The 324,750-nt window shown below is 60.2% G+C and carries 297 protein-coding genes, 1 other RNA gene and 7 pseudogenes (1 of these 305 only partly in view); 183 read left to right on the top strand and 122 right to left on the bottom strand.

All coding sequences use genetic code 11. The features are described 5' to 3' along the window. Positions 1–79: 79 nt before the first annotated feature. Positions 80–1,648, top strand: a complete 1,569-nt coding sequence (locus NQL71_RS02795; protein WP_166620473.1) for a SulP family inorganic anion transporter — start codon at positions 80–82, stop codon at positions 1,646–1,648. A gap of 73 nt (positions 1,649–1,721) precedes the next feature. Here NQL71_RS02795 and aroE read toward each other — a convergent pair whose 3' ends face one another. Both aroE and hemF read right to left on the bottom strand, forming a co-directional pair. Continuing rightward, positions 1,722–2,549 (bottom strand): shikimate dehydrogenase, encoded by an 828-nt coding sequence (gene aroE / locus NQL71_RS02790; protein WP_046818636.1) that lies wholly within the window; start codon positions 2,547–2,549, stop codon positions 1,722–1,724. Positions 2,550–2,560: 11 nt separating this feature from the next. Then, a complete protein-coding gene (gene hemF, locus NQL71_RS02785) occupies positions 2,561–3,475 on the bottom strand; it encodes an oxygen-dependent coproporphyrinogen oxidase (RefSeq protein ID WP_046818635.1) in 915 nt (304 codons plus the stop codon). Between the two features lie 160 nt (positions 3,476–3,635). Between hemF and NQL71_RS02780 the strand changes: the two genes are divergently transcribed. After that, the gene (locus NQL71_RS02780) at positions 3,636–4,613 is read left to right on the top strand and encodes an NADPH:quinone reductase (protein ID WP_166620474.1); all 978 of its coding nucleotides are present in this window, start codon (positions 3,636–3,638) and stop codon (positions 4,611–4,613) included. A gap of 96 nt (positions 4,614–4,709) precedes the next feature. On the opposite strand, the gene tsaC is transcribed toward NQL71_RS02780, so the two are convergent. The 3 genes from tsaC to NQL71_RS02765 form a co-directional block, all read right to left on the bottom strand. Then, positions 4,710–5,267, bottom strand: coding sequence for an L-threonylcarbamoyladenylate synthase type 1 TsaC (gene tsaC / locus NQL71_RS02775; RefSeq protein ID WP_046818633.1), 558 nt, complete (start codon positions 5,265–5,267; stop codon positions 4,710–4,712). Between the two features lie 54 nt (positions 5,268–5,321). Continuing rightward, a complete protein-coding gene (gene dprA / locus NQL71_RS02770; RefSeq protein WP_274642232.1) occupies positions 5,322–6,428 on the bottom strand; it encodes a DNA-processing protein DprA in 1,107 nt (368 codons plus the stop codon). 80 nt (positions 6,429–6,508) lie between these two features. Continuing rightward, the gene (locus NQL71_RS02765) at positions 6,509–7,534 is read right to left on the bottom strand and encodes a LysM peptidoglycan-binding domain-containing protein (RefSeq protein WP_274642231.1); all 1,026 of its coding nucleotides are present in this window, start codon (positions 7,532–7,534) and stop codon (positions 6,509–6,511) included. 172 nt (positions 7,535–7,706) lie between these two features. Here NQL71_RS02765 and def point away from each other — a divergent pair, with 172 nt between their 5' ends. The 5 genes from def (at position 7,707) to NQL71_RS02740 (ending at position 12,418) form a co-directional block, all read left to right on the top strand. Continuing rightward, positions 7,707–8,213, top strand: coding sequence for a peptide deformylase (gene def / locus NQL71_RS02760; protein WP_046818630.1), 507 nt, complete (start codon positions 7,707–7,709; stop codon positions 8,211–8,213). A gap of 68 nt (positions 8,214–8,281) precedes the next feature. Next, positions 8,282–9,241: a methionyl-tRNA formyltransferase gene (fmt, locus tag NQL71_RS02755; RefSeq protein ID WP_274642230.1), complete on the top strand. Its 960-nt coding sequence runs from the start codon at positions 8,282–8,284 to the stop codon at positions 9,239–9,241. Next, a complete protein-coding gene (rsmB, locus tag NQL71_RS02750; protein ID WP_274642229.1) occupies positions 9,238–10,548 on the top strand; it encodes a 16S rRNA (cytosine(967)-C(5))-methyltransferase RsmB in 1,311 nt (436 codons plus the stop codon). The genes fmt and rsmB overlap by 4 nt, the downstream gene beginning before the upstream one ends. A 21-nt stretch (positions 10,549–10,569) precedes the next feature. After that, on the top strand, positions 10,570–11,943 hold the full coding sequence (trkA, locus tag NQL71_RS02745; protein ID WP_046818627.1) for a Trk system potassium transporter TrkA: 1,374 nt from the start codon (positions 10,570–10,572) through the stop codon (positions 11,941–11,943). A 160-nt stretch (positions 11,944–12,103) separates the two neighbouring features. Further along, positions 12,104–12,418 (top strand): tetratricopeptide repeat protein, encoded by a 315-nt coding sequence (locus NQL71_RS02740; protein WP_274642228.1) that lies wholly within the window; start codon positions 12,104–12,106, stop codon positions 12,416–12,418. Here NQL71_RS02740 and NQL71_RS02735 read toward each other — a convergent pair whose 3' ends face one another. The 3 genes from NQL71_RS02735 to tag form a co-directional block, all read right to left on the bottom strand. Beyond that, positions 12,419–12,658: a PilZ domain-containing protein gene (locus NQL71_RS02735; protein WP_046818625.1), complete on the bottom strand. Its 240-nt coding sequence runs from the start codon at positions 12,656–12,658 to the stop codon at positions 12,419–12,421. Positions 12,659–12,730: 72 nt separating this feature from the next. Then, positions 12,731–13,618 (bottom strand): lysophospholipid acyltransferase, encoded by an 888-nt coding sequence (locus NQL71_RS02730; RefSeq protein ID WP_046818624.1) that lies wholly within the window; start codon positions 13,616–13,618, stop codon positions 12,731–12,733. Between the two features lie 40 nt (positions 13,619–13,658). Continuing rightward, the gene (tag, locus tag NQL71_RS02725; protein ID WP_046818623.1) at positions 13,659–14,216 is read right to left on the bottom strand and encodes a DNA-3-methyladenine glycosylase I; all 558 of its coding nucleotides are present in this window, start codon (positions 14,214–14,216) and stop codon (positions 13,659–13,661) included. Positions 14,217–14,297: 81 nt separating this feature from the next. Here tag and glyQ point away from each other — a divergent pair, with 81 nt between their 5' ends. From glyQ to NQL71_RS02705, 4 genes are all read left to right on the top strand, one after another. Then, positions 14,298–15,251, top strand: coding sequence for a glycine--tRNA ligase subunit alpha (gene glyQ / locus NQL71_RS02720; protein WP_003213601.1), 954 nt, complete (start codon positions 14,298–14,300; stop codon positions 15,249–15,251). Further along, a complete protein-coding gene (gene glyS, locus NQL71_RS02715) occupies positions 15,248–17,302 on the top strand; it encodes a glycine--tRNA ligase subunit beta (RefSeq protein ID WP_077185070.1) in 2,055 nt (684 codons plus the stop codon). Before glyQ ends, glyS begins: the two co-directional genes overlap by 4 nt. A gap of 7 nt (positions 17,303–17,309) precedes the next feature. Then, complete coding sequence (gmhB, locus tag NQL71_RS02710) at positions 17,310–17,843, top strand: D-glycero-beta-D-manno-heptose 1,7-bisphosphate 7-phosphatase (protein WP_046818621.1); 534 nt, start codon at positions 17,310–17,312, stop codon at positions 17,841–17,843. 67 nt (positions 17,844–17,910) lie between these two features. Beyond that, complete coding sequence (locus tag NQL71_RS02705) at positions 17,911–18,690, top strand: lysophospholipid acyltransferase family protein (protein ID WP_046818620.1); 780 nt, start codon at positions 17,911–17,913, stop codon at positions 18,688–18,690. 243 nt (positions 18,691–18,933) lie between these two features. Here NQL71_RS02705 and gyrB read toward each other — a convergent pair whose 3' ends face one another. Genes gyrB through dnaA form a run of 4 tightly spaced genes read right to left on the bottom strand, consistent with a single transcriptional unit; the run spans position 18,934 to position 25,143 of the window. After that, positions 18,934–21,351: a DNA topoisomerase (ATP-hydrolyzing) subunit B gene (gene gyrB, locus NQL71_RS02700; protein WP_077185067.1), complete on the bottom strand. Its 2,418-nt coding sequence runs from the start codon at positions 21,349–21,351 to the stop codon at positions 18,934–18,936. A gap of 5 nt (positions 21,352–21,356) precedes the next feature. Beyond that, positions 21,357–22,460 (bottom strand): DNA replication/repair protein RecF, encoded by a 1,104-nt coding sequence (gene recF / locus NQL71_RS02695; RefSeq protein WP_274642227.1) that lies wholly within the window; start codon positions 22,458–22,460, stop codon positions 21,357–21,359. 20 nt (positions 22,461–22,480) lie between these two features. Further along, the gene (gene dnaN, locus NQL71_RS02690) at positions 22,481–23,584 is read right to left on the bottom strand and encodes a DNA polymerase III subunit beta (RefSeq protein ID WP_020797992.1); all 1,104 of its coding nucleotides are present in this window, start codon (positions 23,582–23,584) and stop codon (positions 22,481–22,483) included. A gap of 38 nt (positions 23,585–23,622) precedes the next feature. Beyond that, positions 23,623–25,143 carry a chromosomal replication initiator protein DnaA gene (dnaA, locus tag NQL71_RS02685; RefSeq protein ID WP_046818617.1) on the bottom strand — a complete coding sequence of 507 codons (1,521 nt, stop codon included), beginning with the start codon at positions 25,141–25,143 and terminating at the stop codon, positions 23,623–23,625. Positions 25,144–25,710: 567 nt separating this feature from the next. On the opposite strand from dnaA, the gene rpmH reads away from it, so the two are divergent. From rpmH to NQL71_RS02555, 26 genes are all read left to right on the top strand, one after another. Further along, the gene (gene rpmH, locus NQL71_RS02680) at positions 25,711–25,845 is read left to right on the top strand and encodes a 50S ribosomal protein L34 (protein ID WP_003213577.1); all 135 of its coding nucleotides are present in this window, start codon (positions 25,711–25,713) and stop codon (positions 25,843–25,845) included. 16 nt (positions 25,846–25,861) lie between these two features. After that, positions 25,862–26,263, top strand: a complete 402-nt coding sequence (rnpA, locus tag NQL71_RS02675) for a ribonuclease P protein component (protein WP_201343619.1) — start codon at positions 25,862–25,864, stop codon at positions 26,261–26,263. After that, a complete protein-coding gene (yidD, locus tag NQL71_RS02670) occupies positions 26,256–26,501 on the top strand; it encodes a membrane protein insertion efficiency factor YidD (protein ID WP_010207715.1) in 246 nt (81 codons plus the stop codon). The genes rnpA and yidD overlap by 8 nt, the downstream gene beginning before the upstream one ends. Before the next feature lie 2 nt (positions 26,502–26,503). Further along, entirely contained in the window at positions 26,504–28,183 is a 1,680-nt protein-coding gene (yidC, locus tag NQL71_RS02665) for a membrane protein insertase YidC (protein WP_046818615.1), read from the top strand. 79 nt (positions 28,184–28,262) lie between these two features. Then, on the top strand, positions 28,263–29,633 hold the full coding sequence (mnmE, locus tag NQL71_RS02660) for a tRNA uridine-5-carboxymethylaminomethyl(34) synthesis GTPase MnmE (RefSeq protein ID WP_274642226.1): 1,371 nt from the start codon (positions 28,263–28,265) through the stop codon (positions 29,631–29,633). A 550-nt stretch (positions 29,634–30,183) separates the two neighbouring features. Next, complete coding sequence (mnmG, locus tag NQL71_RS02655) at positions 30,184–32,082, top strand: tRNA uridine-5-carboxymethylaminomethyl(34) synthesis enzyme MnmG (protein ID WP_274642225.1); 1,899 nt, start codon at positions 30,184–30,186, stop codon at positions 32,080–32,082. Beyond that, positions 32,079–32,723 (top strand): 16S rRNA (guanine(527)-N(7))-methyltransferase RsmG, encoded by a 645-nt coding sequence (rsmG, locus tag NQL71_RS02650; RefSeq protein ID WP_046818612.1) that lies wholly within the window; start codon positions 32,079–32,081, stop codon positions 32,721–32,723. Before mnmG ends, rsmG begins: the two co-directional genes overlap by 4 nt. Before the next feature lie 18 nt (positions 32,724–32,741). Further along, the gene (locus NQL71_RS02645) at positions 32,742–33,539 is read left to right on the top strand and encodes a ParA family protein (protein WP_008064610.1); all 798 of its coding nucleotides are present in this window, start codon (positions 32,742–32,744) and stop codon (positions 33,537–33,539) included. 9 nt (positions 33,540–33,548) lie between these two features. Further along, on the top strand, positions 33,549–34,421 hold the full coding sequence (locus NQL71_RS02640; RefSeq protein WP_274642224.1) for a ParB/RepB/Spo0J family partition protein: 873 nt from the start codon (positions 33,549–33,551) through the stop codon (positions 34,419–34,421). Positions 34,422–34,569: 148 nt separating this feature from the next. Then, on the top strand, positions 34,570–34,977 hold the full coding sequence (locus tag NQL71_RS02635; RefSeq protein WP_008064605.1) for a F0F1 ATP synthase subunit I: 408 nt from the start codon (positions 34,570–34,572) through the stop codon (positions 34,975–34,977). 16 nt (positions 34,978–34,993) lie between these two features. Continuing rightward, complete coding sequence (gene atpB, locus NQL71_RS02630; RefSeq protein ID WP_015097443.1) at positions 34,994–35,863, top strand: F0F1 ATP synthase subunit A; 870 nt, start codon at positions 34,994–34,996, stop codon at positions 35,861–35,863. A gap of 134 nt (positions 35,864–35,997) precedes the next feature. After that, positions 35,998–36,255 carry a F0F1 ATP synthase subunit C gene (gene atpE, locus NQL71_RS02625; protein WP_003097235.1) on the top strand — a complete coding sequence of 86 codons (258 nt, stop codon included), beginning with the start codon at positions 35,998–36,000 and terminating at the stop codon, positions 36,253–36,255. Positions 36,256–36,313: 58 nt separating this feature from the next. Beyond that, positions 36,314–36,784 carry a F0F1 ATP synthase subunit B gene (locus NQL71_RS02620; RefSeq protein ID WP_008064601.1) on the top strand — a complete coding sequence of 157 codons (471 nt, stop codon included), beginning with the start codon at positions 36,314–36,316 and terminating at the stop codon, positions 36,782–36,784. A gap of 12 nt (positions 36,785–36,796) precedes the next feature. Then, complete coding sequence (locus NQL71_RS02615; RefSeq protein ID WP_046818610.1) at positions 36,797–37,333, top strand: F0F1 ATP synthase subunit delta; 537 nt, start codon at positions 36,797–36,799, stop codon at positions 37,331–37,333. 21 nt (positions 37,334–37,354) lie between these two features. Further along, the gene (gene atpA, locus NQL71_RS02610; RefSeq protein WP_046818609.1) at positions 37,355–38,899 is read left to right on the top strand and encodes a F0F1 ATP synthase subunit alpha; all 1,545 of its coding nucleotides are present in this window, start codon (positions 37,355–37,357) and stop codon (positions 38,897–38,899) included. A gap of 50 nt (positions 38,900–38,949) precedes the next feature. Next, positions 38,950–39,810 carry a F0F1 ATP synthase subunit gamma gene (atpG, locus tag NQL71_RS02605; RefSeq protein ID WP_008064595.1) on the top strand — a complete coding sequence of 287 codons (861 nt, stop codon included), beginning with the start codon at positions 38,950–38,952 and terminating at the stop codon, positions 39,808–39,810. Positions 39,811–39,837: 27 nt separating this feature from the next. Further along, positions 39,838–41,217 carry a F0F1 ATP synthase subunit beta gene (gene atpD, locus NQL71_RS02600; RefSeq protein WP_020797984.1) on the top strand — a complete coding sequence of 460 codons (1,380 nt, stop codon included), beginning with the start codon at positions 39,838–39,840 and terminating at the stop codon, positions 41,215–41,217. 45 nt (positions 41,218–41,262) lie between these two features. Next, positions 41,263–41,688: a F0F1 ATP synthase subunit epsilon gene (locus tag NQL71_RS02595; protein ID WP_007969909.1), complete on the top strand. Its 426-nt coding sequence runs from the start codon at positions 41,263–41,265 to the stop codon at positions 41,686–41,688. A 114-nt stretch (positions 41,689–41,802) separates the two neighbouring features. Then, the gene (gene glmU, locus NQL71_RS02590) at positions 41,803–43,170 is read left to right on the top strand and encodes a bifunctional UDP-N-acetylglucosamine diphosphorylase/glucosamine-1-phosphate N-acetyltransferase GlmU (protein ID WP_274642223.1); all 1,368 of its coding nucleotides are present in this window, start codon (positions 41,803–41,805) and stop codon (positions 43,168–43,170) included. A gap of 191 nt (positions 43,171–43,361) precedes the next feature. Beyond that, on the top strand, positions 43,362–44,141 hold the full coding sequence (locus NQL71_RS02585; RefSeq protein WP_179092161.1) for a DeoR family transcriptional regulator: 780 nt from the start codon (positions 43,362–43,364) through the stop codon (positions 44,139–44,141). A 1-nt stretch (position 44,142) separates the two neighbouring features. After that, complete coding sequence (gene glmS, locus NQL71_RS02580) at positions 44,143–45,975, top strand: glutamine--fructose-6-phosphate transaminase (isomerizing) (protein WP_077185058.1); 1,833 nt, start codon at positions 44,143–44,145, stop codon at positions 45,973–45,975. A gap of 78 nt (positions 45,976–46,053) precedes the next feature. Continuing rightward, a complete protein-coding gene (locus NQL71_RS02575) occupies positions 46,054–46,956 on the top strand; it encodes a LysR family transcriptional regulator (RefSeq protein ID WP_274642222.1) in 903 nt (300 codons plus the stop codon). 130 nt (positions 46,957–47,086) lie between these two features. Then, complete coding sequence (locus NQL71_RS02570; RefSeq protein ID WP_046818605.1) at positions 47,087–47,713, top strand: glutathione S-transferase family protein; 627 nt, start codon at positions 47,087–47,089, stop codon at positions 47,711–47,713. Positions 47,714–47,776: 63 nt separating this feature from the next. Beyond that, complete coding sequence (locus tag NQL71_RS02565) at positions 47,777–49,807, top strand: 2Fe-2S iron-sulfur cluster-binding protein (RefSeq protein ID WP_274642221.1); 2,031 nt, start codon at positions 47,777–47,779, stop codon at positions 49,805–49,807. A 109-nt stretch (positions 49,808–49,916) separates the two neighbouring features. Continuing rightward, a complete protein-coding gene (locus NQL71_RS02560; RefSeq protein WP_274642220.1) occupies positions 49,917–51,113 on the top strand; it encodes a DUF3142 domain-containing protein in 1,197 nt (398 codons plus the stop codon). Then, the gene (locus tag NQL71_RS02555) at positions 51,100–53,229 is read left to right on the top strand and encodes a hypothetical protein (protein WP_274642219.1); all 2,130 of its coding nucleotides are present in this window, start codon (positions 51,100–51,102) and stop codon (positions 53,227–53,229) included. The genes NQL71_RS02560 and NQL71_RS02555 overlap by 14 nt, the downstream gene beginning before the upstream one ends. A 3-nt stretch (positions 53,230–53,232) precedes the next feature. Here NQL71_RS02555 and NQL71_RS02550 read toward each other — a convergent pair whose 3' ends face one another. After that, the gene (locus NQL71_RS02550) at positions 53,233–53,862 is read right to left on the bottom strand and encodes a LysE family translocator (protein ID WP_046818601.1); all 630 of its coding nucleotides are present in this window, start codon (positions 53,860–53,862) and stop codon (positions 53,233–53,235) included. Positions 53,863–54,008: 146 nt separating this feature from the next. On the opposite strand from NQL71_RS02550, the gene NQL71_RS02545 reads away from it, so the two are divergent. Then, positions 54,009–54,482: an Lrp/AsnC family transcriptional regulator gene (locus NQL71_RS02545; RefSeq protein WP_248686030.1), complete on the top strand. Its 474-nt coding sequence runs from the start codon at positions 54,009–54,011 to the stop codon at positions 54,480–54,482. Between the two features lie 44 nt (positions 54,483–54,526). Here the strand turns inward: NQL71_RS02545 and lpdA are convergent, their stop codons facing one another. After that, positions 54,527–55,927, bottom strand: a complete 1,401-nt coding sequence (lpdA, locus tag NQL71_RS02540; RefSeq protein ID WP_274642218.1) for a dihydrolipoyl dehydrogenase — start codon at positions 55,925–55,927, stop codon at positions 54,527–54,529. 215 nt (positions 55,928–56,142) lie between these two features. On the opposite strand from lpdA, the gene hflK (NQL71_RS02535) reads away from it, so the two are divergent. From hflK (NQL71_RS02535) to cfaB, 5 genes are all read left to right on the top strand, one after another. Beyond that, a complete protein-coding gene (hflK, locus tag NQL71_RS02535; RefSeq protein ID WP_274642217.1) occupies positions 56,143–58,107 on the top strand; it encodes a protease modulator HflK in 1,965 nt (654 codons plus the stop codon). Next, a complete protein-coding gene (gene hflC, locus NQL71_RS02530) occupies positions 58,104–59,138 on the top strand; it encodes a protease modulator HflC (protein WP_166618540.1) in 1,035 nt (344 codons plus the stop codon). Before hflK (NQL71_RS02535) ends, hflC begins: the two co-directional genes overlap by 4 nt. Next, positions 59,135–60,193, top strand: coding sequence for a protease modulator HflK (gene hflK, locus NQL71_RS02525; protein ID WP_166618541.1), 1,059 nt, complete (start codon positions 59,135–59,137; stop codon positions 60,191–60,193). Before hflC ends, hflK (NQL71_RS02525) begins: the two co-directional genes overlap by 4 nt. Continuing rightward, positions 60,190–62,100 carry a cation-translocating P-type ATPase gene (locus NQL71_RS02520; protein ID WP_274642216.1) on the top strand — a complete coding sequence of 637 codons (1,911 nt, stop codon included), beginning with the start codon at positions 60,190–60,192 and terminating at the stop codon, positions 62,098–62,100. Before hflK (NQL71_RS02525) ends, NQL71_RS02520 begins: the two co-directional genes overlap by 4 nt. A gap of 178 nt (positions 62,101–62,278) precedes the next feature. After that, positions 62,279–63,463: a C17 cyclopropane fatty acid synthase CfaB gene (gene cfaB, locus NQL71_RS02515; RefSeq protein WP_046818594.1), complete on the top strand. Its 1,185-nt coding sequence runs from the start codon at positions 62,279–62,281 to the stop codon at positions 63,461–63,463. Here cfaB and cls read toward each other — a convergent pair. Beyond that, on the bottom strand, positions 63,460–64,899 hold the full coding sequence (gene cls / locus NQL71_RS02510; RefSeq protein WP_166618543.1) for a cardiolipin synthase: 1,440 nt from the start codon (positions 64,897–64,899) through the stop codon (positions 63,460–63,462). The two genes, cfaB and cls, sit on opposite strands and share 4 nt — an antisense overlap. 132 nt (positions 64,900–65,031) lie before the next feature. Between cls and NQL71_RS02505 the strand changes: the two genes are divergently transcribed. Continuing rightward, a complete protein-coding gene (locus NQL71_RS02505) occupies positions 65,032–65,553 on the top strand; it encodes a DUF3617 domain-containing protein (RefSeq protein WP_046818592.1) in 522 nt (173 codons plus the stop codon). A 46-nt stretch (positions 65,554–65,599) separates the two neighbouring features. On the opposite strand, the gene NQL71_RS02500 is transcribed toward NQL71_RS02505, so the two are convergent. Both NQL71_RS02500 and folE2 read right to left on the bottom strand, forming a co-directional pair. Then, entirely contained in the window at positions 65,600–66,496 is an 897-nt protein-coding gene (locus NQL71_RS02500; protein WP_046818591.1) for a His/Gly/Thr/Pro-type tRNA ligase C-terminal domain-containing protein, read from the bottom strand. Positions 66,497–66,689: 193 nt separating this feature from the next. After that, a complete protein-coding gene (folE2, locus tag NQL71_RS02495) occupies positions 66,690–67,586 on the bottom strand; it encodes a GTP cyclohydrolase FolE2 (protein WP_248686025.1) in 897 nt (298 codons plus the stop codon). Between the two features lie 93 nt (positions 67,587–67,679). On the opposite strand from folE2, the gene zigA reads away from it, so the two are divergent. Beyond that, the gene (gene zigA, locus NQL71_RS02490) at positions 67,680–68,885 is read left to right on the top strand and encodes a zinc metallochaperone GTPase ZigA (protein ID WP_046818589.1); all 1,206 of its coding nucleotides are present in this window, start codon (positions 67,680–67,682) and stop codon (positions 68,883–68,885) included. Positions 68,886–68,888: 3 nt separating this feature from the next. Here zigA and NQL71_RS02485 read toward each other — a convergent pair whose 3' ends face one another. Beyond that, entirely contained in the window at positions 68,889–69,245 is a 357-nt protein-coding gene (locus NQL71_RS02485) for a hypothetical protein (protein ID WP_046818733.1), read from the bottom strand. Between the two features lie 26 nt (positions 69,246–69,271). On the opposite strand from NQL71_RS02485, the gene NQL71_RS02480 reads away from it, so the two are divergent. Beyond that, positions 69,272–70,237, top strand: coding sequence for a CobW family GTP-binding protein (locus NQL71_RS02480; RefSeq protein ID WP_274642215.1), 966 nt, complete (start codon positions 69,272–69,274; stop codon positions 70,235–70,237). 57 nt (positions 70,238–70,294) lie between these two features. Here the strand turns inward: NQL71_RS02480 and NQL71_RS02475 are convergent, their stop codons facing one another. Beyond that, positions 70,295–70,708: a DUF3301 domain-containing protein gene (locus NQL71_RS02475; protein ID WP_077185012.1), complete on the bottom strand. Its 414-nt coding sequence runs from the start codon at positions 70,706–70,708 to the stop codon at positions 70,295–70,297. A gap of 120 nt (positions 70,709–70,828) precedes the next feature. On the opposite strand from NQL71_RS02475, the gene pdxY reads away from it, so the two are divergent. Next, complete coding sequence (gene pdxY, locus NQL71_RS02470) at positions 70,829–71,701, top strand: pyridoxal kinase PdxY (protein WP_046818586.1); 873 nt, start codon at positions 70,829–70,831, stop codon at positions 71,699–71,701. Positions 71,702–71,764: 63 nt separating this feature from the next. On the opposite strand, the gene NQL71_RS02465 is transcribed toward pdxY, so the two are convergent. Continuing rightward, on the bottom strand, positions 71,765–72,247 hold the full coding sequence (locus NQL71_RS02465) for an acyl-CoA thioesterase (RefSeq protein ID WP_020797950.1): 483 nt from the start codon (positions 72,245–72,247) through the stop codon (positions 71,765–71,767). A 241-nt stretch (positions 72,248–72,488) separates the two neighbouring features. Between NQL71_RS02465 and NQL71_RS02460 the strand changes: the two genes are divergently transcribed. Further along, positions 72,489–74,252, top strand: a complete 1,764-nt coding sequence (locus NQL71_RS02460; RefSeq protein WP_046818585.1) for a cation:proton antiporter — start codon at positions 72,489–72,491, stop codon at positions 74,250–74,252. Between the two features lie 21 nt (positions 74,253–74,273). Here NQL71_RS02460 and NQL71_RS02455 read toward each other — a convergent pair whose 3' ends face one another. From NQL71_RS02455 to uvrD, 3 genes are all read right to left on the bottom strand, one after another. After that, complete coding sequence (locus NQL71_RS02455; RefSeq protein WP_003187120.1) at positions 74,274–74,681, bottom strand: SMI1/KNR4 family protein; 408 nt, start codon at positions 74,679–74,681, stop codon at positions 74,274–74,276. A 139-nt stretch (positions 74,682–74,820) separates the two neighbouring features. Then, entirely contained in the window at positions 74,821–75,702 is an 882-nt protein-coding gene (locus tag NQL71_RS02450; RefSeq protein WP_046818584.1) for a Tim44 domain-containing protein, read from the bottom strand. A 269-nt stretch (positions 75,703–75,971) separates the two neighbouring features. Beyond that, positions 75,972–78,155: a DNA helicase II gene (gene uvrD, locus NQL71_RS02445; protein ID WP_274642214.1), complete on the bottom strand. Its 2,184-nt coding sequence runs from the start codon at positions 78,153–78,155 to the stop codon at positions 75,972–75,974. 257 nt (positions 78,156–78,412) lie between these two features. On the opposite strand from uvrD, the gene NQL71_RS02440 reads away from it, so the two are divergent. Then, positions 78,413–81,283: an EAL domain-containing protein gene (locus tag NQL71_RS02440; RefSeq protein ID WP_248686023.1), complete on the top strand. Its 2,871-nt coding sequence runs from the start codon at positions 78,413–78,415 to the stop codon at positions 81,281–81,283. A gap of 73 nt (positions 81,284–81,356) precedes the next feature. Here the strand turns inward: NQL71_RS02440 and NQL71_RS02435 are convergent, their stop codons facing one another. The 3 genes from NQL71_RS02435 to aspA form a co-directional block, all read right to left on the bottom strand. After that, positions 81,357–82,361 (bottom strand): asparaginase, encoded by a 1,005-nt coding sequence (locus NQL71_RS02435; RefSeq protein ID WP_274642213.1) that lies wholly within the window; start codon positions 82,359–82,361, stop codon positions 81,357–81,359. Between the two features lie 138 nt (positions 82,362–82,499). Continuing rightward, positions 82,500–83,951 (bottom strand): alanine/glycine:cation symporter family protein, encoded by a 1,452-nt coding sequence (locus tag NQL71_RS02430; RefSeq protein WP_274642212.1) that lies wholly within the window; start codon positions 83,949–83,951, stop codon positions 82,500–82,502. A gap of 474 nt (positions 83,952–84,425) precedes the next feature. Beyond that, the gene (gene aspA / locus NQL71_RS02425; protein WP_020797941.1) at positions 84,426–85,850 is read right to left on the bottom strand and encodes an aspartate ammonia-lyase; all 1,425 of its coding nucleotides are present in this window, start codon (positions 85,848–85,850) and stop codon (positions 84,426–84,428) included. Between the two features lie 180 nt (positions 85,851–86,030). On the opposite strand from aspA, the gene NQL71_RS02420 reads away from it, so the two are divergent. The 5 genes from NQL71_RS02420 to NQL71_RS02400 all read left to right on the top strand — a co-directional run bounded on the left by NQL71_RS02420 (position 86,031) and on the right by NQL71_RS02400 (position 89,833). Next, positions 86,031–86,939, top strand: a complete 909-nt coding sequence (locus NQL71_RS02420; protein WP_046818579.1) for a LysR substrate-binding domain-containing protein — start codon at positions 86,031–86,033, stop codon at positions 86,937–86,939. Positions 86,940–87,271: 332 nt separating this feature from the next. Then, the gene (gene purE, locus NQL71_RS02415; RefSeq protein ID WP_046818578.1) at positions 87,272–87,763 is read left to right on the top strand and encodes a 5-(carboxyamino)imidazole ribonucleotide mutase; all 492 of its coding nucleotides are present in this window, start codon (positions 87,272–87,274) and stop codon (positions 87,761–87,763) included. An 11-nt stretch (positions 87,764–87,774) separates the two neighbouring features. After that, complete coding sequence (locus NQL71_RS02410; RefSeq protein ID WP_077185007.1) at positions 87,775–88,857, top strand: 5-(carboxyamino)imidazole ribonucleotide synthase; 1,083 nt, start codon at positions 87,775–87,777, stop codon at positions 88,855–88,857. A 110-nt stretch (positions 88,858–88,967) separates the two neighbouring features. Then, positions 88,968–89,213, top strand: coding sequence for a GlsB/YeaQ/YmgE family stress response membrane protein (locus tag NQL71_RS02405; RefSeq protein WP_045057799.1), 246 nt, complete (start codon positions 88,968–88,970; stop codon positions 89,211–89,213). A gap of 83 nt (positions 89,214–89,296) precedes the next feature. Then, a complete protein-coding gene (locus NQL71_RS02400; RefSeq protein ID WP_077185004.1) occupies positions 89,297–89,833 on the top strand; it encodes a DUF3299 domain-containing protein in 537 nt (178 codons plus the stop codon). A 113-nt stretch (positions 89,834–89,946) separates the two neighbouring features. Here the strand turns inward: NQL71_RS02400 and NQL71_RS02395 are convergent, their stop codons facing one another. Together NQL71_RS02395 and NQL71_RS02390 are read right to left on the bottom strand one after the other, a co-directional pair. Next, a complete protein-coding gene (locus tag NQL71_RS02395; protein WP_274642211.1) occupies positions 89,947–90,846 on the bottom strand; it encodes a D-hexose-6-phosphate mutarotase in 900 nt (299 codons plus the stop codon). 72 nt (positions 90,847–90,918) lie between these two features. Next, the gene (locus NQL71_RS02390) at positions 90,919–91,323 is read right to left on the bottom strand and encodes an acyl-CoA thioesterase (protein WP_007896491.1); all 405 of its coding nucleotides are present in this window, start codon (positions 91,321–91,323) and stop codon (positions 90,919–90,921) included. Positions 91,324–91,685: 362 nt separating this feature from the next. On the opposite strand from NQL71_RS02390, the gene NQL71_RS02385 reads away from it, so the two are divergent. The 8 genes from NQL71_RS02385 (at position 91,686) to NQL71_RS02350 (ending at position 102,157) form a co-directional block, all read left to right on the top strand. Continuing rightward, a complete protein-coding gene (locus NQL71_RS02385) occupies positions 91,686–92,984 on the top strand; it encodes an MFS transporter (RefSeq protein ID WP_046818574.1) in 1,299 nt (432 codons plus the stop codon). A 154-nt stretch (positions 92,985–93,138) separates the two neighbouring features. Beyond that, complete coding sequence (locus NQL71_RS02380) at positions 93,139–94,140, top strand: phosphate ABC transporter substrate-binding protein PstS (protein WP_046818573.1); 1,002 nt, start codon at positions 93,139–93,141, stop codon at positions 94,138–94,140. A gap of 411 nt (positions 94,141–94,551) precedes the next feature. Beyond that, positions 94,552–96,585, top strand: a complete 2,034-nt coding sequence (locus NQL71_RS02375; RefSeq protein ID WP_178134194.1) for an ABC transporter permease subunit — start codon at positions 94,552–94,554, stop codon at positions 96,583–96,585. Between the two features lie 15 nt (positions 96,586–96,600). Then, complete coding sequence (gene pstA, locus NQL71_RS02370) at positions 96,601–98,271, top strand: phosphate ABC transporter permease PstA (RefSeq protein ID WP_046818571.1); 1,671 nt, start codon at positions 96,601–96,603, stop codon at positions 98,269–98,271. A 173-nt stretch (positions 98,272–98,444) separates the two neighbouring features. Continuing rightward, the gene (gene pstB / locus NQL71_RS02365; RefSeq protein ID WP_008064516.1) at positions 98,445–99,278 is read left to right on the top strand and encodes a phosphate ABC transporter ATP-binding protein PstB; all 834 of its coding nucleotides are present in this window, start codon (positions 98,445–98,447) and stop codon (positions 99,276–99,278) included. A gap of 71 nt (positions 99,279–99,349) precedes the next feature. Further along, the gene (gene phoU / locus NQL71_RS02360; RefSeq protein WP_008064514.1) at positions 99,350–100,111 is read left to right on the top strand and encodes a phosphate signaling complex protein PhoU; all 762 of its coding nucleotides are present in this window, start codon (positions 99,350–99,352) and stop codon (positions 100,109–100,111) included. 80 nt (positions 100,112–100,191) lie between these two features. Then, positions 100,192–101,088: a response regulator gene (locus NQL71_RS02355; protein ID WP_274642210.1), complete on the top strand. Its 897-nt coding sequence runs from the start codon at positions 100,192–100,194 to the stop codon at positions 101,086–101,088. A 172-nt stretch (positions 101,089–101,260) separates the two neighbouring features. After that, positions 101,261–102,157: a peptidoglycan DD-metalloendopeptidase family protein gene (locus NQL71_RS02350; protein ID WP_046818569.1), complete on the top strand. Its 897-nt coding sequence runs from the start codon at positions 101,261–101,263 to the stop codon at positions 102,155–102,157. 114 nt (positions 102,158–102,271) lie between these two features. Here NQL71_RS02350 and NQL71_RS02345 read toward each other — a convergent pair whose 3' ends face one another. The 3 genes from NQL71_RS02345 to phoB form a co-directional block, all read right to left on the bottom strand. Continuing rightward, the gene (locus tag NQL71_RS02345; RefSeq protein WP_274642209.1) at positions 102,272–103,612 is read right to left on the bottom strand and encodes a hemolysin family protein; all 1,341 of its coding nucleotides are present in this window, start codon (positions 103,610–103,612) and stop codon (positions 102,272–102,274) included. A 123-nt stretch (positions 103,613–103,735) separates the two neighbouring features. Then, positions 103,736–105,022, bottom strand: a complete 1,287-nt coding sequence (gene phoR, locus NQL71_RS02340; protein WP_178134196.1) for a phosphate regulon sensor histidine kinase PhoR — start codon at positions 105,020–105,022, stop codon at positions 103,736–103,738. Between the two features lie 81 nt (positions 105,023–105,103). Then, on the bottom strand, positions 105,104–105,793 hold the full coding sequence (gene phoB / locus NQL71_RS02335) for a phosphate regulon transcriptional regulator PhoB (protein WP_034149326.1): 690 nt from the start codon (positions 105,791–105,793) through the stop codon (positions 105,104–105,106). Positions 105,794–105,945: 152 nt separating this feature from the next. On the opposite strand from phoB, the gene NQL71_RS02330 reads away from it, so the two are divergent. Next, complete coding sequence (locus NQL71_RS02330; RefSeq protein WP_046818566.1) at positions 105,946–106,332, top strand: COG4315 family predicted lipoprotein; 387 nt, start codon at positions 105,946–105,948, stop codon at positions 106,330–106,332. Positions 106,333–106,393: 61 nt separating this feature from the next. Here the strand turns inward: NQL71_RS02330 and ubiA are convergent, their stop codons facing one another. Together ubiA and NQL71_RS02320 are read right to left on the bottom strand one after the other, a co-directional pair. Continuing rightward, a complete protein-coding gene (gene ubiA / locus NQL71_RS02325; RefSeq protein WP_046818565.1) occupies positions 106,394–107,284 on the bottom strand; it encodes a 4-hydroxybenzoate octaprenyltransferase in 891 nt (296 codons plus the stop codon). Next, positions 107,284–107,835, bottom strand: coding sequence for a chorismate--pyruvate lyase family protein (locus tag NQL71_RS02320; protein ID WP_274642208.1), 552 nt, complete (start codon positions 107,833–107,835; stop codon positions 107,284–107,286). Before NQL71_RS02320 ends, ubiA begins: the two co-directional genes overlap by 1 nt. Before the next feature lie 199 nt (positions 107,836–108,034). On the opposite strand from NQL71_RS02320, the gene NQL71_RS02315 reads away from it, so the two are divergent. The 6 genes from NQL71_RS02315 (at position 108,035) to NQL71_RS02290 (ending at position 112,428) form a co-directional block, all read left to right on the top strand. Beyond that, complete coding sequence (locus NQL71_RS02315; protein WP_003437744.1) at positions 108,035–108,202, top strand: rubredoxin; 168 nt, start codon at positions 108,035–108,037, stop codon at positions 108,200–108,202. 20 nt (positions 108,203–108,222) lie between these two features. Next, the gene (locus NQL71_RS02310; RefSeq protein WP_046818563.1) at positions 108,223–109,371 is read left to right on the top strand and encodes an NAD(P)/FAD-dependent oxidoreductase; all 1,149 of its coding nucleotides are present in this window, start codon (positions 108,223–108,225) and stop codon (positions 109,369–109,371) included. A 194-nt stretch (positions 109,372–109,565) separates the two neighbouring features. Beyond that, positions 109,566–109,841 carry an HU family DNA-binding protein gene (locus NQL71_RS02305; RefSeq protein ID WP_003213368.1) on the top strand — a complete coding sequence of 92 codons (276 nt, stop codon included), beginning with the start codon at positions 109,566–109,568 and terminating at the stop codon, positions 109,839–109,841. 323 nt (positions 109,842–110,164) lie between these two features. Then, a complete protein-coding gene (locus tag NQL71_RS02300; RefSeq protein ID WP_046818562.1) occupies positions 110,165–110,539 on the top strand; it encodes a DUF6124 family protein in 375 nt (124 codons plus the stop codon). A 147-nt stretch (positions 110,540–110,686) separates the two neighbouring features. Further along, positions 110,687–111,061, top strand: a complete 375-nt coding sequence (locus tag NQL71_RS02295; protein ID WP_274642207.1) for a helicase — start codon at positions 110,687–110,689, stop codon at positions 111,059–111,061. A 107-nt stretch (positions 111,062–111,168) separates the two neighbouring features. Then, entirely contained in the window at positions 111,169–112,428 is a 1,260-nt protein-coding gene (locus NQL71_RS02290; protein ID WP_274642206.1) for an NHL repeat-containing protein, read from the top strand. Positions 112,429–112,479: 51 nt separating this feature from the next. Here the strand turns inward: NQL71_RS02290 and NQL71_RS02285 are convergent, their stop codons facing one another. The 6 genes from NQL71_RS02285 to exbB all read right to left on the bottom strand — a co-directional run bounded on the left by NQL71_RS02285 (position 112,480) and on the right by exbB (position 119,321). Continuing rightward, positions 112,480–113,880 carry an aminoacyl-tRNA deacylase and HDOD domain-containing protein gene (locus NQL71_RS02285; RefSeq protein WP_274642205.1) on the bottom strand — a complete coding sequence of 467 codons (1,401 nt, stop codon included), beginning with the start codon at positions 113,878–113,880 and terminating at the stop codon, positions 112,480–112,482. Between the two features lie 78 nt (positions 113,881–113,958). Next, positions 113,959–116,034: an ATP-dependent DNA helicase RecG gene (gene recG / locus NQL71_RS02280; RefSeq protein WP_046818558.1), complete on the bottom strand. Its 2,076-nt coding sequence runs from the start codon at positions 116,032–116,034 to the stop codon at positions 113,959–113,961. 8 nt (positions 116,035–116,042) lie between these two features. After that, positions 116,043–116,972 carry a hydrogen peroxide-inducible genes activator gene (locus NQL71_RS02275; RefSeq protein ID WP_046818557.1) on the bottom strand — a complete coding sequence of 310 codons (930 nt, stop codon included), beginning with the start codon at positions 116,970–116,972 and terminating at the stop codon, positions 116,043–116,045. Positions 116,973–117,165: 193 nt separating this feature from the next. Continuing rightward, positions 117,166–117,915, bottom strand: coding sequence for a TonB family protein (locus NQL71_RS02270; protein ID WP_046818556.1), 750 nt, complete (start codon positions 117,913–117,915; stop codon positions 117,166–117,168). Next, positions 117,912–118,340, bottom strand: coding sequence for a TonB system transport protein ExbD (gene exbD, locus NQL71_RS02265; RefSeq protein ID WP_046818555.1), 429 nt, complete (start codon positions 118,338–118,340; stop codon positions 117,912–117,914). The genes NQL71_RS02270 and exbD overlap by 4 nt, the downstream gene beginning before the upstream one ends. A gap of 6 nt (positions 118,341–118,346) precedes the next feature. Further along, positions 118,347–119,321 carry a tonB-system energizer ExbB gene (exbB, locus tag NQL71_RS02260; protein ID WP_046818554.1) on the bottom strand — a complete coding sequence of 325 codons (975 nt, stop codon included), beginning with the start codon at positions 119,319–119,321 and terminating at the stop codon, positions 118,347–118,349. 189 nt (positions 119,322–119,510) lie between these two features. Here exbB and NQL71_RS02255 point away from each other — a divergent pair, with 189 nt between their 5' ends. Further along, entirely contained in the window at positions 119,511–120,368 is an 858-nt protein-coding gene (locus NQL71_RS02255; protein WP_077184927.1) for an SDR family oxidoreductase, read from the top strand. Positions 120,369–120,492: 124 nt separating this feature from the next. On the opposite strand, the gene NQL71_RS02250 is transcribed toward NQL71_RS02255, so the two are convergent. From NQL71_RS02250 to NQL71_RS02225, 6 genes are all read right to left on the bottom strand, one after another. Next, positions 120,493–121,233, bottom strand: coding sequence for a hypothetical protein (locus NQL71_RS02250; RefSeq protein WP_046818552.1), 741 nt, complete (start codon positions 121,231–121,233; stop codon positions 120,493–120,495). A 71-nt stretch (positions 121,234–121,304) separates the two neighbouring features. Continuing rightward, on the bottom strand, positions 121,305–121,685 hold the full coding sequence (gene ridA / locus NQL71_RS02245; protein WP_003229509.1) for a deaminase RidA: 381 nt from the start codon (positions 121,683–121,685) through the stop codon (positions 121,305–121,307). A gap of 37 nt (positions 121,686–121,722) precedes the next feature. After that, on the bottom strand, positions 121,723–123,828 hold the full coding sequence (gene spoT, locus NQL71_RS02240) for a bifunctional GTP diphosphokinase/guanosine-3',5'-bis pyrophosphate 3'-pyrophosphohydrolase (RefSeq protein ID WP_008062824.1): 2,106 nt from the start codon (positions 123,826–123,828) through the stop codon (positions 121,723–121,725). Positions 123,829–123,885: 57 nt separating this feature from the next. Then, positions 123,886–124,149 (bottom strand): DNA-directed RNA polymerase subunit omega, encoded by a 264-nt coding sequence (gene rpoZ, locus NQL71_RS02235; RefSeq protein ID WP_007921129.1) that lies wholly within the window; start codon positions 124,147–124,149, stop codon positions 123,886–123,888. 167 nt (positions 124,150–124,316) lie between these two features. Next, positions 124,317–124,937: a guanylate kinase gene (gene gmk / locus NQL71_RS02230; protein ID WP_046818551.1), complete on the bottom strand. Its 621-nt coding sequence runs from the start codon at positions 124,935–124,937 to the stop codon at positions 124,317–124,319. Between the two features lie 12 nt (positions 124,938–124,949). Beyond that, on the bottom strand, positions 124,950–125,813 hold the full coding sequence (locus NQL71_RS02225; RefSeq protein WP_046818550.1) for a YicC/YloC family endoribonuclease: 864 nt from the start codon (positions 125,811–125,813) through the stop codon (positions 124,950–124,952). Positions 125,814–126,080: 267 nt separating this feature from the next. On the opposite strand from NQL71_RS02225, the gene rph reads away from it, so the two are divergent. The 3 genes from rph to gltS all read left to right on the top strand — a co-directional run bounded on the left by rph (position 126,081) and on the right by gltS (position 128,699). After that, positions 126,081–126,803 (top strand): ribonuclease PH, encoded by a 723-nt coding sequence (gene rph, locus NQL71_RS02220; RefSeq protein WP_046818549.1) that lies wholly within the window; start codon positions 126,081–126,083, stop codon positions 126,801–126,803. A 28-nt stretch (positions 126,804–126,831) separates the two neighbouring features. Continuing rightward, the gene (locus tag NQL71_RS02215; RefSeq protein ID WP_274642204.1) at positions 126,832–127,200 is read left to right on the top strand and encodes a DUF4870 domain-containing protein; all 369 of its coding nucleotides are present in this window, start codon (positions 126,832–126,834) and stop codon (positions 127,198–127,200) included. Between the two features lie 293 nt (positions 127,201–127,493). Continuing rightward, positions 127,494–128,699 carry a sodium/glutamate symporter gene (gene gltS / locus NQL71_RS02210; RefSeq protein WP_046818547.1) on the top strand — a complete coding sequence of 402 codons (1,206 nt, stop codon included), beginning with the start codon at positions 127,494–127,496 and terminating at the stop codon, positions 128,697–128,699. Positions 128,700–128,770: 71 nt separating this feature from the next. Here gltS and crc read toward each other — a convergent pair whose 3' ends face one another. Continuing rightward, complete coding sequence (crc, locus tag NQL71_RS02205) at positions 128,771–129,550, bottom strand: catabolite repression control protein Crc (protein WP_008062840.1); 780 nt, start codon at positions 129,548–129,550, stop codon at positions 128,771–128,773. 82 nt (positions 129,551–129,632) lie between these two features. On the opposite strand from crc, the gene pyrE reads away from it, so the two are divergent. Then, positions 129,633–130,277: an orotate phosphoribosyltransferase gene (gene pyrE / locus NQL71_RS02200; RefSeq protein WP_046818546.1), complete on the top strand. Its 645-nt coding sequence runs from the start codon at positions 129,633–129,635 to the stop codon at positions 130,275–130,277. 173 nt (positions 130,278–130,450) lie between these two features. On the opposite strand, the gene argB is transcribed toward pyrE, so the two are convergent. The 4 genes and pseudogenes from argB to coaBC all read right to left on the bottom strand — a co-directional run bounded on the left by argB (position 130,451) and on the right by coaBC (position 134,623). Then, entirely contained in the window at positions 130,451–131,356 is a 906-nt protein-coding gene (gene argB, locus NQL71_RS02195) for an acetylglutamate kinase (RefSeq protein WP_274642203.1), read from the bottom strand. 17 nt (positions 131,357–131,373) lie between these two features. Beyond that, positions 131,374–132,777: pseudogene (locus NQL71_RS02190) on the bottom strand (phosphomannomutase/phosphoglucomutase); the annotation flags it as partial. Positions 132,778–132,953: 176 nt separating this feature from the next. Continuing rightward, on the bottom strand, positions 132,954–133,409 hold the full coding sequence (gene dut / locus NQL71_RS02185) for a dUTP diphosphatase (RefSeq protein ID WP_046818544.1): 456 nt from the start codon (positions 133,407–133,409) through the stop codon (positions 132,954–132,956). Positions 133,410–133,414: 5 nt separating this feature from the next. Next, complete coding sequence (gene coaBC / locus NQL71_RS02180; protein WP_008054605.1) at positions 133,415–134,623, bottom strand: bifunctional phosphopantothenoylcysteine decarboxylase/phosphopantothenate--cysteine ligase CoaBC; 1,209 nt, start codon at positions 134,621–134,623, stop codon at positions 133,415–133,417. 135 nt (positions 134,624–134,758) lie between these two features. On the opposite strand from coaBC, the gene radC reads away from it, so the two are divergent. Further along, entirely contained in the window at positions 134,759–135,433 is a 675-nt protein-coding gene (gene radC / locus NQL71_RS02175; RefSeq protein ID WP_077184923.1) for a RadC family protein, read from the top strand. Between the two features lie 65 nt (positions 135,434–135,498). On the opposite strand, the gene NQL71_RS02170 is transcribed toward radC, so the two are convergent. Beyond that, on the bottom strand, positions 135,499–137,085 hold the full coding sequence (locus tag NQL71_RS02170; RefSeq protein WP_046818526.1) for an ABC transporter substrate-binding protein: 1,587 nt from the start codon (positions 137,083–137,085) through the stop codon (positions 135,499–135,501). Between the two features lie 447 nt (positions 137,086–137,532). Between NQL71_RS02170 and rpmB the strand changes: the two genes are divergently transcribed. Then, positions 137,533–137,766: a 50S ribosomal protein L28 gene (gene rpmB / locus NQL71_RS02165; RefSeq protein WP_003176907.1), complete on the top strand. Its 234-nt coding sequence runs from the start codon at positions 137,533–137,535 to the stop codon at positions 137,764–137,766. A gap of 11 nt (positions 137,767–137,777) precedes the next feature. Then, positions 137,778–137,933 carry a 50S ribosomal protein L33 gene (gene rpmG / locus NQL71_RS02160; RefSeq protein ID WP_007894709.1) on the top strand — a complete coding sequence of 52 codons (156 nt, stop codon included), beginning with the start codon at positions 137,778–137,780 and terminating at the stop codon, positions 137,931–137,933. Between the two features lie 164 nt (positions 137,934–138,097). On the opposite strand, the gene NQL71_RS02155 is transcribed toward rpmG, so the two are convergent. Next, positions 138,098–138,460 carry a cupin domain-containing protein gene (locus NQL71_RS02155; protein WP_046818525.1) on the bottom strand — a complete coding sequence of 121 codons (363 nt, stop codon included), beginning with the start codon at positions 138,458–138,460 and terminating at the stop codon, positions 138,098–138,100. A gap of 234 nt (positions 138,461–138,694) precedes the next feature. Here NQL71_RS02155 and NQL71_RS02150 point away from each other — a divergent pair, with 234 nt between their 5' ends. Both NQL71_RS02150 and NQL71_RS02145 read left to right on the top strand, forming a co-directional pair. Continuing rightward, complete coding sequence (locus NQL71_RS02150; RefSeq protein WP_046818524.1) at positions 138,695–140,188, top strand: aldehyde dehydrogenase; 1,494 nt, start codon at positions 138,695–138,697, stop codon at positions 140,186–140,188. Between the two features lie 161 nt (positions 140,189–140,349). Then, positions 140,350–141,492, top strand: a complete 1,143-nt coding sequence (locus tag NQL71_RS02145) for an MFS transporter (protein ID WP_248686014.1) — start codon at positions 140,350–140,352, stop codon at positions 141,490–141,492. A gap of 6 nt (positions 141,493–141,498) precedes the next feature. Here the strand turns inward: NQL71_RS02145 and NQL71_RS02140 are convergent, their stop codons facing one another. After that, positions 141,499–143,019, bottom strand: a complete 1,521-nt coding sequence (locus tag NQL71_RS02140; protein ID WP_425520674.1) for a phospholipase D family protein — start codon at positions 143,017–143,019, stop codon at positions 141,499–141,501. Between the two features lie 469 nt (positions 143,020–143,488). Here NQL71_RS02140 and NQL71_RS02135 point away from each other — a divergent pair, with 469 nt between their 5' ends. The 4 genes from NQL71_RS02135 to NQL71_RS02120 are packed head-to-tail and all read left to right on the top strand — an operon-like array spanning position 143,489 to position 147,957. After that, the gene (locus NQL71_RS02135; RefSeq protein WP_046818521.1) at positions 143,489–144,145 is read left to right on the top strand and encodes a DUF1120 domain-containing protein; all 657 of its coding nucleotides are present in this window, start codon (positions 143,489–143,491) and stop codon (positions 144,143–144,145) included. Positions 144,146–144,199: 54 nt separating this feature from the next. Next, a complete protein-coding gene (locus NQL71_RS02130; RefSeq protein ID WP_077184919.1) occupies positions 144,200–144,904 on the top strand; it encodes a fimbria/pilus chaperone family protein in 705 nt (234 codons plus the stop codon). A 41-nt stretch (positions 144,905–144,945) separates the two neighbouring features. Further along, a complete protein-coding gene (locus NQL71_RS02125) occupies positions 144,946–147,354 on the top strand; it encodes a fimbria/pilus outer membrane usher protein (RefSeq protein WP_235431856.1) in 2,409 nt (802 codons plus the stop codon). A 27-nt stretch (positions 147,355–147,381) separates the two neighbouring features. Next, a complete protein-coding gene (locus NQL71_RS02120; protein ID WP_143512444.1) occupies positions 147,382–147,957 on the top strand; it encodes a DUF1120 domain-containing protein in 576 nt (191 codons plus the stop codon). A 20-nt stretch (positions 147,958–147,977) separates the two neighbouring features. Here the strand turns inward: NQL71_RS02120 and NQL71_RS02115 are convergent, their stop codons facing one another. Beyond that, entirely contained in the window at positions 147,978–149,402 is a 1,425-nt protein-coding gene (locus NQL71_RS02115) for an aminotransferase-like domain-containing protein (RefSeq protein WP_274642202.1), read from the bottom strand. A gap of 179 nt (positions 149,403–149,581) precedes the next feature. Here NQL71_RS02115 and NQL71_RS02110 point away from each other — a divergent pair, with 179 nt between their 5' ends. After that, the gene (locus NQL71_RS02110) at positions 149,582–149,827 is read left to right on the top strand and encodes a DUF1127 domain-containing protein (protein ID WP_274642201.1); all 246 of its coding nucleotides are present in this window, start codon (positions 149,582–149,584) and stop codon (positions 149,825–149,827) included. Between the two features lie 143 nt (positions 149,828–149,970). Here the strand turns inward: NQL71_RS02110 and NQL71_RS02105 are convergent, their stop codons facing one another. After that, positions 149,971–151,284, bottom strand: a complete 1,314-nt coding sequence (locus NQL71_RS02105; RefSeq protein WP_166618554.1) for an NAD(P)/FAD-dependent oxidoreductase — start codon at positions 151,282–151,284, stop codon at positions 149,971–149,973. Between the two features lie 147 nt (positions 151,285–151,431). Here NQL71_RS02105 and NQL71_RS02100 point away from each other — a divergent pair, with 147 nt between their 5' ends. Further along, a complete protein-coding gene (locus NQL71_RS02100; protein WP_046818515.1) occupies positions 151,432–151,785 on the top strand; it encodes a YkgJ family cysteine cluster protein in 354 nt (117 codons plus the stop codon). A 41-nt stretch (positions 151,786–151,826) separates the two neighbouring features. Here the strand turns inward: NQL71_RS02100 and NQL71_RS02095 are convergent, their stop codons facing one another. Continuing rightward, positions 151,827–152,315 carry an Lrp/AsnC ligand binding domain-containing protein gene (locus tag NQL71_RS02095; protein WP_010465173.1) on the bottom strand — a complete coding sequence of 163 codons (489 nt, stop codon included), beginning with the start codon at positions 152,313–152,315 and terminating at the stop codon, positions 151,827–151,829. A gap of 157 nt (positions 152,316–152,472) precedes the next feature. On the opposite strand from NQL71_RS02095, the gene dadA reads away from it, so the two are divergent. From dadA to NQL71_RS02070, 5 genes are all read left to right on the top strand, one after another. Beyond that, positions 152,473–153,777 (top strand): D-amino acid dehydrogenase, encoded by a 1,305-nt coding sequence (dadA, locus tag NQL71_RS02090; protein ID WP_046818730.1) that lies wholly within the window; start codon positions 152,473–152,475, stop codon positions 153,775–153,777. 188 nt (positions 153,778–153,965) lie between these two features. Next, positions 153,966–155,039 (top strand): alanine racemase, encoded by a 1,074-nt coding sequence (gene alr / locus NQL71_RS02085; protein ID WP_274642200.1) that lies wholly within the window; start codon positions 153,966–153,968, stop codon positions 155,037–155,039. A 128-nt stretch (positions 155,040–155,167) separates the two neighbouring features. Continuing rightward, positions 155,168–155,716 carry a cupin domain-containing protein gene (locus NQL71_RS02080; RefSeq protein ID WP_007947433.1) on the top strand — a complete coding sequence of 183 codons (549 nt, stop codon included), beginning with the start codon at positions 155,168–155,170 and terminating at the stop codon, positions 155,714–155,716. A 182-nt stretch (positions 155,717–155,898) separates the two neighbouring features. After that, a complete protein-coding gene (locus NQL71_RS02075; protein ID WP_046818513.1) occupies positions 155,899–156,312 on the top strand; it encodes a c-type cytochrome in 414 nt (137 codons plus the stop codon). Positions 156,313–156,451: 139 nt separating this feature from the next. Further along, entirely contained in the window at positions 156,452–158,374 is a 1,923-nt protein-coding gene (locus NQL71_RS02070; RefSeq protein WP_077184909.1) for an acetyl-CoA hydrolase/transferase C-terminal domain-containing protein, read from the top strand. Between the two features lie 120 nt (positions 158,375–158,494). Here NQL71_RS02070 and NQL71_RS02065 read toward each other — a convergent pair whose 3' ends face one another. After that, on the bottom strand, positions 158,495–159,067 hold the full coding sequence (locus NQL71_RS02065) for a xanthine phosphoribosyltransferase (protein ID WP_007934646.1): 573 nt from the start codon (positions 159,065–159,067) through the stop codon (positions 158,495–158,497). Between the two features lie 57 nt (positions 159,068–159,124). Beyond that, positions 159,125–161,134, bottom strand: a complete 2,010-nt coding sequence (gene rep / locus NQL71_RS02060) for a DNA helicase Rep (protein ID WP_046818511.1) — start codon at positions 161,132–161,134, stop codon at positions 159,125–159,127. A gap of 263 nt (positions 161,135–161,397) precedes the next feature. On the opposite strand from rep, the gene NQL71_RS02055 reads away from it, so the two are divergent. Beyond that, on the top strand, positions 161,398–163,071 hold the full coding sequence (locus NQL71_RS02055; RefSeq protein WP_046818510.1) for a putative bifunctional diguanylate cyclase/phosphodiesterase: 1,674 nt from the start codon (positions 161,398–161,400) through the stop codon (positions 163,069–163,071). A 111-nt stretch (positions 163,072–163,182) separates the two neighbouring features. On the opposite strand, the gene NQL71_RS02050 is transcribed toward NQL71_RS02055, so the two are convergent. Further along, positions 163,183–164,577, bottom strand: coding sequence for a NorM family multidrug efflux MATE transporter (locus tag NQL71_RS02050; protein WP_077185150.1), 1,395 nt, complete (start codon positions 164,575–164,577; stop codon positions 163,183–163,185). Between the two features lie 158 nt (positions 164,578–164,735). On the opposite strand from NQL71_RS02050, the gene NQL71_RS02045 reads away from it, so the two are divergent. Then, complete coding sequence (locus NQL71_RS02045) at positions 164,736–165,656, top strand: LysR substrate-binding domain-containing protein (RefSeq protein WP_077184905.1); 921 nt, start codon at positions 164,736–164,738, stop codon at positions 165,654–165,656. Positions 165,657–165,715: 59 nt separating this feature from the next. On the opposite strand, the gene NQL71_RS02040 is transcribed toward NQL71_RS02045, so the two are convergent. The 11 genes from NQL71_RS02040 to NQL71_RS01990 are packed head-to-tail and all read right to left on the bottom strand — an operon-like array spanning position 165,716 to position 182,179. Beyond that, complete coding sequence (locus NQL71_RS02040; protein ID WP_046818508.1) at positions 165,716–167,206, bottom strand: vWA domain-containing protein; 1,491 nt, start codon at positions 167,204–167,206, stop codon at positions 165,716–165,718. 57 nt (positions 167,207–167,263) lie between these two features. Beyond that, on the bottom strand, positions 167,264–167,770 hold the full coding sequence (locus NQL71_RS02035) for a hypothetical protein (protein WP_046818507.1): 507 nt from the start codon (positions 167,768–167,770) through the stop codon (positions 167,264–167,266). Positions 167,771–167,774: 4 nt separating this feature from the next. Further along, positions 167,775–168,506: a hypothetical protein gene (locus tag NQL71_RS02030; RefSeq protein WP_046818506.1), complete on the bottom strand. Its 732-nt coding sequence runs from the start codon at positions 168,504–168,506 to the stop codon at positions 167,775–167,777. A 34-nt stretch (positions 168,507–168,540) separates the two neighbouring features. Further along, positions 168,541–170,085: an SUMF1/EgtB/PvdO family nonheme iron enzyme gene (locus NQL71_RS02025; protein ID WP_046818505.1), complete on the bottom strand. Its 1,545-nt coding sequence runs from the start codon at positions 170,083–170,085 to the stop codon at positions 168,541–168,543. Next, positions 170,075–171,298, bottom strand: coding sequence for an ABC transporter permease (locus tag NQL71_RS02020; protein ID WP_046818504.1), 1,224 nt, complete (start codon positions 171,296–171,298; stop codon positions 170,075–170,077). Before NQL71_RS02020 ends, NQL71_RS02025 begins: the two co-directional genes overlap by 11 nt. Next, positions 171,282–171,983: an ABC transporter ATP-binding protein gene (locus tag NQL71_RS02015; RefSeq protein WP_274642199.1), complete on the bottom strand. Its 702-nt coding sequence runs from the start codon at positions 171,981–171,983 to the stop codon at positions 171,282–171,284. Before NQL71_RS02015 ends, NQL71_RS02020 begins: the two co-directional genes overlap by 17 nt. A gap of 10 nt (positions 171,984–171,993) precedes the next feature. Next, positions 171,994–173,973, bottom strand: a complete 1,980-nt coding sequence (locus NQL71_RS02010) for a vWA domain-containing protein (protein WP_425520673.1) — start codon at positions 173,971–173,973, stop codon at positions 171,994–171,996. Positions 173,974–173,984: 11 nt separating this feature from the next. After that, positions 173,985–175,007, bottom strand: a complete 1,023-nt coding sequence (locus NQL71_RS02005) for a hypothetical protein (RefSeq protein ID WP_248686006.1) — start codon at positions 175,005–175,007, stop codon at positions 173,985–173,987. 3 nt (positions 175,008–175,010) lie between these two features. Then, positions 175,011–177,722, bottom strand: a complete 2,712-nt coding sequence (locus NQL71_RS02000; RefSeq protein ID WP_274642198.1) for a putative virulence factor — start codon at positions 177,720–177,722, stop codon at positions 175,011–175,013. Then, positions 177,719–180,784: a virulence factor SrfB gene (locus NQL71_RS01995; protein ID WP_046818500.1), complete on the bottom strand. Its 3,066-nt coding sequence runs from the start codon at positions 180,782–180,784 to the stop codon at positions 177,719–177,721. The genes NQL71_RS02000 and NQL71_RS01995 overlap by 4 nt, the downstream gene beginning before the upstream one ends. 6 nt (positions 180,785–180,790) lie before the next feature. Next, positions 180,791–182,179, bottom strand: coding sequence for an SrfA family protein (locus NQL71_RS01990; protein WP_046818499.1), 1,389 nt, complete (start codon positions 182,177–182,179; stop codon positions 180,791–180,793). Positions 182,180–182,410: 231 nt separating this feature from the next. Between NQL71_RS01990 and NQL71_RS36655 the strand changes: the two are divergent. Next, positions 182,411–182,620 (top strand): annotated as a pseudogene (locus NQL71_RS36655) (hypothetical protein); the annotation flags it as partial. On the opposite strand, the gene NQL71_RS01985 reads toward NQL71_RS36655, so the two are convergent. Together NQL71_RS01985 and NQL71_RS01980 are read right to left on the bottom strand one after the other, a co-directional pair. After that, a complete protein-coding gene (locus NQL71_RS01985; protein WP_046818498.1) occupies positions 182,568–184,061 on the bottom strand; it encodes a YifB family Mg chelatase-like AAA ATPase in 1,494 nt (497 codons plus the stop codon). The pseudogene NQL71_RS36655 and the gene NQL71_RS01985 sit on opposite strands and share 53 nt — an antisense overlap. 368 nt (positions 184,062–184,429) lie before the next feature. Further along, complete coding sequence (locus NQL71_RS01980; protein ID WP_077184883.1) at positions 184,430–184,690, bottom strand: accessory factor UbiK family protein; 261 nt, start codon at positions 184,688–184,690, stop codon at positions 184,430–184,432. A 421-nt stretch (positions 184,691–185,111) separates the two neighbouring features. Here NQL71_RS01980 and glnK point away from each other — a divergent pair, with 421 nt between their 5' ends. The 4 genes from glnK (at position 185,112) to sutA (ending at position 187,890) form a co-directional block, all read left to right on the top strand. Continuing rightward, positions 185,112–185,450 (top strand): P-II family nitrogen regulator, encoded by a 339-nt coding sequence (glnK, locus tag NQL71_RS01975; RefSeq protein WP_002555808.1) that lies wholly within the window; start codon positions 185,112–185,114, stop codon positions 185,448–185,450. Between the two features lie 35 nt (positions 185,451–185,485). Beyond that, positions 185,486–186,823, top strand: coding sequence for an ammonium transporter (locus NQL71_RS01970; protein ID WP_046818496.1), 1,338 nt, complete (start codon positions 185,486–185,488; stop codon positions 186,821–186,823). Positions 186,824–187,039: 216 nt separating this feature from the next. Next, complete coding sequence (locus tag NQL71_RS01965; RefSeq protein ID WP_046818495.1) at positions 187,040–187,465, top strand: secondary thiamine-phosphate synthase enzyme YjbQ; 426 nt, start codon at positions 187,040–187,042, stop codon at positions 187,463–187,465. A gap of 101 nt (positions 187,466–187,566) precedes the next feature. Next, the gene (gene sutA, locus NQL71_RS01960) at positions 187,567–187,890 is read left to right on the top strand and encodes a dormancy-specific transcriptional regulator SutA (RefSeq protein WP_007980816.1); all 324 of its coding nucleotides are present in this window, start codon (positions 187,567–187,569) and stop codon (positions 187,888–187,890) included. Positions 187,891–188,059: 169 nt separating this feature from the next. On the opposite strand, the gene NQL71_RS01955 is transcribed toward sutA, so the two are convergent. From NQL71_RS01955 to lptM, 6 genes are read right to left on the bottom strand one after another with little or no spacing between them, the layout of a single operon-like run. Continuing rightward, positions 188,060–188,767, bottom strand: coding sequence for an HAD family hydrolase (locus tag NQL71_RS01955; RefSeq protein WP_077184880.1), 708 nt, complete (start codon positions 188,765–188,767; stop codon positions 188,060–188,062). Next, positions 188,764–189,663 (bottom strand): tyrosine recombinase XerC, encoded by a 900-nt coding sequence (xerC, locus tag NQL71_RS01950; protein ID WP_046818493.1) that lies wholly within the window; start codon positions 189,661–189,663, stop codon positions 188,764–188,766. Before xerC ends, NQL71_RS01955 begins: the two co-directional genes overlap by 4 nt. Before the next feature lie 2 nt (positions 189,664–189,665). Next, positions 189,666–190,391 carry a DUF484 family protein gene (locus tag NQL71_RS01945; protein ID WP_046818492.1) on the bottom strand — a complete coding sequence of 242 codons (726 nt, stop codon included), beginning with the start codon at positions 190,389–190,391 and terminating at the stop codon, positions 189,666–189,668. Between the two features lie 13 nt (positions 190,392–190,404). Further along, entirely contained in the window at positions 190,405–191,235 is an 831-nt protein-coding gene (gene dapF, locus NQL71_RS01940; protein ID WP_046818491.1) for a diaminopimelate epimerase, read from the bottom strand. Between the two features lie 4 nt (positions 191,236–191,239). Then, positions 191,240–192,487 carry a diaminopimelate decarboxylase gene (gene lysA, locus NQL71_RS01935; RefSeq protein ID WP_046818490.1) on the bottom strand — a complete coding sequence of 416 codons (1,248 nt, stop codon included), beginning with the start codon at positions 192,485–192,487 and terminating at the stop codon, positions 191,240–191,242. Between the two features lie 9 nt (positions 192,488–192,496). Next, a complete protein-coding gene (lptM, locus tag NQL71_RS01930; RefSeq protein WP_046818489.1) occupies positions 192,497–192,670 on the bottom strand; it encodes an LPS translocon maturation chaperone LptM in 174 nt (57 codons plus the stop codon). Between the two features lie 318 nt (positions 192,671–192,988). Between lptM and cyaY the strand changes: the two genes are divergently transcribed. The 3 genes from cyaY to rnk all read left to right on the top strand — a co-directional run bounded on the left by cyaY (position 192,989) and on the right by rnk (position 194,117). Continuing rightward, complete coding sequence (gene cyaY / locus NQL71_RS01925; RefSeq protein WP_046818488.1) at positions 192,989–193,321, top strand: iron donor protein CyaY; 333 nt, start codon at positions 192,989–192,991, stop codon at positions 193,319–193,321. A gap of 4 nt (positions 193,322–193,325) precedes the next feature. After that, positions 193,326–193,553 carry a DUF1289 domain-containing protein gene (locus NQL71_RS01920; protein WP_077184877.1) on the top strand — a complete coding sequence of 76 codons (228 nt, stop codon included), beginning with the start codon at positions 193,326–193,328 and terminating at the stop codon, positions 193,551–193,553. A gap of 153 nt (positions 193,554–193,706) precedes the next feature. Beyond that, a complete protein-coding gene (gene rnk, locus NQL71_RS01915; protein WP_046818486.1) occupies positions 193,707–194,117 on the top strand; it encodes a nucleoside diphosphate kinase regulator in 411 nt (136 codons plus the stop codon). A 7-nt stretch (positions 194,118–194,124) separates the two neighbouring features. On the opposite strand, the gene NQL71_RS01910 is transcribed toward rnk, so the two are convergent. From NQL71_RS01910 to NQL71_RS01900, 3 genes are all read right to left on the bottom strand, one after another. Continuing rightward, positions 194,125–196,971 carry a class I adenylate cyclase gene (locus NQL71_RS01910; RefSeq protein ID WP_274642197.1) on the bottom strand — a complete coding sequence of 949 codons (2,847 nt, stop codon included), beginning with the start codon at positions 196,969–196,971 and terminating at the stop codon, positions 194,125–194,127. 195 nt (positions 196,972–197,166) lie between these two features. Beyond that, entirely contained in the window at positions 197,167–197,412 is a 246-nt protein-coding gene (locus tag NQL71_RS01905) for a TIGR02647 family protein (RefSeq protein ID WP_046818484.1), read from the bottom strand. 84 nt (positions 197,413–197,496) lie between these two features. Then, a complete protein-coding gene (locus tag NQL71_RS01900; RefSeq protein WP_046818483.1) occupies positions 197,497–197,781 on the bottom strand; it encodes a hypothetical protein in 285 nt (94 codons plus the stop codon). 124 nt (positions 197,782–197,905) lie between these two features. Here NQL71_RS01900 and NQL71_RS01895 point away from each other — a divergent pair, with 124 nt between their 5' ends. After that, positions 197,906–198,565 carry a glutathione S-transferase family protein gene (locus NQL71_RS01895; protein ID WP_046818482.1) on the top strand — a complete coding sequence of 220 codons (660 nt, stop codon included), beginning with the start codon at positions 197,906–197,908 and terminating at the stop codon, positions 198,563–198,565. Positions 198,566–198,684: 119 nt separating this feature from the next. Here the strand turns inward: NQL71_RS01895 and argH are convergent, their stop codons facing one another. Beyond that, the gene (gene argH, locus NQL71_RS01890) at positions 198,685–200,079 is read right to left on the bottom strand and encodes an argininosuccinate lyase (RefSeq protein WP_046818481.1); all 1,395 of its coding nucleotides are present in this window, start codon (positions 200,077–200,079) and stop codon (positions 198,685–198,687) included. A 332-nt stretch (positions 200,080–200,411) separates the two neighbouring features. Between argH and NQL71_RS36700 the strand changes: the two are divergent. The 8 genes and pseudogenes from NQL71_RS36700 to NQL71_RS01855 form a co-directional block, all read left to right on the top strand. Beyond that, positions 200,412–200,534 (top strand): annotated as a pseudogene (locus NQL71_RS36700) (sensor histidine kinase); the annotation flags it as partial. Beyond that, positions 200,531–201,277 carry a LytR/AlgR family response regulator transcription factor gene (locus tag NQL71_RS01885; RefSeq protein ID WP_046818480.1) on the top strand — a complete coding sequence of 249 codons (747 nt, stop codon included), beginning with the start codon at positions 200,531–200,533 and terminating at the stop codon, positions 201,275–201,277. The pseudogene NQL71_RS36700 and the gene NQL71_RS01885, both read left to right, overlap by 4 nt. Before the next feature lie 139 nt (positions 201,278–201,416). After that, on the top strand, positions 201,417–202,358 hold the full coding sequence (hemC, locus tag NQL71_RS01880) for a hydroxymethylbilane synthase (RefSeq protein WP_077184865.1): 942 nt from the start codon (positions 201,417–201,419) through the stop codon (positions 202,356–202,358). Continuing rightward, positions 202,355–203,122, top strand: a complete 768-nt coding sequence (locus NQL71_RS01875) for a uroporphyrinogen-III synthase (protein WP_046818478.1) — start codon at positions 202,355–202,357, stop codon at positions 203,120–203,122. Before hemC ends, NQL71_RS01875 begins: the two co-directional genes overlap by 4 nt. Before the next feature lie 17 nt (positions 203,123–203,139). Next, complete coding sequence (locus NQL71_RS01870; RefSeq protein WP_046818477.1) at positions 203,140–204,300, top strand: uroporphyrinogen-III C-methyltransferase; 1,161 nt, start codon at positions 203,140–203,142, stop codon at positions 204,298–204,300. Next, a complete protein-coding gene (locus NQL71_RS01865; protein WP_248685997.1) occupies positions 204,297–205,535 on the top strand; it encodes a heme biosynthesis protein HemY in 1,239 nt (412 codons plus the stop codon). Before NQL71_RS01870 ends, NQL71_RS01865 begins: the two co-directional genes overlap by 4 nt. Positions 205,536–205,764: 229 nt before the next feature. Next, positions 205,765–206,316 (top strand): disulfide bond formation protein B, encoded by a 552-nt coding sequence (locus NQL71_RS01860; RefSeq protein ID WP_046818475.1) that lies wholly within the window; start codon positions 205,765–205,767, stop codon positions 206,314–206,316. Between the two features lie 175 nt (positions 206,317–206,491). Further along, on the top strand, positions 206,492–206,950 hold the full coding sequence (locus NQL71_RS01855) for an Rsd/AlgQ family anti-sigma factor (RefSeq protein ID WP_046818474.1): 459 nt from the start codon (positions 206,492–206,494) through the stop codon (positions 206,948–206,950). A gap of 60 nt (positions 206,951–207,010) precedes the next feature. Here the strand turns inward: NQL71_RS01855 and NQL71_RS01850 are convergent, their stop codons facing one another. After that, positions 207,011–207,676 carry an FKBP-type peptidyl-prolyl cis-trans isomerase gene (locus NQL71_RS01850; RefSeq protein ID WP_046818473.1) on the bottom strand — a complete coding sequence of 222 codons (666 nt, stop codon included), beginning with the start codon at positions 207,674–207,676 and terminating at the stop codon, positions 207,011–207,013. Positions 207,677–207,868: 192 nt separating this feature from the next. Here NQL71_RS01850 and NQL71_RS01845 point away from each other — a divergent pair, with 192 nt between their 5' ends. Then, positions 207,869–208,930, top strand: coding sequence for an AlgP family protein (locus tag NQL71_RS01845; RefSeq protein WP_274642196.1), 1,062 nt, complete (start codon positions 207,869–207,871; stop codon positions 208,928–208,930). Here NQL71_RS01845 and NQL71_RS01840 read toward each other — a convergent pair. Beyond that, positions 208,927–209,391: a TIGR02444 family protein gene (locus tag NQL71_RS01840; RefSeq protein ID WP_046818471.1), complete on the bottom strand. Its 465-nt coding sequence runs from the start codon at positions 209,389–209,391 to the stop codon at positions 208,927–208,929. The two genes, NQL71_RS01845 and NQL71_RS01840, sit on opposite strands and share 4 nt — an antisense overlap. A gap of 50 nt (positions 209,392–209,441) precedes the next feature. Here NQL71_RS01840 and NQL71_RS01835 point away from each other — a divergent pair, with 50 nt between their 5' ends. The 6 genes from NQL71_RS01835 (at position 209,442) to NQL71_RS01810 (ending at position 216,541) form a co-directional block, all read left to right on the top strand. Further along, positions 209,442–211,352, top strand: coding sequence for an ATP-binding cassette domain-containing protein (locus NQL71_RS01835; protein ID WP_046818470.1), 1,911 nt, complete (start codon positions 209,442–209,444; stop codon positions 211,350–211,352). After that, positions 211,352–211,933, top strand: coding sequence for a mechanosensitive ion channel family protein (locus NQL71_RS01830; RefSeq protein ID WP_046818469.1), 582 nt, complete (start codon positions 211,352–211,354; stop codon positions 211,931–211,933). The genes NQL71_RS01835 and NQL71_RS01830 overlap by 1 nt, the downstream gene beginning before the upstream one ends. Before the next feature lie 81 nt (positions 211,934–212,014). Continuing rightward, a complete protein-coding gene (gene rhtB / locus NQL71_RS01825) occupies positions 212,015–212,647 on the top strand; it encodes a homoserine/homoserine lactone efflux protein (RefSeq protein WP_274642195.1) in 633 nt (210 codons plus the stop codon). A gap of 139 nt (positions 212,648–212,786) precedes the next feature. Next, positions 212,787–214,682 carry an FTR1 family protein gene (locus NQL71_RS01820; protein WP_274642194.1) on the top strand — a complete coding sequence of 632 codons (1,896 nt, stop codon included), beginning with the start codon at positions 212,787–212,789 and terminating at the stop codon, positions 214,680–214,682. 107 nt (positions 214,683–214,789) lie between these two features. Further along, positions 214,790–215,245 carry a YaiI/YqxD family protein gene (locus NQL71_RS01815; protein ID WP_046818727.1) on the top strand — a complete coding sequence of 152 codons (456 nt, stop codon included), beginning with the start codon at positions 214,790–214,792 and terminating at the stop codon, positions 215,243–215,245. A 219-nt stretch (positions 215,246–215,464) separates the two neighbouring features. Then, complete coding sequence (locus NQL71_RS01810) at positions 215,465–216,541, top strand: RHS repeat-associated core domain-containing protein (RefSeq protein WP_274642193.1); 1,077 nt, start codon at positions 215,465–215,467, stop codon at positions 216,539–216,541. Between the two features lie 78 nt (positions 216,542–216,619). On the opposite strand, the pseudogene NQL71_RS01805 reads toward NQL71_RS01810, so the two are convergent. Next, a pseudogene (locus tag NQL71_RS01805) lies at positions 216,620–216,745 on the bottom strand (formaldehyde dehydrogenase, glutathione-independent); the annotation flags it as partial. Between NQL71_RS01805 and NQL71_RS01800 the strand changes: the two are divergent. After that, a pseudogene (locus NQL71_RS01800) lies at positions 216,743–217,219 on the top strand (anti-sigma factor); the annotation flags it as partial. The pseudogenes NQL71_RS01805 and NQL71_RS01800 overlap by 3 nt on opposite strands. A 132-nt stretch (positions 217,220–217,351) precedes the next feature. On the opposite strand, the gene elbB reads toward NQL71_RS01800, so the two are convergent. Then, a complete protein-coding gene (gene elbB, locus NQL71_RS01795; protein WP_046818466.1) occupies positions 217,352–218,020 on the bottom strand; it encodes an isoprenoid biosynthesis glyoxalase ElbB in 669 nt (222 codons plus the stop codon). A 115-nt stretch (positions 218,021–218,135) separates the two neighbouring features. On the opposite strand from elbB, the gene NQL71_RS01790 reads away from it, so the two are divergent. Further along, entirely contained in the window at positions 218,136–219,371 is a 1,236-nt protein-coding gene (locus NQL71_RS01790) for a sterol desaturase family protein (protein WP_274642192.1), read from the top strand. Here NQL71_RS01790 and NQL71_RS01785 read toward each other — a convergent pair. After that, positions 219,352–219,984, bottom strand: coding sequence for a DedA family protein (locus NQL71_RS01785; protein ID WP_046818464.1), 633 nt, complete (start codon positions 219,982–219,984; stop codon positions 219,352–219,354). The two genes, NQL71_RS01790 and NQL71_RS01785, sit on opposite strands and share 20 nt — an antisense overlap. Positions 219,985–220,189: 205 nt before the next feature. Here NQL71_RS01785 and hemB point away from each other — a divergent pair, with 205 nt between their 5' ends. Continuing rightward, a complete protein-coding gene (gene hemB / locus NQL71_RS01780; RefSeq protein WP_046818463.1) occupies positions 220,190–221,203 on the top strand; it encodes a porphobilinogen synthase in 1,014 nt (337 codons plus the stop codon). 18 nt (positions 221,204–221,221) lie between these two features. Continuing rightward, entirely contained in the window at positions 221,222–223,444 is a 2,223-nt protein-coding gene (gene ppk1 / locus NQL71_RS01775; RefSeq protein WP_046818462.1) for a polyphosphate kinase 1, read from the top strand. Positions 223,445–223,631: 187 nt separating this feature from the next. On the opposite strand, the gene ppx is transcribed toward ppk1, so the two are convergent. The 5 genes from ppx to NQL71_RS01750 form a co-directional block, all read right to left on the bottom strand. Next, complete coding sequence (ppx, locus tag NQL71_RS01770) at positions 223,632–225,134, bottom strand: exopolyphosphatase (RefSeq protein ID WP_046818725.1); 1,503 nt, start codon at positions 225,132–225,134, stop codon at positions 223,632–223,634. Between the two features lie 207 nt (positions 225,135–225,341). Further along, on the bottom strand, positions 225,342–226,079 hold the full coding sequence (locus tag NQL71_RS01765) for an amino acid ABC transporter ATP-binding protein (RefSeq protein ID WP_046818461.1): 738 nt from the start codon (positions 226,077–226,079) through the stop codon (positions 225,342–225,344). Beyond that, on the bottom strand, positions 226,066–226,716 hold the full coding sequence (locus NQL71_RS01760) for an amino acid ABC transporter permease (protein WP_046818460.1): 651 nt from the start codon (positions 226,714–226,716) through the stop codon (positions 226,066–226,068). Before NQL71_RS01760 ends, NQL71_RS01765 begins: the two co-directional genes overlap by 14 nt. Continuing rightward, on the bottom strand, positions 226,713–227,381 hold the full coding sequence (locus NQL71_RS01755) for an amino acid ABC transporter permease (RefSeq protein WP_046818459.1): 669 nt from the start codon (positions 227,379–227,381) through the stop codon (positions 226,713–226,715). The genes NQL71_RS01760 and NQL71_RS01755 overlap by 4 nt, the downstream gene beginning before the upstream one ends. 22 nt (positions 227,382–227,403) lie before the next feature. Next, positions 227,404–228,189: a transporter substrate-binding domain-containing protein gene (locus NQL71_RS01750; RefSeq protein WP_046818458.1), complete on the bottom strand. Its 786-nt coding sequence runs from the start codon at positions 228,187–228,189 to the stop codon at positions 227,404–227,406. Between the two features lie 256 nt (positions 228,190–228,445). Between NQL71_RS01750 and NQL71_RS01745 the strand changes: the two genes are divergently transcribed. The 6 genes from NQL71_RS01745 (at position 228,446) to NQL71_RS01720 (ending at position 234,621) form a co-directional block, all read left to right on the top strand. Further along, positions 228,446–229,153, top strand: coding sequence for a FadR/GntR family transcriptional regulator (locus NQL71_RS01745; protein ID WP_046818457.1), 708 nt, complete (start codon positions 228,446–228,448; stop codon positions 229,151–229,153). Positions 229,154–229,274: 121 nt separating this feature from the next. Continuing rightward, entirely contained in the window at positions 229,275–229,604 is a 330-nt protein-coding gene (gene trxA, locus NQL71_RS01740; protein ID WP_003206727.1) for a thioredoxin TrxA, read from the top strand. Between the two features lie 248 nt (positions 229,605–229,852). Further along, positions 229,853–231,112, top strand: coding sequence for a transcription termination factor Rho (rho, locus tag NQL71_RS01735; protein WP_003206716.1), 1,260 nt, complete (start codon positions 229,853–229,855; stop codon positions 231,110–231,112). Positions 231,113–231,251: 139 nt separating this feature from the next. Continuing rightward, the gene (gene ubiD / locus NQL71_RS01730; protein WP_020797260.1) at positions 231,252–232,718 is read left to right on the top strand and encodes a 4-hydroxy-3-polyprenylbenzoate decarboxylase; all 1,467 of its coding nucleotides are present in this window, start codon (positions 231,252–231,254) and stop codon (positions 232,716–232,718) included. Beyond that, on the top strand, positions 232,718–233,686 hold the full coding sequence (locus NQL71_RS01725) for a CDP-6-deoxy-delta-3,4-glucoseen reductase (protein WP_046818456.1): 969 nt from the start codon (positions 232,718–232,720) through the stop codon (positions 233,684–233,686). The genes ubiD and NQL71_RS01725 overlap by 1 nt, the downstream gene beginning before the upstream one ends. A gap of 266 nt (positions 233,687–233,952) precedes the next feature. Then, positions 233,953–234,621 (top strand): gamma-glutamylcyclotransferase, encoded by a 669-nt coding sequence (locus NQL71_RS01720; RefSeq protein WP_046818455.1) that lies wholly within the window; start codon positions 233,953–233,955, stop codon positions 234,619–234,621. On the opposite strand, the gene glpT is transcribed toward NQL71_RS01720, so the two are convergent. After that, complete coding sequence (gene glpT, locus NQL71_RS01715) at positions 234,597–235,946, bottom strand: glycerol-3-phosphate transporter (RefSeq protein WP_046818454.1); 1,350 nt, start codon at positions 235,944–235,946, stop codon at positions 234,597–234,599. The two genes, NQL71_RS01720 and glpT, sit on opposite strands and share 25 nt — an antisense overlap. Before the next feature lie 318 nt (positions 235,947–236,264). On the opposite strand from glpT, the gene NQL71_RS01710 reads away from it, so the two are divergent. Further along, positions 236,265–236,879, top strand: coding sequence for an energy transducer TonB (locus NQL71_RS01710; RefSeq protein ID WP_046818453.1), 615 nt, complete (start codon positions 236,265–236,267; stop codon positions 236,877–236,879). A 60-nt stretch (positions 236,880–236,939) separates the two neighbouring features. Here the strand turns inward: NQL71_RS01710 and NQL71_RS01705 are convergent, their stop codons facing one another. Continuing rightward, a complete protein-coding gene (locus NQL71_RS01705; protein ID WP_046818449.1) occupies positions 236,940–237,917 on the bottom strand; it encodes an NADPH:quinone oxidoreductase family protein in 978 nt (325 codons plus the stop codon). Positions 237,918–238,067: 150 nt separating this feature from the next. Between NQL71_RS01705 and NQL71_RS01700 the strand changes: the two genes are divergently transcribed. Continuing rightward, a complete protein-coding gene (locus NQL71_RS01700; protein ID WP_046818724.1) occupies positions 238,068–238,475 on the top strand; it encodes a flagellar basal body-associated protein FliL in 408 nt (135 codons plus the stop codon). 53 nt (positions 238,476–238,528) lie between these two features. On the opposite strand, the gene NQL71_RS01695 is transcribed toward NQL71_RS01700, so the two are convergent. The 4 genes from NQL71_RS01695 to NQL71_RS01680 form a co-directional block, all read right to left on the bottom strand. Beyond that, positions 238,529–239,647: an ABC transporter permease gene (locus NQL71_RS01695; protein WP_046818448.1), complete on the bottom strand. Its 1,119-nt coding sequence runs from the start codon at positions 239,645–239,647 to the stop codon at positions 238,529–238,531. Next, the gene (gene rbbA, locus NQL71_RS01690; protein WP_274642191.1) at positions 239,647–242,370 is read right to left on the bottom strand and encodes a ribosome-associated ATPase/putative transporter RbbA; all 2,724 of its coding nucleotides are present in this window, start codon (positions 242,368–242,370) and stop codon (positions 239,647–239,649) included. Before rbbA ends, NQL71_RS01695 begins: the two co-directional genes overlap by 1 nt. Beyond that, positions 242,367–243,332, bottom strand: coding sequence for an HlyD family secretion protein (locus NQL71_RS01685; RefSeq protein WP_077184825.1), 966 nt, complete (start codon positions 243,330–243,332; stop codon positions 242,367–242,369). Before NQL71_RS01685 ends, rbbA begins: the two co-directional genes overlap by 4 nt. Positions 243,333–243,461: 129 nt before the next feature. Continuing rightward, a complete protein-coding gene (locus tag NQL71_RS01680) occupies positions 243,462–243,911 on the bottom strand; it encodes an EVE domain-containing protein (protein WP_046818445.1) in 450 nt (149 codons plus the stop codon). Positions 243,912–244,107: 196 nt separating this feature from the next. Between NQL71_RS01680 and NQL71_RS01675 the strand changes: the two genes are divergently transcribed. After that, positions 244,108–244,263: a hypothetical protein gene (locus NQL71_RS01675; protein ID WP_162837840.1), complete on the top strand. Its 156-nt coding sequence runs from the start codon at positions 244,108–244,110 to the stop codon at positions 244,261–244,263. Between the two features lie 35 nt (positions 244,264–244,298). Here the strand turns inward: NQL71_RS01675 and NQL71_RS01670 are convergent, their stop codons facing one another. From NQL71_RS01670 to NQL71_RS01655, 4 genes are all read right to left on the bottom strand, one after another. Continuing rightward, the gene (locus tag NQL71_RS01670; protein WP_046818444.1) at positions 244,299–244,904 is read right to left on the bottom strand and encodes a 5-formyltetrahydrofolate cyclo-ligase; all 606 of its coding nucleotides are present in this window, start codon (positions 244,902–244,904) and stop codon (positions 244,299–244,301) included. Positions 244,905–244,990: 86 nt separating this feature from the next. Then, positions 244,991–245,169, bottom strand: a non-coding RNA gene (gene ssrS / locus NQL71_RS01665) — 6S RNA. A 30-nt stretch (positions 245,170–245,199) separates the two neighbouring features. Further along, positions 245,200–245,517: a cell division protein ZapA gene (locus tag NQL71_RS01660; protein ID WP_008055229.1), complete on the bottom strand. Its 318-nt coding sequence runs from the start codon at positions 245,515–245,517 to the stop codon at positions 245,200–245,202. Beyond that, entirely contained in the window at positions 245,514–245,723 is a 210-nt protein-coding gene (locus NQL71_RS01655; protein WP_007982902.1) for a TIGR02449 family protein, read from the bottom strand. The genes NQL71_RS01660 and NQL71_RS01655 overlap by 4 nt, the downstream gene beginning before the upstream one ends. Positions 245,724–245,922: 199 nt before the next feature. On the opposite strand from NQL71_RS01655, the gene NQL71_RS01650 reads away from it, so the two are divergent. The 10 genes from NQL71_RS01650 (at position 245,923) to gcvP (ending at position 258,454) form a co-directional block, all read left to right on the top strand. Further along, a complete protein-coding gene (locus NQL71_RS01650; protein ID WP_046818443.1) occupies positions 245,923–246,480 on the top strand; it encodes a YecA/YgfB family protein in 558 nt (185 codons plus the stop codon). 27 nt (positions 246,481–246,507) lie between these two features. Beyond that, the gene (gene pepP, locus NQL71_RS01645) at positions 246,508–247,842 is read left to right on the top strand and encodes a Xaa-Pro aminopeptidase (RefSeq protein WP_274642190.1); all 1,335 of its coding nucleotides are present in this window, start codon (positions 246,508–246,510) and stop codon (positions 247,840–247,842) included. Continuing rightward, a complete protein-coding gene (ubiH, locus tag NQL71_RS01640; protein ID WP_046818441.1) occupies positions 247,839–249,026 on the top strand; it encodes a 2-octaprenyl-6-methoxyphenyl hydroxylase in 1,188 nt (395 codons plus the stop codon). The genes pepP and ubiH overlap by 4 nt, the downstream gene beginning before the upstream one ends. After that, positions 249,019–249,504, top strand: a complete 486-nt coding sequence (locus tag NQL71_RS01635; protein WP_274642189.1) for a DUF4442 domain-containing protein — start codon at positions 249,019–249,021, stop codon at positions 249,502–249,504. The genes ubiH and NQL71_RS01635 overlap by 8 nt, the downstream gene beginning before the upstream one ends. A gap of 9 nt (positions 249,505–249,513) precedes the next feature. Next, complete coding sequence (locus tag NQL71_RS01630) at positions 249,514–250,731, top strand: 2-octaprenyl-3-methyl-6-methoxy-1,4-benzoquinol hydroxylase (protein ID WP_274642233.1); 1,218 nt, start codon at positions 249,514–249,516, stop codon at positions 250,729–250,731. Between the two features lie 217 nt (positions 250,732–250,948). Then, the gene (locus tag NQL71_RS01625) at positions 250,949–251,950 is read left to right on the top strand and encodes an extracellular solute-binding protein (protein WP_077184810.1); all 1,002 of its coding nucleotides are present in this window, start codon (positions 250,949–250,951) and stop codon (positions 251,948–251,950) included. Positions 251,951–252,049: 99 nt separating this feature from the next. After that, entirely contained in the window at positions 252,050–253,666 is a 1,617-nt protein-coding gene (locus NQL71_RS01620) for an ABC transporter permease (protein WP_046818437.1), read from the top strand. A 155-nt stretch (positions 253,667–253,821) separates the two neighbouring features. Beyond that, a complete protein-coding gene (gcvT, locus tag NQL71_RS01615) occupies positions 253,822–254,904 on the top strand; it encodes a glycine cleavage system aminomethyltransferase GcvT (RefSeq protein ID WP_046818436.1) in 1,083 nt (360 codons plus the stop codon). Positions 254,905–254,954: 50 nt separating this feature from the next. Continuing rightward, entirely contained in the window at positions 254,955–255,338 is a 384-nt protein-coding gene (gene gcvH / locus NQL71_RS01610; protein ID WP_046818435.1) for a glycine cleavage system protein GcvH, read from the top strand. 242 nt (positions 255,339–255,580) lie between these two features. After that, the gene (gene gcvP, locus NQL71_RS01605) at positions 255,581–258,454 is read left to right on the top strand and encodes an aminomethyl-transferring glycine dehydrogenase (RefSeq protein ID WP_274642188.1); all 2,874 of its coding nucleotides are present in this window, start codon (positions 255,581–255,583) and stop codon (positions 258,452–258,454) included. A gap of 75 nt (positions 258,455–258,529) precedes the next feature. Here gcvP and NQL71_RS01600 read toward each other — a convergent pair whose 3' ends face one another. The 5 genes from NQL71_RS01600 to NQL71_RS01580 form a co-directional block, all read right to left on the bottom strand. Continuing rightward, complete coding sequence (locus tag NQL71_RS01600; RefSeq protein WP_169857239.1) at positions 258,530–258,850, bottom strand: DUF2388 domain-containing protein; 321 nt, start codon at positions 258,848–258,850, stop codon at positions 258,530–258,532. A 65-nt stretch (positions 258,851–258,915) separates the two neighbouring features. Beyond that, positions 258,916–259,365 carry an NfeD family protein gene (locus NQL71_RS01595; protein WP_046818433.1) on the bottom strand — a complete coding sequence of 150 codons (450 nt, stop codon included), beginning with the start codon at positions 259,363–259,365 and terminating at the stop codon, positions 258,916–258,918. Positions 259,366–259,373: 8 nt separating this feature from the next. Next, positions 259,374–260,294 (bottom strand): SPFH domain-containing protein, encoded by a 921-nt coding sequence (locus tag NQL71_RS01590; protein WP_046818432.1) that lies wholly within the window; start codon positions 260,292–260,294, stop codon positions 259,374–259,376. 108 nt (positions 260,295–260,402) lie between these two features. After that, positions 260,403–262,187 carry a type IV pilus assembly ATPase TfpB gene (gene tfpB / locus NQL71_RS01585; RefSeq protein WP_077184806.1) on the bottom strand — a complete coding sequence of 595 codons (1,785 nt, stop codon included), beginning with the start codon at positions 262,185–262,187 and terminating at the stop codon, positions 260,403–260,405. A gap of 89 nt (positions 262,188–262,276) precedes the next feature. Beyond that, entirely contained in the window at positions 262,277–262,615 is a 339-nt protein-coding gene (locus NQL71_RS01580) for an ACT-like domain-containing protein (RefSeq protein WP_046818430.1), read from the bottom strand. 125 nt (positions 262,616–262,740) lie between these two features. On the opposite strand from NQL71_RS01580, the gene NQL71_RS01575 reads away from it, so the two are divergent. Beyond that, a complete protein-coding gene (locus NQL71_RS01575) occupies positions 262,741–263,205 on the top strand; it encodes an Lrp/AsnC family transcriptional regulator (RefSeq protein WP_077184803.1) in 465 nt (154 codons plus the stop codon). A 106-nt stretch (positions 263,206–263,311) separates the two neighbouring features. On the opposite strand, the gene NQL71_RS01570 is transcribed toward NQL71_RS01575, so the two are convergent. After that, positions 263,312–264,679 (bottom strand): CYTH domain-containing protein, encoded by a 1,368-nt coding sequence (locus NQL71_RS01570; RefSeq protein WP_274642187.1) that lies wholly within the window; start codon positions 264,677–264,679, stop codon positions 263,312–263,314. Between the two features lie 156 nt (positions 264,680–264,835). Here NQL71_RS01570 and argE point away from each other — a divergent pair, with 156 nt between their 5' ends. Further along, the gene (gene argE, locus NQL71_RS01565) at positions 264,836–265,987 is read left to right on the top strand and encodes an acetylornithine deacetylase (RefSeq protein WP_046818427.1); all 1,152 of its coding nucleotides are present in this window, start codon (positions 264,836–264,838) and stop codon (positions 265,985–265,987) included. A gap of 266 nt (positions 265,988–266,253) precedes the next feature. Then, a complete protein-coding gene (argA, locus tag NQL71_RS01560) occupies positions 266,254–267,552 on the top strand; it encodes an amino-acid N-acetyltransferase (RefSeq protein ID WP_046818426.1) in 1,299 nt (432 codons plus the stop codon). Positions 267,553–267,616: 64 nt separating this feature from the next. Here the strand turns inward: argA and tauA are convergent, their stop codons facing one another. Next, positions 267,617–268,606: a taurine ABC transporter substrate-binding protein gene (gene tauA, locus NQL71_RS01555; RefSeq protein ID WP_046818425.1), complete on the bottom strand. Its 990-nt coding sequence runs from the start codon at positions 268,604–268,606 to the stop codon at positions 267,617–267,619. A 364-nt stretch (positions 268,607–268,970) separates the two neighbouring features. Here tauA and NQL71_RS01550 point away from each other — a divergent pair, with 364 nt between their 5' ends. The 9 genes from NQL71_RS01550 (at position 268,971) to NQL71_RS01510 (ending at position 277,997) form a co-directional block, all read left to right on the top strand. After that, entirely contained in the window at positions 268,971–270,308 is a 1,338-nt protein-coding gene (locus NQL71_RS01550) for an OprD family outer membrane porin (protein WP_046818424.1), read from the top strand. 402 nt (positions 270,309–270,710) lie between these two features. Then, positions 270,711–272,051 carry an OprD family porin gene (locus tag NQL71_RS01545; protein ID WP_274642186.1) on the top strand — a complete coding sequence of 447 codons (1,341 nt, stop codon included), beginning with the start codon at positions 270,711–270,713 and terminating at the stop codon, positions 272,049–272,051. A gap of 293 nt (positions 272,052–272,344) precedes the next feature. Then, positions 272,345–272,983 carry a peroxiredoxin gene (locus tag NQL71_RS01540; RefSeq protein WP_077184794.1) on the top strand — a complete coding sequence of 213 codons (639 nt, stop codon included), beginning with the start codon at positions 272,345–272,347 and terminating at the stop codon, positions 272,981–272,983. A 332-nt stretch (positions 272,984–273,315) separates the two neighbouring features. Next, positions 273,316–273,909, top strand: a complete 594-nt coding sequence (ssuE, locus tag NQL71_RS01535; RefSeq protein WP_046818421.1) for an NADPH-dependent FMN reductase — start codon at positions 273,316–273,318, stop codon at positions 273,907–273,909. A gap of 101 nt (positions 273,910–274,010) precedes the next feature. Beyond that, a complete protein-coding gene (locus NQL71_RS01530) occupies positions 274,011–274,976 on the top strand; it encodes a sulfonate ABC transporter substrate-binding protein (protein ID WP_046818420.1) in 966 nt (321 codons plus the stop codon). Positions 274,977–275,005: 29 nt separating this feature from the next. Then, the gene (ssuD, locus tag NQL71_RS01525) at positions 275,006–276,154 is read left to right on the top strand and encodes an FMNH2-dependent alkanesulfonate monooxygenase (RefSeq protein ID WP_166618582.1); all 1,149 of its coding nucleotides are present in this window, start codon (positions 275,006–275,008) and stop codon (positions 276,152–276,154) included. A gap of 8 nt (positions 276,155–276,162) precedes the next feature. Beyond that, entirely contained in the window at positions 276,163–276,945 is a 783-nt protein-coding gene (gene ssuC, locus NQL71_RS01520; protein ID WP_274642185.1) for an aliphatic sulfonate ABC transporter permease SsuC, read from the top strand. Continuing rightward, positions 276,942–277,748: an aliphatic sulfonates ABC transporter ATP-binding protein gene (gene ssuB / locus NQL71_RS01515; RefSeq protein ID WP_166618583.1), complete on the top strand. Its 807-nt coding sequence runs from the start codon at positions 276,942–276,944 to the stop codon at positions 277,746–277,748. Before ssuC ends, ssuB begins: the two co-directional genes overlap by 4 nt. Positions 277,749–277,781: 33 nt before the next feature. Next, complete coding sequence (locus tag NQL71_RS01510) at positions 277,782–277,997, top strand: TOBE domain-containing protein (RefSeq protein ID WP_007967989.1); 216 nt, start codon at positions 277,782–277,784, stop codon at positions 277,995–277,997. A gap of 149 nt (positions 277,998–278,146) precedes the next feature. On the opposite strand, the gene NQL71_RS01505 is transcribed toward NQL71_RS01510, so the two are convergent. Further along, positions 278,147–278,785 carry a TetR/AcrR family transcriptional regulator gene (locus tag NQL71_RS01505; RefSeq protein WP_166618584.1) on the bottom strand — a complete coding sequence of 213 codons (639 nt, stop codon included), beginning with the start codon at positions 278,783–278,785 and terminating at the stop codon, positions 278,147–278,149. 220 nt (positions 278,786–279,005) lie between these two features. Further along, entirely contained in the window at positions 279,006–280,382 is a 1,377-nt protein-coding gene (locus NQL71_RS01500; protein ID WP_046818414.1) for a glutamine synthetase family protein, read from the bottom strand. A 278-nt stretch (positions 280,383–280,660) separates the two neighbouring features. On the opposite strand from NQL71_RS01500, the pseudogene NQL71_RS01495 reads away from it, so the two are divergent. From NQL71_RS01495 to NQL71_RS01460, 8 genes and pseudogenes are all read left to right on the top strand, one after another. Beyond that, positions 280,661–280,933, top strand: a pseudogene (locus tag NQL71_RS01495) (gamma-glutamyl-gamma-aminobutyrate hydrolase family protein); the annotation flags it as partial. Positions 280,934–281,058: 125 nt separating this feature from the next. Then, positions 281,059–282,417: a glutamine synthetase family protein gene (locus NQL71_RS01490; protein WP_046818412.1), complete on the top strand. Its 1,359-nt coding sequence runs from the start codon at positions 281,059–281,061 to the stop codon at positions 282,415–282,417. Positions 282,418–282,476: 59 nt separating this feature from the next. Next, positions 282,477–283,841: an aspartate aminotransferase family protein gene (locus tag NQL71_RS01485; RefSeq protein WP_077184783.1), complete on the top strand. Its 1,365-nt coding sequence runs from the start codon at positions 282,477–282,479 to the stop codon at positions 283,839–283,841. Positions 283,842–284,010: 169 nt separating this feature from the next. Further along, positions 284,011–285,120 carry a polyamine ABC transporter substrate-binding protein gene (locus tag NQL71_RS01480; RefSeq protein WP_046818410.1) on the top strand — a complete coding sequence of 370 codons (1,110 nt, stop codon included), beginning with the start codon at positions 284,011–284,013 and terminating at the stop codon, positions 285,118–285,120. A gap of 187 nt (positions 285,121–285,307) precedes the next feature. Next, entirely contained in the window at positions 285,308–286,405 is a 1,098-nt protein-coding gene (locus tag NQL71_RS01475) for a polyamine ABC transporter substrate-binding protein (protein WP_046818409.1), read from the top strand. Between the two features lie 73 nt (positions 286,406–286,478). Continuing rightward, positions 286,479–287,621 (top strand): ABC transporter ATP-binding protein, encoded by a 1,143-nt coding sequence (locus NQL71_RS01470; protein ID WP_046818408.1) that lies wholly within the window; start codon positions 286,479–286,481, stop codon positions 287,619–287,621. Then, a complete protein-coding gene (locus tag NQL71_RS01465; RefSeq protein WP_046818407.1) occupies positions 287,618–288,538 on the top strand; it encodes an ABC transporter permease subunit in 921 nt (306 codons plus the stop codon). Before NQL71_RS01470 ends, NQL71_RS01465 begins: the two co-directional genes overlap by 4 nt. Next, complete coding sequence (locus NQL71_RS01460; protein ID WP_046818406.1) at positions 288,535–289,422, top strand: ABC transporter permease subunit; 888 nt, start codon at positions 288,535–288,537, stop codon at positions 289,420–289,422. Before NQL71_RS01465 ends, NQL71_RS01460 begins: the two co-directional genes overlap by 4 nt. 148 nt (positions 289,423–289,570) lie before the next feature. Here the strand turns inward: NQL71_RS01460 and NQL71_RS01455 are convergent, their stop codons facing one another. After that, a complete protein-coding gene (locus NQL71_RS01455; protein ID WP_166618586.1) occupies positions 289,571–290,212 on the bottom strand; it encodes an HD domain-containing protein in 642 nt (213 codons plus the stop codon). Between the two features lie 192 nt (positions 290,213–290,404). On the opposite strand from NQL71_RS01455, the gene NQL71_RS01450 reads away from it, so the two are divergent. Further along, positions 290,405–291,370, top strand: coding sequence for a GlxA family transcriptional regulator (locus NQL71_RS01450; protein ID WP_274642184.1), 966 nt, complete (start codon positions 290,405–290,407; stop codon positions 291,368–291,370). A 119-nt stretch (positions 291,371–291,489) separates the two neighbouring features. On the opposite strand, the gene NQL71_RS01445 is transcribed toward NQL71_RS01450, so the two are convergent. Further along, positions 291,490–293,901 carry a penicillin acylase family protein gene (locus NQL71_RS01445; RefSeq protein ID WP_166618588.1) on the bottom strand — a complete coding sequence of 804 codons (2,412 nt, stop codon included), beginning with the start codon at positions 293,899–293,901 and terminating at the stop codon, positions 291,490–291,492. Positions 293,902–294,011: 110 nt separating this feature from the next. Beyond that, a complete protein-coding gene (locus NQL71_RS01440; RefSeq protein ID WP_248685981.1) occupies positions 294,012–294,593 on the bottom strand; it encodes a DUF6436 domain-containing protein in 582 nt (193 codons plus the stop codon). A 95-nt stretch (positions 294,594–294,688) separates the two neighbouring features. On the opposite strand from NQL71_RS01440, the gene bipL reads away from it, so the two are divergent. Beyond that, positions 294,689–295,636, top strand: a complete 948-nt coding sequence (bipL, locus tag NQL71_RS01435; protein ID WP_077184775.1) for a phospholipase BipL — start codon at positions 294,689–294,691, stop codon at positions 295,634–295,636. Positions 295,637–295,765: 129 nt separating this feature from the next. Here the strand turns inward: bipL and NQL71_RS01430 are convergent, their stop codons facing one another. Continuing rightward, positions 295,766–296,518 (bottom strand): DUF2059 domain-containing protein, encoded by a 753-nt coding sequence (locus NQL71_RS01430; protein WP_046818400.1) that lies wholly within the window; start codon positions 296,516–296,518, stop codon positions 295,766–295,768. 108 nt (positions 296,519–296,626) lie between these two features. Between NQL71_RS01430 and NQL71_RS01425 the strand changes: the two genes are divergently transcribed. Then, positions 296,627–297,259 carry a 2OG-Fe(II) oxygenase gene (locus NQL71_RS01425; protein ID WP_046818399.1) on the top strand — a complete coding sequence of 211 codons (633 nt, stop codon included), beginning with the start codon at positions 296,627–296,629 and terminating at the stop codon, positions 297,257–297,259. Positions 297,260–297,261: 2 nt separating this feature from the next. Then, positions 297,262–297,747 carry a 2-thiouracil desulfurase family protein gene (locus tag NQL71_RS01420; protein WP_077184773.1) on the top strand — a complete coding sequence of 162 codons (486 nt, stop codon included), beginning with the start codon at positions 297,262–297,264 and terminating at the stop codon, positions 297,745–297,747. A 124-nt stretch (positions 297,748–297,871) separates the two neighbouring features. On the opposite strand, the gene NQL71_RS01415 is transcribed toward NQL71_RS01420, so the two are convergent. Then, the gene (locus tag NQL71_RS01415) at positions 297,872–298,456 is read right to left on the bottom strand and encodes a transporter substrate-binding domain-containing protein (RefSeq protein WP_046818397.1); all 585 of its coding nucleotides are present in this window, start codon (positions 298,454–298,456) and stop codon (positions 297,872–297,874) included. Between the two features lie 135 nt (positions 298,457–298,591). Between NQL71_RS01415 and NQL71_RS01410 the strand changes: the two genes are divergently transcribed. Further along, positions 298,592–299,017 (top strand): DUF4399 domain-containing protein, encoded by a 426-nt coding sequence (locus tag NQL71_RS01410; RefSeq protein ID WP_077184769.1) that lies wholly within the window; start codon positions 298,592–298,594, stop codon positions 299,015–299,017. A gap of 52 nt (positions 299,018–299,069) precedes the next feature. Here the strand turns inward: NQL71_RS01410 and serA are convergent, their stop codons facing one another. Beyond that, positions 299,070–300,299: a phosphoglycerate dehydrogenase gene (gene serA, locus NQL71_RS01405; RefSeq protein WP_020797315.1), complete on the bottom strand. Its 1,230-nt coding sequence runs from the start codon at positions 300,297–300,299 to the stop codon at positions 299,070–299,072. A gap of 206 nt (positions 300,300–300,505) precedes the next feature. Between serA and NQL71_RS01400 the strand changes: the two genes are divergently transcribed. From NQL71_RS01400 to NQL71_RS01385, 4 genes are all read left to right on the top strand, one after another. Next, positions 300,506–301,900 carry a D-2-hydroxyglutarate dehydrogenase gene (locus NQL71_RS01400; protein ID WP_046818395.1) on the top strand — a complete coding sequence of 465 codons (1,395 nt, stop codon included), beginning with the start codon at positions 300,506–300,508 and terminating at the stop codon, positions 301,898–301,900. A 22-nt stretch (positions 301,901–301,922) separates the two neighbouring features. After that, positions 301,923–302,588, top strand: coding sequence for a fumarylacetoacetate hydrolase family protein (locus NQL71_RS01395; protein ID WP_046818394.1), 666 nt, complete (start codon positions 301,923–301,925; stop codon positions 302,586–302,588). A 159-nt stretch (positions 302,589–302,747) separates the two neighbouring features. Further along, on the top strand, positions 302,748–303,674 hold the full coding sequence (locus NQL71_RS01390; protein ID WP_248685980.1) for an SdiA-regulated domain-containing protein: 927 nt from the start codon (positions 302,748–302,750) through the stop codon (positions 303,672–303,674). A gap of 94 nt (positions 303,675–303,768) precedes the next feature. After that, positions 303,769–304,686 (top strand): SdiA-regulated domain-containing protein, encoded by a 918-nt coding sequence (locus NQL71_RS01385; RefSeq protein ID WP_274642183.1) that lies wholly within the window; start codon positions 303,769–303,771, stop codon positions 304,684–304,686. 118 nt (positions 304,687–304,804) lie between these two features. Here NQL71_RS01385 and rpiA read toward each other — a convergent pair whose 3' ends face one another. Further along, on the bottom strand, positions 304,805–305,479 hold the full coding sequence (gene rpiA / locus NQL71_RS01380; protein WP_046818391.1) for a ribose-5-phosphate isomerase RpiA: 675 nt from the start codon (positions 305,477–305,479) through the stop codon (positions 304,805–304,807). A 148-nt stretch (positions 305,480–305,627) separates the two neighbouring features. Here rpiA and ilvA point away from each other — a divergent pair, with 148 nt between their 5' ends. Together ilvA and NQL71_RS01370 are read left to right on the top strand one after the other, a co-directional pair. Next, a complete protein-coding gene (gene ilvA, locus NQL71_RS01375) occupies positions 305,628–307,142 on the top strand; it encodes a threonine ammonia-lyase, biosynthetic (RefSeq protein ID WP_046818390.1) in 1,515 nt (504 codons plus the stop codon). 39 nt (positions 307,143–307,181) lie between these two features. Further along, positions 307,182–307,607, top strand: coding sequence for a DUF2269 domain-containing protein (locus tag NQL71_RS01370; RefSeq protein ID WP_046818389.1), 426 nt, complete (start codon positions 307,182–307,184; stop codon positions 307,605–307,607). 83 nt (positions 307,608–307,690) lie between these two features. Here the strand turns inward: NQL71_RS01370 and NQL71_RS01365 are convergent, their stop codons facing one another. Continuing rightward, complete coding sequence (locus NQL71_RS01365; RefSeq protein ID WP_046818388.1) at positions 307,691–308,347, bottom strand: histidinol-phosphatase; 657 nt, start codon at positions 308,345–308,347, stop codon at positions 307,691–307,693. Positions 308,348–308,490: 143 nt separating this feature from the next. On the opposite strand from NQL71_RS01365, the gene NQL71_RS01360 reads away from it, so the two are divergent. Then, positions 308,491–308,970, top strand: coding sequence for an RNA pyrophosphohydrolase (locus tag NQL71_RS01360; protein ID WP_007897732.1), 480 nt, complete (start codon positions 308,491–308,493; stop codon positions 308,968–308,970). A gap of 22 nt (positions 308,971–308,992) precedes the next feature. Continuing rightward, entirely contained in the window at positions 308,993–311,272 is a 2,280-nt protein-coding gene (gene ptsP, locus NQL71_RS01355) for a phosphoenolpyruvate--protein phosphotransferase (RefSeq protein ID WP_046818387.1), read from the top strand. A gap of 82 nt (positions 311,273–311,354) precedes the next feature. Here the strand turns inward: ptsP and NQL71_RS01350 are convergent, their stop codons facing one another. Then, on the bottom strand, positions 311,355–312,101 hold the full coding sequence (locus NQL71_RS01350) for an NRDE family protein (protein ID WP_046818386.1): 747 nt from the start codon (positions 312,099–312,101) through the stop codon (positions 311,355–311,357). A gap of 132 nt (positions 312,102–312,233) precedes the next feature. On the opposite strand from NQL71_RS01350, the gene NQL71_RS01345 reads away from it, so the two are divergent. The 3 genes from NQL71_RS01345 to NQL71_RS01335 all read left to right on the top strand — a co-directional run bounded on the left by NQL71_RS01345 (position 312,234) and on the right by NQL71_RS01335 (position 314,934). Continuing rightward, complete coding sequence (locus NQL71_RS01345) at positions 312,234–313,016, top strand: sulfite exporter TauE/SafE family protein (RefSeq protein WP_046818385.1); 783 nt, start codon at positions 312,234–312,236, stop codon at positions 313,014–313,016. A 90-nt stretch (positions 313,017–313,106) separates the two neighbouring features. Continuing rightward, entirely contained in the window at positions 313,107–313,913 is an 807-nt protein-coding gene (gene lgt / locus NQL71_RS01340; RefSeq protein WP_033041945.1) for a prolipoprotein diacylglyceryl transferase, read from the top strand. Positions 313,914–313,962: 49 nt separating this feature from the next. Continuing rightward, positions 313,963–314,934: a thymidylate synthase gene (locus NQL71_RS01335; RefSeq protein WP_046818384.1), complete on the top strand. Its 972-nt coding sequence runs from the start codon at positions 313,963–313,965 to the stop codon at positions 314,932–314,934. 65 nt (positions 314,935–314,999) lie between these two features. Here the strand turns inward: NQL71_RS01335 and cadR are convergent, their stop codons facing one another. After that, a complete protein-coding gene (gene cadR, locus NQL71_RS01330; protein WP_020797330.1) occupies positions 315,000–315,449 on the bottom strand; it encodes a Cd(II)/Pb(II)-responsive transcriptional regulator in 450 nt (149 codons plus the stop codon). 84 nt (positions 315,450–315,533) lie between these two features. Here cadR and NQL71_RS01325 point away from each other — a divergent pair, with 84 nt between their 5' ends. The 8 genes and pseudogenes from NQL71_RS01325 to NQL71_RS01290 all read left to right on the top strand — a co-directional run bounded on the left by NQL71_RS01325 (position 315,534) and on the right by NQL71_RS01290 (position 324,169). Continuing rightward, positions 315,534–317,798: a heavy metal translocating P-type ATPase gene (locus tag NQL71_RS01325; protein WP_046818382.1), complete on the top strand. Its 2,265-nt coding sequence runs from the start codon at positions 315,534–315,536 to the stop codon at positions 317,796–317,798. 16 nt (positions 317,799–317,814) lie between these two features. Further along, positions 317,815–318,678 (top strand): LysR family transcriptional regulator, encoded by an 864-nt coding sequence (locus NQL71_RS01320; protein WP_274642182.1) that lies wholly within the window; start codon positions 317,815–317,817, stop codon positions 318,676–318,678. Between the two features lie 212 nt (positions 318,679–318,890). Beyond that, a complete protein-coding gene (locus NQL71_RS01315) occupies positions 318,891–319,967 on the top strand; it encodes a putative 2-aminoethylphosphonate ABC transporter ATP-binding protein (protein ID WP_046818380.1) in 1,077 nt (358 codons plus the stop codon). Then, the gene (locus tag NQL71_RS01310) at positions 319,967–321,691 is read left to right on the top strand and encodes a putative 2-aminoethylphosphonate ABC transporter permease subunit (RefSeq protein WP_046818379.1); all 1,725 of its coding nucleotides are present in this window, start codon (positions 319,967–319,969) and stop codon (positions 321,689–321,691) included. Before NQL71_RS01315 ends, NQL71_RS01310 begins: the two co-directional genes overlap by 1 nt. A 33-nt stretch (positions 321,692–321,724) precedes the next feature. Beyond that, the gene (locus NQL71_RS01305) at positions 321,725–322,750 is read left to right on the top strand and encodes a putative 2-aminoethylphosphonate ABC transporter substrate-binding protein (RefSeq protein ID WP_046818378.1); all 1,026 of its coding nucleotides are present in this window, start codon (positions 321,725–321,727) and stop codon (positions 322,748–322,750) included. 97 nt (positions 322,751–322,847) lie between these two features. Next, positions 322,848–323,041: pseudogene (locus NQL71_RS01300) on the top strand (hypothetical protein); the annotation flags it as partial. Further along, positions 322,983–323,549 (top strand): phosphonate degradation HD-domain oxygenase, encoded by a 567-nt coding sequence (locus NQL71_RS01295; RefSeq protein ID WP_274642181.1) that lies wholly within the window; start codon positions 322,983–322,985, stop codon positions 323,547–323,549. The pseudogene NQL71_RS01300 and the gene NQL71_RS01295, both read left to right, overlap by 59 nt. A gap of 86 nt (positions 323,550–323,635) precedes the next feature. Then, positions 323,636–324,169, top strand: coding sequence for a hypothetical protein (locus NQL71_RS01290; protein ID WP_046818376.1), 534 nt, complete (start codon positions 323,636–323,638; stop codon positions 324,167–324,169). Positions 324,170–324,175: 6 nt separating this feature from the next. Here the strand turns inward: NQL71_RS01290 and NQL71_RS01285 are convergent, their stop codons facing one another. Further along, positions 324,176–324,750: the final stretch of a GTPase/DUF3482 domain-containing protein gene (locus NQL71_RS01285; protein WP_274642180.1), read on the bottom strand. Its footprint extends 811 nt past the window's final position; 575 of the gene's 1,386 nt are visible here — the last part of the coding sequence; its start codon lies beyond the right edge, outside the window — the gene reads right to left on this strand; its stop codon occupies positions 324,176–324,178.

The raw sequence follows: 324,750 nt of genomic DNA, 5'->3' as shown, positions 1-324,750 counted from the left end.
CCCGGCTGGGCGCCCCAACCCCCGCTCCCACAATGCCTGGTGCTGATACCCTTATGCAAAACCCAACCCGAGAGGACCCATGGCCCTTCCCAGCCGCCATTCACTCTTCCCGTTCCTCACATGGTTACCCCGGCAAACCCGCGCCAGCGTCGGTCGTGACCTGGTTGTCGGCCTCAGTGGCGCGATTCTCGCGTTGCCGCAATCCATCGCCTACGCGCTGATCGCCGGTCTCCCGCCGGAATACGGCCTGTATGCGGCGATCATCCCGGTGCTGATCGCTTGTCTCTGGGGCTCGTCGTGGCATTTGATCTGTGGTCCTACGGCGGCCATCTCCATCGTCCTGTACGCCAGCGTTAGTCCTCTGGCCGTTCCGGCAACGCAAGACTACGTCACGCTAATCCTGTTGCTGACCTTCCTGGCCGGGATTTTCCAGTGGCTGCTGGGTTTGCTGCGCTTCGGTGCGCTGGTCAATTTCGTCTCTCATTCGGTCGTGCTTGGCTTCACCCTCGGCGCAGCGGTGGTGATTGCCGTCGGCCAGTTGCCCAACCTGCTGGGCCTGGACCTGCCCAGCCAAGCCACCGCACTGGACAGTTTCATCACCTTGTTCAAACATCTGGGCGACGTGGATAAACCTTCACTGATGCTCGGAGTGGCCACCGTCGTGGTCGGCGTGATCCTCAAGCTGTGCTTGCCGCGCTGGCCGACGCTGCTGATTACCCTGGTGCTGGGCGCCGTGCTGGTCTGGCTCTGGCCATCGATGTTCGGGCATGTGCGGCTGGTCAGCGCATTCACCGGCCAGTTGCCGCCTTTCAGTCCACTGCCGCTGGACCTCGACCTGATCCTGCGCCTGCTGCCCAGTGCCGTGGCGGTCGGTATGCTCGGACTGGTCACCAGCTTGTCGATTGCCCGTTCGATATCCGCACGTTCGCAGCAAATACTCGACGCAAACCAAGAAGTTCGCGCCCAAGGACTGTCGAATATCGTTGGTGCGTTTTTTTCCGGATCGCTCTCGGCCGGCTCCTTCACCCGTTCAGGCCTGAGCTACGAAGCGGGAGCCTGTTCGCCGCTGGCGGGGGTTTTTTCGGCATTGTGGGTGGCGCTGTTTGCGATTTTTGGTGCGAGCCTGATCGCCCACATTCCTGTCCCGGCCATGGCCGGCAGTATTTTGTTGATCGCCTGGGGCCTGGTGGATCATCGGGGCATTCGTGCGTTACTACGGGTCAGTCGCGCCGAGTTCGTGGTGATGGGCCTGACCTGCATTGCCACGCTGCTGCTGGAACTGCAGACGGCGATTTATGCAGGGGTGTTGGCGTCGCTGTTTTTTTACCTCAAGCGCACCTCGCAGCCACGGGTGCAACATATACGCGACGGCGATGAAGACATTTTGCGGGTCGGCGGCTCGATTTTTTTCGGCGCCAGCCATTACCTGCAAGTTCGCCTGCAACGCATGCACGGTGCACGCGTGGTGATCGAGGCGCAACAGATCAACTTCATCGACTATTCAGGGGTGGAGATGCTGCATCAGGAAGCGCGGCGGCTATTGCGCCAGGACCGCAGCCTGACGCTGCGCCGGGCCCGGCCACAAGTGGTGGATGAATTGAGGAAGCTGGAAGGGGCAGAGAAATGCCCGATCCGGTTTGAGGACTGAAACCCTTGCAGGAGCTGGCTTGCCAGCGAAGGCGTCCTTAAGAACGCCAAAAGCTTCGCGGGCAAGCCCGCTCCTACAGGGACTGTGTCAATTGCCGACGAAGCTCCGCCAACACCGGCGCTGTATCCGGACGCACCCCGCGCCACAGGAAAAAGGCTTCGGCCGCCTGTTCGGCCAACATCCCCAGTCCATCCATCGACACCGCCGCGCCATGTTCGCTGGCCCAACGGCAGAACGAGGTCGGCTCCTTGCCGTACATCATGTCGTAGCAAACCGTTTTGCCCGGCTCGATCAGGCTCGGCGCAATCGGCGGCACCTCGCCTGTCAGGCTCGCGGACGTCGCATTGATGATCAGATCCACCGACTCCTGCAGCCAGTCATAACCACTGGCCGATACCGGGCCCAGATCGCAGAACAGTTCCGCCAGCAACTCGGCCTTGTCCACTGTACGGTTGGCGATGACCACCGAAGCCGGCTGTTCGGCCAACAACGGCTCCAGTGCCCCGCGCACTGCACCACCGGCACCCAGCAGCAGGATGCGCTTGCCCTTGAGGCTGAACCCGGCGTTGACCGTCAGATCCCGCACCAGTCCGGCCCCATCGGTGTTGTCGCCCAGCAAGCTGCCATCGGCCAGTTTGCTCAGGGTGTTCACCGCACCGGCCCGTTGTGCCCGCGCCGTCAGGCTGTCCGCGAGGCGATAGGCGTCTTCCTTGAACGGCACAGTTACATTCGCGCCACGACCTTCGAGGAAAAACGCCCGGGCGCAGCCGGAAAAATCATCGAGGGGCGCGAGCGACGTGCTGTAGTCAAGCTTCTGCGCGGTCTGCTCGGCGAACAGGCGATGAATCAGTGGCGACTTGCTGTGGCCAATCGGGTTACCGAAAACGACATAACGGTCCATCAACATTCCTCTCAGGCCTGGGCCAGCCAATCGCGGTCTTGCAGGAAGTATTCAGTCAGGCGCGCTTCTTCGCTGCCAGGCTCGGCTTTCCAGTCGTAACCCCAGCGAACTTGCGGCGGCAGCGACATGAGGATCGACTCGGTACGGCCACCCGATTGCAGGCCGAACAGCGTGCCACGGTCGTAGACCAGATTGAACTCGACGTAGCGCCCACGACGGAACTCCTGGAACTCCCGCTGCTTGGCCGTGTAGGCAGCGTTTTTGCGGCGCTGCACGATCGGCAGGTACGCCTCGATGTACGCGTCACCGATGGCCCGCATGAACGCGAAGCTGGTGTCGAAGTCCCACTCGTTCAGGTCATCGAAAAACAAGCCGCCGATGCCCCGGGGCTCGTGGCGATGCTTGATATGGAAATAGCTGTCGCACCAGGCCTTGTAACGCGGGTAGACGTCCGCACCGAACGGCGCACAGGCCTGTTCGGCGACGCGGTGCCAGTGCACGCAATCTTCTTCATTGCCGTAGTACGGCGTCAGGTCGAAACCGCCGCCAAACCACCAGACCGGCTCTTCACCTTCTTTTTCAGCGATGAAAAACCGCACGTTGGCGTGGGAAGTCGGTACATGCGGGTTGTGTGGGTGGATCACCAGCGACACGCCCAGGGCCTCGAAGCCGCGCCCGGCCAGTTCCGGCCGATGGGCGCTGGCCGACGGTGGCAAACCACTGCCGAAGACGTGGGAAAAGTTGACGCCGCCCTTTTCGATGACCGCGCCATTCTCGACCACTCGTGTGCGTCCGCCACCGCCAGCAGGCCGGGTCCAGGCGTCTTCGACGAAGCGTGTGCCGCCGTCTTCGGCCTCCAGGGCAGCGCAAATACGGTCTTGCAGATCGAGCAGGTAGGCTTTTACGGCCTCGGTGCGGGTAGTCATGGCATCACCTTGGATCGGGCAAAGCTACGCGGCGCTCCATCGGAGCGGCCTCGCAAATGGGCGCGTAGCATACCACCGCCGATGCACTCGTCGCAGTTGACGAAGATCACGCTTCGGAGCCAGATAGCGGACTTGGTACAACGATCTCAGGAGAGTGCAGATGGCAAAGCGTATCCAGTTCCGTGCCCATGGTGGCCCCGAAGTCCTTGAGTACGTGGACTATCAACCCGCCGAGCCCGGCCCGCAGCAGGTCCGCGTGACCAACAAGGCCATCGGCCTGAACTTCATCGACACCTATTACCGCAGCGGCCTCTATCCGCCACCGGCCCTGCCATCGGGTCTCGGCTCGGAAGGCGCGGGCGTGGTCGAGGCGGTCGGCAGCGAAGTGACCCGGTTCAAGGTCGGCGATCGCGTGGCGTACGGCAGCGGTCCGTTGGGCGCCTACAGCGAAGTTCACGTATTGCCCGAGGCCAACCTGGTGCGCCTGCCGGACGCTATCAGTTTCGAGCAGGCCGCCGGGGTGATGCTCAAGGGCCTGACCGTGCAGTACCTGCTACGCCAGACCTATGAACTCAAGGGAGGCGAAACCATCCTGTTCCACGCCGCTGCCGGCGGCGTCGGTTCCCTGGCCTGCCAATGGGCCAAGGCCTTGGGCGTGAAGTTGATCGGCACCGTGAGTTCGGCAGAGAAGGCCGCGCTGGCCAAGGCCAATGGTGCCTGGGCGACCATCGACTACAGCCATGAAAACGTCGCGCAACGCGTCCTGGAATTGACCGACGGCAAAAAAGTCCCGGTGGTGTACGACGGCGTCGGCAAGGACACCTGGCTGACCTCGCTCGACAGCGTGGCGCCCCGTGGGCTGGTGGTGAGCTTCGGCAATGCGTCGGGGGCAGTCGACGGGGTGAACCTGGGGATTCTGGCGGGCAAAGGCTCGTTGTACGTCACCCGGCCGACACTGGCGACCTACGCCAACAACGCCGAGAACCTGCAGCGCATGGCCGACGAGTTGTTCGAAATGATCATCAGCGGCAAGCTGACGGTGGACATCAGCCAGCGTTATCCACTGGCGGACGCAGCGAAGGCGCAGACCGAGTTGTCGGCGCGGCGTACGACCGGGTCGGTCATTCTGTTGCCTTGAGGACGCCTTCGCTGGCGAGCCAGCGCCTACAGGTTTTGTGGCGTTCACAAAACCCTTGTAGGCGCTGGCCTGCCAGCGATGAACGATGACGCGGTCTTAATCCGGGCGCACAACATGCCCGGTCGCCAGATCCCGAATGACACTCGGGTTCTTGCGCCCACCCAGGTTCCCGCCCAAGACCAGATCAACCTGCCCCCGGAAATACTGCTCGACACGAATCCGCGTGCGAGCCGCCGGCCGGCCCTGGGGATTGGCGGACGTCGACACCAGCGGCCCGACCAAGGCGCACAACTCCCGCACCTGGGGATGATCGCTGACCCGCAACGCCACCGTTTCATGCACACCAGTAATCCACTCCGGCAACATGTTCTGATGCGGCACCAACCAGGTGTTCGGCCCGGGCCAGGTACTGGCCATGCGGTCCATCCACAGCTCGGGGAAGTCTTCAAAGAGGAAGTCGAACTGGCGGATATTGTCGGCGACCAGGATCAGGCCCTTATCCACGGACCGGCCCTTGATCAGCAGCAAACGATCCACCGCCTCTTCATCCCACGGGTCGCAACCCAGACCCCAGACAGCTTCGGTTGGGTAGGCAATCACCGCCCCTGCGCGAATTGCTCGTGCGGCTTGCTGCACACGCCAACTGTTGACCATGAAAAACTCTCCAGAATAAGGCTCTGCGCAGTTTACCCATCTTCGATGTAAAACCTAGCTTACCCGCGCAAACCAACGGCCGTTTTCGCAGACGGCCCGGCCGTCCATTTCCAGCTCCGTCAACGTCGCCAGTACCTTGGGCAAGGTCCAGCCACTGGCATCGGCCAGTGCTTCGCTGGTATGGGGGGCGGCGTGGAGCAGCGTCAGCAGTGGATGGCTGGTTTCGACCGCGGAGGTTTCCGTTGCAAACGGCAGCTGCTGCCAGCCCCGCAAGGCTTCGAGAATATGCTCGATGGTTTCCACCAGTACGGCGCCATCGCGAATCAGCTGATGGCAACCGCGAGCACCAGGATGATGAATTGATCCCGGAATTGCATACACCTCGCGCCCCTGTTCCGCCGCCAGCCGGGCCGTGATCAATGAGCCGCTGGCAACGCTGGCCTCAACCACCAGCACGCCAAGGGACAAACCGCTGATAATTCGGTTGCGTCGGGGGAAGTTACTGGCGCTGGGAGCGGCGTCCAGCGGAAACTCCGAAAGCACCGCGCTGCCGGACGCGATCATGGCATCCGCCAGGCGCCGATTGCGCTGTGGATAAAAGTTTTCAAGTCCCGTGCCAAGTACCCCAACCGTTCGCCCGCCCACGTCCAGTGCCGCCTGATGCGCGGCGGCATCGATCCCCAGGGCGAGGCCGCTGGTGATGACAAACCCGGCACCGGCCAGGCTGCGGGAAAACGCGGCGGCGGTGTCCATGCCTGGCCGTGAAGCACGCCGGCTGCCGACCATCGCCAATTGCGGTTTTTCCAGAATTTGTGGATCGCCCGCCACGAATAGCAGAGGTGGCGCGTCGCTGATCTGCGCCAGCAGCGCTGGGTAGTCAGGCTGGTCCCACATCAGCAAATGCTGGCCCTGACGCTCTAGCCAGGCTAATGCATGGCTGGCGCCGTCACGAATTTCAGGGGCGCGCCTGGCCTCGCAACACACCAGCGGCAAGCCGAGCGCTCGCCAGGCACTGGCAGGTGCACTGATCGCTTTGGACGCAGAACCGAAGGCTTCCAGCAATTTCCTGAAACGCGCCGGGCCAAGCTCCGGCAGACGATGCAGACGTAAACGGGCTTCCAGTTCCGCAGGGGAAACTGGTGTAGCAACTGGTATCGACATGGATCATCCTTGATCGTTATGAGCACCCGTCGAAACGGGAATAAGCTGTGGATAACTCTGTTGGTAACTTGTGAAGTCAGCTAAGGATTCTGCACCTTGTCCAGCACTGACAAAGAGCGTGAGGCGTTGAGCACCAGCCCGTAGCTGAGCTTGTCGTAAGTGCGAAAAACCATCAGCAGGCCGGCACGCTCATCCGGAATCTTCAAGGACTGGCCGGTGACACGGTCGCGCACGGTTTCGCCGGTTTTCATCACCGCCAGCACATTCCCTTCGGCCAGGCCGTCCCTTTGCCCCTTGTTCAAGGTAACCACGTCCAGCGCGCCGATCTGCGTAACCCCGCGCGGCACATCGATGATCAGGCCATGGACCTGGGTGTCGGGGGCGCTGGGCATGAAGGTCGAATTGATCGAGCGTTGTTCGCCGCTGAACAGACGGTCGCCCAGGCGCACCTCCTGGGTCGTGCGCTGCAGCGCCAGCGTCGCGACGTCGCCTTCGGTGGCGACGATCTCGCCACCGCCAATGTCATCGGCATTGATGCCGAGGAACTCCTGGGTCTGCGGATCGGTGTAGACCTTGCCCTGGCGGAAGATGCCGTACACCGGTTGGGCCGGGTCGAAGTGGCCGCGGGCGAAGATGCGGTCGCCTGTGCCGCTGAGTACGCGCTCGGCATCACCGGCAACGATATAAGGCGCCTGGTCGAAATCCTCGGCCTTATCGACGATGCGATTGCTCAGCAAAAAGCTGTTGATCGATTTCAGCGGGATGCTCGGGATGGCGTCGGCCACCGGGCTGCTGCGTACCCGTGGCGAAAGCTTGATGGTGCCCCGCGATGCGCCGCGATTGTGGGTTAGACGCGGCCGGCCGTCGACGTAAACCAGCGATAGCGTGTCGCCGGGGTAGATGAGGTCTGGATTTTCGATCTGTGGGTTGGCCTGCCAGAGTTGCAGCCATTGCCATGGCTGCTGCAGATATTTCCCCGATATGTCCCAGAGTGTGTCGCCCGTTGCCACGGTGTACTGCTGTGGAAAACCCTCCCTGAGTTGCACTTGCCCGTGCGCAAAACCTGCCGAGGCCAGAAGGAGCAGGGCGAGTAGTGATTTCCTCATGCGATGAATCCCTTTATTATGTACATTCGCGTGAAACGCCAGAGCCCTCGGTGGCTCGCTCCCGGCTTGCTTATGAAAAGAAGGGAGCTACGTTTTACATCGGTAGCCTGCATCTTCGGAGTGGCCAGGCCATCGACTCGACCTTACTTCACACGTGCAGTCATCAAAGCTTATGGCCATTTTAAACATCCTCGAATTCCCTGACCCGCGCCTGCGTACGATCGCCAAGACAGTGACCGTAGTGGACGACGAAGTGCGTCAGCTGGTCGATGATATGTTTGAAACAATGTATGAAGCGCCAGGCATCGGCCTCGCCGCGACCCAGGTCAACGTGCACAAACGTATCGTCGTGATGGACCTCTCCGAAGACCGCAGCGAACCACGGGTTTTCATCAACCCCGAGTTCGAGTCCCTGACCGACGAGATGGAGCAATACCAGGAAGGCTGCCTCTCGGTGCCGGGTTTCTACGAAAACGTCGATCGCCCGCAGAAGGTCAAGGTCAAGGCCCTGGACCGCGACGGCCAGCCTTACGAACTGATCGCCGAAGGCCTGCTCGCCGTTTGCATCCAGCACGAATGCGACCACCTGAATGGCAAATTGTTCGTCGACTACCTGTCCACGCTCAAACGCGACCGCATCAAGAAGAAACTGGAAAAACTTCACCGCCAGAACGCTTGATGCCCTCTTCAAAGGCTTGCCGCGGCAAGCCTTTTTCTTTTCAAGATGCTTTGTAATCGAGAGCTTTCATGACTGAGCCACTGCGCATTGTCTTTGCCGGCACCCCGGAATTCGCCGCCGAACACCTCAAGGCCCTGCTCGACAGCCCTTACGAGATCGTTGCGGTCTACACCCAGCCGGATCGTCCAGCGGGCCGCGGGCAAAAGCTGATGCCGAGCCCGGTCAAGCAACTGGCTCTGGAGAACAATATTACGGTGCTGCAACCGCCGACCTTGCGCAATGCAGACGCCCAAGCCGAATTAGCCGCGCTGAAGCCGGACTTGATGGTGGTGGTTGCCTACGGCCTGATCCTGCCGCAAGTGGTGCTGGATATTCCGCGCCTGGGCTGCATCAACAGCCACGCATCCTTGTTGCCGCGCTGGCGCGGTGCGGCGCCGATCCAGCGCGCCGTCGAAGCCGGTGACAGTGAAAGCGGCGTGACGGTGATGCGCATGGAAGCCGGCCTGGACACCGGGCCGATGCTACTCAAAGTCATCACGCCGATCAGCGCCCAGGACACCGGTGGCAGCTTGCACGACCGTCTGGCCGAAATGGGCCCGCCTGCCGTGGTCCAGGCGATTGCCGGCCTCGCCGCCGGAACGCTGGAAGGTGAAGTGCAGGACGACAGCCTTGCCACCTACGCCCACAAGTTGAACAAGGACGAGGCGCGCATCGACTGGACGCGCCCTGCGGTTGAGCTGGAGCGCCTGGTTCGGGCTTTCAACCCTTGGCCGATCACCCACAGCACACTGAATGGCGAAGCGTTGAAGGTACTGGCGGCGAACCTGGCCGAAGGGCAGGGCGCTCCGGGCGAAATTCTCGGCGCCAGCAAGGACGGGCTGCTCGTCGCTTGCGGTGAGCAGGCCCTGTGCCTGACCCGCCTGCAATTGCCCGGTGGCAAGGCGCTGAACTTCAGCGACCTGTTCAACAGCCGTCGTGAGAAATTCGCCATCGGCACCGTCCTCGGTCAAGTGGTGGACGCTCAATGAACCCGCGTCTGGCCGCCGCCAAGGCACTCGCCGCTGTCCTGAACGGAAAAGCATCGCTCAACAGTTCACTGCCAACGCAACTGGACAAGGTCGAAGACCGCGATCGCGGCTTCACCCAGGACCTGGCCTTCGGCACCGCTCGCTGGCAGCCGCGCTTGTCGGCGCTGGCGGCCAAGTTGCTGCAGAAACCGTTCAAGGCCACCGACGCCGATGTCGAGGCACTGTTGCTGGTCGGTCTCTACCAACTGCTCTACACCCGCGTCCCGCCACACGCCGCGATTGGCGAAACCGTGGGTTGCGCCGACAAGCTGAAAAAGCCTTGGGCCAAGGCCTTGCTCAATGCCGTACTGCGCCGCGCGCAGCGGGAAAGCGAAACCCTGCTGGCCGAGCTGGAGCACGACCCGGTGGTGCGTACCGCTCACCCGCGCTGGCTGCAAAAATCGCTCAAAGCCTTTTGGCCCGAGCAGTGGGAAGCCATTTGCACGGCGAACAACGCGCACCCGCCGATGATCCTGCGGGTCAACCGCCGCCATCACAGCCGTGATGCCTACCTCGGGCTGCTCAGTGAAGCGGGCATTGCCGCCAGCGCTTGCGTCTACAGCCGCGACGGCATCATCCTCGAGTCAGCCGCTGACGTGCGCAGCCTGCCAGGCTTCGCCGAAGGCTGGATCAGCGTGCAAGACGAAGCGGCCCAACTGGCCGCCGATTTGCTGGACCTGGCGCCGGGCCAGCGCGTGCTCGACGCGTGCTGTGCCCCTGGTGGCAAGACCTGCCATATCCTCGAAGCTGAGCCCAAACTGGCCGGCGTCGTCGCGGTAGACCTCGAAGCCAAGCGCCTGGTGCGGGTCCGTGAGAACCTCGAACGCCTGAAACTGAGTGCCGAACTGATCGCCGCCGATGGCCGCGACACCGCCACCTGGTGGGACGGCAAGCCCTTCCAGCGCATCCTCCTCGATGCACCTTGCTCGGCCACCGGCGTAATTCGCCGCCACCCGGATATCAAGCTGACTCGCCAGCCCGATGACATCGCCGCGCTGGCGGTGCTTCAAGGCGAGTTGCTCAACGCCCTGTGGCACACCTTGGAGGTGGGTGGCATCCTGCTTTACGCCACCTGTTCGACGCTGCCGACCGAGAACACCGAAGTGATCGAGTCTTTCCTCGCTCGCACTCCGGGTGCCCGCGAACTGGACCTGGCCACGACGGCTGGAATCAAGCAGCCCCATGGGCGGCAATTGCTGGCCCAGGAAGGCGGCCACGACGGGTTCTACTACGCCAAGCTGATCAAGATCGCCGCCGTACGCGGTTAACGGATTCAACGGAGTGACTGGATGAAAATCATCATCCTTGGAGCGGGGCAGGTCGGCGGTTCGCTGGCGGAGCACCTGGCAAGCGAAGCAAATGACATTACCGTGGTCGACACCGATGGCGAACGCCTGCGTGACCTCGGTGACCGACTGGACATCCGCACGGTGCAAGGTCGCGGTTCGCTGCCGAGCATCCTGCGCCAGGCCGGCGCCGACGACGCCGACATGCTGGTCGCCGTGACCAGCAGCGATGAAACCAACATGGTCGCCTGCCAGGTTGCCCACACCCTGTTCCATACACCGACCAAGATCGCCCGCGTCCGTGAAGCGGCGTACCTGACCCGCACCGAACTGTTCGACAACGAAGCGATCCCGGTGGACGTGCTGATCAGCCCCGAGCAAGTGGTCACCAATTACATAAAGCGCCTGATCCAGCATCCGGGCGCCTTGCAGGTGATCGACTTCGCCGAGGGCAAGGCGCAATTGGTCGCGGTGCGGGCGTACTACGGCGGTCCGTTGGTGGGTCAGCAATTGCGCCAGCTGCGTGAACACATGCCGAATGTCGAAACCCGCGTAGCGGCGATATTCCGTCGTGACCGGCCGATCCTGCCCCAGGGCGATACAGTGATCGAAGCGGATGACGAAGTGTTCTTCATTGCCGCACGAGCGAATATTCGAGCGGTCATGAGTGAAATGCGCCGTCTCGACGAGACCTACAAGCGCATCGTCATCGCCGGTGGCGGGCAGATTGGGGAACGTCTGGCCGAAGCCATCGAAAGCCGGTACCAGGTGAAGATCATCGAGATGAACCCGGCGCGCTGCCGCCACCTCTCGGACACCCTCGACAGCACCGTGGTGTTGCAAGGCAGCGCCTCGGACCGAGACCTGCTGCTGGAAGAGAACATCGCCGACGCCGACATCTTCCTGGCCCTGACCAACGATGACGAGGCCAACATCATGTCCTCGCTGCTGGCCAAGCGCCTGGGCGCGAAGAAGGTGATGACCATCATCAACAACCCGGCCTACGTCGACCTGATACAAGGCGGCGACATCGACATCGCCATCAGCCCGCAACTGGCGACCATCGGGACGTTGCTGGCGCATGTACGGCGCGGCGATATCGTCAGCGTGCACTCACTGCGCCGCGGCGCGGCGGAAGCCATCGAGGCCATTGCCCATGGCGATGCGAAATCGAGCAAGGTGATCGGCAAGGCCATCGAGAATATCGGCTTGCCGCCGGGCACCACGATTGGCGCCATCATTCGCGATGAAGAGGTCATTATCGCGCACGATGACACCGTGATCGCAGCCGGCGACCATGTGATCCTGTTCCTTGTGGATAAAAAGCATATCCGCGATGTGGAAAAGCTGTTCCATGTCGGACTGAGCTTCTTCTGATCCGAATTATTTGCTGCCAGCAGGGGTCTCTTAGCGAGCAAGCCCGCTCCCACATTTGATCTTTGGTGAACACAAAACCAATGTGGGAGCGGGCTTGCTCGCGAAGGCGGCCTCACTAATCCGGATGAACGCCTGACACCCCTAAGATAAGGAATCCACCATGATCGAATCCCTGGAAAAAATGCTCGCCAAGGGTGTGGATAACTCGCTGCTACGCTTCGGCCTGGGCAAGGGCTATCTGGATCTGGGAGAACACGCCAAGGCGGCAGAGCATTTCCAGCGTTGCGTCGAATTCGACCCAAAATATTCGGCAGCCTGGAAACTGCTCGGCAAGGCCCAACTTGCCCTGACTGACTTTGCAGCCGCGCGTCAGGCTTGGGAGCAAGGCATCGAAGCCGCCATAGCCCATGGCGACAAGCAGGCTGAGAAAGAAATGACGGTTTTCCTGAAAAAACTCGACCGTCAGGCGCACTGATCAGAGATAACGCAAGCCAATGCCTTCGGCATCCACCTGCACCACTTCCATGCGCACCCGCGGCGCGCCTGTGGGTAAGTCCTGCACCTGCCCGTAGACCACCGTACCCCGGGGCAAGGCGGCCAAGGCCGGATGCTTGACGTAGACACCTGTGGCCGACAGATTGCGGGTCTGGCCCAAGCATTCGCCGAGGCTTTCATGACTGATTTTGATACGAAATGATTTGCGCTGTTCGGACATCTGCTGCGCCCTTGAATGAACGGTTGTGGATAACGCCAAGGTCAAGGTTATCCACAGATCATGCCAAACGACTCAATACCAGCGTTCTTCACCCGGTGGACGCTTCTTGAAGCGCTTCATGCTCCACATGTACTGACTCGGATACGCCCGCACGTAACGCTCGACGACCTGGCTCATGGCCGCGCAGGAGGTGGCGGTATCTGTGCTGTACATCGCTTCCGGCGCGGCTTCCAGAATCACTTTGTAGCCTGAACCGTCCGGCAGCCGCAGGGCGTGCAGGAATACGCCGACCGCCTTGCCACCGGCGAGCATGTTCGGCACGAACTTGCTGGTCAACGCCTGGGTGGCGAAGAATGGCACGAAGATCCCTGCAGATTCGGCTGGTTCCGGGTCAGCAGGAATACCCACTGCACCACCTTTGCGCACTTCCTTGATGACGCTGAGAATGCCTTCCTTGGTAGAAGCGGCGACCTTGTTGCCCAACTGCACTCGCTGCTTTTGCAGCAATTCATCCACCGCCTTCAATTTCGGCGGGCGATAGAAAATGATCGGTTTGCACTGGCTGCAATAGAAGTGATTGAGCACTTCCCAGTTGCCCAGGTGACTGGTGATGCCCACTACGCCCTTGCCGGAGGCGAGGGCGTCTTTCAATACGTCGAGGCCTTCCACTTCACGGACCAGGTCGATGGAACGCTGGGCCGGCCAGATCCAGGCGCAGGCGCTTTCGGTCAGGGACTTGCCGATGTCCTTGAGGCTCTGGCCCACCAGGCGCTCACGCTCGGCGGGGTCCATGTCGGGAAAGCACTTGGACAGATTGATCCGCACCACGTCGCGGGAACGGTTCGGGGTTTTCCACATGACCCAGCCTATCGCCGAGCCCACGGCCTGAACCGCCCGCCACGGGAGCAGGGCAAACAGCCGCAGAGCGCCTACCAGCAAGGCGCCTTTCAACTTATCCACAGTTCACTCCTGATCTTGTGCTGTGCGCGAGGCGGCTATTCTAACCGCCGTTCGCCAGCTGCGCGTAGCGATCGCAATCCCGGGTATGGTCCATGACCATGCCCGAAGCCTGCATCAGCGCGTAACAGATGGTCGGGCCAACGAAGGTGAACCCGGCTTTTTTCAAGCCCTTGCTCATCTCCACCGCCTCGGGGGTGATGGCCGGCACTTCGGATCGATCGCTGAAGTGATTGATCTTCGGTACACCGCCGACAAAGGACCAGAGAAACGCCACCGGGTCCTCCAGCGCCATCCAGGCCTGGGCATTGCGCCGGGCCGCGTTGAGCTTGAGGCGATTACGGATGATGCCCGGGTCGAGCATCAATTCATCGACTTCCGCGTCGCTCATCTGCGCCACGCGCTGCACGTCGAAGCCGTACATCACCCGTCGATAGTGCTCGCGTTTGCGCAGCACGGTGATCCAGGAAAGGCCGGCCTGGAACCCTTCGAGCAAAAGCAACTCGAACAGTCCCTGCGCATCGCGTAGCGGCGTGCCCCACTCCTGATCGTGATAAGCCATGTATAGCGGATCTTCGGAACACCAAAAGCAGCGTGGCATAAGGCTCCAGGGGGCGTGCGCAGCAATGAATCGGGTATACTCCCGCTCTTTAAATCGCAGCCCAAGAAACAGGTGAATTTCGTGAGCCAGCCTACGCCAGCCGTGCGTACCTTCCAAGACTTGATCCTCGCCCTCCAGCAATACTGGGCCGAGCAAGGTTGTGTGGTACTTCAGCCCTACGATATGGAAGTAGGCGCCGGCACTTTCCACACTGCAACATTCCTGCGCGCCATTGGCCCGGAAACCTGGAACGCCGCTTATGTGCAGCCAAGTCGTCGCCCGACTGACGGCCGCTACGGCGAAAACCCGAACCGTCTGCAGCACTACTACCAATTCCAGGTGGTGCTCAAGCCAAACCCGGACAACTTCCAGGAGCTGTACCTGGGCTCCCTCAAGCACGTGGGCCTGGACCCATTGGTGCATGACATCCGCTTCGTCGAAGACAACTGGGAATCGCCGACCCTCGGCGCCTGGGGTCTGGGCTGGGAAGTCTGGCTCAACGGCATGGAAGTGACCCAGTTCACCTATTTCCAGCAAGCGGGCGGCATCGAATGCTACCCGGTGACCGGTGAGATCACTTACGGCCTGGAGCGCCTGGCCATGTACCTGCAAGGCGTGGATTCGGTCTACGACCTGGTCTGGGCTGACGGTCCGTTCGGCAAAGTGACCTACGGCGACGTGTTCCACCAGAACGAAGTGGAGCAGTCGACCTACAACTTCGAACACGCCAACGTCGAGAAGCTGTTCGAACTGTTCGATTTCTACGAAAGCGAAGCCAAGCGCCTGATCGAACTCGACCAGCCGCTGCCGTTGCCGAGCTACGAAATGGTGTTGAAGGCCTCCCATACCTTCAACCTGCTGGATGCGCGCCGGGCAATTTCCGTGACCGCGCGTCAGCAATACATCCTGCGTGTACGCACCCTGGCGCGTTCCGTTGCGCAAGCCTACCTGCTGGCTCGCGCCAAGCTGGGCTTCCCGATGGCGACCCCGGACCTGCGTGACGAAGTACTGGCCAAGCTGGAGGCTGCACAATGAGTGCTCTGGATTTTCTGGTTGAACTGGGCACTGAAGAACTGCCACCCAAGGCCCTGAACACCCTGGCCGAGGCGTTCCTTGCCGGTATCGACAAGGGCCTGCAAGCTGCCGGCCTGAACTACGAGACCAAAACCGTTTATGCCGCGCCGCGCCGTCTGGCGGTGCTGATCACGTCGCTGGCCACCCAGCAGCCGGATCGCAGCATCAACCTCGATGGCCCGCCACGCCAGGCCGCGTTCGATGCCGAAGGCAACCCGACCCAAGCGGCACTGGGTTTTGCCAAGAAGTGCGGGGTCGACCTGAGCGAAATCGATCAGAGCGGTCCGAAACTGCGCTACAGCCAGAGCATCGCCGGCAAGCCGACCGCGAGCTTGCTGCCGACCATCGTCGAAGACTCGCTGAACGACCTGCCGATCCCGAAACGCATGCGTTGGGGTGCGCGCAAGGAAGAGTTCGTGCGTCCGACGCAATGGCTGGTAATGCTCTTCGGTGACCAGGTCATCGACTGCACCATCCTCGCCCAGAAGTCCGGCCGCGATTCCCGTGGCCACCGCTTCCACCACCCGGAAAACGTGCGCATCGGTTCGCCGTCCAGCTACCTGGCCGACCTGCGTGCCGCCTACGTACTGGCTGACGCCAACGAGCGTCGCGACATCATCAGCAAGCGCACCGAAGAACTGGCCACCCGTCAGGAAGGCACGGCGATCGTTCCGCCAGCCCTGCTCGACGAAGTGACCGCGCTGGTCGAGTGGCCAGTACCGCTGGTGTGCTCGTTCGAGGAACGTTTCCTCGACGTACCGCAAGAAGCGCTGATCACCACCATGCAGGACAACCAGAAGTACTTCTGCCTGCTGGATGCCGAAGGCAAGTTGCTGCCACGTTTCATTACCGTGGCCAACATCGAAAGCAAAGACCCGCAGCAGATCATCGCCGGTAACGAGAAAGTGGTTCGCCCACGCCTGACCGACGCCGAGTTCTTCTTCAAGCAAGACAAGAAGCAGAAGCTCGAAGACTTCAACCAGCGCCTGCAAAACGTGGTGTTCCAGGAAAAACTGGGCAGCGTCTACGACAAGGCCGAGCGCGTTTCCAAGCTCGCCGCCTATATCGCCGCGCGCATTGGCGGCAACGCTTCGTGGGCCGCTCGTGCAGGCTTGCTGTCCAAATGCGACCTGGCGACCGAAATGGTCGGCGAGTTCCCGGAAATGCAAGGTGTCGCCGGGTACTACTACGCCCTCAATGACGGCGAGCCAGAAGACGTCGCCCTGGCCCTGAACGAGCAGTACATGCCGCGCGGTGCCGGTGCCGAACTGCCAGCCACCCTGACCGGTGCGGCCGTGGCCATCGCCGACAAGCTGGATACCCTGGTGGGAATCTTCGGTATCGGCATGCTGCCGACCGGTAGCAAAGACCCGTACGCCCTGCGCCGCGCCGCGTTGGGTGTGCTGCGTATCCTGATCGAGAAACAACTGGATCTGGACCTGAACGACGCCGTGGCCTTCGCCGTGAATGCGTTCGGCACCAAGGTCAAGGCTGCCGGCCTCAATGACGCCGTGCTGGAATTCATCTTCGACCGCCTGCGTGCACGTTATGAGGATGAAGGCGTCGACGTGGCGACCTACCTGTCGGTTCGTGCCCTGAACCCGGGCTCGGCCCTGGACTTCGACCAGCGCGTACAAGCGGTACAAGCCTTCCGCAAGTTGCCGGAAGCTGCGGCCCTGGCGGCGGTGAACAAGCGCGTATCGAACTTGCTGAGCAAGGTCGAAGGCTCGGTGCCGACCGTAGTCGAAGCCAAGTACTTCGACAATGCCAACGAGTTCTCCCTGTACTCGGCGATCCAGCAGGCCGACCAGGCTGTCCAGCCTATGGCTGCGGCGCGTCAGTACAGCGAGTCGCTGGCACGCCTGGCCGCCTTGCGCGAGCCGGTGGATGCGTTCTTCGAAGCAGTGATGGTCAACGCGGAAGATGCCAATGTCCGCGCCAACCGTTATGCCTTGCTGGCCCGTCTGCGTGGGTTGTTCCTGGGCGTCGCCGATATTTCGTTGCTGGGGTAAAGACGGTTTGAAACTGCTGATTCTCGATCGGGACGGGGTGATCAATTACGACTCCGACGCTTACATAAAGTCGGTGGAGGAGTGGATTCCACTCCCCGGGTCGATCGAAGCCATCGCGCAGTTGAGCAAGGCCGGCTGGACGGTGGCAGTCGCCACCAACCAGTCGGGCATCGCTCGCGGCTATTACGACCTCGCCACCCTGGACGCCATGCACGCGCGCTTGCGCTCGCTGGTGGCCGAGCAGGGTGGGGAAGTCGGGCTGATCGTCTACTGCCCGCACGGGCCGGACGAAGGCTGCGATTGCCGCAAGCCAAAACCTGGGATGCTGAAAAGCATCGCCGCACATTACAACGTATCGCTGACAAATCTATGGTTCGTCGGCGATAGTCTCGGTGACCTGGAAGCCGCCAAAGCCGTCGACTCTCAGCCAGTTTTGGTAAAGACCGGGAAAGGCGAAAAGACTTTGGGCAAGACCCTTCCGGTAGGCACATTGATTTTCGACGATCTGGCGGCGATTGCCGCAGAACTTATCCACAATTAGAGCTCTTTCGAAATCCTGACCAAGGAACGTTCGGGAGTGCGCTTGAACCGTTACGGTAAACGTCGCCATGTCGATACTGCAGGCCATCAGAACCTTCCTCTTTTACCTGCTGCTGGGCACCAGCTCCCTGCTGTGGTGCAGCCTGAGTTTTTTTATCGCGCCCTTTCTCCCGTTCAAGGCGCGCTATCGTTTCATCAACGTCTATTGGTGCCGCTGCGCCTTGTGGCTGAGCAAGGTGTTCCTGGGCATTCGCTACGAAGTGAAGGGTGCCGAGAACGTACCGACACAACCCTGCGTGATTCAGTCGAACCACCAGAGCACCTGGGAGACCTTTTTTCTCTCGGCCTATTTCTCACCATTGAGCCAGGTGCTCAAGCGCGAACTGCTTTACGTGCCGTTCTTTGGCTGGGCCATGGCCATGCTCCGTCCGATCGCCATCGACCGGGACAACCCGAAAGCAGCACTCAAGCATGTCGCCAAGAAAGGCGATGAATTGCTCAAGGACAACGTCTGGGTGCTGATTTTCCCCGAAGGCACACGCGTTCCCTATGGCACCATCGGAAAATTCTCCCGAGGGGGTACGGCGCTGGCGGTGAATGCCGAGCTGCCGGTGCTGCCGATTGCGCACAACGCTGGCAAGTTCTGGCCAAAAACCGGTTGGAAGAAGAAGCAGGGCGTCATCACCGTGATCATCGGCGCACCGATGTATGCCGAAGGTAGTGGACCACGGGCCATCGCCGATCTGAACGACCGGGTCCAGGCCTGGAACGAGCAAATGCAACGGGAAATGGGCTCTCTGCCACCGGCTCCGCAAGCACCGGTTGCCAACGATCAGGCAGTTGTCTGAGCTTCTGTGGATAAGCTGTGTACCGTTTGTGAGAAAAGCGTCGAAATTCTCTCCTAACATAATGATTTATATAGATATTTCTTAAGCGCTTAAAAAACCGAAAAACGTGCATAAGTTTTTTTCGGGCGCAAAAAAACCGGCTGATATAGCCGGTTTTTTTATGCCTCTTTCACCGCTGTTGTGGGTACAAAAAAGGCCAACGCATGACGTTGGCCTTTTTCGTTTAGCGGGGGTTAACCAGGATCAGAAGTCCAGGTTGGAAACCGCCAGGGCATTGCTTTCGATGAAGTCACGGCGAGGTTCGACCGCATCACCCATCAGGGTGTTGAAGATCTGATCTGCACCAATGGCGTCTTCGATGGTCACTTTCAGCATCCGGCGAACGCTTGGGTCCATGGTGGTTTCCCACAGCTGATCCGGGTTCATTTCACCCAGACCTTTGTATCGCTGGATGGTGTGGCGCTTGGTGCTTTCAGCCATCAACCAGTCAAGGGCTTCCTTGAACTCGGTGACCGCTTTCTTGCGTTCGCCACGCTGGATGTACGCGCCTTCGTCGAGCAGGGTGCTCAGTTGAGCGCCCAGGGAGACGACCGTCTTGTAGTCGTTGCTGCCGAAGAAGTCGCGGTTGAAGGTGACGTAGTTCGACAGACCGTGGGAGATCAGTTCGACCTCTGGCAGCCAGACGTTACGCTCACGGTCTTCACGCAGGCTGGCCTTGTAGACCAGGCCGGACTTCTCGACGGTGCGCAGGCGCACTTCGTACTGGGCCAGCCAATCCTGCATCGCTGCGTGATCGGACAGTTGCTCCAGGCTGACGGCCGGCAGGTAGATGAAGTGCTCGGTCAATTCCTGTGGGTACAGGCGCGACAGACGCTTGAGGGTCTTCATCACCAGACGGAAGTCGTTCACCAGACGCTCAAGCGCTTCGCCGGAGATCCCCGGTGCCTCTTCGTTCAGGTGCAAGCTCGCATCTTCCAGGGCCGACTGCGTCATGTACTCTTCCATGGCGTCGTCGTCTTTGATGTATTGCTCTTGCTTGCCTTTCTTGACCTTGTACAGCGGCGGCTGGGCAATGTAGATGTAGCCACGCTCGATCAGCTCAGGCAGCTGACGGAAGAAGAAGGTCAGCAACAGGGTACGAATGTGCGAACCGTCGACGTCAGCATCGGTCATGATGATGATGTTGTGATAACGCAACTTGTCGATGTTGTACTCTTCGCGACCGATGCCGCAGCCCAGCGCAGTGATCAAGGTGCCCACTTCCTGGGAAGAGATCATCTTGTCGAAACGCGCCTTCTCGACGTTCAGGATTTTACCCTTGAGGGGCAGAATCGCCTGGGTCTTGCGGTTACGTCCCTGCTTGGCAGAGCCGCCCGCGGAGTCACCTTCCACCAGGTACAGTTCGGAGAGGGCAGGGTCCTTTTCCTGGCAGTCAGCCAGTTTGCCCGGAAGGCCGGCGATATCCAGCGCGCCTTTACGGCGGGTCATCTCACGGGCCTTGCGGGCTGCTTCACGAGCACGTGCCGCGTCGATCATCTTGCCGACAACCAACTTGGCTTCGTTCGGGTTCTCCAGCAGGAAGTCGGAGAAGTACTTGCCCATTTCCTGTTCGACCGCGGTCTTCACTTCGGAAGAGACCAGCTTGTCTTTGGTCTGGGAGCTGAACTTCGGATCCGGAACCTTTACCGAAATGATCGCGGTCAGGCCTTCACGGGCGTCGTCACCGGTGGTTGCAACCTTGTGCTTCTTGGCCAGGCCTTCGGCTTCGATGTAGGTGTTGAGGTTACGCGTCAGTGCGGAACGGAAGCCCACCAGGTGGGTACCGCCGTCGCGCTGCGGAATGTTGTTGGTGAAGCACAACAGGTTCTCGTTGAAGCTGTCGTTCCACTGCAGGGCGATTTCCACGCCGATGCCGTCTTCACGCTGGATGTTGAAGTGGAACACCTGATTGACCGGGGTTTTGTTGGTGTTCAGGTATTCAACAAACGCGCGCAGGCCACCTTCGTACTTGAACAACTCTTCCTTGCCGCTGCGCTCATCCTTGAGAACGATGCCAACACCGGAGTTGAGGAAGGACAGTTCACGAATCCGCTTGGCCAGGATGTCCCAGCTGAAGTGGATGTTCTTGAAGGTTTCGCTGGAAGCCTTGAAGTGGATCTGGGTACCGGTGGTTTCGCTGTCGCCAACGATCTTCATCGGTTCCTGTGGCACACCGTGGACGTAGGTCTGTTCCCAGATCTTGCCGCTACGGCGGACAGTAAGAACAAGCTCTTCAGACAGTGCGTTCACTACCGACACACCTACGCCGTGAAGGCCGCCGGATACCTTGTAGGAGTTGTCGTCAAACTTACCGCCGGCGTGCAGTACGGTCATGATGACCTCGGCTGCCGAGACGCCTTCTTCTTTATGCACATCTACCGGAATACCACGGCCGTTGTCTTTAACGGTGATGGATTCGTCCGGGTGAATGATGATGCTGATGTCGTCGCAGTGGCCGGCGAGCGCTTCGTCGATCGAGTTATCGACCACCTCGAACACCATGTGGTGCAGACCGCTGCCATCGTCGGTGTCACCAATGTACATACCGGGACGTTTGCGTACGGCATCCAGGCCTTTCAGCACCTTAATGCTCGTTGAGTCGTACGTATTTTCTTCGCTCAATGCCTTCACTCCCGATGGTCGTGGGTCTGGGTGATACGGCCCTGTTCCACGTGGAACAGGGCGACTGGCGTTTCCGTCTGCCAGCCTTCCCTCAATAATTCGTGGTCTACACAGGTAATAAATACCTGGCAGCGTAAGTCTTCCAGCAAGCGGCAAAGCGCACGGCGGTGCTGCTCGTCCAGTTCGGACGGCAAGTCATCCACCAGATAAATACACTGACCGCGTCGGGCCTGGCTGACCAGGTGACCCTGGGCAATCCGTAACGCGCAGACCACCAACTTCTGCTGGCCACGGGACAAGATATCCGCGGCATTGTGAGCACCCCATCTGAGGCGCAAATCAGCACGTTGCGGTCCTGCCTGGGTATGCCCCATCTGCTGATCCCGCTGAAGGGATCCGGCGAGCACAGCGCTTAATTCACGGTCTTTGTCCCAGCCCCGGTAATAGCTGAGCGTTAGCCCTTCGAGCTCAACCAGTTCGCTCAAGGTCTGCTCAAACACCGGTTTCAAGGCTTTGATATAGGCGCGGCGGTATTCATCTATTTCAGCGCTGGCCTGGCACAGTTCCCTGTCCCAAACCGCTTGCGAAACGGCGTCAAGTGTACCATGCCGCAGCCAAGAGTTTCTCTGGCGCAGGGCCTTCTGCAGGCGTTGCCAGGTGGACATGAATCGGGGTTCCACGTGGAACACGCCCCAGTCGAGGAACTGTCGGCGTATCTTCGGCGCGCCTTCCAGCAAGCGGAAGCTGTCCGGATTGATCAACTGCAGCGGCAGGATCTCGGCCAGCTGCGCGGCACTGCGCGCGTTCTGTCCGTCGATGCGGATCTGGAACTCCCCCTGACGGTCCCGGGAGATGCCCAAGGCACTGTGTCCACCTTCGGCCAACTCGACCTGGCCAAATACCGTACACGCCACTTGCTCATACTGAATGACGGGCAACAATCGGGTGCTACGAAACGAACGAGCAAGCCCCAGCAGGTGAATGGCTTCCAGGACACTGGTTTTGCCGCTGCCATTGGCGCCGTAGAGAATATTGATTCGGGGAGAGGGGGAGAAGGTCACCGGGTGCAGATTGCGCACCGCGGTGACCGAGACGCGACTAAGGGACATCTAGCTTCTGCTGAACATGATTACAGACGCATCGGCATGACGACGTAGGCCGAGTCATCGTTGTCGGACTCTTGTACCAGCGCACTGCTGTTGGAGTCGGACAGGATCAGACGCACCTGCTCGGTAGTCATCACGCCCAGTACGTCGAGCAAGTAGCTGACGTTGAAGCCGATTTCCAGGGAGCCGCCGTTGTATTCAACGCCAACTTCTTCTTCCGCTTCCTCCTGCTCCGGGTTGTTCGCCTGGATCTTCAGCTGACCAGGAGCCAGTTGCAGACGGATACCACGATACTTCTCGTTGGACAGAATCGCCGTTCGGCTGAAAGCCTCGCGCAGCGCCTGACGATCACCGAGCACCAACTTGTCACCGCCTTTTGGCAGAACGCGCTCGTAGTCCGGGAATTTACCGTCGACCAGTTTCGAGGTGAAGGTGAATTCACCGGTGGTAGCACGAATGTGATGCTGACCCAGGACAATGCTGACGATACCGTCGGGCTCGGTCAGCAAACGCGCGAGCTCCAGGATACCCTTGCGCGGCACGATGACCTGGTGGCGATCCGGCTGGCCGATATCAGCCTGCATCGAGCACATCGCCAGGCGGTGACCATCGGTGGCCACGGCACGAATGACGCCTGCCGAAACTTCCAGCAGCATGCCGTTGAGGTAGTAACGAACGTCTTGCTGGGCCATGGCGAAGCTGGTGCGCTCGATCAGACGACGCAGCTTGCTCTGTTCCAGGCTGCACGTCAGCGAGCCCGGGCCTTCTTCCACGGTAGGGAAATCGTTGGCCGGCAAGGTCGAGAGGGTGAAGCGGCTACGGCCAGCCTTCACCACCAGCTTCTGTTCATCGACCTTGATATCGATCAGCGCATCATTCGGCAGGCTTTTGCAGATATCCATCAGTTTACGTGCAGGCACGGTGATGGAACCCGTTTCAGCAGGCTCTTCGAGTTGCACACGACCGACCAGCTCGACTTCCAGGTCGGTACCGGTCAGCGACAATTGCTGGCCTTCGACAACCAGCAGCACGTTGGAGAGCACCGGCAAGGTCTGTCGGCGCTCGACGACGCCTGCGACCAGTTGCAGGGGTTTCAACAGGGCTTCGCGTTGAATGGTGAAATGCATGGTCTAGTCCCTTGCCTTAAAAGCTGCGCTGGTGTTCATCAAGTGGTCAGTGTACGCAGCAGGTTCTTGTAGTCCTCGCGGATGTCCGCGTCGGATTCCTTAAGTTCGTTGATCTTGCGGCAGGCGTGCAAAACAGTCGTGTGGTCACGCCCACCAAACACATCACCGATTTCCGGCAGGCTGTGGTTGGTCAGTTCCTTGGACAAGGCCATGGCGACCTGACGTGGACGGGCAACCGAACGCGAACGACGTTTGGACAACAAATCGGAGATCTTGATCTTGTAGTACTCGGCGACAGTGCGCTGAATGTTATCCACAGAGACCAGTTTATCTTGCAGCGCCAACAGATCCTTCAGGGACTCGCGGATCAACTCGATGGTGATATCGCGACCCATGAAGTGCGAATGGGCAATCACGCGTTTGAGCGCACCTTCCAGCTCACGGACGTTGGAGCGAATGCGTTGGGCAATGAAGAACGCTGCATCGTGCGGCAATTCGACCTTGGCCTGATCGGCCTTTTTCATCAGGATCGCGACACGGGTTTCCAGTTCCGGTGGTTCAACAGCCACCGTAAGGCCCCAGCCGAAGCGCGACTTCAGGCGTTCTTCAAGGCCTTCGATTTCTTTCGGGTAGCGGTCACTGGTGAGAATGACCTGCTGGCCACCTTCAAGCAGGGCATTGAAGGTGTGGAAAAACTCTTCCTGCGAGCGCTCCTTGCGGGCGAAGAACTGAATGTCATCGATAAGCAACGCATCCACCGAACGGTAGAAGCGCTTGAACTCGTTGATCGCGTTCAGTTGCAGAGCCTTGACCATGTCGGCCACGAAGCGCTCGGAATGCAGGTACACGACCTTGGCATTCGGATTCTTCTTTAATAGATGGTTACCCACAGCATGCATCAAGTGGGTTTTACCCAAACCTACGCCACCGTAAAGGAAGAGCGGGTTGTAACCATGCTTGGGATTGTCCGCCACTTGCCAGGCCGCGGCCCGGGCCAGTTGGTTGGACTTACCCTCAACGAAGTTCTCGAAGGTAAAGGTGCGGTTCAGGTAGCTGGTGTGCTTGAGCGCACCTTCCACCTGAACGGTACGCTGCTCGGCGCGCACCGGTGCCTGTTGCGAACTGGCGCCGGCCATTGGATCGAAGCTGTCACGCGAAGGCTCTTGCTCAGCCACTTCTGCGGTTTTTTGCGTCGCTCGCTTGGCCGGTGATGCAGCCGGTGCCACAGGCGCCGCTGCGGCCGCAGCCGCCTGAACCTGGGACGCCGCAGCGGCGGCCAGCGGCGCATTTGGCGCGGCGCGCGGAGCAGAGCTGCGTTTGCTGCCTATTAATAAGGAAAGCGCAGGCGCCATACCGTTGCCGTGTTCGTCGAGCAATTCCAGGACGCGACTCAGGTATTTCTCGTTGACCCAGTCCAGGACAAAACGATTGGGTGCATAGACACGCAACTCGTCGCCTTCGGCTTCGACCTGTAGTGGACGGATCCAAGTGTTGAATTGTTGGGCAGGCAGCTCATCGCGCAAAAGCTCCACGCACTGCTGCCAAAGTTCCACTGACACGGATATCCCCTAAGTTGAAAGCCGGTGAGGCAAAAACAAGCGGCCATTGTAACGGCCAGCCGCCGACTTATCCACACGTAGGTGGGTCATGAACCGAGAACAATCAGGGTTTTATACGCAAAAAAGACGACCAGTGGTCTGTGCATAAGCTCTGTGGATAACCGCCTCTAAGCTCATTGCACAAGTGGGGGTGAAACTCGGTGGATAACCTGCCTGTGGATAACAACCCTTTCCACACACAGGTTATCCGACAGCGCAGCACAGGCTGAACACCGTTTTCCACTGTAGTTGTCATTCGCTGTACAGTCGATGAAACAAGGGCTCAAGGGACTTATCCACAGATACCTGCGAGCTAAGCTTTTATAAGCTTTACAGAAAAGCTTTAAATACTTTCCTTTCTTATTTTTATATTTGGCTGAGGATCCTGGCCAGGCAAAACCTCTGGAGATCTATTTATAAGGAAACGTTGGTTGGAAATTGACCTAGAGGCTTGCTTTCTCTAGAATCCCCGGTCTCTTAAAACGGGGGCCATTCCGGCCCGTTGTGGACGAACCAGGTAACACGACAATGAAACGTACTTTCCAACCAAGCACTATCAAACGCGCTCGTACCCACGGTTTCCGTGCTCGCATGGCTACCAAGAACGGTCGTGCCGTCCTGTCGCGTCGTCGCGCCAAAGGTCGTGCGCGTCTGGCAGTTTGATAATCCGGCACTGGAGGTGAGTCAGGACTTCAGTCGGGAAAAGCGTCTGCTTACCCCCCGGCATTTCAAGGCAGTCTTTGACTCCCCTACCGGCAAGGTTCCGGGGAAAAATCTCCTGCTCCTTGCGCGCAACAACGATCTTGATCACCCCCGACTCGGGCTGGTTATCGGGAAAAAGAGCGTAAAGCTCTCCGTCGAGCGCAATCGCCTCAAACGTCTGATGCGCGAATCGTTTCGGCTGAACCAGGATGCACTGGCCGGCTGGGACATCGTTATCGTCGCGCGCAAAGGTTTGGGTGACGTAGAAAACCCCGAATTGATTCAGCATTTCGGCAAACTCTGGAAGCGTCTGGCACGCAGCACGCCGGTACCAGTAGTCAAAACCGAAACTGTAGGGGTAGACAGTCCCGATGCGTAAACTGGCACTCGTTCCGATCCAGTTTTATCGCTATGCCATTAGTCCGCTGATGGCCAGTCACTGTCGTTTCTACCCCAGTTGTTCCTGCTACGCGTTAGAAGCCATTGAAAATCATGGCCTTCTGCGCGGTGGCTGGCTGACCTTTCGTCGTTTAGGTCGCTGTCATCCGTGGAATCCCGGTGGTTATGACCCGGTTCCACCTATCCCTACCTCCCGTTCTTCTTCGATGGCCGAGTAATCATGGATATCAAACGCACGATCCTGATCGTCGCCCTGGCAATCGTGTCCTACGTTATGGTTCTTAAATGGAACCAGGACTATGGCCAGGCTGCCCTGCCGACTCAGAATGTTGCTTCCAGTACGACCGCACCGGGCCTCCCGGATACGGCCACTGGCAATAAAGCGTCCGTCAGTGACGACATTCCACACGCCGCAAACGATACCAGCGCACCTGCCGAAACGCCGGTAGCGGCGAGCACCGACCTCATCCAGATCAAAACGGATGTGCTCGATCTGGCCATCGATCCACAAGGTGGTGATGTTGCCCAACTGAAATTGCCGCTGTATCCACGTCGCCAGGACCATCCGGAAATCCCATTCCAGCTGTTCGATAACGGCAACGAACGGACTTATCTGGCTCAAAGTGGCCTGATTGGCAGCAACGGCCCGGATGCAAGTCCTGCCGGTCGTCCGATTTATTCGGCGGAGAAGAAGGTTTATCAACTGGCTGACGGTCAGGACCAATTGGTCGTGGACCTGAAGTTCAGCAAGGACGGTGTCAACTACATCAAGCGTTTCACCCTGAAACGCGGCCTGTATGACGTAACTGTCTCCTACCTGATCGACAACCAGAGCGCACAGCCCTGGTCCGGTGCAATGTTCGCGCAATTGAAGCGTGACGCCAGCTCCGATCCGTCTTCCAGCACTGCCACCGGCACCGCGACTTACCTGGGCGCCGCCCTGTGGACAAGTAACGAGCCGTACAAGAAAGTGTCGATGAGCGACATGGACAAGGCGCAGCTGAAAGAAACCGTCACCGGTGGTTGGGTTGCCTGGTTGCAGCACTACTTCGTGACTGCGTGGATTCCGGTCAAGGGCGAAAACAACATCGTCCAGACCCGTAAAGACAGCAAAGGCAACTACATCATCGGCTATACCGGTCCTTCGCTGACCGTTGCTCCGGGTGCCAAGGCTGAAACCAGCGCCATTCTGTACGCCGGACCGAAAAGCCAGGCTGTCCTGAAAGAGTTGTCCCCAGGTCTGGAACTGACCGTCGACTACGGCATTTTGTGGTTCATTGCCCAGCCAATTTTCTGGTTGCTGCAACACATTCACGCGCTGGTCGGTAACTGGGGCTGGTCGATCATCTTCCTGACCATGCTGATCAAGGGGATTTTCTTCCCACTGTCGGCTGCCAGCTACAAATCCATGGCACGCATGCGTGCAGTGGCACCGAAACTGGCCGCGCTGAAAGAACAACATGGCGACGACCGGCAGAAAATGTCGCAAGCCATGATGGAGCTCTACAAGAAAGAGAAGATCAATCCGCTGGGTGGCTGCTTGCCAATCCTCGTGCAGATGCCGGTTTTCCTTTCGCTGTACTGGGTTCTGCTGGAAAGCGTGGAAATGCGCCAAGCGCCGTTCATGCTGTGGATTACTGACCTGTCGATCAAGGATCCGTTCTTCATTCTGCCGATCATCATGGGCGCCACCATGTTCATCCAGCAGCAGTTGAACCCGACTCCTCCGGATCCGATGCAGGCGAAGGTCATGAAAATGATGCCAATCATCTTCACCTTCTTCTTCCTGTGGTTCCCGGCGGGTCTGGTGCTGTACTGGGTTGTGAACAACGTTTTGTCGATCGCCCAACAGTGGTACATCACGCGTAAGATCGAAGCGGCTGCCAAAGCAACTGCCTGATTTACACTGTGGATATCCACTCAAAACGCCCCCTAGTGGGGCGTTTTGCTATCTGTCACTTTTGTCTGGATACCGGTTTATGAGCGTTCCTCGTGAAACCATTGCCGCCGTCGCCACCGCCCAGGGTCGTGGCGGTGTCGGCATCGTGCGTATTTCCGGGCCGTTGGCCAGCGATGCGGCCAAGGCCTTCAGCGGTCGTGAACTCAAGCCGCGGTTCGCGCACTATGGTCCGTTCCTGGGTGAAAATGACGAGGTGCTCGACCAGGGCATCGCGCTGTATTTCCCAGGTCCAAACTCGTTCACCGGCGAAGATGTATTGGAATTGCAAGGCCATGGTGGCCCGGTCGTTCTGGATATGTTGCTGCAGCGCTGCCTTGAACTCGGCTGCCGTCTCGCCCGCCCCGGGGAATTCAGTGAACGTGCATTCCTGAACGACAAGCTCGACCTGGCCCAGGCCGAAGCCATCGCCGACCTGATCGAAGCCAGTTCTGCACAGGCAGCGCGCAATGCATTGCGATCCTTGCAAGGCGCATTTTCGGCTCGTGTGCATAACCTGACGGAGCAACTGATCGGCCTGCGGATCTATGTCGAAGCGGCAATCGACTTTCCGGAAGAAGAAATCGACTTCCTCGCCGATGGCCACGTATTGAGCATGCTCGATAAAGTGCGCGACGAGTTAACCACCGTTATGCGAGAAGCCGGGCAGGGCGCCTTGTTGCGTGACGGCATGACCGTGGTTATCGCCGGTCGTCCGAATGCTGGCAAATCCAGCCTGCTCAATGCACTGGCCGGTCGCGAAGCGGCCATTGTCACCGAGATCGCCGGCACTACACGGGACGTCCTGCGCGAACATATCCACATCGATGGCATGCCACTGCATGTGGTAGATACGGCCGGGTTGCGCGATACCGATGACCATGTGGAAAAAATTGGCGTAGAGCGGGCGTTGAAAGCCATCGGCGAAGCAGATCGGGTATTGCTGGTCGTCGATGCAACCGCACCGGAAGCCCTCGATCCTTTTGCACTATGGCCTGAGTTCCTTGAAACCCGCCCCGACCCGGCGAAAGTCACGTTGATCCGTAACAAGGCCGACCTCACAGGCGAAGCCATGGCCCTGGAAGTCAGCGATGACGGGCACGTCACCATCAGCCTCAGCGCCAAGTCTGCGGGGGTTGGCCTTGAGTTGCTACGCGACCACCTCAAGGCTTGCATGGGCTATGAACAGACCTCTGAAAGCAGCTTCAGTGCTCGCAGGCGCCACTTGGAAGCATTGCGTCATGCGAGTGCGTCCCTGGAGCACGGCCGGGCGCAACTGACCCTGGCGGGTGCCGGCGAATTGCTGGCCGAGGATTTGCGCCAGGCTCAGCAGTCCCTGGGAGAAATCACCGGTGCATTCAGCTCCGATGACCTGTTGGGGCGAATTTTCTCCAGCTTCTGCATCGGTAAATAGTCCTTTCGCTCTCCGCAGACAGGCCGCTCGTGCCTGTCTGCTCCCTCCTATTGCAAAACAATCGCCCAGTGCCGAGCTGTTTTTTTCTGCTTGAGCGGTTTTTCCCTGCCCGAATTTCCTTGAGTCGATGCTTTTCTGTGGATTAAGCCCTGTGAATAACCGCGGCTAAGGGCAGTTGATAACAGGGCCTCAAAACTGAAGATAACCGCCCCTGTGGATAAGCATCCCATTCATCCACAGGCTTAAACCGGTTATCCAAGGCCCTCATTGGCACATGACCACAGGGTTTTGAATCTCTGTACATATTGAATTTAAAGGTCTGTATCAATCTATCCACAGAAAGGTCGGTCAGTAGAAATAAACATAAAAACAAAGATTTAATAAATTTCTTTCTTTTTAATTTCTATAACCGCCACTTTTCCACAGCTGGTTAAATTTTGTGCAAAGGGTTCTTTAGGAAGGGCGAAGTCCCTATACTTGTCGACCAGGTCCGAAAACCTGAGCTCAAACTATTCCTGAATTACCTACTTAAGCAGGCACGAGGTGCGTGGTGGATTTCCCTTCCCGTTTTGAAGTGATCGTCATCGGCGGCGGTCATGCCGGTACCGAGGCAGCACTGGCCTCAGCACGTATGGGGGTCAAGACCCTGTTGCTGACGCATAACGTGGAAACCCTCGGTGCCATGAGTTGCAACCCTGCCATTGGCGGGATCGGCAAAAGCCACCTGGTCAAGGAAATCGATGCCCTCGGTGGCGCGATGGCCATTGCTACCGATAAAGGCGGCATCCAGTTTCGCGTGTTGAACAGCCGCAAGGGTCCGGCCGTGCGTGCAACCCGCGCTCAGGCGGATCGGGTGCTGTACAAGGCAGCGGTGCGCGAAATCCTGGAAAACCAGCCCAACCTGTGGATATTTCAACAGGCTGCAGACGACCTGATCGTCGAGCAGGAGCAAGTGCGCGGTGTTGTCACGCAAATGGGTCTGCGTTTCCTCGCCGATTCCGTGGTGTTGACCACCGGTACGTTCCTCGGTGGACTTATCCACATCGGTTTACAGAATTTTTCCGGGGGCCGCGCCGGTGATCCGCCGTCGATCGCCCTGGCTCAACGCCTGCGTGAGTTGCCGCTGCGTGTCGGTCGCCTGAAAACCGGAACTCCGCCGCGTATCGACGCCCGGTCCGTGGATTTCTCGGTGATGACCGAGCAGGCAGGCGATACGCCGATTCCAGTGATGTCGTTCATGGGGTCCAAAGAGCAGCACCCACAACAGGTCAGTTGCTGGATTACCCATACCAACGCTCGCACCCACGAAATCATTGCCGCGAACCTCGATCGTTCGCCGATGTATTCCGCGGCAGGTGAAATCGAAGGCATTGGCCCGCGTTACTGCCCGTCGATCGAAGACAAGATCCATCGCTTTGCCGACAAGCAAAGCCATCAGGTCTTCATCGAGCCGGAAGGCTTGACGACAAACGAGCTGTACCCGAACGGAATCTCCACCTCCTTGCCGTTCGATGTGCAATTGCAAATCGTGCAATCGATCCGCGGCATGGAAAACGCCCACATCGTGCGACCGGGCTACGCTATCGAATACGACTACTTCGACCCGCGTGACCTGAAGTACAGCCTGGAAACCAAAATGATCGGCGGCTTGTTCTTTGCCGGGCAAATCAACGGCACGACCGGTTACGAAGAAGCCGGCGCCCAAGGTTTGCTGGCCGGGACCAACGCTGCACTGCGCGCCCAAGGCAAAGATGCCTGGTGCCCGCGTCGCGACGAAGCCTACATCGGCGTTTTGGTTGACGACCTGATTACCCTGGGCACCCAGGAGCCGTACCGGATGTTCACATCCCGTGCCGAATACCGCCTGATCCTGCGCGAAGACAACGCTGACCTGCGCTTGACCGAAAAAGGTCGCGAATTGGGTCTGGTCGATGACGCGCGCTGGGCAGCGTTCTGCAAAAAACGCGAAAGCATCGAGCTGGAAGAGCAGCGCCTGAAAAGTACCTGGGTACGCCCGGGCACTGAGCAAGGCGATGCGATCGCGGAAAAATTCGGCACGCCGCTGACCCACGAATACAACCTGCTCAATCTGCTGAGCCGTCCGGAAATCGACTACGCTGGCCTGATCGCCGTCACCGGTGGGGGCGCGGAAGATCCACAGGTGGCCGAACAGGTCGAAATCAAGACCAAATACGCCGGTTACATCGATCGTCAACAAGATGAAATCGCGCGTCTGCGGGCCAGCGAAGACACCAAATTGCCTGTGGATATCGATTACACGAACATTTCCGGACTCTCCAAAGAGATTCAGAGCAAGCTTGGCGCGACCCGTCCGGAGACATTGGGTCAGGCATCACGTATCCCGGGCGTGACACCGGCAGCCATTTCCCTGTTGATGATTCATTTGAAAAAACGCGGCGCGGGCCGTCAGTTGGAGCAAAGCGCTTGAGTTCGTTGGTCACCCCGCAACACGCAGAAGAGTTATCCACAGGTGCTCGCCAGCTCGGTGTGGCGTTGAGCGAAACCCAGCATGCGCAATTGCTGGGTTATCTGGCCCTGTTGATAAAATGGAACAAGGCCTACAACCTCACGGCGGTGCGCGATCCCGACGAAATGGTCTCGCGTCATTTGCTCGATAGCCTGAGCGTGATGTCGTTCGTCGAAAACGGTCGCTGGCTCGATGTTGGCAGTGGCGGCGGCATGCCGGGCATTCCCTTGGCCATATTGTTTCCTGAGGCGCAGGTGACCTGCCTGGACAGCAACGGCAAGAAGACTCGCTTCCTGACACAGGTCAAACTCGAGCTGAAACTGGATAACCTGCAAGTTATCCACAGTCGCGTCGAAGCGTTCCAGCCTGCACAGCCATTCAACGGGATTATTTCCCGGGCCTTCAGCAGCATGGAAAACTTCAGCAACTGGACACGCCACCTCGGTGACACCGATACGCGCTGGCTGGCAATGAAGGGCGTTCATCCCGCCGATGAGCTGGTAGCATTGCCGACAGACTTCCACCTCGATAGCGAACACGCCCTGGCCGTACCTGGTTGCCAAGGCCAACGCCATCTGCTGATACTGCGCCGCACGGCATGATTGGGAACACAAGCAAGAATGGCTAAGGTATTCGCAATAGCGAACCAGAAGGGTGGTGTGGGCAAGACCACCACCTGTATCAACCTCGCAGCATCCCTGGTCGCGACCAAGCGTCGGGTATTGCTGATCGATCTCGATCCACAGGGCAACGCCACCATGGGTAGCGGTGTGGACAAACACGGCCTGGAAAACTCGGTCTACGACCTGCTGATCGGGGAGTGCGACCTGGCCCAGGCCATGCATTTCTCCGAACACGGCGGTTACCAGCTGTTGCCGGCCAACCGGGACCTGACCGCGGCCGAAGTGGTTCTGCTGGAAATGCAGATGAAGGAAAGCCGCCTGCGCAGTGCGCTGGCGCCGATCCGTGAAAACTACGACTACATTCTGATCGACTGCCCGCCGTCGCTGTCGATGCTGACCTTGAACGCACTGGTTGCCGCCGACGGGGTAATTATCCCCATGCAGTGCGAGTACTTCGCACTCGAAGGCTTGAGCGACCTTGTGGATAACATCAAGCGCATCGCCGAGCTGCTCAATCCGAACCTCAAGGTCGAAGGCCTGTTGCGGACGATGTATGACCCGCGCCTGAGCCTGATGAACGATGTTTCGGCCCAGCTCAAGGAACACTTCGGCGATCAGCTGTACGACACGGTCATTCCGCGCAACATTCGCCTGGCCGAAGCGCCGAGCTATGGCATGCCGGCGCTGGCGTACGACAAATCCTCGCGCGGCGCCGTGGCCTATCTGGCCCTGGCGGGCGAGATGGTCCGTCGTCAACGCAAAAACTCACGCATCGCCGCTGCTCAGGCAACTTAAGGAATCCCCATGGCCGTCAAGAAACGAGGTCTCGGACGTGGACTGGATGCACTGCTGAGTGGTCCGAGTGTCAGCGCGCTGGAAGAACAGGCGGTGCAAGCCGATTCGCGTGAGCTGCAACACCTGCCGCTGGATCTGCTGCAGCGTGGCAAGTACCAGCCACGTCGCGACATGGATCCCCAGGCGCTTGAAGAGCTCGCGCAATCGATCAAGGCTCAGGGCGTGATGCAACCGATCGTGGTGCGGCCGATCGGTAGCGGTCGCTACGAAATCATCGCCGGTGAACGCCGCTGGCGCGCCAGCCAGCAAGCTGGCCAGGAAACCATTCCGGCGATGGTGCGCGATGTCCCGGATGAAACCGCGATTGCCATCGCGCTGATCGAGAACATCCAGCGCGAAGACCTCAATCCGATCGAAGAAGCGGTGGCCTTGCAGAGGCTGCAGACGGAATTCCAGCTGACCCAGCAACAGGTCGCCGAAGCCGTAGGCAAGTCCCGGGTCACCGTGGCCAACCTGCTGCGCCTGATTTCGCTGCCGGAAGTCATCAAGACCATGCTTTCCCATGGCGACCTGGAAATGGGTCATGCTCGCGCATTGCTCGGTTTGCCAGAAAATCAACAGGTTGAAGGGGCGCGACATGTTGTCGCACGCGGGCTGACCGTGCGCCAGACTGAAGCACTGGTTCGACAGTGGTTGAGTGGTAAACCGGAGCCTTTGGAAACCCCAAAACCAGACCCGGATATTGCCCGCCTGGAACAGCGCCTGGCCGAGCGCCTAGGCTCTGCGGTGCAGATTCGCCACGGAAAGAAGGGCAAAGGACAACTGGTCATCGGTTACAACTCCCTGGATGAACTTCAGGGTGTGCTCGCACACATTCGCTGAAACAATTCCTCATGTAGCGCGCAGTCGGAAATCACTACCTGACAGTTGAATAGGGGCAGAACCGCCCCTATACTCTGCGCGCATTTTGTCGGCACAAATTATGCCAAGTTATTGAATTCTGGCAGCCGACCATTGGAGAGCAATAGTGATGGAAACCCGCACGCCAAACCGCTTGCCCTTCCATCGCCTGGCAGTTTTTCCGGTGTTAATGGCTCAATTTGTCGTTTTGCTGATTGCTGCTTTGGCGCTCTGGCAATGGCATGGAGTCGTTGCCGGGTACTCGGGACTTTGCGGGGGCCTGATAGCCTTGCTGCCCAATGTTTATTTCGCTCACAGGGCATTTCGGTTTTCCGGCGCCCGAGCAGCCCAGTCCATCGTCCGGTCTTTTTATGCCGGCGAGGCAGGCAAACTGATTTTGACGGCAGTGCTGTTTGCACTGGTGTTCGCAGGTGTGAAGCCATTGGCACCGATTGCAGTATTCGGTGTCTTCGTGCTGACTCAGTCAGTCAGCTGGTTCGCTCCCCTGCTGATGAGAACAAGACTTTCGAGACCTTAGGGCGTTTGAGGCAACCATGGCAGAAACAACCGCTTCGGGCTATATCCAGCACCACTTGCAGAACCTGACCTTCGGTCAGCACCCAACCGGCGGCTGGGGCTTTGCCCACACCGCAGCAGAAGCCAAGGAAATGGGCTTCTGGGCTTTCCACGTCGATACCCTCGGCTGGTCGGTCGCATTGGGTCTGATCTTCGTTCTTCTTTTCCGCATGGCGGCGAAGAAAGCGACTTCGGGTCAACCAGGTGCTTTGCAGAACTTCGTTGAAGTATTGGTCGAATTCGTCGATGGCAGCGTGAAAGACAGCTTCCATGGCCGTAGCCCGGTGATTGCACCGTTGGCACTGACCATCTTCGTCTGGGTGTTCCTGATGAACGCCGTCGACCTGGTACCGGTCGACTGGATTCCTCAGCTGGCCATCCTGATCTCCGGTGATGCGCACATCCCGTTCCGCGCCGTGTCGACCACCGACCCGAACGCGACCCTGGGCATGGCGTTCTCGGTTTTCGCACTGATCATTTTCTACAGCATCAAGGTCAAGGGCCTCGGCGGCTTCATCGGCGAGCTGACCCTGCACCCGTTCGGCAGCAAGAACATCTTCGTTCAGGCCCTGCTGATCCCGGTGAACTTCCTGCTGGAATTCGTGACCCTGATCGCCAAGCCGATCTCCCTGGCTCTGCGTCTGTTCGGCAACATGTACGCCGGCGAGCTGGTCTTCATTCTGATTGCTGTGATGTTCGGCAGCGGTCTGCTCTGGCTTAGTGGCCTGGGCGTCGTGCTGCAGTGGGCGTGGGCGGTGTTCCACATCCTGATCATCACCCTGCAGGCGTTCATCTTCATGATGCTGACCATCGTCTACCTGTCGATGGCGCACGAAGAAAACCATTAAGACCAGTCTCGACTAGTCTGATGTCCCTCCCGGTCAAACGGGAGGGGGCTCCTAACGGGGCGTCTGAAACGATTTGTTTTACCGCTTTAAATTAAAAAAACCTAAACCATACGACGTAAAAGTCGGGAGGAAAGATGGAAACTGTAGTTGGTCTAACCGCTATCGCTGTTGCACTGTTGATCGGCCTGGGCGCACTGGGTACCGCAATTGGTTTCGGCCTGTTGGGCGGCAAGTTCCTGGAAGGCGCAGCGCGTCAGCCAGAAATGGTTCCAATGCTGCAAGTCAAAATGTTCATCGTTGCCGGTCTGCTCGACGCCGTAACCATGATCGGTGTTGGTATCGCTCTGTTCTTCACCTTTGCGAACCCGTTCGTTGGTCAGATCGCTGGCTGATTACTCGGATATTCCGGGTAATTTGGTGTGATGGACAACGTAACTGCGAGGTGTTGGCGTGAACATTAATGCGACCCTGATTGGCCAGTCCGTTGCGTTCCTGATTTTTGTACTGTTCTGCATGAAGTTCGTATGGCCTCCGGTCATCGCAGCTCTGCACGAACGTCAAAAGAAGATCGCTGATGGTCTGGACGCTGCCAGCCGAGCAGCTCGCGACCTGGAGTTGGCCCAAGAGAAAGCGGGTCAGCAACTGCGCGAAGCGAAAGCTCAGGCAGCTGAAATCATCGAGCAAGCCAAGAAACGCGGTAATCAGATTGTTGAAGAGGCTGTTGAAAAAGCCCGTATCGACGCTGACCGTGTGAAGGTTCAGGCTCAGGCCGAGATCGAACAGGAACTGAACAGTGTCAAAGACGCGCTGCGTGCCCAAGTGGGCTTGCTGGCAGTCGGCGGCGCCGAGAAGATCCTGGGTGCCACAATCGATCAAAACGCGCACGCAGAGCTGGTTAACCAACTGGCTGCTGAAATCTAAGCGAGGGCGATCATGGCAGAACTGACCACGTTGGCCCGACCTTACGCTAAGGCGGCCTTCGAGCACGCTCAGGCCCACCAGCAACTGGCCAATTGGTCAGCCATGCTCGGCCTGGCAGCAGCGGTGTCGGAAGACGACACCATGCAGCGCGTGCTCAAGGCCCCGCGACTGACGAGCGCAGAAAAGGCCGCCACGTTCATTGACGTGTGCGGCGACAAGTTCGATGCCAAGGCACAGAATTTCATCAATGTCGTTGCCGAAAACGACCGTCTCCCGCTGTTGCCGGAGATCTCCGCTCTTTTCGACCTGTACAAGGCCGAGCAAGAGAAGTCGGTAGACGTTGAAGTGACCAGTGCTTTTGCATTGAACCAAGAACAGCAAGACAAACTCGCCAAGGTTCTCAGTGCACGACTCAACCGGGAAGTGCGCCTGCAAGTTGCGGAGGATGCCGCCCTGATAGGTGGTGTCGTAATCCGCGCCGGCGACCTGGTTATCGATGGCTCGATTCGCGGCAAAATCGCGAAACTTGCCGAAGCATTGAAATCTTGAGTTTGAAGGGGCAGCAGAGCAATGCAGCAACTCAATCCTTCCGAAATAAGTGAAATTATCAAGGGCCGCATCGACAAGCTCGATGTGACCTCCCAAGCCCGTAACGAAGGCACTGTCGTCAGCGTATCTGACGGTATCGTGCGGATTCACGGTCTGGCCGACGTCATGTACGGCGAGATGATCGAGTTTCCGGGCGGCGTCTTCGGTATGGCCCTCAACCTGGAGCAAGACTCCGTAGGTGCCGTTGTACTGGGCGCTTACCAGTCTCTGGCTGAAGGCATGAGCGCCAAGTGCACCGGCCGCATCCTCGAAGTTCCGGTTGGTAAGGAACTGCTGGGTCGCGTAGTCGACGCACTGGGTAATCCTGTTGACGGTAAAGGTCCACTGGGCAACACCGAGACCGACGCGGTCGAGAAAGTTGCTCCAGGCGTGATCTGGCGTAAGTCGGTAGACCAGCCCGTACAGACTGGCTACAAGGCTGTCGATGCCATGATCCCTGTCGGCCGTGGCCAGCGTGAGCTGATCATCGGTGACCGTCAGATCGGTAAAACCGCTCTGGCGATCGACGCGATCATCAACCAGAAAGACAGCGGCATTTTCTGCGTCTACGTAGCCATCGGTCAGAAACAATCGACCATCGCCAACGTGGTTCGCAAGCTGGAAGAAAACGGCGCCCTGGCCAACACGATCATCGTGGCTGCCAGTGCTTCGGAATCTCCTGCGCTGCAATTCCTGGCACCGTACTCCGGTTGCACCATGGGCGAATACTTCCGCGACCGCGGTGAAGACGCGCTGATCGTTTATGACGATCTGTCCAAGCAAGCAGTGGCTTACCGCCAGATTTCCCTGCTGCTGCGCCGTCCACCAGGCCGTGAAGCTTACCCAGGCGACGTGTTCTATCTCCACTCCCGTCTGCTGGAGCGCGCATCCCGCGTTTCGGAAGAGTACGTAGAGAAGTTCACCAACGGCGCAGTAACCGGCAAAACCGGTTCCCTGACCGCACTGCCGATCATCGAAACCCAGGCTGGCGACGTTTCCGCGTTCGTTCCGACCAACGTGATTTCCATCACCGACGGTCAGATCTTCCTGGAATCGGCCATGTTCAACTCGGGCATCCGTCCTGCAGTGAACGCCGGTGTTTCGGTATCCCGTGTGGGTGGTGCCGCTCAGACCAAGATCATCAAGAAGCTGTCCGGTGGTATCCGTACCGCTCTGGCTCAGTACCGTGAACTGGCGGCATTCGCCCAGTTCGCTTCTGACCTGGACGAAGCGACCCGTAAGCAACTTGAGCATGGTCAGCGCGTTACCGAGCTGATGAAGCAGAAGCAATACGCCCCAATGTCGATCGCTGACATGGCGTTGTCGCTGTATGCCGCTGAGCGTGGGTTCCTGACTGACGTCGAAATCGCCAAGGTCGGCAGCTTTGAACAAGCGCTGATTGCTTACTTCAACCGCGATCACGCCGAATTGATGGCGAAGATCAACGTGAAGGGTGACTTCAATGACGATATCGACGCTGGCATGAAAGCCGGTATCGAGAAGTTCAAGGCCACCCAAACCTGGTAAGCCGCAGCGGGAGCCGCAAGGCTCCCGCTTGCTAACCTGATAGGTGTTACATGGCAGGCGCAAAAGAGATTCGCAGTAAGATTGCGAGCATCAAAAGCACGCAAAAAATTACCAGCGCCATGGAAAAAGTGGCGGTCAGCAAAATGCGCAAGGCACAAATGCGCATGGCTGCTAGCCGTCCTTATGCGGAGCGCATCCGCCAGGTTATTGGACATCTGGCCAACGCCAACCCGGAATACCGCCACCCGTTCATGATCGACCGCGAAATCAAGCGTGTTGGTTATGTCGTAGTGAGCAGTGACCGTGGTCTGTGCGGTGGCTTGAATACCAACCTGTTCAAGGCCCTGGTCAAGGACATGGCGGTAAACCGCGAGAAAGGCGTCGAGATTGATCTGTGTGTAGTGGGTAGCAAGGGTGCGGCCTTTTTCCGCAACTTCGGCGGCAACGTCGTAGCAGCTATCAGCCACCTGGGTGAAGAGCCGTCGATCAACGACTTGATCGGTAGCGTCAAGGTGATGCTGGATGCCTACCTGGACGGCCGTATTGACCGCCTGTCCGTGGTATCCAACAAGTTCATCAACACCATGACGCAACAGCCTACCGTGGAACAATTGATTCCACTGGTGGCAACCCCGGATCAGGACCTCAAGCACCACTGGGACTATCTCTACGAACCGGACGCCAAAGAGCTGCTTGACGGCTTGATGGTCCGCTACGTTGAGTCGCAGGTCTACCAGGCGGTGGTCGAGAACAACGCGGCTGAACAAGCTGCGCGGATGATCGCGATGAAGAACGCTACCGACAACGCCGGTGATTTGATCAGCGATTTGCAGCTGGTCTACAACAAGGCGCGTCAGGCTGCGATCACCCAAGAGATCTCGGAAATCGTCGGCGGCGCTGCCGCGGTTTAACGGTTCAAATATTCAGAGGATCCAGCTATGAGTAGCGGACGTATCGTTCAAATCATCGGCGCCGTTATCGACGTGGAATTTCCACGCGACAGCGTACCGAGCATCTACAACGCGCTGAAAGTAGTGAGCGCGGCCGAAACCACCCTGGAAGTTCAGCAGCAGCTGGGCGACGGCGTGGTTCGCACCATTGCGATGGGTTCCACCGAGGGCTTGAAGCGCGGTCTGGAAGTTACCGATTCTGGCGCAGCCATCTCCGTACCGGTCGGTAAAGCGACCCTGGGCCGGATCATGGACGTACTGGGCAACCCGATCGACGAAGCTGGCCCAATCGCCACCGACGAGCGTTGGGGCATCCACCGTGCAGCGCCTTCGTTCGCTGAACAGGCAGGCGGCAACGACCTGCTGGAAACCGGCATCAAGGTTATCGACCTGGTTTGCCCGTTCGCCAAGGGTGGTAAAGTTGGTCTGTTCGGTGGTGCCGGTGTAGGCAAAACCGTAAACATGATGGAACTGATCCGTAACATCGCCATCGAGCACAGCGGTTATTCCGTGTTCGCCGGTGTGGGTGAGCGTACTCGTGAGGGTAACGACTTCTACCACGAGATGAAGGATTCCAACGTTCTGGACAAAGTGGCACTGGTTTACGGTCAGATGAACGAGCCGCCGGGAAACCGTCTGCGCGTAGCACTGACTGGCCTGACCATGGCCGAGAAGTTCCGTGACGAAGGTAACGACGTTCTGCTGTTCGTCGACAACATCTATCGTTACACCCTGGCCGGTACTGAAGTATCCGCACTGCTGGGCCGTATGCCTTCGGCAGTAGGTTACCAGCCGACCCTGGCTGAAGAGATGGGCGTTCTGCAAGAACGTATCACTTCGACCAAGGAAGGTTCGATCACCTCGATCCAAGCGGTATACGTACCTGCGGACGACTTGACCGACCCGTCGCCAGCGACCACCTTCGCCCACTTGGACGCCACCGTCGTTCTGTCCCGTGACATCGCTTCCCTGGGTATCTACCCAGCGGTAGACCCACTGGACTCGACTTCGCGCCAGCTGGACCCGAACGTAATCGGCCAGGACCACTACGACACCGCTCGCGGCGTTCAGTACGTTCTGCAGCGTTACAAAGAACTGAAGGACATCATTGCGATCCTGGGTATGGACGAGCTGTCGGAAGCCGACAAGCAGTTGGTAAACCGTGCTCGTAAGATCCAGCGTTTCTTGTCGCAGCCGTTCTTCGTGGCTGAAGTCTTCACCGGTGCATCGGGTAAATACGTTTCCCTGAAAGACACCATTGCTGGCTTCAAAGGCATCCTCAACGGTGACTACGACCACCTGCCAGAACAAGCGTTCTACATGGTTGGCGGCATCGAAGAAGCGATCGAGAAAGCCAAGAAACTGTAATCCCGGCGCCCGGAAACGGGCGCTAATTTAGGTTGAGGCAATCAGATGGCTATGACAGTCCATTGCGATATCGTCAGCGCGGAAGGGGAAATCTTTTCCGGTCTGGTCGAGATGGTGATTGCGCACGGTGCACTGGGTGATCTTGGTATCGCCCTGGGTCACGCGCCGCTGATCACTAATCTCAAGCCAGGTCCGATCCGCCTGGTCAAGCAGGGCGGGGAAGAGGAGGTGTATTACATCTCCGGTGGTTTCCTCGAGGTTCAGCCGAACATGGTCAAGGTTCTTGCCGACACCGTGCAACGTGCTGCCGACCTGGATGAAGCCTCCGCTCAGGAAGCCGTCAAGGCTGCCGAGAAGGCCTTGCATGAACGTGGCGCGGAATTCGATTACGGCTCCGCTGCCGCACGTCTGGCCGAGGCCGCAGCTCAGCTGCGCACCGTCCAGCAGATCCGCAAGAAGTTCGGCCACTAAGTCGGCACTTGTTGTGTGATTGATTAAAAAGGGTAGCCTCGGCTACCCTTTTTTCTTTTCCGATATTCATCACGTTGGTCGCAGCCGCTGACCACCCAGGATTGGTAGCCAGTCATGTCTCTTGAAATCGTTATCCTCGCTGCTGGCCAGGGCACCCGCATGCGTTCGGCCCTGCCGAAAGTCTTGCACCCGATTGCCGGCAATTCGATGCTTGGCCATGTTATCCACAGCGCCCGACAACTTGATCCACAGCGCATACACGTGGTGATTGGCCATGGTGCCGATGCAGTACGCGAGCGCCTGGCCGCTGACGATCTGAACTTCGTCCTCCAGGACAAACAATTGGGCACCGGTCATGCCGTGGCCCAGGCCGTTCCGTTCATCAAGGCCGACACCGTGCTGGTGCTTTACGGTGATGTGCCGTTGATTGAAATCGAAACCCTGCAGCGCTTGCTCAAGCTGGTGGTGCCCGGGCAGATGGGCCTGCTCACCGTTGAGCTGGATGACGCAACCGGTTACGGCCGAATCGTTCGCGACGCTGATGGCAAGGTCTCTGCCATCGTCGAGCACAAGGATGCCAACGAGGCTCAGCGCGCCATCAACGAAGGCAACACCGGCATCCTTGCCGTGCCTGCCGATCGCCTGGCCGACTGGACGGGTCGCCTGTCGAACAACAACGCGCAGGGCGAGTATTACCTGACCGACGTGATCGAAATGGCGGTCAACGATGGGCTGGTGGTGGCCACCGAACAACCCCATGACGCCATGGAAGTGCAGGGCGCCAACGACCGCAAGCAACTTTCCGACCTCGAACGCCATTATCAGCTGCGCGCCGGCCGTCGCTTGATGGCCCAAGGCGTAACCCTGCGTGACCCGGCCCGTTTCGATGTTCGCGGTGAAGTCAGCGTAGGTCGCGACGTACTGATCGATATCAACGTGATTCTTGAAGGCAAGGTCATCATTGAAGATGACGTAGTGATCGGCCCGAACTGCGTGATCAAGGACAGCACCTTGCGCAAAGGTGTGGTGATCAAGGCCAACAGCCATATTGAAGGTGCGACTCTCGGCGAAGGCAGCGATGCCGGTCCGTTCGCGCGTTTGCGTCCAGGCACTGTGCTGGAAGCGCGGGCGCATGTAGGTAACTTTGTCGAACTGAAAAATGCTCACTTGGGCGAAGGCGCCAAGGCCGGCCATCTGACCTATCTGGGCGATGCCGAAGTGGGTGCGCGGACCAACATCGGCGCCGGTACTATCACGTGCAATTACGATGGCGCCAACAAGTGGAAAACCGTGCTGGGCGAAGACGTGTTCATCGGTTCCAACAACTCGTTGGTGGCACCTGTGGATATCTTGGACGGTGCTACCACGGCAGCCGGGTCGACTATCACCTCGACTGTGGATAAAGCGCAGTTGGCGGTCGCCCGGACTCGCCAGAAGAATATCGATGGTTGGAAGCGCCCGGAAAAGCTCAAGAAGAGCTAAGTTATCCACACCTGTGTGATTGGCAGCAGTTACTCACAGGCTGTCAATTATATTAATCGGCAAGCCTCGCTTCTTCAGGAGGCTTGCCGTTAATGTTTTTATCCACAGGCCTTCTCATCACTCCCCGCTTGACGAAATTTCCCTGATAGGGTTTGATTGCTTTCGTTATCTTTCGAATCGAAACTTATCAAATTATGTCGAAGCGCAACACACCTCAACGACGCCACAACATTCTTGCCTTGCTCAATGAGCAGGGCGAAGTCAGTGTGGATGAGTTGGCCAAGCGTTTCGAAACCTCTGAGGTTACGATCCGCAAGGATTTGGCAGCGCTTGAAAGCAACGGTCTGCTCCTGCGTCGCTATGGCGGTGCGATCACCCTGCCTCAGGAACTGGTGGCCGACCTAAGCCAACCCATCTCCAAATATAAGCAGGCGATTGCTCGCGCTGCCGTCGCGCGGATTCGCGAACATGCACGCATCATCATAGACAGTGGCAGCACGACTGCCTCGATGATTCCGGAATTGGGCCTGCAACCGGGCCTGGTGGTCATGACCAACTCCCTGCACGTCGCCAATGCCTTGAGCGAACTGGAGCATGAGCCGGTACTGTTGATGACCGGCGGCACCTGGGATCCGCATTCGGAATCCTTTCAGGGGCAGGTTGCCGAACAGGTACTGCGCTCCTACGACTTCGATCAATTGTTCATCGGTGCCGATGGCATTGATCTGGTCCGCGGTACAACCACCTTCAACGAATTGCTGGGACTTAGCCGGGTCATGGCCGAAGTCGCCCGTGAAGTGGTCGTGATGGTGGAGGCCGACAAGATCGGTCGCAAGATTCCCAACCTGGAGCTGCCCTGGAGCAGCGTCCATACCCTCATTACCGATGATCGCCTGCCGCTTGAAGCGCGGGATCAGATACTAGCCCGCGGTATCACTTTGATTTGCGCGGCTGTCAGTCAGGAGAAATAACATGTGTGGAATTGTTGGCGCAGTCGCAGAACGTAACATCACTGCCATCCTGGTCGAAGGTCTCAAGCGTCTGGAATACCGTGGGTATGACAGCGCCGGCGTGGCGGTGTACACCAACGACCAGAAGCTCGAGCGCATGCGTCGCCCGGGCAAGGTCAGCGAACTCGAGCAGGCCTTGGCTGAAGAAGCGCTGATCGGTCGACTGGGCATCGCCCACACGCGCTGGGCCACTCACGGTGCACCGTGCGAGCGCAACGCGCATCCGCACTTCTCTGGCGATCTGGCCGTGGTACACAACGGCATCATCGAAAACCATGAAGCCCTGCGTGAACAACTCAAGGCCTTGGGATACGTGTTCACCTCGGACACCGACACTGAAGTCATCGCTCACCTGCTGAACCACAAACTCAAGGATCTTCCTGACCTGACCGCAGCCCTCAAGGCGACGGTGAAGGAGCTGCACGGTGCTTACGGTCTGGCCGTGATCAGCGCGCAGCAACCGGATCGCCTGGTAGCCGCCCGCAGTGGCAGCCCGCTGGTGATCGGCCTGGGACTGGGTGAGAACTTCCTGGCGTCCGACCAATTGGCGCTGCGCCAGGTGACTGACCGTTTCATGTACCTGGAAGAGGGCGATATCGCCGAAATTCGCCGCGACAGCGTGAAGATCTGGGATATCAACGGCAAGGCTGTCGAGCGTGAGTCCGTGCAATATCGCGACGGCGCCGAAGCTGCTGAAAAGGGCGAGTTCCGCCATTTCATGCTCAAGGAAATCCACGAACAACCGTCCGTGGTGCAGCGCACCCTGGAAGGTCGTTTGAGCCCGAACGGTGTGCTGGTACAGGCTTTCGGCCCGCAGGCCGCGGAGCTGTTCGCCAAGGTGCGCAACGTGCAGATTGTCGCGTGCGGCACCAGCTACCATGCCGGCATGGTCGCCCGTTACTGGCTGGAAGAACTGGCCGGCATCCCGTGCCAGGTCGAAGTCGCCAGCGAATTCCGCTACCGCAAAGTCGTGGTGCAACCCGACACGCTGTTCGTGACCATCTCCCAGTCCGGCGAAACCGCCGACACCCTGGCGGCGCTGCGCAATGCCAAGGAACTGGGCTTCCTCGCCAGCCTGGCCATCTGCAACGTCGGCATCAGCTCCCTGGTGCGTGAATCCGACCTGACCCTGCTGACCCAGGCCGGTCGCGAAATCGGCGTGGCTTCCACCAAAGCCTTCACCACGCAATTGGTCGGTCTGCTGTTGCTGACCCTGTCCCTGGGCCAGGTTCGCGGCACATTGGCCAAGGGCGTTGAAGCCACGCTGGTCGAAGAACTGCGTCGCTTGCCGACCCGTCTGGGTGAGGCGCTGGCGATGGACAGCACCGTGGAAAAAATCGCCGAGCTGTTCGCCGAGAAGAACCACACCCTGTTCCTGGGCCGCGGCGCGCAATTTCCGGTAGCCATGGAAGGGGCGCTCAAGCTCAAGGAAATTTCCTACATCCACGCCGAAGCCTACCCGGCGGGCGAGCTCAAACACGGCCCGCTGGCGCTTGTGGATAACGACATGCCCGTGGTGACCGTAGCGCCGAACAACGAACTGCTGGAGAAGCTGAAGTCCAACCTCCAGGAAGTTCGCGCCCGTGGTGGCGAGCTTATTGTCTTCGCTGACGAGAAGGCCGGCATGACCAACGGTGAAGGCACGCACGTTGTGCAAATGCCGCACATCCACGACATCCTGTCGCCGATCCTCTACACCATCCCGCTGCAGTTGCTGTCGTACTACGTGGCCGTGCTGAAGGGCACCGACGTTGACCAGCCACGTAACCTGGCAAAATCGGTGACTGTGGAATAAGTTATCCACAGCTGATCCAACCTTGAAAATCGCAGCCATTTGGTTGCGATTTTTTTTATCTGAATCGAGGACACGCCCATGGACCGCTTCCAGGAAATGCAGGTCTTTGCCGCCGTCGCCCAGGACCAGGGCTTTTCGGCGGCGGCCCGGCGTTTAGGCATGTCCGCCGCCAGCGTTACCCGCGCGGTGGCGGCGCTGGAGAAGCGCATTGGCACGCAGCTGTTCACGCGCACTACGCGCACTGTGTATTTGACCGAGGCGGGTCAGCGTTATCTGGAGGACTGTCGGAGAATTCTCGCCGAGGTGCAGGAAGCCGAGGATTCGGCAGCGGGCAGTCACGCCCAGCCCCGTGGGCAACTGACGATCACGGCGCCGGTCTTGTTCGGTGAATTGTTTGTCACGCCGCTGATGGTGAGTTTTCTCACGCAATTTCCCGACGTGACCATCAATGCCCTGCTGGTAGACCGGGTGGTGAGCGTGGTGGAGGAGGGCGTCGATGTGGCCATTCGCATCGGTGAGTTGCCCGACAGCAACCAGCACGCGATTCGGGTGGGCGAAGTGCGGCGGGTGATCTGTGCATCTCCTCAGTTTCTGGCCGCCTATGGTCGGCCACAACATCCGCAAGAGCTGGCCCAGGCGCCGATTATTGCGACGTCCGCGATTGGCCAGTTAAAACACTGGCCATTTCTCGAGCGTGGCGAGCCCTTGAGTGTCCGGGCGGAACCGCGTTTGACAGTGACGGCGAATCAGGCGGCCATTACCGCCGCCGCGCTCGGGCTGGGTTTCACCCGGGTGCTGTCCTATCAGTCGGCGAGCAAAGTGGCGGCGGGGGAGCTGGAGATTGTTTTGGCGGATTTCGAAATGCCGCCATTGCCCATCCATGTGCTTTATCAAGGCGGACGAAAGGCTGCGGCGCGAGTGCGCAGTTTTGTCGACTTTACGGTGAAGGCACTCCGAGAACATCCGGCGCTGCAGGACTGAGTTTTTTATTTCATCCAGAGAAATAATGGATTGCATTAGCTGGTTATTCTGATGTTTTGGTGACTGGTAGAAGATGACCGCCATCGGTGCTGATCTCTCCTGACGGCGCCACTGACCAGCGGAGTCGACCATGCAAGCCATCAAACTCTACAACTTCCCACGTTCCGGCCACGCTCATCGTGTGGAACTGATGCTGTCGCTGCTGCAATTGCCAACTGAGTTGATCTTCGTCGACCTGGCCAAAGGCGAGCACAAGAAGCCGGAGTACCTGGCCCTCAATGCATTTGGCCAGGTGCCGGTGCTGGACGATCAAGGTGTGGTACTGGCGGACTCCAATGCCATCCTGGTTTACCTGGCGCAAAAATACGGCAACGGTCGCTGGCTGCCATCCGATCCGGTCGGTGCCGCCAAAGTGCAGCGGTGGTTGTCGGTTGCTGCCGGGCCCATCGCTTTTGGACCAGCTCGGGCCCGACTGATCACGGTGTTTGGTGCGCCCTACAATCCTGACGAAGTGATCCCTTACGCCCACAGCGTGCTCAAGGTGATCGATCATGAATTGGCCAACACGCCTTACCTGATTGGCAGCGAACCGACCATTGCCGACGTGGCCGCCTACAGCTACATCGCCCATGCACCGGAAGGCAATGTGTCGCTGGACGACTACGACAACATCCGCGCCTGGCTGGCACGGGTCGAGGCCTTGCCCGGTTTTGTCGGCATGCCGCGTACTGTCGCCGGTCTGCAAAAAACTGCCTGATATTTCTCGCCCGACGTTGTCGGGCCCTTCACGCTGTGCCGATGGCGCAGGGGAGACGCCGCAATGGACCATTCACCTTGGCATGTTGGCGAAAAAGAATTGCAGGCGCGCATCGGCGTCAGCGAGCGAATGGACGTACTCGGTCGCAGGGTGATTCGCGACCACATGCCGGATCAACACCGTAGCTTCTATCAGCAGCTTCCATTCATGGTGTACGGGGCGGTTGATGCTGAGGGTCTTCCCTGGGCCAGCGTGCTTGAAGGTGAACCGGGTTTCGCCCATTCACCTGAACCGGGATTGTTGCAGTTCAGCAGCTTGCCGGCTGTCGATGATCCTGCGCAGTTGGGCGCGGGTGCGGCTATCGGTCTGCTGGGCATCGAGTTGCATACCCGCCGGCGCAATCGCATCAATGGGCATATTGGTGCGATGACCGCGAGCGGATTTTCGGTGACGGTGGATCAATCCTATGGCAACTGCCCACAGTACATCCAATTGAGGCAGTTTCGTTCGGTGCCCTTGGAGGATCCAGCGACACGTCCTGCACAGCACTTCAATGAACTGGATGAGGCGGCCAAGGCCATGATCGCCGAGGCGGATACCTTCTTCGTCGCCAGCTACGTGGATGTCGATGGCGTGCGTTCGGTGGACGTTTCCCACCGTGGCGGCCAGTCAGGATTTGTCCAGGTGGAAGGCAATCGCCTGACCGTCCCGGACTTCGCCGGCAACCTGTTTTTCAATACCTTGGGCAATCTGCTGATCAATCCAAAGGCCGGTTTGCTGTTCATCGATTTTAATTCCGGTGAGCTGCTACACCTTAGCGGGCGCACAGAAATCATTCTCGAAGGCCCACAGGTTGAAGCGTTTCAGGGGGCCGAACGTTTGTGGATGTTCCACGTGGAACAGGTTGTGCGTCGTCCCGCGGCTCTTGCTTTGCGCTGGCGCTTTGACGGTGTTTCACCCACCAGTTTGCTCACGGGAACCTGGGCCCAGGCCGCGGCACGCCTGCAAGCCAAGGCGCTTGGCGATCAATGGCGACCACTACGGGTGGTGCGGATCGAAACGGAAAGCCAGGGTATCCGCTCAATCTATTTGGAACCAGGCGACGGCGTCGGGTTACCGTTGTTCCACGCCGGACAGCACTTACCGCTGCGGTTCCACATCGATGGCGATGTGCACATCCGCACGTATAGCCTGTCGAGTGCGCCCTCGGATGATTTTTTCCGTATCAGTGTGAAGCGTGACGGCCGGGTGTCTACGCACCTGCATGAACAGGTTCGCGTCGGCGACCTGCTGGAAGCCCGGGCACCCCAAGGGCATTTCACCGTCGCGCCACATGAGCGTCGACCGCTGGTGTTATTGGCTGCTGGCGTGGGAATTACACCGCTGCTGTCGATGCTGCGTGAGGTGGTCTATCAAGGCTTGCGCACCCGCCGTATACGGCCGACCTGGTTCTTCCAGAGTTCGCGCACCTTGGCTGATCAACCGTTTCGTCCTGAGGTGGACCGCTTGCTCGAGACTGCCGGGGATGCGGTCAGGGTTGTGCGCTTGCTCAGTCAACCGGAGCCGGAGGCTCGGGAGGGCGAAGATTTCGATTTGACCGGGCGGATCGATGTTCCACGGCTCTCGGAATTACTCGAGGTCGATGATTACGATCAGCTGGATTTTGTCCTCTGTGGGCCGGGCAGTTTTACCCAGGCGATGTACGATGCCCTGCGCGAACTGGATATTCGCGACGCGCGGATTTTCGCCGAAACTTTCGGTCCCTCGACGTTAGTCCGCCGTCTCGACCCTGACGCGGTGGTCATCGAGCAACCGCCGGCGGCCACCACTTCGGTGCCAGTGGTGTTCCAGCGTTCAGCCAAGGAGGCTCGCTGGCAACCGGACGGCGGCAGTCTGCTGGAGCTGGCGGAAAGCCGCGGATTACAGCCGGAATTCAGTTGCCGTGGCGGTTCTTGCGGGACCTGCAAGACTAGGCTGATCAGTGGCCAGGTCAATTATCCGCAACCGCCAGCAGAGGTGCCGGATGAAGGCCAGGTGCTGATCTGTTGTGCTGTGCCGGCCCAAGGCTCGCAGCCTCTGGTACTGGACCTTTGAGTCTTGGTCGCGCAAGCCATTGCCCGACGGTGGATGGCTGAGTAGGGTAGGAGCATATCGAAAAGGGCCGAGGAGGCCCTTTGTGCATTTCAGGGACAAGCGTTCACTCATGGTTTTCCTTACTCGCGTGGTCATCTCGCTGATGACGCTGGCGCTGCTCAGTGGTTGCGAGCAGCAGGACGCGCCGCCACTCGATCAACAACTCTATGTCTGGCAAAGACAATGGACCCCCGCGCACGACGCCGCGTTGCGCGACAGTCGCGCTGATTTTTCCACCTTGCGGGTGCTGGCACTACAGGCATTCCCTCAGGCGGGCTGGAGTCGGGCGCGGATCGATCCGGTGCTGCTCAGGCGTGATGGCCGGTCGTTGATTGCGGTGATTCGCCTTGATGGCCAGCTCCAATCGCTGAATCAAGACGAGGTCACGCTGCAAATCCAGCAATTGATCACGGATTGGCAGGGGCAGGGCCTGAGTCTCGCCGGCGTGGAAATCGACCACGACGCGGGCAACGCCCGGCTGCCTGCCTATCGTGAATTTCTTGTGCATCTGCGATCGGTGTTGCCGTCGTCCATTGCCTTGAGCATCACTGCATTGCCAGCGTGGCTCGACAGTCAGGCGTTGCCGGCCTTGTTATCCAGCATCGATAGCAGCGTTTTGCAGGTACATGCCGTGAGCGATCCGCGACGCGGCTTGTTCGATCCCGACCTCGCTCGACAATGGGCAATGGCCTGGAGCCGAATCACGTCGAAACCGTTTTTCCTGGCGCTGCCGGCTTATGGGGTCGCGTTGCTGCCAAGCGTCGGTGGTGCGCCCGTCGTGGAAAGCGAAGTAGCGATTGAAAGCCGTGGCGAGCGTCGGGAGTTGTTGGCTGATCCACTGCAATTGAGCAAGCTAGCCGCCCGGCTGCGTGCGGATCCGCCGGCGCATCTGGCGGGTCTGATCTGGTTCCGCCTGCCTTTGGCCAACGACCGCCGAGCCTGGAGCCTCTCGACCTTGCGCGCGGTGTCGCGGGGTGAGGTCCTGCGCAGTCATCTGGCGCTGAATCTCTCCGCTCATGAAGGTCTCTCTGACATCGCCATAACCAATGAGGGCAACCTTGACAGCGCCTGGCCCAAGCGCGTGACCCTGGCAGTACAGGGTTGCGAGGGGGCCGATGCGCTGGCCGGTTATACGTTGCAACAAGACCCGAATCTGCTTACCTTCACCCGCCTGCGCGACGGTCGGATTGCGGCCGGCGGACAGCGCGGCATTGGTTGGGCACGCTGCGCAAAAATTGATCAAGGAGCTTCGAATGTTCACCCGTAACTGGCCCCGTCACATGCTTTGTCTGAGCCTCTGCCTGCCATTGCCGGCCATGGCGTGCGGGCCGGACTTTCCCATGCGGCTGCTGGACAATCGGGGTCAATCCCTGGCGGAGTTGCCGGAAGGCAACTTCAGGTTCGAGGTGAGTCGTCTCGGTCATGCGATCGCCGGCCTCAAACCTGTCACGGCAGCCACCCTTGTTCCTGGCCAGACCTATGGTGAAACCACCGATCATGCCGAACTGCGGGATCAGGCCGAGCAGGCTGGTTTGACGAATGAACAGCAGGCGCTGGTGAAGCAATTGCGTGAGCTGGCCGACGCCCGTCAGGTTGAGGTACGGGGGGCGAGCCTGCCAGCCGAGCTCAGGTTCTATCTGGCGGGTGCGGTAGCCTTCAACGCCGGTGACCAAACGCTGGCCGCCGAATATTTCCGAAAGGTGCTGGCGCTACCCGCAGATCAACGGGCACTGCGCAGTACCTGGGCCGCTTACTCGCTGGGTCGGGCGCTGTTCGCCATGAGTTCACAGGCCGATGCGGCTCCCGACCTGCTGACTCGATCCCGCGAAGCCTTTGAGCAAACGCGTCAGCTGAGCATCGATGGTTTCAGCGACCCGCTGGAACTGGGCGTTGCCAGTCTCGGTGAAGAAGCTCGGGTAGCCCGGACGGCGGGTGACTGGAACAGCGCCATCGAACTCTATGCCACGCAAAACCTTCAGGGTTCGGCCGTGGGTTACACCTCGCTGAAGCTGTTGATGGCAGACCTGGCTGCGATGCCCGAGGATCAATTGGTCGAGCTGCTCAAGGGTAAGCCGGTGCAACAACTGGTGACCGCATCCTTGATCAGTCGGCTGGGCTGGTCATTCGATGAGCAACCGCCGAATGAGCAGAAACTGATCAAGCTGTTGCAGAACAGCACGCGCGGTAGCCTCGACAATGCGGACCGGCTGGCCGCGATGAACTATCAACAAGGCGATTTCACCAGCGCCAAGACCTTTCTCGAGCACGCTGGCGAGGGCGGCCTGGCGTGGTGGCTGCGGGCCAAGCTGGCCGTGCGTGAGGGCGATAAAGCTGCCGCGGCGGCTGCGTATGCCAAGGCCGCCAAGGCCTTCCCGCAGAATGAATCGTGGGGCGACAGGAGAACGCCGGACTTCGATTTCGAAAACCTTGAACCCAAATGCCGGGTCGAGGGCGAAAGCGCGATCCTGGCCCTGCAACGCGGGGATTACCTGCAGGCGTTCGACCAGTTGTACCGCAGCCAAGGCATCTATTGGCTGGACGCCGCCACTGTTGCCGAACGCGTGCTGACGCTGGACGAACTCAAGCATTACGTCGACACCCAGGTACCGGCGCCACCGCCACTGAGCCAAGAGGACCGGGACAACTACGTGCCCCTGCCGGTAGCGGCGAGCCTGCGCAATCTGCTTGGGCGGCGTTTACTGCGCGAGGGGCACTACGAACAGGCGCCGGCGTATTTCGATAATGATGGCCTGCGCCATAAAGCCAGGTTGTATGGCCAGCAACGCCTGGCTGCCGATTCGGCATGGTGGCCGACGCGACGGGCTGCAGCACTGTTCAACGCAGCCTGGACCGCACGCGAGTGGGGGATGGACATCCTGGGTTATGAAATGGCGCCGGACTACGCCACGTTCGGTGGCAACTTCAGCCTGGAGAGCAATGAACTCAAGGTCGGGCTGTTGGTGGCCGAGGACGAACTGAAGCGTCAGCAAGCCAGCGCTGCCCAACCCGATGAGCGCTACCACTATCGCTTCGTGGCCACTGCATTGGCCAGCCGTGCTGCCGACAATTTGCCGCACACCAGCCAGGCGTTTGCCGCGGTGCTGTGTGAAGCGGCCGGTTGGAACAGCAGCCTCGAAGAGCAAAGTGCGCTGTACCAGCGATATGTCAAAGAGGGACCATTCGTGGAGTGGGCGGCTGACTTTGGCCATCAGTGTCCGTATCCCGACTTTGAGAACGCCGACAAGCGCTATGTCACGCAGGTCACCGACGCCGCTCGTTCAGCCCTGCGGCCTTACAAGATCGTAGTGCAGATAGGCGGCGTGGTGATGGTGGTAGCGGCGGCGTTGCTGCTGCTCAGTCGCCGCCGTCGCAAGGTGCGATAAGGCTCAAGCCTGTTGAACAAAGGTCAGCCGCACGGCGAAACCGATCAACAGGCTACCGAACAACCATTGTTGCAGGCGCTGGGCACCGGGGCTGCGTTGCAGCCAACGACCCAGTGCGGCGCCGGTCAAGGCGTAGGCGCTATCGAACAACAAACCGACACCGACCAACACCAGGCCCAGGATCGCAAATTGTGCGAGCACCGGTCCGCTGACTGGATCGATGAACTGCGGCAATAACACCGAGCAGAACAGCAGCGCCTTGGGGTTGAGAAGGTTGGTCAGCAGGCCGCGGCGAATCGCTGTACCCCAACGTGTTGTTTCGTCCGTCGTACCTGAACCGTTCAAGTTCGGCAACATCGTCGTTCGCAGACACTGGATACCGATCCACAGGAGATAGGCAGCACCGACCAGGCGCACCACGTCAAAGGTCCAAGGCGCCGCCCTGAACAATGCGGCCAACCCCAACGCCGCCAGCACGACATGACAACCGCGGGCGATACCCAGGCCGACCGCCGTGGCCAACGCCGCGCCTTTGCCCTGACGGGCGCCTGTTTGCAGCAGCAGGATCATGTCCGGGCCCGGTAACAGATAAACCACTGCCAGCGCCATGAAAAACAGCCACAGTCCTGCCATGTTGCACCCCTGTTCGTTGTCGATTCAGTAGGGCCAGTCTAGGGCTGGAGGGCAGGGCATGTGCTTGCGTAGTTCACTTCTAAAGCCGTCAGTTTTGGCATAACCTGCCAACAAATCACAGCTCAGCCAGCGGGATCTGCCAAATCATGAAACTGGATGCCTACGACCGCAAGATTCTCGCCGCCCTGCAACGGGATGGACGCTTGAGCAATGTGCAATTGGCTGAGGAAATTGGCCTGTCTGCCTCGCCTTGTTTGCGTCGAGTGCGGATGCTGGAAGAGGCCGGAGTGATACGTGGTTATCAGGCCAGCCTCGATCGCGATGAAGTCGGGCTAGGTCTGACCGTATTCGTCGGGGTGAAAGTCGAGCGCCATAACGACGAACAGGCTGAAGCCTTTCGCCTGGCCGTGACGGCATTGCCGGAAGTGGTTTCGGCGTTTCTGGTGTCAGGGGAATCGGATTTTCTGTTGCAAGTGGTGGTGCCGGATTTGCGGGCCTACGATCGGTTCCTCACTGGGTGTTTATTGAAGCTGCCAGGTGTGAGCGATATACGCAGCAACTTTGCGATTCATACGGTTAAAACGCCAGGGGCTTTGCCTTTGGGACATTTACCGCTTTAAACCCCATCGCGAGCTTGCTCGCGATGGGTTACTGATCTTCGGGCCTACATCTGCGTCGCCATTCCCTCCACGTTCATCGCCGCCTGGCGCAAGGCTTCGGAGCGGGTCGGATGCGGATGGCAGGTCAGTGCAATGTCTTCGGCAGACGCGCTGAATTCCATGGCCACGCAGTATTCGCCAATCATTTCACTGACACTCGGCCCCACAAGGTGCACGCCGAGGATTTCGTCGGTACGTTCATCGGCCAGTACTTTGGCGAAGCCTTCGGTTTCGTGATTGATCTTCGCCCGACTGTTGGCGGTAAAGGGAAACTTGCCGACCTTGAAGGCGCGGCCTTCGGCCTTCAGTTGCTCTTCGGTCTTGCCGACGCTGGCCAGCTCGGGTTTTGTGTAGATCACGTTGGGGATCAGATCGTAATTGACCTCGCCGGCCTTGCCGACGATCTGCTCGACGCAGGCCATGGCTTCGTCTTCGGCCTTGTGCGCGAGCATCGGGCCGGACGTCACGTCGCCAATCACCCAGACGCCTGCGGCTTCGGTGCGAGGGCCCTTGTTGGCGAGCATGCCGCGTTTATCCGTAGCGAGGCCGACGTTCTCCAGCCCCAGTCCTTGGGTGTAAGGCCGGCGTCCGATCGCCACCAGTACGTAATCGGCTTCCAGCGACTCGGCGCTGCCGCCTGCGGCGGGCTCGATGCTGAGTTGAACACCGGTTGCGGACGTTGTGGCGCTGGTCACTTTTGAACTCAATTTGAAACTGATGCCTTGCTTGCTCAAGGAGCGTTGCAGGGTTTTGCCTGCTTCGCCGTCAACCCCCGGGCAGATCCGATCAAGGTATTCGACCACGGTCACTTGCGCGCCCAAGCGCCGCCAGACCGAACCCAACTCCAGGCCGATCACCCCGGCGCCGATCACCACCAGGTGCTTCGGCACTTCGGTCAATGACAGTGCCCCGGTGGAGTCGAGGATGCGTTGGTTATCGATGTTCACGCCCGGCAGGGGAGTGGGTTCGGAACCGGTGGCGATAATGATGTCTTTGCCACTCAGTTCGGTCTTGGCCCCGGCGTTATCCGTCACGGTGACTTTGCCCGGCCCGTCGATGTGGCCCCAACCCTTGATCCAGTCGACCTTGTTTTTGCGGAAGAGAAACTCGATGCCCTTGGTCAGCCCCGTCACGCTGTCGTCTTTCTGTTTCATCATCTGGGCGAGATTGAGCGTGGGTTTGACCTCGATGCCCAGGTTGGCGAATTCCGCACCCATGGCCGCGTCGTAGAGTTCAGAAGCGTGCAGCAATGCCTTGGAAGGCATACAGCCCACATTCAAGCAGGTGCCACCGAGCGTGGCACGGCCTTCTACGCAGGCCGCCTTCAATCCCAGCTGACCTGCACGGATCGCTGCGTTGTAGCCACCGGGGCCACCACCGAGTATCACGACGTCATAAGTGCTCATGGATGTACTCCTGGATTGAACGCGAATGGGGAGGGGTAAAAGTAGTCGTTGAATAAAATTACGAGCGTAATATGAGTGTTCCGATGCATTTCGGTCAAGGCTTCAGCCTAGCGACAGGTAAGGCATCTTTAGATAGGGCGTTGATACGAAAATTTCACCAGTATCGTTATATCGTAACGAAATTCCGCGTGGGCAAAGGTAAGCACTGGGGTGTTATGCAAGTCGATCTCGAAGAGGGTGATGATGGGGCGCAGGTAGCCAGGCTGCCGCGCTTTCAGCAGGCGGTTTTTCAAGGGCGACAATTGCGCCTCTATACCATCGCCCTCGGTGTGCTTGCGGCACTGGGCCTGGTGCTGGGTTTTTTTGTCGGGCTGTTCGCGCCGCAATCCCTTTGGTCTGCCCTGTTGTTCAATCAGAGTGCCGCGTTGCTGGTGTTGGTTGCCGGCTTTCAATCCGCCGGGTGGGTGGCGCAATGGCGTACGCGGGCGATGAATCCTGTGGCGCTGGTGGTCGACTCTGATGAAACTGACGTCCTGAAGGGCTGGTACGAGCGCCTGCTGGATCGAATCAGTCAGGGCTGCCTGAAACTACTCAGGCAAATCGGTGCCCCGACGCTATGGCTTGGCGGTTGGGCGCTGCTGGCGTTGTTGTGCGTCGAACAAGCATGGAACCTTGATTTACCGCCTGCAGCCTTGGGAATCTCGGCCACTGTCGGCGCGGCCTTCGCCTTATCGCTGGCCTTTGGTTTGCTGGTTCTGGAGCGTCAGCTTGCTCAGCAAAACAGCACTCAATGGCCTGAGGCGGGCGCCTTGGCGCAGTTGACCCGCATGACAATCATCAGCTTGATACTTGGAGCGTCGTGCCTGTTGTTCGGCAATGACACCTCGGTTTGGCCGGTGCGTCTGGCGGTACTGATCGGCCTGCTGCCAGGGTTCGTTGCCTTCGAGTTACTGCTGCGTGGCGTGCTGTCATTGTTCAGTCCTCGCCGCGAACAATTGGAACCTGCATTGCTGGCGCGCAGTTTTGGCGCCGACATGTTGCGCTGGCCGCCGCAGCCATTGCTGGCGCTGCAGCACGAATTGCACAACCGCTTCGGCATCGACCTTCGACAGATCTGGGCTTTCACTTACATGCGGCGGGCATTTTTGCATGTGCTGGGCATCGTAGCCTTTGTCGGTTGGACGCTGACGGGTGTCCACGAAATACCGCTGCAAGGACGGGGGATCTATGAGCGCTTCGGCAAACCGGTGACGGTGTTTGGTCCTGGTCTGCACGCTGGCTTGCCGTGGCCGCTGGGCCGGGTGTTAACGGTCGAGAACGGAGTGGTTCACGAGTTGGCCACCAGTGTCGGTGAACCATCAGCGCCGGTCCGGCTAGAGCCCGCCGACGGCCCGGCGCCGATGACCGCCAATCGCTTATGGGATGCCAGCCATGTGAACGACAAATCCCAGGTGATTGCCAGCAGTCGTGCCGCCAAGCAGAGCTTTCAGATCGTCAACATGGACGTGCGTTTTGTTTATCGCATCGGTTTGAGTGATCAGGCAGCGTTGGCGGCGACCTATAACAGCGCAGATGTACCGACGCTGATCCGCAGCACCGCCAGCCGCATTCTCGTCCACGACTTTGCCTCACGAACCCTTGACGGTTTGCTCGGTGAGGATCGGGTAGGGCTGGCCGAAGAGATTGCTCGTGCCGTGCAGGCCGACCTGCAAAAACTCGACAGTGGCGTGGAAATTCTCGCCACGGTGGTCGAAGCGATTCATCCCCCGGCGGGCGCCGCCAATGCCTATCACGGCGTGCAAGCTGCGCAGATCGGAGCGCAGGCTTTGATCGCCCGTGAACGTGGAGCTGCCGCCGAAGCCACCAACCAGGCGCAACTGCAAGCGAGTATTGCCCGAGACCAGGCAATGGCGACGGCCTATGAAATCAACACGACGGCCAAGGCCGCAGACCTGAAATTTACCGCCGAACACAAGGCTTATACGAGTGCCGGCCAGGCCTTCGTGCTGGAGCACTACCTCGGTCAGCTTTCCCAAGGCCTGGCCAATGCAAGGTTGTTAGTCCTCGATCATCGCCTGGGCGGTAACAACAATGCGCCGACCATCGATCTCCGTACGTTCACGTTGCCGGCAGACCCTGCGCTGTCGCGTAAAACTGCTCAGCCAGGAGCCGCCCATTGAGCCAGTCACATACTCACGATCACGCTGACCACAGCAGCCACGATCACGGCCATGGCGGACATCACCATGGTCATCACCACCACGGTGATCCGCAAGAAGCCGGCCCATTCCCTTGGCGACGCATGGGCTGGGCGGCTTTGTTGGTGGCGTTTGCCGTGGCGGCTGCGAGCCTGGTTCAGGTGCGGTCGGGAGAAGCGACGGTCATCACGCGTTTTGGCAATCCGTCGCGAGTGTTGTTGGAACCTGGCCTTGGCTGGCGCTGGCCGGCGCCGTTCGAAGCAGCGATTCCGGTGGATCTGCGGTTGCGCACCACGTCCAGTGGTTTGCAGGATGTGGGTACGCGCGATGGCTTGCGCATCATTGTTCAGGCTTACGTGGCCTGGCAGGTGCAGGGTGATCCAGACAATGTGCAGCGCTTCATGCGCGCCGTGCAAAACCAGCCGGACGAAGCGGCACGGCAGATTCGCACCTTCGTCGGCTCGGCTCTCGAGACGACTGCCAGCAGTTTCGATCTGGCCAGCCTGGTGAACACTGACGCCAATCAAGTGCACATCGCCGATTTTGAAGCTCAGTTGCGTAAGCAAATCGATCAGCAGTTGCTGACCACCTATGGCGTGCGAGTGCTGCAAGTCGGCATCGAGCGATTGACCTTGCCGTCGGTCACGCTCACTGCGACGGTCGATCGCATGCGTGCCGAGCGCGAAACCATCGCCACCGAACGCACCGCCATCGGCAAGCGCGAAGCGGCGCAAATTCGCTCTGCCGCTGAGCGTGATGCGCGAATCGTCCAGGCTGACGCCTCGGTGAAAGCCGCCGACATTGAGGCGCAATCGCGGATTGAAGCCGCGCAGATTTATGGTCGCGCCTACGCCAGTTCACCTCAGCTTTATAACCTGCTGCGTTCGCTCGACACCTTGGGCACCGTGATCACGCCGGGGACGAAGTTGATCCTGCGTACCGATTCCGCGCCTTTCCGGGCATTGGTCGAGGGCCCGCCGACGCTCGAAAATGAACCCGGATCACAGCCATGAATTTGGTTCCACGTGGAACAAATGAGTTGAGCAGCCCATGGATTCAAGCTGGGCGTTTGGCGTTTCTCGCCCTCTATGCGGTGACGGTATTGGCCGCTTTGGTGTGGGCGTTCTCGAATGTACGACAGATTGATCCACAAAGTCGTGCGGTGGTTTTGCACTTCGGCGCGCTGGATCGCATCCAGGATGCCGGTTTGCTGCTGGCCTGGCCGCGACCGTTTGAACAGGTCATTTTGCTGCCGGCAGCCGACCGGGTAATCGAGCGTCGGGTGGAGAATCTGTTGCGCACAGAGTCCGCCTTGCAGGCGGATCGCGCGGCAAGTTTTGCGTCGCCCATCAGTGATGCACTGGCCGGTTCCGGTTATTTGCTGACCGGGGATGCCGGTGTGGTGCAACTGGATGTGCGGGTTTTCTACAAGGTTACGCAGCCCTATGCCTTCGTGCTTCAAGGCGAACATTTGCTGCCGGCCCTGGATCGATTGGTGACCCGCAGTGCCGTGGCACTCGCTGCGGCACGAGATCTGGACACTATTCTGGTCGCACGACCGGAGTTGACCGGCGCTGACAATCAGGCAGCAGAAAGACGCGAGCGTTTGCGAGGAGACCTGGTGCAAGGCATCAACCAACGCCTCGCGCAATTGGCAACGACGGGGCAGGGGCTGGGAATCGAAGTGGCGCGGGTCGATGTGCAATCGAGTCTGCCGGGCCCTGCAGTCAACGCCTTCAACGCCGTGCTGACCGCCAGCCAGCAAGCCGACAAAGCCGTTGCCAACGCGCGCACTGACGCCGAGAAACTGATCCAGGCAGCCAATGAACAAGCCGACCGCACGCTGCAAGTCGCCCACGCCCAGGCGAGTGAGCGGCTGGCGAAAGCGTCTGCCGATACCGCCACGGTGGTGAGTCTGGCCAGCACGCAACAACAAGGCGTAGACCCGCAAATGTTGTTTCGAATCTACCGCGAGCGGATGCCGAAAATTCTTGGCCAAGCTGGTTCAGTCACCACGGTTGATCCACTAGACGATTCCCGCCTGATCATTCAGGGAGCAGCACAATGACCGCTCAATCAGCCGCTGCACCGAGCATGTTGTCCTCGGCCGAACAACGCAGCGCTGCTCGCCAATTGACCCTGGCCATGCTCGCACTCGGTTTGCTCGCGCTTGGCCTCGTTTGGCGCTGGTTGTCGCCGGAACAGACCGGCGTCAGCCAGTTGTTGCTGGGTTTTGCTTCCGTGCTGGTGGCCGTGCCCGTGATGCGTTCGGCCTGGTACAGCCTGCGGTATCCGAGCCTGCACGGCATCACTGATCAACTGATTGCCCTGGCCATGCTCGGAGCCTGGGCAACGGGCGATTTGCTGACCGCCGCATTGCTGCCGATCATCATGATCTTCGGCCATGTGCTGGAAGAGCGCAGCGTGATCGGTTCGCAGGAAGACATTCATGCCCTCGGCAAACTGACACGCAGCCACGCGCGCAAGGTTCAGGCGGATGGCTCAGTCGTCGAAGTCGATAACACTACGCTCAGGGCAGGCGATCAGGTGGAAGTCCGTGCCGGTGATCGGGTACCGGCCGATGGCCGTGTGCTGTCCGGTCAGGCGAGTCTGGACACCGCATCCATTACCGGTGAGTCAGTGCCGATGGAGGCGGGCGTCGGCATGTTGATATTTGGTGGGGCGATCAATCTCGATGGCCTGTTGCGCATTGAAGTGACTCGAACCGGCCACGAATCGACCCTCGGCAAAGTGATCGCGCTGATGCAAAACGCCGAGCGTTCGAAGCCGCCGATCACCCGGTTGCTGGAGCGTTACGCCGGGAGCTACATGGTCGTGGTGTTGCTGCTGGCCGCAGTGACATGGTTCATCACCAACGATGCCCAGGCCATGCTCGCGGTGTTGGTGGCTGCCTGCCCTTGTGCGTTGGTGTTGTCGGCGCCAGCAACGGCGATTGCCGGGGTAGCGGTGGCAGCACGGCACGGCATTCTGATTCGCAGTTCGGCGTTTCTCGAGGAGCTGGCAGACCTGACATCGCTGGTGGTCGACAAGACCGGAACCCTGACTTTCGGCACCTTGCGCCTGCAATCCATTGAGGGCCCGTCGGCTGATCGCAACCAGGTCGTGAAACTCGCCGCCAGCCTCGGCTCCGCCAGTAGCCACCCGGTCAGCCGGGCACTGGCCGGGCTGGTTGCCCAAGAGGATTGTCTGTTGTTGGCGGACATTCACGAACGTCAGGGATTGGGTGTGGTGGCCATGACGGAGCAAGGCGAGGCCGCGCTGGGGCGGCCGGAGTTGTTCGCCCGGTTGGGCATAAATACCTCAGACGTTCCCGACCACGACGGCCCCATTGCCGGGGTGGCGCTTAACGGCGAGTTTCTCGCCTGGTTGTTGTTGGCCGACAGCGTTAAACCGGAAGCGCAATTTGCCTTGAGCGAGCTGAGGGAACTGGGATTGGGCCGGCAACTTCTGCTTACCGGCGACCGGCGCAGTGTCGCTGACGCTCTCGCCCGCGATGTCGGCATCGTTGATGTCGAAGCGCAGGCCCTGCCCGAGGACAAGTTGAATCGCGTGCTGAAAGAAATCGGTAACGGTTTTCGTCCTATGGTAGTGGGCGATGGTATCAACGATTCGCTGGCGCTCAAGGCCGGCGTTGTGGGTGTGGCGATGGGCGCGGGCGGGGCAGACATCGCGCTGGCTTCAGCGGATATCGTGCTGATTGGTAGCGATCTGCGGCGCCTTGGAACCTGTGTGCGATTAAGCCGGCAATGCCGTCAGACCCTGCAAGTCAATGTGATTATCGGTCTGGGTTGGACGTTGGCGATCGTTGCTTTCGCGGCGTTTGGCTGGCTCGGGGCAGCAGGTGCGATGATCGCGGCGTTGCTGCATAACCTCAGTACGTTGTTGGTGTTGGGCAATGCCGGGCGTTTGCTGCGCTTTCAGGAGCCGCTTCTCAAGCTCAAGGACGAGTTGTGAGGGGCTGGAAAATACAGAACTGTTGGCCGTATTTGCAGTCATCTTAGGTGAGAGCAGTCATTTCTGTGAATTCGGAGCCATACTGGATTCATAGGAGATCGCTATCAAATCGATAGCCTGCTACTTTTCAAGGATGGTCTAACCTCTCAGCAGACGTCTGAAACAAGGGGGATTTTCCATGCTCGCGCAACTTCCACCGGCCTTACAGAATCTGCAGTTACCGTTACGCCTGCGACTCTGGGACGGCCATGAATTCAATCTGGGGCCGACGCCCAGTGTCACTATTGTGGTCAAGGACCCACAAATGGTTTCCCAGTTCACCCATCCTAGCCTTGATGCACTCGGGGCGGCGTTCGTTGAGGGCAAACTGGAGCTGGAAGGCTCCATCAGCGATGTGATTCGGGTCTGTGATGAATGGAGCCAGGCATTGCTCGGTGAGCTCGACAGTCAGCCTGTGCGCACTGTCCACGACAAGGAGACAGATGCCAAGGCGATTTCCTACCACTACGACCTCTCCAACGCGTTTTATCAGCTGTGGCTCGACAGTGACATGGCTTATTCCTGCGCCTATTTCGAGACTGGCAGCGAAACCCTTGAGCAAGCCCAGCAAGCAAAATTTCGCCACCTGTGTCGTAAGTTACGGCTTCAACCAGGCGAGTATTTGCTGGATGTCGGCTGCGGTTGGGGCGGGTTGGCGCGGTATGCGGCTCGTGAGTTCGGTGCGAAAGTATTTGGGATTACCCTCAGCAAAGAGCAACTGGGCCTGGCGCGTGAGCGTGTTAAAGAAGAAGGCCTGGAGGATCTGGTCGAGCTGCAGTTGCTCGACTACCGCGACCTGCCCCAGGACGGGCGCTTCGACAAAGTGGTCAGCGTCGGCATGTTCGAACACGTCGGGCATGCGAACCTGGCTGAGTACTGCAAAACCCTGTTCGGCGCGGTGAAAGAGGGCGGTCTGGTGATGAACCACGGGATCACCGCCAAGCACATCGATGGACGTCCCGTGGGACGCGGGGCCGGTGATTTCATCGAGAAATACGTGTTCCCCAATGGCGAGCTGCCGCACCTGTCGATGATTTCTGCCGAGATCAGTGAAGCAGGGCTGGAGATCGTCGATGTCGAGAGTCTGCGCCTGCACTACGCGCGGACCCTGGATCACTGGAGCGAACGGCTGGAAGACAACCTTGAGGCCGCTTCGAAACTGGTGCCTGATCAAGCCCTGCGAATCTGGCGCCTGTACCTGGCCGGTTGTGCCTACGCGTTCGCCCGTGGCTGGATCAACCTGCACCAGATTCTCGCGGTGAAGGCCCACGCCGATGGCAGCCATGAGCTGCCGTGGACGCGAGACGATATCTACAATCCCTAGAGGATGGGTGAAATAAGCCGGGCGACCCGCATGCCGACCTGCTGCAAGCGGTGGGTCTCCCGGCCTTCGTCCTTGGCGATTTCGTGAGCCAGGCCGAAGTCATCGTTGAGCATCTGCTCCACCTGGGCTGCGAACGCCTTGTCGACCGTTAGCAGCATCACTTCGAAATTCAAGCGAAACGAACGGTTATCCATGTTGGCGCTGCCAATGGCGCTGATTTCGCTATCGATCAATACCACCTTCTGATGCAGGAACCCGGGTTCGTAACGGAACACCCGCACACCGGCGCGCACGGCTTCAAAGGCATAGAGGCTGGAAGCGGCGTAGACGATTCGGTGGTCAGGCCGAGATGGCAGCAGGATCCGCACATCGACGCCGCGCAAGACCGCCAGGCGTAACGCGGCGAGAACTGCTTCGTCGGGGATGAAATAGGGGCTGGTGATCCACACGCGTTCAGTCGATGCATGGATCGCTTCGACGAAGAACAGCGAGCAGGTTTCATAAGCGTCCGCCGGACCGCTGGCGAGCATCTGGCAAAGCACCCCGTCGTCCGGATACACCTGCGGCAGAATCAGCTGCGGTAATTCCCGAGCCGCCCAGAACCAGTCTTCGGCGAAAGACTCCTGCATGCAGGCCACTACCGGCCCACGTACTTGCACATGGGTATCGCGCCACGGTGCCAAGGGTGGCTTCTCGCCCATGTATTCGTCGCCGACGTTGTGGCCGCCGACGAAGCCAAGAATACCGTCGACGACCACTATCTTGCGGTGGTTGCGAAAGTTTACCTGGAAGCGATTGAGCCAGCCGCTGCGGGTGGCAAAGGCTTTGACCGCGACGCCACCATCGCGCAGCGACTGGACGTAACTGTGGGGCAGTGAGTGGCTGCCGATGCGGTCGTAGAGCAGGTAAGTCGCCACGCCTTCACTGGCTTTTTGCAGCAAAAGGTCTCGCAGGCGTCGGCCCAGGCGGTCGTCGTGGATGATGAAGAACTGCACCAATACGGCTTCTTTGGCCTGGCTGATGGCGTGGAAAATCGCCTGGAAGGTCGCATGACCGTTAACCAGCAACTGCACTTCATTGTTTGCCAGGCAAGGCATGCGCCCCAGCTTCGGCATCGCCCGTAACGACGCGTAGGCGCTGGAAGCTCGGGCGGTGAGGGCTTCCTCCACCCATGGCCGCCAGTTGAGCTCTGAAACGGCCTTGCGCATCTCCTCGTTGGCTTGGCGCCGCGCCTTGATGTAACCGTCGAAGGAACTGCGGCCGAATACCAGATAGGGGATGAGTGTCAGGTAAGGCATGAACAACAATGAGAGCGCCCAGGCAATCGAGCCTTGGGCGGTTCGGACAGTGAGCACGGCATGGATTGCCGCGATCAGGCCCAATGAGTGCAGCAGCGCGATGACATAACCGAAAACATGCGGTCCAAAATAATCCATGGGGGCAGCCTTGCTCCTGAAGATTCAATGCTTAACAGACCATGTTCCGTGCAGAATGTCGCTATTTAATTGGCCCATGAACCGAAGCCCGCCGGCGACGTCTAACGGCCACTACTGATCAGGAGTTACTCGATGAACGTTCGTCTGCTGGGTTTGGCCATGGCATTTGGTTTGGTACTTCCTGTGGCGGCTCACGCGCAGATGCTGCAGCCAGGTTTGTGGGAATTGACCTCGAGCAACATGAAAGTCGATGACCAGAACCTGCCGGATCTGCAATTGATCCTCGGTCAGATTCAAAGCCAGATGACCCCTGAACAGCGCGCCCAGCTGGAGAAGCAGGGCATCACCATGGGCGGCAAAGGTATCCGGGCATGCCTGACGCCAGAGCAGGTCAAGAGCGACAATATTCCCCTGACCGATCCACAATCGGGCTGCACCCAGCAAATCACCGAGCGTACCGGCAATCAGTGGAAATTCCGTTTCAGCTGCCCGAAAGCGCAGGGTGCGGGTGTTGCCACGTTCCTCAGCGATCGCGAGTTCACCACCAAGGTCAACGGTACGTTCAACGCCACCGGCATTCAGCAGAAGGGTAGCCTCGATACCCGTGCGGTCTGGTTGGGGCAGGATTGCGGTACCGTGAAGCCAAGAGCGTAAACAGTTTCGCAGGCAGCCTCGTTCTTCCGGAGCGAGGCTTGTTGGATCAGGCACCTGAAATCCCTGGTTGCCCCAACCACTCACACACCGCCTCAATCTTCATCCTGCCAAAATCCTCCCCGTTGCGATTACGCACGCTGACATACCCGCCAGCCTTTTCCTTTTCTCCGACCACCACCAGGTACGGCACCGTCTGACTGTGATGTCGAATCTTGTGGCGAACCTTCTCATTACGTAGATCTGCCAGTGCGCGCACGCCACTGCGGCGCAAGCGTTCGGTGACCGCATGGGCATAGCTGGCCTGGCGGTCATCCATGCTGACGACTACCACATGGGCCGGCAGGCGCCACTGCTGTAGCTCTTGGTGGCTGGACCAACAGGTACCATAGATGCGTTGCTGCAGGGTGCCGTTGATGTGATCGAGGGCAAAGGCCTGCAGGACTCTGGTGGTGGGGACGTGGGGGCCGGCCGTCAAATACTCGGTATCCCCGAGGCGGTACAGCGACAGATCGGCGGATGACGGAGAGCTCCGACTGCGGCGGATCGAATGGTTGGTCGCCGCCAATGATTGCATGCGCGCTTCGATCAGCGGCAGATCAGCGGTCATCATTGGGCGCTCGACACTGAACTCGCAATAGAATCCGTCTCCCAAGGCCGACCCGGTGCGCAATTGAGCATGGGCATGCAGTTGCTTGACCGCCATCGCCAGCATCAGCGAACAGGAGCGCCGGAGGATCTCCAGGCCGTCGGGTTCCTGGGGCGTCACGATGCTGACCCGGGCATTGGCCCGGATCACGAACTCACAGTCGACCAACAGGCCATCCACCCGACCCGCTACCGCAGCGTTGGCCAGCCCGGGGCCAATACTCGCGGCAACCTCATGCACGGACAGCGGTTGATCGTATTCACGCATTGAACCATCGGGCAAAGTGATCTGGATCATGATTGTTATTCTCGAATGCTTCGATCACATGCGTAGCGGATAAACCTTAGATCCATCCCCGTTCGCTGTCATCTAGACGTTTGTCGTGTCCATTCGAAACTTGCGCTGCAAGGCCCTTGTAGTCGCGTACCAGACCGATGTGGATATACACCACGCTCTCGATAAATACCTTAACGGAACGCCCATAAACGCATCAGGCGGTCTCCCAGTTCCAGCGGCTTTCAGCAACGGCATCGTGGGCATGCAAACTTTCTGCGTGGATAACCCGAACCAAAAATCCGGCGATGCCGGGTGAGCGTTTGAGGGCGAGGTTCAAGCGCCGGGCGGCATCTTCGCAAAACATCAGGTTCTGTCCGTTGGCCAACGCGAACGCCTGTTCATCCGCGCGCTTGACAGCGGTTTGGACGGCGGTGCCGAGGGCTGCTTCGGCGTCGTTGATAACCGCGATCAGTGCAAGCTCCTCCTGAGAATCATGCAGGCGCAGACTCAATTGCGCTGTGCTGCGTTGGCTGTGGGGCGTCGCGACGATGCCTTCAGTGGAACCCAGCCAAGCCAGTACCTCGGTGTGTTGCAGAGCCTGGTTGGCAAAATCTTCTACAAATTTCTGCTGAATAAGCTGTCGGGAAAGCGCTGCAGAGCAAGGACATGTTGAGGAATAAGGGAGGGCGATTTTAAGTTCCACGTGGAACATCGCGTTTTTCAAGCGTGCTTCGATGCTGACGGGATAGCTTTTCCAGCCAGCCAATGGACTGATCAATGCCGGCCTTTTCAACAGCAAGTCGGTGTGAATATTCAGATAAGCGCTGTTTGACAGTCCTTCGTGACTGTCCAGAAAGCTGCTCAAAACCTGTCGCAGCAGCTTGGGCGAGAGCGTTTCTTGCTCAAGCGTTTGCAGCGCCAGGTACAGCCGCGACATATGGATACCGCGCGCCTCGTCGTTATCGAGACTCACACCGGCATCGGCCGTTGCAGACAATAGTTTGCCGTCGAGCAAAACGGGTAGGGCAATGCCACACATGCCCACCCACTCCAGTGACAGGGCTTGGCGTGAGGCCTGCGCAGCGATATCGGGCAAAGTCAGCGCGTTCATGGGAAGGTCCGTCGTTGAGGTGCAATGCAATGTTATATGATAACGTTGAAGCGACGATACCTTTTTTATGGATTCCAGTGTGAGGAACATCTGATGCCAAAACGCCTTCCCGTAACCGTCCTTTCGGGCTTTCTTGGTGCAGGAAAAAGTACACTTTTAAATTACATATTACGTAATAGAAATGGGCTGCGAGTCGCGGTCATCGTCAACGACATGAGTGAAATCAACATAGACGGCAGCGAGGTCCAGCGCGATGTCAGCCTCAATCGTGCAGAAGAGAAACTCGTGGAAATGAGCAACGGCTGCATCTGCTGCACCTTGCGTGAAGACTTGCTGGAGGAGGTGGGGTCGCTCGCCCGTGAGGGTCGTTTTGATTACCTCTTGATCGAATCAACCGGCATTTCAGAACCGCTGCCAGTGGCGGAGACCTTTACGTTTCGCGACGAAAGCGGCCAGAGCCTCTCCGACATCGCCCGGCTCGACACCATGGTCACTGTGGTTGACGGCATGAATTTCCTGCTCGACTTCCAGGACGCCGAAAGCCTGGCTTCCCGTGGCGAAACGCTGGGCGAGGAGGATGAGCGCGCGATCACCGATCTGTTGATCGAGCAGATCGAGTTCGCCGACGTCATCCTGATCAGCAAGATCGACCTGATCAGTCGCCGCGAACGCGAGGAGCTGATGGCGATCCTGGGGCGACTCAACGCTCAGGCGCAAATCATCCCGATGGTCATGGGCGAAGTGCCGTTGGAGAAGATCCTCGATACCGGTCGCTTCAACTTCGAGAAGGCGGCGCAGTCGCCGGGCTGGTTGCAGGAACTGCGCGGCGAACACGTGCCGGAAACCGACGAATATGGCATCGCGTCCTGCGTCTATCGCGCGCGTCGCCCCTTCCATCCGCAGCGGTTCTTCAACTTCATCGACGGTCCGTGGCTCAATGGCAAGCTGCTGCGTTCCAAGGGCTTCTTTTGGCTGGCGAGCAAACATATGGATGCTGGCAGCTGGTCCCAGGCGGGTGGGATGATGCGTTATGGATTTGCCGGGCGCTGGTGGCGTTTCGTACCGAAGGATCAATGGCCACAGGACCAGGAAAGCACCGCCGCCATCCTGCGGAACTGGGAGGACGCTAGCGGGGATTGCCGCCAGGAACTGGTTTTCATTGGCCAGGACATCGATTTCGCGCGGCTCACCACCGAACTCGAAGAGTGTCTGTTGAGCGATGAGGAGATGCTGCTCGGCGCAGAGGGCTGGCGCCGGTTGCCTGATCCGTTCGGCCCTTGGTACGAGGACGCGGCCTGACCCTCAAGGCTTGAGCCAGGTCCCCTGGCTCTGGGCTTCGCAAAACGGCTTCAAATACGCCGCATCCGTGGCAACGCCGTAATAGTGAATATCCTGCCGGTAGGGCATATTGGCGACTTGGGCGTTGCTGCACACGCCGAACGCCCCGGCAGGGCATTGGTCGACGTACTGCACCTCGACTTTCTGCCCGGCAAGGCTTGGCTGGCAGAAGCCGTCGGCGAAGAGCTTTTGCGGAATATTGCGGTTTTGCTGGCAGACTTTCACGTCGAGCCGTTCCGCCTGGCTGTGGACCACGCAAGCCTGGGCCATTGCCTCGCCGCAGTTGAGCGCCAGCAGCAACGACCATCCTATCCACCGCATCCTGAACTCCTCAGACATTCTCGATCATGTTGCAGAACATACCCACCCATGTCATCGCCGGGCCATTGGGAGCCGGCAAGACCAGCCTGATCAGGCACCTGCTGGCACAACGGCCCGCTGGCGAGCGCTGGGCGGTGTTGATCAACGAATTCGGTCAGATCGGTATCGATGCCGCGTTGCTGACCCGTGATGCCGATGGTATCGCACTGGGTGAAGTGGCCGGGGGCTGTTTGTGTTGTGTCAACGGTGCGCCGTTTCAGGTCGGTCTTGGTCGTTTGCTGCGCAAGGCGCGACCGGATCGACTGTTCATCGAGCCGTCCGGGTTGGGGCATCCGGTGCAGTTGCTCAGGCAGTTGCGGGAAGCACCGTGGCAAGGTGTCCTGAGCGTCCAACCTTGCGTTCTGGTACTGGACGCCCAGGCGCTTGCCGCTGGCAAGCCGCTACCGGCGGCGCAACAGGACGCGCTGGAGGGCGCCGGTCTGTTGCTGATGAACAAGTCGGAACACCTCGATGACATCGCCCGTCAGCGACTTGCCGCACAATTGCCGGAGCGCCCGCTGTACTGGTCGCACCAGGCGGCCATGCCATTGAGCCAATTGCCGGGCCTGGGCGTGCGGGCTGAGGCGGGTGTGGATAACTTTGTGGCACCCAAGGGGCTGGCGCAGTTGCCGGCGATCTGGACTGATCCGGCACTGCCGATCTGCCTGAGTCAGGAGCAGGATGGCGGCTGGAGCATTGGCTGGCGCTGGCATCCGAGTCAGGCCTTTGATACAGACAGGATCGTACGCTGGCTCGCTGGCCTTGACTGGCGGCGGGCGAAGATGGTTATCCACAGCCCCGGGGGGTGGGTGTCGGCGAATGCGCTGGATAACGCGGTGCTGGCGTGGCGGCCCAGCGAATGGCGGCAGGATTCGCGGATTGAACTGATTTTTGGTGGGTTGCAGGATGTCGAGGTGCTGCAACGGGGGCTGGCGGGCTGTCGGTTGGGGTGAACATCAAAAAAATCGCAGCCTTCGGCAGCTCCTACAGGGGGCGCGGGATCTGTTGATTCAAGGCCGCCACTTGGTGTGCTCCTGTCGCCACTGGCTCAGCTCGATCACTTCGGCACGCGGCTTGACTACATCCACCACGGTGGGGGTGTCGTCGAATGGCACGGGATAAGGTGCCAGTTCGATCTGTGCGCTGTGGGGGCCGAATTGGGTGATGGTCCCGTTGTGGCGGGTCTCGCCGGTCACGGTGAATTCGAAGTTATATACACGGGCCAATCGTCGCCGACCATTGGCATCCTTGATGAACGCGATTTTTTTCAATGCCACGTTGCCATCCAGCAGCTCGATCCCGAGCTTGCCGCAATGCTGCTTTACCCGCTCCAGTGCGTGTTCGCGCAAGCCATGGTTGTGCCACAGCCAGGCACCCGCGGTGGCGAAAAGCATCAGCACTAAAATATTTCCAAGGGTCAGCATCAACAGGGTGCTCCAACAAGATAGTGTCAGCTTAACTGTGTCGCCGGTCTGTCGTACAGGCTGTGTTTAGTCGCATACTGCGCGGCTTGAATTTCAATCGTTTTACGGATAACTCACCGCATGAAACGTACGCCCCATCTGCTCGCTATCCAATCCCACGTGGTGTTCGGTCACGCCGGCAACAGTGCCGCGGTTTTCCCGATGCAGCGGGTCGGGGTGAATGTCTGGCCGCTCAACACGGTGCAGTTCTCCAACCACACCCAATACGGCCAGTGGGCCGGTGATGTGCTGGCGCCGCACCAGATTCCCGATCTTGTCGATGGTATCGCGGCCATTGGCGAGCTGGGCAACTGCGATGCGGTGCTGTCCGGCTACCTCGGCAGTGCGGCCCAGGGCCGGGCGATACTGACGGGTGTGGAGAAAATCAAATCGATCAACCCCAAGGCGCTGTACCTGTGTGACCCGGTGATGGGCCATCCGGAGAAGGGTTGCAGCGTGCCGGCGGAAGTCAGTGATTTCCTGCTGGAGGAGGCCGCCAGCGTGGCCGACTTCATGTGCCCCAATCAACTGGAGCTCGACAGCTTCTCGGGGCGCAAGCCGCAGTCGCTGTTCGATTGTCTGGCGATGGCGCGTGCGCTGCTGGCACGTGGACCGAAGGCGGTGCTGATCAAGCACCTGGACTATCCCGGCAAAAAGGCCGATGTCTTTGAGATGTTGCTGGTGTCGGCCGAAGGCAGCTGGCATCTGCAGCGTCCGCTGCTGGCGTTTCCGCGTCAGCCGGTGGGTGTTGGCGACCTGACGTCCGGGTTGTTCCTGGCTCGCGTCCTGCTGGGTGACAGCCTGGTGGCGGCATTCGAATTCGCTGCGTCGGCGGTGCATGAGGTGTTGCTGGAAACCCAGGCGTGCGCCAGCTATGAGCTGGAACTGGTTCGGGCTCAGGACCGGATCGCCCATCCGCGGGTGCGGTTCGAGGCGACGCCGATCAGTTTGTGATCCGGTTATGGCGAAAAGATCGCAGCCTTCGGCAGTCCCTACAGGAGGCTGCGGTCTCTTGCCTTACGCGTCGCCCTTGATTTCCTGATAGCGCTTTTCCAGCTCCTGACGAATCTGACGACGTTGCTGGGCCTGCATGTAGCGGCGCTTGTCTTCACTGTTTACGGGTTGCAGCGGTGGCACCGGGGCAGGCTTGCGCTGGTCATCCACCGCGACCATGGTGAAGAAGCAGCTGTTGGTATGGCGCACCGAGCGCTCACGGATATTCTCGGTCACCACCTTGATGCCCACCTCCATGGAGGTGTTGCCGGTGTAGTTGACCGATGCAAGGAAGGTCACCAGTTCGCCGACATGGATCGGCTCACGGAAAATCACCTGGTCCACCGACAGGGTCACCACGTAGCGGCCGGCATAGCGGCTGGCGCAGGCGTAAGCCACTTCGTCGAGGTATTTGAGCAGGGTGCCGCCGTGCACGTTGCCAGAGAAATTGGCCATGTCGGGGGTCATCAATACTGTCATCGACAGCTGGGCGTTTCCGGGTTCCATAGCGTTCTCACGGGTCAAGGCAAGGTTTGAGGGACGCACCTCTGCGGGCGCTTCAGCGGTTTTTTTCAAACCAACAGTTATCGGGACGCCGCGCAGGCGGCCGCCGTCACGCCCAATCGATCTGTTTCCATATATTGCACCGCCTTTGCGCCCGTAGTCGCGGTGTTACCCTGCAAAAGCCCAGACCCAAGGGAAAATTCCTACACGAAAAGCGCCATGTCACCCCAAGGAGCCCCACGCCATGCATGCCATCAGCTTTATTCAGGATTTGGCAGTGATCATGTTGGTCGCAGGCGTGGTGACCGTGCTTTTCCATCGTCTGAAGCAACCGGTGGTGTTGGGTTACATCGTGGCGGGTTTCATCATTGGCCCGCACACACCACCGTTCGGCCTGATCCACGACGAAGAAACCATCAAGACCCTGGCTGAACTGGGGGTGATTTTCCTGATGTTCTGCCTGGGCCTGGAGTTCAGCCTGCGCAAGTTGTTCAAGGTTGGCGCCACGGCGTTCATCGCGGCATTCCTCGAAATTGTCCTGATGATCTGGATCGGCTACGAAATTGGTCGCTGGTTCGATTGGAACACCATGGACTCGCTGTTCCTCGGGGCGATCCTGGCCATTTCCTCGACCACCATCATCGTCAAGGCGCTCAATGACCTGAAGATGAAAAACCAGCGCTTCGCGCAGTTGATCTTTGGCGTACTGATCGTCGAAGACATCCTGGGTATCGGCATCATCGCCTTGCTGTCGAGCATCGCGGTCAGCGGCACGGTCAGTTCGGGTGAGGTGTTCTCCACCGTCGGCAAGCTTTCGCTGTTCATGATCGTCGCGCTGGTCATTGGTATCCTGCTGGTACCGCGCCTGCTGGCTTACGTGGCCAAGTTCGAAAGCAATGAAATGCTGCTGATCACCGTGCTGGGCCTGTGTTTTGGCTTCTGCCTGCTGGTGGTCAAGCTTGAGTACAGCATGGTGCTTGGTGCGTTCCTGATTGGCGCGATCATGGCTGAGTCCCGGCAGTTACTCAAAATCGAGCGCCTGATCGAACCGGTTCGCGACCTGTTCAGTGCGATTTTCTTCGTCGCCATCGGCCTGATGCTCGATCCGATGATCCTGCTGCAATACGCCTGGCCCATTGCGGTGATCACCGTGGCGGTAGTGCTGGGCAAGATGCTGTCCTGTGGCCTTGGCGCCTTTATCGCCGGCAACGACGGACGTACCTCACTGCGCGTCGGCATGGGGCTTTCACAGATTGGCGAATTCTCATTCATCATCGCTTCGTTGGGCATGACCCTGCAGGTCACCAGTAACTTTCTTTATCCGGTGGCCGTGGCGGTTTCAGTGATCACCACGTTGCTGACGCCCTATCTGATCCGGGCAGCGGACCCGTTGTCGATCAAGCTGGCCGCGGTGATGCCACAACGACTGGGTCGAGTGCTGGGCATGTACGGCGAATGGCTGCGCAGCATCCAGCCGCAAGGGCAGGGCGCATTGCTGGCATCGATGATTCGGCGGATCTTGCTGCAGGTGGGGGTCAATCTGGCGCTGGTGATCGCGATCTTCTTTTCCGGCGCCTACTTCGCCGAAGGCATATCCACTTACTTGCAAGGCTGGATCAGCGACCCGAGCTGGCAGAAAGCGTTGATCTGGGGTGGGGCGCTGCTGTTGTCGCTGCCATTCCTGATTGCCGCGTATCGCAAGCTCAAGGCATTGTCGATGTTGCTGGCGGAAATGGGCGTCAAACCGGAGATGGCGGGCCGTCACACGCAGCGAGTGCGCCGGGTGATCTCCGAAGTGATCCCGATCCTGTCGCTGCTGGTGATTTTCCTGCTGTTGGCAGCCTTGTCGGCCAGTATCTTGCCGACCAACAAGTTGCTGGTCCTGATCGCCGTCGTCGCGGCCGCCGTAGCGGCGTTGCTGTGGCGCTGGTTCATCCGCGTGCATACACGGATGCAGGTGGCCTTGCTCGATACCCTGGAAAACCACAAGGATTCGCCGGGGCATTGAGCAGGTGGGGCGTCGGCAGGCTCAGCTTTCCAGCCAGACGTCCCGCGCCCAGTGCCATACCGACTCCCAGGTTTCTTCGGCGATCAGTTCTTCTTCGGCCTGCCAGAGCACGACGGTGCCGTCTTCTTCGACGCAGTAGTAGTCGTCGCCGTCCTGGCAGATTGGAATCAGGCTGCGATCTACGCCTGCATCCCAGGCGTTGGCGGCAACGTCCGGCAGGTAGGTGTGGGATTGCGGGTCAGTGACGGTGACCGGCTCCAGGCTGCCATAGACCACGTCGCTGACGGTCAGCAGGAACTCCCTGAAGACGAATGGAATATCGATGAACAGTTGTTCTTCGATCTCGACCAGCAGGTCTTCGTCGGGCAACTCCAAGGGGACCGGTACCGGCTCGTTGGCTTCACGCAGTTGTTCGATGATTTCTTCCACGTCCGGGATCCTCTTGCTTGTATGGCGCGGTTTATATGGGGCGGTTTATACAGTAGCTCGCTATAGATGCAACCGCGAAATAGAAAACCCCAGCCGAGGCTGGGGTTTTTTATTACAGCAAGTGAAGCGTGGAGGGTGATCAGCCGTTCTGGCGGATACCGGCCACCAGCCAAGGCTGGTTCTCGCCCTGTGCACGTTCCATGTTCCAGCTTTCGCTGAACACTTCGCCCTGGTCGAAACGCGAGGTTTTCGACACGCCACTGAAGGTCAGGGTGGCGATGGTCTTGTCGGCGCGATCATCCACACCGTCCAGTTGCACAACGAGGTTATCGATGTAGGTGGCCTGGAAGCCATCACCCAGGTCGGCGCGTTCGCGCTTGAGGAACTCCAGCATCTGCGGGGTCACGAACTCGGCGATCTTGTCCATTTCGTTGGCGTCCCAGTGCTGTTGCAGGGACTGGAAGTGGTTACGGGCCGCTTCAATGAAGTTCTTTTCATTGAACCAGGCCGGTGCGTTGATGACCGGACGAGCGGTAACCGGTGCAGCCGAACCGCCGAAGATCGAACCGCCAGCAGGCTTCTGTTCGAATGCTTCACGCTGCATAGGTGGTGCGTAGCCTGCCGGAGCCATGTGCTCCTGCTGCTTGCGACGACGGGCGGCGATGAATCGGAAGACCAGGAACGCGATGACGGCCATGATCAGGATGTCGAAGATCTGCATGCCCTGGAAGCCGTCGCCCATGAACATGGACGCCAGCAGGCCACCGGCGGCGATGCCAGCCAGAGGGCCGAGCCAGCGCGAAGCGCCACCGGCCTTCGCTGCGGCGCCAGCGGCACCGGCTGCACCAGCGGTCGCTGCGGCGCCGCCCATGCCTGGAGAAGAAGGAGCCATCTGGCTGGTTTGATGTGTCGGCGCAGCGCCTGCGCTTTTGCCACCACCAAAGCGCTTGGCGGCATTGGCGTCGAGGCTCATCGTCAGGCCGATGCACAACGCCATGGCGATGCTAAGAAAACGTTTCATAAAGGGAATTCCCATTTGTGGAAGGCACGCGCGCCATGTTGCACAGCTGAAGTGTTACTGGCTAGCGGCAGAGTGTTTCGGGCTTTTGCCTGACAGGTTTCATTCAGCTTCAGTCAGCGCAATAGGGCCTGTTAACTTTGGTCTGTAGGAGAAGTAGATAAGTTCTGTAGGAAAGGATGTATTTGGGTCCAGCGTGGCCGTGTAAAGGATCGCAGGCTTCGCCAGTCCCTACAGTTTAGGCGCTGGCGAAGCTTGCGATTTTCCAGCCGTCAGATCGCTTCCAGCTTGGCGTAGCCCAGCATCAACCACTTGCTGCCTTCGCTGAAATTCACCTGGACCCGCGCCTGCGCGCCGGCGCCTTCGAAGTTCAGGATCACGCCGTCACCGAAGATCGAGTGGCGCACCGCCTGGCCCAGGCTGAAGCCGGTCTGCGGAATCTCGCTGCCGCTGAACAGGTTGCTGCCGTTCATCGACTGGTTGCCGCCGAACGGACGGCTGACGCTGTTGGACAGCCGCACTTCCTGAATCAGGCCCTTGGGCACTTCGCGTACGAATCGCGAGACCTTGTTGTAGGTCTCGCTGCCATACAGGCGTCGGGTTTCAGCATACGTCATCACCAGGTTTTGCATGGCCCGAGTGATGCCGACATAGGCCAGGCGACGCTCTTCCTCAAGACGGCCTGGCTCTTCCAGGCTCATCTTGTGCGGGAACAGTCCTTCTTCCATGCCCACCAGGAACACATAGGGGAATTCCAGGCCCTTGGCGCTGTGCAGGGTCATCAGCTGAATGCTGTCTTCGTGTTCGTCGGCCTGGGTATCGCCGGCTTCCAGCGACGCGTGACCGAGGAAGGCCGCCAGCGGCGTCAGGTCCTCGTCCTCTTCGCTGTTTTCAAAGTTGCGCGCGGCGCTGACCAGTTCCTCAAGGTTTTCTACCCGAGCCTGGCCTTTCTCGCCTTTTTCCGCTTCGTGGTAGGCGATCAGCCCCGACTGCTCGATGACGGTCTGGGTCATCAGGTGCAACGGCATTTCCATGCACTTGGCGGCGAGGTTCTCGATCAACTCGACAAACGCGCCCAATGCGCTGGCTGCGCGGCCGGTAACGCCTTTGTTGGCCACCAGCTGACGCATCGCTTCCCACATCGACACATCGCTGTGCCGGGCATGGTCGCGGATCGCCTCGACGGTTTTCTCGCCGATGCCCCGGGCCGGCACGTTGATCACCCGTTCCAGCGCGGCATCGTTGCCACGGCCTTCGAGCAAGCGCAGGTAAGCCATGGCGTTCTTGATTTCAGCGCGTTCGAAGAAGCGCTGGCCGCCGTAGATGCGGTAGGGAATGCGCTCACGCAGCAAGGCTTCTTCCAACACGCGCGATTGGGCGTTGGAGCGGTACAAAATCGCGATATCGCTGCGAGCCAAGCCAGTTTTCAGCGCACTTTCGATCGTTTCGACAACGTAGCGGGCTTCGTCGTGTTCGTTGAACGCGGCGTACAGGTTGATAGCTTCGCCGTCGCCACCGTCGGTCCACAGCTCTTTGCCCAGGCGCCCGGTGTTGTTGGCGATCAAGGCGTTGGCGGCCTTGAGGATGCCAGCGGTGGAGCGATAGTTCTGTTCCAGGCGGATGGTTTCGGCGTCCGGGAAATCTTCGGAGTACTGGTAGATGTTCTCGATTTTCGCGCCACGCCAGCCATAGATCGACTGGTCGTCGTCGCCGACCACCATCAGGCTGTCGCCACCTTTGGCCAGCAGGCGCAACCAGGCGTACTGCACGGCGTTGGTGTCTTGGAACTCGTCCACCAGGATGTGCCGGAAGCGCTTCTGATAGTGCGCCAGCAGGCCGGGGTGATCGCGCCACAGGTCAAGCGCGCGCAGCAGCAATTCGGAGAAGTCGATCACGCCGGCGCGCAGGCAGGCCGCCTCGTAGGCCTCATAGATGCTGCGCATGGTCGCCAGGAACAGATCGCCGCTGGCTTGAATGTGCTGAGGGCGCAGGCCTTCGTCTTTCTGCCCGTTGATGAACCATTGGGCCTGGCGGGCGGGCCAGCGTTGTTCGTCCAGGCCGAGCTCGCGGATCACCCGCTTGACCAGGCGTTGCTGGTCGTCGCTATCGAGAATCTGGAAGGTCTGGCTCAAGCTTGCTTCCTGCCAGTGCGCCCGCAGCAAGCGGTGCGCCAGGCCGTGGAAGGTGCCGACCCACATGCCGGCGGGGTTGATACCCATCAACTGCTCGATGCGATGGCGCATCTCGGCCGCAGCCTTGTTGGTGAAGGTCACCGACAGGATGGAGTGGGGCGAGGCGTTTTCGACCTGGATCAACCAGGCGATACGGTGCACCAGCACTCGGGTTTTACCGGAACCAGCACCGGCCAGGACCAACTGACGACCCACGGGGGCAGCTACGGCCTGGCGTTGGGCATCGTTGAGGGAGTTCAGCAGAAGGGAGAGATCATCGCGCATCGGGGCATTCTAGGGGGCTGCGTCACCCCGGGCAAACCCCGCTTTGCTTTAGCCGATGAAAGTTACCCATGGACGACCGGTCAGTCATCGGCTGCAAGCGTTGTCCGGCCCTGTCTGAAGGCATCCTGCCATGACTGGCGGCGGGCAAATTTTGTCTGTTTTTTGATCGGTAGCGGTTTGGTCCACGCTTTGCGTTGTGTATGCTCCGTCGACGTTTCGGGCTCATGCTCATCATTATAAGAACAAGAACACTGCCTATGACCCTCAGCTTCGACCTGTCGGGCCCTTCCGTGGAACCCCGGGTTATTCGTAAACGATACGCCATGGAAATGGCGGTCGAACGCACGCGTCTGTTGTATCAAGGTTCCTTGTTGCCCACGCTGTTCATGTTGATCAATGGCCTGGTGTGCGCCGGTTTGCTCTGGAGTCCGCAGCGTTACTTCCTGGTCAGTGTCTGGCTGGTGTGGTTGCTGTCGCTGGTGGCATTGCGAGTGATCCAGGTGGCGGCCTTCGATTCGGCGATTCCCAACCGCCAGGCGCATCCGATCTGGCGGCGCATGTTTCTACTGGGCTCGGGGCTCACTGGCCTGACCCTGGCCGGTGCCGGTATTGCCTTGGTTCCCGCCGATAACTTCATTCAACAAGCGTGGGTCTTCGGCCTGATCGGTGCCGCGGCGCTTTCGGCCAGTGTGGCCTACGCAGTGAGTTTGCCGGCGTTCCTGTCTTTCACCTTGCCCTGCCTGCTGCCGGCCATTGCCTATATGTTCTGGGGTGGGGAAGAGCAGGGGCACGGTTGGGGCTGGTTCGGCCTGATTTTGCTGGGCGCTTTGAGTGTGGTCGCCTGGCAAGTGAATCGACTGATCGATCGCGGCCTGCTGCGACGCTTTCAGAATCAGGCGCTGATCGAACATCTGCAGCAAGTGCAGAACTGCAGCGACCAGCTCAATCAGGAGCTGACCCGGGAAATCGATCAGCGTCGGCGTGCCGAAGACGAATTGCGTGAAATCCAGGTCGACCTGGAAAGTCGTGTCGCCCAGCGCAGCCTGGAGCTGGACGCGGCCAACCAGGCGCTGAGCAAGAGCGAGGCGCGCCTGGCGCTGGCATTGAAGGCCAGCGAACTGGGACTGTGGGACTGGAACCTGCAAACCGACGAAGTCCATCACACGCAGATCCAGGAACTGTTTGGCTTGGAGCCGGAGCAGGTGACCGCCATCTTGCGCCACCTTAAACCCCGCCTGCACCCCGACGATCTGCCTGCACTGAAAAGGGCGTTGGTTGAGCATTTGAAGGGCCGCACCGAGGATTACCAGATCGAGTACCGCGTGCGGCATGGTGATGGCCACTGGGTGTGGATCGAGGACCGCGGGCGGGCGGTCGAACGCGCCGACAACGGCCGGGTAATTCGCATGGTAGGTACGCGGCGCGATATCAGTGCCAGCAAGGCCCAGGAGGAACAACGGCAGTTGGCCGCGACTGTTTTCGAGGCCGCCAGCGAAGGGATCGTGATTTTCGATCCGGGTTATGCCTTGATTGCGGTCAATCAAGCTTTCAGCCGGGTCACTGGCTACGAAATCGAGGAGATGCTCGGGCGCAACGTGGTGGAGTTGCCCTGCAGCCGCGACGCGCGCCGGCATTACGGTGCGATCCATCAAGCGCTGGAACAGCATGGCAGCTGGCAGGGTGAGCTGGTGGAAACCCGCAAGAACGGCGAGATGTATCCGCAATGGCTGCAATTGAATGCAGTACGCGATCTCCGGGGAAATGTCAGTCATATAGTCGGTTTTTTCTCGGATCTCTCGGCCCGGCGAGAATCCGAAGAGCGCATGCGCTACCTGACCCATCACGACGAACTCACGGGCCTGGCCAATCGCTCGATGTTCCGCGAACGGCTTGGCGAGGCGCATCAGCGGGTGCGTCAGGGCGGTTATCGCAGCCTGGCGCTGCTGCATATCAATCTGGATCGCTTCAAGCAGCTCAACGACAGCCTGGGCCACGAAGTGGCCGATCAGCTGTTGCGGAAAATGGCCCGGCGCCTGGTCAATGCATTACCTGAGGCAGACACCATCGCGCGCTTGTCCGGCGATGAGTTCGCCGTGCTGTTCAATGCCTACGGCAACCTCTCCAGCCTGGCGCGGGTGGCGACGCGCCTGGCGGCCAAATTGCGCTTGCCGGTGACCGTCGAGGGTCATGAACTGGTGGTCAGTGCTTCCATGGGCATCAGCCTGTTGCCGGACAACGCCCGGGAAATCTCCGCATTGGTCAATCAGGCGAACATGGCCATGCAGCACGCCAAGCATTTGGGCGGTAACAATTTCCAGTTCTACACCGATAGCTTGCAAACCAGCACCCTGGAGCGCTTGCAGCTGGAAAATCATCTGCGTAAAGCGGTCGAAGACAAGCAGCTGAAGGTGTTTTACCAACCGAAACTGTGCCTCGCCACGGGCAAGCTCAATGCCGCCGAGGCCTTGGTGCGCTGGGACCACCCGACCATGGGGCGTGTGCCACCGGGAGATTTCATCGGTCTGGCGGAGGAGACCGGGCTGATCGGCCCGATCGGCGAGTTCGTCCTGCGCCAGGCCTGCTGGCAAGCCTGCGAATGGCAGCGTCTGGGGTTGGAGGCGATTCGGGTGTCGGTCAATCTTTCGGTGCATCAATTGCGCCAAGGCAAGTTGGTCAGCCTGGTGCGCCAGGTCCTGGAAGAAACCGGACTGGCGCCGCAATACCTGGAGCTGGAACTGACTGAAAGCCAATTGCTCGACAGCGTCGAGCACATTATCGCCACGTTCCGGCAACTGCGTGATTTGGGGGTCAAGCTGGCGATCGACGATTTCGGCACCGGCTATTCGTCCCTGAGCTACCTCAAGCGCATCCCGGTGGATTACGTGAAGATCGATCAGGCGTTTATTCGCGGCCTGGGAGAGGGCACACCCGACGCGGCGATCACCCGGGCGATCATTGCCATGGCGCACGGCTTGAAACTGAAAGTGGTGGCTGAAGGCGTGGAGCGGCCAGAGCAGCTGGAGTTTTTGAAAACTGAACGCTGTGATGAAGTGCAGGGCTATCTAATCAGCCGGCCGGTTGAGGCCGAGGTATTGGCGGGCCTGCTGCAAGCCCAGGTCGCAAGTTGACGAAGAGGTTTCTCGCCAGGCCCTTGGCGTGCCTGGCGGAAGACCATGACGCTATGAAGCGCCGGCTGGCGGGTTAGGCCGGCTCTCCACAAAGGTCCAGTTCAAGCAGCCGCCGAACCTCAGCTGTCTCAAGCCCCGCACCCAGCAGTGCATGCAACTTGCCGAAAGCCGCCTCACGGGTCATGCCGCCGCCGGACAACACGCCCACGCCCCGCAAGCGACTGCCGGCCTCGTACACGTCCAGCTCGACACCGCCTTCGTGGCACTGCGTGACCGCAACCACCACAACGCCTTTCTCCCGCGCGCGTTCCAGGCTGACGAGGAACATCGGGTTGTCGCTCGGACCGGTACCGCTGCCGTAGCACTCCAGCACCAGGCCTTGAATACCGCTGTCGACCACTCCGTCCAACAACTCGGCGCTGATGCCGGGGAACAACGGCAACACAGCGACTTTCGCCAGTACTTTGTTCTGCTTGTAGTTCAGTTGCGCTGGCAGCGAGGTTGCTTTCGCAGCACCACCCTGACGTTCCAGGCGCTTGAACGGATGCCGGCCGAAACTGCGCACTTTGGCGCAACGGGTCGGGTCCAGCACTTCGCCATGAAAGTACAGGTGCACGCCTGGCGCCAGGCCTTGACCCAAAGCCACCAGCGCGCCGCCGAGGTTTTCCCAGGCATCGCTGTCGGTCACGCCGGCCGGCAGCATCGAGCCAGTGAAGCACACGCGAGCGTGCAGGCCGAGCAATTGAAAACTCATGGCGGCGGCGCTGTAGGCGAGGGTGTCGGTGCCGTGCAGGATCAGCACGCTGTCGCAACCTTGCACGTCCACGGCGTCGACCACCGCTTCACGCAATTGCTGCCAATACGCCGGAGTCATGTTGGCGCTGTCGATCAGCGGCGACATTTCGCGAAAGCGCCATTGCGGTACCACGAGATCAGGCTGGCTGTTCAGGTACTCGCGCATGCGCGCTTCGAAACCGGATGCCGGCGCCAGGCCGTTGGCACTGGCTTGCATGCCGATGGTGCCGCCGGTGTAGAGCACCATGACGTGCTGGGCGGCAGGGTAGGTCGAGGAATTCATGGAGGGCTCCGAGAACAATGACGTCCTGTGGGAGCGCGCTTGCTCGCGATGGCGGTGTGTCAGTCGACATCCGTATCGAATGTCAGTCCGCATTCGCCAGCAAGCTCGCTCCTACAAGGGATTTTGCACTTTAACCGATCAGCGTTGCGCTGCGGACACGCCCTGCGGCTCGGTTTGAGCCTTGGTCATGGCGGCTGGCGGATTGGCTGGCCAGGCTTGGCGATCCAGGTCCAGATCAGGGAACTTGCTCGAATCGAACACCGGCGTCTTGATCCCGGCCGCGCGTTGGTCATCGTAGTCACGCAGGATGCGCATGCCGACCTTGAACAGCAGGAACAGCGCGATCAGGTTGACGAACGCGAGCATCGTCATGGTGATGTCGGCAAAGGCAAACACGGTCCCGAGGTTTTCGATGGCACCCCAGAAAATCAGCACGAGCACCAGCGCACGGTAGCCCATCAGCGCCTTGCGGTTTTCACCGATCAAAAAGCGCAGGTTGCTCTCGCCCAGATAGTAGTTGTAGAGGATCGAGGTGAATACGAACAAGGCCAGCGCCACGGAAATGAACATCCGGCCCCAGTCACCGACCACGGCGGCCAGGGAGTTCTGGGTCAGGGCAATGCCGTCGCCTTCGAACCCCGGGGTGTAGAAGCCCGAGAGCAGGATCAGCAAGGCCGTGCAAGTGCAGATCACGAAGGTGTCGAGGAACACGCTGAACGCCTGGACCACGCCTTGTGCCACAGGGTGCTCGACCGAGGCCACCGCAGCCACGTTCGGTGCGCTACCCAGGCCCGCTTCGTTGGCGAACACGCCACGCTTCACGCCCATGATAATCGCGCTGCCGATCAGGCCGCCAAAGGCCTGGTCGAGACCGAAAGCGCTCTTGACGATGGTCATCAACATGCCCGGCACCTGATCGAACTGCAGCACGATCACGTAGATGGTCACGCCGATGTACACCAGGGTTTTCACCGGCACCAGCAGGTCAGCGACCTTGGCAATGCGCTTGATCCCGCCGATGAACACCAGGCCCAGCAGGACGGCCAGGCCAAGACCGGTCCAGGTGGTGTCGAGGCCGAAAGCGTTGTTCAGCGAGTGGGTCACGGCATGGGATTGCAGGCCGTTGAAGGCGAAGCCGAAGGTGATCAGCAGCAGAAATGCCATGATCATCCCCAGCCAGCGCTTTTGCAGGCCGTGCTGGATGTAATAGGAAGGGCCGCCACGGAACTGGCCTTCGCTGTCGCAGCGCTTGTAGAGCTGGCCGAGGGAGCATTCGAAGAAGCTGCTCGACATGCCGACCAGTGCGGTGACCCACATCCAGAACACGGCACCGGGCCCGCCAAGTGTCACGGCGATACCGACACCGGCGATGTTGCCTGCACCGACACGCCCGGCAAGGCTGAGCATCAGGGCCTGGAACGAACTGAGTTGGCCGGCGCTGCTCTTGAGGCTGTCACGGAACACCGCGAACATGTGGAAGAAGTGACGCAATTGAACGAAACGCGAGCGGATCGTGAAGTAGCTACCGAGCCCGACAATGAGCACGATCAGTACTTTCCCTGAGAGGAAGTCGTTGATGACTTCGAGCATGGATTATTCCTCGCTGTTTTTTGTGTGGGCAGATGCTGGCCGGACAGACACATCGAGTTACACCAGCGGGCGCGCGGCACAACAGGTGGATCGATGTTCGTCCCGGTTTCATATCGCGGGTTTGTTATTAGTTCGGGTTTCGCATGGGTTGTGGTCTCGCTACCGACGACCGCTCACGCGAAGAGGGGCGGCACTATACCGATGAGAGTGCCGTCCGTCTGCACGGTTGTGGTGCATGCGGTAAAACGAAGGGGATTTCCGGGAGCTTGAGGGCCTCTTCGCTGGCAAGCCAGCCTACAGGTGGTTGGTGTTCACCCTGTCCTTGCAGTAGCGGGCTTGCCAGCGAAGAGCCAGCAAAAGCACCACAAGTTCAGAGTAAAAAAAAGGGCCTGGAGATTGATCTCCAAGCCCTCAAAAGGTGAGAGGTGTCTAGTCCCTCGACCTGGTGAGCGGTGCTACAGGTAACGCGTCGGGTCAGGCTTTAAGCGGGACCAGGCGCGGGGCAATCATGTTTTCCGGGCGCAGGATGTCGGCCAGCATGGCGTCGTCGAGCAGGCCTTCTTCGCGCACCAGTTCCAGCACGCCGCGGCCGCTTTCGAGGGCGATGCGCGCGATACGGGTGGCGTTTTCATAGCCGATGTACGGGTTCAGCGCGGTAACCAGGCCGATCGAATGCTCGACCAGTTCACGGCAGCGTTCTTCGTTGGCGGTGATGCCGGTGATGCAATGCTCGCGCAGCATGTCCATGGCGCGTTGCAGCAGGCGGATCGAGTCGAAAATCTTGAAGGCGATCAGCGGTTCCATCACGTTCAGTTGCAACTGGCCGCCTTCGGCCGCGATGGTCAGCGCCAAGTCGTTGCCGATGATCTGGAATGCAACCTGGTTCACGGCTTCCGGAATAACCGGGTTGACCTTGCCTGGCATGATCGAGCTGCCTGGCTGACGCGCTGGCAGGTTGATTTCGTTGATGCCGGTGCGTGGGCCGCTGGACAGCAGGCGCAGGTCGTTGCAGATCTTCGACAGCTTGACCGCGGTGCGCTTGAGCATGCCGGAGAACAGCACGAAGGCGCCCATGTCGGAAGTGGCTTCGATCAGGTCGGCGGCCGGTACCAGCGGGTGACCGCTGATGGTGGCCAGGCGCTGAACGGCCAGGTGCTGGTAACGCGGGTCGGCGTTGATGCCGGTGCCGATGGCGGTGCCGCCCAGGTTCACTTCGGTCAGCAGCTCGGGTGCCAACGTTTTCAGGCGCGCCAGGTCTTCGCCCAGGGTAGTGGCGAAAGCGCGGAATTCCTGGCCGAGGGTCATCGGCACGGCATCCTGCAGCTGGGTACGACCCATTTTCAGGACGTGGCTGAATTCTTCACCCTTGGCGGCGAACGACTGGATCAGGCTGTCGAGGCTGGCCAGCAGTGCGTCGTGACCCAACAGCAGACCCAGGCGAATCGCCGTCGGGTAGGCGTCGTTGGTCGACTGCGCCATGTTCACGTCATTGTTCGGGTGCAGGTACTGGTATTCGCCCTTCTGGTGGCCCATGGCCTCCAGCGCGATGTTGGCGATGACTTCGTTGGCATTCATGTTGGTTGAAGTGCCAGCGCCGCCTTGAATCATGTCCACCACGAATTCTTCGTGGAAATCGCCGCGGATCAGACGGGCACAGGCTTCGCTGATGGCAGCGTGCTTGGCTTCACTGAGGTGACCCAGCTCGCGGTTGGCGTCAGCGGCAGCTTGCTTGACCATGGCCAGGCCGACAACCAGCTTCGGGTAATGCGAAATCGGAACGCCGGAGAGACGGAAATTGTTCACCGCTCGCAGGGTCTGGATGCCGTAATACGCTTGAGCCGGTACTTCGAGTACGCCAAGCAGGTCTTTTTCTGTGCGGAATGATGCAGCGGAGGACATGATAGAAATCATCTCAATATGGACCCGGGCTGTGCCGGAACACTGCAAATGCTAGGCTTGTGGAGGATTTTGGGCCAATGCTGTTAAACACTGGCCTATGCATATTCGGCATAATGCCAATGTGACGCCGTGTTGACGGCGAGCGTGTGACCTAAATTGGTGCGTGTCCGGGAGGACGTGATGAATCTGGAAAGTAAATGGCTGGAAGACTTCAGTGCCCTGGCCGCCACCCGCAGTTTCTCCCAGGCGGCCGAACGCCGCTTTGTGACGCAACCGGCCTTTAGCCGTCGTATCCGCAGCCTCGAAGCCGCGTTGGGATTGACCCTGGTCAATCGCTCGCGCACGCCGGTTGAGCTGACCGCGGCGGGCCAGTTATTCCTGGTCACTGCGCGCACCGTGGTCGAGCAGCTCGGTGAAGTGCTGCGTCATCTGCATCATCTGGAAGGCGGGCAGGGTGAAGTGATGCAAGTCGCGGCGGCGCACTCACTGGCATTGGGTTTTTTCCCGCGCTGGATCGCCCAGCTGCGCAATGAAGGCTTGAACATCGCTACGCGATTGGTGGCAACCAACGTCGGCGACGCCGTGCACGCCCTGCGTGAAGGCGGATGCGACCTGATGCTGGCGTTCTACGACCCGGATGCCGCCATGCAGATGGACCCGGAGATCTTTCCTTCCTTGCACCTTGGGCACACCGAAATGCTCCCGGTGTGCGCGGCGGATGAGCAGGGCAAGCCGCTGTTCGATCTGGAAGGCGAGGCCAGCGTGCCGTTGCTGGCCTACAGCGCGGGAGCATTCCTGGGGCGTTCGGTCAATGGCTTGCTGCGCCAGCGCGCGCTGCGCTTTACCACTGTGTATGAAACCGCCATGGCCGATAGCCTCAAGAGCATGGCGCTGGAAGGGCTGGGGATTGCCTGGGTACCGCAACTGAGCGTGCGCGCCGAGTTGGCGCGCGGTGAACTGGTGGTGTGCGGTGGCCCGCAATGGCATGTGCCGCTGGAGATTCGTCTGTATCGCTGCGCGCTGGTGCGCAAGGCGAATGTGCGGTTGCTGTGGCGCAAGCTGGAAGGCGGCGCCGCCCAAAGTACCTGAGACCGCGGAAACTCAAATGTGGGAGCGGGCTTGCTCGCGAATGCGGTATGTCAGGCAGCATTGATGTTGACTGACCCACCGCTTTCGCGAGCAAGCCCGCTCCCACAGGAGATTTGTGCTGTATTCCATTGACCCGGGAGTCAATAAAACCGGGACTTTGCGCCGTATGACAGATGGTCGATTCGGGGGCTGTTTATCTGCTTCATTAAGGTATACTGCGCGGCCTTCGGCCGGTTACGACCGGCCATAATTCGTACAATCAAGCCACGCATTTTGCGTGGCTTGTTGTTTTTTGATGCGCCTGCGGGCGCCCAGAGAGAAGAGGCACGACGATGAGTGCATTGGTTGGCGTGATCATGGGCTCCAAGTCCGATTGGTCCACCCTTAGCCACACCGCCGATATGCTGGAAAAGCTCGGCATCCCCTACGAGGTGAAAGTGGTCTCTGCCCACCGCACCCCGGACCTGCTGTTCCAGTACGCTGAAGAAGCCGAGTCGCGTGGCATCGAGGTGATCATCGCCGGTGCCGGTGGCGCAGCCCACTTGCCTGGCATGTGTGCAGCCAAGACCCACTTGCCGGTGCTGGGCGTGCCAGTACAGTCGGCGATGCTCTCGGGCGTCGATTCGCTGCTCTCGATCGTACAGATGCCAGCAGGCATTCCGGTCGCCACCCTGGCCATCGGCAAGGCCGGTGCGATCAACGCAGCCCTGCTGTCGGCGAGTATCCTGGGCGCCAAGCACCCGCAGTTCCACGCGGTGCTGAAAACCTTCCGTGCTGAGCAGACAGACAGCGTCCTGGAAAATCCAGACCCACGCATCGCCTGAGGTTGTTGACGATGAAGATCGGTGTAATCGGTGGCGGCCAGTTGGGTCGCATGTTGGCGCTGGCGGGCACTCCGCTGGGCATGAACTTCGCTTTCCTCGACCCGGCGCCGGACGCTTGCGCCGCTGCGTTGGGCGAACACCTGCGGGCCGATTACGGCGATCAGGATCACCTGCGCCAGCTGGCCGATGAAGTCGATCTGGTGACCTTCGAGTTCGAGAGCGTCCCGGCCGAAACCGTGGCATTCCTCTCGCAATTCGTCCCGGTCTATCCGAGCGCCGAAGCCCTGCGTATCGCCCGCGATCGCTGGTTCGAAAAGAGCATGTTCAAGGATCTTGGCATTCCAACCCCGGCGTTCGCCGACATTCAGTCGCAAGCCGATCTGGAGGCCGCCGTGGCTTCCATCGGTCTGCCGGCCGTGCTCAAGACTCGCACCCTGGGTTACGACGGTAAGGGCCAGAAAGTCCTGCGTACTCCTGAAGACGTGGTTGGCACTTTCGCGGAGTTGGGCAGCGTGGCATGCCTGCTGGAAGGTTTCGTACCTTTCACCGGCGAAGTTTCGCTGATCGCCGTACGTGCTCGCGATGGCGAAACCAGGTTCTACCCGCTGGTACACAACACCCACGACAGCGGCATCCTCAAGCTGTCCGTGGCCAGCACGGACCATCCGTTGCAAGCTCTGGCGGAGGATTATTCCAGCCGAGTGCTCAAGCAGCTGAACTATGTTGGCGTGATGGCGTTCGAGTTCTTTGAAGTCGATGGTGGCTTGAAAGCCAACGAAATCGCTCCGCGTGTACACAATTCCGGGCACTGGACCACCGAAGGCGCCGAGTGCAGCCAGTTCGAAAACCACCTGCGGGCGGTTGCTGGCCTGCCGCTGGGTTCGACCGCCAAGGTCGGCGAAAGCGCGATGTTGAACTTCATCGGTAAAGTGCCGGAGACCGAAAAAGTCCTGGCGATCGCCGATTGCCATCTGCATCACTATGGCAAGGCCTTCAAGGTCGGCCGCAAGGTCGGCCACGCCAACCTGCGCTGTGCAGACCGCGAAACGTTGGCCGCGCAGATCCTCAAGGTCGAAGCGCTCATCGCCGAGTAAAACAGTTTCATGTGGCGGCGGCGGAACCATTGAGGGGCCGCCGTTCTCTCATGGCAGGATGCCAAAGTCTGACTAGGCTTTCGCTAACTACCAAATCAGAGGGAAATGCCATGGGAATCATCGGAACCATCTTTATCGGCTTGATCGTCGGCCTGCTGGCGCGGTTCCTCAAACCGGGCGATGACAGCATGGGTTGGATCATGACCATCCTGCTCGGTATTGGCGGTTCACTGGCGGCCACTTATGGCGGCCAGGCCCTGGGCTTCTACCAGGCAGGCGAAGGTGCAGGCTTCCTCGGGGCGCTGGTGGGCGCTGTCATTTTGCTGGTGATCTACGGCTTGATCAAAAAGAACTGATTCAAGCGACAAAGTCCTCTCGGCTGCGCAGCCCGGGAGGACTAGAATGCCCGGCGATTTCCTTATCCCTACCGAGCATTTTCATGCGCCGTCTTTTGCTGACTCTTGTTTTACTGGGTTCGGGCCTTGCCCATGCCGGCGAGCTGCCGGAAACCGACTGGCTCGAACTGATGCCCAAATCGGACCAGAAAGCCCTTGAGGCCATGCCCGAAATCGACCACGACTCCCCGGAAGCCAATGGCACCTTCACTGAAAAAGGTGGCATGAAGCAGAGCAAGGGGTTGCCCGCGGTGATGTATTCGACCAAAACCGTGGCATCGATGAACGACAAGGACATCCGTATCGGCGGTTACCCGGTACCGCTGGAGTCCGACGCCAAAGGCCACAGTACCTTGTTTTTCCTGGTGCCCTACCCAGGCGCTTGCATCCACGTACCGCCACCGCCCCCCAATCAACTGGTGTTGGTGCGTTATCCCAAGGGCTTGAAGCTGGATGATATCTACACGCCGCTGTGGGTGACTGGCACGCTGAAGATCGAGAAGGTCAGCAATGATCTGGCGGATGCGGCTTATGCGCTGGATGCGGCGAAGGTGAGGGTGGTGCAGGAGTCGGATTTGTAGGCATTCAAATGTGGGAGCGGGCTTGCTCGCGAAGAGGGAGTGTCAGTTGACATAAATGTTGCCTGACACACCGCCTTCGCGAGCAAGCCCGCTCCCACATTGGTTTTGTGGTGTTACAGCGCTTTGCTGCCGATGCTCACGCCCAGGGTATGACTGGCGCCCGGTGCCAAAGCCACTACATCACCCATCACATTCGCCGTTTCGATGCACAGCATGCGCTGCCAGCCATCGTCGGCCATGTCGCTGAACGCCGCGGCGCGTTCGGTCCATGGGTTCCAGATGACGGCCGAACGCGAACCGGTACTGGTCAGCTCGATGCGCCGCTCCCAGGTCGGGTCGACAATGCTCAGCCTGCTCGGCGTATCGAGGTAGATGCGATCGGTTTCGCCGGTAAAGTGCAAGTCACCGGACTGGGTCACGGTTTTCCAGTCGTCCAGCGTCTCGATATAGTCCAGGCCGTCCAGCCCTTCGACATGCACATTGCGCACGTCGCTGACTGCGAAATAGCTGTGCAACGCCTGGCTGATCGTTACGATGTCGGTGCCCTGGTTGTGACTGGTCAGGCAGATATGCAGCTGCTCATCCAGACGAATGCTCAACTTCAAGTCGACCTTGTGCGGCCAGCCTGGCAAACCGTCTTCGGGGCAGGGCAGGAGGAACTCGATCTTCAGGCTTTCGCCCTCGGCCTTGATGCCGCCCAGTTCCCAGTCCATCGTCCGCACCAGCCCATGAGCGGTAGCGGGTTCGTTGCTGATGCGCATCGCCTGAACGGTCTGTGGGTTGCGCGCCAGGTTGCCGAACCATGGCCAGCACACCGGCACACCGGCGCGGATGCTTTTGCCGGCCTTGAAGACAGCCTCGTCGTTGAGCCAGATCAGCGGCGGCTGGCCAGCCAATTGATAACTGAGGATGTGCGCACCTTGCTGGGCTACCAGCAGTTCGGCCTGACCGTGACGGATCCGCCAGCAGTTCAGTTCATCCAGTTTGACGGCTTCAACGTTGGGCGTACTCATGGGACAGCTCTCGATCAGTAACAATGACTGCAATGGACCGCAAAACGCTTGTCGGGTTTAACGCAGCCGGTTTCAACGGGCTCTGGGCGGTACCGAACGAGTACGGCCGCTGCCATCGATGGCGACAAACACAAACACCGCTTCAGTCACTTTGCGCCATTCGCTGGAGAGTGGGTCGTCACTCCAGACCTCGACCATCATCTGGATCGAGCTGCGACCGATCTCCAGGGCCTGGGTATAAAAGGAGAGCTGAGCGCCCACTGCGACCGGAACCAGGAAGGCCATGCGGTCGATCGCGACAGTGGCCACGCGACCGCCAGCCACTTTGCTGGCCATCGCAGTACCGGCCAAATCCATCTGCGCCACCAGCCAGCCGCCGAAAATATCGCCAAAGCCGTTGGTTTCACGAGGAAGCGCGGTGATTTGCAGGGCCAGGTCGCCTTGCGGGATCGGATCTTCTTGTTCGAGCTCTATCATGCCGGGGGTGCCTCTGACCCGTGACTCTTCGTAGGTATTGCGGGTGAATAGCCGTCTTCAGGAAAAACGATTCAGCCCCGAACATACTACGTTCGTCACGTTTTCCATAAGGCGCCTAAAGGGAAACTCTGCGAAATCGCCTATGAACCTGAGGCGTTTTCGCACAGCAACCCTTGTTAGCTATCGCACAGTTGCGAGTATATCGGTCGGTAGACTCCGATACGACCGTCGGGTTCTCATTTTGACCATCTAAAACGCGCCTCTATGTGCTTTTTCGAACAATTTGCTATCGTGCCGGTCCTGCCCGAGCCCTTGCCAGCGTTGTTGGGGCGGCAGACCTGACTATAAGAGAAGCCCTTGCCATGACCACAGCGCCCTCGAGTATCGCGCAGCCTTCCCAATCCGCACGTCCGCTGACCCGCAACGATTACAAGACGCTATCGCTGTCGGCCCTGGGCGGCGCGCTGGAATTCTACGATTTCATCATCTTCGTGTTCTTCGCCACGGTGGTGGGCAAGCTGTTCTTCCCGGCGGACATGCCCGAGTGGCTGCGCCTGATGCAGACCTTCGGTATCTTCGCCGCCGGTTACCTGGCGCGGCCACTGGGCGGCATCGTCATGGCGCACTTCGGCGACCTGCTGGGGCGCAAGAAGATGTTCACCCTGAGCATTTTCATGATGGCGGTGCCGACCCTGATCATGGGCCTGCTGCCGACCTATGCGCAGATCGGCATGTGGGCGCCGATCCTGTTGCTGCTGATGCGGGTGATCCAGGGCGCGGCGATTGGCGGCGAGGTGCCGGGTGCCTGGGTCTTCGTTTCTGAACACGTACCCCAGCGGCATGTCGGCTATGCCTGCGGCACACTGACCAGTGGCCTGACAGCGGGCATTCTCCTGGGTTCTCTGGTCGCCACGGCGATCAACAGCCTCTACACGCCGGTTGAAGTGGCGGATTACGCCTGGCGGATCCCGTTCCTGTTGGGCGGCGTGTTTGGCCTGTTCTCGGTGTACCTGCGCCGCTGGCTGCACGAAACCCCGGTGTTCGCCGAACTGCAACAGCGCAAGGCGCTGGCCGAAGAAGTGCCCTTGCGTGCGGTGCTGCGAGACCATCGCGGTGCGATTGCCATTTCGATGCTGCTGACCTGGCTGTTGTCCGCCGCCATCGTGGTGTTGATCCTGATGACCCCGACCGTGCTGCAGACGGTTTACCATTTCTCGCCAACCACCTCACTACAGTCAAATAGTCTGGCAATCGTGTTCCTGAGCATTGGCTGCATCATTGCCGGTGCCCTGGCGGATCGCTTTGGTGCGGGACGCGTGTTCGTTATTGGTTGCACGGCTTTGCTGGCCAGTTCCTGGACCTTTTATCACAGCCTGGCCGACCATCCCGACTGGTTGTTCCCGCTGTACGCCCTGACGGGTCTGCTGGTGGGCACCATTGGTGCGGTACCGTACGTGATGGTCAAGGCGTTCCCGCCAGTGGTGCGTTTCAGCGGCCTGTCGTTCTCCTATAACGTGGCCTATGCGATTTTCGGTGGTCTGACGCCGATGATCGTCAGCCTGTTGCTCAAGGAAAGCCCGATGGGGCCGGCGTATTACGTGGCGGTGCTGTGCGGGGTCGGGATATTGGTGGGGGCGTATCTCTGGAAGAAGGGTCGTTAATCCACCGCCGATCGTTCCCACGCCCTGGCGGTGGGAACGATCTGTCGTTAGATGCTGGCCTTTCATCCAATTGTCATATTTCAGCCATAGAGTGTTCACACGGCCTGCTGATACTTGGCCCCGAATAACACACCCTATCTGCTAGGAGTAAGGCATGAAACTGAAGCGTTTGATGGCGGCAATGACTTTTGTCGCTGCTGGCGTTGCGACTGCCAACGCGGTTGCCGCTGTTGACCCTGCTATCCCGAGCTACACCAAGACCACTGGTGTGTCGGGCAACCTGTCCAGCGTCGGTTCCGATACCCTGGCCAACCTCATGACCCTCTGGGCTGAGAACTACAAAAAAGAATACCCGAACGTAAACATCCAGATTCAGGCCGCCGGTTCGTCTACCGCGCCACCTGCGCTGACCGAAGGCACCGCTAACCTGGGCCCGATGAGCCGCAAGATGAAGGATAACGAGCTGCAAGCCTTCGAAACCAAGTATGGCTACAAGCCAACCGCTATCCCGGTTGCCGTGGACGCCTTGGCTGTATTCGTACACAAGGACAACCCGATCAAGGGCCTGACCATGGCTCAAGTCGACGCGATTTTCTCCTCGACTCGCCTGTGCGGCGCCAAGACCGACGTCAAAACCTGGGGTGATCTGGGCGTGACCGGTGACCTGGCCAACAAGCCGCTTCAACTGTTTGGTCGTAACTCGGTATCCGGCACTTACGGCTACTTCAAGGAAGAAGCCCTGTGCAAAGGCGACTTCAAGCCAAACGTCAACGAACAGCCAGGTTCGGCTTCGGTCGTGCAGTCGATCAGCTCCTCGCTGAACGGTATCGGTTACTCGGGTATCGGCTACAAGACTGCCAGCGTGAAAACCGTTGCCCTGTCCAAGAAAGAAGGCGGCGAGTTCATCGAAGACACCGAAGAAAACGCCCTGAACGGCAAGTACCCGCTGTCGCGCTTCCTGTACGTATACGTCAACAAGGCCCCGAACAAGCCTCTGGCCCCGCTGGAAGCCGAGTTCGTGAAGCTGGTTCTGTCCAAGCAGGGCCAGGAAGTCGTGGTGAAAGACGGCTACATCCCGCTGCCAGCCAAGGTTGCAGCAAAAGCACTGGCTGACCTGGGTCTGCAGGAAGGCGGTACCGAAGTCGCAAAAAAGTAAAACCCTAGGTCCGGGGCACGCCCCGGACCTGTGCAGGAACGAGCAAGCTCGCTCCTGCACAAACCCCAAATTCTCGCTCCGCTGCCGGTTTCACCGGGTGGCGGATTTGTTGCGTCACTGCACTGTCATCTTTCTGTCATACAGGATCGCTAGGGTGTGCGAATGAATGATCTGGCCAATTCCACAATGACTACAAATCCCCCCAAGCGAATTGATTTCAATACGCCTGAGCTGCAACGCAAGCGCCGCATCCGCGCGCTCAAGGATCGCCTGACCCGCTGGTACGTCCTGGTGGGCGGCCTTGCCGTTCTCGGTGCGATCACCCTGATCTTTTTCTTCCTCGCCTACGTCGTTGCGCCCCTGTTCCAGGGTGCCAGCCTGACGTCCACGGACGCCATCACGCCGGCGTGGATGCAAGACGCCGGCAAGCCGCTGATGATTTCCCTGGAAGAGCAGAACCAGGTCGCCATGCGGGTTTCCGACAAGGGCCAGGCACTGTTCTTCGATATCGACAGTGGCGCTGAACTCAAGCGCGTCGATCTGCCGGTCCCGGCGGGTGCCACTGTGACGTCGATTGGTGACGACCAGCCAGGTCAACCGCTGGTGGCGGTGGGTTTCTCCAACGGCCAGGCACTGGTATTCCGTCACACCTATAAAGTCAGCTACCCGGACGGCAAGAAAACCATTACGCCGGCCATCGAGTACCCGTACGGCGAAACGCCAATCGCGTTGAATGAAGCCGGTGGTGCCCTGGAGCACGTCAGCCTCAACGCCAACGATTCGACCCTGATGCTGGTCGGTGCCACCGGTTCGCAACTCAATGTTTTGTCGCTGACCAGCGAAGAAAACATGATGACCGGTGAAATCACCAACGAGCAGATGCGCATCGAGCTGCCGCAGATGACCGAGCCGGTGAAGAACATCTTCGTCGACCCGCGTCAGCAATGGCTGTACGTGATCAACGGTCGTGCCCAGGCCGACGTATTCAGCTTGCGCGACAAGAGTCTCAATGGTCGCTACAAACTGCTGGAAGATGGCGAAGCGCAAATCACCGCCAGTACGCAACTGGTGGGTGGCATCTCGCTGATTCTCGGCGACTCCAAAGGTGGCCTGGCCCAGTGGTTCATGGCCCGCGACCCGGATGGCGAGCAACGCCTGAAGCAGATCCGTACCTTCCAGATGGGCACCACGCCTATCGTTGAAATCACTGCTGAAGAGCGCCGCAAGGGCTTCCTTGCTCTCGACGCCTCCGGCAAGCTTGGCGTGTTTCACAGCACCGCGCACCGTACCTTGCTGGTCGACCAGGTGGTCGAAGGCCAAGGGCTTTTCGGTCTGTCGCCACGGGCTAACCGCGTGATCGTCGAAGCCGGCGGCAAGCTGCAACCGTTGCTGCTGGACAACCCGCACCCGGAAGTGTCGTGGAGCGCGCTGTGGAGCAAGGTCTGGTACGAAAACTACGACGAGCCTAAATACGTCTGGCAATCGACCGCCGCCAACACCGATTTCGAACCGAAGCTGAGCCTGTCGCCGCTGACCTTCGGTACCTTGAAAGCCGCGTTCTACGCCATGCTGCTGGCCGCTCCACTGGCCGTCGCGGCGGCGATCTACACCGCGTACTTCATGGCCCCGGGCATGCGCCGCAAGGTCAAGCCGGTGATCGAACTGATGGAAGCGATGCCGACGGTAATTCTCGGTTTCTTCGCCGGTCTGTTCCTCGCGCCGTATGTGGAAGGGCACTTGCCGGGGATTTTCAGCCTGTTGATGTTGCTGCCGATCGGCATCCTGGTCGCCGGTTTCACCTTCAGCCGCCTGCCTGAGTCGATCCGCCTGAGAGTCCCGGACGGCTGGGAAAGTGCGCTGCTGATCCCGGTGATCCTGTTTGTGGGCTGGCTGTCGCTGTACATGAGCCCGTTCATGGAGAACTGGTTCTTCGGCGGCGACATGCGCATGTGGATCTCCCACGACCTGGGCATCACCTACGACCAGCGCAACGCACTGGTGGTCGGCCTGGCCATGGGCTTCGCGGTGATTCCGAACATTTACTCCATCGCCGAAGATGCCGTTTTCAGCGTGCCTCGCGGCCTGACTCTGGGCTCCCTGGCCCTCGGTGCCACGCCGTGGCAGACCATGACTCGCGTGGTCATCCTCACCGCCAGCCCGGGCATCTTCTCGGCGCTGATGATCGGTATGGGCCGTGCGGTCGGTGAAACCATGATCGTGTTGATGGCCACCGGCAACACCCCGGTCATGGAAATGAACCTGTTCGAAGGCCTGCGTACCCTGGCCGCCAACGTCGCGGTGGAAATGCCGGAGTCGGAAGTCGGCGGCAGCCACTACCGCGTGCTGTTCCTCTCGGCGCTGGTGCTGTTGCTGTTCACCTTCGTCATGAACACCCTCGCAGAACTGATTCGTCAGCGTCTGCGCAAGAAATACTCGTCGCTTTAAGAAAGGTAGAAGTCTGTGAAACAGAACTCCCTGAAAGGATGGTTCAAGAGCGGCGCCCCGGGCGTCTGGATCAGCGGTGGCGCGGTGTCCATCGCGGTCATCATGACCATTGGCCTGCTGGCAGTGATTGCCGTGCGCGGCCTGGGTCACTTCTGGCCGGCGGACCTGATCCACGCCAGTTACGACGTGCCGGGCCAGGCCAATCACCTGGTCATCGGCGAAGTGGTTCAGAAGGAAGAAGTGCCGCGTGCGCGTCTGAAGAGTGCCGGCCTGCCGGTGCCTGACGAAGGCCCGGAATTCATGACTCGCGAGCTGATCAAGGTCGGCAACCGTGACCTGAACGGCAACGATTTCACCTGGATCGTCGGCGAGTGGCTGACTAACCAGAAGACGCCGCCAGAGCTGATGGCGATCGAGCGTCGCGAGTGGGGCAATTTCTATGGCTATCTGGTCAACGTCAAACAGGACGGCAAGGTCATCGCCGAAGGCGAGGCTGCATGGCCGGAGCTGCAGGCACGAATCGACCGCGTGAATCAGCTGGCTGCTCAGCTCAAGACCCTGGAGAAGGTCGACATCGGCGCGATCAACGCCGGTCTCGAACGCATTCGCCTGCACGGTCGCAAACTGGAACTGGACGGCAAGCTCGACGCGGCCGCGCAAGCGGACATGGAATCCGAGCGCGCCGAGCTCAACGCCCGTTACCAGGACGTTGAAGCGCGCCTGGGCGATCTGCACGCGCAGTTCAACCGCGACAGCCTCACTGCCCGCGATGCCAACGGCAAGGAAATCGAAATTGGCCTGGGTAAAGTGGTTCACGCCTACCAGCCGAACGCCATGGGTACCTTCACCAAGATCGGTTTCTACTTCAGCAAGGTCTGGGAATTCCTGAGCGACGACCCACGTGAAGCGAACACCGAAGGCGGGATTTTCCCGGCGATCTTCGGCACCGTGATGATGACCCTGATCATGGCGATGATCGTGACCCCGTTCGGCGTGCTGGCGGCGGTGTACCTGCGTGAATACGCCAAGCAGAACACCCTGACCCGGGTGATCCGCATCGCGGTGAACAACCTGGCGGGCGTTCCGGCCATCGTCTATGGCGTGTTCGGCCTGGGCTTCTTCGTCTATGTGCTGGGTGGCTCGCTCGACCGCCTGTTCTTCCCGGAAGCCTTGCCGGCACCGACCTTCGGTACCCCTGGCCTGCTCTGGGCTTCGCTGACCCTGGCACTGTTGGCTGTGCCGGTGGTGATCGTGGCTACCGAAGAAGGCCTGGCGCGGATTCCTCGCACGGTGCGTGAAGGCTCGTTGGCCCTCGGCGCAACCAAGGCGGAAACCTTGTGGAAGATCGTACTGCCAATGGCCAGCCCGGCCATGATGACCGGCATGATCCTCGCCGTGGCCCGTGCCGCCGGTGAAGTGGCGCCGCTGATGCTGGTGGGTGTGGTGAAGCTGGCGCCATCGCTGCCGGTGGATGGTAACTATCCGTACCTGCACCTGGACCAGAAGATCATGCACCTGGGCTTCCACATCTATGACGTCGGCTTCCAGAGCCCGAACGTCGAAGCTGCGCGGCCGCTGGTATACGCCACGGCGCTGCTGCTGGTGCTGGTGATCGCCACGTTGAACCTGTCGGCGGTGTACATCCGTAACCACCTGCGCGAGAAGTACAAGGCGCTGGATAGCTAATCACCGCAGACCCTGTAGGAGCTGGCTTGCCAGCGATGCTTTTGGCGTCAGTGAGTACGCCTTCGCTGGCAAGCCAGCTCCTACAGAGGATCAGCATCAGACACAGAATTTGAGTAACCCGCAGGCCCGGCCAGCGGCAACCGAACCGAATTTGTTAGCACAGGGAGCCTCCCATGCAGCACGAAGCACATACCCACGGCATCAACATGTCGGCCCTGGGTCGCGACAAACAGAGTCTGAGCCTCGAACAGGAAACCGTGGCCATCGAAGTGCCGGGCTTGAGCCTGTTCTACGGCGACAAACAAGCGCTGTACGACGTCAGCATGAACATTCCGAAACAACGCGTGACCGCCTTCATCGGCCCGTCCGGTTGCGGCAAGTCCACGCTGCTACGTACTTTCAACCGCATGAACGACCTGGTCGACGGTTGCCGTGTAGAAGGCGCGATCAACCTCTACGGCAACAACATCTACCGCAAGGGTGAAGACGTGGCCGAATTGCGTCGTCGCGTCGGCATGGTGTTCCAGAAGCCGAACCCGTTCCCGAAAACCATCTACGAAAACGTGGTCTACGGCCTGCGCATCCAGGGCATCAACAAGAAGCGCGTATTGGACGAAGCCGTTGAGTGGGCATTGAAAGGCGCGGCACTGTGGGATGAGGTCAAGGACCGTCTGCACGAGTCGGCACTGGGCCTGTCCGGTGGTCAGCAACAACGTCTGGTGATCGCCCGCACCATCGCCGTGGAACCGGAAGTGCTGCTGCTCGACGAACCCTGCTCGGCACTCGATCCGATCTCGACGCTGAAAGTCGAAGAGCTGATCTACGAACTGAAATCGAAGTTCACCATTGTCATCGTGACCCACAACATGCAACAGGCCGCTCGGGTTTCCGACTACACGGCGTTCATGTACATGGGCAAACTGGTGGAATTCGGCGACACCGATACCCTGTTCACCAATCCGGCGAAGAAGCAGACCGAAGACTACATCACTGGTCGCTACGGCTAGGACGCGGTTGTTGCTCACTGAACTGACGCTGCGGTCCACCGCACCTTACCGGACGCTCCAAGGACGCCAACATGATTAGTAAAGAAGGCCTTACCCATCACATCTCCGCGCAGTTCAACGCTGAGCTGGAGGAAGTTCGCAGCCACCTCCTGGCTATGGGCGGGCTGGTCGAAAAACAGGTCAACGACGCGGTCACCGCGCTGATCGAAGCCGACTCCGGCTTGGCCCAGCAGGTGCGCGAGATCGACGACCAGATCAACCAGATGGAACGCAACATCGACGAAGAATGCCTGCGCATCCTGGCCCGTCGGCAGCCGGCGGCGTCCGACTTGCGTTTGATCATCAGTATTTCCAAGTCGGTGATCGACCTGGAGCGCATCGGTGACGAAGCGACCAAGATCGCCCGTCGCGCCATCCAGCTGTGCGAAGAAGGCGAAGCGCCGCGCGGTTATGTCGAAGTGCGCCACATCGGCGACCAGGTGCGCAACATGGTCCGTGATGCGCTGGATGCCTTTGCCCGTTTCGACGCCGACCTGGCGTTGTCGGTGGCGCAGTACGACAAGATCATCGACCGCGAGTACAAGACCGCCCTGCGTGAGCTGGCGACCTACATGATGGAAGACCCGCGCTCTATCTCGCGGGTCTTGAGCATCATCTGGGTCCTGCGTTCGCTGGAGCGTATTGGCGACCACGCGCGCAATATCTCGGAGCTGGTGATCTACCTGGTGCGCGGCACTGACGTCCGTCACCTGGGCCTCAAGCGCATGAAGGAAGAAGTTGAAGGGACCAGCGGCGAAACCGCTAATGTTCCGGGCAAATCTGACGATAAGTAAGATTGCCCAACTAAAGCGCCCGGCCTATTGGCCGGGCGTTTTCGTTTGGGGGTCACCGGGATTTTTTAAAGGGGTTGTGGATGAGTAAGGTCAGTGTGTTGGTCGTGGACGATGCTGCGTTCATTCGTGACCTGGTGAAGAAATGCCTGCGCAACTATTTTCCGGGCATGCGCATCGAAGACGCGGTCAACGGCCGTAAGGCTCAGTCGCTGCTGGCCAGGGAGGCATTCGACCTGGTGCTGTGCGATTGGGAAATGCCGGAGATGTCGGGCCTGGAACTGCTGACCTGGTGCCGCGAGCAAGACAACCTCAAGGGCATGCCATTCGTGATGGTGACCAGTCGCGGCGACAAGGAAAACGTCGTCCAGGCGATCCAGGCCGGCGTTTCCGGCTACGTCAGCAAACCCTTCACCAACGAGCAACTGATCACCAAGGTCAAGCAGGCGCTGCACAAGGTCGGCAAGCTCGACAGCTTGACCAGCGTGGCGGCGACCAAGACGGTCTCGGCGTTCGGTAACGACACCCTGAACGCATTGACCGGCGGCAAGCCTGCCGTGAGTGCTCCGGCGCCTGCGGCGGCGTCCCCAGGCTTGCTCAACAGCCCCCCGGTCAAGGCTCCAGTGGTTGCTGCTGGCGGCGGCGGGCGTGGCCAGGGTCAGCTGCGGCTGCCCAATGGCATCCAGCCGTGCGTGATCAAGGCGCTGAGCCTCAAGGAAGCGCTGCTGGTGGTCAAGCGCACCGACAGCCTGCCGCAGATCCTCGACAGCGCCGTACTGGACCTGGAGCAGGGCGACAGTGCCGAAGTGGCCCGTCTGAACGGTTACCTGCACGCCGTGGTGGCCCACGAGCCCAAGCCTGACAGCGACTGGCTGCAGCTGACCTTCCGCTTCGTCGATCAGGATGCGCAGAAGCTCGACTACATCTCGCGATTGATTGCCCGTGGTACCGCGCAGAAGCACTTTATTCCAGGCGCTTAAGACCGCCTTCGCGAGCAAGCTCGCTCCTACAGGATTAACGCCGACCTGTGGGAGCGAGCCTGCTCGCGAAGAGCCCGAAATCACCGTACATCCATCTGAACATCTGCCGACTTCACAGGTCCATTGCGCCTGCTAGGCTCAAACCCAAACCTGACTCGACAGAATCCCGCCCATGATCGCGCGCCTGCTGTTTTTCTGTGGTCTGTTCATCGCCTCGACGTCGGCCATGGCCGTGACCATCTACAAGTCCACCGACGCCAATGGTGTGGTCTCCTACAGCGACCGCCCCACCAAAGGCGCCAGCGTGTTCACGTTCCGCGACCGCATGGTCGAGAACCTCGAGCGCCAGGTGTACCTCGTGATCATGAAAAAGGACGGCGTGGACAGCGTCTATGTGCGCAATGATTTGTATGCACCAGTGGAAATCGAACTGAGTTTTACCGGGTTGAAGAACGTCAGCGGTGCGCCGAGTCGACCCATTCGTCGGGTGATGCCGTTACGCAGCAGCATTCGCCTGGCGCAGCTCACGGCGATCAGGGCCGGACAACCGCTCGCGTATCTTCCCAAGTTCGAATATTCCCTGGGCGACCCCGCAGGCGCTGCCGTGGCCTACCGATACCCATACCCCTGGCGTGGCGGGCCGTTTCGCGTGAGCCAGGGCGCCGAAGGCCAATACAGCCACTTCGGCCCGAGGAATCGCTACGCCATCGACATCGCCATGCCGGAAGGCACGCCGATCGTTGCCGCGCGGGGCGGGATGGTGGTGAAGACCGAAAACGGGCAGACCGGTCGCGGTACCGATCCGTCGGGCAATTTCGTCCGGGTGCTGCACGATGACGGGACGATGGGCGTTTACCTGCACCTGCAAAAAGGTTCGGTCAGCGTTCGAGAAGGGCAGCGGGTGACAGTGGGCAGCCCACTGGCGCTGTCGGGCAATACCGGCAACAGCAGTGGGCCACACCTGCACTTCGTGGTGCAGCGCAATACCGGGATGGGGCTGGTGTCGATCCCGTACCAGTTCAAGCAGCCGATGGGGGCGCTGCCCAACTTTGCGTTGGGCAAGCAATAATGCGTTGACTGACCTGACGTCTTCGCGAGCAAGCCCGCTCCCACAGTTGAAATGCATTCCAATGTGGGAGCGAGCCTGCTCGCGAAGGGATCGACTCGGCTCTGGATCAGCCCATCAATCGAGCATCAACACCTTGGCCAGCACAATTTTCGGCCCTTTCATCTTCTTGATGATGATGCGCAGGCCTTCGACTTCCAGCACTTCTTCCTCTTCAGGTACACGCTTGAGGCTTTCGTAGACCAACCCTGCGAGGGTTTCCGCTTCTACGTGATCGAGGTCGATGCCCAGCAGCCGCTCGACCTTGAACAGCGGCGTATCGCCCCGTACCAGCAGTTTGCCTGGCTGATAGGCAAGGATGCCGCGTTCGGCCTTGCGGTGTTCATCCTGGATGTCGCCGACCAACACTTCCAGCACGTCTTCCATGGTCAGGTAACCGATGATGTTGCCATCGGCTTCCTCGACCACGGCGAAGTGCGAGCCGCCCTTGCGGAACTGCTCCAGCAACTGCGACAACGGCATGTGCCGTGACACGCGCTCCAGTGGGCGGGTCAGTTCGGCCAGGTTGAACGACTCGGGAATATGGTCCAGGGCCGCCAATTCAAGCAGCAGGTCCTTGATGTGCAGCAGGCCGACGAACTCCTGGCGCTCGCTGTCATACACCGGGTATCGGCTGAACTTGTGGCGACGGAACATCGCCAGGATTTCCTTGAGCGGCGCATTGAATTCCAGGGTCACCAGGTCTTCACGGGAATTGGCCCAGTCGACCACTTCCAGTTCGCCCATCTCCACGGCCGAGGCCAGCACGCGCATGCCTTGGTCGCTCGGGTCCTGGCCACGGCTGGAGTGCAGGATCAGTTTCAGTTCTTCGCGGCTGTAATGGTGCTCGTGATGCGGGCCGGGTTCGCCTTGCCCTGCGATGCGCAGGATCTGGTTGGCGCTGGCGTTGAGCAGGTAAATGGCCGGGTACATGGCCCAGTAGAACAGGTAAAGCGGCACGGCGGTCCACAGCGACAGCAATTCGGGTTTGCGGATGGCCCAGGATTTCGGGGCAAGCTCGCCGACCACGATGTGCAGGTACGAAATGATGAAGAACGCGGTGAAGAACGACACGGCCTTGACCACTTCCGCCGACTGTACGCCGACCGTCTCGAGCACCGGTTCGAGAATATGCGCGAACGCCGGCTCACCGACCCAGCCCAAGCCGAGGGAGGCGAGGGTGATACCCAATTGGCACGCCGACAGGTAAGCATCGAGCTGACTGTGCACGGTGCGCAGGATGTGCCCGCGCCAGCCATGTTGTTCAGCGATGGCTTCGACCCGGGTCGAGCGTAACTTGACCATGGCGAACTCCGCCGCAACGAAAAAGCCGTTGAGCAACACCAGGATCAGAGCAAAAAGAATCATGCCGAAGTCGGCGAATATTGTTGCGAGGGTCAAGCCAGGGGAAGGGTCCATGATGGAGTTTTGCGGGTTCCGTGTAATCGAAAGGAAAGAAAAAAGTGCGCCTGAAGTGCAGGCGCAAGTCAGCCAATGTAGCGGCTGACTGTTCGATTGCCTAGTGGCGCGTGCTGGCCGGTATCAATCGGCGGTGCTGATTACTCTCGATTTGCTGACCTGGGCAGGGGCGAAATGGCAGGTAAAGGTGCTGCCGTGACCGGGCACGCTGCTGATTTCCATCCGCGCGCGGTGGCGCAACAGCACGTGTTTGACGATCGCCAGGCCCAGCCCGGTGCCGCCAGTGTTGGAATTGCGGCTGGAGTCGACGCGGTAGAAACGTTCGGTCAGGCGCGGCAGGTGTTTGCTGTCGATGCCGATCCCGGAATCCTGCACGCTCAGGTGCGCGCCTTGCTCATCGCCCCACCAGCGAATGCGGATGTTGCCTTCGGCCTGGGTGTATTTCACCGCGTTGAACACCAGGTTGGAAAACGCGCTGCGCAGCTCCGCTTCGCTGCCCTTGAGCAGAATCGTCGGGTCGGCCTCCAGAGTGATTTTCTGGTTTTTCTGGCCGGATAGCTGCTGAGCATCTCCCTTGATCGATTGCAGCAAGCCGTCGATGGCCACCGGTTGGTTGTCCGACGGGTAATCGGTGGCTTCCAGTTTGGCCAGCAACAGCAGGTCGTTGAGCAAGGTCTGCATGCGCCCGCCTTGCTGCTGCATTTGCTGCAGGGCACGGGTCCATCGCGGGTTCACTTCCTCGACGTTATCGAGCAGGGTTTCCAGATAGCCACAGATCACCGTCAGCGGCGTACGCAGCTCGTGGGAGACGTTGGCGATGAAGTCTTTGCGCATCTGCTCCAACTGATGGATGCGCGTCACGTCACGCACCAGCATCAGGTGCTCATTGTTGCCGTAGCGGGTGATGTACAGCTGGATCCGCATCCGGTCGTTGGTCGGCGAAGGGATTTCCAGCGGCTCGGCGTAGCTGTCCTGCTCGAAGTATTCCTTGAAACGCGGATGGCGCACCAGGTTCGTCACCGGCTGGCCGCTGTCCTGCGGGGTCTTGAGGCCCAGCAGGGTCTCGGCGGCGCGGTTCCACCATTCCAGGTTGCCGTCGCTGTCGAGCATGACCACCGCGTCCTTCAAGGCGGCGGTGGACTCCTGGACCCGGTCGATGACCGCTTGCAGGCGTCCACGAACGCGCTGGTCGCGACGTTGCAGGTGATAGATGCTGTCGAACACCTCGCCCCACAGGCCGTAGCCATCGGGTGGCGCTTCATCGGGTTTGTGCAGGCGCAGCCATTCGTGCAGGCGCAGCAGTTGCCTGAGGGTCCAGGCCAGGTAAACGCCAAGTCCCGCGGCGAGGCTCCAGCCGTAGTAGCCGGTGATCAGGCCGATCACCAGGCAGGCGGTGACCAGCAGCAGCATGTGGCGAATCAGGGTGCCATGCCAGTTTTGGTTCACGTTAAAGCGCGTCCTTGTCAGCTTGTCGGGCGGTGAACGTCCGGATCAGGCTTTGGTAGAAAAGCGATAGCCGGTGCCGCGCACGGTTTGTACCAGGTTTTCGTAGGCATCGCCGAGGGCTTTGCGCAGGCGCCGGATATGCACGTCGACGGTGCGCTCCTCGACATACACGTTGCCGCCCCAGACCTGGTCCAGCAACTGGCCACGGGTGTAGGCGCGTTCCTGGTGGGTCATGAAGAACTGCAGCAGACGGTATTCGGTCGGTCCCATCTCCGCCGGTTTGCCGTCGATGGTCACGCGGTGGCCGATCGGGTCCAGCAGCAGGCCGCCCACTTCGATTGGCGCTTCGCCATCGGTAGGGCCGGCGCGGCGCAGCACGGCCTTGAGGCGCGCGACCAGCTCGCGTGGGGAAAAGGGTTTGGTGATGTAGTCATCGGCGCCGACTTCCAGGCCCTGGATCTTGTTGTCCTCTTCGCCCTTGGCGGTGAGCATGATGATCGGGATGTCCCCGGTCAGCTCGTCGCGCTTGAGGCGGCGAGCCAGCTCGATGCCGGACGTGCCGGGCAGCATCCAGTCGAGCAGGATCAGGTCCGGCTTGCGGTCGACGATAATGGCGTGGGCCTGCTGGGAGTTCTCCGCCTCCAGGCAGTCATAGCCGGCCATTTCCAACGCAACGGCGATCATTTCGCGAATGGGCGCTTCGTCGTCGACGATCAGAATGCTCCTGCCAACCATGCCTTAATCCTCTTGTCATTTAACTGTCTTGCGCCGCATTAGATAACGGAATTATTGCAGTCGTGTGACAGTATTTTAGTCGCCCGGCGATTGTCATGAACCTGGACTAAGCTCTAAGTCCGAATCCTGACTACCACAAACGGAAGGTTTCCATGAAACACATTGCTCAATCCTGGAAGGCTTTGCTGGTCACCGCTGCGCTAACGCTGCCGACCATGGCCTTCGCCGCCGACCCGGCGATGATGAAGGGCGGCATGATGGTCGACCATAAAGGCATGACCGTTTACACGTTCGACAAGGACTCGGGCGGCAAGTCGATGTGTAATGATGATTGTGCCAAGAATTGGCCACCCATGATGGCTCCGGCCGGAGCCAAGGCCGAAGGAAAATTTACCCCGATCAAGCGAGATGACGGCACGATGCAGTGGGCTTACGACGGCAAACCGCTGTACACCTTTGTGAAGGACGAAAAGCCTGGAGAAGCGAAGGGCGACAAAATGAAAGACGTCTGGCACGTCGTGCACGAGTCGCAAAAGTAACCGTAATCCAAAAAAGATCGCAGCCCCTTGGAGCTGCCGAACGCTGCGATCTTTTAAATCCTCAACGCAGCCCGTAATCCAGCACAATCCCGACAAAAATTGCCAACCCGGCCCAGTGGTTGTGCAAGAACGCTTTGAAACAGCGCATGCGGTCCTTGCTCCGGGTGTACCAGAACTCCCAGGCAAAACAGCCCGCCGCCACCGCAAGCCCCAGGTGGAACCAGCCCCCCAGCTCGAATTTCGACCCGGCCAGCAACAGGCAACCCAACGCCAGACCCTGCAAGATCAGGATAATCACGCGGTCGGCCTCGCCAAACAGGATCGCCGTGGACTTCACGCCGATCTTCAAGTCATCGTCGCGGTCGGTCATCGCGTAGTAGGTGTCGTAACCCACCGTCCACATCAGGTTGGCGATGTACAGCAGCCACGCTGCCGCCGGCAGTTCACCGGTTTCGGCGGTGAACGCCATCGGCATGCCCCAGGAAAACGCCGCGCCCAGCACCACCTGTGGGTAATAGGTGTAGCGCTTCATGAACGGGTAGCTGAAGGCCAGCGCCAGGCCGCCGAGGGACAACCATATAGTGGTGGCATTGGTGCACAGCACCAACAGGAAACTCACGCCCATCAACAGCGCAAAGAACACCAGGGCTTCCCTGGAACTGATCTTGCCGCTCACCAGCGGCCGCTGTTCGGTGCGTTTTACATGGCCGTCGACCTTGCGGTCCGCCCAATCATTGATCACGCAGCCGCCCGCGCGGGTCAGCACCACGCCAAGGACGAAAATCACGATATTGGCCAGGGACGGCGAGCCCTTGCCGGCAATCCACAGGGCCCACAACGTCGGCCACAGCAGCAGGTAGATGCCGATCGGCTTGTCCATGCGCGTCAACTGAATGAAATCCCAGGCTCGGGGATTCACGCGGTTCAAGGACTTGAGCAGGCTCTGGTACATCAGCAATTCTCCGGATGGGCGCCGGCGACGCTCCACAGGGTCGGCAGGAAGATCTCGGCCACCAGCACACTCAAGGCGCCACGGTCGAAGCGCGAGCGACGGCCCCACAACCCAGGTGTTCGCACTTCCGTCGGCAGCCATGCCTGAGGATAGTGACAAACCTCGATGGCCCGGCGCTGAAAGGCATGATCGCAAAACAGCAATTCGCCCAGCGAACGGCTGCCCAGCGCGTCCATGTGCAAGCCGTCGCCCTGCAGCGCACTGCGTGCCGCGACGCTTCGGGCAAACACCCAGGCCTGGCCATGACCGCGCAGATACACCTCGCGCACCCAACCCTCACTGCCTTCAACCAGGTCCAGGGCTGCACATTCGTCAGCGCGCAAGGGCTGCCAGCCTTCGAATAGCGGCGTGACGCTGAATGCATCATTCGACAGGTGAATGAGGCGTCTTGTCAGCGAGCCTTCATCGAATAACCAATCGAGGGTCGAGGCGGTGGGGAGGGGCGCGAGTTGGCTTCTGGTCACCCAGAAAGGAGATTTTGAGTGCGGCACAGTGAGTCATTATTGGCAGCAAATGAGGCGGCGAGCTTACCATGTCAGCTAATAAGTTTGAGTGATCCGGGCGCCCGTTGCGCCGATCACGCTTGCATCTGACTGGCCCCATCAGTACAAAACGCCCTGAGCAGGACAGCAGTGTTTTATCCATCGACTGTTCGCGCCAGTAAAAGCCTGAATTTGAGGAAGTACCTGTATGAAAAAGTGGCAATGTATCGTCTGCGGCCTGATCTATAACGAAGCCGACGGTTGGCCCGATGACGGCATCGCGCCGGGCACCCTGTGGCAGGACGTGCCGGAAGACTGGCTGTGCCCGGATTGCGGTGTAGGCAAAATGGATTTCGAAATGATCGAAATCAACTAAGACACTTAGAGGAGTAAGGAATGAACGCACCTGTCGTGATTGTCGGCACCGGGCTGGCTGGCTACAACCTGGCTCGCGAGTTTCGCAAACTTGATGGCGAAACCCCGCTGCTGCTGATTACCGCCGATGACGGGCGCTCTTACTCCAAGCCGATGCTCTCCACCGGTTTTGGCAAAAACAAGGATGCCGATGGCCTGAGCATGGCCGAACCGGGTGCGATGGCCGAGCAATTGAAGGCCGAAGTGCGTACGCATACCCGCATCAGTGGCATAGACCCCGGCCACAAGCGCCTGTGGATCGGCGAGGAAGCGGTGATCTACCGTGACCTGGTGTTGGCCTGGGGCGCCGAAACCGTGCGCGTGCCCATCGAAGGTGACGCGGCGGATTGTGTGTTCCCGATCAACGACCTGGAAGATTACGCGCGTTTTCGCGCGGCAGCGGCCGGCAAGCATCGGGTGTTGTTGCTGGGCGCCGGCCTGATCGGCTGCGAATTCGCCAACGACCTGACCCTGGGTGGCTACGAGGTGCAACTGGTCGCGCCGTGCGAACAGGTCATGCCGACCCTGTTGCACCCGGCCGCGGCCGCAGCGGTCCAGGCCGGTCTTGAAAGCCTGGGTGCACGCTTCCATCTCGGTCCGGTGCTCAATCGTCTGCAGCGGGTTTCTGACGGCCTGGAAGCCCATCTTTCCGACGGTCAGGTCATCCCGTGCGACGTGGTGGTCTCGGCCATTGGCCTGCGTCCGCGTATCGACCTGGCGGCGGCTGCAGGCTTGCAGGTCAATCGTGGTGTGATGGTCGACCGCCACCTGAAAACCTCCCACGCCAACATCTTCGCGCTGGGTGACTGCGCCGAGGTCGATGGGCTGAATCTGTTGTACGTCATGCCCCTGATGAGCTGTGCGAGAGCGCTGGCCCAGACTCTCGCTGGCAACCCGACGGCAGTCACCTACGGCCCTATGCCTATTACGGTGAAAACTCCGGTCTGCCCATTGGTCGTATCACCGCCACCACGGGGCTCGGAGGGCGTCTGGACGGTCGAAGGACAGGGCGCAGATATCAAGGTTTTATGCCGCGATACCAACGGCAAACTGCTCGGTTATGCCCTGACAGGCGCGGCCGTGATGGAGAAACTGGCCCTCAATAAAGAGCTTCCGGCACTGCTGGCGTAAATACCGGTCGTTCTGTCGGAATCACCCCCCTTTTGCCCATACATTGGCCGCGCCGACACTGGCGCGGCTCCTCTCTGCGTGCCATCCTCACTCCCGTCTGCCGCAGAGTAGAGCACCTGCGGCGCTTTGGGCGCTGCTCCACAGAGAGCAGCACGGACATAACAACAAAAAACCGTCAAAGGGGCTTCACTAATATGCGTAAACCAGAACTCGCCGCAGCCATTGCTGAAAAAGCAGATCTCACCAAAGAGCAGGCCAACCGCGTCCTCAACGCCGTTCTCGAAGAAATCACCGGCGCCCTGCACCGCAAAGACAGCGTGACGCTGGTCGGTTTCGGCACCTTCCTGCAACGCCACCGCGGTGCCCGCACCGGCAAAAACCCGCAAACCGGTGAGCCGGTTAAAATCAAGGCCAGCAACACAGTTGCGTTCAAGCCGGGTAAGTCGCTGAAAGATAGCGTTAATCCGTAATTCGCATTCCCCTTTGTGGGGTTGCTGAAAAATGGGCACGCCAACCGGGTTGGGTGCCCATTTTTTTGTCACGACGCCGACCCTTGCAGGAGCTGGCGTGCCAGTGAAAGCGGTGTGTCGGCAACATCGAATTGAAGGTGCCAAACTATCCGCGAGGTTATAGGGCGTGTGCATCCAAACGGCGAGTTTGGATTCGTTAAACACAACTGAAAAATGATTAATTCCCTTACAAAATCGAGGAAGCATCCGACGCTTTTTTAAGGTTGGCCTTCGGAAGCGCGAAGGTTAGCGTGGTCACTCCCAATATTCCTCGGAGATTCACCATGCCCAAGATCAACGAATTGCCCTCCGGTTCAATAGCCGAAAGCACTACGCCGTACATCTCGGCGACTTCTAGAAAGTTGCATCATGCCGCCAATCGCGCCCTGGACCATTATCTGAAACCCAATCCTCTGGTAATGAGCGGGGTGCATACGCCCAACACGATCTTTGTCGTGGCGCCTGACATCGACAATGAGACGCTATTGGCCCACGCCTGTGAGTCGTTGGCGTCGGCGAATGTGATGGCCAGTGAAATCGCCGCGATGCTGGAAGGGGCGCATCGCAGCACGATGCTGGCGTTGCAGCAGGTGATCATGCTCGGTGAGTTGGCGGTGAATCGGGTGTTGGATAATGTCGCCCCTTCGCATCCGGCGTGACGCCTGGAGAAGATGTTTCGACAGTGACTTGGTAGTCATCGGCGTCAAAAAACAGGGCATCTTCTCCTAACGTAACTCAAAGGTGGCATTCTGGCTTTTAATCGCTACACTGCGCCGGCCGTTCATTTATCTCTTGAGGCTGTGCGCATGAAATTTCGTTTTCTGCTGTGGATGCTGGGTGTAATGATGGGCAGGGCCAGTCGCTCCAATCCTGCGTTCCAGCAGCAGTTAGGTGACAAGGCGTTGGTGTTTCAGCTGCAGACCCTGGACGGGAAAGTCGCGCGGCACTACCAGGTTAAAGATCAGCGCATTACCAGCAAGGCGGGTGTGCACGCCGAACCGGCGTTTGCGATTGCCTTCAAGGACGCCGCCTACGGCTTTGCCACGATGCAGGCCAAGAACAAGCAGCTGGCGTTCATGACGGGGATCCAGGACAAGTCGATTCAGATCAAGGGCAACCCGGCGCTAGTGATCTGGTTTCAGGGGTTGACCAAGTATTTGAAGCCGAAAAAGGTCCGTTAACGACACTCTGACTGTTATTTCTGTCAGGTGGCGAATTGTGTGCGTGGTGTTCTACTCAAGCTTGAGATCCATGGTGGATCTCTCAGACAACTTGATGGAGCAAAATCATGATTCAGGTATCAGGCGCGGCAACCGCGGGCAATCTTGATCTTTCCTTTGGTAACGGTGGCCTGGGAGAACTGCCGGACATGACACGCGGGATGGCCGCTCTGCCGGATAAGAAATTGATCGTTGTAACAGGATCGAACCACCAAAAGAAATTTACGGTGGCAAGGTTTAATGAGGCGGGAGAGTTTGATGAGTCGTTCGGGGAGCGCGGTGTGGTTGAGCTGCCTATTCGCGGACTTGGTATGTTTCCCAGACGAATTGTTGCATTAAACAGTGGGAAATACCTGATCGCAGCCTACCAGACGGGTGCGGTCAGTACCAAGAAATATATCATTCGGTTGCTAGAAGACGGAAGTTTTGATAATTCTTTTGGTGATAACGGCATCGCCACGATTAATATTGCAGATGTTGCTGGCGCCAGTATTGAAAGTGGCGTCAGGTTTTTTAATGGCAGTGAAAGGGAAAACAGTGCGGAGGGTAACTTTTTTTCCGAGGAATGGTTGGCTTTTTCCGAGCTACACGCAAAAATCTATTTGAGCGCGGGTATTACCACCGATGATGAAGGTTTCAAGGGAATAGTTTTTCGCCTTGATGAAGACGGTTCGCTGGATGAGACCTTCAATGGCGGTTACACCGTGCTTAGGGCACAAGACGATGGTTTTAGCATTCGCCTCGGGTCTTTGGCAGTCCATGGGGACGGCGTATTAGTCGGTGCGACGACTTTCCCCGTTGGTGGCTTCCTGGGTGATGCCTTTGTTATTCGCTATAACCAAAGTGGAAGTGCTGATACCTCATTCGGCGACCGTGGAACAGTGCTGATTCGCAGTAAAGCTGATGACCGAAAGTCTATTGTTACTTCTTTGGCGGTAAGAGACGATGGGCTGATTATAGCGTCTGGCGAAGCTAAAAAAGACGGTGCAAATCAAGGGTTGATAACCGTTCTAAATGCTAGCGGTAGCTTTAATCTGATTTTCAACAAAGGGGAGCCGTTGTACGCCGATTTATTGTCAGATTTGTTATTTTCTAGTTGTGTCCTGCAGCAAGATAAAAAGATCATCGTCACCGGACCTGGCGATGCTGGTTACTTGGTCGCTGCTCGTTATGACCTTACCGGCTCTCTCGATCTGACTTTTGGAGACGAAGGGTGGGTTGTCTTCCGCGCACTTGGACAGGTAGGTGTTCGCAGCAGCGAGTTGACGGTCGATAACAAAATAGTTGTTCTTGGTAGAGGCAATAGTGCAGTACGTTACTTGGGGTGATACCGGACCACAAAAGCCGCTCCACATTACCCTGATGTGAGAGCGGTTTTTTTATCCCTGACTGAATTGTGAGGCCAGTTCACGCAGAAGCACTTCAGCCTCAAGCACTTTGCTAACGACGTCCTCGGCCTTGGCACGGCTGAGGCCGAGGCGTTCGAGCAGGGCGTCGGGGATGCCTTCGTCCGGTCCGGAGCCGATGCCGCGGCTGCGCAGCAGGCGCACGGCCAGGCACACCAGGTTCGGGTACTCGGCGAAGGTGCCGTCGTAGCCTGGGTCGTGCTGGAAGCGCAGCGCGGTGGTCAGTTCTTCCGGCATGTCCCAGTAGCGCATCAGCCATGAGCCGATCTGTTCACGGCTGATGCCGAGCAGGTGTTGCTCCACAAAGCTGTGGCACAGGTGCGGGTTGACCTCCAGGTGCCGGCAGATCAGCGAGAAGTGCGGTGGGAATACGTGGGCCAGCAACAGGTAGCCGAAGTTGTGCAGCAGGCCCGCGAGGTAAGTCAGGCCCGCTTCCGGGCGCTGGGCGCGAGGCATGGCGCGGGTCAGGCCTTCGATGACCGCGGCCGTGTAGATCGATTGCTGCCAGTAAGGTGTGCTGTGTTGCGGCTGGTCCTTGGGCAGGCTCAAGGTTTTGCCCAGGGCCAGGCCCAGCGCCAGGTTGATCACCAGGTCGAAACCCAATACCCGGACGATCGCGTCTTCTACCGAGCGAATCTTGCCCGGTGAGGCGTAGTAGGGCGATGCAGCCCAACTCACCACTTGTGCGGCCAGCGCCGGGTCGGTTTCGACCACGCCGGTAATGTCGTCGATGGTGGCGTCGGGATCGACACGCAGCTTGATGATCTTCTGTGCCGTTTCGGCCAGCGGCGGAATCTCGATGGTCGCTTCCAGTCGTTGCTGGATACGTCGTGCGGTAAACGCCTGGACGGCCTGGGAAATTTCCTCACGGTCATCGTCGGGGCGATCGAGGTTGGGGCGGATGCTGCTCAGGTTCACGCCGAAGTTGGCGGCGCTGGCCTTGCTCAGCATGGACCGGAAGGCTTCACTGGTGATCTCCAGCAGTACGCCCGGCTCACCTGAGTTGACCAGCAGCATGGGCTCGCGCAACAGGCTTTCTTCATACAGGCACGGCGAGCTGGTCAGCGATGGCAAGCCCGGCATCAGGCTCAGGTTGTGTTTGCCGAGCATTTTCTCCAGACGCTCGGTCGACACGGCCGTGAGGCGCCGGCCGGTGAGTTCGGTCAGGCGATTGAGGTCCAGCAATTGGCTCTGCGGGTACAGCACCATCAGCGAGCCGACACTGTCATCGAGCAGCACGGCCTGGACTTTGCGCGCGGCATTGAGGCCGTGATGGTCGAGCACTTCTTCGAAAGCGATGCCCATTTTATCCAGCAACAGACGAATGACCGATGGAGCGTGCGGAGTGGCGGGTGCGAGTGCAACTTCGGTCATGGTCTGTATCCGTTTCAAAACAATTTCAGGAGTATAACCAGCTTGCTCAAAACCATGGCCTGGAAACTGAGACGGTGCTCACACTTGGCCGTATTGCTGCCCATGGCGCAACCAGCGGTCGAGTAGCGGGCTGACATGGTCGGGCCAGCGTTCCAGCAGGGCTTGGGCGGCATCGCGTACGGCGGGTAGCAAATCGGCGTCGCGCATCAGGTCGGCGACCTTGAATTGGAGCAGGCCGGTCTGTCGTGTGCCGAGCATTTCGCCAGGGCCGCGCAGCTCGAGGTCTTTTTCGGCGATCACGAAGCCGTCGTTTGTTTCGCGCATGATACCCAGCCGCTGGCGTCCGATCTGCGACAACGGCGGATGGTAAAGCAGCACGCAATGGCTGACCGCACTGCCCCGTCCGACGCGGCCGCGCAACTGGTGCAGTTGCGCCAGGCCCAGGCGTTCGGGGTTTTCGATGATCATCAGGCTGGCGTTGGGCACGTCCACGCCGACTTCGATCACGGTGGTGGCCACCAGCAGCTGCAGGTTGCCAGCCTTGAACTGGGCCATTACCTCGGCTTTTTCGGCAGGCTTCATGCGGCCGTGAATCAGCCCCACTTTCAACTCGCCGAGGGCTGCGGTGAGGTCTTCGTAAGTGGTTTGCGCGGCCTGGCAGGTCAGCTCTTCCGACTCTTCGATCAGCGTGCATACCCAGTAGGCCTGACGCCCTTCGGCGCAAGCGCTGCGCACTCGTTCGATGACTTCGACGCGGCGGGTGTCGGTGACCAGCACGGTGTTGACCGGGGTGCGACCGGGCGGCAATTCGTCGAGGATCGAGGTGTCGAGGTCGGCGTAGGCGCTCATCGCCAGGGTGCGTGGAATCGGCGTGGCGGTCATGATCAGTTGATGCGGGCACATGCGTCCGCCGACGCCTTTCTGCCGAAGCGCCAGACGCTGCTGGACGCCAAAGCGGTGTTGTTCGTCGATGATCACCAGCGCCAGGTTCTTGAACTGCACTTCATCCTGGAACAACGCGTGGGTGCCGACCACCATGGGTGTGCCGCTGGCGATCTGTTCCAGCGCGGCGACGCGGTTCTTGCCCTTGAGCTTGCCAGCCAGCCAGGCGACTTCAATGCCCAGCGGTTCGAGCCAGCGCTTGAAGGTGATGAAGTGCTGTTCGGCGAGGATCTCGGTCGGCGCCATCAGCGCGACCTGATAACCCGCCTCCAGCGCCTGCAGTGCGGCAAGGGCGGCGACCACCGTTTTACCGGCACCGACGTCACCTTGGATCAGGCGCAGCATCGGCTCGTGCTGGCTGAGGTCGTAGGCGATTTCGTTGCCGACCCGCTGCTGTGCACCCGTGGGGCTGAAGCCGAGATTGGCCAGGTACTTTCCCGGCAGTCGGGCGGCCTTGGGCATTGCCGGCGCGCGCAGCGAACGCATGCTCTCGCGCAGGCGTTGCTGGGACAGTTGATGGGTCAGCAGTTCTTCGAAGGCCAGCCGATGCTGGGCCCAGTGATGACCCAGGGCGAGTTCGTCGACGTCGGCATCGGCCGGCGGGTTATGCAGGTAGCGGATGGCATCGGCCAGGGGCGCGAGCTGGTAATCGCGGGCCAGCTCCTTTGGCAACCAGTCGGGCAGGCTGCTGGGGCCAAGCAGGGTCAGGGTTTGCATGCACAGCTGGCGCAGGCGCTGTTGGGTCAGGCCTTCGGTGAGCGGGTACACCGGGGTCAGGGTTTCATCCACAGGCGGCGGTTCGTCGCCGGTGATGGCGCGGTATTCCGGGTGGTAGATCTCCAGGCCCGAGGCGCCGGGCCGCACTTCGCCATAGCAGCGAATCCGCGTGCCGCGCTTGAGGCCTTCTTTCTGTGCATTGCTGAAATGGTAGAAGCGCAGGCTCAGGCCGCCGGTGCCGTCCTGCATGCGCACGACGAGGCTACGGCGCCGGCCCATGACCACATCGGCGCCGCTGACGGTGCCTTCGACCACGGCGTCCTGTCCCGGTCGCAAGTGGCCGATCGGAACCACCCGGGTTCGATCCTGGTAGCGCAGCGGCAGGTGAAACAGAACGTCCTGGAGGTTTTCCAGGCCGACCTTGGCCAGTTTTTCGGCCATGGCTTCGCCGACGCCCTTGAGCGCCGTCACCGACACTTGCGACAACTCGGTCATGGCGTTGCTTAACCGGCCGTCACCGGTGCTGCGGGTTTAGCCACCGAGCACAGGCGAATGGAGTCAGCGAGGATTTCAATGGCCTTCGGCCGCGGGAAGCTCGCACGCCAGGCGATGGCCACGGTGCGATAGGGCACTGGCGCCGACAGCGGGCGAACTTCGATCACGCCGGGGGCGTAGTGATGGCTGTCGACTGCCGACAGCGGCAGGATCGAAATGCCAAGGCCGGAAGCCACCATGTGGCGGATGGTTTCCAGTGAGCTGGACTCCACGGTGGTGTGCTTGGCGCCGTCGTTGCCCTTGGTCAGGGTCGGGCAGGCTTCGAGTACCTGGTCGCGGAAGCAATGGCCTTCGCCGAGCAGCAGCAGACTCTTGTCGTTGAGCAGGCTGGCGTCGATGGATTCTTTCTGTGTCCACGGGTGTTGAGCCGGCATCAGGACATAGAACGGCTCGTCATAGAGCTGCAAGGTCAGCACGTCGGCTTCGTTGAACGGCAGCGCGATAATGATCGCGTCGAGTTCGCCGTTGCGCAGTTTGTCACGCAGCACGTGGGTGAAGTTTTCCTCGATGTACAACGGCATCTGCGGGGCAACCCGGTGCAGTTGCGGAATCAGGTGCGGGAACAGGTACGGGCCGACGGTATAGATCGCGCCGACCTTCAGTGGCGCGGTCAGCTGGTTCTTGCCGGCCTGGGCCAGTTCGCGGATGCCTTGGGCCTGCTCAAGCACCTTTTGCGCCTGGGCAACGATGCCTTCGCCGACCGGGGTCAAGCGCACGGCGCTTTTGCTGCGCTCGAAAATCAGCACACCGAGTTCGTCTTCAAGCTTTTTCACGCCCACCGACAGGGTTGGCTGGCTGACGTGACAGCGCTCGGCGGCATGGCCGAAGTGCTGTTCTTGGGCGAGGGTTACGATGTAGCGTAATTCAGTGAGGGTCATAGCAAGCGTCCATGAAGTTGCGAGCCAAGCATACCGGCTGCAATCGATAGACGCACGTTATCAGACTGCGTGTATCGCGCGACACAGGGCAATGCAAAAGGCAAAAAAGATCGCAGCCTGCGGCAGCGCCTTCACGGGTTAACGTGATCCCTGAAGGCGCTGCCGCAGGCTGCGATCTTTTGATTTGTTGCTTTTAGCGCCGACGCTTTTCCAGCGAATAAACAAACGGAGCAACAATTTCGATGGAGCCATTGGTCAGCATGTCTGCCGGTGGCTTGGGCAGCGGTTGGGCCCGGCGGATCATTTCCAGGGTTGCCCGGTCCAGATCCGCAGTGCCGGAGGCGCCCACCAGTTCGAACGACAGCACGTTGCCTTCGGCATCCACCACGAAGCGCAGCCGGTTCATGCCTTCCTTGCCCCGTGCCTGAGCACTGGCCGGATACTTCTTGTACTTGGCAAGGTGGGCGAGCAAGGTGCCTTGCCAGCTGGCTTTGGCGGCCAGTTGAGCCGGGGATGGGCTCGACGCAGGCTGGGCGGATTTCTCCGTAGGGGCCTGAGTCGGTTGGGCGTCACTTGGCTTGGCTTCCGACGGTTTTTCCTTTGGCGGCTCGGGCTTTTTCTCTACCGGCTTGGGCGGTTGCGGCTTCGGCTTGGGCTTGACCGGCTTGGGCACGGCAATCTCGGCCTTCGGCGCTTCGGCAAGCTTGGGTATCGGCAGTTCTTCAACCGGAGCGGGCGGCTGCGGAGGCGTGACGACCTTAGGCGGTGCAGGCGGTGGCGGGGCGGGAACCGGTGCCAGCTCGACCATCATTGCCTGGGGCGGCAATTCGATGGGCGGGTGGGCAGTCCAGTTCACGGCCAGCGCGATCGCCACTGCGTGAACGCCCAGCACGATCGCCAGGCTACCGCTGTAACGCGTCAGTTTATGGCGCGTAGTGATCATTTCTTGGCTGCCGTCTCAAGTCCGACCAAGCCCACCTTCAGGTAACCGGCGGCGCGCAGATTGTCCATCACGCTCATCAGGTCGCCGTAATCCACGCCTTTATCGGCCTGGAAGAAGATCGTCGTGTCTTTCTTGCCCTGCGTCCTGGCGTCGAGCGTAGCGCCGAGTGTTTCGGCCTTCACTTCATCTTCGCCAAGGAACAGGCGCTGGTCAGCCTTGACGCTAAGGAACACAGGTTTCTCTGGCCGCGGCGCCGGTTTGGCGGTGGATGCGGGCAGGTCGACCTTGATGTCCACGGTGGCCAGCGGGGCCGCCACCATGAAGATGATCAGCAGCACCAGCATCACGTCGATGAACGGCGTGACGTTGATTTCGTGGTTCTCGGACAGATCGTCGTCTGCCCCTTCTTTCAAATGCAGGCCCATGGCCGATTACCCCACTTTCACCATGTGCGGATGCGAGCTGCGCTCAGGCTGGTGGTCGAGGTCGCGGCTGACCAGCAGCAGGACCTCTGCCGACGCGTCGGATACTTGCGCCTTGTAGCCGGCGATGGAGCGGGCGAATACGTTGTAGATCACGACCGCCGGGATCGCTGCCACCAGGCCCAGGGCGGTTGCCAGCAGGGCTTCGGCGATGCCGGGGGCGACGACGGCCAGGTTGGTGGTCTGGGTCTTGGCGATGCCGATGAAGCTGTTCATGATGCCCCATACGGTGCCAAACAGACCGACGAACGGCGCAGTGGAACCGATGGTGGCGAGTACGCCGGTGCCGCTGCTCATGTTGCGGCCGCAGGCGGCCACCAGGCGCTCAAGGCGGAAGCTGACGCGTTCCTTGATGCCTTCTTTCTCACGGCTGCTCGCCGACAAATGCATTTCTTCCAGGGCGTCATGGACCAGCAGGTTGGCCAGGGTGCCTGGTTTGGTCGCCGATGCGGCGGCTTCCTTGAGCGTGGCGGCTTTTTTCAGGTGCGCGATTTCAGTGCGCAGGCGACGCTTGGCGCCCATTAGCTCGAAGCCTTTGGCAATCCAGATGGTCCAGGTAATGATCGAAGCGATGGCCAGGCCGATCATCACGATTTTCACGATGATGTCAGCGTTCTGGTACATGCCCCACGGCGACAGGTCATGGGCCATGCCCAAGCTGTTGTCAGCTTCGAGGACTTCGGGAGCGTCTTCACCGAGAGTGTCTGCCGGTACTGCCTGGGCAGGATCGGTCGCGGCCGGGGTCACCGCCGGAGCGGCGTGATCGGTTGGAGCAGGTGCGGAGGCGGCAGCCGGGGCGACGGGCGCTTGTGCATCAGCCAATGCGGCGGTCGGCGCCAGCACCAGGCTGAGTAGCAAGGCGGCCACCGCGCTCCAGGCGCGAGGTCGTTTGGTAGGCGAAGCGAAGAGTTGATTTCGTGTCATGCTGGGCCGGACCTGAGAGAAAAAGACGGTTGATGTTCTTCCAGGCCTCGTGAGGCCGAGAACAAAGTGGCCAGTATTATTGCAATTAATTCTTGTTAACAGAAGTAATAGAGTCTCTTTTTTTCCTGCATTACTAGCCGCTCGTCCATTGCCGGCGCTAGTTTGTCCATTTTCGAGGAGAGTTTTCTGATGTCCGCGCCCTCTGTTTTGATCGCCGGCTGTGGTGATGTCGGCAGTCGCCTGGCCACGCAATTGTTGGCTGGCGGGTGGGAGGTCCATGGCCTGCGCCGCGACGTTTCACGCCTGCCAAATGGGGTTGTCGGGGTGGCCGGCGACTTGTTCGACAAAGACTGCCCGGCGACCTGGCCGATCGGTGCGGTGGATTACCTGGTGTATTGCGCGGCTGCCACCGATCACGATGAGGCCGGTTACCGCGCCGCTTATGTCCAGGGCCTGCAGCATGTGCTGGAGTGGCTGGGCGATTACGGGCAGGTGCCCAATCGCTTGCTGTTCGTTTCCAGCAGCAGTGTCTACGGTCAGCAGCAGGGCGAGTGGATTGACGAGACTTCGCCGACCGTGGCGGCGGGTTATTCAGGGCGGGTGATGCTCGAGGCCGAGCAAATTGCCCTCAACAGCGGCATCCCGGCCAGCATTGTGCGACTGACCGGTATCTACGGCCCGGGTCGTGAGTGGCTGCTGACTCAGGTTCGCCGGGGGTATCGCGTGGCGGTCGATCCGCCGCTGTTCGCCAATCGAATTCATGCCGATGACGCCGCGGGGTTGATGGCCTGTCTGCTGGAGGCGGATCGGCGTGGCGAGGCACTGGATGACGTCTATATAGGCGTTGATGACGCGCCCGCGGCCCTGGCGGATGTGGTGGGCTGGTTGCGTGAGTATCTGGGTGTGACCGAATGGGCGGAGGACGCCACGGTGCGCCGCACCGGGAGCAAGCGTTGTAGCAATGCACGGGCTAGGGCGTTGGGTTGGACGCCGAAGTATCCGAGCTTTCGCGAGGGGTATGCCGCGATAATCGAAGGGAACGGTTAACTGCCAGGTACCCGAACCGTTTGTGGGAGCGAGCCTGCTCGCGAAGAGGCCGTAACATCCAACAGTCATGTTGTCTGACACACCGCTTCGCGAGCAGGCTCGCTCCCACATGGCACGTGTGTGCTTACTGCTTTTCCAGCAACCACTTACGATTGCCCGGTGCGTACTGGGGCATTTCGTCTGCCTGGGCAGAATTCACGGCCTGGAAAATTTCCAGTTCCTTGCCTTTGCGCGCAAAGATCCAGGGATTTCCCTGTCCGTTGATTTGCAACCACATGTTGTCGTTGCCTCCGCTCATCGACGCGCAATCACCCGCCAGGCACAGGGCGTAGCGATCGGCTTCCGGCAGCCCGATAACCTGGCCGTCGGCCTGGAACTGCACGCTATTGCCTTCGCCGGGACCGCTGACGACCTTCCAGCTACCGCCCATGTACGCCGAATACAGCGCGCGTTCGAAGCTGGCGCCCATCGGCGCGCCATCCGGAACCGGAATCTGCGCCCGGTCGAAGACCTGCTCAGGTTCGTTGTCGCTGGCGGCCTGGCTCAGTTGCTTGCCGTCGCGCTTGAGCTCGCTGGCAGAGCTGCCATAAAAGTCGACTTTCCAGGCGCCGGACTCTTCGCCCAACAACTTGCCTTCGACATTTTCAAAACCATTGGTGTAGCGGGCCTGACTGGCCTTGGTGTTGACGTCCCATTCCAGGTTCGGACCATAGGCCTGGAGGGCTTCACGCAGGGGGCCGCCTTTGGCCGCAGCATCGATCGCCGCCTGGTTGATCCAGGTGCCACTGATGTCACGGTCGGCAGGGTTGCTGGCACAACCGCCCAGGAGTAGGGCGACCAGCGAGAGGGCTAGCGCAGCGCGCATGGTGGAATCCTTTCAAAACGCTTTTATACATACGGCAGCGGCGCAGCCTTCAGAGGGCTGCGCCGGACGTATTACTCGATGACCAGGATGGCATCCATCTCAACCTGCGAACCCTTTGGCAGGGCTGCAACGCCGATGGCGGCGCGGGCAGGGTAAGGCTGGTCGAAATACTTGCCCATGATCTCGTTGACCTTGGCGAAATGGCTCAGGTCGGTGAGGAAGATGTTCAGTTTGACGATGTCCTTGAACGAACCGCCGGCGGCTTCAGCCACGGCCTTGAGGTTCTCGAACACCTGGACGGTCTGGGCTTCGAAGCCTTCGACCAGTTCCATGGTTTTTGGGTCCAGGGGAATCTGGCCCGACATGTACACGGTGTTGCCAGCCTTGATCGCCTGGGAGTAAGTGCCGATGGCGGCCGGGGCTTTGTCGCTGGTGATAACAGTCTTGGTCATCTATGACTCCTTGTAAGGGCTTGGCTTTGGGGGCTAGCTACGCGCGCATGCGGGTGATGCGAATCACCCCGGTCAGGGCGCGCAGTTTCTTGATCACGCGGGCCAGGTGCACACGGTCGTGTACGCTGACCACCAGTTGGACCACGCTGATGCGACCATCGCGTTCATCCATGCTGATTTTTTCGATGTTGCCGTCGGCTGCGTTGACGCTGCTGGCCAGCAGGGCGATCAGGCCGCGCTGGTGTTCCAGCTCGACGCGCAGTTCGACGTTGAATTCGCCGGTGACATCCTTGGCCCACGAGAGCTGGATGCATTTTTCCGGGTTGTGGCGGATTTCGCTGATGTTGCGGCAGTTGTCCAGGTGCACGACCATGCCTTTGCCGGCGGAGAGGTGGCCGACGATCGGGTCGCCCGGGATCGGCGTGCAGCACTTGGCGTAGCTGAGGACCAGGCCTTCGGTACCGCGAATCGCCAGGGGACCTTCCGGACTTGGCAATTGCTCACCTTCGCCGAGCAGGCGGCGAGCCACCACATAAGCCATGCGATTGCCCAGGCCGATGTCTTCAAGCAAGTCTTCGATCAGTTCGAGGCGGTATTCGGCGAGCATCGCCTTGACGCGCTCCGCCGGGATTTTTTCCAGCGAACTGTCGAACCCGTTGAGCACCTTGTTCAGCAGGCGTTCGCCCAGGCTGATGGACTCGGAACGGCGCTGCAGTTTCAGTGCATGGCGGATATGGGTACGCGCCTTGCCGGTGACCACGAAGTTGAGCCACGCCGGGTTCGGCCGTGCGCCCGGAGCGCTGACGATCTCGACCGTGGAGCCGCTTTGCAGCGGTTCGGACAGCGGCGCAAGGCGGCGATTGATCCGGCAGGCAATGCAGCTGTTGCCGACGTCGGTGTGCACCGCATAGGCAAAGTCGACCGCCGTGGAGCCCTTGGGCAGCTCCATGATCCGGCCTTTGGGCGTGAACACATAGACCTCGTCCGGAAACAGGTCGATCTTCACGCTTTCGATGAATTCCAGCGAATTGCCGGCCCGTTGCTGCATTTCCAGCACGCCTTTGACCCACTGGCGGGCGCGGGCATGGGTGCCTTTTGGCTGTTCGTCGCCGCTGGACTTGTACAGCCAGTGGGCGGCGATGCCGTTATTGGCCATCTCTTCCATTTCACGGGTGCGGATCTGGATCTCGATCGGAACACCGTGCATGCCGAACAGCGTGGTGTGCAGCGATTGGTAGCCGTTGGCCTTGGGGATCGCGATGTAGTCCTTGAAGCGCCCCGGCAACGGTTTGTACAAATTGTGTACAGCACCCAGCACGCGATAGCAGGTATCGACCTTGTCGACGATGATCCGGAACGCGTAGACGTCCATGATCTCGTTGAAGGCCCGACGCTTGCCGCGCATCTTCTTGTAGATGCCGTAGAGGTGTTTCTGGCGACCGCTGACCTCGCCCTGGATGCCATCGATGGCCAGGCAGTGGCTGAGGGATTCCTCGATCTTGTTGACGATTTCCTTGCGGTTGCCCCGGGCGCGCTTGACCGCCTGGTAGATTCGCGCGGAACGCATCGGGTGCATGGCCTTGAAACCGAGGTCTTCGAATTCTATGCGGATGGCGTGCATGCCCAGCCTGTTGGCGATGGGTGCATAGATTTCCAGGGTTTCCTTGGCGATGCGCCGGCGTTTTTCGCCGGACAGCACTTCCAGCGTGCGCATGTTGTGCAGGCGGTCGGCCAGCTTGACCAGGATCACGCGGATATCGCGCGCCATGGCCATGGCCATTTTCTGGAAGTTTTCAGCCTGGGCTTCGGCCTTGGTCTCGAAGTTCATCTGGGTCAGCTTGCTGACGCCGTCGACCAGTTCGGCCACGGTTTCGCCGAACTGCGCTTGCAGCGCTTCCTTGGCAATACCGGTGTCTTCGATCACGTCATGCAGCATGGCCGCCATCAGGCTCTGATGGTCCATGTGCATGTCGGCAAGAATATTCGCCACTGCAAGGGGATGCGTGACATACGCCTCGCCGCTACGGCGGCGTTGGCCGTCGTGGGCTTGTTCGGCGTAGAAATACGCTCGGCGGACCAGGTTGACCTGGTCTTTGCCGAGGTAGGTCGATAAGCGATCGGCGAGGGCGTCTATGCTCGGCATGATGTCTCCTGCCGTAAGCTTTTATCCCGCGCCGTGCTACGTCGACCAGGCATAGGCTTAGACGGCCTCGTTGGACTCGTCCTCGAATGCAGCGAAAAGCGGTTCATCTTCAACGATTTCGGCTTCGGCGATAGCTGCGTAGTCGATCAGGCCTTCAGCGATTTCACGCAGGGCGACGACGGTAGGCTTGTCGTTTTCCCATGCTACTTTCGGCTCTTTGCCGCCGGTGGCCAGTTGACGGGCACGCTTGGTAGAGAGCATGACCAGCTCAAAGCGGTTATCCACGTGTTCTAGGCAGTCTTCAACGGTTACGCGGGCCATGGTCTTCCTCGTAGCAAATGCAATATGCGCGCTGCCCGGATGGGCGAGCGGACTCAACAGTTTAAAAAATCACCAGCGATTAGGGAAGCGCTGATTTTTTGACCAAGCCCTTCAACGCGCTGCAAGTGCCAATGTAAAGCCCTTGCAGCTGTTTTGGGAAGAGCTGATTAACCGAGCAATTCAGCTAGCAATTTGCCAAAACGTTGCTGTTGGCGTTTCTGTTGCAGCTGATTGGCGCGGAAAATCGCCTTCAGGTCGTGCAGCGCGTGGGCGAAATCATCGTTGATCACCAGGTAGTCGTAGTCGACGTAGTGGCTCATTTCGCTGACGGCTTCACGCATGCGCCCGTCAATGATCTCGTCACTGTCCTGGCCACGATTGGTCAGGCGCTGGTGCAGGGCCTGCAATGACGGCGGCAAGATGAAGATCGAACGGGCCTGGGGCATCAGCTTGCGCACTTGCTCGGCGCCTTGCCAGTCGATTTCCAAGATCAGGTCGTGGCCTTCGTCCAGGGTCTGCTGCAGGTGGCTTTGCGACGTGCCGTAGAGATTGCCGAATACTTCGGCGCGCTCGAGGAAATCGCCGTGCTCGATCATCTTCACGAACTCGCTGCGATCGACGAAGTGATAGTTCACGCCATTCACTTCACCCGGACGCATGGCGCGGGTGGTATGGGAGACCGAGACGCGGATCTCCGGATCGGCGTCGGTCAGGGCCTTGACCAGGCTGCTCTTGCCCGCGCCCGAAGGGGCGGAAATGATGTACAGGGTGCCAGTGCTGTGGGTCATGTCGGGGTTGCCTTACTCAATATTCTGCACTTGTTCGCGCATCTGCTCGATCAACACCTTGAGGTTGACCGCAGCCTGGGTGCTGCGCGGGTCGAAGGCTTTGGAGCCCAGTGTGTTGGCTTCGCGGTTGAGCTCCTGCATCAGGAAGTCCAGGCGCCGCCCGGCGGCACCGCCGGACTTGAGTACCCGGCGAACTTCGATGATGTGAGTGCTCAGGCGATCCAGTTCTTCGGCGACGTCGCTTTTCTGCGCGAGCATGACCATTTCCTGCTCAAGGCGCTGCGGGTCCATCTCGGCCTTCATGTCGGCGAAACGGTCGAGCACTTTCTGGCGCTGGGTGGCAAGCATTTGCGGAACGAGCTCGCGCAGGGTTACCACGTCTTCTTCGATGGACGTCAGGCGCTCGTTGATCAGGCGCGCCAGTTCCGCGCCTTCGCGCTCGCGGCCGGCCTTCAGTTCCTTGAGTCCCTGGTTGAACAGTGCCAGTGCCTCGGCGTTCAGCGCTTGCGGGTCGGTCGCGTCACCCACCAGTACACCGGGCCACGCCAGGACTTCAAGCGGGTTCAGCGCCGCCGGATTCTTGATCAGGCCGGCGATCGTCTCGGCGGCGGCAACCAGCTGCGCCGCGCGTTCCTGGTCCACTTGCAGCGCTTTGCCGGTGTTTTCTTCGGTGAAGCGCAGGGTGCATTCGAGCTTTCCCCGCGATACGCCCTGGCGCAAGGCTTCACGAACAGCGCCCTCAAGGTCGCGAAAAGACTCCGGCAGGCGCAGGTGGGGCTCGAGGTAGCGGCTGTTGACCGAGCGCAGTTCCCAGCTCAGGGTGCCCTGGACGCCGGCTTTCTCGACGCGGGCGAAGGCGGTCATACTGTGCACCATGGAGGGACCTCGCAATGCAGATCGGCGCGCAACTGACGTTCCGGCGATCCGATATCAATGAATTTAAGCTGACTGGCAGCAAAGGCGCAGGATTGTAGCGCAGTGGCGTGGATGCGCCCAAACACACGGTGTGACAAAGACCCGCAGCTCGTCGGCAGCGGGCTGTGCAGAGCCTTCGCTGGTCCGATGATTTTTTTAGAAGTGCCCAGTCGCGGCTGGCGGCTCTATAATGCTCCGCAGTTTTCCGTCCCCGTACAGGTATCCCTTATGAAACGTCCAAGTGGTCGCGCTGCCGATCAGCTCCGCTCGATCCGCATTACCCGCAACTACACCAAACACGCCGAGGGATCTGTGCTGGTCGAGTTCGGTGACACCAAGGTCATTTGCACCGTCAGCGTCGAAAACGGCGTGCCGCGGTTCCTCAAGGGCCAGGGCCAGGGCTGGTTGACGGCCGAATACGGCATGTTGCCGCGCGCCACCGGCGAGCGTAACCAGCGTGAAGCGAGCCGCGGCAAGCAAGGCGGCCGTACCCTGGAAATCCAGCGCCTGATCGGCCGTTCCCTGCGCGCTGCGCTGGACATGTCCAAGTTGGGCGACGTCACCTTGTACGTTGACTGCGACGTGATCCAGGCTGACGGCGGTACTCGCACCGCGTCCATCACCGGCGCAATGGTTGCCCTGGTCGATGCCCTGAAAGTGATCAAGAAGCGTGGCGGCCTCAAAGGCGGCGACCCGCTCAAGCAAATGATCGGTGCGGTGTCGGTGGGCATGTATCAAGGTGAACCTGTGCTCGACCTCGACTACCTGGAAGACTCGGCTGCCGAGACCGACCTGAACGTGGTGATGACCAGCACTGGCGGCTTCATCGAAGTCCAGGGCACCGCCGAAGGCGCGCCATTCCAGCCTGAAGAGCTGAATGCCATGCTGGAACTGGCGAAAAAGGGCATGAACGAGATCTTCGATCTGCAAAAGTCTGCACTGGCTGACTGATCGGATTGCCACACACAAGGAGGACGTCATGAGTGACGAACAACAGTTGCTCCCCGCGCCGAGCAAAGAGGTTCGGCAGTGGGCAATGTTTTGTCACTTGTCCGCCTTGTTGGGCATCTGGATTCCTTTCGGCACACTGATCGGCCCGTTGGTTCTGTGGCAGATGAAGCGCGAGATGGACCCGTTCATCGACGCGCAGGGCAAGGAGGCGCTGAACTTTCAGATCACCGTCGCCATTGCATCCGCCATTTGCTTGCTGCTGACGCTGGTGATTATCGGGTTCTTCCTGTTTGGCCTGGTGGCGATCGGGGCGCTGGTATTGACCATCATTGGCGGCGTGAAAGCCAATGAAGGAGTACCTTATCGCTATCCATTCACCTGGCGATTGATCAAGTGAGTTAGCCAAGAAGTATCGAACCAAAGTAAATGCCTCGACCTGTCGGGGCATTTTTTTTGAGTTCACTTTAGTCACAAACTGCAATGGTTCAGTTCGGCATATATGCTTGGCAATAAGACTTGGTGATTATAAAGTCCGCACCAAGTAATATTTACTAAGAAATATTTCGATACATTCAGACCATTGAGGGTTCCTGAATCCAAGACTAATCAGTGTTGAGACGAATCAACCTGTTCATGCGGCGTGTCCAGGTAAAAAGTTCGCCCCCTGAATGTCCACCCAAGAAACCCCAAATGATTGAGCTCGATTTTTATGGAACACTTGTTGCTGCCTCTTTAGTTCTATTACTGGGGCGCGGTCTAGTTACACGAGTCGGTTTTTTACGCACCTACAATATTCCGGAGCCTGTAGCTGGCGGCCTGATGGTTGCCTTGGTTCTTTTGGCTTTGCGAAGCCTTGATATTCAAGTCCGATTTGATACTTCACTGCAAACTCCATTGATGTTGGCGTTTTTTGCCACGATTGGCTTGAGCGCAGACTTTGCCAGCCTTAAGAAGGGCGGGCGCGTAGTGGGAATTTTCCTGCTGGCGGTGACCGGGCTTCTGGTGGTCCAGAATGCCATGGGCATCGGACTTGCCAAGACCTTGGGGCTCGATCCCTTGATGGGCCTGCTGACCGGCTCGATTACCCTGGCCGGCGGTCACGGTACGGGCGCTGCGTGGGGCGCGACGTTCAGCGAGAAATTCGGACTGGCATCCGCCTCAGAACTGGCGATGGCCTCTGCGACCTTTGGCCTGGTGCTGGGCGGTTTGATTGGGGGGCCTGTTGCTCGCCTGCTCATCAATCGTGTTCAGGTACCTGGCTGTCAGCAAGAAAAGCCTCGGCTGCCAAAGGGCTTCGAACAGCCGAACAAGGAGCGTTCGATTACTCCCTTTTCGTTTATCGAGACGCTCGCGCTTATTTCGGTCAGCTTGTTGGCAGGCTCGCTTTTGAATGGCCTGCTCCACGGAAGCGTATTTGAATTACCAACTTTCGTGTGCGTGTTATTCGTGGGCGTTCTTTTGCGCAACGGACTTTCAGCGCTTGGCTTGTACCAGGTGTTTGAGCGTGAAGTCTCAGTGCTGGGGAATGTCAGCCTGTCGCTGTTTCTGGCGATCGCCTTGATGTCGCTCAAACTGTGGGACCTGGCGGCGCTGGCTTTGCCGTTCTTCATTATCCTTGCAGTGCAAACGTTGGTCATGGCACTGTTTGCGATATTCGTGACGTTCAGGGTCATGGGCAGTAACTACGATGCGGCCGTATTGGCGGCAGGGCACTGCGGTTTCGGACTGGGGGCCACGCCAACGGCCATCGCCAACATGCAGGCGGTGACGCAGCGTTACGGACCGTCTCAGATAGCGTTCCTGGTGGTACCCATGGTGGGGGCGTTCTTCATCGATATCATCAATGTGATTGTCATCAAGATGTACCTGGCGCTGCCGTTCTTCGCCGCTGCCTGAAGTTCAGGTCACGTCCGGCCATAAAAAATGCCCGTATCTTGCGATACGGGCATTTTTTTGACCGGCCAGACTCAGATCGTCAGCGTCCAGTCGTAGTCCACGATCAACGGCGCGTGCTGCGAGAACCGAGGCTGACGTGGCAGGCGCGCACTGCGTACGAAGCGGCGCAGGCCCGGGGTCAGGATCTGGTAATCGAAGCGCCAGCCGAGGTTGAGCATTTCGGCTTGTTCGTTATCCGGCCACCAGCTGTACTGGTCGCCTTCACGGCTAACTTCCCGCAGGGCATCGACGTAACCCATGTTGCCGACAATCTCGTCCATCCAGGCGCGCTCAGGCGCCAGGAAGCCCGGAGATTGCTGGCTGTCACGCCAGTTCTTGATGTCCAGTTTCTGTTGCGCCACGTACAGCGAGCCACAATAAATGTACTCGCGGCGTTTGCGCCGCTGCTTGTCCAGGTACTTGGCGAAGTCGTCCATGAGCTTGAACTTCTGGTTCAAGTCCTCATCGCCGTTCATTCCGGAAGGAAGCAACAGGGTTGCAATACTGACTTTGTCGAAATCTGCTTGCAGGTAGCGCCCGTAGCGGTCGGCCGTCTCGAAACCGAGACCGCTGATGACAGCCTTCGGTTGCAACCGCGAGTACAAAGCCACGCCACCTTGGGCGGGAACTTCGGCGTCGCAGGCATAAAGGAAGTAGCCATCCAGTTGGAAGGCTGGATCGTCCAGTTCAAAGGCGGAGGCACGGGTGTCCTGCAGGCAGATGACGTCGGCATTCTGTGCCTGCAGCCAACTGAGCAAACCGCGCTCGACTGCAGCCTGAATACCATTGACGTTCACACTGATGATCCGCATAAATGGCCCCAAAAATCGCGTGCGTGTATGATACACGGCGTCAACCTAATTAGCTAAATCCGTGGTATTTGGGGTTTTTTTCATGCAAGCGTATCAGCGCGATTTCATTCGTTTTGCCATCGATCGCGGCGTTTTGCGCTTCGGTGAGTTCACCCTGAAGTCCGGGCGCACCAGTCCTTACTTCTTCAATGCTGGCCTGTTCAATACGGGTTCGGCCCTGGCGCAGCTGGGTCGTTTCTACGCCGCAGCCATTGCCGAGAGCGGCATTGCCTTCGATGTGCTGTTCGGCCCGGCCTACAAGGGCATCCCTTTGGCGGCGACCACTGCCGTGGCATTGGCCGAGCATCACGGCCGTGACCTGCCATGGTGCTTCAACCGAAAGGAAGCCAAGGCCCACGGTGAAGGCGGCAGCCTGGTCGGCGCACCGCTGACCGGCGAAGTGCTGATCATCGACGACGTGATCACTGCCGGTACCGCAATTCGCGAAGTGATGCAGATCATCGCCTCCCAGGACGGCGCCAAGGCGGCCGGCGTGCTGATCGCCCTGAACCGCCAGGAGCGTGGCAACGGTGAATTGTCAGCGATCCAGGAAGTGGAGCGTGATTTCGGGATTCCGGTGATCAGCATCGTTTCGCTGAACCAGGTGCTGGAGTTCCTGGCCGACGACCCGCAACTCAAGCAGCATTTGCCAGCCGTTGAAGCCTACCGCGCCCAATTTGGCGTCTGATCTGACGCTGGCGTTGCCCGTTTAATCGCCATCGCTGGCAAGCCAGCTCCTACAGAATCGGTGATATACCTGTAGGCGCTGGCTTGCCAGCGATAGAAGCGCCGCAGTTCATCGCCGCAAAAAAAAGACCCCGCTCAGCCAGGCTGAGCGGGGTCTTTTTGTTCGTGTGTTGCTTATGGACGCTTGCGATTGCTGATCAAGGTGCCCACACCGGTATCGGTGAAAATTTCCAGCAGGATCGCGTTAGGCACACGACCGTCAATGATCAGCGAGCTGCCCACGCCACCCTGGACCGCTTCCAGTGCGCAACGGATCTTTGGCAGCATGCCGCCATAGATGGTGCCGTCAGCGATCAGGTCGTCGACCTGCTGGGTGGTCAAGCCGGTCAGGACCGTGCCTGACTTGTCCATCAAGCCCGCGATGTTGGTCAGCAACATCAGTTTCTCGGCTTTCAGCGCCTCGGCCACCTTGCCAGCCACCAGGTCGGCGTTGATGTTGTACGACTCGCCCTTGGCGCCCACGCCGATTGGCGCGATCACCGGGATGAAATCACCCTTGACCAGCAGGTTCAGCAGATCGGTGTTGATGCCGACTACTTCGCCCACGTGGCCAATGTCGATGATTTCCGGGGTGGTCATCTCCGGCGTCTGACGGGTAACGGTGAGCTTCTTCGCCCGGATCAGCTCGGCGTCTTTACCAGTCAGGCCGATGGCGCTGCCGCCGTGACGGTTGATCAGGTTGACGATGTCCTTGTTGACCTGGCCGCCGAGGACCATTTCGACCACGTCCATGGTGGCGGCATCGGTAACGCGCATGCCGTCGACAAAATGGCTCTCGATCGACAGGCGCTTGAGCAGGTCACCGATTTGCGGGCCGCCGCCGTGAACCACGACCGGGTTGATACCTACGGCCTTCATCAGCACGATGTCGCGGGCGAAGCCGGTCTTGAGCTCCTCGCTTTCCATCGCGTTGCCGCCGTATTTGATCACCAGTGTCTTGCCGACATAGCGGCGAATGTAAGGCAGCGCTTCGGACAGGACCTTGGCGGTGTTGGCGGCGGCTTCGCGTTCGAGGGTCATTCAGGGCTCCGGGTGAATCAGAACGGTAGTTGGAGATCAGGTGCAACACGCTTCAACTGGACGTGGAAAACGTCCTTGATGCGTTGCAATTCAGCCTCGTCATCGGCCTCGAAACGCAGGACCAGCACCGGTGTGGTGTTGGAAGCGCGAACCAGGCCCCAGCCTTTGGCATAGTCGACTCGCACGCCGTCAATGGTGGTCAGGTCGGCGCCTTCGCCCCACTTCGCGTCGTGCAATGCATCAATGATGCTGAATTTGCTCTCTTCGGTCACATGGATATTGATTTCCGGCGTAGAAATATCGTTCGGGAAGGTCGCGAACAGCTCTTCGGCCGAGGATTTTTCCTTGCTGAGGATTTCCAGCAACCGCGCGGCGCTGTAAATGCCGTCGTCGAAACCGAACCAGCGCTCCTTGAAGAAGATGTGCCCGCTCATTTCGCCGGCCAACAGGGCGCCGGATTGTTTCATTTTCTTTTTGATCAGCGAGTGACCGGTCTTCCACATCAGCGGACGACCGCCATATTCCTTGATCAGCGGGATCAGGCGACGGGTGCATTTGACGTCGAAGATGATTTCCGCGTTCGGGTTGCGCGCCACGACGTCGCGGGCGAACAGCATCAGCAAGCGGTCAGGGAAGACGATGCTGCCGGTGTTGGTCACCACACCGACGCGGTCGCCGTCGCCGTCGAAAGCCAGGCCGAGATCGGCGTTGGTTTCCTTGACCTTGGCGATCAGGTCGACGAGGTTTTCAGGCTTGCCCGGATCCGGGTGATGGTTGGGGAAGTTGCCGTCGACTTCACAGAACAGCGGGATGACTTCGCAGTTCAGCGCTTCGATCAATTGCGGGGCGATCACGCCGGCCGCGCCATTGCCGCAGTCCACCACGACTTTCAGGCGGCGGGCCAGCTTGATGTCCTGGACGATTTCGGTGCTGTAGCGGTCGAGGATCTCGACTTTTGTGATGCTGCCCTTGCTGCTGGTCAGGTCGTTGGTCTTGAGGCGGTCATGGAGGGCCTGGATCTGTTCATTGGCCAGGGTGTCGCCGGCAATGACGATCTTGAAGCCGTTGTAGTTCGATGGGTTGTGGCTGCCGGTGAGCATTACGCCGGACTTGCCGGCCAGTACGTTGGCGGCGTAGTACAGCGCCGGAGTTGGCACCAGGCCGACGTCGCTGACATGGCAACCGCTGTCGGCCAGGCCTTGGATCAACTGTTCGACCAGCTCCGGGCCAGAGAGGCGTCCGTCACGGCCTACGCAAACGTTAGGTTCATCCTGGGCCAGACTCTGGGCACCGATGGCGCGACCGAGCCAGTAAGCCGTTTCGGCGTTGAGAAATTCCGGGACGGTGCCGCGTATGTCATAGGCGCGGAAAATGCTGTCGGGGAACTTGGGGGCAACGCGCACTGGGGTGCTCATCTGGGGTAATGCTCCATTTTGAAAGTGGCTGGACAGGCCGGCGAATGACTCGCCGGCAGGTTCAAACTGAAAGGTATGACGGCGTTTTTCGCGCAGAGTTCGTGGTGCGAAAAGGCCATGCCAGCAACGCGAGCGGCTTTTGGACCGGTCAATCCCTTGATTTCAGGCGTATAGATTGCGTATCAGCGGCTGCCGGAATGACCGAAGCCGCCGGTACCGCGCTGGGTCTCGACGAACTCTTCAACCATCTCGAAATGCGCCTGCACCACCGGCACCAGCACCAGTTGCGCCAGACGCTCGCCAACGGCCATGGTGAAGTCTGTCTGGCCACGGTTCCAGCAAGAGACCATCAGCGGTCCCTGGTAGTCGGAGTCAATCAGCCCGACCAGGTTACCCAGGACGATGCCGTGCTTATGGCCCAGGCCGGAGCGCGGCAGGATAAGCGCCGCCAGGTTCGGGTCGCCGATGTAGACCGACAGGCCGGTGGGGATCAATACGGTTTCACCCGGCTTGATCACGATGTCCTGCTCCAGCATGGCGCGCAGGTCAAGGCCGGCAGAGCCTGGCGTGGCGTACTGCGGCAGCGGGAATTCGGTACCGATGCGGGGATCGAGGATCTTGGCTTGCAAAGCGTGCATGTAAATTAAACCTGGTTCAGACGTTCGGCGATAAAAGTGATCAGCTGGCGAGCAATCTTGCTCTTGCTGGTCTGGGCGAAGAGTGTGGCGTGAAGCTCACGGTCGATCACGCTGCAGGCGTTTTCTTCGCTGTTGAAGCCAATGCTCGGGTTGGCGACGTCGTTGGCGACGATCAAATCGAGGTTCTTGTCTTTCAGCTTGCGGGCAGCGTAGTCGAGCAGGTGTTCGGTTTCGGCGGCGAAACCGACACTGAACGGACGGTCGGGGCGTGTGGCGATGCTGGCCAGGATGTCCGGGTTTCGCACCATTTGTAGCAACAAGCCGTCGCCGTTCGTAGGATCTTTCTTGAGTTTTTGTGGCGCGACGACTTCCGGGCGGTAATCCGCGACCGCAGCCGAGGCGATAAACAGGTCGCAAGGAATTGCCGCTTCACACGCGGCGAGCATGTCGCGGGCACTGACCACGTCGATGCGCGTGACACGATCCGGGGTCGGCAGGTGCACGGGGCCGGTGATCAGGGTGACGCGGGCACCGGCTTCAACCGCCGCTTCGGCCAGGGCAAAGCCCATTTTTCCGGAGCTGTGGTTGGTGATGTAGCGCACCGGGTCGATGTTTTCCTGGGTCGGGCCGGCGGTGATCAGCACATGCTTGCCGGTCAGTGCCTGACGCTGGAAGCAGTCTGCCGCGCATTGGGCCAGTTCCGTGGCTTCGAGCATGCGCCCCAGGCCGACGTCGCCGCAGGCCTGACTGCCGGAGGCCGGGCCGAAGGCCTTGATGTCACGGCTTTCGAGGGTTTGCAGGTTGGCCTGGGTGGCCGGGTCGCGCCACATGGCCTGATTCATCGCTGGAGCGACGGCAACCACGGCGTCGGTGGCCAGCACCAGCGTGGTCAGCAAGTCATCGGCAATGCCCTGGGCCAGGCGCGCGATCAAGTCGGCGGTGGCGGGTGCGATCAGTACCAGGTCGGCCCATTTGGCCAGTTCGATGTGGCCCATTGCGGCTTCGGCCGCCGGGTCCAGCAGGTCCAGGTGGACCGGATGCCCGGACAGGGCCTGCATGGTCAGTGGAGTGATGAACTCGGCGCCGCCCCGGGTCATGACCACGCGCACTTCGGCGCCCTGGTCGATCAGGCGGCGAACCAGGTCGGCGCTCTTGTAGGCGGCGATACCGCCGCCGACGCCCAGAACAATGCGTTTCCGATACAGCCGCTGCATAGGCCTGCCTTTCATTTCGTTGATGACTGCGTTGCGATACCCCCTCCCCAGGAGTGAAATCGCCCGCAAAAAAGATGGGCTACGATATCACAGCGACCGCTACGGAACAGCGGCGCCCACAGACAGGGAGGTGCTATGAGTATTCGCGATTGGCCGTCGGCGGAACGGCCGCGGGAGAGGTTGCTTGAACAGGGCGCGGGAAGTCTTTCGGACGCCGAGCTGCTGGCGATATTTTTACGAACCGGCGTGGTGGGTAAAAGCGCCGTAGACCTGGCCCGACACCTGTTGAGTCAGTTTGGCAGCCTGCGTTTGCTCCTGGAAGCCGATCAGGAGGCGTTCAGCAAGCAGTTGGGACTTGGGCCGGCGAAGTTCGCGCAATTGCAGGCTGCCCAGGAAATGAGCAAGCGCCATCTGGCCGAGCGCGCGCGGGAAAAGTCGGCGCTGGAAAATCCGCAGGTGGTGCGTGAATACCTCAAGGCGATGTTGCGCCATGAACCCCACGAGGTATTCGGCTGCCTGTTTCTCGATTCCCGGAATCAGGTCTTGGATTTTGAGGTGCTGTTTCGCGGCTCGATCGACAACACCAGCGTTCATCCGCGGCAAGTGGTCAAGCGTGCACTGGCACACAATGCCGCTGCATTGATCCTGTGCCACAACCATCCGTCGGGCAACACCGACCCCAGCCAGGCCGACAGGGTGCTGACCAAGCGCCTGCAAAAGGCGCTGGACCTGATCGATGTGCGGGTACTCGACCATTTCATCATCGGCGACGGCGATCCGTTGTCCATGGCGGAGTACGGCTGGATGTGAAGCACGCAAAACCTTGTAGGCGCCCGCAGCAAGCCGGCGCCTACAGAGTTTTGCGTCGGGGCGGACTATTTGATGTTGACCTTGGAGTAGTCCTGCCGCCCGAACGGGCTCACCGAATAACCCTCGACATTCTTGTTCGTCAGCGCGAAGGCCGTCGGATGAGCCAGCGGCAGCCACAACGCCTGTTGCTGGATTTGCGTCTGCGCCTGTTCGTAGAGTTTGGTGCGCACACCTTGCTCGCCGGTGGTCTTGCCGGCGCTGATCAACTTGTCCAGGTCCTGGTTGCAATAGCGGGCAAAGTTGGTCCCGGACTTGACTGCGGCGCAGGAAAACTGCGGCGTGAGGAAGTTGTCCGGGTCGCCGTTGTCACCGGCCCAGCCCATGAACAACAGGTCGTGTTCACCAGCCTTGGCGCGGCGGATCAGTTCGCCCCATTCGATCACGCGAATTTCCGCTTGAATGCCGATTTCCGCCAGGTCGGACTGCAGCAACTGGGCACCCAGGCTCGGGTTGGGGTTCAGCAGGCTGCCAGACGGACGGGTCCAGATCGTGGTCTGGAAACCCTCCTTGAGCCCTGCCTTGGCCATCAATGCCTTGGCCTTCTCGATGTCACGGGGGTAGCCCGGCAATGCTTTCGCATAGCTCCAGGTGTTGGGCGGGTAGGGGCCGTTGGCGGGTTCGGCGGTGTCCTCGAACACGGCTTTTACGTAGTTGGCCTTGTCGAAGGCGAGGTTGATCGCCTGGCGCACCTCAGGTTTGTCCAAGGGGGGGTGTTGACTGTTGATGGCAACGAAGGCGGTCATGAAGGCGTCAGTCTTTTCGACTTTCAACGTTGGCTCTTTCATCGCGGCCTGTACATCCAGAGGCTTGGGCGACAGGGCGATCTGGCATTCATTGCGGCGCAGTTTCTGCAAGCGCACGTTGGCGTCGGGGGTGATGGCAAAGATGAGCGGGTCGACCGAGGGCTTGCCGCCGAAGTAGTCGGCATTGGCTTTGTAGCGAACGGTGGCGTCCTTCTGAAAGCGTGTGAACACGAATGGTCCCGTGCCAATCGGCTGGCTGTTGAGCTTCTCTGGCGTGCCGGCTTTCATCAGCTTGTCGGCGTACTCCGCCGAGTAGATCGAGGCGAAACCCATGCTGAGGGTGGCGAGAAAGGTGGAGTCCGGGTGATCCAGGGTAAAGCGTACGGTCAGCGGGTCCAGCGCGTCGATCTTCTTGATCAGCGCGGGCAATTGCATCGATTGAGCGTGGGGAAAACCGCTCTGGGCGACTTTGTGCCATGGGTTGGCTGGGTCGAGCATCCGGTCGAAGCTGAACTTCACGTCCTCGGCCGTCAATTCCCGCGTCGGGTTGAAATACTCGGTGCGGTGAAATTTCACCTGAGGGTGCAACTTGAAGACGTAGGTCAGGCCATCCGGGGTGACTTCCCAGCTGTCCGCGAGGCTGGCGACCACTTTGCCGCTGGCGGTGTCGAAATCCACCAGGCGGTTCATCAGCACATCGGCTGAGGCGTTGGTGGTGGTCAGCGAGTTGTATTGCACCACATCGAACCCTTCCGGGCTGGCCTCGGTGCACACGCTCAGGGCGGCGGCGAAGGCCTGTGGGCCCAGCAGGAGCGGGGCAAGCAACAGCGGTAGGGCAGCGAGGCGCATGGTCGGGTTCCTTTACAGATCGAAGGCCCATCTGCGAGTGCAGTCTGGAAAAGGCTTACCCTAGTGGGCTGGATTGCAAATGACTATCCCCTTTTTCGATTTCAGGGGACTATAGCCGAGCGATTCTGGTGAGCGCTGATTGGAAAAAAGCCCGATTGGCCTGTCGGGCAGATTCTCTGCGACGAGCGGTCGAAATCGACGATAGCCTTGATTCAAGGCGCTTGGCGGCTGAAAAACGGGTTTTTTATCAACTCGGCGCACACCGAATGTTGTTGCACTCGAGTCTTTCTGGTATAAAGCAGCGCTCTTTTCTAGGGGCCCGGTTCCTTCGTTTGTAGGTGTAGCCGGTAAGACCCTTAAAGAAACGCGGCGCCTGGCGCCAAATGACTGAGAGATTAAGCGGCCAACCCATGCCGGGTTGGGCATGTGGTTTTAGAGGGCTGAGGCATGTCGAGAGTCTGTCAAGTTACCGGTAAGGGTCCGGTGACTGGGAATAACATTTCCCACGCAAATAACAAAACCCGTCGTCGTTTCCTGCCGAACCTGCAGCATCACCGCTTCTGGGTTGAAGAAGAGAAACGTTTCGTGCGTCTGCGCGTATCTGCCAAAGGCATGCGCATCATCGACAAGCGTGGCATCACTGTCGTGCTGGCCGAAATCCGCGCCGCTGGCAAGATCTAAGGGAGCTAATCATGCGTGAATTGATTCGTTTGATTTCGAGCGCCGGTACTGGTCACTTCTACACTACCGACAAGAACAAGCGCACTACCCCGGACAAAATCGAGATCAAGAAATTTGATCCGGTTGTTCGCAAGCACGTGATCTACAAGGAAGGCAAAATCAAGTAATTGATTTTTCCCGACTTACGAAAAAGGCCCGTATCGCGAGATACGGGCCTTTTTTGTTGCCTGATGGTTTTGCATTGGTCGGGGCGGCCCCTTCGCGAGCAGGCTCGCTCCCCCATTGGAATGCGGGCAACTGTGGGAGCGGGCTTTCCTGACAACAAAAATCCTCAGGCCTTCTGCTCAAACGCCACATAAATCTTGCGGCACGGCTCCAGCACCTCCCAGGTACCCCGGAAGCCTGCCGGGATCACGAAGCGATCGCCCGCGCGTACGGTTTTGCTGTTGCCGTCGTTGTCGCGCAGCACGGAAACGCCCTGGACGATTTCGCAGTATTCATGCTCGGTGAAGTTCACCAGCCACTGGCCGACGGCGCCTTCCCATACGCCGGCATTCAGCTGGCCGCATGGGCTGTTGTAGTGGTTGTACACCACTTGCTCAGGGTCGCCCTTGAGGACTTTCGCCGGGTCCGGGCGATAACGCTCGGGTTCGGTGGTGGCCTGGCTGAAGTCGACGATGTTCTGGATGCTCATTGTTGTATTCCCCCGTGATTGCGACGCGAGTGGTTGAAAGAGCCAAAGTCTATGTTTATTAAAATGAACATCGCAAGGCCGTTTGCCGGCGTTATGTCAAATATATTGAAACTTCACCTGCCGCTGGTTTAGGGTGGTGATTGCCTTGGGCCGAAAGCAGGCTGGCCGGGCAGAATTCCTGACAGCGCCCGCGAAGAACGCGGGTGTCGTATTCAATAAGAGGAGGACACTCGCATGACCACCCTGACTCGTGCCGACTGGGAGCAACGCGCTCGCGATCTGAAGATCGAAGGCCGCGCCTACATCAATGGCGAATACACCGATGCCGTCTCTGCCGAGACCTTCGAGTGCATCAGCCCGGTCGATGGTCGCCTGCTGGGCAAGATTGCCAGCTGTGACGCCGCCGATGCCCAGCGCGCTGTTGAAAACGCCCGCGCCACTTTCAATTCCGGTGTCTGGTCGCGCCTGGCGCCGACCAAACGCAAAGCCACCATGATCCGTTTCGCCGGCCTGCTCAAGCAGCACGCCGAAGAGCTGGCCCTGCTTGAAACCCTGGACATGGGCAAGCCGATCAGCGATTCCCTGTACATCGACGTTCCTGGTGCGGCGCAAGCCCTGAGCTGGAGTGGCGAAGCCATCGACAAGATCTACGATGAAGTGGCGGCTACTCCGCACGATCAGCTGGGTCTGGTGACTCGCGAGCCGGTCGGCGTTGTCGGTGCCATTGTGCCGTGGAACTTCCCGCTGATGATGGCCTGCTGGAAGCTCGGCCCGGCGTTGTCCACCGGTAACTCGGTGATCCTCAAGCCATCCGAAAAATCCCCGCTGACCGCCATCCGCATCGCTGCCCTGGCCGTCGAAGCCGGCATCCCGAAAGGCGTGCTCAACGTGCTGCCAGGTTACGGTCACACCGTCGGCAAGGCCCTGGCCCTGCATAATGACGTAGACACCCTGGTGTTCACCGGTTCGACCAAGATCGCCAAGCAACTGCTGATCTACTCCGGCGAGTCGAACATGAAGCGCGTCTGGCTCGAAGCCGGTGGCAAGAGCCCGAACATCGTTTTCGCCGATGCGCCGAATCTGCAAGAGGCCGCTGAAGCCGCTGCCGGCGCCATTGCGTTCAACCAGGGCGAAGTCTGCACCGCCGGTTCGCGCCTGCTGGTGGAGCGCTCGATCAAGGACCAATTCCTGCCGCTGGTGATCGAAGCCCTGAAAACCTGGAAGCCGGGCAACCCGCTGGACCCGGCGACCAACGTCGGCGCGCTGGTGGATACCCAGCAGATGAACACCGTGCTGTCGTACATCGAGTCCGGTCACAGCGACGGCGCCAAGCTCGTCGCGGGTGGCAAGCGTACGCTGCAGGAAACGGGCGGTACCTACGTTGAACCAACGATTTTCGATGGCGTGAGCAACGCGATGAAAATCGCCCAGGAAGAGATCTTCGGTCCTGTGCTGTCGGTCATCGCTTTCGATACCGCCGAAGAAGCCATCGCGATCGCCAACGACACGCCATACGGCCTCGCCGCTGCAGTGTGGACCAAGGACATCTCCAAGGCGCACCTGACCGCTCGCGCACTGCGTGCTGGTAGCGTATGGGTCAACCAGTACGATGGCGGCGACATGACAGCGCCGTTCGGTGGCTTCAAGCAGTCCGGCAACGGTCGCGACAAGTCGCTGCATGCGTTCGACAAGTACACCGAGCTGAAGGCGACCTGGATCAAGCTGTAAGTCGGTTTTCTTAACGACGTAGATCCCCTGTGGGAGCGGGCTTGCTCGCGAAGGCGGTGTGACAGTCAACATTGATGTTGAATGTGATGGCCTCTTCGCGAGCAAGCCCGCTCCCACATTGTTTTGCGCAGACCATAAAAATATCCACAGGAGCGTGGAACATGCGTTGGGCGACGTATTTCGCCGTGTTGGCGTCTGTCTTGAGTGTCGGCCTGGCCCTGGGTGTCAGCATGCCGCTGGTGTCGTTCCGCCTGGAAAGTTGGGGCTACGGCTCGTTTGCTATCGGCGTGATGGCGGCCATGCCGGCCTTTGGTGTGCTGCTGGGCGCGAAGATTTCCAGTCATCTGGCGGCGCGCCTGGGCACTGCCAATCTGATGCGCCTGAGCCTGTGGGCCGGGGCGGTGTCCATCGGTGTGCTGGCGCTGTTGCCGAGTTATCCGATCTGGCTGGTGCTGCGCCTGATGATCGGCGTTATCCTCACCCTGGTCTTCATCCTCGGTGAAAGCTGGATCAACCAACTGGTGGTCGAAGAGTGGCGCGGACGGCTGGTGGCGTTGTACGGCAGCAGTTACGCTTTGAGCCAGTTGGCCGGACCGATCCTGCTGGGCGTGCTGGGTACCGAGCACGATTACGGTTTCTGGGTCGGCGTGGGGCTGCTGGTGGCGGCACCGTTCCTGCTGCTGGGGCGTGGCGGCGCGCCTGGCAGCGAGGCCTGTAGCGTAACCTTCGGTGATTTGTTGACCTTCTGCCGGGGTCTGCCGGCCATTGCCTGGGCGGTGTCGCTGTTCGCGGCGTTCGAAGCGATGATCCTGACGCTGTTGCCCGTCTATTGCCTGCGCCAGGGCTTCACCACGGAAATCGCCTTGGCTATGGTCAGCACGGTCGTGGTGGGCGATGCCTTGCTGCAACTGCCCATCGGTGCGCTGGCCGATCGAGTGTCGCGGCGTACGTTGTTTATCGGTTGCGCGGTGGTACTGCTGGTCTCGAGCCTGGCGATCCCGTTGCTGATCGAGACCTTGCTGATCTGGCCGCTGTGGGTGCTGTTCGGCGCCAGTGCCGGCGGGCTGTTTACTTTATCGCTGATCCTGATTGGCGAGCGGTATCGCGACGATGCGCTGGTGCGGGCCAATGCGCACATCGCGCAACTGTGGGGGATCGGTTGCCTTCTCGGGCCCTTGATTGCCGGTGCCGGCAGCCAGTGGATCAGCGGGCATGCGTTACCGTTGCTGATGGCGGTGGGGGCGTTTGGGTTGGTGATCCTGGTGTCGCGGCAGGGGGCGTTTGGCGCGGTGCAGCCAGCTTGAGAAGCTTCAAAGCAGGCGCTCCAGCCCGACGACGTTGCTCAGCCAGGCATTGAAGCGTCGCCACCAACTGCCAGGTTCGCGGGTCAAGGTGTGCATTTTGCCGTCGTCTTCGGTAACCCATACGAGTTGGTTTTTATCCAGCTCCACCTTGTAGGCCAATGGCGGCGCCATGCCCTGCAAGGCTAGCTCGCGAACGTGGGCCGCCAGTTCCGGGCTGTCCACCAGCACCCCGACTTCGGTGTTCCACAGTACCGAGCGGGGGTCGAAGTTGAACGAGCCGATGAAGGCCTTTTGCTGGTCGAAGATGATTGCCTTGCTGTGCAGGCTTGAATCGGAGTCCCCATAAGACTTGCTGGAAAACAGGCGAGGTCCGCTACCGCTGTTGTCGCCGGGCTGGCGGCGCAGTTCGAAGAGCTGCACGCCGTGCTCCATCAGCGCCTTGCGATACGGTGCATAGCCGCCATGCACCGCCGGCACGTCCGTGGCTTCCAATGAGTTGGTCAGTAATAGCACCGACACGCCGGCGTCAGCACGTCCGGTCAGGTAAACCAGCCCCGGTGGGCCGGGTACAAAATAGGCCGAGATCATGATCAGCTCTTTGCTGACGCCATCGAGTGCGGGGGCCAACTGAGTCGTCAGCAGCAACTGTGGATCGGGCTCGCCGTCGGCCAGCACTTTGCTCGGTGCATCCCATAGCGCCTGATTCCAGGCCCATATCAACTCTTCGCGCCAGATATCCAGGCGCGGCTGCGTGGCGAAAGTCATCAACTGTTGATAGAGCGCGTGGTTCTGTTTGCGCGATTCTTCCAGGGATTCTTCCAGCCGGGTGCGGGTGTTTTGCAGATCCTCGGCGGTCGGCTTGCTTGATACAAACTCATCGATGGGCTTGCTCAGGGCGCTATTCCAATATTGGTCGAAACTGTGCCCCAACTGCTCGGCGACCGGGCCGACGCCGAGCATGTCGATGTCGGTGAAGTTCAGGTTGGGCTTGGCGTCGAAATACTCGTCCCCCAGGTTGCGCCCTCCGACAATCGCCATGCTGTTGTCGGCCAGCCACAGCTTGTTGTGCATGCGTCGATGTTGCCGAGATACATTCAGCAACCGGCCCACGGTGCGCGTCACGCCGGTGCTGCGACCCAGATGCAACGGGTTGAACACGCGAATCTGGATCTGTGGATGCGCCGCCAACGTGGCGATGGTCTTGTCCAGGCCATCGCTGGTGGTGTCATCGAGCAGAATGCGTACGCGCACGCCGCGGTCCGCAGCCTTGAGCAATTCAGCCACCAGCATCCGCGTGCTGATGCCGTCATGGACGATGTAGTACTGCAGGTCGAGGCTGCTTTGCGCGTTGCGAATCAGCTCGGCGCGGGCGGTGAACGCCTCGGTGCTGTCGGACAGCAGGCGAAATCCCGATTTCCCTTCATGGGTAGCGGCCTGGGCCTGGACCGAGCGACCGAATGTCGAGGCGCTCGCCGCTAGCGCCTGGCTCGGCTCGAGCTGCAGGTCGAAGTTGGCGCAACCGCTCATTGACACACCAAGCAGCAGCAACAGGGCGATGGTTTGTCTTGAGCTCAAGTCGAGTATCTCGAATGGCGGCAAAGCCGGAGTATGGCACGGCCTGGGAGGTTGATGGTTCTCAGTGCGCTCCAATGGTTGGATTTGTTTTGAAAGAAAGTTCAATGCGTGTTCGTGAACCGCAAAGGGGCCGGGGGGCGAAACAATAATCTGGAGCGCCACCGTTATAAGTGTGGTTGGGGAGACATTGGGTGGTGGGAAGTTACAAGTCTTTTCATTTTAAAAATTTCATTGGAGTCTTCTGAAAGCCACGCCAAGCATAGCCTTATCCTCTTGCGTATAACGAAATGTCCTACAGAAAAATTTCAAAAAAACGGCAATCATCGCTTTACAAATCTGTGGGGTAAATCAACCGTTTTTGCTTCCCGGAAGTTGTGTAGCTTCAATTGTTGTATATCGATATCTAACAAGGAAGTTAATAATGAGAGATCTATTTTTGATAGTCGCCGCCGCGATTGCTGTTTCCCCGATGATGGCGTCGGCAGCAAGTACCAGTTTGACTGTGACCGGTGCTATTACACCAACTTCGTGTGTCCCAACGTTTGCCGGTGGTACAACTGTGCAACTGGGTAACTTATCTGCAAACGATCTGAATATTGCCGCTCAAACCAATTTTCCCGAGAAGGACATCACGCTAAGTATCGCTTGCACAGCCCCCGCGGCTGTTGAGTTCGCCGTGACGGATGGTCGTGGCGATACCAAGGCACCCGGTTTGATTTTCAGCCCAACCGGTTTTACTGGTGAAAATCTGTATTACGGTCTGGGCACCGTGGATGGCGTTGCAATTGGTGGTTTTGGCTTGCGAGTCGGTATCCCCAGTGCAGATGAGCGGGCACAGCAGTTTTTGGTTCGCACTCCCAATAACCTTAACTGGCGCATCCCGCAAAGCCTGATGGTGTCGAATGCACCCGTCAGCTACTCCTGGGGTGAAGACGAGGTTAAAGGGCCGATTGCCGCCAGGTTCCACGCCTTTCCCATGAAGGTAGCAGCGGCAGTACGCCCGGCCAGGGATCTGCCAGTTACCACCGATGAGTACAAAGTCGATGGGTTTGTGACCTTCGACGTTTACTACCTGTAACACAGGTTCCCGGGACGGCTACGGCCAAGCTCCCGGGCACTCCTGGAAATCATTATGTTTTCATTCAAAAAACAGGTCGCGCCTGGCGCGTTCTTCGCTATCTGTATGGCCGTTTCCAGCGCGAGAGCATTTGCCGTCGGCATGGTGCCCGAGGTTCCGGTTTTGCTGGTAGATGAAGCTATCGGCGAAGCAACAATCAACGTTCAGAACACGGATGACCAACCAGCGCTGTTGTACACCGTGATCGAGAACATTCCTCAGGACAGTGAGCATCTGCTGGTCGTCACCCAGCCAGTGGCGCGTGTCGAGGCGGGTGCAACCCAGCAGCTCAGGTTCATTCTGCAAAGCGCCAAACCCCTCGAAACCGAACGCCTGAAGCGCGTCATCTTCGAGGGCATCTTGCCTGCCGAAACGGGTGGGCAGGCTCAAGTGAAACTGGGGGTACGCCAGAATATTCCAGTCATCCTGCGTCCGGCGAGCCTGCCGGTCGAGCGTGAACCCTGGAAAGGACTGAGCTGGTCGTTACGGGACGGTAAGGTTCAGGTCAGAAACGCCAGTCCTTATGTGGTCCGACTGGCCAAGTCGGTCAGCATCATGCCGCTTGGCATACCGCTGGATTTACCGCGTACCTATGTACTGCCTGGCGAAGAGCTGGTTCTGACGGGAGCTGAGGTGGTGGGGGCGACTGTGCGCTTGTCGCCTGCGAGCACTTACGGATTCGCAATGGGCACTTACGATGCGCCTTTGGTCGCCAGGTAATGCCGGGCTCGTGCGCATGGCGAGCCGCGGGAATAAGGGTTGTGAGTGCCGTCAGTCTCGTGGTGGCTGCGCTGGGCAAGGTTGTGGCTGATGAGGGCGTCGTTTTTGATGCCCAGGTTCTCAAGGCGCGGGGGATCGATCCACAACTCGCGCAGTACTTCCGGCTGGCGCCTCGTTTCGAACAAGGAGAGCGGCAGGTGACCCTCGAGGTCAATGGCACAGCCAAGGGGCGCACCCACGCAAGGTTCAACGAAAACGGTGAGCTGTGCGCGGACTCCTCGCTGCTGGCCAGTGCGGGCATACACGCGCCTGAGCGTACCCTGCAAGCTCCGGACACTGGCGCATGCCTGCTCTTTACCCAGGCCATTCCCGAGGCCGTGGTGCGTCTTCTTCCTGGTAAGGAAGAAGTGGCCTTGCGGGTTCCGACCCACACCCTGCTATCGCGGGGGCCGATACAGCGCAGCTTCTCCAACGGCGGAAGCGCCGGGTTGTTGAACTACGACGCATTGCTGGTCAACCGACAATCCAATGGACAGTCCAGTCAGTACCGCAACTTCAGCTCCTTGATCGGTCTGAATGCCGGAGACTGGATTGTGCGCAGTCGACAATCCTATAGCGCGTTCGAGGGCACTGGGCGCGCCGAACATCTCTATGCGTACGCCGAACACACGTGGGAAAAGCACCAGACCCGGATGCAGCTCGGGCACCTTACGTTGGCTGCGCCGCTACTGGCGGGTGGCGCGTTTACCGGCGTTCAGTTACAGCCGGAAACCGCGCTCAGCGCCATGGCCAACGAAGGGATTGGCAGCAACACGATTGTCGACGGAGTGGCGTTTTCGCCTGCCCGTGTCGAGGTGCGGCAAAGTGGTGTGGTGATTTACACGACCCTGGTGCCGAGTGGTCCTTTTACCCTCAGTGGCTTGCCGCTACTGAGTCTCAACCTCGATCTGGAAGTGACGGTGCAGGAGGACAGTGGCTCACAACATCAATTCACGGTGCCTTCGGCAACCTTGCGCCGTGGCAACAACGCAGGTCCCTCCGGATACACCCTGGCGTTAGGCCAGGTTCGCCGGTTCGGCAGCGATGATCGCGAAACACCCTTGTTTGCAGCCGCGACCAACAGCTGGCGGTGGCGTGCAAACACGCATCTGAGTGCCGGACTCATGGGGGCCGACCAGTATCAAGCATTCGGCTGGGGCCTACAGCAGGCGCTGTCCGAGCACACCACGATCAGTGCTCAACATGTGTTTTCCAGTACTCCTGCCGTGCAATTGCGAGGTTCTCAACTGCAGGCATCATTGAGCACATCCCTCGGCCGTAGCGTGTCCGCAGGCCTTACTGCTTCGCAGCAGACCGAGGGTTTCCGTACGCTGACCGATACAGCCTGGAACGAGAAGCGCAGAGCGCCCGAGTCACGTGCCAGCCAGCAGTTGAGCGCGTCAGTGAGCGGTACGCTGGAAAACCTTGGGACGTTGGGTGCCGTGGTTTCGCGCAACGCCACCACCAACGGTCAGGCGCAATCTCGTTTGGGGCTTTCCTGGTCGTCCAGCGTGTTCAAGAACACTCACCTTTCGCTGAGGCTGGAAAGAAATTTTGGTGCGTCGGTGCAAAACAGTCCTGGAACCGCGGCGTTCTTTTCTCTGAGTCTTGCCTTGGGCCAGCGACGCAGCCTCAGTCATTACGCCCGCCACGACGGTGCGAATGGGCTGCGTACGGGGGCACAGTTGAGCGAACAGGTCGATGACACGTTGGGCTATACCGTCGGTGTCGATCGAGCGGCAGCAGGACAAGTCGACATGAATGGACGCCTCAGTCTGTTGCCACGCTATACCAGTGTCGACCTCGGCTATACCCGTAGCGGTGCCGGAGCGACGGGCTATGACGCGGCCATGAGCGGTGGTCTGGCCATCCACGCCGAGGGCATCACGCCGTCGCCCTATTGGTTGCGCGACACCTTTGGCCTGGTGAAGGTCGGTGACGAAGCCGGCGTCAAGCTGCGCACGCCGCAGGGGCCGGTATGGACCGACGGTGCCGGGCGCGCCATCGTGGCCAGTCTGCCAGCCTATCGCACAGGCCGGATCGAGATCGAAACCGCCAGCCTGCCGCGCAACTTCGATGTGCTCAATGGCTATCAGGAAGTCGAGGCCGGGCGTGGCTCGGTTCAGGCATTCGACTTTTCGGTCATCAGTGCACGCCGAGTATTGTTGATGGCGCGCCGGGCGGATGGTCGGCCAGTGACACAGGGCGTGGGCGTTTACGACCACAACCAGCGCTACCTGACGACGGTCGTCGACGCGGGGAAAATCTTTCTTGTCGACGCCCGTCCCGACATGCAGTTGCAGTTGACGCTGCCCGACGGGGCGTCGTGCAGGCTCAATGTCAGTCTCGCGCAAAAGTCTGAGGCGTCGGCGTTGTTCGAAACCGCCGAAAGCGTCTGCGAGGAGGCTTGATATGTATATTTTGACCAAGGACTGCCCATGAACAATCCAGCTGATATTCCATCTGCTTGTCTTGCGCGGCGAGCAATGTTCGTCCGCTTGCTTTTCAGTGTTTTGCTGTCTGTTTGCACTATTCCTGCGATGGCTGCGCAGCGCTGCACGTTAACCCTGGCGCCCTCCTTGATTGATTTTGGTTCGACCACCCGGGGGGAGCTGCTCGGGCGCTCGCCAGCCGGCGGGCCGTTGATCCTGGGCAAGCGGCAAACCCGGTTGCAGGTGCAATGCGCGGCACCGCAGCCGATGAGGCTCTGGCTGGACGGCGCAACGGTGGATATGCGGCACTTCCCGTTTGGCGATGGAGTGTTGCAGGTCAGCATTCTGTCCGCCCGGCTGGATGGTGTTGCCATGGCATGGCGCCGAGAAGGCGAGGAGAGCCCGGTTGATACGGGCCTGTTGCGTCCAGGTGAGCGGATCATGCCGTGGCGTAACGGCGCAGCTGCACTCGGCACACATTGGGATCTGGAACTGGAACTCGATGCCCGGATCAATCCGGAGGCAACCCGGGTGCGTGATGTTAAAACCCTGGAAAACAAAATTCGAATTGAGCTGGAGTGATTGCGCACAGGTATAGCCTGTCAGCCATCAACCTCTGCCAAGAGTCTGATGGCGGCGGCACCGACCTTGCGCACCGCCTCTTCGATCTGTGCCGTTGGTTTGGCAGCGTAGTTCATGCGCAGGCAATTACGGTATTTGCCCGATGCGGAAAAGATGCTGCCAACGGCAATCTGTACGCCTTGATCGTGTAGTTCGCGATTGAGTTTGAGCGTATCGAAACCTTCCGGCAGCTCGACCCACAGCATGAAGCTGCCCTGTGGGCGGCTGGCGCGCGTGCCCGGCGGGAAGTAGCGAGCCACCCAGTCGATCATCATGTCGCGATTACGCTGGTATTGCGTGCGCATCCGCCGCAAGTGCGGTTCGAAGTGGCCGCCTTTGAGAAATTCGGCGATGGCTATCTGGGGTTGCGGCGCGGTCGAACCGGTGCTGATGTATTTCATGTGCAGCACCCGTTCCAGATAGCGCCCGGGCGCGACCCAGCCGATGCGCAGGCCTGGCGCCAGGGTCTTGGAAAATGAACTGCACAGCAGCACGCGGCCGTCCTCGTCGAAGGATTTGATCGTGCGAGGGCGCGGGTAGGAGTAGGCCAGTTCGCCATACACATCGTCTTCGACGATGGCCACGTCGAAACGCTGTGCAAGCGTCAACAATGAGCGTTTGCGCGACTCCGGCATGATGTAGCCCAACGGGTTGTTGCAGTTGGGGGTTAACTGTATGGCCTTGATCGGCCACTGCTCCAATGCCAGTTCCAGGGCATCCAGGCTGATCCCGGTCAGCGGATCGGTGGGGATCTCCAGGGCTTTCATGCCCAGCCCCTTGAGAGTCTGCATGGCGCCGTGAAAGCTCGGCGAGTCCACCGCCACGATGTCCCCGGGTGCACAGATCGCCCGGATACTGGTGGACAGCGCTTCGTGGCAGCCGGTGGTCACCACCAGGTCACCAGGCCCCAGCTGGCAGCCTGAGTCGAGCATCAGGCGGGCGATCTGTTCACGCAGTTCGAGGTTGCCGTGGATGTTGTCGTAATACAGGCCGGGCATGTCTTGCCGCCGGCTGATGCGCGCCAGGTCGCGCAGCAGGGGTTTCATGGTCGGACTGTTGATGTCCGGCATGCCGCGACCCAGTTGCACCACATCCTTTCGCGGCACGGCGCGGATCAGTTCCAACACTTGATCCCATTGTGAAATATCCACCGGACGTTGAGCTGGACGGCCAACAGCCGGCAGGTCCGGCAGTTCGCGACTGACGGGTACAAAGTAACCGGATTTTGGCCGTGGCATGGCCAGGCCGTTGTCTTCCAGTACCCGATAGGCCTGTTGCACCGTGCTCAGGCTGACCCCGTGTTCGACGCTCAGTGCTCGCACGGAGGGCAAGCGGTCACCGGGGCGATAGAAGCCCTGTTCGATACGCGTGCCGAGCAGTTCGGCGAGGTTGACGTAAAGGGTCATGATGCAGTCTCGGCATGGGAGAGGGGGGCGACCGGTACAGATCAGGCAAAAAATCACGATTCAGCGGCATAAACGATAAATCTGTATGGTTCTAATACATGTGCTTTGAATCTGTAATGCTTTTGCTCGCACCCGCATCATGAAAGCTCTGGCTACCCAAGTAAACAGGAGCATTCAAAATGAACGGCTTGAGCGATGTGCGGCTGACGTTACACAGTCAGGAGCTGACGGCAGGGCAAAGGGACAGTGTGCGGCATGTGCCTGTGCGCAATGCGCCATCCCACTTGAGCCGCTGGGACCTGTTCTGGCAGCGACTGCACACTCGCAAGGCGTTGCTGGCGCTGACACCGGAACAGCTCAAGGATATCGGGCTGACGCGTGAGCAGGCGCGGGAGGAGGGGCTGAAGCCGTTCTGGCGGTTCTGATTCCAGTGGTGTTCTTTAAATCGATTCGCGAGCAAGCCCGCTCCCACATTGGATCTTGGTGAACACGGATTTTGTGTTCGATCACTATCAAATGTGAGAGCGGGCTTGCTCGCGAAAGCGTCGGCACAGACGCCGCGAATCGTTCAGACCAACTCTTTCATCCGATGCCACAACATCCCCAACGCCAGCAACGGCGAGCGCAAATGCTTGCCGCCGGGGAAGGTGATGTGCGGCACTTTGGCAAACAGGTCGAAGCCACCGCTGTGCTGACCGCTGATGGCCTCGGCTAGCAGCTTGCCTGCCAGGTGCGTGGCGTTAACCCCATGACCGGAATAAGCCTGGGCGTAATACACGTTCGGTTGCTCCTTGAGCCGGCCGATCTGCGGTAGGCGGTTGGCGCCGATGCCGATCATCCCGCCCCATTGATAATCGATCCTCACGCTGTTCAGTTGCGGGAAGACCTCCAGCATTTTCGGGCGCATATAGGCGGCGATGTCTTTCGGATCGCGCCCCGAATAATGGCAGGCACCGCCGAACAGCAAGCGATGGTCCGCCGAGAGTCGGTAGTAGTCCAGGGCGACCCGTTGATCGCACACCGCCATGTTCTGCGGCAGCAGGGCATGGGCTTGTTCTTCACTCAAGGGCTCGGTGGCGATGATGTAGCTGCCGGCGGGCAGCACTTTGCCGCTGAGTTCGGGATTGAGTTCATTGAGGTAGGCGTTGCAGCCCAGTACCAGGGTCTTTGCCCGGACCGAGCCTTGGGCGGTATGCACCTTGACCTCAGGACCGTAATCGATGCGCGTGACAGCTGACCGTTCAAACAGCCGCGCCCCCAGTTGCTGGGCGGCCGCAGCTTCGCCCAAGGCCAGGTTCAACGGATGCAGATGTCCGGAGCCCATGTCGATCAGCCCGCCAACGTAGCGTTTGGAGCCCACCACAGTGTGCATTTCATGGGCTTGCAACAGTCGGGTTTCATGGCGGTAGCCGAGACTGCGCAGCTCTTCGGCGTCTTCGGCGAAGCCTTCGAGCTCGCGAGGCTTGTTGGCAAGGTCGCAATAGCCCCAGGTCAGATCGCAGGGAATCCGAAATCGCTCGATCCTCTGTCGGACGATTTCCACCGCTTCCAGGCCCATGAGTTTCATCTGGCGCACACCGTCGGTGCCGATCACGTTGGCAAACTGATCCAGGCCATGACCGACGCCGCGAATCAACTGTCCGCCATTGCGGCCGCTGGCGCCCCAGCCGATTTTATGGGCTTCAAGCAGCACCACGTTCAGGCCTCGCTCCGCCAGTTCAAGCGCGGTGTTCAGCCCTGAGAATCCGCCACCGACCACGCAAACGTCAGCCACCACTTCGCCGGTCAGCACCGGATGGTCGGGCTGCGGCAAGCTGCTGGCGGCATAATAAGAGCCGGTGTGCTGGTGATTCGGGACAGGCTGCTGAGCACGGCCATTCATGTGCGTGATCCTGATTCGTGTGTCTAGAAAATTTGACGGAGCATAAGCCGGGACCTCGAAGGCGGGCAACACTGGTCGGCCGGTGCTGTCTGGATCGGGGCTTTTACGTCAGAATCCGGCTCTGTTCCGAGATCGGTAGTGGTTTAGATGAGTTGCAACAGTCAGAAAATTCGCACGCTGCGCCAGCAGATTCCCTCGTTCGAGTGTGTGCCCGGTTGCCACGACTGCTGCGGCCCGGTAACGACTTCGCCGGAGGAAATGTCCCGTCTGCCACGCAAGAGCCGCGCCGAACAGGACGCGGCGATGGATGAACTCAACTGCGTTCATCTGGGGCCGAACGGTTGCACGGTATATGACGAGCGGCCGCTGATCTGCCGGCTGTTTGGCACCACCAAGACCCTGCCGTGCCCCAATGGGCGAGGACCTGTGGAGTTGATTCATCCGCGGGTGGAGAAGCAGGTGTTCGAATACATGGCCAGTACCCGGCAAGTCCTGGTGTGATGATCATTCCCACGCCCTGCGTGGGAATGATCTGTGCAGATTCAATCCGGAATCGGCAAACACAAACTTTCCTTTACCTCTTCCATCACGATATAGCTCTTGGATTCGCGCACATGCGGCAGCTTGAGCAGGATGTCACCCAGCAGTTTGCGATACGAGGCCATCTCGGATATCCGCGCCTTCACCAGATAGTCGAAATCCCCTGACACCAGGTGGCACTCCAGGACGTGAGGCAGCTTCAGCACCGCGCGCCGAAATTCCTCAAACGTATCGCCGGACTTGTAATCGAGGCTGATCTCGACGAACACCAGCAGGCTGCCCTTGAGGTGCTGCGGATTGAGCCGGGCGTTGTAGCCCATGATGATCCCCTCGCGCTCCAGGCGTCGCACCCGCTCGGTACAGGGCGTGGTCGAGAGCCCGACCTTTTCCCCAAGCTCAGTGAAGGATATGCGCCCGTCCGCTTGCAGGATCCGCAGGATGTTGCGGTCGATCTTGTCCAGCTCACGTTTGGTCTGAGTGTTGGTACGCATAGGGGATGCGCCTCCGTGAAAAGGGTTTTTGCCGAGAATTGTCGCCAAATATAGGCGCTTATATAGTGAAAAGCACTGGCAAATCTTTTTTAAACTGCGCACATCTGAAGCTCTGAACAACAAACGTCAGCGGTTAGCCGCGATGAGGGATATGAAAATGCGCGTCATGGTCTTGGGTAGCGGCGTCATCGGTACCACCAGTGCTTATTATCTGGCGCGTGCCGGGTTTGAAGTGGTGGTGGTCGACCGGCAGCCAGCCGCTGCCATGGAGACCAGTTTCGCCAACGCCGGCCAAGTGTCGCCGGGTTATGCCTCGCCGTGGGCTGCGCCGGGCGTGCCGCTCAAGGCCATCAAGTGGCTGCTGCAGCGTCATGCCCCGCTGGCGATCAAGGCCACTGCCGACATCGACCAGTACCTGTGGATGGCACAGATGCTGCGCAACTGCACCGCCAGCCGTTACGCGGTGAACAAGGAGCGCATGGTCCGTCTGTCCGAGTACAGCCGTGACTGCCTCGACGAATTGCGCGCTGAAACCGGCATCGCCTACGAAGGCCGCAGCCTCGGTACCACGCAACTGTTCCGCACCCAGGCCCAGCTTGACGGCGCCGCGAAAGACATCGCCGTGCTGAAAGAGTCCGGCGTGCCGTTCGAGCTGCTCGACCGCGAAGGCATTGCCCGCGTTGAACCGGCCCTGGCCAGCGTCACCGACATCCTCGCCGGTGCCCTGCGCCTGCCGAACGACCAGACGGGCGATTGCCAGATGTTCACCACCAAGCTTGCCGAAATGGCCGCCAACCTCGGCGTGCAATTCCGGTTTGGCCAGGACATTCAGAGCCTCGATTTCGCTGGTGATCGCATCAACGGCGTGTGGATCGACGGCAAGCTGGAAACCGCCGACCGCTACGTGCTGGCGCTCGGCAGCTACTCGCCGACATTGCTCAAGCCGCTGGGCATCAAGGCGCCGGTGTATCCATTGAAGGGTTACTCCCTGACCGTGCCGATCACCAACCCGGCGATGGCCCCGACCTCGACCATTCTCGACGAGACCTACAAGGTCGCGATCACCCGTTTCGACAACCGTATCCGCGTCGGCGGCATGGCGGAAATCGCCGGTTTTGACCTGTCGCTGAACCCGCGTCGGCGCGAAACCCTGGAGATGATCGTCAACGACCTTTATCCTCAGGGCGGTAATCTGGCCGAGGCCAGCTTCTGGACCGGCTTGCGTCCGACCACTCCTGACGGCACACCGATTGTCGGCGCTACCCCGTTCAAGAACCTGTTCCTGAACACCGGCCACGGCACCCTCGGTTGGACCATGGCCTGTGGCTCAGGTCGTTTGCTGGCGGACCTGATGGCCAAGAGAAAACCGCAGATCAGCGCCGAAGGCCTCGATATTTCCCGCTATGGCAACAAAACCCGGGAGTCTGCAAAGCACGTCAGTCCAGCGCCAGCTCACCAATGAGTGCCCGCGCCGGGATTAGGGCAATGTTTTGCGAACCGCAAATCCTGGTGGAGCCAGCGGTTGGAGCCACTGCGCCATGACTGCTTTGATGTAAGTAGTCCAGAAAGATCCCTCTTCCGGTGCTACTGGCGGTTCACGCCGTCAGCCGCGCCGGTTTTTTTTAAACGACCGACCAGAAGTCTGCCGCCATGCGTCCTGCCCGTGCCCTGATCGACCTTCAAGCCCTGCGTCACAACTACCAAATCGCCCGGGAAGTCACGGGTGCCCGTGCCCTCGCGGTGATCAAGGCCGATGCCTATGGCCATGGCGCGGTGCGTTGCGCCCAGGCGCTGGAAGCCGAGGCGGACGGGTTTGCCGTAGCCTGTATCGAAGAGGCCCTGGAGTTGCGGGCGGCGGGCATTCGCGCGCCGGTGTTGCTGCTGGAAGGCTTTTTTGAGGCCGATGAGCTGTCGCTGATCGTCGAGCATGATTTCTGGTGCGTGGTGCATTCACTGTGGCAACTCGAAGCCATCGAGAAAGCTGCACTGAGCAAGCCGATCACGGTCTGGCTCAAGCTCGACTCGGGCATGCACCGGGTCGGCCTGCACCCGAAGGATTATCAGGCAGGCTATCAACGCCTGCTGGCCAGCGGCAACGTGGCGAAGATCGTGCTGATGAGCCACTTTGCCCGCGCCGATGAGCTGCACAGCCAGGCCAGTGCCGAGCAGGTCGCCGTGTTCGAAGCGGCGCGCCAGGGTTTGTCAGCCGAGGTCAGCCTGCGCAACTCGCCAGCGGTGCTCGGTTGGCCGCAGGTGCCGAGCGATTGGGTGCGTCCCGGCATCATGCTCTACGGCGCCACGCCTTTCGAAGAACCCAACGCCGTGGCCTCGCGCCTGCAACCGGTGATGACACTCGAGTCGAAAGTGATCAGCGTGCGTGAATTGCCTGCCGGCGAGCCTATCGGCTACGGCGCCAAATTCATCACCCAGAATCCGATGCGCGTGGGCGTGGTGGCCATGGGTTACGCCGATGGCTACCCTCGGTTGGCGCCTACCGGCACACCGGTGCTCGTCGCCGGGCAACGCAGCCAGTTGATCGGCCGGGTATCGATGGACATGCTCTGCATCGACCTGACCGATGTGCCGCATGCCGGCCTCGGTTCGACCGTCGAGTTGTGGGGCAAAAACATCCTCGCCAGCGACGTGGCCATCGCGGCTGGCACGATTCCCTACCAGATCTTCTGCAACCTGCGCCGAGTGCCAATGCTCTATTCCGGGAGCTAAGGCCAAGCCGTCCGTGCCGAAAGTCGCCTCGCCGAACGGGATTCAGGTCAAAGTGTTGTAAATACTGAACGCTGTCGCCATGATAACGCTCAATATTCCAACAACCTGAATCCCTGGAGGCTCCTGCATTGGACGTCGGTGAACGACTGCAATCAATCCGCAAGCTCAAAGGTCTTTCCCAGCGTGAGCTCGCCAAGCGCGCGGGCGTCACCAACAGCACGATTTCGATGATCGAGAAGAACAGCGTCAGTCCCTCGATCAGTTCGCTGAGGAAAGTGTTGGGCGGGATTCCCATGTCCATGGTCGAGTTCTTTTCCGAAGAAATCCTGCAGGAAAAACCGACTCAGATCGTCTACAAAGCCAACGAGCTGATCGATATTTCCGATGGTGCAGTGACCATGAAACTGGTCGGTCGGGCTCACCCGAGCCGGGCTATCGCCTTCCTCAATGAAATCTACCCGCCTGGCGCCGACACCGGTGACGAGATGCTCACCCATGAGGGCGAGGAAACCGGCATTTTGGTGGAGGGGCGGCTGGAACTGGTGGTCGGGCTTGAAACATTTGTGCTCGAAGCCGGCGATAGCTACTACTTTGAAAGTACCAAGCCGCATCGTTTCCGTAATCCGTTCGATGCGCCGGCGCGACTAATCAGCGCAGCAACACCCGCGAATTTTTAGGGAAAGAGGCGCCCTGCCAGTATGGCCGAGGCACTTGAGTCGTTTGACCGTTGCGCAACAAGACCCCTTCGACTTTGGGGTTGTTTCAGTGTCGCGGGCTTACCGCTATACTTGCGCCCGCCTGCGAACCGTGGCCGTAGGCGTGACTAGCCACCATTGAGGGTGAACGCGTGAATCTAATTATGAAAATGCTGGCCGTACCAGCAACCGTATTGGCCCTCTGGGCTGTCAGCGCTCAAGCTGCGACCAACGACGAAATTGCCAAGCGCCTTGAGCCAGTCGGCCAGGTCTGTGTCCAGGGCAAAGAGTGCAAGGGCATGGAAGTCGCCGCTGCGGCTGGCGGTGGTGGCGGTGCCAAGGCACCTAAAGACGTCATTGCCAAGCATTGCAATGCTTGCCATGGCACCGGCCTGCTGGGCGCGCCGAAAATCGGTGACAAAGCCGCGTGGAAAGAGCGCGCCGACCACCAGGGCGGCCTCGATGGCATCCTGGCCAAAGCCATTACCGGTATCAACGCGATGCCGCCAAAAGGCACCTGCGCCGACTGCTCCGACGACGAGCTGAAGGGCGCCATCAAAGAGATGTCCGGTCTGTAACCGGTACGCCTCTTTCGCGAAAAAGCCGCTTGCGAGCGGCTTTTTTGTGCCTGCGATTTACCGCCGGAGACTGTTCAATGCAGTAAAGACCCGGCAAGCTCGGTCCAACCCCACTTCATGGAATGTACGGGAGGATCGAATGGTACAGCTATGTTCAATCGAGCAAGCAGTCGATGACGTGTTGGCGCGGTTGCCTGCGCATATTCACATGGGCCTGCCATTGGGCCTGGGCAAACCCAACCATTTCGTCAACGCGCTGTATCAACGTGTCGCGCAGTTGCCGCAGCGGCAACTGACGATCTACACCGCCCTGTGCCTTGGCCGCCCTGCGTTGGGCGACGGATTGCAAAAGCGCTTCCTCGAACCCTTTGTCGAACGGGTCTTTGGCGATTATCCGGAACTGGATTTCCTCGCCGGTCTGCAGCGTGACGATTTGCCGACCAACATTCACATCCAGCAGTTCTTCATGTTGCCGGGCAGCTTGCTCAACAGTGCATCGGCCCAGCAGGATTACGTCAGCAGCAACTACAGCCATGCCGCCCGCGACATCAATGCCGCCGGGTTGAACCTGGTCGCGCAATTGGTTGCCAGCCATGGTGAGCATCCCGATCGCTTGAGCCTCAGTTGCAACCCGGACATTACCCTCGACCTGCTGCCGATGATCGCCAGGCGCCGGGCAGCAGGGGAAACGATCCTGATGGTCGGCCAAGTGCACGACGACTTGCCCTACATGCCCGGCGATGCCGAGGTCGGTATCGATACCTTCGACTTGCTGATTGACGAGAAAGACAGCACGACGCTGTTCTCCACGCCGAACATGCCAGTAGGTTTCCAGGATCATTTCATCGGCCTGCACGCCAGTACGCTGGTGCGCGATGGCGGCACTTTGCAGATCGGCATCGGATCCATGGGCGATGCGTTGACCGCTGCGTTGCTGGCGCGCCAGGCCGACAACGACACTTACAAGGCATTGCTGGCCGACATGAATCTCAGCCAATGGGCGCAACTGATCGAGCGCGAAGGCGGCATCGAACCGTTCGCCAAGGGCCTGTACGGTTGCAGCGAAATGTTCGTCAATGGCTTGCTGGTGCTGGCCGACGCCGGGATCGTGCGGCGCAAGGTGTACCCGGATGTGCCGACCCAGCAGCAGGCCAATGCCGGCACGCTCGACGAAGCGGCACAAACCGACGGTATCTCGGTGCACGGCGGGTTCTTCCTCGGGCCGCGCAGTTTCTATCAACGCCTGCGCGAGTTGCCGCAGAGCAAGCGGCTCGAATTCAACATGACCCGTATCAGCTACATCAACGAGCTGTATGGGCAGGAAGAGCTCAAACGCCTGCAGAGGCTCGATGCGCGATTTATCAACACGGCGTTTACCATGACCCTGCTAGGCGCCGGTGTGGCGGATCAGCTGGAAGACGGGCGGGTGCTCAGCGGTGTAGGCGGGCAGTACAACTTCGTTGCCCAAGGCCATGCGCTGGAAGGTGCGCGGTCGGTGTTGTTGCTGCGGAGCTGGCGTGAGTCGGGCGGTGATGTCAGTTCCAATATTGTCTGGGAGTATGGGCATTGCACCATTCCCCGGCATCTGCGCGACATCGTCGTCACCGAGTACGGCATTGCCGACCTGCGCGGGAAAACCGATGCGGCAGTGATCGAAGCGTTGCTGAATATCAGTGATTCGCGCTTCCAGGCGCGACTGATTGGACAGGCACAGAAGGTGGGTAAGTTACCCAAGGATTTTCGCCTCGACCCGCGCTTCACCGATAACCGACCTGAACGTCTACAGGCGATTCAGGAACGCCATGCACGCCTGTTTCCGGAGTATCCGCTGGGCTGTGATTTCACTGAGATCGAACGGGATCTGTTGCGTGCGCTGAACTGGCTCAAGAGCAAGTTCAAGCTGAGTGAGGTACTGGAGTTGGGCAAGGCAGCGCTCGATGCGCCGGAGCCTGCATCGTTTCCTGAGCATCTTGAGCGTATGCAGCTGACGAAGCCCGAAGGGCTGAAGGAGGATTTGTATCAGCGTTTGTTGCTCACCGGCCTGAAGGCCACCGCGCCATAACGCCCTAGGACGGTCCCCTGTAGGAGCAGGCTTGCCAGCGAAGAGGCCATAACCTTCAACATCCATGTTGGCAGTTACACCGTCTTCGCTGGCAAGCCAGCGCCTACAGGAATCACGGCGTTATTCGATGAAGGTTACAACGCCATCCTTCAGCGATTGCACGCGCGCCAGCGACTCAACGCGATAACCCTGCGCATCCAGCTCCGCACGGCCGCCCTGGAACGACTTCTCGATCACGATCCCCAAGCCGGCGACGGTCGCGCCAGCCTGCTTGATGATCGAGATCAGCGCCTGGGACGCCTTACCATTGGCCAGGAAGTCATCGATGATCAGCACACGGTCGCTGCTGGTCAGGTGGCGCGGCGAGATCGCAACGGTGCTTTCGGTCTGCTTGGTGAACGAGTAAACGGTCGCCGACAGCAGGTTTTCAGTCAGGGTCAGGGACTGGTGCTTGCGCGCGAAAATCACCGGCACACCGAGGTTCAGGCCGGTCATGATCGCCGGCGCAATGCCCGAAGCTTCGATGGTGACGATCTTGGTGATGCCCGAGTCCTTGAACAGCGTGGCGAATTCATCGCCGATCAGCTTCATCAGGGCCGGGTCGATCTGGTGGTTCAGAAAGGCGTCGACTTTCAGGACCTGGTCGGAAAGCACGATGCCTTCTTCGCGAATTTTCTTGTGCAGTGCTTCCATGAAGCTGTCCTCGTTTGGCGCCTTTTGCGCCGAAGGTCTAAATAAAAGTGGTCAATTCTAGCGCTTTAACATCGCGCGTATATCCGCCAATGCGCTATTGCCTCGCACGGCTTTGACTTCGGTCGGGGTGTCGTCGTTGCCTTCCCAGGCCAGGTCGTCCGGCGGCAGCTCATCGAGGAAGCGGCTCGGTGCGCAATCGATGATCTCGCCGTATTGCTTGCGTTTGGCGGCGAAGGTAAAGGCCAGGGTCTGGCGCGCGCGGGTGATGCCCACGTAGGCCAGGCGACGTTCTTCTTCGATGGTGTCGGCTTCGATGCTGGAACGGTGGGGGAGGATTTCCTCCTCCATGCCCATGATGAACACGTAGGGGAATTCCAGGCCCTTGGACGCGTGCAGGGTCATCATTTGCACGCCTTCAGCGCCATCTTCCTCTTCCTGCTGACGTTCCAGCATGTCGCGCAGCACCAGTTTGCCGATGGCGTCTTCGACGGTCATCTCACCGTCTTCGTCTTTCTCCAGGGTGTTCTTCAGCGCCTCGATCAAGAACCAGACGTTACCCATGCGGTAGTCGGCGGCCTTGTCGCTGGAGCTGTTGGTGCGCAGCCAGTTCTCGTAGTCGATGTCCATGACCATGCTGCGCAGGGCCGAGATCGGGTCTTCGCCGGCGCATTGCTCACGCACCTTGTCCATGAACCGCTTGAAACGCGACAGGCGATCAGTGAAGCGGCTGTCCAGATGTTCGCCCAGGCCGATTTCGTCGGTGGCGGCGTACATCGAGATTTTTCGCTCAGTGGCGTAGTTGCCCAGCTTCTCCAACGTCGTCGAACCGATCTCCCGGCGTGGGACGTTGATCACCCGCAGGAAGGCGTTGTCGTCGTCCGGGTTCACGATCAGGCGGAAGTAGGCCATCAGGTCTTTCACTTCCTGGCGGCCGAAGAAGCTGTTGCCGCCGGACAAGCGATACGGCACCTGATGGTGCTGCAGTTTCAGCTCGATCAGCTTGGCCTGGTAGTTACCCCGGTAAAGGATCGCAAAATCGCTGTAAGGCCGGTCGGTGCGCAAGTGCAGGCTGAGGATTTCAACGGCCACGCGCTCGGCTTCGGCGTCTTCATTGCGGCAGCGGATCACCCGGATCTCGTCGCCGTGGCCCATCTCGCTCCACAGCTGCTTTTCGAATTCGTGGGGGTTGTTCGAGATCAGCACGTTGGCGCAGCGCAGGATGCGGCTGGTGGAGCGGTAGTTCTGCTCCAGCATCACTACTTTCAGGGACGGATAGTCGTCCTTGAGCAGCATCAGGTTTTCCGGGCGGGCGCCGCGCCAGGCGTAGATCGACTGGTCATCGTCGCCAACCACGGTGAACTGGTTACGCTTGCCGATCAGCATTTTCACCAGCAGGTATTGGCTGGCGTTGGTGTCCTGGTATTCGTCCACCAGCAGGTAACGCACCTTGTTCTGCCACTTTTCCAGAATGTCGGCGTGCTCTTCGAAGAGCTTCACCGGCAGCAGGATCAGGTCGTCGAAGTCCACCGCATTGAACGCCTTGAGCGTGCGCTGGTAGTGGGTGTAGACGATGGCAGCGGTCTGTTCCTTGGGATTGCGTGCGTTTTCCAGGGCCTGGGCCGGCAGGATCAGGTCGTTTTTCCAGGCGCCGATCATGTTCTTGATCTCGTCGACGCCATCGTCGCCCGAGTATTCCTTTTGCATGATGTCGGTCATCAGGGCCTTGACGTCGGTCTCGTCGAAAATCGAGAAACCGGGTTTGTAGCCCAGCCGCACGTGTTCCTTGCGGATGATGTTCAGGCCCAGGTTGTGGAAGGTGCAGACCGTCAGGCCGCGGCCTTCACCGGCGCGCAGCAGGGTGCCGACCCGCTCCTTCATCTCGCGCGCGGCCTTGTTGGTAAAGGTCATGGCGACGATGTACTGGGCGCGGATGCCGCAGTTCTGGATCAGGTGGGCAATCTTTCGGGTGATGACGCTGGTCTTGCCGGAGCCTGCACCGGCGAGCACCAAAAGAGGGCCGCCGACATAGCTCACGGCTTCTTGCTGCCGGGGATTGAGTCGGGACATAGGTAAATTCAGGAGTCAGTCACGAAATGGGCCGGCATTTTAACAGGCTCAGCGAATTGTGCTGCTCTGTCCGACTTGTGACGTACAACGCGATCTGCATTTGCCGGTTTTGCTACTTTCACGCAGGATGCGCAACGAATTCGCGTCTAATGTTGGTAATTCCTGATACAAAGGCCTCGTTTGAAGGCTATGTCCATTGGTCATTAGGGACCGGCGCGGCATAATGCGGTCGCCTACATTTTTGCAGAGTCTAGGGAGCTAGCTTGTCTACGCCTGTCGAACCCTTGCGTTTGCTGCTACTGGCCGAAGAGCCAGCATGGGCAGCGTTGTTGCGCGAGTGTCTGGCTCCTATGGGGAGCTCGGCCGTGCTCATCAGCGCGCCGAGCTGGGAGTCGGTCAGCAGTCTGTTCGATGACAACCGCAGCGCGGTGTTGTTGACGATCCCGTCTCTCCAGCCGGCGCCGGGCCGTTGCTGCCTGCCGACGGTATTGCTGCTCGAGCATGAGCCCTTGACTCCGCCCGACGGTGTAAGCGACTGGCTGGTACGCGACCATCTCGACCCGGGCATGCTGCGCCGATGCCTGCGCCATGTGCGTGAGCGCGGCGTACTGGAAAACACCCTGCAGCGCCTGGCCGAGCAGGATCCGCTGACCGGCATCGCCAATCGCCAGGGTTTCCAGACCTTGCTGACGGCGCGGCTGGCGGAAAACGATGGTCGCGGCCTGGCCCTCGGTCACCTTGACCTCGACAACTTCCGTCACGCCAACGATGCCCTCGGCCACCAGGCCGGTGACCGCCTGATCCTGCAGGTGGTCGCCCGGCTGAAAAGCCAACTTGAAGCCGGCGACCAGCTGGCGCGACTGGGCAGCGATGAGTTCGCCTTGTTGATCGACACCCGCCGCGCCCCTCAGCGCGCCGAATGGATGGCCGAGCGCATCACCGAAGCGTTGGCCGAGCCTTATTGGGTCGACGGGGAAAGCCTGCTGATCGGCTCCAGCCTGGGCATTGCCCATGCACGGGCACAGGCGGGCGCCGACCCGTTGATGTGGCACGCGCATATCGCCATGCAGCAGGCCAAGAGCACCCAGGGCTGTACGTTTCATATTTTCAACGAACGCATCAACCGCAACGCCCGCAGCATCGCCGACCTCGAAACCGAGCTGCGCCGGGCCTTGCGCCGCGATGAGCTGGAGTTGCATTACCAGCCCCGAATGAACCTTGAAGACGGGCAAATCGTCGGCCTCGAAGCCTTGGTGCGCTGGCGCCATGCCGAGCGCGGCTTGCTGCCTCCGAGCGAGTTCGTGCCGCTGGCCGAGCAGAGCGGTTTGATCGTGCCGCTGGGTTACTGGGTCATTTCCCGGGCCCTGCGCGATATGCAGGCGTTGCTTGAACTGGGTTTGCCGCCTTTGCACATGGCAATCAACCTGTCGTTCCGGCAGTTCCAGGACAGCCAGTTGCTGTCGACCCTCAGTCGCCTGATTGCCGAGCGCGGTGTCGAGGCGCAGTGGCTGGAGTTCGAGCTGACCGAAACCGCGGTCATGCGCCGCAGCGACCTGGTCAAGCAGACCATGGACGCCCTTGGACGCCTGGGTGTGCGCTTCTCCCTCGATGATTTCGGTACCGGTTTTTCTTCGTTCGTGCACCTCAACAGCCTGCCGATCACGCTGCTGAAGATCGACAAGAGCTTCGTCGGCGGTATGGAGCAGCGCGAAGAAAACCGCCAGTTGGTGCACGCGATGATCAACCTGGCGCATAACCTGAATCTGGAAGTCGTCGCCGAAGGCGTGGAAACACCAGAGCAGCTTGACCTGTTGCGCGGGTTCGATTGCGATCAGGTGCAGGGGTACCTGATCAGCAAGCCGTTACCGTTGGCGGAGCTGGTGGAATACCTGACGTTTGACAGCAGCCAGCAGGCGCCGCTGGAAATCGTCGTTTAAACACCCTCGCAAACCTGTAGGAGCTGGCTTGCCAGCGAAAGCGGTCTTTCATTCAACATATGTGTTGTCTGACCCACCGCCTTCGCTGGCAAGCCAGCTCCTACAGGTTCTTTACTCGGTCTGGATGGCGTCGAAACGCTCTGACACCGACTCCCGCCGAATCATCCGCTTCATCTTCCACTCAAACGCCAGCGTCAGGCTCACCGCTGCGCAGGCCAGTCCCAGCGCCAACCCCCACCAGACACCCGTTGGTCCCCAGTGCAGGTGGAACGCCATCCACCAGGCTGCCGGGGCGCCAATCAGCCAATAACAGCCCAGGCCCACGAGAAAAGTGGTCTTGGCATCCTTGAGCCCGCGAATGCAGCCCATGGCGATGGTTTGCGTGCCGTCGAACAGCTCGAACCACGCCGCCACAGCCAGGAGGCTCACGGCCAGGTTGATGACGTCGCGGAACGCCGGGTCGTTGTGATCGAGAAACAGTCCGACCAACTGATTCGGCAACAACCAGAAAACCATCGCAAAACACAGCATCGCCGCCGCGCCAAAAGCCAGGCCGACCCTTCCGGCCAGCCGCGCGTCCAGCAACTGCCCGGCGCCATAATGCTGGCCGATGCGCATGGTGATCGCGTAGGAAATCCCCGCGGGCACCATGAAGGCCACCGAAACGATTTGCAGCGCGATCTGGTGCGCCCCCAATTGCGTGCTGCCCATGGTGCCCATGCACAACGCGGCGAAGGCAAACAGTCCGACCTCCACGGCGTAGGTGCCGCCAATTGGCAGGCCCAGGCGCCACAATTCCTTCAGGTACTGGCGGTTGAGCCGCGACAAGCCCTGGCGCAAGGGGTAGGCATCGTAGGCCGGGTGCTGGCGAATGTGCCATGCCAGCGCCAGGGCCATCAGGTTGGCGACAATCGCCGTGACCAGGCCAATGCCCATCAGTCCCAGTTTCGGCAGGCCGAACATCCCGGTGATCAACGCGTAGTTCAGCAGGAAGTTGGCGACCGTGCCGCCCAGGCTGATGACCATCACTGGCGTTGCCCGGCCGATGGCGCTGGTGAAACCGCGCAAGGCCATGAAGCTCAGGTAGCCGGGCAGGGCGAACGGCAGGAAGATCAAAAACTGACCGGCCGACTGCACGTTGCTGGCGGTCTGGCCGAACAACAGCAACACCGGCTTGAGGTTCCACAGCAACAGGCCGGCGCCCAGCGCCATCAGCCATGCCAGCCACAGCCCGGCCTGGGTCAATCGGGTTGCGCCGAGAATATCGCCGGCACCCTGACGAATCGCCACCAGCGTGCCAACCGCTGCGATCACACCGATGCAGAAAATCGACACGAACGAATAGGTCGCCGCGCCAAGTCCACCACCGGCCAGTGCCTCGGGACTCAGGCGCGCCATCATCAGGGTGTCGGTGAGGACCATCAACATGTGCGCCAACTGCGAGGCAATCAACGGCCCCGCCAGCCGCAGGATGGCCCAGAGTTCAGTACGCGCTGGATGCTGCATGATCATCACGCTCGGTTATCAAAGGGAACAGCAAAGCGTCGATTCTCGGCGCTCTGCGATGTTTGCACAAAGGGATAAAAAGGATGGGTAGCATGATTCAAACTCATGCTGGAGAGTATCTGCTAGGGTATTCGAAAACCGCTGTAGGAGCTTTCCTGATGTCGCGTCGTCTTCCTCCTTTATATGCCCTGCGCGCATTCGAAGCGGCGGCGCGACACACGTCGTTTACCCGAGCCGCGGAAGAACTGTCGATTACCCAAAGTGCAGTGAGTCGGCATATCCGTACGCTCGAAGAGCATTTTGCCTGTCGCTTGTTTCACCGCAGTGGGCGCAACCTGCAGTTGACCGAGTCAGCCCGCTTGCTGCTACCCGGCATTCGCGAAGGCTTCACCGCCCTGGAGCGAGCCTGCAATACCTTGCGCGCCGAAGACGACATCCTGCGCATGAAAGCCCCATCGACCCTGACCATGCGCTGGTTGCTGGCGCGGCTCAGTCGCTTCCGCCATCTGCAGCCGGGGAACGAGGTGCAATTGACCAGCGCCTGGATGGACGTCGACTCGGTGGACTTCAATCAGGAACCGTTCGATTGCGCCGTGATCCTCAGCAACGGGCACTTCCCGCCGGACTGGGAGGCTACTTTGTTATTTCCAGAGGAACTGATTCCGGTGGGCGCGCCTAATCTTCTGAACGATCAGCCTTGGGACGTCGCACGCCTGGCCAGCACCGAACTGCTACACCCAACGCCCGACCGTCGCGATTGGCGCAGTTGGCTGGAGCGCATGGGCCTGACCGATCAAGTCTCACTCAAGGGCGGCCAGGTGTTCGACACGTTGGAGCTAGGGATGATCGCCGCCGCCCGAGGCTATGGCGTGTCCATGGGCGATTTGTTGATGGTGGCTGAGGATGTTGCGCAGGGACGTCTGAGTTTGCCGTGGCCGACGGCGGTCGCCAGCGGTGAGAATTATTACCTGGTCTGGCCGAAAGCCCGCCCCGGAGGTGAGCGTTTACGCCGCCTCAGCGTTTTTCTCTTGGGTGAGGTTCGGGCCATGGAGTTACCGGCGGTCGAGCACCTGCGCTGAACCATCGCGGGCAAGCCGGCTCGCGATGGGCTCACCTCAATTTCGGATCTGTCCCCAAGCTAATTGCACTTGGCACTGCTGGACACTTCCTTGCTCGCCTGTTTCAACAGGCTGCCCAGTTCAGCCGCATTGGTGCTGTTGTAAACCCGGCCACCGGTGTTTTCAGCGATACAGCGTGACGGGCCGCCAGCACCGATTTTCACCACGTTGACCCGCAGGCGCGGTTGTTCCCTGGCGATTCGACGGGATACCGCGCAAACGTCCTGCCCGCAACCGTCCTCACCGTCGACAAACATTACGATAACTGCATCGTTATTGCGCCCGTCGACGGTACTCGCCGCGTGGGCCAGGCTGTCGGCCAGCGGCGTGCCGTCGTCCGGAACCAGACCTCGAATGCCATTGATCAGCCGCGGGCGGTCGCCGAACTTGAACACACCCCGGTCCGGTGTTCTTTCGCAGCCGGCGAAGGTGATCAGGCGTGTGTCGATCTTCGGGTCCAGCCCGTTGATCATGCCGGCCAGTGAGTCTTTGGCGACGTCCATGCGGCTGGGTTTGGCGGTGAGACGCATGTAGCGATTCGGGTCCATGAGCTTGTTGAGGTCACCACTACCGAAGAACCAGTCCTCGTCGGCTTTCACTGACTTGATGTTCAGGTTCATCGAACCCGAGGTGTCGAGCACCACCACGAATTGCGGGACCTCTGCGGCCGGCGCATTTTTACGGCATGCGAAGTTGTCCAGCGTCGGGGCCGGTGGCGGTGGTGGCGGGGCAGCCACTACCGGTTTTGGTGGTGGAACCGGTTTGGGTGGCGGGATCGGCTTGGGTTCCGGTGCCGGTTTGGGTGGCGGGACAGGCTTGGGCTCCGGCACCGGTTCTGGTGTGGGTTCTGGTACCGGAGCAGGTTTCGGTTCCGGTTCCACGACAGGTTCGGGGACAGGCTCAACCGGCTTCTCAACCGGTTTCTCAACGGGTGTCACCACCGGTGCCACAGGCGCTACCGGAGGAGCCACGACAACCGGCTCACGGTGCAGGAACCACCAGAGCCAAAGCGCCAGAAGCAGCAACAGCAGTGCAAGCAAGGCCGCCGCGAGCCACCAGCCACGCCGCGACGGCGGTACGACCGGTACCACAGGAACCACCGGCGGCACGATCGGTTTGGGCGGGCGCTGGTTCCAGCGCACCACCAGAGGCTCACCGTTGAGGCTGTAGAGTTTGTCCAGTTCAGGCGCGCCGAGCAGGCTGCGCAGGTCGTCCGCTTCCGTCGGTTGACCGCGATTTTGCAGTTCGTCCGCCAGCTGTCCGAGGGACGTCTGGCGCACTTCATAGGTCTCCAGCAAGCGTCGTTGCGCATCCTCGTTGAGGTCGGCATAGGGCGTGGGTTGGCCACCCAGTTCGGTCCACCATTCCAGCACGTCGCCGCTGCCCATCCGCGGGATAGCAAACAGACTGGCAACGGTCGGCGGAAAGTGTTTCTGGATGAGGGCGACTTTGGCTTGCAGCGCACTCATCCCCTCCGATGTGGCTTGCGCATCCCTGATGACCCGCTGCATGACGACGATTCCTGAAAAAGTGCAGGCATCCGTCGGGATGCCCTGCGGGGTGAAAAGTTACTCTTCGTAGCCGAGGCTGAATTGCAGCTGATTGACCTTCTTCTGCAAGGCTTTCAGCTCTTGCTGCTTGGCCGCCAGTGTCGCGGGTGTTGATTTGGTTGTTGGCGCCGCTTGCGAAGCCTTGAGCTGCTTCTCGAGATCGGCAATCTGCTTCTGCACCTGGGCTTCATTGCCACGCCGAGCCTTGAGCGAGTTCAGCAGTTGCGCCAGCGACTGATTCAGCGCCGCCTGGGATTTCTGCTGGCTGGCCAGATCGGTCTTGGTGCTGAGCTGCTGGGCCTGAATGTTCTCGTACACCTGATGGAACATTGCGTTTTGCTGACGGGACTCGCTCAGAGTCTGTTCCTTCTGCTTGACCTGATCGCTGTAACCACCGGAGTAGTCGCAGTTCATCTTGGTCAGCATGCTGCTGTCGCGATTGGTCGCATCGCACTCGCCGGGCTGGGTCGCGCAACCGCTCAGGCCCAGGACGGCAGTGATGACTATCAGTTGTCGTAGTGTCATGCGCTTAGCCCAGTGTGATTGCGGAGCGTTGGCTGTACAGAGCGTCGACTTCCTTCTGCAGGCTGACGACTTTCTGGTTCATTCTCTGAATGTTCATGTCCACCTGCCTGATCTCGGCGCTGCTACCTTGTGAGCGCTCGGCGTCTGCCACTTTGCGGTACTCGGTGACTTTGGTACGCATGTTGGCCAGGTCTTTACGCAGGCGCGCGATGTCCGAATCGATCCCGGCGATTTGCGCCTGAGCTTGGCTCTTGTCGACTCTTTTGTTGGCGATGTCCTTTTTGATCTGGGCGATTTGTGCCTGATCATCTTTGATCACTTGCTGAGCGGTCGCGGTACGGGCGATCACCTTCTGCGTGTCTTGTTCGACGTCGCTGTTCATCTTCGCCAAACGGGTGGTGGTGTCGGCGTATTCGGCGCGACGTTGATCCAGGTAATAGTTCGCGCCCATGGCCACGCCGCACGCGGTAATGCCGGCGGCGATGACGCACACGGTTTTGTTGCTGCTGTTGGACAGCGCACAAGCGAGGATGCCCACACCGGCGCCAACGGCGCAGGCCTGGTATCCGGACTTGCTGAAGAACTCTGCGTCATTGCCTTGGGTCAGGCGCGGGTCGGCACCGTCGCCTTCGCCGAGCATAGAGCTGCCGGTGTTGGCGCATCCGGTCATTAGCAGGCTGCCGGCGACTACGAAAGCGATCTGTAGCTTGAAGCGAGTCCAAAGGCTGCGCGACATGGTGAAACTCCTACGTAACGGTGTTGACGCGTTGTTATTGACTGACGGTTTTGCAGCTGTTCAACCAGGCTTCAGTATCGATTCTCTGCTTTTGCAGAAACGCTTTCTGATTGGCCCAGTGGGTGCGCAAGTAAGGTTTCAGGTCTTGCAGCTGTTTGTTACGGGTGAGAATTTCTTCCATTACCGGGACTTGTGTTTCAAGCAGTGGCTGGCCGTACAAGGTAGCCGATTCCACCAGGCTGCTGGCGTAGTAACGGCTGAGTTTGTGCAGGCGATCCTTTTGCTCCTCGAGCTTTCCTTTACGCATATCGCAACTGGCGTCTTTGTCCGCGCCTTCGCAATTGAGCTTGTAGTTCTTTTGCAGGAAGTCCACGTACTGGCCGTCGTCGAGCATCTTGGTGCACAGGAACGCACCCAGGTTGAGGCTGGCGCGGATCGCCTGGTCGCGGGTTTCTTCCTGCTGCTGGTTGCTGGCGCGCAGCAGGTTTTCCAGGGCCTGGAGCTTTTCCTTGAGCGCTTTGTCTTCGACGCCCGAGGCGAGGTTGTTCAGGGATTGCACGGTGCCTTTGTCGGCGGATTCGGCTTCCTTGCTGCCGGTGCCGAGTTTCTTCCAGCTGCTTTCGATACTGGCAACCCTTTCGCGAGAGGTGAGGGTCGGGGAGACCAGTACCAGTCGCAGGCCGGTGGTTTTGTTTTTCACCTGACCTTCGGCGTTGTAATACGGCTCTTCCTGACGCAATGCCGTACGCAGGTCGGCCTGCGCCGTCAGGTAATTGCCGCCACGCACGACATAGCCGCCGGCCTGACCATGCTGGCGGTCGAGTTTGTTCAGGCGAAACGGCTCGAACATCATTTCGTCGACGTTACCGAGCATGTCATGCAAGCCCAGCGGATTGGGCTTTTGCAGTCCGCTCAATTGTACTTTGCCGTTGGACGATTGCGCCCCGGCGAACCACTCGTAGGCATTGATGCCTTCCGGCATCGGGTAGTGCGTATCGCGAAATTCAGCGGCACTGACTTCAAGCCCGCCGCGCGCGGCGAACTCCCATTCGACTTCGGTGGGCAGGCGCAGGAAGCCTAGCGCACCGTCTTCCTTGGGCAGCTTGCCGGCGGCATTTTTGCGCAGCCACAGGTTGTACTTGTCGGCGGCGTCGATGGCTTGCACCCAGCTCACCGACGTTTGCGGCAAGCGCATCTTGGTGGCGGCGGTGGGGCAGGTTGCTTCGGTCAGCGCGGCGTATTGCAACTGACTCATCTCGTACTTGGCCATCAGGTAGTAGCGGGATTTGTCGTTCTTGGCCCCGGTGAAACTGCCAGCGATGAATGTTGGCCGGGTCTGTTCGACATAGCCGTATTCCGCACCGTCCTGACCGATGTTGATCGGGTAGTCATCCAGCGGACCGGTGACCGGAATGAACACCTTGCGAAACACCATCGAGCCTTCGCAGGGCATCGGCAGCACGACGTCGCCAGCCTCGGGCATCGGGTTGTAATACTTCTCTTCCCAGCCCGCCGCCGAGGCGTCGAGCAAGTAGCCGAGGGTCAGGGGTAACAGCAAGCCAAAACGTTTATAGCTCACGCAGACTCTCCGCAGGTTGGATGTTGATCGCTCGCAGGGCGCCGATCATGGCCACCAGTGCAGCGACCAAAAAGGTCAGGAGCAGGGCGGCCAGGCCATGCCAGACAGTGATGTGGCAAACGAAGGTGCCGGTGGTCTGGCTGCTGCCGAGCAAGTAGTCGAACAAATGACTGCCCACGGCATAAAACCCCAGCCCGCCAATGTAGCCGGCCAGGCTCAGCACCAGCGCTTGCAGGACCACAAAACCGCCGACGGCCCGGCGTTTGAAACCCAGCAGGCGCAGGACTGCCAGGCTTTTGCGTTTACGGTCGATGTTGGCCAGGAACGCCCCGACCATTGATGCCACGCAACCAATCAGCGCCGCCATGGCGATTACACCGAAGATCAGTCCCAGCACATGGTTGATGGCTTTGACGTTATCGATGTCAGCCAGCCGGCTAGACGTTTCGATGTGCTGTTCGTTGAGCCAGTGTTCCAGCGGCGCGACCTGATCGATGTTGCGCGCATACACGCGGGCGCGGGCATACAGTGGTTGTAGATTACCCTGAGGCTTGCCGGTGGTCACACCGAACCCGATGACCTGATAACCGTCGCGAAAGCGTTCCAGGTCCAGCAGCAGCGGCGGGGCGACAAACCCGGCCGCGCGACCGAAGCGGGCGCCGTCGAGCACGGCCAGTACCGTCAGCGTCATCTCGCCGCGTTCATTGACCCCTTCCAGGCGACGCAAGGCGCGCAGCTGCACGCTGTCGCCGGCCTTGGCCTGCAAGCGTTGTGCTGCACTGGCGCTGAGGATCACTTGATTGCCGACGGGGTTGAGTGACGCCAGGTTCAGTTGTGGATCGCCCGGCTCGGTGGCGATGATTTCCGCACCTTCGACAAAACGTTGCATGCCGATCACTAGATCAGCCTGGGTATTGAGCGAGCGGGTCTGGCCGAGGGCAAAACCGGTTTCGGGGCGCTGGCGCAAACGCTCGATCCAGGCCGTGTCGTAGTTGCCGTTGCTGAGCATCTTCACTTCAAGGTTGCGCGGGTCGCGCAGCAGTTCGTCCTGCAACTGGCTGACCACCCCATGCTTGAGCCCGAACAGCAGCAACAACGGGGCAATCACCGCCACCAGGGAGGCGGCAATGCACAGCGAGACCTTGCGGTCGTGCCAGAGGTCTTGCAGCGCCAGTGAGCCCAGCAGGCGCAAGCGATCAATCCATCGGTTCAAACAGAGTCTCTCCCTGATGGCTGATAGCGCCGAGACGAGGTAAGCCGAAATCCTTCAGCAAGGTCCAGTCATGGGACACAACGAGTGCACTCAGACCCATGCTGGACACCAGGCTCAGCAGCAACTCGAACAAACGCCGGGCACTGTGAGGGTCGAGCGCGGCGGTCGGCTCGTCGGCCAACAGCAGCAACGGTTCATGGGCAATTGCCCGAACGCAGGCCACGCGCTGGCGTTCGCCGATCGACAGGGCCTGCGGTTGTTTATCCAGCAACCCTTGCAGGCGCAACACGTCAACGGCGTGGTCGATGTGCTCGCTCTTGGTCGACATGCCGAGCAAGCGACGCGGCAGGCTGATGTTGTCGCGCACGCTCAGGAACGGCAGCAAGCCGCCGCTCTGCAAAATGAAGCCCAGATGCCGTGAACGCACCGCTGCAAGAGCAGGCTGGTCGTCAGTCGCCAGCAGATGGGCGATATCTTGAGCGTGCGCCGCGCCCAGCCGAAAGCGCTCGAGTTCCACCGGCGCGAGTAACAGGCCGATGGCTTCGAGCAACGTGCTTTTGCCGCTGCCGCTTTCACCGGTGATGGCGAGGATTTCCCCGGCACCGACCTGCAAATGCGGCAGGCGTACGTGATGAGCCAGCGCGCCTTCACCACGGCGCACCAGCAGGTTCTTGATATCGAGCATCGGCGTCTCGTTAAGGCATCATTTCCAGTGGTACGGGGTACACGTTGTCCCGCGCATCGCTGTCCTTGGCCAATGCTACCCAGCGGTCGACATCGGCGTTGTAACGCTGGTAATGCCGCAGTTTGGTGTTCAGCGTGCGGATGAATTTCTCTTGCGCCAGACCGTCCCAGCTCTTCCAGGTCTCTTCATCCAGGTTCAGCACTTCACTCTGGTAGGGCAGGTCTTCGAGGTACTCGCCGAGCACGCCCATGTCCGCCAGTTTGGCGTTACTGTTTTGCTTGAGCTGATTGGGATCGGCGCCCATGGTCGCCGCCACTGTGCGCAGACGATCGAACATTTCCGTGGGTGAAATCAGGCCTTCGTTGGCGGCATCGAGGATTTTTTTCATCACGTCGCTCAAATCGCTGAGCTGCGATTTGGTCAGCAGCACCCGCACATCGGTGGTCGGGATGTTCTGCTTGATCAGGTCGCGGTCGGTGATCCACGCCTTGAACACCGGCGGGGCCTTGCTGTTGGTCTTCTCGCCGAGATAGGCGAGTTGCATGGCATGGCCGATCAGCGCCGCGTCTTCGAGCATTTTCTTCTCGGCCGGGTCCTGCTTGGCGTTCGCCGCGCTGCCGATGGCGTCTTCGCCCATGTAGGCGGCTTTGACCTGTGTAGTGATCGCCCCGGCCAGGGCGTCCACCTTGCGCCCGAATTCCTGCACATCGCCAGCGTTCACCGGGTAGTACAGCGAGGTGTTGGTGCCCGGGTAGGTCGACAGGTTCTGGTACTGCGCCTGCGCCTTGGCGTGGTCCTTGGCCCCGGCCGGGGTTTTCAAGTGCAGGGTGTAAATCGCCACGCCCGGATTGGCGGCTTCCATACGCACCTGCGCGGCGCTCAAACCGGTCTTCGACAGCTTGTCGTCGCCTTCTATGGCGCCCGCATCGGTGATCAGCACCACGTAGCGCGCGCCGAACTGAGTCCAATCGACCTTGTCGATGCTCTCCATGACGCCAGCAAACGAGTCTTCATCGAAGCTGCTGCTCGACACGGTGGCCTGTTTGAGATCGGCGATCTTGGCGAAAAAGTCGGTGCTGTCTTTCACCTTGGTAGGGTCGGCGTACATTTTGGTGGTGTATTCCAGCCCCGGCACTGCCTGGGTATTGGAACGGAAAGCCACCAGGCCGAATTTGACCTGCTTGCCGAGATTCTGCGCTTCGATCTTCTGGTAAACCTTGCGGATCGCCTCGCGGGTGCGATCGATGTAGGGGTCCATCGAAATCGTCGAGTCGATGACAAATACTACGGCCGCACTGAATTCCTTCAGCTGGTTGGCCTTTTTGTCTTCGGCTTCCTTGCTGCCGGCAGCGCTGGTTGCAGCACCGCCCTTGGCGTTCTTGTCATCCGGCTTGCTGACGGAGGCGACGTTGAGCAGGCGCGTGCGGAAGCCGCTTTCGGTCATGACTTCTTCGCCACTGAGCACCGGCAGCAGGTAGAACTGCTTTTGCAGGTCGACGAAGTACTCCGGTTCTTCAGCCAGCACGCCCGGTGCTTGCTGGCCTTTTTTCAGTGTGGCCCGCAGCGGCGCGACTTTGCTGACCGGGTCCGGTGCATCAAGGATGCCTTCGACGGTGGCGCGGTCCTTGAAGAACAGCAACCGGTCGCGGTTGGCCGGGTTGGTGAAGGCCAGTGTCAGCTGCATCTTCCAGTCGGTGGTGCAACTGGCAGGCAGCCAGCCAATGGTTTTGCCGTAGCTGTCGGGGCCGACTTTCAGCCATTCGGCGTTCTTCGCTTGCGCACGTTCGTACACATAGAAGCGGCTGAAGACCGGTTGTGCGTCACCTTCGGCACCACCCGCCGTCGGGCTGATTTTGCAGCCCGGTGTGGTCAGCACGCGCTGGAACAGGGTTTTCTTACCGGCCTGGATCAGCGGTTTGTCATCGGCCTGGGACAGCGGGCTGATGCACAGCGCGAGCAAGGCGGCACCGCTCAGCAGGAATCGACTCATGGGCGAACGCATCACTTCTGCAACTCCTCGAAACGCTGTTTGGCTTCGGCGTTGTTCGGGTCCTGGGTGAGGATGGTTTCATACCAGTAGGCGGCGGTGGCGTTGTCCGCGGCCGGGAAGCACTCGCTGGCCTTCAGGTATTTAGGGTCGTATTCGCGGGCATAGGCGTTGGCGATCAGCGCGTCACCGGCCTGGGCACGGTTGGCGTACAGGCGCTGGGCGACGCCGCAGTGTTTACCGGCCTTGGCCTGGTTGATGATCTCCAGCAACTTGGCGCTGTCGGGTGCCGCCTTGATGCAGGTCTGGACGAAGGTCAACTCGGGCAGGCTGTTCATGCTGTCGAGGGTGCAGGCTTGAGGATCGGCGCTGGCGGGTGTGGCGGCAGTGGCTGCAACCGCGGGGGCCGGGGTGCGTTGGTAGAACCAGAATCCGGCGCCCGCTGCCAGCAGCAACACCACAATCAACAGACCGATCAGGCCTTTGTTGCTTTTCTTCGCCGGTGGGGGAGGCGGCGTGTAGGCGGGCTCGGTGAGCACCGACTCCAACTCCAGTTCGGGCTCGGCGGTGGACAGGACCAGTTCAGGTAGATCCGGGATCTCCGGGACATCCGGTGCCGGTACACTCGGCGCCGTCAGTTCCGCGCCGCCGTAGGTCGAGCGCGTCTGACCGCCGGCCGTGGACGGCAGCAAGCCAACGCCTGGGCGAACCACGCCTTTATCGGCGTGTCCGTGGTTCTGTTCGCGCAGTTCGATCTGGAATTGCGAGTTGGCGCCGCCTTCCAGCAGCGGGTCGACCACGACCGGGCCGACCTGCGTTTCCAGGGCTTCGCCACTGGTGGCAAGATTGAAACGCGAGACCTTGAACCAGAACGGATTGTTGCTCCAGGCCTTGTGGTCCTGGAGGTAAAAACCGTCCTGGTTACGCTGAATGGAAAACTCCAGCAGTTCCTCGCCACCCTGCCATTTCTTTACAGTGAGGCGGGCCTGGCCAGGCACATTGGGCTCTAACGCGAGCAGGTCGACACGAATGGGCATTGCTTATCTCGCTACGAAGGCTGTGAGCACTTGGCCCAGCCGTTCATTCTGTTCAGGGGTGATTTCACGTCCGGCACCATGGCCGGCATTGTCCTGCGTGATGTAGGCCAGGCCCGAGAGCCAGTCGCCCAGATACCGCTGTGCCTGATTCGACGGTTGCGCCGGCAGCACGGGGACTTGCCCCGGGCCAATGTCGGTGTAGAACGAAAACAATGGTGCCTTGGCGCCGGTGCGGCTGTTTGGACGCTCGTTCACCGGCGTCTGGAGGTAGCCGAACCAGGACACGAAATCGCGCAGTACACGTTGCACTTCCAGTACCTGGCGCTCGACCAGTTGATCGCGCCGCGCGCCACTTTGTGCTCGCTTGAGGACGGCGCGGCTCAGTTGCCCCGGCAAGTCCTGGCGATAGCCGGCGGTGATCAATTCATCGACCACCGCTTCCAGCAAGGGCTTTTCCAGCCCCAGCAGGTTGAGCAGGCTTTGCCGGGTGGTCAGTTCACGAAGGTGTGCGATCCAGGCCTTGAAGGCCGCTTTGGCAAAACGGTGTTCATTGCTTTGCAACTCGGGCGCCGGGGTGCCGGTTTTGCTGCTGACCGGCGCTTCATGGCTCAGGTCGTCACTGAAATCGAAATCGAAACCGGCGTCGTTGCCATACAGGCTCTGGCTCGGTGTCGGGGCGACCGGTTCGTCTTGCGCGGCCGGCTCGTCATCGGTTTCGTACACGCCGCTGAGGTACAGGTCGCGCACCTCTTCGCTCGGTATGTCGAGTTGATCGATCAACTCACCGAGCACCGCCGGACGACGGCCCAGGCCCGTCAGAATCATTTGCGCCTTGGCTTTCTTGGCGGCTGCGGCGCTGTCGTCGTCAGCGTGGTACCAAGTGCTCAGGCCGTGGGTGGTCAGGCCTTCGAGGCATTCGCTCAATTGCTCGCGGATGCGCTGCAATTTGAATTCGATATTGGCCACGCCTTCGAAACTGCCGCTGAAGTGGCTGATGCCACCGTCATCGTTGCGCAGCATCTCTGCCCAGGCGTTGGCCGGGTTCTTGATGTGTTTGCACACCAGGGCGTTGCTGGCGAAGCTGGCGCCCAGCGCGCTGACACGTTCCTGATAGATGGCATTGAGGCCGGTTTCCGCACCGCTCGCGTCTTGCCCGATGAACGCCGCGTCCATGCGCGGTTTACGCACCAGGTAGGTGTTCTGGAACGGTGTGCCGGCCCAATCGTTCATCCAGCTCAGGCTGCCGAAGCGCTCCAGCATGGTCAACTTGACCATGCCGTTCCAGCTCTCGTCGTACTGATCGGGTGTCAGGCTGAGGGAGTTGGTAATGCGCAGGTCGAGCATGGTCAACGCCCAGATCAGACCGGTGTCGCGTTTGCTGCGAGCGGCCGAGTCGGCGCCCTGGGTCTTTTCGATCCAGCGGGTCAGCACCGGGCCCACGTCGTTGACGTCGCTCTGCTTGGTCGTGCCTGTGCAGACCACCAGCGCGTTCATTTCCTGGTTGTCGGTGTAGCGTTCGAACAGATAGGCAACCTTGCCACGCAGGATCAGCTGGGAAACCGAGTTGTCCTTGGCGGTGGATTGCGGGTCGTTGGAATCGGCGATCTCGTGCAGTTTCTGGCGTCCGCGATAACCGGGGAAGTCAAGCAAGTCGACCTGATTGACGATGTCATCCACCGGCGCTTCGATCAGGCGAAAGGTCATTTCGGCGGTCAGTGCCGCCAGTTGCGCGACGGGAATCGCCTGACTGTTTTGCAGGCGATCGCCTGCCAGCGGTCGAACATCGATCGGCAAGTCCAGCGGGCTGCCGAAGCGTTCGAGGATGTCGACGTTCATGATGCTGTCGCGCTGGCTGTAGGCGTCGTTTTCGAAACTCACCAAGGCCTTCAACGGTGCGAACACGGTCTCGGGCAGGCCCAGCTTGTGCAGTGCGCCAGCCAGTTGCTGGTACACGCGGGTCAACTCGCGTTGCTCACCCCAGAGGATCGAAAACAGCTCGGCCCGTTCCTGGAAATTCAGGCGTGGCACCAGTTGCAACGCTTTGGGCCAGTACAGGTGCTCAAGCTTCTTCACCGAGTTGCGGAAGTTGTCGCGTAGGTAATCCCACAGCGACACCAGATCGTCGGCATTGACCCCCGTTTGCAGCGGCCCGGTTTCGCGACCTTCGAACGGTTTGAGCACGCGCGGGATGCGCTCTTCGTCGATCTCGTAGGAAATGCGTTCAAGGTCGAAATCCTTGAACCAGGCGTTGGCGAGAATCTTCGCCAGCTCGATTTCCTTGAACAGGGTGAGTTCTACCGGGAAGTCCTTGTCCTGACTTTCCGTTGCCCGACGGCTGAAGCGCGTTACCAGGCCGGTGGCCTCCTTGCCACCACCCACCGGGTTGATGTGTTTGATGAAGTCCAGGCGCTGGTCGCCGAACTCGGTTTCCAGTTTGCCGTTCTGACCGGCGGCGAGGGCCGAAATCAGGTAGGACTTGCCGGCCTGGGACAAGCCGAAAAAGCCAATGGTCATCGGCGTGCAGGCCACGCGACCGAGGCTTTGGGCCAGGTTGCGGGCGCGGTGCAGGCGGATGTTCAGGTTGTCGGCTTCACTGTCCAGGCGCGGCGCATTGCCGCGCGTCTGGTCAATCCAGTCCAGCGCCTGACCGGCGCCTTCATAAACAGCGGCCCAACTGGCAGAGAGCTGAGTTTGATCGGGGGTCAGGTCGTTCATTTGCGTTTCACACTTCCACTGTCGAGCCAGTACTTGGTCTCGCTCAGGCCGGCGTCGAGCATGGTGTTAAGTTCCAGTTCGAGGTCGCTGCGCGGGTTGAAGTTGACGTTGTTGCTGTTGGATTCTATGTCGCGAACCGAGAGGCGGTCGCTGACCAGATCCTGCTTGCGCGTGTATTTGTCCGCCGGTTTGACCTCGAACCGCACCTTGAGCAGCGGCGCGCAGCCGTTTTCACCGATCGCGCGGGAGAACTTCTCCCGACCCGCCTTGGTAAACCGCAAGGTATACAGCGGCGAGGCGGCCCAGCGGTCAGCGGCCAACTGGCGGAAACCGAGGCGCAGATCGCCGCGCATTTCCAGCTGTGGCGTGTCGGCGGCGTCGCCAACGCCAATTTCCGGCAGCTTGATTTTGTAGTCTTCGGACTGGATGTCGCGGTACAGCACATCCGCATCCTTGATCACGTTGTTCAGGTCGATGACGCCGATGTACTTGACCGTCGAATACGGCTTGAGTGCCGAAGCACGGAAGTAGAAGTTCGGCACGCTGTGGTTGGCGCACAACAGGCAGAGCATGGCGCCGACCGAGGCAGTACTTTTCGGGTCGTCGATCCGGCCGTTCTTGTGAAACGGATACCAGCCGCCGGTGCGGTAGTTTTGTAGCGCCAGAATGCGTCCCGGTGGCAGTGGCAACACCTTGCGAATGAACGCCTGGATGCCGGGCAGGCGAGAAGGGCGGCCGGTCAGCAGCAAGACATCGCAGGGGTACTGCGCGGCCACCTCGCACAGCGCACCAAGGATCTTGGTGATGTTGATCTGGTCGTTGAGGAAGGCGGCGTGGAGCTTTTGCAGGTCGAAGCTGATCGGTGCGGCATACAGGTCGAAACCACTCTGACCGCCGACATCGCGGCGCACGGCGGCGTTGACGTAGTCGAGCACGCTCTTGCTGATCGCGTTGTCACCAAGCAATTGGCGGTAGCTTTGCGGGGTGACTTCTTGCGGCACTTGCGGATCGTAATGCTCGTACGCCTTGAGCAGCGCCAGACCCAGCGGGGCGAACACCTGGAGGTTCAATTGTTGGCGCAGGATCATGTCCTGGGCACTGACCGATTCATCGCCGCACAGCCGTGACATCAGCGAGTCCGGGGCTTTCACGCCAGCGTTCTGCAAGGCTTTTTCAAAACTTGGCAGGATGAAGTCCTGAATCACGTCCAGCAGGATGTCGTCGCCGGCTACTTTGAAGCCATCGCGAAAACGCTGCTCGGGCACGATGTGTACGTTGCTGCCGCTGCCGGTATTGCCCGCGCGATCGAGGCGATAGTCGGTGATCACCAGGTCGGTGGTGCCCCCGCCGATGTCGATGGTCGCGAGGGTGATGCGTTGGCGATCGGTCTTATCCGGCCGGGCGATGGTGTCAAAAAACTCTTCCGGGTGGCCGGCGAAATTCTCGTTGACCTCCGTGTATAGATACACCAGCTGGCCGCAGGACGCTTCGTCCCATTCCACGCGGATACTCGGGATCGGCGTGCGCGGGCTGACGGCCTGATCCTGATGTGGATCTTCCTCGCCGGCATGCCAGCCGAGGCTTTTCCACACCAGGCCGATGGCTTGCAACATGCGTTCGTTGAGGATGCTGCGCTCGGCCTGCGGCATGCCCGGCGGCACGGTCAGGGTAATGCTGTTTAGCTGGCGCGGCACGCGGGTGTGACCCTGGCGCGAGCGCTGGGCCGGGCTGTTGATTTGCGACAGCGCCTGGGCCAGCACTTCGGCGAGCATGAAGGTCATCAGCGAGCTGCGTGAGTAACGCGGCATGAACACCGGCAGGCGATCGTCCTCTTCAAGGCTGTAAAGCGCCTCGCCGGTTTCGTTGATCAGATGCGAGAACGGCGCGGCGGTGGCGTATGGCTCGTTGTCTGTCTTGATGTACGAGCAGTTGAAGCGCCAGCCGTGGCCATAGGCGTTTTCGTCCCACAGGTAGCGTTTCGGGCTGGACAGCCCAGTGGAGCCTTCGGTGCCGCGACGACGGCTGGCCAGACGGCTGGCCTCATTGCCGACACGGGCAATCGTCGCCCATTGGAACGCGTCGTGACGGCCGCTCTTGACCGAGCAATGGTCCTTGCCAAAGTACGCCTGGGCGAACTCCACGCGGCTTTCGAACGGCAGGTTGTAGGTGTGTTCGGGCGTGATCAGGTCGCGCAGTTCCAGCACGTAGTTCTGCTTCAGCCCGGAGCCGGCCTGACCGTGGTTTTCGATCAGGATACCGCAAGTGCGAGAGTTGCCGACGTCCAGCACCAGGTCCACCGGAATCGGTTTGACCAGGCCATTGCTGTCGTTGGCGACCACTTTCAGTTCGGGGATTTCAACTTTCGCCCGGGCTGTCGACTGCTGGGCGGCTGACGGCGTGCTCAACAGGCTGAGCAAGTTGAGGTAGTGCGCCAGGTGATGGTTGGAGCGGATATCGATGTCCAGTTCTGCGCGCGAACGGTGGGCATTGCCCTCGTTGAACACTTCCAGCAGCCACTCGTTGACCCACGGCTGCGCCAGGAACCAGCGGGTTTCGCTGGCCTTGGTCGCCAGTTTGAAAGACACACCGGAGCTGATGTCTTCTTCGTTTGGCGCCAGGTAAGCAGTGCCGTCACGCTTAGGCATCACGCGGCTGTCGAAGGCCATCGTCAGGCGGTGGGTGTTGCCGTCGATATCGGGTGTCGCCAGCTTCACCAGACGCATGCGCGACCAGTTCGTCGGACCTTCATCGAAGCGATGGGGCGGCATGAAGCGGAAAAACGGGGTCGGCAGCCAGATACCGTCGAGCAGATCGAGGCTGCTTTTCATGTCGACGCTGAACGCAGGTTTGGCTTTTTCGACCTTTTCCGGTTCGGGCTCGTAGAAAAAGAAGTCTTTCTCTTCGTTGTACGCCAGGCGGCAGATCAGCCCGCTGATCATCGGTGCGAACTCGCCTGCCGGTTCCTTGCGGGGATCCAGGCGCAGGGCGAAATCCATGAACTGGATGCCGGTGTCGCTGACCAGCGTGACGGTGTCTTCGAATTGAGTGACTTCAGGCAACATGTCGGGTTATTCCGTTTTTTCGGCCGCTTGCCGCATGGACATGGGGAATTGTTCTGTGCCGTAACCGCCGGTGCAGTCCGCGACCGTGGTCGCCCCTGGGCGGCAGTTGACCTTGGGCATGTCGTAAGTGCTGCCATCGCCGCACACGGCCTGGCCCTGGCTGTCGATGGCCAGGCTGCCACCCTTCATAGTAGCGCTCACCGGCCCGCTGCATTTGGAACCGTCGGCCTGGTGTACGGTGACTTGGCCCTTACCGTCCTTGAGCTGGTATTCCAGACGCAGCGGTTTGCCGGTCCGGCGGTCCTGGATCCCGGCGCCTGCGTTGTACTGACCGTCGAGGAACTTGGCGGCACCGTCGGCGGCGTCTGGCGGGATGCTCAGGGGAGGGCCGGGTTTTGCGGCGGCGGATTTTTCTGCGTCGGGCGATGTGACATCCGGCGGCGTGGTTTTGTTTTCGGGTGGCGCGGTTGGGGATTCGGCTGCCAGGTCTTTGGCCGGGTCTTTGGATGGGTCCTTGGCCAAGTCGGCGGGTGCTGCGTCAGCCTCGTTACCCTCGTTACCCCCGACGGCCGGTACTTCACCTTGTGTTCCGGTCACGGCGGTGCCGGTTCCAGTGGTGGAACCGATAACGGTGCCTGTCACCGGAACGCCATTCAACGTCGTGACATTGCCAGTCAGTGGCGGCTCTTCCAGCTGTTTTTCCACCGGCACGATGCCCTTGGGCAGCAGGTCTACCGCCACCAACGGAATAGGCACGCAACCCCGCAGGCCGAGCAACAGCCACAAAAGCAGCAGCAGGAGCGGCAGCAGCAACCACCACCACCAGCGACGCCACCACGGACGAGCCACCACCGGCACGATGGGCGCAATAACAGGCGCTTCGACCGCCGGTGCCGGCGTCGGAACCTGATAGAGGCAGTGCAGGGGATCGCGATTGAGGTCGGTACCGGCGTGCTCGAAACCCCAGAAGGTCAGCACCGGTTTGCCTTGCACCAGGTAGACGAAGTTTTCGTCAGGGATATGAATGACGCGCTTGAGCAACTTGCCGAACACGGCTTTGTCGCCTTGCTGCTGTTCGCCGGATTCCGTGCCAAGGAAACGCTGGCTCAATTCCTCCAGCGCGGTCTTGAGGGCTTCAAGTTGGCGGCGGGCAGGGGCGCGTTCTTCTTCGGTCGCGCTGCTCCACGGAATCACATCGCCGTCGAGGGCGCTGTACCAATCGATCTGGTTGCCGAGTTCATCGCTTTGAGGAATGGCCAGATGATCGACCAAATCGGGGTTCTTGCGGCGAATGGCTTCGCGCAATTGCAGGGCTGCCCGGTAGACCGGTTGACCTGTTTCGCCGAGGGCAGTGAATGACCCGCTCTTACCGCTGCGTAATAATGCCCCGCGCATTTAAACTCCATACGATCCGTTGCGCAAAAATGACAGACAAATGTGTCTGTACTTGCTCCTGCAGTTGGCGGACAACCATGATGCCATAATGATGTCGCCGTCAATCTGCCGGAGGTTCAAACCTCATGAGACTAACGTAAGCGTGCGGAGGTTGCATAAGGTCAATTTTAATTGGCTTTGGAAGGATCTGGCGTGGGCTTTTTAAGTCTGCTGAATCGTTTAATCAGCCACGAGGCCGGCAGCCTGGGCATTTCGGTGGGCTTCAATACCCAGGCGCTGCCCGTGTTTTCCCAGTGGAAAAATGAAGCTGGTAAGCGAGATTCAGGGTGGACGGGAGACGGAGGTGCGGCAGAGCCGTTGGTTGATCTGACCAAGGGGGGGGCGCCGGCTAGAGCGTTGTCGGCCGATATTGCAGCGCCTCGGCCAAATGTTCGCGTCTGATTCCGTCGGTTTGTTCAAGGTCCGCCAGCGTGCGCGCGACCTTGAGCAGTCGATGGGCTGAACGTAGGGAGAGATTCAGCCGTTCACACGCGGTTTCCAGCCAGTTTTCATCGACTGTGGATAACGTGCAGTGCTTGCGCAACCCCGGTAGATCGAGAAACGCATTGGCACAGCCCTGACGCTTCTGTTGGCGCTCGCGTGCCTCGGCCACTATCAATGCGGCGCTGGCGCTGTCCTCTCCTGGTTTCACGGGCGGATTCAGCGCCGTGGCCTCCCGTGCCACGGTCAAGTGCAAATCGATCCGATCCAGCAGCGGGCCGGATAGCTTGTTGCGGTAGCGCTGCACCATGTCCGGGGTGCATGAGCAGCGGCCCGTAGGTTCGCCAAGATATCCACAGGGGCACGGGTTCATCGCCGCCACCAACTGGAACCGCGCCGGGAATCGCACACGATCCTTTGCCCGGGAGATCACGATATAGCCGGACTCCAGCGGCTCCCTTAGTACCTCAAGCACCCTGCGTTCAAACTCCGGAAGCTCATCAAGGAACAGGACGCCGTGGTGAGCAAGGGTGATTTCGCCCGGCTGCGGTTTCGAGCCGCCGCCCACCAGCGCAGGGCCTGAAGCCGAATGGTGGGGCTGGCGAAACGGCCGATGAGGCCAATGGCTCAAGGGCACGCAACTGGTGACCGATTGGATGGCAGCCACCTCCAGCGCCTCGCTTTCGGAAAGCGGCGGCAGGAGGCCGGGCAGACGGCTCGCCAGGAGTGTCTTGCCCGTCCCCGGCGGCCCGCTGAGCAACAGGTTGTGCGCGCCCGCCGCAGCAATCAACAGCGCCCGTTTGGCCGCAAGTTGACCCTGCACTTCATTCAAATCGGGATAAGGCTTGCTGGCGTAGAGCAAGCCATTGGAAACATAAGGCTCAATCGGCGTATGCCCATTGAAATGCGCGACAGCCTCCAGCAAATGATCCACCGCAATCACTTTCAAGCCCGACGCCAGGCACGCCTCCTCGGCATTGGCCCGCGGCACCACCAACGATCGCCCGGCCTTGCGCGCCGCCAATGCCGCCGGCAACACTCCGCGTACGGCCCGGACCGCACCCGACAGCGCCAGCTCCCCCAGGCACTCCACATCATCGAGCGTCAGCGTCGGCACCTGCACACTGGCCGAGAGAATCCCCAGGGCGATCGCCAGATCGAAACGCCCGCCATCCTTGGGCAAATCCGCCGGCGCCAGGTTCAAGGTAATGCGCCGAGGTGGAAACTGCAGCCCCGAATTGATGATCGCACTGCGCACCCGGTCCTTGCTCTCCTTCACCGCCGCCTCGGGCAGGCCGACCATGGTCAGCGATGGCAAACCATTGGCCAGATGGACTTCAACGGTGACAGCGGGCGCATCCACACCAATCTGGGCGCGGCTGTGGACGATGGAGAGGGACATGATCGTTCCTTGAAATGACGGAGGCCGCTTCCTGCGGGTTTTTCAAGGGTAGCCAGGAGATGAGGGTTTCGCGTGGGGGCAGTGGAAATGAATTTTCGCTGGATGTTGCGGGAGGCTTTAAAAGCCCTTGAATGGGGCGTTTACAAGGGGGGATTTACACTGAATGTGGTGACTATAGGCCGGCATTAGAGGACATCCATGGGAACACCGATCCTCGAGCCGAGATAGTCTGGCAGCCATGGTTGAGCAGGTCGGCCTTATGGGCTTCCCACGGGTGTATGACGCCAAAGCCGCTGTTAACGCGACGATGAACACCTACACGCAGGTCTTCAATCGCGGGCAAGCCCGCTCCTACAGGGATCGTGGTGTTATTCGGACGGGGGAGTGAGCTTGGCTTCCATCTCCGCCACTTTCGCCTCAAGAGCCTCCAAGCGTGCCCGGGTACGCGCCAACACCACCATCTGGCTATCGAACTCTTCGCGGCTCACCAGATCCAGCTTGCTGAACCCGCTCTGCAACAGCGCCTTGAACTGGCTTTCGATTTCGCTTTTCGGCAGTGGCGTGTCGCCGCTGAAGAGGCGGGAGGCGGTGCCTGTCAGGGCGTCGAGGAAGTCTTTGGGCGCGAGCATGGGGGATTGTCCTGGTAGCAATGGCGGGCAGTGTACCACGCAGTGTCTATAGTCAATTCGGCGGGCAAGGAATGCACGCTTTTCGCGCATGCGGACGGACGGCAACGCACCGTTGTTGTGCGTAACGCGTGGGGTGCTGTCGTGAAGTGGTTGCGATCTGTTGGCAAAGGCTTGAAAACAATGCGTTTTGTGGAGATGGCAAGCTTTCTGCTTAGATGCTGATGACCCATGCACTGATGCAGTCGCTGTGACGAATGCAGTGCGCCAGGCGAAACGCGGGGAGTGTTTCGCAAGGAGCGGTTAGCTGGCGTCGGACGGGCAGGTAAGGCCGACGATGCGTTACAAAGCCAGGCACTGCGCTTAGACTTGAGACGGGTTTGTTTTCCTGGGGCAAGTCCACCAAATTCGGGAGAGAGTTTTCATGAAGCTAGTCACTGCCATCATCAAGCCGTTCAAGTTGGACGACGTGCGCGAGTCGTTGTCCGAGATCGGCGTGCAGGGCATTACCGTTACTGAAGTCAAAGGCTTCGGTCGGCAGAAGGGTCACACCGAGCTGTATCGCGGCGCGGAGTACGTGGTCGATTTCCTGCCAAAGGTGAAGATTGATGTCGCCATTGACGACAAGGATCTCGACCGGGTTATCGAGGCGATAACCAAGGCGGCCAACACCGGCAAGATCGGTGACGGCAAGATCTTCGTGGTCAATCTGGAACAGGCGATTCGCATCCGTACCGGCGAAACCGATACCGACGCAATCTAAGCCGCCACAAACCCAACGCCCCAGGAGAAAACAAAATGACTCTGCGTAAATTCGCAGGGCTAGGAGCCCTGTTGTCCATCGTAATGCCCAGCCTTGCTTTGGCGGCAGACGAAGTGGCGGCCCCAGTCCTCAACTCCGGCGACACCGCCTGGATGTTGACCTCGACAGCTCTCGTGCTGTTCATGACCATTCCCGGCCTCGCGCTGTTCTACGGCGGTATGGTTCGTTCCAAAAACATTCTTTCCGTGATGATGCAGTGCTTCGCCATTACCGGTCTGATCAGCGTCCTGTGGGTCATTTATGGCTACAGCATCGCGTTCGACACCACCGGCATGGAGCAGGGCGTCGTCAACTTCAACTCGTTCTTCGGCGGCATGGGCAAGGCTTTCCTCGCCGGTGTCACGCCATCCAGCCTGACCGGCCCGGCCGCGCTGTTCCCTGAGGCGGTATTCATCACCTTCCAGATGACCTTCGCGATCATCACCCCGGCGCTGATCGTCGGTGCCTTCGCCGAGCGCATGAAGTTCTCCGCGATGCTGATCTTCATGGGCATCTGGTTCACCCTGGTGTATGCACCGATCGCGCACATGGTCTGGTCCGGCAACGGCGGCCTGATGTGGGACTGGGGCGTGCTGGACTTCGCCGGCGGCACCGTGGTGCACATCAATGCCGGTGTGGCCGGTCTGATTGCCTGCCTGGTGCTGGGTAAGCGTAAAGGCTTCCCGACCACGCCGATGGCACCGCACAACCTCGGTTACACCTTGATGGGCGCGGCCATGCTGTGGGTTGGCTGGTTCGGCTTCAACGCCGGCTCCGCTGCGGCGGCCAACGGCACTGCCGGCATGGCGATGCTGGTCACCCAGATCGCAACCGCCGCTGCGGCATTGGGCTGGATGTTCGCCGAGTGGGTCACCCACGGCAAACCAAGCGCACTGGGCATTGCATCGGGTGTGGTTGCCGGCCTGGTAGCCATTACCCCGGCCGCTGGCACCGTAGGCCCGATGGGCGCCCTGGTGATCGGTCTGGCCGCAGGCGTGGTGTGCTTCTTCTGCGCGACTACCCTGAAACGCAAACTCGGCTATGACGACTCCCTGGACGCCTTCGGCGTGCACGGTATCGGCGGTATCCTCGGCGCGATCCTCACCGGTGTCTTCGCTGCGCCGTCCCTGGGTGGCTTCGGCACCGTGACCGACATCGCCGCGCAAGTATGGATTCAGTGCAAAGGCGTGGGCTTCACGGTGATCTACACCGCGATCGTCACCTTCATCATCCTCAAGGTCCTGGACGCCGTCATGGGCCTGCGTATTACCGAGGAAGAAGAAGCGGTCGGCATCGATCTGGCGCTACACAACGAACGCGGCTACAACTTGTAAGCACGCGCATGAAAAAAACTTGCCCGGCTTGCCGGGCATTTTTTTGTCTGGAGTTTGTCATTGAAGTGAGAGCTGAAAGGTTTTTTCCTACAGGTTTTACGATGTTTGCGTCGGGTGTATTTGTACGGTCGATGGCTTACAAAAATGAAGGATGATCAGGGCCTTTGTTTTTTCCCAGAGCGCGCTAGAATGCGCCCCGAACGTGCGGAGAACTGTATGTGGCAACAGACTCTGATAACCCTGCGGGCGAGGCCTCGGGGCTTTCATCTGGTAACGGACGAGTTACTCGCCGGCTTGCCTGAACTCAAGGCATGTCGGGTCGGTCTGTTGCATTTGTGGCTGCAGCATACCTCGGCGTCGTTGACCATCAACGAGAACGCCGATCCGGCGGTACGTCGCGACTTCGAACGATTTTTCAATCGTCTGATCCCACAAGGAACAGACGGCTATGAGCATAACGACGAAGGCCTGGACGACCTCCCGGCGCATTTCAAGGCCAGCGTGCTTGGCTGTCAGCTCAGTTTGCCGATCTCGGCAGGCCGGCTGGCGTTAGGCACCTGGCAAGGCGTTTATCTAGGCGAGCACCGTGATCACGGCGGTGCTCGTAAAGTCCTCGCCACCTTGCACGGTGAAGGGGCATAACCGCTGGTCACCAGCGGCTGTTGATTTTTTTCCGGCAGCCTTCGACAGAGGGCAAAGCTGGGCTATAACTAATCTGCTTTTCGCAAGTCATGAGGTAGAACATGAGCGACGATGATCTGGAAAACGACGACCTCGAAGTAGGCGACGACGACGAAACCGAAGAAGGTCTGGAAGCAGCGGCGGAAGACGTCGCTGAAGACGACGGCGGTGATGCCCCCGTTCCGACCGCCAAAGGCAAGGCCAAGGCAGCGGTATCGGTCGATGAGCTGCCGAGTGTCGAAGCCAAGAACAAGGAACGCGACGCCCTGGCCAAGGCCATGGAAGAGTTCCTGGCTCGTGGCGGCAAGGTGCAGGAAGTGGAGGCCAATGTGGTCGCCGATCCGCCCAAGAAGCCAGACAACAAGTACGGCAGCCGGCCTATCTGAGCCTGCTACGCGCTTGCTGAAAAAGCCCGCCGTCGCTGCGGGCTTTTTCATGGGCGGCTCAAAATCGTTCGCGGATCCTGTAGGAGCCGGCTTGCCGGCGAAGGGGCCCTTGAATCTTGGGTAATCCTTGAGGACGCCTTCGCTGGCAAGCCAGCTCCTACAGATTCGGTCAGGCCGAAACTGAATTCCACTGCGCCAACAACGCCGGCAATTCGGTCAGGCTGCGAATCTCGGCATCCGGCAAGCGCTCGGCTTCCCAAACCTTGCCCGCCGGGTTGAACCAGATCGCGCGCAGCCCTGCCTGCTGGGCGCCGGCAATGTCATCGCCGGGATGATCGCCGATATGCACCGCCGTTTCGGCGGTTGCATCACCACGCTGCAATGCCTCATGGAACAGTCGCGCGTCGGGTTTGGCGACGCCGATATCTTCGGCGCACAACGCAAACTTGAAGTAGTCCGCCAGCCCCAAGCGACGCACATCGGCGTTGCCGTTGGTGACCACGCCGAGGGTGTAATGGTTAGCCAGCACCTCCAGCGTTGGTTGCACCTCCGGAAAGATTTCCAACTGGTGCCGGGCATGCAGGAACACTTCGAAACTCTGGTCGGCCAGGTCCGAGGCCAAAGCATGGGCGTATCCGGCTTCTTCCAATGCTTGAAACAGCACGCGACGACGCAAGGCGCTGATGCGGTGCTTGAGGTTGGGTTCGATACTCAGGATACGCTCGCGAATGGCCCACAGATGCTCCACTGGCACCGCTCCCAGGTTGGGCGCATGTTGCGTCAGCCATTCACGCAATACGGCTTCGGCGCTGACGATCACCGGAGCGGTGTCCCACAGGGTGTCATCGAGGTCGAAAGTGATCAGTTGGAGGGTCATGAATCGTCGCCTTTAATGCGTTTGGCCCGTGGGTGGGCGCTGTCGTAGACGGTTGCCAGGTGCTGGAAATCCAGGTGGGTATAGATCTGGGTGGTCTTGATGTCCGAGTGGCCGAGCAGTTCCTGCACGGCCCGCAGGTCCTGGGAGGATTCCAGCAGGTGGCTGGCGAAAGAATGCCGCAACATGTGAGGGTGCAGGTTTTGCCCCAGTTCGCGTTCGCCAGCGGCCTTGACCCGCAGCTGAATCGCCCGCGGCCCCAGGCGCCGGCCTTGCTGGCTGACAAACACCGCGTCGTCCGCCGGGTTGGCCATGGCCCGCAGCGGCAGCCACTGCTCCAGCGCCTCGCGGGCTTTTTTGCCGACTGGCAGCAGGCGGGTCTTGCTGCCCTTGCCGTGCACCTGGACCATGCCGTCGGCCAGATCCAGCTGTTCGAGATTGAGCCCGGTCAGCTCTGACAGGCGCAGCCCGGAGGAGTAGAACAGTTCGAGGATCGCCTGGTCCCGGCGTGCCAGGAAGTCGTCTTCCACGCCACCTTCAAGCAGTTGCAGCGCCCGGTCGGTGTCGAGGGTTTTCGGCAAGCGGCGTTCGCCCTTGGGCGGTGCCAGGCCATTGGCCGGGTCGTGGTCGCACAGGCCTTCACGGTTCAGGTAGTGATAGAGCCCGCGAACCGCCGACAGCAACCGCGCCAGGCTACGGGACGATTGACCTTGCGAATGCAGGCGGGCGACCAGGCTGCGCAGGCGCTGGATGTCCAGCGCGGCCCAGCTATCGATGTTCTGTTTGGCGCACCACCCCAGCACTTTGTCGAGGTCGCGGCGGTAGGCCGAAAGCGTGTGGGGCGACACCTGTCGCTCACTGCGCAGGTGTTCGCAGTAAGCGTCAAGTTGCCGTTCCATGATCAGCGTACCGAGCGCAGGGAGCTGTTGAACCGTGGCAGCACGCGGCCCATGACTTCGGCGATGTAGCTCAGGAACAGCGTGCCCACCGAACTCTTGTAGTGCTGCGGGTCGCGACTGGCAATGGCCAGTATGCCGTGGATGCCTTGATAGCTGATGGCGACGACGGCAGTGGAACCGATCTGCTTGCGCTGTTCTTCGCCGAACAGGAAATCCAGTTCGTGCTCGCGCAGGCTGCCGCTGACGCTTTTGTCTTCCAGCAGCAGGCCGCCAATGGCTACCTGGGCATCGGCGTGGGTCACCCAGCGGCCCACCGGCATGGCGTTGTCGCCCAGCAGGATGAGGCTGACGAAGGGTACCTGGAAGTCCTGGCGCAGACTGTCTTCGACGCAGATCACCACGTCTTCCAGGCTGCTGGCGTCGAGCAGGGAGAGAATCAGTCGGCGGGTCTTGTCGAACAGGCGGTCATTGTCGCGGGCGACGTCCATCAAGTGTGAAAGACGATGGCGCAATTCTATGTTGCGGTCGCGCAGGATGGTCATCTGCCGCTCCACCAGCGACACGGTATCGCCGCGCCGGTGGGGGATGCGCAAGGACGCAAGCAGCTCTTCGTGCTCGACGAAGAAGTCCGGATGAGCCTCCAGGTACGCGGCAACGGCCGCCGCCTCCAGGCTTTCGGACGCTGATTCGTCGGGCTGTAGGGCGGGTACCTGAGGCTTATCGGTCATGGCTGTGGCTCACTCAAAGACGCACTTGTCCTTCATAAACGCGCACTGCCGGGCCGGTCATCATGACCGGTTGGCCAGGGCCTGCCCATTCAATGGACAGACGCCCGCCAGGCAGGTCGATCAGCAGTGGCGAATCCATCCACCCCTGGCTGATCGCGGCGACGGCGGCGGCGCAGGCGCCGGTACCGCAGGCCTGGGTTTCCCCGGCCCCGCGTTCCCAGACGCGCAACTGCGCGCGGTTCCGATCGATGACCTGGAGAAAACCGACATTGACCCGTGCCGGGAAGCGCGGGTGATGTTCGATTTTCGGCCCCAGTTCATGCACCGGTGCGTTGTTGATATCGCTGACCCGCACCACGGCATGGGGGTTGCCCATGGACACGGCGGCCAGTTCGACGGGCGTGCCATCGACGTCGACCTGATAGTTCAGGGCCTGCTCTTGGGCCTGGAACGGAATGTCGGCCGGCACTAGTCGCGGAGCGCCCATGTTGACACTGATCTGGCCATCGCTGCGAACATCGAGCTCGATGATACCGCTCTTGGTTTCGACACGGATCTGCCGTTTCGCGGTCAGGCGCTTGTCGAGCACAAAGCGGGCGAAACAGCGCGCACCGTTGCCGCACTGCTCCACTTCAGAGCCGTCGGAGTTGAAGATCCGATAGCGGAAGTCCACGTCCGGGTTGCTCGGGGCTTCGACAATCAGCAGCTGGTCGAAACCGATGCCGGTGTGCCGATCGCCCCACTGCTTGGCATGCTTTGGCAGAATATGCGCGTGCTGGCTGACCAGGTCGAGGACCATGAAGTCATTGCCCAGGCCGTGCATCTTGGTAAAACGCAGCAGCATGGTTTCACTCCGGCAGCAGGCTTTCGCCAGCAAACAACTCGGCTACCGTCTCACGGCGACGCACTTCAAATGCCTGATCACCGTCCACCAACACTTCAGCGGCGCGGCCGCGGGTGTTGTAGTTGGAGCTCATGACAAACCCATAGGCGCCGGCCGAATGCACGGCCAGCAGGTCGCCTTCTTCCAGGGCCAGCTCACGATCCTTGGCCAGGAAGTCGCCAGTCTCGCAGATCGGGCCGACGATGTCGTAGGCGCGCGCAGCGGTGTTGCGCGGGCGCACGGCGGTGACGTCCATCCAGGCCTGGTACAGCGCCGGACGGATCAGGTCGTTCATGGCCGCGTCGACGATGGCGAAATCCTTGTGCTCGGTGTGCTTGAGGTATTCGACCTGGGTCAGCAGCACGCCGGCATTGGCGACGATGAAGCGGCCCGGCTCGAACACCAGCGCCAGGTCGCGACCGTCGAGACGCTCGCGCACGGCCTTGATGTAGTCGCCCGCCAATGGTGGCTCTTCATCGCGATAACGTACGCCCAGGCCGCCACCGAGGTCGATGTGGCGCAGGTAGATGCCGCAGTCGCCGAGGCGATCGACCAGGCCCAGCAGGCGATCGAGGGCATCGATGAACGGCGGCAGGGTGGTCAGTTGCGAGCCGATATGGCAATCGACGCCGACCACTTCCAGGTTCGGCAATTGCGCGGCACGCACGTACACGTCTTCGGCGTCGGCGATGGCAATGCCGAACTTGTTCTCTTTGAGACCGGTGGAGATGTACGGGTGTGTACCGGCATCGACGTCCGGGTTCACGCGTAGCGAAATCGGTGCGCGAACACCCAGCTCGGCAGCTACAACCTGCAGGCGCTCCAGCTCATCGGTGGATTCGACGTTGAAGCAGTGCACACCGACTTCCAGGGCGCGACGCATGTCGTCGCGGGTCTTGCCGACGCCGGAGAATACGATCTTGTCAGCGCTGCCGCCGGCGGCCAGTACGCGTTCCAGTTCGCCACGGGAGACGATGTCGAAACCGGCGCCAAGACGAGCCAGGACATTCAGCACACCCAGGTTGGAGTTGGCCTTGACCGCGAAGCAGACCAGGTGAGGCATGCCGGCCAGAGCATCGGCATACGCCAGGTATTGGGCTTCGATGTGCGCGCGCGAGTAAACGTAGGTCGGTGTACCAAAGCGATCGGCGATAGCAGACAGGGCAACACCTTCCGCGAACAGTTCACCGTCACGGTAGTTAAAAGCGTTCATGATGTTCCCTTATTGGTAGACGTCGTGCTTGTGCGATTTGGACGGCTGCTTTTGCGAGGACTGAGCCTGCTCTGCCGGGTCCTGGTCCTCATCGGGCAGGTACAACGGACCTTTCTGACCACAGGCCGACACCAGGCAGGCAACCGCGACGAGCGCAGCAAGGGAAGAGATCAGGCGCTTCATGGCGAAATCCTTGAAAATGCATTAATTGCGCCGGAGTATACCGGCCACCCGGCAGCTTGCCTATGTGACGGGGCTCCCGTCCGGCGGGCCTTGTCGCAAGCGCATCGAACACTGTGGGAGCGGGCTTGCTCGCGAAAGCGGTGGTTCAGGCAACGACGATGTTGAATGTGCCGGCCTCTTCGCGAGCAAGCCCGCTCCCACAGGTACAGCGTTTGATATACCTATATCGGCCCATGATCGTTATCCTTTGCAATCAGCGGGGCTCGGCCGTATCTTGCGGCGCTTGAACCTGATCAGACACTTTTTGAGGTTGCCGTAATGAGTTTGTCCGAAGCCCGTTTCCACGATCTGGTCGATGCCACCCAGCAGACGCTGGAGGATATTTTTGACGAGAGTGACCTGGATATCGATCTGGAGAGCTCGGCCGGTGTGCTGACCGTCAAGTTCGAAAACGGCAGCCAGTTGATCTTCAGTCGCCAGGAACCTTTGCGCCAGCTGTGGCTGGCGGCCGTGTCCGGCGGCTTCCACTTCGACTACGACGAAGAAAGCGAGCGCTGGATGTGCGACAAGAGCGAAGAGCAGCTGGGCGAAATGCTCGAGCGCATCGTCAAGCAGCAGGCCGGCATCGAACTCGATTTCGAAGGCCTGTAACGCCGTGACCCAACCAGCCCCCGTGCGGCCACCCAAGCCGCTATACAGCAATGTCAGCCCGGCAGTCCCTTCGCCGTGCAGCGGCGTGTGTCGGCTGGATGAGCAGAAGGTCTGCCTCGGGTGTTTTCGCCATGTCGAAGACATCCGTGAATGGCGCTCGGCGGATGACCAGCGCCGGCGGGTCATTTGCGCCCAGGCCGATCAGCGCAAGACTGGCGCCGGTCCCCGGTAGGGGCATACAGCCGTACGCCGGTGGCGACTTGTATATTTTTTGAGCTGTGATAGTGTCCGGGTACGCCTCAACCCATCGAGGCTTGTGAAAACCCCGCCTTTTTCTGGCGGGGTTTTGCTTTTTTCGTGCAGAAGAAAGGAGTCTGCCCTGATCATGACCGCACCTTCCATCACCCTTACCCGTCTGGACGTACAACGTCTGGAGCGCCTGATCGACAGCCTGGACGAAACGCTGCCGGGCGTTATCGCGCTGCAAACCGAACTGGATCGCGCCGATACAGTGGTCGGCCACGATGAAGTGCCCGCCGATGTCGTGACCATGAACTCCCGAGTGCATTGCCGTGAAGAAGGCAGTGGCAAGGACTATCACCTGACGCTGGTATATCCGAAGGATGCCAACGCCGACGAGGGCAAGATTTCCATTCTGGCACCCGTCGGGAGTGCGCTGCTGGGGCTCAAGGTTGGTCAGCACATCGACTGGCCAGCGCCGGGTGGCAAGACCTTGAAACTGACTCTGCTGGAAGTCGAATCGCAGCCAGCCAACGGCGGCGCCTTCCCCGAGTAACGTCTTTTCAGACCTGCCCGAGCGCCTCGTTCAATGCGCGCTCCAGGTCGGCCTTGTAACGCAGATACAGATGGCTTGACCCCTGACCATCACCGAGCAGGCCTGACAGGTCCAGGTCGGTGATGTAGCAGCGGTAGCGTTCGGTCTCGCGGCGTTGCTCGACGATTTCCCGGGCGACCACGCGAAACAGCTGGTCGCCATGTTCCAGCTCGGAAAACTCCCGCTGATTGCAATACAACGTGACCTGTACCTTGCCCGGTGCGGCTTTGCCGACGATCGCCTGGACGTCATAGAAGGGTTTGTCGGCCGGGGTTTGCGGTGCCGATCGGGCCTCGATCCGCCGCGCCTTGCCGGTACCTGAAGGCAGCAGTTGGTAATACAGGGTATCCAGGTTCGCAGGCGTTGCCGCGTCTATTGGCAGGGCGGCGTCGCGCCGGTACTGAATCGATTGCAGGAAACGCTGCAGCGGCACCAGCAGGCTTTGCTCGTCATGCCACGGCAGGCGCTGCTGCCACAAGGCGTTGAATTCATCGAGCACGTACAGGTCGGCCTGCTCGTCGTTAACCCGGTAGAACACTTGGATACAGTCTGGCCGCCCCATGGGCAGCAGCAGCGCCAGGTCGTGGTCGTCCAAGGCCATCGGGTCCAGGTGCAGCGGACTGTAGTTCGCCCGTTCTTCACCGAGGTAATCGAGCAGCGCCGGCAGGGTGGCCAGCGCGATGTGTTTGACCTGGCCGGGTATCAGCTCCAGTACGTGGTAATGCTGTTGGACCTGGATCAGATAGCGATGATTGAGTTTGCTCAGCAGCAGGGTCTGCGCGGTGTCGAGGATGTCTTCGACGCGCTGGGCGATGAATTGCGCGCGGTTGTGGCAGAAACAGCGCACTTTCAACCTGGGCTGCTGCGGCCCGCCGGGCAGGCTGTTGAGATAGTCGCGCAGGCAATCGAGCAGGGCATGGGGGCCGTCGTAGCGGCTGACCAGCACTTCGTTCCAGCTGTTGAGTGTGACCTGGTCCAGGGTCAGCACCAGGTTTTCCCTCACACCTGCGTAGCTCAGGGAGTCGGTGCGCTCAGTGGTCATCAGGATGTTCAGTTCGCGGTGGTGCTTGAGCGGATCGATGCCGACGTTGACCAGGATCAGCACCTCGCTGGGCACGCTGGCGCGCAGCAGGGGCTCTTCGGCGACGGTCGACAGTGGCAGGGGAATGCTCTGTTGCAGGCTGCCCAGCAGGTTGAACAGTTCGAACTCGCTCAGGTCGCTGCTGCCCGGGTGCAAGGCCAGGCGGGTGCTGCTGTCGATCACGCCGTTGCGGTGGCACCAGGCGAGCAGCTCGAGCAAGTGACGACTGCGTTTGATCGGGGCGAAATGTTCCCACTCGATCACGGTCAGGCTGCCGTTGTACAAGCCCCACTGGCTTTGGCCCGGTTCTTTCCTGGTTGGCGCATACACCAGCGTCAGAGTGTCTTCGGCCAGGTCCGGGGCGATGCCGGGGTTGATGAACTCGACCTTGTTCGCCTTGCGGTCGAAGGCCGCGTACAGGCGTCGGCCCAGCACGCTGAGGTCACGCTTGTTGATCAGGCTGATGGTTTGTTCCTGGCGGGCGAACTGGGTCAGGAAGCGATAGCTGAAATTCAGTTCGTTGACCAGGGCCCGGCGCTCCGAGCTGACCTGGCGGACTTTCCACTGGCTGCGGCTGTCGAGCAGGGCCAATTGGCGATGGTCCCATTTCCATTCGTGGGCCAGGCGCTCAAGCAGCGAGCGTTGCCAGCCCTGGGGGCGTCCGCCGCTGGCGGTGAGTTTTCGGTTGACCTTCAGGTACAGCGCTCGGCGCACCAGCTCCAGTCGTTCCGGCTCATTGCGGGCGATGAGGTACTCGGCGATGCGCCGATAGACCACGACATAGGGGTCCAGCTCATCGAGATCGAGCCGGTTGGCGAACACCGCCTGTTTGAAGCGCAGGCTCAGGCATTGGACCTTGGGATGTTCGCTGGCGTACACCTCGGTCAGCAGGAGTTTGAGCACCGATTTGTACGGCGACTCGATGCCCTTGAACAATTGCCAGAGTCCGGCACCTATGAATTCCCCGGGCGGAATGCAGGCCAGATGACCCAGGTCCAGGGTTTCGTCGGCGCGGATGAAGCGCTTGGATGTCAGGGTGTGGGTGTACCGGTCGTAGTTGGCTTCTTCATACACGGGCACCAGCCACCAGATCGGCGTGCGCCCGGCCAGCCAGATCGCGGTGCGATAAAACTCGTCCAGCAGCAGATAATGCTGGGTGGTGCCGCAGTCTTCGGAGCTCAGCTGGCTGTCGCGCTCACCCCGTACGAAGCGCACGGGGTCAATCAGGAAGAAGTGCGCCTCGGCGCCCTGGCTGGTCGCCCAGGCTTCCAGCAGTTGGCATTTCCTGCGCAACTCAGTGAGTTCGTTTTCACTCAGATCCGGACTGTGACAGACCCACACGTCCATATCACTCTGCTCGGCCTGGGCCAGGGTGCCGAGGCTTCCCATCAGGAACAGGCCGTGAATCGGCCGGGGTGGATTGCTGCCGTGGCGCGGTTTATAGGAAAAGGAACGGGTCAGGCGCTGGGCTTCGGCGAGGACGCCGGCATCCGGCTCGAAATTCGACAGCCCGGCCGGCGTGCTGCCCGAAACGTAACCCGGCAGCAGCGGATGGTTGACGTGGAAGAACAGCGGCAGCAGGTTCAACACCCCTTGCTGGCGTGTCGACAACCCTTCCATGGCTCGCGCCATGCGCCCCTCGTTGAGCTTGAGGAAGCGTGCACGCAGCTGGCTGAGCACCTTGCGGTCAATTCCCTCGTCCAGATCGGGGCGGATTTCATGGGTGCGGGTCATGTCAGCTCAAACCGGCTCGCAGGGCTCGGATGTGGAGGCTCTCGGGATGAGGGGCAGTTTAGCGCCTCGGCCCCGGGACTTTTAAGCTGATTTTGTATTTCTGGCGTCAGATTTCTATCGCAGGGCGACGTCGGGTGGCCGAACGTGCCCGCGGAAAACCCGTGGCGGGGGATTCCGTGGGCAATGCGGTGGAATTCAGGCTGTTTCCTGAACGCTCAGAATAGTCAGAACGGTTTGCACATTTTGCGCGGCGTCACGACCCAGGCTGGTCAGGTAACCGCCATCGGGCTGGTCGATGAGTTCTTTTTCAAACAGGCGTTTGGCGGCGGCAATGTGTTTCGGGGCAGCGGTCTGATGAATTTTCAAACCTTCCTGGGAACTGTCCAGGTTGAAGAGTGCGAGGACTTCCAGTTCGGCAACCAACTCAGGGGTAAGCGACATAAGGACTCCAGACTTTCTAGGAATTTGGCGACAGCGCCCCTAAGGTGATCCCACTCGTGCGGTATGTCCAGTCACTGTGACGCGTTATTTCTTTTCCGGCGGAAGCTCTGGCAGCGCCCGAAGCGCGGCTTCGTACCATTCGGTGTTGAACGCGCGGTCTTCTTCGAGGATCGCGTCGATTTCCACGGCCAGCACGTGGGCCATCAGGTTGAGGATTTCCTCGCGCTCGTAACCCACCAGGGTCAGCTTGTTGAACGTTGCCTTGGCCGCGGGCGGGTTATCGCTTTCGATCTGGTTCTCGATGGCTTCGATCAGCGTGTTTTCGGTGAACTCTTCTTCGTCGGTGTCGATATCGGTTGGCTCGCTCATGGCAGGCTCCTTAAGGAAAGGTCATCAGTTTAACTGCATTCAGCGGCGTGATGCTGCTGGCAAGAAAGCTTCGGGCGTTCTATAAACAGGCACTGCCCACCCCGCACGGCCTGGAGGCTCTGTGATGTTCAAGCTTTATGGTTTTTCCGTCAGCAACTACTACAACATGGTCAAGCTGGCGCTGCTGGAAAAAGGACTGCCGTTCGAAGAAGTGCCGTTTTACGCAGGCACCAGCCCGGAAGCGCTGGCCATCAGCCCGCGCGGAAAAGTCCCGGTACTGCGTACAGAGCAGGGTTTCATCAATGAAACCAGCGTGATTCTCGAGTTCATCGAACAGAGCCATAAAGGCACGCCGCTGCTGCCGAGCGACCCGTTCGAGCGGGCGCAGGTATTGGCGCTGGCCAAGGAAATCGAGTTGTACATCGAGTTGCCAGGACGGGCCTGCTACCCCGAGGCATTTTTCGGCGCGAGCGTGCCGGACGCGATCAAGGAAAAAACCAAAGCAGAACTATTGCAGGGTATTGCGGCGTTAGGCCGGCACGGAAAATTCAGCCCTTACGTGGCAGGTGAAACGCTGAGCGTGGCGGATCTGTATTTCCTGTACAGCGTGCCGCTGGCGTGTGGGGTTGCCAAGAAGCTGTTTGGCATGGATCTGCTGGCGGAGCTGCCGGCTGCCAAGGCGCTGCTGGAACGTCTGGGAGATAATCCGAACGTGCAGCGGATTGCGGCGGACAAGGAGGCGGCGATGCCAGCGTTCATGGCGATGGTCGCGTCCAAGAAGTAGGTTTGTAGCGCTCTTAAGGCCGCCTTCGCGAGCAGGCTCGCTCCCACATTCGATCTCATTCTTTCTGAAAGAACTCGGTCAACTGTGGGAGCGAGCCTGCTCGCGAAGCTTTTGGCGATCTAGCGGCTGGCGATCAGCGCCTGGCCACGCACCACAGCTGCCTTGACCTGCGCCGGCGCGGTGCCGCCGATGTGGTTGCGGGCATTGACCGAACCTTCCAGGGTCAGCACGGCAAACACGTCCTGATCGATCTGGTCGCTGAACTTGCGCAGTTCTTCCAGGCTCATTTCCGCCAGGTCCTTGCCGCTTTCCACGCCATATTTCACGGCATGGCCGACGATTTCATGGCAGTCGCGGAAGGGCAGGCCGCGACGCACCAGGTAGTCGGCCAGGTCGGTGGCGGTGGAGAAGCCGCGCAGGGCTGCTTCGCGCATCATCGCGTGCTTGGGCTTGATCGCCGGGACCATGTCGGCAAAGGCGCGCAGCGAGTCGCGCAGGGTGTCGGCGGCGTCGAACAGCGGTTCCTTGTCTTCCTGGTTGTCCTTGTTGTAGGCCAGTGGCTGGCCTTTCATCAAGGTCAGCAGGCCCATCAGCGCGCCGAACACACGGCCGGTCTTGCCGCGCACCAGCTCCGGTACGTCCGGGTTTTTCTTTTGCGGCATGATCGAGCTGCCGGTACAGAAACGGTCTGGCAGATCGATGAACTGGAACTGCGCGCTGGTCCACAGCACCAGCTCTTCGGAGAAGCGCGACAAGTGCATCATCGCGATGCTGGCAGCCGAGCAGAACTCGATGGCGAAGTCGCGATCGGACACGTTGTCCAGCGAGTTGCCGCCCACTGCATCGAAGCCCAGCAGCTGGGCGGTGTATTCGCGATCGATCGGGTAGGTGGTGCCGGCCAGAGCGGCGCTGCCCAGTGGCATGCGGTTGGTGCGCTTGCGGCAGTCGACCAGGCGCTCGTAGTCGCGGCTGAGCATTTCGAACCAGGCCAGCATGTGGTGCCCGAAGGTCACCGGCTGCGCAGTCTGCAGGTGGGTGAAGCCCGGCATGATAGCCCCCGCTTCGCGCTCGGCCTGCTCCAGCAAGCCTTTTTGCAGGCGGGTGATTTCGCCCAGGATCAGGTCGATTTCGTCACGCAGCCACAGGCGAATGTCGGTGGCGACCTGGTCGTTACGGCTACGACCGGTGTGCAGCTTTTTACCGGTCACGCCGATGCGGTCGGTCAGGCGCGCCTCGATGTTCATGTGCACGTCTTCGAGATCCACGCGCCAATCGAACTGGCCGGCCTCGATTTCACCCTGGATGGTCTTCAGGCCATCGATGATGCTGTCGCGCTCGGCATCGGTCAGCACGCCGACCTTGGCCAGCATGGTAGCGTGGGCGATCGAGCCCATGATGTCGTGGCGATACAGGCGCTGGTCGAAGGTGACGGAGGCGGTGAAGCGGGCGACGAAGGCGTCGACGGGTTCACTGAAGCGGCCGCCCCAGGACTGATTGGTCTTGTCAGTGCTCATGAATTCGCTCGTATCGGCTGAAGAAAGATGGCGTTGAAAGCTGCCGCGGATAATAACAGGGTTGCCAATCCTGTCGTTGACACTGGTCGACTGGTTTTCATCGTTGGGCTTGCCAGAGCCAGTGCGCGAACAATTTGCACAACGATATTTTTCAATTGAGCAATATCGTTCCGGCAACCGTCTACAGTTGGACAGGAGGATGAGCGCACTTCTCGGTGCGCAAGAGGACTATAAGAAGAGGGGTGTTCATATTGCGAATCAGCAAACCCTGTGGCGATGTGTCGCCAAAGCGGGCCTGGGCCGCTAATCGCCCGGCAGATGAAAAATTAGCTGCCCGACCAGCGGCACTTTTTCACGCTCGCGCTAGTCTTAGCGTGGATCGCGGTGACGGACGTCACTTCACCTGTCTACGCTATCCTTGTGCGAGACTCACGCAGGAATCCAGCGCAATATGAATGTCCTGATCGTTGATGACGACCCCCTAGCCCGCGAGCGCCTGAGCCGAATGGTTGGCGAACTCGAGGGATACAGTGTCCTGGAGCCCAGCGCCACGAACGGCGAAGAAGCGTTGGCACTGATCGACAGCCACAAACCGGATATCGTGCTGCTCGATATCCGCATGCCAGGCCTCGATGGCCTGCAAGTGGCCGCGCGATTGTGCGAACGCGAAACCCCGCCAGCCGTGGTGTTTTGCACAGGCCCCGATGAATTTGCCGTGGAAGCCTTACAGGCCAGCGCCGTAGGCTATCTGGTGAAACCTGTGAGAACTGAACAACTACATGATTCGTTGAAAAAGGCCGAACGGCCCAATCGTGGCCAACTCGCCGCCCTGACTCGTCCTGCTGCCGAAAGTGGCAGTGGCCCGCGCAGCCATATCAGTGCCCGCACCCGCAAGGGGATCGAGCTGATTCCGCTGGATCAGGTGGTCTATTTTATCGCCGACCACAAGTACGTGACCCTGCGCCACGAAAGTGGTGAGGTGCTATTGGATGAGCCACTCAAAGCCCTCGAAGATGAATTCGGTGACCGTTTCGTGCGCATCCACCGCAACGCACTGGTCGCTCGCGAGCGAATCGAACGCTTGCAACGAACACCGCTGGGGCATTTTCAGCTGTTCCTCAAGGGCCTCAACGGCGATGCCCTGATCGTCAGCCGACGTCACGTGGCCGGTGTGCGAAAAATGATGCAACAGCTTTGATTCGCTGATCGCAGGCGGATATCACACCCGATTGCCGGACATCCGGGGGCCAGGGAGGCCAAGTAGTTTCTGATACAAGTCAAAGTGGATTTGGCTGAGCTGTTATTATCCGTCGTATCTTTTCAGTACGGATTGATCCATGTCCTCTCGCCAGATCCGCATCGCCACCCGCAAAAGCGCTCTTGCCCTGTGGCAGGCCGAATACGTCAAAGCCCGTCTGGAGCAGGCCCATCCGGGTCTGCTCGTGACTTTGGTGCCCATGGTCAGTCGCGGCGACAAGCTGCTCGACTCACCGCTGTCGAAAATCGGTGGCAAGGGCCTGTTCGTCAAGGAACTGGAAACCGCGCTACTGGAAAACGAAGCCGACATCGCCGTGCATTCGATGAAAGACGTGCCGATGGACTTCCCTGAAGGCCTCGGTCTGTTCTGTATCTGCGAGCGCGAAGACCCACGCGATGCTTTCGTGTCCAACACCTACGCCAGCCTCGAGGCGTTGCCTGCCGGCAGCATCGTCGGCACGTCGAGCCTGCGCCGCCAGGCCCAGTTGCTGACCCGTCGTCCGGACCTGGAAATTCGCTTCTTGCGCGGCAACGTCAACACCCGCCTGGCCAAGCTGGACGCCGGCGAATACGACGCCATCATCTTGGCGTCCGCAGGCTTGATCCGGTTGGGCTTCGAAGATCGCATCACCTCGGCCATCAGCGTCGAAGACAGCCTGCCGGCCGGTGGCCAGGGCGCTGTGGGCATCGAATGTCGCACCGCGGACAGCGACATCCACGCGCTGCTCGCACCGCTGCATCACCAGGACACCGCGACCCGCGTGAGTGCCGAGCGCGCCCTCAATAAACACCTCAATGGCGGCTGCCAGGTGCCGATTGCCTGCTACGCCGTGCTCGAGGGCGAGCAGGTCTGGCTGCGAGGACTGGTGGGTGACCCGAGTGGCGGCCTGCTGCTCAGTGCCCAGGCGCGTGCGCCGCGGGGCGATGCCGAAGCCTTGGGTGTGCGTGTGGCCGAAGACCTCTTGAGCCAGGGCGCCGCGGATATCCTCAAGGCGGTATATGGCGAGGCAGGTCACGAGTGACAGGTTGGCGCCTGCTGCTGACGCGTCCGGCGGATGAGTCGGCGGCGCTGGGCAGTCTATTGGCCGAGCAGGGGATTTTCAGCAGCAGCTTGCCGCTTTTGGACATAGTGCCGATCCCGGTCTCTGAGACAATGCGCGAAGCGTTCCGCGATCTGGATCGCTACTGCGCGGTGATCGTGGTCAGCAAGCCGGCGGCGCGCATCGGTGTTGAGCTGCTCGACCGCTTTGGCCCGCCAGCACCGCGCGTGAAGTGGTTCAGTGTCGGCGCTGCGACGGCGCAGATCCTCGAGGCTCGCGGTTTGGACGTCAGCTTCCCAGCGCAAGGCGATGACAGCGAGGCCTTGCTTGAACTTGCAGCGTTGCGCGAGGCTATCGCGCGGTTCGATCCGCAGGTGCTGATCCTGCGCGGGGAGGGGGGGCGTGAACTGCTGGCTGAGCGCATGCGCGAGCGAGGTGCTAGTGTCGAGTATCTGGAGTTGTACCGCCGCGAGCTGCCGCTATACCCGCCAGCGGCGCTGGAGCATCGGATCAAGGCGGAACGCCTGAACGCGCTGGTGGTCAGCAGTGGACAGGGTTTTGAGCACCTGCATCAATTGGCTGGCGATGCCTGGCCGCAGTTGGCGCAGTTGCCGTTGTTTGTACCAAGCCCCAGGGTCGCCGAGCTGGCACGTGCCGCCGGGGCCCTGACAGTTGTGGATTGTCGTGGCGCCAGTGCCGCGGCTTTGCTGACGGCGTTACGGGAGCATCCCGTGCCCGTTCTCTAAATGCAAAGGATGGATACGTGAGCGAAACAGCCTTGCCTAAAGATGACTCGCGGCCAGTGCTCGATGCACCGGTTGATGCACCTTTTGATGAACTGCGACCACCACCTGCCGAACAGCAGCGCCGAGGCAACGGGCTGGCAATCGTCGCGTTGCTGGTGGGCGCCGTCGGTGTCGCAGTGGGTGGCTGGGGAGTCTGGCAAGTGCGTCACTTGCAAGCCAATACCCAGCAGCAGTTGAGTCAGGTGCAGGCCTTGAACGATCAGGCGCAGAGCCTGAAGCTGAACGAGCAGCGACTGAGCGCGCGCCTTGAGCAATTGCCCAATGCCGATGTACTGGAAGAGCGCAGCCGCCTGGTGACTCAGTTGCAGGGCGACCAGCAACGTTTGAATCAACGCCTGGAAACCGTTCTCGGCGCCAGCCGCAAGGACTGGCGCCTGGCCGAGGCCGAGCACTTGTTGCGCCTGGCCAGCCTGCGCCTTTCGGCGTTGCAGGACATCAGCAGCGCCCAGGCCCTGGTCCAGGGCGCCGATGAAATCCTCCGTGAACAGAATGACCCAGGCTCTTTCGCTGCTCGCGAGCAAGTGGCCAAGACCCTGGTGGCCTTGCGCAGCACGGAGCAGCCGGATCGCACCGGTCTGTTCCTGCGCCTGGGGGCGTTGCGCGATCAGGTGATCAGCCTCACCGAGCTCGCGCCCGAGTACAAGGACCGTGGCGAGTCCCTGCTGGGGCTGACCGCCGATGGCGACGGCGCCAGTCGCTGGGCGCAGTGGTGGGATCAGATCTCGCGCTACATCCGTATCGATTTCAACGCCGACAAAAATGTCCGTCCCTTGCTGGCCGGGCAGAGCCTGAGCCAGGTTCGCCTGGCATTGAGCCTGGCGCTGGAACAGGCACAGTGGGCGGCACTCAACGGTCAGGCAGCGGTGTACTCCCAGGCGCTGGCAGAGGCGCGGGATGTACTCAAGGGCAACTTCAATCCGGACAATCCTCAGAGCAAAGTGATGCTCGAGCAGGTGGCCGAACTGAGCAAGCAGCCGGTCTCTGTGGTCACCCCGGACCTGACCGGAACCCTGAGTGCGGTCCAGGGTTACCTGGAACGGCGTAACGTCAACGCCGAAGACTCGATCAAGCCGCTGGCCAAACCTGCGGCGAACCCCGCACAGGAGGCCACTCCATGAAACGCCTCTATGTGATCGTGTTCCTGGCCATTGCGGCTGCGGCTGCCTTGGGCCTGGCCATTGCCGAGCATTCCGGTTATGTCCTGATTGCCTACAAGAGCTTTCGCTACGAATCGAGCCTGTGGGCAACGTTGGCCCTGGTCGCCGTTCTCTGGCTGGTCTTCTGGGGCGTCAAGGCGTTGGTCGAACTGGTCACGACCTCCGGTGGCGTGGTCAATCCGTGGTCACGGCGCAATCGCAGTCGCCGGGTCCAAGTGGCGATCGAGCACGGGCAACTGGATCTGGCCGAAGGTCGCTGGGCCAGCGCGCAACGTCATTTGCATCGGGCTGCGGAAGCCGAGCGCCAGCCGCTGCTTTACTACCTCGGGGCTGCCCGCGCCGCAAATGAGCAGGGTCGTTACGAAGAAAGTGACAACCTGCTGGAGCGTGCCCTGGAGCGCCAGCCCCAAGCCGAGTTGGCGATTGCCCTGAACCACGCGCAATTGCAGACCGATCGCGGTGATACCGAGGGAGCCCTGACGACCCTGCAGGCGATGCACGAGCGCCACCCGCATAACGCACAGGTCCTGCGTCAGTTGCAGCGTCTGCATCAGCAGCGAGGCGACTGGTCGGCGGTGATTCGCCTCCTGCCTGAGCTGCGCAAGGATAAAGTCCTGCCGGTGGCGGAACTGGCCGAGCTGGAGCGTCGGGCCTGGGGGGAGAACCTGTCCCTGGCGGCGCATCGGGAGGAGGAGGGCACACTCGGTCTGCAAGCGCTCGAGCGCGCCTGGCAGCAGCTGACTTCAGCGCAGCGCCAGGAGCCGCAATTGGTGCTCGCCTATGCCGAGCAACTACGGCAACTGGGTGCCCAGGTCGAGGCCGAGGAGGTCCTGCGCACGGCTCTGAAACGCAACTACGACAGCCATCTGGCGCGCCTCTATGGGTTGGTGCGCGGCAGTGACCCGGCTCGCCAGTTGCAACTCGCCGAGGGCTGGCTTAAAGACCATCCGAGCGATCCAGGCCTGTTGCTGACGTTGGGTCGCCTGTGTTTGCAAAACAGCCTGTGGGGCAAGGCCCGGGACTATCTGGAAAGCAGCCTGCGAGTCCAGCGCAACCCGGAAGCCTGCGCCGAACTGGCACGCCTGCTGGCACAGATGGGAGACACCGAGCGCAGCAATCAATTGTTCCAGGAAGGCCTGGGCCTGCTCGATGAGCGCTTGCTGGCGGCACCGCTGCCGGTGTTGGCTCACGGTTGATCGCTGGGTGAAGGATCGCTCGAGGGGGCGATCCGTTCCCCGGTCCTGTCGGAATTTTCCCTTCGCAATGGGGCGTCAGCAAAGTCCTACAGACCCCTACGTCAGATCCCCTGATGTCTGTCGGGATTTCCGTATGTATTTGCTGAAATGTCTGCATCTGCCCGCCTTGTAAGGCTTGCGCGCTTTCAACTACCGTAGCGACCGGACCCTTAATCGTTACGGAAACGCCATGTCGTTGGCCTGCCCACGCTCCCTGTTTTTTACTGTGTTCCTCGCAGGTGCCCTGGCCCTGGGCGTTTCCTATTACCTGGAATATGCGGTGGGTCTCAGCCCCTGTGGCTTGTGTCTGTTGCAGCGGGCTTGCCTGGCGCTGTTGAGCGGTGTGTGCCTGACGGCTGCGGTGCATGGTCCCGCTCGCCTGGGGTCCTTTGTGTACTGGCTGCTCGGGCTGTCCTGCAGCCTGCTGGGGACCTTCACGGCCTGGCGCCAGGTGTTGCTGCAAACCGATCCGGTGCACCAGTTTTCCGCCTGCACACCTGACCTGGCCGAGGTATTCACCTACGCACCGTGGCTGAGCGTCGTGCAGAGGGTGTTCCAGGGGGCCGTCGACTGCCCGCAGATCGCCTGGACGCTGTTCGATTTGAGTATCCCGGAATGGAGCCTGCTGTTCTTCGTTGCGATGATGATCCTGGGTATTTATCAGCTGATACGCCTGGTCTTGAGCGTCAGCCGGCGACCGCTCGGCGGCGATTCGTCGCACCGGGTGCTTGCCGGCGATTAAACACTTGTATGAACTTTATCGTCTGCGTACCTTGAAGCCACCGTCGTGCGGGCATAATCTGGCCCGCACGTGTCATTGGATTTATGTTGCTCGATGACGCTCTGCCTGGTCGAATCTTGATTCTCAAGGGCGACAGGTGTAGAGCAGCATGACCCACAAGGGAAGAGAGACCGCCATGCTCGAAAGTTGTCAGAATGCTCAGGAACGTTGGGGTGGAGTACATCTGCTGATCGATCGTTGGTTGCAGGAACGTCACGAACTGGTTCGGGCCTATGACACTCTCGGCGAGAAGCCCGAGGCGTTGGGCGAAAACCGAAAACCTTTGCAGGAATTCTGTGGGGTGCTGGTCGACTACGTATCCGCCGGCCACTTCGAGATCTACGAACAGCTGACGGGGGAGGCCAAGGCTTTCAACGACAAGCGTGGCCTGGAACTCGCCGAGACGATCTATCCGCGCATCGACGTCATCACCGAGAAGCTGCTCGCGTTCAATGACCTGTGTGATGCCGGAAAATGCGTCGCGGAGAAGTTCAAGGAGCTGGGTGGCCTGTTGCATGAGCGCTTCGAACTGGAAGACTGCCTGATTGAAGTGCTGCACACAGCTCACAAGGAAACCGATTCGGTCCAGGCTTGAACCGCTTCCCGCTGGATCCCGAAACGGCGTGCCAAGGCACGCCGTTTTTCATTTCCACGTTCAGCCGGCAGCGCCGCGTAACTCGACTTCGAATACCAGAGGCGTATACGGCGCGATCAAGTCGCCGGCACCGTCGGCGCCATAGGCTTGGGCCGATGGAATCACCAGGCGCCATTTCGCACCGACCGGCATGTCTTGCAGGGCGCTGCGCCAGCCACTGATCACACTGTCGAGGCTGAACCACTGCGGCTGGCTGTTCTGATCGAACACCGTGCCGTCAGGCAGGCGACCGACATACAGAACTTGCACCTTGCCGTTCGGCCCGGCCTTGGCGCCTGTCCCTGGTGCGAGCTCTGTCAGCAGGATGCCATTAGCCAATTCACGAACCCCATGCCTCGCTTTTTCTTCGCTGAGAAAACGCTGCTCTTTTTCCAGGGCCAGTTCACTTTCCGGCGCAGCTGATTGCGTGGCCGCTCGGGCTTCGTGTTCGGCCAGAATACGTTCGATCTGCTCGTCCTTCAACGCCAGTGGCTTGCCTTGATAGGCCTGTTGCAATCCGTCGACCAGCGCCTGAATCTGCAAGTCGGGAACCTCTTGGCGCAAGCGTTCGCCGAGACTGGCACCCAAGCTGTAAGCGAGATCGTGAGCCTCTTTTTCCTGGTTTTTTTCAGCGGCGTTGGCCACGGAAAAAATCACGCAAAGCGATAAAAAAAGGTAGCGCGACATGGGCACTCTCCGACCTGAGTTGCGGGCGATTATGCCAGCGAGAATGCATTCCACGGTGAACTGCTTTTGCGCCAGCGCAGAACATTTTCAATTCCTTGCAACGCGGCGCTTTGGATACTGTCAAGATGCCCTAGCGGCGGTAGCAGCAGAGGTCTAGTATGAGCCGCACTCACGCCAGCCAGGAGGTAAACCATGTCGGCCACCAAGAAGCCTGTAAGTACTCCGTTGCACCTGCTCCAACAACTCTCGGGCAGCTTGCTCGAGCATCTCGAAAACGCTTGTTCCGAAGCTTTGGCTGATGCTGAAAAACTGCTCGCCAAACTGGAAAAGCAGCGCGGAAAAGCGCAAGAGAAATTGCACAAATCCCGAACCAAATTGCAGGACGCAGCGGCCGCCGGAAAGGCCAAGGCGCAGACCAAAGCCAAGGACGCGGTGAAGGAGCTCGAGGATCTGCTTGATGCGCTCAAGGATCGTCAATCGGAAACTCGCGGCTACATTCTGCAACTCAAGCGCGATGCCCAGGAAAGCCTGAAACTGGCCCAGGGTGTTGGTCGCGTACAAGAGGCTGTCGGCAAGGCGTTGTCCCTGCGTTCGGCCAAACCAGCAGCGGCCCCTGCGAAGAAAGCCGCTGCCAAACCGGTTGCCGCAAAAGCACCGGCCAAGCCTGCCGCCAAACCTGCCGCCAAGGCACCGGTGAAAGCCGCAGCCAAACCTGTTGCCACATCTGCAGCGAAAAAACCTGTCGCGGCCAGTGCTGCAAAACCAGCTGCCAGAACTGCAGCTGCCAAGCCTGCTGCGCGGACAACCGCGGCGAAAACAGCGGCCGCTAAACCGGCAGCCAAGCCTGCCGCCAAAACCGCTGCTGCGAAACCTGCCGCGGCGAAAACCGCAGCCGCCAAACCAGCCGCCAAAACCGCCGCTGCAAAACCGGCTGCAAAACCTGTCGCGACTAAAACCGCTGCCAAGCCAGCTGCAAAAACCGCGGCCAAACCGGTGGCAAAAACAGCCGCCAAACCAGCCGCTGCAAAACCAGCAGCCAAACCAGCGGCAAAACCTGCAGTGAAAAAACCAGCCACGGCTAACAAGCCTGCCGCTGTTGCCAAGCCGGCTCCGGCTCCTGCGGCCAAGCCAGCAACCCCAGCGCCGGCACCCACTGCTTCGGCTGCTCCTGCAGCAACGGCCTCGACTGCCTCCACTGCGCCAACGCCAGTGGCACCGTCGAGCAACAGCTCCACCCCAACCAGCGCTTCTTAAGTGCCGGTTACCGCGACGCGCAGCTGATGCAGCGCGTCGCGGTCGAGGTGGGCGGCGTCTGCCGTCACACCTTCCAGCCAGATCGCCAGGTCGGTCGCGGCACCCTGCGGCCAGCCCTCAGCCGATCGTTCCAGGCGCAATATCAGAATTCGCTCGGCCTCCAACTCAAGTGACTTGACCTTTTCGCGTAGCGAATGCAGTTCGGCATCGCCGGTGGCGGCATATTTCCAGTGCACGCGCAGTGCCCGTAACGGTTGCACGACATCGGCGTCCCAGGCCTGCGCCACACCGCGAAGTTGCTGCAGGCGTTGTTCATCGCAGGCGATACCCCGTTGTCCCAGCCAGGCTGCACACAGCAGCAGACACACACTGACTCCGGCCGACTGCAATTGCAGGCACGCCTGTTCAACGCCCGGACGGGCATAAAGGGTCAGGGAAAAGCTCCACAGGTCAGAGGACATAGTGCTACTCGCGCCAGTTGCGAGCGAAGCTGGTAGACTCCGCCGCCATTATGATTCGACTTCAGAACCTGACTTTACAGCGTGGCCCGCAACGTCTGCTAGAAGACGCCGAGCTGACCCTGCACGCCGGCCAGAAAGCCGGCCTCATCGGTGCCAACGGCGCCGGCAAATCGAGCCTGTTCGCCTTGCTTCGGGGTGAGCTGCACCCTGACTCGGGCGATTGCTTCCTGCCGGCCGACTGGCGTATCGCCCACATGCGCCAGGAGGTCGACACGCTCGAGCGCCTGGCGGTCGACTACGTGCTCGATGGTGACCTGCGCCTGCGCCAGGTGCAACGCGACCTGGCGGCAGCCGAAGCGGCCCATGACGGTGCCGCACAGGCCCGTTACCACTCCGAGTTGGACAGTGCCGACGGTTACACCGCCGACGCCCGCGCTCGCAAGTTGCTGGCAGGCCTGGGCTTCACCAACGAGCAGATGGATCGCCCGGTCGGCGATTTCTCCGGTGGCTGGCGGATGCGCCTCAACCTGGCGCAGGCCTTGATGTGTCCTTCGGACCTGCTGTTGCTCGACGAACCGACCAACCACTTGGACCTCGACGCCATCATCTGGCTCGAAGAGTGGCTCAAAAGCTACCCAGGCACCTTGATGCTGATTTCCCACGATCGGGACTTCCTCGATGCCGTGGTCGATCACGTGGCTCATGTCGATCAGCGCAAGATCACCCTGTATCGCGGTGGCTACAGCGCCTTCGAGCGTGCTCGAGCCGAACGCCTGGCCCAGCAACAACAGGCGTACGAGAAGCAGCAGGCGCAACGTGCGCACATGGAAAGCTACATCGCCCGCTTCAAGGCCCAGGCCACCAAGGCCCGCCAGGCCCAGAGCCGGATCAAGGCGCTGGAGCGGATGGAAGAGCTGACCGCCGCGCACGTCGATTCGCCATTCGACTTCGTCTTCCGCGAATCGCAGAAGATCTCCAGCCCGCTGATCGATCTGTCTGATGCCCGCCTGGGCTACGGCGACAAGGCCGTGCTGGAGAAGGTCAAGCTGCAACTGACCCCCGGCGCGCGGATCGGCTTGCTCGGCCCGAACGGCGCCGGTAAATCGACCCTGATCAAAAACCTTGCTGGTGAGCTGTCGCCACTGGCCGGACGCTTGACCCGCGGCGAGAACACCGTGGTCGGTTACTTCGCCCAGCATCAACTCGATTCCCTGGACTCCAAGGCCAGCCCGTTGCTGCACTTGCAGCGCCTGGCGCCGACCGAGCGCGAACAGACCCTGCGCGATTTCCTCGGCGGTTTCGACTTCCGTGGCGCGCGGATCGACGAGCCGGTGCTGAATTTCTCCGGTGGCGAAAAGGCGCGCCTGGCGCTGGCCCTGATTGCCTGGGATCGGCCGAACCTGTTGCTGCTCGACGAACCGACCAACCACCTGGACCTGGAAATGCGCCTGGCGCTGACCATGGCCCTGCAGGAATTCAGTGGTGCGGTACTGGTGGTCTCCCACGATCGCCATTTGCTCAAAAGCACCACCGATAATTTCTATCTGGTGGCGGACGGCAAGGTCGAAGAGTTCGACGGCGATCTGGAGGACTACACCCGTTGGCTGGTGGAGTACCGTCAGCGCAATGCCCCTGTCAGTAACACCCCGGTCAATCCGGACAAGACCGACAAGAAGGCCCAGCGTCAGGCTGCCGCTGCGTTGCGCCAGCAACTGGCACCGCACAAGCGCGAGGCTGACAAGCTGGAAGCCGAGTTGGGCAAGCTGCACGAAAAACTGGCGAAGATCGATGCCAGCCTGGGCGATAGCGACATCTACGAACCGTTGCGCAAGAATGAATTGCGCGACCTGTTGGCCGAGCAGGCCAAGCTGAAGGTGCGTGAAGCAGAGCTGGAAGAAGCCTGGATGGAAGCCCTGGAACTGCTAGAAAGCATGCAGGCGGAGTTGGAGGCGCTGTCCTGATGGAGGCGTTCAAGCTGCCGCTGCCGGCAATGTGGATCGAGCCGCTCTGGCTCGGTATGCAAATCCTGCTGATTCTGCTGGCCGGTTACATCGCCCAGCGTTTCGTTGCCAAGTGCCTGACACGTCTCGGCGAGCGTTACCCGTTTCCGCCGCAGTTGCTGATGCCGCTGCGCGGGGGGCTGCGCTGGCTGATCATGGGCAGTGCGCTGATCTTCGTGCTGGAGCGCCTCGGGGTTTCGGCCACGGTGCTCTGGACGGCGCTGTCGGGTTTCGTCGCGGTGGCGGCGGTGGCGTTTTTCGCCATGTGGAGTGTGCTCTCCAATCTGTTGTGCGCGATCCTGATCTTCACGGTTGGCCCGTTCCGCCTCGGTGATGTGGTCGAGTTGGTGGACACCACCGATAAGCCCGGCGTCAAAGGCCGGGTGATCGCGATCAACCTGCTGTACACCACGCTGATCGAGGCTGAAGAGCTCGGTACCGGCAGCGCCATGGTGCAAGTGCCCAACAGCCTGTTCTTCCAGCGTTCGGTTCGACGCTGGCGTGGTACGGATGTGTTTCCTTCCAGCGGGTTTGAAAAATAAGCCTTCTGCAAAAAACGGTAGTCATCCAGCCAAAGCCACATTAGCTTAGACATCTGTCACGAGTTCGAGTCGAGGTGTGCAATGGAGCTTCAAACATGGCTGGCGTTTTTTGCCGCCTGCTGGGTGATCAGCCTGTCCCCCGGTGCCGGCGCCATTGCGTCAATGTCCAGCGGTCTGCAATACGGTTTCTGGCGCGGTTACTGGAACGCCCTGGGCCTGCAATTGGGATTGGCGGTGCAGATTGCGATTGTCGGCGCGGGTGTGGGCGCGATTCTCACGGCGTCGGCCACCGCCTTCTATGCGATCAAATGGTTCGGCGTGGCGTACCTGGTTTATCTCGCGATCAAACAATGGCGCGCGCTGCCCAGCGACATGAGCGATGACGCGGCGATCCGGCAGATTGGCAAGCCGATGGCCCTGGTGTTCCGCGGTTTTCTGGTGAACATCAGTAACCCCAAGGCGTTGGTATTCATGCTGGCGGTGTTGCCGCAGTTCATCGATCCGCACGCGCCGCTGCTGATCCAGTACGTGATCATCGGGGTTACCATGGTCTGCGTGGACCTGATCGTCATGGCCGGCTACACCGGACTGGCGTCCAGGGTGCTGCGCCTGTTGCGCACACCCAAGCAGCAGAAACGCATGAACCGTACCTTTGCCGGGCTGTTCATCGGCGCGGCGGCGTTCATGGCGACACTGCGCAAAGCCGCGGTTTAAACCACCAGGCACAGAAAAGGCGACCTATAAGGTCGCCTTTTTTCATTTAAGCCCTGGTGCGCAATTCACAACAAAGCTTGAGTGAAACTGATTGGGAGTGAACAATATGTTACTTCGTATTTCCAATTGAGATTCGTTCATGATTGCCCCGTCCCGTTTCCTGGTCTGGCTGATAGCGCCGGTGCTCGCCCTGTGCAGTTTCAATCTGCTGGCCGACACGGTGGAAGGCGCACCGCAAGCGTTGCATTTGCTCGATTACATTGGCGCGGACTACCCGCAAGCGGTGCAGGCAGGCAAGGCCGTCAACGAATCCGAATACCGCGAGCAGCTTGAGTTCGTCCAGGCGGTGCAAGGCTTGATTGCCGCCATGCCGGCCAAACCGGAAAAGGCCAGTCTGGAACAGGGCATCAGTAAACTGCGCGAGGCGATCACTGCACGCCAGGATGGCGCCGACGTCGCCCGTCAGGCCCGGCAACTGGGGGCGAAACTGGCGGTGGCCTATGAAGTCAGCCAGGCTCCGATCATTACCCCGGACCCCACTCGCGGCGCCCCCCTGTACGCCCAGCATTGCTCGGTGTGTCATGGCGATACCGGGGCTGGCGATGGTCCGGCAGGTGTCGGCCTGACTCCGCCGCCGGCCAACTTGCGCGATAACGCCCGCCTGGATCACCTGAGCCTCTACGCCATCTACAACACCGTGGGCCTGGGGGTCGAAGGCACCGATATGCCGGCTTTTGGCGATCAGCTCGATGATCGTCAGCGTTGGGACCTGGCCACTTACATCGCCAGCTTCAGTGCCGATCCGGCGCCCGCCAGCGGCGACAAGACCTATGACATTGCCGAGCTGGCCCGCCAGACCCCGGCCGAAGTGTTGGCCGCCGCCGGTCCACAGGCCGCCGCGACGTTCCGCGCGCAACGGGCGCAGCCGCCGCAGGCCAAGCGGGGTCCGGCGCAATTGCTTGACTACACTGCCGTCACCCTGGACAAGAGCGTGGCGGCCTACCGTGCCGGCGATCACGATCAGGCCTATGACTTGTCCGTGGCGGCGTATCTGGAAGGCTTCGAACTGGTCGAAAGCTCCTTGGACAACGTCGATGCCAACGTGCGTAAAGACACGGAAAAGTCGCTGATGGCTTACCGTCAGTCGTTGCAGGATGGCCTGCCGGTGGAGCAGGTGGAGCAGCGCCTGGAAGCGGCCAAGGCCAAGTTGAAGGCATCTGCCGGGTTGTTGGGCAGTGACGGCTTGAGCTGGTCCCTGAGCTTCATTTCCGGTTTGCTGATCCTGTTGCGCGAAGGTCTGGAAGCCATCCTGGTGCTGGCGGCGATTCTCGCCTTCCTGCGTAACACCGGCCAACAGTCGGCGGTACGCAGTGTGAACGTCGGTTGGGGCCTGGCGCTGTTGGCCGGCCTGGGTACCTGGGCGCTTGCGGCTTATGTGATTGATGTCAGCGGCTCGCAGCGTGAGCTGCTGGAAGGTGCGACGGCGCTTTTCGCCAGCGTCATGGTGCTGTGGCTCGGCGTATGGATGCACGACCGTCGTCATGCCGCGGCCTGGCAGGATTACATCAAGAGCAGCCTGGTGGGCGGTGGTGGACGTTTTGGATTCGCGATCCTGGCGTTCTTCTCGGTGTATCGCGAACTGTTCGAAGTGATCCTGTTCTACGAGACCCTGTGGTTGCAGGCCGGTCCCGCTGGCCATGACGCGGTGCTGGCCGGTGGTGCAACGGCCCTGGTGTTGTTGGTCGGCCTGGCCTGGGTGATCCTGCGCGGCTCGGCGAAACTGCCGCTGGCATTATTCTTCAGCATCAACGCCGGTCTGCTCTGTGCATTGTCGGTGGTGTTCGCCGGACATGGTGTGAAGGCGTTGCAGGAAGCCGGGATCTTCGGCACGCGACCGGTACCGTTCTTTGAGTTCGATTGGCTGGGGATTCATGCGGATGCGTATTCGCTGAGCGCTCAGGCTGTTGCCTTGATCGCGATCATCGTGCTGTACAGCCGTAGTCGCATGGCCGAGAAGCGGCGGGTGACGGCTTAACAGCCTTCGCTACGCTCATAATCGCGAGCAGGCTCGCTCCCACAAGGTTTAAGCTGATCCTGTGGGAGTGAGCCTGCTCGCGATGCTTTTCAATAGAGGAAAACATGATGCGCGTATGGATCGATGCCGACGCCTGCCCTCGAGCGGCCAAGGATCTGGTGGTCAAGTTCGCCCTCAAGCGCCGGTTTGAAGTGGTGCTGGTAGCGGGGCAGCCGCAGATCAAGCCGGGCCTGGCCCTGGTCAAGTTGATCGTGGTGCCCAGCGGACCGGATGCGGCGGATGATTACCTGGTGGAACACGCGGTGCCCGGAGAGCTGGTGATCTGCAGCGACGTGCCGCTGGCCGACCGTCTCGTGAAGAAAGGCGTTGCGGCGCTGGACCCGCGGGGCAAGGAGTTCGACCTGCAGAACATGGGTGATCGCCTGGCCGTGCGCAACCTGTTCACCGACTTGCGTGAACAGGGACAGATGAGCGGTGGGCCGGCACCGTTTGGCGAGCGGGAGAAGCAGGCGTTTGCCAATGCGCTGGACCGGATTTTGACGCGGTTATCGCGCCAGTCTTGAGCGCCGCGCGATCCCCTGTAATTGAATGGACTCGCCCTCGCTGTCGTTGGCTGTTTAGACTGCCACCGTGGCGCATTGACGCCTCGGCGTGGGCGAGTCCATTCAATTACGGATTGCGTTGTGGCTTAAGCTTGCCACTATCAGTTCTGATAGTAGCCAGCCTCGCCCGAATACCCCACAGTGAAACCCTGAACCAAGGATCTTCAGGGAGCCCGGCCCATGCGGTCCAACCGTGAAACTCTGCTCTGCCGCTATTTCTACGATCCGCTGGATCGGCTGACCGCTTGTACGCCTTCAAAGGAGGCAAGCACGCAGCGCTTCTACTTCAAGGATCGCCTCGCCACCGAGGTGCAAGGCGCGGTGCAGCGCTCGATCGTTCAGCATGAAGATCATCTACTGGCGCAACAAACACGCCAGAGCGGTAAAGCTGAAACCGCCATGCTCGCCACCGATCAGCAACGCTCGGTGTTGAACGTACTCGCGACAGTACGCCCTAATCCTCTTGCCTACACACCTTATGGTCATCGCCCTCTGGAAAACGGCTTGCTCAGCCTGCTCGGCTTCAACGGCGAACGTCCGGATCCGGTGACGGGGTGTTATTTGTTGGGCAATGGTTATCGGGCGTTTAATCCGGTATTGATGCGGTTTAACAGTCCGGACAGTTGGAGCCCGTTTGGGAAGGGTGGGTTGAATGCGTATGCATATTGTATGGGGGACCCGGTGAATCAGTCCGATACGACGGGACACTTTTCAGGCTGGGTAATTGTTCGAAATAATATCTCTCGCATAGCAAAAATGGGGACCGCCTCCAAGCTGCATAAACCATCTTGGGGGAGTGCCCTGCCAGGCACAGCGAAAAGAGTTAGCCCAACGCTCAAGCCACGGACTACTCTCAATGATATGCCCAACGAAATGCTTGCTGGGGTATTCGGCCATCTTGAAGGCAAAGATCTCGTTAATGTTTCCCTCACTTCAAAAAGAATGAAGGGAGTTGTAAGCGAGTTATCTGAAATCAATATGAAAAAATTTTTGAACGCTGCTCCACCAGATAGCCGATTGCCGAGAATCGACAGCGTCGGGTTTGGAGAAGTTCGCGGAATTGCCCCTTCAGCGACCGTAAATACGGGCGCAACGCTTGCACAAGTGCAGCGAGAATTTCCTTATCCAATGACTCGACTGGTTGGCCATAACAGCAGACGTTTGAATTACGGACCCCGGCCAGACCTCTTACCCCAAAACGCTCCTTTAAATGATGTTGCTGCACAAATTAGAGCCATGAACGGTGATATATTTTGACTGCAGTAGCCGAGCAATAAACAAGGGCGACTCCTGCCGCCCTTATTGAGCTTCCATCCCTTACGCCGCACTAAACAACTTCGCGGCAGCATCCACTGCACCTGGGTCTTCAGTCACGTACAGGCTAGAGATACCGATTTTGCCCGCCACACGCACCACGCCCATCAGCAAGTTGAGCACAATGGCCGGTGCTTCGTATTCCGCGTGGAACTGGCGCAGTGGCAGGAAAGCCTCGCCAGCCTGACCGACGCCCTGACCGAGCAACCGGTGCCGGAGCACGTGTGGCAAGGTATTAATGCGCGGATAGAACCGCAAGTGCTGCACATACCCGAGAAACGTCCGTTCTGGAATTGGTTGCGGGTGACGGCGGCGATAGGTTCGCTGGTGGTCGCAGTGGCCTTGGGCGTGATCTACAACCGCGACAGTGCGCGTTACAGCGCCACGCTGCTCAACGCCGACGCACAGCCGGCACTGAAGGTCGAAGCGCACGAGGATTATTTGAAAGTCGAAGCACTGTCGCTGGCAGCGGTTGATCAGGGACGCAGTCTGGAGTTGTGGGCCATTCCGGCGGACGGCAAACCGATTGCGTTGGCGGTCAGTCTTGAACCCAAGGGGGGATCGCCAACCGGGCAACCGACAGGACCGGTGTTGTACCAAGGGGCGTTGGCAGCCCTGTAATCAATTTTAGCCAGGGAACAAAAACCACCCTTTGTAGGAGCTGGCTTGCCAGCGATAGCGATCGAATATTCAACACATGCGTTGAAGGATATGACGCCTTCGCTGGCAAGCCAGCTCCTACGGTAAATGGTGTCAGGCGTCGTTTTCGTGGGTCAGTTCGAGCACCCGGTCGACCAGTTTGTTGATGCCCGAAGCCGCTTCGCTGATCGATTGCGCCAGCATGTAGGCCGGCGTCGTCACCAGTTTGCGCGCCTTGTCTTCGACGATATCGCTCACGGCGCAGTCCTTGTGGGTGGCGCCCATCTTGTTCAGGGCGGCTGCCGTCTCGGCGTCGTTGCCGATGGTGCAGGTCACGCCCGGCCCATAGATTTTCGCGGCCAGGGCGGGCGAGATGCAGATCAGGCCGACCGGTTTGCCGGCCTCGGCAAAGGCTTCGGTCAAGGCCAGGACGTCCGGTTGAACGGTGCAACCGGTGCCTTCGATGGCGAAGTTGGACAGATTCTTGGCTGAGCCGAAACCGCCGGGAATGATCAGCGCATCAAAGTCTTCGGCATCTGCTTCGCGAATGTCCTTGATCTCGCCACGGGCAATGCGCGCCGACTCCACCAGCACATTACGCGACTCGGGCATTTCTTCACCGGTCAGGTGATTGATTACATGCAGCTGCGCGATATTCGGTGCAAAACACTGCACCTGCGCGCCACGCTGGTCCAGGCGCAGCAGGGTCACTACGCTTTCGTAAATTTCGGCGCCGTCGTACACGCCACAGCCGGAAAGGATCACTGCAACTTTTTTGCTCATGGGCTTTTCTCCAGATTCATGGCGTTAAATGTCCACTAATTTGTCACTCGTTGCCATAGGGATAATTCGGGGCTACACATAGGATCTGTCCTCAAGATACCGATCAGGGCGCGTCATGGACTTCATTCTGTATGCGGTGCCGTTTTTCTTTGTGCTGATCGCTGTCGAGCTGTTGGCCGACCGTTGGCGCGGGGTCAGCAACTATCGGCTGGCGGACGCGATCAACAGCATCAGTACCGGCGTGCTGTCGACCACCACGGGCCTGCTGACCAAAGGTGTGGGGCTTGTGACTTACGCGTTTGCCCTCAAGCATCTGGCGCTGTTCGAGCTCTCGGCCGACAGCGTCTGGGTGTGGATCTTCGCCTTCGTCTTTTATGACTTCTGCTACTACTGGCTGCACCGCATGGGCCACGAGCGCAACATTCTCTGGGCCGCGCACTCGGTGCATCACCAGAGCGAGGACTACAACCTCTCCACCGCCCTGCGCCAGACCAGCACCGGGTTCCTGCTGAGCTGGATCTTCTACCTGCCCATGGCCGTCGTCGGCGTGCCATTGCTGGTGTTCGTCAGCGTCGCGGCGCTCAACCTGCTTTACCAGTTCTGGGTGCATACCCGGCATATTCCCAAGCTTGGCTGGTTCGAGTGGTTTTTCGTCACGCCATCCAATCATCGGGCTCACCATGCACAGAACGCTCTCTACATGGATCGCAACTACGGTGGGGTGTTCATTATTTGGGACCGTCTATTCGGCTCGTTTCAGGAAGAGGACGATAATGAGCCTGTGATTTTCGGCGTGACCACACCGCTGGCAAGCTGGAACCCGGTGTGGGCCAACGTGCAGTTCTACGCGCAGTTGTGGGCGGATGCGCGGCGTGCCGAAAGCACCTGGGACAAGCTGCGGATCTGGTTCATGCACACCGGCTGGCGGCCGGCGGACGTCGCAGCCAGGTACCCGATAAACAAGCCGGACCTGAGCCAGTTCCGCAAATTCGAAGTGCCGCTGGACGGGCGTCAGCAGCTTTACGTCGCGTTGCAGTTCTGCGTCTACATTGCGCTGGGCAGCTATTTGATGAACCTGGAACCCGGTCTGTCGACGGCGGCGCTGGTGTTGGGCTGGGGAGCGGTGGCGCTGGGCCTGTTCGTCCTGGGCGTGGCCCTGGAGAATCGCCCGTGGGCGCTGAAGCTGGAGTTGCTGCGGCTGGCATCCAATGTGCCGCTGATCTGGCTGGCACCGTTGGTGGGGCTGTGGCCGGCCAGCGCGGTGGGCTGGGTCGGCCTGCTCAGTTACAGTCTGATCAGCGGTATCGGCCTTTACTGCTGCCGAAACCGCCTTACTCGGCTGGCGTCTTAGGACCGCCGGTAGTGTGCTGACTGGCTTTCAGGGCTTGCTCGTCGGCATAGACCTGCCGGGCCAGGCGCGCATTCTTGAACCGCCGGCGCAGCCACAGGCCCAGGCCGAGGATGAGCAGGGCGCCGAGCACCCACAGCTCGTACTTCTTGATGCTGCCGAGCATCCCTTCCAGTACCGCGCCAAAGTGATAGGCCGCCGCCGCCAGTGCGGTGGCCCAGATCGCCGCGCCAATCCCGTTGAGCAGCAGATAGCGACCCGGTGGATAGCCCGACAGGCCGATCGCCACCGGCATCACGGTGCGCAGGCCGTAGACGAAGCGGAAACTCAGGACCCAGATGTCTGGGTGTCTGCGAATATGTTCCAGCGCCCGATCACCCATCATTTGCCAGCGCGGTTTGCGCGCCAGCAATTTGCGCCCGTGCTTGCGCCCCATGAAGTACCACAGCTGATCGCCGGCGTAGCTGCCAAAGAACGCCACGACCACCACCAGGTTGATGTCCATGTATCCACGGAACGCGAGGAAGCCCGCGAGCACCAGGATGGTTTCGCCTTCGAAGAATGTGCCAAGAAACAGGGCAAAGTAGCCGAAGTCATGCAGAAATTGTTGGAGCATTGTCTGGGTGCTGGCGAAATGAACGCGCAGCCTAACCCTTCGTACACATTCAGGAAAGTGTCCAAATGTGTCTCGACGTGAACATTTCCTACAAGGACAATGGAATGCGGCTACCTGTCACAGGGTGCACACAACTGTAATACGTTCGTCATAATGGCCGCTTATAACTGTCACGCTCGCACGCCTGCGGGCTCAGGAGTCTGCCGTGAGCTTCACCCCAGCCAACCGTTTGTTCCCCGCAACCCGCCTGCGCCGTAATCGTCGCGATGACTTCTCGCGTCGTCTGGTCCGTGAAAACGTGTTGACCGTCGATGACCTGATCCTGCCGGTATTTGTACTGGACGGTGAAAACCGTCGCGAAGCGGTGGCCTCGATGCCGGGCGTCGAGCGCCTGACCATCGATCTGTTGCTGGAAGAAGCGGCAAAATGGGTCGAGCTGGGGATTCCGGCGCTGGCGCTGTTCCCGGTGACCCCGGCAGAACTCAAGTCGCTGGATGCCGCCGAAGCCTGGAACCCGGACGGTATTGCCCAGCGCGCCACCCGTGCCCTGCGTGCGCAGTTCCCTGAACTGGGGGTGATCACCGATGTCGCGCTGGATCCGTTCACCACCCATGGCCAGGACGGTATTCTCGACGAAGAAGGCTATGTGCAGAACGACATCACCGTCGACGCCCTGGTCCGCCAAGCCCTGTCCCATGCCGAAGCCGGCGCCCAGGTCGTCGCGCCGTCGGACATGATGGACGGTCGCATCCAGGCGATCCGCGAGGCTCTCGAAGTGGCCGGTCACGTCAATGTGCGGATCATGGCCTATTCGGCGAAGTACGCCAGCGCCTATTACGGCCCGTTCCGCGACGCGGTCGGTTCGGCGCTGAACCTGGGCAAGGCCAACAAGGCCTCCTATCAGATGGACCCCGCCAACAGCAACGAAGCCCTGCACGAAGTGGCGGCTGACTTGTCAGAAGGCGCAGACATGGTCATGGTCAAGCCTGGCATGCCGTATCTGGACATCCTCTGCCGGGTCAAAGAAGAATTCAAAGTGCCGACTTTTGTTTATCAAGTCAGCGGCGAATACGCCATGCACATGGCCGCGATCCAGAATGGCTGGTTGAGCGAAGGGGTTATCCTCGAATCCCTGACCGCTTTTAAACGCGCAGGCGCTGATGGCATCCTCACGTATTTTGCCGTTCGTGCCGCTCAATTGTTACGAGAGCAAAAATAGCCCTCCCAGGAACATTCGATGAATACCGAAGTACTCACTGAAGTGGCCGTAAAAGACGCTCAACCTGTGGTGGAGCAAGTCGACGAGACCCCGCCGGAGCTTGAGCCCGCTCCACCCGCGGCGGTCGTCGAGCCTGTTGTGGCAGCGCCGGCGATTGCCATTCCCGGCCTGGATGACAGCAGCCTGTACATCCACCGTGAGCTGTCGCAACTGCAGTTCAATATCCGCGTGCTGGAGCAGGCACTGGACGAATCCTATCCGTTGCTGGAGCGGCTGAAGTTCCTGCTGATCTTCTCCAGCAATCTGGACGAGTTCTTCGAGATTCGCGTTGCCGGCCTGAAGAAGCAGATCACCTTCGCCCGTGAACAGGCGGGCGCCGACGGCCTGCAACCGCACCAGGCCCTGGCCCGCATCAGCGAGCTGGTGCACGGTCACGTTGATCGCCAATACGCGATCCTCAACGACATTCTGCTGCCGGAACTGGAAAAGCATCAGGTCCGCTTCATCCGTCGCCGCAACTGGACGACCAAGCTCAAGACCTGGGTACGCCGCTATTTCCGCGACGAAATCGCCCCGATCATCACCCCGATCGGCCTCGACCCGACGCACCCGTTCCCGTTGCTGGTGAACAAGAGCCTGAACTTCATCGTCGAGCTCGAAGGCATCGACGCCTTCGGTCGCGACTCTGGCCTGGCGATCATCCCGGCCCCGCGCCTGCTGCCGCGCATCATCAAGGTGCCGGAAGAAGTCGGCGGCGCCGGTGACAACTATGTGTTCCTGTCGTCGATGATCCATGCCCACGCCGATGACCTCTTCCAGGGCATGAAGGTCAAGGGCTGCTACCAGTTCCGCCTGACCCGGAACGCCGACCTGGCGCTGGACTCCGAAGACGTCGAAGACCTGGCGCGGGCCCTGCGCGGCGAGTTGTTCTCCCGTCGTTACGGCGACGCGGTGCGACTGGAAGTCGCCGACACCTGCCCGAAACACCTGTCCGACTACTTGCTCAAGCAGTTCAACCTGAGCGAGACCGAGCTGTATCAAGTCAATGGCCCGGTGAACCTGACGCGTCTGTTCAGCATCACCGGCCTGGACAGCCAACGCGAGCTGCAGTACTTGCCGTTCACCCCGCAGATCCCGAAACTGTTGCAAAACAGCGAGAACATTTTCAGCGTGGTCAGCAAGCAGGATATTCTGCTGCTGCACCCGTTCGAGTCGTTCACCCCGGTGGTCGACCTGCTGCGCCAAGCGGCAAAAGACCCGCACGTTCTGGCTGTACGCCAGACCCTGTACCGCTCCGGCGCCAACTCGGAAATCGTCGATGCGTTGGTGGACGCGGCGCGTAACGGCAAGGAGGTCACCGCGGTGATCGAATTGCGCGCGCGCTTCGATGAGGAATCCAACCTGCAACTGGCCAGCCGTCTGCAAGCGGCCGGTGCGGTGGTGATCTACGGCGTGGTCGGCTTCAAGACCCACGCCAAGATGATGCTGATCCTGCGTCGCGAAGCGGGCGAGATCGTGCGTTATGCCCACCTGGGCACGGGTAACTACCATGCCGGTAACGCCCGCCTGTACACCGACTACAGCCTGCTGACCTCCGACGACGCCCTGTGCGAAGACGTCGGCAAACTGTTCAGCCAGTTGATCGGCATGGGCAAGACGCTGCGCATGAAGAAGCTGCTGCACGCGCCGTTCACCCTGAAAAAGGGCATGCTCGACATGATTGCCCGGGAAACCCAGTTCGCCCTCGAGGGCAAACCGGCGCACATCATCGCCAAGTTCAACTCGCTGACCGATCCGAAGATCATCCGCGCGCTGTACAAGGCCAGCCAGTCGGGCGTGCGCATCGATCTGGTGGTGCGTGGCATGTGCTGCCTGCGGCCAGGTATCGCCGGGGTCTCGCACAACATCCATGTTCGCTCGATCATCGGGCGCTTCCTGGAGCACACCCGGGTCTTCTACTTCCTCAATGGCGGCGATGAACAGATGTTCCTGTCCAGTGCCGACTGGATGGAGCGCAACCTCGACAAGCGCGTCGAGACTTGCTTCCCGGTGGAGGGCAAGAAGCTGATCATGCGGGTCAAGAAAGAGCTGGAGCTGTATCTGACCGATAACACCCACAGCTGGAGCCTGCAGTCGGACGGCCGTTACATCCGCAATACGCCGACCGGCAACCAGAACCCGCGCAGCGCCCAGGCTACGTTGCTGGAGCGGTTGGGTAGCCCGATCCTGGCAGTGCGTTAACGCCGGAGGGCAATAAAAAATGGCGATCCCGAGGGATCGCCATTTTTGTTTCCACCCAAATTCTGTAGGAGCTGGCTTGTCGGGTCGCCGCATCGCAGCGAAGGCGTCCTCGATTCGACACCAGGCTCAATGACGCCTTCGCCGGCAAGCCGGCTCCTACAGGGACCGTTTTGCGGCGATAGGTTGTTTATCGCGCGGTAAGGACGATATCCACCCGCGTCAGCCATTGCGCTTCGATTTCGAAGTCGGCCTGGGTCAGCTGGTTTTCATCCAGCCAGTTCTCCGGGAACACCACTTCGAGGCTATTGCCATGGGCGTTCAGCTCCACCTGGGGCATTTGCTGGGTGCCACGAATGTGGTGGAACAGGATCGCAAAGCGCAGCAGCACGCACAGGCGAATCAGCTTGATGCCGTCATCGCCGAAATCGGCGAACTTGTCCTTGGGAATGTTACGACGATGACCGCGCACAAGCAGCGCGAGCATCAGTTGGTCCTCGCGGGAGAAGCCGGCCAGGTCCGAGTGTTCGATCAGGTAGGCGCCGTGCTTGTGGTACTGGTAGTGAGCGATGTCCAGGCCCACTTCATGCACCTTGGCCGCCCAGCCAAGCAATTCTCGCCAGACGCCGTCTTCCAGGTCCCAGTCCTTGGCTACCTGATCGAAGGCATGCAAGGCCTTGCGTTCGACGCGCACTGCCTGCTCCAGGTCGACGTGATAACGCTCCATCAGCGAGGTCAGGGTGCGTTCACGCACGTCTTCGTGATGATGGCGACCCAGCAGGTCGTAGAGCACACCTTCGCGCAGTGCGCCTTCACAGTGGTCCATGCGCTGCAATTCAAGGGAGTCGAAAATAGCTTCGAGGATGGCCAGGCCAGCCGGGAATATCGCCCGTCGGTCCGGCTTGATGCCTTCGAAGTCGATCTTGTCGACGTCGCCCAGCTTGATCAGCTTGCGCTTGAGCCAGGCCAGGCCCTGGGCGTTGACCTCGCCGCTGCCGTGGCCGCCGGCCTTCAGCGCCAGGCCGATGGCGCGGATGGTGCCCGAGGAGCCGATGGCTTCATCCCAGGTCAGGCGGTGCAGGGCATGTTCGATGCTCATGATCTCCAGCCGCGCCGCAGTGTAGGCCTGGGCGTAGCGGGCCGGGGTGATCTTGCCGTCCTTGAAATAGCGCTGGGTGTAGCTGACGCAACCCATCTGCAGGCTTTCGCGCAGCAGTGGTTCGAAGCGCTGGCCGATGATGAATTCGGTACTGCCACCGCCGATGTCGGCCACCAGGCGTTTGCCCGGGGTGTCGGCGAGGGTGTGGGACACGCCCAGATAGATCAGTCGCGCTTCTTCACGGCCGGAGATGACTTCCACCGGGTGGCCGAGGATTTCTTCGGCGCGGTGGATGAATTCGTTGCGGTTGCGGGCTTCACGCAGGGCGTTGGTGCCGACGATCCGTACGGCACCGGTGGGCATGCCGTTGATCAGTTGGGCGAAGCGCTTGAGGCAATCGAGCCCGCGTTGCATGGATTCTTCGCTGAGCTTGCGCTCCTCATCGATACCGGCGGCCAGCTGAACCTTCTCCCCGAGACGCTCGAGAATACGGATTTCACCGTTCTGGGCCTTGGCCACGACCATGTGAAAGCTGTTGGAGCCCAGGTCGATAGCGGCGATCAGGGACAGATTCTTGGCTTGGGATTGCGGCATGGTCAGGGTCTCGGTCGATAACCTCGACATCGTGCCACGATCAAAGGCTGGCGCCAACGCGTAGGCGTTGCGGCGATGCAAATGGCCTCTTCGCGGGCAAGCCTGCTCCCACGGTTTTTTGCGTCGAACACACCACTGTGCTCCGGCAGAGAACCCTGTGGAAGCGGGCTTGCTCGCGATTGCGGCCTCACAGGCACTAAATTTCCATCAGACTGGCGCTTCCACCGTGCCAATGAAATTCGCCAGCTCCACAGTCTGCGGATTGGCAAACAACTCCTTCGGATCACCCACCTCATGCACCAGCCCCTGATGCATGAACACCAACTTGTCCCCAACCTCCCGGGCAAATCGCATCTCGTGGGTCACCATGATCAAGGTCATGCCTTCCTTGGCCAGCTGGCGAACCACGCTGAGCACTTCATTGACCAACTCCGGGTCCAGCGCCGAGGTGATTTCGTCGCACAGCAACACCTTGGGCGACATTGCCAACGCGCGGGCGATCGCCACTCGCTGTTGCTGTCCGCCGGACAACCGATCCGGGAAGGCGTCGAATTTCTCCCCGAGGCCCACGCGTTCCAGCATCTCCCGCGCCAGTTCGGCGGCCTTGGCTTTCGGGACTTTCTGCACCACCTGTGGCGCGAGCATCACGTTCTCGCCGACCGTCAGGTGTGGGAACAGGTTGAACTGCTGGAACACCATCCCGACTTTCTGCCGCAGGCTGCGCAGGTCGGCACGGGCGGCGTCAAGGTATTCGCCGTCGACTTCGATGACGCCGTCGTTGATCGATTCCAGGCCGTTGAGGGTGCGCAGCAAGGTCGACTTGCCCGACCCGCTGCGGCCGATGATCGCCACCACCTGGCCTTGCTCGACACTCAGGTCGATGCCTTTGAGCACGTGGTGGTCGCCATAGTATTTATGCAGGGCGGAAATTCTAAGCAGAGGCATGCAGTCTCCTTTCCAGGTAGCGCGCACTGAGGGACAAGGGGTAGCAGAGCAGGAAGTAGCCGAGGGCGACGAGGCCGTAGACCATGAAAGGTTCGAAGGTGGCATTGGCCAACATGCCGCCGGTCTTGGTCAGTTCAGTGAAGCCGATGATCGAGGTCACGGCGGTGCCCTTGACCACTTGCACCGAGAAACCCACGGTCGGCGCCACGGCGATGCGCAATGCTTGCGGCAGGATCACGTAGCGCAGTTGCTCCAGCGGGTTCAGCGCCAGGCTCGACGAGGCTTCCCACTGGCCATTGGGAATCGACTCGACGCAACCCCGCCAGATCTCCGCCAGATAGGCGCTGGTGAACAACGTCAAGGCTATTGCTGCCGCGGCCCACGGCGAAATCTCCACCCCGGCCAGCGCGACGCCGAAGAACACCAGGAACAGCTGCATCAGCAGCGGCGTGCCCTGAAACAATTCGATGTAGGTACGGGCAAAGCTGCGCGGCAAGGGTTTGTTCGAAATGCGCATCACCATGACCAGCAAGCCGATCAGTCCACCGCCGACAAACGCCACCAGCGACAGCGCCAGCGTCCATTGCAGGCCGGTAAGCAGGTTGCGCACGATGTCCCAGAAAGTGAAATCGCTCATCGAGTGCTCCTTGCAATAAATCGCTGGCCGATCCAGTTCAGCAACTGGCGGATCAACAAGGCCATGCACAGGTAGAGCAGCGTGGTCAGGGCATAGGTTTCAAAGGCGCGGAAGTTGCGCGACTGGATAAAGTTGGCGGCGAAGCTCAGCTCTTCGGTGGCGATCTGCGAGCAGACTGCCGAGCCGAGCATGACGATGATGATCTGGCTGCTCAAGGCCGGCCAGACCTTGCCCAGCGCCGGTAGCAGCACCACGTGGCGGAACGCTTCGAAGCGCGTCATGGCCAGCGCCGCTGCGGCCTCCAGCTGGCCGCGCGGGATCGCCTGGATACCGGCACGGATGATCTCGGTCGAGTAGGCACCCAGATTGATCACCATCGCCAGCACGGCGGCCTGCCACTCGGAAATCTGCACGCCAAGCGACGGCAGGCCGAAGAAGATGAAGAACAACTGCACCAGGAACGGCGTATTGCGGATCAACTCGACGTAGACCGCGAAAATCCCGGCGAAAGGGCGGATGTTCCACGCCCGCACCAGCGCCCCGATGATGCCAAGGCCCACCCCCAGCACCGCGCCGATGGCCGTCAGCTCAAGGGTGAACAGCGCACCACGCAGCAGCAGGTCGGTGTTGTGGACCACCGGCAAGAAATCGAACTGATAAGCCATAGCGTGTCTCCTGCGCGCCGGATCAGAGGTCGGCCGGCAGCGGTTCTTTCAGCCAGGTCAGGGCGTTTTTTTCCAGCGCGCCGTCGGTTTTTGCGGTGACGAGGATCTGGTTGACCTTGTCCAGCAGCGCCGGCTCGTTCTTGTTCACGCCGACGTAGACTGGCGAGTCCTTGAGCTTCACTTTCAACGCTGGCACGCGCTTCGGGCTCTTCTCGCTGATGGCGACCATCACCACGTTGCCGCTGGCGATCAGGTCGACTTGCCCGGCCAGATACGCGGCGATGGTCGAGTTGTTGTCTTCGAAGCGCTTGATGGTCACACCCTCGGGGGCGACCTTGGTCAGCTCGATGTCTTCGATAGCGCCACGGGTGACGCTGATGGTCTTGCCCTTGAGGTCGTCCAGGCTTTTGATGTCGGCGTCTGGAGGACCGAACACCGCGAGGTAGAAGGGTGCATAGGCGCGGGAGAAATCGATGACCTTTTCGCGCTCGGGGTTTTTACCGAGGCTGGAGATCACCAGGTCGACCTTGCCGGTGGTCAGGAACGGAATGCGGTTGGTGCTGTTGACCGGGGTCAGTTCGAGTTTGACCTTGAGCTGGTCGGCCAGCAGTTTGGCGGTGTCGATGTCCAGGCCGCGGGGTTTCATGTCCGGGCCGACCGAGCCGAAAGGCGGGAAGTCCTGCGGTACGGCGACCTTGAGGACGCCGCGCTGGACCACATCCTCCAGAGCATCGGCATGAGCGGGAGCCTGGCTCAGTACGAAACTGGCGAACAAGGCTGCGAGGAGGGCGCTGTAACGCTGGGTCATGGCAAGTCTCCGGATCTTCGGGAAGTGATTTCTGCGGATCGACAGAGCATGGGCCATGCCAACATGGCGTTTACGGGGCGCCAGGCCGCGGTTTTGCTGGCGTCGCACGGTCTTACTGGTCTGAACAGTCAGGTGGCGTTTCGCACCCTGATGGCGCAGCCAGGAAAGTGACCGAACCCCCATGGGGCACGACTTGCCGGGCGCCCCGAATAGCTTTACAACTGATCGCACATTGGCCTGGTTCTAGTGGAAAACCATGAATTCGATCTCCCGCGCCGTACCTGAAGTGGCGCTGCAAGCCATCCGCAAGCTGATCACCGAACGGGGTTTCGGGCCCGGGGATGCCTTGCCTTCGCAGCGGGACCTGGCGGTGCAATTGGGCGTCAGTCGGGCGTCGTTGCGCGAGGCGTTGTCATCGCTCAGTGCGCTGGGTGTCATCAGCATACAGCCGGGTAAAGGCGTGTTCGTGCAGTCGCCGGTGGAGCTGCCGCGAGGCGAGGCTGCGCCCGGTTGGCCGTTCGCGGCACAGGCTTCGCCTCTGGATATCTTCCAGCTGCGTTATGCGCTGGAGGGGTTTGCGGCGGGGCTGGCGGCCGTGACCTTGAGTACCGATGAGCTCGATGCGCTGGAAGATAACGTCGCCGCCATGCGCAACGAACTGAAATCTGGCGACTTTGAAGCGGCGGCGCGGCTGGACTTTGAGTTTCATCGACGCATTCTGCTGGCCAGCGGCAATCAGGCGATGCTGAGCATCCTGACGGCCAGCGCCGACATCTTCCTGGAGAGCCAGAAGCTACCGTTCATCCGGGCCGAGCGAGCCATGGAAACCTGGCAGGAGCACCGCAAGATCCTTCGCGCGCTGGCGCGCCGGGCCTCGGGGGCTGCACAAAAGGCCATGCACGAACACGTGCGCAACGCGGCGATGCGCACCGGGATCGCGTTCGTCGCTCCCGCCACCGCCTGACCTGAGCTATACCCAAACTCATGCAACACCATAGCGAGACTCAATCATCTGCACCTTCCTGAACAGGGGAAGGGCGGCTATGATGGGCCACGTTTTTTTGCTTACAACCCTGGAGAATTCCATGAGCAGCGATCTTATCAAACACGTTAGCGACGCTAGCTTCGAGGCCGACGTACTCAAGGCTGAAGGCGCTGTACTGGTCGACTACTGGGCTGAGTGGTGCGGCCCTTGCAAAATGATCGCTCCTGTCCTGGACGAAATTGCCGAGACCTACAAAGGCAAGCTGACCGTTGCCAAGCTGAACATCGACGAAAACCAGGAAACCCCCGCCAAGCACGGCGTGCGCGGTATCCCGACACTGATGCTGTTCAAGAACGGCAACGTTGAAGCGACCAAGGTCGGCGCACTGTCGAAGTCGCAACTGGCGGCTTTCCTCGACGCCAACATCTAAGCGTCGTAGCAGCGTGTCAGAGAAAAGCCCCGTAAATAGCGGGGCTTTTTTCGTTGTGGAGGGCTAGACGCTCCGAAACTCAGGTGTTACATTCGGCCCCGCGCTGGTTTCTCCAGTGCCCCCTGCTAGCCGTCGCCGACGCTCTCCTTTTCGAATAAGTACGCGATCCTGTCGCCTTCTCCGCGGCGCGGCCTCATTAAGCCAAAAGCTTAATTTCCCCCCTCCATAAATGATTACGTCATTCCTATATGAATCTGACTGAACTCAAGCAAAAGCCGATTACCGAACTGCTCGAATTGGCCGAACAGATGGGCATAGAAAATATGGCCCGTTCGCGCAAGCAGGACGTGATTTTCTCCCTGCTCAAAAAGCACGCGAAAAGCGGCGAGGAAATCTCCGGTGATGGCGTGCTGGAGATTCTCCAGGACGGCTTCGGCTTCCTCCGCTCTGCAGACGCCTCCTATCTCGCCGGCCCTGACGATATCTACGTCTCGCCGAGCCAGATCCGTCGCTTCAACTTGCGCACCGGTGACACCATCGTTGGCAAGATCCGCCCTCCGAAGGAAGGCGAGCGGTATTTCGCGCTGCTCAAGGTCGACACGATCAACTTCGACCGTCCGGAAAACGCGAAAAACAAGATTCTCTTCGAGAACCTGACCCCGCTGTTCCCGACAGTGCGCATGAAGATGGAAGCCGGTAACGGTTCCACCGAAGACTTGACCGGTCGAGTCATCGACCTGTGCGCCCCGATCGGTAAAGGCCAGCGTGGTCTGATCGTTGCACCGCCGAAAGCCGGTAAGACGATCATGCTGCAGAACATTGCCGCGAACATCGCTCGTAACAATCCTGAAGTTCATCTGATCGTGCTGCTGATCGACGAACGTCCGGAAGAAGTGACCGAAATGCAGCGCACCGTGCGCGGCGAAGTGGTTGCCTCGACGTTCGACGAGCCGCCAACCCGCCACGTGCAGGTTGCCGAGATGGTGATCGAGAAGGCCAAGCGCCTGGTCGAACACAAAAAGGACGTGGTAATCCTGCTCGACTCCATCACCCGTCTGGCCCGTGCCTACAACACCGTGATCCCGAGCTCCGGCAAGGTACTGACCGGTGGTGTCGATGCCCACGCCCTGGAGAAACCCAAGCGTTTCTTCGGCGCCGCACGGAACATCGAAGAAGGCGGCTCGCTGACCATCATCGCCACCGCGCTGGTTGAAACCGGCTCGAAGATGGACGAAGTGATCTACGAGGAATTCAAAGGCACCGGCAACATGGAACTGCCTCTGGACCGTCGCATTGCTGAAAAACGCGTGTTCCCGGCCATCAACATCAACCGTTCCGGTACTCGCCGCGAAGAGTTGCTGACCGCCGACGACGAGTTGCAGCGCATGTGGATCCTGCGCAAGCTGCTGCATCCGATGGATGAAGTCGCTGCCATCGAGTTCCTGGTCGACAAGCTGAAAACGACCAAGACCAACGATGAGTTCTTCCTGTCGATGAAGCGCAAGTAAGTCGAACAGGTCAAAAAGCCGGGGCAACCCGGCTTTTTGCTATCTGATTTTTGATGAACCGGCAGTTCATGGTTCTGAATAGAGGGGTTCGGCGCTAAACTGCCTGCCCCGAACGCCACGGCCAACACGAGGCTCACGCATGCAGTATCGCGACTTGCGCGACTTTATCAGCGGCCTGGAACAGCGCGGCGAACTCAAGCGCATCCAGGTTCCGGTGTCCCCAGTGCTCGAAATGACCGAGGTGTGCGATCGCACCTTGCGCGCCAAGGGCCCGGCCCTGCTCTTCGAAAAACCTACCGGTTTTGACATTCCCGTGCTCGGCAACCTGTTCGGTACCCCCGAGCGCGTCGCGTTGGGCATGGGCGCCGAAGCGGTCAGCGAGCTGCGTGAAATCGGCAAGTTGCTGGCGTTCCTCAAGGAGCCCGAGCCGCCGAAGGGGCTGAAAGACGCCTGGTCCAAGCTGCCGATCTTCCGCAAGATCATCTCCATGGCGCCCAAGGTCGTCAAAGACGCGATCTGCCAGGAAGTGGTGATCGAAGGCGACGACGTCGACCTTTCGACCTTGCCCGTGCAGACCTGCTGGCCAGGCGATGTCGCCCCGCTGATCACCTGGGGCCTGACGGTCACCAAGGGGCCGAACAAGGACCGGCAGAACCTCGGTATCTACCGTCAGCAAGTGATCGGCCGCAACAAGGTCATCATGCGCTGGCTGAGTCACCGCGGCGGCGCGCTGGATTACCGTGAATGGTGCGAGAAACACCCTGGCCAGCCGTTCCCGGTGGCCGTGGCGCTGGGTGCTGACCCGGCGACCATCCTCGGTGCCGTGACCCCGGTGCCAGACAGTCTTTCCGAGTACGCCTTTGCCGGCTTGCTGCGCGGTAACCGGACCGAACTGGTCAAGTGCCGTGGCAACGACCTGCAAGTGCCGGCCACCGCCGAAATCATCCTCGAAGGGGTGATTCATCCGGGCGAGATGGCCGATGAAGGGCCGTACGGCGACCACACCGGTTACTACAACGAAGTCGACAGCTTCCCGGTGTTCACCGTCGAGCGCATCACCCACCGGATCAAGCCGATCTACCACAGCACCTACACCGGCCGTCCACCGGATGAGCCGGCAATCCTCGGTGTGGCACTGAACGAAGTGTTCGTGCCGATCCTGCAGAAGCAGTTCCCCGAAATCACCGACTTCTACCTGCCACCCGAAGGCTGTTCCTATCGGATGGCCGTGGTGACCATGAAGAAGTCGTACCCAGGCCATGCCAAGCGGGTAATGCTCGGCGTCTGGTCGTTTTTGCGACAGTTCATGTACACCAAGTTCGTTATCGTCACCGACGACGATATCAACGCGCGGGACTGGAACGACGTGATCTGGGCCATCACCACGCGCATGGACCCCAAGCGCGACACGGTGATGATCGAGAACACACCGATCGACTACCTGGACTTCGCCTCGCCGGTTTCCGGCCTGGGTTCGAAGATGGGGCTCGATGCCACGCATAAATGGCCGGGTGAAACCACGCGCGAGTGGGGCCGTGTAATCGTCAAGGACGACGCCGTGACCCAGCGGATCGATGCCATCTGGAATCAGTTAGGAATAGATTGATGCGTGTAACCTTGCAGCCCTCTGGAGCAGTCCTGGATATCTTGCCCGGCGAGCGGATTCTCGATGGCGCACGTCGCCTGGGCTATGAATGCCCGCAAAGCTGCCGCAACGGTAACTGCCATGTATGCGCCGCGCTGCTGGTGGAAGGGCGCGTCGAGCAGGCAGGCCTCGTGCGTGACCATGGCGAGTTCTACACTTGCATAGCGGAGCCGCTGGAAGACTGCATCGTGCTGTGGGATGGCGTGCTCGCGCTCGGAGAGTTGCCGGTGCGCAGTCTGTCGTGTCAGGTCACCAGTTGCACCGAGGTCGGTGGCGATACCTGGCGGGTGCGGCTGCGGGCGCCTGCCGGCAAGTCGCCGCGTTATCACGCGGGCCAGTACCTGATGATCCATCGCGACAATGGCGAGAAGTCATCCTTCTCCCTGGCCTCGGCACCCTCTGGCGGGCGGGATCTGGAAATCCACGTGTTGGCGCGCGAAGCCAGTGCGCTGAACCTGATCGAGCAACTGCAACGCAACATGATGGTGCGTATCGACATGCCGTTTGGAGATACGCACCTGGCGGAGTTGCCGGACGGTCCGTTGGTGCTGATCGCCGCTGGCACGGGCATGGGCCAGGTCCATGGCCTGATCGAACATTGCCGTGCGCTAGGCTTCAAGCATCCCGTGCACCTGTATTGGGGGGTGCGTCGCCCTGAAGACTTTTATGAAGTCGAACATTGGGATGAGTGGCTGAAACTGCCCAATCTGTTCCTGCATAAAGTCGTCAGCGACCAATGCGGCTGGCAGGGGCGTTGCGGCATGTTGCATGAAGCGGTCTGCGAAGACTTTCCCGATCTCAAGGCCTTGCATGTCTATGCCAGCGGCTCGCCGGCCATGGTCTACGGCACCCTGGATGCGTTGGTCGAGGCGGGGATGGACGCCCACCAGATGCGCGCCGACGTATTTGCGTACGCGCCGCGATCTTGATCCGCGATCTTGATCCACGATCTTGATCCTCAATCCTGATCAGCGATCTTGATGTTGCCTACGGTTTTATCCTTATATCTCTCTATATAGCTTATCGGTATTTATAAAATCATATAAATACCGGTAGGTTATAATTTGTTCAGGTAATTAATTAACAACGGTGCCATGGCACTTGAATTGCTTTGAAAAACATATGTGCCTTATTGTTGCAGCGGTGCGTTCTATTAAGTAACTCTTTACTCGCGGGGAGCTGAACGCTATTCGCCATGAGCGCCATTGAATCGTCAATCTTGAATCTGGCTTACCCTCCGCGGCTCGATCTGGGGCCGCAACTCACTCACGAACAATTGCTCAGCTCGATGCAATCGACCATGGCGCGCCACAAGGGCGGCCCGGTATGGCTGTTCGCCTACGGGTCGCTGATCTGGCGGCCGGAGTGCACGGCGGTCGAACGGGTTCGCGGACGCGTACATGGCTACCATCGCGGTTTGTACCTGTGGTCCCACGAACATCGCGGCACGCCGGAAATGCCTGGCCTCGTCTTTGGTCTGGATCGCGGCGGCTCTTGCAGCGGGTTTGCCTACCGCTTGCCGGAGGAGCAACTGGACGCTTCGCTGTATGCACTGTGGAAAAGAGAAATGCCATTCCCGTCCTATCGTCCACACTGGCTCAATTGCCGACTCGAGGACGGCAATCAGGTTCAGGCATTGGGATTCGTCCTGGAGCGGCACCTGCCCAGCTACGCCGGCAACCTGCCGGATCACGTGCTGAGCCACGTGTTCGAAAACGCTTGCGGGCGTTACGGCACCACTCGCGACTATGTCGAGCAGACCGTACACGCCCTGCGTAGCCACGCCATGCCAGACCGGAATCTGGAGGCGCGGCTCAAGCGCTGCAAATCAAAGGATGATCAAGCGAGTGCTTCGCGGCCCTGACTGGCGACCTGCTTGTGCCACAGCGTCGGCGCAAGGAAAGCCATCGCCAGCAGGCAGGCACCGATCAGCAAGACGAAACCGCCGTCCCAGCCGAAATGGTCCACGGTGTAGCCCATCGCTGCACTGGCCGCGACGGATCCCCCCAGGTAGCCGAACAGGCCGGTGAAGCCCGCAGCCGTGCCGGCGGCTTTTTTCGGTGCCAGTTCCAGCGCCTGTAGACCGATCAGCATCACCGGCCCGTAGATCAGGAAGCCGATGGAGATCAGCGCAATCATGTCGACCGTCGGGTTACCGGCCGGGTTGAGCCAGTACACCAGCGTCGCCACGGTCACCAGCGCCATGAACACCATGCCGGTCAGGCCACGGTTGCCACGGAAGATCTTGTCCGACATCCAGCCGCACAGCAGCGTGCCCGGAATACCGGCCCACTCGTAGAAGAAGTACGCCCAAGACGTCTTGTCCACGGTGAAACCCTTGGCTTCCTTGAGGTAGGTCGGCGCCCAGTCCAGCACGCCGTAGCGCAGCAGGTAGACGAAGACGTTGGCCAGGGCGATGTACCAGAGCATTTTGTTGCGCAGCACGTATTTGACGAAGATTTCCTTGGCGCTGAATTCTTCTTCGTGGCTGGCGTCGTAGCCTTCCGGGTAATCGTTCTTGTACTTCTCGATCGGCGGCAGGCCGACCGATTGCGGGGTGTCGCGCATGGTGATGAAGGCAAACACGGCCACGGCCATGGCCACCGCCGCTGGCACATAAAACGCCGCGTGCCAGTCGTTGAACAGGCCCATGCCGATCAGGAACAGCGGGCCGATCAAACCGCCACCGACGTTGTGCGCCACGTTCCACAGGGACACCACGCCACCGCGTTCCTTCTGCGACCACCAGTGCACCATGGTCCGCCCGCTTGGCGGCCAGCCCATGCCCTGCGCCCAGCCATTGATGAACAGCAGGACGAACATGATGGTCACGCTGGATGTCGCCCAATGGGCAAAACCGAACGTGAACATCACCGCCGCCGAGACCACGAGGCCAAACGGCAGGAAGAAGCGCGGGTTGGAACGGTCGGACACGATGCCCATCAGGAACTTGGACAAGCCGTAGGCGATGGCAATCGCCGACAGCGCCACCCCCAGCTCTCCTCGGGTGTAGCCCTCTTCGATCAGATAAGGCATGGCCAGGGAGAAGTTTTTGCGCAGCAGGTAGTAACCGGCGTAACCGATGAAGATACCGGCGAAGATCTGCCAACGCAGGCGTCGGTAGGTGCTGTCTATTTTTTCTTCAGGCAAGGGAGCCTGATGCGTGGCAGGACGAAAGAAAGCAAACATTCAAGAGCTCCAAATTTCTTGTTTTGACTGCGGATACGAATGTTACAGTTTCGTTACCGAAAATAGCACCGGTTCGCATCGGCAAAATAGCGGAAATGTTGGAATTCGAGTGTTCCTTTATGAACATGTCGCTCAGGTATAAATGAAGTGCGTTGTAGGAATTATTACAGCGTTCCTGTTTGATGCGGCGGGTGAAGGCAGGCCTTTGGGAAATGTCCTGCCCCTTTACCGGAAGCCGCGACCTTCAGCTTGAGGCCGTCGGTCTGTAGCCTTTTTGTTGCGGCCAGGACCTGGCATTTGCATCAAGAGGGAGGAGGTATGCGTTGGTTTGTGTTGCTGTTGATCCTGGTGGTATCGGGTGAAATCCGGGCTGAAGAGTTTTTTCTGATACCGGAGAACAATCCCAAGCCGATCTATCCACTGGCACTGCAGAGGGCCGGGGTGGTCGGTACTGTCCGGGTCGGGTTCACGGTCAAGGCCGATGGTTCAATCAGCAAGGTGAAGATTGTACAAAGCGATCACCCGGACCTGGCTGAAGCGACCCGGGTGGCGATAGCGCAGTGGCGGTTCAAGCCCTGGACCGTCGATGGCGATAAACCTGCCGAACAGGACATGGTTGCGCCGATGGTGTTTGGCTACGATTGGGATATGACGATCGATACCAACAAGTGGCTCAACGAACTGCGATGTCGCGATCTCAATAACGCGCTTGTCGATACACCCGAGCACAGATGGACGGATTCCGCGGCGTTCTACTACACCCGCGCTTATCTGACGAAAGCGTTTTCAAAAGACATGTTATCGAACGAGCGGCGCCTTGAACTGATAACCCAGTTGAATCGCAAGGTGCCAATCATAGTCAGTGAGTGCCGCAGTAACCCTGTTTCCAGGTACGTGCGGTATTTGCCGCAGGGTATTCGAAAGTTGCTTTAGTGCTTGGCCTGGGCTGACATGGTCTGAACTACGATATCGTAGTTCAGACCGATTGGGAGCTTATCGAACCTGCACCACCACCTTCCCGACAGCCTTGCGCTGGCCAAGATCATTGATGGCCTGCGCCGCATTGCTCAACGGATACACCTGCGACACCAGCGGCTTCAACTTGCCCTCGGCAAACCAGTCAAACAGCTGCTGGAAGTTGGCGGCGTTATCCTGCGGCTGGCGTTGGGCGAACGAGCCCCAGAACACGCCGAGCACCGCCGCACCTTTGAGCAGTGCCAGGTTCACCGGCAGTTCGGGGATGCGTCCGCTGGCAAAGCCGACCACCAGCAGGCGGCCGTTCCAGGCGATGGCGCGGATGGCCTGGTCGAACAGGTCGCCACCCACAGGGTCGTAGATCACGTCGGCACCCTGGCCGTCGGTCAGGCGTTTGATTTCGTCCTTGAGGCTGGTTTCGCTGTAGTTGATCAGTTCATCGGCACCCGCGGCCTTGGCCACGGCGAGTTTTTCCGCGCTGCTGGCCGCGGCGATCACCCGGGCGCCCATGGCCTTGCCGATCTCTACTGCCGCCAGGCCGACACCGCCGGAGGCGCCCAATACCAGCAGGGTTTCGCCGGGTTGCAGGTTGCCGCGTTGCTTGAGGGCGTGCATCGAGGTGCCATAGGTCATGCTGAAGGCGGCGGCGGTGTTGAAGTCCATGGAGGGCGGGATCGGCAACACGTTGTAACCGGGTACCGCGACCTGTTCGGCAAAACTGCCCCAGCCGGTCAGGGCCATGACCCGATCGCCAACCTTCAGGTGGCTGACTTTTTCGCCCACTTCGCTGACGACGCCAGCGGCTTCACCGCCCGGGGAAAAAGGGAAGGGCGGTTTGAACTGGTACTTGCCCTCGATGATCAGCGTGTCGGGGAAGTTCACCCCGGCGGCATGCACCTCCAGCAGGATTTCGTTCTTCTTCGCGACAGGACTGGCGACGTCTTCCAGTACCAGCGATTCGGCAGGACCGAAGGCTTTGCACAGCACGGCTTTCATCAGGGCTATTCCTTTTGGAGTGATGGCCGATAAGTGTAGGTGTGTGAGTCGACGGGTCAACGAGCATGCCCGACCCTGATAGTCAGCCATAAGCTTGTGTTGGCGTGGCGGGTGGTTATGCTGGGCCGCAAACCGGATAAGGAGCGAATTGTGAAAGCGTGGATCATGTTGTTGCTGGCCCTGTCCCTGCCTGTGGCGGCGGTGGCCGAGGAAGCCAAGGAAGAGGTGGCGCCAAAGGTCAATTATGTCACCTTGAGCCCGCCGTTCGTGGGCAACTACGGACTGGATGGCACGCCCAAGCTCAAGGTCTACAAGGCCGATGTGGCCTTGCGTGTGACCGGCGACGAGGCCGCCAAGGCGGTCAAGGCCAACGAGCCGCTGATTCGCAATCAACTGGTGGCGTTGTTTGCCCAGCAGTCCACCGAGACGATGAACAATGTCGAGGCCAAGGAAAAGCTGCGTCAGGAAGCGTTGAAGCAGACCCAGCAGATCATGAATGATGAAACGGGCAAGCCGGTGGTTGAGGATCTGTTGTTCAACAACCTGATCATCCAATAAGCTTTTTGCTGTCCTGGCGGGCCTCGTTGCGAGAGTGGCTCTTTACTCGTTCATCAGGACGCCAGGCTCTTGCGAAACCGCATCAGCGCAATGGTAAAGAACAGCAGGCCGATGCCGCTTAATGCCAGCAAGTCCGGCCAGACGACATCGATGCCGGCGTCGCGAAAAAGAATCGCGGCGCTGAGGCTGACGAAGTGCGTCGATGGCGAGCCCTGCATCACCCATTGCAGCCATTGCGGCATGCTGTCGAGGGGCGTGCTGCCGCCGGAAAGCAGCAGCATGGGGATGATCACCGGAATTGCCAATAAGCCGAACTGCGGTGTCGAGCGTGCCAGGGTCGCGAGGAATATTCCCAGCGCCGTGCTGGCGAACAGATAAACCGCCGTTACCAGCAGGAAAAAGCTCATGGAGCCCGCCAGTGGCACGCCCAGGGCGCCTTTGACGATGACTTCCAGCGATACCCAGGTGCAGAGCACCACCACCAGCATGTTGCTCCAGACTTTTGCCAGCATGATTTCCAGTGCCGTCAGTGGCAGCACCAGCAAATGATCCAGGGTGCCATGCTCGCGTTCACGCAGCAGTGCTGTGCCCGTCAGGATGATGGCCAGGATCGTGATGTTGTTGACGATCTGGATGACCGCCAGGAACCAGCCACCCTCCAGGTTGGCATTGAACAGCGCTCGTGTCGTCAGCAGCACGGGGGCCTGGCTCGCCGCATCGCCCTGGCCACTGTAGTTCAACAGTTCGCGCTGGAAAATCCGCCCGATATAGCCAGCACCCATGAACGCCTGGCTCATGGCGGTGGCATCAACGTTGACCTGCAGTGCCGGCTGGTGACCGCCCAACAGATCGGCCTGAAAATTGGCTGGAACATTGATCACGAAGGTGTACCGCCCACTGTCCAGCACCTCGTCCATTTGGTCATAAGGCAGCGGTACCGGCGGTTGAAATTCCGGCGGCCGCAGGACCTGGGCCAGTTGGCGTGACAGAGGGCTGTGATCTTCATCGACCATGGCCACACTGGCGTTGTGCACACCGATCACTGAGCCTGCGGCCGGCATGTAGATCGCTACCGTGAAGGCGTAGAACAGGAACAGCAGCAATACGTTGTCATGTTGCAGGCTCGAGAGCTCCTTGAGGCCAAGTCGCAGGATGTGCGCAAGCTTGTGCATCAGACCTCCTGCTTTTTCAGCATGGCCAGGCTCAAGCCGGTGAACCCGAGAAAGAATCCGAGCAGTGCCAGGCATTGCGGCCACAACTGTCGGATATCCAGCGCCTTGGTAAAGGTGCCGACGGCGATATCGAGAAAATAGCCTGCCGGAAACATCATCCCCATGACCGCGGCCGCACCCTCTAGCGACGACCTCGGCACGATCAAGCCGGAAAACTGGATGGTCGGCAGGCTGGTGATGATCATGGTGCCGAGAATCGCGGCGATCTGGGTTCGGGTGAATGACGAAATCAACAGACCCATGCTGGTGGTTGCCAGCACGTAGAGCAATCCGCCGAAAGCCAGGGTCAGTGCACTGCCCTTGAAAGGGACGCCGAACAGCCAGCGGTTCATGGCGGTCAGCACGGCGAGATTGATCAGGCTGACGGCCAGATACGGGACTTGTTTACCTAACAGGAACTCCAGGCGGGTCAGCGGTGTGGCGTAGAAGTTGGTGATCGAGCCCAGTTCCTTCTCTCGCACGATGCCCAGCGCCGTCAGCATGGCCGGGATGAACGCCAGGATCAGTGCCATCACTCCGGGGCCGATGGCGTTGACGCTGACGACATCCTGGTTGTAGCGGAAACGTGTTTGCAGTTTGGCTGGCGCTTGCCGGGACGGCGCGGGACTGGACTGGTCCGCCAACTGCTCCAGGTTAGCCTGGTGTACCGCTTCCACATAATTGCGGCTGGTTTCGGCGCGAAACGGCATGCCACCCTCGAGCCAGGCCGCCACCGTGGGCTGGCGACCGGCGAACAGATCCCGGCCGAATCCGGGCGGGATCTGCAGCGCCAGTTTGATCTCCGAGCGCTGCAATCGTCGATGCAACTTCGCCGGATCGCCTATCGGGGGCTGCTCGTCGAAGTAACGGGAACCGCGAAAGGCCTCCAGGTAAGCCCGGCTTTGCGGGGTCTGGTCCTGGTCGTAGACGGCGAAGGCGAGATTCTCGACGTCCAGGGAGATCCCGTAGCCGAAAATCACCATCATGAACATCGCCCCGAGCAGAGCGAAGGCCAGGCGTACTCTGTCGCGCAGTAATTCCTTGCCTTCACGACCCGCCAATGCCCGCAGCCGCCCAATACTGAAGCGGCGCTCAATCATCGATGTGGTGGGCGCGCTCGTGGTGTCGATGGGCGCCGGTGGCGCTGCAGTTTCGATTGGGCTCTGGGCCTGTTCCAGGCAGGTGACGAACGCGGCCTCTAGCGTCTGGCTTTTGAACTGCTGTTGCAGTGCTGCCGGGGTGTCACAGGCCAGTACCTTGCCTGCGTGCATCAATGAGATGCGGTCGCAGCGCTGGGCTTCATTCATGAAGTGGGTGGACAGGAAGATCGTCACGCCTTGTTCGCGGGACAGTTCGAGCAGCAATCGCCAGAAATCGTCCCGCGCCGCCGGGTCGACGCCGGAGGTGGGTTCGTCGAGGATGAGCACTTCCGGGCGATGCAGAACCGCCACGGCCAAGGATAACCGTTGACGCAGACCCAGTGGCATTGCACCGGACGGCTGATGGGCGACGCTGGCAAGGCTGAAGCGCTGGATCAGTTCGTCGATGCGTTGAGTACTGTCGGCTTGGGCCAGATCGAACAGTCTGGCGTGCAATTCCAGGTTCTGCCGCACGCTGAGTTCGCCGTAGAGCGAGAAACTCTGAGACATGAATCCAACGCGCTTGCGGGTGCGCAGATCCTTGGCGTTCACAGGGTTGCCCAGCAGCGTGGCACTGCCCCCGCTGGCCGGGATCAGCCCTGTAAGCACCTTCATGGTGGTGGTTTTGCCACAGCCATTGGAGCCCAGGAACCCGAAGATCTCGCCGCGGCCGATGGCGAAGCTGACCTTGTCCACTGCCGTGAAATCGCCGAAGCGCAGAGTCAGGTCATGGGCCTGGATAGCGATGTCGGCAGTAGCGTTGGTTCGCGCAGGAATCACCAGCGGCTGGTTATCGTGGCCGCTGTCGCCCTGAAAGTGGGTGAAGGCTTCATCGAGCTTGCCACTGGGGGTTACCGCCCGCAGGTCACGGCTCAAACCGGCGGCGATCAGCTTGCCGCCATCGAGCATCAGGCAGTGTTCGAACTGTTCGGCCTCTTCCATGTAGGCGGTGGCGACCAGTAGCGTCAATTGCGGGCGTTGGCGCCGAACGTCGTCGATCAACTCCCAGAAATGCCGTCGGGACAAGGGGTCGACGCCAGTGGTCGGCTCATCGAGGATCAACAAGTCCGGCTCATGGATCAGTGCGCAACAAAGACCGAGCTTCTGTTTCATGCCTCCCGACAGCTTACCGGCCGGGCGCTCGGCAAATCGCAACAGATCGGTGGCGAGCAGCAGGCTGTGCATGCGCTGATTGCTTTGTGCCCTGGACAGCCCGAACAGTGTGGCGAAGAAGTGAATGTTCTCGCGAATCGACAGATCAGGGTACAGGTTGCCACCCAGCCCTTGAGGCATGAACGCGATACGGGTGTAGAGGCTGTTGCGGTGGTGCCGATCCCGGATCGAGCCACCGAGCACCTCCAGTTGGCCTTGCTGTAGCGTCTTCACACCCGCGATCAGCCCCAGCAAGCTGGATTTACCGGCGGCATCCGGACCAATCAATCCACATCGGGTGCCGGTGGGTAGGCTGAGCGTGATGTCGGTCAGCGCATGACGTTCGCCATAGCGGTGCTGAAGGCGATTGGCATGCAGTGCCAGGCCGGTCATTGCAGATTGGCCGGCCAGTCGATGGCAGCAGTACGCACGTAGCCATTACCGGGCATTCCCGGTTTGGCCTGGGGGATGGCGCTGGGGTGGGTCAAATGTAGCTTGACCCGAAACACCAGCTTCTGACGTTCGTCGCGGGTCTCGACTTCTTTGGGCGTGAACTGCGACTTGGCTGCCACGAAACTGATTTTTGCCGGCAGCGGTTGGTCGGGCAGGGCGTCCAGCAGGATTCGCGCTTCATCGCCGACCGCCAGGCGTCCGGCGACGGATGCTGCAAGATAGAGGTTCATGTATTGGTCGTTCGGGTCGATCAGCAGCAACACTCGCCCTCCGGCGCCGATCACTTCTCCCGGCTCGGCCATGCGAAGCTGAATGATCCCGTCGATGGGGGCCCGCAAACTGCTGTCGTCGATTTCACTGTTCAACTGAGCCACTTGTGCCTGTGCCGCACCAATGGCTGCACCGACGGCGGACACCTGGGCGCGGGCCGCGGTCACAGCCGCGTTGGCTGTGTCGAAGCGAGACTGCTGCTGGTCGATGATCTGGCCGCTGGCGAAACCACGATTGAACAACGCCTGGGAGCGTTTGAGCTCTTGTTGGGCTAGCAGTTGCTCGCTCTGGCGCAGTTTCACATTGGCCTGGGCCGCGGAAAGATTTTCCCGGACGCGTATCACTTCGGCTTCCGCCTGGTTGCGCTGGGCCTCGAGGGTCCGGGTGTCCATGCGGGCCAATAGCTGGCCGCGGGTTACCTTGTCACCCTCGTCCACCAGCACTTCAGCCAATCGACCGGGTGTTTTGCTGGCGATCTGCACTTCAGTGGCTTCAAGTCGACCATTGCCGACATGCAACCCTTCGGGCAGTCGGTTAACGGTCGACCGCCAATAACCCAACCCTGCGGCGGCGACCAGCACGGCCCCCAATAAAAAAACGAAGAACAGCGAAGAGCGGCTGTGCGTTGACATGTCGGCATCCTGCTTCCATAGCGTTCCAGTCTGGCAGGAACGCATTTGAGCACCTTGATGATAGTCAACTGAGGGTCAAGTCGGACCTGTTGCCAAGGTAAGCCAGAATGCCCGGCGGTTATGCATCATTTAGCGTAGATCAAGCACTGCTGCCCACTGCTCGGCAGTCACCGGCATCACCGATAGTCTTGAGCCCTTCTGCACCAGTGGCATCTCGGCCAGCGCCGTTTGCTGTTTTAGATGATCCAGCTTCAACACCTTGGTAAACGTTTCAACGTGCGCGACATCGATCGCGCTCCAGGGGTTTTTCTCGGCAGTGGCCTTCGGATCGTAGTAATGGCTCTCTGTTTCCAACGCCGTCGGGTCCGGGTAGGCGGCTTCGACAATCTTGCCAATCCCGGCAATTCCCGGCTCCGGGCAGCTCGAGTGATAGAAAAAGAACTCGTCCCCCACCGCCATGGCACGCAGGAAATTACGCGCCTGATAGTTGCGAACCCCGTCCCAGCGCGCTTTGCCAAGCTTCTCCAAGTCTTTGATCGAGAGTTCGTCGGGCTCGGATTTCATCAGCCAATAGGCCATGGTTCTGGCTCCTTGCGAAGTGGGTGGAAAGGTTGTCGGGCAATTTTATGACAAACCGACAGTCGGTTGACGTCAGCATTTGCGTGCCGGTTCTCGTTGTCGCAAAATGCCGGCCTTTCAAGCTTGACGCTGCTGCACGGCCTACAAACGGAAACCGCTGCTGTCATCGTGTTGATGTGCCTTTGGGGGGCAATCGATGAAACGCAAACCGGATTTACTATGGATTTTGGTTATTTTGTTCGGCCTCGGCGTCGTGACCACTGGCTATGCCCAAAGCCTGTGGGGCAACAAGACCGATGCACCGGTTGAAATCTCGTCACTGCAACAACAGTCGACAGCCTTCAAACGCTGATCCGCGCTTTTCGACGCCGCTGATCCCGGTGGCGTCTAGCCTGAGTAATACCAGGCCTTGTCCGTCACCGTTCCCTGCAACGGCACATCCCAGCTCGCTTGAGCCAGTCGTTCGACCTTCTGACATTCATGGGCCAGCCCCAGCAACGTCGGCTTGCGCCAGTCATTGCGGCGCGCCAGGTAGGCCAGGCTTCGATCATAGAAACCGCCGCCCATGCCCAGGCGGCCGCCGACATCGTCAAATCCCACCAAAGGCAGCAGCACCAGATCCAGTGCCCAGACTTTGCGTTGCCGGGCAAGGTTGTGCCTGGGTTCCAGGATGCGGAAGCGATTGGGCTTGAGTTTTTCGCCGGGGCGGATTCGCTGGAACACCATCTTGGTGCGCGGCCAGGCACTGAGTACCGGTAGATAGGTAGCCTTGCCGCGACGTTGAGCCGCGCGCAGCAATAGGCGCGGGTCGATTTCACCGTCGGTGGGCAGATAAAGAGAGATGTGCCTGGCGCGGCGGAACAAAGGTTGCTGGGCCAATTGCTTGTACAGCCCACGAGCCGCCTGGCGTTGCTGACTGGGTGTCAGTGCGCGGCGGGCCTTGCGCAACATGCGTCGAAGTTGCGGGCGAGGGAGCAGCGCAGGTTCGGTCATGGATTCGGGCTTCGGCAATACGATTACGTAAATCGTATCCGTAAAAACGCCGATGCCGGTATTTAAACCGGCATCGGACTGGAATCAGGCTCCCCGGATGTACCGCTGTCGACTTAGCCCTTGAACCCGAAAGTTCAAGGTGGAAGATGCAGTAGGCTTTCAGGCTTTCCGTCTAGCGGACATGCACACCAGCCCAACGTGCAACCTCCAGGGTATAGCAAATCGGCTCAGGGACATCGCCAACTGGCAAGCACCCCAGGGAGTGATCAGAGTATACCGCAAGCGGTGACGCGAATCAGCCTTTGGTGACATCCGGATCAGTGGCGAGCACCAGATCGACGCGATCGAGCAGGTCGCGCACCTGTTCGCGGGTCGAACCGCTGGCCTGGATGTCCGGTCGCTCTTCCTTGTGCAGCAGGTCGTGGGTGATGTTCAGCGCGGCCATCACGGCGATGCGATCGGCACCAATGACTTTGCCGCTGCTGCGGATTTCGCGCATCTTGCCGTCCAGGTAGCGCGCAGCGCTCACCAGGTTGCTGCGTTCTTCCTGGGGGCAGATGATCGAGTATTCTTTGTCGAGGATCTGCACTGTGACGCTATTGCTTGAACTCATGAGTCTTGCTCCAGGGCCTTGAGGCGCGAAATCATCGATTCGACCTTACGCCGGGCGATTTCGTTTTTTTCAATGAGGTGCGCGCGTTCCTCGCGCCAGGTCTTTTCCTGAGCTAGTAAGAGTCCGTTTTGGCTCTTAAGTTGCTCGACTCGGGTAATCAGCAGTTCGAGTCTGGCCATCAGCGCTTGCAGGTCGGTGTCTTCCATTGTCTTCACTGTCTGATGGGTTGGACTGCAGGACTGGAGGAGTGAGCTTTCTCGCGATGAGGTTGAGAACGCAGCGGGGTGTCAGGTACCCAGCGTTTCGTTGACGACCATCGCGACCAAGCTCGCTCCTACAGGGGTAGTCGATGTAGGATACAAGACCTTCATTCTAGACATAGCGCCGTCTGGCGCCTAGCTACCCATGACCATTCAGAATTCCCCGTACCAAGCCTTCGCCACCCTGCTGACTTCCAGCGGTCATAACGTCTCGCCTGCCGAACTGCACGGCCTGTTGCTCGGCCGCAGCTGCGCCGGCGCCGGCTTCGAGGTCGAAGGCTGGCTGATCGACGCCGCCGAACTGCTTGAAACAGAGCCTCAGGACAACGTTCGTAACGCCTTGATCGGCCTGCAGGAAATGGTCAAGGGCGAGCTCACCGGCGACGACGTGACCGTGGTCCTGTTGCTGCCGACCGACGATGCCCCGCTCACCGACCGTGCCGCGGCACTGGGCCAATGGTGCCAGGGTTTCCTCAGCGGTTTCGGCTTGAACTGCCGCGACAGCAGCAGCCTGAGCCTGGAGGCCACCGAAGTGTTGCAGGACCTGGCGGCCATTTCCCAGGTGCAAGACGCACTGGAAGAGTCCGACGACGGCGAAAGCGACTATATGGAAGTCATGGAGTACGTGCGTATTGCACCGCTGCTGCTGTTCTCCGAAACCAAGAAAGACGTGGCGGCTGCCGCCAAGCCGTCGCTGCACTAATCGTTTGCCAGGGAAAGCCATCTGCCCATGATTCATATCCCTAAATCGGAATACAGCCGTCGCCGCAAGGCCCTGATGGCGCAGATGGAACCCAACAGCATCGCCATCCTGCCCGCTGCCGCGGTGGCCATCCGTAACCGCGATGTCGAGCACGTCTACCGTCAGGACAGCGACTTCCAGTACCTCAGTGGTTTTCCCGAGCCTCAGGCTGTGCTGGTCCTGATGCCGGGGCGTCTGCATGGTGAATACATCCTGTTCTGCCGTGAACGCAACGCCGAACGCGAGTTGTGGGATGGCCTGCGGGCGGGGCAAGAGGGGGCGATTCGCGACTTCGGTGCCGACGACGCTTTCCCGATCACCGATATCGACGACATCCTGCCCGGTCTGATCGAAGGCCGCGACCGGGTGTATTCGGCCATGGGCAGCAACCCGGAATTCGACCGGCACCTGATGGACTGGATCAACGTGATCCGCTCCAAGGCCAACCTCGGCGCCCAGCCGCCGAACGAATATGTTGCCCTGGATCATCTGCTGCACGACATGCGCCTGTATAAATCGGCGGCGGAAGTGAAGGTGATGCGCGAAGCCGCGCGGATTTCCGCCCAGGCGCACGTGCGCGCGATGCAGGCCAGCCGTGTCGGGTTGCATGAGTTCAGCCTTGAAGCCGAGCTCGATTACGAGTTCCGCAAGGGTGGGGCGAAGATGCCGGCCTACGGCTCGATCGTCGCGGCAGGGCGCAACAGCTGCATCCTGCACTACCAGCAGAATGACGCGCTGCTCAAGGACGGCGATCTGGTGCTGATCGACGCCGGGTGCGAAATCGACTGCTACGCCAGCGACATCACGCGCACCTGGCCGGTCAACGGCAAGTATTCCGTGGAACAGAAAGCGATCTACGAGTTGGTGCTGGCTGCCCAGGAAGCGGCGTTTGCCGAGATTGCCCCGAACAAACACTGGAATCAGGCGCACGAAGCCACGGTCCGGGTGATTACCGCCGGTCTGGTCGAGCTTGGGATTTTGCAGGGCGAGGTCCCTGATCTGATCGCCAGCGAAGCCTACAAGGCGTTTTACATGCACCGCGCTGGCCATTGGCTGGGCATGGATGTGCACGACGTTGGCGAGTACAAGGTCGGCGGCGAATGGCGCGTGCTGGAAGTCGGCATGGCGCTGACCGTGGAACCGGGAATCTACATCGCTGCGGACAACCAGAACGTGGCGAAGAAGTGGCGCGGCATTGGCGTGCGCATCGAGGACGACGTCGTGGTCACTAAAACCGGCTGTGAAATCCTCACCAAAGGCGTGCCAAGAACGGTCGCCGAAATCGAGGCCCTGATGGCGCAAGCACGGACACAAGCGGCATGAGTCGAGTCAATCTGGCAATTATTGGCGGCGGCCTGGTCGGCGCCAGTCTGGCGTTGGCCTTGCAGGCCGGTGCCAAGGCCCGTGGCTGGAAGATCGTGTTGATCGAACCCTTTGCCCCCGGTGACGCCTATCAACCCAGTTACGACGCGCGTTCCACAGCGTTGTCCTTCGGTGCCCGGCAGATTTATCAGCGCTTGGGCGTCTGGCAGGAAATCTCCCGTCGCGCCGAGCCGATCAAGCAGATTCACGTCTCTGACCGTGGGCGTTTTTCCACGGCGAGACTGTCAGCGATGGAAGAGGGCGTTCCGGCGCTGGGTTATGTGGTGGAAAACGCCTGGCTCGGCCATTGTCTGTGGCAAGGCCTGGACAAGGACGTAATCAGTTGGCGTTGCCCCGCGGAAGTCACGCGCATGGAGCCGCTCACCGACGGCTATCGCCTGACCCTGAATGACGAAACCACGCTCGATTGCGATCTCGCGGTGCTCGCCGATGGTGGCCGTTCCGGCCTGCGCGAGCAGCTGGGCATTGGCATCAGGAAACGCCCGTACAACCAGAGTGCGCTGATCGCCAACATCACCCCGAGTGAGGCCCATGACGGAATGGCGTTCGAACGTTTCACCGACGACGGCCCGATGGCGTTGCTGCCGTTGCCGGACAACCGCTGTGCGCTGGTCTGGACGCGCCAGGGCATGGATGCGCAACGCCTGGCCGCCCTTGATGAGCGCAGTTTCCTGAGCGAGTTGCAGGGCGTGTTCGGTTATCGCCTCGGTACCTTGAAGCAAGTCGGTGTCCGGCACCTGTATCCGCTGGCGCTGGTAGAGGCCGAAGAGCAGGTGCGCTCGCACCTGGTGGTGCTCGGCAATGCTGCCCACAGCCTGCATCCGATTGCCGGCCAGGGGTTCAATCTGTCCCTGCGTGATACCCAGGCGCTGGCCGATGCGTTGCTCGCCAGCGAACAGCTGCCGGGGGACTTCGCCACCTTGCAGGATTACCGCGAGCGCCAGCGCCTGGACCAGAACCTCACCGTGGGCTTCTCCGACCAGGTCACGCGCCTGTTCGGCAGCACGCAGCCCCTGGTGTCACTGGGTCGCAACCTGGGCCTGCTCGGTCTTGATCTGCTGCCGCCGGCCAAGCGTTGGTTCGCCCGGCAGGCCATGGGCCTGGGTACCCGTCCTGATGTTTAAGTGGCTGACCCGCAGGTTTGGCAAGGCCCGCTTGATGTGCTGGTTCATGAACCTCTACCCGCCGTACCTTGGCGCCGGAGTTCGCATTCGGCACATCAGCGATGACTTTCGTGACGTCCAGGTGTCCATGGGCCTGAGTTGGTACAACCGCAATTACGTCGGCACGCAGTTCGGTGGCAGCCTGTACTCGATGGTCGACCCGTTCTTCATGCTGATGCTGATGGAAAACCTCGGTCGCGAGTACATCGTCTGGGACAAGGCCGCCGACATCGATTTCATTGCGCCGGGCAAGGGGCCAGTGTTCGCCCGTTTCAACATCGACGACACCCTGCTCGATGAGATCCGGTGGCAGACGGCGGATGGCAAAAAGTACCTGCCGCAACTGCAGGTCGACATTCATGACGGCGCCGGCAACCTGGTGGCGCGCGTCGGAAAAACCCTTTACGTGCGGCTCAAGCCGCAAGCGAGACAGGCTTAAAGCATGGAAATGCGCGCAGATCTGCTGATTGTCGGGGCCGGAATGGTCGGCAGCGCCCTGGCGCTGGCGTTGCAGGGCAGTGGGCTGCAAGTCCTGCTGCTCGATGGCAGCCCATTGAGCGTCAAACCCTATGACCCGCAGGCGCCATTCGAGCCGCGGGTGAGTGCATTGTCCATTGCCAGCCAGCGGATTCTCGAACGCCTGGGAGTCTGGGACGGCATCGCCAGCCGGCGCAGCAGTCCCTACAGCGAGATGCACGTCTGGGATGGCAGCGGTACCGGGCAAATCCACTTTTCGGCGGCCAGCGTGCATGCTGAAACGCTGGGCCATATCGTCGAGAACCGCGTAGTCCAGGATGCCTTGCTCGACCGTTTGCACGACTGTGACCTGGGCATGCTGGCCAATGCGCGCCTGGAGCAAATGCGCCGCTCCGGCGACGACTGGCTGCTGACCCTGGCCGATGGCCGTACCTTGCGCGCGCCGCTGGTGATCGCGGCGGATGGCGCCAACTCGGCGGTGCGGCGCCTGGCCGGTGTCGCCACGCGGGAGTGGGATTACCTGCACCACGCCATCGTCACCAGTGTGCGCAGCTCCAAACCCCATCAAGCGACCGCCTGGCAGCGGTTTACCGACAATGGTCCGCTGGCGTTCCTGCCGCTGGAGCGTGACGGGCAGCAGGACTGGTGCTCGATCGTCTGGTCGACTACTCCGAGCGAAGCCGAGCGCCTGATGGCGCTGGATGACGAGAGCTTCTGTCGCCAACTGGAACGGGCCTTCGAAGGCCGGCTCGGCAGCGTACTCGGCGCCGACCCGCGTCTGTGCGTGCCGCTGCGTCAGCGCCATGCCAAGCGTTACGTGGCCGAGGGCCTGGCCCTGATTGGCGACGCCGCGCACACCATTCACCCGCTGGCCGGGCAGGGTGTGAACCTCGGGTTCCTCGATGCTGCGGTGCTGGCCGAAGTGCTGCTGCAAGCAGCGACCCGGGGCGAGCGCCTGGCGGATGTGAAGGTGTTGAGCCGTTACGAACGTCGGCGCATGCCGCATAACCTGGCACTGATGGCGGCGATGGAAGGCTTTGAACGGCTGTTCCAGGCGGATCCCTTGCCGGTGCGCTGGTTGCGTAATACCGGGTTGAAGATGGTCGACGCGATGCCCGAGGCCAAGGCGCTGTTCGTGCGTGAGGCGCTGGGGTTGATCGGGGATCTGCCGGCCCTCGCCAAGGCCTGACTTCTTCGTTGTGGCGGCTGGCCTCTTCGCGGGCAAGCCCACTCCTACGAATGCATTTCAAATGTGGGAGCGGGCTTGCTCGCGAAGGCGTCGGCACATCCACCATTAATTTCTAGCCGTGCAACATCTGGTAACTCCTCCGCGAACTGTTCGATTGAGAAGGCAAATGTGAGTCCTTATCATTTGCCCTCACTTTTTCAATCGAGAGACCGCTCCCATGTTGGCACCGAAGCGTCTACTGACCGCACTGGCCCTGACTCTGATCGGCAGCACCGCCCAGGCCGCTGACGAGGTGGTGGTCTACTCCTCGCGCATCGACGAACTGATCAAGCCAGTCTTCGATGCCTACACCGCGAAAACCGGGGTGAAGGTAAAGTTCATCACCGACAAGGAAGCGCCGCTGATGCAACGGATCAAGGCCGAGGGCGAGAACACGCCCGCCGACCTGCTGCTGACCGTCGATGCCGGTAACCTCTGGCAAGCCGAGCAGATGGGCATCCTCCAGCCCTTCACCTCGAAAACCATCGATGCCAATATTCCGCTGCAATACCGTGCGGCCTCCCATGCCTGGACCGGCTTGAGCCTGCGGGCGCGGACCATTGCCTATTCCACCGACCGGGTGAAACCGGGCGAACTGACCACCTACGAAGCGCTGGCCGACAAGAACTGGGAAGGTCGCCTGTGCCTGCGCACCGCGAAGAAGGTCTACAACCAGTCCCTGACCGCCACCATGATCGAAGTGCACGGCGCTGAGAAAACCGAGCAGATTCTCAAGGGCTGGGTCAACAACCTGTCCACCGACGTGTTCTCCGACGACGTGGCGGTGCTCGAGGCCATCAATGCAGGCCAGTGCGACGTCGGCATCGTCAACACCTACTACTACGGCCGCCTGCACAAGCAGAAGCCGGACCTGCCGGTAAAACTGTTCTGGCCAAACCAGGCGGATCGCGGCGTGCACGTCAACCTGTCGGGCATCGGCCTGATCAAGCACGCACCGCACCCGGACGCGGCCAAGGCCCTGGTGGAGTGGATGACCACGCCTGAGGCGCAGAAGATCTTCGCCGACGTGAACCAGGAATTCCCGGCCAACCCGACCGTGCAGCCCTCCGCCGAGGTCGCTGCATGGGGCAAGTTCATCGCCGATACCCTGCCGGTGGAAGTCGCCGGCAAGCGCCAGGCCGAAGCGATTCGCATGATGGACCGGGCTGGCTGGAACTGACGCCATCGTTATACTGCGTCGCCGAAGGGTGACGCAGAGCGTCACAAGGTGTGTGCCCACGCAGAGCGTGGGCACAATCATTTGAACGAGAGCTTTTCCTTGGCCCACCCCGCTCAACGACGCTGGTATCCCCTGGTCTTCGCCATCGCTGCGCTGGTCCTGCTGCCCCTCAGCGTATTGCTGCTGTCCTGGCAAACCATCGACCAGCAGATCTGGTCGCATCTCTGGGAAACCCAGATGCCGCGCCTGCTGGGCAATACCCTGACCCTGGTACTCGGTGTCGGCGTTGGTGTGACGGTCCTGGGGGTGAGCCTGGCCTGGCTCACCAGTCTCTGTGAATTCCCTGGTCGGCGTTGGCTGGACTGGGCACTGATGCTGCCCTTTGCAATCCCGGCCTACGTGCTGGCGTTTGTCTTTGTCGGCTTGCTGGATTTTGCCGGCCCCGTGCAGACCCTGTTGCGGGAGTGGTTCGGCAGCGGCCTGCGATTGCCGCGCGTGCGTTCCACGGGCGGGGTGATCCTGGTCCTGGTGCTGGTTTTCTACCCTTACGTTTATCTGCTCGCCCGCACCGCGTTCCTGGCCCAGGGCAAGGGCTTGATGGAAGCTGCGCGGGTGCTCGGTCAATCCCCCTGGCAGGCGTTCTGGCGCGTGGCCATGCCGATGGCGCGTCCCGCCATCGGCGCTGGCGTCGCCTTGGCGCTGATGGAAACCCTGGCGGATTTCGGCGCCGTATCGGTGTTCAACTTCGACACCTTCACCACCGCCATCTACAAGACCTGGTACGGGTTTTTCAGCCTCTCCAGCGCCGCACAACTGGCCAGCCTGTTGCTGCTGGTGGTGATGCTCGTGCTGTACGGCGAGCGGCGTGCCCGCGGCGCCAATCGGGCCAGCAACGAACGGCCACGGGTCAAGGCGTTGTACCACCTTCGCGGGCTCAAGGCGCTGTTGGCGACGGGATGGTGCGCTCTGGTGTTCGCCTGCGCCTTTGTCATTCCGATGCTGCAGCTGGTGGCGTGGTTCTGGCAGCGCGGGCGCCTGGATCTGGACGAGCGTTACACCGCCCTGATCCTCCACACGTTGTACCTGGGGACGATGGCGGCGTTGATTACCGTCAGTGTCGCCCTGGTATTGGCGTTTGCCGGGCGGTTGGCGCCCACCCGGGCGATCCGCGCCGGGGTCAGCCTGGCCAATCTTGGCTACGCTCTGCCCGGTTCAGTGTTGGCGGTGTCGATCATGCTGGCGTTCAGTTACCTGGATCGCGAGCTGGTGATCCCGCTCTCCGGCTGGCTCGGCGGTGCGGGCAAGCCGTTGCTGCTGGGCAGCCTGCTGGCGTTGCTGCTGGCCTATCTGGTGCGCTTCATCGCCGTGGCTTACGGGCCGCTGGAAAGCAGTCTGGCGCGAATACGGCCATCTTTGCCCGAAGCGGCACGTAGCCTGGGCGTCAGTGGGCCGCGACTGTTTTTCAAAGTGTATCTGCCGTTGTTGCTCCCCGGTTCGTTGAGCGCGGCCTTGCTGGTGTTCGTCGATGTGCTCAAGGAAATGCCCGCGACCCTGCTGATGCGGCCGTTTGGCTGGGATACGCTGGCGGTGCGGATCTTCGAAATGACCAGTGAAGGCGAGTGGGCGAGGGCGTCTTTGCCGGCCTTGACCCTGGTTTTGGTCGGGCTGTTACCGGTCATCGGATTGATCCGTCGTTCGGCGCACCGAAACAGCTAGGTGCCAGTCCTACACCTTGCGGCTACAATGCGCGGCATTCGGTGCGGTCCGTCTGACAGACAAGGTAGTGAAAACGGCTGGAGGCCTTTTGTTTCAAGGCTCCAGCAAGCCGTATCACTGGCCCGCACCTTCGCCACGCCCGGAAGGAGAAACCCATGGGACAGCGTACGCCTCTGTATGACCTTCATCTCGCCCTCGGCGCGAAGATGGTCGATTTTGGCGGTTGGGATATGCCTCTGCATTATGGATCCCAGGTCGAGGAGCATCATCAGGTGCGCCGCGACTGCGGTGTTTTTGATGTATCCCACATGACCGTGATCGATGTCGACGGCCCCCAGGCCAAGGCATGGCTTCAGCATTTGCTGACCAACGACGTCGAACGCCTGCACAAACCCGGTTCCGCGTTGTACAGCGCCATGCTCAATGAGCGCGGCGGTATCGTCGACGACATGATCGTCTATCGCCTCGACAGCGGTTACCGCCTGGTGGTCAACGCCTCCACCCGCGATCAGGACCTGGCGTGGATGCAGGCGCATCTCGACGGTTTTGAAGTGCAGCTCAACGAGCGCGCCGAACTGGCCATGCTGGCCATCCAGGGCCCCCATGCCCGGCACAAGATCGCCGAGCTGGTGAACCAGTCGCGCGGTACCCTGATCCAGCAGCTCAAGCCGTTCGAAGGCCGGCCCGACGGGGACTGGTTCATCGCCCGCACCGGCTACACCGGTGAAGACGGCCTGGAAATCATTCTGCCGGCCGACCAGGCGCCGGGATTTTTCAACGATCTGGTGGGCGCGGGCATTTCCCCCATTGGCCTGGGCGCGCGTGACACCCTGCGGGTGGAAGCGGGCATGAACCTGTACGGCCAGGACATCGACCTGGACGTCTCGCCGCTGGCCTCCAACATGGCCTGGAGCATTGCCTGGGAGCCGGCCGCTCGCCAGTTCATCGGCCGCAAGGCGCTGGAAGCCGAACGCAGTGGTGGCGTACAACACAAACTGGTCGGTCTGGTCCTTGAGGAGCGCGGGGTTTTGCGCGCTCATCAAGTGGTCCGCATCGCCGATGTTGGCGAAGGAGAGATCACCAGTGGTAGTTTCTCTCCTACGCTTAGCAAGTCGATTGCACTGGCGCGCGTGCCAATGGCCACGGCCGACCGCGCAGAAGTGGAAATCCGTGGCAAGTGGTACCCGGTCCGAGTGGTCAAGCCGACCTTCGTCCGCCATGGCAAAACCTTGATCTAACCTTTTCCGGCGGAAGTTGACCGCCGATCATTTTCCTGAGGACACAGAACATGAGCGATATCCCTGCCGACCTGCGATTTGCCGAGAGTCACGAATGGGCTCGCCTGGAAGCCGATGGCACCGTTACCGTAGGCATCAGCGATCACGCGCAGGAAGCGCTGGGTGATGTGGTGTTCGTTGAGCTGACCGAAGTGGGCAACGTGTTTGCCGCCGGTGATCAGTCTGGTGTGGTTGAATCGGTTAAAGCCGCTTCCGACATCTATTCCCCGATTGCCGGTGAAGTGATCGCGGTCAACGAAGCACTGAGCGCTGAACCTGAGTTGCTCAACTCCGACCCGTACGGCGCGTGGATCTTCAAGATCAAGCCAAGCAACGCGGCTGACCTGGAAAAGCTGCTCGATGCGGCTGGATACAAGGCCGCCATCGGCGAATAAGCCTTCAGCGTTACCCCCAAAGCCCCGACCTGTCGGGGCTTTTTTTTTGTACCTGACGCACCACCAAATGTGGGAGCGGGCTTGCTCGCGAAGACGGTGCGTCAGCCAACATTTTCACAACCTGACATACCGCCTTCGCGAGCAAGCCCGCTCCCACAATGGATTTCGCACATAGCATCGACTGCTATGCTGGTTTGACCGTGTTGCATCGACGCTGAGCGCCAGTCAAGAGAGAGCCCGTCATGTCCCAGTTGCCGTCCCTGAGCCAGTTACGCGACCCCAATGCCTTTCTTCGCCGCCACCTCGGGCCTGATGCCGCCGAGCAACAGGCGATGCTCGACAGCCTCGGCCTCGGCAGCCGGGTCGAGTTGATCGAGCAGACGGTACCGCCGGGAATCCGCCTGAACCGGCCACTCGACCTGCCGCCTGCTCTCGACGAAGAAGCCGCGCTGGCCAAGCTGCGCGGTTATGCCGAGCAGAACCAGGTCTGGACCAGCCTGATCGGCATGGGCTATCACGGGACGCTGACGCCGGCCGTCATACTGCGCAACGTCCTGGAAAATCCCGGCTGGTACACCGCGTATACACCCTACCAACCGGAAATCGCCCAGGGTCGCCTCGAAGCCCTGCTGAATTTCCAGCAGTTGACCATTGACCTCACCGGGCTGGAGCTGGCCAACGCCTCGCTGTTGGATGAAGCCACCGCGGCGGCGGAAGCCATGGCGCTGGCCAAGCGGGTCGCCAAGTCGAAAAGCAACCTGTTCTTTGTCGACGAGAACTGCCATCCACAGACTATCTCCGTGGTGCAAACCCGCGCCGAAGGTTTCGGCTTCGAGCTGATCGTCGACGCTGTGGATAACTTGAAGCAGCACCAGGTGTTCGGTGCGCTGCTGCAGTATCCCGACACCCACGGCGAGATCCGCGACCTGCGGCCGTTGATCGATCATCTGCATGCCCAGCAGGCGCTGGCGTGTGTCGCCACCGATCTGCTGAGCCTGCTGTTGCTGACCCCGCCGGGCGAGTTGGGGGCCGACGTGGTGTTCGGCTCCTCCCAGCGATTCGGCGTGCCCATGGGCTACGGCGGCCCCCACGCGGCGTTTTTTGCCAGCCGTGACGAGTACAAGCGGGCGATTCCCGGACGCATCATCGGCGTGTCGAAGGATGCCCGCAGCAACGTTGCCCTGCGCATGGCGCTGCAAACCCGCGAGCAGCATATCCGTCGTGAAAAGGCCAACTCGAACATCTGTACCGCGCAGGTGCTGCTGGCCAATATCGCCAGTTTCTACGCGGTTTACCACGGCCCGGAAGGGCTGAAACGAATTGCCCAGCGCGTGCACCGGCTGACCTGCATCCTTGCCGCTGGCCTTGAGCGCAAGGGCATTACCCGTCTCAACCAACACTTCTTCGACACGCTGACCCTGGAAGTCGGTGGCACCCAGACCGCGATCGTCGAAAGCGCCCAGGCCGCGCAGATCAACCTGCGCATTCTAGGGCGCGGGCAATTGGCTCTAAGCCTCGACGAAACCTGCGACGAAAGCACCGTGGCGAAGCTGTTCGATGTGTTCCTGGGGGCCGATCATGGGCTCAGCGTTGACGAACTGGACGCTGAAACCCTGGTTGGCGGCATTCCCGAAGCGCTCGGACGAACCTCGCCCTATCTGCGCCATCCGGTGTTCAATGCCCACCACAGCGAAACAGAGATGCTGCGCTACCTCAAGCAGCTGGAAAACAAGGATCTGGCGCTCAATCAATCGATGATCCCGCTGGGCTCTTGCACCATGAAGCTCAATGCCACCAGCGAGATGATCCCGATTACCTGGCCGCAATTCGCCAACCTGCATCCATTTGCGCCCAAGGAGCAGGCGGTCGGTTACTCGTTGATGATCGAAGAACTGGAGCGCTGGCTCTGCGCGATCACCGGGTTCGATGCGATCTGCATGCAACCCAATTCCGGGGCACAGGGTGAGTACGCCGGGTTGCTGGCGATCCGTAAATACCACGAGAGCCGCCAACAGGGCGGGCGGGATATCTGCCTGATTCCTTCGTCGGCCCATGGCACCAACCCAGCCTCGGCGCAAATGGCCGGGATGCGCGTGGTGATTGTGGAGTGCGACGAGGCGGGTAACGTCGATCTCGATGACCTGAAGGTAAAAGCCGCCCAGGCCGGGGATAAACTCGCCTGCCTGATGGCGACTTATCCGTCGACCCACGGCGTGTACGAGGAAGGCATCAGCGAAATCTGTGAAGTTATCCACAGCCACGGCGGCCAGGTGTACATGGACGGCGCCAACCTCAATGCCCAGGTCGGCCTCGCGCGCCCGGCGGACATTGGTGCCGACGTGTCACACATGAACCTGCACAAAACCTTCTGCATACCCCATGGCGGCGGTGGGCCGGGCATGGGGCCGATTGGCGTGCGCGCGCACCTGGCACCGTTCGTGGCCAACCACCCGGTGGTGCCGATCGATGGGCCGCTGGCGCAGAACGGCGCAGTCAGTGCGGCGCCTTGGGGCAGCGCAAGTATCCTGCCGATCAGTTGGATGTACATCGCCATGATGGGGCCGCAACTGGCCGACGCCAGTGAAGTCGCGATCCTCGCGGCGAATTACCTGGCGCGGCACCTGTCCGGCGCGTTCCCCGTGCTCTACACCGGGCGCAACGAGCGCGTGGCCCACGAGTGCATTCTTGACCTGCGGCCACTCAAGGTGCTGACCGGCATCAGCGAAGAAGACGTTGCCAAGCGCCTGATGGACTATGGCTTCCATGCGCCGACCATGTCGTTCCCAGTGCCAGGGACGTTGATGGTCGAGCCCACTGAAAGTGAATCGAAAGCAGAGCTGGACCGCTTTATCGGCGCGATGCTGAGCATCCGCGCGGAGATTACCGAAGTACAGAACGGCAACTGGCCGGCCGAGGACAACCCGTTGAAACGTGCGCCGCATACGCTGGCGGACATCACTGGCGTGTGGGAAAGGCCCTACAGTATCGAGCAGGCGGTCACACCGGATGCTCATACCAAGGCGCACAAATATTGGCCGGTGGTTAACCGGGTGGACAATGTCTACGGTGACCGGAACCTGTTTTGTGCGTGTGTGCCGCTGGACGAGTACCGCTGAAAAAACCCACGGCTTTGGTGTTGGCAATAAAAAATGCCGCTCATTTGAGCGGCATTTTTCTGTGCGGCAACTGGCTTATTCCGAAGCCACGGCATTCTTCGCCAGGATCGCATTCGCCAGTTCCATGTCCGTAGCCTGCAGCCCCGGGTTGTCGGCGCGGACTTTCTGCATCGCCGCTTCCAGGTACGGGCCGCGGATGCCGCCGTCACTGGCGACAAAACTGCCGGCATCGTCCTGGGCAGCGACGATCAGTTTGTGATCCTTGAACGTCAGGTAGGTCGAACCGGTGGTTGCACCGGAAGAAATGACGTTACGCCAAAAGCTATCGGCCATCGCCGAACCAACAGGCAGGGACAACAAAGCGATGGTAGCGACAGCAAGTTTGAGACGCATGATGGGTGACTCCACTGGATGAACTGCGGCGTTGGATTGCCAATCACCCCGTTGAGTTCCATAGCCGCCTATTCCGCTGCTTCAACCAGTAGGATCGCGCCTTGCTGGCCGACGACCCGCACGCGACTGCCGGGGACCGCGTCGGGTCCCTGGGCCAACCACACCCCGTCGGCGACTTTGATTTTGCCGCGGCCGTCGACAATGGCTTCATGCACCACAAAGGTTTTCCCGATCAGATCCTGGCCGCGCAGATTCAGGTTTGGTTGATCGCTTTGACGCACGGCGTTGCGTTGGCGTTGCCACCAGTACAAGGCGGTGGCGATCGAGAAAAGGCCGAACAGCAGAAACTGTAACTGCCACGACATGTCCGGCACGACAAAGGTCAAGACGCCCACGGCTGCAGCCGCCATGCCGATCCATAGCAGGTAGCCGCCAGCGCCAAACACCTCGAGAATCAACAGCACCGTGCCCAGCGCCAGCCAGTCCCAGAACGATAGATGCTGCACAAATGCCCACATGACGTGCCTCAGGCTTTCTTGTTATCAAAGGTGGCTTTGACGATTTCGCCGATACCGCCGACGGCGCCGATCATCGAGCTGGCCTCCAGCGGCATCAGGATGACCTTGCTGTTATTGGCGGAGGACAGTTTGCCCAAGGCATCGATGTACTTCTGCGCAACGAAATAATTGATCGCCTGAACGTTGCCGCTTGCAATGGCCTCGGAGACCACTTTGGTCGCCTGGGCTTCCGCCTCGGCTTGCCGCTCGCGGGCTTCCGCTTCAAGGAACGCGGCCTGACGACTGCCTTCGGCCTCAAGGATTTGCGCCTGTTTCTTGCCTTCGGCGGTCAGGATCGCGGCGGCACGCAGGCCTTCGGCTTCAAGAATTTGTGCGCGCTTGATCCGCTCTGCTTTCATTTGACCGGACATCGCCGCCATCAGGTCGGCGGGTGGGCTGATGTCCTTGATTTCGATCCGGGTAATCTTGATGCCCCACGGCGCGGTTGCCTCATCGACGGTACGCAGGAGTTTTTCGTTGATGCCGTCGCGCTGGCTGAGCATCGCGTCGAGCTCCATGGAGCCGAGCACGGTGCGGATGTTGGTTTGCAGCAGATTGCGGATGGCGTGTTCGAGGTTGTTCACCTCGTAGGCCGCCTGGGGAGTGTTGACCACCTGGAAGAAACACACTGCGTCGATTTGCACCGTGGCGTTGTCGGCAGTGATGACTTCCTGAGGCGGAATATCCAGCACGCTTTCCATCACATTCATCTTGCGACCGATACGGTCCATGATCGGAATGATGATGTTCAGCCCAGGCTTGAGCGTGTTGGTGTAGCGGCCGAAACGTTCGACGGTCCATTCAAAGCCCTGGGGCACGACTTTGAACCCCATGAACAGAATGGCGACTACCAGGCCGATAAAAAGTAAAAGCACACTGCCGATCTGCATAACGATTCCCTGTTGATGCCTAGGTCTTGTGTCGCAGGAGTGTAGCGAGGCTGCCGGCGTATAAATACGGCTCATCGCCCTCCTGCATCATCAGGTGACACAAATCGGTTATTTCTGCTCGCTCTGCGGCGTCACCCGCAACACCTCCTCGATCGTGGTCAAACCTGCGGCCACTTTCTGTGCACCCGACAATCGCAAGCTGCGCATGCCTTCCTTGAAAGCCTGGCGTCGCACCGCGAGCAAGTCGGTGTCGGGATTGATCAGCGCCTTGAGGCCGTCGCTCAGTTGCATGATTTCGTACACCCCGGCGCGACCGTGATAGCCGGTGTCGCGGCATTCCAGACAGCCGATGGCACGCTGGGCGTTGCCAGGCAACGGTGCTTGCCAGGGCCGGGTCAGGGTTTGCCAATCTTCTTCGGCCAAGGCTTGCGGGGCCTTGCAGTGTGGGCACAAGGTGCGCACCAGGCGTTGGGCCATCACGCCAAGCACGGTGGCCTTGATCAGGTAATGCGGTACGCCGAGTTCCAGCAGGCGGCTGATGGCACTGGGCGCATCGTTGGTGTGCAGGGTCGACAGCACCAGGTGCCCGGTGAGGGCGGCCTGGATGGCCATCTCGGCGGTTTCCAGGTCGCGGATCTCGCCGATCATGATGATGTCCGGATCTTGCCGCATCAGCGCCCGGACTCCGGCGGCGAAGGTCAGGTCGATGTTGTGCTGGACCTGCATCTGGTTGAACGCTGGCTCGACCATCTCTATCGGGTCTTCGATGGTGCAGAGGTTGACCTCCGGTGTGGCCAGTTTTTTCAATGTGGTGTAGAGCGTGGTGGTCTTGCCCGAGCCGGTGGGGCCGGTGACCAGGATGATGCCATTGGGCTGGCGGGTCATGTCCTGCCAGCGCCGCAGGTCGTCGGCGGAAAAACCCAGCTGATCGAAATCCTTGAGCAGCACCTCCGGGTCAAAGATCCGCATGACCATTTTTTCGCCAAAGGCTGTGGGCAGGGTCGAGAGCCGCAACTCGACTTCGCCGCCCTCCGGCGTCTTGGTTTTCACCCGGCCGTCCTGGGGTTTGCGTTTCTCTGCGACGTTCATTCGCCCGAGGCTTTTCAGGCGACTGACGATGGCCATGGTCACCTGTGGCGGGAATTGATAGACGTTGTGCAGCACGCCGTCGATGCGAAAGCGCACCGTGCCCTGTTCGCGCCGGGGCTCGATGTGGATATCGCTGGCGCGCTGCTGGAAGGCGTACTGGAACAGCCAGTCAACGATATTGACGATGTGCGCGTCGTTGGCATCGGGTTCCTGATCGCTGGCGCCGAGGTTGAGCAACTGTTCGAAGTTGCCCAGGGTGTTGACCGGCTGTTCACCGTTGTTCGCGCCGGTGACCGATTTGGCCAAGCGAAAGAACTCGACGCTGAAACGCTGGATGTCCACCGGGTTGGCCACCACGCGCTTGATTGGCAGCTTCAGCACGTGGGTCAGGTCGGCTTCCCAGGCGGTGACGTAAGGCTGGGCGCTGGCGATCGTCACTGCGTCGCGATCGACCGACACCGCGAGGATCTTGTGGCGTTGGGCGAAGGCGTAGGACATCAGTGGGGTCACGGCCGCGACGTTGATTTTCAGCGGATCGATACGCAGGTAGGGCTGGCCGGCCTGCTGGGACAGCCACAGGGTCAGGCTTTCAAGGTCGAGGTGCTTGCCGGGCCGGCTGAGGTCGTCCAGGTGTTGGCCGGCGATAAACTCCAGCGGGTGCATCTGGCCATTGGCGGCGTGACGGCGTCGGGCGTTGAGCGCCTGTTCGGCTGAGTCCTGGCTGACAAAACCCTGGGCGACCAGTTCACGCAGCACATCATTGAGATCCAGCCAGCGGTCCTGAAAGGCGATTTGTACGGACATGCGGGCTCCTTTGTACGACAGTGCGCAAAGGATAGTCGTGACCCTGCAAGCCGTTGGGCCACTACCCGACGAAGCCGTATCGGGTCTTGTCAGCCAGCGGCCTGAGCCGCTTCAACCCATGCCGAATCAGCGGCTTGCAGGTCGACGGAGCACATGCTGATCAAGTTTCGAAGTTTTTCCGCAATCACTTGGGCGCGATGCCAGCTCAATCCGTCGATGACGACATCGATCGCCAGCAAGTCTTGCTGGCGCTGCACGTTCACCTGTTCGGGTGTCAGAAACTGCAAGGCGAACAGGTTGAGCGCGCGGCACAGCAGATCCGGTTCTGCTTCGGCCAGCAGTTGGTAGTGAACGCGACAGTGGGCGTTGTCGGCATTCCAGGCATCAAAGCGGGTGGGTGAGGTCGTTACGGCTTCCAGGTACGGCATGCTCGGTCTCCAGTTCATTGGAGAAATTTTTACATTCGCCGGCGGGTATTTCTTATCTATGATTGGCCGTTTCGCGGCTTTGGCGAATCGTATAATTCACAGAATTATCAGTTGAGGGTTTTTTTATGCACAGCGAACTGGACGGCTACGACCGCAGGATTCTTGCCTTGCTGCAAGAGGATGCTTCGCTCTCCAGCGCGCAGATTGCCGAGCAGGTGGGGCTTTCGCAGTCGCCCTGCTGGCGGCGGATCCAGCGGATGAAGGAGGAGGGGATCATTCGTGGCCAGGTGACCTTGCTCGACCGCAAGAAAATCGGCCTGAACACGCAAATTTTCGCCCAGGTAAAGCTCAACGCCCATGGCCGTTCGAACTTCACCGAATTCACCGAGGCGATTCGCGGGTTTCCCGAGGTGCTGGAGTGTTACGTACTGATGGGGGCAGTGGACTTCATGCTGCGCATCGTGGCGGCGGACATCGAGGCGTATGAGCGGTTTTTCTTTGAGAAGCTGTCGCTGGTGCCGGGGATTCAGGAGGTGAACTCGGTCGTGGCGTTGTCGGAGATCAAGTCGACCACCAGTTTGCCGGTCTAGGATTTTGTCGTGGGTGTGCGGGCCCCATCGCCAGCAAGCCGGCTCCTACAGGATTTGAGTCGATCACAAATTCACTGTAGGAGCTGGCTTGCCAGCGATGGCGGTTTTACAGACGCAGCAGCATCTTCCAGGCACGATTCTGATAAACCGCGATCGCCTGTTGCTTGCGCTCATCCAGGGTTTCATCGGTGATCGGCTCGTTTGCCAGTTGCGCCAGCTTGTTCAGCTCGCCGTACAGCCGATCCATTTCCGGGATCTCCAGCACGTTGCGCGCGTGGTGCAGCCAGACCTGGATGCGTTCGATGCGCGGCAATTGCTCGGCCAGGTCTTCCGGCTGTTGCTGGTAACGCTGCAATTGCAGCGAAGTGGCTTCTTCGCCCAGCAGGCGTGGCAGCCAGCTGCCCAATTGCGCGGCACCTTGGCGATTGCCGCGGGTGTTGCGGTCGGCGGTCCAGGTGCGGGCGAGCAACCAGCGCGAGGTGTTCAGGGAGAACAGGCCCCAACGCGGGTCTTCGAGCTCTTCGAGGAATTGTTCCGGCGCGGCTTTGCGCACGTCTTCATCGTCCAGGCCGGCCTGGACCAGCGGGCGCCAGTCTTCCAGCAAGGCGTCGAGTGCAACACGCAGATCGTGGGTCGATTGACGCGGCGCAGCCTGGCCGAGGCTGCTGATCAGCGCACGCATTTCAGCCAGGTTCTCGACCCAGTCCAGCAACAGGCGCCAGTGACCATTGAAGCGATACTGCTCGGCCAGGCGCTGGCTGCTGCCCAGCAAGTGCCAGCATAGCGCGGCGAAGGCGTCGTCCAGTGGCGTTTCGGCGCTGATCTGCGGCGCCGGCAGGCTCAACGAATAACTGTGGGCGTCGTAGAGGCGATAGCCACGTTCGGCCTTGCTGATATCGCATGGCATCAGGGCCAGTTTCTCGGCCAGTTCGGCGGCCAGTTCCAGCAGCGCGGCGGGTTCGCCTTCGCGCAATTCCAGTTCCAGTTCGCAGATTTCTTCTTTCTGCTTGCCGACCACAACATGGCCCAGGTCCAGTGCCGCCTCGATGACGACCTTGGTCTTGCCACGGCCCCAGGCGATTTCTGCGCGCTCGCGGACGAAGTCGGTGGTGAAGATGGCTTTTAGGGTTTTCTTGTCCAGTTCAGCCAGTTCTTCTGGCCAGCACTCACCGTCGAGTTTTTTCAGGTCGAGCTTGGCCTTGGGCAGGTTCCAGTCGTACTCGTTACGTACGGACAGGCCGGCGACACTTTGGCCACGGGTCTTGAGGGTCTGGATCACTTCTTCGCCATCCTTGCGCAGGCGCAGGGCGACTTTGGCCCGGGCCAGGTCACGCTCCGGCGTGTCGAAGTATTGATTCATCAACTCACGGCGTTCCCAGCCACTTTTGTTGCGTTTTTTCAATAACGGGTGCTCGCGCAGGGCGGCGAGGGTTTCGCGGCTGACGCGGAGTTTGATTTCGGTTTCTTTCTGCATGGCCGGAAAATCCAGGATCGGGAGCGCAGCCGGGGGAATGTGTGGCTGCCAAGGTCGTGCAGTGTACAGGACTCACCGCTCCTCCGCGCCGCGGCGGTTTATTCCTGGCGCCAGATGGTTCTATGATGGTCCTCAATTCGGAAGTTGGAGTCAGCGATGCCTTTGCCGTCCATGAAAGATCAGTTCGCTGCACTGATCGCTGCGCCGTCCGTCAGTTGCACTCAAGCGAACCTCGATCAATCCAACCGCCCGGTGATCGACCTGCTGGCCGCGTGGCTCGGCGACCTGGGTTTTGCCTGCGATATCCAGCAAGTCAGCCCCGGAAAATTCAACCTGCTGGCGAGTTTCGGCAGCGGCCCCGGCGGGCTGGTCCTGGCCGGTCACAGTGACACCGTGCCGTTCGATGGCGCGCTGTGGCAGACCGATCCATTGAAGCTGACTGAAGTCGACGGCCGCTGGGTCGGCCTGGGCAGTTGCGACATGAAGGGCTTTTTCGCCCTGGCCATCGAAGCCGTCAGGCCGCTGCTCGACCAACCGTTCAAGCAGCCACTGCTGATCCTTGCCACCTGCGATGAAGAAAGCTCGATGTCCGGTGCCCGGGCGCTGGCTCAGGCAGGAAGGCCGCTGGGGCGTGCGGCAGTGATCGGCGAGCCGACCGGGCTCAAGCCGATCCGCATGCACAAGGGCATCATGATGGAACGCATCGATATCCTCGGGCAGAGCGGCCACTCCTCAGACCCGCGCCTGGGCCACAGCGCGCTCGAAGCCATGCATGATGCCATTGGCGAACTGCGCGGCCTGCGATTGTTGTGGCAGCGCCAATTCCGTAACCCGCAGTTCAGCGTACCGATGCCGACCATGAACTTCGGTTGCATCCATGGTGGCGACAACCCCAATCGCATCTGCGGGCAGTGTTCACTCGAATTCGACCTGCGGCCGTTGCCGGGGATGGATCCCACGGTCCTGCGTGCCGAGATCCTGCAGAAGCTCAAGCCAATTGCCGAACGCCATCAGGTGAAGATCGACTACGCGCCGCTGTTCCCCGCCGTGCCGCCGTTCGAGCAGGCCGAAGATGCCGAACTGGTGCGCATCGCCGAAAAGCTTACCGGGCATGCTGCTGAAGCAGTGGCATTCGGCACCGAAGCGCCTTATCTTCAGCGCCTTGGCTGCGAAACACTGGTGCTCGGCCCGGGCGATATCGCTTGCGCCCACCAACCGGGGGAATTCCTCGAAATGTCACGTTTGCAGCCTACGGTGCATCTATTACGTCAGCTGATTGAACATTACTGCCTGACGACCGTCAGTTGAATGCAATCCATGTGGGAGCGGGCATGCTCGCGAAAGCAGCATGTCAGCTACATCAATTTTGACTGATACACCGCCTTCGCGAGCAAGCCCGCTCCCACAGGGTCTGTGCTTTGGCTGACAAGCCGTATAAATTGCCGGTGTTCCAACCCGTATTCATGAGGAGAGCGCGCGTGTCGCCAAGCCTGTTCCGACGATAACCATCAGCCCGCTGTGCGTTTTGCTGTTTCGCCCTTTTTTCGGCTGCTATTTATTACAGGCCCAGGTTCATGCCCGAATACGTCAATTGGCTTCGTCACGCTTCGCCCTACATCAACGCCCACCGCGACTGCACCTTTGTCGTCATGCTGCCCGGCGATGGCGTTGAACATCCGAACTTCGGCAACATCGTCCACGACCTGGTGCTGTTGCACAGCCTGGGCGTGCGCCTGGTGCTGGTGCACGGTTCCCGCCCGCAAATCGAAGCACGCCTCGAGGCTCGCGGCCTGACCCCGCATTACCACCACGGAATGCGCATCACCGATGCCGCGACGCTGGAGTGCGTGATCGATGCGGTCGGTCAACTGCGCATCGCCATCGAAGCGCGCCTGTCCATGGACATGGCGTCGTCGCCCATGCAGGGCTCGCGCCTGCGGGTGGCCAGCGGCAACCTGGTGACCGCACGGCCGATCGGCGTGCTTGAAGGCGTCGACTATCACCACACCGGCGAAGTGCGTCGGGTCGACCGCAAGGGCATCAATCGCCTGCTGGACGAGCGCTCCATCGTGCTGCTGTCGCCGCTGGGCTACTCGCCGACCGGAGAAATTTTCAACCTCGCTTGTGAAGATGTCGCCACGCGCGCGGCCATCGACCTGAGCGCGGACAAACTGCTGCTGTTTGGTGCCGACCTTGGCCTGATCGATGAAAACGGCCGGCTGGTACGCGAACTGCGTCCACAACAGGTGCCGGCGCATCTGCAGCGCCTGGGCAGCAACTATCAGGCCGAGCTGCTGGATGCCGCCGCTGAAGCCTGCCGAGGTGGCGTAGCCCGCAGTCATATCGTCAGCTACGCCGAAGACGGTGCGCTGCTGACCGAACTATTCACCCGGGACGGTGGCGGCACGCTGGTGGCCCAGGAGCAATTCGAGGTGGTGCGCGAAGCGGCCATCGAAGACGTCGGCGGCTTGCTGGACTTGATCAGCCCGCTGGAAGAGCAGGGCATTCTGGTACGCCGCTCCCGCGAAGTGCTCGAGCGTGAGATCGAGCAGTTCAGCGTGGTTGAACGTGAGGGCATGATCATCGCCTGTGCGGCGCTCTACCAGATCGCCGATTCCGATGCCGGGGAGCTGGCGTGCCTGGCGGTGAATCCGGAGTACCGTCATGGCGGTCGCGGTGATGAATTGCTCGAGCGCATTGAAACCCGTGCTCGGGCCCAGGGCTTGAAAACCTTGTTCGTCCTCACCACTCGTACGGCACACTGGTTCCGCGAGCGCGGCTTCGTGCCAAGTAGCGTTGATCGCCTGCCGTCGGCACGGGCGTCGCTGTACAACTATCAGCGCAATTCGAAGATCTTCGAAAAAGCCCTGTAACTCCGGCCTCAGGATGGATCGTTCCCACGCGGTGCGTGGGAACGATCATCACCGGGGTGTTGCGTTACTCCTGCACGAACTTCGCGCTCACATACGGCGAATAGTCCGGCAGCACCGTTTCTACCTTCCCTTGCTCCTTCAAGAACTTCGCCGTCTCGCCAATCGCCTTGGCCGTGCCACCGTCCAGAAGGGCGGAGGTCTGTTGCGCCTGAGCATCCGGGAACGCGGACCCAGCCAGCAGTTCCGGTACATCGGCAGCGTTGGCACCGGTCAGTTTGGCGATTTTTTGCACCGCTACCGAATCGGCGGTCCAGCTGTCCTTATGCGCCGCATAGTCAGCAAATGAGTCCAAAGTGACCTTGGCGAATTTCGCCACGACCTCCGGATGTTTTTCGGCGTAATCCTTGCGTGCCACCCAGACTTCGAAGGTCGGCGCACCCCATTGGCCGACCTCCGCGGCATCGGTCAAGGTCCTGCCGGTCTTGCGAATTTCCCCCAGGGCTGGCGACCAGACGAACGCGCCGTCGATGTCTCCACGCTTCCACGCGGCGGCGATTTCCGCCGGTTGCAGGTTCACCACTTTGACTTTCGAGGCGTCCAGGCCCCAGTGCTTCAGCGCGCCCAACAGGCTGTAGTGGGATGTGGAAACGAACGGCGTGGCGATGGTCTTGCCGATCAGATCTTCCGGTTTCTCGATACCACTGCCATTGCGCACCACCAAGGCTTCGGCGGCGTTGATTTGCGCGGAAACGAGGAACGCGACAATTGGCAGATTGCGCGAGGCAGCGGCGGCCAGGGGGCTGGAGCCGAGGTTGCCGATCTGCACATCTCCCGAAGCAATGGCTGTAACAACCTCCGGGCCACTGTTGAAACGCCGCCAGTCGATTTTCTCGCCAATGGTTTTTTCGTAGAGGCCATCGGCCTGGGGCACTTTGCTGGGATCGATACCGGTCTGGTAACCCACTGTGAGATTCGCCGCATGGGCGGAAAAAGAAACCAGCAACGATACACAAACTGTAACAAATGGCCGGGATAGTGCGCGCTTGTTCGTCATGGCATGGGCCTTTTCGATTAGTTTTGTGGCGGAATTGCTACTAAAACTAATCGATCTAAAAAATGCCTAATAAATACCATTTAGGAATTAGCTTATGAGGCAGACGCTCTGTCCTGAGGGGGGTGAGCAGGGTGAGCTAAATTCCTAAACGGTATGAGAAAAGAATTTGTTCTTTCTTTTCAGGTTTGTGACGAACTCATGACCTGCATGGACCAAAAAAACGGGGATTAGACTATGGTCGTAGACACACAAAGTTACGATTGACTTGTGAGTCACGCTGCGGCGCTAATCGCGCATCTTAGGATCCGGAACATCCGATTTCGGGCCAGGAACACAAGAATTAGAAACGAGAGGAGCTAAAACAATGAACAAGTCCACCTTGGCCCTGGCCGTGGCGGTAGGGGTTTTGGCGCAGCAGGCAGGCGCCGCGGGTTTCATCGAAGACAGCAAGGCTTCGGTCAGTTCGCGAACCTATTACTTCGACGCCGATAACCGTGAAGGCGCCAAAACGCCTGCCAACCGGCAGCGCGAGGCTGCTGAAGGCCTCAAGTTCGATTTCCAGTCCGGCTATACCCCAGGCACTGTCGGTTTCGGCTTTGACGCCCAGGCACTGGTCGGTATCCACCTGGACGGGGGCAAGGGCCATCACCCAGACAACAACTCCTTCAGCCCTAGCGATTCCGATGGGTCGGCAACGGATGAGTGGAGCCGTCTGGCGGGCAACGTCAAGGCACGCATCTCGAAGACCGAGGCCCACCTCGGTGGCGCCCTGCAGCCAAACATGCCGATCCTGATCGCCAACGACAGCCGCGTGCTGCCACAGACCTTCGAAGGTGGCACCATCACCTCGAAGGAAATCGACAACGTGACCTTCAACGTGGGTCAAATGGAGCACGCGACCGGTCGCGCCTCTTCCAACAGCACCGGCCTGGCCGTGGCTGGCGGTACTCAGGAAAGCAACCAGTTCCGCTACGCCGGTGCTGACTGGAAGGTCACCAAAGACCTGTTGCTGCAGTACTACTACGCGAACCTGGAAGACTACTACAAGCAGAATTTCCTCGGCCTGGTGCACGTTTACCCGATCGCCTCCAACCAGTCGTTCAAGACTGATCTTCGTTATTTCGACAGCAGTTCCGATGGCAAGAACGGCGACCCTGGCTACCGCTTCAATAACAACAATGGCTACGCCAAGAATCCGGGAGAAGTGGATAACCAGACCTGGAGCGCCACCTTCACCTATACCCTGGGTGGCAGCGCGTTCCTGCTTGGCCATCAGCGTATCAGCGATGACGGCGGCTTCGTATTCCTGAACCAGGGTAACGTCGTCGATGGTAACGGTCGTAACGAAGGCGCCGGCGGCGCCAGCTTCTACTCCTTCACCGATGCCACTGTGGGTAGCTTCATCCGTGCCGGTGAAAACACTTCGTACGGCCAGTACTCCTACGACTTCGCCTCGTTGGGTGTGCCCGGTTTAAAAGCTTCGGCAGCCTACTTGTACGGCCAGGACATCAAGGCCACCAACGGCGTGGGCAAAGACCTGAACGAGCGTGAAACCGACCTGCGCGTGGATTACGTGATTCAAACGGGTGCATTGAAAGGGTTTGGTACGACGTTGCGTCACGGCATGTACCGTGGCAACACCAGCACCCTCGACCAGGACCAGACCCGTCTGATCTTCAACTACACCTACGCCTTCAAGTAAGTCGTAGCGGAAGCCTCGTCACTGGACGAGGCTTTTTTTCGCGTTCATTTCTATATTCCATAAAAGATGTTTCTGATTATTTTTTATTCTTTTTAGCTTTCTTCTCAAGCGCTTAAAGTAAGGCTATCCGACACGCACCGTAAGCCTCGGATCGAGCTTTCAAATCCCCGAACACCCAAAAATTCCAGGAATTGGCCTGTCGCCGATACCTCGGGCCTGCGCTGTCGGGGCATATTCCTAAATGCGATTAAAATTAATTCTGCAATTCTTTTTAGGATTATGAACGGGTATTCTGCGCGGCCCAAAAAAACGACCGCTCAAGACGGTCTGGCGCGAATGGCGCTTGCGGATCCAGGGCATTCGACCCAGGACCAGGAACTAGAAAACGATAGGAGCGAAACAATGAACAAGTCCACCTTGGCCCTGGCTGTGGCTGTAGGGGTTTTGGCGCAGCAGGCAAGCGCCGCCGGTTTCATCGAAGACAGCAAGGCAACGTTGGGGCTGCGCAACTTCTACATCAACACCGACTACCGCGACGGTACCGGTCCGAACAAAAACGAAGAATGGGGCCAAGGCTTCGATCTGCGTTTCACCTCCGGTTATACCCAAGGTCCTGTCGGCTTCGGTATCGATGCGATCGGCCTGCTGGGCGTGAAGCTGGATTCGGGCGGCGGCACCAATGGCGCCACGTCGTCTTCTTACGGCGGCACGGTATTCCCGAGCAAGTCCAACGGCGAAGCGGTTGACGACTTCTCCAGCCTGGGCCTGACTGCCAAAGCCAAGATCTCCCAGACCGAGCTGAAATTGGGCACCCTGCAGCCAAAACTGCCAGTGATCGTGACCAACGATGGTCGTCTGTTGCCACAAACCTGGCAGGGTGGCCAACTCTCCTCGGGTGACATCAAGGACCTGACCCTGATCGGTGGTCAGATCGAGCAGGTCAAAGGTCGTAACTCGAGCAACAACGAGCAATTGTCGATCTCCGGCGCCAACAGCCGTGCCTCAACAGGTCGAGACAGCAACAAGTTCATCTACGCCGGGGGGGACTACAAACTCACCAAGGACCTGACGGCCCAGTACTACTACGGCAACCTCGAAGAGTTCTACAAGCAACACTTCCTGGGCCTGGTACACAACTGGTCGATCGGTCCTGGTGTGTTGAAGTCGGACTTGCGCTACTTCAACAGCTCCGACGACGGTGCCAACGGTCACGACCCGCTCTACTACACCACGGGCAACTACAACGCGCCGAGCGGTAAAGGCAAGGTCGACAACAACCTGTACAGCGGCCTGTTCCTCTACACCGTTGCCGGTCATACCTTCGGTGGCGGTTACCAGGTCAGCAATGGCAGCAGCGATTTCCCGTGGCTGAACCAGGGCGACGGATCGTCGGCCTACATCATCACCGACTCGCAAATCCAGAAGTTCGCCCGTGCCGGCGAACGCACCTGGCAGGCGCGCTACTCCTATGACTTCGCCAAGCTCGGCGTGCCTGGCCTGACGGCGGGTGTGGTGTACCTGCATGGCGACGACATCAACACCGTTAACGCTGCCGGTCGTGAAGCGGCCAGCGGCGCTTCCGAGTGGGAACGCGACCTGACCGTGGGTTACGTCGTGCAGTCCGGTGCGTTGAAAAACCTCGGCGTGCAGTGGAAGAACGCCACCTGGCGCACCGATCTGCCGAACACGCGTTCCCAGGACGAGAACCGCCTGATCGTCAGCTACTCGATCCCGCTGTTGTAATAGCGCTCGGGTAACCCAGGCAAAAAAAGCCCCACCCGGCATCACGCCGGGCGGGGCTTTTGTGTTTTCGAGGCGGGCTCACCCCCGTAAACCCGCCTTGAAAGTCCCTCTTTTGCAGCAACTCAAGGCCTTCTCGAACCTTGTGGCCGATGTTCGTCGCGATGCGTTCACACGTCCAGTGAAGAGATGTTTAATATTTCCTTTAGTGCTAAATAAATCGATATTTATTCTTTTTAACAGATAAAAAATACAGGCACAGTTGAGCCCATCAAGCACTCACAAGGAACAGCACCATGGGCCTCAGACTCGGCGATATCGCCCCCGATTTCGAACAGAACTCCAGCGCTGGTGCTATCCAGTTCCACCAATGGCTGGGCGATAGCTGGGGTGTGCTGTTCTCCCACCCGGCCGACTTCACGCCGGTGTGCACCACCGAGCTGGGCTTCACCGCCAAGCTGAAAGATGAATTCGCCAAGCGTGGGGTCAAGGCCATCGCCCTGTCTGTCGACCCGGTGGAATCGCACCACCGGTGGATCGAAGACATTAACGAAACCCAGGATACCGTGGTCAATTTCCCGATTCTCGACGATGCCGACCGCAAGGTCTCGGACTTGTACGATCTGATCCATCCCAACGCCAACGACACCCTGACGGTGCGCTCGCTGTTTGTGATCGACCCGAACAAAAAGGTCCGGCTGACCATCACCTACCCGGCGAGCACGGGGCGCAACTTCAATGAAATCCTGCGGGTAATCGATTCGCTGCAACTCACTGACAACTACAAGGTGGCCACCCCGGCCAACTGGCAGGACGGTGATGAGGTGGTGATCGTGCCGTCGCTCAAGGATGAAGATGAAATCAGACAGCGTTTTCCCAAGGGCTATCGCGCGGTGAAACCGTACCTGCGCCTGACGCCGCAGCCGAACAAATGAGTCATTGAGCTTTGTGGTTTGGCACATGCCGCTTTCGCGAGCAAGCCCGCTCCCACAGTGACCGCGTACCCCTGTGGCAGCGGGTTTGCTCGCGAAGACGGCGGGTCAGGCAACGCAGCGTTCAGAGTGAAATGCATCCATAAAGCAGGGGGATTTCAGGCCGTTTTAACGGCCTGTTTTTTTGCCGGGAAGAAACTGATTCGTATATCTCTTAAACGAATAACCAAATGAATAAATATGATTTATGGATATATTAATCAGCTGTTAAGGTCACTCCATCAAAGCGAGATCGCAAGCCGCGAATCGCCAACACCGTTTGAGGAAGTCTCCCAATGCTGGTTGTCTCACTGGGCGGAAGTCCCAGCCAGCGCTCCCGTTCCGGGGTGCTGTTGGATCGCTCTCGACGTTGGTTACAAGAGCGGGGCGTGGAGGTTGTGAGTTATCAGGTACGGGACTTCCCGGCCGAAGACTTGCTGCACGCCCGCTTCGACAGCCCGAAGGTCGTCGATCTGCTGCAGCAGATTGAAAACGCCGACGGCCTGTTGATCGCCACGCCGGTGTACAAGGCTTCGTTCTCCGGGGCCCTGAAAACCGTGCTGGATCTGCTGCCCGAGCGTGCCCTGAGCCACAAGGTGGTGTTGCCCATGGCCACGGGTGGCAGCATTGCCCACATGCTGGCGGTGGATTACGCGCTCAAGCCGGTGCTGTCGGCGTTGAAGGCCCAGGAACTGCTGCAGGGGATTTTCGCCGTCGACAGCCAGATCGCCTACGGCGAAGGCAGCGCCCTGGCGCAGTTGGCGCCGGAACTGGAACAACGACTGACTGAGTCGCTGGAGTTGTTTTTCAGCGCCATGGCACGACGGCCCCGGCCGCTCGATCCGAACCTGTTGAATGATCGTTTGTTGAGTGCTCGCTGGAGCATTTAAGCCTCACTTAAGCCACAACCTGAAATTGAAGTACTGGCCTTACTCGCCCGCCAACGGGCAAGCAGGTGCAGCCTAAACCCAACTGCAAAAAGGAGAGCGCCATGCGCCCTGTCATTTTGCGTCGCGGTCTGGTCGCTCTGTTTGCTGCGGCTGTCACCTTCGGCGCCATTACTCAAGCTCAAGCCGAGACACTCCGTATCGGTTATCAGAAATACGGCACCCTGGTGCTGCTCAAAGCCAAAGGCACCCTGGAAAAACGCCTCGCCGCGCAAGGCGTCGACGTGCAATGGACTGAATTCCCCGGTGGCCCGCAATTGCTCGAAGGCCTGAACGTCGGCTCCATCGACTTCGGCGTCACCGGCGAAACCCCGCCAGTGTTCGCCCAGGCCGCAGGTGCCGATCTGCTCTATGTCGCCTACGAACCGCCAGCACCGCACAGTGAAGCGATCCTGGTGCCGAAGGACTCGCCGATCAAATCGGTGAAGGACCTCAAGGGCAAGAAAGTCGTCCTGAACAAAGGCTCCAATGTGCACTACCTGCTGGTGCGCGCCCTGGAAGACGCCGGCCTCAAGTACACCGATATCCAGACCGTTTTCCTGCCGCCGGCCGATGCCCGCGCTGCGTTCGAGCGTGGCAGCGTCGATGCCTGGGTCATCTGGGACCCGTACCAGGCGGCCGCCGAACAGCAGCTGCAAGCGCACACCCTGCGCGATGGCCAGGGCATCGTCGACAACCACCAGTTCTACCTCGCTACCAAGCCCTATGCGCAGAAAAACCCGGAGGTGATCAAGACCCTCGTGGAGGAAGTGCGCGCGGTCGGCGAATGGTCCAAAGCCAATCCTGAAGACGTGACCCAGCAGGTTTCGCCACTGCTCGGCCTGCCGACCGACATCACCCTGAAGTCGGTGAAACGCCAGGGCTATGGCGCGCTGTTCCTGACCCCGGACGTGGTCGCCGCCCAGCAGAAAATCGCCGACAGCTTCTATCAGCTCAAGCTGATTCCCAAGCCGCTCCGCATCCAGGACGTGATCTGGACGCCTCCGGCGGCCGTTGCGAAAGCCCAGTAAAAATCCGATTCCCCCAAGGAGACCACTCCATGAGCCTCAATATCTTCTGGTTCCTGCCTACCCACGGCGACGGCCATTACCTTGGCACCGCCGAAGGCGCTCGCGCCGTCGACCACGGTTACCTGCAACAGGTCGCGCAAGCGGCGGATCGCCTGGGTTTCGGCGGAGTGCTGATTCCCACCGGGCGCTCCTGCGAAGATTCGTGGTTGGTGGCGGCGTCGCTGATCCCGGTGACCCAGCGTTTGAAATTCCTCGTCGCCCTGCGCCCCGGGATCATTTCCCCGACGGTGGCGGCACGGCAGGCTGCGACCCTGGATCGCCTGTCCGGCGGCCGTGCGCTGTTCAACCTGGTGACCGGCGGTGATCCGGAAGAGTTGGCCGGTGACGGTCTGTTCCTCAGCCACGAAGAGCGCTACCAGGCCTCGGTGGAATTCACCCGCATCTGGCGTCGGGTGCTGGAAGGCGAAACCGTTGATTACGACGGGCAGCACATCAGCGTGAAGGGCGCCAAGTTGCTCTATCCGCCGATCCAGCAACCGCGTCCGCCGCTGTACTTCGGCGGCTCGTCGGAAGCGGCCCAGGACCTCGCGGCCGAGCAGGTCGAAATGGTCCTGACCTGGGGGGAGCCACCGGCTGCCGTTGCCGAGAAAATCGCCCAGGTGCGCGCCAAGGCTGCCAAGCTGGGGCGCACCGTGCGCTTCGGGATTCGTCTGCATGTGATCGTGCGCGAAACCAACGCCGAGGCCTGGCAAGCGGCCGATCGCCTGATTTCGCACCTGGACGACGACACCATCGCTCGCGCCCAGGCTTCGCTGGCGCGCTTCGACTCCGTTGGCCAGCAACGCATGGCTGCGCTGCACGGCGGCAATCGCGACAACCTCGAAGTCAGCCCCAACCTGTGGGCCGGCGTTGGCCTGGTGCGCGGCGGTGCCGGTACGGCGCTGGTGGGTGACGGCCCAACCGTTGCGGCGCGCGTGAAGGAATACGCGGACTTGGGCATCGACACCTTTATCTTCTCCGGTTACCCACACCTGGAAGAGTCGTATCGCGTCGCCGAACTGCTGTTCCCGCACCTGGACATCGAACGTCCGGAGCTGCCGAAAAGCGCGGGTTACGTCAGCCCGTTTGGCGAGATGGTCGCCAACGACATTCTCCCGAAAGCCGCGTCCCAGAGCTGAGGCGCGCCATGAAGAAGATCTTTCACAGCCTTGCACCCTGGGCATTACCGGTCCTGCTGTTGGCGGTGTGGCAGCTGTCGGTGTCGGCGGGCTGGTTGTCGACGCGGATCCTGCCGGCGCCGATTGCCGTGATCGAAGCCGGTGTGGAACTGGTGCGCAGCGGCGAAATCTGGACGCACCTGGCAATCAGCGGCTGGCGCGCGGCGCTGGGTTTCGCCATTGGCGGCGGCATCGGCCTGACCCTGGGTTTTATCACCGGTCTGTCGAAATGGGGTGAGCGCCTGCTCGACAGCTCGGTGCAGATGATCCGCAACGTGCCACACCTGGCGCTGATCCCATTGGTGATCCTGTGGTTCGGCATCGACGAGTCGGCAAAGATTTTCCTGGTGGCCCTGGGCACCTTGTTCCCGATCTACCTCAACACCTATCACGGCATCCGCAACGTCGATCCGGCGTTGGTGGAGATGTCCCACAGCTATGGGTTGTCCGGCTTCAGCCTGTTCCGCCAGGTGATCCTGCCGGGTGCGCTGCCTTCGATCCTGGTCGGTGTGCGGTTTGCCCTGGGTTTCATGTGGCTGACCCTGATCGTCGCGGAAACCATTTCCGCCAGCTCCGGCATCGGCTACCTGGCAATGAACGCTCGGGAGTTCCTGCAGACCGACGTGGTGGTGCTGGCGATTCTGCTGTACGCGGTGCTCGGCAAACTGGCCGACCTCGCCGCCCGTGGACTCGAGCGTGTGTGGCTGCGCTGGCATCCGGCTTATCAGGTCGTCAAGGGAGGTGCCGCATGACTGCGGAGCAACCTCCACGCCTGCTGCGCGGGATTCCGCTGGCGGTGCGCAAGCTGCAAAAAACCTTCGGCTCGCGGCAGGTGCTGCGTGAGATCGACCTGCACATTCCGGCGGGTCAGTTCGTCGCGGTGGTCGGTCGCAGTGGCTGTGGAAAAAGTACCTTGCTGCGTTTGCTGGCTGGTCTCGATCAACCTACCGGCGGTGAATTGCTGGCCGGTTCCGCGCCGCTGAGTGAGGCGCGGGAAGACACCCGCTTGATGTTCCAGGAAGCGCGTCTGCTGCCGTGGAAAAAGATCATCGACAACGTCGGCCTAGGTCTCAAGGGCAACTGGCGGCCAAAGGCGCTGGAAGCGCTGGAAGCGGTCGGCTTGGCGGATCGCGCCAACGAGTGGCCGGCGGCCCTGTCCGGTGGGCAGAAGCAACGAGTGGCGTTGGCTCGCGCATTGATCCACCAACCGCGCTTGCTGCTGCTCGACGAGCCATTGGGGGCCCTGGATGCGCTCACTCGAATCGAGATGCAGCAACTGATCGAACGGCTCTGGCAACAGCACGGCTTCACCGTGCTGCTGGTGACCCACGACGTCAGTGAAGCGGTGGCGATTGCCGATCGGGTGATCCTGATCGAAGACGGCGAAGTGGGCCTCGACCTGCACGTGGAACTGCCGCGCCCTCGGGTTCGCGGCTCCCATCGGTTGGCGGCGCTGGAAACCGAAGTGCTCAACCGCGTGCTGTCACTGCCCGGCCAACCGCCGGAGCCGGAACCTGTTTCACCCTTGCCTACGCAGTTGCGTTGGGCTCAATAACTCAAGCCTCAATCAACGACAGGAATCAACATCATGACTATCAAGGCCATCAACGTACGCAACCAGTTCAAAGGCTCCATCAAGGAAATCGTCCTGGGCGATGTGCTGTCGGAAATCGACGTGCAGACCGCGTCCGGGATCGTCACGTCGGTGATCACCACGCGTTCGGTGAAAGAGCTGGAACTGGCGGTGGGCAGCGAAGTGATCGCGTTCGTGAAATCCACCGAGGTGTCGATCGCCAAGTTGTGAGGGCGTGGGCAGTCAGTGAGACCGCGGCGCGGCCTTCGCGAGCAGGCTCGCTCCCACAGGTTTTTGGGTTGGCCACACAATGTGTGTTCAGCACCAGCCCACTGTGGGAGCGAGCCTGCTCGCGATGGGGCCAGTGCGGCGTATAAAGATCAGGCAGGTACAGCGCGCTTGGGCAGGTAAGGCGGTAAATACAGCCCCAGGTACGCATCAAACACCCGCATTCCTTCTTCGGCCATGCGCGGCGTGATCTGCCCGTGCTGCTGCACCGAGCGTGCATACACCCGGTCCCCGAGCTCCATGGCCAGGGCAAACACATCGACATCACCCGGCAGCTTCGGCAGCTCGAAGTGGTGGTCGAAGAGTTTGTGCATCAGGTCGCCCAGTTCGATGTCGTGCTGGCGGTCGGCCTGGGTGACTTCGGTCAGGCCGTGCTGGGCGAGGATCAGTTGGCGGGCGGCGGCGTCTTCGCTGTAGATCTCCAGCATGCGTTGCTCCACCAGCCGCGACAGGTCACGCCAGCCACTCAAGGCGTGATGGTCGATGGGCGCTTGCAGGCAGGCGCGGAAGGCCGCATGGACGTCGGCCGTCAGCGCTTCGAGCAGGGACGGGACGCTGGCGAAGAAGTGGTAGACGGAGGAAGGCGGGATCTGCGCGCGTTCGGCGACGCTGTAGATCGACAGACTGGCCACGCCCTCGGCGGCCAGCAGCGTGCGGGCGGCATCGAGTATCGAATCGATCCGGGCCTGGCTGCGGGCGCGGGGTTTGCGAGCGGTGGCGGTGCGCGTCATTGGAGTCTCCTGCGGGGCAGGGGGCATTGTACGAGCAGGTATCTGTGTTGTCTGCCAGGACGCCTTCGCGAGCAAGCCCGCTCCCACACTTGAACTGTGTACGCAGGACAAATGTGGGAGCGGGCTTGCTCGCGAAGCAGGCGACTCGGTTCTACTGAAATTACCCATAAAAAACGCCGCAGGCTTTTAACAGCCGGCGGCGTTTTTTTACTGCAGCCGCTTAAACGGTATGCAGGTACCAGTTGTACTCAAGGTCGGAGATGGAGTGTTCAAACTCCTCCAGCTCGCTTTCCTTGCAGGCCACGAAGATATCGATGTATTTCGGATCGATGTACTTGGCCATGACTTCGCTGTCGTCCAGCTCGCGCAATGCATCGCGCAGGTTGTTCGGCAGGCTCTGCTCGTTCTGCTCGTAGCTGTTGCCTTCCACCGGCGCATTCGGCTCGATCTTGTTGACCAGGCCGTGGTGCACGCCTGCCAGGACCGAAGCCATCAGCAGGTAAGGGTTGGCATCGGCGCCGGCCACACGGTGTTCGATACGCACGGCATCGGCGGAGCCGGTAGGTACGCGAATTGCCACGGTGCGGTTGTCCAGGCCCCAGCACGGTGAGTTCGGCACATAGAACTGCGCACCGAATCGACGGTAGGAGTTGACGTTCGGGCAGAGGAAAGCCATCTGCGCCGGTAGGGTCTCGAGCACACCGCCGATCGCGTGACGCAGCGCGGCGTTCTGCTCGGGATCCTCACTGGCAAAAATATTCTTGCCGTCCTTGTCGAGAATCGAAATGTGTACGTGCAGCCCGTTGCCCGCCTGGCCCGGGTAAGGCTTGGCCATGAAGGTGGTGTCCATTTCATGGTCGTAGGCGATGTTCTTGATCAGGCGCTTGAGCAGTACCGCGTAGTCGCAGGCCTTGATCGGGTCGGCGACGTGGTGCAGGTTCACTTCGAACTGCGCCGGGGCACTTTCCTTGACGATGGCGTCGGCCGGGATGCCTTGCTCTTTCGCACCTTCCAGAATGTCCTGGAGGCAGTCGACGTATTCGTCGAGGTCGTCGATCAGGTAGACCTGTGTCGAGTGCGGACGTTTGCCGGAGATCGGCGAGCGCGGCGGTTGCGGACGACCGTTCACGTTCTCCTGGTCGATCAGGTAGAACTCCAGTTCGAACGCGGCGCAGATGGTCAGGCCCAGTTCATCGAACTTGGTCACGACTTGTCGCAGGACTTCGCGTGGGTCGGCGAAGAAAGGATCACCTTCGAGTTCGTGCATGGTCATCAACAGTTGCGCGGTGGGGCGCTTCTGCCATGGCTCGTTGCACAGGGTATCGGGGATTGGATAGCAGATTCGATCGGCGTCGCCGATGTCCAGGCCCAGGCCGGTGCTTTCCACCGTGGAGCCATTGATATCCAGAGCAAATAGAGAGGCCGGCAGGTTGATGCCTTTCTCGTAAACCTTGTGGAGGCTGGTGCGTTCGATGCGCTTGCCGCGCACCACACCATTCATATCCGCAATCAGAAGGTCAACGTACAGAACCTCAGGATGTTCCTTAAGGAACGCGTTCGCTTCGTTAAGCTGAACGGCACGCGGGGGTACCGACATGATGCAACACCTTTGTTGTTAAAAATATCAATCATTGATCTTTTCGGATTCCAGTCAACCCGAACGGCTTGCCGAAGTCAAGCGAGGCCTTTTTTGCCCTAAAAAAGCGCTCGCGTGGCTTTTTTGAGGCTCTTTGGGGCGTTTTTATAGCCCTTGGCCGTTTGACGCCCGCAGGCTTGAGCGGGCCGTGTTGTATTTTTTACGGGGGTGTTGTGTAAAAAAATGAACAAGGCTAAGCTCGAATCAAACCCATAACAGCAATAATACCGGGGTGTTTCATGTATCGCCTGCCGATCATCGGCGTCACCGCCTGCTCTTCGCAGATCGGTCTGCATGCTCATCACATCAGTGGCGACATCTGCGTCAGCGCCGTGGCCGCAGCGGCTTCGGGCCTGTCGGCGATCCTCCCGTCCCTGGCGAATCAGCCGTCTCTGTCCGATATTCTGGACGGCCTCGACGGCACACCCATTACGGTTACTCCATTCAATATAGAACCGATTCACAATAGCGGCTCGGCCATCGTGCAGGTCACCGCTCGCGATTCTGCACGCCTGTCATGCGCAGAAGTACACACAAGCACGATAGCCTGGCGCAAACTTGCATTTCAACGCGACGCCGATGCGTCAACTATCGCCTGACTCTGAAGAGCCAGGAAACTCAAAGCCTAGAGGCATTTATGAGTAACAACCTCGACCAGCTCACCGATTGGTTGAAAGACCACAAGATCACAGAAGTCGAATGCATGATCGCCGACTTGACCGGGATCACCCGGGGCAAGATCTCGCCGACCAACAAATTCATCGCCGAAAAGGGCATGCGCCTGCCTGAGAGCGTTCTGTTGCAGACCGTGACCGGCGATTACGTCGAAGACGACATCTATTACGAACTGCTCGACCCGGCCGACATCGACATGATCTGCCGCCCCGATCACAACGCGGTGTACCTGGTGCCTTGGGCCGTCGAACCGACCGCCCAGGTGATCCACGACACCTACGACAAGCAGGGCAACCCGATCGAGCTGTCACCGCGCAACGTGCTCAAGAAAGTCCTCAAGCTCTATGCCGACAGGGGCTGGCAGCCCATCGTGGCGCCGGAGATGGAGTTCTACCTGACCAAGCGCAGTGACGACCCGGATTATCCGCTGCAGCCACCTATCGGCCGTTCCGGTCGCCCGGAAATCGGTCGCCAGTCGTTCTCCATCGAGGCGGCGAATGAGTTCGACCCGCTGTTCGAGGACGTTTATGACTGGTGCGAATTGCAGGAACTGGACCTCGACACGCTGATCCACGAGGACGGCACGGCGCAGATGGAGATCAACTTCCGTCACGGCGATGCCTTGTCCCTGGCGGACCAGATCCTGGTGTTCAAGCGCACCATGCGCGAGGCTGCGCTCAAGCACAACGTGGCCGCGACCTTCATGGCCAAGCCGATGACCGGCGAGCCTGGCAGCGCCATGCACCTGCACCAGAGCATCATCGACATCGAGACCGGCAAGAACATCTTCTCCAATGAAGACGGGACCATGAGCCAGCTGTTCCTGAACCACATCGGTGGTTTGCAGAAGCTGATTCCCGAGCTATTGCCGCTGTTTGCCCCCAACGTCAACTCGTTCCGCCGCTTCCTGCCGGACACCTCGGCGCCGGTGAACGTGGAGTGGGGCGAAGAGAACCGCACCGTGGGCCTGCGGGTGCCGGATGCCGGGCCACAGAACCGTCGCGTGGAAAACCGCCTGCCGGGTGCCGATGCCAACCCGTACCTGGCCATTGCCGCGAGCCTGCTGTGCGGCTACATCGGCATGGTCGAAGGCTTGAACCCGAGCGCACCGGTGGTGGGCCGTGGTTACGAGCGCCGCAACCTGCGCCTGCCACTGACCATCGAAGACGCGCTCGAGCGCATGGAAAACAGCGCCACCATCGAGCGCTACCTGGGCAAGACTTTCATCACTGGCTACGTCGCGGTCAAGCGGGCCGAGCATGAAAACTTCAAGCGCGTCATCAGTTCGTGGGAACGGGAATTCCTGCTTTTTGCCGTCTGATGCGCCGGGCGCCACCGTTGTCGGGTGGCGCTCTCACCTGGATTTTTTAGGAGATTGGTATGACCAGCAACAATCCGCAAACCCGTGAATGGCAAACCCTGAGCAATGATCACCACCTGGCTCCGTTCAGCGACTTCAAGCAGCTGAAAGAGAAAGGCCCGCGGATCATCACCAACGCCAAGGGTGTCTACCTGTGGGACAGCGAAGGCAACAAGATCCTCGACGGCATGGCCGGGCTGTGGTGCGTGGCCATCGGTTATGGCCGCGACGAACTGGCCGATGCCGCCAGCAAGCAGATGCGTGAGTTGCCGTATTACAACCTGTTCTTCCAGACCGCCCACCCGCCGGTACTGGAGTTGGCGAAGGCCATCGCCGATGTCGCGCCAGAAGGCATGAACCACGTGTTCTTCACCGGTTCCGGCTCTGAAGGCAACGACACCATGTTGCGCATGGTTCGTCACTATTGGGCGATCAAGGGCCAGCCGAACAAGAAGGTCATCATCAGCCGCAAGAACGGCTATCACGGTTCCACCGTGGCCGGCGCGAGCCTGGGCGGCATGACCTACATGCACGAACAGGGCGACCTGCCAATTCCGGGCATCGTCCACATCGCCCAGCCGTACTGGTTCGCCGAAGGCGGCGACATGACCCCTGAAGAGTTCGGGATCTGGGCGGCCAATCAGCTGGAAGAGAAGATCCTCGAAGTCGGCGTAGACAACGTGGGGGCCTTTATTGCCGAGCCAATCCAGGGCGCTGGCGGCGTGATCATTCCGCCAGACAGCTACTGGCCGCGCATCAAGGAAATCCTCGCCAAGTACGACATCCTGTTCGTGGCCGACGAAGTGATCTGCGGTTTCGGCCGCACCGGCGAATGGTTCGGCAGTGATTTCTACGACCTCAAGCCGGACATGATGACCATCGCCAAGGGCCTGACCTCCGGCTACATCCCCATGGGTGGCCTGATCGTGCGCGACGAAGTGGTGGACGTGCTCAACGAGGGCGGCGATTTCAACCACGGCTTCACCTATTCCGGGCACCCGGTGGCCGCTGCGGTGGCGCTGGAAAACATCCGCATCATGCGCGATGAAAAAATTATCGAGCGCGTGCACGCTGAAACGGCACCGTATTTGCAAAAACGTTTGCGCGAACTGAACGATCATCCCCTGGTTGGGGAAGTTCGTGGGGTCGGTCTGCTGGGGGCGATCGAACTGGTTCAGGACAAGGCCACTCGCAAGCGCTATGAAGGCAAGGGCGTCGGCATGATCTGCCGACAGTTCTGCTTCGATAACGGGCTGATCATGCGTGCCGTGGGCGACACCATGATCATCGCGCCACCGCTGGTGATCACACCGGCGGAAATCGATGAGTTGGTGACCAAGGCGCGCAAGTGCCTGGACCTGACCCTGAGTGCGTTGCAGGCCTAAGTGCTAGGCTCTGAGCGGCAGTCATGAAACTTTCGCTCAGGGCCGTTAGAAAGCTTGGCCTTTCCTTGAAAGACCGCCTCGGATCTTGCCAGACTAGCCGCAGTTCCAGTTGTCCGGGTTCGGCCGCTGAACAAAGTGGTTCAAAAAAGAAAAATTTGGAGCATTACGCATGAAGGCATTAGGAAAAAAGCTTGCTGGCAAGACACTTCTCGCTTTGTCCGTAGCGGGCATGATGGCGGGTGCGGTTCACGCGGACGACAAAGTACTGCACGTCTATAACTGGTCCGACTACATCGCTCCGGACACCATCGCCAACTTCGAGAAAGAGTCCGGGATCAAGGTCGTCTACGACGTATTCGACAGCAACGAAACCCTGGAAGCCAAATTGCTGGCAGGCAAGTCCGGCTACGACGTGGTCGTGCCGTCGAACAACTTCCTGGCCAAGCAGATCAAAGCAGGCGTTTATCAGGAACTGGACCAGTCCAAGCTGCCTAACTGGAAGAACCTGAACCAGGACCTGCTCAAGGCCGTGTCGATCAGCGACCCGGGCAACAAGCACGCTTTCCCGTACATGTGGGGCTCGATCGGCATCGGTTACAACCCGGAGAAGGTCAAGGCTGCGCTGGGCGTCGACACCATCGACTCCTGGGACGTACTGCTCAAGCCGGAAAATATCGCCAAGCTCAAGGGCTGCGGTGTGAGCTTCCTCGATTCGCCGACCGAAATGCTCCCGGTCGCGCTGCACTACCTGGGCCTGCCTACCGACACCCAGAAAAAAGAAGACATCAAGAAAGCCGAAGATCTGTTCCTCAAGATTCGTCCTTCGATCACCTATTTCCACTCCTCCAAGTACATCTCGGACCTGGCAAACGGCAACATCTGCGTAGCAGTCGGCTACTCGGGTGACGTGCAGCAGGCCAAGTCCCGTGCCGCCGAGGCCGGTGACAAGGTCAAAGTCAGCTACGCCATTCCGAAGGAAGGCGCTGGCAGCTTCTTCGACATGGTCGCCATCCCTAAAGATGCCGAAAACGTTGAAGGCGCCTACAAGTTCATGACCTTCCTGCAGAAGCCTGAAGTCATGGCCGGCATCACCAACGCCGTACGTTTCCCGAACGGTAACGCCGCTGCAACAGCTCTGGTAGAGAAAGACATCACCAGCGATCCAGGCATCTACCCGCCAGCTGACGTGCAGGCCAAGCTGTATGCCATCGCCGATCTGCCAGCGGCCACCCAGCGTGATATGACTCGCAGCTGGACCAAGATCAAATCCGGTAAATAAGCCGGTTTGATGCAACATCCTGTGGTCGCCACCTGGGCGGCGGCGACTGCAGGATTAATTAAATGACAGAAAGTTTTGCTGGAACGGTTTTTCGAGGGTAAGTTGCGCGCCGGTTTTGTTGCCAGGCAGCCAACGCTGCCATGTAACGCGGGCAACTTGAGCCCAACTCATTTTAGAGGACCTCCACTTGCCTATTTTTTCTCTGTTGCGCAATGCCATGTTGTTCGGCGCCGGATTGACACTCGCTGCCAGTGTCCAGGCTGCCGGTACCGTGCATATTTATAACTGGTCGGATTACATCGGCGAGACCACCCTGGCCGACTTCCAGAAAGAGACCGGGATCAAACCGGTTTATGACGTATTCGATTCCAACGAAACCCTGGAAGGCAAGTTGCTGGCCGGGCGCACCGGTTACGACGTGGTAGTGCCGTCCAACCATTTCCTTGGCAAGCAGATCAAGGCCGGGGCTTTCCAGAAGCTCGACAAGTCGAAGTTGCCGAACTATTCCAACCTCGACCCGGTGCTGCTCAAGCGCCTGGAGCAAAACGATCCGGGTAACCTGTACGCCGTGCCATACCTGTGGGGCACCAACGGCATTGGCTACAACCCCGAAAAGATCAAGGCTGCGCTGGGCGTCGACAAGATCGACTCCTGGGCCGCGGTCTTCGAGCCGGAGAACATCAAGAAGCTGCAAAGCTGCGGCGTGGCGTTCCTCGATTCCGCCGATGAAATGATGCCCACGGTCCTCAACTACCTGGGCCTGGACCCCAACAGCACCAACCCCGAAGACTACAAAAAGGCTGAGGCCAAGTTACTGGCCGTGCGGCCTTACGTGACTTACTTCCACTCCTCCAAATACATCGCGGACCTGGCCAACGGCGACATCTGTGTTGCAATCGGCTTCTCCGGCGACATGTTCCAGGCCCGCAACCGTGCGGCTGAAGCCAAGAAAGGCGTGGACATCGTCTATTCGATTCCCAAGGAAGGCGGCGCGCTGTGGTTCGACATGCTGGCGATTCCCAAGGACGCCGCCAACGTCAAGGAAGCCCACGCGTTCATCAACTATCTGTTGAAACCCGAGGTGATCGCGCAAGTCAGTGACTATGTCGGCTACGCCAACCCTAATCCGGCGTCGGACAAACTGATGGAACAGTCGATTCGCACCGACGAATCGGTTTATCCACCGCAATCGGTACTCGACAAGACCTACGTGTCCATCGAACTACCGCCAAACATTCAACGTTTGATGACCCGCAGCTGGACCAAGGTCAAGTCGGGTAAATAGCTTCAAGGCTCAAACTATCCAAGGTTGGCTCACCTTGAGCGAACTGCACTCTTTTTTTCTGGGAGTTTCGTAAATGGCAGTTGCCTCCGGCGCCTATAAGAAAGCCCTCGAGGGCGACCAGTCACCTAAACAGGTGCTGGTCAAAATCGACCGGGTCACGAAGAAGTTCGACGAGACGATTGCCGTGGACGACGTGTCCCTGGAAATCAAGAAAGGCGAGATTTTCGCCTTGCTCGGCGGTTCGGGATCGGGCAAATCCACCTTGCTGCGCATGCTGGCCGGCTTCGAACGACCGACCGAGGGGCGAATCTTCCTCGATGGCGTAGACATCACTGACATGCCGCCTTACGAGCGGCCGATCAACATGATGTTCCAGTCGTACGCCCTGTTCCCGCACATGACCGTGGCGCAGAACATCGCCTTTGGCCTCAAGCAGGACAAACTGCCGGCCGCCGAAATCGATGCCCGCGTGGCCGACATGCTCAAGCTGGTGCAGATGAGCCAGTACGCCAAGCGCAAACCGCATCAGTTGTCCGGCGGCCAGCGCCAGCGTGTGGCCCTGGCTCGTTCGCTGGCCAAGCGTCCGAAGCTGCTGCTGCTCGACGAACCGATGGGCGCGCTGGATAAAAAACTGCGTTCGCAAATGCAGCTGGAGCTGGTGGAGATCATCGAGCGCGTCGGTGTGACCTGCGTCATGGTGACCCACGACCAGGAAGAGGCCATGACCATGGCCGAGCGCATCGCGATCATGCACCTGGGTTGGATCGCCCAGATCGGTAGCCCGATCGACATCTACGAAACCCCGACCAGCCGCCTGGTCTGCGAGTTCATCGGCAACGTCAACATCTTCGACGGAGAAGTGATCGACGATGCCGAGGGCCACGCGATCATCACCTGCAAGGACCTGGACCGCAAGATCTATGTCGGCCACGGCATCAGCACTTCGGTGCAGGACAAGTCCGTGACCTACGCGATCCGTCCGGAGAAACTGCTCGTCACCCCGACCATGCCGACCTGCGAATACAACTGGTCCAGCGGCAAGGTCCATGACATCGCCTACCTGGGTGGTCACTCGGTGTTCTACGTCGAATTGCCGAGCGGCAAGATCGTCCAGTCGTTCGTCGCCAACGCCGAGCGCCGTGGCCAGCGGCCGACCTGGGGTGACCAGGTCTACGTGTATTGGGAAGACGATAGCGGCGTGGTACTTCGCTCATGAACATGCGCAAATTCAAACGCCGCCTCAATCGAATAATTCCCGGTGGCCGCCAGCTGGTCATCGGGGTTCCTTTCATCTGGCTGTTCCTGTTCTTCATGCTGCCGTTCTTCATCGTCCTGAAGATCAGCTTCGCCGAAGCCGACGTGGCCATTCCGCCGTACACCGAGATCTACAGCTACGCCGAACAGAAGCTGCAGCTGTTGCTGAACCTGGGCAACTACGCGATGCTCGGCGACGACGAGCTGTACATCGCCGCCTACCTCGGCTCGTTGAAGATGGCGCTGATCAGCACCATCCTCTGCCTGGTGATCGGCTACCCGATGGCCTACGCCATTGCCAGTGCCCGCAAAGAGATGCAAACGGTGCTGGTGCTGCTGATCATGATGCCGACCTGGACCGCGATCCTGATCCGCGTCTATGCGTGGATGGGCATCCTCAGCAACAACGGCCTGCTCAACGGTTTCCTGATGACCATGGGCTGGATCGACGAGCCGCTGCAGATCCTCAACACCAACCTCGCGGTCTACATCGGTGTCGTCTACTCCTATCTGCCGTTCATGATCCTGCCGCTGTACGCCAACCTGGTGAAGCACGACAACAGTCTGCTGGAAGCCGCGTCCGACTTGGGTTCGAGCACCTTCAACAGCTTCTGGAAGATCACCATTCCGCTGTCCAAGAACGGCATCATCGCCGGCTGCATGCTGGTGTTCATCCCGGTCGTGGGTGAGTTCGTGATCCCGGAACTGCTCGGCGGTCCGGAGACCCTGATGATCGGTAAAGTGCTCTGGCAAGAATTTTTCAACAACCGTGACTGGCCGGTGGCATCCGCCCTGGCGGTGGTGATGCTGGCGATCCTGATCGTGCCGATCATCCTGTTCAACCGTAGCCAGGCCAAAGAGATGGAGGGCAAGGAATGAAGCGCTTCCGTTTCTCGAGTTTCATGCTGGTCGCGGGATTGCTGTTCATCTACGCGCCGATGCTGATCCTGGTGATCTACTCGTTCAACGCCTCGAAACTGGTGACGGTGTGGGGCGGCTGGTCGATCAAGTGGTACGTCGGCCTGATGGACAACACCCAACTGATGGGCTCGGTGGTGCGCTCGCTGGAAATCGCCTGCTACACGGCGATTGCCGCGGTGGCGCTGGGTACGCTGGCGGCGTTCGTGCTGACCCGGATCACCCACTTCAAGGGTCGCACCCTGTTCGGTGGCCTGGTGACAGCGCCACTGGTAATGCCTGAGGTGATCACCGGTCTGTCGCTGTTGCTGCTGTTCGTGGCCATGGCGCAGATGATCGGCTGGCCACAAGAGCGTGGCGTCGTCACCATCTGGATCGCCCACACCACGTTCTGTGCGGCGTATGTGGCGGTGGTGGTGTCGGCGCGCTTGCGTGAACTGGACCTGTCCATCGAAGAAGCGGCCATGGACCTGGGTGCGCGGCCGTGGAAGGTGTTCTTCCTGATCACCATCCCGATGATCGCACCCTCCCTGGGCGCCGGCGGCATGATGTCGTTTGCCCTGTCGCTGGATGACCTGGTACTGGCGAGCTTCGTCTCGGGCCCGGGTTCCACCACCTTGCCGATGGAAGTGTTCTCGGCGGTGCGCCTGGGCGTGAAACCGGAAATCAACGCCGTGGCCAGTCTGATCCTGCTGGCGGTATCGCTGATGACCTTCCTGGTCTGGTTCTTCAGCCGTCGCGCCGAAGAAGCGCGCAAGCGTGCGATCCAGCAAGCCATCGAAGAAAGCGCCGCCGATTCGTGGAAGCAACCGGACGTGCGTCGCGCGCAGCCGGAAGCGGCGTAAGTCTCGACCGGTTGGCCGCAGAATCATGGTCAACCGGGATCTCATGTGGGAGCGCGCTTGCTCGCGAAAGCGGTGTGTCAGTCGACATCTCTATTGACTGACACGACCCCTTCGCGAGCAAGCCCGCTCCCACAGGTTTTTTTGGCGTTCACGCCACCCAAGGCGATTTGCGGATGACCTCGACAAAGTTCATCGGCTTGAACCCCGGCTCCTGATCCATCAATACATCGGTCTTCACATTGCCGAACGTGGTCTGCGGACGATGGCGCAAGCCGTCGGCAAAGGCGCAGATGATGCACTCCTTGAACCCTTCGCCCCGTGGATGCGCATGCACCACCGCCTCACGCTGCACGGTGGAAAACGCCGCGTAGTCCATACCCAACACGTCCATTTCAACACCTGCGGTCACCAGCGCCACGGTCGGCCGCAGGTGTTGCGGCACGCCCGGCGTAGTGTGCAGCGCGATCGACAGCCAGACCTGCTCGATGTCGTCATCGCTCAACCCGTAAGGCTTGAGAAACGCCGCTGCCGCGTTGGCGCCGTCGACTTCGAAACGTTCGTTGTCGCTGCGATAACCTTCCACCAGGCCCAGGTCATGGAACATCGCGCCTACATACAGAAGCTCCGGGTTGTAGGCCAGTTGCTTGCGCTCGCCGCTCAGCGCGCCGAACAGAAACACCCGGCGCGAGTGGTGGTAGAGCAGGTCGGATTCGATGTCGCGGATGTATTCGGTGGTGGCTTTGGCCAAGGCGCTGTCGGGGATCTTGATGCCGGCGATGGTGGTGCTCATGGGCTTTTCCTCAAGGTAAACGCCGGGGCGGCGCTGAGGGTTAAAGTCTGTTCGCGGCCCGCAAACGGAACAATCGATCCATGGCTGCGATCCTTGCCAATGAGCATGCATATCGTGCCAACCTCGCTTGTTGGACGTCGTTTGGATAGGGTGGCGTGTGATCTCTTTCAATGTTGAAGGTGTATTTGAGCCATGCAGAAAACCGTCGCTATCGTGGTCTTCGCCGGCGTCCAATCGCTGGATGTCACCGGCCCCATGGATGTGTTTTCCGAAGCCAACCGCTTCCTCGCCCCCGAGCATCACTACCGGCTCGAGGTCATTGGCGTGGAGCGCGGGGTGATGACGTGCTCCAATGGTTTGGCGCTGAACGCCCACCGGCATTTCAGCGAAGCGCTGGAGCCTTATGACTTGCTGCTGGTGGCCGGTGGACCGCAATTGCCCTTCATGGCCTTCGGCGCTGCGTTTGATGCCTGGCTGCGCGATGCCAGCGCGCGGGCGCAGCGTTTTGGTTCGATCTGCAATGGCGCGTTCATGCTCGCCCGGGCAGGATTGCTGGAAGGGCGAACCGTGACCACCCATTGGGGCGATGCCACTGCATTGGCTGAGCTGTGTCCGGCAACCCAAGTGGAGGCCGATCGGCTTTACGTTCAGGACGGCGAGCTGTTCACCTCGGCGGGAGTAACGGCCGGGATCGATCTGTCGCTGTATCTGCTGGGGCGCGATCACGGGCCGGACGTGGCCTTGAGCGTGGCAAAACGACTGGTGGTGTTCACCCAGCGCTCGGGCGGGCAGTCACAGTTCAGCCCGTTTCTAACGCCTCACGCGGAACCCACCTCTGCCGTGGCAATGGCTCAGCATTACGTGTTGGCGAACTTGACCGGCGACCTGACCATCGCCGACCTGGCCAATGCCGCCAACATGAGTGCACGCAACTTTTCCCGCGTGTTTGCCAGGGAAGCGAAAATCACCCCCGCCGAGTTTGTCGAGCGGGCGCGGGTGGATGCGGCGCGGGTGCTGCTGGAAAGCACCCTGGCGCCCCTCAAGACCGTGGCCTATCAGTGCGGATTCCGCGATGCCCAGCACATGCGCAGCGTGTTCAACCGCAGGCTGGGGGTGACGCCGCAGCAGTTCAGGCAGCATTTTGCGGCGGTGGTTTGAGCTGTCATTGATGTTGCCTGTGAGGGCCTCTTCGCGAGCAAGCCCGCTCCCACATCTGAAATGCATTCCAATGTGGGAGCGGGCTTGCTCGCGAAGGCGTCAGCCCGGACAACAAAAATCTATTGAGCACTACGCGCCGGTAGAAGCTTCAAGGTACTGCGCGTATTGGCCGTCACCTCTTCATCATTGAGATGCGCCTGGAAATAAATCCCCTCGATATACGCCTCGGCCTGATCGTCAAAGTGCTTGTCGAACAGCACGCCGCTCTGGCCGACCGGGTTGACCGTCAGGCTGTGGGCGGGATCGGCGAAGTCGATAAGGCGCCGGGTCGATGGGCCATACGTGACCGGCCACGGTGCCGGGCCGATCCTGGAGGTCAGGTTGTTCGGCACTTCATGTGCGCCAGGGGCCGCGAAGGGGCCGACATTGAAGAGCCGGTCCAGCGGCTTTTGCTGCCCCAGCGGGTGGCCGTGGGTCAGGGTGTGCGCCTTGCCCCATTGCCATTGCGAGGCATCGGCACCCAACGTGGCCTTGAGGTGGGCGATGCTGGCCTGCCACGCAGCCTTGACGGTATCGGCGCGGGTTTCCTTGCCGGGGGTATTGCGGTTGTCCCACCAGGGCGAATCCGCCGTCGCCGCCAGGCGCGGCAGTGCGGCATCGATCACACGGGTCGAGAGCATCGTTTCGAAGAAGTCATTGCCCAGTTCATCGTGCATCGCCGCCTCGGCCAGGTTAAACAGCAACTGGTTGAACAGGGTGGCGCTGGTGGAGTCGAGCGGGTAGTCGCCCTTCCACTGGGACAACTGCTCCACCAGCTTGAGCTCTGCAGGATCGCTGACCACTTCGCGCAACGTCGGTAGCAGTGGCGCCAACAGACGCGTGCCATAGGCGGTAGTGGTGCCCAGTTGCAGCCCTTGGCTGCTTTCCAGGTCCCACTTGATGTTCTTGTCGCTGAGCTGTCGATCGAGTTGCTGGCCGCGATCGGCGAGGTTGTAGTAACCGGGGATCTCCATCCCCGTCGGCGACAATGGCTGGAAGTTGGCCGAGACGATATAGCCCCGCGCCGGATTCTCTTCCTGGGGGTTGGCGCTGAACGGGTAGAAACCGTCCTTGTCGGCGTCGCTGGTGCTGCCATCCAGAATGAACCACGGGCGCACCCCGGCAGGGCGCTTGGGCAGTTGCGCCGCGGCCCACCAGCCGATGTCGCCTTTGGCGTTGGCCCAGACGATGTTCAGGCCGGGCGCCTGGACCTTGGCGGCGGCGCTACGGGCCTTGGCCAGGGTGTCGGCCCGGTTGAGCTGGTAGAAGCCTTCGATAATCGGATTCTGGCTTTCGAGAAACCCCCACCACATGGCGATCGGCGTCTTGCCGCCGACGTTGCCCAGCGCATCATTGACGATCGGACCGTGGGGTGACTGGCGCAGCGTCAGTGTCACCGGCGCCTGGCCCTTGACCGCGATCTGCTGTTCGCTGCTGACCATGTCCACCCACTGGCCGCGGTACCAGACCTGGTTGGGATTATCCGGATTGAGCTTTTCGGCGATCAGGTCGAGGTCGTCGTTCTGGAACATGGTGATGCTCCAGCCGAAGTCACTGTTCATGCCCAGGGACGCGAACGGCATCAAGGCCTGGTAGTGGCCATAGAGCTCGAAACCCGGCGCCGAGAGCTGCGCTTCGTACCACACCGACGGCGCGGAAAAACGGATGTGCGGGTCACCGGCAAGCAGCGGCTTGCCGCTTTTGGTGCGGTTGCCGGCCACCACCCAGGCATTGCTGCCCTCGAACTGTGGCAGGCCATTGTCGGCCAGGGCCTGCTCGCTCAGGCGGGCGAGGGCGTTGAGGTCTTTCCAGTCGGCGCTGGCGAGGGGGGGCGGGGCATTATTGTTACGGTTTGCCAGCACGCCCTTGGGCTGCCAGTCGAGATCGAAGACGTTCAGGTAGTTGGCACCCAATTGATCGCGCACGTAGGTCAGCAACGGTTCGGTGCGAAACGCCATGGCAAAACTGTAGGCCATGTAACCGGCGATGCTGACGGTGTCCTGCGCCGTGAACGGGCGTTTGTTGATGCCCAGCACATCGAACTCTACCGGTTTGGCGTGGCTGTCCTGGTACTGGTTGATACCGTCCAGGTAGGCCTGCAGGGCAACGAAGGCAGGCGATTGCTTGTCCAGGTTCGCCACGTAGGATTCGGCACGTTCGCGAATGCGCAGGCTGCGCATCAGCTTGTCGGTGTCGAGCAGTTTCGGCCCGAGCACCTCGGCCAGTTCGCCACGGGCGAGGCGACGCAGCACCTCCATCTGGAACAACCGGTCCTGGGCGTGGACATAACCGAGGGCGCGGTACAGGTCGGTTTCGTTGTCGGCACGGATATGCGGGATGCCGCGCTCGTCATAACGCACGGTGACCGAACCTTGCAGGTGCTGCAGTTCCACCATGCCCTGGCGTGACGGCTGCTTGCTGTAGACATACCAGCCGGCTCCTGCGGCGAGCGCGACGATCAGCAAACCGAGCGCAGTCAGGCTACGTTTCATGGTGACTCCTTATTGTTATCGGTGACAGCAATCCCCTGGCGAGACTGTTTAACACGACAAGCCCGGTTTGGCCCATCGCCCGTAGGAGGGATTCTCGTCTGCTGTCTGCGTTACTTCGTAGGGGCGACAGGCCAAGGGCAGTAACACCCCACGGCCAGTGTGTGGGTGGCACTGACTTTACGGCCTTCGTTCAGCGCTTGCAGGATCGGCTCGATAAAGCTGTTGCTGGAATTGCAGGTCAGGCCTTCGCTGTAGGGCCCGAAGTACGCGAGTTTGCCGGCGCGATCCCAAATTGCCACGGCGGGGCTGGCGGGGATCTGTTCGGAGCCGGGCAGGACGTCGATGGGTTTCAACCTGTTCAGGTTGCCTGGCAACTGACCGTGGCTGCCCGGCTTTTGCACGGCAAAAAACTCCACGCCCTGGGGCTCATACAGCTCAACCAGTTCGCTGAGGTGTTGCTGGTTGCCGACGTTGCACGGGCAGGCCGGGTCCCAAAAGTGCACGAGACGGACGGCGCCAGGACCGGCCAGGTTGTCGGGCAGGCGCAGCGGATCGCCGGAGAACATGGCCGTGTGCTCGCTGAATGCCCGCAGATAGCGCCCCTGAAACCAATCGTAGGCGGCCCACAGCACTGCGGCGCACACGAGGGCAAGCAGGCTGGCGAGCAGGGCTGCGCGATAGGGCGATCGCATGGGTTCACTCCTTGAGGATCGGCTAGCTTGCCATGCTTGCCGCGACAGATGAATATCGCAGGTCCATAAAGTCTGTTTCGTGCTCTGGAATGCCCATGTCAGTGACCTTCGACCCCGATCATCTGCGTGCCAGCCTGCGGCCGCTGGCGCAGGGGCTGCCCTTGTCAGCGGAGGCGCAGGCCTACCAGCAGTTTTATGGGCTGGATTTCTCGACGCGCAATGTACGCAGCCGCCTGGGATGTTTTCAGGTCGATGGTTATGAGGTGGTCAGCCAGGTCTGGTGGCCAGAGCAGGTGAAAGCGACGCTGTTTGTCTTTCACGGGTTTTACGACCACACCGGTCTCTACCGGCATGTGATCGGGTGGGCGCTGGAGCAAGGTTTTGCCGTGATTGCCTGCGACTTGCCGGGTCATGGGCTGTCGAGCGGAGAGCGGGCAAGCATCAAGGACTTCGCCGAGTATCAGGACACGCTGCAAGGGTTGTTTGCCGAAGCATTGTCCCTCGATCTGCCGCAGCCGTGGCACCTGTGCGGGCAAAGCACGGGGGGGGCGATCGTGGTCGATCATGTGCTCAATGCCGGGGCGAGCAGTCCGGCCCAGGGCCAGGTGATCCTGTTGGCGCCGCTGGTGCGGCCGCGGGCATGGGGCTGGTCGCAAATGAGTTATTACCTGCTCAGGCCTTTTGTCAAAGCCATTGCCCGGCGCTTCAGCGAAAACTCCGGCGACCCGGCATTTCTGCCGTTTCTGCAAGCTGACCCCTTGCAGCCACTACGCCTGCCGACGGCTTGGGTGGGAGCATTGGCGCGCTGGATCAAGCGGGTAGAAGCGGCGCCGGCAAGCGCGCGCCGACCACTCATCGTGCAGGGGCAGGCAGACATGACCGTGGACTGGCAGCACAACCTTGAGGTCCTGCGGGGCAAGTTCGATCGGCCGCAGATATTGATGCTGCCCGAGGCGCGTCATCATCTGGCGAATGAGACGTTGGTGTTGCGCGGGGAGTATTTCGGGTTCTTGAGCAAGCGGATCAAGGGGCGGAATCTGTAGCGACAGTTCCGGCCTCTTCGCGGGCAAACACGCTCCCACAAGGTTTGCGGTGATCACAAAGTTGCAGGTATATGCCGATCACTGTGGGAGCGGGCTTGCCCGCGAAGGCGTCCGTTCAGACGCCGAGGATTATTGGGTCAGGTTCGAAGTACTCTGCCCGACCGCCAACCCCGCCCGAATCGCCGCCAGCGCCGCCTGGTAGTAAGCCTTGCCTTCGGCTGACTCGGCAAAGGTGGCGAACTCTTCCAGTTCCTCATCCGACAGATCGCGATAGACGTACAGCAGCGTGTTGTTCAGGTCGCTGCCGATTTGCTCCATCAGGCGCTGGCGCTGCCCGTTCAACATGCCTTGGGCTTGTCCTGCACCGAGCAGCCCCGGAATCATCGAGCTGAGGCTGTCGGCCGCGACACCGGCAATCGCCAGGCTGACTTCGGCGCCGGCCTCGCGCGCCGGCAGGGCCTGGGCCAGGTGGCCGATGATCAGCAGGCGGCTGTCGCTGGCCTGCATCTTCGGCAAGCCCTTGGCATTTTTCGCCAGTTGATCGCGGCGGGTGGCGAGCAATTCGGCGGCGACGATCTTCTTGCCCAGCGGCGATTGAAAGAACGTCAGCGCCGGTTTCGGGTCGGCGAGGTTCTTGCGCAACTGCGCTTCGGCACGTTGGTCCACCGCATTGGGAGCGAAACGTTGATTGCTGTTGTCGACCAGCGCCTGGAACACCGCGGGGGGCAGGCTGCTTTGGTAGCGCTGTTGGGCGGCAGAGAGGGCGTCGTTGAAATGCGCGCGTTGTTCCGGCCAGCCGGCGACCTTGTACAGTTGGTCGTGGCCGTCTGCCCAGGCGGGCATAACACAGAGCATCAGCAGGGAGAAAAGCAAACGGCGCATAGGGACTCCTGTCGGCAGGCGACTATTCTCCGTGTGGCATACCGTCTTGTCGAGAATTCGTATCAACCCGCTGCGTGGCTCTGTCGGATTTCCAGGCGCAGGAATACTATGCGCGCCATGCAAATACCTTCTGATCACCCGCTGCTGTTACGAATCGTCGATGACCTGGCCGCCAGCGGTTGGTCGCAGCAGAATATTTTCCTGTCTCAGGATCTGACCCGAGCGCTGGCTGCCGAGTGCCGTAAACGTGCGGCCGAGGGTGAACTGGCCCCGGCCGCCGTGGGACGAGGGCCGACGTCGGAGATCCGCGAGGGGATTCGGGGCGATCATATCCAGTGGATCGAGCCCGGCCAGGCCGAGGTCTGCGACAGCTATCTGGGATTGATGGACAGCCTGCGCGAGGCGTTGAACCGTGGCCTGTTCCTGGGGCTGGAGGATTTCGAGAGCCATTTCGCGATGTACCCGCCCGGGGCTTTTTACCTCAAGCACGTCGACCGTTTTCGTGACGACGACCGGCGCATGGTGTCGGCTGTGGTTTACCTCAATGAGTCCTGGCTGCCTGAACATGGCGGTCAGTTGCGTATGTACCTGGACGAAGACGCGCAATACGATGTGGACCCCGTCGGTGGATGCCTGGTGGTGTTCCTGTCGGGGGAGGTCCCCCATGAAGTCCTGCCTGCGAACCGTGAGCGCCTGTCGTTGACCGGCTGGTTTCGGCGTCGCGGCAACGAGCCGTTCTAAACATGCAGAAAATACTGGTAAGCCGCTGCCTGCTGGGGCACCGCGTACGTTATGACGGTGGGGCCAGTGGGCCGTTCGATCTATTGCAGCAGTGGTTCGACGAAGGTCGGGTCGTGCCGTTGTGCCCGGAAGTCGCCGGTGGCCTGCCAACGCCGCGGGCAGCAGCGGAAATTCCGGGTGGGCAGGGTGGTGAAGTGCTGGACGGGCAGGCGTCGGTGATCACCACCGAGGGCGAGGATGTCAGCGCGCAGTTTCTGTCCGGGGCTTGTCAGGCGCTGGAGCTGGTGCAACGGCACGGCATTCGCGTAGCCGTGCTCAAGGCCAACAGCCCATCCTGCGGCAATCTGCTGACCTATGACGGGACCTTCAGTGGGGTGAAGGTCAGTGGCGAGGGTGTGACGGCGGCGCTGCTCAAGCGCCATGGCGTCCAGGTCTTCAGCGAGCTGGAACTGGCCGAAGCTGCTGAATCCTTGGCAGCACTCGACTAACTACCAACACAGGACCAATGTGGGAGCGGGCTTGCTCGCGAAGGCGTAGTGTCAGCCGACAGTCATATCGCCTGACACACCGCTTTCGCGAGCAAGCCCGCTCCCACAGGGGTATTGCGCGAATTCAGGGCTTGGGTACCGCCCCCGATTCAGCCCCAAACCATTTCTGCTCCAGCGCCTGCAGGCGGCCATCGTCCTTGATCCGCTGCAACGCGCTTTCCAGGCTGGCGTGAAACGCCGGGTTACCCTTCTGAAACGGAATCGCCAGGTTGACGACCGGGTTGGCTTTCGGCTTTTGTTCCGTCAGCGACTGCACCAGCAGGATTGATTGCGGCTCGTCTTTCTGCGCGATCAATTGCGCTTTGGTTTGCAGGTAAGTTTCGCTGAAGTCGAAACGTTCCTTGAGCGCCGGGGTCTGTGCAATGTGGTTGATGGCGACGTCGTACTTGCCGCTTTCCACGCCGGCTAGCAGATCACTGGCGTCCGTGACGACAAAGTCGGCACGCACTTCCAGTTCGTTGGCCAGCATTTGTCCCAATTCGACTTCGAAGCCGGTAAGGCTGTCGTCTTTCTTGAAGTTGAACGGCGGTGTATTAGCCTCAAGGGCAATGCGCAATTCACCGCGGTCGTTCACGTCATCAATCAGTTCGGCATGAGCCAATGGGCTCAAAAGGGGTAGCAGGCAGATCAGGCCAGGCAGAAAACGCATGGTCACTCCTTTGAAATCATTATCGCGACGCTCTGGATCAGGCTCGCTTTGCTATGGTTGTCGAGTGCCTTCGACAACGATTGACCATGAAGTTGTGATGGTCACGTGAATTTTACGGAAAAACTGGAGAAGAGAATGAAAACCTTTATGTCACGTGCTGCTTTCGCTGGCCTGCTGATGGGCGTTTCAGTGCTGGCCAGTGCTGCAACGCCAGCGCCCAAGGGCGCTGAAGTGTCCATCGTTTCTCCGGCAGACGGTGCAACGGTACCGCAGACTGTCGTGGTCAAGTTCGCCGTCAAGGATATTTCGCTGGCGCCAGCGGGTGATGTCACCAAGAACACCGGTCACCACCACCTGCTGATCGATGTCGATGAACTGCCGGCAGCCGGCCAGCCGATCCCCAACGATGCCAACCACCTGCACTTCGGCAAGGCGCAGACCCAGGCTGAAGTAACACTGACACCGGGCAAGCATACCTTGCAGCTGGAGCTGGGCGACAGCGGCCACATGCCCTTCGATCCGCCAATCGTATCGGAGAAGATTACCGTCAACGTGAAATAAAAAAAGGGAGCCCCTTGGCAGGGGCTCCCTTTTTCAATGCTGCCAGCTGTTCTTAGAACAGCACACGGCTACGGATGGTGCCGTTGACGTGTTGCAGTTTCTGTTGCGCCAGGTCCGAGTACTCGGCGTCTACGTCGATGACCACGTAGCCGACTTTCTCGTTGGTCTGCAGGAACTGACCGGAGATGTTGATGCCGTTTTCGGCGAAGACCTTGTTGATCTCGCTCATCACACCCGGGATGTTCTCGTGGATGTGCAGCAAGCGGTGCTTGCCAGGGTGAGCCGGCAGGGCCACTTCCGGGAAGTTCACCGACGATACCGAGGTACCGTTGTCGCTGTACTTGACCAGCTTCTCAGCCACTTCCAGACCGATGTTGGCCTGCGCCTCGGCGGTGGAACCGCCGATGTGCGGGGTCAGGATAACGTTGTCCAGGCCACGCAGCGGGCTTTCGAACTCTTCGTCGTTGGAGCGTGGCTCCACCGGGAACACGTCGATGGCCGCGCCGATCAGGTGCTTGTCCTTGATCGCGTCCGCCAGGGCGTCCAGTTCGACCACGGTGCCGCGTGCGGCGTTGATCAGGATGCCGCCCTTCTTGATGGCACGGATTTCCTTCTCGCCGATCATCCACTGGGTAGCAGCGGTTTCCGGTACGTGCAGGGTCACGATGTCGGACATGCCCAGCAGTTCGTGCAGGTTGCCGACCTGGGTGGCGTTACCCAGTGGCAGCTTGGTCACGGTGTCATAGAAGTACACCTGCATGCCCAGGCCTTCGGCCAGGACCGACAGTTGGGTGCCGATCGAGCCGTAGCCGACGATGCCCAGCTTCTTGCCGCGGATCTCGAAGGAGTTGGCCGCGCTCTTGATCCAGCCGCCACGGTGGCAGGAGGCGTTCTTCTCAGGGATACCGCGCAGCAACAGGATCGCTTCGGCCAGCACCAGCTCGGCAACGGAGCGGGTGTTGGAGTACGGCGCGTTGAACACGGCGATACCGCGCTCGCGGGCAGCGCTCAGGTCGACCTGGTTGGTGCCGATGCAGAAACAGCCGACAGCCACCAGCTTCTTCGCGTGATCGAAGATCTCTTCGGTCAGTTGAGTGCGCGAGCGAATGCCGATGAAGTGAGCATCAGCGATCTTTTCCTTGAGCTGGGCTTCCGGCAGAGAACCTGTGAGGTACTCGATGCTGGTGTAGCCCGCCGCCTTGAGGACGTCGACAGCCGATTGGTGGACGCCTTCGAGAAGAAGGAACTTGATCTTGCTCTTATCGAGAGAAGTCTTGCTCATCTGCGTAAACCTGTATCCCGGAGAAAAATGGCAGGAAAGGGAGCAGCCCGGAGCTGACCCGCACGGCAGGAAAGCCGTCACCGCAGAACAGCCCTTGGGCACTATGCTGCGGGGTCGGTATGCTAGCATATGCACCCCGCTAAACACTCATTCCTGCGACGTGAAGCGTTCTCAGGATGACCATGAATTGTTCGAGAGTTCTGTCGATGACCAATCCTGCCCTGATTGAAGAGCTGAAGACCCTGGTTGAGCCTGGCAAGGTGCTGACCGATGCCGACTCCCTGAATGCCTACGGTAAGGATTGGACCAAGCATTTCGCTCCGGCCCCGACCGCCATCGTGTTCCCCAAGACCACCGAACAGGTCCAGGCCATTGTCCTGTGGGCCAATAAACACAAGGTGGCGCTGGTGCCTTCCGGTGGTCGCACCGGCCTTTCCGCCGCTGCGGTGGCGGCCAATGGCGAAGTGGTCGTGTCCTTCGACTACATGAACCAGATCCTCGACGTGAACCTGACCGACCGAACTGCCGTTTGCCAGCCGGGCGTGGTCACCGAGCACCTGCAGAACGTGGCCGAAGAAAAGGGCCTGTACTACCCGGTGGACTTCGCTTCGGCAGGTTCGAGCCAGATTGGCGGCAATATCGGCACCAATGCCGGCGGAATCAAGGTCATTCGCTACGGCATGACCCGTAACTGGGTGGCCGGCATGAAAGTCGTCACGGGCAAGGGCGACGTGCTGGAGCTGAACCGCGACCTGATCAAGAACGCCACCGGCTACGACATGCGTCAGCTGTTCATCGGTGCTGAAGGTACCCTCGGCTTTGTGGTCGAAGCGACCATGCGCCTGGATCGCGCGCCGAAAAACCTGACGGCGATGGTCCTGGGTACCACCGATTTCGACTCGATCATGCCAGTGCTGCACGCCTTCCAAAGCAAGCTCGACCTGACCGCCTTCGAATTCTTCTCCGACAAGGCCCTGGCCAAGGTCATGGGCCGTGGCGACGTACCGGCGCCGTTCGAAACCGACTGCCCGTTCTACGCGCTGCTGGAATTCGAAGCCACCACCGAAGAAGTGGCCAACCACGCCCTGGAAACCTTCGAGCACTGCGTGGAGCAGGGCTGGGTGCTGGACGGCGTGATGAGCCAGAGCGAAACCCAGCTGCAGAACCTGTGGAAGTTGCGCGAATACATTTCCGAAACCATTTCCCACTGGACGCCGTACAAGAACGACATTTCGGTCACCGTGTCGAAAGTCCCGGCATTCCTCAAGGAAATCGACGCGATCGTCGGCGAACACTACCCTGACTTCGAAATCGTCTGGTTTGGCCACATCGGCGACGGCAACCTGCACTTGAACATCCTCAAGCCGGATAACCTGAGCAAGGACGATTTCTTCGCCAAGTGCGCCACCGTCAACAAGTGGGTGTTCGAAACCGTCGAGAAGTACAACGGTTCGATCTCCGCCGAACACGGTGTGGGCATGACCAAGCGGGATTATTTGACCTACAGCCGTTCGCCGGTTGAGATCGAGTACATGAAAGCCGTCAAGGCAGTGTTCGACCCGAACGGCATCATGAACCCGGGCAAGATTTTCGCTGTTTGAATTGAGTAAACAGGAGTCGGTAATGAGCTATCAGCACCAGTATGTGGACGGTACGCGTATTCACTTCCCGTTGGGGAAAGTGGTGTGCATCGGCCGTAACTACGCCGAACACGCCAAGGAACTGGACAATCCGGTGCCGACTGAGCCGCTGTTGTTCATCAAGCCGGGCAGTTGTGTGGTGCCGCTGGAAGGCGGTTTCAGCATTCCGACCGAGCGTGGCTCGGTGCATTACGAAGCGGAAATCGCGGTATTGATCGGCAAGCCTTTGTCGACCAAACCCAGCGTTGAAGAAGTGCTCGACGCCATCTCCGGTTTCGCCCCGGCGCTGGACCTGACCCTGCGCGACAAGCAGGCCGAGCTGAAATCCAAGGGCCTGCCCTGGGAAATCGCCAAGTCCTTCGACGGCGCGGCGGTGATTGCACCGTTCGTTTCCGGCGGCACCTTTGCCGACCTGACTGATATCGGTATTCGCCTGACCATCAATGGTGAAGTTCGCCAGGATGGCAACAGCAGTGCGATGCTCAACCCGATCGTGCCGATGATCCAGCACATGGCCGGCTGTTTCTCGCTGCAAGCCGGAGACGTGATCCTTACCGGCACGCCAGTGGGCGTCGGCCCGCTGAATGTCGGCGACGAGATCGTCCTGGAGTTGCCCGGCGCCAGCCGCTTCACCAGCAGCGTTCGCTAAGCCACTCAAAACCCTTGTAGGAGCTGGCTTGCCAGCGAAGAGGCCCTTACATTCAACATCTAAGTTGACTGTTACGCCGCCTTCGCTGGCAAGCCAGCTCCTACAGGGGTTGCGGTTGTGCTATTACCCCAAGCCTGAATCTCTGGAACGCATGCCCTGATGGCTACTCAACCGCTTTCTTCGCTTAAACCTGCCCGCCGTTCGCGCTTTGCCCTGCGCTGGTATTCCTGGCTGTTGCTGTTGGTCGCCGCCGCCTATGGCCTGGCGTTTGCCATGCATTGGGATGACCGTGGCGTGCTTTGGGTGCAAGAGCGTTTTGAAAGCCCTGCCGAGCGCCAGGGCAGTGTCTGGCTGCCGGACTACCGTGCGGTGATCGACGCCAAGCCACTGCCGGGCATGGAAAAGGACGAAGCGTCGGACGTCACCTACGATGCCCAGACCAAGACCCTGTTTTCAGTGATGGGCAAAAACCCGTTCCTGGTCGAGTTGTCGCTGCAAGGCGATGTACTGCGCAAAATGCCGTTGGTGGGCTGGAGCAATCCTGAAGGGGTGACAGCGCTGGGCAACGGGATGCTGGCCATTGTTGATGAGCGTGACCACCAGGTGATCCTCGTCAAGGTTGATGCAAACACTCGCGAGCTGAACATCGTTGATTATCCGAAGTACGACCTCGGACCTTCGAAAGACCAGAACAAGGCCTTCGAGGCCGTCACCTGGGATGCGCGCAATCAGCAATTATTGCTCGGCGAAGAGCGTCCGCCCGCGCTGTTCACCTGGAAAGTCGACGCCAAGGTGCTCACCGGTGACAAGCAAAAGCTTGCCAGTGATGAGCTGGACATCCGCAACCTGTCCGCCCTGGCCATCGATCCACGGACCGGCCACACCCTGGTGTTGTCCGCTGACTCCCACCTGTTGCTGGAGCTGGACGAGAAAGGCGAGCAAGTCAGCTTCATGACCTTGCTGGGTGGCTTCAACGGCCTGAAAAAGACCATCCCGCGGGCCGAAGGCGTGACCATGGACGAGGCCGGTACGCTGTACATGGTGAGCGAGCCGAACCTGTTCTACCGCTTCGAAAAACAGAAATAACCCCGCGATTGTCCTTTGCGGCCAATGGCCATTAAGCTTCAGTTCATGCAGGCGTGATATCTCATCCGCCTGTTTTGAATTTGAGCCCGCCTGAATGCGTCGATTAGCCCGCCCCAAACCCCTGCTTGTGCTCCTGTCGGTGATTGCCCTGAGCGTATTGATTGCGTTCGGTCAGTATCTGCGCCTGTTCGAGCGCGCCTGGTTCAACCTGCACACGCTCTGGCAGCCGATGAACAGCCAGTCCATTGGCCTGGACCAGTATCGGGTGGTGTTGGAGGGGCAGGTCATCGAAGGGCTGGACGACGATGTTTCAGCCTTGACCTACGACCCGGTGCGTAAAAGCCTGTTCACCGTCACCAATCAAAACTCCGAATTGATCGAGCTGTCCCTCGACGGCAGGATCCTGCGCCGCATTGCGCTGGTCGGTTTTGGTGATCCGGAGGCTGTTGAGTTCATCAGTGCCGACACCTACGTGATCACGGACGAGCGCCAGCAACGGCTGATCAAGATTCATCTGGAGGATGACACCACCTTCCTCGATTCGGCGGATGCGGAACAGATGACCCTCGGGGTGCACATGCGCGGCAACAAGGGTTTCGAGGGCCTGGCCTATGATTCGGTGGGCAAGCGGCTGTTCGTGGCCAAGGAGCGCGACCCGATGCTGATCTACGAAGTGCACGGCTTCCCGCATTTCAATCCGGAAAAATCCTACGCCGTACATGTGATCAACAACCCCAAGCGCGACGCCGGGATGTTCGTGCGGGACCTGTCGAGCCTGCAATACGACGAGCGCAGCGGGCACTTGCTGGCGTTGTCCGACGAGTCGCGGCTGATTCTGGAACTGGATGTGGATGGTCGACCGCTGAGCACCATGTCGTTGAACAAGGGGCGTCAGGGTTTGAAAAAGACTGTTCCGCAAGCGGAAGGGATCGCCATGGACGACGACGGTACGATGTACCTGGTGAGTGAGCCGAATCTGTTTTACGTGTTCAAAAAGCCAACACCACCCTAACCAACACCACGAACCTGTAGGAGCTGGCTTGCCAGCGATAGCGGCAGATCATTCAACATCAATGTTGGATTTGATGGCCTCTTCGCTGGTAAGCCAGCTCCTACAAGGGTATTGCGTATTATTGGGCGCGCAGGGTTTTTACGCCTTCACTGGTGCCCAGCAACAGCAGATCCGCCGGGCGCGCCGCAAACAAGCCGTTGGTGACCACGCCGACGATCGCATTGATCTGCGATTCCAGCTCAACCGGGTTGGTGATCTCCAGGTTGAACACGTCGAGGATGATGTTGCCGTTGTCGGTCAGCACGCCTTCACGGTAGACCGGGTCGCCGCCCAGTTTCACCAGCTGGCGGGCCACGTGGCTGCGGGCCATCGGGATCACCTCCACGGGCAGCGGGAATGCGCCGAGCACGGGCACCAGTTTGCTGGCGTCGGCGATGCAGATGAAGGTCTTGGCCACGGCCGCGACGATTTTCTCGCGGGTCAGGGCCGCTCCGCCGCCCTTGATCAGGTTCAAGTGCTCGTCGCTCTCGTCGGCGCCGTCGACGTAGAACTCCAGGTCGCTGACCGTATTGAGCTCGTACACCGGAATGCCGTGGCCCTTGAGGCGTGCCGCGGTGGCTTCAGAGCTGGCGACCGCGCCATCGAAGGCGCCCTTGTGCTGGGCCAGGGCATCGATGAAGCAGTTGGCGGTGGAGCCGGTGCCGACCCCGACGATGCTCTTGTCATCGAGTTTCGGGAGGATGAAGTCGACGGCGGCCTGGGCTACGGCCTGTTTGAGTTGATCCTGGGTCATGCGGGCTCCGGAAGCGGGCAAGGTAAGAACGCAAAGGCAGGCATTATAGCCCCATGGCGAGGCAAAACCTCTTGATTCGTGTGGTCGTGCGGCCAAAAGCCGGGTTAGACTCCTTGATCCTGCCCAACCCGCTCAGTGATGCTTTCCGATGCTTGAACAGTACGTCAAAAAGATCCTCACCTCGCGCGTTTATGACGTTGCCGTAGAAACCCCATTGCAGACTGCCCGTCAGCTCTCCGAGCGGCTGGGCAACGAGATTTTGCTCAAGCGTGAAGACCTGCAGCCGGTGTTCTCGTTCAAGATTCGCGGTGCCTACAACAAGCTGACCCAACTGAGCGACGAAGAACGCGCCCGCGGCGTGGTCACCGCTTCCGCCGGCAACCATGCCCAAGGCCTGGCCCTGGCCGCCAAGGTCCTGGGCGTAAAAGCCACCATCGTCATGCCCAAGACCACGCCCGAGATCAAGGTCGAAGGCGTGCGCTCGCGTGGTGGCAAAGTGGTGCTGCACGGCGATTCGTTTCCGGAGGCCTTGGCCTACTCGCTGAAACTGGTCGACGAAAAAGGCTACGTCTACATTCACCCTTACGACGATCCTCACACCATTGCCGGGCAGGGCACGGTGGCCATGGAGATTTTGCGCCAGCACCCGGCGCCTCTGGATGCGATCTTCGTGCCGGTGGGCGGTGGCGGCCTGATCGCCGGTATTGCGGCGTACGTGAAGTACCTGCGGCCAGACATCAAGATCATCGGCGTCGAGCCGGATGACTCCAATTGCCTGCAAGCTGCCATGGCGGCGGGTGAGCGCGTGGTGTTGCCGACCGTGGGCATCTTCGCCGATGGCGTCGCGGTGGCTCAGATCGGCCAATACACCTTTGAGATCTGCAAAGACTACGTCGACGAAGTCATCACCGTCAGCACCGATGAAATCTGTGCGGCGATCAAGGACATCTACGACGATACCCGTTCGATCACCGAACCTGCCGGCGCCCTGGGCGTGGCCGGGATCAAGAAGTATGTCGAGTCCCGCGGCGTTACCGGCCAGACCTTCGTGGCCATCGACTCCGGGGCCAACGTCAATTTCGACCGTCTGCGCCATGTCGCCGAGCGCGCCGAACTGGGCGAGGGTCGTGAAGCCATCATCGCCGTGACCATCCCCGAGAAGCCGGGGAGCTTCAAGGCGTTCTGCGAAGCCATCGGCAAGCGCCAGATCACCGAATTCAACTACCGCTACAACACCGGTAGCGAAGCGCACATCTTCGTCGGCGTGCAGACCCATCCGGACACCGACCCTCGCCGTGCGTTGATCGCCAGCCTGGGCGAGCAGGGCTTCCCGGTCGTCGACCTGACCGACAACGAACTGGCCAAGTTGCACATCCGTCACATGGTCGGCGGTCGTGCGGCGCATGTGGTCGATGAAGTGATCCTGCGCTTCGAATTTCCGGAGCGTCCGGGCGCGCTATTCAACTTCCTCAACAAGCTCGGCGGGCGCTGGAACATCTCGATGTTTCACTATCGTAATCATGGTGCGGCCGATGGCCGTGTGGTCGCGGGCCTGCAGGTGCCTCACGAGGAACGTCACCTGGTGCCGGCTGCGCTGGAAGAAATCGGCTACCCGTATTGGGATGAAAGCGACAACCCGGCCTATCAGCTGTTTCTGGGCTGAGCGGCTACGCTGATGGGCAGGTCATAAGGAATACCGACGATGGAAACGTTAACGGCCCTGAAAGCGGCGCACATGGTGGCGACGGTGGTGTTGCTGCTGGGCGCGCTGAGCCTGGGGATCTGGGTCTGGCGCGCGCGGCGTAACGGCGACGCGACGGCGGGCAGCCGCACCCTGCAACGACCACGAGTGTTCATCTGGTTGTTGATGGGGCTGGCGCTGTTGAGCATGCCGTTTACCGGCTGGGGGATGGTCCACCTGGTGGGTTGGCCGCTGGGGCAGACGTGGTTGCTGGCGTCCAGTGTGCTGTACACCGTGGCGGCGTTGGCGTGGTTCTGGTTGTTGGTGCGGCTGAACAAGCTGCGCAAGACGCCGAGTGGCGTGGGCAGGTTTACCTTTGCCTTGGCGTTGTTCAGTTTTGTCTGTTTTGTGGCGATTGCCGGGTTGATGGGTGCCAAGCCTGTGTAAGGCTTGAGACCCAGTCGCCACCTTCGCGAGCAAGCCCGCTCCCACATTAGAATGTGGGAGCGGGCTTGCTCGCGAAAGCAATGTCAATCGCGCAACGAAATCACCGGCCAGCCACGTTTCTCGGCCTCAGCCCGCAAATTCGAATCCGGATCAACCGCCACCGGATTCGCCACCTGCTCCAGCAACGCCAGGTCATTCATCGAGTCGCTATAAAAGTAGCTGTCCTCGAGGTTGTGCCCGGTTTCTTCCAGCCAACGATTCAGCCTTGTCACCTTGCCTTCACGGAAGCACGGTACATCGGTACTGCGCCCGGTGTAGCGGCCATCCTGCATTTCGCATTCGGTGGCGATCAAGGTCTCGACGCCCAGGCGCGTGGCGATGGGGCCGGTCACGAAGCGGTTGGTGGCGGTAATGATCACCAGTTTGTCACCGGCATCGCGGTGCTGGGCCAGCAACTCGATCGCCTTGGGCAGCACGATCGGTTCGATGCAGTCGCGCATGTAGTCGCTGTGCCATAGATCCAGGGTGGCCATTTCGGTACGGCCGAGCACTTCCAGGCAGAAATTCAGGTAGGCGGCGTTATCCAGCTTGCCAGCCAGGTAGTCCTGGTAAAACTCGTCGTTGCGTGTCTTGTAGGCGACGGCGTCGAGGAAGCCGCGCTCACACAGGTAATCGCCCCAGGCGTGGTCGCTGTCGCCGCCCAGAAGCGTGTTGTCCAAGTCGAATAAAGCCAGCCGCATTGCAGTTACTCGCTGAAAAGTCTGTAGAAAGGTGTCCAGAATACGGACTTTTCACAAGAGTGCACATAACGTAGACCGGTGCGTTGCTGCCTTCACAACCTTTGTGGAACAATGCGAGGACATGCGTTTGCGAGGTTGTTGCCGTGATCGACCCCGATGGTTTCCGTCCTAATGTCGGGATCATTCTCACGAATGATGCCGGCCAGGTGCTATGGGCTCGCCGAATCAATCAAGATGCCTGGCAGTTTCCTCAAGGTGGGATCAACCCCCAGGAGACGCCGGAAGACGCCTTGTACCGCGAGCTGAACGAAGAAGTGGGCCTGGAGCGCGAAGATGTTGAAATACTCGCCTGCACCCGGGGCTGGTTGCGCTATCGTTTGCCGCAACGCCTGGTCAGGACGCACAGCCAGCCGCTGTGCATCGGCCAGAAACAGAAATGGTTTCTCCTGCGCCTGATCTCCAACGAGCAGCGGGTGCGGATGGATTTGACCGGTAAACCGGAATTCGATGGCTGGCGCTGGGTCAGCTATTGGTATCCGTTGGGCCAGGTGGTGACATTCAAGCGCGAGGTGTATCGACGCGCCCTCAAAGAGCTTGCCCCGCGCCTTTTAGCGCGCGACTGACGACGGAGTTCGACCCCGAGCCATGCTCAATACGCTGCGCAAGATCGTCCAGGAAGTTAACTCCGCCAAGGATCTCAAGGCGGCGTTGGGGATTATTGTGTTGCGCGTCAAAGAGGCCATGGGCAGCCAGGTCTGCTCGGTCTACCTGCTTGACCCGGAGACCAACCGGTTCGTGCTGATGGCCACCGAGGGCTTGAACAAGCGCTCGATCGGCAAGGTCAGCATGGCACCCAATGAAGGTCTGGTCGGCCTGGTCGGCACGCGTGAAGAACCCCTGAACCTTGAAAACGCCGCGGATCACCCGCGGTACCGCTACTTCGCCGAAACCGGTGAAGAGCGCTACGCCTCGTTCCTCGGGGCGCCGATCATTCACCACCGTCGCGTCGTCGGCGTGTTGGTCATCCAGCAAAAGGAACGCCGCCAGTTCGACGAGGGTGAAGAAGCCTTCCTCGTGACCATGAGCGCGCAGCTCGCCGGGGTAATTGCCCACGCCGAGGCCACCGGCTCGATCCGTGGTTTGGGGCGGCAGGGCAAGGGTATCCAGGAAGCCAAGTTCGTCGGTGTGCCGGGCTCGCCTGGCGCGGCGGTGGGCACGGCGGTGGTCATGCTGCCACCGGCCGATCTGGACGTGGTGCCCGACAAGACCATCATCGACATCGACGCGGAGCTCGGGCTGTTCAAGACCGCCATCGAAGGCGTGCGGGCCGACATGCGTACCTTGTCGGCCAAGCTCGCCACCCAATTGCGCCCGGAAGAACGGGCCCTGTTCGACGTCTACCTGATGATGCTCGACGACGCGGCGCTGGGCAACGAAGTGACCACCGTGATCAAGACCGGCCAGTGGGCCCAGGGCGCGTTGCGCCAGGTGGTCACCGATCACGTCAACCGTTTCGAACTGATGGACGATGCCTACCTGCGTGAGCGCGCCTCGGACGTCAAGGACCTGGGTCGGCGCCTGCTCGCCTACTTGCAGGAAGAGCGCCAGCAAACCCTGGTCTACCCCGACAATACCATCCTGGTCAGCGAGGAACTGACGCCGGCCATGCTCGGCGAGGTGCCGGAAAACAAGCTGGTGGGCCTGGTATCGGTACTCGGTTCGGGTAACTCCCATGTCGCGATTCTGGCCCGGGCGATGGGCATTCCGACGGTGATGGGCCTGGTCGACCTGCCGTATTCCAAGGTCGATGGCATTGGTATGATCGTCGACGGTCATCGCGGCGAGGTTTATACCAACCCCAGCGACGTGCTGCGCAAGCAGTTCGCCGAGATGGTGGAAGAAGAGAAACAACTGGCCCTGGGCCTTGATGCGCTGCGTGACCTGCCGTGTGTCACGGTCGATGGCCACCGCATGCCGCTGTGGGTCAACACCGGCCTGTTGGCGGATGTAGCGCGAGCACAGAAACGCGGCGCCGAAGGCGTCGGGCTGTATCGCACCGAAGTGCCGTTCATGATCAACCAGCGGTTCCCCAGCGAAAAGGAACAACTGGCGATCTACCGCGAGCAACTCGCCGCCTTCCACCCGCAACCGGTGACCATGCGCAGCCTGGACATCGGCGGTGACAAATCGCTGTCGTACTTCCCGATCAAGGAAGACAACCCGTTCCTCGGCTGGCGCGGCATTCGGGTCACCCTCGACCACCCGGAAATCTTCCTGGTGCAGACCCGTGCCATGCTCAAGGCCAGCGAAGGCTTGAACAACCTGCGGATCCTGCTGCCGATGATCTCCGGCACGCACGAGCTGGAAGAAGCCCTGCACCTGATTCACCGTGCCTGGGGTGAGGTTCGCGACGAAGGGTGCGACGTCCCCATGCCGCCGGTTGGCGTGATGATCGAGATTCCGGCCGCGGTTTATCAGACTAGGGAATTGGCACGGCAAGTGGACTTCCTTTCGGTCGGTTCCAACGACCTGACCCAGTACCTGCTGGCCGTGGATCGCAACAACCCGCGGGTAGCCGACCTCTATGACTACTTGCATCCGGCGGTGCTCCAGGCCCTGCAGAACGTGGTGCGTGATGCCCATGCCGAAGGCAAGCCGGTGAGTATCTGTGGCGAAATGGCCGGTGATCCGGCTGCGGCGGTGCTGCTGATGGCGATGGGCTTCGACAGCCTGTCGATGAACGCCACCAACCTGCCGAAGGTTAAGTGGATGCTGCGCCAGATCAACCTGAGCAAGGCCAGGGAATTGCTGGCCGAGCTGATGACCATCGACAACCCGCAGGTTATCCACAGCTCGCTGCAGTTGGCGCTGAAGAACCTCGGGTTGGCGCGGATGATCAATCCGGCGGCGATCAAGGCCCTCTAAACCTGCGGCGCCCCCTTCGCGAGCAAGCCCGCTCCCACATTCGCCTGTGGGAGCGAGCCTGCTCGCGATTGGGACAGCGCAACTAAATGCTGATCTCTACTTCCCCAAGATGCCCGCCATACGGCCCGAAACTCCGTTCGACCAACCGCCGCGAGCCATCCGCCTGCACGATCAACGCCGTACTCGCCCGCGTTCCATAACTCTGGCTGGCAATAAACACACTCGACAGCAATGTCTCAGTCGCCAGCCCCACCCCGGTATCCGGCAACTCGGCAAACGGTGCGGTTTGCGGATCGTTCAACAACTTCAGCAGCGCCTGGGGTTGCGGATCATCCAGCACTTCACTCAACGCCGCCCTGGCCTTGAGCAGTTTCGGCCATGGCGTATCCAGCCCGGCATTCGACAAGCCGTAGACCCCCGGTTGCAGCATCACCGCTTCCGATTCCCGGGCATTGAAGTGCCACAACTCGTTGGCGTTGCCGATCAGCAAGTTAAACCCGCCATATTCCGGCGAGCGCGCGACAACCTCGACTAAATAGTCATCAATCGGCAGGTTTTCGGTAAGAAACCTCGCCACCAACTCACCGCGGGACCGGCGCCCCGGCGGTCGATGCGGATCGCGGATGTTGGTCAGCGCGGCAAAACGCCCGTTGGCGCCGACACCCAGCCAGGTGCCCCCCGCCTCCAGGTCACGCCCGGCGTGCACGTGCGGTGCTTTGGGCCATTGCGCCAGCGGCAGGCTGGGGCGGGCATAGAATTCGTCGCGGTTGGCCGCCACGATCAGCGGTTGGGCGTGGCCCGGTCGCCAAGCGAAAACAATCAGGCACATAAGGTGATCCTTGTGTGTTTTTTGCCCACTGTACGCAGTCATCGTGCGGGTATCCATCGCCATCCAGTGGAGCCCGAGGCCATGCATCCGTTACCATGCCGCTCCGGTTTTGGGGTTGGGTGGGGAAACAGCATGGAATTTCTGCTCTATCTGGCGCTCGGCGCCTGTGCCGGAGTGCTGGCCGGGCTGTTCGGCGTAGGGGGCGGAATCATCATCGTCCCGGTGCTGGTATTCAGCTTTAAAGCGCAGGGATTTGATCCGTCGATCCTCACGCACCTGGCCGTGGGCACCTCGCTGGCGACGATCATCTTTACCTCGGTCAACGCCATTCGTGAGCATCACCGCCGCGGGGCGGTGCGCTGGCCAATTTTTGCGTGGATGACCCTGGGCATCCTGATCGGTGCGGGTTTTGGTGCACTGACCGCCGAAGCGATCTCCGGGCCCAACCTCCAGAAGATCATCGGCGTGTTCGCCCTGGTCATCGCCGCGCAGCTGGCGTTGGACCTAAGGCCAAAGGCCAGCCGAACGGTGCCGGGGAAAGTCGGTCTGACCGTCGCCGGCAGCGTGATTGGCTGGGCTTCGGCGATTTTCGGCATTGGCGGCGGTTCGCTGACGGTGCCGTTCCTGACCTGGCGCAGTGTGCCGATGCAGCAGGCGGTGGCGACCTCATCGGCCTGCGGCCTGCCGATTGCATTGTCCAGTGCATTATTTTTCATGATTCTGGGCTGGCACGATCCGTTGCTGCCAGCCCATAGTCTCGGTTTCATTTATCTGCCGGCGTTATTGGGCATAGCCCTGACCAGCATGGTCTTCGCCCGTTTCGGCGCGCGACTGGCGCACAATCTGTCGCCAAGGTTGCTGAAAAGACTGTTTGCGGCTTTGCTGTTCTGCGTCGGTCTGAACTTTCTAGTCTGAAGCATCTGCTCTGACGGGCAGCGCAATACTGGCTTAATCCTGAGGTGGCAGCGTCGCCCGGGAATTGATATGAACTCATGAGGAGTCGCAATGCTGCCTTACCCGCAGATCGACCCGGTGGCCCTGGCCATCGGTCCGCTGAAAATCCACTGGTACGGGTTGATGTACCTGATCGGCATCGGCGGCGCCTGGCTGCTGGCCTCGCGCCGGTTGAACCGCTTCGACCCGACCTGGAACAAGGAGAAGCTCTCCGACATGGTGTTCTGGATGTCGATGGGGGTGATTGTCGGTGGTCGCCTGGGCTACGTATTGTTCTACGATCTGAGTGCCTATATCGCCAACCCGCTGTTGATCTTTGAAGTGTGGAAGGGCGGCATGTCGTTCCACGGCGGCTTCATCGGCGTGATGCTGGCAGCCTTGTGGTTCGGCAAAAAGAACAACAAGTCGTTTTTCCAGCTGATGGATTTCGTCGCGCCGATGGTGCCGATCGGCCTCGGCGCCGGACGGATCGGCAACTTCATCAACGCCGAGTTGTGGGGCAAGGCCACCGATGTGCCGTGGGCGATGGTCTTCCCGACCGATCCGGCGCAACTGGCGCGTCACCCCTCGCAGCTGTATCAGTTTGCGCTTGAAGGCGTGGCGCTGTTCCTGATCCTCTGGCTGTTCTCGCGCAAGCCGCGCCCGACCATGGCGGTATCGGGGATGTTCGCGCTGTTCTACGGCATCTTCCGTTTCATCGTCGAATTTGTCCGCGTACCGGATGCGCAACTGGGCTATCTGGCCTGGAACTGGCTGACCATGGGGCAGGTGCTGTGCGTGCCGATGATCGTCGGCGGGTTGTTCCTGATCTGGCTGGCGTATCACCGCGCCCCGGCGACTCCAGCGGCAGCCGTATAAAATTCGAACCCCGTAGCGATGGCTGCGGGTTCAAGGACACAGGTAACTCATGAAGCAATATCTCGAACTGGTCGCCCACGTCATCAAGAACGGCACCAAACAGGCGAACCGCACGGGCGTGAACACCATCAGCTTTCCGGGCGCGATGCTGCGCTACGACCTGAAGGAAGGTTTCCCGGCGATCACCACGCGCAAGATGGCCTTCAAATCGGCCATCGGCGAGATGTGCGGGTTTTTGCGTGGCGTGAACAATGCCGCCCAATTCCGTGCGTTGGGCTGCAAGGTCTGGGACCAGAACGCCAACGAAAACGCCCAGTGGCTGGCCAATCCGTTCCGCCAGGGTGAAGACGACCTCGGTGAAATCTATGGCGTGCAATGGCGCAAATGGCCGGCGTACAAGCAGATCCCGCTCAGCAACCCGGCCGCCATCGAGCAAACCTTGAAGCAAGGCTACCGCCAGATCGCAGAAGGCGAAGAAAATGGCCAGGCCTACGTGGTGCTGTACAAGGCCATCGACCAGGTTCGCCAGTGCATCGACACCATCATCAAGGACCCGGGCAGCCGGCGGATCCTGTTCCACGGCTGGAACGTCGCCCAGCTCGATGAAATGGCGTTGCCGCCGTGTCACCTGCTGTACCAGTTTCACCCGAACGTCGAGACCAAGGAGATTTCCCTGACCCTCTACATCCGTTCGAACGACCTGGGCCTGGGCACGCCGTTCAACCTCACCGAAGGCGCCGCGCTGCTGAGCCTGATCGGCCGCCTGACCGGCTACACGCCGCGCTGGTTCACCTATTTCATCGGCGATGCCCACGTCTACGAAAACCACTTGGACATGCTCAACGAACAGCTCAAGCGCGAGCCGTTCCCGATGCCGAAACTGGTGATCAGCGACCGTGTGCCGGAGTTTGCCAAGACCGGTGTTTATCAGCCGGAGTGGCTGGAACTGGTGGAGCCGGGCGATTTCTCGCTGGAAGGTTACGAACATCACGCACCGATGACCGCGCCAATGGCCGTCTGAGTCTGGCACAGCTCCTACAGATTCAACGAAACCCTGTAGGAGCTGGCTTGCCAGCGAAGAGGCCCTCAATGCCCATGACTTCTCCCGACATGTGAATGCTCCACCTCCGTCGCCACAACCCCGCCACTGACCTCCAGCCGCTGCAAAATCCCGCACTGATCGACGTCCGGCCCTTCACCACAACGTTGGCGCAGGTCGAGCAGTTGCGTCTGCAGGGCCAGCAGCCCATCGATTCGCGCCTTGACGTGGTGGATGTGCTCGTCGATCAGCGCATTCACGCTTTCGCACTGATCCTGCGGACTGTCGCGAAACGCCAGCAGGCTGCGGATTTCTTCGAGGGTCATGTCGAGGGTGCGGCAGTTGCGGATGAAGGTCAGGCGTTCGGCATGGGCCTGGGTATAGACGCGGTAGTTGCCGTCGCTGCGGGCCGGTTCCGGCAGCAGGTTCTCGCGTTCGTAGTAACGGATGGTTTCCACGGCGCAATCGGTAAGTTTGGCCAGCTCTCCAATCTTCATGACGGCAATCTCCAAATGGGTGCTTGACCCTATAGTGGCTACAGGGTCTTTACTTGGCAACAGGCACCTTTATGGATGAACCCGATGAGCGATTCCCAGCACACGCATAAACCTGATGCCGCAGACGATTGCTGCAGCAGCAAACTCAAGCCTGTGATTAAGCATGTACATGGCAGCCATGGTGATTCCTGCTGTTCTTCGAAAGCCACGGCCCCCTCGCTGATCAAACTGAGCGAAACGCCGACGGCCGGCGCGCGGTTGAGCAGTTTCCGCATCGAGGCCATGGATTGCCCGACCGAGCAGACGCTGATACAGAACAAGCTCGGCAAGCTGGCGGGTGTGCAGCAGCTGGAATTCAACCTGATCAACCGTGTACTTGGCGTCACCCATGACCTGCCGAGCACCGCGCCGATCATCGACGCGATCAAGTCCCTCGGCATGCAGGCCGAGCCGATAGAGAAGGGCGCTGAAGCGCCCGCGCCGGTTCCAGAGAAAAAACCCTGGTGGCCCCTGGCGCTGTCGGGTATTGGCGCGCTGGCCGCCGAAGTGATCCATTTCAGCAATGCTGCGCCGAACTGGGTGGTAGCGATCATTGCGCTGATCTCGATCCTCAGCGGCGGCCTCGGTACCTATAAAAAAGGCTGGATCGCCCTTAAAAACTTCAACCTCAACATCAACGCACTGATGAGCATCGCCGTGACCGGTGCGATCCTCATCGGCCAGTGGCCGGAAGCGGCGATGGTGATGTTCCTGTTCACCGTGGCCGAATTGATCGAGGCCAAATCCCTGGACCGGGCGCGCAACGCCATCAGCGGCCTGATGCAAATGACCCCGGAGCAGGCCACGGTGTTGCAGGCCGATGGCAGCTGGATTGCTCAAGATGTCAAAACCATCGAGCTCGGCGCGCGGGTGCGGGTGCGTCCTGGCGAACGTATCGGTCTGGACGGTGAAGTGGTGTCGGGCAGTTCGACCATCAATCAGGCGCCGATCACCGGTGAAAGCCTGCCGGTGGATAAAACGGTTGGCGACAAGGTGTTCGCCGGCACCATCAATCAGGCCGGCTCCCTGGAATATGTGGTGACCGCTGAAGCGAACCACTCGACGCTGGCGCGGATCATTCATGCCGTCGAACAGGCTCAAGGCGCGCGCGCACCGACCCAGCGATTCGTTGACCAGTTTTCGAGAATCTACACGCCGGCCGTGTTCATTTTCGCCCTCGCGGTGGCGGTGATTCCGCCGCTGTTCATGAGCGCGTTGTGGTTTGACTGGATTTATCGCGCATTGGTGTTGCTGGTGGTCGCATGCCCCTGTGCACTGGTGATTTCCACCCCGGTGACCATCGTCAGCGGCCTCGCCGCCGCCGCGCGCAAAGGCATCCTGGTCAAGGGTGGTGTGTATCTGGAAAGGGGCTACAAGCTCGACTACCTGGCGCTGGATAAAACCGGAACCCTCACCCATGGCAAACCGGTGCAGACCGATTATCTGTCGCTTGACCCGACAGCCAACGAGTCTGCGCCAGCGATTGCCGCAGCGCTGGCCGGTCGTTCGGATCACCCGGTGTCGCTGGCCATCGCCAATGTGGCTGTGAATAAACAATCCGCGTCGCTGATGGTGGATAACTTCGAGGCGTTGGCCGGGCGCGGAGTGCGCGGGGACATCAATGGCCGGACCTATCACCTGGGCAACCATCGGCTGGTGGAAGAGCTGAACCTGTGCTCGCCTGAGCTGGAAGAGCAGCTGTTCGCGCTGGAAAAACAGGGTAAATCCGTCGTGTTGCTGCTCGACCCATCCGGCCCATTGGCGCTGTTCGCCGTGGCCGACACGGTGAAGGAATCCAGCCGCGAAGCGATCCAGCAGCTACATGACTTGGGCATCAAGACCCTGATGCTCACAGGCGACAACGTCCACACCGCCCAGGCGATTGCCGCCCAGGTCGGCATCGACGAGGCCAAGGGCGATTTGTTGCCCAGCGACAAGTTGCAGGCGATCGAAGCGCTGTATGCCAAGGGGCATAACGTCGGCATGGTGGGGGACGGCATCAACGATGCGCCGGCCCTGGCCCGTTCCGAGATTGGTTTCGCCATGGCGGCTGCGGGTACCGACACGGCCATCGAAACCGCCGATGTCGCCCTGATGGACGACGATCTGCGCAAGATTCCGGCATTCATTCGTTTGTCGCGCCAGACATCGAGCATCCTCAAGCAGAACATCGCCCTGGCTTTGGTGATCAAGGCGATCTTTCTTGGGGTAACCTTCGCCGGGCTCGCTACCATGTGGATGGCAGTGTTCGCCGACATGGGCGTGAGCCTGTTGGTGGTGTTCAATGGACTGCGCCTGTTGCGCAAATAGAGGATGGGAGAAGGTTGTGCTGAGTGCCGAGCTGAAGGCGTTTTACATGGTTGCCCGCCTGGGCAGCATCACCCTGGCAGCGAAAAAGCTCGGCTTGAGCCAACCCACGGTGACCACGCAGATTCGCAACCTGGAAAGCCAGTACTCGGTTGAGTTGTTCTACCGGGGCGGCCGCCGTCTCAGCGTCAGCGATGAGGGGGCGCGGCTGTTGCCGATGGTCAAGACGCTGCTGCAGCAGGAAGCCGACATCGAGTTTTTCCTGCGCAACAGCGGGCAGGTCCAGGGCACGTTGCGCATTGCCGCCACGGCGCCGTATTACATCCTCGACCTGGTCAAGACCTTCCGCGAGCGCCTGCCGCAGGTGGAGGTGTCGGTGGAGATCGGCAATTCCCAGCAAGTTCTGGAGGCACTCGAGGATTATCGGGTCGATGTCGCGGCGTCCTCGCAGTTGCTGGAGGATGCGCGGCTGATTCGGCGGGTGCTCGGCAGTGATCCGCTGGTGCTGGCGGTGCATCGCAATCATCCGCTGGCGGTCCACGATCACGTATCGCTGGGTGCATTGGCCGGGCATACCGTGTTGATGCGCGAACCGGGCTCGACCACCCGCCGCTTGACCGAAGCGTTGCTTTCCAATGCCGGTGTGTGTTTCGGGCCGCTGCTGGAGATCGGCAGCCGCGAATCGATCCGCGAGGCGGTGTTGCGCAACATCGGCATCAGCATCATTGCCCGCCAGGAAGTGCCGCACGATCCTCAGTTGCGGGTGCTGACGATCGAGGATGCGCCGCAGATACCTGAATATTTGTATTGCCTCAAAGAGAGAAAAAACGCCCGGTTGCCGGCGGCGTTCCTGGGGTTGGCGCAGGAAATGTCTCCGGCCTGAGCTCTGCGGTAATTGTTCGGTCCTCTTCGCTGGCAAGCCAGCTCCTACAGGGGAATGCAATAAACTGTAGGAGCTGGCTTGCCAGCGAAGGGGTCAGCACAGACACCGAACCAAAATCCTCGAATACCACTATCGGCGGTTTTTGCCTTACTGCCACATGACGGACGCATTACAACCCTAGGATGGCCCCATCTGCCAGATGAGGTCCGTCCATGAACAACTCGATCGCAACTGCCCTGAGCAACCCCGGTGCCCCAATGAAGGTGCGCGGTGTACAGAAACGCTTTGGCGCGTTTACCGCGCTGGACAACGTTTCCCTCGACGTGGCGGCCGGTGAACTGGTGTGCCTGTTGGGCCCTTCGGGCTGTGGCAAGACCACCTTGCTGCGTTGCATCGCCGGCCTGGAGAAGCAGGACAGCGGCGAGCTGTACCTGGGCGATCGCGACGTTTCCCACCTGGCGCCCCAGGCGCGGGACTACGGCATTCTGTTTCAGTCCTACGCGCTGTTTCCCAATCTCACTGTCGAAGCCAATATTGCCTACGGCCTGGCCGGTAGTGGTCGCGACCAGGTGCGCCAGCGCGTTGGTCAGATGCTGGAACTGGTGGGCCTTGGCGGCAGCGAGAAAAAGTACCCCGGCCAATTGTCCGGCGGCCAGCAGCAGCGCGTGGCGCTGGCTCGCGCCCTGGCCCCGGCACCTTCGCTGTTGCTGCTGGACGAACCGATGTCGGCCCTCGATGCCCGCGTCCGTGAGCACCTGTGCACCGAGCTGCGCCAGCTGCAACGCAGCCTCGGCATCACCACCCTGATGGTCACCCACAATCAGGACGAGGCCATGCTGATGGCCGACCGCATTGCCGTGATGAACAACGGCAAGGTCGAGCAGTACGCCACGCCGCAGGAAATCTACAACCGTCCGGCCACGCCGTTCGTGGCCGAGTTCGTCGGCCAGGGCAACTGGTTGCCGTTCCAGCGCAGCAGCGATAGCCACGCCCAGGTCGGCGGGATGAGCATGCGTCTGGCCGATGGTGGCGCCAAGACCGCGTCGGGCCGGTTGTTCTGCCGCCCTGAAGCGATCAACGTCAACCCACTGGTGCATGAGGAAAACCTGTTCCCGGCCAAGGTTCGTGAAATCACCTTCCTCGGTAACCGCTGCCGTATGAGTTTCGAGCTCGATCAATTGCCGGGCCATGCGCTCCTGGCGGAGCTGGCACCGGAAGCCATGCCGCGTCTTGGGGCCCAGCAGATCATGGTCGCCTTGCCTCCACGCAGCCTGCAGGTGTTCGCCTGATGAGCGCGAACATCGCGCTGCCGCTGCCGCACAAGCAAGTGCGGCAGGTTTCCCGCGCCGAGATCGGTGACCGGCTGTTCGTGGTCGGCGGCAAAGTCCTTCTGCTGCTGTTGTTGAGCATCGCCGTCTTGATGCCGTTGCTGGCGATCTTCTGGCGTGGTTTCAGCGCTGAGGCCGGGCAGGGCGGTGGTTGGGTCGCTGCCAGGGAACTGGTGACCAGCGAAAATTTCCACTGGTTGCTTGGCAACAGTCTGAAGGTTTCCCTCAGCGTCGCAGCCATTGTCGTGCCACTGGCCTATCTGTTTGCCTACGCACTGCAACGCACCTTGATCCCCGGCAAAGGTATCTGGCGTGGCATTTCGCTGCTGCCCTTGATGGCGCCGTCGATGCTGCCCGGCATCGCGCTGGTTTACCTGTTTGGCAACCAGGGCATGCTGCGTAGCCTGTTCTCGGACAACATCTACGGTTTCTGGGGCATCGTTCTGGGTGAAGTCATCTACACCTTCCCGCATGCCTTGATGATCCTGCTGTCGGCCCTGTCCCTGGCGGATGCGCGTCTATTCGATGCCGCCTCCAGCATGGGCGCAAGTCCCGCCAAAGCTTTTCGCAGCATCACCTGGCCGGCGACCCGTCAGGCAGTGTTCGCTGCGTTCTGCCTGGTGTTCACCCTGACCATCACTGACTTCGGTGTACCCGTAGTGGTCGGTGGCGACTATCAAGTGTTGGCGCTGGAAGCCTACAAGGCGGTGGTCGGCCAGCAACAGTTCGGACGAGGCGCATTGATCGGCATGGTGCTGTTGCTGCCGGCGCTGTTCAGCTTCGGAGTCGATGCCTGGTTGCGTCGGCGCCACGGCGATTCCATGAGCGGTCGTGCCCAGGTGTTCAAACCTGCACCCTCGACACTGCGCGACGGCTGCTACCTGGCGGTGGTCCTGCTGATCTGCAGCGCTTTGCTGCTGGTGTTCGGCATGGCGGTGTTCTCGTCGCTGGTGAAGTTCTGGCCGTACAACCTGTCGCTGTCGCTCAACCACTACCAGTTCAACGACACCGCGGGTGGCGGCTGGCTGGCCTATGGCAACAGCGTGAAGATGGCGTTGTGCACGTCGCTGATCGGCAGCGTGCTGATCTTCACCGGCGCGTACCTGATGGAAAAAACCAGGAGCCAGCCCGGGCTGAACCTGGCATTGCGCATGCTCAGTTTCGTGCCGATGGCGGTGCCGGGCCTGGTGCTGGGCCTGGGCTACGTCTTCTTCTTCAACCTCGCCGGCAACCCGCTGCACGTGCTCTACGGGACCATGGCCCTGCTGGTGGTCTGCACCATTGCTCACTATTTGACCACCGCGCAAATGACCGCCACCACCGCGCTGCGTCAACTCGATGCCGAGTTCGAAGCCGCCGCGCTGTCGCTCAAGGCGCCGCTGTATCGGCACTACCTGCGGGTCACCGTGCCGATTTGCCTGCCGGCACTGCTGGACATCGTGCGCTACCTGTTCGTTTCGGCCATGACCACCGTCTCGGCGGCGATCTTCCTCTACAGCCCCGACACCATCCTCGCGGCGGTCGCGGTGCTGAACATGGACGACGCCGGCAACGTTGGCGGTGCGGCGGCGATGTCGACCCTGATTCTGTTCACCTCGGCGGGCGTGTCCCTGCTGCTGGCCTGGGCTTCAAGCGGTTTGCTGCGCCGCTCACAAGCCTGGCGGCAGACCGCGCCTGGTCACTGATTCATGCCCTCAACTCAACTACAGGAAAAGATCATGTTCAAGCCTATGGCCCTGGCCGCCGCTGTCCTCACCGCTTTCAGCCTGAACGCCTTTGCGGCGAAAACCGAGTTGACGGTGTACACCGCTCTTGAAGCCGAACAACTGAAGACCTACAAGCAAGCGTTCGAAAAGGCCAACCCGGACGTCGAAATCAAATGGGTGCGTGATTCCACCGGGATCATCACCGCCAAACTGCTGGCTGAAAAAGCCCGTCCGCAGGCGGACGCCGTGTGGGGCCTGGCCGCATCGAGCCTGGCGATCCTCGACCAGCAAGGCATGCTGCAAAGCTACGCGCCAAAAGACCTCGGCAAGATCGGCGGCAACTACCGCGACGCCGCCAACCCGCCAGCCTGGGTCGGCATGGACGTGTGGGCCGCGACCATTTGCTTCAACACCGTCGAAGCCCAAAAGCAGGGCCTGAGCAAGCCCGTCAGCTGGCAAGACCTGACCAAGCCTGAATACAAGGGCAAGATCGTCATGCCTAACCCGGCGTCGTCCGGCACCGGTTTCCTCGATGTCAGCGCCTGGTTGCAAACGTTCGGCGAGAAGCAGGGCTGGGCCTATATGGACGGTCTGCACCAGAACATCGGCCAGTACGTTCACTCCGGTTCCAAGCCTTGCAAACTGGCGGCGGCTGGGGAGTTCCCGATCGGCATTTCCTTTGAATACCCGGCTGTGCAACTGAAACGCCAAGGCGCGCCGCTGGACATCATCCTGCCGAAGGAAGGCCTGGGCTGGGAGATCGAAGCGACTGCCGTGATCAAGGGCACTCCACATGAAGAAGCGGCGAAGAAACTGGCTGATTTCTCTGCCAGCGCCGAAGCGATGGATCTGTACAAGGAGAACTTCGCCGTACTCGCGCAGCCGGGCATTGCCAAGCCGCAAACTGAATTGCCAGCCGACTACGAGCAGCGCCTGATCAAGAACGACTTCGCCTGGGCTTCGAAAAACCGCGACGAGATCCTGGCCGAATGGCGCAAGCGTTATGACGGCAAGTCTGAGAAAGTGGCGGCCAAGTAAGCTCTTCATCGGCTGACAGGGCCTCTTCGCTGGCAAGCCAGCTCCTACAGGAGATCGCATACCCCTAGGAGCTGGCTGACTTCAGGACAATGCCGAGCAGGTGGTCGAACGCTGGCAAGGTGTCTATGGTTCACGGGGGCCGGACCGTTTTAGTTCCTGCGTCCGCAGAAGGGCTTGAGCGTCGGGCCGGCCATGGCCGAACGAAACATCGCCATCAGTTGGGAGAAATCTGATGCAATGCAACGAGCAAGTGATCGCCAAAGTGTTCGCTTTGTACGAGCAGTTCGGTAGCAGCGACTACATCGGCGAGCCGGTGTCGCAGATCGAGCACATGTCCCAGGCCGCGCAACTGGCGATGGCCGAAGGCTTTGATGATGAAGTCGTGTTGGCGGCGTTCTTTCACGACATCGGGCATATCTGCGGGGAAAGCGCCGAGAGCATGGGCGGCTACGGCATCGTGAGTCATGAGCGGCTGGGCGCTGATTATCTGCGCCGTGCAGGTTTCAGCGAACGCATGGCGCGGTTGGTGGAGTATCACGTTCAAGCCAAACGTTATCTGACACGCAGAGAGCCGGGGTACTACGAGCGCCTGAGCGAAGCCAGTCGTCGGACCCTGGAATATCAGGGTGGCGTGATGTCCGAGGCCGAGGCCGATGCATTCGAGCAGGACCCTTTGTGCGCAGTCAGTCTACGCATGCGCCAGTGGGATGAGCTGGCCAAGGAGAAGCATGTGCCGGTGCTTGATCTTGCGGTGTTGAAACGCAAAGCCACGACGGTCTTGTCTGGCGTGGCGCGCTGAGTTGTCTTACAGACCATAGGGAAACGGCGTATGGAGTGCCTTGGGATAACGGGGCAGTCTAGGTTTTTCCCCAAGGAAGCGCACGGATGCGTTATTTAAAAGTGATTGCACAGGATCGTCATGGAAATGGCCGGGCGGATCTGGTTTTACTCGAATTTTATCAAGCGCTTGGTCCGAGCATGGAAGGTGTCCTGGTCAACGAGGCGTTCGCCGTTGATTTCGACACCGACGGTCGAGTCGACTACAAGAAAGGCGACGTAAATCAGAACGGGAAGGAAAACTCGATAGACCAACGGTTGCTGGAAATTTTCGCAAATTCGTATCTCAAGATGAACTGGTTCAACGACGGAGAAAACGGTGATCGGTACATGAAGATTTTCGCCGAGGATCTTCACTCCGATGGCACGCCCAACGTCGTGAAGTTGCACCTGCATCACGCCAACCGAGGTCGAGAGCCTGAGCGCCTGGAGTCCTGGCACGGGGTCTTTGATGGCAACAACGACGGCGTGCTGGAGTGCGTCGTCAATGGCGATGCCAATCACGATGGCGTTATCGAGCAAGTCGACGGTGTAATCGTCCAATCGCTGGCCAATGTGTTTCTCATGTTCAGGTGGAAATAACAGGCCCTACAGATCGGCGACTTTCCCGGCCAACGCTTCGATTTCTTCCTGTCGTTCCGCCTGAGTCAATTTTGGCTGCGGGTTTAGCGACGACCACTGCGGATGCGCGCGAGCCTTGTTCAATGCCTCGGGCAGTTTGCCTTCGCGCCAGGTTTTGTCCTGTGGCGTCGCCACCTGAATGCTGTCCATCGCCGCATGCCCACGGGCATTGAGCGCCTGCAGCAGTTGCCGCTGACGCAACGCCAATAGCCGTAGCACGCTGTCATCGACCGTCAGTTCGCGCTGGCCCTTGATCTTGCCCAGCAAGCGGCTGCCATAACTGCGCGCGGTTTGCAGGGCGCCGCCGGCGATCGCCCCGGCCAGTGCGGCAGCACCCAGCGTCAGGCCGCCAACCAGCAAGTCGACGCCGGCCCCTGCGGCGGCACCGGCAGCGATACCGCCACCCACCCGCACCCCCAGTTGCTTGAGGGTTTCGGGGTTGAACAAGTCATCGCCCCAACGCCCATCGAGCAGTGGCAGATCACTGGCCGCGGCGTCCTGCGGGCGAAACGCGTAGAGCTTGAGCAGCGCTTCGACGCAAC

It is taken from the genome of Pseudomonas serbica (assembly GCF_028823535.1).
GTDB classification, from domain to species: Bacteria; Pseudomonadota; Gammaproteobacteria; order Pseudomonadales; family Pseudomonadaceae; genus Aquipseudomonas; species Aquipseudomonas serbica.
The sequence above is the reverse complement of the archived record's forward strand: the minus strand, read 5'-3'. Positions and strand labels throughout refer to the sequence as shown.

Excerpts from the sequence above, each read along its gene's own strand:
- NQL71_RS01505 (WP_166618584.1), bottom strand. The coding sequence starts at position 278,785 with ATGACGCGCACCGCCACCGCTCGCAAACCCCGCGCCCGCAGCCAGGCC.
- NQL71_RS01855 (WP_046818474.1), top strand. The coding sequence starts at position 206,492 with ATGCTCGAAAGTTGTCAGAATGCTCAGGAACGTTGGGGTGGAGTACAT.
- NQL71_RS01425 (WP_046818399.1), top strand. The coding sequence starts at position 296,627 with ATGCGCGCCATGCAAATACCTTCTGATCACCCGCTGCTGTTACGAATC.
- NQL71_RS01460 (WP_046818406.1), top strand. The coding sequence starts at position 288,535 with ATGAAGCGCTTCCGTTTCTCGAGTTTCATGCTGGTCGCGGGATTGCTG.
- NQL71_RS02285 (WP_274642205.1), bottom strand. The coding sequence starts at position 113,880 with ATGACCGAAGTTGCACTCGCACCCGCCACTCCGCACGCTCCATCGGTC.
- NQL71_RS01335 (WP_046818384.1), top strand. The coding sequence starts at position 313,963 with ATGAAGCAATATCTCGAACTGGTCGCCCACGTCATCAAGAACGGCACC.
- NQL71_RS02520 (WP_274642216.1), top strand. The coding sequence starts at position 60,190 with ATGACCGCTCAATCAGCCGCTGCACCGAGCATGTTGTCCTCGGCCGAA.
- NQL71_RS01955 (WP_077184880.1), bottom strand. The coding sequence starts at position 188,767 with ATGACCCTCCAACTGATCACTTTCGACCTCGATGACACCCTGTGGGAC.
- tag (WP_046818623.1), bottom strand. The coding sequence starts at position 14,216 with ATGCCACGCTGCTTTTGGTGTTCCGAAGATCCGCTATACATGGCTTAT.
- glmU (WP_274642223.1), top strand. The coding sequence starts at position 41,803 with ATGTCTCTTGAAATCGTTATCCTCGCTGCTGGCCAGGGCACCCGCATG.
- NQL71_RS02250 (WP_046818552.1), bottom strand. The coding sequence starts at position 121,233 with ATGCGCGCTGCGCTAGCCCTCTCGCTGGTCGCCCTACTCCTGGGCGGT.
- NQL71_RS01630 (WP_274642233.1), top strand. The coding sequence starts at position 249,514 with ATGCGCGCAGATCTGCTGATTGTCGGGGCCGGAATGGTCGGCAGCGCC.
- NQL71_RS02400 (WP_077185004.1), top strand. The coding sequence starts at position 89,297 with ATGCGCCGTCTTTTGCTGACTCTTGTTTTACTGGGTTCGGGCCTTGCC.
- NQL71_RS01905 (WP_046818484.1), bottom strand. The coding sequence starts at position 197,412 with ATGTCGCTTACCCCTGAGTTGGTTGCCGAACTGGAAGTCCTCGCACTC.
- NQL71_RS02345 (WP_274642209.1), bottom strand. The coding sequence starts at position 103,612 with ATGGACCCTTCCCCTGGCTTGACCCTCGCAACAATATTCGCCGACTTC.
- NQL71_RS02635 (WP_008064605.1), top strand. The coding sequence starts at position 34,570 with ATGGAAACCCGCACGCCAAACCGCTTGCCCTTCCATCGCCTGGCAGTT.
- tauA (WP_046818425.1), bottom strand. The coding sequence starts at position 268,606 with ATGACGAACAAGCGCGCACTATCCCGGCCATTTGTTACAGTTTGTGTA.
- NQL71_RS01695 (WP_046818448.1), bottom strand. The coding sequence starts at position 239,647 with ATGCACAAGCTTGCGCACATCCTGCGACTTGGCCTCAAGGAGCTCTCG.
- NQL71_RS02550 (WP_046818601.1), bottom strand. The coding sequence starts at position 53,862 with ATGGCAGGACTGTGGCTGTTTTTCATGGCGCTGGCAGTGGTTTATCTG.
- NQL71_RS02555 (WP_274642219.1), top strand. The coding sequence starts at position 51,100 with ATGTTCACCCGTAACTGGCCCCGTCACATGCTTTGTCTGAGCCTCTGC.
- NQL71_RS01345 (WP_046818385.1), top strand. The coding sequence starts at position 312,234 with ATGGAATTTCTGCTCTATCTGGCGCTCGGCGCCTGTGCCGGAGTGCTG.
- pstB (WP_008064516.1), top strand. The coding sequence starts at position 98,445 with ATGCAGCACGAAGCACATACCCACGGCATCAACATGTCGGCCCTGGGT.
- NQL71_RS02075 (WP_046818513.1), top strand. The coding sequence starts at position 155,899 with ATGAAAATGCTGGCCGTACCAGCAACCGTATTGGCCCTCTGGGCTGTC.
- pepP (WP_274642190.1), top strand. The coding sequence starts at position 246,508 with ATGATTCATATCCCTAAATCGGAATACAGCCGTCGCCGCAAGGCCCTG.
- NQL71_RS01910 (WP_274642197.1), bottom strand. The coding sequence starts at position 196,971 with ATGACCCGCACCCATGAAATCCGCCCCGATCTGGACGAGGGAATTGAC.
- ssuC (WP_274642185.1), top strand. The coding sequence starts at position 276,163 with ATGAAGAAGATCTTTCACAGCCTTGCACCCTGGGCATTACCGGTCCTG.
- NQL71_RS01785 (WP_046818464.1), bottom strand. The coding sequence starts at position 219,984 with ATGCTCCAACAATTTCTGCATGACTTCGGCTACTTTGCCCTGTTTCTT.
- NQL71_RS02440 (WP_248686023.1), top strand. The coding sequence starts at position 78,413 with ATGACCCTCAGCTTCGACCTGTCGGGCCCTTCCGTGGAACCCCGGGTT.
- NQL71_RS01845 (WP_274642196.1), top strand. The coding sequence starts at position 207,869 with ATGTCGGCCACCAAGAAGCCTGTAAGTACTCCGTTGCACCTGCTCCAA.
- NQL71_RS02615 (WP_046818610.1), top strand. The coding sequence starts at position 36,797 with ATGGCAGAACTGACCACGTTGGCCCGACCTTACGCTAAGGCGGCCTTC.
- glmS (WP_077185058.1), top strand. The coding sequence starts at position 44,143 with ATGTGTGGAATTGTTGGCGCAGTCGCAGAACGTAACATCACTGCCATC.
- argE (WP_046818427.1), top strand. The coding sequence starts at position 264,836 with ATGCCTTTGCCGTCCATGAAAGATCAGTTCGCTGCACTGATCGCTGCG.
- ridA (WP_003229509.1), bottom strand. The coding sequence starts at position 121,685 with ATGACCAAGACTGTTATCACCAGCGACAAAGCCCCGGCCGCCATCGGC.
- NQL71_RS01865 (WP_248685997.1), top strand. The coding sequence starts at position 204,297 with ATGAAACGCCTCTATGTGATCGTGTTCCTGGCCATTGCGGCTGCGGCT.
- NQL71_RS02115 (WP_274642202.1), bottom strand. The coding sequence starts at position 149,402 with ATGACCCTTTACGTCAACCTCGCCGAACTGCTCGGCACGCGTATCGAA.
- rsmB (WP_274642229.1), top strand. The coding sequence starts at position 9,238 with ATGAACCCGCGTCTGGCCGCCGCCAAGGCACTCGCCGCTGTCCTGAAC.
- radC (WP_077184923.1), top strand. The coding sequence starts at position 134,759 with ATGAGTATTCGCGATTGGCCGTCGGCGGAACGGCCGCGGGAGAGGTTG.
- hemC (WP_077184865.1), top strand. The coding sequence starts at position 201,417 with ATGTCCTCTCGCCAGATCCGCATCGCCACCCGCAAAAGCGCTCTTGCC.
- ubiA (WP_046818565.1), bottom strand. The coding sequence starts at position 107,284 with ATGTACCAGAGCCTGCTCAAGTCCTTGAACCGCGTGAATCCCCGAGCC.
- NQL71_RS01400 (WP_046818395.1), top strand. The coding sequence starts at position 300,506 with ATGACCAATCCTGCCCTGATTGAAGAGCTGAAGACCCTGGTTGAGCCT.
- NQL71_RS02330 (WP_046818566.1), top strand. The coding sequence starts at position 105,946 with ATGAAACACATTGCTCAATCCTGGAAGGCTTTGCTGGTCACCGCTGCG.
- NQL71_RS01635 (WP_274642189.1), top strand. The coding sequence starts at position 249,019 with ATGTTTAAGTGGCTGACCCGCAGGTTTGGCAAGGCCCGCTTGATGTGC.
- NQL71_RS01625 (WP_077184810.1), top strand. The coding sequence starts at position 250,949 with ATGTTGGCACCGAAGCGTCTACTGACCGCACTGGCCCTGACTCTGATC.
- NQL71_RS02460 (WP_046818585.1), top strand. The coding sequence starts at position 72,489 with ATGCATGCCATCAGCTTTATTCAGGATTTGGCAGTGATCATGTTGGTC.
- NQL71_RS02130 (WP_077184919.1), top strand. The coding sequence starts at position 144,200 with ATGTTTTCATTCAAAAAACAGGTCGCGCCTGGCGCGTTCTTCGCTATC.
- argA (WP_046818426.1), top strand. The coding sequence starts at position 266,254 with ATGCCCGAATACGTCAATTGGCTTCGTCACGCTTCGCCCTACATCAAC.
- NQL71_RS02150 (WP_046818524.1), top strand. The coding sequence starts at position 138,695 with ATGACCACCCTGACTCGTGCCGACTGGGAGCAACGCGCTCGCGATCTG.
- NQL71_RS02795 (WP_166620473.1), top strand. The coding sequence starts at position 80 with ATGGCCCTTCCCAGCCGCCATTCACTCTTCCCGTTCCTCACATGGTTA.
- NQL71_RS01710 (WP_046818453.1), top strand. The coding sequence starts at position 236,265 with ATGCGTTGGTTTGTGTTGCTGTTGATCCTGGTGGTATCGGGTGAAATC.
- NQL71_RS02000 (WP_274642198.1), bottom strand. The coding sequence starts at position 177,722 with ATGAACGACCTGACCCCCGATCAAACTCAGCTCTCTGCCAGTTGGGCC.
- NQL71_RS02050 (WP_077185150.1), bottom strand. The coding sequence starts at position 164,577 with ATGCAGCATCCAGCGCGTACTGAACTCTGGGCCATCCTGCGGCTGGCG.
- tsaC (WP_046818633.1), bottom strand. The coding sequence starts at position 5,267 with ATGGTCAACAGTTGGCGTGTGCAGCAAGCCGCACGAGCAATTCGCGCA.
- purE (WP_046818578.1), top strand. The coding sequence starts at position 87,272 with ATGAGTGCATTGGTTGGCGTGATCATGGGCTCCAAGTCCGATTGGTCC.
- pdxY (WP_046818586.1), top strand. The coding sequence starts at position 70,829 with ATGAAACGTACGCCCCATCTGCTCGCTATCCAATCCCACGTGGTGTTC.
- rpmG (WP_007894709.1), top strand. The coding sequence starts at position 137,778 with ATGCGTGAATTGATTCGTTTGATTTCGAGCGCCGGTACTGGTCACTTC.
- NQL71_RS01830 (WP_046818469.1), top strand. The coding sequence starts at position 211,352 with ATGGAGGCGTTCAAGCTGCCGCTGCCGGCAATGTGGATCGAGCCGCTC.
- NQL71_RS02420 (WP_046818579.1), top strand. The coding sequence starts at position 86,031 with ATGAATCTGGAAAGTAAATGGCTGGAAGACTTCAGTGCCCTGGCCGCC.
- rnk (WP_046818486.1), top strand. The coding sequence starts at position 193,707 with ATGACCGCACCTTCCATCACCCTTACCCGTCTGGACGTACAACGTCTG.
- dprA (WP_274642232.1), bottom strand. The coding sequence starts at position 6,428 with ATGTCGATACCAGTTGCTACACCAGTTTCCCCTGCGGAACTGGAAGCC.
- NQL71_RS02145 (WP_248686014.1), top strand. The coding sequence starts at position 140,350 with ATGCGTTGGGCGACGTATTTCGCCGTGTTGGCGTCTGTCTTGAGTGTC.
- rph (WP_046818549.1), top strand. The coding sequence starts at position 126,081 with ATGAAACGTCCAAGTGGTCGCGCTGCCGATCAGCTCCGCTCGATCCGC.
- NQL71_RS01680 (WP_046818445.1), bottom strand. The coding sequence starts at position 243,911 with ATGGCCTATTGGCTGATGAAATCCGAGCCCGACGAACTCTCGATCAAA.
- NQL71_RS02225 (WP_046818550.1), bottom strand. The coding sequence starts at position 125,813 with ATGGTGCACAGTATGACCGCCTTCGCCCGCGTCGAGAAAGCCGGCGTC.
- NQL71_RS02005 (WP_248686006.1), bottom strand. The coding sequence starts at position 175,007 with ATGCCCATTCGTGTCGACCTGCTCGCGTTAGAGCCCAATGTGCCTGGC.
- exbD (WP_046818555.1), bottom strand. The coding sequence starts at position 118,340 with ATGGGCCTGCATTTGAAAGAAGGGGCAGACGACGATCTGTCCGAGAAC.
- NQL71_RS02375 (WP_178134194.1), top strand. The coding sequence starts at position 94,552 with ATGCAAGACGCCGGCAAGCCGCTGATGATTTCCCTGGAAGAGCAGAAC.
- NQL71_RS01970 (WP_046818496.1), top strand. The coding sequence starts at position 185,486 with ATGACTCTGCGTAAATTCGCAGGGCTAGGAGCCCTGTTGTCCATCGTA.
- NQL71_RS01450 (WP_274642184.1), top strand. The coding sequence starts at position 290,405 with ATGCAGAAAACCGTCGCTATCGTGGTCTTCGCCGGCGTCCAATCGCTG.
- NQL71_RS02640 (WP_274642224.1), top strand. The coding sequence starts at position 33,549 with ATGGCCGTCAAGAAACGAGGTCTCGGACGTGGACTGGATGCACTGCTG.
- NQL71_RS02305 (WP_003213368.1), top strand. The coding sequence starts at position 109,566 with ATGCGTAAACCAGAACTCGCCGCAGCCATTGCTGAAAAAGCAGATCTC.
- glyS (WP_077185070.1), top strand. The coding sequence starts at position 15,248 with ATGAGTGCTCTGGATTTTCTGGTTGAACTGGGCACTGAAGAACTGCCA.
- NQL71_RS01545 (WP_274642186.1), top strand. The coding sequence starts at position 270,711 with ATGAACAAGTCCACCTTGGCCCTGGCTGTGGCTGTAGGGGTTTTGGCG.
- NQL71_RS02390 (WP_007896491.1), bottom strand. The coding sequence starts at position 91,323 with ATGATAGAGCTCGAACAAGAAGATCCGATCCCGCAAGGCGACCTGGCC.
- NQL71_RS02575 (WP_274642222.1), top strand. The coding sequence starts at position 46,054 with ATGGACCGCTTCCAGGAAATGCAGGTCTTTGCCGCCGTCGCCCAGGAC.
- NQL71_RS02045 (WP_077184905.1), top strand. The coding sequence starts at position 164,736 with ATGTCGCGTCGTCTTCCTCCTTTATATGCCCTGCGCGCATTCGAAGCG.
- NQL71_RS02595 (WP_007969909.1), top strand. The coding sequence starts at position 41,263 with ATGGCTATGACAGTCCATTGCGATATCGTCAGCGCGGAAGGGGAAATC.
- atpD (WP_020797984.1), top strand. The coding sequence starts at position 39,838 with ATGAGTAGCGGACGTATCGTTCAAATCATCGGCGCCGTTATCGACGTG.
- ssuD (WP_166618582.1), top strand. The coding sequence starts at position 275,006 with ATGAGCCTCAATATCTTCTGGTTCCTGCCTACCCACGGCGACGGCCAT.
- NQL71_RS02095 (WP_010465173.1), bottom strand. The coding sequence starts at position 152,315 with ATGCGTACCAACACTCAGACCAAACGTGAGCTGGACAAGATCGACCGC.
- pyrE (WP_046818546.1), top strand. The coding sequence starts at position 129,633 with ATGCAAGCGTATCAGCGCGATTTCATTCGTTTTGCCATCGATCGCGGC.
- atpE (WP_003097235.1), top strand. The coding sequence starts at position 35,998 with ATGGAAACTGTAGTTGGTCTAACCGCTATCGCTGTTGCACTGTTGATC.
- ubiD (WP_020797260.1), top strand. The coding sequence starts at position 231,252 with ATGCAGTATCGCGACTTGCGCGACTTTATCAGCGGCCTGGAACAGCGC.
- NQL71_RS01965 (WP_046818495.1), top strand. The coding sequence starts at position 187,040 with ATGTGGCAACAGACTCTGATAACCCTGCGGGCGAGGCCTCGGGGCTTT.
- NQL71_RS01745 (WP_046818457.1), top strand. The coding sequence starts at position 228,446 with ATGAATTCGATCTCCCGCGCCGTACCTGAAGTGGCGCTGCAAGCCATC.
- hemF (WP_046818635.1), bottom strand. The coding sequence starts at position 3,475 with ATGACTACCCGCACCGAGGCCGTAAAAGCCTACCTGCTCGATCTGCAA.
- NQL71_RS01415 (WP_046818397.1), bottom strand. The coding sequence starts at position 298,456 with ATGCGTTTTCTGCCTGGCCTGATCTGCCTGCTACCCCTTTTGAGCCCA.
- ssuB (WP_166618583.1), top strand. The coding sequence starts at position 276,942 with ATGACTGCGGAGCAACCTCCACGCCTGCTGCGCGGGATTCCGCTGGCG.
- NQL71_RS01385 (WP_274642183.1), top strand. The coding sequence starts at position 303,769 with ATGCGTCGATTAGCCCGCCCCAAACCCCTGCTTGTGCTCCTGTCGGTG.
- NQL71_RS01760 (WP_046818460.1), bottom strand. The coding sequence starts at position 226,716 with ATGAGCGATTTCACTTTCTGGGACATCGTGCGCAACCTGCTTACCGGC.
- hflK (WP_166618541.1), top strand. The coding sequence starts at position 59,135 with ATGAATTTGGTTCCACGTGGAACAAATGAGTTGAGCAGCCCATGGATT.
- NQL71_RS01705 (WP_046818449.1), bottom strand. The coding sequence starts at position 237,917 with ATGAAAGCCGTGCTGTGCAAAGCCTTCGGTCCTGCCGAATCGCTGGTA.
- yidC (WP_046818615.1), top strand. The coding sequence starts at position 26,504 with ATGGATATCAAACGCACGATCCTGATCGTCGCCCTGGCAATCGTGTCC.
- NQL71_RS01350 (WP_046818386.1), bottom strand. The coding sequence starts at position 312,101 with ATGTGCCTGATTGTTTTCGCTTGGCGACCGGGCCACGCCCAACCGCTG.
- NQL71_RS01655 (WP_007982902.1), bottom strand. The coding sequence starts at position 245,723 with ATGGAAGACACCGACCTGCAAGCGCTGATGGCCAGACTCGAACTGCTG.
- cyaY (WP_046818488.1), top strand. The coding sequence starts at position 192,989 with ATGAGTTTGTCCGAAGCCCGTTTCCACGATCTGGTCGATGCCACCCAG.
- NQL71_RS01850 (WP_046818473.1), bottom strand. The coding sequence starts at position 207,676 with ATGTCGCGCTACCTTTTTTTATCGCTTTGCGTGATTTTTTCCGTGGCC.
- NQL71_RS01900 (WP_046818483.1), bottom strand. The coding sequence starts at position 197,781 with ATGAGCGAGCCAACCGATATCGACACCGACGAAGAAGAGTTCACCGAA.
- zigA (WP_046818589.1), top strand. The coding sequence starts at position 67,680 with ATGCCAAAACGCCTTCCCGTAACCGTCCTTTCGGGCTTTCTTGGTGCA.
- NQL71_RS02765 (WP_274642231.1), bottom strand. The coding sequence starts at position 7,534 with ATGAGGAAATCACTACTCGCCCTGCTCCTTCTGGCCTCGGCAGGTTTT.
- NQL71_RS01815 (WP_046818727.1), top strand. The coding sequence starts at position 214,790 with ATGCGCGTATGGATCGATGCCGACGCCTGCCCTCGAGCGGCCAAGGAT.
- NQL71_RS01465 (WP_046818407.1), top strand. The coding sequence starts at position 287,618 with ATGAACATGCGCAAATTCAAACGCCGCCTCAATCGAATAATTCCCGGT.
- NQL71_RS01365 (WP_046818388.1), bottom strand. The coding sequence starts at position 308,347 with ATGCGGCTGGCTTTATTCGACTTGGACAACACGCTTCTGGGCGGCGAC.
- NQL71_RS02450 (WP_046818584.1), bottom strand. The coding sequence starts at position 75,702 with ATGAAACGTTTTCTTAGCATCGCCATGGCGTTGTGCATCGGCCTGACG.
- lgt (WP_033041945.1), top strand. The coding sequence starts at position 313,107 with ATGCTGCCTTACCCGCAGATCGACCCGGTGGCCCTGGCCATCGGTCCG.
- lysA (WP_046818490.1), bottom strand. The coding sequence starts at position 192,487 with ATGAACGCTTTTAACTACCGTGACGGTGAACTGTTCGCGGAAGGTGTT.
- phoB (WP_034149326.1), bottom strand. The coding sequence starts at position 105,793 with ATGGTTGGCAGGAGCATTCTGATCGTCGACGACGAAGCGCCCATTCGC.
- trkA (WP_046818627.1), top strand. The coding sequence starts at position 10,570 with ATGAAAATCATCATCCTTGGAGCGGGGCAGGTCGGCGGTTCGCTGGCG.
- NQL71_RS02035 (WP_046818507.1), bottom strand. The coding sequence starts at position 167,770 with ATGACACTACGACAACTGATAGTCATCACTGCCGTCCTGGGCCTGAGC.
- NQL71_RS01675 (WP_162837840.1), top strand. The coding sequence starts at position 244,108 with ATGAAACGCAAACCGGATTTACTATGGATTTTGGTTATTTTGTTCGGC.
- NQL71_RS01980 (WP_077184883.1), bottom strand. The coding sequence starts at position 184,690 with ATGCTCGCGCCCAAAGACTTCCTCGACGCCCTGACAGGCACCGCCTCC.
- NQL71_RS02545 (WP_248686030.1), top strand. The coding sequence starts at position 54,009 with ATGAAACTGGATGCCTACGACCGCAAGATTCTCGCCGCCCTGCAACGG.
- NQL71_RS02430 (WP_274642212.1), bottom strand. The coding sequence starts at position 83,951 with ATGCTCGAAGTCATCAACGACTTCCTCTCAGGGAAAGTACTGATCGTG.
- rhtB (WP_274642195.1), top strand. The coding sequence starts at position 212,015 with ATGGAGCTTCAAACATGGCTGGCGTTTTTTGCCGCCTGCTGGGTGATC.
- NQL71_RS01835 (WP_046818470.1), top strand. The coding sequence starts at position 209,442 with ATGATTCGACTTCAGAACCTGACTTTACAGCGTGGCCCGCAACGTCTG.
- NQL71_RS01485 (WP_077184783.1), top strand. The coding sequence starts at position 282,477 with ATGACCAGCAACAATCCGCAAACCCGTGAATGGCAAACCCTGAGCAAT.
- NQL71_RS01670 (WP_046818444.1), bottom strand. The coding sequence starts at position 244,904 with ATGACCGAACCTGCGCTGCTCCCTCGCCCGCAACTTCGACGCATGTTG.
- NQL71_RS01310 (WP_046818379.1), top strand. The coding sequence starts at position 319,967 with ATGAGCGCGAACATCGCGCTGCCGCTGCCGCACAAGCAAGTGCGGCAG.
- NQL71_RS01990 (WP_046818499.1), bottom strand. The coding sequence starts at position 182,179 with ATGCGCGGGGCATTATTACGCAGCGGTAAGAGCGGGTCATTCACTGCC.
- xerC (WP_046818493.1), bottom strand. The coding sequence starts at position 189,663 with ATGGAACGGCAACTTGACGCTTACTGCGAACACCTGCGCAGTGAGCGA.
- gcvH (WP_046818435.1), top strand. The coding sequence starts at position 254,955 with ATGAGCGATATCCCTGCCGACCTGCGATTTGCCGAGAGTCACGAATGG.
- alr (WP_274642200.1), top strand. The coding sequence starts at position 153,966 with ATGCGTCCTGCCCGTGCCCTGATCGACCTTCAAGCCCTGCGTCACAAC.
- NQL71_RS01580 (WP_046818430.1), bottom strand. The coding sequence starts at position 262,615 with ATGCCGTACCTGGAAGCCGTAACGACCTCACCCACCCGCTTTGATGCC.
- NQL71_RS01510 (WP_007967989.1), top strand. The coding sequence starts at position 277,782 with ATGACTATCAAGGCCATCAACGTACGCAACCAGTTCAAAGGCTCCATC.
- NQL71_RS01790 (WP_274642192.1), top strand. The coding sequence starts at position 218,136 with ATGGACTTCATTCTGTATGCGGTGCCGTTTTTCTTTGTGCTGATCGCT.
- spoT (WP_008062824.1), bottom strand. The coding sequence starts at position 123,828 with ATGCCGAGCATAGACGCCCTCGCCGATCGCTTATCGACCTACCTCGGC.
- uvrD (WP_274642214.1), bottom strand. The coding sequence starts at position 78,155 with ATGCGCGATGATCTCTCCCTTCTGCTGAACTCCCTCAACGATGCCCAA.
- fmt (WP_274642230.1), top strand. The coding sequence starts at position 8,282 with ATGACTGAGCCACTGCGCATTGTCTTTGCCGGCACCCCGGAATTCGCC.
- NQL71_RS02065 (WP_007934646.1), bottom strand. The coding sequence starts at position 159,067 with ATGGAAGCACTGCACAAGAAAATTCGCGAAGAAGGCATCGTGCTTTCC.
- ptsP (WP_046818387.1), top strand. The coding sequence starts at position 308,993 with ATGCTCAATACGCTGCGCAAGATCGTCCAGGAAGTTAACTCCGCCAAG.
- NQL71_RS02310 (WP_046818563.1), top strand. The coding sequence starts at position 108,223 with ATGAACGCACCTGTCGTGATTGTCGGCACCGGGCTGGCTGGCTACAAC.
- dut (WP_046818544.1), bottom strand. The coding sequence starts at position 133,409 with ATGCACGCTTTGCAAGCCAAGATCCTCGATCCCCGCATCGGTACCGAA.
- phoR (WP_178134196.1), bottom strand. The coding sequence starts at position 105,022 with ATGCTGCTGCTGGTCACCGCCTGCCTGGTGATCGGCCTGATCACCGGC.
- NQL71_RS02170 (WP_046818526.1), bottom strand. The coding sequence starts at position 137,085 with ATGCGCCTCGCTGCCCTACCGCTGTTGCTTGCCCCGCTCCTGCTGGGC.
- NQL71_RS01480 (WP_046818410.1), top strand. The coding sequence starts at position 284,011 with ATGAAGGCATTAGGAAAAAAGCTTGCTGGCAAGACACTTCTCGCTTTG.
- NQL71_RS01395 (WP_046818394.1), top strand. The coding sequence starts at position 301,923 with ATGAGCTATCAGCACCAGTATGTGGACGGTACGCGTATTCACTTCCCG.
- crc (WP_008062840.1), bottom strand. The coding sequence starts at position 129,550 with ATGCGGATCATCAGTGTGAACGTCAATGGTATTCAGGCTGCAGTCGAG.
- argH (WP_046818481.1), bottom strand. The coding sequence starts at position 200,079 with ATGAGCACTGACAAGACCAATCAGTCCTGGGGCGGCCGCTTCAGTGAA.
- mnmE (WP_274642226.1), top strand. The coding sequence starts at position 28,263 with ATGAGCGTTCCTCGTGAAACCATTGCCGCCGTCGCCACCGCCCAGGGT.
- NQL71_RS01470 (WP_046818408.1), top strand. The coding sequence starts at position 286,479 with ATGGCAGTTGCCTCCGGCGCCTATAAGAAAGCCCTCGAGGGCGACCAG.
- glpT (WP_046818454.1), bottom strand. The coding sequence starts at position 235,946 with ATGTTTGCTTTCTTTCGTCCTGCCACGCATCAGGCTCCCTTGCCTGAA.
- NQL71_RS01325 (WP_046818382.1), top strand. The coding sequence starts at position 315,534 with ATGAGCGATTCCCAGCACACGCATAAACCTGATGCCGCAGACGATTGC.
- NQL71_RS01685 (WP_077184825.1), bottom strand. The coding sequence starts at position 243,332 with ATGTCAACGCACAGCCGCTCTTCGCTGTTCTTCGTTTTTTTATTGGGG.
- NQL71_RS02255 (WP_077184927.1), top strand. The coding sequence starts at position 119,511 with ATGTCCGCGCCCTCTGTTTTGATCGCCGGCTGTGGTGATGTCGGCAGT.
- gcvP (WP_274642188.1), top strand. The coding sequence starts at position 255,581 with ATGTCCCAGTTGCCGTCCCTGAGCCAGTTACGCGACCCCAATGCCTTT.
- NQL71_RS02015 (WP_274642199.1), bottom strand. The coding sequence starts at position 171,983 with ATGCTCGATATCAAGAACCTGCTGGTGCGCCGTGGTGAAGGCGCGCTG.
- NQL71_RS02140 (WP_425520674.1), bottom strand. The coding sequence starts at position 143,019 with ATGAGCGGTTGCGCCAACTTCGACCTGCAGCTCGAGCCGAGCCAGGCG.
- NQL71_RS01820 (WP_274642194.1), top strand. The coding sequence starts at position 212,787 with ATGATTGCCCCGTCCCGTTTCCTGGTCTGGCTGATAGCGCCGGTGCTC.
- ssuE (WP_046818421.1), top strand. The coding sequence starts at position 273,316 with ATGCTGGTTGTCTCACTGGGCGGAAGTCCCAGCCAGCGCTCCCGTTCC.
- NQL71_RS01575 (WP_077184803.1), top strand. The coding sequence starts at position 262,741 with ATGCACAGCGAACTGGACGGCTACGACCGCAGGATTCTTGCCTTGCTG.
- ppx (WP_046818725.1), bottom strand. The coding sequence starts at position 225,134 with ATGCCGCAATCCCAAGCCAAGAATCTGTCCCTGATCGCCGCTATCGAC.
- NQL71_RS02485 (WP_046818733.1), bottom strand. The coding sequence starts at position 69,245 with ATGCGGTGGATAGGATGGTCGTTGCTGCTGGCGCTCAACTGCGGCGAG.
- NQL71_RS01995 (WP_046818500.1), bottom strand. The coding sequence starts at position 180,784 with ATGTTGCCTGAAGTCACTCAATTCGAAGACACCGTCACGCTGGTCAGC.
- NQL71_RS01430 (WP_046818400.1), bottom strand. The coding sequence starts at position 296,518 with ATGCGCCGTTTGCTTTTCTCCCTGCTGATGCTCTGTGTTATGCCCGCC.
- ubiH (WP_046818441.1), top strand. The coding sequence starts at position 247,839 with ATGAGTCGAGTCAATCTGGCAATTATTGGCGGCGGCCTGGTCGGCGCC.
- NQL71_RS02030 (WP_046818506.1), bottom strand. The coding sequence starts at position 168,506 with ATGTCGCGCAGCCTTTGGACTCGCTTCAAGCTACAGATCGCTTTCGTA.
- NQL71_RS01440 (WP_248685981.1), bottom strand. The coding sequence starts at position 294,593 with ATGCGATCGCCCTATCGCGCAGCCCTGCTCGCCAGCCTGCTTGCCCTC.
- dapF (WP_046818491.1), bottom strand. The coding sequence starts at position 191,235 with ATGCTGCTGCGTTTTACCAAGATGCACGGCCTGGGCAATGACTTCATG.
- NQL71_RS02705 (WP_046818620.1), top strand. The coding sequence starts at position 17,911 with ATGTCGATACTGCAGGCCATCAGAACCTTCCTCTTTTACCTGCTGCTG.
- atpG (WP_008064595.1), top strand. The coding sequence starts at position 38,950 with ATGGCAGGCGCAAAAGAGATTCGCAGTAAGATTGCGAGCATCAAAAGC.
- NQL71_RS02300 (WP_046818562.1), top strand. The coding sequence starts at position 110,165 with ATGCCCAAGATCAACGAATTGCCCTCCGGTTCAATAGCCGAAAGCACT.
- yidD (WP_010207715.1), top strand. The coding sequence starts at position 26,256 with ATGCGTAAACTGGCACTCGTTCCGATCCAGTTTTATCGCTATGCCATT.
- gltS (WP_046818547.1), top strand. The coding sequence starts at position 127,494 with ATGATTGAGCTCGATTTTTATGGAACACTTGTTGCTGCCTCTTTAGTT.
- NQL71_RS01570 (WP_274642187.1), bottom strand. The coding sequence starts at position 264,679 with ATGCAGAAAGAAACCGAAATCAAACTCCGCGTCAGCCGCGAAACCCTC.
- NQL71_RS02480 (WP_274642215.1), top strand. The coding sequence starts at position 69,272 with ATGTTGCAGAACATACCCACCCATGTCATCGCCGGGCCATTGGGAGCC.
- NQL71_RS01885 (WP_046818480.1), top strand. The coding sequence starts at position 200,531 with ATGAATGTCCTGATCGTTGATGACGACCCCCTAGCCCGCGAGCGCCTG.
- ppk1 (WP_046818462.1), top strand. The coding sequence starts at position 221,222 with ATGAATACCGAAGTACTCACTGAAGTGGCCGTAAAAGACGCTCAACCT.
- rpmB (WP_003176907.1), top strand. The coding sequence starts at position 137,533 with ATGTCGAGAGTCTGTCAAGTTACCGGTAAGGGTCCGGTGACTGGGAAT.
- NQL71_RS02505 (WP_046818592.1), top strand. The coding sequence starts at position 65,032 with ATGAACGTTCGTCTGCTGGGTTTGGCCATGGCATTTGGTTTGGTACTT.
- NQL71_RS01945 (WP_046818492.1), bottom strand. The coding sequence starts at position 190,391 with ATGACCGATAAGCCTCAGGTACCCGCCCTACAGCCCGACGAATCAGCG.
- NQL71_RS01860 (WP_046818475.1), top strand. The coding sequence starts at position 205,765 with ATGTCGTTGGCCTGCCCACGCTCCCTGTTTTTTACTGTGTTCCTCGCA.
- NQL71_RS02290 (WP_274642206.1), top strand. The coding sequence starts at position 111,169 with ATGATTCAGGTATCAGGCGCGGCAACCGCGGGCAATCTTGATCTTTCC.
- NQL71_RS01595 (WP_046818433.1), bottom strand. The coding sequence starts at position 259,365 with ATGTGGGCATTTGTGCAGCATCTATCGTTCTGGGACTGGCTGGCGCTG.
- NQL71_RS01755 (WP_046818459.1), bottom strand. The coding sequence starts at position 227,381 with ATGGCTTATCAGTTCGATTTCTTGCCGGTGGTCCACAACACCGACCTG.
- NQL71_RS02560 (WP_274642220.1), top strand. The coding sequence starts at position 49,917 with ATGGTTTTCCTTACTCGCGTGGTCATCTCGCTGATGACGCTGGCGCTG.
- NQL71_RS01370 (WP_046818389.1), top strand. The coding sequence starts at position 307,182 with ATGGAAACGTTAACGGCCCTGAAAGCGGCGCACATGGTGGCGACGGTG.
- NQL71_RS02315 (WP_003437744.1), top strand. The coding sequence starts at position 108,035 with ATGAAAAAGTGGCAATGTATCGTCTGCGGCCTGATCTATAACGAAGCC.
- NQL71_RS01305 (WP_046818378.1), top strand. The coding sequence starts at position 321,725 with ATGTTCAAGCCTATGGCCCTGGCCGCCGCTGTCCTCACCGCTTTCAGC.
- NQL71_RS02355 (WP_274642210.1), top strand. The coding sequence starts at position 100,192 with ATGAGTAAGGTCAGTGTGTTGGTCGTGGACGATGCTGCGTTCATTCGT.
- cls (WP_166618543.1), bottom strand. The coding sequence starts at position 64,899 with ATGGATTATTTTGGACCGCATGTTTTCGGTTATGTCATCGCGCTGCTG.
- dadA (WP_046818730.1), top strand. The coding sequence starts at position 152,473 with ATGCGCGTCATGGTCTTGGGTAGCGGCGTCATCGGTACCACCAGTGCT.
- recF (WP_274642227.1), bottom strand. The coding sequence starts at position 22,460 with ATGTCCCTTAGTCGCGTCTCGGTCACCGCGGTGCGCAATCTGCACCCG.
- NQL71_RS02010 (WP_425520673.1), bottom strand. The coding sequence starts at position 173,973 with ATGAGTCGATTCCTGCTGAGCGGTGCCGCCTTGCTCGCGCTGTGCATC.
- cadR (WP_020797330.1), bottom strand. The coding sequence starts at position 315,449 with ATGAAGATTGGAGAGCTGGCCAAACTTACCGATTGCGCCGTGGAAACC.
- NQL71_RS01295 (WP_274642181.1), top strand. The coding sequence starts at position 322,983 with ATGCAATGCAACGAGCAAGTGATCGCCAAAGTGTTCGCTTTGTACGAG.
- NQL71_RS02350 (WP_046818569.1), top strand. The coding sequence starts at position 101,261 with ATGATCGCGCGCCTGCTGTTTTTCTGTGGTCTGTTCATCGCCTCGACG.
- NQL71_RS01895 (WP_046818482.1), top strand. The coding sequence starts at position 197,906 with ATGTTCAAGCTTTATGGTTTTTCCGTCAGCAACTACTACAACATGGTC.
- NQL71_RS01725 (WP_046818456.1), top strand. The coding sequence starts at position 232,718 with ATGCGTGTAACCTTGCAGCCCTCTGGAGCAGTCCTGGATATCTTGCCC.
- rpmH (WP_003213577.1), top strand. The coding sequence starts at position 25,711 with ATGAAACGTACTTTCCAACCAAGCACTATCAAACGCGCTCGTACCCAC.
- ilvA (WP_046818390.1), top strand. The coding sequence starts at position 305,628 with ATGCTTGAACAGTACGTCAAAAAGATCCTCACCTCGCGCGTTTATGAC.
- NQL71_RS02295 (WP_274642207.1), top strand. The coding sequence starts at position 110,687 with ATGAAATTTCGTTTTCTGCTGTGGATGCTGGGTGTAATGATGGGCAGG.
- aroE (WP_046818636.1), bottom strand. The coding sequence starts at position 2,549 with ATGGACCGTTATGTCGTTTTCGGTAACCCGATTGGCCACAGCAAGTCG.
- NQL71_RS01445 (WP_166618588.1), bottom strand. The coding sequence starts at position 293,901 with ATGAAACGTAGCCTGACTGCGCTCGGTTTGCTGATCGTCGCGCTCGCC.
- argB (WP_274642203.1), bottom strand. The coding sequence starts at position 131,356 with ATGACCCTCGAACGCGAAGCCGCCGCCAACACCGCCAAGGTCCTGTCC.
- exbB (WP_046818554.1), bottom strand. The coding sequence starts at position 119,321 with ATGACACGAAATCAACTCTTCGCTTCGCCTACCAAACGACCTCGCGCC.
- serA (WP_020797315.1), bottom strand. The coding sequence starts at position 300,299 with ATGAGCAAGACTTCTCTCGATAAGAGCAAGATCAAGTTCCTTCTTCTC.
- NQL71_RS01810 (WP_274642193.1), top strand. The coding sequence starts at position 215,465 with ATGCGGTCCAACCGTGAAACTCTGCTCTGCCGCTATTTCTACGATCCG.
- NQL71_RS02570 (WP_046818605.1), top strand. The coding sequence starts at position 47,087 with ATGCAAGCCATCAAACTCTACAACTTCCCACGTTCCGGCCACGCTCAT.
- rpiA (WP_046818391.1), bottom strand. The coding sequence starts at position 305,479 with ATGACCCAGGATCAACTCAAACAGGCCGTAGCCCAGGCCGCCGTCGAC.
- NQL71_RS02380 (WP_046818573.1), top strand. The coding sequence starts at position 93,139 with ATGAAACTGAAGCGTTTGATGGCGGCAATGACTTTTGTCGCTGCTGGC.
- NQL71_RS02155 (WP_046818525.1), bottom strand. The coding sequence starts at position 138,460 with ATGAGCATCCAGAACATCGTCGACTTCAGCCAGGCCACCACCGAACCC.
- NQL71_RS02475 (WP_077185012.1), bottom strand. The coding sequence starts at position 70,708 with ATGCTGACCCTTGGAAATATTTTAGTGCTGATGCTTTTCGCCACCGCG.
- lpdA (WP_274642218.1), bottom strand. The coding sequence starts at position 55,927 with ATGAGCACTTATGACGTCGTGATACTCGGTGGTGGCCCCGGTGGCTAC.
- def (WP_046818630.1), top strand. The coding sequence starts at position 7,707 with ATGGCCATTTTAAACATCCTCGAATTCCCTGACCCGCGCCTGCGTACG.
- NQL71_RS02500 (WP_046818591.1), bottom strand. The coding sequence starts at position 66,496 with ATGATCCAGATCACTTTGCCCGATGGTTCAATGCGTGAATACGATCAA.
- NQL71_RS02215 (WP_274642204.1), top strand. The coding sequence starts at position 126,832 with ATGAGTGACGAACAACAGTTGCTCCCCGCGCCGAGCAAAGAGGTTCGG.
- NQL71_RS02465 (WP_020797950.1), bottom strand. The coding sequence starts at position 72,247 with ATGGAACCCGGAAACGCCCAGCTGTCGATGACAGTATTGATGACCCCC.
- aspA (WP_020797941.1), bottom strand. The coding sequence starts at position 85,850 with ATGTCCTCCGCTGCATCATTCCGCACAGAAAAAGACCTGCTTGGCGTA.
- NQL71_RS01765 (WP_046818461.1), bottom strand. The coding sequence starts at position 226,079 with ATGCCTCTGCTTAGAATTTCCGCCCTGCATAAATACTATGGCGACCAC.
- glnK (WP_002555808.1), top strand. The coding sequence starts at position 185,112 with ATGAAGCTAGTCACTGCCATCATCAAGCCGTTCAAGTTGGACGACGTG.
- NQL71_RS01500 (WP_046818414.1), bottom strand. The coding sequence starts at position 280,382 with ATGTCGGTACCCCCGCGTGCCGTTCAGCTTAACGAAGCGAACGCGTTC.
- NQL71_RS01290 (WP_046818376.1), top strand. The coding sequence starts at position 323,636 with ATGCGTTATTTAAAAGTGATTGCACAGGATCGTCATGGAAATGGCCGG.
- folE2 (WP_248686025.1), bottom strand. The coding sequence starts at position 67,586 with ATGAACGCGCTGACTTTGCCCGATATCGCTGCGCAGGCCTCACGCCAA.
- NQL71_RS01840 (WP_046818471.1), bottom strand. The coding sequence starts at position 209,391 with ATGTCCTCTGACCTGTGGAGCTTTTCCCTGACCCTTTATGCCCGTCCG.
- gmk (WP_046818551.1), bottom strand. The coding sequence starts at position 124,937 with ATGACCCACAGCACTGGCACCCTGTACATCATTTCCGCCCCTTCGGGC.
- NQL71_RS02395 (WP_274642211.1), bottom strand. The coding sequence starts at position 90,846 with ATGAGTACGCCCAACGTTGAAGCCGTCAAACTGGATGAACTGAACTGC.
- NQL71_RS02070 (WP_077184909.1), top strand. The coding sequence starts at position 156,452 with ATGGTACAGCTATGTTCAATCGAGCAAGCAGTCGATGACGTGTTGGCG.
- NQL71_RS01750 (WP_046818458.1), bottom strand. The coding sequence starts at position 228,189 with ATGACCCAGCGTTACAGCGCCCTCCTCGCAGCCTTGTTCGCCAGTTTC.
- elbB (WP_046818466.1), bottom strand. The coding sequence starts at position 218,020 with ATGAGCAAAAAAGTTGCAGTGATCCTTTCCGGCTGTGGCGTGTACGAC.
- NQL71_RS02270 (WP_046818556.1), bottom strand. The coding sequence starts at position 117,915 with ATGATCACTACGCGCCATAAACTGACGCGTTACAGCGGTAGCCTGGCG.
- NQL71_RS02105 (WP_166618554.1), bottom strand. The coding sequence starts at position 151,284 with ATGAATGGCCGTGCTCAGCAGCCTGTCCCGAATCACCAGCACACCGGC.
- NQL71_RS02040 (WP_046818508.1), bottom strand. The coding sequence starts at position 167,206 with ATGCAGCGGGTCATCAGGGATGCGCAAGCCACATCGGAGGGGATGAGT.
- NQL71_RS01650 (WP_046818443.1), top strand. The coding sequence starts at position 245,923 with ATGACCATTCAGAATTCCCCGTACCAAGCCTTCGCCACCCTGCTGACT.
- NQL71_RS02110 (WP_274642201.1), top strand. The coding sequence starts at position 149,582 with ATGAACGGCTTGAGCGATGTGCGGCTGACGTTACACAGTCAGGAGCTG.
- NQL71_RS01530 (WP_046818420.1), top strand. The coding sequence starts at position 274,011 with ATGCGCCCTGTCATTTTGCGTCGCGGTCTGGTCGCTCTGTTTGCTGCG.
- NQL71_RS02405 (WP_045057799.1), top strand. The coding sequence starts at position 88,968 with ATGGGAATCATCGGAACCATCTTTATCGGCTTGATCGTCGGCCTGCTG.
- NQL71_RS02120 (WP_143512444.1), top strand. The coding sequence starts at position 147,382 with ATGAACAATCCAGCTGATATTCCATCTGCTTGTCTTGCGCGGCGAGCA.
- NQL71_RS01420 (WP_077184773.1), top strand. The coding sequence starts at position 297,262 with ATGCAGAAAATACTGGTAAGCCGCTGCCTGCTGGGGCACCGCGTACGT.
- NQL71_RS01540 (WP_077184794.1), top strand. The coding sequence starts at position 272,345 with ATGGGCCTCAGACTCGGCGATATCGCCCCCGATTTCGAACAGAACTCC.
- NQL71_RS02740 (WP_274642228.1), top strand. The coding sequence starts at position 12,104 with ATGATCGAATCCCTGGAAAAAATGCTCGCCAAGGGTGTGGATAACTCG.
- NQL71_RS02100 (WP_046818515.1), top strand. The coding sequence starts at position 151,432 with ATGAGTTGCAACAGTCAGAAAATTCGCACGCTGCGCCAGCAGATTCCC.
- NQL71_RS02780 (WP_166620474.1), top strand. The coding sequence starts at position 3,636 with ATGGCAAAGCGTATCCAGTTCCGTGCCCATGGTGGCCCCGAAGTCCTT.
- NQL71_RS01720 (WP_046818455.1), top strand. The coding sequence starts at position 233,953 with ATGAGCGCCATTGAATCGTCAATCTTGAATCTGGCTTACCCTCCGCGG.
- hflK (WP_274642217.1), top strand. The coding sequence starts at position 56,143 with ATGCAAGTCGATCTCGAAGAGGGTGATGATGGGGCGCAGGTAGCCAGG.
- NQL71_RS01985 (WP_046818498.1), bottom strand. The coding sequence starts at position 184,061 with ATGTCCCTCTCCATCGTCCACAGCCGCGCCCAGATTGGTGTGGATGCG.
- NQL71_RS01590 (WP_046818432.1), bottom strand. The coding sequence starts at position 260,294 with ATGCAGATCGGCAGTGTGCTTTTACTTTTTATCGGCCTGGTAGTCGCC.
- NQL71_RS01490 (WP_046818412.1), top strand. The coding sequence starts at position 281,059 with ATGAGTAACAACCTCGACCAGCTCACCGATTGGTTGAAAGACCACAAG.
- NQL71_RS02135 (WP_046818521.1), top strand. The coding sequence starts at position 143,489 with ATGAGAGATCTATTTTTGATAGTCGCCGCCGCGATTGCTGTTTCCCCG.
- rbbA (WP_274642191.1), bottom strand. The coding sequence starts at position 242,370 with ATGACCGGCCTGGCACTGCATGCCAATCGCCTTCAGCACCGCTATGGC.
- NQL71_RS02435 (WP_274642213.1), bottom strand. The coding sequence starts at position 82,361 with ATGAATTCCTCGACCTACCCTGCCGCCCAGCACGTCATGGTGCTCTAC.
- recG (WP_046818558.1), bottom strand. The coding sequence starts at position 116,034 with ATGACCGAGTTGTCGCAAGTGTCGGTGACGGCGCTCAAGGGCGTCGGC.
- NQL71_RS01390 (WP_248685980.1), top strand. The coding sequence starts at position 302,748 with ATGGCTACTCAACCGCTTTCTTCGCTTAAACCTGCCCGCCGTTCGCGC.
- rep (WP_046818511.1), bottom strand. The coding sequence starts at position 161,134 with ATGTCCCGACTCAATCCCCGGCAGCAAGAAGCCGTGAGCTATGTCGGC.
- NQL71_RS02645 (WP_008064610.1), top strand. The coding sequence starts at position 32,742 with ATGGCTAAGGTATTCGCAATAGCGAACCAGAAGGGTGGTGTGGGCAAG.
- NQL71_RS01315 (WP_046818380.1), top strand. The coding sequence starts at position 318,891 with ATGAACAACTCGATCGCAACTGCCCTGAGCAACCCCGGTGCCCCAATG.
- NQL71_RS01410 (WP_077184769.1), top strand. The coding sequence starts at position 298,592 with ATGAAAACCTTTATGTCACGTGCTGCTTTCGCTGGCCTGCTGATGGGC.
- NQL71_RS02735 (WP_046818625.1), bottom strand. The coding sequence starts at position 12,658 with ATGTCCGAACAGCGCAAATCATTTCGTATCAAAATCAGTCATGAAAGC.
- cfaB (WP_046818594.1), top strand. The coding sequence starts at position 62,279 with ATGCTCGCGCAACTTCCACCGGCCTTACAGAATCTGCAGTTACCGTTA.
- NQL71_RS02385 (WP_046818574.1), top strand. The coding sequence starts at position 91,686 with ATGACCACAGCGCCCTCGAGTATCGCGCAGCCTTCCCAATCCGCACGT.
- trxA (WP_003206727.1), top strand. The coding sequence starts at position 229,275 with ATGAGCAGCGATCTTATCAAACACGTTAGCGACGCTAGCTTCGAGGCC.
- NQL71_RS01550 (WP_046818424.1), top strand. The coding sequence starts at position 268,971 with ATGAACAAGTCCACCTTGGCCCTGGCCGTGGCGGTAGGGGTTTTGGCG.
- rpoZ (WP_007921129.1), bottom strand. The coding sequence starts at position 124,149 with ATGGCCCGCGTAACCGTTGAAGACTGCCTAGAACACGTGGATAACCGC.
- coaBC (WP_008054605.1), bottom strand. The coding sequence starts at position 134,623 with ATGCAGCGGCTGTATCGGAAACGCATTGTTCTGGGCGTCGGCGGCGGT.
- atpB (WP_015097443.1), top strand. The coding sequence starts at position 34,994 with ATGGCAGAAACAACCGCTTCGGGCTATATCCAGCACCACTTGCAGAAC.
- phoU (WP_008064514.1), top strand. The coding sequence starts at position 99,350 with ATGATTAGTAAAGAAGGCCTTACCCATCACATCTCCGCGCAGTTCAAC.
- gcvT (WP_046818436.1), top strand. The coding sequence starts at position 253,822 with ATGGGACAGCGTACGCCTCTGTATGACCTTCATCTCGCCCTCGGCGCG.
- bipL (WP_077184775.1), top strand. The coding sequence starts at position 294,689 with ATGTCAGTGACCTTCGACCCCGATCATCTGCGTGCCAGCCTGCGGCCG.
- NQL71_RS01455 (WP_166618586.1), bottom strand. The coding sequence starts at position 290,212 with ATGAGCACCACCATCGCCGGCATCAAGATCCCCGACAGCGCCTTGGCC.
- rho (WP_003206716.1), top strand. The coding sequence starts at position 229,853 with ATGAATCTGACTGAACTCAAGCAAAAGCCGATTACCGAACTGCTCGAA.
- atpA (WP_046818609.1), top strand. The coding sequence starts at position 37,355 with ATGCAGCAACTCAATCCTTCCGAAATAAGTGAAATTATCAAGGGCCGC.
- NQL71_RS01660 (WP_008055229.1), bottom strand. The coding sequence starts at position 245,517 with ATGAGTTCAAGCAATAGCGTCACAGTGCAGATCCTCGACAAAGAATAC.
- lptM (WP_046818489.1), bottom strand. The coding sequence starts at position 192,670 with ATGAAGCGCCTGATCTCTTCCCTTGCTGCGCTCGTCGCGGTTGCCTGC.
- sutA (WP_007980816.1), top strand. The coding sequence starts at position 187,567 with ATGAGCGACGATGATCTGGAAAACGACGACCTCGAAGTAGGCGACGAC.
- tfpB (WP_077184806.1), bottom strand. The coding sequence starts at position 262,187 with ATGTCCGTACAAATCGCCTTTCAGGACCGCTGGCTGGATCTCAATGAT.
- dnaN (WP_020797992.1), bottom strand. The coding sequence starts at position 23,584 with ATGCATTTCACCATTCAACGCGAAGCCCTGTTGAAACCCCTGCAACTG.
- NQL71_RS02275 (WP_046818557.1), bottom strand. The coding sequence starts at position 116,972 with ATGACCCTCACTGAATTACGCTACATCGTAACCCTCGCCCAAGAACAG.
- NQL71_RS02565 (WP_274642221.1), top strand. The coding sequence starts at position 47,777 with ATGGACCATTCACCTTGGCATGTTGGCGAAAAAGAATTGCAGGCGCGC.
- NQL71_RS02410 (WP_077185007.1), top strand. The coding sequence starts at position 87,775 with ATGAAGATCGGTGTAATCGGTGGCGGCCAGTTGGGTCGCATGTTGGCG.